Source organism: Aurantimonas sp. Leaf443 (assembly GCF_001425575.1).
GTDB lineage: Bacteria > Pseudomonadota > Alphaproteobacteria > Rhizobiales > Rhizobiaceae > Leaf443.
Genome location: NZ_LMRD01000007.1, coordinates 57,672 through 509,667, shown reverse-complemented (window position 1 = coordinate 509,667; position 451,996 = coordinate 57,672). Strand labels below are relative to the sequence as shown.

At 70.2% G+C, this 451,996-nt stretch carries 404 protein-coding genes, 3 tRNA genes, 1 other RNA gene, 3 pseudogenes and 2 riboswitches (2 of these 413 only partly in view); of the genes and pseudogenes, 239 read left to right on the top strand and 172 right to left on the bottom strand.

The genetic code is table 11. The features are described from left to right. From ASG48_RS10580 to ASG48_RS10570, 3 genes are all read right to left on the bottom strand, one after another. Nucleotides 1–92 carry the beginning of a protein-S-isoprenylcysteine O-methyltransferase gene (locus ASG48_RS10580; RefSeq protein WP_055849165.1) on the bottom strand. Its footprint begins 496 nt before the window's first position, so the window shows 92 of its 588 coding nt (coding positions 1–92); its start codon is at nt 90–92; its stop codon lies beyond the left edge, outside the window. Beyond that, nucleotides 89–1,282, bottom strand: coding sequence for a hypothetical protein (locus ASG48_RS10575; protein WP_055849162.1), 1,194 nt, complete (start codon nt 1,280–1,282; stop codon nt 89–91). The genes ASG48_RS10580 and ASG48_RS10575 overlap by 4 nt, the downstream gene beginning before the upstream one ends. A gap of 135 nt (nt 1,283–1,417) precedes the next feature. Further along, nucleotides 1,418–2,431 (bottom strand): LLM class flavin-dependent oxidoreductase, encoded by a 1,014-nt coding sequence (locus ASG48_RS10570; protein ID WP_055849159.1) that lies wholly within the window; start codon nt 2,429–2,431, stop codon nt 1,418–1,420. Between the two features lie 312 nt (nt 2,432–2,743). Here ASG48_RS10570 and ASG48_RS10565 point away from each other — a divergent pair, with 312 nt between their 5' ends. Then, on the top strand, nt 2,744–4,513 hold the full coding sequence (locus ASG48_RS10565) for an L-lactate permease (protein ID WP_082529399.1): 1,770 nt from the start codon (nt 2,744–2,746) through the stop codon (nt 4,511–4,513). A gap of 216 nt (nt 4,514–4,729) precedes the next feature. Here ASG48_RS10565 and ASG48_RS10560 read toward each other — a convergent pair whose 3' ends face one another. From ASG48_RS10560 to ASG48_RS10550, 3 genes are all read right to left on the bottom strand, one after another. Further along, nucleotides 4,730–6,316: an alkaline phosphatase D family protein gene (locus ASG48_RS10560; RefSeq protein ID WP_055849158.1), complete on the bottom strand. Its 1,587-nt coding sequence runs from the start codon at nt 6,314–6,316 to the stop codon at nt 4,730–4,732. 89 nt (nt 6,317–6,405) lie between these two features. Continuing rightward, nucleotides 6,406–7,599 carry a Fic family protein gene (locus tag ASG48_RS10555; RefSeq protein ID WP_055849155.1) on the bottom strand — a complete coding sequence of 398 codons (1,194 nt, stop codon included), beginning with the start codon at nt 7,597–7,599 and terminating at the stop codon, nt 6,406–6,408. Between the two features lie 94 nt (nt 7,600–7,693). Continuing rightward, nucleotides 7,694–8,914, bottom strand: coding sequence for an argininosuccinate synthase (locus tag ASG48_RS10550; RefSeq protein WP_055849152.1), 1,221 nt, complete (start codon nt 8,912–8,914; stop codon nt 7,694–7,696). Nucleotides 8,915–9,094: 180 nt separating this feature from the next. Between ASG48_RS10550 and ASG48_RS10545 the strand changes: the two genes are divergently transcribed. Together ASG48_RS10545 and ASG48_RS10540 are read left to right on the top strand one after the other, a co-directional pair. Further along, nucleotides 9,095–10,693 (top strand): Fic family protein, encoded by a 1,599-nt coding sequence (locus tag ASG48_RS10545; protein ID WP_244486870.1) that lies wholly within the window; start codon nt 9,095–9,097, stop codon nt 10,691–10,693. A gap of 59 nt (nt 10,694–10,752) precedes the next feature. After that, complete coding sequence (locus ASG48_RS10540) at nt 10,753–11,391, top strand: LysE family translocator (protein WP_055849146.1); 639 nt, start codon at nt 10,753–10,755, stop codon at nt 11,389–11,391. 18 nt (nt 11,392–11,409) lie between these two features. Here the strand turns inward: ASG48_RS10540 and ASG48_RS10535 are convergent, their stop codons facing one another. The 3 genes from ASG48_RS10535 to ASG48_RS10525 all read right to left on the bottom strand — a co-directional run bounded on the left by ASG48_RS10535 (nt 11,410) and on the right by ASG48_RS10525 (nt 12,815). Beyond that, complete coding sequence (locus ASG48_RS10535; protein WP_055849143.1) at nt 11,410–12,069, bottom strand: glutathione S-transferase; 660 nt, start codon at nt 12,067–12,069, stop codon at nt 11,410–11,412. Between the two features lie 73 nt (nt 12,070–12,142). Continuing rightward, nucleotides 12,143–12,361, bottom strand: coding sequence for a BrnA antitoxin family protein (locus ASG48_RS10530; protein WP_055849140.1), 219 nt, complete (start codon nt 12,359–12,361; stop codon nt 12,143–12,145). A gap of 4 nt (nt 12,362–12,365) precedes the next feature. Then, on the bottom strand, nt 12,366–12,815 hold the full coding sequence (locus ASG48_RS10525; RefSeq protein WP_055849137.1) for a hypothetical protein: 450 nt from the start codon (nt 12,813–12,815) through the stop codon (nt 12,366–12,368). A gap of 223 nt (nt 12,816–13,038) precedes the next feature. Here ASG48_RS10525 and sthA point away from each other — a divergent pair, with 223 nt between their 5' ends. Next, nucleotides 13,039–14,451, top strand: coding sequence for a Si-specific NAD(P)(+) transhydrogenase (sthA, locus tag ASG48_RS10520; RefSeq protein WP_055849134.1), 1,413 nt, complete (start codon nt 13,039–13,041; stop codon nt 14,449–14,451). A gap of 16 nt (nt 14,452–14,467) precedes the next feature. On the opposite strand, the gene ASG48_RS10515 is transcribed toward sthA, so the two are convergent. Beyond that, nucleotides 14,468–14,824, bottom strand: a complete 357-nt coding sequence (locus ASG48_RS10515; RefSeq protein ID WP_055849130.1) for a DUF393 domain-containing protein — start codon at nt 14,822–14,824, stop codon at nt 14,468–14,470. 202 nt (nt 14,825–15,026) lie between these two features. Between ASG48_RS10515 and ASG48_RS10510 the strand changes: the two genes are divergently transcribed. The 3 genes from ASG48_RS10510 to ASG48_RS10500 all read left to right on the top strand — a co-directional run bounded on the left by ASG48_RS10510 (nt 15,027) and on the right by ASG48_RS10500 (nt 17,351). Then, complete coding sequence (locus ASG48_RS10510; RefSeq protein ID WP_055849128.1) at nt 15,027–15,995, top strand: DMT family transporter; 969 nt, start codon at nt 15,027–15,029, stop codon at nt 15,993–15,995. Nucleotides 15,996–16,174: 179 nt separating this feature from the next. After that, nucleotides 16,175–16,687, top strand: a complete 513-nt coding sequence (locus ASG48_RS10505; protein WP_055849125.1) for a hypothetical protein — start codon at nt 16,175–16,177, stop codon at nt 16,685–16,687. A gap of 4 nt (nt 16,688–16,691) precedes the next feature. Beyond that, a complete protein-coding gene (locus ASG48_RS10500) occupies nt 16,692–17,351 on the top strand; it encodes a class I SAM-dependent methyltransferase (protein WP_055849122.1) in 660 nt (219 codons plus the stop codon). On the opposite strand, the gene ASG48_RS10495 is transcribed toward ASG48_RS10500, so the two are convergent. The 4 genes from ASG48_RS10495 to ASG48_RS10480 form a co-directional block, all read right to left on the bottom strand. Continuing rightward, the gene (locus ASG48_RS10495) at nt 17,300–20,506 is read right to left on the bottom strand and encodes an adenylate/guanylate cyclase domain-containing protein (protein ID WP_055849120.1); all 3,207 of its coding nucleotides are present in this window, start codon (nt 20,504–20,506) and stop codon (nt 17,300–17,302) included. The two genes, ASG48_RS10500 and ASG48_RS10495, sit on opposite strands and share 52 nt — an antisense overlap. A 126-nt stretch (nt 20,507–20,632) precedes the next feature. Continuing rightward, a complete protein-coding gene (gene gndA / locus ASG48_RS10490) occupies nt 20,633–22,066 on the bottom strand; it encodes an NADP-dependent phosphogluconate dehydrogenase (protein WP_055849117.1) in 1,434 nt (477 codons plus the stop codon). Between the two features lie 146 nt (nt 22,067–22,212). Then, the gene (locus tag ASG48_RS10485; protein WP_055849114.1) at nt 22,213–23,190 is read right to left on the bottom strand and encodes a phosphotransferase; all 978 of its coding nucleotides are present in this window, start codon (nt 23,188–23,190) and stop codon (nt 22,213–22,215) included. An 83-nt stretch (nt 23,191–23,273) separates the two neighbouring features. Then, the gene (locus ASG48_RS10480; protein WP_055849111.1) at nt 23,274–23,768 is read right to left on the bottom strand and encodes a DUF427 domain-containing protein; all 495 of its coding nucleotides are present in this window, start codon (nt 23,766–23,768) and stop codon (nt 23,274–23,276) included. 169 nt (nt 23,769–23,937) lie between these two features. Between ASG48_RS10480 and ASG48_RS10475 the strand changes: the two genes are divergently transcribed. Next, on the top strand, nt 23,938–24,372 hold the full coding sequence (locus tag ASG48_RS10475) for a pyridoxamine 5'-phosphate oxidase family protein (RefSeq protein WP_055849109.1): 435 nt from the start codon (nt 23,938–23,940) through the stop codon (nt 24,370–24,372). Between the two features lie 37 nt (nt 24,373–24,409). On the opposite strand, the gene ASG48_RS10470 is transcribed toward ASG48_RS10475, so the two are convergent. The 3 genes from ASG48_RS10470 to recQ form a co-directional block, all read right to left on the bottom strand. Then, entirely contained in the window at nt 24,410–24,676 is a 267-nt protein-coding gene (locus ASG48_RS10470) for a hypothetical protein (RefSeq protein WP_055849106.1), read from the bottom strand. 130 nt (nt 24,677–24,806) lie between these two features. Then, nucleotides 24,807–25,550 carry an SDR family oxidoreductase gene (locus ASG48_RS10465; protein WP_055849103.1) on the bottom strand — a complete coding sequence of 248 codons (744 nt, stop codon included), beginning with the start codon at nt 25,548–25,550 and terminating at the stop codon, nt 24,807–24,809. A 99-nt stretch (nt 25,551–25,649) separates the two neighbouring features. Next, complete coding sequence (gene recQ / locus ASG48_RS10460; RefSeq protein WP_244486867.1) at nt 25,650–27,452, bottom strand: DNA helicase RecQ; 1,803 nt, start codon at nt 27,450–27,452, stop codon at nt 25,650–25,652. A 239-nt stretch (nt 27,453–27,691) separates the two neighbouring features. Here recQ and ASG48_RS10455 point away from each other — a divergent pair, with 239 nt between their 5' ends. The 9 genes from ASG48_RS10455 to ASG48_RS10415 all read left to right on the top strand — a co-directional run bounded on the left by ASG48_RS10455 (nt 27,692) and on the right by ASG48_RS10415 (nt 36,265). Then, nucleotides 27,692–28,312 (top strand): cupin domain-containing protein, encoded by a 621-nt coding sequence (locus ASG48_RS10455; RefSeq protein WP_055849097.1) that lies wholly within the window; start codon nt 27,692–27,694, stop codon nt 28,310–28,312. Between the two features lie 158 nt (nt 28,313–28,470). After that, nucleotides 28,471–29,415, top strand: coding sequence for a substrate-binding domain-containing protein (locus tag ASG48_RS10450; protein WP_055849090.1), 945 nt, complete (start codon nt 28,471–28,473; stop codon nt 29,413–29,415). A 106-nt stretch (nt 29,416–29,521) separates the two neighbouring features. Further along, nucleotides 29,522–30,325, top strand: coding sequence for an ATP-binding cassette domain-containing protein (locus ASG48_RS10445; RefSeq protein WP_055849088.1), 804 nt, complete (start codon nt 29,522–29,524; stop codon nt 30,323–30,325). Next, complete coding sequence (locus ASG48_RS10440) at nt 30,322–31,350, top strand: ABC transporter permease (protein WP_082529397.1); 1,029 nt, start codon at nt 30,322–30,324, stop codon at nt 31,348–31,350. The genes ASG48_RS10445 and ASG48_RS10440 overlap by 4 nt, the downstream gene beginning before the upstream one ends. A gap of 3 nt (nt 31,351–31,353) precedes the next feature. Further along, nucleotides 31,354–32,442 (top strand): phosphotriesterase, encoded by a 1,089-nt coding sequence (locus ASG48_RS10435; RefSeq protein WP_055849085.1) that lies wholly within the window; start codon nt 31,354–31,356, stop codon nt 32,440–32,442. Nucleotides 32,443–32,487: 45 nt separating this feature from the next. Further along, nucleotides 32,488–33,258 (top strand): glutamine amidotransferase, encoded by a 771-nt coding sequence (locus ASG48_RS10430; protein WP_055849083.1) that lies wholly within the window; start codon nt 32,488–32,490, stop codon nt 33,256–33,258. Nucleotides 33,259–33,261: 3 nt separating this feature from the next. Beyond that, nucleotides 33,262–34,176, top strand: coding sequence for a PfkB family carbohydrate kinase (locus tag ASG48_RS10425; RefSeq protein WP_055849081.1), 915 nt, complete (start codon nt 33,262–33,264; stop codon nt 34,174–34,176). Further along, a complete protein-coding gene (locus tag ASG48_RS10420) occupies nt 34,173–35,009 on the top strand; it encodes a BtpA/SgcQ family protein (RefSeq protein ID WP_055849078.1) in 837 nt (278 codons plus the stop codon). The genes ASG48_RS10425 and ASG48_RS10420 overlap by 4 nt, the downstream gene beginning before the upstream one ends. Further along, nucleotides 35,006–36,265, top strand: a complete 1,260-nt coding sequence (locus tag ASG48_RS10415; RefSeq protein WP_055849075.1) for a hydantoinase/carbamoylase family amidase — start codon at nt 35,006–35,008, stop codon at nt 36,263–36,265. The genes ASG48_RS10420 and ASG48_RS10415 overlap by 4 nt, the downstream gene beginning before the upstream one ends. A gap of 72 nt (nt 36,266–36,337) precedes the next feature. On the opposite strand, the gene ASG48_RS10410 is transcribed toward ASG48_RS10415, so the two are convergent. Next, nucleotides 36,338–38,365, bottom strand: coding sequence for a methyl-accepting chemotaxis protein (locus tag ASG48_RS10410; RefSeq protein ID WP_055849073.1), 2,028 nt, complete (start codon nt 38,363–38,365; stop codon nt 36,338–36,340). A gap of 423 nt (nt 38,366–38,788) precedes the next feature. Here ASG48_RS10410 and ASG48_RS10405 point away from each other — a divergent pair. From ASG48_RS10405 to ASG48_RS17925, 3 genes are all read left to right on the top strand, one after another. Further along, a tRNA-Gly gene (locus tag ASG48_RS10405) sits at nt 38,789–38,863 on the top strand. A gap of 103 nt (nt 38,864–38,966) precedes the next feature. After that, a protein-coding gene (locus tag ASG48_RS10400; RefSeq protein WP_156381551.1) for an IS5 family transposase occupies nt 38,967–39,736 on the top strand; the annotation gives its coding sequence in 2 pieces (ribosomal slippage) (nt 38,967–39,282 and nt 39,282–39,736; 771 coding nt in all). A gap of 406 nt (nt 39,737–40,142) precedes the next feature. Next, on the top strand, nt 40,143–41,258 hold the full coding sequence (locus ASG48_RS17925; protein ID WP_162243923.1) for an aminotransferase class I/II-fold pyridoxal phosphate-dependent enzyme: 1,116 nt from the start codon (nt 40,143–40,145) through the stop codon (nt 41,256–41,258). 4 nt (nt 41,259–41,262) lie between these two features. Here the strand turns inward: ASG48_RS17925 and ASG48_RS10395 are convergent, their stop codons facing one another. From ASG48_RS10395 to ASG48_RS10350, 9 genes are all read right to left on the bottom strand, one after another. Next, nucleotides 41,263–41,568, bottom strand: a complete 306-nt coding sequence (locus tag ASG48_RS10395) for a hypothetical protein (RefSeq protein WP_156381550.1) — start codon at nt 41,566–41,568, stop codon at nt 41,263–41,265. Nucleotides 41,569–41,855: 287 nt separating this feature from the next. Then, nucleotides 41,856–41,945, bottom strand: a tRNA-Ser gene (locus ASG48_RS10385). Between the two features lie 1,133 nt (nt 41,946–43,078). Beyond that, entirely contained in the window at nt 43,079–44,074 is a 996-nt protein-coding gene (locus ASG48_RS10380; protein ID WP_055849061.1) for a Gfo/Idh/MocA family oxidoreductase, read from the bottom strand. Continuing rightward, complete coding sequence (locus ASG48_RS10375) at nt 44,071–44,952, bottom strand: sugar phosphate isomerase/epimerase family protein (RefSeq protein WP_055849058.1); 882 nt, start codon at nt 44,950–44,952, stop codon at nt 44,071–44,073. The genes ASG48_RS10380 and ASG48_RS10375 overlap by 4 nt, the downstream gene beginning before the upstream one ends. Nucleotides 44,953–45,003: 51 nt before the next feature. Next, on the bottom strand, nt 45,004–45,837 hold the full coding sequence (locus ASG48_RS10370) for a carbohydrate ABC transporter permease (RefSeq protein WP_055849053.1): 834 nt from the start codon (nt 45,835–45,837) through the stop codon (nt 45,004–45,006). Next, nucleotides 45,834–46,691, bottom strand: a complete 858-nt coding sequence (locus ASG48_RS10365; RefSeq protein WP_348271130.1) for a sugar ABC transporter permease — start codon at nt 46,689–46,691, stop codon at nt 45,834–45,836. The genes ASG48_RS10370 and ASG48_RS10365 overlap by 4 nt, the downstream gene beginning before the upstream one ends. 145 nt (nt 46,692–46,836) lie before the next feature. Further along, nucleotides 46,837–48,036 carry a sugar ABC transporter substrate-binding protein gene (locus ASG48_RS10360; protein ID WP_055849048.1) on the bottom strand — a complete coding sequence of 400 codons (1,200 nt, stop codon included), beginning with the start codon at nt 48,034–48,036 and terminating at the stop codon, nt 46,837–46,839. A gap of 23 nt (nt 48,037–48,059) precedes the next feature. Further along, a complete protein-coding gene (locus tag ASG48_RS10355; protein WP_055849045.1) occupies nt 48,060–49,025 on the bottom strand; it encodes an alpha/beta hydrolase in 966 nt (321 codons plus the stop codon). Next, on the bottom strand, nt 49,022–49,720 hold the full coding sequence (locus ASG48_RS10350) for a GntR family transcriptional regulator (protein WP_055849042.1): 699 nt from the start codon (nt 49,718–49,720) through the stop codon (nt 49,022–49,024). The genes ASG48_RS10355 and ASG48_RS10350 overlap by 4 nt, the downstream gene beginning before the upstream one ends. A 74-nt stretch (nt 49,721–49,794) precedes the next feature. On the opposite strand from ASG48_RS10350, the gene ugpC (ASG48_RS10345) reads away from it, so the two are divergent. Together ugpC (ASG48_RS10345) and ASG48_RS10340 are read left to right on the top strand one after the other, a co-directional pair. Beyond that, nucleotides 49,795–50,874 carry a sn-glycerol-3-phosphate ABC transporter ATP-binding protein UgpC gene (gene ugpC / locus ASG48_RS10345; RefSeq protein ID WP_055849040.1) on the top strand — a complete coding sequence of 360 codons (1,080 nt, stop codon included), beginning with the start codon at nt 49,795–49,797 and terminating at the stop codon, nt 50,872–50,874. Nucleotides 50,875–51,066: 192 nt separating this feature from the next. Continuing rightward, nucleotides 51,067–51,813: a FadR/GntR family transcriptional regulator gene (locus ASG48_RS10340; RefSeq protein WP_055849037.1), complete on the top strand. Its 747-nt coding sequence runs from the start codon at nt 51,067–51,069 to the stop codon at nt 51,811–51,813. A gap of 11 nt (nt 51,814–51,824) precedes the next feature. Here the strand turns inward: ASG48_RS10340 and ASG48_RS10335 are convergent, their stop codons facing one another. From ASG48_RS10335 to ASG48_RS10305, 7 genes are all read right to left on the bottom strand, one after another. Continuing rightward, nucleotides 51,825–52,571: an amino acid ABC transporter ATP-binding protein gene (locus ASG48_RS10335; RefSeq protein WP_055849034.1), complete on the bottom strand. Its 747-nt coding sequence runs from the start codon at nt 52,569–52,571 to the stop codon at nt 51,825–51,827. A gap of 113 nt (nt 52,572–52,684) precedes the next feature. After that, nucleotides 52,685–53,707: a class II fructose-bisphosphate aldolase gene (fba, locus tag ASG48_RS10330; protein WP_055849031.1), complete on the bottom strand. Its 1,023-nt coding sequence runs from the start codon at nt 53,705–53,707 to the stop codon at nt 52,685–52,687. Between the two features lie 55 nt (nt 53,708–53,762). Further along, a complete protein-coding gene (locus ASG48_RS10325; protein ID WP_055849029.1) occupies nt 53,763–54,554 on the bottom strand; it encodes a transporter substrate-binding domain-containing protein in 792 nt (263 codons plus the stop codon). A 28-nt stretch (nt 54,555–54,582) separates the two neighbouring features. Further along, nucleotides 54,583–55,227 (bottom strand): amino acid ABC transporter permease, encoded by a 645-nt coding sequence (locus ASG48_RS10320; RefSeq protein WP_055849025.1) that lies wholly within the window; start codon nt 55,225–55,227, stop codon nt 54,583–54,585. A 3-nt stretch (nt 55,228–55,230) separates the two neighbouring features. Beyond that, nucleotides 55,231–55,860: an amino acid ABC transporter permease gene (locus tag ASG48_RS10315; RefSeq protein ID WP_244486865.1), complete on the bottom strand. Its 630-nt coding sequence runs from the start codon at nt 55,858–55,860 to the stop codon at nt 55,231–55,233. A 73-nt stretch (nt 55,861–55,933) separates the two neighbouring features. Beyond that, the gene (locus ASG48_RS10310; protein WP_055849020.1) at nt 55,934–56,983 is read right to left on the bottom strand and encodes a tagatose 1,6-diphosphate aldolase; all 1,050 of its coding nucleotides are present in this window, start codon (nt 56,981–56,983) and stop codon (nt 55,934–55,936) included. After that, the gene (locus ASG48_RS10305) at nt 56,980–57,888 is read right to left on the bottom strand and encodes a PfkB family carbohydrate kinase (RefSeq protein ID WP_055849018.1); all 909 of its coding nucleotides are present in this window, start codon (nt 57,886–57,888) and stop codon (nt 56,980–56,982) included. The genes ASG48_RS10310 and ASG48_RS10305 overlap by 4 nt, the downstream gene beginning before the upstream one ends. A 249-nt stretch (nt 57,889–58,137) precedes the next feature. On the opposite strand from ASG48_RS10305, the gene ASG48_RS10300 reads away from it, so the two are divergent. From ASG48_RS10300 to ASG48_RS10290, 3 genes are all read left to right on the top strand, one after another. Further along, complete coding sequence (locus ASG48_RS10300; RefSeq protein ID WP_055849015.1) at nt 58,138–59,244, top strand: aldose epimerase family protein; 1,107 nt, start codon at nt 58,138–58,140, stop codon at nt 59,242–59,244. Nucleotides 59,245–59,772: 528 nt separating this feature from the next. Beyond that, nucleotides 59,773–60,423 carry a pentapeptide repeat-containing protein gene (locus ASG48_RS10295; protein ID WP_055849013.1) on the top strand — a complete coding sequence of 217 codons (651 nt, stop codon included), beginning with the start codon at nt 59,773–59,775 and terminating at the stop codon, nt 60,421–60,423. 183 nt (nt 60,424–60,606) lie between these two features. Next, nucleotides 60,607–60,834 (top strand): hypothetical protein, encoded by a 228-nt coding sequence (locus tag ASG48_RS10290; protein WP_055849010.1) that lies wholly within the window; start codon nt 60,607–60,609, stop codon nt 60,832–60,834. 29 nt (nt 60,835–60,863) lie between these two features. Here ASG48_RS10290 and ASG48_RS10285 read toward each other — a convergent pair whose 3' ends face one another. Both ASG48_RS10285 and ASG48_RS10280 read right to left on the bottom strand, forming a co-directional pair. Continuing rightward, nucleotides 60,864–61,952, bottom strand: a complete 1,089-nt coding sequence (locus ASG48_RS10285; protein ID WP_055849006.1) for a siderophore-interacting protein — start codon at nt 61,950–61,952, stop codon at nt 60,864–60,866. Then, complete coding sequence (locus ASG48_RS10280) at nt 61,952–64,138, bottom strand: TonB-dependent siderophore receptor (protein WP_055849002.1); 2,187 nt, start codon at nt 64,136–64,138, stop codon at nt 61,952–61,954. Before ASG48_RS10280 ends, ASG48_RS10285 begins: the two co-directional genes overlap by 1 nt. Nucleotides 64,139–64,438: 300 nt before the next feature. On the opposite strand from ASG48_RS10280, the gene ASG48_RS10275 reads away from it, so the two are divergent. The 4 genes from ASG48_RS10275 to ASG48_RS10260 all read left to right on the top strand — a co-directional run bounded on the left by ASG48_RS10275 (nt 64,439) and on the right by ASG48_RS10260 (nt 68,344). Then, nucleotides 64,439–65,278: an ABC transporter substrate-binding protein gene (locus ASG48_RS10275; protein ID WP_055849001.1), complete on the top strand. Its 840-nt coding sequence runs from the start codon at nt 64,439–64,441 to the stop codon at nt 65,276–65,278. Next, nucleotides 65,275–67,269 carry a Fe(3+)-hydroxamate ABC transporter permease FhuB gene (fhuB, locus tag ASG48_RS10270; RefSeq protein ID WP_055848998.1) on the top strand — a complete coding sequence of 665 codons (1,995 nt, stop codon included), beginning with the start codon at nt 65,275–65,277 and terminating at the stop codon, nt 67,267–67,269. Before ASG48_RS10275 ends, fhuB begins: the two co-directional genes overlap by 4 nt. Beyond that, the gene (locus ASG48_RS10265; RefSeq protein WP_055848995.1) at nt 67,266–68,057 is read left to right on the top strand and encodes an ATP-binding cassette domain-containing protein; all 792 of its coding nucleotides are present in this window, start codon (nt 67,266–67,268) and stop codon (nt 68,055–68,057) included. The genes fhuB and ASG48_RS10265 overlap by 4 nt, the downstream gene beginning before the upstream one ends. 65 nt (nt 68,058–68,122) lie before the next feature. Further along, on the top strand, nt 68,123–68,344 hold the full coding sequence (locus ASG48_RS10260; RefSeq protein ID WP_055848993.1) for an alkylphosphonate utilization protein: 222 nt from the start codon (nt 68,123–68,125) through the stop codon (nt 68,342–68,344). A gap of 31 nt (nt 68,345–68,375) precedes the next feature. Here the strand turns inward: ASG48_RS10260 and ASG48_RS17920 are convergent, their stop codons facing one another. Genes ASG48_RS17920 through ASG48_RS10250 form a run of 3 tightly spaced genes read right to left on the bottom strand, consistent with a single transcriptional unit; the run spans nt 68,376 to nt 69,581 of the window. Then, the gene (locus ASG48_RS17920) at nt 68,376–68,552 is read right to left on the bottom strand and encodes a DUF2256 domain-containing protein (protein ID WP_082529393.1); all 177 of its coding nucleotides are present in this window, start codon (nt 68,550–68,552) and stop codon (nt 68,376–68,378) included. Between the two features lie 10 nt (nt 68,553–68,562). After that, nucleotides 68,563–69,054 (bottom strand): YetF domain-containing protein, encoded by a 492-nt coding sequence (locus ASG48_RS10255; RefSeq protein ID WP_055848990.1) that lies wholly within the window; start codon nt 69,052–69,054, stop codon nt 68,563–68,565. After that, nucleotides 69,054–69,581 (bottom strand): hypothetical protein, encoded by a 528-nt coding sequence (locus ASG48_RS10250; RefSeq protein ID WP_055848987.1) that lies wholly within the window; start codon nt 69,579–69,581, stop codon nt 69,054–69,056. Before ASG48_RS10250 ends, ASG48_RS10255 begins: the two co-directional genes overlap by 1 nt. A gap of 187 nt (nt 69,582–69,768) precedes the next feature. Here ASG48_RS10250 and ASG48_RS10245 point away from each other — a divergent pair, with 187 nt between their 5' ends. The 6 genes from ASG48_RS10245 to pncB all read left to right on the top strand — a co-directional run bounded on the left by ASG48_RS10245 (nt 69,769) and on the right by pncB (nt 74,667). Then, a complete protein-coding gene (locus ASG48_RS10245; RefSeq protein WP_055848985.1) occupies nt 69,769–70,809 on the top strand; it encodes an aldo/keto reductase in 1,041 nt (346 codons plus the stop codon). A 162-nt stretch (nt 70,810–70,971) separates the two neighbouring features. Further along, nucleotides 70,972–71,718 carry a Crp/Fnr family transcriptional regulator gene (locus tag ASG48_RS10240; RefSeq protein ID WP_055848982.1) on the top strand — a complete coding sequence of 249 codons (747 nt, stop codon included), beginning with the start codon at nt 70,972–70,974 and terminating at the stop codon, nt 71,716–71,718. Beyond that, entirely contained in the window at nt 71,715–71,960 is a 246-nt protein-coding gene (locus ASG48_RS10235) for a hypothetical protein (RefSeq protein ID WP_055848979.1), read from the top strand. Before ASG48_RS10240 ends, ASG48_RS10235 begins: the two co-directional genes overlap by 4 nt. 118 nt (nt 71,961–72,078) lie before the next feature. Further along, nucleotides 72,079–72,960, top strand: coding sequence for an aldose 1-epimerase family protein (locus ASG48_RS10230; protein WP_055848976.1), 882 nt, complete (start codon nt 72,079–72,081; stop codon nt 72,958–72,960). Between the two features lie 68 nt (nt 72,961–73,028). Next, a complete protein-coding gene (locus tag ASG48_RS10225) occupies nt 73,029–73,223 on the top strand; it encodes a hypothetical protein (protein ID WP_055848973.1) in 195 nt (64 codons plus the stop codon). A 139-nt stretch (nt 73,224–73,362) separates the two neighbouring features. After that, the gene (gene pncB, locus ASG48_RS10220; RefSeq protein WP_055848969.1) at nt 73,363–74,667 is read left to right on the top strand and encodes a nicotinate phosphoribosyltransferase; all 1,305 of its coding nucleotides are present in this window, start codon (nt 73,363–73,365) and stop codon (nt 74,665–74,667) included. Between the two features lie 58 nt (nt 74,668–74,725). Here pncB and ASG48_RS10215 read toward each other — a convergent pair whose 3' ends face one another. Both ASG48_RS10215 and ASG48_RS10210 read right to left on the bottom strand, forming a co-directional pair. Continuing rightward, on the bottom strand, nt 74,726–76,402 hold the full coding sequence (locus tag ASG48_RS10215; RefSeq protein ID WP_055848966.1) for a diguanylate cyclase: 1,677 nt from the start codon (nt 76,400–76,402) through the stop codon (nt 74,726–74,728). A 169-nt stretch (nt 76,403–76,571) separates the two neighbouring features. Further along, on the bottom strand, nt 76,572–76,817 hold the full coding sequence (locus tag ASG48_RS10210; protein WP_055848963.1) for an Lrp/AsnC ligand binding domain-containing protein: 246 nt from the start codon (nt 76,815–76,817) through the stop codon (nt 76,572–76,574). Between the two features lie 182 nt (nt 76,818–76,999). Here ASG48_RS10210 and ASG48_RS10205 point away from each other — a divergent pair, with 182 nt between their 5' ends. From ASG48_RS10205 to ASG48_RS10190, 4 genes are all read left to right on the top strand, one after another. After that, complete coding sequence (locus ASG48_RS10205; protein ID WP_055848960.1) at nt 77,000–77,485, top strand: MarR family winged helix-turn-helix transcriptional regulator; 486 nt, start codon at nt 77,000–77,002, stop codon at nt 77,483–77,485. After that, entirely contained in the window at nt 77,482–78,906 is a 1,425-nt protein-coding gene (locus ASG48_RS10200) for an HlyD family secretion protein (RefSeq protein WP_082529392.1), read from the top strand. Before ASG48_RS10205 ends, ASG48_RS10200 begins: the two co-directional genes overlap by 4 nt. After that, a complete protein-coding gene (locus tag ASG48_RS10195) occupies nt 78,903–80,471 on the top strand; it encodes a DHA2 family efflux MFS transporter permease subunit (protein WP_082529391.1) in 1,569 nt (522 codons plus the stop codon). The genes ASG48_RS10200 and ASG48_RS10195 overlap by 4 nt, the downstream gene beginning before the upstream one ends. Before the next feature lie 298 nt (nt 80,472–80,769). Further along, on the top strand, nt 80,770–81,585 hold the full coding sequence (locus ASG48_RS10190) for a hypothetical protein (RefSeq protein WP_055848957.1): 816 nt from the start codon (nt 80,770–80,772) through the stop codon (nt 81,583–81,585). Between the two features lie 78 nt (nt 81,586–81,663). Here the strand turns inward: ASG48_RS10190 and ASG48_RS10185 are convergent, their stop codons facing one another. Next, nucleotides 81,664–81,966, bottom strand: a complete 303-nt coding sequence (locus ASG48_RS10185; RefSeq protein WP_055848954.1) for a hypothetical protein — start codon at nt 81,964–81,966, stop codon at nt 81,664–81,666. A gap of 265 nt (nt 81,967–82,231) precedes the next feature. On the opposite strand from ASG48_RS10185, the gene ASG48_RS10180 reads away from it, so the two are divergent. From ASG48_RS10180 to ASG48_RS10170, 3 genes are all read left to right on the top strand, one after another. Beyond that, complete coding sequence (locus ASG48_RS10180) at nt 82,232–82,768, top strand: SRPBCC family protein (RefSeq protein WP_348271129.1); 537 nt, start codon at nt 82,232–82,234, stop codon at nt 82,766–82,768. 2 nt (nt 82,769–82,770) lie between these two features. Continuing rightward, nucleotides 82,771–83,736 carry a cytochrome D1 domain-containing protein gene (locus ASG48_RS10175; protein ID WP_055848947.1) on the top strand — a complete coding sequence of 322 codons (966 nt, stop codon included), beginning with the start codon at nt 82,771–82,773 and terminating at the stop codon, nt 83,734–83,736. A 116-nt stretch (nt 83,737–83,852) separates the two neighbouring features. Further along, entirely contained in the window at nt 83,853–84,254 is a 402-nt protein-coding gene (locus ASG48_RS10170; protein ID WP_156381548.1) for a hypothetical protein, read from the top strand. A gap of 58 nt (nt 84,255–84,312) precedes the next feature. On the opposite strand, the gene ASG48_RS10165 is transcribed toward ASG48_RS10170, so the two are convergent. Beyond that, the gene (locus tag ASG48_RS10165; protein WP_082529390.1) at nt 84,313–85,158 is read right to left on the bottom strand and encodes a quinoprotein dehydrogenase-associated SoxYZ-like carrier; all 846 of its coding nucleotides are present in this window, start codon (nt 85,156–85,158) and stop codon (nt 84,313–84,315) included. Between the two features lie 843 nt (nt 85,159–86,001). Here ASG48_RS10165 and ASG48_RS10160 point away from each other — a divergent pair. From ASG48_RS10160 to ASG48_RS10145, 4 genes are all read left to right on the top strand, one after another. Beyond that, the gene (locus ASG48_RS10160) at nt 86,002–87,846 is read left to right on the top strand and encodes a methanol/ethanol family PQQ-dependent dehydrogenase (protein WP_055848944.1); all 1,845 of its coding nucleotides are present in this window, start codon (nt 86,002–86,004) and stop codon (nt 87,844–87,846) included. A gap of 199 nt (nt 87,847–88,045) precedes the next feature. After that, nucleotides 88,046–88,819 carry a c-type cytochrome gene (locus ASG48_RS18815; protein ID WP_244486864.1) on the top strand — a complete coding sequence of 258 codons (774 nt, stop codon included), beginning with the start codon at nt 88,046–88,048 and terminating at the stop codon, nt 88,817–88,819. A gap of 2 nt (nt 88,820–88,821) precedes the next feature. Next, the gene (locus ASG48_RS10150; protein WP_055848941.1) at nt 88,822–89,724 is read left to right on the top strand and encodes a substrate-binding domain-containing protein; all 903 of its coding nucleotides are present in this window, start codon (nt 88,822–88,824) and stop codon (nt 89,722–89,724) included. A 57-nt stretch (nt 89,725–89,781) separates the two neighbouring features. Next, complete coding sequence (locus ASG48_RS10145) at nt 89,782–90,342, top strand: PQQ-dependent catabolism-associated CXXCW motif protein (protein WP_055848938.1); 561 nt, start codon at nt 89,782–89,784, stop codon at nt 90,340–90,342. A gap of 19 nt (nt 90,343–90,361) precedes the next feature. Here ASG48_RS10145 and ASG48_RS10140 read toward each other — a convergent pair whose 3' ends face one another. The 12 genes from ASG48_RS10140 to ASG48_RS10085 form a co-directional block, all read right to left on the bottom strand. Then, nucleotides 90,362–92,008, bottom strand: a complete 1,647-nt coding sequence (locus tag ASG48_RS10140; protein ID WP_055848935.1) for an FGGY-family carbohydrate kinase — start codon at nt 92,006–92,008, stop codon at nt 90,362–90,364. 76 nt (nt 92,009–92,084) lie between these two features. Continuing rightward, complete coding sequence (locus tag ASG48_RS10135; RefSeq protein WP_055848933.1) at nt 92,085–93,551, bottom strand: mannitol dehydrogenase family protein; 1,467 nt, start codon at nt 93,549–93,551, stop codon at nt 92,085–92,087. Nucleotides 93,552–93,719: 168 nt separating this feature from the next. Beyond that, nucleotides 93,720–94,490, bottom strand: a complete 771-nt coding sequence (locus ASG48_RS10130; RefSeq protein WP_055848930.1) for an L-iditol 2-dehydrogenase — start codon at nt 94,488–94,490, stop codon at nt 93,720–93,722. After that, nucleotides 94,487–95,488: an ABC transporter ATP-binding protein gene (locus ASG48_RS10125; RefSeq protein WP_055848927.1), complete on the bottom strand. Its 1,002-nt coding sequence runs from the start codon at nt 95,486–95,488 to the stop codon at nt 94,487–94,489. The genes ASG48_RS10130 and ASG48_RS10125 overlap by 4 nt, the downstream gene beginning before the upstream one ends. A 31-nt stretch (nt 95,489–95,519) precedes the next feature. Beyond that, nucleotides 95,520–96,350 carry a carbohydrate ABC transporter permease gene (locus ASG48_RS10120; protein ID WP_055848923.1) on the bottom strand — a complete coding sequence of 277 codons (831 nt, stop codon included), beginning with the start codon at nt 96,348–96,350 and terminating at the stop codon, nt 95,520–95,522. Between the two features lie 3 nt (nt 96,351–96,353). Then, nucleotides 96,354–97,226, bottom strand: a complete 873-nt coding sequence (locus tag ASG48_RS10115; RefSeq protein WP_055848919.1) for a sugar ABC transporter permease — start codon at nt 97,224–97,226, stop codon at nt 96,354–96,356. 148 nt (nt 97,227–97,374) lie between these two features. Then, complete coding sequence (locus tag ASG48_RS10110; protein WP_055848916.1) at nt 97,375–98,688, bottom strand: sugar ABC transporter substrate-binding protein; 1,314 nt, start codon at nt 98,686–98,688, stop codon at nt 97,375–97,377. A gap of 198 nt (nt 98,689–98,886) precedes the next feature. Next, nucleotides 98,887–99,843, bottom strand: coding sequence for a sugar-binding transcriptional regulator (locus tag ASG48_RS10105; protein WP_055848913.1), 957 nt, complete (start codon nt 99,841–99,843; stop codon nt 98,887–98,889). Between the two features lie 70 nt (nt 99,844–99,913). After that, nucleotides 99,914–100,498: a DUF447 domain-containing protein gene (locus tag ASG48_RS10100; protein ID WP_055849726.1), complete on the bottom strand. Its 585-nt coding sequence runs from the start codon at nt 100,496–100,498 to the stop codon at nt 99,914–99,916. 56 nt (nt 100,499–100,554) lie between these two features. Beyond that, nucleotides 100,555–101,955 (bottom strand): DUF6513 domain-containing protein, encoded by a 1,401-nt coding sequence (locus ASG48_RS10095; protein WP_055848910.1) that lies wholly within the window; start codon nt 101,953–101,955, stop codon nt 100,555–100,557. Nucleotides 101,956–102,067: 112 nt separating this feature from the next. Then, complete coding sequence (locus ASG48_RS10090; RefSeq protein ID WP_055848906.1) at nt 102,068–102,706, bottom strand: hypothetical protein; 639 nt, start codon at nt 102,704–102,706, stop codon at nt 102,068–102,070. 136 nt (nt 102,707–102,842) lie between these two features. After that, a complete protein-coding gene (locus tag ASG48_RS10085; protein WP_082529388.1) occupies nt 102,843–103,925 on the bottom strand; it encodes a (5-formylfuran-3-yl)methyl phosphate synthase in 1,083 nt (360 codons plus the stop codon). A 179-nt stretch (nt 103,926–104,104) separates the two neighbouring features. Here ASG48_RS10085 and ASG48_RS10080 point away from each other — a divergent pair, with 179 nt between their 5' ends. The 9 genes from ASG48_RS10080 to ASG48_RS10040 all read left to right on the top strand — a co-directional run bounded on the left by ASG48_RS10080 (nt 104,105) and on the right by ASG48_RS10040 (nt 112,830). Then, a complete protein-coding gene (locus ASG48_RS10080) occupies nt 104,105–105,355 on the top strand; it encodes an ABC transporter substrate-binding protein (RefSeq protein WP_055848900.1) in 1,251 nt (416 codons plus the stop codon). 91 nt (nt 105,356–105,446) lie between these two features. Next, complete coding sequence (locus tag ASG48_RS10075) at nt 105,447–106,862, top strand: sensor histidine kinase (RefSeq protein ID WP_082529387.1); 1,416 nt, start codon at nt 105,447–105,449, stop codon at nt 106,860–106,862. Next, the gene (locus ASG48_RS10070; RefSeq protein WP_055848898.1) at nt 106,859–107,500 is read left to right on the top strand and encodes a response regulator transcription factor; all 642 of its coding nucleotides are present in this window, start codon (nt 106,859–106,861) and stop codon (nt 107,498–107,500) included. The genes ASG48_RS10075 and ASG48_RS10070 overlap by 4 nt, the downstream gene beginning before the upstream one ends. Nucleotides 107,501–107,853: 353 nt before the next feature. Continuing rightward, a complete protein-coding gene (locus ASG48_RS10065) occupies nt 107,854–108,120 on the top strand; it encodes a hypothetical protein (protein WP_055848895.1) in 267 nt (88 codons plus the stop codon). A gap of 103 nt (nt 108,121–108,223) precedes the next feature. After that, on the top strand, nt 108,224–109,207 hold the full coding sequence (locus tag ASG48_RS10060) for a PQQ-dependent catabolism-associated beta-propeller protein (protein WP_156381547.1): 984 nt from the start codon (nt 108,224–108,226) through the stop codon (nt 109,205–109,207). A gap of 132 nt (nt 109,208–109,339) precedes the next feature. Beyond that, nucleotides 109,340–109,933, top strand: coding sequence for a hypothetical protein (locus ASG48_RS10055; protein WP_055848892.1), 594 nt, complete (start codon nt 109,340–109,342; stop codon nt 109,931–109,933). A 185-nt stretch (nt 109,934–110,118) separates the two neighbouring features. Next, nucleotides 110,119–110,922: an ABC transporter ATP-binding protein gene (locus tag ASG48_RS10050; protein WP_244486863.1), complete on the top strand. Its 804-nt coding sequence runs from the start codon at nt 110,119–110,121 to the stop codon at nt 110,920–110,922. A 20-nt stretch (nt 110,923–110,942) separates the two neighbouring features. Next, on the top strand, nt 110,943–111,776 hold the full coding sequence (locus tag ASG48_RS10045; protein ID WP_055848889.1) for an ABC transporter permease: 834 nt from the start codon (nt 110,943–110,945) through the stop codon (nt 111,774–111,776). A gap of 121 nt (nt 111,777–111,897) precedes the next feature. Beyond that, on the top strand, nt 111,898–112,830 hold the full coding sequence (locus ASG48_RS10040) for a hypothetical protein (protein ID WP_082529386.1): 933 nt from the start codon (nt 111,898–111,900) through the stop codon (nt 112,828–112,830). Between the two features lie 102 nt (nt 112,831–112,932). Here ASG48_RS10040 and ASG48_RS17910 read toward each other — a convergent pair whose 3' ends face one another. The 12 genes from ASG48_RS17910 to ASG48_RS09980 all read right to left on the bottom strand — a co-directional run bounded on the left by ASG48_RS17910 (nt 112,933) and on the right by ASG48_RS09980 (nt 127,845). Then, nucleotides 112,933–115,155, bottom strand: coding sequence for a glycosyltransferase (locus tag ASG48_RS17910; protein WP_082529385.1), 2,223 nt, complete (start codon nt 115,153–115,155; stop codon nt 112,933–112,935). A gap of 613 nt (nt 115,156–115,768) precedes the next feature. After that, nucleotides 115,769–116,008, bottom strand: a complete 240-nt coding sequence (locus ASG48_RS10030) for a DUF2188 domain-containing protein (RefSeq protein WP_055848883.1) — start codon at nt 116,006–116,008, stop codon at nt 115,769–115,771. Between the two features lie 151 nt (nt 116,009–116,159). Next, the gene (locus ASG48_RS10025; protein ID WP_055848880.1) at nt 116,160–117,101 is read right to left on the bottom strand and encodes a glyoxylate/hydroxypyruvate reductase A; all 942 of its coding nucleotides are present in this window, start codon (nt 117,099–117,101) and stop codon (nt 116,160–116,162) included. Then, the gene (locus ASG48_RS10020; RefSeq protein ID WP_055848877.1) at nt 117,098–117,754 is read right to left on the bottom strand and encodes an NUDIX hydrolase; all 657 of its coding nucleotides are present in this window, start codon (nt 117,752–117,754) and stop codon (nt 117,098–117,100) included. The genes ASG48_RS10025 and ASG48_RS10020 overlap by 4 nt, the downstream gene beginning before the upstream one ends. Continuing rightward, nucleotides 117,751–119,391, bottom strand: coding sequence for an ABC transporter ATP-binding protein (locus ASG48_RS10015; protein WP_244486862.1), 1,641 nt, complete (start codon nt 119,389–119,391; stop codon nt 117,751–117,753). The genes ASG48_RS10020 and ASG48_RS10015 overlap by 4 nt, the downstream gene beginning before the upstream one ends. 17 nt (nt 119,392–119,408) lie before the next feature. After that, the gene (locus ASG48_RS10010; protein WP_082529384.1) at nt 119,409–119,849 is read right to left on the bottom strand and encodes a type II toxin-antitoxin system VapC family toxin; all 441 of its coding nucleotides are present in this window, start codon (nt 119,847–119,849) and stop codon (nt 119,409–119,411) included. After that, entirely contained in the window at nt 119,840–120,055 is a 216-nt protein-coding gene (locus ASG48_RS10005) for a hypothetical protein (protein ID WP_156381546.1), read from the bottom strand. Before ASG48_RS10005 ends, ASG48_RS10010 begins: the two co-directional genes overlap by 10 nt. A gap of 34 nt (nt 120,056–120,089) precedes the next feature. Then, on the bottom strand, nt 120,090–121,337 hold the full coding sequence (locus ASG48_RS10000; RefSeq protein ID WP_082529383.1) for an ABC transporter permease: 1,248 nt from the start codon (nt 121,335–121,337) through the stop codon (nt 120,090–120,092). Between the two features lie 2 nt (nt 121,338–121,339). Continuing rightward, nucleotides 121,340–122,476: a microcin C ABC transporter permease YejB gene (locus ASG48_RS09995; protein ID WP_055848866.1), complete on the bottom strand. Its 1,137-nt coding sequence runs from the start codon at nt 122,474–122,476 to the stop codon at nt 121,340–121,342. Nucleotides 122,477–122,607: 131 nt separating this feature from the next. After that, a complete protein-coding gene (locus ASG48_RS09990; protein WP_055849714.1) occupies nt 122,608–124,482 on the bottom strand; it encodes an extracellular solute-binding protein in 1,875 nt (624 codons plus the stop codon). Then, a complete protein-coding gene (locus ASG48_RS09985; RefSeq protein ID WP_244486861.1) occupies nt 124,479–126,443 on the bottom strand; it encodes an extracellular solute-binding protein in 1,965 nt (654 codons plus the stop codon). Before ASG48_RS09985 ends, ASG48_RS09990 begins: the two co-directional genes overlap by 4 nt. A gap of 190 nt (nt 126,444–126,633) precedes the next feature. Further along, nucleotides 126,634–127,845 carry a cytochrome c family protein gene (locus tag ASG48_RS09980; RefSeq protein WP_082529382.1) on the bottom strand — a complete coding sequence of 404 codons (1,212 nt, stop codon included), beginning with the start codon at nt 127,843–127,845 and terminating at the stop codon, nt 126,634–126,636. Between the two features lie 254 nt (nt 127,846–128,099). On the opposite strand from ASG48_RS09980, the gene ASG48_RS09975 reads away from it, so the two are divergent. Next, on the top strand, nt 128,100–128,837 hold the full coding sequence (locus ASG48_RS09975; protein WP_055848863.1) for a 3-deoxy-manno-octulosonate cytidylyltransferase: 738 nt from the start codon (nt 128,100–128,102) through the stop codon (nt 128,835–128,837). Further along, the gene (locus ASG48_RS09970) at nt 128,834–129,721 is read left to right on the top strand and encodes a prephenate dehydratase (RefSeq protein ID WP_055848860.1); all 888 of its coding nucleotides are present in this window, start codon (nt 128,834–128,836) and stop codon (nt 129,719–129,721) included. Before ASG48_RS09975 ends, ASG48_RS09970 begins: the two co-directional genes overlap by 4 nt. Before the next feature lie 15 nt (nt 129,722–129,736). On the opposite strand, the gene nudC is transcribed toward ASG48_RS09970, so the two are convergent. Both nudC and ASG48_RS09960 read right to left on the bottom strand, forming a co-directional pair. Then, the gene (nudC, locus tag ASG48_RS09965) at nt 129,737–130,690 is read right to left on the bottom strand and encodes an NAD(+) diphosphatase (RefSeq protein WP_055848858.1); all 954 of its coding nucleotides are present in this window, start codon (nt 130,688–130,690) and stop codon (nt 129,737–129,739) included. 2 nt (nt 130,691–130,692) lie between these two features. Next, nucleotides 130,693–131,106 carry an HIT family protein gene (locus tag ASG48_RS09960; protein WP_055848855.1) on the bottom strand — a complete coding sequence of 138 codons (414 nt, stop codon included), beginning with the start codon at nt 131,104–131,106 and terminating at the stop codon, nt 130,693–130,695. A gap of 146 nt (nt 131,107–131,252) precedes the next feature. On the opposite strand from ASG48_RS09960, the gene ffs reads away from it, so the two are divergent. The 5 genes from ffs to ASG48_RS09940 all read left to right on the top strand — a co-directional run bounded on the left by ffs (nt 131,253) and on the right by ASG48_RS09940 (nt 135,111). Continuing rightward, an RNA gene (gene ffs, locus ASG48_RS17905) (signal recognition particle sRNA small type) lies at nt 131,253–131,350 on the top strand. Between the two features lie 86 nt (nt 131,351–131,436). After that, nucleotides 131,437–133,350: a DNA polymerase III subunit gamma/tau gene (locus ASG48_RS09955; protein WP_082529419.1), complete on the top strand. Its 1,914-nt coding sequence runs from the start codon at nt 131,437–131,439 to the stop codon at nt 133,348–133,350. 22 nt (nt 133,351–133,372) lie between these two features. Next, complete coding sequence (locus ASG48_RS09950; protein WP_055848849.1) at nt 133,373–133,696, top strand: YbaB/EbfC family nucleoid-associated protein; 324 nt, start codon at nt 133,373–133,375, stop codon at nt 133,694–133,696. A gap of 125 nt (nt 133,697–133,821) precedes the next feature. Continuing rightward, a complete protein-coding gene (gene recR, locus ASG48_RS09945; protein ID WP_055848846.1) occupies nt 133,822–134,427 on the top strand; it encodes a recombination mediator RecR in 606 nt (201 codons plus the stop codon). 66 nt (nt 134,428–134,493) lie between these two features. Beyond that, the gene (locus ASG48_RS09940; protein ID WP_055848843.1) at nt 134,494–135,111 is read left to right on the top strand and encodes a LysE family transporter; all 618 of its coding nucleotides are present in this window, start codon (nt 134,494–134,496) and stop codon (nt 135,109–135,111) included. Nucleotides 135,112–135,127: 16 nt separating this feature from the next. On the opposite strand, the gene ASG48_RS09935 is transcribed toward ASG48_RS09940, so the two are convergent. Together ASG48_RS09935 and ASG48_RS09930 are read right to left on the bottom strand one after the other, a co-directional pair. Then, on the bottom strand, nt 135,128–135,850 hold the full coding sequence (locus ASG48_RS09935) for a nucleotidyl transferase AbiEii/AbiGii toxin family protein (RefSeq protein ID WP_055848840.1): 723 nt from the start codon (nt 135,848–135,850) through the stop codon (nt 135,128–135,130). A gap of 17 nt (nt 135,851–135,867) precedes the next feature. After that, nucleotides 135,868–136,092 carry a hypothetical protein gene (locus tag ASG48_RS09930; protein ID WP_055848838.1) on the bottom strand — a complete coding sequence of 75 codons (225 nt, stop codon included), beginning with the start codon at nt 136,090–136,092 and terminating at the stop codon, nt 135,868–135,870. A 210-nt stretch (nt 136,093–136,302) separates the two neighbouring features. Between ASG48_RS09930 and ASG48_RS09925 the strand changes: the two genes are divergently transcribed. The 5 genes from ASG48_RS09925 (at nt 136,303) to ASG48_RS09905 (ending at nt 141,522) form a co-directional block, all read left to right on the top strand. Further along, nucleotides 136,303–137,412 carry an S-(hydroxymethyl)glutathione dehydrogenase/class III alcohol dehydrogenase gene (locus ASG48_RS09925; RefSeq protein ID WP_055848835.1) on the top strand — a complete coding sequence of 370 codons (1,110 nt, stop codon included), beginning with the start codon at nt 136,303–136,305 and terminating at the stop codon, nt 137,410–137,412. Continuing rightward, nucleotides 137,409–137,873 (top strand): GNAT family N-acetyltransferase, encoded by a 465-nt coding sequence (locus tag ASG48_RS09920; RefSeq protein ID WP_244486860.1) that lies wholly within the window; start codon nt 137,409–137,411, stop codon nt 137,871–137,873. The genes ASG48_RS09925 and ASG48_RS09920 overlap by 4 nt, the downstream gene beginning before the upstream one ends. Nucleotides 137,874–137,918: 45 nt before the next feature. Beyond that, nucleotides 137,919–138,761 (top strand): S-formylglutathione hydrolase, encoded by an 843-nt coding sequence (fghA, locus tag ASG48_RS09915; protein ID WP_055848832.1) that lies wholly within the window; start codon nt 137,919–137,921, stop codon nt 138,759–138,761. Nucleotides 138,762–138,841: 80 nt separating this feature from the next. Further along, entirely contained in the window at nt 138,842–140,062 is a 1,221-nt protein-coding gene (locus tag ASG48_RS09910) for a lytic murein transglycosylase (RefSeq protein ID WP_055848829.1), read from the top strand. 122 nt (nt 140,063–140,184) lie between these two features. After that, nucleotides 140,185–141,522 carry a ChaN family lipoprotein gene (locus ASG48_RS09905; RefSeq protein WP_055848827.1) on the top strand — a complete coding sequence of 446 codons (1,338 nt, stop codon included), beginning with the start codon at nt 140,185–140,187 and terminating at the stop codon, nt 141,520–141,522. A gap of 10 nt (nt 141,523–141,532) precedes the next feature. Here ASG48_RS09905 and ASG48_RS09900 read toward each other — a convergent pair whose 3' ends face one another. Continuing rightward, nucleotides 141,533–142,405: an LOG family protein gene (locus ASG48_RS09900; RefSeq protein ID WP_055848824.1), complete on the bottom strand. Its 873-nt coding sequence runs from the start codon at nt 142,403–142,405 to the stop codon at nt 141,533–141,535. Nucleotides 142,406–142,520: 115 nt separating this feature from the next. Here ASG48_RS09900 and dapD point away from each other — a divergent pair, with 115 nt between their 5' ends. Continuing rightward, nucleotides 142,521–143,375, top strand: a complete 855-nt coding sequence (dapD, locus tag ASG48_RS09895) for a 2,3,4,5-tetrahydropyridine-2,6-dicarboxylate N-succinyltransferase (protein ID WP_055848821.1) — start codon at nt 142,521–142,523, stop codon at nt 143,373–143,375. Nucleotides 143,376–143,559: 184 nt separating this feature from the next. Beyond that, nucleotides 143,560–144,336, top strand: a complete 777-nt coding sequence (locus ASG48_RS09890) for a phosphodiester glycosidase family protein (protein WP_156381545.1) — start codon at nt 143,560–143,562, stop codon at nt 144,334–144,336. A 118-nt stretch (nt 144,337–144,454) separates the two neighbouring features. On the opposite strand, the gene ASG48_RS09885 is transcribed toward ASG48_RS09890, so the two are convergent. After that, nucleotides 144,455–145,693 (bottom strand): transglycosylase SLT domain-containing protein, encoded by a 1,239-nt coding sequence (locus ASG48_RS09885; protein ID WP_055848816.1) that lies wholly within the window; start codon nt 145,691–145,693, stop codon nt 144,455–144,457. Between the two features lie 156 nt (nt 145,694–145,849). Between ASG48_RS09885 and dapE the strand changes: the two genes are divergently transcribed. The 4 genes from dapE (at nt 145,850) to exbD (ending at nt 149,206) form a co-directional block, all read left to right on the top strand. After that, nucleotides 145,850–147,046 (top strand): succinyl-diaminopimelate desuccinylase, encoded by a 1,197-nt coding sequence (gene dapE / locus ASG48_RS09880; protein ID WP_055848814.1) that lies wholly within the window; start codon nt 145,850–145,852, stop codon nt 147,044–147,046. Beyond that, nucleotides 147,006–147,644, top strand: a complete 639-nt coding sequence (locus ASG48_RS09875) for a hypothetical protein (RefSeq protein ID WP_055848811.1) — start codon at nt 147,006–147,008, stop codon at nt 147,642–147,644. The genes dapE and ASG48_RS09875 overlap by 41 nt, the downstream gene beginning before the upstream one ends. A gap of 161 nt (nt 147,645–147,805) precedes the next feature. Further along, nucleotides 147,806–148,780: a tonB-system energizer ExbB gene (exbB, locus tag ASG48_RS09870; protein WP_055848808.1), complete on the top strand. Its 975-nt coding sequence runs from the start codon at nt 147,806–147,808 to the stop codon at nt 148,778–148,780. A gap of 3 nt (nt 148,781–148,783) precedes the next feature. After that, nucleotides 148,784–149,206 carry a TonB system transport protein ExbD gene (gene exbD / locus ASG48_RS09865; RefSeq protein ID WP_055848805.1) on the top strand — a complete coding sequence of 141 codons (423 nt, stop codon included), beginning with the start codon at nt 148,784–148,786 and terminating at the stop codon, nt 149,204–149,206. 130 nt (nt 149,207–149,336) lie between these two features. Here the strand turns inward: exbD and ASG48_RS18805 are convergent, their stop codons facing one another. Beyond that, entirely contained in the window at nt 149,337–151,469 is a 2,133-nt protein-coding gene (locus tag ASG48_RS18805; protein ID WP_162243922.1) for a calcium-binding protein, read from the bottom strand. A gap of 307 nt (nt 151,470–151,776) precedes the next feature. Next, nucleotides 151,777–153,003: an NAD-dependent epimerase/dehydratase family protein gene (locus tag ASG48_RS09855; RefSeq protein ID WP_055848800.1), complete on the bottom strand. Its 1,227-nt coding sequence runs from the start codon at nt 153,001–153,003 to the stop codon at nt 151,777–151,779. A 107-nt stretch (nt 153,004–153,110) separates the two neighbouring features. Between ASG48_RS09855 and ASG48_RS09850 the strand changes: the two genes are divergently transcribed. Further along, the gene (locus tag ASG48_RS09850) at nt 153,111–154,127 is read left to right on the top strand and encodes a glycosyltransferase family 1 protein (RefSeq protein WP_055848797.1); all 1,017 of its coding nucleotides are present in this window, start codon (nt 153,111–153,113) and stop codon (nt 154,125–154,127) included. A 15-nt stretch (nt 154,128–154,142) separates the two neighbouring features. On the opposite strand, the gene truA is transcribed toward ASG48_RS09850, so the two are convergent. From truA to def, 3 genes are read right to left on the bottom strand one after another with little or no spacing between them, the layout of a single operon-like run. Beyond that, nucleotides 154,143–154,943 (bottom strand): tRNA pseudouridine(38-40) synthase TruA, encoded by an 801-nt coding sequence (gene truA, locus ASG48_RS09845; RefSeq protein ID WP_055848795.1) that lies wholly within the window; start codon nt 154,941–154,943, stop codon nt 154,143–154,145. 3 nt (nt 154,944–154,946) lie between these two features. Beyond that, a complete protein-coding gene (gene fmt, locus ASG48_RS09840; protein ID WP_055848792.1) occupies nt 154,947–155,897 on the bottom strand; it encodes a methionyl-tRNA formyltransferase in 951 nt (316 codons plus the stop codon). Between the two features lie 4 nt (nt 155,898–155,901). Next, on the bottom strand, nt 155,902–156,417 hold the full coding sequence (gene def / locus ASG48_RS09835) for a peptide deformylase (protein ID WP_055848791.1): 516 nt from the start codon (nt 156,415–156,417) through the stop codon (nt 155,902–155,904). Nucleotides 156,418–156,571: 154 nt separating this feature from the next. On the opposite strand from def, the gene rmuC reads away from it, so the two are divergent. The 3 genes from rmuC to ASG48_RS09820 all read left to right on the top strand — a co-directional run bounded on the left by rmuC (nt 156,572) and on the right by ASG48_RS09820 (nt 159,893). Beyond that, nucleotides 156,572–157,771 (top strand): DNA recombination protein RmuC, encoded by a 1,200-nt coding sequence (gene rmuC / locus ASG48_RS09830; RefSeq protein WP_055848788.1) that lies wholly within the window; start codon nt 156,572–156,574, stop codon nt 157,769–157,771. A 162-nt stretch (nt 157,772–157,933) separates the two neighbouring features. After that, complete coding sequence (locus ASG48_RS09825; protein ID WP_244486859.1) at nt 157,934–159,442, top strand: serine protease; 1,509 nt, start codon at nt 157,934–157,936, stop codon at nt 159,440–159,442. A gap of 163 nt (nt 159,443–159,605) precedes the next feature. Further along, entirely contained in the window at nt 159,606–159,893 is a 288-nt protein-coding gene (locus tag ASG48_RS09820; protein WP_055848783.1) for a hypothetical protein, read from the top strand. A 28-nt stretch (nt 159,894–159,921) separates the two neighbouring features. On the opposite strand, the gene ASG48_RS09815 is transcribed toward ASG48_RS09820, so the two are convergent. After that, nucleotides 159,922–160,644, bottom strand: coding sequence for a pyrimidine 5'-nucleotidase (locus ASG48_RS09815; protein WP_055848780.1), 723 nt, complete (start codon nt 160,642–160,644; stop codon nt 159,922–159,924). A 93-nt stretch (nt 160,645–160,737) separates the two neighbouring features. Here ASG48_RS09815 and ASG48_RS09810 point away from each other — a divergent pair, with 93 nt between their 5' ends. Next, entirely contained in the window at nt 160,738–161,679 is a 942-nt protein-coding gene (locus ASG48_RS09810) for an EamA family transporter (RefSeq protein WP_055848776.1), read from the top strand. Between the two features lie 4 nt (nt 161,680–161,683). On the opposite strand, the gene ASG48_RS09805 is transcribed toward ASG48_RS09810, so the two are convergent. Beyond that, nucleotides 161,684–162,973, bottom strand: coding sequence for an MFS transporter (locus tag ASG48_RS09805; RefSeq protein WP_055849707.1), 1,290 nt, complete (start codon nt 162,971–162,973; stop codon nt 161,684–161,686). A gap of 128 nt (nt 162,974–163,101) precedes the next feature. Then, nucleotides 163,102–163,932, bottom strand: coding sequence for an acetylglutamate kinase (argB, locus tag ASG48_RS09800; protein ID WP_244486881.1), 831 nt, complete (start codon nt 163,930–163,932; stop codon nt 163,102–163,104). Nucleotides 163,933–164,202: 270 nt separating this feature from the next. Here argB and ASG48_RS09795 point away from each other — a divergent pair, with 270 nt between their 5' ends. Then, on the top strand, nt 164,203–164,799 hold the full coding sequence (locus ASG48_RS09795) for a histidine phosphatase family protein (RefSeq protein ID WP_055848774.1): 597 nt from the start codon (nt 164,203–164,205) through the stop codon (nt 164,797–164,799). Nucleotides 164,800–164,823: 24 nt separating this feature from the next. Here the strand turns inward: ASG48_RS09795 and dcd are convergent, their stop codons facing one another. From dcd to ASG48_RS09785, 3 genes are all read right to left on the bottom strand, one after another. Continuing rightward, nucleotides 164,824–165,168: a dCTP deaminase gene (gene dcd, locus ASG48_RS18795; RefSeq protein WP_244486858.1), complete on the bottom strand. Its 345-nt coding sequence runs from the start codon at nt 165,166–165,168 to the stop codon at nt 164,824–164,826. Continuing rightward, nucleotides 165,120–165,389: a hypothetical protein gene (locus ASG48_RS18790; protein ID WP_244486857.1), complete on the bottom strand. Its 270-nt coding sequence runs from the start codon at nt 165,387–165,389 to the stop codon at nt 165,120–165,122. The genes dcd and ASG48_RS18790 overlap by 49 nt, the downstream gene beginning before the upstream one ends. A gap of 362 nt (nt 165,390–165,751) precedes the next feature. Then, on the bottom strand, nt 165,752–167,668 hold the full coding sequence (locus ASG48_RS09785) for a propionyl-CoA synthetase (RefSeq protein ID WP_055848771.1): 1,917 nt from the start codon (nt 167,666–167,668) through the stop codon (nt 165,752–165,754). A 311-nt stretch (nt 167,669–167,979) separates the two neighbouring features. Between ASG48_RS09785 and xylB the strand changes: the two genes are divergently transcribed. From xylB to hrpB, 25 genes are all read left to right on the top strand, one after another. Next, the gene (xylB, locus tag ASG48_RS09780; RefSeq protein WP_055848768.1) at nt 167,980–169,434 is read left to right on the top strand and encodes a xylulokinase; all 1,455 of its coding nucleotides are present in this window, start codon (nt 167,980–167,982) and stop codon (nt 169,432–169,434) included. Nucleotides 169,435–169,495: 61 nt separating this feature from the next. After that, nucleotides 169,496–170,083, top strand: coding sequence for an ANTAR domain-containing protein (locus tag ASG48_RS09775; RefSeq protein ID WP_055848765.1), 588 nt, complete (start codon nt 169,496–169,498; stop codon nt 170,081–170,083). Nucleotides 170,084–170,093: 10 nt separating this feature from the next. Beyond that, complete coding sequence (locus ASG48_RS09770; RefSeq protein WP_055848763.1) at nt 170,094–171,416, top strand: CmpA/NrtA family ABC transporter substrate-binding protein; 1,323 nt, start codon at nt 170,094–170,096, stop codon at nt 171,414–171,416. Between the two features lie 433 nt (nt 171,417–171,849). Further along, entirely contained in the window at nt 171,850–173,154 is a 1,305-nt protein-coding gene (locus ASG48_RS09765) for a CmpA/NrtA family ABC transporter substrate-binding protein (protein WP_055848760.1), read from the top strand. A gap of 35 nt (nt 173,155–173,189) precedes the next feature. After that, complete coding sequence (gene ntrB / locus ASG48_RS09760; protein ID WP_082529380.1) at nt 173,190–174,086, top strand: nitrate ABC transporter permease; 897 nt, start codon at nt 173,190–173,192, stop codon at nt 174,084–174,086. A gap of 26 nt (nt 174,087–174,112) precedes the next feature. Beyond that, complete coding sequence (locus tag ASG48_RS09755; protein ID WP_055848756.1) at nt 174,113–174,913, top strand: ABC transporter ATP-binding protein; 801 nt, start codon at nt 174,113–174,115, stop codon at nt 174,911–174,913. A 148-nt stretch (nt 174,914–175,061) separates the two neighbouring features. Next, entirely contained in the window at nt 175,062–177,515 is a 2,454-nt protein-coding gene (gene nirB / locus ASG48_RS09750; protein ID WP_055848753.1) for a nitrite reductase large subunit NirB, read from the top strand. Beyond that, nucleotides 177,512–177,865, top strand: a complete 354-nt coding sequence (gene nirD, locus ASG48_RS09745) for a nitrite reductase small subunit NirD (protein ID WP_055848750.1) — start codon at nt 177,512–177,514, stop codon at nt 177,863–177,865. The genes nirB and nirD overlap by 4 nt, the downstream gene beginning before the upstream one ends. A 4-nt stretch (nt 177,866–177,869) precedes the next feature. Continuing rightward, nucleotides 177,870–180,557 carry a nitrate reductase gene (locus ASG48_RS09740; RefSeq protein WP_156381544.1) on the top strand — a complete coding sequence of 896 codons (2,688 nt, stop codon included), beginning with the start codon at nt 177,870–177,872 and terminating at the stop codon, nt 180,555–180,557. A gap of 156 nt (nt 180,558–180,713) precedes the next feature. After that, nucleotides 180,714–181,037, top strand: coding sequence for a DUF2934 domain-containing protein (locus ASG48_RS09735; protein ID WP_055848747.1), 324 nt, complete (start codon nt 180,714–180,716; stop codon nt 181,035–181,037). Nucleotides 181,038–181,307: 270 nt separating this feature from the next. Beyond that, nucleotides 181,308–182,267 carry a D-glycerate dehydrogenase gene (locus tag ASG48_RS09730; protein WP_055848742.1) on the top strand — a complete coding sequence of 320 codons (960 nt, stop codon included), beginning with the start codon at nt 181,308–181,310 and terminating at the stop codon, nt 182,265–182,267. A gap of 119 nt (nt 182,268–182,386) precedes the next feature. After that, the gene (locus ASG48_RS09725) at nt 182,387–183,142 is read left to right on the top strand and encodes an SDR family oxidoreductase (RefSeq protein WP_055848739.1); all 756 of its coding nucleotides are present in this window, start codon (nt 182,387–182,389) and stop codon (nt 183,140–183,142) included. Between the two features lie 286 nt (nt 183,143–183,428). Continuing rightward, nucleotides 183,429–185,702: a transglycosylase domain-containing protein gene (locus tag ASG48_RS09720; protein ID WP_055848737.1), complete on the top strand. Its 2,274-nt coding sequence runs from the start codon at nt 183,429–183,431 to the stop codon at nt 185,700–185,702. A 302-nt stretch (nt 185,703–186,004) separates the two neighbouring features. Next, nucleotides 186,005–187,927 carry a molecular chaperone DnaK gene (gene dnaK / locus ASG48_RS09715; protein WP_055848734.1) on the top strand — a complete coding sequence of 641 codons (1,923 nt, stop codon included), beginning with the start codon at nt 186,005–186,007 and terminating at the stop codon, nt 187,925–187,927. A 318-nt stretch (nt 187,928–188,245) separates the two neighbouring features. Continuing rightward, nucleotides 188,246–189,319, top strand: a complete 1,074-nt coding sequence (locus ASG48_RS09710) for an acyltransferase (protein WP_055848731.1) — start codon at nt 188,246–188,248, stop codon at nt 189,317–189,319. Between the two features lie 249 nt (nt 189,320–189,568). After that, the gene (dnaJ, locus tag ASG48_RS09705) at nt 189,569–190,705 is read left to right on the top strand and encodes a molecular chaperone DnaJ (RefSeq protein ID WP_055848728.1); all 1,137 of its coding nucleotides are present in this window, start codon (nt 189,569–189,571) and stop codon (nt 190,703–190,705) included. A 135-nt stretch (nt 190,706–190,840) separates the two neighbouring features. After that, nucleotides 190,841–191,479: an rRNA adenine N-6-methyltransferase family protein gene (locus ASG48_RS09700; RefSeq protein ID WP_156381543.1), complete on the top strand. Its 639-nt coding sequence runs from the start codon at nt 190,841–190,843 to the stop codon at nt 191,477–191,479. A gap of 48 nt (nt 191,480–191,527) precedes the next feature. Then, a complete protein-coding gene (locus tag ASG48_RS09695) occupies nt 191,528–192,124 on the top strand; it encodes a methyltransferase domain-containing protein (RefSeq protein WP_055848725.1) in 597 nt (198 codons plus the stop codon). Further along, a complete protein-coding gene (locus ASG48_RS09690) occupies nt 192,121–192,705 on the top strand; it encodes an NAD(P)H-dependent oxidoreductase (protein WP_055848721.1) in 585 nt (194 codons plus the stop codon). Before ASG48_RS09695 ends, ASG48_RS09690 begins: the two co-directional genes overlap by 4 nt. Before the next feature lie 78 nt (nt 192,706–192,783). After that, the gene (locus ASG48_RS09685; protein ID WP_055848718.1) at nt 192,784–194,955 is read left to right on the top strand and encodes a malate synthase G; all 2,172 of its coding nucleotides are present in this window, start codon (nt 192,784–192,786) and stop codon (nt 194,953–194,955) included. A 155-nt stretch (nt 194,956–195,110) separates the two neighbouring features. Then, the gene (locus tag ASG48_RS09680) at nt 195,111–196,322 is read left to right on the top strand and encodes an ABC transporter substrate-binding protein (RefSeq protein ID WP_055848716.1); all 1,212 of its coding nucleotides are present in this window, start codon (nt 195,111–195,113) and stop codon (nt 196,320–196,322) included. Then, nucleotides 196,298–197,002: a DUF1345 domain-containing protein gene (locus ASG48_RS09675; RefSeq protein ID WP_244486856.1), complete on the top strand. Its 705-nt coding sequence runs from the start codon at nt 196,298–196,300 to the stop codon at nt 197,000–197,002. The genes ASG48_RS09680 and ASG48_RS09675 overlap by 25 nt, the downstream gene beginning before the upstream one ends. Continuing rightward, the gene (locus ASG48_RS09670; RefSeq protein WP_244486855.1) at nt 196,999–198,729 is read left to right on the top strand and encodes an ABC transporter permease subunit; all 1,731 of its coding nucleotides are present in this window, start codon (nt 196,999–197,001) and stop codon (nt 198,727–198,729) included. Before ASG48_RS09675 ends, ASG48_RS09670 begins: the two co-directional genes overlap by 4 nt. Beyond that, nucleotides 198,726–199,367 (top strand): ATP-binding cassette domain-containing protein, encoded by a 642-nt coding sequence (locus tag ASG48_RS09665; protein ID WP_055848713.1) that lies wholly within the window; start codon nt 198,726–198,728, stop codon nt 199,365–199,367. Before ASG48_RS09670 ends, ASG48_RS09665 begins: the two co-directional genes overlap by 4 nt. After that, on the top strand, nt 199,364–201,832 hold the full coding sequence (gene hrpB / locus ASG48_RS09660; RefSeq protein WP_055848710.1) for an ATP-dependent helicase HrpB: 2,469 nt from the start codon (nt 199,364–199,366) through the stop codon (nt 201,830–201,832). The genes ASG48_RS09665 and hrpB overlap by 4 nt, the downstream gene beginning before the upstream one ends. Before the next feature lie 7 nt (nt 201,833–201,839). On the opposite strand, the gene ASG48_RS09655 is transcribed toward hrpB, so the two are convergent. The 3 genes from ASG48_RS09655 to ASG48_RS09645 form a co-directional block, all read right to left on the bottom strand. Further along, entirely contained in the window at nt 201,840–203,402 is a 1,563-nt protein-coding gene (locus ASG48_RS09655) for an aldehyde dehydrogenase family protein (RefSeq protein WP_055848706.1), read from the bottom strand. Between the two features lie 74 nt (nt 203,403–203,476). Continuing rightward, nucleotides 203,477–204,769: an FAD-binding oxidoreductase gene (locus ASG48_RS09650; protein ID WP_055848703.1), complete on the bottom strand. Its 1,293-nt coding sequence runs from the start codon at nt 204,767–204,769 to the stop codon at nt 203,477–203,479. A gap of 37 nt (nt 204,770–204,806) precedes the next feature. Next, entirely contained in the window at nt 204,807–206,180 is a 1,374-nt protein-coding gene (locus ASG48_RS09645) for a VOC family protein (protein WP_055848700.1), read from the bottom strand. Nucleotides 206,181–206,367: 187 nt separating this feature from the next. Here ASG48_RS09645 and ASG48_RS09640 point away from each other — a divergent pair, with 187 nt between their 5' ends. The 5 genes from ASG48_RS09640 (at nt 206,368) to ASG48_RS09620 (ending at nt 210,405) form a co-directional block, all read left to right on the top strand. After that, nucleotides 206,368–207,261, top strand: coding sequence for a LysR family transcriptional regulator (locus ASG48_RS09640; RefSeq protein ID WP_055849683.1), 894 nt, complete (start codon nt 206,368–206,370; stop codon nt 207,259–207,261). Nucleotides 207,262–207,396: 135 nt separating this feature from the next. Then, on the top strand, nt 207,397–208,227 hold the full coding sequence (locus tag ASG48_RS09635) for a transporter substrate-binding domain-containing protein (protein WP_055848698.1): 831 nt from the start codon (nt 207,397–207,399) through the stop codon (nt 208,225–208,227). 189 nt (nt 208,228–208,416) lie between these two features. After that, nucleotides 208,417–208,983, top strand: a complete 567-nt coding sequence (locus tag ASG48_RS09630; protein WP_055848695.1) for a ferritin-like domain-containing protein — start codon at nt 208,417–208,419, stop codon at nt 208,981–208,983. A gap of 207 nt (nt 208,984–209,190) precedes the next feature. Then, nucleotides 209,191–210,048 carry a DUF2793 domain-containing protein gene (locus ASG48_RS09625; RefSeq protein WP_055848692.1) on the top strand — a complete coding sequence of 286 codons (858 nt, stop codon included), beginning with the start codon at nt 209,191–209,193 and terminating at the stop codon, nt 210,046–210,048. Nucleotides 210,049–210,069: 21 nt separating this feature from the next. Next, nucleotides 210,070–210,405 (top strand): hypothetical protein, encoded by a 336-nt coding sequence (locus tag ASG48_RS09620; RefSeq protein ID WP_055848689.1) that lies wholly within the window; start codon nt 210,070–210,072, stop codon nt 210,403–210,405. A 54-nt stretch (nt 210,406–210,459) separates the two neighbouring features. On the opposite strand, the gene ASG48_RS09615 is transcribed toward ASG48_RS09620, so the two are convergent. The 23 genes from ASG48_RS09615 to ASG48_RS09505 form a co-directional block, all read right to left on the bottom strand. Continuing rightward, the gene (locus tag ASG48_RS09615; RefSeq protein WP_055848686.1) at nt 210,460–211,947 is read right to left on the bottom strand and encodes an NAD-dependent succinate-semialdehyde dehydrogenase; all 1,488 of its coding nucleotides are present in this window, start codon (nt 211,945–211,947) and stop codon (nt 210,460–210,462) included. A 147-nt stretch (nt 211,948–212,094) separates the two neighbouring features. Next, complete coding sequence (locus tag ASG48_RS09610; RefSeq protein WP_055848684.1) at nt 212,095–213,039, bottom strand: ABC transporter permease; 945 nt, start codon at nt 213,037–213,039, stop codon at nt 212,095–212,097. Further along, a complete protein-coding gene (locus ASG48_RS09605) occupies nt 213,036–214,085 on the bottom strand; it encodes an ABC transporter permease (RefSeq protein WP_055848681.1) in 1,050 nt (349 codons plus the stop codon). Before ASG48_RS09605 ends, ASG48_RS09610 begins: the two co-directional genes overlap by 4 nt. After that, the gene (locus tag ASG48_RS09600; RefSeq protein WP_055848678.1) at nt 214,075–215,574 is read right to left on the bottom strand and encodes an ABC transporter ATP-binding protein; all 1,500 of its coding nucleotides are present in this window, start codon (nt 215,572–215,574) and stop codon (nt 214,075–214,077) included. The genes ASG48_RS09605 and ASG48_RS09600 overlap by 11 nt, the downstream gene beginning before the upstream one ends. Before the next feature lies 1 nt (nt 215,575). Continuing rightward, the gene (locus ASG48_RS09595) at nt 215,576–217,042 is read right to left on the bottom strand and encodes an amidase (protein ID WP_082529379.1); all 1,467 of its coding nucleotides are present in this window, start codon (nt 217,040–217,042) and stop codon (nt 215,576–215,578) included. 12 nt (nt 217,043–217,054) lie between these two features. Further along, complete coding sequence (locus ASG48_RS09590) at nt 217,055–218,041, bottom strand: BMP family protein (protein ID WP_055848675.1); 987 nt, start codon at nt 218,039–218,041, stop codon at nt 217,055–217,057. Between the two features lie 86 nt (nt 218,042–218,127). Further along, nucleotides 218,128–219,420, bottom strand: a complete 1,293-nt coding sequence (locus tag ASG48_RS09585) for an amidohydrolase family protein (RefSeq protein ID WP_055848673.1) — start codon at nt 219,418–219,420, stop codon at nt 218,128–218,130. Between the two features lie 41 nt (nt 219,421–219,461). Beyond that, nucleotides 219,462–220,235, bottom strand: coding sequence for a histidinol-phosphatase (gene hisN, locus ASG48_RS09580; protein ID WP_055848670.1), 774 nt, complete (start codon nt 220,233–220,235; stop codon nt 219,462–219,464). Nucleotides 220,236–220,329: 94 nt separating this feature from the next. Then, nucleotides 220,330–221,541, bottom strand: a complete 1,212-nt coding sequence (locus ASG48_RS09575; protein WP_055848667.1) for a TIGR03862 family flavoprotein — start codon at nt 221,539–221,541, stop codon at nt 220,330–220,332. A gap of 144 nt (nt 221,542–221,685) precedes the next feature. Further along, nucleotides 221,686–223,125 carry a hypothetical protein gene (locus ASG48_RS18280; RefSeq protein ID WP_156381542.1) on the bottom strand — a complete coding sequence of 480 codons (1,440 nt, stop codon included), beginning with the start codon at nt 223,123–223,125 and terminating at the stop codon, nt 221,686–221,688. Further along, on the bottom strand, nt 223,119–224,753 hold the full coding sequence (locus ASG48_RS18275) for a VPA1262 family N-terminal domain-containing protein (RefSeq protein ID WP_156381541.1): 1,635 nt from the start codon (nt 224,751–224,753) through the stop codon (nt 223,119–223,121). The genes ASG48_RS18280 and ASG48_RS18275 overlap by 7 nt, the downstream gene beginning before the upstream one ends. Before the next feature lie 382 nt (nt 224,754–225,135). Then, complete coding sequence (locus ASG48_RS09560; protein WP_055848657.1) at nt 225,136–225,522, bottom strand: LysR family transcriptional regulator; 387 nt, start codon at nt 225,520–225,522, stop codon at nt 225,136–225,138. Continuing rightward, nucleotides 225,519–226,619, bottom strand: a complete 1,101-nt coding sequence (modC, locus tag ASG48_RS09555) for a molybdenum ABC transporter ATP-binding protein (RefSeq protein ID WP_055848654.1) — start codon at nt 226,617–226,619, stop codon at nt 225,519–225,521. The genes ASG48_RS09560 and modC overlap by 4 nt, the downstream gene beginning before the upstream one ends. Beyond that, nucleotides 226,616–227,320, bottom strand: coding sequence for a molybdate ABC transporter permease subunit (modB, locus tag ASG48_RS09550; RefSeq protein ID WP_055848651.1), 705 nt, complete (start codon nt 227,318–227,320; stop codon nt 226,616–226,618). Before modB ends, modC begins: the two co-directional genes overlap by 4 nt. A gap of 111 nt (nt 227,321–227,431) precedes the next feature. Then, nucleotides 227,432–228,220, bottom strand: a complete 789-nt coding sequence (gene modA / locus ASG48_RS09545; protein ID WP_055848649.1) for a molybdate ABC transporter substrate-binding protein — start codon at nt 228,218–228,220, stop codon at nt 227,432–227,434. 107 nt (nt 228,221–228,327) lie between these two features. Next, nucleotides 228,328–229,395 carry a sn-glycerol-3-phosphate ABC transporter ATP-binding protein UgpC gene (ugpC, locus tag ASG48_RS09540; RefSeq protein ID WP_055848647.1) on the bottom strand — a complete coding sequence of 356 codons (1,068 nt, stop codon included), beginning with the start codon at nt 229,393–229,395 and terminating at the stop codon, nt 228,328–228,330. Between the two features lie 47 nt (nt 229,396–229,442). Continuing rightward, complete coding sequence (locus ASG48_RS09535) at nt 229,443–230,168, bottom strand: SDR family oxidoreductase (protein ID WP_055848643.1); 726 nt, start codon at nt 230,166–230,168, stop codon at nt 229,443–229,445. An 88-nt stretch (nt 230,169–230,256) separates the two neighbouring features. After that, the gene (locus ASG48_RS09530; protein WP_055848640.1) at nt 230,257–231,768 is read right to left on the bottom strand and encodes a sugar ABC transporter substrate-binding protein; all 1,512 of its coding nucleotides are present in this window, start codon (nt 231,766–231,768) and stop codon (nt 230,257–230,259) included. Between the two features lie 183 nt (nt 231,769–231,951). Beyond that, a complete protein-coding gene (locus ASG48_RS09525; RefSeq protein ID WP_055848638.1) occupies nt 231,952–232,827 on the bottom strand; it encodes a carbohydrate ABC transporter permease in 876 nt (291 codons plus the stop codon). Continuing rightward, nucleotides 232,824–233,714, bottom strand: coding sequence for a sugar ABC transporter permease (locus ASG48_RS09520; protein WP_244486854.1), 891 nt, complete (start codon nt 233,712–233,714; stop codon nt 232,824–232,826). Before ASG48_RS09520 ends, ASG48_RS09525 begins: the two co-directional genes overlap by 4 nt. 171 nt (nt 233,715–233,885) lie before the next feature. Continuing rightward, nucleotides 233,886–234,554 carry a class II aldolase/adducin family protein gene (locus ASG48_RS09515; protein WP_055848635.1) on the bottom strand — a complete coding sequence of 223 codons (669 nt, stop codon included), beginning with the start codon at nt 234,552–234,554 and terminating at the stop codon, nt 233,886–233,888. Between the two features lie 62 nt (nt 234,555–234,616). After that, complete coding sequence (locus tag ASG48_RS09510; protein ID WP_055848632.1) at nt 234,617–235,426, bottom strand: HAD-IIB family hydrolase; 810 nt, start codon at nt 235,424–235,426, stop codon at nt 234,617–234,619. 2 nt (nt 235,427–235,428) lie between these two features. Then, on the bottom strand, nt 235,429–236,781 hold the full coding sequence (locus tag ASG48_RS09505) for an iron-containing alcohol dehydrogenase (RefSeq protein WP_156381565.1): 1,353 nt from the start codon (nt 236,779–236,781) through the stop codon (nt 235,429–235,431). A gap of 87 nt (nt 236,782–236,868) precedes the next feature. Here ASG48_RS09505 and ASG48_RS09500 point away from each other — a divergent pair, with 87 nt between their 5' ends. Further along, entirely contained in the window at nt 236,869–237,885 is a 1,017-nt protein-coding gene (locus ASG48_RS09500; RefSeq protein ID WP_244486853.1) for a sugar-binding transcriptional regulator, read from the top strand. Between the two features lie 90 nt (nt 237,886–237,975). Next, nucleotides 237,976–239,466, top strand: coding sequence for an FGGY-family carbohydrate kinase (locus ASG48_RS09495; protein ID WP_055848623.1), 1,491 nt, complete (start codon nt 237,976–237,978; stop codon nt 239,464–239,466). A 19-nt stretch (nt 239,467–239,485) separates the two neighbouring features. Here the strand turns inward: ASG48_RS09495 and ASG48_RS09490 are convergent, their stop codons facing one another. Continuing rightward, nucleotides 239,486–240,415, bottom strand: coding sequence for a ring-cleaving dioxygenase (locus ASG48_RS09490; RefSeq protein WP_055848619.1), 930 nt, complete (start codon nt 240,413–240,415; stop codon nt 239,486–239,488). Nucleotides 240,416–240,841: 426 nt separating this feature from the next. Between ASG48_RS09490 and ASG48_RS09485 the strand changes: the two genes are divergently transcribed. From ASG48_RS09485 to yghX, 4 genes are all read left to right on the top strand, one after another. Further along, nucleotides 240,842–242,251, top strand: coding sequence for a DEAD/DEAH box helicase family protein (locus ASG48_RS09485; protein WP_244486849.1), 1,410 nt, complete (start codon nt 240,842–240,844; stop codon nt 242,249–242,251). A 437-nt stretch (nt 242,252–242,688) separates the two neighbouring features. Further along, a complete protein-coding gene (locus ASG48_RS09480) occupies nt 242,689–243,417 on the top strand; it encodes a Crp/Fnr family transcriptional regulator (RefSeq protein ID WP_055848613.1) in 729 nt (242 codons plus the stop codon). A 279-nt stretch (nt 243,418–243,696) separates the two neighbouring features. After that, nucleotides 243,697–244,206: a MarR family transcriptional regulator gene (locus ASG48_RS09475; RefSeq protein WP_055848610.1), complete on the top strand. Its 510-nt coding sequence runs from the start codon at nt 243,697–243,699 to the stop codon at nt 244,204–244,206. A 156-nt stretch (nt 244,207–244,362) separates the two neighbouring features. Further along, a complete protein-coding gene (gene yghX / locus ASG48_RS09470; RefSeq protein WP_055848608.1) occupies nt 244,363–245,250 on the top strand; it encodes a YghX family hydrolase in 888 nt (295 codons plus the stop codon). Here the strand turns inward: yghX and ASG48_RS09465 are convergent. From ASG48_RS09465 to ASG48_RS09440, 6 genes are all read right to left on the bottom strand, one after another. After that, nucleotides 245,238–246,362, bottom strand: coding sequence for a phosphatase PAP2 family protein (locus tag ASG48_RS09465; protein ID WP_055848605.1), 1,125 nt, complete (start codon nt 246,360–246,362; stop codon nt 245,238–245,240). The genes yghX and ASG48_RS09465 overlap by 13 nt on opposite strands. Nucleotides 246,363–246,602: 240 nt before the next feature. Beyond that, entirely contained in the window at nt 246,603–247,259 is a 657-nt protein-coding gene (locus ASG48_RS09460) for a flavin reductase family protein (protein ID WP_055848602.1), read from the bottom strand. Nucleotides 247,260–247,317: 58 nt separating this feature from the next. Then, entirely contained in the window at nt 247,318–249,060 is a 1,743-nt protein-coding gene (locus ASG48_RS09455; protein WP_055848599.1) for a biotin carboxylase N-terminal domain-containing protein, read from the bottom strand. Further along, nucleotides 249,057–250,673 (bottom strand): 5-oxoprolinase/urea amidolyase family protein, encoded by a 1,617-nt coding sequence (locus ASG48_RS09450; protein ID WP_055848596.1) that lies wholly within the window; start codon nt 250,671–250,673, stop codon nt 249,057–249,059. The genes ASG48_RS09455 and ASG48_RS09450 overlap by 4 nt, the downstream gene beginning before the upstream one ends. 108 nt (nt 250,674–250,781) lie before the next feature. Beyond that, complete coding sequence (locus ASG48_RS09445) at nt 250,782–251,552, bottom strand: 5-oxoprolinase subunit PxpA (protein WP_055848594.1); 771 nt, start codon at nt 251,550–251,552, stop codon at nt 250,782–250,784. Nucleotides 251,553–251,634: 82 nt separating this feature from the next. After that, nucleotides 251,635–252,948 carry a sodium:proton antiporter gene (locus tag ASG48_RS09440; protein ID WP_055848591.1) on the bottom strand — a complete coding sequence of 438 codons (1,314 nt, stop codon included), beginning with the start codon at nt 252,946–252,948 and terminating at the stop codon, nt 251,635–251,637. A gap of 251 nt (nt 252,949–253,199) precedes the next feature. Here ASG48_RS09440 and ASG48_RS09435 point away from each other — a divergent pair, with 251 nt between their 5' ends. After that, nucleotides 253,200–254,318 carry a helix-turn-helix transcriptional regulator gene (locus tag ASG48_RS09435; RefSeq protein ID WP_055848589.1) on the top strand — a complete coding sequence of 373 codons (1,119 nt, stop codon included), beginning with the start codon at nt 253,200–253,202 and terminating at the stop codon, nt 254,316–254,318. 28 nt (nt 254,319–254,346) lie between these two features. Here the strand turns inward: ASG48_RS09435 and ASG48_RS09430 are convergent, their stop codons facing one another. Together ASG48_RS09430 and ASG48_RS09425 are read right to left on the bottom strand one after the other, a co-directional pair. Continuing rightward, nucleotides 254,347–254,781: a nuclear transport factor 2 family protein gene (locus ASG48_RS09430; RefSeq protein ID WP_082529377.1), complete on the bottom strand. Its 435-nt coding sequence runs from the start codon at nt 254,779–254,781 to the stop codon at nt 254,347–254,349. 362 nt (nt 254,782–255,143) lie between these two features. Beyond that, on the bottom strand, nt 255,144–255,389 hold the full coding sequence (locus ASG48_RS09425) for a hypothetical protein (protein WP_055848586.1): 246 nt from the start codon (nt 255,387–255,389) through the stop codon (nt 255,144–255,146). Nucleotides 255,390–255,655: 266 nt separating this feature from the next. Between ASG48_RS09425 and ASG48_RS09420 the strand changes: the two genes are divergently transcribed. The 14 genes from ASG48_RS09420 (at nt 255,656) to ASG48_RS09355 (ending at nt 271,121) form a co-directional block, all read left to right on the top strand. Next, nucleotides 255,656–256,633: a LysR substrate-binding domain-containing protein gene (locus ASG48_RS09420; RefSeq protein ID WP_055848584.1), complete on the top strand. Its 978-nt coding sequence runs from the start codon at nt 255,656–255,658 to the stop codon at nt 256,631–256,633. Between the two features lie 117 nt (nt 256,634–256,750). Then, nucleotides 256,751–258,046 (top strand): ABC transporter substrate-binding protein, encoded by a 1,296-nt coding sequence (locus tag ASG48_RS09415; RefSeq protein ID WP_055848581.1) that lies wholly within the window; start codon nt 256,751–256,753, stop codon nt 258,044–258,046. 82 nt (nt 258,047–258,128) lie between these two features. Next, on the top strand, nt 258,129–259,034 hold the full coding sequence (locus ASG48_RS09410; RefSeq protein WP_055848578.1) for a branched-chain amino acid ABC transporter permease: 906 nt from the start codon (nt 258,129–258,131) through the stop codon (nt 259,032–259,034). Further along, a complete protein-coding gene (locus ASG48_RS09405; protein ID WP_055848576.1) occupies nt 259,034–260,038 on the top strand; it encodes a branched-chain amino acid ABC transporter permease in 1,005 nt (334 codons plus the stop codon). The genes ASG48_RS09410 and ASG48_RS09405 overlap by 1 nt, the downstream gene beginning before the upstream one ends. Further along, complete coding sequence (locus ASG48_RS09400) at nt 260,035–260,796, top strand: ABC transporter ATP-binding protein (protein WP_055848573.1); 762 nt, start codon at nt 260,035–260,037, stop codon at nt 260,794–260,796. Before ASG48_RS09405 ends, ASG48_RS09400 begins: the two co-directional genes overlap by 4 nt. A 5-nt stretch (nt 260,797–260,801) precedes the next feature. Then, nucleotides 260,802–261,482, top strand: a complete 681-nt coding sequence (locus tag ASG48_RS09395; RefSeq protein WP_055848571.1) for an ATP-binding cassette domain-containing protein — start codon at nt 260,802–260,804, stop codon at nt 261,480–261,482. A gap of 33 nt (nt 261,483–261,515) precedes the next feature. Beyond that, nucleotides 261,516–262,289 (top strand): glucose 1-dehydrogenase, encoded by a 774-nt coding sequence (locus ASG48_RS09390; RefSeq protein WP_055848568.1) that lies wholly within the window; start codon nt 261,516–261,518, stop codon nt 262,287–262,289. A gap of 34 nt (nt 262,290–262,323) precedes the next feature. After that, on the top strand, nt 262,324–263,448 hold the full coding sequence (locus ASG48_RS09385) for a zinc-dependent alcohol dehydrogenase family protein (protein ID WP_055849671.1): 1,125 nt from the start codon (nt 262,324–262,326) through the stop codon (nt 263,446–263,448). 137 nt (nt 263,449–263,585) lie between these two features. Beyond that, nucleotides 263,586–264,584, top strand: a complete 999-nt coding sequence (locus tag ASG48_RS09380; protein WP_055848565.1) for an MBL fold metallo-hydrolase — start codon at nt 263,586–263,588, stop codon at nt 264,582–264,584. Nucleotides 264,585–264,684: 100 nt separating this feature from the next. Next, nucleotides 264,685–266,259, top strand: a complete 1,575-nt coding sequence (locus ASG48_RS09375; protein WP_244486846.1) for a fumarate hydratase — start codon at nt 264,685–264,687, stop codon at nt 266,257–266,259. Between the two features lie 14 nt (nt 266,260–266,273). Beyond that, on the top strand, nt 266,274–267,713 hold the full coding sequence (locus tag ASG48_RS09370) for an aldehyde dehydrogenase family protein (RefSeq protein ID WP_055848562.1): 1,440 nt from the start codon (nt 266,274–266,276) through the stop codon (nt 267,711–267,713). A 31-nt stretch (nt 267,714–267,744) separates the two neighbouring features. After that, nucleotides 267,745–268,917 (top strand): CaiB/BaiF CoA-transferase family protein, encoded by a 1,173-nt coding sequence (locus ASG48_RS09365; protein ID WP_055848558.1) that lies wholly within the window; start codon nt 267,745–267,747, stop codon nt 268,915–268,917. Then, on the top strand, nt 268,907–269,725 hold the full coding sequence (locus tag ASG48_RS09360; protein ID WP_055848555.1) for a CoA ester lyase: 819 nt from the start codon (nt 268,907–268,909) through the stop codon (nt 269,723–269,725). The genes ASG48_RS09365 and ASG48_RS09360 overlap by 11 nt, the downstream gene beginning before the upstream one ends. 28 nt (nt 269,726–269,753) lie before the next feature. After that, complete coding sequence (locus tag ASG48_RS09355) at nt 269,754–271,121, top strand: MmgE/PrpD family protein (protein WP_055848552.1); 1,368 nt, start codon at nt 269,754–269,756, stop codon at nt 271,119–271,121. Nucleotides 271,122–271,182: 61 nt separating this feature from the next. Here ASG48_RS09355 and ASG48_RS09350 read toward each other — a convergent pair whose 3' ends face one another. Then, a complete protein-coding gene (locus ASG48_RS09350) occupies nt 271,183–272,154 on the bottom strand; it encodes a tripartite tricarboxylate transporter substrate-binding protein (protein WP_055848548.1) in 972 nt (323 codons plus the stop codon). A 234-nt stretch (nt 272,155–272,388) separates the two neighbouring features. On the opposite strand from ASG48_RS09350, the gene ASG48_RS09345 reads away from it, so the two are divergent. Together ASG48_RS09345 and ASG48_RS09340 are read left to right on the top strand one after the other, a co-directional pair. Next, the gene (locus ASG48_RS09345; protein ID WP_055849664.1) at nt 272,389–273,555 is read left to right on the top strand and encodes an acyl-CoA dehydrogenase family protein; all 1,167 of its coding nucleotides are present in this window, start codon (nt 272,389–272,391) and stop codon (nt 273,553–273,555) included. Between the two features lies 1 nt (nt 273,556). Then, nucleotides 273,557–274,432, top strand: a complete 876-nt coding sequence (locus tag ASG48_RS09340; protein WP_055848544.1) for a MaoC family dehydratase N-terminal domain-containing protein — start codon at nt 273,557–273,559, stop codon at nt 274,430–274,432. 19 nt (nt 274,433–274,451) lie between these two features. On the opposite strand, the gene ASG48_RS09335 is transcribed toward ASG48_RS09340, so the two are convergent. Genes ASG48_RS09335 through ASG48_RS09325 form a run of 3 tightly spaced genes read right to left on the bottom strand, consistent with a single transcriptional unit; the run spans nt 274,452 to nt 277,389 of the window. After that, the gene (locus tag ASG48_RS09335) at nt 274,452–276,275 is read right to left on the bottom strand and encodes a pilus assembly protein TadG-related protein (RefSeq protein WP_055848542.1); all 1,824 of its coding nucleotides are present in this window, start codon (nt 276,273–276,275) and stop codon (nt 274,452–274,454) included. Then, a complete protein-coding gene (locus ASG48_RS18270) occupies nt 276,272–276,844 on the bottom strand; it encodes a TadE/TadG family type IV pilus assembly protein (protein WP_055848539.1) in 573 nt (190 codons plus the stop codon). Before ASG48_RS18270 ends, ASG48_RS09335 begins: the two co-directional genes overlap by 4 nt. Nucleotides 276,845–276,849: 5 nt before the next feature. Then, nucleotides 276,850–277,389, bottom strand: coding sequence for a TadE/TadG family type IV pilus assembly protein (locus ASG48_RS09325; RefSeq protein WP_055848536.1), 540 nt, complete (start codon nt 277,387–277,389; stop codon nt 276,850–276,852). Between the two features lie 391 nt (nt 277,390–277,780). On the opposite strand from ASG48_RS09325, the pseudogene ASG48_RS18785 reads away from it, so the two are divergent. Further along, nucleotides 277,781–277,933: pseudogene (locus tag ASG48_RS18785) on the top strand (aldehyde dehydrogenase iron-sulfur subunit); the annotation flags it as partial. A gap of 232 nt (nt 277,934–278,165) precedes the next feature. Here ASG48_RS18785 and ASG48_RS09320 read toward each other — a convergent pair. Continuing rightward, nucleotides 278,166–278,930 carry a hypothetical protein gene (locus ASG48_RS09320; protein WP_156381538.1) on the bottom strand — a complete coding sequence of 255 codons (765 nt, stop codon included), beginning with the start codon at nt 278,928–278,930 and terminating at the stop codon, nt 278,166–278,168. Nucleotides 278,931–279,326: 396 nt separating this feature from the next. On the opposite strand from ASG48_RS09320, the gene ASG48_RS09315 reads away from it, so the two are divergent. From ASG48_RS09315 to ASG48_RS09305, 3 genes are read left to right on the top strand one after another with little or no spacing between them, the layout of a single operon-like run. Then, nucleotides 279,327–279,839 (top strand): 2Fe-2S iron-sulfur cluster-binding protein, encoded by a 513-nt coding sequence (locus tag ASG48_RS09315; protein WP_348271128.1) that lies wholly within the window; start codon nt 279,327–279,329, stop codon nt 279,837–279,839. Beyond that, entirely contained in the window at nt 279,836–280,819 is a 984-nt protein-coding gene (locus ASG48_RS09310) for a xanthine dehydrogenase family protein subunit M (RefSeq protein WP_055848528.1), read from the top strand. Before ASG48_RS09315 ends, ASG48_RS09310 begins: the two co-directional genes overlap by 4 nt. Next, the gene (locus ASG48_RS09305) at nt 280,816–283,047 is read left to right on the top strand and encodes a xanthine dehydrogenase family protein molybdopterin-binding subunit (protein WP_055848526.1); all 2,232 of its coding nucleotides are present in this window, start codon (nt 280,816–280,818) and stop codon (nt 283,045–283,047) included. The genes ASG48_RS09310 and ASG48_RS09305 overlap by 4 nt, the downstream gene beginning before the upstream one ends. A gap of 69 nt (nt 283,048–283,116) precedes the next feature. On the opposite strand, the gene ASG48_RS09300 is transcribed toward ASG48_RS09305, so the two are convergent. Further along, a complete protein-coding gene (locus tag ASG48_RS09300; RefSeq protein WP_055848523.1) occupies nt 283,117–284,127 on the bottom strand; it encodes a hydantoinase/oxoprolinase family protein in 1,011 nt (336 codons plus the stop codon). A 75-nt stretch (nt 284,128–284,202) separates the two neighbouring features. On the opposite strand from ASG48_RS09300, the gene ASG48_RS09295 reads away from it, so the two are divergent. Next, the gene (locus ASG48_RS09295) at nt 284,203–284,892 is read left to right on the top strand and encodes a HisA/HisF-related TIM barrel protein (protein WP_055848520.1); all 690 of its coding nucleotides are present in this window, start codon (nt 284,203–284,205) and stop codon (nt 284,890–284,892) included. A gap of 198 nt (nt 284,893–285,090) precedes the next feature. Here ASG48_RS09295 and fae read toward each other — a convergent pair whose 3' ends face one another. The 7 genes from fae to ASG48_RS09260 all read right to left on the bottom strand — a co-directional run bounded on the left by fae (nt 285,091) and on the right by ASG48_RS09260 (nt 291,742). Beyond that, nucleotides 285,091–285,600 carry a formaldehyde-activating enzyme gene (gene fae / locus ASG48_RS09290; protein ID WP_055848517.1) on the bottom strand — a complete coding sequence of 170 codons (510 nt, stop codon included), beginning with the start codon at nt 285,598–285,600 and terminating at the stop codon, nt 285,091–285,093. Nucleotides 285,601–285,834: 234 nt separating this feature from the next. After that, nucleotides 285,835–286,704, bottom strand: coding sequence for a triphosphoribosyl-dephospho-CoA synthase (locus ASG48_RS09285; RefSeq protein WP_055848514.1), 870 nt, complete (start codon nt 286,702–286,704; stop codon nt 285,835–285,837). Nucleotides 286,705–286,726: 22 nt separating this feature from the next. Then, entirely contained in the window at nt 286,727–287,674 is a 948-nt protein-coding gene (locus ASG48_RS09280; RefSeq protein WP_082529374.1) for a RimK family alpha-L-glutamate ligase, read from the bottom strand. After that, nucleotides 287,667–288,638 carry a methenyltetrahydromethanopterin cyclohydrolase gene (gene mch, locus ASG48_RS09275; RefSeq protein WP_055848511.1) on the bottom strand — a complete coding sequence of 324 codons (972 nt, stop codon included), beginning with the start codon at nt 288,636–288,638 and terminating at the stop codon, nt 287,667–287,669. Before mch ends, ASG48_RS09280 begins: the two co-directional genes overlap by 8 nt. Beyond that, complete coding sequence (locus tag ASG48_RS09270) at nt 288,635–289,756, bottom strand: ATP-grasp domain-containing protein (protein WP_055848508.1); 1,122 nt, start codon at nt 289,754–289,756, stop codon at nt 288,635–288,637. Before ASG48_RS09270 ends, mch begins: the two co-directional genes overlap by 4 nt. Continuing rightward, entirely contained in the window at nt 289,753–290,652 is a 900-nt protein-coding gene (locus tag ASG48_RS09265; RefSeq protein WP_055848504.1) for an NAD(P)-dependent methylenetetrahydromethanopterin dehydrogenase, read from the bottom strand. Before ASG48_RS09265 ends, ASG48_RS09270 begins: the two co-directional genes overlap by 4 nt. Before the next feature lie 115 nt (nt 290,653–290,767). After that, entirely contained in the window at nt 290,768–291,742 is a 975-nt protein-coding gene (locus ASG48_RS09260) for a beta-ribofuranosylaminobenzene 5'-phosphate synthase family protein (RefSeq protein ID WP_055848501.1), read from the bottom strand. 70 nt (nt 291,743–291,812) lie between these two features. Between ASG48_RS09260 and ASG48_RS09255 the strand changes: the two genes are divergently transcribed. The 6 genes from ASG48_RS09255 to ASG48_RS09230 all read left to right on the top strand — a co-directional run bounded on the left by ASG48_RS09255 (nt 291,813) and on the right by ASG48_RS09230 (nt 297,090). Further along, entirely contained in the window at nt 291,813–292,181 is a 369-nt protein-coding gene (locus ASG48_RS09255; RefSeq protein ID WP_055848498.1) for a 4a-hydroxytetrahydrobiopterin dehydratase, read from the top strand. 79 nt (nt 292,182–292,260) lie between these two features. Continuing rightward, nucleotides 292,261–293,361 (top strand): hypothetical protein, encoded by a 1,101-nt coding sequence (locus tag ASG48_RS09250; protein WP_055848495.1) that lies wholly within the window; start codon nt 292,261–292,263, stop codon nt 293,359–293,361. Between the two features lie 25 nt (nt 293,362–293,386). Further along, a complete protein-coding gene (locus tag ASG48_RS09245; RefSeq protein ID WP_055848492.1) occupies nt 293,387–295,027 on the top strand; it encodes a formylmethanofuran dehydrogenase subunit A in 1,641 nt (546 codons plus the stop codon). Further along, nucleotides 295,015–295,935 carry a formylmethanofuran--tetrahydromethanopterin N-formyltransferase gene (gene fhcD / locus ASG48_RS09240; RefSeq protein WP_156381537.1) on the top strand — a complete coding sequence of 307 codons (921 nt, stop codon included), beginning with the start codon at nt 295,015–295,017 and terminating at the stop codon, nt 295,933–295,935. Before ASG48_RS09245 ends, fhcD begins: the two co-directional genes overlap by 13 nt. Then, the gene (locus ASG48_RS09235) at nt 295,932–296,744 is read left to right on the top strand and encodes a formylmethanofuran dehydrogenase subunit C (protein ID WP_055848489.1); all 813 of its coding nucleotides are present in this window, start codon (nt 295,932–295,934) and stop codon (nt 296,742–296,744) included. Before fhcD ends, ASG48_RS09235 begins: the two co-directional genes overlap by 4 nt. 136 nt (nt 296,745–296,880) lie before the next feature. Then, nucleotides 296,881–297,090, top strand: a complete 210-nt coding sequence (locus ASG48_RS09230; RefSeq protein WP_055848483.1) for a hypothetical protein — start codon at nt 296,881–296,883, stop codon at nt 297,088–297,090. Between the two features lie 71 nt (nt 297,091–297,161). Here ASG48_RS09230 and ASG48_RS09225 read toward each other — a convergent pair whose 3' ends face one another. Both ASG48_RS09225 and ASG48_RS09220 read right to left on the bottom strand, forming a co-directional pair. Continuing rightward, on the bottom strand, nt 297,162–298,088 hold the full coding sequence (locus ASG48_RS09225) for a response regulator transcription factor (protein ID WP_055848482.1): 927 nt from the start codon (nt 298,086–298,088) through the stop codon (nt 297,162–297,164). Then, nucleotides 298,081–301,461 carry an ATP-binding protein gene (locus ASG48_RS09220; RefSeq protein ID WP_055848481.1) on the bottom strand — a complete coding sequence of 1,127 codons (3,381 nt, stop codon included), beginning with the start codon at nt 301,459–301,461 and terminating at the stop codon, nt 298,081–298,083. The genes ASG48_RS09225 and ASG48_RS09220 overlap by 8 nt, the downstream gene beginning before the upstream one ends. 199 nt (nt 301,462–301,660) lie before the next feature. On the opposite strand from ASG48_RS09220, the gene urtA reads away from it, so the two are divergent. The 7 genes from urtA (at nt 301,661) to ASG48_RS09185 (ending at nt 308,945) form a co-directional block, all read left to right on the top strand. Continuing rightward, on the top strand, nt 301,661–302,971 hold the full coding sequence (urtA, locus tag ASG48_RS09215) for an urea ABC transporter substrate-binding protein (RefSeq protein ID WP_055848480.1): 1,311 nt from the start codon (nt 301,661–301,663) through the stop codon (nt 302,969–302,971). Nucleotides 302,972–303,139: 168 nt separating this feature from the next. Beyond that, nucleotides 303,140–304,780 (top strand): urea ABC transporter permease subunit UrtB, encoded by a 1,641-nt coding sequence (urtB, locus tag ASG48_RS09210; RefSeq protein ID WP_055848477.1) that lies wholly within the window; start codon nt 303,140–303,142, stop codon nt 304,778–304,780. After that, on the top strand, nt 304,777–305,934 hold the full coding sequence (gene urtC / locus ASG48_RS09205; RefSeq protein WP_055848476.1) for an urea ABC transporter permease subunit UrtC: 1,158 nt from the start codon (nt 304,777–304,779) through the stop codon (nt 305,932–305,934). The genes urtB and urtC overlap by 4 nt, the downstream gene beginning before the upstream one ends. Nucleotides 305,935–305,963: 29 nt before the next feature. Further along, on the top strand, nt 305,964–306,863 hold the full coding sequence (gene urtD / locus ASG48_RS09200; RefSeq protein WP_082529373.1) for an urea ABC transporter ATP-binding protein UrtD: 900 nt from the start codon (nt 305,964–305,966) through the stop codon (nt 306,861–306,863). A 139-nt stretch (nt 306,864–307,002) separates the two neighbouring features. Continuing rightward, nucleotides 307,003–307,698, top strand: coding sequence for an urea ABC transporter ATP-binding subunit UrtE (gene urtE / locus ASG48_RS09195; protein WP_055848473.1), 696 nt, complete (start codon nt 307,003–307,005; stop codon nt 307,696–307,698). A gap of 70 nt (nt 307,699–307,768) precedes the next feature. After that, the gene (locus ASG48_RS09190; RefSeq protein ID WP_055848470.1) at nt 307,769–308,584 is read left to right on the top strand and encodes an urease accessory protein UreD; all 816 of its coding nucleotides are present in this window, start codon (nt 307,769–307,771) and stop codon (nt 308,582–308,584) included. A 58-nt stretch (nt 308,585–308,642) separates the two neighbouring features. Beyond that, a complete protein-coding gene (locus ASG48_RS09185; RefSeq protein ID WP_055848467.1) occupies nt 308,643–308,945 on the top strand; it encodes an urease subunit gamma in 303 nt (100 codons plus the stop codon). Between the two features lie 31 nt (nt 308,946–308,976). Here ASG48_RS09185 and ASG48_RS09180 read toward each other — a convergent pair whose 3' ends face one another. Continuing rightward, a complete protein-coding gene (locus tag ASG48_RS09180) occupies nt 308,977–309,183 on the bottom strand; it encodes a hypothetical protein (protein ID WP_055848465.1) in 207 nt (68 codons plus the stop codon). 289 nt (nt 309,184–309,472) lie between these two features. Between ASG48_RS09180 and ASG48_RS09175 the strand changes: the two genes are divergently transcribed. Continuing rightward, nucleotides 309,473–309,784 (top strand): urease subunit beta, encoded by a 312-nt coding sequence (locus ASG48_RS09175; protein ID WP_055848464.1) that lies wholly within the window; start codon nt 309,473–309,475, stop codon nt 309,782–309,784. A 192-nt stretch (nt 309,785–309,976) separates the two neighbouring features. Then, the gene (locus ASG48_RS09170; RefSeq protein ID WP_055848461.1) at nt 309,977–310,954 is read left to right on the top strand and encodes a YbhN family protein; all 978 of its coding nucleotides are present in this window, start codon (nt 309,977–309,979) and stop codon (nt 310,952–310,954) included. A 97-nt stretch (nt 310,955–311,051) separates the two neighbouring features. On the opposite strand, the gene ASG48_RS09165 is transcribed toward ASG48_RS09170, so the two are convergent. Beyond that, nucleotides 311,052–311,624, bottom strand: coding sequence for a hypothetical protein (locus tag ASG48_RS09165; protein ID WP_055848458.1), 573 nt, complete (start codon nt 311,622–311,624; stop codon nt 311,052–311,054). A gap of 182 nt (nt 311,625–311,806) precedes the next feature. Next, complete coding sequence (locus tag ASG48_RS09160; protein ID WP_055848456.1) at nt 311,807–312,301, bottom strand: hypothetical protein; 495 nt, start codon at nt 312,299–312,301, stop codon at nt 311,807–311,809. Nucleotides 312,302–312,457: 156 nt separating this feature from the next. Here ASG48_RS09160 and ureC point away from each other — a divergent pair, with 156 nt between their 5' ends. The 4 genes and pseudogenes from ureC (at nt 312,458) to ASG48_RS09140 (ending at nt 315,500) form a co-directional block, all read left to right on the top strand. Further along, a complete protein-coding gene (gene ureC, locus ASG48_RS09155; protein ID WP_055848453.1) occupies nt 312,458–314,170 on the top strand; it encodes an urease subunit alpha in 1,713 nt (570 codons plus the stop codon). A gap of 14 nt (nt 314,171–314,184) precedes the next feature. Continuing rightward, entirely contained in the window at nt 314,185–314,634 is a 450-nt protein-coding gene (locus ASG48_RS09150) for a DUF29 domain-containing protein (protein ID WP_082529372.1), read from the top strand. Nucleotides 314,635–314,715: 81 nt separating this feature from the next. Next, nucleotides 314,716–315,144, top strand: a pseudogene (locus ASG48_RS09145) (DUF29 domain-containing protein); the annotation flags it as partial. Continuing rightward, nucleotides 315,141–315,500 carry an MliC family protein gene (locus ASG48_RS09140; protein WP_055848451.1) on the top strand — a complete coding sequence of 120 codons (360 nt, stop codon included), beginning with the start codon at nt 315,141–315,143 and terminating at the stop codon, nt 315,498–315,500. The pseudogene ASG48_RS09145 and the gene ASG48_RS09140, both read left to right, overlap by 4 nt. Here the strand turns inward: ASG48_RS09140 and ASG48_RS09135 are convergent. Next, nucleotides 315,490–316,119, bottom strand: a complete 630-nt coding sequence (locus ASG48_RS09135) for a hypothetical protein (protein ID WP_055848449.1) — start codon at nt 316,117–316,119, stop codon at nt 315,490–315,492. The two genes, ASG48_RS09140 and ASG48_RS09135, sit on opposite strands and share 11 nt — an antisense overlap. Nucleotides 316,120–316,214: 95 nt before the next feature. Here ASG48_RS09135 and ASG48_RS09130 point away from each other — a divergent pair, with 95 nt between their 5' ends. Genes ASG48_RS09130 through ASG48_RS09115 form a run of 4 tightly spaced genes read left to right on the top strand, consistent with a single transcriptional unit; the run spans nt 316,215 to nt 319,330 of the window. Beyond that, the gene (locus ASG48_RS09130) at nt 316,215–316,676 is read left to right on the top strand and encodes an urease accessory protein UreE (RefSeq protein ID WP_055848447.1); all 462 of its coding nucleotides are present in this window, start codon (nt 316,215–316,217) and stop codon (nt 316,674–316,676) included. Nucleotides 316,677–316,704: 28 nt separating this feature from the next. Continuing rightward, the gene (locus ASG48_RS09125; protein ID WP_244486844.1) at nt 316,705–317,367 is read left to right on the top strand and encodes an urease accessory UreF family protein; all 663 of its coding nucleotides are present in this window, start codon (nt 316,705–316,707) and stop codon (nt 317,365–317,367) included. Further along, nucleotides 317,364–317,996 (top strand): urease accessory protein UreG, encoded by a 633-nt coding sequence (ureG, locus tag ASG48_RS09120; protein WP_055848440.1) that lies wholly within the window; start codon nt 317,364–317,366, stop codon nt 317,994–317,996. The genes ASG48_RS09125 and ureG overlap by 4 nt, the downstream gene beginning before the upstream one ends. Continuing rightward, nucleotides 317,993–319,330 carry an 8-oxoguanine deaminase gene (locus ASG48_RS09115; RefSeq protein WP_055848437.1) on the top strand — a complete coding sequence of 446 codons (1,338 nt, stop codon included), beginning with the start codon at nt 317,993–317,995 and terminating at the stop codon, nt 319,328–319,330. Before ureG ends, ASG48_RS09115 begins: the two co-directional genes overlap by 4 nt. A gap of 237 nt (nt 319,331–319,567) precedes the next feature. Here the strand turns inward: ASG48_RS09115 and ASG48_RS09110 are convergent, their stop codons facing one another. The 5 genes from ASG48_RS09110 to ASG48_RS09090 form a co-directional block, all read right to left on the bottom strand. After that, nucleotides 319,568–322,099 carry a membrane-bound PQQ-dependent dehydrogenase, glucose/quinate/shikimate family gene (locus ASG48_RS09110; RefSeq protein WP_055848435.1) on the bottom strand — a complete coding sequence of 844 codons (2,532 nt, stop codon included), beginning with the start codon at nt 322,097–322,099 and terminating at the stop codon, nt 319,568–319,570. A gap of 156 nt (nt 322,100–322,255) precedes the next feature. Continuing rightward, nucleotides 322,256–322,753: an ureidoglycolate lyase gene (locus ASG48_RS09105; RefSeq protein ID WP_055848432.1), complete on the bottom strand. Its 498-nt coding sequence runs from the start codon at nt 322,751–322,753 to the stop codon at nt 322,256–322,258. Continuing rightward, entirely contained in the window at nt 322,750–323,769 is a 1,020-nt protein-coding gene (alc, locus tag ASG48_RS09100) for an allantoicase (RefSeq protein ID WP_055848429.1), read from the bottom strand. Before alc ends, ASG48_RS09105 begins: the two co-directional genes overlap by 4 nt. Further along, the gene (puuE, locus tag ASG48_RS09095) at nt 323,766–325,205 is read right to left on the bottom strand and encodes an allantoinase PuuE (RefSeq protein WP_055848426.1); all 1,440 of its coding nucleotides are present in this window, start codon (nt 325,203–325,205) and stop codon (nt 323,766–323,768) included. The genes alc and puuE overlap by 4 nt, the downstream gene beginning before the upstream one ends. A gap of 90 nt (nt 325,206–325,295) precedes the next feature. Continuing rightward, nucleotides 325,296–325,970, bottom strand: coding sequence for an HAD family hydrolase (locus tag ASG48_RS09090; protein WP_055848424.1), 675 nt, complete (start codon nt 325,968–325,970; stop codon nt 325,296–325,298). Between the two features lie 164 nt (nt 325,971–326,134). On the opposite strand from ASG48_RS09090, the gene uraH reads away from it, so the two are divergent. The 14 genes from uraH to thiD all read left to right on the top strand — a co-directional run bounded on the left by uraH (nt 326,135) and on the right by thiD (nt 348,138). Then, the gene (gene uraH / locus ASG48_RS09085; RefSeq protein WP_055848420.1) at nt 326,135–326,497 is read left to right on the top strand and encodes a hydroxyisourate hydrolase; all 363 of its coding nucleotides are present in this window, start codon (nt 326,135–326,137) and stop codon (nt 326,495–326,497) included. 2 nt (nt 326,498–326,499) lie between these two features. Further along, nucleotides 326,500–327,963, top strand: coding sequence for a xanthine dehydrogenase small subunit (gene xdhA, locus ASG48_RS09080; RefSeq protein ID WP_055848417.1), 1,464 nt, complete (start codon nt 326,500–326,502; stop codon nt 327,961–327,963). Beyond that, nucleotides 327,963–330,353, top strand: coding sequence for a xanthine dehydrogenase molybdopterin binding subunit (gene xdhB / locus ASG48_RS09075; protein ID WP_082529370.1), 2,391 nt, complete (start codon nt 327,963–327,965; stop codon nt 330,351–330,353). The genes xdhA and xdhB overlap by 1 nt, the downstream gene beginning before the upstream one ends. Nucleotides 330,354–330,405: 52 nt before the next feature. After that, nucleotides 330,406–331,284: a xanthine dehydrogenase accessory protein XdhC gene (xdhC, locus tag ASG48_RS09070; protein WP_055848413.1), complete on the top strand. Its 879-nt coding sequence runs from the start codon at nt 330,406–330,408 to the stop codon at nt 331,282–331,284. A 10-nt stretch (nt 331,285–331,294) separates the two neighbouring features. Further along, a complete protein-coding gene (locus ASG48_RS09065) occupies nt 331,295–332,827 on the top strand; it encodes an ABC transporter ATP-binding protein (RefSeq protein WP_055848410.1) in 1,533 nt (510 codons plus the stop codon). Next, on the top strand, nt 332,827–333,960 hold the full coding sequence (locus ASG48_RS09060) for an ABC transporter permease (protein ID WP_055848409.1): 1,134 nt from the start codon (nt 332,827–332,829) through the stop codon (nt 333,958–333,960). The genes ASG48_RS09065 and ASG48_RS09060 overlap by 1 nt, the downstream gene beginning before the upstream one ends. Continuing rightward, nucleotides 333,957–334,883, top strand: coding sequence for an ABC transporter permease (locus ASG48_RS09055; RefSeq protein ID WP_055848407.1), 927 nt, complete (start codon nt 333,957–333,959; stop codon nt 334,881–334,883). The genes ASG48_RS09060 and ASG48_RS09055 overlap by 4 nt, the downstream gene beginning before the upstream one ends. Before the next feature lie 62 nt (nt 334,884–334,945). Then, on the top strand, nt 334,946–336,001 hold the full coding sequence (locus ASG48_RS09050) for a BMP family ABC transporter substrate-binding protein (RefSeq protein ID WP_055849643.1): 1,056 nt from the start codon (nt 334,946–334,948) through the stop codon (nt 335,999–336,001). Nucleotides 336,002–336,491: 490 nt separating this feature from the next. After that, nucleotides 336,492–337,757, top strand: a complete 1,266-nt coding sequence (locus ASG48_RS09045) for a urate hydroxylase PuuD (RefSeq protein ID WP_055848404.1) — start codon at nt 336,492–336,494, stop codon at nt 337,755–337,757. Then, nucleotides 337,754–339,157, top strand: a complete 1,404-nt coding sequence (gene guaD / locus ASG48_RS09040; RefSeq protein ID WP_082529418.1) for a guanine deaminase — start codon at nt 337,754–337,756, stop codon at nt 339,155–339,157. The genes ASG48_RS09045 and guaD overlap by 4 nt, the downstream gene beginning before the upstream one ends. A 250-nt stretch (nt 339,158–339,407) precedes the next feature. Beyond that, nucleotides 339,408–341,447 (top strand): alpha-1,4-glucan--maltose-1-phosphate maltosyltransferase, encoded by a 2,040-nt coding sequence (locus ASG48_RS09035; protein WP_200939587.1) that lies wholly within the window; start codon nt 339,408–339,410, stop codon nt 341,445–341,447. A 55-nt stretch (nt 341,448–341,502) separates the two neighbouring features. Next, nucleotides 341,503–344,826, top strand: a complete 3,324-nt coding sequence (gene treS / locus ASG48_RS09030) for a maltose alpha-D-glucosyltransferase (protein WP_055848402.1) — start codon at nt 341,503–341,505, stop codon at nt 344,824–344,826. After that, the gene (glgB, locus tag ASG48_RS09025; protein WP_082529369.1) at nt 344,823–347,042 is read left to right on the top strand and encodes a 1,4-alpha-glucan branching protein GlgB; all 2,220 of its coding nucleotides are present in this window, start codon (nt 344,823–344,825) and stop codon (nt 347,040–347,042) included. The genes treS and glgB overlap by 4 nt, the downstream gene beginning before the upstream one ends. A gap of 112 nt (nt 347,043–347,154) precedes the next feature. After that, nucleotides 347,155–347,247: riboswitch (TPP riboswitch) on the top strand. Nucleotides 347,248–347,298: 51 nt separating this feature from the next. After that, nucleotides 347,299–348,138: a bifunctional hydroxymethylpyrimidine kinase/phosphomethylpyrimidine kinase gene (gene thiD / locus ASG48_RS09020; RefSeq protein WP_055848399.1), complete on the top strand. Its 840-nt coding sequence runs from the start codon at nt 347,299–347,301 to the stop codon at nt 348,136–348,138. A gap of 52 nt (nt 348,139–348,190) precedes the next feature. Here the strand turns inward: thiD and ASG48_RS09015 are convergent, their stop codons facing one another. From ASG48_RS09015 to ASG48_RS09005, 3 genes are read right to left on the bottom strand one after another with little or no spacing between them, the layout of a single operon-like run. Beyond that, nucleotides 348,191–349,138: a transglutaminase family protein gene (locus tag ASG48_RS09015; RefSeq protein WP_055848397.1), complete on the bottom strand. Its 948-nt coding sequence runs from the start codon at nt 349,136–349,138 to the stop codon at nt 348,191–348,193. Continuing rightward, entirely contained in the window at nt 349,135–351,594 is a 2,460-nt protein-coding gene (locus tag ASG48_RS09010) for a circularly permuted type 2 ATP-grasp protein (protein ID WP_082529368.1), read from the bottom strand. The genes ASG48_RS09015 and ASG48_RS09010 overlap by 4 nt, the downstream gene beginning before the upstream one ends. A 34-nt stretch (nt 351,595–351,628) precedes the next feature. Next, nucleotides 351,629–355,054, bottom strand: a complete 3,426-nt coding sequence (locus ASG48_RS09005; protein ID WP_055848394.1) for a transglutaminase family protein — start codon at nt 355,052–355,054, stop codon at nt 351,629–351,631. A 203-nt stretch (nt 355,055–355,257) separates the two neighbouring features. On the opposite strand from ASG48_RS09005, the gene ASG48_RS09000 reads away from it, so the two are divergent. From ASG48_RS09000 to treY, 4 genes are all read left to right on the top strand, one after another. Next, nucleotides 355,258–356,373, top strand: a complete 1,116-nt coding sequence (locus tag ASG48_RS09000; protein WP_055848392.1) for a putative zinc-binding peptidase — start codon at nt 355,258–355,260, stop codon at nt 356,371–356,373. A 310-nt stretch (nt 356,374–356,683) separates the two neighbouring features. Next, the gene (gene treZ / locus ASG48_RS08995) at nt 356,684–358,576 is read left to right on the top strand and encodes a malto-oligosyltrehalose trehalohydrolase (protein WP_244486843.1); all 1,893 of its coding nucleotides are present in this window, start codon (nt 356,684–356,686) and stop codon (nt 358,574–358,576) included. After that, the gene (gene malQ / locus ASG48_RS08990; RefSeq protein ID WP_055848390.1) at nt 358,569–360,431 is read left to right on the top strand and encodes a 4-alpha-glucanotransferase; all 1,863 of its coding nucleotides are present in this window, start codon (nt 358,569–358,571) and stop codon (nt 360,429–360,431) included. The genes treZ and malQ overlap by 8 nt, the downstream gene beginning before the upstream one ends. After that, a complete protein-coding gene (gene treY / locus ASG48_RS08985) occupies nt 360,428–363,142 on the top strand; it encodes a malto-oligosyltrehalose synthase (RefSeq protein WP_055848386.1) in 2,715 nt (904 codons plus the stop codon). Before malQ ends, treY begins: the two co-directional genes overlap by 4 nt. Before the next feature lie 28 nt (nt 363,143–363,170). Here the strand turns inward: treY and ASG48_RS08980 are convergent, their stop codons facing one another. Further along, nucleotides 363,171–363,773 (bottom strand): phosphatase, encoded by a 603-nt coding sequence (locus ASG48_RS08980; protein ID WP_156381535.1) that lies wholly within the window; start codon nt 363,771–363,773, stop codon nt 363,171–363,173. Between the two features lie 440 nt (nt 363,774–364,213). On the opposite strand from ASG48_RS08980, the gene pyc reads away from it, so the two are divergent. From pyc to ASG48_RS08960, 4 genes are all read left to right on the top strand, one after another. Continuing rightward, nucleotides 364,214–367,672: a pyruvate carboxylase gene (gene pyc / locus ASG48_RS08975; protein WP_055848379.1), complete on the top strand. Its 3,459-nt coding sequence runs from the start codon at nt 364,214–364,216 to the stop codon at nt 367,670–367,672. A gap of 144 nt (nt 367,673–367,816) precedes the next feature. After that, complete coding sequence (locus ASG48_RS08970; RefSeq protein WP_055848376.1) at nt 367,817–368,680, top strand: formate/nitrite transporter family protein; 864 nt, start codon at nt 367,817–367,819, stop codon at nt 368,678–368,680. Nucleotides 368,681–368,751: 71 nt separating this feature from the next. Next, a complete protein-coding gene (locus tag ASG48_RS08965; protein WP_055849628.1) occupies nt 368,752–369,579 on the top strand; it encodes a DeoR/GlpR family DNA-binding transcription regulator in 828 nt (275 codons plus the stop codon). 97 nt (nt 369,580–369,676) lie between these two features. Then, nucleotides 369,677–370,885 (top strand): MFS transporter, encoded by a 1,209-nt coding sequence (locus ASG48_RS08960; RefSeq protein ID WP_055848373.1) that lies wholly within the window; start codon nt 369,677–369,679, stop codon nt 370,883–370,885. Nucleotides 370,886–370,916: 31 nt separating this feature from the next. Here ASG48_RS08960 and ASG48_RS17885 read toward each other — a convergent pair whose 3' ends face one another. After that, nucleotides 370,917–371,090: a DUF3309 family protein gene (locus ASG48_RS17885; RefSeq protein ID WP_082529367.1), complete on the bottom strand. Its 174-nt coding sequence runs from the start codon at nt 371,088–371,090 to the stop codon at nt 370,917–370,919. Nucleotides 371,091–371,237: 147 nt separating this feature from the next. Between ASG48_RS17885 and ispG the strand changes: the two genes are divergently transcribed. Then, the gene (gene ispG / locus ASG48_RS08955) at nt 371,238–372,503 is read left to right on the top strand and encodes a flavodoxin-dependent (E)-4-hydroxy-3-methylbut-2-enyl-diphosphate synthase (protein ID WP_055848371.1); all 1,266 of its coding nucleotides are present in this window, start codon (nt 371,238–371,240) and stop codon (nt 372,501–372,503) included. A 6-nt stretch (nt 372,504–372,509) separates the two neighbouring features. Next, entirely contained in the window at nt 372,510–373,385 is an 876-nt protein-coding gene (locus tag ASG48_RS08950; protein ID WP_055848368.1) for a lytic transglycosylase domain-containing protein, read from the top strand. Between the two features lie 8 nt (nt 373,386–373,393). Here the strand turns inward: ASG48_RS08950 and ASG48_RS08945 are convergent, their stop codons facing one another. After that, on the bottom strand, nt 373,394–374,296 hold the full coding sequence (locus ASG48_RS08945; protein ID WP_055848366.1) for a polyprenyl synthetase family protein: 903 nt from the start codon (nt 374,294–374,296) through the stop codon (nt 373,394–373,396). A 201-nt stretch (nt 374,297–374,497) separates the two neighbouring features. Between ASG48_RS08945 and mtgA the strand changes: the two genes are divergently transcribed. Together mtgA and rpmF are read left to right on the top strand one after the other, a co-directional pair. Beyond that, nucleotides 374,498–375,235 (top strand): monofunctional biosynthetic peptidoglycan transglycosylase, encoded by a 738-nt coding sequence (gene mtgA / locus ASG48_RS08940; RefSeq protein WP_082529366.1) that lies wholly within the window; start codon nt 374,498–374,500, stop codon nt 375,233–375,235. 181 nt (nt 375,236–375,416) lie between these two features. Continuing rightward, a complete protein-coding gene (gene rpmF / locus ASG48_RS08935; protein WP_055848363.1) occupies nt 375,417–375,602 on the top strand; it encodes a 50S ribosomal protein L32 in 186 nt (61 codons plus the stop codon). 194 nt (nt 375,603–375,796) lie between these two features. Here the strand turns inward: rpmF and ASG48_RS08930 are convergent, their stop codons facing one another. Together ASG48_RS08930 and phaR are read right to left on the bottom strand one after the other, a co-directional pair. Further along, the gene (locus ASG48_RS08930; protein WP_156381534.1) at nt 375,797–376,324 is read right to left on the bottom strand and encodes a protein-tyrosine phosphatase family protein; all 528 of its coding nucleotides are present in this window, start codon (nt 376,322–376,324) and stop codon (nt 375,797–375,799) included. A gap of 196 nt (nt 376,325–376,520) precedes the next feature. Further along, nucleotides 376,521–377,126: a polyhydroxyalkanoate synthesis repressor PhaR gene (gene phaR, locus ASG48_RS08925; RefSeq protein ID WP_055848357.1), complete on the bottom strand. Its 606-nt coding sequence runs from the start codon at nt 377,124–377,126 to the stop codon at nt 376,521–376,523. 264 nt (nt 377,127–377,390) lie between these two features. Between phaR and ASG48_RS08920 the strand changes: the two genes are divergently transcribed. The 8 genes from ASG48_RS08920 to ASG48_RS08885 all read left to right on the top strand — a co-directional run bounded on the left by ASG48_RS08920 (nt 377,391) and on the right by ASG48_RS08885 (nt 387,326). Next, nucleotides 377,391–378,575, top strand: coding sequence for an acetyl-CoA C-acetyltransferase (locus tag ASG48_RS08920; protein ID WP_055848355.1), 1,185 nt, complete (start codon nt 377,391–377,393; stop codon nt 378,573–378,575). A gap of 158 nt (nt 378,576–378,733) precedes the next feature. Next, a complete protein-coding gene (locus ASG48_RS08915; protein WP_055848352.1) occupies nt 378,734–379,459 on the top strand; it encodes a beta-ketoacyl-ACP reductase in 726 nt (241 codons plus the stop codon). A gap of 226 nt (nt 379,460–379,685) precedes the next feature. Continuing rightward, a complete protein-coding gene (locus tag ASG48_RS08910) occupies nt 379,686–380,027 on the top strand; it encodes a hypothetical protein (RefSeq protein WP_055848348.1) in 342 nt (113 codons plus the stop codon). A 180-nt stretch (nt 380,028–380,207) separates the two neighbouring features. Further along, nucleotides 380,208–383,618, top strand: coding sequence for a helicase-related protein (locus tag ASG48_RS08905; protein WP_055848345.1), 3,411 nt, complete (start codon nt 380,208–380,210; stop codon nt 383,616–383,618). 16 nt (nt 383,619–383,634) lie between these two features. Beyond that, on the top strand, nt 383,635–384,126 hold the full coding sequence (locus tag ASG48_RS08900) for an RNA-binding S4 domain-containing protein (protein ID WP_082529364.1): 492 nt from the start codon (nt 383,635–383,637) through the stop codon (nt 384,124–384,126). Nucleotides 384,127–384,356: 230 nt separating this feature from the next. Then, nucleotides 384,357–384,695 (top strand): ferredoxin FdxA, encoded by a 339-nt coding sequence (gene fdxA, locus ASG48_RS08895; RefSeq protein ID WP_055848343.1) that lies wholly within the window; start codon nt 384,357–384,359, stop codon nt 384,693–384,695. Nucleotides 384,696–385,330: 635 nt separating this feature from the next. Beyond that, the gene (locus ASG48_RS08890) at nt 385,331–385,942 is read left to right on the top strand and encodes a CarD family transcriptional regulator (protein WP_055848340.1); all 612 of its coding nucleotides are present in this window, start codon (nt 385,331–385,333) and stop codon (nt 385,940–385,942) included. 517 nt (nt 385,943–386,459) lie between these two features. Then, nucleotides 386,460–387,326, top strand: a complete 867-nt coding sequence (locus ASG48_RS08885; RefSeq protein ID WP_055848337.1) for an RNA polymerase factor sigma-32 — start codon at nt 386,460–386,462, stop codon at nt 387,324–387,326. Nucleotides 387,327–387,564: 238 nt separating this feature from the next. Here ASG48_RS08885 and ASG48_RS08880 read toward each other — a convergent pair whose 3' ends face one another. From ASG48_RS08880 to thiB, 4 genes are all read right to left on the bottom strand, one after another. Continuing rightward, entirely contained in the window at nt 387,565–389,070 is a 1,506-nt protein-coding gene (locus ASG48_RS08880; RefSeq protein WP_055848334.1) for a M48 family metalloprotease, read from the bottom strand. Nucleotides 389,071–389,330: 260 nt separating this feature from the next. Continuing rightward, nucleotides 389,331–390,056 (bottom strand): ATP-binding cassette domain-containing protein, encoded by a 726-nt coding sequence (locus ASG48_RS08875; protein WP_055848331.1) that lies wholly within the window; start codon nt 390,054–390,056, stop codon nt 389,331–389,333. Further along, complete coding sequence (locus ASG48_RS08870; protein WP_055848328.1) at nt 390,053–391,663, bottom strand: ABC transporter permease subunit; 1,611 nt, start codon at nt 391,661–391,663, stop codon at nt 390,053–390,055. Before ASG48_RS08870 ends, ASG48_RS08875 begins: the two co-directional genes overlap by 4 nt. A gap of 37 nt (nt 391,664–391,700) precedes the next feature. Further along, entirely contained in the window at nt 391,701–392,717 is a 1,017-nt protein-coding gene (thiB, locus tag ASG48_RS08865) for a thiamine ABC transporter substrate binding subunit (protein ID WP_055848324.1), read from the bottom strand. A gap of 55 nt (nt 392,718–392,772) precedes the next feature. Continuing rightward, nucleotides 392,773–392,889: riboswitch (TPP riboswitch) on the bottom strand. Nucleotides 392,890–392,989: 100 nt separating this feature from the next. Here thiB and ASG48_RS08860 point away from each other — a divergent pair. From ASG48_RS08860 to ASG48_RS08835, 6 genes are all read left to right on the top strand, one after another. Continuing rightward, nucleotides 392,990–393,628: a thiamine diphosphokinase gene (locus ASG48_RS08860; RefSeq protein ID WP_055848321.1), complete on the top strand. Its 639-nt coding sequence runs from the start codon at nt 392,990–392,992 to the stop codon at nt 393,626–393,628. A 109-nt stretch (nt 393,629–393,737) separates the two neighbouring features. Continuing rightward, nucleotides 393,738–394,514, top strand: a complete 777-nt coding sequence (gene hutC / locus ASG48_RS08855) for a histidine utilization repressor (protein ID WP_055848318.1) — start codon at nt 393,738–393,740, stop codon at nt 394,512–394,514. Between the two features lie 132 nt (nt 394,515–394,646). Continuing rightward, a complete protein-coding gene (locus ASG48_RS08850; protein WP_055848316.1) occupies nt 394,647–395,462 on the top strand; it encodes a transporter substrate-binding domain-containing protein in 816 nt (271 codons plus the stop codon). Between the two features lie 115 nt (nt 395,463–395,577). Beyond that, the gene (locus ASG48_RS08845) at nt 395,578–396,219 is read left to right on the top strand and encodes an amino acid ABC transporter permease (RefSeq protein WP_055848314.1); all 642 of its coding nucleotides are present in this window, start codon (nt 395,578–395,580) and stop codon (nt 396,217–396,219) included. A 31-nt stretch (nt 396,220–396,250) separates the two neighbouring features. Next, a complete protein-coding gene (locus tag ASG48_RS08840) occupies nt 396,251–396,919 on the top strand; it encodes an amino acid ABC transporter permease (RefSeq protein ID WP_055848311.1) in 669 nt (222 codons plus the stop codon). Then, nucleotides 396,916–397,704, top strand: coding sequence for an amino acid ABC transporter ATP-binding protein (locus ASG48_RS08835; protein WP_055848309.1), 789 nt, complete (start codon nt 396,916–396,918; stop codon nt 397,702–397,704). Before ASG48_RS08840 ends, ASG48_RS08835 begins: the two co-directional genes overlap by 4 nt. Nucleotides 397,705–397,838: 134 nt before the next feature. On the opposite strand, the gene ASG48_RS08830 is transcribed toward ASG48_RS08835, so the two are convergent. Next, nucleotides 397,839–398,438 carry a transglutaminase-like cysteine peptidase gene (locus tag ASG48_RS08830; protein WP_082529363.1) on the bottom strand — a complete coding sequence of 200 codons (600 nt, stop codon included), beginning with the start codon at nt 398,436–398,438 and terminating at the stop codon, nt 397,839–397,841. A gap of 398 nt (nt 398,439–398,836) precedes the next feature. On the opposite strand from ASG48_RS08830, the gene hutH reads away from it, so the two are divergent. Then, on the top strand, nt 398,837–400,366 hold the full coding sequence (hutH, locus tag ASG48_RS08825; protein ID WP_055849620.1) for a histidine ammonia-lyase: 1,530 nt from the start codon (nt 398,837–398,839) through the stop codon (nt 400,364–400,366). A 156-nt stretch (nt 400,367–400,522) separates the two neighbouring features. Further along, nucleotides 400,523–401,581, top strand: coding sequence for a DUF6030 family protein (locus ASG48_RS08820; RefSeq protein WP_156381533.1), 1,059 nt, complete (start codon nt 400,523–400,525; stop codon nt 401,579–401,581). Nucleotides 401,582–401,587: 6 nt separating this feature from the next. On the opposite strand, the gene ASG48_RS08815 is transcribed toward ASG48_RS08820, so the two are convergent. Beyond that, complete coding sequence (locus ASG48_RS08815; protein ID WP_055848304.1) at nt 401,588–403,165, bottom strand: sulfatase-like hydrolase/transferase; 1,578 nt, start codon at nt 403,163–403,165, stop codon at nt 401,588–401,590. Next, nucleotides 403,162–403,962 carry a CDP-alcohol phosphatidyltransferase family protein gene (locus tag ASG48_RS08810; RefSeq protein ID WP_055848301.1) on the bottom strand — a complete coding sequence of 267 codons (801 nt, stop codon included), beginning with the start codon at nt 403,960–403,962 and terminating at the stop codon, nt 403,162–403,164. The genes ASG48_RS08815 and ASG48_RS08810 overlap by 4 nt, the downstream gene beginning before the upstream one ends. A gap of 178 nt (nt 403,963–404,140) precedes the next feature. On the opposite strand from ASG48_RS08810, the gene ASG48_RS08805 reads away from it, so the two are divergent. From ASG48_RS08805 to ASG48_RS08790, 4 genes are read left to right on the top strand one after another with little or no spacing between them, the layout of a single operon-like run. Further along, complete coding sequence (locus ASG48_RS08805) at nt 404,141–405,154, top strand: zinc-binding alcohol dehydrogenase (protein ID WP_055848298.1); 1,014 nt, start codon at nt 404,141–404,143, stop codon at nt 405,152–405,154. A 47-nt stretch (nt 405,155–405,201) separates the two neighbouring features. Continuing rightward, nucleotides 405,202–405,600, top strand: coding sequence for a 6-carboxytetrahydropterin synthase (locus ASG48_RS18780; protein ID WP_055848295.1), 399 nt, complete (start codon nt 405,202–405,204; stop codon nt 405,598–405,600). Further along, a complete protein-coding gene (locus tag ASG48_RS08795; protein ID WP_055848292.1) occupies nt 405,597–406,643 on the top strand; it encodes a glycosyltransferase family 4 protein in 1,047 nt (348 codons plus the stop codon). The genes ASG48_RS18780 and ASG48_RS08795 overlap by 4 nt, the downstream gene beginning before the upstream one ends. Further along, the gene (locus ASG48_RS08790; protein ID WP_055848290.1) at nt 406,640–407,416 is read left to right on the top strand and encodes a class I SAM-dependent methyltransferase; all 777 of its coding nucleotides are present in this window, start codon (nt 406,640–406,642) and stop codon (nt 407,414–407,416) included. The genes ASG48_RS08795 and ASG48_RS08790 overlap by 4 nt, the downstream gene beginning before the upstream one ends. A 13-nt stretch (nt 407,417–407,429) precedes the next feature. Here the strand turns inward: ASG48_RS08790 and ASG48_RS08785 are convergent, their stop codons facing one another. Then, the gene (locus ASG48_RS08785; RefSeq protein WP_055848287.1) at nt 407,430–407,984 is read right to left on the bottom strand and encodes a cytochrome b/b6 domain-containing protein; all 555 of its coding nucleotides are present in this window, start codon (nt 407,982–407,984) and stop codon (nt 407,430–407,432) included. 76 nt (nt 407,985–408,060) lie between these two features. Continuing rightward, entirely contained in the window at nt 408,061–409,041 is a 981-nt protein-coding gene (locus ASG48_RS08780) for a zinc ABC transporter substrate-binding protein (RefSeq protein ID WP_055848285.1), read from the bottom strand. Nucleotides 409,042–409,146: 105 nt separating this feature from the next. Here ASG48_RS08780 and ASG48_RS08775 point away from each other — a divergent pair, with 105 nt between their 5' ends. The 6 genes from ASG48_RS08775 (at nt 409,147) to ASG48_RS08750 (ending at nt 413,681) form a co-directional block, all read left to right on the top strand. After that, nucleotides 409,147–410,088: a metal ABC transporter ATP-binding protein gene (locus ASG48_RS08775; protein ID WP_055848282.1), complete on the top strand. Its 942-nt coding sequence runs from the start codon at nt 409,147–409,149 to the stop codon at nt 410,086–410,088. Further along, nucleotides 410,081–410,908, top strand: a complete 828-nt coding sequence (locus tag ASG48_RS08770; RefSeq protein WP_244486840.1) for an iron chelate uptake ABC transporter family permease subunit — start codon at nt 410,081–410,083, stop codon at nt 410,906–410,908. Before ASG48_RS08775 ends, ASG48_RS08770 begins: the two co-directional genes overlap by 8 nt. After that, entirely contained in the window at nt 410,905–411,327 is a 423-nt protein-coding gene (locus tag ASG48_RS08765; protein ID WP_055848279.1) for a Fur family transcriptional regulator, read from the top strand. The genes ASG48_RS08770 and ASG48_RS08765 overlap by 4 nt, the downstream gene beginning before the upstream one ends. A 53-nt stretch (nt 411,328–411,380) precedes the next feature. Then, a tRNA-Pro gene (locus ASG48_RS08760) sits at nt 411,381–411,457 on the top strand. A 393-nt stretch (nt 411,458–411,850) separates the two neighbouring features. Beyond that, complete coding sequence (locus ASG48_RS08755; RefSeq protein ID WP_055848276.1) at nt 411,851–412,588, top strand: class I SAM-dependent methyltransferase; 738 nt, start codon at nt 411,851–411,853, stop codon at nt 412,586–412,588. Nucleotides 412,589–412,805: 217 nt separating this feature from the next. Further along, on the top strand, nt 412,806–413,681 hold the full coding sequence (locus ASG48_RS08750; RefSeq protein ID WP_055848273.1) for a hypothetical protein: 876 nt from the start codon (nt 412,806–412,808) through the stop codon (nt 413,679–413,681). On the opposite strand, the gene ASG48_RS08745 is transcribed toward ASG48_RS08750, so the two are convergent. Together ASG48_RS08745 and ASG48_RS08740 are read right to left on the bottom strand one after the other, a co-directional pair. Beyond that, complete coding sequence (locus tag ASG48_RS08745) at nt 413,666–414,313, bottom strand: histidine phosphatase family protein (protein WP_055848270.1); 648 nt, start codon at nt 414,311–414,313, stop codon at nt 413,666–413,668. The genes ASG48_RS08750 and ASG48_RS08745 overlap by 16 nt on opposite strands. Beyond that, nucleotides 414,310–415,350 (bottom strand): hypothetical protein, encoded by a 1,041-nt coding sequence (locus ASG48_RS08740; RefSeq protein ID WP_055848269.1) that lies wholly within the window; start codon nt 415,348–415,350, stop codon nt 414,310–414,312. The genes ASG48_RS08745 and ASG48_RS08740 overlap by 4 nt, the downstream gene beginning before the upstream one ends. A gap of 209 nt (nt 415,351–415,559) precedes the next feature. Between ASG48_RS08740 and rfbA the strand changes: the two genes are divergently transcribed. The 16 genes from rfbA (at nt 415,560) to ASG48_RS08660 (ending at nt 433,600) form a co-directional block, all read left to right on the top strand. Continuing rightward, nucleotides 415,560–416,444 (top strand): glucose-1-phosphate thymidylyltransferase RfbA, encoded by an 885-nt coding sequence (gene rfbA / locus ASG48_RS08735; RefSeq protein ID WP_055848268.1) that lies wholly within the window; start codon nt 415,560–415,562, stop codon nt 416,442–416,444. A gap of 194 nt (nt 416,445–416,638) precedes the next feature. Then, on the top strand, nt 416,639–417,409 hold the full coding sequence (locus ASG48_RS08730; RefSeq protein WP_082529361.1) for an ABC transporter permease: 771 nt from the start codon (nt 416,639–416,641) through the stop codon (nt 417,407–417,409). A 3-nt stretch (nt 417,410–417,412) separates the two neighbouring features. Beyond that, nucleotides 417,413–418,150 (top strand): ATP-binding cassette domain-containing protein, encoded by a 738-nt coding sequence (locus tag ASG48_RS08725; RefSeq protein WP_055848267.1) that lies wholly within the window; start codon nt 417,413–417,415, stop codon nt 418,148–418,150. Continuing rightward, nucleotides 418,147–419,226: a glycosyltransferase gene (locus tag ASG48_RS08720; protein ID WP_055848264.1), complete on the top strand. Its 1,080-nt coding sequence runs from the start codon at nt 418,147–418,149 to the stop codon at nt 419,224–419,226. The genes ASG48_RS08725 and ASG48_RS08720 overlap by 4 nt, the downstream gene beginning before the upstream one ends. Then, nucleotides 419,223–420,236, top strand: coding sequence for a glycosyltransferase (locus ASG48_RS08715; protein WP_244486839.1), 1,014 nt, complete (start codon nt 419,223–419,225; stop codon nt 420,234–420,236). Before ASG48_RS08720 ends, ASG48_RS08715 begins: the two co-directional genes overlap by 4 nt. A 129-nt stretch (nt 420,237–420,365) precedes the next feature. After that, on the top strand, nt 420,366–421,715 hold the full coding sequence (locus ASG48_RS08710) for a phenylacetate--CoA ligase family protein (protein WP_244486837.1): 1,350 nt from the start codon (nt 420,366–420,368) through the stop codon (nt 421,713–421,715). Then, the gene (locus ASG48_RS08705) at nt 421,712–423,271 is read left to right on the top strand and encodes a hypothetical protein (RefSeq protein WP_055848257.1); all 1,560 of its coding nucleotides are present in this window, start codon (nt 421,712–421,714) and stop codon (nt 423,269–423,271) included. The genes ASG48_RS08710 and ASG48_RS08705 overlap by 4 nt, the downstream gene beginning before the upstream one ends. A 4-nt stretch (nt 423,272–423,275) precedes the next feature. Further along, nucleotides 423,276–424,397 (top strand): UDP-N-acetylglucosamine 2-epimerase (non-hydrolyzing), encoded by a 1,122-nt coding sequence (gene wecB / locus ASG48_RS08700; protein WP_055848254.1) that lies wholly within the window; start codon nt 423,276–423,278, stop codon nt 424,395–424,397. After that, on the top strand, nt 424,394–425,605 hold the full coding sequence (locus ASG48_RS08695; protein WP_055848250.1) for a glycosyltransferase: 1,212 nt from the start codon (nt 424,394–424,396) through the stop codon (nt 425,603–425,605). The genes wecB and ASG48_RS08695 overlap by 4 nt, the downstream gene beginning before the upstream one ends. 37 nt (nt 425,606–425,642) lie before the next feature. Then, nucleotides 425,643–426,599 (top strand): glycosyltransferase, encoded by a 957-nt coding sequence (locus tag ASG48_RS08690; protein ID WP_244486836.1) that lies wholly within the window; start codon nt 425,643–425,645, stop codon nt 426,597–426,599. Nucleotides 426,600–426,691: 92 nt separating this feature from the next. Continuing rightward, the gene (gene rfbC, locus ASG48_RS08685; RefSeq protein WP_055848244.1) at nt 426,692–427,261 is read left to right on the top strand and encodes a dTDP-4-dehydrorhamnose 3,5-epimerase; all 570 of its coding nucleotides are present in this window, start codon (nt 426,692–426,694) and stop codon (nt 427,259–427,261) included. Beyond that, a complete protein-coding gene (gene rfbB / locus ASG48_RS08680) occupies nt 427,258–428,322 on the top strand; it encodes a dTDP-glucose 4,6-dehydratase (protein WP_055848241.1) in 1,065 nt (354 codons plus the stop codon). Before rfbC ends, rfbB begins: the two co-directional genes overlap by 4 nt. A 5-nt stretch (nt 428,323–428,327) precedes the next feature. Further along, nucleotides 428,328–429,218, top strand: coding sequence for a dTDP-4-dehydrorhamnose reductase (rfbD, locus tag ASG48_RS08675; RefSeq protein ID WP_055849614.1), 891 nt, complete (start codon nt 428,328–428,330; stop codon nt 429,216–429,218). 171 nt (nt 429,219–429,389) lie between these two features. Then, nucleotides 429,390–430,514: a glycosyltransferase gene (locus tag ASG48_RS08670; RefSeq protein WP_055848238.1), complete on the top strand. Its 1,125-nt coding sequence runs from the start codon at nt 429,390–429,392 to the stop codon at nt 430,512–430,514. Between the two features lie 453 nt (nt 430,515–430,967). Next, nucleotides 430,968–432,812, top strand: coding sequence for a rhamnan synthesis F family protein (locus tag ASG48_RS08665; protein WP_162243921.1), 1,845 nt, complete (start codon nt 430,968–430,970; stop codon nt 432,810–432,812). A 2-nt stretch (nt 432,813–432,814) separates the two neighbouring features. Then, the gene (locus tag ASG48_RS08660; RefSeq protein ID WP_055848233.1) at nt 432,815–433,600 is read left to right on the top strand and encodes a glycosyltransferase family 2 protein; all 786 of its coding nucleotides are present in this window, start codon (nt 432,815–432,817) and stop codon (nt 433,598–433,600) included. Nucleotides 433,601–433,674: 74 nt separating this feature from the next. On the opposite strand, the gene ASG48_RS08655 is transcribed toward ASG48_RS08660, so the two are convergent. The 4 genes from ASG48_RS08655 to ASG48_RS08640 all read right to left on the bottom strand — a co-directional run bounded on the left by ASG48_RS08655 (nt 433,675) and on the right by ASG48_RS08640 (nt 437,614). Next, on the bottom strand, nt 433,675–434,535 hold the full coding sequence (locus ASG48_RS08655; protein WP_055848230.1) for a shikimate dehydrogenase: 861 nt from the start codon (nt 434,533–434,535) through the stop codon (nt 433,675–433,677). Between the two features lie 83 nt (nt 434,536–434,618). After that, a complete protein-coding gene (locus ASG48_RS08650) occupies nt 434,619–435,635 on the bottom strand; it encodes a TRAP transporter substrate-binding protein (RefSeq protein ID WP_055848227.1) in 1,017 nt (338 codons plus the stop codon). A gap of 113 nt (nt 435,636–435,748) precedes the next feature. Next, complete coding sequence (locus tag ASG48_RS08645; protein WP_055848223.1) at nt 435,749–437,032, bottom strand: TRAP transporter large permease subunit; 1,284 nt, start codon at nt 437,030–437,032, stop codon at nt 435,749–435,751. 15 nt (nt 437,033–437,047) lie between these two features. Further along, nucleotides 437,048–437,614 carry a TRAP transporter small permease gene (locus tag ASG48_RS08640; protein WP_055848220.1) on the bottom strand — a complete coding sequence of 189 codons (567 nt, stop codon included), beginning with the start codon at nt 437,612–437,614 and terminating at the stop codon, nt 437,048–437,050. A gap of 307 nt (nt 437,615–437,921) precedes the next feature. Here ASG48_RS08640 and ASG48_RS08635 point away from each other — a divergent pair, with 307 nt between their 5' ends. Then, on the top strand, nt 437,922–438,626 hold the full coding sequence (locus ASG48_RS08635) for a TetR/AcrR family transcriptional regulator (RefSeq protein ID WP_082529358.1): 705 nt from the start codon (nt 437,922–437,924) through the stop codon (nt 438,624–438,626). 114 nt (nt 438,627–438,740) lie between these two features. Here ASG48_RS08635 and ASG48_RS19020 read toward each other — a convergent pair whose 3' ends face one another. Beyond that, nucleotides 438,741–438,914 (bottom strand): hypothetical protein, encoded by a 174-nt coding sequence (locus ASG48_RS19020; RefSeq protein ID WP_348271126.1) that lies wholly within the window; start codon nt 438,912–438,914, stop codon nt 438,741–438,743. On the opposite strand from ASG48_RS19020, the pseudogene ASG48_RS19015 reads away from it, so the two are divergent. Together ASG48_RS19015 and ASG48_RS18770 are read left to right on the top strand one after the other, a co-directional pair. After that, a pseudogene (locus ASG48_RS19015) lies at nt 438,894–438,977 on the top strand (type II toxin-antitoxin system RelE/ParE family toxin); the annotation flags it as partial. The gene ASG48_RS19020 and the pseudogene ASG48_RS19015 overlap by 21 nt on opposite strands. Before the next feature lie 73 nt (nt 438,978–439,050). After that, the gene (locus ASG48_RS18770; protein WP_055848217.1) at nt 439,051–439,350 is read left to right on the top strand and encodes an addiction module antidote protein; all 300 of its coding nucleotides are present in this window, start codon (nt 439,051–439,053) and stop codon (nt 439,348–439,350) included. A gap of 43 nt (nt 439,351–439,393) precedes the next feature. Here ASG48_RS18770 and ASG48_RS08625 read toward each other — a convergent pair whose 3' ends face one another. The 3 genes from ASG48_RS08625 to pcaQ all read right to left on the bottom strand — a co-directional run bounded on the left by ASG48_RS08625 (nt 439,394) and on the right by pcaQ (nt 443,218). Then, on the bottom strand, nt 439,394–441,286 hold the full coding sequence (locus ASG48_RS08625; protein WP_055848215.1) for a sugar phosphate isomerase/epimerase and 4-hydroxyphenylpyruvate domain-containing protein: 1,893 nt from the start codon (nt 441,284–441,286) through the stop codon (nt 439,394–439,396). Nucleotides 441,287–441,362: 76 nt separating this feature from the next. Next, on the bottom strand, nt 441,363–442,202 hold the full coding sequence (locus ASG48_RS08620) for a cyclase family protein (protein ID WP_055848212.1): 840 nt from the start codon (nt 442,200–442,202) through the stop codon (nt 441,363–441,365). 95 nt (nt 442,203–442,297) lie between these two features. After that, nucleotides 442,298–443,218: a pca operon transcription factor PcaQ gene (gene pcaQ, locus ASG48_RS08615; RefSeq protein WP_055849602.1), complete on the bottom strand. Its 921-nt coding sequence runs from the start codon at nt 443,216–443,218 to the stop codon at nt 442,298–442,300. A 104-nt stretch (nt 443,219–443,322) separates the two neighbouring features. On the opposite strand from pcaQ, the gene pcaD reads away from it, so the two are divergent. From pcaD to ASG48_RS08580, 7 genes are read left to right on the top strand one after another with little or no spacing between them, the layout of a single operon-like run. Further along, nucleotides 443,323–444,522 carry a 3-oxoadipate enol-lactonase gene (gene pcaD / locus ASG48_RS08610; RefSeq protein ID WP_055848209.1) on the top strand — a complete coding sequence of 400 codons (1,200 nt, stop codon included), beginning with the start codon at nt 443,323–443,325 and terminating at the stop codon, nt 444,520–444,522. After that, a complete protein-coding gene (gene pcaH, locus ASG48_RS08605) occupies nt 444,519–445,238 on the top strand; it encodes a protocatechuate 3,4-dioxygenase subunit beta (RefSeq protein ID WP_055848206.1) in 720 nt (239 codons plus the stop codon). Before pcaD ends, pcaH begins: the two co-directional genes overlap by 4 nt. Beyond that, nucleotides 445,238–445,864, top strand: coding sequence for a protocatechuate 3,4-dioxygenase subunit alpha (gene pcaG, locus ASG48_RS08600; RefSeq protein WP_055848203.1), 627 nt, complete (start codon nt 445,238–445,240; stop codon nt 445,862–445,864). Before pcaH ends, pcaG begins: the two co-directional genes overlap by 1 nt. A gap of 55 nt (nt 445,865–445,919) precedes the next feature. Next, nucleotides 445,920–446,654 (top strand): 3-oxoacid CoA-transferase subunit A, encoded by a 735-nt coding sequence (locus tag ASG48_RS08595; protein ID WP_055848201.1) that lies wholly within the window; start codon nt 445,920–445,922, stop codon nt 446,652–446,654. Continuing rightward, the gene (locus ASG48_RS08590) at nt 446,651–447,322 is read left to right on the top strand and encodes a 3-oxoacid CoA-transferase subunit B (RefSeq protein WP_055848199.1); all 672 of its coding nucleotides are present in this window, start codon (nt 446,651–446,653) and stop codon (nt 447,320–447,322) included. Before ASG48_RS08595 ends, ASG48_RS08590 begins: the two co-directional genes overlap by 4 nt. A gap of 1 nt (nt 447,323) precedes the next feature. Beyond that, a complete protein-coding gene (gene pcaF / locus ASG48_RS08585; RefSeq protein WP_055848196.1) occupies nt 447,324–448,526 on the top strand; it encodes a 3-oxoadipyl-CoA thiolase in 1,203 nt (400 codons plus the stop codon). Further along, the gene (locus tag ASG48_RS08580) at nt 448,523–449,590 is read left to right on the top strand and encodes a 3-carboxy-cis,cis-muconate cycloisomerase (protein WP_055848194.1); all 1,068 of its coding nucleotides are present in this window, start codon (nt 448,523–448,525) and stop codon (nt 449,588–449,590) included. Before pcaF ends, ASG48_RS08580 begins: the two co-directional genes overlap by 4 nt. A gap of 49 nt (nt 449,591–449,639) precedes the next feature. Here the strand turns inward: ASG48_RS08580 and ASG48_RS08575 are convergent, their stop codons facing one another. Together ASG48_RS08575 and ASG48_RS08570 are read right to left on the bottom strand one after the other, a co-directional pair. Continuing rightward, entirely contained in the window at nt 449,640–450,419 is a 780-nt protein-coding gene (locus ASG48_RS08575; RefSeq protein WP_055848191.1) for an SDR family oxidoreductase, read from the bottom strand. Nucleotides 450,420–450,534: 115 nt separating this feature from the next. Continuing rightward, nucleotides 450,535–451,485: a sugar-binding transcriptional regulator gene (locus ASG48_RS08570; protein ID WP_055848188.1), complete on the bottom strand. Its 951-nt coding sequence runs from the start codon at nt 451,483–451,485 to the stop codon at nt 450,535–450,537. Nucleotides 451,486–451,770: 285 nt separating this feature from the next. Between ASG48_RS08570 and ASG48_RS08565 the strand changes: the two genes are divergently transcribed. Then, a protein-coding gene (locus ASG48_RS08565; RefSeq protein ID WP_082529357.1) for a transketolase crosses the window boundary here: on the top strand, nt 451,771–451,996 show its start. The gene runs 635 nt beyond the window's last position; only the first 226 of its 861 coding nucleotides appear in the window; the start codon lies at nt 451,771–451,773; its stop codon lies off the right edge, out of view.

The following is a 451,996-nucleotide window of genomic DNA, read 5'->3' as shown; positions in this document are numbered from 1 at the left end:
TTCCGGGCGCGGCGCTCGAACGGATAGCGGATGACGTACCAGCCGACGACGAGGAGGACCCAGAGACCCTGGCCGGCGAGCGCGGCGCTCATCGCGGCGCCCCGGAGGGCGAGGCGGCGGGCGCGCCGGGAAGCGGGGCGAGGTCCACCGTGCCGGTGCGCGAAAAGAGCGGGATGGGGTTCGGTCCGAGAAGCAGCATGTGGAAGGAATAGGGATTGCGGCGTTCCACGCCCAGCACGAACTGCCGGTGCAGGCGAAAGAAATCGCGCTTGATGCGGGTATAGGTCTGCGCCGAGACGAGGCGCTTGAAATGCACGCGGCGCACGATGGGCCTTGCCCCGCCGGCAATGCCGAGCGAGGTCGCCGGGTTGGACTTGTAGAAGTTGATCGGGTCCGACAGGGCCTGGCAGTCCGTCCAGGGCAGCGCGACCTCCTCCACGAGATGGCGCACGCAGTCGCGCTCGGGCGCCGCGGCGGGATGGAGCGCGGTCTTCATCAGGCTCGAGCCGACGGTCAGCATCTGCAGGTCCGCCCCCGGGCGCACCGCCTTCAGCGCCCGCGAGAGGGCGCGCACGGCAAGGCTGGCGCCGAGACTATGGGCGGCGACCACGATCTCGTCCGCGCCCTCTCCGCAAAGCCGCAGGGCGAGCGCGTCGCAATGCTCGCCGATGCGCCGCTCCAGCGCGGCGTTGCGCCCGCGGCAGAGGTCGCGCGCCAGCGCCCAGTCGTCGAGCGCGGTGAGGAGATGCAGCCGCGTCAGCGCGAGCCGCCACAGGAGGGCCGCCAGCGCCGCCCCGAGGCCGAGGCCCAGAAGAAGGCCGACGCCTCCCGGCAGGAGCGCGTGCCCGAGGATCGCGAGAAGCACCGCCAGGAGCGCCGGTCCGAAGAGCGCGAGCAGCGGGAAGGCGAAGAACAGGGCGTAGCGCCAGCTCGTGCGCATGTAGCGGAAGAGCGTGCCGGTGACGACGAAGTCGAGCATGGCGCCGACGCCGTCGAGAAGGCGCGTTGCGACCGGGCGGGCCGCGTAGTCCAGGATGACGTCGCCCCAGTCGCAGAAGACGACCGTCGTCCGCGTGTCGAACGATCCCGGCGCATGGGCCCGCATGTCGAGGCTCGGGCGCATCTCCTCGCCGGCCGGGGGCGCCGTCTCGGGCGCGACCTCGATCGCCACCTCGTAGGCCTGCGCCGTGCGGGCCGCCGCCCGGCGGAACCGCTCCATGTGCCCCGTGGCCCGGAAGGGCTCGAATCCGGGAAAGAAGAAGACGAGCCTCTTCGAGACCATCCACGCCGCCTCGCCTCTGCGGGCCGGTGCCCGGCCGGCCGCCCGCCGCTCCGCGCCTCTCTCGAAAGGGCGCGGGGCGGGCGAAGAGGCCCTACAGGAGGAGGCCGGCCTTGAGAAGAGGCGCGGACCGACGCGCTATTCGGCGGCGATCGGCCGGGCGGCGCCGATCGCCTCGAGAGCCTGCGCGGCGATGGTGAAGGAGGAGAGCCGCGCGGCGTGGTCGTGGATCTGCCCGGTGAGCACGATCTCGTCCGGGCGATGGCGGGCGATCAGCGCCTCGAGCTCGGCGCGCACGGTCTGCGGGCTGCCGGTCGCCGAGACGGCGAGCGCGCCGTCGACCATCGCCTTCAGGCCGGGATCGAGCACCGCGTCGATATTGTCGACGGGGCGCGGCAGGGGGCCGGGCCGGCCGGTGCGCAGGTTGGCGAAGGCCTGCTCCATCGAGGAGCGCAGGCGCCGTCCCTCGGCGTCGGTCTCGGCCGCGAAGACGTTGGCGGCGAGGATGAAGTAGGGGCGCTTCAGGCCGGCGGAGGGGCGGAAGGTCTCGCGATAGATCGCCGCCGCATCCTCGAGGGCCGCCGGGGCGAAATGCGAGGCGAAGGCGTAGGGCAGGCCGAGATGGGCGGCGAGCTGCGCGCCGTAGAGGCTGGAGCCGAGGATGAAGACGGGAACCCGCGTGCCCGCGCCCGGCACGGCGCGGATGCGCTGGTCGGGTGCGGCGGGCTCGAAATAGGCCATCAGCTCGACCACGTCCTGCGGGAAGTTGTCGGAATTGTCGAGGCTGCGCCGCAGGGCGCGGGCCGTGGCCATGTCGGTGCCGGGCGCGCGGCCGAGGCCGAGATCGACACGGCCGGGATGCAGCTCGGCCAGCGTGCCGAACTGCTCGGCGATGACGAGCGGAGCGTGGTTGGGCAGCATGATGCCGCCGGCGCCGATCCGGATCGTGGAGGTGACGCTGCCGACATGGGCGAGCGCCACCGCCGTCGCCGCGCTCGCGATGCCCGTCATGTTGTGGTGCTCGGCCATCCAGAAGCGATGGTAGCCGAGCGCCTCGGCATGGGCGGCGAGCTGGCCCGAGCGAACGAGCGCGTCGCGCACGGTGGAGCCTTCGGGCACGGGCGAGAGGTCGAGGACGGAATAGGGGATCATCGGACGGGGATCCTTCGGCAGGTGAGCACCGGACCGGCTCCAAGCGGCCGCCCGTCCGGCGAAGGGGGCAGGCGAAGCCGCGCCGCCCGGCGTTCCCCCGCGCCTTCGGCCGGGGGGCTTGCACCCCAGATGGGGACGACCGGCCGGCTTGTCCACGGCGCGGGCGGCGGAGCTCTGCGGGAGGCCCTCTGCAACTATGGTCGCAATGGGGCCTCGCTCCATGGTTTTCCCGTGGCTTGGGGGATAGTTTCCCGCAAACGACGCCGCCGCGGGAGGATGCCGGCGGCGTCGACAGCCTCGGGAGGACAGCCCATGCCAGACATCTGGAACCAGACCTACGACCCGTTCGGCAGCCTGGCGCTGTCCTTCCTGTTCGCCGCGGTTCCGGTCGCGGTGCTGCTGGTCGGGCTCGGCGTCCTGCACATGCGCGCCCACACGGCCGCGCTCGCCGGCCTCATCGCCGCGCTCGCCATCTCCATCCTCGTCTTCGGCATGCCGACCGAGAAGGCGTTCCTGGCCGCCGGGTTCGGCGCCGCCTACGGCCTGATGCCGATCGGCTGGATCGTCCTCAACATCATCTTCCTGCACCGGCTGACGGTGGAGAACGGCTCCTCCGACATCCTGCAGAACTCGATCGCCAGCGTCACCGACGACCGGCGGCTGCAGCTCCTCCTGATCGCCTTCTCCTTCGGCGCCTTCTTCGAGGGCGCGGCGGGCTTCGGCACGCCGGTCGCCGTCACCGCGGCGCTCCTCATCGGCCTCGGCTTCTCGCCGCTCGCCGCCTCGGGCCTGTCGCTCATCGCCAACACGGCGCCCGTCGCCTTCGGCGCGCTCGGCACGCCCGTCATCGCGCTTTCGGCGGTCACCGGCCTCGACCTCCTGGAACTCTCGGCCATGATCGGCCGGCAGCTGCCCTTCTTCTCGCTGATCGTGCCCTTCTGGCTCATCTGGGCCTTCGCCGGGCGGCGCGGCATGATGGAGATCTGGCCGGCGATCCTCGTCTGCGGCGTGTCCTTCGCCATCCCGCAGTTCCTCGTCTCGAACTTCCACGGCCCCTGGCTCGTCGACATCGTCGCCGCGCTCTGCTCGATGGGCGCGCTCGTCGCCTTCCTACGGGTCTGGAAGCCCAAGACCGTCTGGCGCTCCACGGCGCTGATCGGCCACGAGGCGGCCGAGGAGGAGGCGCGCCGCGCCGCGGGCCTTCCCGCCGGCGGTCCCGTCGGGGTCGACGGCACGGGCGGCACGAGCCGAGGTGGATCGGGCGGCGGCATCGCGGTCGCCGGCGGCGGCGCGCTCGCCATGACGCAGGACCGCTCGGCGATCCTGCGGGCCTGGATGCCCTGGATGATCCTCACGGTCTTCGTCTTCCTGTGGGGCATCCCGCAGATGAAGGCGCTGCTCGACGGCATCTCCATCGTGAAGATCCCTTTCGAGGGCCTGCACCAGCAGATCCAGAAGATGCCGCCGGTCGTGCCCGCGCCCAAGATCGAGGACGCGGTCTTCAACCTCAACTGGCTGTCGATGACGGGCTCGGGCATCCTCGTCTCGGCGCTGGTGGCCGGTCTCGCCATGGGCTTCGGCCCGCTGCAGCTCGTCCGGATCTACGTGTCGACCATCTGGCGCGTGCGCTACTCGCTCCTGACGATCGCCATCATGCTCGCGCTCGGCTACCTCACCCGCTATTCGGGCCTCGACGCCACGATGGGCCTCGCCTTCGCCAACACGGGCGTCTTCTACCCGCTCTTCGGCACGCTGCTCGGCTGGCTGGGCGTGGCGCTGACGGGCTCGGACACGGCCTCCAACGTCCTCTTCGGCGGCCTGCAGAAGACCACCGCCGAACAGCTCGGCCTCAACCCCGTGCTGATGGCCTCGGCCAACTCCTCGGGCGGCGTGATGGGCAAGATGATCGACGCGCAGTCGATCGTCGTCGCCTCCACGGCGACGGGCTGGCAGAACGGCGAGGGTCCGATCCTGCGCTACGTCTTCCTGCACTCCATCGTGCTGGCCGTCCTCGTCGGCCTGCTCGTCACGCTCCAGGCCTATGTCTGGCCCTTCACGAGCCTCGTCGTCGGCGCCTCCTGAGGCACCGCGCGGCACGGAACGGACGAAGGCCCGGCGGTGCGAACCGCCGGGCCTTTTCGTACCGCCGCGCGTTCGAGACGATTCGTCTCGGCCGTTTTCGCGCGGCGCCAGCCCGCGCGGCGATCGGGCGTCGTCCGGCGCGGCATGACGTGACCCGCAGGGTCCGTTCAGTGGCGGGCCGGTCTCATGGATGGGGCCTGCGCAGAACCGCGGTCTTCAGGCGGTCTTCGGCGTCAGGTCCGTCGACCAGAGAGCGGCGTCGGCCGCGTCCCGCAGGGTCACCGTCATGACCTGCGTGTCGGCGGCGATGCGCACATGGCCGAAGAACTGCAGGCCGGCGGCCGGCGAGAGGTTCTGCCCCTGTTCCTTGGTCGGCGCCTTGGCGTAGCGCAGCTGCGGCCCGAAGGTGGCGTCGAGATCGCCGGGGCCGAACGTGCCCGAATGCAGCGGCCCGGAGACGAACTCCCAGAACGGCTCGAAATCCTGGAACACGGCCTGGTCCGGGTCGTAGTAATGGGCCGCCGTATAATGGACGTCCGCCGTCAGCCAGACGGTGTTCAGGATCTTGCGGTCCTTGATGAATTTCAGGAGATCGGCGAATTCCAGCTCGCGCCCGAGCGGGCGGCCCGGCTCGGCATTGGCGACGGCCTCGAAACCCTTCTTGTCCTTGGCATTGTCCCAGACGACGAGGCCGAGCGGCATGTCGGCGGCGATGACCTTCCAGGTCGCCCTGGAGGCGGCGAGCTCGCGCTTCAGCCAGTCGAGCTGGGCGGCGCCCAGGAACACGCTCTGCGGGCCTTCCTCGGTCTCCAGATTGGCGCCGTTCGGGCCGCGATAGGTGCGCATGTCCAGGAAGAACACGTCGAGCAGGGGTCCGTAGGCGACCTTGCGATAGACGCGCTGGGGCTCGGCGAGCGTCGTGGCCAGCGGCATCATCTCGTGGAAGGCGCGCAGGGCCCGCGCCGAGAGCGCGTGGATCGAGCGCTCCTTGTAGGCCTCGGGCAGGACCTTGGAGGAGGACCAGTTGTTGGTCACCTCGTGGTCGTCCCACTGTGCCAGCATCGGCACCTCGGCATTGAAGGCGCGCAGATTCGCGTCCATGAGATTGTAGAGATACTGGCCGCGGAACTCTTCCAGCGTCTCTGCGACCTTGGCCTTCTCGGGCGTGACGAGGTTCTTCCAGACCGTGCCGTCCGGCAGGTCGACGCTCTCCTTGATCGGGCCGTCGGCATAGACCGTGTCGCCCGAGTGGAGGAAGAAGTCGGGCCGGTGCTTGAGCATGGTCGCGTAGATCGTCATGCCGCCGCGCGCCTCGTCGATGCCCCAGCCCTGGCCGGCCGTGTCGCCGCTCCAAGTGAAGGAGACGTCGCGCGCCTCGCTCGGTGCCGTGCGGAAATGGCCGACCATCGGCTCGGAGACGGCGTTGACGTCGTTGAGGTCGGTCATCGTGGCGCGCCAGAAGATGTCCTGGCCGCTCGGCAGGCCCTCGGCGAGGAGCTTCACGGCATGGCCGGTCTCGGGCAGCGCGTCGAGCGCCGGCAGGCGGGTCGCGTCCTTGAAGCTTTCGGTGGTCGACCATTCGAAGACGGCGCGCGAGGGCCGGTCGGCCCGCGCCCAGAGCACCGCCCGGTCGGCGCCGATATCGCCCGACTGCAGCCCGCTCGGCAGCGTCGGCCGGCTCTGCGCCCGCGACAGGCCGGGCAGGGCGAGCCCGCCCGAAAGGGCCAGCGCCCCCGTCGCCGCGCCGCGCAGGAGCGAGCGGCGGGAGAAGGTGGTCGATTGGTCGAAGATGCGGATCGCCATGGGGTTCGCCTCGTCTGGATCGGACGAGGCGTCGTTTAGAACCTTTCCATGACGGGGATGCGAAACGACCTCTCGGGCCGAGCCGGACGTCAGCGGCCGTGAGGACTCTTCAGGCTATCGTCGTGTCCGATCGCTGCCGTCAGGTTGTCGGAGGTCTCGTGCAGCAGGTCGAGATAGGGCCTGAACGCGTAGATCCGCGTTCGCTTTGCCTTCGAGGCTTCCTGCAGGATGCCGATCTCGACAAGCGTGGCCACGACATTCGCGCCGCCTTGCGCGGTCGTGTTCAGAATGGCGGCGGCCTGCGCGACGGTGATGTAGGGGTGTTTGAACAAGGCATCCGTCAGCCGGGCGGGGTTGCTCGACCGGCTTGCCGCCTGGGCGCGGGCCAGCAGGGACTCGCGCAGCGCAGTTATTCGGCGAGCCGTGATGAGGGCGGCCCGGCAGGTCAGCCGGACGCCTTCGAGGAAGAACTTGATCCAGCCTTCCCAATCGCCCTCGTCGCGGACGCGTTGCAGCGCGGTGTAATAGTCCTGCCGATACTGCTTGAAATACAGGCTGAGATAGAGGAGCGGCCGCTCCAATATCTCCTCCTCGCAGAGCTTGAGCGTGATGAGCATTCGTCCGACGCGGCCATTGCCGTCCCAGAAGGGATGGATGGTCTCGAACTGAGCATGAAGGATAGCGCAGCGGACAAGAACCGGAAGTTCTCGGTCGTGAAGGTATGTCTCCCAGTCGTCCAAGGCCTGTTCCATCAAGGGAACCGCGGGAGGAACGAATGTCGCATCCTCGATCGAACAGCCCGGAGGGCCGATATGGTTCTGGCCCTGCCGGAACTGCCCGGGGGCCCGCGTCGATCCGCGTCCCGAATCCAGAAGGGGCTCATGGAGGCCGCGCACGAGTCGCTTGGACAGGGGCAGAGCCGGAATTTCGGCGAGGCCCCATCTCATGGCGGCGATGTAGTTGATGATCTCCGTCACATCGCTCTGCGGATGGGCGGCCTCCGGTACCGCCTCGTATTCGAAGAGGTCTTCGAGGCTCGCCTGCGTGCCCTCGATCTGGGACGAGAGGGCCGCTTCCTGCCGCATGAAGGCATAGACGAAGAGATCGGGGTTCGGCAGGGTCAGTGCGGCCCCGTCGAGCCTGGCCAGGGCACGATCGGCTCCGGACAAAGCGAGAATCAGATCGCGGTCGAAGACGAGAGGAGGGCAGGGCGGCAAGGGCGCAGGAGCGAAACAGCGGTACGAACCGAAGGTTACGTATCGTCCGCTGCGTTCGCTCGGCATCGCTCCCCGCCCTTCCACCCTTCCAGAAGGGCATCATACCCAACGACCGTTGGGTATGAAAGGCGATAACCAAATCTCGGCGTCGAGATTTTCGTCAGGCGCGGTCGCGCTTGGCCAAGGTCCGCAGGCGCAACGCGTTGAGCTTGATGAAGCCGGCCGCGTCCTTCTGGTCGTAGGCGCCCTGGTCGTCCTCGAAGGTCACGAGCTTGTCGGAATAGAGCGACTTGGCGCTCTCGCGCCCGGTGACGATGACATTGCCCTTGTAGAGGGTCAGCGTGACGGAGCCCTCGACATGCTCCTGGCTCCTGTCGATGAGGGCCTGCAGCATGAGGCGCTCGGGGCTGAACCAGAAGCCGTTGTAGACGAGCTCGGCATAGCGCGGCATCAGCTCGTCCTTGAGATGCGCGGCACCCCGGTCGAGCGTGATGGACTCGATGGCGCGGTGGGCGGCCAGAAGGATCGTGCCGCCCGGCGTCTCGTAGATGCCGCGGCTCTTCATGCCGACGAAGCGGTTCTCGACGAGGTCGAGCCGGCCGATGCCGTTGTCGCGGCCGAGATCGTTCAAGGCGGCCAGAAGCTCGTGGCCCTTCATCGTCTGGCCGTTCAGCGAGACCGGATCGCCCTTGGCAAAGCCGATGGTGATTTGCGTTTCGGCGTCGGGCGCCTCCATCGGGCTCACCGAGCGCTGGAAGACGTAAGGCGGCGGGGCGACGGCCGGATCCTCCAGCACCTTTCCTTCCGAGGAGGAGTGCAGGAGGTTGGCGTCGACCGAGAAGGGCGCCTCACCGCGCTTGTCCTTGGCGACGGGAATCTGGTTCTTCTCGGCGAAGTCCAGGAGGTCGGTGCGGGACTTGAAGTCCCATTCGCGCCAGGGCGCGATCACCTTGATGTCGGGATTCAGCGCGTAGGCCGAAAGCTCGAAGCGCACCTGGTCGTTGCCCTTGCCGGTCGCGCCATGCGCGATGGCGTCGGCGCCCGTCTCGGCGGCGATCTCCACGAGGCGCTTGGAGATGAGCGGACGCGCGATGGAGGTGCCGAGGAGATAGGTGCCCTCGTAGACGGCATTGGCCCGGAACATCGGGAAGACGAAGTCGCGGCAGAACTCCTCGCGCACGTCCTCGATATAGATCTGCTTGATGCCCAGCATCTCCGCCTTGCGGCGCGCCGGCTCCAGCTCCTCGCCCTGGCCGAGATCGGCCGTGAAGGTCACCACCTCGGCGCCGAGCTCGGTCTGCAGCCATTTCAGGATGATCGAGGTGTCGAGCCCGCCCGAATAGGCGAGGACGACCTTCTTGACGTCGCGCGGAAGAGCCATGCTGCTTGATCCTCGAATGGTGTTTGGGCGGTTTTGCCGAAAGCTGTGCGGGATGCAAGGGCGCGCGAGGTTTCGGCGGCGACCAATCGACAGTCCGGCGGCGTCATCCTTTTTCACGCCGAGGTGTGAAAAATTAGAAAAATCGAGATCGGGTCAACATTTTTCATGTCAGATGAGAGGATGGAAAAAAATCCGACATCCTCCGTGGACATGAATCCGAGCCCGCTTCTCGAGAGTTTCCGCGGACGTCGGCTGCCCATGGAGGCTCGACCCGTCGGCTATTGCGAACTCATTCGTCGCTTCGATCTCCGCGTTCCGCTGCATCACGAGATGGCGGCGACTTCGCCGAAGCATAGCCGACGTCGCGAGAATGGCTGGTCGATCCATCCGGTCTCGGCCCGTCCGAAGGAGGATACCGTTGCCCATCTCGTCTTTGCGTTGAAGCACGAGGGGCTGGTTCTCCTGACGCTGAAGGAAGTGTTCCATGCGATGGACCGGCGCGACCTCGAACAGGCGTTGATCGCCAAGCCGACGAGCGCCTATCTGCGCCGACTGTGCTTTCTCTACGAATGGCTGCTCGACGAGGAACTGGCGGTGCCGGACACGAAACGGGGCAGCTACGCGCTTCTGCTCGATCCAGAAAAGCAACATGCCACACGCGACACCTCTTACGAGCGCCGGTTTCGAATCCTCTTCAATCTTCCGGGCACGCCGCAGTTCTGCCCGTTGGTGCGACGAACGCAGGCGATCGACGATTTCATCGCCAAGGATTTTCGTGGCCGGGCACGCGACATCGTCGATTCGGCCCCGCCCGACGTCATCGCGCGGGCCGCGGCCTTTCTTCTTCTCAGCGACTCCAAGGCTTCCTTCGCGATCGAAGGAGAGACGCCGTCGGGTGATCGGATCGAGCGCTGGGCCAGAGTGATCGCCAAGGCCGGCACGCTGGATCTCTCGATAAAGGAGTTCGAGCGGCTGCAACGCGAACTCATCGGTGACGAGCGTTTCGTCCGGGTCGGCCTGCGGGACGAGGGTGGTTTCGTTGGCCGCCACGATCCTCTCCAGCAGCCACGGCCGGAACATGTCAGCGCCAATCCGGAGGATCTCGTCTCGCTGCTCAACGGGCTCGTCGCCTTCAACGCGCTTTCGCGGATGCTCGGCTTTCATCCGGTGATGACGGCCGCCTGTATCGCCTTCGGCTTCGTCTACATCCACCCGTTCGAGGATGGGAACGGGCGACTGCACCGCTTTCTTCTCCACCATGTCATGGCGGAACGCGACTACACGCCGGAGGGCATCGTCTTTCCGGTCTCGAGCGCGATCTATCACGACATCGCCCGATACAAGGCCACGCTGGAGACGGTATCCAAGCCGCTGCTGGAATGGATCGAATGGTCCGCCACGCCGCGGGGCAACGTGCAGGTCCAGAACGACACCGCCGACTACTACCGCTACTTCGACGCGACGGCCCACGTGGAATACCTGTTCCGCTGCATCGAGACGGTCGTCTCCCGCGACCTCCCCGACGAACTGTTATTTCTGCAGCATCGCGACACTTTTCATGCAGAGGCGACGCGTGTCGTCGACATGCCGGAGCGTATGTTCGACATGCTGCTGACGTTTCTGCACCAGAATCAGGGCCGGCTCAGCAAGCGGGCGCGCGAGACGGAATTCGTGGCGTTGACCGCAGATGAGGTCACTCGGATGGAGGCGATCTATCGCGATCTGTTCCAGCGTCCGACGGACGACCAGAGCGATCTTTTCCGTCCACTCCGGGTCTAGCCGCCCGGTCCGGCGATGCCGTAAGGGATGTTATCCGATCCGTCTTCGAGCCCGCCGCCATGAGCTTCCTTCCCGATGCCGCGACGCTTCTCGCCTTCACCGTCGCCGCGCTGGTCCTGACGATCACGCCGGGGCCGGACATGACGCTCTTTCTCGGGCGCACGCTGGCGCAGGGACGGGCGGCGGGGCTGGCGGCCTATCTGGGCGCCTGCACGGGCTCGCTCATCCACACGAGTCTTGCCGCCCTCGGCCTGTCGGCGCTGCTCGCCGCCTCGCCGCAGGCCTTCCTGGCGCTGAAGATCGCGGGCGCGGCCTATCTCGTCTATCTCGCGGTCCAGGCGATCCGCCACGGCTCGTCCTTCTCGGTCGACCGGAGGGCGGCGCCGCGCGCGCCGCTTCTGGCGAACTGGGCGACGGGGGTCGGCATCAACCTCCTCAACCCCAAGATCATCCTGTTCTTCGTGACCTTCCTGCCGCAATTCGTGGCGGCGAGCGATCCGCATGCGGGGGCGAAATTCTTCTTCCTCGGTGTCTACTTCATCCTCGTGGCGACCCCGATCACGCTCGTCCTCATCGTGACGGCGGACAGGATCGCCTCCGTCCTGAAGGCCCGGCCCTCGGTGATGCGCGCCATCGACTGGCTCTTCGCCGGCGTCTTCTCCGCCTTCGCGATGCGCATCCTCCTCGCGCGCAACTGACGCAACGAGCCCGCGCCGTCAGGCATAGGCGTAGGGGCCGCCGCGTTTCAGCGCCTGGCGGTAGGCGGGGCGGGCGTGGATGCGCTGCAGGAAGTCGCGCAGGGCCGGATGGCCGTCGTAGCCGACGCGGCTCGTGGCGGCCTCGACGGGGAAGCTCATCATGATGTCGGCGACGCTCATCTGCGGTCCCGCGAACCAGCCGGTCGCGCCGAGCGAGTCCTCCCAGTGCTTCAGATGCGTCGCGATCTCCGGGCGCACCAGGATCGCGTCGGCCTTGGCGAGCGCGGCCGAGAGCACGGGGCGCAGGTAGAAGGGCGCGCGCCCGGGGATCATCGAGAGGACGAGCTTGAGGAAGAGCGGCGGCATGGCCGAGCCTTCCGCGTAATGCAGGAAATGGCGCGCCTGCCAGTAGTCGTCGCTGCCCTCCGGCGGCATCAGCCGGCCCTCGCCGTGCCGGGAGAGGATGTATTCCACGATCGCGCCGGTCTCGGCGATCGTATGCCCGTCCTGCGTGACCACCGGCGACTTGCCGAGCGGGTGCACGGCCTTCAGCTCGGGCGGCGCCTGCATCGATCGGGTGCGCTCGTAGCGCTTGACCTCGTAGGGCACGCCGAGCTCCTCCAGGAGCCAGAGCACGCGCTGCGAGCGGGAATTGTTGAGGTGATGGACGGTCAGCATGGGGGCCAAGCTGCGGCGCGATCGCGGTTCGGCAAGGGGCGAGCGCCGCGCCGCGCCGCGCCGGAGAAGCCGGTCAGAGGCCCGCGGCGGCGCGCAGGGCGGCGTTCATGCGCTCCTGCCAGCCCGGCCCGTCCTCCTGGAACCGCTCCAGCACGTCGCGGTCGATGCGCAGGGAGACCATCTCCTTGGCCTGCGGGATGGCGGATTTCGCCTCCTCCATGCGCTTCGGCGTCGTGGCGCTCTTGAAGGCGGCCTCGGCGGCGGCGCGGGGGTCGGTCGGGCGGCGGGCCATCGGTCTATCCTTCGTCGGTCCGTGGAGCCGGCGTCGGCGCCCTGAAGCGCGCCCGCCAGCGGCCGGCGCTGTTGCCGGCGACGATCCAGTATACCAGCGCGAAGGACAGCGCCGCCACCATGGCGGCGACCTGGATGCTGGCATGGGGCAGCGCCCGCCCGTAGGCGAGGACCAGAAGCGTGCCGCCGCCGAGCACCCCCGCCAAAAGATGAAGGAGGATCGAGGAGAGGCCGAGGACCTCGCTCGCGAGCACGAAGAGCGCGAAGGGCAGGATGATCGCCGCGCCGATCTGCGCGGCCTGGGCGATCACCGCGAAGACGATCTCGGCGATCAGGAACGGGTCGGGCGAGGGCGGCAGGTCCACGAAGGGCCAGACGAGCGCGAAGGCGGCCGCCAGCGTGGCGGCGACGAAGCCCGCGGGCACGAGGAACAGGAAGCGCAGGACCGTCAGCATCGCCCTCGTCTCTTCGCCGCCCCGGTGCGACCGACCGGGGCGTGGTCCCTCACTTAGGCGAGGCGCCGCCCCTGCGACAGGGCCTGCGACACAATCGGACCCGGCGCCTGCGGCGGCGGGCCGCGCCGGTTCCGGCGCCCTCATGCTGCACCGCGTCGGTTTCGCGCAATGGAACGGCTCTAGAGGAAGGCGCGGCGTTTCCTTCGGCTCGGCGGACCCTGGCATGGCAGACTACGACCTCATCGTCATCGGCAGCGGTCCCTCCGGGCGCCGCGCCGCCGTGCAGGCGGCCAAGCTCGGCAAGTCGGTTCTCGTCGTGGAGAAGGGGCGCCGCGTCGGCGGGGTCTCCGTGCACACCGGCACGATCCCCTCCAAGACCATGCGCGAGACGGTGCTGAACCTCACCGGCTGGCGCGAGCGCGGCTTCTACGGGCGCGCCTATCGCGTCAAGCAGGACATCTCGGCCGCCGACATCCAGGCGCGCGTCCTCAAGACGCTCGACCACGAGGTGGACGTGCTGGAGCACCAGTTCGTGCGCAACGGCGTGCGCACCGCGACGGGCGAGGCGAGCTTCGTCTCGCCGCACGAGATCCGCATCACCGGCCCCGGCGGCGAGACGCGCCAGGAGCGGGCGGCCTTCTTCGTCGTCGCCTGCGGCACGGTTCCCTTCCGGCCGGACTACGTGCCCTTCAACGGCACCAGCGTCTTCGACAGCGACGAGATCATCGAACTGCCCAAGCTGCCGCGCTCGATGGTGGTGATCGGGGCCGGCGTCATCGGGGTGGAATACGCCACGATCTTCTCCGCGCTCGAAGTGGCGGTGACGCTGATCGAGCCGCGCGCGAGCTTCCTCGACTTCGTCGACAAGGAGCTGATCGACGAGTTCGTGCACGAGCTGCGCGACCGCAACGTCTCGATCCGGCTCGGCTCGGAGGTCACGAAGATCGATCTCGACCGGGCGGGCCGCCCCGTCTGCCGCCTCGCCAACGGCCGCGACGTGGCGAGCGACGTGCTCCTCTTCGCCGCCGGGCGCATGGGCCAGACGACGGGGCTGAACCTTGCCGCCGCCGGCCTCGAGAGCGACCATCGCGGCCGGCTCGCCGTCGATCCGAAGACGCTGCAGACGAAGGTCCCGCATATCTATGCGGCCGGCGACGTCATCGGCTTCCCGAGCCTCGCCTCGACCTCGCTGGAGCAGGGACGGCTCGCCGCCTGCCACGCCTTCGGTCTCGCGCCGCCGCCGCCGCCGGAATTCTTTCCCTACGGCATCTATTCCGTGCCCGAGATCTCGACCGTCGGCATGAGCGAGGAAGAGGTACGCCGGCGTAACATTCCCTACGAATGCGGCATCGCCCGCCTGCGCGAGACCTCGCGCGGCCATATCATGGGCGTGCAGAACGGCATGATGAAGCTGATCTTCTCCAAGAAGACGCGCCGCCTGCTCGGCGCCCATATCGTGGGCGAGGGGGCCACGGAGCTCATCCATATCGGCCAGGCGGTGCTCAACCTGAAGGGCACGATCGACTATTTCATGGAGAACACGTTCAACTATCCGACGCTCGCCGAGGCCTACAAGGTGGCGAGCCTCGACGCCTGGAACCGCGCCTTCGGGCCGGCCATGGCGCTCGACGCCTGACCCTGAAGCCGCGGTCTCAGCCGAGGCGCCGCACCAGCGTCTGCAGGCGCGGCCGCACCGTCAGGAAGCCGAGATAGGCCCGTTCCAGGCCCGCCAGCACAAGGGGGTTGCGGGCGAGAAGGCCGAGCGGGCGCAGGAGCGGGATCGCCCGCCACAGGGCGGCGAAGGCGGCGGCGCCCGACAGGAGGCGCCCGTCCTCGCGGGCGTGGAGGCGCGCCAGAAGCTCGGCCCGGTCGATCGGGCAGTCGGCGGGAGCATCGCCCGCCACGTCCACGAAGCGGATCGCGCCGCGCCGGTCGAGCCGGCGCATCAGCGCGATCTCGCGGCGGCAGAGCGGGCAGGCGCCATCGTGCCAGACGGTGAGATCGGTCATGGGCGTTCAGATGGGGCGCCAGGGCGCCGAGAGAAGCGCCCGGCGACGATCCGTCCGGACAGCCGCGCACGAGCCGTTTCCAATGCCGTCGAGCAGGAGAGGTCGGCTGTGCGCATCCAAAGCCCTCTCGGGGATCGAACTCTCCCGACGACGCCCGGCGAAAACGATTCCGATCGTCGGGGCGATATTGTAGCGCAAGTGCATGGACCATCCTTCGAGCGAATCAGCCGCGCGCGCGGCACAGGACGACCGGACGCTTCTGGGCATCGGTCTGATGGTGGTCTTCTGCGTCGTCGCGCCGCTGATCGACGTCTCCTCCAAGATCGCGGTGCAGAGCGTGTCCACGGGCACCGTCACGCTCTTCCGCTTCGTCGTGCAGGCGGCGCTGATGGCGCCCGTCGTCCTTCTCCTGCGCCTGCCCGTGCGCCGCTCGCGCACCGTCCTGGCGCTGACGCTCGCCCGCGCGCTCGTCAACATCGCCTCCACCTTCACCTTCGTGGCGGCCGTGCGCGTGATGCCGATCGCCGACGCGCTCGCGGTCGCCTTCGTCTCGCCCTTCATCCTCCTCGTGATGGGGCGCTTCATCCTCGGCGAGACGATCGGGGCGCGCCGGCTCGGGGCGGCGGTGGTGGGCTTCTCCGGCACGCTCCTCATCATCCAGCCCTCCTTCGCCGCCTTCGGCTGGGTGGCGCTCCTGCCGGTCGGCTGCGCCTTCTTCTTCGCCGTCTACATGCTCATCACGCGGCGCCTGGCGCGCGACCTGCATCCCGTGGCGATGCAGTTCGACACGGCGGTCGCCGCCTCTCTCCTCTGCCTGCCGCTCCTCGGCCTCGGCACGGCGGCCGGCTGGCCCTCGGCCGGCTTCTCCATGCCCGAGGGCGCGATCTGGTTCTGGTGCGTCGGCGTCGGCCTGATGGCGACGATCAGCCATATGGCGATGACCTACGCGCTCTCCTTCGCGCCCTCCTCGACGCTCGCGCCGCTGAACTACCTGGAGATCGTCACCGCCACGCTCTTCGGCTTCCTGTTCTTCGGCGACTTTCCCGGCGGCATGACCTGGGCGGGCATCGGCATCGTCATCCTGTCGGGCCTCTACGTCATCCACCGCGAGCGGATCGCCGCGCGCGACCGGCGCATGGCGCTGCCGCTGGCAGGGCTCGACCCCGTCTAGGAGCCCGTTCGTCCGCGCCCGGATCGGTCCCGCAGGCCCGGCGCCGTCCCGTGCTGCCCGGAAGAGGATATCCCCTTGCGCCCGTTCGGCGCCCGCCGTCGCGCGCCTAGACTCCGGCCCGCAGGCACGGCTCCCCCGGGGCCGCCGGCGCGGCGAAGCATCGCCTGGAGGGGACGGCAATGGGCAAGTTCATGGGCGACGACGACATCCTCATCGGCTCGCTGTTCGAATTCCTGAACCTGCGCTTCGCGCCGCGGCTGCCGCCGGCGCCGAATGCGGAGCTCTTGATCGACGAGAATTTCGGCGGCGTCGAGGAGATGGTGGCGCTGCAGCGCGAGTTCGCGATCTTCCAGAAGGGCCGCAGCTTCCGGGAGAGCGCGGCGATCATGAATCTCGGCGGGTTCTGGAGTCCGCGGGCGCGCAACCGGTGGTACAGGCTGCTCGAGGACCTGACATCCTATCCGTCCAACCGGGGCGGGCTCGACGGCGACGCGGCCATCGTCGAGGCGATCGTCGACAATCTCGAAAACGGTCGCGCGCTTCCGATCCTGTTCGGCGCCCACGATTCGTCCGACGCGACGCAGCGCCTCGTCCTCATCGGCCAGGAGCGGCGCGCGGTCGTCTTCATCGACGAGGACTATCTCACCGTCTCCCTGCCGATGCGGCCGCGCGAGAAGAGGTCGGGCGGCTAGGCCCGTGCCGGTTCCGTCCGGGGGCGCCGAGGTCGGGGCGATCCTCTCGCCCGTCGCGGCCTATTACGGCCGGCGCCTGAAGCGCCACGGCGCGACGCCGCTCGGGGTGGACTGGACCTGCGTGCCCTCGCAGGAACTGCGCTTCGTGCAGCTCCTGAACGTGTGCGACGGGCAGACGGGCTTCAGCCTCAACGACCTGGGCTGCGGCTACGGCGCGCTCGCGAGCTTTCTCGACGGGCGCCATCCCGGGCGCTGCATCGACTATCTCGGCATCGACGCCGCGCCCGCCATGGTGGCGCGGGGGCGGCGGGCCTTTCGTGGGCGGGCGGACATCGCCTTCGCCTGCGGCGAGGACAGCCCGCGCCAAGCCGACTTCGGGGTGGCGAGCGGCATCTTCAACGTCTGCCTCGACTGTCCGGAGCCGGTCTGGGAAGGCCATGTCGGGCGCATGCTGGTGCGGCTTTCGGCGACGAGCCGGCGCGGCTTCTCCGTGAACTTCCTCGCCGCCCACCCCGCCATCGCGCCTCGTCCCGGCCTCTACCGCACCCGGCCCGAGCGCTGGCTCGCCTTCTGCCGCGACGGGCTCGGGGGCGCGGTGGAGGTCGTCACGGGCTACGGGCTGCGCGAGTTCACGCTCCTCGTGCGGCGCATCGGCGGGCGCTGAGGCGCAAGGCCGTCCGCCTCCCGCCGCGCGGCCGCGAGGATCGGCCGGAAGGCGAGAGCGCCCGTGCGTTCCAGAAGCGCGGCGGCGCGGCGCAGGGCGCGGGCCCCCGTCTCGCCGTCCCCTTGCGCCCGCGCGGCGCGCGCCGCCACGATGCGGGCGCGAAGCTCGGGGATGCGCGCGTCGAGCCGCAGGGCGGTGCGGGCGGCCTCCTCGGCGAAGGCGGCAGCCTGCGTCGCATCGCCGGCGGCGAGGTGGCATTCGGCCAGCCCGGCCAGCATGTCCGCCTCGTGGTCGAGCGCGGCCTTCGCCGAGCGCGAGAAGGCGAGGGCGGCCTCGAAGTCGCGCGCGCCGGCCTCGAAGTTCCCGCTTATCGTGTGGGCCGTGCCCGAGCAGGCGAGGCGGAAGACCTGCAGATAGGGGCTGCCGTGGCGGGCGGCGAGCTCGCCGATGCGCCGCGCATGGCGCCGCGCGAGGTCGCCGTCGCCCCGGCACCAGGCGATGTCGAGCGTGCCGAGATGGGAGATGAAGCGCACGGTCGGGTCGACGAGGCTCGGCTCCAGCGCCAGCATCTCGTCGAAACTGGCCTGCGCCTCCTCGAATCGGGCGAGATGGACGAGGATGCGCCCGCGCAGGCTCACCACCCAGTGCTCGACGCTGTAGCCGAGGAAGTCGCGGTCGAAGCGGTCGAGGAAGGGGCGCTCGGCGAGCGCCGCGTCCGCGGCCGCCAGCGCCTCGCGCAGGAGCCCGCCCCAGCCATAGGCCTGGCACAGGCCGGCGCTCAGCGTCGCGCGCCGCTCGCCGTGGCCGCCGGGCGGCACCAGATCGAGCGCGTGGCGGATGCGGGCGGCGTAGTCGTCGGCCGCCCCGCCGCCGGCGCCGATCAGCCGGGCCTGCGCGAAGAGGAGGAGCGGCACCATGGCGCCGTCGCCCTGACGCGCCAGCACGAGCGCCTCCTCCAGATAGGGCCGCGCCTCCTGCGCCGTCAGGCCCTCGCGCCAGCCGAGCCAAGCGATTTGGGCGCTCGCCAGGATGCGCAGGTCGTCGGCCTCGGGCGAGGGCGGGGCGCGCGCCAGGAGATCGCGCACGCGCCGCCAGTGGGCGATGGCCGCGCCCGCGCTCGTCGTGCCGACCCAGCGCGCCGCGCGGGCCTCGAATCCGGCCGCGCGCAGCGGCTGGCCCGCCGCCTCGCGGTGGTAGGCGAGAAGGGCGGCGGCCTCGTCGAGGCGCTCGGCGTCGAGCCGCTCGATCGCCTCCGCGCTCGCCTCGTGCAGGGCCGCCCGGCGCGCCTTGAGGAGCGTGCGGTAGGCGACGTCCCGGATGAGCGGATGACCGAAGGCGTAGCAGGCCCCGCGCGTGTTCTCGATCCGCCGCAGGAGACCCGCCTCGCAGAGCCGCCCGAGACCCGGTTCGAGGGGGGCGGCGCCCGCGCCGCCGATCTCGCGCAGGAGGGGCAGCGACACGTCGCTGCCCGCGACGGACAGGAGCTGCAGCAAGTGGCGATCGTCCTGCGGCAGCTGGTCGATGCGCGAGGCGATCACGTCCTGCACCGGCATGGGCAGGATGCGCTCGAGCGGCGCCGCGCCCCGCCGATAGGCTCCCAGCGCGCCGACGAGGACGCCGTTCGCCACCATCGAGCGCACCAGTTCCTCGACGAAGAACGGGTTGCCGCCGCTGCGCCCGGCGACGAGGCGGCGCACGTCCTCGAGATCGGGAGCGGGGCCGACGAGATCGCGCGCCATCGCCTCCGTCGCGTCCGGCGCCATGTCCGCAAGAGGCATGGCGGTGAAGTGCTCCAGCCGCATGACGTCCTCGGCATGGCCGTCGCGATAGGCGAGGACGAGGAGGCAGCGGGTGTGGCGCACGGCCTGTGCCGCGGCGGCCACGAAGTCGCGGCTGGCCGCATCCGCCCAGTGCAGATCCTCCAGGACGAGGAGGGCCGGCGAGCGTCCGGTCTCGGCGACGAGGTGCCGGGTGATCTCGAGGAGGCGCTGGTGGCGGGCGGCCGCGTTCAGCCATTGCCAGCTTTCGGCGGCGGGATAGCCCAGGAACTCCCCAAGCAGCGAGCAGTCGGCCTCGAAGGTCGGTCCGATCCGCCCGAGGCGCTCGGCGATCCGGCGCCGCGCCAAGGCCTCTTCGTCGCCGCGCGAAAGGCCGAGGAGCCGGCGCAGGAGATCGAGCGCCAGCTGAAAGGGCGTGGCGTGGCCAAAGGCCTGCGAGCGCGCCTCAAAGACGGAAACGCCGCGCTCGGCGCACCAGCGCGAGACCTCCGCGCACAGGCGGCTCTTGCCGGTGCCGGCCGGTCCGGCGATGCCGACGACGCGGGCCTTGCCGCCCTCCGCGCCGATCAGCATCGCCTGAAGGCGGGCGAGCTCCTCGTGCCGCCCGCGCAGGGGCGTGGCGGCGCGGGCCTGCGCGGGCCGGTCCGCCTCGGCGCCGCGCAGCCCGTCGAGCCGGAAGATCTCGACCGGCTCCGCGATGCCCTTGAGGCGGCGGGCGCCGAGCGGCACGCTCTCGACATGGCGCCGCGCGAGCGCCTCGCAGGCGGCCGAGAGCACCGTCATCCCCGGTTCGGCCAGCCTCTGGAGCCGGCTCGCCAGATGGATCGCGATCCCGTGCGCGTCCGGCGGGGCGTCGGCGTTCAGGGGGCGACGGCCGAACACGACCTCGCCGGTATGCAGGCCGATGCGCAGCCTGAGGCCGCCGGGCGTCGGGGGAAAGGCCGCCTGCAGGGCGAGAGCCGCCCGGCAGGCGAGGATGGCGTGGCCCTCCTGCGCGAAGGGCGCGCCGAAGAGGGCGAAGAGCCCGTCGCCCATCGTGCGCACGATCGTGCCGTCGAAGCGCTCCACCGCCCGGGCCATCGCCGAGAGCGCCGGCTGCAGCCGCTCCATCGCCTCCTCCGGATCGAGCGCGGAGATTTCGGCGGTGGAGGAGACGATGTCGCAGAAGAGGATCGTCGTCTGCTTGAGTTCGCCGGCGCGAGGCGACGCGGCGCGCGGCGCAGGCTCGCGCAGGCGGGCGCCGCAGGCGCTGCAGAAGGCGGCGGTGGCGGGCGAGACGCCCGCGCAGTCCGGGCAGGCGAGAAGGAGGGCCGCGCCGCAGCCGGGGCAGGCCGCGAGGCCGTCCGCGCTTTCCGTGTGGCAGCTGGCGCATCGCATGCGGGATCGCCTCGCGGACGAGGATGCCGGGGGGCCGGACCCTGCGCGCGGACCGGCCCCCTGTCAATCAACCGCGGCGACCCGCCAGGGCTCGCCTGCGCCGTCGGTCTTGCGCGGCGGCCGTCCTCAGCCGCCCGCCCAGGCGTGGTGGTGGCGGCCCGGCCGGTCGAAGCGCTGGAACGTGTGGGCGCCGAAGAAGTCGCGCTGGCCCTGGACGAGATTGGCCGTGCCGCGCACGCGGCGGTAGTCGTCGAAATAGGACAGGGCGGCGGCGAGGGCCGGCACGGGAAGACCGGCCAGGGCGGCCTTCGAGACGATGCGGCGCAGCGCCCCCTCGCCCTCGGCCACGCGCGCCGCCAGGCTCGGCGCCTGCAGCAGGTTGACGACGCCGTCCCCCGCCTCGAAGGCGCGGGCGATGTCGTCGAGGAAGACCGAGCGGATGATGCAGCCGGCGCGCCAGATGCGGGCGATGTCGCGCAGCGGCAGGGCCCAGCCGAACTCTTCCGAGGCCGCCGCCATCACGGCGTAACCCTGCGCATAGGCGATGATCTTGGCGGTCTGGAGCGCCGATTCCAGTTCGCGCAGCCCGGCCGGCGTCACCGGGAAGGCGCCGTCGGGATCCTTGGCGCCGATGCCGGCATAGACGCGGCTGGCCGCCTCGCGCTCGGCGCGGCGCGAGGAGAGGCCGCGCGCCGAGACGGCCGCCTCCAGCGTGGTGGCCCCGATGCCGAGCTTCTGCGCCTCGATCACCGACCAGCGCCCCGTGCCCTTCTGACCGGCCTCGTCGACGATGAGGTCGACGAGCGGGCGCCCCGTGTCGGGATCGCGTTCGGCGAGCACGGCGGCGGTGATCTCGACGAGATAGGAGGAGAGGCCGCGCGTGTTCCAGTCGGCGAAGACGGCGGCCATCTCGCCCGGCTCCAGCTGCGCCCCGTCGCGCAGGATGCCGTAGATCTCGGCGATCATCTGCATGTCGGCATATTCGATGCCGTTGTGGATCGTCTTGACGAAGTGCCCGGCGCCGTCGGGCCCGAGCCGGGCGACGCAGGGCTCGCCCTCGTAGCGCGCGGCGATCGCCTCCAGGACCGGCTGCAGGCGCCGCCAGACGTCGTCCTCGCCGCCGACCATGATCGAGGGGCCGTGCCGCGCCCCGGAGGCGCCGCCGGAAACGCCCATTCCCACGAAGCGCAGCCCCGTTCCCTCGATCGCGCGGGACCTGCGGACCGTGTCGTTGAAATCGGCGTTGCCGGCGTCGATCAGGATGTCGCCCTGCGAGAGGAGCGGCATCAGCGCGGCGATCTGCTCGTCGACGGGCGGCCCGGCCTCGACCATCAGGAGGACGAGGCGCGGCGCCTTCAGGCGCGCCACGAAATCGTGCAGCGAGGTCGAGGGGTGGAGCCGGGCGGCGAGGGCCGGATTGTCGGCGACGAGGCGCCGGGCCTTTTCGGCCGTGCGGTTGTGAAGGGCCGTCGCGAACCCTTTCTCGGCCAGATTGAGGGCGAGCATGCCGCCCATCGTGCCAAGCCCCAGCACGCCGATATCGGCTACCGCTTCGCTCATCCGGTCCGTCTCCCCGTTTGTCCGTTCGGTCGGCAACATTCTTCAACTGTTCGTATTTATTTCATACTGCTTTCACCGAGATGGCAGCACTTCGCAAGTGCGTAGTGTCACGCAAGCATCGTTCGGGCCGGGTGCGGTCGGTCGGGTTATGCCAGATAGGCCGTCGCGAGGGCCACCGTGCCCTGCGCGAAGGCCGGTCCGAGGGCCTGCGCGGTCGGCGTCTCGGCATGCGAGGCGATCCAGGCGGTCAGCTGCAGGCGGCGCAGCATCACCAGCATCGGCAGGGCGGCCTCCTGCTCGGGCGGGAAGGGCGCGAGGCTGCGATAGCCGTCCAGCCAGGCGGCCCTGAGGTCCGGCACGAGCGGATCGTCCTCGATGAAGGAGACGGAGCCGGCGAAGTCGTAGCCGAACCACGAGAAGCCGCAATCGTCGAAGTCGATGACGCCGAGTCGCGGGCCGTCGAGGAGAAGGTTGGCGGCGCGCATGTCGCAGTGGACGAGGCCGAACCGGTCCGGCGCCGTTCCGAACGCGGCGCATTCGGCCTCGAGCCGGAGATGCAGCGCCTCCAGGAGCGCTCGGCCGGCGGGGTCGAGCCCGGGCGCCTCGCGCCAGTCGCCCCAGAGGGCCCCGCCGCCCGCGATCGTCTCGAAGGTCCAGCGCTTGCGCGCGAAGCCCGGCGGGCGGCGCCAGGCCTTGGCATGGGCATGGAGGCGCGCGGCGATCGTGCCGAGTTGCCGGTGCCAGGCGAGGCGATCGACGCCGGCATCCGGCTCGCGCCCGCTCATGTGCTCGAAGGCGACCGCGTGGCGCGGCATCCCGCCGGCCGTGAAGGAGACGATCGGCGCGCCGGACGGCGTTCGCAGCGGCCGCGGCGTCTCGACGGCGCCCGCCGCGCGCAGCGCCTCGATCCAGGCGAGCTCCGACAGGATCTCGGCCTCGTCGTGATAGCCCGGCCTGTGGACGCGAAGGACGAGGGGCGGCCCGCCCGCGGGCCGGGCGAGGAAGGTGGCGTTTTCCGAGACGACGAGGCGCTGCAGCGCCGTGTCCGGGGCAAGGCCCCAGGCCGGCAGGACGCCCTGCAGCCCCGCCTGCAGCTGGCCGATGAGGCCGTCCTCGTAGAGCATGGGCGTCCTCCCCGCGTGTCAGGCCGGGCTTGCAGCACAAATCCCGGACGATCCGCAAGGCGCCCTGATGGAAGGAGCCGGTCCTACCAGCCCATCGTGCCGGGACCGCCCTTGAAGGGGCCGGCGAGATCGCGCGTGATCCAGCCGCCGTAGAACCCGCCCGCCTGCGGCTCGGCGCGCTCGCCATCCACGAAACAGCCGTCGAAGAGCCGGGGATAGAAGGCGACGAAATCCGTCAGCGCGGCGAAGCCGGGCGTCGGATCCGGATAGCTCCAGGCGGCGTCGCGGAACGTCTCGCCGGCGACATGGACGTCGAAATAGCGGGCCGCGCCCTTCCACTCGCAGATCGAGCGTCGCGCGTTGGGCGTGAGGGCCCCCGGCGCAACGTCGCACGGCGGGAAATAGTAAGTCGGCGGATGGCTCGTCTCGAGCGTGCGCATGCCCCGGTTCGTCGCGGCGAGCGTGACGCCGCGATGGACGATCTCGAGGCGCCGGGACGTCGGCATCGCGACGGCCGGTCGCGGATAGTCCCAGACGCTTTCCTGTCCGGGGGCGACGGGGTCCGGTTTCACCTGCATGCGCCTGGCTCCCTGCCACGCCCCGGTCGGGGCCGTGCCGAAGGATGGTGCCTGCGGCCCGCCGCGGCAACGGGCGGCGCGGGCGCTGCGACGAGATGGCGGGGCCTGACGGGACCGCAAGGGTCCGCTCGCGCGTTAGCCGAGACGACCCACCACACGGAGACGCCCCATGACGCAGCTCACCCTTTCCGACATCTCCAAGGCGATGGCCGACATCGACTTCGCCATGCTCAGCACCCGCACCGAGGGCGGCGCCATCGCGGCCCGCCCGATGAGCAACAATGGCGACGTGGCGTATGACGGCGACAGCTTCTTCTTCACCTACGAGGCGGCGCGCACCGTCGCCGATATCGAGCGCGATCCGAAGGTGGGCCTGTCCTTCCAGGGCAAGGCGGGGCTTCTCGGCAAGCCGCCGATGTTCATCGCCGTGGAGGGGACGGCCGAGCTGATCCGCGACAAGGCCGCCTTCGAGGCGCACTGGACGAAGGATCTCGACTACTGGTTCGACAAGGGCATCGACACGCCCGGAATCGTGCTCGTGAAGGTGCATGCCGGCCGCATCCACTACTGGAACGGCCGCGACGAGGGCGAGATCGCCCTCTGAGCCTTTCGGCGATCGCTGCGGCGGTCCTGGCGGGGACTCAGCCCGGCAGGGCCGTCGTCGGCGAGGCCGAGTAGCGGCGGCGGCGGCCGACCAGCATCATCGGCACGCTGGCGAAGGAGAGGACGAGGGCGAGCGCCATGAACCAGCCGATCATCGGGTTCTCCTCGACGGCCGTCGTGTAGAACATCAGATAGGCTTCGTAGAGGAAGGCCGGCGGGGCGAGCGTGAAGAGGCCCGCGCCGGCATAGCCGACGGTGCGGAACCGCGTGGTGACGAAGAAGTCTGACGAGGCGTTGAGGGCCATGGGACGCTCCTGAATTGAACGCGTCTCCATGCCAGAGCGACCTTGCGCCGGGCGGGATGGCGAACGATCGGGGAAGGGGAACCGCCGCGCCGTGCGGCGGCGGCCCATTTCCTCTTCCCGCCCCAGCCGGTCAGGTGTTCGACCAGCCGCCGTCCACGCCCACCGCCTGGCCCGTCATCAGGCTGGATTCGTCGCTGGCCAGGAACACGGCGAGGTTGGCCACCTCCTCCGCGGTGCCGAGGCGGCCCATCGGCTGGCGGGCGATGAAGGAGGCGCGCGCCGCGTCGTAGTCGCCGAGCGCGCGCATGCGGCCCTGCAGCGAGGGGCTCTCGATCGTGCCGGGGCAGATGGCGTTGGCGCGGATGCCCTTGGTGATGAAGTCGGCCGCGATCGCCTTGGTGAGGCCGATCACGCCCGCCTTGGTCGCGCCGTAGACGAAGCGGTTGGGCGCGGCGATGGTGGAGGAGACGACCGAGGCCATGTTGACGATCGAGCCGCCGCCGGTCTCGATCATGGCGGGCAGGAAGGCGCGGCTCATGCGGTACATGGAGCGCATGTTGAGGGTGACGGAGAACTCGAAATCCTCCTCGGTGCAGTCGAGGATCGTGCCGTGATGCACGAAGCCGGCGCAGTTGAAGAGGATGGAAGGGGCCTCCTGCGCGGCCGCGAAGGCGAGGATCGCCTCGGGATCGCAGACGTCGAGGCGCGCGGTGACGATGCCGGGCGTGCCCGCGAGGCTTTCCAGCGCCGTCTCGTTGATGTCGGTCGCCACGACCTGCGCGCCCTCGCGGGCGAAGGCCAGCGCCGCCGCCGCCCCGATGCCCTGGCCCGCCGCCGTCACGATCGCGCGCTTGCCCTTCAGCCGATCCGCCATGGTTCTCGTATCCTCCCGGTTCCGGTCGATGATCCCGCGCCGAGGTAGAGCAGGCCGGGGGCCTTCGCGAAAGCCCTTTTGCGACCCTTCGGCGCCGCGTCAGCCCTCGGCCTGCCGCAGCACCGAGAGGAAGGCCGCGCCGTAGCGCTCGAGCTTGGCCTCGCCGATGCCGGGCAGGGCGGCCATCTCCTTCAAGGTCGAGGGCTGCTCCAGCGCCATGGCCTTCAGGGTCGCGTCGCCGAAGACGATGTAGGGCGGCACCCCTTGCGCCTTGGCGAGGCGCATCCGCTCGGCGCGAAGGGCCTGGAAGGTGACGAAGGCGTCCTCGGGCAGGTCCGCCGCCACGGGCGCGCGCTGCCCGCGGGCCTCGGTCGCCCGGCGCGGGCGGTCGCGGCGCAGCATCACCGTGCGCTCCTTGCGGAACACGGCGCGCGCGCCCTCGCCGAGCGCCAGCGCCCCGTGCGCGTCGTGGTTGACGACGACGAGGCCGGAGGCGAGGAGCTGGCGGAACACCGACTGCCAGACGCGCGCGTCGAGATCCTTGCCCTGTCCGAAGACCGGCTGGCCCTCGTGGCCGAAGCGCTTCACCTTCTCGGTCTCCTTGCCGAGAAGCACGTCGATGAGATGGCCGGTGCCGAAGCGCTCGCCGGTGCGGTAGACGGCGGCCATGGCCTTGATGGCGGCCTCCGTTCCGTCCCAGCTGTCGACGGGCGAGCGGCAGGTGTCGCAGTTGCCGCAAGGGGCGGGCAGCGTCTCGCCGAAATAGGAGAGGATCGCGCGGCGCCGGCAGTCCGTCGTCTCGCAGAGGCCGAGCAGCGCCGTCAGCTTGGCGCGCTCCACGCGCTTGACTTCCTCGGGCGCGTTGCCCTCGTCGATCATGCGCCGGCGCTGCACGACGTCGGCGACGCCGTAGCTCATCCAGGCGTCGGAAGGCTGGCCGTCGCGCCCGGCGCGGCCGGTCTCCTGGTAGTAGGCCTCGATCGAGGAGGGCAGGTCGAGATGGGCGACGTAGCGCACGTCGGGCTTGTCGATGCCCATGCCGAAGGCGGTGGTGGCGACGAGGCAGCACTGCTCGTCCTTCAGGAAGGCGTCCTGGTGGGCGTGGCGCAGCGCCGCGTCCATGCCGGCATGGTAGGGCAGGGCCGGCAGGCCTTCGCCGGCGAGCCAGCGCGCGGTCTCCTCCACTTTGGCGCGCGACAGGCAGTAGACGATGCCGCTCTCGCCCTCGTGCGTCTTCAGGAAGCGCAGGAGCTGCTGGCGGGCATTGTCGCGCTCGACGATCGCGTAGGCGATGTTGGGCCGGTCGAAGCTCGTGGAGAAGAGCCGCGCCTCCTGCAGCTCCAGGCGCTCGATGATGTCGGCCTTGGTCACCGCGTCGGCGGTCGCCGTCAGCGCGATGCGCGGCACGCCGGGAAAGCGGGCGCCGAGCTCGGCGAGCTCGCGGTAGTCGGGCCGGAAGTCGTGGCCCCACTGGCTGACGCAATGGGCCTCGTCGATGGCGATGAGCGCCACGCGCGCGCCTTCCAGGAGCCGGCGGAAGGAGGGCGTGGAGACGCGCTCGGGCGCGACATAGAGGAGATCGAGCGTGCCGGCCGAGATCTGGCGGCGGATGTCGCCCGCCTCCTCGGCCGAGACGGTGGAGTTCAGCGCGGCCGCCGAGACGCCGGCCTGGCGCAGCGCCTCCACCTGGTCGCGCATCAGCGCGATCAGCGGCGAGACGACGATGGCCACGCCCTCGCGGCACAGCGCCGGCACCTGGTAGCAGACCGACTTGCCCGCGCCCGTCGGGAAGAGCACGACCGCGTCGCCCCCTTGCGTGACGTGGCGCACCACCTCCTCCTGCAGCCCGCGGAAGGCCGAATGGCCGAACACCGCGTGGAGGACGTCGCGTGGATCCTTCAAGCCTCGGCCTCGCTCGCAGGTCCCGCAGCGGGACCGGAAGGGCGGGAAGTAGGGGAGGGCGGGGCCGCCCGTCAACGCCCGTCTCGCGCGGCGGCGCCTTGCCGCACGCGCTCGCGGCCCCGTCTCCTGCACGCGGGAGTGGCAAAAGGCGTGGGGAAAGACGCAGGATTCAGCCGCGGCGCTGGACATCGGCCGGCCGACACGGTCTTGAATAGCGTTCAAGAACGTGGACGACGCGCATGAACAGCCTGCCCTCCCGCGACGACCCCTCGGCCCTCGACGGCGAGCGTCTCAATTCGGCGCCCCTGCGTCTCGGCGTGCGGCTGAAGCTCGCGCGCCAGACGCGGGGCATGACGCTGAAGGCCGTGGCGGTCGCGGCCAACTGCTCCGAGAGCCTCCTGTCCAAGATCGAGAACGGCAAGGCCTCGCCCTCGCTGCCCATGCTGCACCGGCTGGTGGAGGTGCTCGGCACCAATATCGGCTGGATGTTCGAGGAGGTGGACGGGGAGGAGGGCATCGTCTTCCGGGCCGGCGCGCGCCCGCTCATCGCGCTCGACCCGCTGCGCCAGGGCGAGGGGATCGCGCTGGAGCGCGTCATTCCCTATTCGGCCGGCCATCTTCTCCAGTGCAACATCCATCATATCGGACCGGGCGGCACGAGCGCGGGGCCGATCCAGCATTCGGGCGAGGAGGTCGGCTACGTCATCGCGGGCGAGGTGGAGCTTTCGGTCGACGAGCGCGCCTTCCGGCTCGGCCCCGGCGACAGCTTCGCCTTCCGCTCCGAACTGCCCCATCACTACCGCAATGTCGGCACGGTTCCGGCGAGCATCTTCTGGGTGAACACCCCGCCCACCTTCTAGGCATCGAGGCCGGGAAACTGCCGCCGGAAGAGGCAGGTTCGCGATGTGGCGCCGCGGCATGCAAATGGCTTGACAGGAATTCAAGTTTCTTGAATTCTCCCCTCGCGCCGTAACGCGGCTCGGTCCATGACGGGCCGTTCGATCAAGGGGAACCGGACATGCGCCTGACCAAGCTTCTCGCCGGCGGTATCGCCACCGCCGCCCTTTCCCTCGCCCTCGGCGCCGCGGCGCCGGCCAGCGCCGACACCTACGCGCTCGTCACGATCAACAGCCAGGCCCTCTTCTTCAACCAGATCAACGACGGCGCGAAGGCGGCGGCCAAGGCCGCCGGCGCCGATCTCGTGATCTTCGACGCCAACAACGTGCCCTCCGCCCAGAACTCGGCGATCGAGACCTACGTCACCCAGAAGGTCGACGGCATCATTCTCGTGGCGATCGACGTCAACGGCGTGAAGCCGGCGATCACCGAGGCCAAGGCCGCCGGCATCCCGGTCGTGGCGATCGACGCGCAGATCCCGGACGGCGACAACGTCTCCTTCATCGGCGTCGACAACGCGGCGGCCGGCGCCGAGATCGGCAAGTTCTACGCCGACTACGTCAAGGCGCAGATGGGCGGCGAGGCGACCGTCGGGGTCGTGGGCGCGCTCAATTCCTTCATCCAGAACCAGCGTCTCGACGGCTTCAAGAAGGCGGTGACCGAGAGCGGCGTGAAGGTCGAGTTCCTCGACACGGTGGACGGGCAGAACGTGCAGGACGTGGCGCTCGGCGCCGCCGAGAACCTGATGACCGCCAATCCCGCGATGAAAACGCTCTACGCCACCGGCGAGCCGGCGCTCATCGGCGCGGTCTCGGCCGTCGAGAGCCAGGGCCGCCAGGGCGACGTGAAGGTCTTCGGCTGGGACCTGACGGCGCAGGCCGTCAAGGGCATCGACGAGGGCTGGGTGGCCGCCGTCGTGCAGCAGGATCCGGCCGGCGAGGGCAAGGCCGCCGTGGAGGCGCTCGTCAAGCTGAAGAAGGGCGAGAGCGTCGAGCCGATCATCAACGTGCCCGTGACGATCGTCACCAAGGAGAATGTCGACCAGTTCCGGCCGATGTTCAAATAGGTCGCTTCGCGCCCGGGTCGCCCACCGGGTCGCGGCGGTCCGTGCAGCCCGGTCCCCGGAAGCGGGGCCGGGCTGCACGGGTCCTTTCCAGACGGAGTTCTCCCCGATGACCGAAGCCGTGCCGGACCGCGTCCGGATGACCGGAATCTGCAAGCGCTACGGCCCGATCCAGACGCTCGACGACGTGACGCTGCATCTGGCGCCGGGCGAGGTGCTCGGCCTCGTCGGCGACAACGGCGCAGGCAAGTCGACGCTCTCGAAGGTCCTGTCCGGGGCCGTCGTGCCCGATTCCGGCACGATCGAGATCGACGGGCGCGCCGTCTCCTTCGCCTCGCCCGCCGATGCGCGCGCCGAGAGGGTCGAGATGGTCTACCAGGACCTGTCGCTCTGCGACACGGTGGACGTCGCCGGCAACATCTTCCTCGGCCGCGAACCGCGCCGGCGCCTCGCCGGCCTCTCCTTCCTCGACAAGCGCCGCATGCACGAGGAGGCGCGGGCCATGCTGGAGGCGCTCGGCATCGTCATCGCCGACACGCGCCTGAAGGTCGAGAACCTCTCGGGCGGCCAGCGCCAGTCCATCGCCATCGGCCGCGCGGCCTCCTTCGCGCCCAAGGTGCTCATCATGGACGAGCCGACGGCGGCGCTCGCCGTCGCCGAGGTGGAGGCGGTGCTGGAGCTCATCCGCACCGTCTCGGCGCGCGGCGTCAGCGTCATCCTCATCACCCACCGCCTGCAGGACCTCTTCCTCGTCTGCGACCGCATCCAGGTCATGTACGAGGGCCGCAACGTCGCCGAGCGGCGCATCGAGGACACCTCGATCGAGGACGTCGTCAACCTCATCGTCGGGCGCAAGTTCCAGGCCCGCTCGGCCGGCCATCGCGGCCCATCCACGGGAGCCCCCCTGTCATGATCCAGGCCACAGGCTCCGCGCAGGCCTCGCTCCACGCCCCCGCCGCCAGCGCCCGCGTGCGCCAGGCGACGCTGCGCGACCGCTTCGTCGCCAATGGCAGCGTCGCCTCCATCGCGATCTTCTTCGCGCTGGTCTGCGTCTTCTTCACGCTCTCGACCGACGCCTTCCTCTCCTCGCCGAACCTCCTCAACATCGTGCGCCAGTCCGCGCCGCTCCTCATCGTGGCGGCGGCCATGACTTTCGTCATCACCACCGGCGGCATCGATCTGTCGGTCGGCTCCGTCCTGGCGCTGGTCTGCGCGCTCTCGGCGGCCCTCCTGCAGGCGGGCATTCCCTGGCCGCTCGTCATCCTCGCCATGCTGGCTCTCGGCGGCCTCGTCGGCGCCGTCCAGGGCTTCTTCATTGCCTACGAGGGCATTCCCGCCTTCATCGTCACGCTTGCCGGCCTCTCCGTGATCCGCGGCCTCGCGCTTCTCATCACCGGCGGCTACTCGATCCCGATCGCGCCCGACAGCCCCTTCGTCGTCATGGGCCGGGGCTGGTTCCTTGGCGTGCCGATCCCCGCCTGGATCGCGCTCGCCGCCCTCGTCCTCGCCTGGACGGTGTTCAACCAGACGCGCTTCGGGCGCTACGTGACGGGCATCGGCGCCAATGCCGAAGCGGTGCGGCGCGCCGGCGTCGACACGCGCCGCACGGTGCTGATGGTCTATGTCATCTCCTCGCTCGCGGCCGCCCTCGCCGGCATCATCCTCGCCGGGCGCCTCGGCTCGGGCTCCTCGAACTCGGGCCAGGGCTTCGAACTGGAGGTGATCGCGGCGGTCGTCCTCGGCGGCACCTCGCTCTTCGGCGGGCGCGGCACGCTCGTCGGCACCGTCCTCGGCGCGCTCACCGTCGCCGTCATCGCCAACGGCCTCATCCTCTCGCATATGTCGCCCTTCCTCACGCCGATCATCACCGGCTGCATCATCCTCGTCGCGATCTGGCTGAACTTCCGCCTGTTCCGCGGCGCCGTGCGCAGGCGCTGACCCATGGCCCTCGACTTCCAGCCCCGCAGGAGCGCGCCCGACGGCATCGGCGTCGCGACCGGCCACGCCATGACCGTGCTCGGCCCCGTGCCGGTCGCCGAGATGGGCGTCACGCTCATGCACGAGCACATCTTCCTCGACGGGGAGAAATCCTGGTCCTGCCCGTGCCACCCGGCCGAGCGCGCCATCGCCGAGGCGCCCGTGCACATGGGCATCATCGGCGAATTGCGGATGAACCCCTATCTCAACCGCGACAACGTCTCGCTGACCGACGGGGACCTCGCGCTCTCCGAGTTGAAGATCTTCCAGGCGCTCGGCGGCCACACGGTGGTCGACCCCACCAATATCGGCATCGGACGCGACCCGGAGAAGCTGGCGCGCATCGCGCGCATGAGCGGGCTGAAGATCGTGATGGGCTCGGGCTTCTATCTCGAGCACACCCATCCCGACTGGCTGAAGGCCATGGATGTCGACGCGGTGACCGAATTCCTCGTCCACGACGTCGGCGGCCTCGCGCAGAAGCCGGAAATCCTGCCCGGCATCATCGGCGAGGTCGGCGTCTCGAAGGACTTCACGCAGGAGGAGCGCAAGTCGCTGCGCGCCTCGGCGCGGGCGAGCGCACTCACCGGCGTGCCGCTCTCGATCCACCTGCCCGGCTGGGAGCGCCTCGCCCACGACGTGCTCGACATCGTGGAAGGGGAGGGCGCCGCGCTCGCCCACACGGTCCTGTGCCACATGAACCCGAGCCACGACGACCTGCCCTACCAGGAAAGCCTCGCGCGCCGCGGCGTCTTCCTGGAATACGACATGATCGGCATGGACTACTACTATGCCGACGCCGACTCGCAGTCGCCGAGCGACGAGGAGAACGCGCGCGCCATCCGGGCCCTCGTCGACCGGGGCTTCGCCGGCCAGCTCCTCCTGTCGCAGGACGTGTTCCTGAAGATGATGCTCACCCGCTACGGGGGCTTCGGCTACGGCTACATCCTCCGGCATTTCGTGCCGCGGCTCCTGCGCCACGGCGTCGAGCGCGCCGTCATCGACCGGATGATGGTCGACAATCCCCGCGCCGTCTTCTCCGCCGCGGCCTGATCCGGGCGATCCCCGTCACCCCCGCCTCTTCCAAGGAACCATCCCATGTCCCGATCCAAGGTGCTCCTCGCGGGCGAATCCTGGGTTTCCACCGCGACCCATATCAAGGGCTTCGACCAGTTCCCGACCGTGACCTACCACCAGGGCGCCGACGAACTCCTGGCGGCCCTGAAGGACAGCCCCTTCGACATCACCTTCATGCCCGCCCACCAGGCCCAGCGCGACTTCCCGCAGACCATCGAGAGCCTGCGCGAATACGAGGCGGTGATCCTCTCCGACATCGGCGCCAACACGCTGCTCCTGCATCCCGACACCTGGATCCACTCGAAGACGACGCCGAACCGGCTGAAGCTCCTGCGCCAATATGTCGAGGAGGGCGGCGCGCTCCTGATGTTCGGCGGCTATTACTCGTTCCAGGGGATCAACGGCGGCGCGCGCTACGCCCGCACGCCCGTCGAGGATGTCCTGCCCGTCACCTGCCTGCGCTTCGACGACCGCGTCGAGGTGCCCGAGGGGTTCCGCCCGCATGTCACGGGCGCGCCGAGCCATCCGATCCTCGAAGGGCTGGGCCGGGAATGGCCGGTCCTCCTCGGCTACAACGAGGTCGAGCTGAAGCCGGGCGCCGAGGTCCTCGCCACCGTGTCCGGCGACTACGGCGACCAGCCGCTCCTCGTCACCGGCACCTACGGCAAGGGCCGTTCCGTCGTCTGGACCTCCGACGTCGGACCGCACTGGCTGCCGCAGGCCTTCATCGCCTGGGAGGGCTATGCCAGGCTCTTCTCCGCCATGCTCGCCTGGGCGATCGCCAGGGATTGAGCCATGGTCGTCCATGTCGTCGGCAATGTCGGCCTCGACCTGACATTCGCCCTCGCGCGCCTTCCGCGCGCCGGCGAGACGCTGAACGCGGCCTCGGGCGCGCGGGGGCTCGGCGGCAAGGGCGCCAACCAGGCCGTCGCCGCGTCCCGCACCGGCGCGCCGACGGCGTTCCACGCCGCCATCGGCTCCGATCCGGAGGGCGCGCTCATCCGCGCGCGCCTCGCCGATGAGGGGCTGGACCTTGTCGGGCTCGTCGCGATGGAGGGGCCGAGCGACGTCTCGGCCATCCTCGTGGACGCGGCCGGCGAGAACGCCATCGCCAGCCTCGTGGCGCGCGCCCGGGGCTTCGATCCTTTGGCCGCCGGCATCCTGCCGGCCCGTCTTGCCGCGGGCGACGTCCTCCTCATGCAGGGCAACCTGCCGCTGGAGACGACGCTGCGCTGCCTCGCCCATGCACGGGGCGCGGGCGCGACGACGGTCCTCAACGCGAGCCCGCTCGAGGACCGCGACGCCTGGCGCTTCGACGCCGTCGACTGGCTCGTCGTCAACGCGATCGAGGCCAGCGCCCTGTCGGGCGCCGAGGACCGCGAGGAGAGCGTGCGCCGCCTTCTGCGGCGCGGTGCCCGCGCCGTCCTCCTCAGCCTCGGCGCCGGCGGCGCGCTCCTCGCCACGGGCGGGGGCGAGACCCTTCGCGTGCCCGCCAGCGCGGTCGCGGCACGCGACACGAGCGGGGCGGGCGACGTCCTGTGCGGCCTCTTCACCGGCCTTCTCGCGCTCGGCCGCTCGCCGCAGGCGGCGCTTCGCATCGCGGTCGCGGGCGCGGGCATCGCCGTGACGCGCGTCGGCACGCTCGCCTCCTGTCCCTCGGCGACCGAGATCGCCACCCTCCTCTCCTCGACGACGGAACCCCATCCATGAGCGCCCAACCCATCGGCCCGTCCGCCGGCGACGCCATCACCTCGATCTTCGGCCGCGCCAAGGCGGTGATCGGCGTCGTCCATCTCCTGCCGCTGCCCGGCGCCCCGCGCTTCGACGGCGAGGCGGTGGAGGCGATCTACCAGCGCGGCCTCGACGACGCGCGCGCCTATCTCGAGAACGGCTGCGACGGCGTGATCGTCGAGAATCACGGCGACGTGCCCTTTTCCAAGCCCGATGCGATCGGCCCCGAGACGGCCGCGCATATGAGCGTCGTCTCCGACCGCATCCGCCGCGAACTCGGCCGGCCGATCGGCATCAACGTCCTCGCCAATGCCGCCGTCCCCGCGCTCGCCATCGCCAGCGCCTCGGGCGCGGCCTTCGTGCGCGTCAACCAGTGGGCCAACGCCTATGTCGCCAACGAAGGCTTCGTGGAAGGGGAGGCGGCGCGCGCCATGCGCTACCGCGCCCAGCTGCGCGCCAAGGGCGTGCGCATCTTCGCCGACGCCCACGTGAAACACGGGGCCCACGCCATCGTCGCCGACCGGCCGGTGGAGGAGCAGGTGAAGGACCTCGTCTTCTTCGACGCCGACGCGGTGATCGCCACCGGCCAGCGCACCGGCCACGCCGCCGATCTGAGCTATATCCGCATGATCAAGGAGGCCGCCGGCCTGCCCACGCTGGTCGGTAGCGGCGTGACGGCGGAGAATGTCGGCGACATCCTCGACATCGTCGACGGCGTGATCGTGGCGAGCTCGCTCAAGCATGGCGGCGTCTGGTGGAACGCGGTCGATCCGGCGCGCGTGAAGCGGTTCTGCGCCGGGCTGAAGCGGTGAGCGGCACGCCGGGGATCGACGCGGCCCGGCTTGGCCGGCGTCTCGAGACCTTCGCGCGGATCGGCGCGACGGCGCGCGGCGGGGTGGACCGGCAGGCACTGACGGACGGGGACGCGGAGGCGCGCGCGCTCCTGGCGCAGCTCGGGGCCGCGCGGGGCTTTCGCGTCGAGCAGGACGGCGCCGCCAACCTCTTCCTGCGCCGGCGCGGCCGCGACGACGCCCTGCCGCCGCTCCTCCTCGGCAGCCATCTCGACACGCAGCCGACGGGCGGCCGGTTCGACGGGGCGCTCGGCGTCCTCGGCGCGCTGGAGGTCCTGGAGAGCCTGGAGGACGCGGGTCTCCCGACGCCGCGCGCCGTCGAACTCGTGGCCTGGACCAACGAGGAGGGCAGCCGCTTCCTGCCCGGCGCCATGGGCTCGCAGGCCTTTGCGGCGGGCGCCCTCGACCCGGCCTGGCTCGCGGCCCGCGACGGGGCAGGGACGAGCCTTGCGGACGCGCTGGCCCGGACCCTTCAGGCCCTGCCGCACGTGCCCCGGCGCCCGCTCGGCACGCCCATCGCCGCCTATCTCGAACTCCACATCGAACAGGGCCCTGTGCTGGAGCGCGAGGACGTGCCCGTGGGCGTCGTCACCGGCATCCAGGGCACGCGCTGGCTCGACGTGACGCTGACGGGCGCGGCCGCCCATGCCGGCACGACGCCGCTCGCCTATCGCCGCGATCCGATGGCGGCGGCCGCCGCCGCGCTTTCGAGCCTTCTCGGCACCGTGATGGCGCGGGACGAGGCGGCGCGCCTCACCGTCGGCCGCATCCGCGCCGAACCGGGCTCGGTCAACGCCATCCCCGAGCGCGTCGCCTTCACGCTCGACCTGCGCCACCCCGTGCTCGCCGAGCTCGACGCCATCGAGCGCGCCGCCCGCACCGCCATCGAGGCGGCCGCGAGAGACGCGCGCTGTCAGGCCGAGATGCGCACCGTCTTCGACATGGCGCCCGTCGCCTTTCCCCCCGCCATGGCCGATCTCGTGGAGGCGGCGGCGGGCGAGGCGGGTCTTGCCGCCCGGCGGATGATCTCGGGCGCCTTCCACGACGCCCTGTTCCTGGCCCGCCGCGCCCCGGCGGCGATGATCTTCGTGCCCTGCCGCGAGGGCATCAGCCACAACGAGGCCGAGTTCGTCGAGCCGCGTTTCGTGGAGGCGGGCGCCCGGGCGCTGATGGCCGCCACCCTGCGCTGGCTGGCCGCCCCGATCGAGCGGCTCTGACCTTCGGTCGACGCAAGACGACGAGGCCCGGCCGCGCGAACGGCCGGGCCTCGTCGTCTCATGCCGCAGGGTTCAGGCGCTGAGGCGCTCGAAGCCGCCATCCTCAAGGTCGAGATCCATGCCGGGACGCGGCAACGCCTTGGCGGGACCGCGCGCCGGCGCGACGCCTCCTTGCGCTGCATCGGCGCGCGGCCGGGCGAGGGCGGGCGCCAGGCCGACCGCCTGCTCGACCTTGAAGAAGGCGGTGCGCTCGTCGAGGCGCCTCGCCTGGGCCGACAGTTCCTCGGAGGTCGCGGCCATCTCGTTGGCCGCCCCGGCATTGGCCTGGGTGACCTGGTCGAGCTGGTTGATCGCCTGGTTGATCTGCTCGATGCCGACCGACTGCTCGCGGCAGGCCGCCGAGATCTCGGAGACGAGCTCGGCCGTGCGGCGAATGTCCGGCACGAGCTCGCGCAGCCGCTCGCCCGCCTCCTCGGCGACCGCGAGCGTCTGGCCGGACAGGGTGCCGATCTCGGAAGCGGCGAGGGCGGAGCGTTCGGCGAGCTTGCGCACTTCCGATGCCACCACCGCGAAGCCCTTGCCGTGCGTGCCCGCGCGCGCCGCCTCGATGGCCGCGTTCAGCGCCAGAAGGTCGGTCTGGCGCGCGATCTCCTGCACGACGCGCGTCTTGTCGGAAATGGCGCGCATCGCCTCCACCGCCTTGGAGACGGCCGCGCCGCTCTTCTCGGCGCTGACGCTCGCCTGGCGGGCGATCGTCTCGGTCTGCGTGGCGTTGTCGGCGTTCTGGCGCACATTCGCCGTCATCTCCTCGATCGCGGCGGACGCTTCTTCGGAGGCCGCGGCCTGCTCGGTCGAGCCCGAGGAGAGCTGCTCGGCGGTCGCCGAGGACTGCGCGGACCCGGCGGCGACCTGCGCGGCCGAGCGCGTCACGTCCTGCACGATGCCCGAGAGATTGGCGCTCATGGCGTTCATCGACGTCAGGAGAACGGCGATCTCGTCGCCGCCCCGCACCTCGACCCGCCGCGACACGTCGCCCGAGCCGATCTCGTTCGACAGGGTCACGGCCCGGCGAAGGCCGGCGACGATGGAGCGCGAGAGGAGGAGCGCGGCCAGGGCGCCCAGCGCCACGGCCGCGACCACGAGAACGAGAAGCGTCGTGCGGGTGGAGACGAAGGCGGCCTGCGCGTCTTCGACATAGCCGGCCGCAAGCGTCGCGTTGCGCGCGTTCAGCGCGTCGACGCGGTCCACCAGGGCCAATGCGTTGGGCACGAAGCGCTCCGCGTTCAGAGCCATGGCGCGGCCGAAATAGTTGTTCAGCCCATAGGCGAGAAGCGTGCGCTCGGCGCCCTGAAGCCCGGTCCAGGCGGTCTTGGTGGCCTCCACGAGAGCCGGGCTGCGCGTGCCGGCGGAGGTCGCGGCAAGGCGCGCGAACATCGTGTCGACCTTGGCATAGAGGGCCGTCAGGTCGCCCTCGATCCGCTTCAGCTGGGCCGGATCGGTCCGCACCACGGAGGCGATGGCGGAGGTGCGGCTGCGCAGCACCTCGACCTGGAGATCGGCGAGGAGGGAGAGGGCGGCGAGCGTGTCGGGGCCGGGCGAGGCGAGGATGTCGGCCTTCAAGGCCGCCGCCGCGGCGATGAAGGCGTCCGAGCCGGGCTTGGTCTCGTCCATGCCCCGATTGCCGGCCAGCGGATCGGCGAACTCGGCGACCGCCACGGTCTCGTCCGTCGCCGCGCGCAGTCCGGCGACCGCCGCCTTCAGCTCCGCCAGCCCCTCGTCCTCGGCCGCGGCCGTCTCCAGCGACAGTTTCGCGATATTGTCGTCGATGGTGCTCCAGCTTTCCGCGATGTCCTGTTTCGCGAGCGCGGCGTCCTGCGTGTCGCTCGCGAGGATGACGCGCAGCATCGCCCTTCGGATATCCATGACGCGATCGTGGATGGAACTGCCGATCACGGAGAGCGCATAGGGGCCCTCGGCGAAACCCGTCATCATGGCGTTCGTCCGCGACAGGCTGGTGATGCCGAGAAGGCCCGAGCCGCCCAGCATGAGAAGAACCGCCGCGAAGGAGGCGACAAGCTTGGTCTTGATCGTCAGTTGCATGAGAGTGCCCGGATGATGGAGGGATGACCCATCAGGCAGGCGAACGTTTAACATAAGTCTTACGTAAGATAAGTTTCAGGGACGAGTGAAGGGCGACCCCTTCTCGGCGGCTTCGAGACCGGACGGCGGGGCGAACGTCCCGACCGGGGCCGGTCAAGAAACGCGCTGTCCGGCGCCGGCCGGGCGATGGGCCGTCGCGCGACGGCGAACCGGTGGCGTGGACCCGCTCCCCGTCGCGCCGCCCGCCCGACGCCGCCGATTCGCCCCTGCCTTCCCGCCCCGGATCGCGGGATCGGCGGGAAACAGCGGTTTTCCTGGCCTTTCGCGCATCTGCGACGGGGTCGCAATTTCCCTGTTGCAAAGCCTCCGGCCTTGGTCCATATAGCCGCCAACCGCAGCGCCACGGCGCACCGCGGGGAGCGGGCGGGTGTAGCTCAGGGGTAGAGCACAACCTTGCCAAGGTTGGGGTCGAGGGTTCGAATCCCTTCGCCCGCTCCAATTCTTATCACCAGAACTAATATTTTTTCTGGCCTAATGGGGCCTGTTAGCGCTTGCAGCCGACTCTATGTCGCTGGCTTTTCCGATGAGGAGAAGCGCGCAGATGTTGAGCGACGAGCAATGGTCTGATCTGGAGCCACTGATCGAAGCGTGCCGCCCGCATGCGAAGGTTCCGAGCCCGCACCTTCGGCGAACCGTCGAGGCGATCCTCTGGAGTCACCAGAATGAGGCGAAGTGGCGATCGCTACCGGCTGAGTTTGGCCCTTGGTGGATGGCAGCGCAAACCTTCATCCGATGGGCGCGGCTCGGCGTCTGGGAGAGGCCGCTGTCATTGGTTCAGGAGCGCGGCGTGCGACTTGGCATTGTGTTCCTGGACGGGACCAACATCCGCGCCCATCGGAAGGCAGCAGGTGCCAGCCGAAAGGGGGATCTGCGAAAGAGCGAGACTGTTGTGAAGCGCTTGGCCGATCTCGTGGCGGCTACGGCACCAAGGCCTGTGTGATGGCCGACGGCGCCGGGCGCGCCATCGCCTTTCGCCTCGCACCCGGACAAGCCCACGAACTGCCGCACGCCATTCCGTTGCTGGACCGCATGCCTGGCGTGCCCAAATGGGTGGTGGCAGATCGTGGCTACACCGGTAATGCCTTCCGTCAGCACATCTGGGACATGGGCGCCCGGCCCGCCATTCCGCCGTTGCGCCACGAGGCCCCCGTCGCCTGCCCGGACTGGATCTACAACAACCGCAATCGGGTCGAACGCCTGTGGGCCCAGTTGAAGGAATGGCGCGCCGTCGCCACCCAATACGAGAAGACCGCCGCCAGCTTCCTCGGAGTCCTCCGTCTCGCCGCAACCCTCGATTGGCTCAGGCGCTAACAGGCCCTAACAGGCCCTAGCCATCGGTGGCTGCAATTCAGGGAGTGACGTCACACGCATACGGAAATCGAGTTCGTCTTCGCACGTTTGGAACCGCAGCAAGGAAACTTCCGCAACTCACCCAAACGGGTGAGGCGCGGAAATTCTGCCTCTGCAATCCTGGATGGACGGATTCTCAGGAGGCGGCAACATGACTGCGATGACAAAGAAGGCTAGTTTCGACGGCTCGCCGAAAAGTCTTGCAGGAAGCGGCCGCGACTTCAGGTCACCCCCCGGTTCCGATTTTCACAGCAGAACGACCCCCTTGTCGGATTGGATCGAGGCAAGGAAGCGCGACGGTGTGTGGTCGTACGGTCGATCACTGGCCTCGCGACCCGGCGCAAAAGCATCTATCAAAGATGCGAATATGAAGGAATTCTCTGGATTAAACTTCGGATCGCAGGACTATTTAAATCTGAGCACCCATCCTGAAGTCGTCGATGCTGCGATCAAGGCCATCCAGGACTACGGTGTCCACAGTTCGGGTTCGGGTATCCTGATGGGAAATACCGACATCTCGATCAAGCTGGAAAACGCCATCTCAGACCATCTGCAGGCAACCGACACCCAACTGTTCCCGACGGGATGGGGGGCCGGCTTCGGCGTTGTCAGCGGTCTGGTTCGTCCCGACGACCACGTCGTTCTGGATGTTTTCGCTCATTCCTGCCTGCAGGAGGGCGCGATGGCGTCCACGAAGAATGTCCACCGCTTTCGACATCTCGACAATGACGACCTGCGACGGGTCCTGTCCACGATACGCGCGTCGGATACGGCCAACGCCGTGATGGTGATCACGGAGGGCTTGTTCTCAATGCATGCGGATGCGCCCGATCTTCGGACGGTGCAGGATCTCTGTCATGAATTCGACGCGACACTCGTCGTGGACGTTGCCCACGATCTGGGTTCGACCGGTCCGGGCGGAACCGGTCAGATCGGCATCCAGGGAATGGTCGGAAAAATTGATATCGTGATGGGAAGTTTCTCCAAGACTTTCGCAAGCAACGGCGGTTTCGTTGCGACCAAATCTCGGAGCCTTCGAAATTTCATCCAAGTCTTCGCGTCGACCACTCTCTTCACGAATGCGCTCTCGCCATCTCAGGCGGCCGCGATATGCGCCTCCCTTTCCATCGTTCGTTCGCCCGAAGGAGAGCGGCTTCGCCAATCGCTCGCCTCTGTCAGCAACCATATTCACGAACATCTGAAACGCCATGGCCTTACCGTGCATGGAATTGGAGGGCCGATAGCTCCGGTGTCAGTTGGAAACGAGGCGGCCGGTCGATTGGTTTGCAGTCTTCTGCCTTCGAACGGCATCCTGGCCAACTTGGCCGAATATCCAGTCGTGCCGAAAAACGACTCGAGGATCCGATTGCAGATGATGGCGTCGCATACTGAAGACGACGTATCACGACTTGCGACCACTCTTCGTAGTGCCGTTGACGAAGCGAACGAGGTTCTGCAGTTCCGTCCCGGCACGGTTGTTTGAGACGTCACGAGAACGCCCTGCATTTGAATGAAGGCGTCGATCCGCCACGATCGTGAAACCGCCGGAAGCCGGCGTTTTCCGGCTTCGTCACGACGGCGGGCCGGTCTTTACCGTGGTGCTGGCGGTGCGCTTCGATCTCCGCCTCCACGATGGAGGCGCGAACGCGCTCGACATGCACGCGCCATTCTTCTTCCAACTGTTCCGCGATCTTCGGCACGTCCTCGCCAGGCGGCCGGTTCCTCATCGGATCGCGGCAGAGCGCTCCATCGTCTCCTTGCTCGTTGCCGTCTGTCGCGTGCGGGTAAACCACCGTTGGAGAAGCTCGTCCACGGTGAAGCGCCGACTGAGGATCACCCGTTCGATGATATCGACGGTCTTTATCCTGGGTCCCCGCCGCTTTCGGTTCAGTGTCTCGGGCGGGAAGTCCTTTGCGCGGCCCATCGACGGCGGTGCCGGCTTTCGTCTCCGCTTTCCCAATGAGGGGCGACGCTGTCGCAAGGGACTTGCCTTCCAGACGAGGCGATAGGGTAATTGTTAGGGTTACACTAAACCCCAAGGCTGTCTCTTTAGTGGAAACAATGCCTTAGGGATTTGATATGGCGGAGAGGGGGGGATTCGAACCCCCGATACGCTTGCACGTATGCCGCATTTCGAGTGCGGTGCATTCAACCACTCTGCCACCTCTCCGGCCGGATATCCGGCGAGAAGCCGGGTCTTCGGGGCAGGGGATGCAGGGCCTTGCAGGGCTCCACAGGTCTCTCCGCCCAAGGCGTGGTCGGCGCCGTTTCAGGCGCGTTGGTTCCCTATCAAAAAGTGGGGGCGGCGGACAAGCGAAATCGGCGTCGTCGTGGTTTGGATTTGCTCCGCTTTGGTGGGGAGCGCTCAAGTCACGCGGCGGCCGGTCGTTCGAACTGAACCGGGCTGATGAAGTCGAACGAGCGATGGTGCCTGACCGGGTTGTAGAAGCTGCTGATGGAGCGATCCGGTCAGGCGTCTTCGCCTGCGTCCGAATTCAGGGGCAGGTCGTCTTCCGGGGAGGGAAACCGTCTCTTTTGTCGGGCTGTCGCGTTCCTCGCGACGGATCTTGTTCTCCCGAGGCGGGCGTTTTCACGCCGCCGCCACGTCTTTCCCGGGGCCGGAAGGCCGACCGTCCATCACAGTGTGCCTCGCTTGTCGATCCGACGCCCCTGCGTCGGTGCCGACGCCAAGGTCTTTCGCGATAAGGCGCGGTGTCCGGCCACTCGTCTCGACCAGACGGGTGGCCTCCTTGTCGGAACCCTTCGCGACACCTCTCAGGGGCATCGCCGCAGCGCTCGCGATGCGCCAGCGAGAACTTTCCACGTCTGCGGGGTAAGTCCAGGAATGGGCGAAGGAGAAGTGGAGCCCGGCCCGGTGTACGGTCGCCCGGAGCATTCGGGCTCGGCGACGGCTCGGACCGGGTCGGTCGGCTCCGACACGATCCATGCGCCCGGCGTGTTGTCGAAGGGGACCTCCGGTCATGCCAGCGCGGGACACCGAGGTCGGCGCCGGCCTCCTCACCGAGGTCGAGGACGATCCGCCAGGGACTATCGCCGTTGCGGCTCACGAACTCGCCGGGCAGCATCGCCCAGCGGCTCGCTCGCGTCCTGCCCGCTCGACCGATCCGAAGGTCTGGACGCGCGCGATGGGGCCGTTCAGCCGGGCCCGCTTCGCGCAGGAAGAGGTCCGCGTGCGCTTGCAGGCACCGAATGGGTCCGAACCGGATGATGCGCGGGTCGCGGATCCCACGTCCCGACGGGACGGGATGGCGGGCGCCCGGTCTTGGCAGGCAGGCGGCTCGCTCAGATGGCGAGCTGGCGGCGCATGTCCTCCAGGCGCTCCATGGCGGTGACGCCGTCGTGGATCGTCGGGGCCGGGGAGGCCTCGCCCATCAAGGCCGGCACGACGTCGGCCAGAAGCGCGTGGTAGCCCTTGTAATCCTCGTTGGCGGCCGCCGTGAAGTTGGGCTTCCAGGTGAGCGAGTCCTCCGCGTCGAGCAGCGTGGCGGCGGGGTCGGCGACCTTGAAGGGCGGGTTGCGGTGCCAGCGCACCTCGACCACGTCCTCCACTTCCAGACGCTGGTGGTCGCCCATGATCTCGATACGCTCGACGGGCGTGCCGCGCGACTGGACCGTGCCCATGACGATCGTTCCGATCGCCCCGCATTCGAAGTCGAAGCCGACATGGAAGAGGATGCGGCCGGGTGTCTTCTCGACCTTCCGGGCCGAAATCTTCGTCACCGGCGAGACGAGATGGGAAACGAGGTCCATGTAGTGGACGCAGTGGTGCAGGAGAAAGCCGGTATAGTCGACATTGCCGGTAAAATAGCCCGGCGCCGTCATGTAGTAGCCGGTGAGGCCGAGGACATCGCCGAAGCGGCCGGACTTCAGGACGTTGTGGGCGATCTTGTTGCCGACCGAATAGCGCTTCATGAATCCGACGAGGAGCGGCTTGCCCGAACGGCGCGAGGCCTCGGCGAGCTGGCGCGCGCCCGCCGCCGAGCCGGAGGGCGGCTTCTCCATGAAGACGGGCAGGCCCTTCTCCAGCGCCGCCACGCCGAAGGCGAGATGCTGGTCGGGGCCGACGGCCATGCCGATCGCGTCGAGGCCGGGGGTGGCGATCATCTCGTGCGCGTCCGAGGTCAGACGCTGGACGCCGAACTGGCGGCCCGCCTGGGCGAGGCGCACGGGATCGATGTCGCAGAGGGCGACGATCTCGACGTCGTGGCGCAGCAATTGCGGCAGCAGCATCTGCGTGGCGTGGATGCCGCAGCCGATCCAGCCGATCCGAAGGGTCATCGTCTGAACTCCGTCAATGCGATGTGGGACCTGATGAACTGGGCACTGGCGGCGAGCCGCTGGCTTTCGTCCTCGTGCGGCGGGCGCCACTGCGCGAAGGGCACGCCGAAGCGGTCGTCGTTGCGGCGGAAGGGTTCCAGCGAGATGGGCCCGCGATAGCCGACCGTGTGAAGCGCGCGGAAGACCGACACCCAGTCGACCGAGCCCGTGCCGGGAAAGCCGCGATGGTTCTCGTTGGCCTGGAAATGGGCGATGCGCGCGCCGCCGAGGAGGATGGCTTCCGCGATCGAGGCCTCCTCCATCGCCATGTGGAACGTGTCGAGCATGAGCTTGACGCTGGCGTGGTCCACCGCGTCCAGAAGCTCGATCGCCTGGGCAGTGGTGCACAGGACGTCGCTCTCGAAGCGGTTCAGCGGCTCGACGGCGAGCGTCACGCCCGTGGTCTGCGCATGGACGCCGGCCGCCTGGAGGCCGCGCACGCAGCGGTCCTTGCGGGCGAGCCGTTCCTCCTCCGATACGGGCGCCGGCGGGCGGCCGGCGAAGACGAGCGGATTGCCGGTCAGAGGCCCGCCGACGAGCGAGGCGCCCATTTCGGCGGCGCAGTCGGCGGCATAGCGGAGATAATCGACGCCGCCCTGCCAAGCGGCGGGTTCGGCCGCCGAGAGGTTTCGGCTGAGGTTGACGCGCGCGGCGAGCACGACGTCGAGGCCGGCGTCGCGCAGCGCCTTGCCCGTCTCGCGCGGGTCGAGCTCGCCGGGCTCGGGAACGAGAAGCTCGACGAAGTCGTAGCCGAGCGACTTCATGGTGGCGAAGAGCGGGAAATGCTCGGCCGTGAAGGGCCTCGCATATTGCATCGAGATCAACCCGACGGGGTTCATGGGACGAATGTTCCTTGGGCTGTGATGGGAAACGGGCGGCACAGGCTGAGATCAGCCCTTCACCGCCCCTTGCGTGAGGCCGCCGACGAGCCGGCGCTGGACGAGGAGGAAGAGGATCGTGACGGGCAGGGCGCCGACGACGCCGCCGGCCGCCAGCAGCCCCCATTCGATCTGGTACTCGCCGATGAGGGTCTGGATGGCGACGGTGACGGTGCGCACGTTCCGCCCGCCCAGCGTCAGGGCGTAGAGATACTCGTTCCAGGCGGTGATGAAGATGTAGATGCCGGTCGAGATGATGCCCGGCAGCGCCAGCGGCAGGACGACCCGGCGCATCGCCGTCAGCCGCGAGCAGCCGTCGATCATCGCCGCCTCGTCGAGGCTCTTCGGGATCGCCCCGACATAGCTCGTCAGCATCCAGACCGCGAAGGGGATGGCGGTCGTGGCGTTGGCGACGATGAGGCCGATATGGGTGTCGAGGATGCCGAGCCGGCGCATCATGACGAAGAGCGGAAGGATCAGGAGCACGATCGGGAACATGTTCACGAGCAGGAACTGCAGCATGAACGCGCGCCGTCCGGGGAAGCGGAACCGCGAGAAGGCGTAGGCGGCCGTCACCGAGACGAGGAGGCCGAGGACGACGGTGCCGACCGCCACAATGAGGCTGTGGCCCATATTGTCGAGGAACGAGGTCTGACGCAGGAGCCGCGAGTAGTTGTCCGTGCTCCAGCCCGACGGCCCGAGCGAGACGCCTTGGGCGATGATCTCGGCCGAGGGCGTCAGCGAGGTCAGGATCATCCAGGCGAAGGGGCCGATCGCCAGGAGCACGATCAGCGCCGCCGGGAGATGCGTCGCCAGGAGGCGCTTGAGGACGCTGTCCTTCTTCATCGTTCGACCTCCCGCATGGTGCGCGCGATGTAGATCGCGACGAAGCTGCCCAGGATGAGGGTGAAGGTGACGGCGATGGCCGAGCCGTAGCCGAAGTCGAGATTCTGGCGCGCCTTGACGAAGGCGTAGAGCGGCAGGGTCGTGGTGGCGTAGCCGGGGCCTCCGCCGGTCATGACGAAGATCACGTCCATCGAATTGGCGACCCAGATGACGCGGAGCAGCCCGGCGGTGGCCAGAACCGGCGCGATGCCGGGCAGGGTGATGTGGCGGAACTGGCGCCAGGCGCTCGCCCCGTCGATCGAGGCCGCCTCGTACTGGCTCCTGGGAATGCCCTGAAGGGCCGCCAGGATCATCACGGCGAAGAAGGGAAAGCCCTGCCAGGTGAGGGTGGCGATGATCGCGTAGATCGCGACGGAGGGATCTGCGAGCCAGGGCACGGCCGTGGTGATGACGGAAAGATAGAGGAGCAGGTCGTTGAGGACGCCGATATTGGGATCGTAGATCCAGCGCCACATCAGCGCGATCACGACGCTCGGCAGCGCCCAGGGAATGATGACGAGCGCACGGGCCAGACCCCGCCAGGCGAACTCGCGGTTGAGGAGGATCGCGGCGAGGAGCCCGAGGCCCATCTGGAGGGGGACGGTCAGACCGATCCAGAGCGCCGTGTGGCCGAGCGCCTCCCAGAAGACGGGATCGGCGTAGAGCTTGACGTAGTTGGCGAGCCCGACGAAACGGCTGGCATTCGGGCGGAAGAGGATCAGCTCGTAGAAGCTCGTGACCACCGCCTCCACCATCGGCAGGAAGACGACGATCGCGACCACGACGACGGCCGGGGCGAGGAGCGCGTAGGGCATGAGGCGGGCGCGCGAGAGGCGCCGCCGAGGCGCGCCTTCCAGCGCTGCGAGGTCTTCGACGGTGGACATGGGGAGCCGAGCCTTCGGATTCGCCGAGGGGAAGGGGCGCCGGACGAGTTCCGGCGCCCGTCGAACGGACGCAGGATTACTGCGCGAAGAGCGCCTGCAGCGTCTTCATCATGTCGGCCGGCGTGATCTGGCCCGTCATCGCCTGCTGCATGGTGGCCTGCCACTCCGTGTTGACGAAGTCGGCGGTGGCCGAGGACTGCGGCAGGACGGCCGCGAAAGGCAGGGACTGCAGCGTCGCGTCCACGAAGCGCTTCTCGTGGCCGGTCCAGCCCGCCGAGCCGGTCCTCGTCACCGGCAGCTGGTTGGTGGCCTTCACGAACTCGACGTTGTTCTCGGGCTCGGCGAGAAAGGAGATCCATTTCCAGGCCGCGTCCTTGGCCTCGGACGCCGAGAAGATCGCCAGGGACTCGTCGCCGTAGGAGGTCCAGGCCTTGCCGTCGCATTGGGGCACCGGCACGGCCGAGACCTTGTCGCCGAGCGCGGCCACGAGGTCCTTGGACGAGCCGATATGGTGGATCGTCATGGCCGTCTTGCCGGACTTGAAGGCGCCGATGATCTCCTGGAACCCGTCATTGGGCGAGGAGGGCGGGATCGACTTGTCCTTGGTGAACATGTCGACGAGCCATTCATTGGCCGCGATCGCCTGGGGGTTGTCGAGGCCGCCCGGCTTCAGCGCGGCACCGCGCGAGAAGACGAACGTGCCCCACTGGTCCCAGCCGCCCTTGCCGCCGCGGAAGCCGAAGCCGTAGGTGTCCGGCGCCTTGGTCAGCGTCTTGGCGGCGGTGCGGAACTCCTCGCAGGTCCTGGGCGGCTGGAGGCCGGCCGCCTCGAACAGATCGGTGCGGTAGTAGAGGTAGAGCACGACATACTGGATCGGCAGGTAGTAGTTGCCGCCATCCGGGCCGGCATTCAGGGTCAGGAGGTTGTCGAGAAGTTCGGCCTTGCCGGGCCAGGCGTCGATGCGCTCCTTCAGGGGCTCCAGCGCGCCCATCTCGAGGAGGCGCGGCTGGGCGAAGAGCTTTACCATCGCCGCGTCCGGCGCGTTGCCGCCGACGAGCGCTGTGTAGAGATTGTCGTAGTAGCTGTTCCAGGGGATGTTCTCGGCCTCGATCTCGATGCCCGGATTGGCCGCCTCGAACTTCTGGACCAGCGCCGACATCGGATTTTCCGGATTGTCGAAATGGTACCAGAAGCGGACCGTCTCGGCTTGGCTCGCCGAGGCGCCGAGCGCGGTGAAAAGGGCGAGCGAGGCGGCGATCGTCTGCAGGCGTTTCATGGTTTTCCTCCCGGTCTTGTTGGCTAGAAGCGGCTTCTGACGAAGTCTGCGGCCTGCCCCAGCGCCTCCCGCGCCTGGGGCAGGTCCTTCGTCATCTGCAGGAATCCGTGGACGACGCCGGGCACGACGCTCGTGCGCTCCGGCCGGCCGAGGGCGGCGAGCCGCGCCTCGAGATTGAGCGTGTCGCTGAGAAGCGGATCGATGCCGGCCGCCATGAGATGGAGCGGGGGCAGGGCCGCGAGCGCGGCATCGTCGGCGAGGATCGGGGCGACGAGCGGCTCTGCCCGCGCCGCCGGGTCCGCGACGTAGAAGTCCCAGTAGCGCCGCATCCTGGCCCGGGTCAGGCCGGGTCCGTCCGCGAAGATGCGATAGGACGGGGTGTCGAAATCGGCGTCAAAGACCCCGTAGAAGAGAAGCGCGGCATCGACCGGGGTCCGGCCCCCCTCGTGAAGCATGGCGGAGACGCAGAGCCCCGCGCCCGCGCTGTCGCCGGCAAGGATCAGCGGCCCCCGGCGCACGCCGAGATGAGCCGTCGCGTCGAAGGCCGCGCGCCAGGATGCAACCACGTCGAGAAGGCCGTCGGGGAAGGGGTGTTCGGGCGCCAGGCGATAGTCCGGCAGGATCACCGGCAGGCCCGTCTCGGTGGCGAGCACGCGCGCGCAGCGCTCGTGCGTCTCCGGGCTGCAGAAGGCGAAGCCTCCGCCATGGACGAAGAGGATCGCGCCTTCACGCGCCTCCGGCGGCACCAGCACGAGGAGCCGCACATCGGCCGAGCCGAGGGCGGGGTCGGCCGGGACATGCGCGTTCCCGACGCGCGCCATCGGCGGCAGGGCGACGTTCCAGCGGCGGTTGCCGATCTCGGCGGCGCGGCGCCCTTCGGCGGGCGGCAGCAGCGTCGGGTCTGGCAGCGCGCCGTCCTCGGCGAGGACGCGGGCGGCGAGCGCTGCCATCTCGGGCGCGAGCCCGGTGGGGATGTCGGCAGCGCTCATTGGACCTGGTCCGGGAAGACGTTGGGGCCGAAGTCGACGATCGTCGCGATGTGGTGGAAGAGCGCGGCGGACGCCGCTTTGAGATCGCGCGCCTCGATGGCCGCGATGATCGGCTCGTGGCGCTGCGCCGTCTGGAGGAGGTCGCGCGTTCCCATGGAGCGCGAGATCTTGAAGCGGTGGTTGTGGATGAGGCAGCGGCGCAGGATCGGGTCGAGGGCGGGCAGCCCGGCGTCGGCGAAGATGCGCCCGTGGAACTCGCGGTCGATGGAGGCGAGCTCCAGCTCGTCTCCCTTGCGGGCGGCGGCGGACATGTCGGCGAGGAACGCCTTGAGGTCCGCCACGAGCGTGCGACTCGGATGCTGGAGGACGTGGACTATGCCGCGGCATTCGATCGACTGGCGGATGCGGAAGAGCTCCACGGCCTCCTCGACCGTGCAGTCCGAGACCTGCGTTCCGCGGTAGCCGTTGCGAAGCACGAGGCCTTCGTCCTGCAGCTGGAGAAGCGCCTCGCGGACCGTCCCCTGGCTGCAGCCGAAACGGGTGGCGAGTTCGAGTTCCACCAGCAGCTGGCGGGGCGCGAGCTCGCCCAGCATGATCTCGCGCTTCAGCGACACGAAGGCGGCGGCGGACTTGCCCGCCGGCATCCGTCGGCCCGAAACGCGCCGGCGCTCGTCTCCCGCCTGAGGCTCGTTCATGACGCACTCCCAACTTGCCATTATCGATATCATTATTGATAATGAAGCGAAGATCAAGCGGTCTGGGAGGACCCATGTCAGCCATCTCGTTGAAGGCCATCCGCAAGGACTACGGCGCCGTGACCGTCATCCAGCGTATCGATCTCGAGATCGAGAGCGGGGAGTTCGTCGTCCTGGTCGGCCCGTCCGGTTGCGGGAAGTCGACGCTCTTGCGCATGATCGCCGGGCTGGAGGAGATTTCGGACGGCGATCTCGTCATGGGCGGGCGCAGCGTCGGGCATCTGCCCCCGGCCGAGCGCAACATCGCGATGGTGTTCCAGGACTACGCGCTCTATCCGCACATGAGCGTCGAGGACAACATGTCCTTCGGTCTCAAGATGCGCGACGCGGAGCCCGCCGAAATCGCGCGGAAGGTCAAGGACGCGTCGGGTGTCCTGAAGCTCGACCCGTTCCTCTCCCGCCTGCCGGCCCAGCTTTCCGGCGGCCAGCGCCAGCGCGTGGCCATGGGCCGGGCGATCGTGCGCGATCCGCAGGCGTTCCTCTTCGACGAGCCGCTCTCCAACCTCGACGCGGCGCTGCGTGTCGAGATGCGCCTGGAAATCGCCAGGCTCCACCGCCGGATCAGGGCGACGACCGTCTACGTCACGCACGACCAGGTCGAGGCGATGACGCTGGCCGACCGCATCGTCGTCATGAACGGCGGGACGATGGAACAGGTCGGGCCGCCGCTCGAACTCTACCGGCGGCCGAAGACGCTCTTCGTCGCGACGTTCATCGGCAGCCCGACGATGAACACGCTCGAATGCGAGGTCGCGGGCCGAGCACAGGGCCGCGCGCGCCTGCGGCTTCCCGCCGGCGAGGTGGATCTTCCGTTTGACGGTCCGTCGCCGGATATTGAGCGGATCACGCTCGGTATCCGGCCGGAGGATCTGCGTATCTGCGCGCCCGGAGACGCCTGGTTCGCGGGCGAACTCTCCGTCGTCGAGCGCCTCGGAAGCCAGACCTTCGGCTATCTCGACATCGGACGCGACCGCATGGTGACGGTCGAATTCCCGCGCTCGAGCGAGGTCGCCGTCGGTGAGCGCGTCTGCGTGGCCGGCCAGCCGGAGCATGTCCACCTCTTCGACCCGACGAACGGCCTGCGTTTGAACTGATCGTCGCGATCCGCTCCACGAGGCGGCGGATGCCCCGCGCATCGACGGGCGGTCCGAGCCGTCGGACCGCGCCCGATTGCTTGGAAAGGCGAGGGTTTGCCGTTATCTCTATCTCAGGGTGAAGCGACCTCGGGCCGGTTCCGCGTGGGCGCTCTGCTTCCATAGCTGCAAGAGCCACGACACCGGAGGGGCATGTCCCGTTTCGTTCCCACGCCCGCCAGGAAGGAGCGACTGGCCGACGTCGTCTACGGGCAGATTCTGACCGAGATCACCTCGGGCCATCTCAAGGCTGGCGACAAGCTGCCATCCGAGGCCGAACTCTGGATGCGCTTCGGGGTCTCGCGGCCTGTCGTGCGGGAGGCGCTGCTGCGGCTCCAGAGCGACGGCCTGGTCCTGTCGCGGCGCGGCGTCGGGACCTTCGTCTCCAAGCAACCGTCGACGCGGCTGACGGAACTTGCCGACTCCTCCGAACTGTCACGGTTCCTGCGCGCCTTCGAGCCGCGGATCGTGCTCGAGACGGAAGTCGCGCGCCTTGCCGCGGAACGCCGCACGCGTTCGGACATCGACCGCGCCCGCGAGGCCATCGAGGCGCTGCGCCGTGCCATCGCGGCCGGCGACCTCGGCCAGGAGCAGGACATCGCCTTTCACGACGCGGTCGCGCAGGCCGCGGGGAACGACTTCTTCGGCGACCTCCTCAACGGCCTGCGGACGCCCGTCACGCAGACCATGAACATCGGTCTGGAACTGGCGCGCGGGCGATCGGCCGGCCGGCGACTGCGGATCATCGAGGAGCACACGCGCATCCTCGACGCCATCGCGGCGGGCGACGGAGACGCTGCGGCGAGCTACATGAAGTATCACCTCATGCAGGCCCGCGCGGCGGTCCTCGACGCGCAGCATCTCGAAGCCAGTCAGGCCCTCGGGATCGATCCGAGCTGATGCTCCGGCGCTCAGTGCAGGATCTGCGCGAGGAACTCCCGGGCGCGATCGGTCTTCGGCGCCGAGAAGAACGCCTCCGGCGCGCCCGCCTCGACGATCGAGCCGCGGTCCATGAAGACGACGCGGTCGGCCACCTGCCGCGCGAAGTTCATCTCGTGGGTGACGCAGATCATGGTCGCACCGCCCTTGGCGAGCTCGACCATCGTGTCCAGCACCTCGCGCACCATCTCGGGGTCCAGCGCCGAGGTCGGCTCGTCGAAGAGCAGGATATCCGGGCTCATGGCCAAGGCGCGGGCGATCGCCACGCGCTGCTGCTGGCCGCCCGAGAGCTGGATGGGATACTTGTCCGCCTGTTCGGGAATATGCACGCGCCGCAGGAACCGCTCGGCGATCTCGCGAGCCTCGTCGCGGGGCAGGCCCTTCACCTTCATCGGCGCGATCATGCAGTTCTCGATCACCGTCATATGCGGGAAGAGGTTGAAGTTCTGGAACACCATGCCGGTCCGCCGCCGCACCGCATCGATCGACTGGCGCGAGGACGTCAGCGCGATCCCGCAGACGGTCAGATCGCCGGACTGGTGCAGCTCCAGGGCGTTGAGGCAGCGGATGAAGGTCGACTTTCCCGAGCCCGACGGGCCGCAGATCACGACCGTCTCGCCCTTGGCCACAGTGAGGTCGATCTCGCGAAGCGCCTGGAAGCCGCCGAAGAACTTGGAGACCTTTCTGGCCTCGACCATGACGTCGGCATTCCCTGCCATGACTGTCTCCCTGCTTGCGGGCTGTGCGGCGTCGCGGGCGCGACGGATGATCCGGCGATGCCGGAGGGTGTCCGACGGACCGAGGCCCGCCGGACGCAGGACGGCGCGTCGCGTCAGCGGATCTTCGGATCGAGTTCGCCGGACCGATAGCGCTTGGCCATGTCGGCCATCGCAATCACCTTGATCCGGCGGGCATGGCCGGCGGTGCCGAACTCCTCCAGCCGCTGGCGGCAGAGCTTGGTGATGGCCTCCATGCCCGGCTTCATCATGGTGCGGATGTCGAACTCCTTGGGATCCTCGTGCATCACGCGCCGGATCTGGCCGATAAGGGCCATGCGGTTGTCGGTGTCGATGTTCACCTTGCGCACGCCGTGCTTGATGCCGCGCTGGATCTCCTCGATCGGCACGCCCCATGTCTGCTTGATGTCGGCGCCGTAGCGGTTCATCACATCCTGCAGCTCCTGCGGCACGGAGGAGGAGCCGTGCATGACGAGATGGGTCTCGGGCAGGCGGCGGTGGATCTCTTCCAGCCGGTCCATGGCGAGGACGTCGCCGTCCGGCTTGCGCGAGAACTTGTAGGCCCCGTGCGAGGTCCCCATGGCGATGGCGAGCGCATCCACCTTGGTCGCCTTGACGAATTCGACGGCCTGGTCGGGGTCGGTCAGCATCCGCTCGTCGCCGCGGCTCTCGAGCTTGCCGAGCACGCCGATCTCGCCCTCCACGGACGCGCCCATCCAATGGGCCATGCGCGACACCGACGCCGTCACGCCGACATTGTAGTCGTAGTCGGACGCGGTCCTGGCGTCCGCGAGCAGGGAGCCGTCCATCATCACGGAGGTGAAGCCGAGCTGGAGCGCGGTGGCGCAGGTCGCTTCATCGTTGCCGTGGTCCTGGTGAACCACCATCGGAATGTGAGGAAACTGTTTCTCCAGCGCGGCGAAGAGATGCTCGATCATGATGTCGCCGGCATAGGACCGGGCCTTCGTGCCGACCTGCAGGATGACCGGCGCGTCGACGGCGTCGGCGGCGGCCATGACCGCCAGCATCTGCTCCATGCAGGTGACGCTGAAGGCCGGGACGCCGTACTGGTGCTCGGCGGCGTGGTCGAGAAGCTGACGAAGGGTGATGCGGGACATGGCGGAGCCTTTTCGAAGAGAGAAGCCCCGCGCGAGGCGGGGCCGTCGTGATGCGTCAGAAGCGGGGCAGGTCGGGATTGACGACGCCGAGCCACTGCTTCTGCGCCGCCTGAAGCTCGCCGGAGTTCCAGAGCAGCATGATCTCGGTGTTCAGCCACTGGTGCAGGTCGAAGTCGCCGTGCCGCAGGCCGATGCCCATGGGCGACTGGCGCACCGCGAACTTGCGCTGGAACTGGTCGGTCTGCGCGTTGATGGCGTTGGCGGCCGCCACGCCCGAGACGATCGCGTCGACCTGGCCGGTGAAGAGGGCCTGGTTGGTCGCCGCGTCGTCTTCGAACCGCTGGATGTTGGTGCCGTCCACCGCCTTGGCGGTGATGATCGTGTCGTTGGTCGTCGCGCGGGTCACGCCGACGCGCTTGCCCACCAGATCCTCCAGCTTGGCGATCTCGGCGGCGGTCGGGGCGATCACCATCTGCTCGTCGACGTAGATGGCGTTGGAATACAGGATCGTCTTGGCGCGTTCGGCGGTGATGCCGAGCGAGGAGACGACGATGTCGACCTTGCCGCTGGTCAGGTTCGGGATGCGCGCCTGCGAGACCTGATCGACGATTTCCAGCTGCACGCCGAGGTCGCGGGCGATGAGGTTGGCGACTGCGACGTCGAAGCCCGAGGGGGCCATGGTCGCGTCCGTCATGCCATAGGGCGGCGTCGACAGCGAGATGCCGACCACGACCTTGCCGCGCTGGACGATGGTGTCGAGCGTGTTGGTCGTCTGGGCGACGCTGGCCGAGGTCAGCGCGACCGTGGCGGCGGCGGCCAGCACAAGGCCCCTGATGAAATGTTTCATGATGGTTCTCCTCCGGTTGTCGTGATGGTCAGACGCCGAGCCGCTTCTCGAGATGTCGGCTATACAGCGTGATGGGAAAGCAGAAGACGAAGTAGAAAGCGGCCGCCGTCAGGTAGACGTCGAGGGGCTTGAAGGTGGCGTTGCTGACGATCTGCGCCGTGCGCGTGAGTTCGACGAAGCCGACGACGGACGCCAGCGACGTGTTCTTGATGAGTTGCACGAAGAAGCCAACCGTCGGCGGGGTGGCGATGCGGATCGCCTGGGGGATGATGATGGAGATCAACGCGTCGGCGCGGCTGAGGCCGAGCGCGTGCGCTCCCTCGCTCTGCCCTGCCGGCACCGACTGGATGGCGCCGCGCCAGATGTCGGCGAGGAAGGCTGCGGCATAGAGCGAGAAGGCGACGGCGATGGCCACGAGCGGCGAGACCGTGAAGCCGAGATAGGTCGCGCCGAAATAGGCGATGAAGAGCGTGACCAGGAGCGGCGTGCCCTGCACGACGAAAATGTAGGCCTGGGCGAGTCGGCTGAGGAAGCGGTTGGACGAGACTCGCATCAGGGTCAGCCCCGAGCCGGCGATCGAGCCACCGACCAGCGCGATCGCCGCCAGGCCGATCGTCCAGCCGAAGCCCGTCAGCATGAACAGGACATGGGTGAGGCTGAAGGGCTGGAACATCGCTCAGCGCCTCATGAACTTGAAGGGAAAGAGCACCCGCTCCAGAGCCGTCATGGCGCCCCGCAGCGCCGCCACCATCGCGACGTAGAACACCGCGATGACGAGGTAGACCTCCATGTTGCGCAGCGTCATGCCCTGGATGTCGTTGCCGATGCCCGTGAGTTCGGGCACCGAGATCGCCGAGACGACGCTGGAGGAGAGGAGCAGCAGGATGAACTGCGCGGCCAGCGACGGGAACACCGCCGACAAGGCAGGTTTCAGGACGACGTAACGGAAGATCACGAGCGGCGACATGCCGAGCGTCTTGCCCGCCTCGATCTGTCCTCGACCGATCGCCTGAATGCCGGCGCGGATGATCTCGCTCGTATAGGCGCCACCGTAGATCGACATGGCGACGACGGCGGCCGGGATCGGCGCGAGATGCATGCCGAGGGCCGGCAGTCCGAAATAGATCAGGAAGACCTGCACGATGAAGGGCGTGTTGCGGATGGCCTCGACATAGGCGAGCACCGGCAGCCGGAGGACCGCCTTGCCGCTCAGCGAGAGGCAGGCGGCCGCCACGCCGATGACCAGCGAGAAGGCCATCGCCGCGAGCGAGATCTGAACCGTCAGCAAGGCACCTTGAAGGAGCATGTCGCTCCGTGACAGCACGCCGGAAAAGTCGAGCGACTTCATAATTGCCACCCCTGGCGCATGGACGGCCCGATCATGACGCGAGCGCGCCCGTCGCGGCGAAGCGACCATAGGCCGGCGCGAAACCTTCGCCCGCCGGGGTCATCGTCACGCCGTCCACCCATGCCGCGTGGCCGGTCCAGGGCGTGGCCTGCGCCTCGGTCAAGGCGTTCAGCCTGTCCATGAAGACCGGGGCCTGCGCCGCCAGGGCCGCTTCCATGGCGGCAAGGTCGGGGAACCGCGCGAAGGCCTCGGCCCAGATCGCGCGGCCGGCAAGATATCCGCTCGCGCCCGCGCGGTAGGCGTAGGTCAGAAGTCTCAGGAAGTCGGCCGGAGTGGAACCCGCGCTCAAAAGCACCCAGGGGCGCCGGATGCCTCCGGCCATGCGGTCGAAGCGCGCCTGGACCGCCGCGGCTTCCGGCCCGTGCGGATCGGGAACGCCGACGACCTCGGTCGGCGGTTCCAGCTTGTAGACGTCCACCCCCTCGGCATCCATCACGTCCGGGTCAGCCAGGGCGTCCAGCACGAGATCGACACGCCGCGCGGCGAAGGCTTCCGCGCTTTCCCCGGGGAACGGGTAGACCAGGAATTCCAGCACGAAAGGGATGTCGTGGCGCCGGCAGGCGTCCTTGACGGTCTGGAGATAGGCGAGCTGATGCTCTCTCACGTCCTGGCCGACATCGCGGCGATACCAGAGATTGACCTTCACGCCATCGCCGCCGATCCGGCGGATGACCGAAGGGTCCCAGCCCGGAATGTCGGACGACTTTCGGCCGGTCTCGGTGACCTCCCAGGTCGCCCATTCGGTCGCCACGAGAAGCCCACGGCGGGGCGACAGGCCGTCGATGGCCGCGGCATAGCCGAGTGGCGGGTCGATCAGCACGGCCGAAGCGCGGGGCGCGAGATGCGTTCCCAGCATCCGCTTGACCGCCGCCACGTCCTCGTAGGGAGCGTGATCGAGGCCGCGTGCGGCCTTGATCGGATGGACGATCGGCCCCGTCTGGTCCATCGCCAGCATCTTGAAGCGGCCGTCGTCGTCGGCGAGGCGCCGCAGGCCCCAGAGCTTGCCTGGCGTGATCCTCACCGCCGTCCCTCCAGCAGAAGCGCATCCACGGCGGCCCGGTCGGGAATGCTTTCCCAGCCGCTGCCGCGCGCGCATTTGAGCGCGGCGGTCGCGCTGGCGAGGCGCGCGGCGCCCTCGACATCCATCCCTTCGGCCAGGCCCAGCGCATAGGCGCCGTGGAAGATGTCGCCCGCCCCGTTGGTGTCGATCGCCTTCACGGGAAAGGCCGGGACGTTGCGCACCCGGTCGCCGTCGAGCCAGAAGAAGCCGTGTTCGCCGTCGGTGACGCCCACCGTGCCCCGGCAGAGGCCGCGAGCCACCGTCAGGCCCTGTCCGATCTCCGCGGTGCCGGTGAGGCGGGCGAGGCAGGCCGCCGAGAAGACCACGTGGTCGGGCAGGGCGAGAAGGCTGCGCACGGCGTCCATGTCGCCGACATCGGCGTCGAGAACCGAAACGATGCCGCGCTCGCGCGCCGCGCGGAAGACGGCGGCAGCCCCTTCGGCCCAGCTGTAATCGGCCATCACGGCGTCGATGCCGTCGAGATCGGAGAGCGGCAGCCAGTCGGCTTCGTCTCCGAGATCGCGCCCGATGAAGCCGAAGGCCATGCGGTCGCCGTCGGGCGAGACGAGGACGGTGCCGATCGGGCTGACGCCGCCGGGCACGCGGCGCACGTCGCAGGTCTTCACGCCGGCGACGCGCAGGCGCGACAGGATCTGGTCGCCCGTGTCGTCTAGGCCGAGCCGTCCCCAGAAGACCGTATCGGCTCCAAGCTTGGCCGTGGCGTAAGCGGCGGTGGCCGCGATACCGCCTCCGGTCCTGCGGACATCGAGCGCACGCTGCTTCACGGGAACCGAGGGGAGCGCGGGGAGGTAGACGATCGTGTCGAGAAAGGCGTTGCCGAGCGTCAGGATGCGCCTGCGGGCCATGAACCGTCTTCTCCCCGTCGACGCGGCCGCCTCGCCCTCTGTGGGGCGGTGGACCGGTCCGGTCGCTGTCCGATGCAGGCCGGCATGGAGGAGGGCACCTGCCCAAGCCGTCCGGCTTGACCAGAGCAGTAGACACAGCCAAACATGTCGTCAACATTTTTTACATGTTGGCGGTAGCATCCTCGCGGGGGATGCGAGGGGCGGACCCGGCCAGAATGCCGACGCCTGCCCGCAGCGAAGGGAAGTGCCATGTCGCCCCGGACACCGGACCGCCGCATCGTCGGCACCATCGAGGGGCAGCCGGTCGAAGCGTTCCGCCTGAGCGGCGGCGAGACGGAACTGGAGGTGATCGGCTTCGGCGCCATCCTCACGCGGCTGACGCGGCCCGACCGTCACGGCGTGGTCGAGGATATCGTGCTCGGATACGACGATCCCGCGGACTACGTGGCCATGCCCGGCAACGCGGGCGCCATCTGCGGGCGCCATGCCAATCGGCTCGCGGAAGGCCGGTTCGAACTCGACGGACGGGTGATCCAACTGGCCTGCAACAGCGGCGCGCATCATCTGCACGGCGGGGCGCGGGGTTTCGGAAAACGGTTCTGGAGCGGGCATCCCGATCCGTCGGCGAACGCGGTGGAGTTCCGGCTGGAAAGTCCCGACGGAGACGAGGGCTATCCCGGCGCCCTCGCGGCGTCCGTGACCTATTCCGTCTTGCCGGGCGGGGCCGTCTCCATCGTGATGCGGGCCGAGGCCGACCGTCGCACGATCGTCAACCTCGTCCATCACGGCTACTGGAACCTCGCCGGTCATGCGAGCGGCAATGTCCTGGAGCAGCGTCTCCAGATCGAGGCGGACCGCTACACGCCGGTCACGCCGGACAAGATCCCGACCGGCGAGATCGTGCCGGTTGATGGCGGTCCGTTCGATTTCCGCCGTGCCAAGGCGATAGGCGCCGACATCGCGAAGGCTTGGATCGACGGCGGCTACGATCACAACTGGTGCCTGAACGAGCCGGCGACCGGGCTGCGACGGTGCGCGTCGGCCTTGGACGCCCGCAGTGGTCGCCGACTCGAACTCCATTCGAACCAGCCGGGGCTTCAGTTCTATACCGCCAACCACTACGGGCTGGCTTCCGCGAGGGGCAAGGACGGCGCGATCTACGAGAAGTTCGCCGGCTTCGCGCTCGAAACCCAGGCCTATCCGAACGCTCCCAACTGCCCGGGCTTCCCTTCGGTCGTCCTGGCGGCTGGGGAGCCGTACCACCACGAGATGTTGATCGTGTTTCCGGATGCTGGGGCCCGAGAGTCCGTTCGAGAAGCGGTTGCGCCGGGGGCTGCTTCAGGGTCTATCCCCTGAATGTGGACACGACGAAACGAGCGCGAATGGCGATCGATCGATCAAGCGTAAGACCAGGCGCTATCGGGCCGATCTGACGCGGCCCACCTTTCGAGGGGCGATTGCCCAGCATCGCAACCGCATCGAGCGGTGCTTCTCGACGGTTTCGCCGTTCCGACGCTTCTCTACACGCCACGATCGCGCCACCCTTCATTTCGACGGTGTCGCTGACTTGCCCGGCGCCATGCTCCGGATGATCCGAATGGCGATCCGGCCTCCGGCTTTTCCCCGACCGCGGTGCGTAGCGCGCCGGCGGTTTCGAGCGCGCCATCTTCCTTCGGGCGGACGAGCCCCCATCTTTCGGTGACAGTGGCAAGCTTCGGCCGGCGCGTCGGCGTCCGGGGCGGGCGGGCGACAGGGTGGCGGGAGGATGCGATGGCGGACGGGGTAGTGATGTCCAGGCGGGTCGGCGGGGCCCGGGCTGGTCGGCGCGGCGTTGGCGTTCCGGCCTCGCGGCGTGGGCTCCGGGGGCCTCTGGCGGCGCTGGCCATGGTCCTGGTGCCCGCGGTCGCGCAGGCGGCGGACTGTTCGGCCTCGCCGGAGGCGGCAGTGGACTGGAGCGGGTGCAACCGGCGCAATCTGATGATCTCGAGGGCCGATCTCAGCGGGGCCGATCTCGGCGATGCCGATCTCAGCCTCAGCGACCTGCGCGAGGTGACGCTCGCCAAGGCCAAGCTGGCGGGCGCCGAGCTCGTGCGCACCTCGCTGGCCGGCGCCTCGGCCGACGAGGCGGACTTCACCAAGATCGAGGGCTACCGCACCGACTTCTCGGCCGTCACAGCGAAGGCGGCGAAATTCTACGGCGCCGAGCTGCAGCGCGCGAACTTCTCGCGCGCCGACCTCACCGGCAGCACGTTCGAGAAGGCCGAGCTCGGCCGGGCGAATTTCGAGGGCGCCCGTCTCGGCGACAACCGCTTCGCCTTCGCCAATCTCGCGCGCTCCAATTTCCAGGGTGCGAAGATCGCCGGCCCGCTCGACTTCACCGGCGCCTATATGTTTCTCACGAGGCTCGAGGGCGCCGATCTCTCGGCCGCCACGGGTCTGCAGCAGGCGCAGATCGACCTGGCCTGCGGCGACGCCGCGACGAAGCTGCCGGCCGGCCTGACCCCCGTCGCGACCTGGCCCTGCGGCTCGGACTGACGACCCGTCCGCAGGCTCCCGCCCGCTGCCGCATACCAGAGGGCGGCGCCGAGGCTCGCGCCGCCCCGACGCGCGCGCTGCGACATCGCGGCGACGGGCGGCGGGGAACGGAACGGGCGAGCTTCGACTTCGCCTTCCAGACGCCCGATCGAACCCGAGGGCCCATCAGAAGGTGACGATGTCATGACGCAGTCCGACGAACGCGCTCTGTCCCGCCATTCGGCGAACGAGAAGGAGCGCACGCCGCAGAACGGCGTCCTGCCGCGCGTGTCCGACACTCTGGTCGGCACGGCCGACGCGCCCGATCCCGATCTCCACCGCCACGCGGCGGCCGATGCCGATGCCGACACCGAGGCCGGGGCGCAGCCGGACGAGGGCGGCGGCATCACGCCGCTGAAGCGCCGGGACTGACCGCGCCGCCGGTCCGGCTTCCGCGGGGCTCAGTCCTCGTGGCGCGCGTCGTCGCCGGCATGGTGGCGGCGCCAGTAGGCGACGGCGAGATGGTCCTTCTTGGCGATCCGCCGGTCCTTGCGAAGGTGCCGGCGCAGGGCGACGAAGTCGGAGAACTCGCAGCCGACCCAGACGAAAAGCGAGGGGCCGAGCGCGGCGAAGTCCAGCGCCTCCACCGCGCGCGGCAGGAGCCCGGCGGTGCCGGCGGGCAGACCGTTGCGCGGCAGGAGCGTGACGGACATCTCGCCCGCGCAGGCGAAGCGCGGCGCGTCGTCGGGCCCGTCGAACTCGGCGACGACATGGGCCCTCGCGGTCGCCGGAAGGGCCTCCAGGATGCGGGCGATGGCGGGATGGGCGGTCTCGTCGCCGACGAGAAGTAGCGTCTGGGCCTCCGGCACGTCGCCGCCGCCGGGCCCGGTCATGCCGACGACGTCGCCGGGCGCGGCCTGCAGGGCGAAGCGCGAGCCGGGCGTCGCCTCGCCCTCGTGCAGGACGATGTCGATATCGACATGGCCGGCCTGCGGATCGATATGGCGCAGCGTATAGACGCGGTTGTCGAGCGCGTCCGGCCCCTGCGGCCAGAGGATGCGCCCGTCTTCGGCGAGCGTCGGCCAGACCGGCGCGCGCCCCTGCGGCGGGAAGAGAAGCCGCACGTGCAGGCCGCCGACCGCGAAGCGCTGGAGATCCGCCCCCGACAAGCGCACACGCTGCATGTGCGGCGACAGGCGGTGCGAGGAGACGACGCGCATCTCCCGGAAGAAGGGCGGCACGACGAGCCCGTCGCCGTCGCCCTGCCAGCGGATCACGGGCGCGGGGCCGCGCGCCATCTCCAGGACGTGCTCGGCGACGCCCATCTTCACATAGGCGAGATAGGTCGGATCCCGAGCCTCGACTTCCGCCTCGAGGCCGGCGGGCAGGGCGCTCAGCCGCGCCTGCCCGTAGCCGAAGTCGATGCGGCCGCACGCGCCGTCGCGCTCGACCGCGCCATGCTCGGCGAAGTGGTCGCAGAGCCGGTCGAGGAGCTCGGCCGCTCCCTCGACCTCGATCGTGGAGCGGGCGAGAAGCATCGCCGCGCCCATCAGAAGCGGAACCGCAGCGTGCCGATCACCTGGCGCTCGGGCTCCTTGTAGCAGAAGCCCGAGGAGCAGACCTGCGCGTCCTCGTCGAAGATGTTCTTGGCGTTGACCTGCAGGCGCAGGCCCTCGACCTGCGGGAAATCGTAGTGCACGGCCGCATCGACGAAGGTGCGCGCGTCGTTCTCGAACGTGTTCTCCTCGTCGCCGTAGCTCTTGGAGAGGTAGCGCAGGCCGGCGCCGGCGCCGAGCCCGGCCAGCATCCCGTCCTGGATCGTGTAGTCGCCCCAGATCGAGGCCGAGTGGTGGGGCGTCGAGGAGAGCTGCTTGCCGACCGTGCCGGGCGCGCCCTCGATCGTCTCCACGTCGATATAGGCGTAGGAGGCGACGACGTCGAAGCCGCTCCAGAGCGTGGCCGTGCCTTCCAGCTCGACGCCGCGCGAGCGGATCTCGCCGGCCTGGACGGTGACGTTCGTCGAGAAATCCTCGCTCGGGCGCAGGAAGACGCCGTTCTGCTGCGTCAGCTCGAAGACGGAGGCGGTGAGGAAGGCGTTCAGGCCGGGCACGCGGTACTTCACGCCCGCCTCGTACTGCTCGGCCTCCGTCGGCTTGAAGGCGGTGCCGTCCGCCGCCGTGCCGATGACGGGCGCGAAGGACGTGGCGTAGCTGACATAAGGGGCGATGCCGCTGTCGAAGAGGTAGGAGAGGCCGACGCGGCCCGAGAACGCGTCGTCGCGCTGCCGGTCCTCGTCGCCGAGATCGTCGGGCGTGCCCGCGCGCGTCTTGGTCTCCAGCCAGTCCTGGCGCCCGCCGAGCGTCAGGGTGAAGCGGTCGTAGGTGATCTCGTCCTGCAGGTAGAGGCCGATCTGCCCCTGGCTCTGCTTCTGCGCCACCGAATAGTCCGGCGTGTCGAAGGACTGGCTGTAGTCGAGCGTGGCAAGGTTCAGCGAAGGCGCGGCGCCGAAGCCCTCGCGATTCTCGAAATCGGCATAGGAGCCGTCGAGGCCGCCGATCACCGTGTGGCCGAGCGGGCCGGTGGCGAACTTCGCCTCGAGCTGCGTGTCGGAGACGACGCCCTTCAGCGACTGGTCGAGATTGCCGGCGCCGCGGGCCTGGATGCCGCCGACCGGCGCCCCGATCGGGTAGGCGTATTCGGCATAGACGTCGAGCGCCTGGTAGCGCGCCTTCTGGCGGAAGACGAAGGTCTCGTTCAGCCGCTGCTCGAATTCGAAGCCGATGCGGCCCTGTTCCTGGTCGAGTTCGTTGAAGTTCGGATCGCCGTAGGGAAGGTCCGTCGCGCGCCGGTTCTCGTTGATATAGGCCGCCGAGCCGCCGGACCTCGAGCGCTGCAGTTCGGAGAGGATCGTCAGGCGCGTGTCGGCGTCGGGCGACCAGGTCAGCGCGGGCGCGACGTCGAGCCGGTCGTCGGCGACGAACGGATTGTCGGTGCCCGCGTCCCGCGCGACGCCCGTGAGGCGATAGGAGACGGCGCCGCCGGAGCCGAGCGGGCCGGTGGCGTCGAACCCGCCCTGATAGCGCTCGTTCGTGCCGAGCTGCGCCTCGACCTCGCGCATGGCCTCCTGTTCCGGGCGCTTGGAGCGCAGGTCGACGATGCCGCCGGGATTGGACGAGCCGTAGAGGCCGGCCGAGGGACCCTTCAGGATGGCGATGCCGCCGAGCGTGTAGGGCTCGATGTCGAAGGTGGAGAAGCCCGTGTTGAACTCGCGCAGGCCGTCGCGGAAGATGCCGGTATAGGTGGCGGGAAAGCCGCGGATGGAGAAGGCGTCGAAGCGCGGGTCGAAGCCGAAGGCGCCGGTGCGGACGCCCGGCGTGTAGTTCAGCGCCTCCAGAAGCGTCTGGACATTGCGGTCCTCCAGCTGCTCGCGCGTCACCACCGAGACGGACTGCGGCACGCGCTCCAGCGGCGTGTCGGTCTTGGTCGCGCTGACGGCGGCGGCGGGCACGTAGCCTTCTGCCGCAAGGCCGGTGTCGCCGGCCTGCGCCGTGCTCGCCTCGCCTTCGATCGTCACGGTCTCGAGCTGGACGGCGGCGGTCTGCGCGCCGGCCTGCGAGACGGCGACAGCGACGAGCGCGCTGGACAGGCTGAGACCCGCGACGAGCCGCGGCAGGCCCCTGGCGGCGGCGGACGGGAAGCGGGGACGGCCGGACGGGGTGATGAGGCAGGAGGACATGGAACACCTTGGATCGTAACCGGGCCCTTGCCCGACGCTCGACGTCAGGGCTAAATAAACTTGACTGACTGAGTCAATATAAGCCGGGATACGATGTCGCCGTCCGTTTCGAAGATCGCCGCAGAAAAGCCTTGGTTTCCCGGGGCCCGACGCGATTCCGCCCTTGAAGCGGGGACGCGGAGCCTCGTCGAGGACGGGGCCGCTGTTTCTTCCGCGCCACAGTTTCTGGAGCGATTCCAAGGACTCCGCGCCTCCGGGACGCCCGGGTCGACGCTCGGCCGGCGCGCCTTTCTCGGCGCCATGCTCGCGCTTCCCGCGCTCGGCGCGCCGGTGCGGGCGGCCGCCGTCCCGCGGGTCGCGAGTCTCGATTACGGGCTCGGCGAGACGCTGATCGCCATCGGCCGTCCGCCCGTCGCGCTTCCCGATCTCGAAGGCTGGCGCAAGTGGGTGGTCGCCCCGCCGCTGCCGCCCGGCGTCGTCGATCTCGGCCTCGATCTCGCGCCGAACATGGAAGTGCTCTCCGCGCTCTCCCCGGACCTGATCCTCAGCACCGACTATGTCGCGGGCGCCGAGCCGGCCCTGCGGCGCATCGCGCCCGTGGAGCGCCTGACGCTCTACGGGCCGGGGCTCGATCCGCTGGAAGCGGCGCGCACCGCCTTGAGCCGGCTCGGCGACCGGCTGGGCGCGCGGGCGGCCGCCGCGCGCTACCTCGAGGACACGGAGGCCTTCTTCGAGGCCGGCCGGGCGCGCGCCGCGCGGCTTTCGCCGGGCCCCATCCTCCTCGCCTCGCTCCTCGATGCGCGGCACGCGCGCGTCTACGGGGCCTCCGGCCTCTACGGCAAGGTCCTCGCGCGGCTCGGCATCGCCAATGCCTGGGCGGCGCCGGACAATTACTGGGGCTTTGCCACCGTCGGCATCGAGGCCTTCTGGCAGACCGAGGCCACGCGCCTCGTCACCTTCGATCCGCTGCCGCCGGACGCGATGGGCGCGCTCGCGCGCAGCCCGATCTGGACGGCGCTGCCCTTCGCCAGGCAAGGTGCCGTCTCGGTTCTGGAGCCGTCGCTGATGTTCGGCGGCCTGCCCTCCGCGCGGCGCTTCGCGGCGCTGCTTCTGGGCGAGCTGGAAAGGCGCAGCGCATGAGCGCGGCCGCGCAGCGGGCGCCCCATCCGGCGCGGCTTCTGGCCGCGCTCGCCCTTCTTTGCGCCGCCGCGCTCGCCGTGCTTCTCGCCGGACCCGCCGGGCAGATGCTCGCGGGCGCCGGCGCGCTGCCCGAGCCCGAGCGGCTCGTCCTCGTGAACGCCACGCTGCCGCGCCTTGCCATGGCGCTTCTGTGCGGCGCCGCGCTCGGGCTGTCGGGCGCGCTCCTGCAGCAGGTGCTGCGCAATCCGCTGGCCTCGCCAACGACGCTCGGCATCGATGCCGGGGCGCGCCTCGCGCTCACGCTCGCCACCCTCTACGCCCCGGCGATGATCGGCTGGGGCCGCGATCTCTCCGCGCTCGCCGGCAGCGCCGCCACGACCGCGCTCGTCTTCGCGCTGACGCGCCGGCAGGGCTTCGCCCCCGTGCCGCTCGTCCTTTCGGGTCTCGTCGTCACGCTCTATTGCGGCGCGCTCTCGGCGATGCTCACGCTTCTCGAAAGCCGCTATCTCGTCAGCCTCTTCATCTGGGGCGGGGGATCGCTGGCGCAGCAGAGCTGGGATCCGGCGCTCGCCCTCTCCTGGCGCCTCGCCGTCCTCCTGCCCTTCGTCGTCCTGCTTCTCCGCCCGCTGCGCCTCCTGGATCTGGGGGAGGACGGCGCCCGCGCGCTCGGCCTTCCCGTCGGCGCGCTGCGGCTCGGCGCGGTGGCGCTGGCGCTCCTCCTGTCGGCCTTCGTCACGGCCTCGGTCGGGGTCATCGGCTTCGTCGGCCTCGTGGCGCCGCTGGTGGCGCGTCTCGCCGGGGCGAGGGGGCTCGGCACGCGGCTCCTCGCCTCGGCGGCGGTCGGGGGGCTCCTCCTGCTCCTCACCGATCTCGGCGTCCAGCTCGCCGCGGGAGCCGCGTCCGATTTCCTGCCGACCGGCGCGGTGACGGCGATCCTCGGATCGCCCATCCTGCTCTGGCTCCTGCCGCGCCTGTCGCTCGCGGCCCGCCCGCCCGAGGCGGGGCGGGCACCGGACGGGCGGCCGGCCCGGTCTGCGCAGCGGCTCCTGGCGGCGCTCGGCCTCGGTTTCGGTCTGCTTCTCCTCGTCGCCCTCCTTCTCGGCCGCGACCCCGGCGGCGCCTGGACGTGGCTGCGCCCGGAACAGTTCGGCGCGATCCTGCCCTGGCGGATGCCGCGCGTCTTCGCCTGCGCCGCCGCCGGCGCGATGCTCGGCACCGCCGGGCTGGTGCTGCAGCGCCTCACGGGCAACGGCATGGCGAGCCCGGAGGTCTTCGGCGTCAGCGCCGGCGCCGCCTTCGGGGCGGCCGTCGCGCTGCTGGCGGCCGATACGCTCCTTCCCGGCGCCGGACATCTCGGCGCGCCGCTCGGCGCGGCCGTGGTCCTCGCGCTCGTCCTCGCCTTCGCGCAGCGCTCGGGCTTCGCGCCGGAGCGCGTGCTTCTGGCGGGGGTCGCGATCAACGCGCTTCTCGACGCCCTGGTCGGCATGCTCTCGGCGACCGGCGACCCGCGGGCGGTGCAGCTTCTCAGTCTCCTCAGCGGGGCGACCGGGGGGCTGGAGGCGGGCGACGCCGGGCGCGCGGCCTTCCTTGCCGCGGCCTTTCTCGCCGCCGCGCTCCTCGCCCGCCGCTGGCTGCTCGTCCTGCCGCTCGGGGGCCCCGCCGCGCAGGCGCTCGGCTTGCCTCTGGCGCGCGCCCGGCTGGCGCTCCTGTTCATCGTCGCCGGCACCTCGGCGGGGGCGACGGTGATCGTCGGGCCGCTCTCCTTCGTCGGCCTCATGGCGCCCCATATCGCCACGCGCCTCGGCGCGCGGCGGCCCGGTCCCGCGCTCGCCGCCGCCGCCCTCGTCGGCGCCGCCCTGATCGTGACCGCCGATTTCGTCGGCCGCACCGCCGCCTTCCCGTTCCAGCTGCCGGCCGGCCTCCTGGCCGCGCTCGTCGGCGCTCCCTTCCTCCTCGTCCTCCTGCAGGGCGCAAAGGCCCGTTCCCGATGACCGATCCCTCGCGCGGCGCGACCTTCGTCCTCTCCGGCGTCCACAAGGCGATCGGCGGCCGGACGCTCCTGCATCCGCTGACGCTTGCGCTGGCGCCCGGCCGGGTCACCGGCCTTCTCGGCCGCAACGGCTCGGGCAAGTCGACGCTCCTGAAGATGCTGGCGCGCCAGGATGCGCCGAGCGGTGGCGCCATCCGCCTCGGCGACCGGCCGCTCGCCGCCTACGGGGATCGCGACTTCGCCAGGCGCGTCGCCTACCTGCCGCAGCATCCGCCCGCGACGGAGGGACTGCGGGTGCGAGAGCTCGTGGCGCTCGGCCGCTATCCCTGGCATGGCGCGCTCGGCCGCTTCTCCGCCGAGGACGGGCGCAAGGTGGAGGAGGCGCTAGCGCTGACGGATCTGTCCGCCCTCGCCGAGCGCGCGGTGGACACGCTGTCGGGCGGCGAGCGCCAGCGCGCCTGGATCGCCATGCTGGTCGCGCAGGACGCGCGCTGCCTCCTCCTCGACGAACCGATCTCGGCCCTCGACGTCGCCCATCAGGTGGAGGTGCTCGACCTCGTCGCCCGGCTGTCGCGCGAGCGGGCCCTTAGCGTCGTCGTCGTGCTGCACGACGTCAACATGGCCGCCCGCTTCTGCGACGAGCTCCTGGCGCTTCGCGACGGCCGGCTCGTGGCGCGCGGCGATCCCGAGAGCGTCATGACGGGGGAGGGGCTGGAGCGCATCTACGGCATTCCCATGACGATCGTGCGCCATCCCGGCCGCGCCCTGCCGATGGCGCTCGCCGGCTGACGGAGGCGCCGCCGGTCGTGATAGGAAGCCCCGCGGCCGCTCCCGGCGCGCTGGAGACCTCTTCGATGACCGACCCCGTGGTGAAGGATGCGAACGGAACGCCGCTCTGCGACGGGGACGGCGTGACGCTCGTCAAGGATCTGAAGGTGAAGGGCACGTCCGTGACGCTGAAGCGCGGCACGCTGGTGCGCAACATCCGCCTGACGGACGATCCCGCGCTCGTGGAATGCAACGTGGAGAAGGTGAAGGGCCTCGTGCTGCGCACCGAGTTCCTCAAGAAGGCCTGACGCCGGGGCCGCACGCCCCGGCCGTGCCGGCTCACGGCTGCGCGCCGTCCGCCCCGCCGGGCGTCGCCTTGGCCTGCGAGCGGCAGCGCTCGGAGCAATATTTCACCGCGTCCCACGTCTTGGCCCAGGCCTTGCGCCACACCATCGGGCGGCCGCACTGCGCGCAGGTCTTGGCGGGGAGGTCGGCCTTGCGGCGCATCTTCGGCATCGGGCTGGCGTCAGGTCGCGGCGCTGCCGTCGGCGGCGGTCTGGCGGCTCGGCTCGCCGCCTGGATCGGCCTTGATGAAGGAGATGCGCCCCTGCGGCTCCAGGATCGCCCAGGCGACGTCGCGCATGGAGGCGATGCCGGCCAGGCGCATCTCCGATTCCACCTCGCGGCGGGTGATGCGGTCGCGGCGCAGGTTCTCCTCGCGCAGGATCCCGTCCTTGATGATGACCCGCGGTTCGCTCTCCAGCCAGCGCTCGGCGCGCGGCGAGAGATAGGTCGCCCAGGACAGGACCACGCCCCAGAAGGCGAAGGTGACGATGGCGAGCAGCGCGCCCGTCACCGAGAAGTCGTTGTGGGTGACGCCCTGCTGCACGAGATCGCCCATCACGACGAGCACGATGAGCTCGAACGGCGTCATCTGGCTGAGCTCGCGCTTGCCCAGAAGCCGAAGCAGGAGGAAGAGGACGGCGAACATGGCCGTCGCGCGCAGAACGATGTCCATCAGGGGCGCACCGCGATGGCGACCGGCAGGCGCAAAAGCTCGCGCTCGCCGTCGAGGAGCACGACGTCGCCCCGCGTGCCGCCGAGAAGGTCGGGATTGATCTGCAGGTCCATCTTCACCTCCACGGCCGATCCGGCCTCGACCGGGCCATAGGCGAAGCGGAACAGCCCGTCCGCGTAGCTTTCCTCGCCGGCCGCCGGGATCATCGTGTTCTGCGTCATGTCGGCCCAGAGCGACGGCTCGACGCCGAGCGTCAGGTCGCCGACCGGAGAGCGGGCCTCGAGGCGCACCACCATCTCGAAGAACTCGCCGTTGCGCAGGATGTCGGGCACGCTCACGGCCAGCAGCGCCTCCGGCCGCTCCGCCACATGGCGGGCCGGCGCGCCGCCGCCGAGAAAGCCGGAGAGGGCGACGAGGAGGATGGCGCCGAGGACGACCAGCGAGAGGGGGCTCGCATGACGCTGGATCTTCGTCATGCCTTCGAGATGGCCACGCCCCACGCCTTCGGGCAGATCGATATCAGACACGCACGCCACCGGTTCCTTCCTGCCTGCAGCGCGGCTGCCATCGGGAGATATCCTTGCCCTTCTCTCCTTCAAGCCCGCGACGCGCGGCGCGCTGCGACGCGACGCGGTGGCGATTGCCGGCGCAATGTCCTAGAGCCTGTCCTTTCCCTTTCCCCGATCCCTTTCCTCTCCCATCCAGGATTGTCCCATGAAGAAGCGCCCGCTCGGCCGCACCGGCCTGATGGTCAGCGAGATCTGCCTCGGTTCGATGACCTGGGGCAGCCAGAACGACCAGGCCGAGGCCGACCGCCAGCTCGACGCCGCGCTCGATGCCGGCGTCAACTTCATCGACACGGCCGAGATGTATCCGACGACGCCGATGAAGGCCGAGACGGTCGGGCGGACCGAGGAGATCATCGGCGACTGGCTGTCGCGCTCGGGCAAGCGGGACGGGCTCGTCCTCGCCACCAAGATCACCGGCAAGGGCGGCATGGCCCGCGACGGGGCGGCCATCGACGCCGACAATCTCGAGCGCGCGGTCGAGGCCAGCCTGAAGCGCCTTCGCGTCGAGACGATCGACCTCTACCAGCTGCACTGGCCCAATCGCGGCTCCTACCATTTCCGCCAGGCCTTCGACTACGACCCGAGCGGGCGCGACAACGCGGCCGTGCTCGACGACATGGAGGCGACGCTGGAGGCGCTCGGCCGGCTCGTCGAGGCCGGCAAGATCGCCCATGTCGGCCTCTCCAACGACACGGCCTGGGGCACGGCGAAGTTCCTGGAACTGGCCGAGCGCCGCGGCCTGCCGCGGGTGGCGAGCCTGCAGAACGAGTACAGTCTCCTGTGCCGGACCTTCGACCTCGACCTCGCCGAACTCAGCGTCCACGAGGATGTCGGCCTTCTCGCCTGGTCGCCGCTCGCCGCGGGTCTTCTCACCGGCAAGTATGCCGGCGGCATCGTGCCGCCCGGCTCGCGCGCCTCGATCCGCAGCGATCTCGGCGGCCGCTTCACGCCCCACGTCCTCGCCGTGACGGACGGCTACGTGGCGCTCGCCCGCGAGCACGGGCTCGATCCGGCGCAGATGGCCATCGCCTTCTGCCTGACGCGGCCCTTCGTGACCGCCGCCATCATCGGCGCGACGTCGATGGAGCAGCTGACGGTGGATCTGGGGGCCTGCGACCTCGTGCTCCCGCCCGAGGTCATGGCCGGGATCGCCGACCTGCACCGCCGCGCGCCGATGCCGATGTGAGGCCGGAGCCGGGCGGGCCCGAGGCCGCCCGGCGCCCCGTCCGAGGCTGCCCTGGCGCCGGTCCGACCGACCGGGTGCCGGCAAAGCGTCGTTCTCTCGCCAGCGCTTTCGTGCTCTGCTAGCCCTTCACGTCCGCAGGATCACGACAGGATCGAACATACGATGGCCAAGGCGCTGATCGCCAAACTGACGGCTCTTCATCCGCTTCCCGAAGAGGACCGGCGCTTCGTGGAGCGCATCGTCGGGCACGGCGAGGACGTGGCGCCCGGCACCGACATCAGCAGCGAGGGCGCGCGCTCGGAGAAGGTCCACGTCATCCTGTCCGGCCAGGCCTATCGCTACAAGGTGCTGCCGGACGGCAAGCGCCAGATCATCGGCTATCTCGTGCCGGGCGACTTCTGCGATCTGTTCGGCTTCCTGCTCGACAAGATGGACCACTCGATCGCCGCCCGCACGCGCTGCCGGGTCGTGCATCTGAGCGAGGCCGACATCCTGAAGCTCACGGCGCGGCCGATGCTGGCGCGCGCGCTCTGGTGGTCGGAACTCGTCGAAGGCGCGATCTGCCGCGAATGGCTCGTCAATATCGGCCGCCGCCCGGCCGACAGGCGCGTCGCCCATATCCTGGCCGAACTCCACCTGCGGCTCCTCGTCGTGGGCGAGGCGACGGAGAGCTCGTTCCGCCTCTCGCTCTCGCAGACCGAGCTGGCCGACACGGTCGGGCTGACCACCGTGTCGGTGAACCGCGCCCTGCAGCATCTGCGCCGCAGCGGCCTCATCTCGCAGACGAGCCGCGAGATCACCATTCCCGACGTCGAGGCGCTGCGCGAGTTCGCCGAGTTCGACCCCAGCTACCTGCATTTCAGACCCTTGCGCGAGGGGCGGCTGATGGAGACTGCGGACGTGACGTGATCGAGTTCCAGGTCATCGGGATCGCGACAGGGTCGGACGACCGGGAGGGCCGGCTGGTCCTCGCCGACGGCCTTCTCGTGGCGGTCCTCGTGCTCCTGGAGGACGAGAGCCACGGCTGCAACCGCGGCCTTTGGGCGGTGGAGGCCTCCTTCGCCGGCATCGCGGATGTCGAGCCGCCGCTCTTCGCCGATCTCGGCGCGGCCGAGGACTGGGTGCGGACGCGCGTCCACCCGACGAGCTGAGCCCCGGGGCGCGGCCCAAGGGCCCGCCTCTTGCCCCGCCGCCCGGGCGCGGCTTATCTCGCGGCCGCCGCGCGGGTCCTCGCCGCGCCAGAATCAACGGATCGGGAGACGGGCGCCAATGGACGGGTCCTATCGCATCGCCTCGCAGGGCATCGGCGCGCAGGTGGCGAGCCGCGGCGCGGAGCTGACGAGCCTCACCGACGCGTCGGGCGCCGAACTCCTCTGGCAGGCCGGGCCGCAATGGCCGCGCCACGCGCCGGTGCTCTTCCCGACCGTCGGCGCGCTCGCGGGCGACCGCCTGCGCCATGCCGGCGCCGTCCACACGCTGCCCAAGCACGGCTTCGCGCGCGACGCCGCCTTCTCGCTGGTCGAAGCCGACGAGACGAGCGTGACGCTGCGCCTCGTGGACGACGAGGCCACGCGCGCCCAGTACCCGTTCGCCTTCGTGCTCGACCTCGTCTACGCCGTGCGCGAAGGCACGCTGTCCTGCACGACGCGCGTGACCAATCCGGGCGAGGGGCCGCTGCCCTGCGGCGTCGGCGCCCATCCCGCCTTCGCCTGGCCGCTCGTCTCCGGCGTCGCGCGCACCGACCATCGCATCACCTTCGAAAAGCCCGAGACGGGCCAGGTGCTCGCCGTCGTCGAGGGCGGGCTTCTGGGCGAGGGCAAGGCGCCGCCCTTCGAGGAACGGGAACTGCCGCTCGACCCGGCGCTCTTCGCCCGCGACGCGATCGTCATGCCGGACGTGGCGAGCCGCAGCGTGCGCTACGCCGCGCTCTCGCCGGAGGGCGCGGTGATCCGCGAGATCGAGGTCTCCTGGGAGGGGTTCAAGGATCTCGGCATCTGGTCGAAGCCGGGCGAGGCGCCTTTCGTGTGCATCGAGCCCTGGTACGGGATGGCGAGCCCGCAGGGCTGGGACGGCGACTTCATGGACAAGCCCGGCATTCTCGTGCTCGCCCCCGGCGAGACGCGCGCCTTCGTCTGGCGCGTGCGCCTCTGAGGACAGGTTCGACGCAACGTCCCGGCGCGGGCGCCGTTTCCTCGGAGAAGAACGCCGAGGAGATCGCCATGGACCCGTCGAGAACGCCGGACGAATTGAAGGACACGCCATCCAAGGCGCCAGGGCGCGCGGAGCCGCAGCAGACCGGCGGGCCCGCCGCCGGACCCCATGCCAGGCCCGACCTCACCAACGAGGAGGCGACGCCGGGTGCCGGCTCGCTGCCGCAGAAGGGCGGGGGCGATGCCGACGGCGGCGCCGGCTGAGCGACCGGTCCTGCCGATAATCTTTCCTTAGGGGCCGAAAGGCTCTACCAGAGGGCCGCGCCGGGACTCGCCCGGCGTGGGACGGCGCCCGGCCGGAAACGTCCGGCGGCTCGAAGCAGGCACGGGCGCGGAGACGGTCATGGTCGCCACGGACATCTCGACGCGGGTCTGGAACCACACGTTCAAGCTCGATCCGATCGTGCGCTCGCTGCTCGACACGGATTTCTACAAGCTCCTGATGCTGCAGATGATCCGCGGACTGCATCCGCAGGTCGACGTCACCTTCTCGCTCATCAACCGAACGCGCCGCGTGCGCCTCGCCGAGCTGATCGACGAGCGGGAACTTCGGGCCCAGCTCGACCACGCGCGCTCGCTGCGCTTCACCAAGCGCGAGATGATCTGGCTGGCCGGCAACACGTTCTACGGGACGCGGCAGATCTTCCGTCCCGACTTCCTGGAATGGCTCGCCGACTTCCGGCTGCCGCCCTACGAGCTTCGCGTCGTCGACGGACAGTTCGAACTCGACTTCCACGGGTCGTGGACCGACACGATGATGTGGGAGATCCCCGCGCTCGCCATCGTCAACGAGCTGCGCTCGCGCGCGGCGATGAAGGACCTGAAGCGCTTCGAGCTCGACGTGCTCTACGCACGGGCCAAGGCCAAGATGTGGGAGAAGGTGGAGCGCCTGCAGGCGCTGCCGGGACTGCGCATCTCCGATTTCGGCACGCGGCGTCGCCATTCCTTCCTGTGGCAGCGCTGGTGCGTGGAGGCCCTCAAGGAAGGGCTCGGCGATCGCTTCCTCGGCTCCTCCAACGTGCTCCTCGCCATGGAGACCGATCTCGAGGCCATCGGCACCAACGCGCACGAACTGCCCATGGTGCTGGCCGCGCTCGCCGAGAGCGAGACGGCCCTTCGCCAGGCGCCCTACGAGGTGCTGCGCGAATGGCAGAGCTATTACGACGGCAACCTGCTCATCGTCCTGCCCGACACGTTCGGCACGGCCTCCTTCCTGAAAAGCGCACCGCCCTGGCTGGCGCGCTGGACGGGCTTCCGTCCCGACAGCGCCCCGCCGATCGAGGGCGGCGAGGAGATCATCCGCTGGTGGCGCTCGATGGGGGAGGACCCGCGCGAGAAGCTTCTCGTCTTCTCCGACGGGCTCGACATCGACACGATCGAGAAGGTCTTCCGCCATTTCTCCGGCCGCGTGCGGATGAGCTTCGGCTGGGGCACCAACCTCACCAACGACTTCCGCGGCGTCTCGCCGATGCCGACCGCCGGGCTCGATCCGATCTCGCTCGTCTGCAAGGTGGCGGAGGTGAACGGGCGCCCGGCGGTGAAGCTCTCGGACAATCCCGCCAAGGCCAGCGGCGATCCCGCCGAGATCGAGCGCTATCGCCGCGTCTTCGGCGAGGCGGCCTATGCGGAGCGTGAACTGGCGGTCTGATATCGCCCGCGCGTCCGGAACGTCCCGTCCCGCTGCGCCCTGACGGCGCCGAGGCCTGTCAGCTGGCCATCGGCAGGCACTCGTCGAGAAGCGAGCCGGTCTGCGTGCAGTTCCGGCCGGAGCGCTTGGCGCGGTAGAGCGCGCGGTCGGCCGCGCGGTAGAGATCGGCCGGAACGGAGCGATGGCCGGGCTCGAGCGTCGCCATCCCGATGCTGATCGTGATCGAGCCCGGCACGATCGGCGTGGCGGGCACGCTGACCGTGGCCGCCGCCGCGTGAAGGCGGGCGCAGACGGCGAGCGCCGCGGCCTGCGAGGTTCCCGGCAGGAGGACGGCGAACTCCTCGCCGCCGATGCGGAAGATCCGGTCGTTCGACAGGCGCAGATCCGCCGCGAGCCGTTCGGCCAGGGCCTGCAGGACCGCGTCGCCGACATCGTGGCCGTGCTCGTCGTTGACGCGCTTGAAATGGTCGGCGTCGAGCACGAGGAGGGAGAGCGCGGCCCGCTCGCCTTCGGCGCAAGCGAAATGGCCGGCGATGGTCTCGTCGAAGGAGCGCCGGTTGGCGAGCGTTGTCAGCGCGTCGGTCGTGGCGAGGCGCGCCAGTTCGTTGCCGGCGCGCACGGCCATGGCTTCCGCGGCCTCGGCCTTGCGCAGCGCCTCGTTGAGGGCGCGCGTGCGCTCCTCCACCCGCGCCTCCAGCGTCTCGTTCGCCCGGCGCAGCGCGCAGTCCTGCTCGTCGAGGGCGAGCGAGGCGGCCGAAAGCGCCCTCAGGATCTCGTTGCCCTCGCGCAGCGGCAATTCTCGGGCATCGACGGGCAAGCGCCGGCCGAGGGCCTGCGCGGCCGCGATGAGGCCGCGCGTCGTGCGCGTGAGGCGCGAGGTGATGGCGTAGCCGAAGACGGCGCTGAGAACGAGGAGGGCGAGGACGAGCGAGCCGATCAGCCAGAGCGAGCGGTGCAGGGGCGCCACGAGCGCGTCGACCGCGACGCTGGAGGAGACGATCCAGCCCGTGAAGGGCGAGCGCTTGTAGAAGCTCAGCGCCTCGATGCCCTGCGGATTGAGGCCCGAGCGCATGCCGCTGTCGCGCGGACGCTGGCCGGCCAGCGGGTGGAGCTGGCCGGTCCTCTGTTCGACCGGATTGGTGCGGGCGATGATGCGGCCCTGCCGGTCGACGAGCGAGGCGGAGAAGGGCGGCAGAACATGCGCCTCGCCCATGATCTGGCCGAGCCTTGCGGCCGGCAGGAGGGCGAGAAGCGAGTATCGCGCCTCGCCGGCGCGATGGACCGGCGCGACGAGCGGCACCACGAAGCGGCCGGGCAGCGGCTCCATCAGGTCGAGCGCCGGCGTCCAGCGCGCCGTGATGCCGGGGGCGACGAGCGCGGCGCGGCGTTCGGCCGGCAGGGCCTGCGCGAGACTGTCGTCGAGCGCGGCCACCAGCCGGCCGGTCGCCGTCTCGACGAGAGAGATGTCCAAGCCGTAGTCGAGCGTGCCGAGCTTCTCGCGAAAGCGCGAGACGTCCCCGCTCCCGTCGAGGAGCGGCGACAGGGAGAGCCAGCGCAGGCGCGCGAACTGCTGGCGCACGGCGTCCTCGATCCGCGCGGTGAGCTGCGCGTTGGCCAGCACCCCCTCGCGCTCGAGGCCCGCCCGCTCGCTCTGCGCGTAGGAGAGGAGGGCGAAGGCGACGGCGAGAAGGAAGGGCAGGGCGACGGCGATCGACAGACAGGTGAGCAGACGCACCAGCGACCTCGGTCGCGCTCTCGATCGTGCCATCGCCATCGGTCTCATCCTCGGGCCGAAGTCCTCGGGCCCGGGCGCAACGGTAGCGCCCGGCCATTGAAGAAATCCTCAACTCGGGAAAAGTCCTTCGAAGGTTCCGTGTGCGCCGGACTGTCCGGGCGCTCGCGGTTCAGCTTGCGAAGGCCTTGAAGGCGACGAGCGTGAACGTATCGGCGACGCCGTCGAGGGTCTGAAGGCGCTCGGTGACGAAGTGACCGATGTCGCGGTCGTCGCCGAGATAGAATTTCGCGATGAGATCGTAGTGGCCGGAGGTCGAATAGACTTCCGAAAGCTCCTCGATGCTCTGGGCGAGATCGTCGGCGACGCCGTAGGCCCGGCCCGGACGGCACTTGAATTGAACGAAGATCGTCTTCATCGGCCCTCCCGGAGAATCGTCCAGTCTGGGCGCGAGGTTTCCCGGAGCCCGGGCCCGGCGTCAAGGCTCGCGCCCCTGCGACCCCCTGCCGGCACGATGGCGCGGCCCTGCCGGGAACGAAGACCGGGCCTCGACGTTGTCGGACACTTGCTTATCATAAGCCTGTTTATTAAATACTGGCGATGACCGCGAACCCGCACCAGAGCCTCGGCACTCTCGTCATCGATTCGGCCCGGCTCCTGCGCCGCCGCCTCGAGCAGGAGAGCCGCGACATCGCCATGACCTCCGCGCAGCTCCAGATCGTGGCGCGCCTGTCGAAGAACGAGGGCATGAGCCAGGCGGCGCTGGCCACGCTTCTCGACATCGAGCCGATGACGCTGTGCCGCCATGTCGACCGCATGGTCCTCGCCGATCTCGTCGAGCGCCGGCAGGATCCGAACGACCGCCGCGCCCGCCAGCTCTTCACCACGGCCAAGAGCCGCGAACTCCTGGAGCCGATGCGCGGGCGCGCCCAGCGCGTCTTCGAGGAGGCGATGGACGGTCTGTCGGAGCCCGAGTGCGAGGCCCTGTTCCACGGCCTCAGGACGCTTCTCGCCAATCTCTCGGACGACGGCCGCGCCGCCGCCCGTCCCCCCGTTTCAGTCCCTTCGCTGGGAGAGGTCGAATGAACGCCAGCCCCGAGAAGACGCAGATCGAGACGGCCGAGGCCCTGGCGAAGACCCCGCCGGCCGGCACGCGGGTTGAGGAAGACGCCACGGCCGCGCCCGAGGCGGCGGCGCGCCGTCGCCGCCCCCTGCGCATGCTCCTGATGGTCGGCCTGCCGCTCGCGCTCGTCGTCGGCGGGGCCTATTTCTGGGTGACGGGCGGTCGCTACGTGAACACCGAGGACGCCTATGTGCAGCAGGACCGCGTCACGGTCATGCCGCAGGTGAGCGGCCAGATCGCGAGCGTCGCCGTCGCCGAGAACCAGGCCGTGCGCGCCGGCCAGCCGCTCTTTGCCGTCGACGACGCGACCTATCGCAACGCCGTCGAGCAGGCCGAGGCCGAACTCCAGTCCGCACGGCTCGAGGTGGAGAAGATGAAGGCCGCCTACCGGCAGGCGGTGACGGGGGCGCAGACCGCCCGCGAGGCGCTGGACACGGCGCAGACGAGCGACGACCGCCAGCGCGCGCTGATCAAGAGCGGCGTCGTCAGCCAGGCCTCGGCCGACCAGACGGCGCTGACGCTGCAGCAGGCCCGCGGCAGCTTCGCGCAGGCCGAGCAGGCCGTGCTCTCGGCCAAGGCCGCTCTGGCCGGCGATCCCGAGATCCCCATCGACCGCCACCCCGACGTGCTGCAGGCGCTCGCGACGCTGCACGGGGCCGAGCTCGATCTCGCGCGCGCGCAGGTCGTGGCGCCCGAGGACGGGCTGGTGAGCCAGACCGACCGGCTGCAGGTCGGCCAGTACGTGACGCCGGCGACCGCGGTCATGAGCCTCGTGGAGACGGGCGGCTCCTATGTGGAGGCGAACTACAAGGAGACCGAGATCACCGAGATGCGCGTCGGCCAGCCGGTGGAGGTCGAGCTCGACACCTATCCCGGGCGCCCGATCCCGGCCGTGATCGGCTCGATCGGTGCCGGCACGGGCTCCGAATTCGCCATCCTGCCGGCGCAGAACGCCACGGGCAACTGGGTCAAGGTCGTCCAGCGCATCCCCGTGCGCATCGACCTGCGGCCGGGGCCGGACGCCCCGCCGCTGCGCGCGGGCATGAGCGCCAGCGTGACGGTGGATATCGGCCACGCGCGCGGCGCGCCGAAGATCCTGAAGCGTCCGCTGGAGATGGTCGGGCTCGGCGGCCTCGTGCGCGAGGACGCGGGCATCCGCGCCTCGCAGGCGGCGACCGATCTCAACGCCGCGCCGCAGGCCGCGGCCGACGCGCTGCCGGCGACCGTCGCCAGCCGCGAGCGCGCGGCGCTGGATGCCGCCCCGGCTCTGCCGGGCGCCCTCGTCGAGACCGAGAAGGACGGCGCTGCCGCCCCGGCTCTGCCGGGCGCCCTCGTCGAGACCGAGAAGGACGGCGCTGCCGGCGCAGCGCCCGCGGCCCGATGAGCGCGACGACGGCCCGCGGCGCGCCGGAACGGGCGCCGGCGCCGGCCTCGGGGGTCGATGTCCCGAACAAGGGCATCATCACCGCCTCGATCATGCTCGCCACGATCATGCAGGTGCTCGACACCACGATCGCGAACGTGGCCCTGCCGAACATGCAGGGCTCGCTCGGCGCCGCGCAGGACCAGATCACCTGGGTCCTCACCTCCTATATCGTCGCCGCCGCCATCATGACGCCCGTCACCGGCTGGCTGTCGGACCGGTTCGGCCTGTCGAGGCTCTTCATCGTCTCCGTCGCCGGCTTCGTCGTCGCCTCCATGGCCTGCGGCCTCTCCACGAGCCTCGAGGAGATGATCGCCTTCCGCCTCCTGCAGGGTCTCTTCGGCGCCGCCCTCGTGCCGCTGTCGCAGACCGTCCTCCTCAACATCAACCCGAAGGAGAAGCACGGGCAGGCCATGGCGATCTGGGGCGCGGGCATCATGGTCGGCCCGATCGTCGGCCCGACGCTCGGCGGCTGGCTGACGGAGACGTTCAACTGGCGCTACGTGTTCTTCGTGAACCTGCCGATCGGCCTCCTGGCGCTCGCCGGCATGATCGCCTTCCTGCCCCGGACCATGCCCCGTCCGCGCGGCTTCGACTTCTTCGGCTTCGCCATGCTCTCGCTCGCCATCGGCGCCTTCCAGCTGATGCTGGATCGCGGCGAGCAGGTGGACTGGTTCGCCTCGCCTGAGATCTGGATCGAGCTCGGCCTCGCCATCACCGGGGCCTGGCTCTTCGTCCTGCACATCACCGGCACGAAGGCGCCGTTCATCGATCCCCAGATCTTCCGCGACCGCAATTTCGTCACCGCCCTCGTCCTCATCTTCATGGTCGGCGCGCTGCTCCTGTCGGGCCTCGCGCTGCTGCCGCCCATGCTGCAGAACATCCTCGGCTATCCCGTGGTGACGAGCGGCCTCGTCCTCGCGCCGCGCGGCGTCGGCACGATGATCTCGATGATCCTCGTCGGCCGATTGGTCGGCAAGGTCGACGCGCGCCTCCTCATCCTCGCCGGCCTTTCGCTGACGGCGCTCTCGCTCTGGCAGATGAGCGGCTTCTCCATCCTGATGGACCGCACGCCGATCGTCGTCTCGGGCGTCGTGCAGGGGCTCGGGCTCGGGCTCGTCTTCGTGCCGCTCTCCACCATCGCCTTCGCCACGCTGCCGCAGAGGTTCCGCACGGACGCGACGTCGCTGTTCAGCCTCCTGCGCAATATCGGCTCGTCCGTCGGCATCTCGATCGTCTCGACGGAGCTGGCGCACAACATCATCGTCAACCGCGCGGAGCTCACCTCCAGGCTGACGCCGTTCAACCCCAATCTCGACGCGATGGGCGCGGGCACGGGCCTCGGCCCCGAGGCGACGCTCGCGATGATGAACCAGTCCGTGCAGGCGCAGGCGGCGATGATCGCCTATGTCGACGACTTCAAGCTGATGATGATCGTCACGCTCGCCGTGATGCCGCTCGTCCTCCTCATGCGCGGTCCGAAGGCCGGGGCGGGCGGGGGCGCGCCGCACGCCGCCTTGGATTGAGCGGCACGGCCCGCGCCCGGTCCCGCCGGCGGTGCGCTCGGCCGGGCCGAGGCGACGGGTTCGAAGACTTCGTCAGGGAACCAATCGAATCGGCCGGCGGTTGATCGGGATGGTCGCGGCACCGGCGCACGGTCCGGCCCTCGTCACCCTTCGCCCGCGCGGCGACCGGGCTGGCGCGGGCCCGGAGCGGACGAGGGCTCCGCGTGCCGCCCCTGAAACAGAGGTCGCGCCCCGCGCCTGGACCGGACCCCTCCGTCCAGGCCGCGCCAAAGGGCCGGTCCGCCGAGGAAACGATCCCATGAGCCGCACCATCACCGCCTATTTCGATTCCCGCTCCGATGCCCAGAACGCCGTCGACCGCCTCGTGGCGGCGGGCGTCACCCAGTCCGACGTCGAGATCCACGGCGCTCACGCCGCCGCCGGCACGAGTTCCCAGACCCATGACGATCGCAGCTTCTTCGAGAAGCTCGGCGACTTCTTCATGCCCGACGACGACCGCGACAGCTATGCCGAGGGCGTGAGGCGCGGCGGCTCGGTCGTGACCGTCCGCTCGCAATCCGTGCCCTTCGACCGCATCGGCGACATTCTCGAGGAGGCCGGCGCGGTCGATCTGGAAGGGCGCGAGACGCAGTGGCGCGCGGAAGGCTGGACGAGCCGCCGCGAGACGACGATCTCCGGCTACGAGACCGGCGGGCGCGTCGAGACCGGGCGCGTCAGCGATGCCGCCTACGGACGTTCGAGCGATGCGGGCGTCGCGGGCATCGGCACGGGCTCCGCGGACCAGCGCATGGCCGCCAGCACGCCCTATCCCGGCACCGGCTCGGCCGCGACGACCGGCACCGGCATGCAGGGCCATGCCGGCTCCGCCGCCGACACCGCCCTCGGCGGCGCGCAGCGTGTGGCCGACCGGCTCGGGCTCGGGCGCCGCGAGACCGATCACGGCCGCTCGCGCATCCGCTCCTACGTTCCGCTGGAATCGTCCGAGGATCCCTCGATGCTGCGCGGTGCCGACCGGGCGTCGGGCCTCGGCGAGCGCCGCACCGACGTCGAGGTCGAGGACGGTCGCGACAAGGCGGTTCTGACCCCCGAGGAGCGCGTGCGCCGCGGCTACTGAGGCGACAGCCCTCTCGAAGACGATCCGGGTCGGCGCCTCGCGCCGGCCCGGTTCCGTTTCGGGCGGCCGTTCCGCGTCTCAGACCTGTGCGGCCATCGGCTCGGCGAGGCGAACGATGGACAGGCGGGGACGCGCCCGGCCCTTGCGCAGGGTGATGTAGGTGAGGGCGCCGTCGCGGCGCTCGTCGGCCACGTGATAGCCGAGCTTTCCGGCGAGGATCGCCGCCTGCTCGGCGGCCGCCGGCGAGACGCCCCGCTCCACCACGGGGCCGCCCAGCGCCATCAGCGCGGCCAGCATCCCCACCTCGATCCCGTCGTCGAAGTCCGGCCCGCGCGCGGGAAACCGGATCCTGAGGCCTTCTGCGATTTCGATGTGACGCATGGCGTGCGCTCCGCTCTCTCATCGCATCGTGCGAAGGATTGGTTAACGCAATCCTAACCGCCGCCCGCGCTCCGCTTCCGTTCGGGAACCTGTGGCCTGCGGGACACGCGGGCCGGCGGGGGAGCCGGTCACGAAGGCGGGATCGGTCCAAAGCACGAGGCGCCCCGGCTTCCCTCGCGCGGCGCCAGCCCCTAGGCTGTGCGCGCGCGGAACGGCGGGGCGCGCCCCGTCCCCCGTGCTCGGGAGACAGATTGGGAGACCCTTCGTGGCAGCACGAATCATCAGCATCATCATGGCCTTGATCCTCATGCCGAGCCTTGCGTCGGCGCACGGGCCGAGCCGGCAGAAGGCGAGCGAGACCGTCGAGATCAACGCGACCCCCGACAAGGTCTGGGCGGTTCTCGGCAATTACGCCGACATGAGCTGGCACCCGCGCATCGCCATGACCGACGCCACAAAGGGCAGCGAAGTGGGCTCGGTGCGCACGCTCGGCTTCAAGGCCGGCGGCATGATGGAGGAGGAACTCTCCAAGATCGATCCGGCCAAGATGAGCCTGGCGACCTTCATCGGCCATACCGACGTGAACGTCCTGCCGGCGACGAACTATTCGTCCAACGTCACGGTGAAGCCCTCGGCGGACGGCACGAAGACGGAAGTGACCTGGCGCGCGGCCTTCTATCGCGGCTATCCCAACAACGACCCGCCGGCCGAGCTCAACGACGAGGCCGCCATCAAGGGGGTCTCGGCCTATCTGCGCGAGGGGCTGGACGGGTTGAAGGCCAAGGTGGAAGCGGGCGTTTGACGATGCGGCCCGCCCGGGCCGCGGCCGTCGCGGCGGCGCTCCTCGCGCTTGCCGCGCCGGCGGCGGCCGGAGAGATGGCCTTCGTCACGAGCCAGGAGGCCGAGAGCGTCTCCATCGTCGATCTCGACGCCATGATCGTGCGCAAGACCATTCCCGTCGGCGGCAAGCCGGCGGGCATCGCCGTCTCCGCCGACGGGCGCCGCGCCTATGTCAGCCGGCCGGAGGCCAAGGCGATCAGCGTGATCGACACCGAGGCCGGCACGGTGCTGCGCGAGATCGAGGTCGGCGGCGGGCCGCTCGGCATCGCCGTTCATCCGTCCGGCGCGCCCGTCTACGTGGCGGACTGGTATTCCCATTCGCTGCTCGTGGTGGACCCCGAGACGGGCGCCGTCGCCGCGCGCTTCGAGACGGGGCAGTCGCCCTCCGGCGTCGCCGTCTCGGCGGACGGCCGCGTGATCGTGACGGCCGACCGCGACAGCGACCAGGTGTCCTTCATCGACGCGGCGAGCGGCTCTGCGATCGCCCGCATTCGCGTCGGCGCCCGCCCGTTCGGCGTCTCCTTCTCGCCGGATGGAACGCGCGTCTACGCCGCCGATGTCGGCAGCGACGACGTCACCGTGATCGACGCCGCGCGCCACACCGTCCTCGGGCGCGTGCCGGTCGGCTCGCATCCCTATGCCGCCGCCGAGACGCGCGGGCGCGTCTTCGTCACGGACCAGTATGGCGGAACCGTCACCGTGTTCGACGCCGCGACGCGCGAGCGCGTCGGGCAGATCGAGACGGGCGAGTATCCCGAGGGCATCGACGTCTCCGCCGACGGGCGCTACCTCTATGTCGCCAACTGGTTCGACAACACGCTGGTGAAGATCGACGCCGAGACCCTGGCGCTCGTCGGCAGCGTCGAAGTGCCGGACGGGCCGCGGGCCTTCGGCGAGTTCATCGCCGCGTCGTCGGACCCCGGGAAGTAGCGCCGGCGCGCGGTCCCCGCCGGCTGCGGCCTGCGCGCGAGACAGGCGGGACAGACCCTGCAGGAGGCCCGCCGCCGGGCGGGAGCGAGGGTCCAACGGACAAAGGGAGAGACGTCATGACCGCTATAGGGAAGTCCTGCTCCAGCGCCCTCGGCGCCGCGCTCGCGGCCGTGCTCCTCGCCGCGCTGCCGGCGCCGGCGCTCGCGCAGCTCGCCACGCCCCTGCCGCTCGCCGACACGCGCGCCGACTACCCGACGGAGGCGACGGCGGACTACGTGTTCGGCTGCATGGCCACCAACGGCAACACGCGCAGCGCGCTCGAGCGCTGCGCCTGCTCCTTCGACGTGGTCGCCTCGCTCGTCTCCTATCCCCGCTATCTCGAGGCTTCCACCTTCCTGTCGATGGGACAGGTGACGGGCGAGAAGGGCGTGATCTTCCGCACCAGCGAGGAATCGAAGGCCGCCGTCGGCGACCTGCGCCGCGCCCAGGCCGAGGCCGAGGTGCGCTGCTTCGAATAGGCGCGCGGTTCCCGCCACGCTTCGGGGCCCGGTCGCGGCCGGCGCCCCGATGGCGCGATCAGCTCTCGGACTGCTGGAAGGTCTTCTCGAAGACCTTGCCTTCCGTATCGACGCCCCTGGCGTGGAACGGGCCGCTGGACGGGCCGGCATAGGTGAAGCGGAAGCTCGGGTCCTCCGAGATCGAGATGCCGCCGCTCATCGAGAAGATCGGCGTGCCGTCGCGCTCGACGCTGAGGTCGGTGATGAAATGGGCGGGGATATAGAGAAGCGTGACCTGATCCTTCTGGAGCCCCGAATTGTTGGGATGGCGGATCATCAGCTGCGCCTCGGCGAGCCCGTCCTTGGCCGCGAACTCGCGCAGCTTCATCTGTCCCATCTCGCGCGCCGCCTGCTCGGGATCCTTGGCCGCCGGCGCCGCGCAGCCGCCCGCGGCCTTCACGAAGCGCTTCGTCATGTAGAGCGTGCCGTCCTCGGCCTCCGCGACGGCGTGGATATCCGTGTAGGCGTTGACGCGCACGCGGGTCGACAGCCGCGTGAGCCCGGCGCTCTCGCCGATGGTGAAGGTGGCGGCGACGGGGGAGGGGTTCTCGTCGATGACGAGCGTGACCTTGCGGATCTTCGCGGCCGGATCGAGGACGAGATCGATCGGAACGAGCGCGGGATCGGCCGCGCGGGCCGGCGCCTCGAGGGTCACGACAGAGGTGCCCTCCACGAGCGGCGTCTCGCCGAAGAGATCGGCGCGAAGCCCCGGCCAGGACGACTGGGCAGCGGCCGCGGCCGCCTCCGGCGAGGTGGCGGTCTGCGCGGCGGCGCCCTGGAGCCCCGCAGCGCCGAGAAGAAGGGCGGCGAACAGCGTCGGCAGAGCCGTTGGGACCGGCGTCCGGAGCTTCGAGACGATTGGCATCTTCGATTCCTCTTGAGAACGCGCGTGCCCGACCGCGTGCCTCTAAACTGGGCGCTCCCTGCGCGAATCGCAAGCGGCGGGAAACGAGCCCGCCGGCGGCGCCGGGCGTGCGGCCGGGTGACGCATCGCCCGCGGCCTGTGCTGCGATGCGGTGAAACGGGCGGGCGCTCGTGGCCCGATTCAAGGCCCCGGCCGGTTTTCCGCGATCCGAAGCTCGATTCGTCCGAGCTCCCGTCTCCCTCACGCCATCGTCATGCGCCGAGCGCATAGCCAAAAGGTCGAAGACGACCGGCTCCTCCCCTGCAATCGTGACGATATGGAAAGAGAGGACGCACTGGCGGCCATGCAGAGGCCCGTGCCGAATCGAATTCCGGCGCGCGTTCTCAATCGAGGCCAAGTCGTCCGCCGCATCCGCCGTAGTTCTTTCTTCATCACGACTGTCGAGAAGAACTTGTCGCTCGATGGACGATGCGACATTCTGGCGCCAGGCCGACGCCGGATGGCGATCGGGTTGCTGTCGCATGCGATATATCGACGAAAGTTACAATGAATTCATCGATGTCTTTGCTGCAGTGCAAACAGAAAAAGGCCGCCTTGTCGCTTGCGCAGGAAAAATTCCCGGCCTACCATTCCTGCATGGTTTCCGGCTTCAAGGTCGCAGCGTTGGGAGCGCTGCGAATCTCGAAGGCCACGGTAGGGCGTCGATCAACGGTGCCCACCAAGACCCCTATTGGCGGTCGTGACACGCTGCCGGAAACCTTCCCCCTGACAATCATGGCGACCCGCCGGCGTGTCATGCGTCGGGGCAGAGGCTGCGGGCGATTTCTTTTGGGAGGACTACACATGCTGAAATCTCTGACGAAGGCGGCCCTTGCGACGAGCCTTCTCGTATCGCTCGGAAGCCTCGCCTCGGCGAGCGAAAACCTGCAGCAGATGTCGCAGGACGCCAAGCAGTGGGTCATGCCCACCGGCGACTACGGCAACCAGCGCTATTCGACGCTCGACAAGATCAACAAGGACAACGTCAAGAGCATGGTCCCGGCGTGGACCTTCTCGACGGGCGTCCTGCGCGGCCACGAGGGCTCGCCGCTCGTCATCGGCGACACGATGTACGTGCACACGCCCTTCCCCAACATCGTCTACGCGCTCGACCTGAAGGACCAGGGCTCGATCAAGTGGAAGTACGAGCCCAAGCAGGACCCGAACGTCATTCCGGTCATGTGCTGCGACACGGTCAACCGCGGCGTCGCCTATGCGCCCGGCGCCGACGGCAAGCCCGGCATGATCATCCTGCACCAGGCCGACACCTCGGTCGTGGCGCTGAACGCCGACACCGGCGAGCAGATGTGGTCGGTGCAGAACGGCGATCCCTCGAAGGGCGAGACCGGCACGGCGGCCCCGATGGTCGTCAAGGACAAGGTGATGATCGGCATCTCCGGCGGCGAGTTCGGCGTGCGCGGTTCGCTCACCGCCTACAATCTCGCGGACGGCAAGATGGCCTGGCGCGCCTATTCGACGGGCCCGGACGCGGAGATGCTGTTCGACCCCGAGAAGACCATGTCGCTCGGCAAGCCGGTCGGCGCGGACTCCTCGATCAAGACCTGGGAAGGCGACCAGTGGCAGATCGGCGGCGGCACCACCTGGGGCTGGTATAGCTACGATCCGGCGCTGAACCTCGTCTATTACGGCACCGGCAATCCCTCGACCTGGAACCCCTCCCAGCGTCCGGGCGACAACAAGTGGTCGATGACCATCATGGCCCGCGATGCCGACACCGGCATGGCCAAGTGGGTCTACCAGATGACCCCGCACGACGAGTGGGACTTCGACGGCGTCAACGAGATGATCCTCGCGGACATCCCGGTGAACGGCCAGGACCGCAAGGCCCTCGTGCATTTCGACCGCAACGGCTTCGCCTACACGCTCGACCGTGAGACCGGCGAGCTCCTGGTGGCAAAGAAGTACGATCCGGCCGTGAACTGGGCGACGGAAGTCGTCATGGACAAGAATTCGGACCAGTACGGCCGGCCGCAGGTCGTCGCCCAGTACTCGACCGAGCAGAACGGCGAAGACGTGAACTCGACGGGCATCTGCCCGGCGGCTCTCGGCACCAAGGACCAGCAGCCGGCCTCCTACTCGCCGGACACCAAGCTCTTCTACGTGCCGACCAACCACGTCTGCATGGATTACGAGCCGTTCCGCGTCGCCTACACGGCCGGCCAGCCCTATGTGGGCGCCACGCTGTCCATGTACCCGGCGCCCAACAGCCATGGCGGCATGGGCAACTTCATCGCCTGGGACGCGGGCAAGGGTGAGATCGTCTGGTCGCTGCCCGAGCAGTTCTCGGTCTGGTCGGGTGCCCTCGCCACCAAGGGCGGCGTCGTCTTCTACGGCACGCTCGAAGGCTACCTGAAGGCGGTCGACGCCAAGACGGGCGACGAGCTCTACTCGTTCAAGACCCCGTCCGGCATCATCGGCAACGTGATGACCTACGAGCAGGACAACAAGCAGTATGTCGGCATCCTGTCCGGCATCGGCGGCTGGGCCGGCATCGGCCTCGCGGCGGGCCTCACCGATCCGAACGCCGGTCTCGGCGCGGTCGGCGGCTATGCGGCCCTGTCCAAGTACACCGCGCTCGGCGGCCAGCTGACGGTCTTCACCGTGCCGGACCAGACGGCGGCCAAGTAAGCCGGACGTCATCGATGCTCCCGGGGTCCGGCCCCGGGAGCATCCGCTCGCAGCGACAATGGCCCGGCACCGGCCCGTCAAGGCCCGGTGCCGGTCTCCGCTTGGGAGGGGAGGTGCCGGACCGGGCCGAGGCCTGGCCGGCGCATTGTCGAAGCTTCGGGATGCCGATGGCACCCGCGCGTTGTTTCAAGAGGTTCTGATGACGATGAAGTTCACGGCGGTAATCGGGGCCGTCCTCCTCGGCACGACATCACTCGCCCTGGCGCAGGCTGCCGGCACCACGGTGGTCCCCGCCGGCCAGAGCGCGCCCGCGGCGGCGGCGCCGGCCGCGAGCCAGACGGCCCAGGCGGCGCCCGCAGCGCCCGCCGCCCCGGCGGCGCCCGCGCCTGCTCCCGCCGCATCCTCGGCCGCTCCGGCCGACGCCCAGGCCGCCGCGCCCGCCGCCGCCCCTGCACCGGCCGCCGGCGGCGCGCAGATGGCGAGCGACGCCAAGATGAAGGTCGACGCCCATCCCTCGAAGGACACCGCCACGTCCGGCAACGCGCCGACGCCCGGCGAGCAGGGCAAGTTCGTCGATTCGGCCGGCAACCCGACCTACAGCGTCTCGGCCGACGGCCAGTTCGACTGGTATTCCTGGCGCGGCTACAAGAAATACATGGCCAACTGCATGCAGTGCCACGGACCGGACGGCATGGGCTCGTCCTTCGCGCCGAACCTCACCGAGTCGCTGCAGAATCTCAGCTATTTCGACTTCGCCGGCATCATCGTCTCCGGCCAGCAGAACAAGTGGAACTCCTCCGGCAACTCGATCATGCCGGCCTGGGGCGAGGATCCGAACGTGATGTGCTCGCTCGACGCGATCTACATCTATCTCAAGGGCCGCACGGACGGCGTCGTCCAGCGCGGCGAGCCCAAGCCCCACGCCAAGGACGAGGCCGCCCAGAAGGCCGAGTACGACTGCCTGGGCTTCTAGGGATGCGCGCCCTCACGGCACTGGCCTTCGGCATCGCGAGCCTCTCGGCGCTCGCGGTGTCGCCCGCCTTCGCCCAGGACCGCGAGTTCGGCGGCGAGATCGAGCTCGTCGATCCCGACACGCTGCGCGTCTGCGCCGACCCCAACAACATGCCCTTCTCCAACGAGAAGGAGGAGGGGTTCGAGCAGGCCGTCGCGCGCTTCCTCGCCGGCAAGCTCGGCCGCACCGCCGTCTCCTACTCCTATTTTCCGCAGGTCACCGGCTTCGTGCGCATGACGCTCGGCGCCAATGTCTGCGACGTCATCATCAGCTATCCGCAGGGCGACGAACTCGTCCAGAACACCAACGCCTACTACCGCACGGCCTATGCGCTGGTCGTGCCGAAGGGCGGCGATCTCGACGGAATCGACACGATCGCCGACCCGCGCCTCAAGGGCAAGCGCGTCGGCGTGGTGGCGGGCACGCCGCCGGCGACCTTCCTCGCCAAGGCCGGTCTGATGAGCAAGGCCAAGGCCTACCAGCTGATGGTCGACACGCGCTACGAGAACTCCGCCAAGGCGATGATCGACGATCTCGGCAAGGGCGAGATCGACGCGGCGCTGCTCTGGGGGCCGCTCGCGGGCTATTACGCCAAGGTCTCCGGCAAGGACTACACGGTCGTGCCGCTGACGCATGAAGGCCGCGGGCCGGCTACGACCTACCGCATCACCATGGGCGTGCGGGTCGCCGACCAGGAATGGAAGCGCACGCTCAACCGCGTGATCCAGGAGAACCAGGGCGCGATCGACGAGATCCTCCTCTCCTACGGCGTGCCGCTGCTCGACGAGCAGAACCGCCCGATCGTCTCCAAGGCCGGCGCCGCGACGCCCGATGCCGGCGCGGGCGCCCCGACGCCGAAGGGCTGACGCGTCGGGCCCGGCGCGTGGCGCATCGGGCCCCTCGCCACGAAGGGAAGGCCTCTCATGCTGCACCGTCTCGCGCTCGTGCTTCTCGTCCTTGCGGCGGCGATGCCGGCGGCGTTCGCGCAAGTCGCGGCGACGGTTCCGGAACCTGCCGACTACCGCATGGACGACTACCGCGCGCCGACGCCGGCGACGCTGAAGGGCGCGACCGTGGTCGACACGGCGGCGGCGAAGGCGCTGCACGAGAAGGGCGTCGCCTTCGTCGACGTCATGCCGCGCGCGCCCAAGCCGAAGGGCCTTCCCGCCGGCACGCTCTGGCATCCGAAGGAGCGGCGCGACATTCCAGGCTCGATATGGCTCGTCGACACCGGCTACGGCGCGCTGGCGCCGGTGATGCGCGACTATCTGATGAAGGGGCTGGAAGCCGCGACCCGCGGCGACAAGGCCGCTCCGCTCGTCCTCTACTGCCAGCGCGACTGCTGGATGAGCTGGAACGCCGCCCGGCGGGCGGTGGAGGCGGGCTACGGCGCCGTCCACTGGTATCCGGACGGCACCGACGGCTGGGCGGAGGCCGGCCTGCCGCTCGTCGTCGCCGAACCCGTCGCCCGGCCCGACGAGTAGCGCCGGCCGGCGCCGGGCCTCAGCGGCCGGCGCCCGTCTCGCGCATCATCGCCCGCACCCGCCGCTCGCTCGCCTGGAGATCCAGGAAGACCGCGTATTTGCGCGCGTGGAAGGCGCGGATCGCCTCGTCGCCGGGCTCCAGCTCGCTTTCGATGCGCGCCATGGACGCGGCCGCCGCCGAGAGGTCCGAGCGGTCGCCGCAGGCGACGGCGCCGAGCATGGCGCTGCCAAGGAGCACGGGCTCCGCGGTGCGCGGCAGCGCGACCGTCAGGCCTGTCGCATCGCTGAGGATGCGCCGCAGGAGGCGCGAGCGGGACGCGCCGCCGGAGACGACGATCGTGCCGGGATCGATGCCCTTCTCGCGGAAGGTCTCGACGATCTGGCGCGTGCCGTAGCTCAGCGCGCACAGGCTCGCCACGAAGAGCCGCGTCAGGCTCTCGGGCGTCGTCTCGAGGGACAGGCCGCAGAGGATCGCCGTCGCGTGCGGATCGGCGTCTGGCGACCGGTTGCCGAGGAACTCGGGCACGATATGGATCGAGGATGCGAGCCGGGCTGCGGCCTCCGGCGATCCGGCGAGCGCCAGCGCGCGCTGCTCCAGGAGATCGAGGACCGAAAGCCCGGCGCCGGCCGCCGCCTCGCGTGCGGCCGGGAAGGCGGGATGCATCGCCACGAGATGGTCCAGCGCGGCGCCATAGGCGGACTGGCCGCCTTCCAGGAGCCAGCAGCCCGGCAGGAGCGCGCGGTCGTAGGGGCCCCAGACCCCCGGCACGAAGACGGGCTCGCGGGTGACGGCCATGACGCAGGACGAGGTGCCCATGATGAGGGCGAGCTCGCTCTTCGGATCGGCGGTCGTGCCCTCCGCCCGGCGCCCGCCGAGCGTCCCGGCGGCACCCGCATGGGCGTCGATCAGCGAGGCGCCGACCGGCGTGCCAGGCGAGAGGCCGAAGGCGTCGGCGGCCTCCCGCGTCAGCCCGTTTGCGAGCGGCGCGCCGATCTCGGCGACCGTCGTGCCCATGCGCGCGAAGCCCTCGTCCGCCAGCGTTTCGAGGCCGATCCTGCGGAAGAAGTCCTCGTCCCAGCGGGACTGGTGGGCGAGATAGGTCCATTTGCAGGTGAGTGTGCAGACAGAACGGGCCTCGCTCCCCGTGGCGCGCCAGGTGAGATAGTCGGAGAGATCGAAGAAATGCCCGGCCGCGGCGAAGGTCTCGGGCCGGTTCTCCTTCAGCCAGAGAAGCTTCGGCGTCTGCATTTCCGGCGAGATGACGCCGCCGACATAGCGCAGCACCGGATGGCCCGTCGCGGTGATCCGGTCGGCCTGGGGAATGGCGCGGTGGTCCATCCACATCACGATGTCGCGGGCGGGATCGTCGGAGGGGCCGACGGGAAGGGGGCGACCGTGCCCGTCGAGGACGACGAGCGAGCAGGTCGCGTCGAAGCCGATGCCCCGCACGTCCTGCGGCCGGGCGCCGGCGAAGCGAAGCGCCTCGCGCACGCAGGCCACCACCGCCTGCCAGATGTCGGCGGAGGACTGTTCGGCGAAGAACCCGTCCTCCTGCCAGATGCGGATCGGGCGGCGGGCCGAGCCGCGCAAGTCCCCGGTGCCGTCGAAGACGCCCGCGCGCGCGCTGGCGGTCCCGACATCGACGCCGACATACAGGGCTGCCATGCTCCCTCCCGGTTCTCCCGGGCCAAGGCACTAGAGCATCGCGCCGCGCAGCGGAAGCGCGTTCAGGCCGCTCCCCTCACGCCAGATAGTCGCGCAGCGTCGCCTCCACGCCCTTCTCCCAGAGCGAGCGGAGCTGGGTGGCGAAGGCCGTCGCGAAGGTCTCGTCCGCGGCCAGATCCCCGTAGACGTCCTTCAGCGCGAGGAAGGCGGACGGGTCGGTCCGCGCGGCCTCGGCCGCCGTCCGGATGCGGTCGAGATTGGGGTCGACCAGCGGCATCTCGCGCCCGCTTTCGGAGGGGCCGCCGAGCGCCCGGCACCAGAGGGCGGAGACGAGGGCGAGCCCGTCGATCCCCTTTCCCGCCGCCAGCCGGTCGCGGATCGTCGGCACGATGAATTTGGGCTGGCGGTTCGAGCCGTCGAGCGCGAGGCGCGCGGCCGTGTCGCCGATCTTGGGGTTGGAGAAGCGGTGCTCGATGAGCCGGGCATAGTCTTCGAGCGAGGTGTCGGGCACAGGCGGCACGACGGGGATGATCTCCTCGCGCGTCAGCTTGGCGAGGAAGGCGCGGATGAGCGGATGTTCCATCACCTCGTGCACGAAGCGGATGTCGAGGAGGACGCCGGGATAGGCGATCGCCGCATGGCCGCCGTTGAGGATGCGGATCTTCATCAGCTCGTAGGGCGCCACGTCCTCGACGAAGGTGACGCCGACCTCCTCCAGCGCCGGGCGCCCGGTCGGGAAGCGGTCCTCCATCACCCATTGCTTGAACTCCTCGCAATAGACCGGCCACTGGTCGGCGATGCCGAACGTCGCCTCCAGATGCTCGATCTCGCGCGCGCTGGTGGCCGGCGTGATGCGGTCCACCATCGAGTTCGGGAAGGCGACCTGTCCGCGGATGAAGGCGGCGAGCTCGGGATCGGAGAGTTCGGCCGTGCCGGCGACGGCGTCGAGCGTCACGGCGCCGTTGTGGGGGATGTTGTCGCAGGACATGACGGTGAAGGGCGCGACGCCCCGGGCGCGGCGCGCCTTGAGGCCGGCGACGATCAGGCCGAAGACGGTCTTGGGCGCCTCGGGATGGGCGCCGTCGGCGGCGATGGCGGGGTGGGCCGGGTCGAAATGGCCGGTCGAATCGACGAAATAGCCGCCCTCGGTGATCGTCAGCGAGACGATGCGGATGGCGGGATCGGCAAGCCGCGCGACGATGGCGGCGGCGTCGCCGATCGGCAGGAACTCGATCATTGGTCCGGTGACGCGCGCCGCGCTGCGGTCGCTGTCCTGTTCGACGACGGTGGTGAGGAAATCCTGCGCGGCGAGCTTGTCGCGCATCGCCGTCTCCAAGGGCAGGACGCCCGCCCCGACGATCGCGAAATCGTGGCCCTTGCCGGTCTCGAACAGCGCGTCGAGATAGACGCCCTGATGCGCGCGGTGGAAGTTGCCGACGCCGAAATGCAGGATGCCGGCGGTCAGGGCGGCGCGGTCGTAGCTCGGCACGGCGACGGTTCGCGCCACCGCCGGCAGGGTCGCGGAGGAAAGGGTGACGCTCATGGTCGGAATTCCCGTCTCTGGGTCTGGTCGGGGGGCGGTCGGCGCTCGGAGCAAGCGCCGGCCTTCGGGGGTCTCAAGGCGCGCCCGGCCATGCGGCGGGCGGTGCCTCTCGTCGGCGGCGATGACGCCCGGGGCTATGGCGGCAAAGCGCCGGGCTCCGGTTCGCCGTCAGCTCATCCAGTTGCCGCCGTCGACATTGTAGGTCTGGGCGACGATGTAGTCGGCCTCCTTCGAGGCGAGGAAGATCGCCATGCCGGCCAGATCCTCGGCCGTGCCCATGCGCCCGAAGGGCACCTCGGCGGCGACGAGGCGCTTCTTCTCGCCGAGCGGCCGGTTCTCGTACCGGGCGAAGAGCGCGTCGACGCCGTCCCAGTGCTCGCCGTCGACGACGCCGGGCGCGATGGCGTTGACGTTGATGCCGTGCTTGATGAGGGCCAGGCCCGCCGACTGGGTGAGCGAGATCATCGCCGCCTTGGTGGCGCAGTAGACGGTGACGAGCGCCTCGCCGCGCCGGCCGGCCTGGCTCGCCATGTTGACGATCTTGCCGCCCTGGCCGCGCTCGATCATGTGGCGCGAGACCGCGCGCATCATGAAGAGGGGCCCCTTCACGTTGACCGCGAAGAGCCTCTCGTAGGACGCTTCCTCCACCTCGTTCACCGGCGCCATGTCGAAGAGGGCGGCGTTGTTGACGAGGATGTCGATCGGGCCTTCGGCGGCGATCTCGGCGACGACGCGGTCGATCTCGGCGACCTTCGTCACGTCGAGCTGCCGGGCGCTCGCCTCCGGCCCGATGGACGCGGCGGCCGCCTCGGCGGCCTTGCCGTCGATGTCGAGGAGGACGACGCGCGCGCCTTCCGCGACATAGGCCTTGGCGAAGGCGAGGCCGATGCCGCGCGCCGAGCCGGTGATGACGGCGCGTTTTCCTTCGAGGCGTCTCATCGGATCGCAAGTCCCTTCTCGTCGAAGCGGTGGATCTGGCCGGGCTCGGGGGTGAGCGCGACGCGGTCGCCATGGGCGACGCGGAACTCGCCGGGCGCGCGGGCCGTCACGCCCTGGCCGTCGTCGAGCTTGACGTGCACGAACGTGTCGGAGCCCAGATGCTCCGAGACGCCGGCGGTGCCCGTGAGCGGCCCCGTGCCGGTGCCGATGGTCAGATGCTCGGGCCGCACGCCGACGCTCGTCGCGCCGTGGCTCGCGGCGAAGGGCCCGGTGAGGATGTTCATCTTGGGCGAGCCGATGAAGCCGGCGACGAAGAGGTTGGCCGGGCTGCGATAGAGGTCGAGCGGCGACCCGACCTGCGCGATCGAGCCCTTGTTGAGGACGACGATCTTGTCGGCCATCGTCATCGCCTCGACCTGGTCGTGGGTGACGTAGATCATCGTGGTCTTCAGCTGCTGGTGCAGCTCGGAGAGCTCGAGCCGCATGTTGACGCGCAGCGCCGCGTCCAGATTCGACAACGGCTCGTCGAAGAGGAAGCCCTTGGGCTCGCGCACGATGGCGCGGCCGATGGCCACGCGCTGGCGCTGGCCGCCGGAGAGTTCGCGCGGGCGCCGGGCGAGATAGTCGGTGAGGTTCAGCGTGGCGGCGGCGGCGCGGATCTTCTTCTCGCGCGCGGCCTTGTCCAGGCCGGCCATCTTCAGGGGAAAGCCGATATTGTCGGCGACGCTCATATGCGGATAGAGCGCGTAGGACTGGAAGACCATCGCCAGCTCGCGCTTGGCCGGCGAGACGTCGGTGACGTCGCGCCCGTCGATCTCGATCCGGCCGGCGCTCGCGTCCTCCAGCCCCGCGATGATGCGCAGGAGCGTCGACTTCCCGCAGCCCGAGGGGCCGACGAAGACGACGAACTCGCCGTCCTCGATCTGAAGGTCGATGCCCGGGATGACGTCGATGTCGCCGAAGCTCTTCTTGACGGATTTCAGCGTGATCGCGCTCATGCCGGCACTCCGGACTTGACGGGGGAAAGGCTCACTTGACGGCTCCGAAGGTGAGACCGCGCACGAGCTGCTTCTGGGAGAACCAGCCGATGATGAGGATCGGGGCGATCGCGAGCGTCGAGGCGGCGGAGAGCTTGGCGTAGAAATTGCCCTGGGGGCTGGAGAAGGAGGCGATGAAGGCCGTCAGCGGCGCGGCGTTCGTCGTCGTCAGGTTCAGCGTCCAGAAGGCCTCGTTCCAGGCCAGTATGACGTTGAGGAGGACGGTGGAGGCGATGCCGGGGATCGCCATCGGCGCCAGGACCTGCGTGATCTCCTTGGCGAGCGAGGCCCCGTCCATGCGGGCCGCCTCCAGGATGTCGACGGGGATCTCCTTGAAGTAGGTATAGAGCATCCACACCACGATCGGCAGGTTGATGAGGAAGAGGATGACGATCATGCCGATGCGCGAGTCGAGAAGGCCGAAGCGCACGAAGAGGAGATAGACCGGGATCAGCGCGCCGACGGCGGGCATCATCTTGGTCGAGAGCATCCACAGGAGCACGTCCTTGGTGCGCCTGGTCGGCGAGAAGGCCATGGCCCAGGCGGCGGGGATGGCGAAGATCAGGCCGAGCAGGGTGGAGCCGAGCGACAGGATCACCGAATTCCACAGGAACGAGAAGTAGTTCCGCTGCTCCTGGATCGCCGTGTAGTTCTCGGTCGTCCAGTCGAAGAAGACGAATTTCGGCGGGATGGAGATCGCGTCGAGCTCGGACTTGAACGAGGTGACGATGGTCCACAGGATCGGGAAGAAGATCAGGAGGCCGACCGCCCAGGCGAGGACGGTCATGCCGATCTTGCGGCCGTTGGAGACGCGACGGGCCATGGGTCAGGCCTCCAGGTTCTTGCCGATGAGGCGCACGAGGAAGAAGGCGACGATGTTGGCGATGATCACGGCGACGATGCCGCCGGCGGAGGCCGCGCCGATGTCGGAGTTCAGGATCGCGAGGCGATAGACGAGATAGGTGATGTTGGTCGTCGCCGAGCCCGGTCCGCCGTTCGTCGTCACCAGGATCTCGGCGAAGACGGAGAGGAGGAAGATCGTCTGGATGAGGATCACGACGGTGATCGCGCGGCTCATGTGCGGCAGCGTGATGTACCAGAAGATCGAGAGCGGTCCCGCCCCGTCCATGCCGGCCGCCTCCTTCTGGTCCTCTGACAGGGACTGGAGCGCGGTGAGGAGGATGAGGGCGGAGAAGGGCAGCCACTGCCAGGCGACGATGACGATGACCGAGAAGAGCGGATATTCGGAGAGCCAGTCGATCGAGCCGATGCCGACGGCGTTGAGGAACTGGCCGATGACGCCGTAGACCGGGTTCATCATCATGTTCTTCCACACGAGCGCGGCGACCGTGGGCATGACGAAGAAGGGCGAGATGACCAGAAGCCGGACGATGCCGACTCCGTAGAAGACCTGGTCGAGGAGAAGCGCCACGAGGACGCCGCCGACGATGGTGATGGCGAGCACGCCGAGGACGAGCACGAGCGTGTTGCGCAGGGCCGTCAGGAACTCGGGATCGGCGAGAAAGTAGGTGTAGTTCTCGAGGCCGACGAAGGGCGTCGCCGTCGGGTCGAACAGGCTGTAGGCGAGCGTCGAGAAGTAGAGCGTCATGACCAGCGGCACGATCATCCACGCAAAGAGCGCGATGACCGTGGGGGCGATCATGAAGCGGGCCGCCGATTTGGTTTGAAGCGTCGCCATGGGACCGATCCGTCGGGATGAGCGTGAGGAACGCCGCGCCGGCAGCGCGCGCGTGGAGCGCGGCGAAGGGCGGAACGTCGTTCGCGTCGGGAGGCCGTCGGGTCCCGCGCGAGGCCTCGCAGAGGCGCCGCGCGGGAGGAGGGTGCCGTTACTTGATGTAGCCGGCGCGGGTCATCTCGCGCGTGGCGGCCGACTGGGCGGCGGCGAGCGCGGCGTCGACGGTCGAGGCGCCCGAGAGCGCGGCCGACATCTGCTGGCCGACCGCCGTGCCCAGGCCCTGGAACTGCGGGATCGCGGCGAATTGCAGGCCGACATAGGGCTTGTCGGGACCGGCCGAGGGATCGGCCTTGTTGATCGCGGCGAGCGTCTGCGCGGCGAAGGGCGCGGCCTTGGTATAGTCCGGGTTCTCGTAGAGCGAGGTGCGCGTGCCCGGGGGCACGTTCGCCCAGCCCTCCTTGGAGGCGACGAGCTCGGCATAGGCCTTGGAGGTCGCCCAGGCGATGAAGGTCTCGGCGGCCTCCTTCTTCTGCGACGAGCTCGGGATGGCGAGCGACCAGGCCCAGAGCCAGTTCGCGCCCTCGTTGGGGCAGTTCTGCGTGCCGCAGGGCGCCGGGGCGAAGCCGACCTTGTCGGCGACCTGGCTCTGCTTGGGGTCGGTCACGAAGGAGGCGGCGACGGTGGCGTCCATCCACATGCCGCACTTGCCCTGGCCGAAGAGCGAGAGCGTCTCGTTGAAGCCGTTGGAGGCCACGCCCGGAGGCCCGTATTTGGTCAGGAGATCGACATAGAGGGTGACGGCCTTCTTCCAGCCCTCGCTCTCGAACTGCGGCTGCCACGAGGCGTCGAAATAGTTCGCGCCGAACCCGCGGGCCATGTTGCCGAGGAAGGCCATGTTCTCGCCCCAGCCGGCCTTGCCGCGCAGGCAGATGCCGTAGACGCCCGCCGACTTGTCGGTCATCTTCTCGGCCGCCTCGGCGATGAAGTCCCAGGTGGGCTTCTCGGGCATGGTCAGCCCGGCCTTCTCCATCAGATCCGTGCGGTAGAGCGTCATGACGCTCTCGGCATAGAAGGGCGCGGCGTAGAGCTTGCCGTCCGTCGACAGGGCGGCGCGGATCGGCGGCAGCAGGTCGTCGGCGTCGTAGTCGGCGCCCAGATTGTCGAGCGGGGCGAGCCACTGCTGCTTGGACCAGATCGGCACCTCGTAGGTCCCGATCGTCATGATGTCGAACTGGCCGCCCTTGGTGGCGATGTCCGTCGTCACGCGCTGGCGCAGGATGTTCTCCTCCAGCGTCACCCAGTTCACCTGGATGTCCGGATGGGCCTTGGTGAATTCCGACGTCAGACCCTGCATGCGGATCATGTCGTTGTTGTTGACCGTGCCGATGGTCAGCGTCTCGGCGCGGGCCACGCCGCAAAGGGCGAGAAGCGACACCGCCCCCGCCAGGACCTTCAACGAATGCATGGAACCTCCCAATCCCGTTGCGAGCAATTGATCGCTCTTCGGGCAAATGTTCGTATGAAGGCCTGACAGTGTCAATGGACCGGTTGTGCTGCACCGCACAAAATCGACGCTGCGCGTGCGCCGTCGGGCCGCGCGGACCTTGGGTGGGATGAATCGGGATGGGAGGGTCCGCGGTCGCCGGGGCGGGCGGCGCCGGCGTCAGTCTTCGAGAAGGCTTCTGGCCGTCGTCTCGTCGGTGATGACGCCGTTCAGCAGCGCGCCGAGCGCGGCGCGAAGGGCCGGCCGCTTGGCCGCGCCCATGGCCACGCCGATCACCGTGCCCCGCGCGGTCGAGGGGAGGGGGGCGCTCGCCACGCGTTCGTTGAAGGCGCAGTCGATGATCCGGCCGTCCGCGCCGAAGATCCAGCCGCAGATCTCGCCGACGGCGCCGGCGCGTGCGATCTCCTCCTCCTCCTCGCGGCCGATGAACCGGTCGAGAAGGAGCGGCGTCTGCGGGCCGATCTCGCCGACGCCCACGAAGCTCGTATCGGCTTGCGCGGCAAGGGCGAGGGTCGAGCGGATGACCTTCTGCTCGTGCAGGAGGGCGCGCTCCTGCGCGGAGGAGACGACGACGGGCAGCGGCATCGGGTAATGCGGCGCCTCGACGCGGTCGGCCATTGAGAAGATGACGTTGTAGAGCGCGGCCGAGCCGTCCGGCGCCACATTGCCGGTGAGCGAGACGATGCGGTGCTGCGGGCAGCGGATCGTCGCCGGCAGGTGCTCGACGGCGGCCTTCAGCGTGCGCCCCGTGCCGATGGCGAGGATGATCGGAACGGGCGAAAGGAGGCGGCGCTCCAGCTCGTCGGCGCAGGCCTGCGCGATGCCGAGCGTGGTGGAGCCGGAGGCGGGATCGCTCGGCACGACCTCGGCATAGGCGAGGCCGAAACGCGCCTTCAGCCGGGCGCCGAGATCGAGGCAGGCGGCGATCGGATGGTCGATGCGCACGCGCACGAGGCCGGCGCTCATCGACAGCGAGACGAGGCGCTGCACGCTCTGGCGCGACAGGCCGAGCTTGCCGGCGATCTCCTCCTGCGTGTTGCCGGCGACGTAGTAGAGCCAGCCGGCCCGGGCCGCCTCGTCGAGGCGAGAGACCTCTTCCTCCCGCGGCTTGCTCATCTCATGCTCCCCGATATCGCCGGAACCAGTAGAGGGCCGGGCGGGCGAAGGGCAAGCCTTCGCGTGCGGCTCAGGGCGCGGCGCGCTGGTCCTCCACGCTCGCCAGATGCGCGATGACCTTTTCCAGGAGCCAGTACCAGGCCTGTTCCTCCTCGGGCCCGGCCGTCTTGTCGATGGCGATCTTGAGATAGGCGATCTCGTCCTCGATCTTCTCCGGCGCCAGCATGGAGAGGCGCGAGACGAGGATCGCGGCCTCCAGCACCGCCGCCTTGGCGCGGTTCATGCCGGTGAAGGGGCGATGCTGGCCGGAGGCGGCGACGCGGCAGCGAAAGCGCGGGCGCACCGGATCGTCCTTCACGTCGACGACCTCGAGGACGTCATGGGCGAGGGCGGCTTCGAGGCGCGGCACCGGGCAGTTCTCCAGCGCCGTCAGCGGCCAGTCGCGCCGGCCGGTAAGGCAGCCGGCGAAGATCTTCGCCTCGTCCGTGTAGTTGGCGACGACGGTGCCGGTGGCGCGGATATTGGCCAGCGTGCGCGAGGGGTGGAACGGCGCCACGATCCAGTGCTCGCCCTCGGCGATGATGCCGAGCGGGGCGATGTGGACCGCGCCGTCCGGCGACGCGCTGGTCAGGATGGTCTCGCTTATATAGGGCATCGGCATCTCCTCGCCCGTCTTCTGCCACGGCGCGGGCCGGCAGGCGAGCGGTGCGCTCAGCCCTTGCGGCCGGCCTTCAGCGTGTGGCCGGCCTCTTCCAGCCGCGTGCGGTCGATCTCGGCATCGGGCGGGGTGGCGACGCCGAAGTCGAGCCGGTTGTCCTGCGCGTAGCGCTTGCCGAGCCGCCAGGCGATCTCGGCCTTCTGCAGTTCGGCGCCGAGATAGAAGGCGTGGGCGGGGTCGTTCTCCACCTCGATCTTCGGATAGAAGTCGAAGGCGTCCTGCGCCACCTCATGCATCCCGCGCGTGTAGAGATGGATGCCGTCCTCGGCCGTCTCGATGCGGTAGTTGCGGTCCTTCACGGACTCGGCCTGCACCGCGATCTCGCCGGGCGTCGCGCCGTGGGGCTTGACGTCGTGCACCTGCAGGAGGCCCGCGCCGTAGCCGCGCGGCAGCGCGCCGTCGGCGCGCGCGGCGAACATCATGCGGCGCGCGGCGTCGTGTTCCTCGATCGTGCGGCGCGTGTGGGGGCTGACATGGACGACGAGGAGGTTGCGGATGGCAAGCTCCGAACAGATGCCGAGGAGCAGGGCCGTGATGCCCGACGTGTCGGCGTCGGTGAGTTCGGTCAGATTGCCCGTCCCCATCAGCATCTCGATGTCGGGATGGGCCGCTCGCAGCGCATGGTAGCGCGACAGCGAGGCGGAGAAGCCGAAATGGATCGGATCGAGGATCGGGTCCGCCAGGAAGGCGATGCCCATGGCGCGGGCCTTCGCGATGGCGCGGTCGAGCGACTCCATGTCGTGCGGGCGCGCGGGCACGAGCACCGGCACCGCCGGCCCTTCCGCCGCGATCGCGAGCGTCTCCTCGTTGAGGGAGAGGAGGAAGTCGGCGCCGGCGCGCGTGGCGCGGGACAGTTCCTGCGGGCTGGCGCTGTCGACGCTGACCTTCAGCCCCGCGCCCTTCAGCGCCGCGATCGCCTCTTCGAGATGGGGGAAGGGCGTGTCGGGCAGGCAGCCGAGGTCGATGACGTCGGCGCCGGCCGCGCGCATCGGCAGGGCGCGGGCGAGGAGGTCGGCCGTCGAGAGGGCGGTGGCGTCGACGATCTCGGCGAAGATCGCCGTGTCGTGGCGCGACAGGTCCGGCGGCGCGCCCTTGCGCCCGAGAAAGGCGGGAAGGTCGGCGAGTTCCTCCGGGCCCCGCGTGAAGGGCACGCCGAAGCTTGCGGCCAGACGATCGAGATCGGCGCGGCAGCGGCCGGGCAGGATCACGCGGTCGGCCTCGACCGGCCGCTCCAGCCGCCGCTCGATGATCTCTCCGGTGGCGAGGGCGGCGACCTTCACGCCGATATCGGCGATGCGCCAGTCGAAGGCGGTCTCGCCGAGCCCCTCCAGCACGCGCTGCAGGCGGGGCCGGGCGAGATGGCCGGTAAGGAAGAGCAGTCGTTCGCGTGTCATGCCCGGCGCCGGCCGTCGCTTCTCTCGTTGGAAGGATCGAGGTCGCGTGCCCGGCGGCCCTTGCCGTCTCTATGCCGGGCGCCGCCGCCAAATGCAAAGCGGCGGCGGGACGCTACTGCGCCGCGACGAGCGCCTGCCCGTGGCAGGCGACGCGCACGCCCGGCGCCTCGCCGCGCGCCAGAAGCGCGCCGGCGCGCGGCAGTTCGGACGGGCCGCACAGATGCAGCGCCGTGCCGGGGTCCAGATGGTCGGGAAAGGCGGGGTCGACGATCTGCGCCCGCACCAGCGCGTCGAGCACCGTGCCCGCCGGCACGTCGATCTGCTTCATCACGACGAGGCGCGATGCCTGCAGCCGGCCGGCGAGCCAGGCGGCGAGGCTGTCGGAGGTCACGCTCCAGTCGCGCGCGATGTCGGGATCGGACAGGGCCATGGTGGAGGGCATCCAGACGGCGATCGCGCCGCGCCCGGTGGCGGCCTCCATCTCCTGCGCGTCGCGCGTCTCCACGAGGCGCGTGCCGAGCGCCACGATGGCGCGGCCGTACTGTTCCATCGCGTGGATCGCCATGACATGGGCGGTGTCGTCGTCGAAGCCCATGCGGGCCTGCGCGCGGCGCACCGCGTCGGCGAAGGGGCCGCCGCCCGGCACCACGACGAGCGGGGCGGCGGAGAGTTCGATGGCCGCGATCCAGCGCGGCAGTTCGGGCGAGACGGCGAAACTGCCGCCGAGCTTCAAGACCGTGAGGTTCTGCATGGGTGCCGGCCTCCCTGGCCCGGCGGACGGTCGCCGGCGCCTCTGCGGGCGCTCGGCAACGAAAGGTGGTGCAGCTTAACGTCGCACAAGCCGCTCCGATCCATGGGGAATCCGGCGCGGCCCGGCGATTTCGCGCTCAGGACGCCGCGCGCCGCCGCTCGATCTCGATGCCGACCGCGCCGGGCCCCAGCGCCAGCTTCTCCACCCGCACCGTCACCGCGCGCACGCGCCCGTCGCAGAGGAGGCGCTCGGCGAGATCCACGGCGAGCGTCTCCACGAGCTCCACATGCCCGCGCGCCGTCACGAGGCGCACGGCGTCCATGATGATGTCGTAGGAGTAGATGTCGGCCATGCCGCGCGGGTCGGCGCCCAGCGGCTCGATGCGGGCCTCGACGCCGAAGCGCACGTCCTGGCGCCGGCCGCGCTCGTGACCGTAGGCGCCGATCTCCATCGGCACGACCATGTCGCGCACGAAGACGAGGTCGCCGTCCTGCGAGGCGATGCTCGCCGCCGCCGGGCGGGCGGCGTCCTGCGCCTGATCGAGGATGCGGCGCAGCCCGCGCACGGCCGCAAGCGAGACCGGATCGGCGCGCCCGCCCGCCGTCAGCGCGCCGCGAAAGCCGAGATAGTCGGGCGCAGCCGCCGACAGGCGCGAAACGTCGGGCGCCTCGAGCGAGCCGGCAAGGCCCGTCATCAGGCCGAGCGCGCGGGCCTCCTCGACGAAGGCGGCCAGTTCCGGCAGGGCGAGATGGGCGAGGAGGCCGCGCGGGCGCCCGTCGTCCCCGCGCCCCTTGCCGATCGTGTCGATCATCGCCCCGGCGAAGCCCGCCTTCGCCAGATCCGGCAGGAGCGTCGGGTCGAACGCGCCGTCGGCGAACAACACGGCGACGAGCCGGGTCTGCCGCGCGGCCGGCGCCAGCGCCTCGACGACGGCGAGGCGGGCCGCTCGGGTGGCGGGAAACAGCCCCACCTTGACGAAATGGGCCGCCTTCAGCCCGTCCACGGCCGAGAGAACCGCCTCGCTCTCCATCGGCAGGTCGCCGGCCACCGCCGAGACGGGCCGCTCGCCCCCCACCGCCGCGATCACCTCGGCCAGCACCTGCGGGGAGACGGCGCCGAGCGCGCCCTTGTCGGGATCCTTCAGGTCGACGATGTCGGCGCCGCCCTCCACGACGATCCGCGCCTCGGCCGCATCGCGCACGCTGGCGAGAAGCTTCATCGGGCCGCTCCCGGGGCGGACTCGCATGCGGGCACAACGGGAAAAACTGCCCGTTGCCTTGCATCGGGGCGTCGTACAGTCATGTCTCTCAAGCCTTGTCCTCGTGCCCCGCGCGGGGACACAAAACCAATTCCGCCGGCGCCACAAGGGCGAACCGGCGGACCGGGAGGACCTGCCCCATGATTTCGCCGCGCCTTCTCAGCGCCGCCCTCTGCGGCACGCTCGTCGTCTCGTCCCCGAACGCGCGCGCGCAGGACGGTGCCGCCGCCCCCGCGCCCGCAAGGCCTGCCGCGGCGGCCCCCGCGGCCAAGGCGGTGGAGACGGTGAAGGTCGGCTTCCTGCGCACCTACGAGCGGACGCTCGCGCTCTCGGCGCTCGACATTCCGCCGGAGGACATCGGCCTTGCGGGCGCGAGCGTCGGCATCGCCGACAACAACACGACCGGCGCCTTTCTCGGCCAGCGCTTCGACCTTGAGACCGTGACGCTCAAGCCCGGCGAGGACGTGACGGCGCCCGCCCGCAAGATGCTGGAGGAGGGAACGCACTATATCGTGACCGACCTCTCGGCCGCCGACACGCTGGCCGTCGCCGATCTGGCGAAGGATTCGAACGGCCTCGTCCTCAATGCCGGCGCGCTCGACGACGGGCTGCGCGAGGAGAACTGCCGCGCCAACCTCCTGCACACGGCGCCGACCTATTCGATGCTGACCGACGGGCTGGCGCAGTATCTGATGTGGAAACAGTGGCGGAACTGGGCGCTGGTCGAGGGCGAGCACCCGGCCGACCAGGCCTTCGCGACGGCGCTGAAGAACTCGGCCGCCAAGTTCGGCGGCACGATCGTCGGCGAGAAAGTGTTCAAGGACGAGGGCGGGGCGCGCGCCACCGACAGCGGTCAGGCGCTGGTGCAGCGCCAGATCCCGGTCTTCCTGCAGGAGCTGCCGGACCACGACGTGCTGCTCGTCGCCGACGAGAGCGAGGTCTTCGGCTCCTACGTGCCCTGGCGCAACTGGGTGCCGCGGCCCGTCGCCGGCACGGCGGGGCTGACGCCCGGTTCCTGGCATCCGGCCAGCGAGCAATGGGGCGGGGCGCAGATCCAGAACCGCTTCGAGAAGGCGGTCGGCCGGCGCATGGAGGCGAAGGACATGCAGGTCTGGACGGCGGTGCGCGTGCTCGGCGAAGCCGCCTCGCGCACGCAGAGCGTCGATCCCGCCAAGCTCGACGCCTTCATCAAGGGGCCGGACTTCACCGTCGCCGCCTTCAAGGGCCAGCGCCTCACCTTCCGCGACTGGAACTGGCAGCTGCGCCAGCCCGTGCTACTGGGCACCGAGGATTCGGTCGTCTCGGCCTCGCCGCAGGAGGGCTTCCTGCATCAGGTGTCGGAGCTCGACACGCTGGGCACGGACCGGCCAGAGACCAAATGCGCGCTCTGAGCCGCATCGCCGCCGGAACGCCGGGCTCCGGCGCTTGACGGCGAGGGGAAACCGGCGCGCATAAGGGGCCGGAGCCAACCGGAACCTGCCCTTGTCCCTGAAGCTGCGCCTTGCCACGACGCTCGCCGTCACCTTCTGCCTGCTCCTGGCCGCCGGCGCCTTCCTCGCGCTCGGACAGGCGCAGCGGCGCGTCTCGGCCGAGCTGGAGGCGGCGCGCAGCGTGGCGTCCAACCGCGTGGCGCAGGCGCTGGCCGAACTGCCGGCCTCGCGCCAGCCGGTCGTCGATCTCGAAGCCTTCGCCCGCAGCTTCAACGGCGACCGCCACGTGCAGATGATGCTGATCGATTCCAAGGGCATCGTGCGCGCCGCCTCGCAGCTCGCCGGCGATTCCGGCCCCATTCCCGACTGGTTCCTGACGCTCGTCGCGCCCAGATCGCGCACCGTCGTCATGCCGCTGACCGGGCGCGCCTCGCCCTTCGTCGCCGCCGCCGTGTCGATCGATCCGCGCAACGAGGTGTCGGAGGTCTGGACGGATCTCGCGCTTGCGCTCCTCACCGTCGTCGCCTCGGTGCTGGCGGGGTTCGTCGCGGTCTATCTCGTCGCCGGCCGCGCCTTGCGCCCCTTGCGCGATCTGGAGGCGGCCTTCTCCCGGATCGGGGCCGCCGGGCCGGCGCTGCGGCTGCGCGAGGCCGGTCCCCCGGAGGTCCGGGCGCTGGCACGCGGCTTCAACGCCATGGCCGCCCGGCTCGACGACATCTCCGTCAGCAACCGCCGCCTGTCGGAACATCTCCTGCACCTGCAGGACGAGGAACGGGCGGAACTGGCGCGCGACCTCCACGACGATGTCGGCCCGCTGCTCTTCGCCGTGGACGTCGACGCCTCCACCATCAAGCGCGCGGCCCTGAAGGCGGGCGAGGGCGAGACGGCGACGCGCGCCGGCGCCATCCAGGCGAACGCCCATCGGGCCCGCCAGGAGCTGCGCCGCATCCTCGGCAACCTGCGGCCCGGCCTCCTGCCGGGCCTCGGCCTGAAGGCGATGGTCGAGGACATGGCCGGGACGCTCGCCCAGCGCCATCCCGAGACGCAGTTCGTCCTCGATCTGGCCGACGGCGATTTCGGCGGGCCGCTGGAGACCATGGTCTTCCGCGCCATCCGCGAGGCGGTGTCGAACGCGCTGCGCCATGGCGAGCCGCGCCGCGTCACGATCCGGGTGGGTCCGCGGGGCGACGTCCTGCGCTTCGCGGTCACCGACGACGGCGGCGGCCTGCCGGAGAGCGGCACAAAGGGCGGCTTCGGCCTCGTGGGCATGGCCGAGCGCCTGCAGGCGGCCGGCGGCCGGCTGACGGTGGAACACGTGCCGCTGCCGCCGGGCGTGCGCGTCACGGGCGAGGCGCCCCTGCCGGGCACGGCGCGAAAGGGCGCGGGCGAAGAGCCGGCGCCGGAGAAGAACGGGCAGGGGCCGGACGGGTTCGCTGCCGAAGGGACGGGTCGGGAGGCCGCGCAATGAAGATCCTGATCGTGGACGATCACACCGTGGTGCGCGACGGCGTGCGACGCCTCGTGGAGGGACTGCCCGTCACGCAGATCGGCGAGGCGGAATCGCCCTCCGAGGCGCTCGCCGCCTTCCGCAAGCTGCGTCCGGACGTGACCATCCTCGACATCAACCTGAAGAACGGCTCGGGCCTCGACGTGCTGCGGCGCCTCGTCGCCGACGATCCGGGCGCGCGCATCGTCGTCTTCTCCATGTATTCGGACGTCGTCTACGCGGCCTCCGCACGGCGCGAGGGCGCGCTCGGCTACGTCTCCAAGAGCGCGCCCTCGGACGAGCTCCTCGTCGCCATCGAGAAGGCGATGGAGGGCAAGCCGCATGTCGACGCCGAGACGGCCGCGCTGATGGAGGCGCAGGAGAACACCGCGAGCGGCGCCAAGGACCTCTCGCGCCGCGAATTGCAGATCCTCCACATGCTGGGCGAGGGCCGCAGCCTCAACGACATCGCGCTGGGGCTGGGCGTCGCCTACAAGACCATCGCCAACACCTCGACGCGCATGAAGGAGAAGCTCGGCATGGAGCGCACCGCCGATCTCGTGCGCTTCGCCATCGAGACCAAGGGCGGGCGGATGCTGGGGCGCGAGGGCGAGTCGTGAATGGTTGCGGATTGCGACGGCTCCTCCCTCCTCGCTGTGTGCCGGATGGAGAAGGAGCGATGCGAAGGCGCGCCGAGAGGGGCGACGTGGATGCGGCCCTGGCTCTTCTGGACGCGGCGCCCGACGTTCCGCCGGACGAGGGCGACAAACCGCTCGGCAATCGGGGTCCATAGCCGGCCCGCGGGATCGGAGCTGCGATCCCGGTCGAATGCGAAACCGGGAACTAATCCTGTTGTCCCCACCTCGCTCTCCCGCCTAGCCTTTGTCCTGCCGGTGGTTTCCGGCTGTCTGCCCCTCCCAAAAGGCAGATGGGCGGGAACCGCCGGTTCCGCGACGACGATGGAGACAGCCCGATGATCAGGAGTACGACGCTTGCCCTTTTCCTCGCCACGGCCGCGCTGACGGCACCCGCCCTCGCGCAAGGGGCGGACGAGATGGCCTCGGCCGAGGAGAAGGCCAAGGTCGACGAGGCGTTGGCCAAGGTCGGCTGCAAGGCCGAGGAGGTCGAGAAGGAGAGCGCCACGCTCTTCGAGGTGGACGATGCCGCCTGCGACATCGGCCAGTATGACATCAAGCTGAACGGCGGGTACAAGATCACCGTCATGACGCTCGACGAGTAGCGTTGATCGCGCGGGTGGGAGTTCGCGCGGAAGACGGCCGGGATCGGCCCGGGGCAGGGCGGCTTCGACGCCCTGAAAGTTCGAACACCGCATGGGAGGACTGATGAGGACCCTGACGATCGCCACGCTTGCGGCGACGCTGGCGCTTTCCGCGAGCCCCGCCTTCGCCTACCGCGTCTTCGTGACGAACGAGAAGGGCAACGACGTCACCGTGCTCGACAGCGAGCAGGATTTCGCGGTGGTCAAGACCTTCAAGACCGGCCAGCGCCCGCGCGGCGTACAGGTCAGCCCCGACGGCACGCAGCTCTATGTCTGCGCCTCCGACGACGACACGATCGAGATCTACGACACGCGCAGCTTCGAGCGCGTCGGCTCGCTGCCCTCCGGCCCCGATCCGGAACTCATGATCATCTCGCCCGACGGCAAGACGATGTATGTGGCCAACGAGGACGACAATCTCGTCACCGTGATCGATCTCGCCACGAAGACGCGCGTGGTGGAGATCCCGGTGGGCGTCGAGCCCGAGGGCATGGGCATCTCGCCGGACGGGGCGACGATCGTCAACACGTCCGAGACGACGAACATGGCCCATTTCATCGACCGCGACAGCCAGCAGATCGTCGCCAACGTGCTCGTGGATTCGCGCCCGCGCTTCGCCCAGTACAAGGCGGACGGGTCGGAGGTCTGGGTCTCCTCGGAGATCGGTGGCACGGTCTCGGTGATCGACGCCGCCTCCAAGGAGATCAAGCACAAGATCACCTTCGAGATTCCCGGCATCCGCTCCGAGGCGATCCAGCCGGTGGGCGTGCGCATCACCGACGACGGGACCAAGGCCTTCGTGGCGCTCGGCCCCGCCAACCGCGTCGCCATGATCGACGCCAAGACCTACGCGGTGGACGAGTATCTCCTCGTCGGCCAGCGCACCTGGCAGCTCGCCTTCTCGCCCGACCAGAAGACGATCTTCTCCACCAACGGCATCTCCAACGACGTCTCCATCATCGACGTGGAGAGCGGCGAGGTGCAGCGCTCGGTGCAGGTGGGGCAGCAGCCCTGGGGCGTCGCGGTCTCGGCCGCGCCGACGAGCTGAAGCCCGGCCCGATCGCCGCAGCCGCACGCCCGTCCGGGCCGGCCGGTGCCCTCGCGAGAGGCATCCGGCCCTCCCGCGGCCGTGCCGGGCGCCGCATGGCCCACAAGACGACACTCTGGAGGACGACCCGACATGAAACCGCTCTGGCTGACCCTGATGGCCGCCACTCTCGCCTTCTCTCCGGCGAGCCTCGCCTTCGCGCAAGGGACCGCCGCCCCCGCGGCGACGGAGGCCGACGACGATGACGACGACGCGGCGGCCGTCGAGATCGAGAGCGAGGCCTCGCCCATGGCGCCGGCCGAGATGCCGGGCGCCGGCATGCCGGCCAGCGCCTTGAACGGCGACCAGCTCGGCCTGCCCAAGCTCTCGCGCTCCAGCCAGGACATTCCGCCGCTGGTGCTCGGCACCGACGAGAACGACTTCGCGGTGAACCGGCGCCACTTCGTGCTGCGCGCCGGCCAGGCCTATCGCTGGCGCATCTCCTCGCAGGGCGGCGTGGAATACAAGCTCCACGCCCCGCAATTCTATCGCGACGTCTGGTTCAACCAGCTCGTCATCTCCGATCTCGAAGTGCACATGGCCGGCCCGCCGGCCTGGCTGGAATACGATGCCAAGGGCACGATCCAGGTGCAGTTCAACACGATCCGGCCCGGAAACTACAAGTGGTACGTGGAAGGGCTGGAAGGCGGTCAGGCGATGGAGGGGACGATCACGGTCGTTCCCTGACCGGCCTGCCGCATCGTCGAAGGGACGAGCCCGTCCCCGCCTCCGGGCGGGGCGGGTTCGGCGCGTTCGGGCATCGGCCGGCGCGCTGGGACCCTCGACGGCCCCCGCGCTTTGACGCCCGGGGAGAATCTGCGACAGTCGGAGCGTCAAGGCCCCGGCAGAGGGCCGAGAGGAAGCGGATCGCGATGGTGATGGGCAGGGCCGGGCAGCGGCAGGAGACGCGGGAGGGCGAGGCGCCGGCGCTCGCCGTCTCGGCCGTGAGCCACAGCTACGGCGCGCGCAAGGCGCTCGTCGACGTCTCCTTCCAGGTGCCGCAAGGCTGTTTCACCGCGCTGCTCGGGCCGAACGGGGCCGGCAAGTCCACCCTGTTCTCGCTGGTCACGCGCCTCTTCAACACGCGCTCGGGCGAGATCTCGATCCTCGGACATTCGCTCGCCCGCACGCCCGGCGAGGCGCTGCGCCGGCTCGGCGTCGTGTTCCAGGCCCGCACGCTCGATCTCGACCTGTCGATCGAGCAGAATCTTCTCTACCACGCCGCCCTTCACGGCATCCCGGCCCGTGCCGCGCGCCGGCGCATCGCCGAGATCCTCAAGGGCTCGGACCTTGCCGAGCGCCTGGGCGAGAAGGCCCGCAACCTTTCGGGCGGGCAGCTCCGGCGCATCGAGATCGTGCGCGCCTTCATGCACCGGCCGCGCCTCATCCTTCTCGACGAGCCGACCGTCGGCCTCGACATCCGCTCGCGCGGCGAGATCGTCGCCGAGGTGCGCCGTCTTGTGGCCGAGGAGGGCGCGAGCGTGTTGTGGGCGACCCATCTCATCGACGAGATCGACGAGAGCGACCGCGTCGTCGTCCTCCATCACGGCAAGGTGCTCGCCGAGGGCCGCGTGCCCGACATCGTCGCCGCCGAGAGCGCCGGTTCGATCCGCGACGCCTTCTCGCGCCTCACCGGCCTCTCGGCCCGGCGCGCCGATCTGGAGATCGCCTCGTGAGCGCGGTGGATCTCGACCGGATGGCGACTGCCGCCGAGCGCCGCGGCTTCGCGCTCTCGGCCTATCTCGTCTGCCTCAAGGGCATCGTCTGGCGCGAGGCGCTGCGCTTCCTGCACCAGCGCGAGCGCTTCGTCTCGGCGCTGGTGCGTCCGCTTCTCTGGCTCTTCATCTTCGCCGCCGGCTTCCGTCAGGTGCTCGGCGTCTCCATCGTCGCCCCGTACAAGACCTACATCCTCTACGAGGTCTATATCACGCCGGGCCTCATCGGCATGATTCTCCTGTTCAACGGCATGCAGTCCTCGCTCTCGATGGTCTACGACCGCGAGACGGGCTCGATGAAGACGTTGCTCGTCTCGCCGCTGCCGCGCTGGTTCCTGCTCTCCTCCAAGCTCGCGGCGGGCGTCGCCGTCGGGCTCCTGCAGGTCTACGTCTTCTTCGCCATCGCCTGGTTCTGGGACGTGCGCCCGCCGCTGTCGGGTTATCTCACGGTGCTGCCGGCCATCGTCCTCTCCGGCCTGATGCTCGGCTCGCTTGGCATGCTCCTGTCGAGCCTCGTGCAGCAGCTCGAGAATTTCGCGGGCGTCATGAACTTCGTGATCTTCCCGATGTATTTCGCCTCCTCGGCGCTCTACCCGCTCTGGCGCATCCTGGAATCGAGTCCGCTCCTCTACTGGATCTGCCTCTACAACCCCTTCACCCATGCCGTCGAACTGATGCGTTTCGCGCTTTACGGACAGTTGAACGTCGTGGCGCTCGCCGTCGTGGCGGGCTGCACCATCCTGTTCCTGGGCGGAGCGATCCTCGCCTACGATCCGGCCAAGGGCGTGATCTCGCGCAAGCGGGCCGCCGGCTGACGCGCCGGTCGCACGTTCGGCGCGCAGGACCCGCCGTGCCGCCCGCGCCGGGCGCCCGGCCAAAACCTTACAGACGTCCGAGCTGCCGGGAGGGGCGCGGACGCCGAACGGGAGGACTGCCATGACGGCCCCATCGACCGCACGCCTTCGCGCCGCCGCGCTCGCCCTTGCCGGAGCGCTCGCTCTGCCGGGCGCGGCGCTCGCGCAGGACGGCGCGGCGCCCCGTCCGATCCCGGACGGTTTCGTCGTCCCCGGGCCCGCGCCCACCAACGCGCCGCCCGCCGGAACGATGCCCGGCATGGCGCCCGGCGTCGTGCCCGGCGCCCGCCCGGCCGATCCGCGGACCGGCGCGCCGATGCCCTCTCCCGCAGCCCCGGCCGCGCCATCCGCCACCCCCGCAGCGCAGGCCGGCGTCACCTCGCAGGGCGGGCGCATGGCGCCCAGCCAGTCCACCGTCGTCGGCCCCGCCGGCGCCTCGGCGGCCAATCCGATGGCCTTCGCGCGGCCGGGCGCCAAGGGCACGACGAACTGGCCCTGCGTGCAGCGCAAGGTGGAGGACATCTCGATCGGCCAGGTCTGGAACGGGCCGGACCCGGCCTCGGCTTCGAGCGTCGAGCGCACGGCGCCGATGCGCGCGCTGGTGGGCGAACTCGCCGCCCGTCGCCTGCCTCTGCCGGAGGCGCAGGCGCGCGCCGAGGCGTTCCTGAAGACCTTGCCCGAGGCCGAGCGGGCGAAGACCGCCACCGCCGTCTTCGCCGACCTCTTCGCCATCCTCAACACCGAGCGCACGGAGATCATGCAGGGGATCGAGCGCTACGGCGCCAAGCAGAAGGCGATGGCCGAGACGATCCGGGCCGAGAACGCGAAGCTCTCCAAGCTGCGCGCCGCGGCCGACGCCGCGCCCGCCGATATCGATCAGGCGATGCAGACGGTGACCTGGGACACGCGCATCTTCAACGAACGGCGCCAGTCGCTCACCTTCGTCTGCGAGGTGCCGACGATCATCGAGCAGCGCCTCTTCGGCCTTGGCCGCACGCTTTCGGCCGGTCTGTAGAGAGATCGCAAGGCAAACCGCGACACGGTGCCGTGTCGCGGTGGTGTCGTGGCGGGGACGTCCGGCAGGTCCCGGGTCGCGTATCGGACCGTGGAACGACCGTCAGGCCGTCGCGGAGGGCCCTTCGTCCAGAAGCTGACGGTAGCGCCGGCCGCAGGCTTCCGGACTATAGGCCTCGATCGTTCTGCGGGCCGCCTCGATCTTCGTCGCACGCAGCCCCGGGTTCGTGGCGCATTCGAGGAGCGCCGCGGCCGCAAGATCGGTGTCGGGTTGCATCCAGACCTGATCTTGGTGGAATGCGTAGTCGCCGGCCAGGACGGTGACCAGCGAGCCGCCGACCGGCCAGCTGTTCCCCTCGTTCATGAAATCCATGTTGCCCGAATAGCCCGTGGCGATGACGGGGATGCCGAGCGCCATGCCCTCTGCCATCAGCCGTCCGAACCCTTCCGAACGGTGCAGCGACAGGATCGCGTCGCAGGAGGTGAGCAGCGCGTAGTAGTCGTCCTTGTCGAGGACGCCCTCGCGGATCAGGATACGGTCGTCGAGTTCGGCCCTTCGCAGGCATTCGCGCCAAAGCGAATCGTAGGCCGTGTTCATCGCCTTGACGACAAGACGCTTGTCGGGATGTTCCGCGGCGGGGAACGCCTTGCCGAAGGCCTCGATGGCGCCCAGCGGGTTCTTGCGCGCGATGGCCGAGGCGCCGTCGAACGACGTGAAGATGATGAAGCAATCGTCGGGCAGGCCGAACTCTGACCGGCTCGCCTGCCGTACCGTCGGAACGATGACCGGGAGCGGCACCTTGATGACGGGCTTGTCGGTGGCCGAGCGAAATGCCTTGGCGGAATGTTCCGAATGGCACCAGATCTCGTCGACGAGATCCATCGCGATCTTCGCCGGCTCAGGAAACTTCTCGAGCTCCCACTGCCAGAAGCCGATGCGGCGCTTGGCGCCGAAGGCCTTCGGCCCGGACTTGGCCAGCATCAGCGTCGTGTCGAAGGCCGGCATGACGAAGAAGGTCACGTCGTTGTCGAACGTGGCGTCCTCGGCCTCGATGGAGGCCTCGTTCTGCTGCTCGCGCGCCGTGATCTTCCATGGCACCCGAACGATCTCGGGTTCGATGCCGACGCTGCGCAGGGACACGCGCATCAGGCGGATATCCTCGCCAAGACCGAATTCACCGCGGGGGTGCCCGATCAGCGAAATCCGGTGTGCGGCCTCGCCGTCCGCATCAGGTCCTCGTGCGATCGCACCAGAAGAGGCAGGGATGCTCGCTTCATGTCCGGCTGGCCCGGCAGGATCGCGAGGGAACAGATCCGGATAGGAGGCCCGTCCATTCTTCTGCCACCAGTCAACGAGCCCGGCACGCCCGACGTCGCTCGTCAGATCGAAGGCGGCCTGCAGATCCGGGCGCCCTTTCCAGACAAGTTCCATTGTCGGCATAACGCCGTCCGCCGCCGACTCGCCCATGCCACCGCGGCTCAGGCTGTCGCGCAAGGATGCGCCGACTTTCTCGGCAACGGCCGGATATTCCCGATGGCCATTGGCAAACCACCAGGCGAGGAACGCGTATCGACCGGCGACGGTCGAACGATCGAAGGACGCGAGCAGATCGGTCCGCTGTTTCCAGACGATGTCGAGAACGGGAGGGACAAGTCGTTCGCCAACGAATCCCGAGAAAGACGCTGCTGTCAAACCGACATGGGAACCGCAATACTGACGGTATTGATCGGCACCGTCGACGACCCACCAGTAGAGGAGTGCATCGCGACCCTCTTGTGTCGCGACATCGAACCTGTCGGACAGATCCGGGCGGTTTGCCCAGATGTAGAGGAGATGGCTGGGAAGGTCTGACTTCAGCGATCCGTCGAGACAGAATGCCGGAATGATCGCGGACCTGCGGCTGCCGAGATACTCCGCTTCGCCTGCCGTCAGCCACCATCCCCAGAAGGCTCGAATGGCGTCCAGCGTATCGACAGAAAATTTCGACCGAAGATCGACCCTGTGACGAAGCACGATCTGCATCAGCGGCGTCAGGAACGGTTCCTCCTGAGCCACCCGGTCTTCCAACGGCCGGGAATGGAGCATCGAGACCAGAGAGTCGTCGACGAAGTCGGCGATCCCGGGAAAGTCGTGCCGTGCTCCGCGCAGCCACCAGTGAACGAGCGCATCGACCTTATCGTCGTCGTCGAGATCGAAGTCGAGTTGGAAAATCCAGCCGCAGGACACCCATACCGCGATCAGCGCGGTCGGAATGGTGTAGTCGTAAGTGGCATTGTGCAGGTACGGTTTTCTCAGCTGCTCTGCGATATCGTTGGGTCTGGACATTCACTCACTTTCAATGATCTGCGAAGCGAACATGTTCAACGGAAGACGTTCTTCCGATCGCGACTGATGGGGGCTGTCACAGATCCGTGCCACCCGTCGGGGGTAACGCCCTTGAATGCTTGACCAAGCCGCACGTCGGCTTTCTAGCGTAAGGTTCCAAGCGCATGCAATGCGCGGGCGCCAGCATCCGTCGGGGCATGGAGGTCGAATTTCGTTCCGGGCGAGACGGAAGGAGGCGCTGTTGGAAGGCGGTCGTGCCGATTGCTCCATGCCCAGCCAGGCTGCTCTACACCCTGCCAAGCAAAGTCGAAGTCAGGCTTTTGCCGCCCCGAACCGGCCATCGGATGAGCGCGACGATCGGTCCGAGCAAAGAAGGTCTCCCGTATCCGGCGGGAGGCAGGATCCCGCGCGCTCCCTGCGCCCTTCTCGCCAAAGCGTCTGCCATCGGTTCCGGTGAGGTACCCGTGCGCAGTGGCGTCGTTCGGACGCGCGCATCGCTCGAGCGTTTGCCACAGTCATCTCGGACCCCGTCAGATCATCGACGTCCAGCCGCAATCGCGTTCAGCCGCGGACGGCGACCGGATCGCGCCGTCCGGTGAGTGAACACGGCGGCCTACTGCACGACGCTCGTCTGCGGGCGGTCGTCGCCGGACGCGACTTCCTCGTGCCAATGGCTGTCGGCGTCCTCGTAGACGATGCCTTCCGATTCGCCGGCGAGCTGCTGGCGCGCGGCGGCGTCGCGGGCGGCGCGCAGGGCGGCTTCGCGGGTCGGGAAGGTCTCGGAGAACACGTCGGCCACCTTGTAGGCCCAGCCGCCGTCGTGCTGCACGATATTGTAGGTCACGTTCACCATCGGTCCGGCTCCCTTCGCCTTGGCGTCATTTTCCACGAACGTGGCGACCCCGGCAGCGTTCCGTCGCCGGCGTAGCAATTGCGGGACGGCGCGCGTTCGGATGGCGCGATCTCGCGCTGCCTCGGGCGGGCGAAGGTGTCTGGACCGGGGGTCAGTAGCCGGCGGCGCGGTCCACGCGGTTCGACGGCATCTCGCCGCGCTCGATGGCCGCGATCTGGGCCATGACGGTGGGCGCGAGCGCGTCGGGATCGGAGAGGGCGGCGGCGTGCGGCGTGACGAAGACGGCCGGGTGGCGCCAGAGCGGGCTGTCGTCCGGCAGCGGCTCGCGCTGGAAGACGTCGAGCGAGGCTTCCATCAGCGTGCCGGCCTCCAGCGCGCCGAGGATCGCCGCCTCGTCCTGCAATCCGCCGCGGCCGGCATTGATGAGCACCGGCCCGCCGAGGGGCGTGCGGCGCTTCAGGCCGGACAGGAGGGTCTCGTCGATGAGGCCGGCCGTCTCCGGCGTCAGCGGCAGGAGGACGACGAGGATGTCGGTTTCGGCGAGGAAGCGTTTCAGGCCCGCCTCTCCGCCGTGAACGGTCAGGCCCTCGACCGGCCGGCCGCTGCGGCTCCAGCCGGTGACGGCGAAGCCGAGCGCGGCGAGCTTGCGGGCGGCGTCGCGCCCGAGCTCCCCGAGCCCCATCACGCCGACGGTCACGTCGCGGGCGGCGGGCTGGGGCCAGTCCACCCATTCGCGGCGGGCCTGCGCCTGGCGATAGGCGGCGCCTTTGCGGAAATGGTCGAGAACGCGCCAGACGACATATTCGCTCATGCGGTTCGTCAGATCGTCCGCCACGATGCGCAGGATCGGGACGTCCGGCAGCGTGCCGTCCTTCAGGATGTGGTCGACGCCGGCGCCGAGCGAGAAGATGGCGCGAAGGTTCGGCAGCGTGGAGAGGAGACCCGGCGGCTGCTTCCAGACGACGGCGTAGCGGATCGACTCGTCCGCCGCATGGGCGGGCGCCAGCACGATGGACGCCGCGGGGTCGGCGGCCTGCAGCGCGCCGCGCCAGCGGTCAGGGTCGAAGCCGGTGACGCTGAGGAGAATGGTCATGGCCTGTTCCTTCCGTTCTGCCCGGCCAGCGCGGCGGCGCGCTCGCGCCCGCGTCGCGCGAACCAGAAGAGGCCGGCGACGAGGAAGCCGTTGACCGCGCGGCCCGCGTCGATCGCGTCGAGCGCCTCGTCGACGGGCACCGGGAGCGGGCGGATGTCTTCGTGCTCGTCGGCAAGGCCGGCGGCAGCCGCGAGGCGCGAGGCGTCGACCAGCGCGATGACGATATGGGCGTATTCGTCGCAAAGGCCCGGAGAGGGCATCATGTCGAAGGCTGGCGCCAGGGCCTCGGCCTCGAGCCCCGTCTCCTCCCGGAGTTCGCGCCGGGCGCCGTCGAGCACGGACTCGCCCGGGTCGATCAGCCCGGCCGGCAGTTCCAGGGCGCCGGCATGGGGCGTGCGCAGCGCGTTGCCGATGCGGAACTGGCGGATGAGGACGAGGCGGTCGCTCCGCGGATCGTAGGGGATGATCACGGCGACGGTGCCGCAGCGCAGGACCTCGCGCGTCATCGGGCCGAGCGTGCCGGCCCCGTCGAGCCTATCGTGGGTGACGCGCGCCACCTCCAGCGGGCGGAAGCCTTCGGCGAGGCGCGTCACCTCGATCGTGCAGCCGAGCGGCGCGTCGCCGAGCGGCCCGCCTTCGGTGACGCCCTTCACGAGGCGACGATCCCGGTGGGGGCGGCCTCGATGTCGAAGGCGGCCGCCATCAGCGCCTTGGTATAGTCCGTCTTCGGCCGCTCGAAGATCTCGCTGGCGGCCCCGCGCTCGACGACGGAGCCGGCGCGCATCACGATCACCTCGTTGGCGAGGGCCCGCACCACCTTGAGGTCGTGGCTGATGAAGAGATAGGCGAGCGCGTGTTTCGTCTGCAGGGCGCGCAGGAGATCGACGACCTGCGCCTGCACGCTCATGTCGAGCGCGGAGGTCGGCTCGTCCAGCATCAGGAATTTCGGCTCCAGCACCATGGCGCGCGCGATGGCGATGCGCTGGCGCTGGCCGCCGGAGAATTCGTGCGGGTAGCGGAAGCGCGTCTGCGGATCGAGCCCGACCTCGGTCAGCGCCTCGACGACGCGGGCATCGCGCGCGTCCGCGTCGAGGTCGCGGCGGTGGATGGCGAGCCCTTCCGAGATGATGTCGCCGACGGGCATGCGCGGGCTGAGTGAGCCGAACGGATCCTGGAAGACGATCTGCAGGCGGTTGCGCAAGGGGCGCATGGCCGAGACGGAGCGCGTATCGATGCGCTCGCCCTCGAAGGAGATCTCGCCCCTGGAGGAGATCATGCGCGAGAGGGCGAGGCCGAGCGTCGTCTTGCCCGAGCCCGATTCGCCGACGACGCCGACCGTCTGGCCGGCCTTCAGCGCGATGTCGACGCCGTCGACCGCCTTCACGTGGCCGACGATCTTGCGGAAGAAGCCGCGGCGCACCGGGAACCAGACCTTCACGCCCTTCGCCTCCATCACGGTCGGCGCGGCCGGGTCGCTCGCGGGCGGGCGGCCCTTGGGCTCGGCGGCGAGGAGATGGCGCGTGTAGTCGTGGCGCGGTTCGGCGAAGATCGCGGCGGTCGGACCTTCCTCGACGATGCGCCCCTTCAGCATCACGCAGACCCGGTCGGCGATGCGGCGCACGATGCCGAGATCGTGGGTGATGAAGAGCATGGCCATGCCGCGCTCGGCCTGGAGCGTCTTCAGGATGGCCAGGATCTGCGCCTGCACGGTCACGTCCAGCGCGGTCGTCGGCTCGTCGGCGATGAGGAGGTCCGGCTCGTTGGCGAGCGCCATGGCGATCATCACGCGCTGGCGCTGGCCGCCGGAGAGCTGGTGCGGATAGGCCCCGAGCCGGCTCTCGGGATCGCGGATGCCGACTTCGGTGAGAAGCTCGATCGTACGCTCCCGCGCCTTGGCCTGCGAGAAGCCGCGATGCAGCCGCAACACCTCGCCGACCTGCCGCTCGATCGTGTGGAGCGGGTTCAGCGAGGACATCGGCTCCTGGAAGATCATCGAGATGCGATTGCCGCGCACGCGGCGCAGATCGCTCTCGTCCTCGTCGAGGAGATTCTCGCCGTTGTAGCGGATGGCGCCGCTCGGGTGGCTGGCGGACGGATAGGGCAGGAGCTTCAGGATCGAGAGCGCCGAGACCGACTTGCCCGAACCCGACTCGCCGACCAGCGCCAGCGTCTCGCCCTTGCCGATCGTGAAGGAGACCCCGTCGACGGCCACGCTCGTGCGCCCGCCCTGGTGGAAGGCGACCGAGAGGTTCTCGACGGAGAGGAGGGGGGCGGATGGCGTGGGCGCCAAGGCGATATCCATTCTTGTCAGCTCGAGGCGTTCGCGAGGATGCCGATCGCCGCGGTTTCGATCCGCCGCAGCCCGTCCGGCAGACGCAGCCGCTTGTCGGATGATACGATGACCGTGCAGCCGGCGCGAAGGGCCGTGGCCACATGGATGCTGTCCGGCAGCTTCCCACCGTCGCGAGCACGGGTCTGCGCACAAAGACGCAGGATGTCGCGATCGACGGGGCAGGGCGTGACGAGGCCGCTCTCCACGATCAGCCGCTCGTAGAGGCGGCACAGGCCGTCGTTCGCCTCCTGGATCGGCTTGACCAGCACCTCGGCGAGACTGAGTTCGCTCGTGACGATTTCGCGGCCCGCCTTCCTCAAGGCGCCGATCGTCATCATGAGCGCGGCGTCCGCGCCTTCGACGGCTTCGATGAGGGCGTTGGCGTCGAGATAGACCGGCGCGTCCGTCACTTCCATTCGTCCCGCAGGATGCGGATGCGGGCGACGGCTTCCGCGGCGTCCACGGGGTGAGGATTGGCCTTCCGGAAGGCTCCGATCTCCGCGATCAGTGCGTCCCAGTCCTCCGCCTGATCGTTCTCGATCGTCACGCGGACGCGCTCGTCGCGCGCGAACTCGCCTCGCATCCGGTCCGGCAGGTCGCCGGCGGGCATCGCGAGTACCACTCGTTTCCTTGCATCGCTCATCCACCGTACTCCCTCACGCGAAGCTCTTTCGCGGGTCGAAGGCGTCGCGCACCGCCTCGCCCACGAAGACGAGGAGCGACAGCATCAGGGATATCACGAAGAAGCCGGAGAAGCCGAGCCAGGGGGCCTGAAGGTTGTTCTTGCCCTGCGCCAGCAGTTCGCCGAGCGAGGGCGAGCCGGGGGGCAGGCCGAAGCCGAGGAAATCGAGCGAGGTCAGCGTCGTGATCGAGCCGTTCAGGATGAAGGGCAGGAAGGTGAGCGTCGCCACCATCGCGTTGGGCAGGAGGTGGCGCCACATGATGGTCAGGTCGCGCACGCCGAGCGCGCGGGCCGCGTTCACGTATTCGAAGTTGCGCGCGCGCAGGAACTCGGCGCGCACCACGCCCACGAAGGAGACCCAGGAGAAGAGCAGCATGATGCCGAGCAGAACGAAGAAGCCCGGCGGCAGGATCGCGGCGATGATGAGAAGGAGGTAGAGGACGGGGATCGAGGACCAGATCTCGATGAAGCGCTGGAAGAGTAGGTCCGTCCAGCCGCCGAAATAGCCCTGCACGGCGCCTGCCGCCACGCCGAGCACGGCGGAGCCCGCGGTGAGCAGGAGGCCGAAGAGGACCGAGATGCGGAAGCCGTAGATGAGGCGGGCGAGCACGTCGCGCGCCTGATCGTCGGTGCCGAGCCAGTTCCAGTTGCCGATTGAGCAGTTGGGATCCTCGACGCCCATCGCATAGCGCTGGCAGCGCTCCTCCTTGGTGAAGGTCCAGGAGGGAGGCGCGGGGGCGGGCGTCGGAATCTCGTTGTTGACGCTCTGGTAGGAATAGCGGATCGGCGGCCAGATCGCCCAGCCGTTCGCCGCGATCTCGTCCTGCACGAAGGGGTCGCGATAGTTCGTCACCGGCAGGAAGCCGCCGAAGACCTCTTCCGGGTAGTCCACGAGGACCGGCGCGTAATAGTCGCCCTTGTAGGAGACGAGGATCGGCTTGTCGTTCGCCACGAACTCGGCGAGTCCGGTGACGACGAAGAGGGCGAGGAAGATCCACAGCGACCAGAAGCCCCGCCCGTTCGCCTTGAAGCTTTCCCAGCGCCGGCGGTTGAGCGGCGACAGGAACGGGCGGCGCGTGCGCACGAGGCTCGCGGCCGGCGTCTCCTGCGCGATTCCGGCGGCCTGCAGGCGCGAGAGGTCGGCCTGCGCCTGCGCCGGCGTGCCGTCTCGCGCGTCGGCGCGCGCCGTCCCGTCCAGCCTGTCCTTGCGGGCCTCGTCCATGGTCAGACCTCCCGGCTCTCGAAATCGATGCGCGGATCGATCCAGGTATAGGTGAGGTCGGAGACGAGCGTCGCCACGAGGCCGATCAGCGAGAAGATGTAGAGCGTGCCGAAGACCACCGGATAGTCGCGCTGGTAGATGCTCTCGAAGCCGAGAAGCCCCAGCCCGTCGAGCGAGAAGATCGTCTCGATGAGGAGCGAGCCGGAGAAGAAGGCCGAGACGAAGGCGGCGGGAAAGCCGGCGATGACGATGAGCATGGCGTTGCGGAAGACATGGCCGTAGAGCACGCGCCGCTCCGACAGGCCCTTGGCCCGCGCGGTGGTCACGTATTGCTTGCGGATCTCGTCGAGGAAGGAATTCTTGGTGAGGAGCGTCGTCGTGGCGAAGGCCGAGAGCGACAGGGCGATCAGCGGCAGGGCGAGGTGCCAGAAATAGTCGGGAATCGTGCGCGTCACGCAGGCGCCCGCGTCGAACGCCTCCGACCAGGGCGCGCACCAGGCGCCGCTCACGCCGTCCGACAGGAGGCCGCGCAGCGGGAACCAGTCGTAGAAGGAGCCGCCGGCAAACAGCACGATGAGGAGGACGGCGAAGAGGAATCCGGGGATCGCATAGGCCACGATCACGATGCCCGAGGTCCAGATGTCGAAGGCCGAGCCGTCCTTCAGCGCCTTGCGGATGCCGAGCGGCACGGAGATGAGATAGGAGAGGAGCGTGATCCAGAGGCCGAGCGAGATCGAGACCGGCAGTTTCTCGGCGATGAGCTCCATCACCGAGACGGAGCGGAAGTAGCTCTCGCCGAAATCGAAGCGCAGGTAGTTCCACAGCATCGTGGCGAAGCGTTCCAGCGGCGGCTTGTCGAAGCCGAACTGCTGCTCGAGCTTGGCGATGAAGGCGGGGTCGAGCCCCTGCGCGCCGCGATAGCCCGAGCTCTCGCCGCCGCCGCCGCCGCCGCCCGTGCCGAAGTCGCCGCCGCCGCCGGAAATGCGGTCGGTCGCCCCGCCGGCATCCCCTTGCAGGCTCGCGATCACCTGCTCCACCGGCCCGCCGGGCGCGAACTGGATGACGGCGAAGGAGATCGCCATGATGCCGACGAGGGTCGGGATCATCAGCAGAAGGCGGCGGAGGATATAGGCGCCCATGGCGGGGGTGTGGTCTCCGAAAGCTGCTCGGCGCCGGAGCGCCGCGTGATTCGCCCGTCGGGCCGCCGCCTAGTTAGCTCGCATGCCGGCCTGTCGCAAAGCTCGCGGGAGGCCGCGCCCCTCCGCCCGGGTCAGCCGGCGGTCTGCGCCTTGGCCGGATCGAACCACCACAGGCTCTCCACCGGCCAGCCGAAGTCGGGCTTGGGCTCCTTGAAGCCGAAGCGGTCCCAGTAGGCGGCGCGGTGGACGCCCGAATGGATGTTGGGGATCCAGTCGAGCCGCGCCCTGAGCACGCGGTCGAGCGCCTTCATGGCAATGGTCAGCCCGGCGCGGTCGGGCGCGCGGTTCACCGTCTCGATCAGGCGGTCGACGGCCGGGTCTGCCATGCCGACGAGATTGTTGGAGCCCTGGCGGTCGCGCGTGGAACTGCCGAAGAGGCCGACGAGACTGTCCTGCGAGGGCGTCGCGCCGAGGCCGATCGCCTGTCCGATGAGGTCGAAGTCGAAGCGGTCCTGCCGGTCCTGGTACTGCGCGGCGTCCACGAGGCGGAAGCGCGCGTCGACGCCCAGAAGCCGCAGCGTCTGCACAAAGCTGCCGTAGACGCGCTCGAAGCCGGGATCGTCGATCAGATATTCGAGCGTGAAGACCTCGCCCGCCTGGTTGACGAGCTGGTTGCCGCGCCGCTCCCAGCCGGCGGCGGCCAGAAGCTTCGAGGCCTCCTGCAGGCGCCTGCGGTCGCGGCCCGAGCCGTCGCTGACCCCTTGCGTCCAGGCCGGCCCGAAGGCGGCGTCCGGGATCTGGCCGCGCAGGGGTTCCAGGATCGCGAGCTCGGCCGGCGAGGGCGCCCCTTCCGCCTTGAACTCGGAGGTTTCGAAGGGCGAATCGGAATGCTTGTAGAGGCCGAAGAACAGGTTGGCGTTCGTCCACTGGAAGTCGAAGCACAGATTCACCGCCTGACGCACGCGGATGTCGGCAAAGCGCGGCCGGCGCTGGTTGAGCGCCCAGCACTGGAAGGTGGGGCGCAGGTCGCCGGCGAATTCGCGCTTGACGACCTTGCCGGCCGCGACCGCCGGAAAACCGTATTCGGTCGCCCAGGTCTTGGCGGTGAATTCCTGGCGGAAGAGCGTGTCGCCCTTCTTGAAGGCCTCGAAGCCGGCCTGCCGGTCGCGGTAGAAGTCGATGCGCAGCGTCTTGAAATGGTCGAGGCCGCGGGCAAAGCCCAGGTCCCGCGCCCAGTAGTCGTCGCGCTTCTCGTATTCGATGAAGCGGCCGGGGGCCTGGCGGCCGATGCGGTAGGGACCGCTGCCGGGGATCTCCGTCATCCCCGTGTCCTCGAAGGCCCGGCCCTCGAAGAAGGCCTTCGGCAGGATGGGCATCCCCATGGCGCCCAGCGCGTCCTGGTGCGTCTGGCGGCCGGAAAAGACGAGGCGCACGCGCCCGTCCGGCTCGGCCGTCGCCCGCGTCAGCTCCTGCAGCGCGATCTGGAGGACCGGGTGCCCCTTCTCCTTGAAGGTCGCGTAGGTGAAGGCGACGTCCTCGGCCGTCACCGGCGCCCCGGTCGAGAAGCGGGCCTGCGGCCGCAGGGCGAAGAGGTAGCTGTTGCGGTCGGCGGCGATGGAGACGCTCTGCGCGAGCGCGCAATAGACCGCGTCCGGCTCGTCGAGGGCCGAGACGACGAGGCTGTCGTAGAGCATTTCGAGGCGCGGGGGCGCGTTGCCCTTGAGAACGAACGTGTTCAGCGTGTCGAAGGTCAGCGGCGACTGGTTGAACGCCCAGTTCGGCACCGAGAAGGCGAAGCGCCCGCCGGCGGGGGCGTCGGGGCTCGCATAGTCGAAGGCGGGAAAGTCCGGCCCGTATTTCAGCTCGCCATAGACCGAGAGCCCGTGCAGGGGCGTGTCGGCGGGCATGGTCGCGAAGGCCGCGCGGGGCAGGGCGGCCGCCCCCAGGGCGCCGAGGGCGGCCTTGCCGAAGCCTCGGCGCGTGAGCGAGAAGAAGGGCCGGTTCATCGCGCGGCCTCGGGCGCGGCCGTACCGGCCTGCGCGGGCGCCGAGCCGGGGCCGGCGACCCACCAGGCGAAGGGATCGAGCGGGCCGTTCTTCTCCTCCCGAAGAGGAATGGCGAGCTTGTCCCACACCGCCAGCCAGTATTGCGTGCGCGTCCATTGCGGGACGACATAGGCGTTCCACAGCATCACCCGGTCCAGCGCCCGCGTGGCGGCCACGAGGCCGTCGCGATCCTTGGCGTAGACGATCGCCTCGATCAGCCTGTCCACCGCCTCGTCCTTGATGCCCGCATAGTTGTGGCTGCCGGGCGTGTCGGCGGCGGCCGAACTCCAGAAGTCGCGCTGCTCGTTTCCGGGCGAATGCGACAGGGAATCGTATCTCTTGCCGACGACCTCGAAATCGAAATTGCGCATGCGTTCGGTGAACTGGTTCGTGTCGACGAGCCGCACCGAGGCGCGGATGCCGAGGCGCTGGAGCTGGCGGGCATAGGGCTCGAGCACGCGGTTGTCGGACGGGTCGCTCCCGAGCATCTCGATGGTGAAGGGCTCCCCGGTCCGCGCGTCGACGAGCGCCGTGCCGCGCAGCTCGAAACCCGCTTCGTTGAGGAGGGCGAGCGCGGCGCGCAGGTTGTCGCGCGTCGCCCCGGCATCGGCATAGGTCGGCAGCTTGAAGGCGGTGGTGAACACCGCGTCCGGGATCTTGCCGCGCAGGGGTTCGAGGAGGGCGAGCTCGGCGGGCGAGGGCAGGCCGGTGGCGGCCAGCTCGCTATTGTACCAGTGGCTGGAGATGCGCTCGTTCAGCCCGAAGAACAGCGTGCGGTTCATCTCCTCGAAATTGAAGGCGAGCGTCAGGGCCTCGCGCACGCGCCGGTCGGCGAATTTCGGCAGGCGGTTGTTGAGGACATAGGCCTGCATGGGCTGCACGTTCGTGTTCGGCAGCGTCAGCCGCCGCACCGCGCCGTCGCGCGCGGCGGGAAAGTCGTAGCCCTGCGACCAGCGCTGGGAATTGTTCTCGAGGCGGAAGTCGTCGAGACCGCCTTTCTTGAAGGCCTCCCAGGTGGCGTTCTGGTCGCGCAGATAGGTGTAGTGCAGCTGGTCGTAATTGTAGCGCCCGACGCGGGTCGGCTTGCCGGCGGCCCAGGCGTTCGCGACGCGCTCCCAGGTGATGGACTGGCCGGTGCGCCACTCCTTGATGCGATAGGGGCCGGAGCCGAGCGGCGGCTCGAGCAGCGGCTGGGTGATGTCGCGCTGGCGCCCCTGCGCGTCCTGGCCGGTCCACCAGTGCCGGGGCAGGACGACGAGATCGCCGACGATGTTGGGAAGCTCGCGGTTGCCGGCCTGGTCGAAGCGGAACGTCACCTCGCCGGGCGCGCTCGTCGTCGCGGACACGATGTTCTTGTAGTAGTCCGCCCATCGCGGATGCAGGCCCTTCAGCGTCTCGAAGCTCCAAACCACGTCCCCGGCGGTGATCGGCGTGCCGTCGTGCCAGCGGGCGGCGGGATCGAGGCGCACGGTCGCGGAGGAATAGTCGGCGGGGTGGGCGAGCGCGGAGGCGATCATCGCGTGGCTCGTGCCCGGCTCGTCCACCGACTGCTCCATCAGCGTGTCGTAGAGGACGCCGCCGCCGAAGCCGCCGGTGCCCGAACTCGTGCCGGCCGCCGGAAGGCCGCGCAGGATGAAAGGGTTGAAGCTGTCGAAACTGCCGAGCGCCACGCGGTTCAGGGTGCCGCCCTTGGGCGCCTGCGGGTTCACGTGATCGTAATGGCGGAAGTCGGCGCCGTATTTCGACGGCGCGATGAGCGAGGTGGAGGTCTGGAACGGGCCGTTCGCGGGCCTGGTCTCGGCCGGCGACGGGGCGCTCGCCTGCGCCGCCGCCGCCGGGGACCCGCTCTCCTGCGCGCGTCCCGGCGGCGGGGCGGCCGCGACCAGAAGGGCGAGAAGGGCGGCGCGGCGGCGAAGGGTCAAGCGGAACGTCTCCGGTTCGGGCAGGGCGCGATCGTCAGCGACGGTTATGGCGCCCTTGCGGCGGCCCGTCACCTGACGAAAGCGTAATGGCGCGGCGAAGCCTCGCTCGAGCGGGCCGCGCCAACGAGAAAAGGGGCCCCGGCGATGCCGGAGCCCCTTTGATCCGATCCTTCGGAGCCTCTGCGCGGCGTCAGTTGCCGGCGGAGGCGCCCGCCTCGTCGAAGCTCTTGAGATAGGCGATCACATCGGCGATCTCCTTGGGCGACTTCAGGCCGGGGAAGGCCATCTTGGTGCCGGGCACGGTCGCCTTCGGATTGGTGAGCCAGGCGGTCATCGAGGCGTCGTCCCACTGCGGCTGCTTGGCGGCGTATTCCTTCAGACCGGCCGAGAACGTGTAGCCCTCCACGGCGGCCGGAGCCTCGCCGAAGACGCCGTTCAGCTCGGGGCCGATCTTGTTGGCCGCGTTCGGGCCGATGGCGTGGCAGGCCTGGCACTTGCGGAACACGGCCTTGCCGGCCGTGGCATCGCCGGCCGAGGCCGTCTGGACGGCGGCGGGCGCCGCGGGCGCCGCGGGCGCCGCCGCGCCCTGCTGGCCGGCGGGCGCCGGAGCGGCAGGGGCTGCAGGCGCGGCCGGGGCGGGCGCCGCGGGTGCGGGTGCGGCCGGGGCGGGAGCGGTCGGCGTCGGCGCCGCGTTGCTCGTCGTCGTGCCCTGGTTGGCCGCGCCGACGCTGTCGCCGGTCGCGGGCGCCTGGGCCTGGCTCGCCTCGCCGCCCGTCGCGGGCTGGGTCGTCGTGCCCGGATTGGTCGCCGCCGCGTCGGCTGCGGCAGCCTCGGGCGCCGCGCCCTCGGCCGGGGCGGCCGGCAGGGGCTTCGGGCTGTCGGCGAGCGAGCGCAGATAGGCGATGAGATCGGCGCGGCCCTGCGGGTCCTTGATGCCGGCAAAGCCCATGGCCGTGCCCGCGACATAGCCCTTGGGCGCCTTCAGGAAGTGGTAGAGATGGTCGTAGTCCCAGAGGACGGAGCCCCCTTGCGAGAACTCCTTCATGCCGGCCGAATAGTTGAAGTCGCCGACCGAGGCGATCGGACGGTCGACGACGTCCCACAGATGCGGGCCCGTCTTGTTGGCGCCGCCCTTCTCGCCGGAATGGCAGGCGCCGCACTTCTTGAACTCGGCCGCGCCCTTGTCGACGCTGGCGTTCTGCAGGAGCGAGGCCACCGGCGGATCCTCGGCCGCGGCCGCGCCGCCGCCGCCCGCCTCGGGCTCGGCCGCCACGATCTCGTAGCCCGGCTTTTCCGGGGTCTCGGAATGGAAGATGCCCTCCGCAAGGAGGCTGCCGCCGAACACGACGAACACCGTCCCGAGGACGGCGCCGAAGACCTTGTTGGCTTCTAGTGAACTCATCGAAGCGGCTGCCCCCTCTGCCCGCCGGCCATGTTTCGCCGACGGTCGCATCCCTCAAAAACGCGCGGACCCTAGGTCTTTTGCGCTGGCAAGGCAACCTCTGTAAGAAGCGTTCCAAACAGACCTTTCGTCGCTCGCGAAGCCTTGTCGAGGAGCGCCGCGAAGGCCCGTCCAGCGCCCAGTCCAGTCCCGAAGTCCAGTCCCGAAGTCCAGTCCCGAAGTCCAGCCCGAAAGCCCGGCCGCCAGGTCCCGCCATGTCCCAGCTCGTCCTCATCCCCGCCCGCCTCGCCGCCACGCGCCTGCCGCGCAAGCCGCTCGCCGACATCGCCGGACGGCCGATGATCGTGCATGTCGCCGAGCGCGCGAGCGCCGCGCGGATCGGTCGCGTCGTGGTGGCGACCGACGACGCGGCGATCCTCGACGTGGTGACCGCGGCCGGCTTCGAGGCCGTCATGACCGGCGCCGGCCATCCCTCGGGCTCGGACCGCATCCACGAGGCGCTGCGAAAGCTCGATCCCGACGGGGCGGTGGAGACGGTCGTCAACGTGCAGGGCGACCTGCCGACGATCGAGCCCGAGACGATCCGTGCCGTGCTCGCGCCCTTCGAGGCGCCGGCCTGCGACATCGCGACCCTGTGCGTGGAGATCGTCCACGAGGCCGAGAAGACCAATCCGAACGTCGTCAAGGTCGTCGGCTCGCCGCTTGGCGAGAGGCGCCTGCGCGCGCTCTACTTCACGCGCGCCACCGCCCCGCACGGGGAGGGGCCGCTCTACCACCATGTCGGGCTCTACGCCTATCGCCGCGCCGCGCTCGAGCGCTTCGTGGCCCTCGGCCCCTCGGTGCTGGAGCGGCGCGAGAAGCTGGAACAGCTGCGCGCGCTGGAGGCCGGCATGCGCATCGACGCCGAGATCGTGAACGCCGTGCCGCTCGGCGTCGACGGACCGGACGACCTGGAAGCGGCGCGCCGTGCGCTCGCGGGAGCCACAGCATGACCACGACCGACGCCCGCCCGCTCATCGCCTATCAGGGCGAGGAGGGGGCCAATTCCGACATGGCCTGCCGCGACGCCTATCCGCACATGCGGCCGCTGCCCTGCCCGAGCTTCGACGAGGCCTTCGAGGCGGTGAAGTCGGGCGCGGCCGATCTCGCCATGATCCCGATCGAGAACACGCTCGCCGGGCGCGTCGCCGACGTGCACCATCTCCTGCCGGGCTCGGGGCTGCGCATCGTCGGCGAGTATTTCATGCCGATCCACTTCCAGCTGATGGCGCTGCCGGGCGTCTCGCCCGCCGAGATCCGCGCCGTGCACAGCCATGTCCACGCGCTCGGCCAGTGCCGGGCCTATCTGAAGGCGCGCGGCTGGAAGCCGGTGATCGCCGGCGACACGGCGGGCGCGGCCCGCATCGTCTCGGAGGCCGGCGACCGCTCCATCGCGGCGCTCGCGCCCGAGCTCGCCGCCTCGCGCTACGGGCTCGACATCCTGGAGCGCGACGTGGAGGACGCCACCCACAACGCCACGCGCTTCGTGGTTCTGTCGCGGCCGGGCGAGGGCGCCGAAGCGCTCTGGGCGCCCACCGGCAGCCGCGTGATGACGACCTTCGTCTTCGAGGTGCGCAACCTGCCGGCCGCGCTCTACAAGGCGCTCGGGGGCTTTGCTACCAACGGCGTCAACATGACCAAGCTCGAGAGCTACCAGCTCGGCGGCCAGTTCACCGCCACGCAGTTCTATGCCGACGTGGAAGGCCATCCGCAGGACGATTCGCTGCGCCTCGCGCTGGAGGAGCTCGACTTCTTCACCCGGCGCCTGACCATCCTCGGCGTCTACGAGGCCTCGCCCGACCGGGTCTACGAGACCGGCTTCGCGCCGGGCGAGTAGCGGCCGGTTCCCGCGTCAGTCCGTCTCGCCCGCCACGAAGGCGCGCACGAGGTGATGGGCGATGGCGAAGGGCTTGGGCGCCTCGAGCCCGTCGGGATGGGTGCCCTCGAGCATGGCGCGCACCTCGTCGCGCCCGAACCAGCGGCAGGCTTCGAGTTCCGCCGTGTCGAACGCGATCTCGCGGTTCGAGGCGAGCGCGATGCAGCCGATCATCAGGCTGCCGGGAAAGGGCCAGGGCTGCGAGGCGTGGTAGCGCACCGGCCCGACGACAAGGCCCGCCTCCTCCAGCGTCTCGCGGCGCACGGCGTCCTCGATGGTCTCGCCCGCTTCCACGAAGCCGGCGAGGCACGACCACATCCGCTCGGGAAAGCGCGGCTGGCGGCCGAGCACGCAGGAGCCCGCCCCGTCATGCACGAGCATGATGGTCACGGGATCGGTGCGCGGAAAGCGCAGGTCTCCGCAGGCCGGGCACTTGCGCCGTCCGCCGGCGGCCTCGGACAGCGAGGGCGTGCCGCATTTGCCGCAGAAGCGGTTGCGCCGGTGCCAGGTCAGGAGATGGGCGGCCTGGGCGAGCTGGCCTTCCACGTCCGGGTCGAGCATGTCGGCGAGGCCGAGCGCGCGAAGCTCGAAGGCGGGGATCGCGGCGACCGCGGCATCCGCCGTGTCGGACGGCGCCACCTCGCCGGCCAGGACGGGCGCGCCGTCGCGGTCGTGGCCGAGAAGGATGCAGGACGCCTCGTCGAGCCCGAGCCTTGCCGCCCCGCGCCGGTCGAAGGCGGGGTCCGGCGCCGCGGGCGTGCCGCCCGGGCACAGCCACAGCCCGCCCGACTGGAGATAGAGGCGCGCGCCGGGATGGGCGAGCGAGAGCGCCAGCGTCTCGGCGGTGCGGTGCTCGCCGTCGCGGGTGAGGCGGTTGCCGGCAAAGCCCATGCGCGGCGCCGGGCGGCCGAGATGCGTCGCGTCGTCCATCGTCAGGCGTCCATCACGGCATGGGCGAGGCGCTGCGCCATCGCTTCGGCCCTGCCTTCCTCGTAGGGCAGGGCGGTGCCGAAGCCCCAGACGGGGCCCGGCCAGTTCGGGTCGCCCTCGTCGCGCGCCACCACGTGCAGGTGGAACATCGGCACGGCGTTGCCGAGCGTGGCGATGTTGATCTTGTGCGCCCCGGTCTCGCGCTTCAGCGCGGCCGCCACGAGCCCCATCTCGAAGGTCAGCATCGTCTGATCGAGCGGCGTCATCTCGTGGAACTCCACGAGATCGTTGCGCTGGGGCACGAGGATGGTCCAGGGCCATCGGCTGTCGTTCATCAGGCGCAGGTCGCACAGGCCGAGCCGCGCGATTCTGACCGTGTCGCGCTTCAGGCGGGGATCGAGTTCGAAACGGCGCATGGGCGTCCCATCACGAAGGCGGCTTTGCCGGGGCAACGGCGCAAGGTTTGAGCGATTCGGCGCGATCCTAGCCTAAAAAGCAGGCTTTGGAGGAAGGCCCCGCGCCCATCTTGCATTTGCCCGGCCGATCGCCGATATCAGCGCCGGGAGGTTGGTGGTGGACGAGCCACTCGCCAACCGGGTCAGGTCCGGAAGGAAGCAGCCCCAACGAGCCACGGCACGGGTCATCGTGCCAGCCTCCCACCCTCATTCCCGCCCGTCCGGCGCCCGGCCCCGGAAGGGGCAGCGCCAGACCGAGGTCCCGATGCGGCAACCCGTCGAAGAGCCGGCCTGCGCCGCGACCGGGCGGCCCGCGTGAGCGAGGCGCAAGCCCCGGCGCCCTACCGCGTCCTCGCCCGCAAGTACCGCCCCGCCTCCTTCGAGGACCTGATCGGCCAGGAGCCGATGGTGCGCACCCTCACCAACGCCTTCGAGACCGGCCGCATCGCGCAGGCCTGGATGCTGACGGGCGTGCGCGGCGTCGGCAAGACGACGACCGCCCGCATCCTCGCCCGCGCGCTCAATTACGCCACGGACGAGATCGACCAGCCGACGATCCACATGCGCGAGCCGGGCGTCCACGATCAGGCGATCATGGAAGGGCGCCATGTCGACGTCGTGGAGATGGACGCCGCCTCGCATACCGGCATCGACGACATCCGCGAGATCATCGCGCAGGTGCGCTACCGCCCGGTCTCGGCGCGCTACAAGGTCTATATCATCGACGAGGTCCACATGCTCTCCAACCAGGCCTTCAACGGCCTGTTGAAGACGCTGGAGGAGCCGCCGGAACACGTGAAGTTCGTCTTCGCGACGACCGAGATCCGCAAGGTGCCGATCACCGTCCTGTCGCGCTGCCAGCGTTTCGACCTGCGGCGCATCGAGGCGACCACCTTGATGCAGCACCTTTCGCGCGTCGCCCGCGCCGAGGGCGTGGAGGCGGAGGAGGACGCGCTGCGCCTCATCGCGCGGGCGGCCGAGGGCTCCGTGCGCGATTCCCTCTCCCTGATGGATCAGGCGATCGCCCATGGGGCGGGCAGCATCCAGGCCGCGACCGTGCGCGACATGCTGGGGCTCGCCGACCGCGTGCGCGTGATCGATCTCTTCGAGACGCTGATGGCCGGCGACGGGCGCGCCGCGCTCGCCGAGATCCGCTCGCAATACGAGGCGGGCGCCGATCCGCTCGTGGTGCTGACGGATCTGGCCGACTTCACCCATCTCGTCACGACGCTGCGCTACGTGCCGGAGGCGGCGGGCGAGGCGACCCTCTCGCCGATGGAGGCCGAGCGCGGCCTCGCCCTTTCCAAGAGCCTCTCGGTGCGCACGCTCGGCCAGGTCTGGCAGCTGCTCCTGAAGGCGATCGAGGAGACGCGCGCCTCCAGCGTGCCGCGCCAGGCGGCGGAGATGGCGCTGATCCGCATCTCGCACGCCGCCGACCTGCCTTCGCCCGACGAGCTCCTGGCGCTCCTGCGGAACGGGGGAGGGGACGGACTGCCGGCGCCGCGCGGCGCCGGGCCCGCATCGCCGGGCGCGCCGGCCGGCAACGGGCAGGCGCCGTCCGCGCCGGCCATGGCCGCAGCCATGCCGGCGGGCGCCCCGCCGGCGGGTCCCCAGACGGCGGGCGGCGAGACGCTGCGCGGCACGGCCGCGCTTCGCGCCATGGCGGGCCCGCGCCTGTCGCTGGCCTCGAGCGCGCCGGCCGCCCAGCCCGGCGAGGCGCGCCCGCTGCAGGCGCCCGAGCCCGCCGAGATCCGCATCGCGAGCCTCGAGGATTTCGTGGCCCTCGCCGAGCAGAAGCGCGATTCGCGCATCCGCATGTTCGTGCGCCGCTACGTCGTGCCGGTCTCCGTCGAGCCCGGCCGCCTGGAGATCGCGCTGACGCCCGAGGCCCCCGCCACGCTGCCCGGCGACATCGCCAAGCGGCTCCTCGACTGGACCGGCCGGCGCTGGGTCGTGACGGTCGCGGGGACGGGCGCCGGCGAGACGATCGAGGCGCGCGAGACGCAGACGCGCCAGACCATGCTCTCCGACGCCGCGCTCGACCCCGAGGTCGCCGCCGTCCTCGCCGCCTTTCCCGGCGCCAAGGTCACCGACGTGCGCCTGAAGGGCGTCGCGGAGGAGGCGGAACCTTTGCCGGTGCCGGACGTCGAGGAGGACAGGTTCGACGACCCGGCCGAATATGCCGATGACGACGACGATTTCTGAGGACGAGGCGAGAGGAGCGGTCATGAAGGACCTCATGGGCATGATGAAGCAGGCCAAGGCCATGCAGGAGAAGATGGCGGCCCTGCAGGAGGAGATCGCCCAGCTCTCGGCCACCGGCCGCTCGGGCGGCGGCCTCGTCAGCGTCACCCTCAACGGGCGCGGCGAGATGGCGGCCCTCTCCATCGACCCCTCGCTCGCCAAGCCCGACGAGAAGGACATTCTGGAAGACCTCGTCGTGGCCGCCCACAACGACGCCAAGGTGAAGCTCGACCAGGCCATGCAGGAGAAGACGCAGGCCATGACCGACGGCCTGCAGCTGCCGGCCGGCCTCAAGCTGCCCTTCTGAACCGCCGTTCCGACGAAGGCGCCGCCCCCGATCCCGATGCGGCGACGAGCGCGGGCGCGCGCCCTCGGCGCGCGCCTGCCGTCCGCCCCGTTCCCGTTCCGCCGTAGAAAGCCCGTCGCGTTCCCATGGCGAAATCCATTGCCGGCCCCGAGATCGAGCGGCTGATCCAGCTCCTCGCCAAGCTTCCGGGCCTCGGGCCGCGCTCGGCCCGGCGCGCGACGCTGCATCTCGTCAAGAAGCGCGAGCAGCTCCTCGGGCCGCTCGCGCGCGCCATGGCGGAGGCGGAGGCGAGCGTGCGGGTCTGCTCGACCTGCGGCAATGTCGACACGCGCGACCCCTGCACGATCTGCTCCGATCCCGCGCGCGACCATTCGACGGTCGTCGTGGTCGAGGACGTTTCCGATCTCTGGGCGCTGGAGCGGGCGAAGGCGCTGAACGCGGCCTATCACGTCCTCGGCGGCGTCCTCTCGCCGCTCGACGGCGTGGGGCCGGAGGACCTGACGATCGCCCAGCTCGTCACCCGCGTCGAGGCAGGCGGCGTGACGGAGCTCATCATCGCCGTCAACGCCACGGTCGAGGGCCAGACGACGGCGCATTACCTCATGGACCAGCTCGCCGGCTTCGACCTGAAGGTGACGCGCCTCGCCCATGGCGTGCCCGTCGGCGGCGAGCTCGACTATCTCGACGAGGGCACGCTCTCGGCCGCGATGCGCGCGCGGACCGCCTTCTGAGGGCTTGCGGCGGCCCTTCTGCGGGCGTTTAGTCGCACGCTCCTCAAACGTCGCCCGAGCCGTGCCATGACCCTTGCCAGCCTTCTCGCCTACAGTCTGGCGCTCGCCATCGCCGCCGCCATTCCCGGCCCCGGCGTCATCGCGCTCGTGGCGCGCGCGCTCGGCTCCGGGCTCGGCCACGGCCTCGCCTTCCTGGCCGGCCTCGTCCTCGGCGACCTCACCTATCTGGCGGCCGCCTGCTTCGGCCTCGCCATCGTCGCGGAGGCCTTCGGCGAGATCTTCGTCGTCGTGCGCTACGGGGCGGCGGCCTATCTGGCCTATCTCGCCTACCGGCTCTGGCGCTCGGCGGGGCAGGGGATCGGCGTCGAGGCGCTTGTCGCCGGTCGCCCGTCGGCGAGCTTCACGGCCGGCGTCATGGTGACGCTGGCCAACCCGAAGACGATCTTCTTCTACCTCGCGCTGCTGCCGACCCTTCTCGACCTGTCGGCGATCGGCCTCGGCGACTTCGCGCTGCTCGTGGTCGCCACCAGCCTCGTCCTCTTCGCCGTCCTCACGCCCTATGCCGCGCTCGCCGCCCGCGCCCGCGGCCTCCTGAAACACCCCGCGCTCCTCGCCCGCCTCAACCGGGGCGCGGCCGCCATCCTCGCCGGCGCCGCGGTCTGGACGGTGCTGCGCCGGGTCTGACCGGGCGGCCGGCGGTTCAGTCTGCGCGGGGGGCGATCTCCAGGGCCGGCCAGGCCAGGAGGGCGGCCGCCTTCAGCCGACCGGCAGCGCGGGCGACGTCCGTCTGCGCCATCGCGAGCGCTTCGGCGACCCGTCGCACCTGCGCGGCGGAAGACAGGAGGCTCAGAACGCCCGCGAGCGCCCGCGGAATGTCCGTGCCGTAAGCCGTCGTGGCCTTTTCGATCGCCGCGCGCGGGATCGTCCCGCTTTGAAGGAGAAGGTACCCGAGATCGACGGCATCCCTGCAGGCGACGGCCTTGTCCACGTAGCGGTCTGCATTGGCGAGAAGCTTTTCAGCGAATTGGTCTTCCAGGCATAGGACCGGGACGCCGAACCTTTCGTCGAGCGATCCTTCAAGAGAGATGCGGGCTTCCCGCACGATCTCGAAGCGAACGGGCTCGCCCGCGAACGCGAGGATCGAACGGATGCCGTACTGATCGATCCTGAAATCGCGCAGAGCCTCCACGCGAGGCCCGAAGAGGGCGGCGGCGCCTGATTGCCGGACGGCGTCACGCAGGTTTCGATAGCCGTCGGTCTCGGCGCACAGGAAATCGAGGTCGCGCGACAGCCGATACTCCCCGTTGGCCAGAACGATCGCGGTACCGTCCGCGAAATAGCATCGACATTCGATCAGAAACGAGGCGTCCATAACGCCGAGCATACCAGCGATCGTTCGGTGCTCGAGACGCTCGAAACTCATGCCGGATCCCCGCACCGTCAGCGCGTGGCCAGAAAATGCCCGCCGCCGAAGGCGCGGGTCAGCGCGGCGATCAGATCGCGCTCAGCCGGCGTCAGGGTGTCGATATCAACGTGGCGCCAGTTGCGCTCGTAAAGATTGAATGCGTCTTCGGCCGAGAGCGCCCGGGTGGGATCGCGGTTCCAGGCCAGCAGCGCAAGAGCCGGGAAGTCAGCCGGAACGATCGGGAGCAGAATGGCGTCCATGGACGGAACTATACGCTCGAGCGCGCGGATCGCAACGCGGACGCGCCTGCGCCGAGCCGGGCGTTCGATAGGCTCCGTCGATCGCTCGATCGGATCCATCCCGGCGTTCTTACCCATATGCGGTCCGATCGGCGATTCTCGCGCGCCGGGGATTTGCAATCCCGATCGGAGCGGCTAGCAAACGGCGACCGAAGTGGGGAGACATGCCGCATGAAGACCAGAGCCGCCGTCGCGTTCGAGGCCAAGAAGCCGCTCGAGATCGTGGAACTCGACCTCGAAGGGCCGAAGGCCGGCGAGGTCCTCGTCGAGATCATGGCGACGGGCATCTGCCACACCGACGCCTACACGCTGGACGGGCTCGATTCGGAAGGGCTCTTCCCCTCCGTGCTCGGCCACGAGGGCGCGGGCATCGTGCGCGAAGTGGGTCCGGGCGTGACCTATGTGGCGCCCGGCGACCACGTCATCCCGCTCTACACGCCCGAATGCCGCCAGTGTAAGTCCTGCCTCTCGGGCAAGACGAACCTCTGCACGGCGATCCGCGCGACGCAGGGCAAGGGCCTGATGCCGGACGGCACCACGCGCTTCTCCTACAAGGGCCAGCCGATCCACCACTATATGGGCTGCTCCACCTTCTCGAACTTCACCGTCCTGCCCGAGATCGCCGTCGCCAAGATCCGTCGCGACGCGCCCTTCCGCACCACCTGCTACTGCGGCTGCGGCGTGACCACCGGCGTCGGCGCCGTGGTCAAGACGGCCAAGGTCGAGCCCGGCTCCAACGTCGTCGTCTTCGGCCTCGGCGGCATCGGCCTCAACGTCGTGCAGGGCGCCCGGCTGGTGGGCGCCGACAAGATCGTCGGCGTCGACATCAACAACGACAAGAAGGAGTGGGGCGAGCGCTTCGGCATGACGCATTTCGTCAATCCGAAGGAGATCGAGGGCGACATCGTCTCCCATCTCGTCGCCCTCACCGACGGCGGCGCCGACTATACGTTCGACTGCACCGGCAACACGACCGTCATGCGCCAGGCGCTGGAAGCCTGCCATCGCGGCTGGGGCGTCTCGGTCGTCATCGGCGTGGCGGAATCGGGCAAGGAGATCTCCACCCGCCCGTTCCAGCTCGTCACCGGCCGCGTCTGGAAGGGCTCGGCCTTCGGCGGCGCCAAGGGCCGTACGGACGTGCCGAAGATCGTCGACTGGTACATGGACGGCAAGATCCAGATCGATCCGATGATCACCCACACGCTGACGCTGGAAGAGATCAACAAGGGCTTCGACCTCATGCACGAGGGCAAGTCGATCCGCTCGGTCGTGGTGTTTTGATCGACGGCGGGTCCGGCGCCCTCTGGCGCTGGGCCGCCTTCGACGAACTGACGGGGCGGGAGGTCCACGACCTCCTGCGCCTGCGCGCCGCCGTGTTCGTGGTGGAGCAGGCCTGCGCCTTCGCCGAGATCGACGGGCGCGACCCGCACGCCTTCCACCTGCGCTGGATCGTCGGCCGCGACCTCGCCGCCTGCCTGCGCGTCCTGCCGCCGGAGGGCTCCGGCGGCCGCCCCTGCATCGGGCGCGTGGCGAGCGCGAAGGGCTCTCGCGGGGCCGGTCTCGGCCATCGCATGATGGAGGAGGCGCTCGCCTTCTGCGCGCGGCGCTTTCCCGGGCTCGAGATCGACCTCTCGGCGCAGGCCCATCTCCAGCCCTTCTACGCCCGGCACGGCTTTGCCGCCGTCTCGGACCCCTATCTCGAAGACGACATCCCCCATGTCGACATGCGCCGTCCGGCCTGAGGCCGGAGCGCGCCGCCGTCGACCCTTCTGACGAGGACGAAGATCATGGCGCTCGAAACCGTTTCCACCACCAAGGCCCATGGCGGCGTGCAGGGCGTCTATCGCCATGCCTCGCGGGAGACCGGCACCGACATGGTGTTCTCGGTCTTCGTGCCGCCGCACGCGCCGGGCGCCAGGCTCCCGGTCGTCTGGTACCTGTCGGGCCTCACCTGCACCCATGCGAACGTGACGGAGAAGGGCGAGTATCGCCGCCTCTGCGCCGAGCTCGGCCTGATCTTCGTGGCGCCCGACACGAGCCCGCGCGGCGAGGGCGTGCCGGACGATGCGGCCGGCGCCTACGATTTCGGCCTCGGCGCCGGCTTCTACGTGGATGCGACCGAGGAGCCCTTCGCCCGGCACTACCGCATGTGGTCCTACGTCACGAAGGAACTGCCCGCGCTTCTCGAAGCCGAGTTCCCCGCCGACGCGGCGCGCCAGTCGATCATGGGCCATTCGATGGGCGGCCACGGCGCGCTGACGATCGGCCTGACCTTCCCCGAGCGCTTCAAGGCCGTCTCGGCCTTCGCGCCGATCGTGGCGCCCGGCGAGGTTCCCTGGGGGCACAAGGCGCTGGGCGGCTATCTCGGCGAGGACCGCGCGGCCTGGCGCCGCCACGATGCGGTGGCGCTGATCGAGGACGGCGCGCGCCTTCCCGAACTCCTCGTCGACCAGGGCGGGGCGGACACTTTCCTCGAGGACCAGTTGCAGCCGCAGCGCCTGAAGGCCGCCTGCGAGGCGGCGGGAATCGCCCTCACGCTGCGGCTCCAGGAGGGCTACGACCACAGCTACTACTTCATCTCCACCTTCATGGAGGATCACCTGCGCTGGCACGCCGCGCGCCTTCGCTGAGACGGCGGGCGGACGGGCGGCGGGCGAGGGCGGGCGACACGGCCCTGTCGCTCGGCCGCGCCGCCCGCTATCATCGCCCCATGTTTCGCACCGTCCTGATCGCCGGCTTCCTCGCGCTTGCCGCCCTTCCCGCCCGCGCCGACGCGCTGACCGACGACTTCCGCCGCTTCCTGGAGGCCGATGTCTGGCCGCAGGCCAAGGCCGAGCGCGTGCCGCGCGCCGTGTTCGAGGAGGCGTTCTCCGGCGTGACGCCGCGGCTCGACCTGCCCGACCTCAACCTTCCCGGCCGCCCGGCGAAGGTCGAGGAGATCAACCGGCAGGCCGAGTTCAGGAGCGGGGCGGACTATCTCTCCGAGAAGGCGCTCGCCGGCACGGTCAACACCGGGCGCGCCATGCTGAAGCGCCACGGCGCGCTCCTGAAGCGCATCGAGGCGCGCTACGGCGTGCCGGCCCCGGTGATCGTGGCGATCTGGGGCCGCGAATCGGCCTTCGGCGCGGCCAAGATTCCGGAAAACGCCTTCGCGGTGCTCGGCACCAAGGCCTGGGCCTCGCGGCGCAAGGAGATGTTCCGCGCCGAGCTCGTCGCGGCGCTGAAGATCGTCTCCGACGGACACCTGCGCGTCTCGCAGATGCGCTCCTCCTGGGCGGGCGCGCTCGGCCAGCCGCAGTTCATGCCGACGAAGTTCCTGGCCGTGGCGGTCGATTTCGACGGCGACGGCCGGCGCGACATCTGGAATTCCGTGCCCGACACGCTCGCCTCGATCGCGAACTACCTGGCGCGCGCGGGCTGGCGCAAGGGCGTCGCCTGGGGCGGCGAGGCCCGCGTGCCGGCGGCCGTCTCCTGCAGCCTGGAAGGGCCGGATCGCGGCCGCCCGCTCGCCGAGTTCGCCGGCGCCGGCGTCACCCGCGTCTCCGGCGAGGCCTTTTCGGCGCGCGCGCTGGGCGCCTCCGCGCATCTGATGATGCCGGCCGGGCGCGCCGGGCCGGCCTTCCTCGTCTCGCCGAACTTCTACGTCGTCAAGGACTACAACAATTCCGACCTCTACGCGCTCTACGTCCTGCATGCGGCCGACCGCATGAGCGGCGGCGCGCCGCTCGTCACGCGGTTCGCCGCGACCGAGCGCCTCACCCGCGGCGACGTGGCGCGGCTGCAGGAGGCGATGCAGGCGCGCGGGATGGATGTCGGCGGCGCCGACGGGCTCGCCGGCTTCAAGACCCGGCGCTCCATCGGGCTCGTGGAGGAGACGGCGGGGCGCCCGGCCACCTGCTGGCCCTCGAAAGGCGTGGCGGCCCTTCTCTAGGCGCCCGGCCACTCCATCTTGTCCCGCAATATTCTGGCCACATCCGGAGCGGAAAGCTCGTGGCCCGGCAGGCCGATTCGGCGCCGGGGCCGCGTCGTCCCGACCGCCCGAGGGAGCATCCTTTGAGATCCACCGCCCGCATCACCTCCGCCTGCGCCCTCTTCCTCGGGCTGGGCGCCGCGATCGCGGGCGCGGGCGCGTGGACGGCGCAGGCCGAGGGGCCGGCGGAGGAGACGGCCGTCCCCGCGTCGACGCCGATGCCGGATGCGGTGTCGATGCCGGTGCCGGATGCGCCGCGCGAGGCCTCCTTTCCGCGCCTGGCTCCCGACACGCGCATCGCGCGCGAGGGCCGGCGCCTGGAGCCGGTGCCTGTCGCGACCGCCGCGCCCTTCGAGGCGGGCGAGGGGGCGGACGTCATTCCCGATCTCGACCCGCTCCTCGTCGCCTCCGTCGCCCGCATGCGCGCGCCCGAGCTCTCGACCTACGCCACCGCGCTCGCCGCCCCCGACGAGCGCGCGCCCGATCCGCTGACCTGGCTGGAGCCGACCGCCATGGTCGAGGCGCCGGGCGAGGCGACGATCTGGCCGCCCTTCGTCTCGACGCATTTTTCGGACGATCCGCGCGTCGGCACGCTGGCCGACGGGACGGGCGCGTCCCTGACGGAGGCGGAGTTTCTTCGGCGCGCGGGTGACGCCGACTATCTCCTCCTCGGCGAGGCGCACGACAATCCCGACCATCACGCGCTGCAGGCCGCGATCCTCGCCGCGGTGGCCGCGCGCCGGGACGGCGGCGCCGTCGTCTTCGAAATGGTGCCGGCCGACCTGCAGCCGGTTCTCGACCGGCTCGCCCGCGACGGCGCTCTTGCGGAGACCTATGGCGAGCGGCTCGACTGGGAGAAGCGCGGCTGGCCCGATTTCGCCCTCTACGCGCCGATCGTCCGCGCCGCGCTCGACGCGGGCCTCTCCTTGCGCGCCGGCGATCTGTCCGCCGCCACCTTGAAGACGCTGCGCAAGGGCGGTGCGGCGGCGCTGGAGCCGGAGGAGCGCGCCCGCCTCCTTCTCGACCGCGCCCTTTCGCCCGAGGACGAGCAGGGTCTCGGCGCGGAGATCGCCGCCGGCCATTGCGGCCTCATGCCCGATTCCGCCCTGCCGCGCATGGCCGAGATCCAGCGCGCCCGCGACGGCGCGCTCGCCCGGGCGATGATGGAGGCCCGCGGCACCGGCCCCGTCGTGCTCATCGCCGGCGCCGGGCACGTGCGCGCCGACCGCGCCGTTCCCGCCCTTCTCGAGGCGGCCGAGCCGGGCGCTGCGGTCTATGCCGTCGGTCTTGCCGAGGCGGACGGGACGGGGCGTGCCGAAACGGGCTCCACCGGCCGGTTCGACGCGGTGCTGACGACGCCGCGCTTCGACGTCTCGGACCCGTGCGAGCCCCTGCGCGCCCGTTCGACGACGGCCGGGTGAGGCCCGCCTGTCAGGCGGGGTCCTCGAAGGCGTAGAAGCGCGCGATCGCCTGCCAGCCTTCTTCCGCCGTGTCGACGAAGGTGATGAGGTCCATGTCCTCGGGCGCGATCGTGCCGGCCTCGGCCAGCGCCTGGAAGTCGACGACCTTGCGCCAGAAGGGCTCGCCGAAGAGCAGGATCGGAATGCGCGCCATGCGCCCGGTCTGCACGAGGGTCAGCGCCTCGAACATCTCGTCCATCGTGCCGAAGCCGCCGGGAAAGATCGCCATGGCCTTGGCGCGCAGGAGGAAGTGCATCTTCCGGATCGCGAAATAGTGGAAGTTGAAGCACAGTTCGGGCGTGGCGTAGAGGTTCGGCGCCTGCTCGTGCGGCAGGATGATGTTGAGCGCGATCGACTTGGCGCCGACATCGGCCGCGCCCCGGTTGCCCGCCTCCATGATGCCCGGCCCTCCGCCGGTGACGATGACGAATTCGCGGCCCTCGTAGAGATCCTGCGAATGGCGCGAGGCGGCCTGCGCGAAGCGGCGCGCCTCCTCGTAGTAGCGCGAGGCGGCGGCGAGATTCCGCGCCTGCACCGCGTTGCGGGCGGAAAGGGCCGGCTTGCCGGGTTCGGGAATGCGCGCCCCGCCGAAGAGGACGACGGTGGACAGGATGCCCGCCTCGTCGAGGCCGATCTCGGGCTTTGCGAGTTCCAGCTGCAGGCGCACGCCGCGCATCTCCTCGCGCGTCAGGAAGTCGGCGTCGGCGAAGGCGAGGCGGTAGGTCGGCGAGCGCGTCTGGGGCGTGTCGGGCACCCGCTTCTGGCGCTGGCGGTCCTCTCCCGAGGAGGGAAACGGATCGAAGACCTCGGCCTCGCCGGCCTCGTGCGACGGTTCTTCTGCCATGCTTTCCCGGCCTTTCCGGCTCGATTGACCCATCTGGACCCTTCCACTAGGGTCCGCGCCGACCGCGAGGGCCGCGCCGGCCATCCCCTTATGCCATAGGACAGGAGTCCCCGACATGACCGCGCCCGACCGCGCCACGCTCGAACGCACGATCGAGGACGCCTTCGAGGCCCGCGACACGATCTCGCTCTCCACCGGCGGCGCGGTGCGCGAGGCGGTGGAGGCCGCGCTCGAGCTGCTCGATTCGGGCGAGGCGCGCGTCGCCACGCGGGGGGCGGACGGCGCCTGGACCGTGCACCAGTGGCTGAAGAAGGCCGTGCTCCTCTCGTTCCGCCTGAACGACATGGGGATCATCGAGGGCGGGCCCGGCGGAGCGACCTGGTGGGACAAGGTGCCCTCCAAGTTCGCCGGCTGGGACGAGGCGCGCTTCCGCGCCGCCGGCCTTCGCGCCGTGCCCGGCTCGGTCGTGCGCCGCTCGGCCTTCATCGGCAAGGGCGTGGTGCTCATGCCCTCCTTCGTCAATCTCGGCGCCTATGTCGGCGAGAATTCCATGGTGGACGGCTGGGCCACCGTCGGCTCCTGCGCGCAGATCGGACGCAACGTGCATCTCTCGGGCGGCGTCGGCATCGGCGGCGTCCTGGAGCCCATGCAGGCCGGCCCCACCATCATCGAGGACGACTGCTTCATCGGCGCGCGCTCCGAGGTCGTGGAAGGCTGCATCGTGCGCCAGGGCTCGGTGCTCGGCATGGGCGTCTATATCGGCCAGTCCACCAAGATCGTGGACCGCGAGACCGGGTCGGTGACCTATGGCGAGGTGCCGCCCTATTCGGTGGTCGTGGCCGGCGCCATGCCGGGCAAGCCGATGGGCAACGGCGAGCCGGGGCCGAGCCTCTATTGCGCCGTCATCGTCAAGCGCGTCGACGAGCGCACCCGCTCCAAGACCTCGATCAACGAGCTGCTGCGCTCCTAGCGTCTCGCGCGCGGGGGCGGACGGGCGGCCCTTGCCGGCGCGCCCGTCCGCCCCCCGGCCCGGGCGGCACCCGCCTTGTCGGCACAGGCCCGGAACCGCGCGCCCTCGTTGCGCCTTTGCCTCTCGGCCCGGCGCTCGGCGGGCCATGCCCTTGCCAGAAGCGGCCAGACGACGTGAGGTGCCCATGCCCAGGATCTGGCCGTTTCCGCTCGCGGCGCTCGCCGGCATCCTCGGCTGGCTGCAGCCCATGCCCACGATCCCGGACGGGCATGACGGGCTCTGCGCGCAGCGCAGGGTGGGCGGCATCGACTATATCGTCTGCTCCATCGATCTCGAGCGTCACGATCTGGCGCTGATGGCCGAGGACGCGTCCGGCACGCCCTACCGCACCTTCGGCGGCGCGCGGCGCGCGCTGGAGGCCGAGGGACGCGAGATGCTTCTCGCCATGAATGCCGGCATGTATCACGAGGACCGCCGCGCCGTCGGGCTCGCCGTGCAGGCGGGGCGCGAACTGCACCCGGCGGCGACGGGCGAGGGGCCGGGCAATTTCTCGATGAAGCCGAACGGGGTCTTCTTCGTGGAGGACGGCCGCGCCGCCGTGATGGAGACCGGCCGCTATCTCTCCCGGCCGCGCCGCCCGGATCTCGCCACCCAGTCCGGCCCGATGCTCCTGATCGACGGGGCGCTGCATCCCCGCTTCATCGAAGGGTCCGACAGTCTCTATGTGCGCAACGGGGCCTGCGCTCTGGAGGACGGGCGCGCCGTGCGTCTCGTGATGACGCGCCAGCCGGTCAATTTCTGGGATTTCGCCAAATTCTTCCGCGACGAACTGGGCTGCCGGGACGCGCTCTTCTTCGACGGACAGGTGTCGAGCCTCTACTATCCCGCAGCCGGCATCGACCAGGCGCGGGACGCGCTCGGCCCGATGCTCGCGGTGACGACGCGACGCGTAGCGCCCTGAGGCACGCATCGGTTCGGCAGGGGACCTTCGCTGACCCGGTCGCTTCGACCGGCTCGCCACGTCGCCCTATTCCGCCGGAGCCGACGCTTCTCAGGAAATCCTCAGGCGCTAAGTCGGCTCAGTTCGCCGCGAAGGACGGGGCCGATTCGCCGGACAGGTCAGCGTCGCCGAAGCCGCCGAGGCGCTCGGCGAGGACGTCCTCGCCGGCCGGAGCGGTGGCAGCGGCCGGGATGCCGGCGCCGGCCTGAACGCTCGGGCGCGGGGCGGGAACGGCGGCCGCCGCGAGCGTGCGCGCGGTTTCCGGCGTCAGCGCGGCAGGCCTGGCCTTTTCCGGCGCGAAGGCCGCGACGGCGGCGGGCGCCGCCTCCGGCGTCTCGCGGGGCGCCGCGCTCGGCACGATGGCCCCGCGTGCGGGCGTCAGGAGGCCGCGGACCTTGGCGGCCTTGGGCGTCGCCGGTGCCGGGGCGGGCGTGACGGCGGCGACCACGGTCTCGATGAGGCCCTTCTTCTCGGGCGCCGGCGTCTCGATCTCGGACGGCATGCGGCGCCGCTCGGCGACTTCGGCCATATGCGCCTTGACGGCCGAGCAGTAGCGCGCGGCCGAGGCCGACATGCGCGTGGTGCGGTGGCCGCCCTTGTACTTCATCGCCGCGCGGCACACGTCGTGGCCGCCCTTCTCCCAGGCGCCCTTGAGGTAGCGCATGCCGTAGGTGAGGTTCGTGTCGGCGTCGTAGAGGGCGGCCGTCGGGCCGGAGAAGCCGAGGCTGCGCGCCGTGGACGGCATGATCTGCGACAGGCCGTAGACGCCCGCGCCCCGGGCCTTGGGATCGTAGCGGCTCTCGACGCGAACGACCGCGTAGGCGAGCGCGGCGGGAATGCCGTTGGCGGCGGCGTGCTTCTCGATCAGCTGGTCGATGGCGCTGGAGCCGGAGATGGAAGCGCCGCCGAGGCTGGCCTGGCGGATCTCGGGAACGCCCGTCTCGCGCCGGGCCGGGGCGCTGGCGGGAACGGCGACGGCCGCGACGGCCTCCGCATTGCGCGCCGCGGCCTTGGCCACGGCGGCCCGTTCGCCGCCCTCTTCCTCGTTGCGGGCAAGGCGCGCGCTCTTGGCGGCGGCCGCTCCCGCGACGCGGGTGGACTTGGCGGGCGAGACGCGGCCGGAGGAGGCGTCGTCGGGATCGGCGGCGGCCAGCTTGGCGCCGTCCTCGCTCGAGGGCGCCACCGACATGGCCATCGGCGCGAAGACGGGGCCGTCCGCCACGCAGCCCGAGAGAAGAACCAGTCCGATCGCCGTGGCGAGCGCTGCGGGAACACGAATTTCCCTGCGCGATGCATCGGCGCGGTCGGACGGTACCATGCTGTTCCCCTCGGTCGTTTCCCCATCCGCGCTTTCGGGCCGGAAAGGGGCCGAAACGTGGCGAGGCCACCATAAAGGCAGGAATCGCGAAACGTAAAGATTCTATTGCGGCCTCGACTGTGGCGCGAGAGCATCAGATCGTCTATCCCGCCGCCCATGACGACAGCCCTCACAGACCCGCTCGCGATCCTCGTCGATCTCCTCCGCTGCCCCTCGGTGACGCCCGCCGAGGGCGGCGCGCTCGCCGTTCTGGAGGCGCATCTGTCGCGCCTCGGCTTTGCCGTCTCGCGGCCCGTCTTCCGCGAGGAGGGCACGCCGGACGTGGAGAATCTCTTCGCCGTCGTCGGTACGGAAGGTGCCCATCTCGCCTTCGCGGGCCATACCGACGTCGTGCCGCCCGGCGATCTCGGCGACTGGCGCCACGATCCCTTCGCCGGCACGGTCGAGGGCGGCGAGGTGTTCGGGCGCGGGGCGGCCGACATGAAGGGCGGCATCGCCTGCTTCCTCGCCGCCTTCGCCCGGCATGTCGAGCGCTGCGGGGCGCCCAGGGGCCGCGTCTCCTTCCTCATCGCCGGCGACGAGGAGGGGCCGGCCATCAACGGCACGGTGAAGCTTCTCGACTGGGTGGCCGCGCGGGGCACGCGCTTCGACGCCTGCCTCGTCGGCGAGCCGACCAACCCGGAGGCGATCGGCGACATGATCAAGATCGGCCGGCGCGGCTCGCTCTCGGGCGAGGTCGTGGTGGAAGGCGTGCAGGGCCACGTCGCCTATCCCCATCTCGCCGACAATCCGCTGCGCGCGCTGACGGCCATCGCCATGGCGCTGATGGAGGTGCCGCTCGACGCGGGCTCGGAGCGGTTTCCCCCGTCCAATCTCGAGATCACCTCGATCGACACGGGCAACACCTCGGTCAATGTCGTCCCGGCGCGGGCGCGGCTCTTCTTCAACGTGCGTTTCAGCGACGCATGGACGCCGCGAACGCTGATGGACGAACTTCAGCGCCGCATTGCGCAAGGGGCGGGCGACCCGCGGCTGCGGCCGGGCCGCGCGCCCGCCAGCGTGCGCGTGACATGGCGCGAGCGCCCGGCCGACGCCTTCCTGACGCGCGACGAGGCGCTGACGCGCTCGCTCGCCGGCGCCGTGGAGGCGGTGACCGGGCGGCGGCCCGAACTCTCCACCTCCGGCGGCACCTCGGATGCGCGATTCATCAAGGATCATTGCCCGGTCGTCGAATTCGGGCTTGTCGGCAAGACGATGCATATGGCCAATGAGCGGGTCGCCGTCGCCGATCTCGAGCTCCTGACGAAGATCTATGAAGCCTTCATCGCCCGCTGGTTCGCCGCCCACGCCTGATCTCGTCCCCAATGTCGGCGAGATCCTGCGCTATTTCAGCGGCGTCGCGATGCTGATGGGCGGAAAGGCGGAGGGGCTGAAGCGCCTGGATCTCTCGGCCGACGGCTTCTGGCAGTCCTTCTCGGCGATCCTCGTGGCGGCGCCCGCCGTCGCGCTCTCCTGGCTGGAGTTCGAACTGGTGGAGCGGCCGGGGCCGGCCATCGAGGCGAGCGCCTTCTCGATCTACGCCACGCACGCGATGGCCGACCTTCTCGGCTGGCTGCTGCCGATCCTGGTGCTGATGACCTTCGCCCGCCGACTCGGGATCGGGCGCAAGATCGTGCCGCTCGTCGTCGTCTCCAATTGGGGCGGGGCGTTCCTGGCCTGGGCCTTCTCGCCCTACTGGCTCCTGCTCTTCGCCTTCGGGCCGGGGCCGGAAACGGGTGCGCTCGGCGTCCTCGTCACCATCGCCTCGCTCGTCCTCACCGTGCGCCTCGTGCATCTGGCGACCGGCAGGGACATGACGCTCGCCATCGGCACCTGCATCCTCATGGTCCTGTCTTCGCTGGTCGCCTACGGCGCGGTCATGGACCTGACGGGAATCGCGCTCCTGCGCTGACGATCCGTGGGGCACGCGTCCCGCAGTTTGGAATCGTTATTTGTGGACTAAAGGAGACAAGTTTTAGTAAGCCTGCCGCCGGAAAAGGCCGGCGCGCTCGCGGCGGCCCCGACAAGCGCCGCGCCGAACGGCGCCGCGACGAGCAGGAAAGGGTCCGGGCCATGGCCGCGCTACTCTCGAACGGACCGCGCCGCGCCTTTCGCGCGACGCGGCCTCTCTGCGTTCTGGCGCTTCTGGCGGGACTGGGCACGGCGAGCGCCGGCGCGCAGGAGAGTGCCCCCGGCGCCGCGGCGCCCTCCGGCGGGACCGCGCAGCCGGCCCCGCCGGCGGATGGAAGCCTTCCCGCCCCGCTGCGCGTCGAGGACGGCGCGGCGAGCATGGCGGATGGGGAACCGCTCTTCCCCGCGGCGCCCGGCGTCGTTCCGCCTGCGCTGCCGCACGATCTGTCGCCCGTCGGCATGTTCCGCCAGGCCGATATCGTGGTGAAGTCAGTGCTGGTCGGTCTCGGCCTCGCCTCGATCCTCAACCTCGCGATCCTCTTCGCCAAGTCGCTGGAGATCGCCGTCGCGCGGCGCCGGGCGCGGCGTGCCATCGCCGCCATCGCGGCGGCGGACGGGCTGCCGGAGCTTCTCTTCGTCCTCGGCCGGGCCAAGGGGCCGGGCGCCGAAATGGCACGGGCGGCGGCGGACGAGGCGGCGCGCACGACGCCCATCCCCGGCGCCTCGGCGGGCGGGCTGAAGGAGCGCGTCGCCTCGCGCCTCTCGCGCATCGAGGCGGGCGGGGGACGGGCGCTGCAGACGGGCACGGGACTTCTGGCCACAATCGGCTCCACGGCGCCCTTCGTCGGCCTGTTCGGCACCGTCTGGGGCATCATGAACGCCTTCATCGGCATCAGCCAGGCGCAGACGACGAATCTCGCCATCGTCGCCCCCGGCATCGCGGAGGCGCTGTTCGCGACCGCCATCGGCCTCGTCGCGGCCATTCCGGCGGTCGTCATCTACAACGCCTTCGCCCGCCAGATCGCCGGCGTGCGCCACCTCCTCGCGGACGCCGCCGCCGGGGTCGAGCGGCTGGTCAGCCGCGAGGTGGAGCGCGCCGGCGCCTCCTCGCTGCGCATCGTCGACGGGAGCGCCTGAGCCATGGCCGGATCGATCCGCGAGGGCGAGGGCGACCTTGCCGAGACCCACGAGATCAACGTCACGCCCTTCATCGACGTGATGCTGGTGCTTCTGATCGTCTTCATGGTGGCCGCCCCGCTCGCCACCGTCGATGTCGGCGTCGACCTGCCGGCGGCGGCCGCCGCGCCCAAGCCGCGCCAGGAGGAGCCGGTCTTCCTGACGGTGAAGAAGGACCTGAGCCTTGCCGTCGGCACCGATCCGGTGGCGCGCGAGAGGCTTGCCGCCGCGCTCGACGCGGTGACGCAGGGCGATCGCAACCGGCGCATCCTGCTGCGGGCCGACAAGGCCATCGCCTATGGCGAGATGATGGATGTCATGAACCGCCTCGGTGCCGCCGGCTACACGCGCATCGCGCTGGTCGGGCTCGAGGCCCGCGGCGGCTGATCGGCCGGCCGCGCAGAGGGCAGGCAACGAAAGGCGCCGGCCCCGGGGATCCGACGCCTTGGCCGTGAACACGCGATGGAAGGATGGCAGGCGAGCAGGGCGCGGGGCCCCGCCCGCCTTGCGACGTCTTTCAGACGAGAAGGCCGTCCCCGCCGCCGTTCTGGATCACCACGTCGCCGGGCGTGAGGCTTTCGGCATCGATGCCCTGCAGCGTCGTGGTGGCGCCGTTCGAATAGGTGATCCGCGCGCCGGCATCGGAGTCCGCGATGCTCGCCACGCTCAGCCCGCGCAGGACGAGGTGGTCCACGCCGAGTTCGAAGTCGCGCACGATGTCGTCCGACGTCGCGCCGTCCGCCGCGGTGAAGACGAAGAGATCCGCCCCCGCGCCGCCCGTCAGGTCGTCGTCGCCGAGCCCGCCGGCGAGCCGGTCGTTGCCGAGGCCGCCGAGAAGGACGTCGTCGCCGAGGGCGCCGAGGAGATTGTCGTTGCCGTCCTCGCCGGCCAGCCTGTCGTTGCCGGCATTGCCCGAGAGAAGATCGTCGCCGAGCCCGCCGGCGAGATCGTCATTGCCCTGGTCGCCGCCGATGCGGTCGTTGCCGCCGCCGCCGATGAAGCTGTCGTTCCCGAACCCGCCGTTCAGCGTGTCGTCGCCGGCGCCGCCGACGAGGAAGTCGGCGGCCGCGCCGCCCGTCACCGTGTCGTTGCCGGCACCGGCATTGACGTAGGTCGCCCTGGCCGGGTCGAGGGCGGTCAGCGTGTCGTTCCCGCTCGTGCCGAGCGTGACCACCTCGAACGCGTCGCCGCGCGCCGCGCCCGAGACGAGGTCGCGCACGTCGAAGGTGAGGCCGGGCGTCGCGGCCACGAAGGTCACGCCCTCGTCGTCGAAGCGGCTGACCGGGCCGGCGAGGCCGTCGCCGCCGTCCTCGGCGGAGAGGCGAACCGCAAGGCCGCCGTCCTGGTTCGCCATCGTGTTGCCGTCGGCGGCAAGGCCGTTGCCGACCTCGGCGCTGGTGAAGGTGAGCCGCACCTGACCGCCGGCGGCGGACGACACGTTGACCCGGTCGGAATCGGCGCCGAGATCGACACTGTCCAGGCCGTCGGTGGAGACGTCGAAATCGGCGACGTCATTGCCGGCCCCGCCGAGCAGGCTGTCATTGCCGCCATTGCCCGTCAGCGTATCGTTGCCCGCGCCCCCGACGAGGAAGTCGTTGCCGCTGCCGGCGACCACCGTGTCGTCGCCCATGCCGGCATTGTAGTAGAAGGGCTGCGCCTCGCGGAAGGGCGGGAAGAAGGACAGCGTGTCGTTGCCGCCCGTGCCGAGCACGACGCCCGCGAACTGGTCGCCGCGCTGGGTGCCGGAGACGAGATCGCGCACGTCGAACGTGTAGCCCTGCGTGCCCTCCACGAAGGTGATGCCCTCGTCGTCGAAGCGGCTGACGTCGCCGATCAGGTTGCCGTCGGCATCCTCGCGCTGGATGCGCACGGCGAGGCCGCCGTCCTCGTTGGCGGCATTGGCGCCGTCGAGCGCTGAACCGTTGCCGACATCGGCGCTGGTGAAGGTGACGCGGATCTGGCCGGTGTCGAAGCCCTGGAAGCTGACCGTATCGGACCCTTCGCCGAGATCGACGGCGTCGGCGCCCTCGTTGGCGGGGTCGAAGCTCAGGCTGTCGTCGCCCGCCCCGCCGCGGATCGTGTCGTTGCCCGATCCGCCGGAGATGACGTCGTTCCCCGCGCCCGTCGAGATCGTGTCGTTGCCGCCGCCGCCGAACACCACGTCGTCGCCGTCGCCCGTCGTCAGCACGTCGTCGCCGTTCATGCCGTGGAGGCTGGCCCGCACATTGCCGGTCGAGACCGCGTCGTCGCCGTTCGTCAGCGTCAGGTTGACCGATTCGAAGCCGCGGATCACCGTGCCGTCATCGGCGCGCCCGACGCCGTTGGCGTTTATGGCGAGCGTGACGGGCGCGGGGTTCAGGTTCGGCCCGTCGAAATTGAAGTTCAGCGAGAGGACGTCGTTGCCGTCCTGCCCGTCGAGATAGTCGAGCCGTCCGCCGGTGACGCGGTCGTCGCCGGCTCCGGCGAAGACGAAATCGCTCTGCGGCATGACGACGCCCGCGAAGATGTTGTCGGGCCGGTCGACGGAATCGATCTCGTCGTCGCCCGCCAGACCGAGGATGCGGTCCTCGCCCGCGCCTCCCGAAATGAAGTCCGCGCCTTGCGTGCCGCGCAGCCGCTCGTCCGCGCTGGTGCCGATGATGGTGGCCATGTCCGTCTCCCGCAGGTGTTTCGTCCCCATGACCGCGCCGCCGGCCTCGGCTTGTTCCGCAGAGGCCTTTCGGCGATCCGGCGCGTGTCTCGGCGCATTAACTGTCGGTTAAGCGTCCGCGGAGAAGGGAAAACGGCGGCCGAGACGTTGAACTTAACGTGCGCGGGGATTTGACGCGGCAACCTGAAGCCGAAGCCACTCGCGCCCCGTATCTCCGCGCCCGTCTCTCCGGGACGACGCGGATCTTCGGCAGGGAGAACCGCCGGGTCGGCATCCTCGATGCCGCCGGCTCATGGTCTGTCGTCGCCTATTTGGCCGGCACCGCCAGCGCCGCCGGCAGCGCGGCCTGCGGGGCAGGCGCGGCGGGGTCCTCGCGCACCCAGCGGCTGACGGAGGGGATCTTGGCGCGGTCGCAGCGCCCGGCATAGCGGCGGGCGACGTCCACCACCTCCTTGAGGAGGCCGTCGGAGAGCTTGGTGGGCGCGACGCCGAGGCCGATCAGCGTGTCGTTGACGACGGCGAGATCGTTCTCGGCCATCTCCTTGCGCGGGTTGGGCAGCGTCTCGATGGGCGCGCCGGTCATCTTGGAGACGAGTTCGGCGAGATCGCGCACCCGGTGGGTCTCGGTCATCTGGTTGATGATGCGCACGCGCTCGCCGCGCGACGGCGGCGTGGCGGCGGCCTTCTCGATGCAGCGCACCGTGTCGCGGATATGGATGAAGGCGCGCGTCTGCCCGCCCGTGCCGTGCACGGTCAGCGGGTGGCCTATCGCCGCCTGCATCAGGAAGCGGTTGAGGACCGTGCCGTAGTCGCCGTCATAGTCGAAGCGGTTGATCAGCCGTTCGTCGCGGTCGGTCTGATCCGTCGTCGTGCCCCAGACGATGCCCTGGTGGAGGTCGGTGATGCGCAGCCGGTCGTTCTTGGCGTAGAAGTAAAAGAGCAGCTGATCGAGCGTCTTCGTCATGTGGTAGATGGAGCCGGGATCGGCCGGGTAGAGGATGTCGAGGTCGCTCGAGCGCCCGCCCGAATGCAGCGTCGCCTCGATATAGCCCTCCGGAACCGTCAGCCCCTTGGTCTTGCCGTAGCCGTAGACGCCCATCGTGCCCAGATGCACGAGATGGGCCTCGGGGCACGCCTCGACCATGGCGCAGAGGACGGCATGGGTGGCGTTGATGTTGTTGTCGACCGTGTAGCGCTTGTGGCCGGGCGACTTCATGGAATAGGGCGCGGCGCGCTGCTCGGCGAAATGCACGATGACGTCCGGCCCGATCTCGCGCAGGCACGCCTCCAGCGTCTCGTAGTCGTGGGCGACGTCGAACTGGCGGAAGCCGATCGTCGCGCCCTCCACCTCCCGCCAGGCGGCGAGGCGTTCCTCCATCGAGCGGATGGGCGTGAGGCTGCCGGCGCCGAGCTCCTCGTCGATCCTGCGGCGCACGAGGCTGTCGACGATGGTCACGTCGTGGCCCTTGGCCGAGAAGTTCAGGGCCGTCGGCCATCCGCAGAAGCCGTCCCCTCCCAGAATCACGATCTTCATGAAACGGTCGTCCTCCCGCGGATCGGCCAGAGGCCATCCCATCCGCATATCGCCATGCCCCGGCGGCCGGCAACGCCGCCGCGCCCTTCGTCACAGCGGAACTAGACATGCGTGTTCTCCTTGCAACGGATGCCTGGCACCCGCAGATCAACGGCGTGGTGCGGGTCTTCCAGACGACGGTGGACGGGCTGACGGCGCTGGGGCACGAGGTGAAGGTGCTCGGGCCCGCGGATTTCGCCGGCCTGCCGGCGCCGGGCTATGGCGAGGTGCGGCTGGGTCTGGGCGCCTTCGCCGCGATCGGGCGCGCGATCGAGGCCTTCGCGCCGGAGGCCATCCACATTCCCGTCGAGGGGCCGGTCGGTCTCGCCGCGCGGCGCCATTGCCTGAAGCACGGGCTCGCCTTCACCAGCTCCTTCCACACGCGCTTTGCCGACTATTTCGCCAAGCGCCTGCATCTGCCGCCGGCGCCCGCCTATGCCTATCAGCGCTGGTTCCACCGCCCGGCGGCCCGCTTCATGGTGCAGACGCGGACGCTGGAGACCGAGCTCGCGGAGCGCGGCTTCACCAATATCGTGCCCTGGGGGCGGGCGGTGGACACGGCGCTCTTCCGCCCCTGGCGCGAGGAGCCGGGCTTCGACGCCGACTTCCTGAACCTGCCGCGCCCGATCTTCCTCTATGTCGGGCGCGTCTCGCCCGAGAAGAGCCTGCCGGACTTCCTGTCGCTCGACCTGCCGGGCTCGAAGGTCGTGGTCGGCGACGGGCCGGCGCTGGCCGCCCTCAGGGCGCGCTTTCCCGCCGCGCACTTCCTCGGCGCGCGCCACGGCGAGGATCTCGCGCGGCATTTCTCGGCCGCCGACGCCTTCGTCTTCCCCTCGCGCTTCGAGACCTTCGGCCTCGTCGTCCTGGAGGCGCTCGCCTGCGGCACGCCGGTCGCGGCCCTCCCCGTGCCGGGGCCGATCGACATCGTGGGCGGGCGGCCCGAGGCGGTGCTGTCCGAGAACCTGCGCGAGGCGGCGCTTGCGGCGCTGACCATCGACCGGCGCGCGGCGCGAGCCTTTGCGCGGACGTTTTCCTGGGAAGGCTGCACGCGCCAGTTCGCGGGCAATCTCGTCCCGGTTCGGTGAGGCCGAAAGTCGGCGCTAGACCGAGTCCGCCCGGTCGCGTCCGGCATAGGGCGGCAGCGTGCGCTTGGGCGCGGTGCCGTAGTCGACGCCGGTGAGATACAGTCCGTCCGGCGGGGCGACGGGGCCGCAGCGCGTGCGGTCGCGCGCGTCCAGCGCCGCCGCGACGTCCTCGGCGTTCCAACGGTTCTCGCCGACGAGTTTCAGCGTGCCGGCGAAGGAGCGGATCTGGTTGTGCAGGAAGGACTGGGCGGAGGCATGGATATGCACCTCGTCGCCGGGGCCTTTCGTCACGTCCAGCCGCTCCAGCGTGCGCACCGGGTTCTTGGCCTGGCACTTGGTGGAGCGGAACGTGTCGAAGTCGTGCGTGCCGACGAGACGCTGCGCGGCCTCGTGCATGGCGGCGACGTCGAGCGGCTTCCAGACCCACCAGACCTGACCGGCGAGGATCGCGGGCGGCGGGCGGCGATTGAGGATGCGGTAGAGATAGTGGCGCTTGCGGGCCGAGAAGCGGGCGTCGAAACCGTCTTCGGCGAGCGCGGCGTCCAGCACCGCGATGCCCGTCTCGCGCAGATGCGCGTTCAGGGCGTCGCGCACCGTGTCGGTCGGCCAGTCGCGGGCGAGATCGGCATGGGCGACCTGGCCCGTGGCGTGGACGCCGGCATCCGTGCGCCCGGCGCCGAAGATCGTGACGGCCTCGCCGGTGAAGGCCTCGATCGCCCGCTCGATCTCGCCCTGCACCGAGGCGCCGTTCTCCTGGCGCTGCCAGCCGACATAGGGAGCGCCGTCATATTCGACGGTGAGCTTGTAGCGCGGCACCCGTCAGCCCGGCCCGAGGCGGGCGCCGGCGGGAAGCGGCGTGCCGCGCAGGAAGTCGCGCGCTTCCATCGCCTTGCCGCCGGCCTTCTGCAGCGCGAGAAGGCGCACCGCGCCCGTGCCGCAGGCGATCGTCAGCGCGTCGTCGAGGGCGGTGCCGGGCGCGCCCGCGCCCTCGCAGGGCTCCGCCCGCAGGAGCTTGACGCGCTCGCCGCCGGGCAGGAGCGTCCAGGCGCCGGGAAAGGGCGAGAAGGCGTTGATGCGCCGCGCGACGCCGGGCGCCGGCGTGTCGAAGGCGATGCGCGCCTCGTCCTTGGCGATCTTGGCGGCGTAGAGCACCTGTCGTCCGGTGCGGGCGGCGATCGAGTCTTGCGTCTCGAAGGCGAGCGTGCCGGCCTCCAGACGTGCCAGCGCCTCGACCATCAGCGTGGCGGAGGTCTGGCTCAGCCGGTCGTGGAGTTCGCCGGCGGTCTCCGTGGCGCCGATGGCAAGATCGGCCGTCAGCCCCACCGGGCCGGTGTCGAGCCCTTCCTCCATGCGCATCACCATCATGCCCGTCGTCGCATCCCCCGCCTCGATGGCGCGCTGGATGGGCGCGGCGCCCCGCCAGCGCGGCAGGAGCGAGCCATGGCCGTTCAGGCAGCCGAGGCGCGGGGCGTCGAGGACGGGTTTGGGCAGGAGGAGGCCGTAGGCGACGACCACCGCGACATCGGCGCCGTGCGCGGCGAACCGCGCCTGCGCGGCCGGCTCGCGCAGCGTCTTCGGGGTCAGCACCGGCAGCCCCAGCCGCTCGGCCTCCACCTGGACGGGCGAGGGCGTCTCGCCGAGGCCCCGGCGCCCGGCGGGCCGGGGCGGCTGGGCGTAGACGGCGGCGATCTCGTGGCCCGCGGCATGGAGCGCGCGCAGCGTCGGCACCGAGAAGGCGGGCGTGCCCATGAAGACGACCCGCAGGGTCACCGGGTCAGACCCCGGCCTTGCGGGCGGCCTTGGTGAACTTCTTCACGACCATGTCGCGCTTCAGCTTGGAGATGTGGTCGATGAAGAGGACGCCGTTGAGGTGGTCGATCTCGTGCTGCAGGCAGGTCGCCAGAAGCCCGTCCACCGTTTCCTCTCGCATCGCGCCGTCGAGGCCGAGATAGCGCACGGTGACGGCGGCGGGCCGCTCGACCTCGGCATAATAGTCCGGGATCGACAGGCAGCCTTCCTCGTAGACATTGGTCTCCTCGCCGGCCGACAGGACCTCCGGATTGAGGAAGACGCGCGGGGCGTTCTCCTCCTCCTCCTTCGACACGTCGATCACCAGCATGCGCACCGGCTCGCCGATCTGCACCGCGGCCAGGCCGATGCCGGGCGCATCGTACATCGTCTCCAGCATGTCGTCGGCGAGACGTTTCACCGCCGCGTCGATGGTCTCGATCGGGCGCGAGGCGACGCGCAGCAGCGGGTCGGGCAGGATGATGAGGGGCTTGATCGTCATGGCCGTTCCCGTAACGGGCGCTGCGGCGAGAATCAATCGCCCGCGCGCAGGACGGGGCGCAGCGCGTCGCAAGCCGCCTTGCCGCGGCGTCCGCTCTCTGCCATGTTCCTGTTTTGATCCGGTCCGCCGCCGCGCACCGGTCCTGGAACCGACCATGCCGAGCGCGCCGACGAACGCCCTTCTCGACTGGCTCGCCGCCCCGGCGACGAGCCTTGCCGGCGTGCCCCTGCAGGGCGCCGCGCTGGTCCTGGGCGCGCTCGCCGCGGCCTTTCTCGTCCTGTGGCGCATGGCGGCGGGCGCGGCGCGCCGCTCCATCGCCGAGGCCGAGCTGCGCGCCGAGATCGCCGCCGACCAGCTCTCCTCCATCACGCGGGCGCAGGCGGAGATGAGCGGGCGGATGCAGACCATGGCCGAGGTGCTCGGCTCGCGCCAGGCGGACCTCACCCGCGCCATCGCCGAGCGCATGGACGGGCTGACGACGCGCGTCGGCCAGTCGATCATGACGAGCGCGGGCGAGACGCGCCATTCGCTGGCCGCGCTCGCCGAGCGGCTGGCCGTCATCGACCGGGCGCAGGGCGAGATCCGGGGGCTGGCCGGCGAGGTCGTGCGCCTGCAGGACATCCTCTCCAACAAGCAGACGCGCGGCGCCTTCGGCGAGGGGCGGATGCAGGCCATCGTCGCCGACGCCCTGCCGCAGGGCGCCTACGCCTTCCAGCACACGCTTTCCAACGGGCGCCGGCCGGACTGTCTCATCCACATGCCGAACGGTTCGCCGCCGCTCGCCATCGACGCCAAGTTCCCGCTGGAGGCCTATACGGCGCTGAAGGCGGCCGAGGACGACGGGGCGCGGGCCTTTGCCGCCCAGCGCCTGCGCCGCGACATGGACGCGCATATCTCGGCCATCGCGCAGCGCTACCTCATCGCCGGCGAGACGCAGGACACCGCTTTCCTGTTCATTCCCGCCGAGTCGATCTTCGCCGAGCTGCACGAGCATTTCGACGACGTGGTGCAGAAGGCGCATCGCCAGCGCGTCGTCATCGTCTCGCCCTCGCTCCTCGTCCTCTCCATCCAGGTCGTGCAGGCGCTCCTGCGCGACCAGCGCATGCGCGCCGAGGCCGGGCGCATCCAGGAGGAGGTGCGCCATCTCGGCAAGGACCTGGAACGGCTCGACGCGCGGGTGAGCGCGCTGCGCAACCATTTCGGCCAGGCGGGGCGCGACATCGACCAGATTCTGGTCTCCACCGCCAAGATCATGCGCCGTGGTGAACGGATCGAGACGATCGACTTGCCGAATGAGGAGATCGCCGCGCAAGAGCCTGAGCCGCAGGGCCGGCCGCGCGTGGCGACCCCCTGAACCGGAATTGACGCTGCGGCAAATTTCCTTCGCCGCAGCGTCCTCGCGCCATTGCGCCGGCAGTCGGCCAGGAGCAGTGTGAAGAAAAAGTAAAGACCCGCGGGGATCGAATTCACAGGTCTCGCGTTGCTTGTCCGTCAATGGTTTGGAGCGGGGGACGACATGTGGCGCGGCGCCAAGGTCGTACTATCGATGGTGATGCTGGCTTCGGCGACTTGCGCGCCGATCGCGCTCGTTTCCATGCCCGCTGCGGCGAGCCAGCTGTCCGACGCCTATAATCGCGAGACCGACCTTCCCTTCCGTCGCGGCCTGCAGATGCGCCTCGCCTGGACCGGCGACTATGCCGGTGCCTTCGACGGCGACATCGATTCGGCCACGCTGCGCGCGGTGCGCGACTTCCAGGCCCGCCACGGGCTCGCCGCGACCGGGGTGATCGACGACGCGATGCTGCGCCTCCTCGTCTCGACCTCCGACGGCATCCGCAATCCGCTCGGCGTCGCCGACGTGGAGGATCCGCGCACGGGCATCACGCTGCCGCTTCCCACGATGAAGGTGTCGGAGCGCGGCGCGAGCGAGGTCGGTTCTCTCTGGGCGTCCGAGGACGGCCGGATCGAGATCGAGACCGTGCGCATCGCCGGCACCGGCCAGACGCTGCCGGGCCTCTACGACGTGCTCTCCCAGCCGACGGAACGCCGCTCGGTCGACGAGAAGCGGTTCGACGGCCTGACCTTCGAGGTCGCCGGCACGGCGGAAGGCCGTCGCTACGTCATGCATTTTTCCGGCCTCGACGACGACCTGCGCGGTTTCTCCGTGACCTTCGACGAGGCCGACGCGCCGTCGATGGAAGCCTATGCCACGGTCGCCGCGGCGAGCTTCGATCCCTTCGCCGGAACGCCGGAAGGGCCGGCCGTCGCCTCGAACGATACGGACGGCGCGCGCGAACTCGCGGTCGCCAGCAACGAGAGCGGCTCGAACCTGTTCTCGCTGCCCTCCCAGTTCATCCGCAACACGGATGCGCGCGCCGACACGCTGGAGCCGCCGGTCGGGCCGCTCGATATGTCCGGCTCGGGCTTCGTCGTTTCCAAGGACGGCTGGGTTCTCACCAACGCCCATGTCGTGAAGGCCTGCAAGTCGGTGCTCGTGGGCGACAAGGGCAGCGTCGTGAAGACGATCGTCGATCCGGCCAACGATCTGGCGCTCGTCAAGCTCGACACGGCGATCGGCACGCCGCTGAAGATCGTCGCCGACAAGCCGCGCCTGGGCGAGGACGTGCTCGCGCTCGGCTTCCCGCTGCGCTCGATTCTCGCCGACAGCCTGAACGTCACGCGCGGCAACGTCTCCTCGTTGCTCGGCCTGCGCAACGACCCGCGCTACCTGCAGATTTCCGCGGCCGTCCAGCCCGGCAATTCGGGCGGTCCGCTCATCGACCTCGCCGGCCGCGTCGTGGGCGTCGTGACCGCCAAGCTGAACGCGGTCGCCGTGGCGGACGCGACGGGCGACATTCCGCAGTCGATCAACTTCGCCATCCGTCCGGACGTGGCGGCTGCCTTCCTGAAGAAGAACGGCGTCGCCTTCGAGGTCGCCGATCCGAAGGCCGAGGCGACCAGCGTGCCGGACGCGACGGCTTCGGTGAAGGACTCGGTGCTGCCGGTCCTGTGCCTCGGCGGCTGAGCCTCGTCACCGTCCTCGATCCGAAAGGCCGGGCCCCGTGCCCGGCCTTTCGCGGTCCGCCATGGCGATGGGCCGGCGGAACGCGCACGGGCCCGATACGTTGGCTTGGCAGGACGATCGAGCCGCCCCTTTCGGGCCCGCTTCACCAGCGACGGAGACCCCCATGCCGGACATGAATCCCGATCCCGAGATGATGCGCGAGCAGCAGGGCAAGGACGTCTCCCAGCGCATCGAGCGCGACGAGACCAAGCCTCGCGCCGAGCGTTCCGACACCGACGCGCGCAGCGAGCACGACCGCGAAGAGACGGCGCAGGGCCGCCATACCAGCGACCAGACGCATATGGACGGCATTCTCGAGGCCAATCACGAGGGTCATCCGCAGAAGACAGGCGGCGGCACGAGCCAAGGCGAGGGCCTCGCCCGCAAGGACCGCTCGCTCCTCGGCCAGTAGTTTCCGAGTCCCGCGGCCTCGTCGGGCTTTACCCGGAGATGCGCTTGAGGAACGCGCCGAGGTCGTCGGTGACGAAGTCGATATGGGCGCCGTCGCGGCCCTCGTGCTCCCAGACGTCGCCGAGCACCGCCTCGAAGTTGCGGGGCACGACGAGCACCGTCACCATGCCGAGGCGCTTGGGGACCTCGAGATTGCGCGCGAGATCCTCGAACATCACGGCGCGGCCCGTCTCGATCTTATGCAGGCCCACGAACTTGTCGTAGGTCTCGGCCGCCGGCTTGGGCACGAGCCCGGCCGCGACGATGTCGAAGATATCCTCGAAATGCTCGGCCATGCCGAGCTGACGCGCGGCGCGTTCGGCGTGCCCGCGATCGCCGTTGGTGAAGATGAACTTGCGCCCCGGCAGGTCGCGGATCGTCTCGCCGAGGGCTGGGTCGGGCGCGAGCCAGGAATAGTCGATGTCGTGGACGTAGTTGAGGAAGGCGTCCGGGTCGATCCGGTGCTCCTGCATCAGCCCGGCCAGCGTCGTGCCGTAGCGCCGGTAGAAATCCTTCTGCTTCGCCCGTGCCGCGTCCGGGTCGAGCGAGAGGAGATTGCCGACGAAGGCCGTCATGCGCGTGTCGATCTGCGAGAAGAGATCGGTGTGGCGGGGGTAGAGGGTGTTGTCGAGATCGAACACCCAGTCGCGCACATGGGCGAAATCGTCGGGCGTGGCATCCGCCGTCTTGAGGATGTCCGTACTGTCGCTCATGGGGATCGTGTCGTCTTTTCTGCTCGGGCCGGCCGATCCGCGCGGGTCGCGGCGGTGGGAGGACGCGACCCGGACGGGTGAGGGAGGGCGCGCATGCCGCTGTGGATTCCGATTACCATCGCGGCGGCCTTCCTGCAAAACCTGCGCTCGGGTCTGCAGCGGCGGCTGAAGGGCGGGATGGGGTCGCTGGGGGCGACCTTCGCGCGCTTCGGCTTCGGCCTGCCCTTCGCCGCGCTCTATCTCGTTATCCTCGTCCAGGGCTTCGGCTATGCGCTGCCCGCGGCGAACGGCCGCTTCCTCGCCGCCGCCGCGATCGGAGGCCTCGCGCAGATCGCGGCGACCTTCCTCCTCCTGCACCTCTTCTCGCTGCGCAACTTCCTTGTCGGCACGGCCTATTCGAAGACCGAGCCCGTGCAGGCCGCGCTCTTCGCCGCCCTCTTCCTCGACGAGACGATCCCCGCCGCCGGCGTCATCGCCATCCTCTGCGGCATCGCGGGCGTCGTCGCCATCACCCTGTCCTCGGCCCCAGCCCGGGCCGAAGCGGTGGGCGAGGGCCGGGCGCGCCGCGTGGCGGCCCGCCTCCTGCGGGGCCTCGCCTCGCGCGAGGCGGCGATCGGCATCCTGTCCGGCGCGCTCTTCGGCGTCTCGGCCGTATGCTTCCGCGGCGCCTCGCTGGCGCTGGACGGGGAGGCCGTTGTGCGCGCCGCCGTCACGCTCCTGGCGGCGACCGGCGTGCAGACGCTGCTGATGCTCGTCTACATGGCCCTCTTCGAGCGTGGCGAGCTGCGGAACCTTCGCCGCGCCGCCGGTCCCGCGCTTCTCGTCGGGCTCGTCGGCGTCGCCGGGTCCGCCGGCTGGTTCACGGCGATGACGCTGCAGAAGGTCGCCTATGTGCGCGCGCTCGGCCAGATCGAGCTGGTCTTCACGCTGGCGACCTCCGTCCTCGTCTTGCGCGAGCGCGTCACGGCCGGCGAAATCGTCGGCTGCGCGCTGATCGTCGGCGCCATCCTGGCGCTTCTGGTCCAGGCGGCCTGAGGCCTTACAAGGCCTCCGCGCCCGTCTCCTTGCGCATGGCGAGAAGCGCCACGAGCGACAGGAAGGCCGCGCCCGACAGGTACCAGCCGACCGCCGCCACGCCGTAGCCGGTCGCCAGCGTCTGCGCGATGTAGGGGGCGAGCGAGGCGCCGACGATGCCGCCGAGATTGAAGGTCATCGAGGCGCCCGTATAGCGCACCGAGGTCGGGAAGAGGCCGGCGAGCGCGGTGCCGAGCGGGCCGTAGGTCATGCCCATCAGCGCGAAGCCGAGCGAAAGGAACAGGCCCGAGGAGACGGCCGTGCCGGCGCCGAAGAGCGGCGCGAAGGTGAAGCCGTAGAGGAGGATCGCGATCGAGGCGCCCGTCAGCACCGCGCGCTGGCCGAACCGGTCGGCCAGAAGCGCGGAGATCGGCACGGTGAGGCCGAAGAACACGACGCCCAGCATCTGCAGCGGCAGGAACTCCGCCCGCGTGAAGCCCAGCGCGCCCGTGCCCCAGGAGAGGGTGAAGACCGTCATTAGGTAGAAGAGGGTGAAGGTCGCCAGCGCGCCGACCGTGCCCACGAAGAGCATGGCGCCATGGGTGGTGAGTACGGTGGCGAGCGGCACCTTCACGCGCTCGTGGCGCTCCAGCGTCTTCCGGAAGGCCGGCGTCTCGTGGATCTTCAGGCGCACGTAGAGGCCGACGAAGACGAGGAGCGCGGAGGCGACGAAGGGAATGCGCCATCCCCAGGCCAGGAACTGCGTCTCGTCGAGCAGCTCTACGAGCAGAAGGAAGCTGCCCGTGGCGCAGATGAAGCCGATGGGGGCGCCGAGTTGCGGGAACATGCCGTACCAGGCCTTCTTGCCCTCCGGCGCGTTCTCGGTGGCGAGCAGAACCGCCCCGCCCCATTCGCCGCCGAGCCCGAAGCCCTGGCCGAGGCGGCAAAGCGCCAGAAGGAGCGGCGCCAGAAGACCGACCGAGGCGTAGGTCGGCAGGAGGCCGATGGCGACGGTCGACAGGCCCATCGTCATCAGCGCCGCCACCAGCGTCGCCTTGCGCCCGATACGGTCGCCGTAATGGCCGAAGACGGCCGCGCCGACGGGCCGGGCGAAGAAGGCGATGGCGAAGGTGGCAAAGGACTGGAGCGTGCCCGTCGCCGGGTCGGCCGAGGGGAAGAACAGCGCCGGGAACACGAGCACGGCGGCGGTCGCGTAGATGTAGAAGTCGAAGAACTCGATCGTCGTGCCGATGAGGCTGGCGAAGAGGACGCGCGAGCGCGAATTGACGGGCGCCGTCGCGGCGCTGGCGGACAGGGTGGACAAAAGAGGGGCTTTCGGCTGCGAAGGGGCGGCGTACTCTGCGTTACGCCTTTCGCCGCGCTTACCATCTGCACCGCCGGGCCGCAACCCGGCGGTGGTGCCGCTGCGCGCCTTGCCCGCCCTCAGCGCACGATGAGCGTGCCGGCGCCGTGCTCGGTCAGGAGTTCCAGAAGCACCGCGTGCGGGGTCTTGCCGGTGAGGATCACGACCCCTTCCACGCCGCGGTCGATCGCCTCGATGCAGGTCTCCACCTTCGGGATCATGCCGCCGGAGATCGTGCCGTCGCGGATCAGCGCCTTGGCCTCGGCGACGGAGAGTTCCTTGATGAGCTGGCCCGACTTGTCGAGGACGCCCGGCACGTCGGTGAGGAAGAGGAGGCGCGAGGCTTCCAGCGCGCCCGCGATGGCGCCGGCGAACGTGTCGGCGTTGATATTGTAGGTGTGGCCGTCGCGGCCGGGAGCGACGGGGGCGATGACGGGGATCATCTCGGAGCGGGCGAGAAGGTCGAGGAGCGTGCGGTCCACCTCCACGGGCTCGCCCACGAAGCCGAGATCGAGCACGCGCTCGATGTGGCTGTCGGGGTCGATCGTCGTCTTGCGGGCCTTCTCGGCGAAGACCATGTTGCCGTCCTTGCCGCACAGGCCGATCGCCCATTCGCCCTCGGCATTGATGAGGGCCACGATCTCCTTGTTGATCGAGCCGGCCAGGACCATCTCGACGATCTTCACCGTCGCCTCGTCGGTGACGCGCAGGCCGCCCTCGAAGCGCGACTCGATGCCCATCTGCGTCAGCATCGCGCCGATCTGCGGGCCGCCGCCATGGACGACGATCGGGTTGATGCCGGACTGCTTGAGAAGCGCGATGTCGCGCGCGAAGGCGCGCCCGAGCGTGGCGTCGCCCATCGCGTGGCCGCCGTATTTCACCACGACCGTCTTGTTCTCGTAGGCCTGCATGAAGGGCAGGGCCTCGGAAAGGAGGCGGGCCTGCGTCAGGCCGTTGTCGTCGGGGATGATCTGGGACACAGGGCGGCTCCTTGCGGGGATAGAGGGCACAGGCGCGGCAACGCCCGGCGCGCTCTATCCCAGTTTCGTGACGATTGGAAACGCCGCCAGCCCCTTCCTTCGCGATCGATCCGGCCCAACTCCCGTTCCAGGCGGGATGCCCGGCGCCGAGGAAGGGGCCGCGGCCGCCTCCAGCTGTGGCGAACGGAAAGCGATCTCCCCATGTCCTACGGTCTGCGTCGGCGCCTGGCGCCCTTCGCGCTCGCTTTGTCCGTCGCTCTCGTCAGCGCCTTCTCGGGTCCCTGCGCCTCGGCGCAGCCCTCCGAGATCGGGGCGGCGGCGAAGGCGCCGGGGCGCCATCTCCTGATGCGCCACGCGCTGGCGCCGGGCACCGGCGATCCCGCCGGCTTCGCGCTCGGCGACTGCGCCACCCAGCGCAATCTCTCGCGGGAAGGGCGCGCCCAGGCGAAAGCCATCGGCCGGGCGCTCGGCGAGGCGGGGCTGGCTCCCGACATCGTCCTCACCAGCCAATGGTGCCGGGCGAGCGAGACGGCGTCGGGCCTCGGCCTTGCCGCGGTGGAGGAGGAACCGGCCCTGAACTCCTTCTTCGCCGGGCGCGGCGAGGCCGAGCGCCAAGGCGCGGCCGTGATCGCGCGGCTGAAGGCGCTGGACGCCGCCGGGCGGAAGGCCGTGCTCGTCACCCATCAGGTGAACATCACCGCGCTGACGGACGTCTTCCCGGCCTCCGGCGAGGTCCTCGTGGTGCGCCTCGACGGCGACCGGCTGTCCGTCGAGGACCGGATCCTGATCGAGCCGTGAGGCCCGCATGACCCATCCCGCCGCTCAGCCTTTTCGCTGCGGTGTTTGTCCACTGAACCGGCCGCGATAACCGCTGACCGGTGTTCCGACCGTCTGTTCGAAAATCAGCTGGCATATCCGCATAGCCGGCTTCAGCTTGACCGGGAGACGGCCATGATTGAGCATCTCGAGTCTGATCTGACCTTCAAATCCGGCGTGGATGGTGGGAGCTGTCACGTGCACACCGATGCCAAGACGCGCCAACGAGCTTTTGCCTTCGACGCGGGCGGCAAGTCGAGAATGCGGTTTCAATTGTACGTATTCTTTGGTCCACGCCAAGATCAATTGGCCGGGTTTGAAGCCGTAACCCTGTTCGGCGTCGATCCGCACCTGGGTGGTAACTTCCGATAGAACGTGATCGTGGTGTACCCTTCTCTGGAGGGATCGATCATCACATTGATGCCGACTTGCGCGTCCCTGAATTCGCTCAGCGTTTCATCCAAGGTGAGATCGACGCTCGTGGAACTGTAGGCCTTTTCCTCGGGCAAAGGATCGATCACGATGGAATCGAATTCCAATGCGATCTGTATCTCTCTGTCCGTCAGGATCATGATGTCCTCAGATCAGGCGCTGACGAGACTGCTTGGAACCCAAACGCGCCAAGCACCGGTTGTCGTCTCTCGGGGAAGCTCAACCAGATATGAGTGGGATTGTTCGCTGATCGGATATCCAATTTCAAGCGAGTTCTCCGAAACGGTTCGCCGATGAACCACCATCTGTTCGGCTTTTCCGTCCGCCGTCTCCACGGAGACGACAATTTCGCTCGGATGAAGGGCATCTCTGACAGGCTTGACGCGCAGTCGCATCGTGTTGCTCCCGTGATCTTAGGTGAACGGATTATGCCATCTGAAGTTTCATACCACATAGAACATAGAGCGAACAAAGACGCCGTCCCCAATCATTTCTTTTTCGCTTACCTATCCCCCACCGCCCGCTCGATCGCCTCGAGGGCGCTCGCGTCCTCGATCGTTGCGGGCATCTCGAAGCGCTCGCCGTCGACGATGCTCTTGAGCGTCCGGCGCAGGATCTTGCCCGAGCGCGTCTTGGGCAGCTTGTCGACCACCATCACCGAGCGGAAGGCCGCGACCGGGCCGATCCGGTCGCGCACGAGGGCGACGAGTTCGGATTCCACGGTCGTCGCCCGCCGGTCCGGCCCCGCCGCGCTCGCGTTCTTCAGGACGACGAAGCCGAAAGGGATCTCGCCCTTCATCGCGTCGCGCATGCCGACCACGGCGCATTCGGCGACGGCCGGGTGGCTCGCCACCGCCTCCTCCATCTCCCCGGTCGAGAGGCGGTGCCCGGCGACGTTGATGACGTCGTCGGTGCGTCCCATCACGAAGAGATAGCCGTCCTCGTCGAGAAGACCGGCGTCGGAGGTGGAGTAATAGCCGGGGAAGTCGGAGAGATAGCCCGTGCGGAACCGCTCCTCGGCGTTCCACAGCGTCGGCAGGGCGCCCGGCGGCAGCGGCAGGCGCAGGGCGATGGAACCCATGGTGCCGGGCGCCACGGGCCGGCCGGACCCGTCGAGAATGTCGATCGCGTAGCCGGGCATGGCGAGGCCGGGGCTGCCGTGCTTCACCGGCAGGAGGCCGAGGCCGAGCGGGTTGGCGGTGATGGGCCAGCCGGTCTCGGTCTGCCACCAGTGGTCGATCACGGGGCGCTGCAGCGCGCGCTCGGCATAGGCGACGGTCTCGGGATCGCCGCGCTCGCCGGCCAGGAACAGGGCGGCGAAGCGCGAGAGGTCATGCGCCCCGGGCAGGGCGCCGTCCGGGTCCTCCTTGCGGATGGCGCGGATGGCGGTCGGGGCGGTGAAGAGCGCCTTGACGCCGTGTTCGGCGATGACGCGCCAATAGGCGCCGGCGTCGGGCGTGCCCACCGGCTTGCCCTCGTAGAGGATCGTCGTGCAGCCGGCGAGAAGCGGGCCGTAGACGATGTAGGAATGGCCGACGACCCAGCCGACGTCCGAGGCCGCCCAGAAGACCTCGCCCGCGCCCGTGTCGAAGATCGCCCGCATCGACCAGGCGAGCGCCACCATGTAGCCGCCGGTGTCGCGCACGACGCCCTTGGGCTTGCCCGTCGTTCCCGACGTGTAGAGGACGTAGAGCGGGTCGCTCGCCGCCATCGGCCGGCAGGGCACGGACCGACCCGCGTCCACCTCGCCGAGCGCGCGCTCGCGCAGCCGCGCCCAGTCGTGGTCGCGGCCCGCGATCATCGTCGCCTCGGCCTGCGGGCGCTGCAGCACGATCGTGGCCTCGGGCTTGTGGCGCGCGATCTCGATCGCCCGGTCGAGAAGCGGCTTGTACTCGACGACGCGCCCGGGCTCGATGCCGCAGGAGGCGGCGAGGATGAGTCTTGGCGTCGCGTCGTCGATGCGCGTGGCGAGCTCGGGCGCGGCGAACCCGCCGAAGACGACCGAATGCACCGCGCCGATCCGCGCGCAGGCGAGCATGGCGACGACCGTCTCGGGCACCATCGGCATGTAGAGGATGACGCGGTCGCCCGCCTCGACGCCGAGATCGGCGAGCGTGGCGGCCAGCGCCTTCGTCTCGCGCAGGAGCTCGGCATAGGTGAGCGAGCGCCTGGTGCCGGTGACGGGGCTGTCGTGGACGAGCGCCGTCCGCCCCCCATGGCCCGCCGCCACGTGCCGGTCGAGCGCGTTGTGGCACATATTGCCGACCGCATCGGGGAACCAGCGGCCGTAGACGCCGGAACCCGCATCGAAGGCGCGCATCGGTGGCCTGTCCCAGTCGATCGCCTCCGCCGCCGCCATCCAGAAGCGTTCCGGGTCCTCGCTCCAAGCGATGTAGGTCTCGTGGTAGCGGCTCGTCATCGCGCAAATCCTCTCCTCCCGTACCGGCCGGCACGGTCCTCTCCACCGCCGCCGACGGGTCGCCCCGCCGTCGATGCCGACCGGCAGCGCGAAGTCTGAAGGGTTCGCGCGGGGAAGAGAAGTCCTGCTTTGGCCGCAGACGCGGCGGGCGCGACGCTCCGGAGCGGAACCCGGGAAGACCGGCGCCCGCCCGCCCGCCCGCCGGCCGCGTCCGCGCCGCTGGCCGGGGGTGGGGATTGCGGCTAAGACGAAAAGGCCCGCCCTGCGCTTGCCGCGCATGGCCCCTGTTCCCGTGCCCCGCGAGACGCGCCATGCCAGTCACCCTCGGCCTCGATCTCGGCACCTCCTCGCTGAAGGCGCTCGTCGTCGGCGAGGACGGCGTGCCGGTCGCCTCCGCCTCCGCCCCCTTGAGCGTCGAACGGCCGCAATTCGGCTGGTCGGAGCAGGCGCCGGACGATTGGATCGCGGCGACGCGGACGGTGATGGCCGAGCTTGCCGCCGCCCATCCCGGGCTCCTCTCCACCGTCTCGGCCATCGGTCTGTCCGGGCAGATGCACGGGGCGACGGTGCTGGGCGCCGACGAGCGACCCTTGCGCCCCTGCATCCTGTGGAACGACACGCGCGCCCATGCGGAGGCCGCCGAGCTCGACGACGCGGCCGCGCGGGCGATCACCGGCAACATCGTCTTTCCCGGCTTCACGGCGCCCAAGCTCCTCTGGCTCGCCCGCCACGAGTCCGCGACATTCGCGCGCGTATGTCGCGTTCTCCTGCCGAAGGACTATCTGCGCCTCTGGCTGACGGGCGAGGCGATCTCCGATCTGTCGGACGCCGCCGGCACGTCCTGGCTCGACACCGGGGCGCGCGACTGGTCGGACGAGATGCTCGCCCGCACCGGGCTCGACCGCACCGCCATGCCCCGTCTCGTCGAGGGCTCGGCGCCCGGCGGGCGGCTGCGCGCCGAGGTCGCGGCCGAACTCGGCCTTGCGCCCGGCATCGTCGTGGCGGGCGGGGCGGGCGACAACGCGGCCTCGGCCTGCGGCGTCGGCATCGTGCGGCCGGGCGCGGGCTTCCTCTCGCTCGGCACGTCCGGCGTCCTCTTCACGGCGACGCGCAGCTACGAGCCGGTGCCGCAGACCGCGCTCCACACGTTCTGCCACGCCGTGCCGGGCCTCTGGCACCATATGGGCGTGACGCTGTCCGCGGCGGGATCGCTCGACTGGCTGTCGAAGCTCCTGCAGGAAGGGCCGGCCGAGCTCGTCGCGCGGCTCGGGGACCGGCCGCGGGCGCCGAGGCGGCTCCTGTTCCTGCCCTATCTGTCCGGCGAGCGCACGCCGCACAACGACGCCGCCGTGCGCGGCACGCTTCTCGGCCTCGAAGCCGACACGGACCGGGCGGACATGGCGCGCGCCGTCCTCGAAGGCGTCGCCTTCTCGCTGCGCGACTGCCTGGAGGCGGGCGGGGCGGGGGAGCGGCCGGACGAGCTCATCGCCGTCGGCGCCGGCTCGCGCTCCGACCACTGGCTGTCGCTGATCGCCACCGTCCTCGGCATCGCCCTCGTGCGCCCGGCCGCCGGCGATTTCGGCGCGGCGCTGGGCGCGGCCCGCCTCGCCCTCTGTGCCGAGACGGGCGCCGACCCCGCGAGCGTCATGACGCGCCCGCCGCTGGCCGCCCGCTTCGAGCCGGACGCGAGTCTTCGAGGCGCGTTCGAGGGGGCCTACGGGCGCTATCGCGCGCTCTATCCCATGGTGCGGCCGAGCTTTCGCTGACGCGGCAGGGCCCCGAGAAGTTTTGCGTTGCACAAGGCCGGCCACCGGGCACAATGGCGCCATGTCAGCGACGCTCTCCATCCTCGTGGTCGACGAGAACCGTGCCCGCGCCGCGATCATCGAGGACGGCCTGCGCGAGGCCGGCCATGTCAGCGTCGAGGTGGTGACGAGCGTCGAGGGCCTCGTGCGGCGCATCGAGGTGCTGAACCCGGACGTCGTCGTCGTCGATCTGGAGAATCCCAACCGCGACCAGCTGGAGCACGTCTTCCAGGCCTCGCGCAGCGTGCAGCGGCCGATCGCCATGTTCGTCGACCGTTCCGACGCGGGCTCGCTGGAGGCCGCCATCGAGGCCGGCGTCTCGGCCTATGTGGTGGACGGGCTGAAGAAGGAGCGCGTCAAGGCGATCCTCGACATGGCGATCCTGCGCTTCAACGCCTTCCGCCGCCTCACTGCGGAGCTGGAGGAGGCGCGCTCCGAACTTGCCGACCGCAAGACGATCGAGCGCGCCAAGGGCATCCTCATGGCGACGCGCCAGATCACCGAGGACGCCGCCTATGCGCTGCTGCGCCAGACCGCGATGAACGAGAAGCGCAAGATCGCCGACATCGCGCGCAGCCTCGTCACCGCCGCGCAGCTCCTGTCGAAATAGGAAGCCGCCGATGTCGACGCCGCCCCCTTCCCAGCCCTTCGCCCGGCCGCTCAGTGCGCCCTCGCTCGGCAGGCCCGCGACGCGCCGCGTGCGCGCGGGCTTCATCCCCCTCATCGACGCCGCCGTCCTGATCGCGGCGGCCGAGATGGGCTTCGCCGAGCGCGAGGGCGTCACGCTCGATCTCGTGCGCGACGTCTCCTGGGCCAATATCCGCGACCGCCTCGCCTTCCGCCAGTTCGACGTGGCGCACATGCTCTCGCCCATGCCCGTCGCCGCCCAGCTCGGCCTCGGCATGAACGCCTTCCCGACGGTCGCGCCCATGGCGCTGGGCCTGGGCGGCAACGCCATCACGCTCTCCACCGCGCTCTTCCGGCAGATCGAGGCGGGGCTCGAGGCGCCGGCGCCCGAAGGCTCTCCCGCCTACGCAGCCGGGCTGCGGCGCGTCGTCGAGGCGCGGCGGCAGGCCGGCGCGCCGCCCCTCGTCTTCGCCGTCGTCTATCCCTTCTCCTCCCACAATTACGAGTTCCGCTTCTGGATGGGCCAGGGCGGCGTCGATCCCGACCGCGACGTGACCATGACCGTCGTGCCGCCGCCCCTGATGGCCGACGCGCTCGCCTCCGGCAGCATCGACGGGTTCTGCGTCAACGCGCCCTGGAACATGCTGGCGGTGGAATCGGGCGTCGGGCGCATCGTGGCGGTGAAGGCCGACATCTGGCCGGCCTCGCCGGAGAAGGTGCTGGGCATGCGGCCGGACTGGATCGAAGCGAACCGCGACACGGCGCTGCGCCTCGTCGTGGCGCTGGAGGCCGCCGCGCGCTGGTGCGACGCGCCGGACAACCGCGCGGATCTTTCCGCCCTCATGGCCGAGCCGCGCCATCTCGGCACCTCGGCCGACGTGGTGCAACGGCTCCTCGCCGGCCGCATCGCCATCGACCCTGCGGGACTCGAGCGGTCGATCCCGGGCTATCTCGCTTTCCATCGCGGGGCGGCGACCTTTCCCTGGATCAGCCAGGGGCTCTGGGTCTATTCGCAGATGCTGCGCTGGGGGCAGGCGGAGCGCCGGGCCGGCGACGAGGCGCGGGTGCGCGCGGCCTTCCGCTGCGACCTCTATCGCGAGGCCTTGGGCTCCGCGGACCTGCCGCTCCACGACGAGCGCGTCGAAGGCGCGCTCGACGCGCCGGCCGACGAGCCCTCCACCGGCGCGCCCATCACCATGCCGCCGGACCGCTTCGCCGACGGCGTGCCCTTCGATCCGGCGGAGATCGACGCCTATGTCGCCCATTTCGACATCCGCCGCCGGGATGGCGCCGAGGGAGCGGGCACGCCGGACTGAGGGTCCTGCACGAGGCGGTCGCCTCGCGAAGGGACAGAGGGAAGGCCGTGCCGGAACTTTCAGCACACGGGCACGGTACTGTTCAAACTTTGAGCGGCAGAAATCCGGTATGATCTGCAAGGGGTTGCGCCCCGTCCGTCGCGGGCGGCGCCATGTTGCACTGCCGCATCTTTGGACTTTCGCGCTCCGCAGTTTCGTGGCTTTCTAAGGAGGCGCCGTCAACGAGGACTGGCGCGCCGGCGGGCCGAGACGGCCTTGCCACCGACATCGAAGTCGCGTTGCCATCCCCAAGCGCCAGGCCTCCACAGGAGGCGCGGCATCGGACGGCCCCGCGGCTTTTTTCGTTTTCCATCCCCGAGCCTGCAACGGCCCGACGCCTTCGCGTCGGCCTACGACGGCTGGCGCCCGCACCCTTTCCATCTGCGAGATCTCGATGCCCTTCGACGACAAGCTCCTCCTCAGCCGCCGCACGTTCCTGCAGTCGAGCGCTGCGAGCCTCGGCACCGCGGCGCTGTTCTCGGCGATCGGGGCGAGCTTTCCGGGCGGCGCCTTCGCGCAAGGGACCGGTCCCGAGACGACGAAGGCCGTCCTCGGCTTCATCGCGCTCACCGATGCCGCGCCCCTGATCGTCGCCAAGGAGAAGGGCTATTTCGAGAAGCACGGGATGCCCGATGTCGAGGTGGTCAAGCAATCCTCCTGGGGGACGACGCGCGACAATCTCGTGCTCGGCTCGGACGGGTCCGGCATCGACGGCGCCCATATCCTGACGCCGATGCCCTACCTGATGACCGCCGGAACGGTGACGCAGAACAACCAGCCGCTGCCCATGGCCATCCTCGCCCGCCTCAATCTGGACGGGCAGGGCATCTCCGTCGGCAAGGCCTATGCGGACCTGAAGGTCGGGCTCGATTCCGGCGCGCTGAAGGAGGCCTTCGCGGCCCGGAAGGCCGCGGGCACGCCGGCCAAGGTCGCCATGACCTTCCCGGGCGGCACGCACGATCTCTGGATCCGCTACTGGCTGGCGGCCGGCGGCATCGACCCGGACAAGGACGTCGAGACGATCGTCGTGCCGCCTCCGCAGATGGTCGCCAACATGAAGGTCGGCACGATGGACGCCTTCTGTGTCGGCGAGCCGTGGAACGCGCAGCTCGTCGAGCAGGGGATCGGCTACACCGCGCTGACGACGGGCGAACTCTGGAACCGGCACCCGGAAAAGAGCTTCGCCATGCGCGCCGACTGGGTGGAGAAGAACCCGAAGGCGACGCTCGCCCTCGTGATGGCCGTGCAGGAGGCCGCGCAATGGGCCGACGACATGGCCAACAAGGACGAGCTCGCCGACATCCTCGGCAAGCGCGCCTGGTTCAACGTCAAGCCCGCCGATATCGGCCCGCGCATGAAGGGCGAGATCGACTACGGCAACGGCAGGACCGTCGCGGACTCGCCGCATTTCATGAAGTTCTGGCGCGACGACGCGTCCTACCCGTTCAAGAGCCACGACGCCTGGTTCCTCACCGAGGACATGCGCTGGGGCAAGATCGAGGCGACGACCGACGTCAAGGCGATGGTCGACAGGGTCAACCGCGAGGACATCTGGCGCGAGGCCGCCAAGGCGCTGGGCGTCTCGGCCATCCCCGCCTCCCCCTCGCGGGGCAAGGAGACCTTCTTCGACGGCAAGGTCTTCGATCCGGAGAACCCGGCCGAATACCTCAAGAGCCTCACCATCAGCCGCATCGCCTGACCCGTCCGGCCACGCCCCCGAACCCGGAGAGATCCATGTCCCAGACCGTGATCAAGACGAGCGCCGGCGGTGCGGTCGCCCTTCCCAAGGGCGCGGCGACGGTCGTGCCGCTGAAGCGGCCCGGGCCGAGCCTTGCCGCGCGCCTGTCGCGCGCCGGACAGGCCCTGGCCGGAACCGTGCTGCCGCCGCTCGCCACGCTCGTGGTCCTGCTCGCGGTCTGGGAGGTCCTGTGCTCGGGCCCGGGCTCGGCCCTGCCGCCCCCGACCCAGGTCGTCTCCGACACGTGGGAGCTCATCGCCAACCCGTTCTACGTCAACGGCGGCAACGATGTCGGCCTCGGCTGGCAGATCTGGGCGAGCCTGCAGCGCGTGGCCATGGGCTATGCCATCGCCGTCGTCGTCGGCATCTCGCTCGGCGTCCTCGTCGGCCAGTCGCAGCTCGCCATGAAGGGGCTCGACCCGATCTTCCAGGTGCTGCGCACCGTGCCGCCGCTCGCCTGGCTGCCGCTCTCGCTCGCCGCCTTCCAGGACGGCCAGCCGAGCGCGATCTTCGTCATCTTCATCACCGCGGTCTGGCCGATCATCATCAACACGGCGGTGGGCGTGCGCAACATCCCGCAGGACTATCGCAACGTCGCCAAGGTTCTTCGCCTCAACGGGCTGGAGTTCTTCGTCAAGGTCATGATCCCGGCGGCCGCGCCCTACATCTTCACCGGTCTTCGCATCGGCGTCGGCCTGTCCTGGCTGGCGATCGTGGCGGCCGAGATGCTGATCGGCGGCGTCGGCATCGGCTTCTTCATCTGGGATGCTTGGAATTCCTCGCTGATCTCGGACATCATCCTGGCCCTCGTCTATGTCGGCATCGTCGGCTTCGTGCTCGACCGTTGCGTCGCCGCCATCGGCAAGGCCGTCACCCGCGGCACGTCCGCCTGACCGAAGCCGCACCGGAGACGCGACCCATGACCCAGAAGCCGTTCCTCTCCATCGAAGGCGTGTCCAAGCGCTACAGCCGCGGCGGCGCGACGACGGAGGTCCTGAAGGACGTCGATCTCGTCGTCGAGATGGGCGAATACATCTCGATCATCGGCCATTCGGGCTGCGGGAAGTCGACCCTCCTCAACATCGTCGCCGGCCTCACCGACGCCACGGTCGGCGTCGTCCTCCTGGAGGACAAGGTCGTCGACGCGCCGGGGCCGGACCGCGGCGTCGTCTTCCAGAACCATTCGCTCCTGCCCTGGCTCACCGTCTACGAGAACGTCGCGCTCGCCGTGGACAAGGTGTTCGGGCGCACCAAGAGCGCGGCCGAGCGGCGCGAATGGGTGATGAGGAATCTCGAGCTCGTCCATATGGGCCATGCCCGCGACAAGCGCCCCTCCGAGATCTCGGGCGGCATGAAGCAGCGCGTCGGCATCGCCCGCGCGCTCGCCATGGAGCCGAAGATCCTCCTCCTCGACGAGCCCTTCGGCGCGCTCGACGCGCTGACGCGCGCCCATCTGCAGGACCAGGTCATGGCCATCCAGGCCAATCTCGGCACGACCGTGATGATGATCACCCATGACGTCGACGAGGCGGTGCTCCTCTCCGACCGCATCGTGATGCTGACCAACGGCCCCTCGGCGCGCATCGGCGAGATCCTCGACGTGCCCCTGCCGCGCCCGCGCGACCGCATCAGGATGGCGGCCGACCCGACCTACCTGCGCTGCCGGCAGGCGGTGCTGAAGTTCCTCTACGAGCGCAACCGCTTCGTGGAAGCGGCCTGACCGCCCGCCCGGCGCGCGCCGCGCCCGAGGTCTCCCGGCGTCGGGCCGGACACGACTTGGATTGCATCCCGGCCCGAAGGGCCGGGACGACGAAGCGCCCGCGCCGCAAGATCCGCCCCGCGGTGCCGGCCAGCAAGGAAGCACGTTCATGCCCCAGAAACTCGTCGTCATCGGCAACGGCATGGCGCCCGGCCGGGCGCTGGAGCATCTCTTCGAGAAGGCGCCCGGCGCCTACGAGGTGACGATCTTCAACGCCGAGCCGCGCGTGAACTACAACCGGCTGATGCTCTCTCCCGTCCTTTCCGGCGAGAAGACCTTTGACGAGATCATCACCCATGACGACGCCTGGTACGCGTCCCACGGCGTGACGCTCCACAAGGGCAAGCGCGTCGAGTCGATCGACCGCGCGGCCAAGACCGTGACGGCGGCGGACGGCACGCTCGCCCCTTACGACAAGCTCATCGTCGCCACCGGCTCCACGCCCTTCATCGTGCCCGTGCCCGGCCACGACCTGCCCGGCGTCCTCGCCTATCGCGATCTCGACGACGTGGAGAAGATGTGGGAGGCGGCCGCCCGGGGCGGGCGCGCGGTCGTCATCGGCGGCGGGCTCCTCGGCCTGGAGGCGGCGGCCGGCCTGAAGGCCAAGGGCATGGACGTCACCGTCCTCCACATCATGCCGACGCTGATGGAGCGCCAGCTCGATCCGGCCGCCGGCTTCCTGCTCGAGCGCTCCATCGCCGCGCGCGGCATCGAGGTGATCTGCAAGGCCGACACGAAGGCGATCCTGGGCGAAGGCAAGGTGGAGGCCGTCGAGCTGAAGGACGGCACGGTCATACCCTGCACGATCGTCGTCATGGCGGTCGGCATCCGGCCCTCGACGGCGCTCGCCAAGGCGGCGGGGCTCGAGGTCAACCGGGGCATCCTCGTCGGCGACGACATCCGCTCCTCCGATCCAGACATCTTCGCGCTCGGCGAATGCGCCGAGCATCGCGGCATGGTCTACGGTCTCGTGGCGCCGCTCTACGAGATGGCCGAGACGGTCGCCTGCCACCTCGCCGAGGACGCCTCGGCCGCCTATAAGGGCTCGGTCACCGCGACCAAGCTCAAGGTCACCGGCATCGACCTCTATTCGGCCGGCGACTTCGCCGAAGGGGAGGGGCGCGAGGAGATCGTCCTGCGCGACGCCTCGAACGGCGTCTACAAGCGTCTCGTCCTGAAGGACAACCGCATCCTCGGCGCCGTGCTCTACGGCGAGACCGCGGACGGGCCCTGGTTCTTCGACCTTCTGAAGAAGCAGGCCGACATCTCGGCCATGCGCGACACGCTGATCTTCGGCCAGTCCTACCAGGGGGGCGCCCCCCTGGACCCTATGGCGGCCGTTGCAGCCTTGCCGGATGATGCGGAAATCTGCGGCTGCAACGGCGTGTGCAAGGGCAAGATCACCGGCGCCATCGCCGCCAAGGGGCTGACGACCCTCGACGACGTGCGCGCCCACACCAAGGCCTCCTCCTCCTGCGGCACCTGCACCGGGCTCGTGGAGCAGCTGATGGCGGTGACGCTCGGCTCGGCCTACAATCCCGCCGCCGTGAAACCGATGTGCGGCTGCACCGATCTCGGCCATGGCGACGTGCGCCGGCTGATCGTCGCCAAGGGGCTGAAGTCGATCCCCGCCGTCATGCAGGAACTGGAGTGGAAGACCTCCTGCGGCTGCGCCAAGTGCCGGCCGGCGCTGAACTACTATCTTCTCGCCGACTGGCCCGGCGACTATGTCGACGACAAGCAGTCGCGCTTCATCAACGAGCGCGTGCATGCCAACATCCAGAAGGACGGCACCTATTCCGTCGTGCCGCGCATGTGGGGCGGCATGACCTCCTCGGCGGAACTGCGCGCCATCGCCGACGTCGTCGACAAGTTCGCGATCCCCGCGGTGAAATGCACCGGCGGCCAGCGCATCGACCTTCTCGGCGTGAAGAAGGAGGACCTGCCCGCCGTCTGGGGAGACCTCAACGCCGCCGGCATGGTCTCGGGAGCGGCCTATGCCAAGGGCCTGCGCACGGTGAAGACCTGCGTCGGCACCGACTGGTGCCGCTTCGGCACGCAGGATTCCACCGGCCTCGGCATCCGCATCGAGAAGTTCATGTGGGGCTCCTGGACGCCCGCCAAGGTGAAGATGGCCGTGTCCGGCTGCCCGCGCAACTGCGCCGAGGCGACCTGCAAGGATGTCGGCGTGATCTGCGTGGACAGTGGTTACGAGATCCATTTCGCGGGCGCCGCCGGCCTCGACATCAAGGGCACCGAGATCCTCTGCCATGCCAGGACGGAGGACGAGGCGCTGGAGATCATCGTGGCGCTGACGCAGCTCTATCGCGAGCAGGGCCACTATCTCGAGCGCATGTACAAGTGGCTGAAGCGCGTCGGCATGGAGTCGATCAAGGCCGCCATCGTCGAGGACACGGCCAAGCGCGCCCATTACTTCGAGCGCTTCGTCCATTCTCAGGCCTTCAGCCAGAAGGACCCGTGGGCCGAGCGGGCCAGCGGCTCGGTCGCCGCCCACGAATTCCGGCCCATGGCCGACCTGACCCTGCGCGAGGCCGCCGAATGACCCCCGAGACCTGGATCGCCATCGGCCGCATCACCGACATCCCGCGCCGCGGCGCGCGCTGCGTCGTCACACCGCTCGGGCGCCTCGCCGTGTTCCGCACGGCGGACGACCAGGTCTTCGCGACCGAGGACCGCTGCCCGCACAAGGGCGGGCCGCTGAGCCAGGGCATCGTCCACGACGGCTCGGTGACCTGCCCGCTGCACAACCAGGTGATCGACCTCTCGTCCGGCCAGGTGCGCGGGCCCGACACGGGCCGCGTCGCCACCTATCCGGTGCGCGTCGACCCCGCGAGCGAGACGATCGAGCTCTGTCTCGACGCGGCGCCCGCCCTCGCGGAAGCGGCGGAGTAGGGGCGTGGACGCCTCCGCGCCCGATCGCACGATCCGCACGACCTGCCCCTATTGCGGCGTCGGCTGCGGCGTTCTCGCCACCCCGCAGGCGGACGGGCGCGTGGCGATCGCCGGCGATCCCGCCCATCCCGCCAATTTCGGCCGCCTCTGCTCCAAGGGCTCGGCGCTCGGCGAGACGCTCGGTCTGGAAGAGCGCCTGCTCCACCCGCGCGTCGGCGGACGGCGCGCCACCTGGGACGAGGCGCTCGGGCGCGTCGCCGGGGCCTTTTCGGCGGCGATCGCCGAACACGGGCCGGAATCGGTCGCCTTCTACGTCTCGGGCCAGCTTCTGACCGAGGACTATTACGTCGCCAACAAGCTGATGAAGGGCTTCATCGGCGCGGCGAACATCGACACCAATTCGCGCCTCTGCATGTCCTCCTCCGTCGCCGGCCATGTGCGCGCCTTCGGCTCGGACACGGTGCCCGGCACCTACGAGGACCTGGAATGCGCCGACCTCGTCGTCCTCGTCGGCTCCAATCTCGCCTGGTGCCATCCCGTCCTCTACCAGCGGCTCGCCGCCGCGAGGGCCGCGCGGCCGCGGATGCGCATCGTCCTGGTCGACCCGCGCCGCACCGCGACGGCCGATCTGGCCGACCTGCATCTTGCGATCGCGCCGGACGGCGACGCCGCGCTCTTCGCCGGCCTCCTGCACCATCTCCACCGCGCCGGGGCGGTGGACGAGGCCTTCGTCGCGCGCCATACGAACGGGTATGCCGAAGCGCTGGCGGCCGCCGGCACGCTCGATCCCGATGCGCTTCAAGCCGCGACGGGTCTTGGGGCGGCCGAGATCGAGGCCTTCTACGCACTCTTCGCGGCCACCGAAACGGTCGTCACCGTCTACAGCCAGGGCGTCAACCAGTCGGTCGGGGGCACTGACAAGGTCAACGCGATCCTCAACTGCCACCTCGCGACGGGCCGGATCGGCCGGCCGGGCATGGGGCCCTTCTCCGTCACCGGCCAGCCGAACGCGATGGGCGGACGCGAGGTCGGGGGCCTCGCCAACATGCTGGCCGCCCATCTCGACATCGCCGATCCCGCCGACCGGTCGCTGGTCCAGACCTTCTGGAACGCGCCGACCATGGCGCGGGCGCCGGGCCTCAAGGCCGTCGATCTCTTCTCAGCCGTCGCGTCCGGCCGCATCAGGGCGCTCTGGATCATGGGCACCAACCCGGTCGTCTCCATGCCCGACGCGGACGCGGTGCGCGCGGCGCTCGCCGCCTGCCCCTTCGTCGCCGTCTCCGACGTCTCGGCGAGCGCGGACACGGTGGCGCTCGCCCATGTCGCGCTGCCGGCCGCCGCCTGGGGCGAGAAGGACGGCACGGTCACCAATTCCGAGCGCCGCATCTCGCGTCAGCGCCCCTTCCTGCCGGCGCCCGGCGAAGCGCGGCCCGACTGGCGCATCGTCTGCGACGTGGCCGCGCGGATGGGGTTCGGGCCCGCCTTCGCCTTCGCGAGCGCGGCGGAGGTCTTCGACGAGCATGCAAGGCTGACGGCGCAGGGAAACGGCGGGTCGCGCGACCTCGACCTCGGCGGTCTCGCCGGGCTGGAGCCGGCCGCCTACGACCGCCTCGACCCGGTGCAATGGCCGGTGCCGCGCGAGGCGGCAGGCGCGCCGCCGGTCGAGCGGCGCTTCTTCGGCCAGGGCGGCTTCTTCCATGCGGACGGCCGCGCGCGCTTCGTGAGCCTCGACGGGCGCGCGGCCGCGAAGGCGGCCGAGCCGGGCGAGGGGCTGTTCACGCTGAACACGGGGCGCGTGCGCGACCATTGGCATACGATGACGCGCACCGGCCTCTCTGCGCGCCTTTCGGCCCATATCGCCGAGCCCTATTGCGAGATCCATCCCGACGACGCGCGCGATCTGGAACTCGAGCCCGCCGGCCTCGTGCGCCTCACCTCGCCGCACGGCACCGCGGTGCTGCGATGCCTCGTCTCGGACCGGCAGCGGCGCGGCAGCGTCTTCGCGCCCATGCACTGGTCCGCCGCCAACAGTTCGCACGGCCGGGTCGACGCGCTCGTCGCCCCGCGCGTCGATCCCGTCTCGGGCCAGCCGGGGCTGAAGGCCTCGCCCGTCCGGCTCGCGCCCTTCGGCGCGCTCTGGCACGGCTTCGCCGTCTGCCGCGAGCGGCCGGGCGTGGAGGGTCTCGACTATTTCGCCCTGGCGCGCGCCGAAGGCGGCTGGCGGCTGGAGGCGGCCGGGCGCGCGGCGCTGGAGGATCCGGACGCTCTGGCCGCGGACATTCTCGGCGTTCGGCGCGTCGCGCTCTCCGCCTATCGCGACGGGGCGACGGGCACCCATCGCTTCGCCGCCCATGACGACGAGGGGCGGCTCGTCGGCGCGCTCTTCCTGTCGCGCGGGCCCGTCGCCGTCTCGCGCCGCTTCGCCGCAGAGGCCCTCCTTCGCGACCGCGCCCCGGATCCGGCGCCCCTGTCGCTTCTGGCCGGCCGCGACGGGGCGCAGCGCCCGGACCCCGGCGCCATCGTCTGCTCGTGCTTCTCGGTCGGCGTCAACGAGATCGCGGCCTGCGCCTCGGCAGGGGCGTCCAGCGTCCAGGCGGTCGGCGCGGCCCTGAAGGCGGGCACCAATTGCGGGTCGTGCCGCTCGGAGATCGCTGCCATCCTGGCGCGTGCCGCCGTGCCGGAACCCGCCTGAAACCGGCCGTGAGAGCCGGGAAACCCGCAGGATGGCGGCTGCGGGAGTCCTTCCGTTAAGCGCTTGGCCGGGAACGGAAAAACACGAGCCTCGGTCTTGCTGTCGCCGTCCGGGCGCCTAACTCGTGTCGAAACCATGTCACCGGGAGGCCATGACATGCCAGCCATCGACAATGCCGAAGCGATCCGCGCGCGCGCCTACGAGATCTGGGAGCGCGAAGGGTGCCCGAGCGGGCGCGAGCACGAGCACTGGGCGGAGGCCAATGCCGAGTTCGAGGCGCTCGCCCGCGCCGAGCTTGCGGGCACGCCCGCCGCGCCGCCGACGGTTGCCCATCGCGACATCGAGACGCTCGAGCGCTGCGAGGCGGAGCGCCTGCGCGAGGCGCTGTGGACGCCCGAGCCTTTCGCGGTCGAACTCTTCGGCCGGGAATCGCCGCTCTTGGCCGGCGCGACGGAACGCGAATACCGCCTGGCGAGCTGAGGCGCGGCGGTCCGGAGCGCTAGGTCTTCCCCACGAGTGTCGCCCTGTCGCCTCGAAGAGCCGGATCGCAGCCGTCGGTCCGGCTCTTTTCGTCCGATCCTGCGGCGGTGTTCCCCATGCCCCGGCCTTCGGCTTGCAGCGGGGCTCCGTCGCGTCGCCGGTAGGCCTGCACCGCCTTGCATGTTACGCAAAGGATGCGAGCGTTCGGCACGGCGTTCGCGCCGCCCGTTCCGCCCTCCGTCCCTTCCCGACGCAACCATCCGAGACGCCATGGCCGACCGACTTCTCGTGACCCGCCGCCTGCCCGAAGCGGTGGAGCGGCGCGCCGCCGCGCAATACGATGCCCTTCTGAACGAGGGCGACGTCAAGCTGACGTCGGCCGAACTCGTCGAGCGTTCGCGCGGGGCCGCCGCGATCCTCTGCGCGCCCGGCGACCGGCTCGACGCGGCGACGGTCGCGGCGCTCGACGCGAGCGTCAAGGTGGTCGGCACGTTCTCCGTCGGCTTCGACCATGTGGACGCCAAGGCGCTGGAGGCGCGGGGCATCGCCCTCGTCAACACGCCCGACGTCCTCTCCGTGGCCACGGCCGAGATCACGATGCTTCTTCTCCTCGCCGCCGCGCGCCGCGCGGGCGAGGGGGAGCGCCTCCTGCGCGCCGGCCTCTGGACGGGCTGGACGCCGACGCAGCTGATCGGGCGCCAGGTCAGCGGTCTTCGCCTCGGCATCTACGGCATGGGCAGCATCGGCCGCGAGGTCGCCGCCATGGCCAGGGGGTTCGGCATGGCGGTGCATTACCGCAACCGCCGGCGCCTTCCCGCGGAGATGGAAGCCGGCGCGATCTATCACGAGAGCGAGGACGAGTTTCTCGGCGTCTGCGACGTTCTCTCGCTGAACGCTCCGGCGACGCCCGAGACGACGAAATGGCTGAACGCGGCCCGCATCGAGATGCTTCCCGAAGGCGCGATCGTCGTCAACGCGGCGCGCGGGGCGCTCGTCGACGACGAGGCGCTGATCGCCGCGCTGCGATCGGGCCGCGTCTCGGCCGCCGGGCTCGACGTCTATGACGGCGAGCCGAAGGTCCATCCCGGCTATCTCGCGCTGGAGAACGCCGTGCTCCTGCCGCATCTGGGCAGCGCCACGCGCACGGCGCGCGACGCGATGGGCCATCTGGCGCTCGACGGCATCGCCGGCGTGCTGGCGGGCGAGCGGCCCGCGAACCGCGTCGTCTAGCGCGCGCCCTTGCGGCATTGCAGCGAGCGCGCATCGTGATAGGAGCTTGACGACAGGCCGCGCCGGAGATCGCCGATCGAGCACCGCAGGCCCGCCCTCGAGACATCGAAGGAGGCCCCATGGCCGATCCCGTGACTGACCCGCGCAAGACCCTCGTCCTCACCGGCGCCTCGCGCGGCATCGGCCACGCGACCGTCAAGCGCTTCTCGCGCGAGGGCTGGCGCGTCATCACCTGCTCGCGGCAGGACTTCTCGGACAATTGCCCCTGGCCGGCCGGGCCGGAGGACCACATCCGCGTCGACCTCTCCGACCAGGAGGATGTCGGCTACGCCGTCTCCGAGATCCGCCGGCGCCTGGAGGCGAACGGCTCGCAGCTGCATGCGCTCGTCAACAATGCCGCCATCTCGCCCAAGGCCGAGGGTGGGGCGCGGCTGGATTCGATCCGCACGCCCATGCATGTCTGGCGCGACGTCTTCCAGGTGAATTTCTTCGCTCCCATCATCCTGGCGCGCGGGCTCTACAAGGAACTCGCCAAGGCGCAAGGGTCGATCGTCAACGTGACCTCCATCGTCGGCAGCCGCGTGCACCCCTTCGCCGGCACCGCCTATGCCACGTCGAAGGCGGCGCTGAACTCGCTGACGCGCGAGATGGCGGCCGATTTCGGCCCCGCCGGCATCCGCGTTAACGCCATCGCGCCCGGCGAGATCGAGACCGCCATCCTTTCGCCGGGCACCGAGAAGATGATCGACGACATCCCGCTGCGACGCCTCGGCCAGACCTCGGAAGTCGCGGACGTCATCTATTTCCTGTGCTCGCCGCAGGCGAGCTACGTGAACGGCGCCGAACTCCACATCAATGGCGGCCAGCACGTCTGACGGAGAGGCATGCGCTCGATGAGCGCGCCTCCTTCCATGCCGGCGGCATGAAGCGGCTGGCGCCCGCGGCGCGGGGGCGCTAGAGGCCTTTCGCACTGCCGCATTCGTGAACGCCCCGTTAATTCGCCGCAATTACGCTCCACCTCCAAGGGGGTGGCCGGCGTGCCGGTCGTCGTTTTCGCAATGCGGCAAATCGCCGAAAGGCGCGGACGGCATCGCGCGAGGGGCCGCCGGACTGCGATCGGCAGGCGGGACGGCGCGGACGAGACGGGGACGGCTGGGCTTCATGGCGGCACGCAGACAGGGCGATCGGATCGAACCGACCTTCGGCGGTCCGGCGGCGGACGACGACGCGGCCTTCCGCATCAGCGCCGACGACCGCGCCGTGCCCACCGCCATGGCGGCCGCGCGGCCGCGCCCGAACCGGCGCGAGGAGCGCCGCTCGCGGGCCGAAGAGGCGCGGGCCGCCAAGGCGCAGCGCCGCTCGGGCGGCGGCAGCGGCGGCTCGGGCAAGCGGCCGCGCCGGCGCCGCGGGCTTCTCGGCTTCTTCCTGAATCTCGCCTTCATGGCCGTGTTCTGGGGCACGATCGCCGCCGCGCTCGGCATCGGCTACGTCGCCATGACGCTGCCGCAGGAGGCCTGGGCGATCCCCGAGCGCCCGCCCAACGTCAAGATCGTCTCGGTCGCGGGCGAGCTCATGGCCAATCGCGGCCTCACCGGCGGCAAGGCCGTCTCGCTCGACGAGATGAGCCCCTACGTTCCCAAGGCCGTCATCGCCATCGAGGACCGGCGCTTCTACGACCATTGGGGCGTCGATCCGATCGGCATCCTACGCGCCTTCTCGGAGAACATGGCGGCGGGCGAGACGGTGCAGGGCGGGTCCACGCTCACCCAGCAGCTCGCCAAGAACATCTTCCTCAGCCCCGAGCAGTCCTTCAAGCGCAAGGCGCAGGAGGCGGTCCTGGCGCTCTGGCTGGAGCAGAAGTTCACCAAGGACCAGATCCTGGAGATGTATCTCAACCGGGTCTATTTCGGATCCGGCGCGACGGGCATCGAGGCGGCGGCGCGGCGCTATTTCGACAAGTCGGCCTCGGACCTGACGCTCGGCGAATCGGCGCTCCTGGCCGGCCTCCTCAAGGCGCCCTCGCGCCTCTCGCCGGCCCGCGACCCCGAGGCCGCGCAGGCGCGCGCCGAGATCGTGCTCGCCTCCATGCGCGACGAGGGCTTCGTCAGCCCCGAGGAATACGCCGCCGCCAAGGACCAGAAGCCGAGCGAGGCGCGCAGCTACTGGACGGGCGCCCAGCACTACGCCGCCGACATCGTGATGCGCGACCTCAAGTCGCTCGTCGGCGACGTGAAGGGCGACGTGATCGTCGAGACGACGATCGATCTCGGGCTGGAGAAGGCCGCCGACACGGCGGTGCGCAGGACGATCAACGGCGCCAAGCAGAATGTCAGCCAGGGCGCGCTCGTGGCCATCGACGGCACGGGCGCCATCCGCGCCCTCGTCGGCGGGCTGGACTACGGGCGCAGCCAGTTCAACCGCGCGGTCGACGCCAAGCGCCAGCCGGGCTCGACCTTCAAGCCCTTCGTCTACGAGACCGCGCTCGAACAGGGCTGGCGGCCCGAGACGGTCGTCAACGACGCGCCGACGCGCATCGGCAACTGGACGCCTCAGAACTACGACAACCGCTTCCGCGGACCCGTCACGCTCGCCGACGCGCTGCGCCAGTCGCTGAACACGGTCGCCGCGCAGCTCGTGGAAGCGGTGGGGCCGGCCTCCGTCATCGAGACGGCCTCGCGCATGGGCATCCAGTCGACGCTCACCGACAACGCCTCCATCGCGCTCGGCACGTCCGAGGTCTCGCTGCTCGAGCTCACCTCCGCCTTCGTGCCCTTCGCCAATGGCGGCTACCAGGCCAAGCCCCATCTGGTGAACCGCGTGACGACCGAGGACGGCAAGGTCCTGTGGGAGCGCGGGGCGGAAGTCCCGCCGGTCATCGTCGCGCCGGAGATCGTCTCCATGATGAACGCCATGCTGGAGCGCGTCGTCTCCTCCGGCACGGGCCGCAAGGCGGCCATCGAGGGCTGGCAGGCGGCCGGCAAGACGGGCACCACGCAGGATTTCAAGGACGCCTGGTTCGTCGGCTACACGGCCAATCTCACCACCGGCGTCTGGCTCGGCAACGACAACGGCGCCAAGATGAAGAAGGTGACCGGTGGCTCGCTGCCCGCCGAGGCCTGGCACGACTTCATGACCGCCGCGCACGAGGGCCTGCCTTCGACGCCGCTGCCCGGCGACTACCGGATCGGCGATCCGTCCGCGCCGCTGACGGCCGACAGTTCGGTCTCCGGCGGCTACGACACCGAACTGCCGCTCGGGGAGGGGCCCGCCGAGAGCTACGATCCGGGCGGCGTCCCGCTGCCGCCCGAAGGCGTGCCCGACCGCGGCGTCGTCATCTCCGACGGCCCGCCGCCGGCCGGCGTGACGCTGGAGGGCCCGGTCTCGGTCGGGCGCGAGAGCGACCGCTCGATCTTCCGCCGCCTGTTCGGCGGCTGAAGGGGGTCCCGCCCGCGCCGAGAGCCGGCGCCGCGCCGACGCGCGTGCCGCGCGCGGAGTTCCTCGCGCCCCGCGCGCGAAGGGCCCCCGCGCCCCGCCGACCCCACGCGCGACGGGAGCACTTCACCAAAGCGCGAGCAACCGCCTTGCAGGGCGAAATCGCCCTTCATATATAGCCGCCAGCCCCGTGGAGCAGAGACGCCGTCGCGCCGCTCCCCACGGTCTTCCAACAGTTTCAGGGGCCGCCCTCCGGAACGCCTCGTCGAGGGTCCCGGGCGGCTCGCTCAAAGAGGAGAATTTTCATGGCGAAGGTGATCGGCATCGATCTCGGCACCACCAATTCCTGCGTCGCGGTCATGGACGGCAAGACGGCGAAGGTCATCGAGAACGCCGAGGGCGCGCGCACGACGCCGTCCATGGTCGCGTTCTCCGACGACGGCGAGCGCCTCGTCGGCCAGCCGGCCAAGCGTCAGGCCGTCACCAATCCCGAGAACACGCTCTTCGCGGTGAAGCGCCTCATCGGCCGCCGCTACGAGGATCCGGCGGTGACGAAGGACAAGAGCCTCGTCCCCTACAAGATCGTCAACGCCTCCAATGGCGACGCCTGGGTCGAGGCGCATGGCGAGAAGTACTCGCCGAGCCAGGTCTCGGCGATGATCCTGCAGAAGATGAAGGAGACGGCGGAAGCCTATCTCGGCGAGAAGGTCGAGAAGGCCGTCATCACCGTGCCCGCCTACTTCAACGACGCCCAGCGTCAGGCCACCAAGGACGCCGGCAAGATCGCCGGCCTCGACGTCCTGCGCATCATCAACGAGCCGACGGCGGCCGCGCTCGCCTACGGCCTCGAGAAGAACGACGGCAAGACCATCGCGGTCTACGATCTGGGCGGCGGCACGTTCGACGTCTCGATCCTGGAGATCGGCGACGGCGTCTTCGAGGTGAAGTCGACCAACGGCGACACGTTCCTCGGCGGCGAGGACTTCGACATGCGCCTCGTCGAGTACCTGGCGGCGGAGTTCAAGAAGGACCAGGGCATCGACCTGAAGAACGACAAGCTCGCTCTCCAGCGCCTGAAGGAAGCGGCCGAGAAGGCCAAGATCGAGCTGTCGGCGGCGTCGCAGACCGAGATCAACCTGCCCTTCATCACCGCCGACGCCACCGGGCCGAAGCACCTGACGATGAAGCTGACGCGCTCCAAGTTCGAGAGCCTCGTCGACGACTTCGTCCAGCGCACCGTCGGCCCCTGCAAGTCGGCGCTGAAGGATGCGGGCCTGACGGCGGCCGATATCGACGAGGTCGTTCTGGTCGGCGGCATGACGCGCATGCCCAAGATCCAGGAAGTCGTGAAGAACTTCTTCGGCAAGGAGCCCCACAAGGGCGTCAACCCCGATGAGGTCGTGGCGATGGGCGCGGCCATCCAGGCCGGCGTCCTCCAGGGCGACGTGAAGGACGTCCTCCTTCTCGACGTGACCCCGCTCTCGCTCGGCATCGAGACGCTGGGCGGCGTGTTCACGCGCCTCATCGACCGCAACACGACGATCCCGACCAAGAAGAGCCAGGTCTTCTCGACGGCCGACGACAACCAGTCCGCGGTGACCATCCAGGTCTACCAGGGCGAGCGCGAGATGGCCGCCGACAACAAGAGCCTCGGCCGCTTCAATCTCGAGGGCATTCCGCCCGCACCGCGCGGCGTGCCGCAGATCGAGGTGACGTTCGACATCGACGCCAACGGCATCGTGAACGTGTCCGCCAAGGACAAGGGCACGAACAAGGAGCAGCGCATCACCATCCAGGCGTCGGGCGGCCTGTCGGACGCCGACATCGAGAAGATGGTGAAGGACGCCGAGGCCAATGCCGACGCCGACAAGCGCCGCCGCTCGGGCGTCGAGGCCAAGAACCAGGCCGAGAGCCTCGTCCACTCGGCCGAGAAGTCGCTGGCCGACTACGGCGACAAGGTCTCCGAGACCGACCGCGGCGCGATCCGCTCGGCGATCGACGACCTGAAGGCCGAGCTCGAGAAGCCCGAGGCCGACGCCGAGGTGATCAAGGCCAAGAGCGACACGCTCGCCCAGGCCTCGATGAAGCTCGGTCAGGCCATGTACGAGGCCGCGCAGGCCAACGAGGACGCGGGCGCTTCGGCCTCCTCCGGCCCGGACAAGGACGACGTGGTCGATGCCGACTTCGAGGAAGTCGACGACAACGAGACGCGCAAGAAGTCGGCCTGACGAGCTTTCGGCCCGACGAGACGATCGGGGCCCCGGCGGAGAGATCCGCCGGGGCCTTTTTCGTCGAGGGCGATGCGGCCGCCTTCCGCGGGCGGGCGTTTGTCGCCGAGGCGCGGCGGACCGTCCGACGGGTAATTTGAACCGTCCGACGGGCAATTTGAATCGAAACTGCCTCGTTAGGCCTATTCTCGACAAGGGGCCGGACAGGCCGCGTTTCGGGCGCCGCGAGACCGTTTGCGAGCCGCTTCTTAACCCATCGGGCCGTCCCGGCTGCTAGGGTGGCGCATCCGTCTCCAGCCTGCGGGGCTCCAGCGCGCCATGCATTTCAGGGTCTTCGACTGTTGGCGCCTGACGGCGGCGATCCTGGTGATGACCTATCACTTCGCCTATGCCGCGCCCTACGGTGCCGTGGCGGTCACCGGCGCCCTGCACCGGCTCCTGCCGCTGCTCGATATGTTCTTCATGATCTCGGGCTTCTTCATCACGGCGCGCTACGCGACGCGCATCCGCACGCTCGGCGACTACGGCGAGTTCATGAAGCGCCGCGTCGCGCGGCTCTATCCGCTGCATCTGGTGACGACGCTGTTCTTCGCCGCCGTGGCGCTCGGCGGGCTCGCCATGGGCGCGAACCACTACCCCTACGCCTCGGAACTCTCGGCGCTGCCCTATCACCTCCTCGCGCTTCACGCGCTCGGCACGGTCGATCATCTCGCGCTGAACTTCGTCTCCTGGTCGGTAAGCGCGGAGATCTTCTCCTATGCGATGTTCCCGGCCATCGTCCTCCTTCTCGCCCGCTTCGGCTTCAAGGGGCTGGCCGCCGGCATCGCGGCGTGGATCGGCGGGCTGGAGATCGCCTCGCGGCTCGGCGCCTTTCCGAGCGGCCACTGGACCGATGCCGACACGCTCGGCGCCTTCCGGGCCTTCGCCGACTTCTCGATCGGCGCGGCGATCGCCTACGGGGTGAAGGTCCGCGTCCTGCCGGTCCGCTCGCACGGGCCGGGCCTCGTCGTGCTCGGCATGGCGCTCGCCGTGATGCTGGGAACCGGACCGCGCATCCTCGCCATCGCGCTTCTCGCCCTGTCGCTCCTCCTGACCGCCCTCGCCGAGACCGCCAACCCGGAGGCGAGCCGGCGTCTGCAGCCGCTGATGGGGCTGACGCGCGTCTCCTTCGGCATCTATCTCTGGCATCCCGTCATGGAGTTCCTCTTCATGACCGTCTTGTGGAGCCGCTGGCTGGAGGCGACGGGCGCGATCGACTTCTACGTCTACTGGCTCCTGCCCATGGTCGCGACCATCGCCGTCGCCCTCGTCTCGGACCGCACGGTGGAGCGCTGGGGCAACGATCTCGTGTGCCGGCGAAAGCCGAGGGAGAAGGCGGCCGCCGCCGCCTGAACCGGCAGGGCCCCGGCAGGGGTCGCCCTGTCGCCCTTCGCCGCCAGCGCGCGCTTCGCGCGGGGTTTCATGCGCGCGAGCGGCGTTCCCTTCGCGCCGGGCCTATGGTATCGCGCCACCATCGTGCCCACATCTGGGCTGGCGGATCGGCCGCCGGCGAACGTCTCGCGCGGCGCCGGTCGCGACGTTGCGTTCCCGGCCTGCCCGCAGCCGGGCCGCCGTCTGGCACGAAGAGCGATGGAAGACTGGATGAAGGCCGACTACTACGAACTCCTCGGCGTCTCGCGCACGGTCGACGACAAGGGCCTGAAGAGCGCCTTTCGCAAGCTCGCGATGCAGTTCCATCCCGACAAGAATCCGGGGGACGCGGCGGCCGAGGGCAAGTTCAAGGAACTCGGCGAGGCCTACGAGGTCCTGAAGGACCCGCAGAAGCGGGCGGCCTACGACCGGTTCGGCCATCAGGCCTTCCAGAACGGCAATGGCGGCGCCGGCTTCAAGGGCGACTTCGCCTCCTCCATGGCCGACATCTTCGACGACATCTTCGGCGAGATGATGGGCGGGCGCCAGCGCGGCCGCACCCCCGGCGGCGGGCGCGAGCGCGGCTCGGACCTGCGCTACAACATGGAGATCAGCCTCGAGGAGGCCTTCGCCGGCAAGGCCGTCGAGATCGGCGTGCCGACGACGATCCAGTGCGACGAATGCTCGGGCTCGGGCGCGCGCGCCGGCACGGCGCCCAAGACCTGCCCGACCTGCGGCGGCGTCGGCCGCGTGCGGGCCGCCCAGGGCTTCTTCTCCATCGAGCGCACCTGCCCGACCTGCCAGGGCCGCGGCGAGACGATCGGCGATCCCTGCCGCAAGTGCCACGGCGAGGGCCGCCTGCCGGAGGAGCGCAAGCTCGCGGTGAACATTCCTGCCGGCATCGAGGACGGCACGCGCATCCGCCTGGCGGGCGAGGGCGAGGCCGGCCTTCGCGGCGGGCCGGCGGGCGACCTCTACATCTTCCTGACCGTCAAGCCGCACGAATTCTTCCAGCGCGACGGCGCCGACCTCTTCTGCAAGGTGCCGATCTCCATGACGAGCGCCGCGCTCGGCGGCGAGTTCGACGTGACGACGCTCGACGGCAAGACGACGCTGGTGAAGGTCCCCGAAGGCACGCAGACCGGCAAGCAGTTCCGCGTGCGCGCCAAGGGTATGCCGGTCCTGCGCCAGCAGCAGGTGGGCGACCTCTTCATCCAGGTCACGATCGAGACGCCGCAGAAGCTCTCCAAGCGCCAGCGCGAGCTGCTCGAGGAGTTCGACCGCATCTCCTCCTCGGAGAACTCGCCCCAGTCCACCGGCTTCTTCGCCCGCATGAAGGAGTTCTTCGAAGGGTTGAGCGAGGCCTGAGCCGCGCCACCTTTCCTTGGCCCGGCTCCTGCGCGATATGGAGCGGAGCGTTACGCGCCCGTCATGCCGACGCGGCATGAAGGGGCCGGCAATGTGGTGGTGCTCCTTCGGGGGCGAACGAGAAGTCGAGGCGTGATGTCGATGAGCCCCCGTCCCAAGCGCGCCGACGACCGGTCCGCACGTTCCGCCGCCAAGCCGCGCGTGAAGGTGAGCGACGAGGCCCGCTTCTTCGCCGGCTGGCTGCAGCGCCCGCTCGTCATGGGCGCGGTCTCGCCCTCGTCCAAGGCGCTCGGCCGGGCCATGGCCGCCTTCGTGCCGGAGGGCGTCGGCGAGGATCGGGCGGTGCTGGAGCTCGGACCGGGCACCGGCGTCGTCACGCAGTGCCTCGTCGATCGTGGCGTGCCCGAGAAGAGCCTCGTCCTCATCGAATATTCGCGCGAGTTCTGCGTTCTCCTGCGGGCCCGCTTTCCCGCCGCGCAGGTCATCGAGGGCGACGCCTACGCGCCGGGGCCGGCGCTCGAGGCGGCCATCGCGGGCCGGCCGCTCGCGGCCACCATCTCCAGCCTGCCGCTCTTCACCAAGCCCGACGCCAAGCGCGAGGCCGTCATCGGCGGCGCGCTGGAGCGCATGGGGCCCGGCGCGCCCTTCATCCAGTTCTCCTACGCGCTGACCCTGCCGGTGAAGCCGGCCCGGCTCGGCGCCACGGTCGAGACGAGCCCCTGGATCAAGCGCAACCTTCCGCCCGCCCGCGTGCTCGTCTACCGTTCGGCCTGAAGGCCGGACCCCCGCCCATCGCCCCTGAACGACCCGGAGACCTGACCGGTGCCATCGACGCACGAGACCGAGGGCGGCGGCGACTTCGCCCGCTTCTTCGCCAACTGGATCCGCCATCCCGTGAAGATGGGCGCCGTCGCGCCCTCCAGCCGCGCCTACTGCGCCATGATGGTGCGCAACGCCACGACCCATCTCGACGGCCCGATCCTGGAACTCGGCCCGGGCCTCGGCGTCGTCACGCGCGCGCTCCTGGAGGCGGGCGTCGATCCCGCCCGCATCACGTCGGTGGAATACGACAAGGACTTCGCCGCCACGCTGCAGAAGCGCTTTCCGGCGGTGAACGTCGTACAGGGCGACGGGTTCGACCTCGACCGCACGCTGCCGCACCATGTCGGCACGCGCTATGCGGCGATCCTCTTCGCCATCCCCATCCTGAACTTCCCGCAGGCCGAGCGGCAGCGCTTCTTCACCGACTATGCCGCGCGGCTCGTGCCCGGCGGCAACATCACCCAGCTCTCCTATCTCTGGTCGGCGCCGGTGAAGCCCGTGCCGGGCGCCTTCGGCGTGCGCGCCTCACCCATCGTCTGGAACAACGTGCCCCCGGCGCGCGTGTGGATCTACGACAAGGCCGGGGCGGGGGCGTGACGACCAACATCCTCGTCATGGCCGGCTCGACGCGCGTCGGCTCGCACAATCGCCGGCTCGCCGCCGAGGGCGCGCGGCTCCTGGCCATGACGGATGCGAGCGTCTCCATGCTCGACCTCAAGGACTATCCGCTGCCCCTCTACGACGGGGACATCGAGGCGGAGACGGGCGTGCCCGAACACGCCCTGCGCCTCGCCCAGCGCCTCGCCGAGCAGGACGGGCTCCTGCTCGTCTGCCCGGAATACAATCATTCGATCGCGCCGGTCCTGAAGAACGCGCTCGACTGGGCGAGCCGCGTGCGGCGCGTGAACAACCGCCCGCTGCAGCCCTTCAAGGGCCTCGTCGTCGGCCTGGCGGCGGCCTCGCCCGGCCGGTTCGGCGGGGCGCGCGGCCTCGTCGCCATGCGGCCCGTCCTCCTGTCGCTCGGCGCCGAGGTCCTGACCGCGCAGGTCACGCTCGCGGACGCGGCGAGCGGCTTCGATGCCGAGGGCCGTCTCCTCGACGACGGAACGCGCATGGCGCTCGACGCGCTCGTCGCCCGCCTCGTCGATGCCGCCCGCAGCCTCGGGCGCCACGGCTGAGCCACCCCATGCCTTCGGCGAATTGACTTCGCGCCCCCCATGGCCGATTTCCACCCCAGCACCGTTGGGAGAAGACACATGTCGCAGAGCGTCGAGATCCATGGCCTGAAGGTCGCGAGCGTCCTCAAGCGTTTCGTGGACGACGAGGCCCTGCCCGGCACGGGGATCGAGCCGGACGCCTTCTGGAAGGGCTTTGCGCAGATCCTCGCCGACCTCGCGCCGAAGAACCGCGCGCTCCTCGCCGAGCGCGAGAGCCTGCAGGCCGCCATCGACGAGTGGCACCGCGAGCGCCGCGCCAAGCCGCTGGACATGGCCGAATACCAGGCCTTCCTGAAGGAGATCGGCTATCTCGTGCCGGCCGGTCCCGACTTCTCCATCGAGACCGCCAATGTCGATCCCGAGATCGCCATGGTGCCGGGGCCGCAGCTCGTCGTGCCCCTGATGAACGCGCGCTACACGCTGAACGCGGCCAACGCGCGCTGGGGCTCGCTCTACGACGCGCTCTACGGCACGGACGCGATGGGCGACGCGCCGGAGGGGACGGGCTACGACCGGGCGCGCGGCGCGCGCGTCGTCACCTTCGCCAAGGGCTTCCTCGACGGTATCGCGCCGCTCGACCGCATCTCGCATATCGACGTGGAGGCCTATGCGGTCGAGGGCGGGCATGTCGTTGCCAAGTTCGCCGGCGGCAAGACGGCGAAGCTGAAGAACCCGCTCGCCTTCGCCGGCTATCGCGGCACGCCCGAGGCGCCGACCGCCATCCTCTTCAAGCACAACGGCCTGCATGCCGAGGTGACGATCGACGCCGCGCACCGGATCGGCGCCAATGACCGCGCCCATGTCGCCGACGTGCTGGTGGAGGCCGCCGTCTCCACCATCTGCGACTGCGAGGATTCGATCGCGGCCGTCGACGCCGAGGACAAGACGGCCGTCTACCGCAACTGGCTCGGCCTGATGAAGGGCGATCTCTCGGAACAGTTCGAGAAGGGCGGGCGCAGCATGACGCGCACGCTGAACCCGGACCGCGACTACACGAGCCCCGAGGGCGTCGCCATCACGGTGCCCGGCCGCTCGCTCCTCCTCATCCGCAATGTCGGCCACCTCATGACCAACCCGGCGATCCACCTCGCCGACGGTTCGGAAGCGCCGGAAGGGCTGATGGACGCCGCGATCACCTCGATGATCGCCATCCACGACCTGCGCAAGACCGGCGGCCTGCGCAACTCGCGCGCCCGCTCGGTCTATATCGTCAAGCCCAAGATGCACGGGCCGAAGGAGGTCGCCTTCTCCGACGAGATCTTCGGCCGCGTCGAGGACCTTCTCGGGCTCGACCGCTACACGCTGAAGATGGGCATCATGGACGAGGAGCGCCGCACGACGGTGAACCTCAAGGAATGTATCCGCGCCGCGAAGCACCGGGTGTTCTTCATCAACACCGGCTTCCTCGACCGCACCGGCGACGAGATCCACACCTCGATGGAATCGGGGGCGATGGTGCGCAAGACGGTCATGAAGGACCGCACCTGGATCAAGGCCTACGAGGACTGGAACGTCGACACGGGCCTCGCCTGCGGCTTCCGCGGCAAGGCGCAGATCGGCAAGGGCATGTGGGCCATGCCCGCCAGGATGCACGACATGCTGGCCGCCAAGATCGCCCATCCGCAGGCCGGCGCCAACTGCGCCTGGGTGCCGAGCCCGACGGCCGCGACGCTCCACGCCATGCACTACCACAAGGTCGACGTGCTCGCCTGGCAGGACGCCATCGCCGCCAAGGGTCGGCGCGCCGTCCTGCCGGACATCCTGACGATCCCGCTCTCGCACCGCACGAACTGGCCCGAGGAGCAGATCCGCGCCGAGGTCGACAACAACGCGCAGGGCATTCTCGGCTATGTCGTGCGCTGGATCGACCAGGGCATCGGCTGCTCCACCGTGCCCGACATCGACGATGTCGGCCTGATGGAGGATCGCGCCACCTGCCGCATCTCCTCCCAGCACATCGCCAACTGGCTCCATCACGGCGTCGTCTCCAAGGACGAGGTGATGGATTCCATGAGGCGCATGGCCGCCAAGGTGGACGCGCAGAACGCCGGCGATCCCGCCTACGAGCCGATGGCGCCGGACTTCACCTCCATCGCCTTCCAGGCAGCCTGCGACCTCGTCTTCGAAGGCCGCGTGCAGCCGTCGGGCTATACCGAGCCCGTGCTGCACCGCCGGCGCCTGGAGAAGAAGGCCTCGCGCGCCGGGGCCTGACGGCTCGCGAAAAGACACGGCGAAGGGACGGGCGCGGCGATTTCACGCCCGTCCTCGCCGTTGCGACGCGGCGCGGGGCGCGCTTCTCTCGCGGGCGCCGGTGCCGGGCGGCGCCGGTCTCTTTCTTTCCGACGCCCATCCCGAAGGACCGCCGCATGACGCGCCTTGCCCTCGCCCTCCTGGCGCTTCTCGCCTCCGGCACCGCGGCGCTCGCGCAAGGGTCGCCGGCCTCGGACTGGCCGAAGGTGCTGGCGGAAGCGCGGGGCCAGAGCGTCTATTTCAACGCCTGGGGCGGCTCGCAGCCGGTCAACGACTACATCGCCTGGGTCGCGGACGAGGTGAAGGCGCGCTTCGGCGTCGACCTCACCCATGTGAAGCTCGACGACACGGCGACCGCCGTCTCGGCCATCGTCGCCGAGAAGTCGGCGGGTCGCGACTCCGGCGGCTCGGTCGATCTCGTCTGGATCAACGGCGAGAACTTCGCAGCGCTCCAGGGGGCAGGGCTCCTGGCGCCGGGCTTTGCCACGCGCCTGCCGAACTGGACCTATGTCGACACCGCCAATCCGAGCGTGACGCGCGACTTCACCCTGCCGACGAACGGGCAGGAATCGCCCTGGGGCGGGGCCAAGCTCGTGTTCTTCGCCGACACCGCGCGCACCGGGCCGGTGGAGGCCATGCCGAAATCGAGCGCGGAACTCGTCGAATGGGCGAAAGCCCATCCCGGCCGCTTCGCCTATCCGGCACCGCCGGACTTTCTGGGATCGAGCTTCCTCAAGCAGATCCTGATCGAGACCGTGGCGGACCGATCCGTCCTCCAGGAGCCCGTCGATCCCCTCCGTTTCGCAGAGGTCACCGCGCCGCTGTTCGCGCGGCTCGACGCGCTGACGCCGAACCTCTGGCGCAAGGGGCGCGACTTTCCCGAGAACTACCCGGAGATGAAGCAGCTTCTGGCGGATGGCGAGCTCGACATCGCCTTCGCCTTCAATCCCGCCGAGGCCTCGGCGGGCATCGAGAGCGGCGAACTGCCGGAGACGGTGCGTTCCTTCGTCTTTCCCGCCGGCACGCTCGGCAACACGCATTTCGTGGCCATCCCCTACAATTCGGACGCCAAGGCCGGCGCCATGGTGGTGGCGGACTTCCTGATCTCGCCCGAAGCGCAGCTGCGCAAGGAGGACCCCAAGATCTGGGGCGACCCGACGGTGCTGGCGATGGACAGGCTGCCGCCCGAGAGCCGCGCGGCCTTCGAGGCGCTGGATCGCGGCGCGGCGACGCTCTCGCCGGCCGAGCTCGGGCCCGTTCTGGCCGAACCCCATCCGTCCTGGATGACGGCGATCGAGACCGAATGGCGCCGGCGCTTCGCCGGATGACGCCGGCGGACGGGCGCGGGCGCAGCCTCGGGGCACGGATGCTGCTGGCCCTCAGCGGCCGCCCGCGCCTGCTCGCCGCCTTCGCCATCGGCCTTGCGGTCGGGGTCCTCCTGCCGGGGAGCCTTGCGCCCTCGACGCGCATTCTTCTGGGATGGGACTGCGGCACGCTTCTCTATCTCGGCGCCTCCGGCCGCATGATGCTGCGGGCCGAGGCGGACGACATCCGCCGCCACGCCGAGGCGCAGGACGAGGGCAGAGCGGCGATCCTCCTCATCACCTGCCTCGCGGTGGGCGCGAGCTTCGCGGCGATCGCGGCCGAGCTGCACGGCGTGGGCGATCCCGGCGCGAAGGGCACGGGCTGGCGCCTCGCGCTGGCGGGCGTCACGATCCTCCTCTCCTGGGTGACGACGCAGGTCGTGATGGCCGTGCACTATGCCGGCGCCTATTACGGCGGTCCGGGGGAGGAGGGCGGGCTCGCCTTTCCCGGCGACGACGCCGAGCCGGACTATCTCGACTTCCTCTATTTCGCCTTCACCATGGGCGCGGCGGCGCAGACCTCCGACGTCGCCGTCACCTCGCGCGCCATGCGGGGGCTGGTGCTGGCCCACACCGGGCTCGCCTTTCTCTTCAACACCATGATCCTCGCGCTCGCGGTCAATGTCGGGGCGAGCCTGATTTGACGGCTGCGCGAGGCGGCTCGCCCGCCGCGCCGGGCCGGCGGCGGGCGAAGGCGCTCTCGGCGCTTCTCGGCGCGCTGCTTCTTGCGCCCATCGCCGCCGGTCTCCTCGGCACGATGGCGCCGGCCTTCGGCTATCTGCCGGCGCTCGGCGGCACCGCGCTTTCGCTCGGCCCGTGGCGCTCGCTTCTCGCCGAGCCGGGCCTTGGCACCTCGCTCGCGCTTTCGGTCTCGGCCGGACTTCTGGCGCCGCTCCTCTCGCTCGCCGTCGTCCTCGCCTATCTCGCCGCCAAGGGCGGGCACGCGCCGCGCGGCCTGTCGCTGGCGCTCGCGATGCCGCATGCGGCGGCCGCCTTCGCGCTCGCCTTCCTCGTCGCGCCCTCCGGCCTCCTCTTCCGGCTCGCGGCCCCGTTCCTCGGCCTGACGCGCCCGCCCGATCTCCTCATCCTCTCCGATCCGCTCGGCCTGTCGCTCCTCGCCGGCCTCGTCGTGAAGGAAGTGCCCTTCCTTCTCTTCATGGCGCTCGCCGCCCTGCCGCAGGCCGATGCCGCGCGGCGGCTGGCGCTCGCGCGCTCGCTCGGATACGGGCGCATGGCGGGGTTCGCGCTCTGCGTCTGGCCGGCGCTCTACCGGCGCATCCGCCTGCCGGTCCTCGCGGTCGCCGCCTTCTCCTCCTCGGTCGTCGACGTCGCGCTGGTTCTCGGGCCCTCGGTTCCCGCCCCGCTCGGGGTGCGCGTCCTGGAGCTGGCCGCCGATCCCGACCTGTCTCGCCGCTTCGTCGCCTCCGCCGGGGCGCTCCTGCAGCTTCTCGCGACGCTCCTCGTCCTCGCCCTCTGGCTCCTGCTGGAGCGCGTCGCGGCGCGCCTGCGCGACGCGCTCGCCGCGCGCGGGCGCCGGGGCGCGCGGGAGGCGCTCGCCCTGCGGTTCGCGCCCCTGCCGCTGCGGCTCTGCCTCCTGGCGCTGGCGCTCGGTCTCGGCACGCTCCTCGTCTGGTCCGTCGCGCGCGCCTGGCCCTTTCCCGCGCTCTGGCCGCCGCGCCTCGACGCCGGCGCCTGGGCGCGCCTTCCGGGCGACCTCGGCGGCGCCGCCGCCACCACGCTGATCGTCGCCTTCGCGAGCGCCGGCGCCGCCCTCGTCCTCGCCGTCGCCCTTCTGGAGGCGGCGCGGCGCGGCGGGCGCGCCGGGCCCGGCGATGGAGCCCCGAGCCTTGCCCCCGCGCTCGGGCTTCTCGTCTATCTGCCGCTTCTCGTGCCGCAGGTCGCCTTCGTCTTCGGGCTGAAGACCCTCGCGATCGTGCTCGGCGCCGAGCCGACGCGCGCGCTGCTCGTGCTCGCCCATCTCCTCTTCGTCCTGCCCTATGCGGTGCTGGTGCTGGAGGGCCCGTGGCGCGGGCTCGATCCGCGCTACGAGCGTCTGGCGGCCGGTCTCGGGCGCTCGCCGCGCGCCGCCTTGTGGCGCCTGCGCCTGCCGATGCTGGCCGTGCCCCTCGTCACCGCCTTCGCCACGGGCTTCGCCGTCTCGGTCGGGCTCTATCTTCCCACGATCCTGATCGGGGCCGGCCGCCTGCCGACGCTCGCCACGCAGGCCGTGGCGCTCGCCTCGGGCGGCGAGCGCCGGCTCGTCGCCGTCACGGCGCTGGCGCTCGCGCTCCCGGCGGGCCTCGCCTTCCTCCTCGCCGCGCTGGCCCCGGCCTTGCTCTGGCGAAGGCGCCGCGGCATGAGGGCGCCATGACGCTGACCTTTCAGGACGTCTCCATCTCACTCGGCGCCCGCCGCCTCCTCGCCGTCGACGCCGCCGTCGCGCCCGGCGAGACGCTGACCGTCATGGGTCCGTCCGGCTCGGGCAAGTCGACCCTTCTCGCCCTCGTCGCCGGCTTCCTCGCGCCGGCCTTCTCGGCGCGCGGGCGCGTCCTCCTCGACGGGGCCGACCTGTCGCGCCTGCCGCCCGAGAAGCGCGGGACGGGGCTTCTCTTCCAGGACGCGCTGCTCTTTCCGCATTGGAGCGTCGGCGGCAATCTCCTCTTCGCTCTGCCGACCCGCCTGAAGGGTGCCGCCGCGCGGCGGGCGGCCTGCGAAACCATGCTGGCGGGCATCGGCCTTGGCGGCCGGTTCGACGAGGATCCGGCCACGCTCTCGGGCGGCGAGGCGGCCCGCGTCGCGCTCGCCCGCGCGCTCCTCGCCGAGCCGCGCGCGCTTCTCCTCGACGAGCCCTTCTCGCGCCTCGACGCGCCCCTGCGCGCGGAGATGCGCCGCCTCGTCGCCGACCGCCTGAAGGAGCGCGCCATCCCCGCCGTCCTCGTCACCCACGACGAAGCGGACGCTACGGCCTTCGGCGGGCGCGTCCTGCGCATCGGGGAGGAGGCGCGATGAGCCGGCCCGCCCTGCCGCGCCTGCCGGTCTCGCACGTGCTGGGCGAGGTCGAGACCGCGCTCGGCACGCATGGCACGGCGGTCCTCGTCGCCCCGCCGGGCGCGGGCAAGACGACGCTCGCCCCCTTGCATCTCCTCGACGCGCCCTGGCGCGGCGACGGGCGCATCCTCCTCGTCGAGCCGCGCCGCATCGCCGCGCGCGCCGCCGCCCGGCGCATGGCGCAGCTTCTGGGCGAGGAGGTCGGTCAGACCGTCGGCTGGCGCATGCGCCTCGACACCAAGGTCGGGCCGGCGACGCGCGTCGAGGTGGTGACGGAGGGCGTCTTCACGCGGCAGATCCTCGCCGAACCCGATCTGCCGGGCGTCTCGCTCGTCCTCTTCGACGAGTTCCACGAACGCTCGCTCGACGCCGATTTTGGCCTGGCGCTGGCGCTCGACGCGCGCTCGGGCCTGCGCGAGGATCTGCGGATCCTCGTCATGTCGGCGACGCTCGACGGGGCGCGCGTCGCCGCGCTCCTGCGCGAGGCGCCGGTCGTGCGCAGCGAGGGGCGGGCCTTTCCCGTGACGCTGCGCCATCGCGAGCGGCAGGCGGGCGACCGGGTGGAGGACGCGACCGCCGCGGCCGTGCGCGAGGCTCTGGCCGGCGAGACCGGCAGCATCCTCGTCTTCCTGCCCGGCCAGCGCGAGATCGCGCGCGTCGCCGAACGCCTCGCCCCGCTTGCCTCCGACAGGCTCGTCATCGCGCCGCTCTTCGGCGCCATGGAGGCGGGCGCGCAGGACAGGGCCGTGCGACCGGCGCCCGAGGGCACGCGCAAGGTGGTGCTGGCGACCTCCATCGCCGAGACCTCGCTGACGATCGACGGGATCACCGTGGTGGTGGACAGCGGGCTTCGGCGCCAGCCGGTCTTCGAGCCCTCGACGGGGCTGACGCGGCTCGAGACCGTACGCGTCTCGCGCGCGGCCGCCGAGCAGCGCGCCGGCCGCGCCGGCCGCACCGCGCCGGGCATCGCCATCCGCCTGTGGCGCGAGGAGCAGACGGCGGCGCTCGAACCCTTCGACCGGCCGGAAATCCTCTCCACCGACCTGTCCGGCCTTCTTCTCGACTGCGCCGCCTGGGGCCTGTCGGACCCGCGCGATCTCGCCTTCCTCGACCCGCCGCCGCTGCCGGCCCTCACCGAGGCGCGCGCCCTTCTGACGGACCTCGGCGCGCTCGACGCGGCCGGGCGCCCGACGCCGGCGGGCGAGGCGATGCGCGCCCTGCCGCTGCCGCCGCGCCTCGCGCGCATGGTCGTGGATGCGCCGGCGGGCGACCGCCGGCTCGCCGCCGAGATCGCCATCCTCCTCACCGAGCGGGGCCTGGGCGGCTCGGAGGCCGATCTCGCCGAGCGCCTGCGCCGCGCCAAGGCCGAGGGCGCCCCGAGGGCGCGCGACGCCTTCGCGCTCGCCCGGCGCATCGCGGGGCTCGCCGCCCGCGCGCCCGCCGGCACCGCCGAGCCGAGCGGCGAGGTGGGGGCGCTTCTGGCTCTCGCCTATCCCGACCGGATCGCCCTGCAGCGCGGGGCGCCCGGCGCCTTCGTCCTGTCGAACGGGCGCGGCGGCGCGCTGGAGCCGTCCTCGCCGCTCGCCCGCGAGCGCGCCCTCGTCGTCGCCGATCTCGTCGGCGAAGCGCGCTCTGGCCGGATCGTGGAGGCGGCCGCGCTTTCGGCCGAGGCGCTCTCGGCCCTCGTCGCCGCGCGCAGCGTCACCGAGGAGGTCGTCGCCTTCGATGCCGGCGCGCGCGAAGTGCGGGCGCGGCGCGTGACGCGGCTCGGGCGGGCGGTGCTCTCCGAGACCCCGTTCGCCGTGCCGGCGGGGGAGGCGGCCACCGCCGCGCTTCTCTCGGGCCTGCGCCGCCTCGGCCTTTCCGCCCTGCCGCTCGGCAAGGAGGGCGAGCGCCTGCTGCGCCGCCTGCGCTTCCTCGCCAAGGCCTATGGCGAGCCCTGGCCGGACCTGTCCGACGAGGCGCTGCTGGCGGGGCTGGAGGACTGGCTGGCGCCCTACCTCCCGGGTGTCACGGCGCTGTCGCGCATCGATCCCGGTCTTCTTTCGGAGGCGCTGCGCGGCCTCGTGCCCGCCGAGGCGCGAGGGCGGCTGGAGGCATTGGCGCCGTCGCATTTCGACGCGCCGTCCGGCTCGCGCGTCGCCATCCGCTACGAGGAGGACCAGCCGGTTCTCTCGGTGCGCGTGCAGGAACTGTTCGGCCTGCGCGAACATCCCGCCATCGCCGACGGGCGGCTGAAGCTGACCGTGGAGCTTCTCTCGCCCGCCCATCGCCCGATCCAGGTCACGCGCGACCTGCCGGGCTTCTGGGCGGGTTCCTGGAAGGACGTGCGCGCCGACCTTCGCGGCCGCTATCCCCGCCATGTCTGGCCGGAGGACCCGGCGAGCGCCCAGGCGACGGCGCGCGCCAAGCCGCGCGGCACGTGACGGCGGATCAGGCCGTCGCCGAGCCGTCGTCCACGTCGAACCGCACGCCCTGCGCCAAGGGCAGCGAGCGGCCGTAATTGATGGCGTTGGTCTGCCGGCGCATATAGGCCTTCCAGGCGTCCGAGCCGCTCTCGCGCCCGCCGCCGGTCTCCTTCTCGCCGCCGAAGGCCCCGCCGATCTCGGCGCCGGACGAGCCCATGTTGACATTGGCGATGCCGCAGTCGGACCCCGCGGCCGAGAGAAAGCGCTCGACCTCGCGCATGTCGGTGGAGAAGATCGAGGAGGAGAGACCCTGCGGCACGCCGTTCTGGAGGGCGATGGCCTCCTCCAGGCTCTCGTATTTCAGGACATAGAGGATCGGCGCGAAGGTCTCCTCCACCACCGGCCCGGTCTGGGCGGGCATCTCCACGAGGGCGGGCCGCGCGTAGAAGGAGGACGCGCCGTTCACGTCCACCCGGCCGCCGCCATGCACGGTGCCGCCGGCCGCGCGCGCCGCCTCGAGCGCCGCCTCCATGGCGGCGAAGGCGGCTTCGTCGACCAGCGGGCCGACCAGCGCCTCGCTGTCGACGGGGCTGCCGACCGAGATGCCGGCATAGACGCGCTTCAGCGTGGCGACGAGCGTGTCGTGGACGCTTGCATGGACGATGAGCCGGCGCAGCGTGGTGCAGCGCTGGCCGGCGGTGCCCATGGCGCCGAAGGCGACGGCGCGTGCTGTCAGCGACAGGTCGGCCGAGGGCGTGACGATGGAGGCGTTGTTGCCGCCGAGCTCCAGGATCGCGCGGCCGAAGCGCTGCGCGACGCGCGCGCCCACCGCGCGGCCCATGCGCGTCGAGCCCGTGGCCGAGACGACGGGCACGCGCGCGTCGTCCACCAGCGCCTCGCCGACGGCGCGCGCGCCGAGAACGACGCTCGACAGGCCGCGCGGCGCCTCCGGCCCGAAGCGGGCCATGGCCCGCTCGGCGATGGCCTGGACGGCGAGCGCGGTCAGCGGCGTCTTCTCGGACGGCTTCCACACGACCGTGTCGCCGCAGACGAAGGCGAGCGCGGCGTTCCAGCTCCAAACGGCGACGGGAAAGTTGAAGGCCGAGATGACGCCGACGACGCCGGCCGGGTGCCACTGCTCCTGCAGCCGGTGGTCGGCGCGCTCGCTCGGCATGGTGAGCCCGTAGAGCTGGCGCGACAGGCCGGTGGCGAAGTCGCAGATGTCGATCATCTCCTGCACCTCGCCGAGGCCTTCCGACACGACCTTGCCGGCCTCGATCGTCACGAGACGGCCGAGCGCTTGCCTGGCGGCGCGCAGCTCCTCGCCCAGAAGCCGCACGAACTCGCCCCGTCGCGGCGCCGGCACGAGGCGCCAGGCGAGGAAGGCCTCTTGCGCGGCGCCGATCGCCGCCGAGACGCTTGCCGCATCGTCCTCGGCCAGATGCGCCAGCGTCTCGCCGGTGACGGGCGAGCGCACGGCGAGGGAGCCGCCGGACAGGCGTGACGCCTCGACGCCGAGGCCGGTCAGGATGGCGTGGGCCTCGGCGGCGAGCGTCGTCCCGGGGATGTTGGCAGCGGTGTCGGGCATGGAACGGGTCCTGTCGGTCGAGGGCGGCGCGGCCCCGAAGGTGGCGGGCGTCGCAGGAAGGGAGAGGCGCGCCGCTAGAGGCGGGCGGCGGTGGCGTGGACGAGCTGCGCGCCGGCCTCGTACCAGGCCTCGCGCGCGGGACGGAAGCGGACGGGTTCGACCGCGCAGACCGGCAGCGGCATCTCGGCCTCGCCGATCTCGCCCGAGAGGAGCCGGGCGATCTCGCGGCCGAACACGGTGCCCGGCGCGATGCCGCGGCCGTTGTAGCCGCTGCAGGAGACGACGTCGCGGGCCAGCCGGTGGAAGCGCGGCACCGCATCGCGCGTCATGCCGATCCAGCCGTACCATTCGTGCTCGAAGGAGACCTCGCCGAGCTGCGGGAACAGTTTCGCGAGCGCCCGCCGCCCCCAGCCGGCATGCACGGAACGGCCCGGCCCTCGCAGGGCGCCGACCGAGCCGAAGACGAGCCGGCCGGCCGCATCGAAGCGCAGCGAGGAGAGGACCTCGCGCGTGTCCCACAGGCCCTCGCGGGCGGGCAGGATGGAGCGGGCGAGATTGGCCGAGAGCGGCCGCGTGGCGAGGTTGAAATAGGGCAGGCGCACCAGTTCCCCGGCGACCTGCGGAAAGGGCGCGTCGGCGCTCGGCGCATAGGCGTTGGTCGCCACGACCACGTGGCGCGCCGTCACCGCGCCGTCCGGCGTCTCGACGCGCCAGCGCTTGCCCTCGTCGACCGCGCGCCGGACCGGGCTTTCCGTGTGGACCGCCGCGCCCGCCGCCATCGCCGCGCGGGCAAGGCCCCTCGCATAGGCGAGCGGCTGGATCGTGCCGGCCCGCCGGTCGAGAAGGGCGCCGGCATAGGCCGCCGTGCCGATGCGCTCGGCGGCGGCGGCGGCGTCCAGAAGTTCGACCGGCGCGCCGAGCGCCTGCCACTGCTCGGCCCGCACCGCGATGTCGGCGAGGCCCTTGCCGCCGAGGGCGGCGTGGAGCGTGCCGGCGCGAACCGGCTCGCAGGCGATGGCATGGCGCTCGACGAGGTCGAACACGTCGGCCGGCCCCTCGCCGAGCAGCTTCAGGAGGCGCGGACCGTAGACGGGGCCGAGCACGCCGGACACGTCGGCCGGCCGCAGCCAGAGCCCGGCATTGACGAGACCGACATTGCGGCCCGAGCCCCCGAAGCCGATCTCCGCCGCCTCCAGCACCACGGCCCGCGCGCCGCGCTCGGCCAGATGCAGCGCCGCCGAGAGGCCGGTATAGCCGGCGCCGACGATGCACACGTCCGCCGAGACCTCGCCCCGAAGGCGGGGCGTCTCGGGCGTGGCCGGCGCGGAGGCCTCCCACAGTCCGTGCGAGCGCGGATCGTTCAGCATGGAATCCTGCGCTCCCCGTCCCGCGTCCCGCGCCGTCTCACGCCGCGGAGGCCGTGCGGAACGAAGCGCCCAGCGCCGCCTCGACGCGCTCGATCGAGGCGCGCTCGGCGGCCGCGTAGAGCGCGAACTCGTCGAGCACGCCGGCGCCCAGATCGGCCTCGAAGGCGTCGCGCGCGGCGTTGGCGGCATAGCTCGCCTGCTCGGCGCCGCCGAGATTGGACTGGAAGATGCCGGCCGCGCTGACGGGCAGGAAATCCTCGTAGACGATCGGATCGGCGCCGACCGCGCCCGCCGCGACGAGATCCTCGAGCGCGGCGCCGGGGCGCGCCTTGCCCGCGTCGAGAAGCGTGTAGCGGAAATAGCCGAGCCCTTGGCGGCGAAGGCTCGCCTCGTCGTCGGGCAGGTCCGCGAAGGCGCGGGCGAGGCGGGTCTCGTAGGGCCCCTCGGTCTCCTCGCCGTCGCGGGCGCGCGCCAGAAGCGCGTCGTAGAGGGCCCGGCCCTTGGGGGTCAGCGCGAGGCCGCGCTGCTCGATCTCGCCGAATCGCGCCGTGTGGGTGCCCGAGACCGCGCCCGTCCCGCCCGGGAAGCGGATCGGCTCCTCCAGGGCCTTGAAGCTCGTCTGGCGAAGGAGGATCGGCACCGCGCGCGGCGGCGGACCCTCGACCACGGCCTTGGCCGCGATGCCCCGGCGCGGCATCTCGCCTTGCGCGGCGTCGATGTCGAGCGTGCGCGGCGTCAGATGGTTGATATGCGGGCCCTTGAAGCAGACGACGTCGGCGACGAGCCGGTGGGCGGCGGACAGCGCCTCGTAGGTCGCCGCGTCCACCGTTGCCTCGCCGTGCCAGCGGAACGTGTGCAGCGCCTCCGCCACGAAGCGGTCGGCCTCGCCGTCCGCCAGCCCGCCCTGCGCCTCGGCCCTGTCGATCAGGGCGAGCGCGTCCGGCGTGTAGATGCGCCGGCGCGCGAGGATAGCGGCGGCCGTCTCGCGCAGCGCGGCGTCGGAAACGAGGTCGAGGCGCAGGAGCGAGGTGAAGACGCGGAACGGGTTCTTCGCCAGCGCCGCGTCGCTCACCGGCCGGAAGGCGGTGGAATGGACGGGCACGCCCGCGACCGACAGGTCGTAATAGCCGACGGGCACCATGCCCATCACGGCGAAGAGCCGGCGCATGGTGGAAAGCTCCCGCGCCGTGCCGAGGCGGATCGCGCCGTGGCGCTCGACGCCGAGGCGCTCGATCTCGCCCGCCCGTTCGAGGCGCGCGGCCAAGGCGGGGTCCTGCTCCAGGGTCTCGGCATTCACGTCGGCGACGAGGGAGAGGAGCGTGCCGTATTGCGGCACCTCGTCCCGGTACATCAGCGACATGGCCTGCGAGAAGCGCGTGCGGATCTCGTCGGGCGAAACGAACGGGCTCATGGGCGTCGCCTTTCCTGTGCGGCCGTGCCGGCCGGCCGGGCCTTCGTCCTGGAGGTCATGCGCGCGGGGTTCCGCAGGCCGGGCGCCGGCGGGCGCCCCGACCCCTTGCATGGCCGACAGTCTTGGCTCTTTCGCGGCGTTGCGGCAAACGATCTTCGGGTCTGAACTCATGCGCGATCGGAATGACATGGCGCTCTCCCGCCGCTTCCTGCCCTCCATGTCGCTGCTCAGCGCCTTCGAGGCCGCCGCCCGGCTCGAGAGCTTCACGGCGGCGGCGGGCGAGCTGAGCCTCACGCAGAGCGCCGTCTCGCGCCAGATCCGGGCGCTGGAGGAGATGCTCGGGGCGGAGCTCTTCGTGCGCGAGCGCCAGACCGTGCGCCTGACGCTGGCCGGGGAGACCTATGCGCAGGAGGTGCGCGAGGCGCTGCGGCGCATCTCCACGGCCACGCTCGGCTTCCGCGCCAACCCGCGCGGCGGCACCTTGAACCTCGCCATCCTGCCGACCTTCGGCACCCGCTGGCTGGCGCCGCGCCTTCCGCAGTTCCTTGCCGCCCATCCCGGCATCACCATCAACCTGACGACGCGGCTCGCCCCGTTCGACTTCGGCCTCGAAACGGTGGATGCGGCGATCCATTTCGGCGGGCCGGACTGGCCGGGAGCCGAGCTGCAGCTCCTGATGAGCGAGACGGTGATGCCGGCCTGCAGTCCGGCATTCCTCGCCGCCCACCGTTTCGAGAGCCCCGCCGATCTCGCCGCCGCCCCGCTCCTGCATCTCGTCTCGCGCCCCGACGCCTGGGAGCGCTGGTTCGCCGCGATGGGCATCGCGGCCGACCCGCTGCAGGGCATGCTCTTCGACCAGTTCGCCACGGCCGCGCAGGCGGCGATGGCGGGACTCGGCATCGCGCTCCTGCCGCGTTTCCTCATCGAGGCCGAGCTCTCGCGCGGCGATCTCGTGGCCGCCATCGACGGGCCGATGGAGAGCGCGGAACGCTACTATCTCGCCTGGCCGCTCGCGCGCGCCTCCCATCCGCCGCTGCGCGCCTTCCGCGCGTGGCTGGCGACGCAGAGGCCCGCGCGCTGATTGCAGTCCCGGCGTTACATCTGGTCAACCAGATCGCCGTATCGTCAGTTTGACTTGCGGTTCGTGCGGCGCGCCGGCGAGGGTCATGGGCAGCCGCGCCGCGAAGAGCGGGCGCGGGGGCGGGGAGGACAGGCGATGACGACCATGCCGACCGGACTGCGCCTTGTCCTGTGCCTCCTCTGGCTGTCGGCCGGACCGGCGGCGGCGCACTGCACGCCCGACCACGTATTCGAGACGGTCCGGCCGGGCGTTCTCAGCGTCGCCGCTCCCCATCTGCAGCCCTATTCCGTGCCGCGGCCGGACGGCACGCTCGGGGGGGTGGACGGGGAGATCGTCAACCGCATCGCGCAATCGAACTGCCTTTCCGTCCGCGTCGTGCCGGTCGACCAGGGCGCGGCGCTGCAATACGTGATCTCGGGCCGTGCCGACCTGACGCTCGGCGACTGGTACCGCACGGCGGCGCGCGCGCGCGTCCTCGGCCTTTCGGCGCCGCTCTATCTCGACGAGATGGGTCTCTTCTCGGCGAAGGGGCTGCGCCGCCTCGCGGACCTTTCGGGCCTGCGCGTCGGCTCAGTGCAGAACTATGCCTGGGTGCGGGATCTGAAGCTCCTCTTCGCGGCCGATCTCACGCTCTTCCCGAATGCCGCGGCGCTGGAGGCCGCGCTCGAAAGCGGCCAGGTGGAGGTCGGCATCGACAGTTACGGCACCGGCCTCGTCGGCCGCGCGAGGGGCGACTATGCGGGCCTGTTTATCGAGCGGGCCGAGCCCGATCCGCGCGTCGAGGCTTCGATCCGGCCGCTCCAGGCGGGCCTGCCCTACGACCGTTCGAACCCGCGGCTCGGCGCCGCGCTCGATGCGGCGATCGCCGAGATGCAGGCCTCGGGCGAGATCGCCCGCATCCTGGAGGCGCACGGGCTCGATCCCGCCGCCGCCCGCACCGGGCCGCCCCGTCTGACCGGCGGCTGAGGGCAGCACGCGGCGCTCCTGCGCGTGGATGGCCGGCCGGTCCCTGCAAGGCGGCGGGCGAGCCGCCATTGCTCATCCAGCCATGGATTCAAACCCGGTCACCATCGGAACGGGCCGTCTTCCCGGCGCTTCTCCTCTCAGGAAACGCCGGCGCATCCGCGCCGCGCAGGACGCGAAGGGACGACGATCATGGCCAAGGTGAAGACGCTCGAAGACGCATTTCACGAGACCCTGAAGGACGTCTACTACGCCGAGAAACAGTCGGTGAAGGCGCTGAAGAAGTCGGCCAAGGCGGCGCAGTCGCCGGAATTGAAAACCGCCTTCCTCGAACATGCCGAGGAGAGCCAGGGCCAGGTCGAGCGCCTCGGCCAGGTGTTCGACCTCATCGGCAAGCCGGCGCGGGCCAAGACCTGCGAGGCGATGCAGGGCATCACCTCGGAGATGGAGGAGGACCTGGAGGATTTCGGCGACACGGACGCGGCCGACCACGTCCTCATCGGCTGCGCGCAGGCCGTCGAGCATTACGAGATCGCCCGCTACGGCCTGCTCGCCTCCTGGGCGCGCAAGCTCGGGCAGGACGAGGCGGCCGAGCTTCTTTCCCAGACGCTCGCGGAGGAGAAGGCGGCCGACCAGCGCCTGACCGAGATCGCCGACGGTCTCGACTACGCCGTCGCCGGGTCTGCCGAGGACGAGGGCGAGAGGGCCGACGAGCGCCCCGCCAAACCCGCCGCCAAGGGGCGCAGCAAGGCCGCCTGACGGATCGTGGATCGCGGCGCCGGCTCCCTTGGCGGAAGCGGCGTCGCGGTCCCGCCAATCCTTTCGCCGCTGCGGATCGCGCCACGGCGAAAGCGCCTGCGGTCCTTCGACACGCGCACGGCTCCCGGACTTTTCCCCCCGCCGCTGGCCGCCCGCAGACTGGCCCTCCGGGGAGGCAGCGTGCCTCCCGATCCACGGAGGCCGCCGATGAACGAGACGACCGGGCGCTACGCCTTTCCCTACATCCTCGCCGCGCAGGCGCAGAAACACGTGACGCATAACGAGGCATTGCGGCTGCTGGACGCCGTCCTGCACCCCTGCGTCGAGGGCGAGGCCTCCGCGCCGCCTGCGACCCCGGTGGCGGGCGAGGGCTATCTCGTCGGTCCCGCGCCGACGGGCGCCTTCGCGGGCATGGCCGGGCGGCTCGCCGTCCATGCCGACGGGGCCTTCACCTTCGTCGAGCCGCGCGAGGGCATGATCGTCTTCGACCGTGCGGGCGGGCAGCTGCGGCTTTATCGCGGCGGCGCCTGGCGCGGTCTCGCGGCCGCCGCCGGGCTTGCCGACGCGGCCGGGCTCGCCGCCGGCACGGCCGCCCCGATGATCGGCGTGGCGACGGCGGCCGATTCCGCCAACCGCCTCGCCGTGAAGACGCCGGGCGTCCTGTTCAGCCACGAGGAACCGGGCGCCAGCCTGCAGGTGAAGCTGAACAAGGCCAATGCCGCGGCGAGCGCCACGCTTCTCTTCCAGAGCGGCTATTCCGGCCGCGCCGAGTTCGGGCTTTCGGGCGACGACGCCTTTCGCGTCAAGGTCTCGGCCGATGGCGCCGCCTGGCGCACGGCGCTGCAGGTCCTGCCGGGCGACGGGTCCACGACCTTCCTCGGCGACGTGGCCATTTCGCAGAAGAACCTGTCGGTCAGCGGCGACGCGGCGGTGTCCGTGACGACGACGGTGGCGGGCGCGGGCGCCTCCACCTTCGGCCAGCACCGTCTGCGCCGCTCGCGCGGCACGCTGGCCGCGCCCCAGGCGGCACAGGGCGGCGACACGATCCTGGCGCTCTCGGGCTAGGCCCATGACGGCAGCGCCTTCGTGACCGCGGGGCAGTTCGCCGTGGTGGCCGAGACGGGGTTTCCGACGCCGAAGAGCGCGGCGCTTCGCTGGTCGGTGCTGAATGCCGGCACGCTGCAGGAGGCGATGCGCCTTCGCGGCAACGGCGATCTGGGCATCGGCACGCCGACGCCGAAAACGCGGCTCGACGTCGACGGTCCCGTGCGCCCGAAGGCCTACACGGTGGCGACGCTGCCGGCGGCCGCCGGCATCGCGGGCGCGATCGTGCATGTGGCCGACGAGAGCGGCGGGCCGGTGCCCGCCTTCAGCGACGGCACGGTCTGGCGCCGCATGACGGACCGGGCCGTGGTGTCGTGACGCCGTGACGGTCGGGCGCGCCGGGACGAGGGCCGGCGCGCCCGACCGCTGCGGTCAGAGACCGGCGAGGGCGACGTATTTCATCTCGAGATAGCCCTCGATGCCGGCATGGCTGCCCTCGCGGCCGAGGCCCGACTGCTTGACGCCGCCGAAGGGCGCCATCTCGTTGGCGAGCGCGCCGGTGTTCACGCCCACCATGCCGCTTTCCAGCGCCTCGGCGACGGTGAAGATGCGCTTCATGTCGCGGGCGTAGAAATAGGCGGCGAGGCCGAACTCGGAGGCGTTGGCCATGGCGATCACGTCCGCCTCGTCCTCGAAGGCGATGATGGGGGCGAGCGGGGCGAAGGTCTCCTCGCGCGTCAGGATCATGTCCTGCGTCACGCCCGAGATGACCGTCGGCTCGTAGAACGTGCCGCCGAGATCGGAGGGCTTGCCGCCGGTCAGAACCCTGGCGCCCTTGGAGACGGCGTCGGAGAGATGGGCCTCCATCTTCTTCACCGCGCGCTGGTCGATGAGCGGGCCCATCGTGACGCCCGCCTCCGAGCCGCGTCCGACCTTCAGCTTGGCGACGCGCTCCAGGAGCTTCTGCGTGAAGGCCTCCACGACGCCCTTCTGCACGTAGATGCGGTTGGCGCAGACGCAGGTCTGGCCGGAATTGCGGAACTTCGACAGGAGCGCGCCGTCGGCCGCCGCGTCGAGATCGGCATCGTCGAAGACGATGAAGGGCGCGTTGCCGCCGAGCTCCAGCGACAGGCGCTTGATCGTGTCGGCGCCCTCGCGCATCAGCCAGCGGCCGACATTGGTGGAGCCGGTGAAGGTGATCTTGGCGATGGTCCGGCTCTTGCACACTTCCATGCCGAAGCCCTGCGCGTCCGTCGTGGTGACGACCGAGAAGGCGCCGGCGGGTACGCCCGCGCGCTCGGCGAGGACGGCGAGAGCGAGCGCGGAGAGCGGCGTCATCTCGGAGGGCTTGAGCACCATCGTGCAGCCGGCGGCGAGCGCCGGGCCGACCTTGCGGGTGATCATCCCGTTCGGGAAGTTCCACGGCGTGATCGCCGCGCAGACGCCGACCGGCTGCTTCAGGACGAGGATGCGCTGGTTCGGGTTGGCGCCCGGGATGATCTCGCCCTCGATGCGCTTGGCCTCCTCGGCGAACCATTCGAGATAGGCCGCGTTGGAGACGATCTCGCCCTTGGCCTCGGCGAGCGGCTTGCCCTGCTCGGCGGTGAGGATGGCGGCGAGGTCGTCGGCGTTGTCGAGGATGAGCTGGTGCCAGCGCTTCAGGACGGCCGCGCGCTCCTTGGCGGTCGTCTTCGCCCAGCTCTTCTGCACCGTGGCGGCCATGTCGATGGCGCGGCGCGTCTCCTCAAGGCCGAGATCGGGCAGCGTCGCCAGAACCGTGCCGTCGGCGGGGTCGGTCACGTCGAAGCTCTTGGCGCCCGCGCCGATCCATTCGCCGGCGACGAGCGTCTTGTCGGTGAAGAGCGTCGGGTCCTTCAGGGAGAGGGCGGGCGCGGGGGCGAGCTTGGTGGCGAGGGACATCGGGCGTCTCCGGTCATGATCGTTCGCCGGTCATCGTCCGGGACGGCCGGCCTTTTCGCGGGGCGCGCGGGGTTTCTCCGCCCGTCCCGTTCGGGGCCGGACCATGCGCCGCGCGGCAGGGCTTCGCAAGGCCGGGCCGGGGCGTTTTCACCGCTCGCCGCGCCGGTAGGGCTGCATCAGCGCCTGCGGCACGCGCGCCCGGCGCGCCATGACGAGGAGGGCGACGATCGACAGGAGATAGGGGATCATCAGGAAGAGCTGGTAGGGCACGGCCTTGCCCACGACATGGGCGAGCCGCAGCTGGTAGGCGTCGAAGAAGGCGAAGAGGAGCGCGCCCAGAAGCGCCCGGCCCGGCCGCCAGGAGGCGAAGACGACGAGCGCGATGCAGACCCAGCCGCGCCCCTGGATCATGGTCGGGAAGAAGGAGTTGAAGGCCGAAAGCGTCAGGAACGCGCCGCCGACGCCCATCAGCGCGCTGCCCGCCACGACCGCGCCGAGGCGCATGGCGATCGGGTCGATCCCTTGCGCCTCGGCCGCGTGCGGGTTCTCGCCCACCATGCGCAGCGCGAGGCCCAGCGGCGTGCGCACGAGGACATAGGCGAGGAGGAGGGCGAGCGCGATGGCCAGATAGGTCGGCGCCGTCTGCCGGAACAGCGCCTCGCCGAGGAAGGGCAGGTCGGACAGGACGGGGATGTCGAGCGGGCGGAAGGGCTCGATCGTCGGCGGGCTGGCGGCCGTCGGCACGGTGAGGCGGAAGACGAAGTAGCTGAGCGAGGAGGCGAAGAGCGTGATGCCGAGCCCCGCGACATGCTGGCTGAGCGCCAGCGGCACGGTGAGGACGCCATGCAGGAGCCCCAGCAGCGCGCCCGTCGCCGCCGCCGCCGCGATGCCGAGCCAGAGGTCGCCGCCCAGATGCACGGTCAGCCAGCCGACCATGGCGCCGGCCGTCATGATGCCCTCGATGCCGAGATTGAGGACGCCCGCCCGCTCGCACAGGAGCGCGCCGAGCGTGCCGAAGATCAGGGGGGTGGCGATGCGCAGCACCGCCGCCCAGAGGCTCGCGCTCGCGAGGATGTCGAGGGACGCGCTCATCGGCGGAACCGGTACTGGGTAACGAGGAGGGCGAGGAGCATCGTCAGGAGGGAGAGCGACACGGTGACGTCGGCAAGGAAGCTCGGCACGCCGAGCGCCCGGCTCATGCCGTCGGTCCCGACGAAGATCGTGGCGACGAAGAGCGCGGCCAGCACCGCGCCGAGCGGGTTGAGCCCTGCCAGCATGGCGACGACGATGCCCGAATAGCCGTAGCCGGGCGACAGATCGGTGGTGACGTAGCCCTTGAGGCCCATCACCTCCAGCGCGCCCGCAAGGCCCGCGAGGCCGCCCGAGAGGCAGGCGACCCTGACGAGGACGCCCGTCAGCCCGACCCCGGCAAAGCGCGCCGCGCCCGGCGAGAGGCCGGCCGCCCGCTGCTCCAGGCCGAAGACCGTGCGCGCCTGGACGAGCGCGACGAGGAGGGCGCAGGCGATGGCGACGAGGAGCCCGACATGAAGGCGCGAGCGCGGCACGAGCTTGGCCAGGAGCGCCTCCGGGTTCACCGGCACCGATTGCGGCCAGCCGAAGGCCAGCGGATCGCGCAACGGGCCCTCGATCATCATGGAGACGAAGAGGAGGACGACGAAGTTGAGGAGGAGCGTCGTCACCACCTCGTCGACGCCGAAGCGCAGCCGCATGCCGAGCGGCACCAGGAGGAGGACGGCGCCCGCCGCCGCGCCCGCGAGCATCAGGACGGGGATGAGGGCGGGCGCCGGCAGGCCGAGGCCGGCCCCCGAGCCGAGCGCGGCCGCCGTCAGCGCGCCGAGATAGAACTGACCCTCGCCGCCGATATTCCACAGCCGCGCGCGGAAGGCGACGGCGGCGGCAAGGCCGGTGAGGATGAGAGGGCTTGCGCGCGTCAGCGTCTCGGTGATCGAGAGGCGCGAGCCGAAGGCGCCGATCGCGATGCGCCGGAAGGCTTCCGGGACGGAGGCGCCGGCGAGCGCGACGAGGAGGCCGGCCAGAAGCAGCGCGACCGCGACCGCGCCAAGAGGCGCTGCCAGACGCAGTGCCAGGGGAACGTGCTCGCGGCGCTCAAGACGCATGGGTCACCCCCGCCATCATCAGGCCGAGCCGGCGCGCGTCGGCCTCCTCCACGGGAATGGCCGGCGACAGGCGGCCCTTGACGATGGCGCGCACCTCGTCGGAGAGGCGCAGCACCTCGTCGAGATCCTCCGAGATCAGGACGACCGCCGCGCCCGCCTGCCGCGCGGCGAGGATCTCGGCATGGACGGCGGCGATGGCGCCCTCGTCGAGGCCGCGCGTCGGCTGCGCGGCGATCAGGAGGCGCGGCGATCCCGCCAGATTGCGGCCGAGGATGAGCTTCTGCATGTTGCCGCCCGACAGGAGTCGCGTGCGCGTGTCCGGCGTGCCGCCGCGCATGTCGAAGCGCTGCATGAGACCCGCGGTGAAGGCCCGGGCCGCCTTGCGCCGCACGAAGCCGAGACGCGAGAAGCGCGGCTCGCGCACGCGCTCCAGGACGGCGTTCTCCCACAGCGCCATCTCGCCGATGGCGCCTTGCGCGTTGCGGTCCTCGGGGATGCGGGCGACGCCGGCCTCCACGAAGGCGCGCGGCCCGGCCGGCACCGGCGCCCCGGCGATGGAAAGGCACCCCGCCGTCGGGCGTTCCAGCCCGCAGAGGAGATCGCAGAGCGCGCCCTGTCCGTTGCCGGAGACGCCGACGATGCCGAGCGTCTCGCCGCCGCGCACCGCGAAGGAAAGGTCGGCGAGGCGGCGCCCCAGCCCGACGCCCTCCAGCTCGAGGACGACGGGGCCGGGAGCCTTGCGCGCCCGCACCGGACGCTCGACGCGCCGGCCGACCATCAGCTCGGCGAGTTCGTCGGCGCTCGTTCCGGCGCTCGCGCGCTCGGCGACGACGCGCCCGCCGCGCAGGACGACGACGCGGTCCGCGGCGGCCATCACCTCGTTCAGCTTGTGCGAGATGAAGATCAGCGACAGGCCCTCGGCCGCCATGAGCTTCAGCGTGGCGAAGAGCCCGTCGGCCTCCTGGCGCGTGAGGACGGCGGTCGGCTCGTCGAGGACGAGGATGCGCGCGTCGCGCGTCAGGCTCTTCAGGATCTCCACGCGCTGCTGCTCGCCGACCGAGAGGTCGCCGACCCGCGCGTCCGGGTCCACCCGAAGGCCGAAGCGCTCGGCCAGGGACAGGAGCTTCTCGCGCGCCGGACGGGTGCGCGAGCGCGGGGCCGACAGGGATTGCGTCCCCACCATCACGTTCTCGAGCACGGTGAGGTTCGGGGCGAGGGCGAAATGCTGGTGCACCATGCCGATGCCGGCGGCGATCGCCGCGCGCGGGCGGCCGGGCGGCAGGAGCTCGCCGAAGGCCGTGACCCGTCCCTCGTCGGCCGTGTAATGGCCGAAGAGGATGTTCATCAGCGTCGTCTTGCCCGCGCCGTTCTCGCCGAGCAGCGCGAGCAGCTCGCCCCGCCGCAGTTCCAGCGTCACGTCCTCGTTGGCGGTCAACGCGCCGAAGCGCTTGGTGACGTGCTCCATCCGGAGCACCGGTTCGGGCCGCATCTCAGAGCCCCGCGACGCTGGAGCGATGGAGGACGGGGCGCGCGCGCTCCAGAAGGCGGGCCGCCCTCATCAGGCGGTCCTCGCGGCCCGTCGGCGCCACGAGCTGCACGGGCAGCGGCAGGCCGTCGCCGTCCGCGCCGTGCGGCAGGCTGAGCGCCGGAGCGCCCGTGGCGTTGGCAAGGCCCGCATAGGGCGCGAAGGCCTCCATGGCCGCGAAATGCGCCTCGACATCGTCCCTGTCGGTGGGAAAGGCGCCGAGCGGGCGCGGCGGGCCGGAGAGCATGGGCGTGAGCAGGAGGTCGACCGTCTCGAACAGGCGCCAGAGGGCATGGGCGGCGCGCGCTCCCTCCTGCTGGGCCTCGTGCAGGGCGGTGGCCGGCAGGGCGCGGCCCCTTGCGGCGGCGGCCCGCGTCATCGTCTCCAGGCGAGCGTCCTCGAAGGCCGCGCCGAGGGCGGCGGCGAGATTGGTGCAGACGGCCACGTCGAAGAGGCGGGCGGCGGCGCGGCGCAGGGGCGTGAGCGTGGCGGCGGAAAGCGGCACGATGCGGCAGCCCGCCCGCTCCAGCGCGCGCGCGGCCGCCTCCACCGCCTGCGCGCGGTCGTCAGCAATCGCGACGCCCTCGGCATCGAGGACGAGGCCGAGGGTGACCTTGGCCGGCTCGCCCTGGAGCGCTGCGGCGAGCGATCCCGGCGCGCGGTCGGCGAAGGGGCCCATCGCCGCGCCGGACACCGCGTCGAAGGCGGCGGCCGCGTCGCGCAGGGAGCGGCAGAGCACGAACTCGGCGGCGAGGCCGGACAGGAGATTGCCGAAGCCGGGCGCCGCCGTCACCGCGCCCCGGCTCGGCTTCAGGCCGACGAGGCCGCAGGCCGCAGCCGGCACGCGGATGGAGCCGCCGGCATCCGTCGCATGGGCGATCGCGACGATGCCGGCCGAAACCGCGGCCGCCGCGCCTCCCGAGGAGCCGCCCGGCGAGAGCGCGGGGTCGAGCGGATGGCGCGCGCAAGGGCCGATCGCCGGCTCGCTCGCCAGCGACAGGCCGAATTCGGGGCTCGTCGTCGTGCCGAACGGGTTGAGGCCGGCGGCGCGGAAGCGTTCGGCGAGGCGGCTGTCGGGCGCCTCGACGGACTTGTCCAGAAGGGCCGAGCCCGCCGCGACCGGCAGGCCGGCGCAGGGCGCGCCGAGATCCTTCATCAGGAAGGGCACGCCGAAGAAGGGCATCGAGGCGCGCTCGCGGCGCGGCACGGCGTCGAGCGCCTCGGCCCGGCGGCGCGCCGGATCGGGGGCGAGGAGGCGCACGGCGCCGAGATCGGTTCGGTGCGCGGCCCGCGCCAGCGCGGCCTCCAGCGCCGCGCCGGGCGAGATCTCTCCCCGCGCGATCGCCTGCGCCAGCGACAGCGCGTCGCCGGCGGGGGCCTGGTTCGTGTCGTCCGCGACGGCCGCCCGGCCGCCGGCCGGGGCCGTGCTCATGCCTTACGCCCTTCAGCTGGGCTCGGTGTTGTCGACCGGCACGGTGAAGGCGCCCGACTTGATGGCCGCGCGCTTCTCCTCCATCGCCGGCACGGCCTCGGCCGGGGTCAGCGAGGCGTCGAAGACGATGTCGTTGCCGCCCATCTTCATGAAGGAGAAGGGGCTGTAGTCCTTGCCGGTCTTGGCGCCGGCCGCGACGTCGGCGAGCGCCCCGTCGAGGATCGGGCGGAAGTACCACATGGCATTGGAGAAGACGGTCTTGGGGTAGCGCGGCGTGTAGTCGATCAGGGAGCCGATCGAGAGGATGCCGCGCTCCTGCGCCGCGTCCGCCGTGCCGATGCGCTCGCCGAAGAGGATGTCGGCGCCCGCGTCGATCTGCGCCATCGCCGCCTCCTTGGCCTTGGGCGGATCGAAGAAGGTGCCGATGAAGCCGACGAGGAACCTGGCGTCCGGGCGGACCTCCCTCACGCCGGAGCGGAAGGCGTTGATGAGGTTGTTCACTTCCGGGATCGGGATGGCGCCGACCGCGCCGAACGTGCCGGTCTTCGACATCTTGCCGGCGAGCATGCCGGCCAGATAGGCGGCCTCGTGGTTCCAGGTGCCGAACGTGCCGAAATTGTCGCCGGCCGGGCCGCCCGAGGAGCCCATGAGGAAGGCGGTGTCGGGATAGTCCGCCGCCACCTGCCGCGCCTCGGCCTCGACGGCGTAGGATTCGCCGACGATGAGCTTGGCGCCGCCATCGGCATATTCGCGCATGGCGCGGGCATAGTCGGTGCCCGCGACGCCTTCGGAGAAGACGTAGTCGATCGCCCCGTCCTTGGCCGCCTGCTGCAGCGCCTCGTGCAGGCGCGAGTTCCAGGCGTTCTCGACCGGCGAGGCGTGGATGCCGGCGACCTTCACCGTCTCGGCGGCGGAGGCGAGGCGGCCGGGAAGCGCGAGCGCCAGCCCCGCGGCGCCGCCGGCGGCCAGGAGCGTGCGGCGCGAGATGGTGTTCGGCATGATGCGCAATCCTTTGGCGTCGGCTCGAGAGGTCGGGCTGAATTCACGGTTTGCGCGTTCTTTTGTCAAGGCGCGAAATTGGGCAGTCACAGCTCTTCGCGCGGCGCGTAGGAAGCCTCGTCGACGAGGCCCGGCCGGCCCGGCAGGTCGAGCCGGCTGACGCGCGGCTCGGCGCGCGCGAGAATCCGCCCGCCCTTGACGACGAGGAGCCGGGCCGCCTTCAGCCGCACCGCCTCGATGGGATCGCGCGCCTGGAGCAGCACGAGATCGGCGCTCGCGCCCTCCGCGATCCCGTAGCCCTCGATCCGCATCGCCCTGGCGCCGTTCGTCGTCACCGCCTCGAAGGCGGTGCGCAGCCCCTCGCGCGAGGTCATCTGCGTGACATGGGCGGCCATGGAGGCGACCTCCAGCATGTCGCCCGAGCCCAGCGCGTACCAGGGATCCATGACGCAGTCGTGCCCGTAGGCGACGTTGACGCCGGCCGCCATCAGCTCGGGCACGCGCGTCATGCCGCGGCGCTTGGGATAGGTGTCGTGGCGCCCCTGCAGGGTGATGTTGATGAGCGGGTTGGCGATGGCGTCGACGCCGCTCTCGGCGATGAGGGCGATCAGCTTGGAAGCGTAGTAGTTGTCCATCGAATGCATCGAGGTCAGGTGCGAGCCGGCGACGCGGCCCTGAAGGCCGAAGCGCACGGTCTCAGCGCACAGGGTCTCGATATGGCGCGAGAGCGGGTCGTCGGTCTCGTCGCAATGGATGTCGACGGGCAGGCCGCGCTCGGCGGCGATGCGGCAGAGCGCCTCGAGGCTCGCCGCGCCGTCGGCCATGGTGCGCTCGAAATGCGGGATGCCGCCGACGAGGTCGAGCCCCATGTCGAGGGCGCGGGCCAGAAGGTCCACCGCGCCGGCCGAGCGGTAGTAGCCGTCCTGCGGGAAGGCGACGAGCTGCAGCTCGATATAGGGCTTCACCGCCTCGCGCACGGCGATCATCGCCTCGGCGGTGCGCAGGGTCGGGTCGGACACGTCGACATGGCTGCGGATGAAGAGGAGCCCGCGCGAGACGGCGAGGTCGCAATAGCGCAGCGCCCGTTCCACCATGGCCTCGACGGTCAGGAGGGGCTTCAGCTCGCCCCAGAGCGCGATGCCCTCCAGCAGCGTTCCCGAGCGGTTCATGCGCGGCAGGCCGAGCGAGAGCGTCGCGTCCATGTGGAAATGCGGATCGACGAAGGGCGGGCAGACGAGGCGGCCGGTGGCGTCCACCTCCTCGCGTCCCCGCGCCTCGATGCCCCGCCCGATGGCCGCGATGCGCCCGTCCGCGACGGCGATGTCGAGGCCGCTGCGCCCGTCGGCGAGATTGGCATTGCGCAGGACGAGGTCGAACATCGGGCGGTCCCTGTCGTTGGAGGAAGGCGGGCGGCGCCGGTTCAGCGCCACAGTTCGGCGAGAGCCGCTTCGTGAAGGGCGGGAGTCGCCGCCGCGATGACGCGCCCGTCGCAGTCGAGCGAGAGCGCGCGCCCCTCCCAGTCGGTCATCACACCGCCCGCGCCCTCGATCACGGGCCCGAGCGCCATGTAGTCGTAGGGCTGGAGGCCGGTCTCGATGACGAGGTCGCAGAAGCCGGAGGCGAGGAGCGCGTATTGATAGCAGTCGGCCCCGTAGCGGCGCATGGCGGCGAGGCGGCTGACGCGGTCGAAGCGCGGCCAGTCCTCGCCGACGAAATAGTCCGGCGAGGTGGTGAAGACGCGGGCGTCGGCAAGCTGCGTGCAGCCGCTGGTCCGGGCCGGCGCGCCGTTCATCGTGGTGCGCCCCTCCACCGCGATCCAGCGCTCGCCGAGCGCCGGCATCTCGATCGCGCCGAGGCGCGTGGCGCCGCCCTCGACGAAGGCGATCAGCGTGCCGAAGAGGGGCATGCCCGTGATGAAGCTCTTGGTGCCGTCGATCGGGTCGAGCACCCAGACGCGGTCCTGGGAGCCCGTGCGCCCGGTCTCCTCGCCGAAGATGCCGTGCTCGGGATAGCGCTCCTCGATGGCGGTGCGCAGCGCGCTCTCGATCGCCTTGTCGGCGGCGGTGACGGGGCTCTCGTCGGCCTTGCGCTCGAAGGCGAAAGTCTTGCGGAAATGCTGGCGGGCGAGCGTGCGGGCCATGTCGGCCAGCGTCTCGGCGAAGGCCGACAGGTCTGCGAGGCGGGTCTCGGTCATGGCCGGCTCCGGTGGCAAGGCGCGGGCGGTGCCGCTCGGCCCCTTCATGGCCGCAGGCGGGGCGCGATGACAAGCCTCGCGCGCCGCGCCGGAGTCAGCGCGGCCGGCTCTCCAGCCATTCGAGAAGGCCGAGCGCGGCCGCGCGGCCCGTCGCGAAACAGGCCGTCAGGAGATAGCCGCCGGTCGGCGCCTCCCAGTCCAGCATCTCGCCGGCGAGGAAGAGACCGGGCCGGGCCCGGGCCATGAAGCGGGCGTCGATGGCGCCGAGCCGCACGCCGCCGGCCGAGGAGATCGCCTCGGCGATCGGCCGGGGCGCGGCGACGGGGAGCGGCAGGGCCTTGATATGGGCGGCGAGCGCCTGCGGATCGCGAAGATCCTGCGAGCCGGGAAACTCGCGCAGGAGCGCGGCCTTCACGCCCGAGAGGCCGGCGCCCTTGCGCAGGCGGTTGGCAAGGCTCGTGCCCGCCTTCTGGCGCGAGAGGGCCTTGGCGAGCGCCTCGCGCGTGCGGCCGGGTGCGAGATCGAGCAGCAGCTCGGCCTTGCCCCGCGCCTCCAGCGCGTCGCGCAGGGCCGCCGCATGGGCATAGACGAGGCTGCCCTCGATGCCGGTGGCGCTGACGACGAACTCGCCCTGCAGCGCCGTTTCGCCGAACCGGGCGACGACCGACTTGACCGGCGCTCCCGCGAAGCGCTCGGCCATCAAAGGCGACCAGGCGACGTCGAAGCCGCAATTGGCCGGCCGCAGGGGCGCGACCTCGATCCCTTCGGCGGGCAGGATGCCGGCGAAGGCCCCGTCCGAGCCGAGCCGCGGCCAGCTCCCGCCGCCGAGCGCGAGCAGCACGGCGTCGGCCTCGACCAGTCGCTCGCCGTCCCTCGTCTCGAAGCGCAGCGCGGCGCCGTCGAAGCCGGTCCAGCGGTGGCGCGGACGGATCGCCACGCCGCCCTCGGTGAGGCGCGCGAGCCAGGCGCGCAGGAGCGGCGAGGCCTTCATCGCCACCGGAAAGACGCGGCCCGACGTGCCGGTGAAGGTCGGGCTTCCGAGCCCCTGCGCCCAATCGCGCACCGCCTGCGGCGGAAAACCCCCGAGCCCCAGCCTCTCGCCCGCCGCGCCGAAGCGCGCGGCAAAGCGCGCCTCGTCCTCCGAATGCGTGAGGTTCAGCCCGGACTTGCCCGCCAGCAGGAACTTGCGCCCGACGCTCGGCATGGAATCGTAGACGGTCACCCCGTGACCGCGCCCCATCAGCGTCTCGGCCGCCATCAACCCTGCCGGCCCGCCGCCGACGATCGCGATCTGTCGTGTTGTCATGGGGGGGTGATAGCGGAGGCGCGAGCGGATTTGAAAGGGATGGGCTGGGTGCGACGAAGAGGTTTGTGACGGCTTTGGGTGGTTTTCAGACCGTCCGCTTTCGGGAATGCGGTGCGAAAAGCGGATCGGCAGTTCAGCAGCTTATCAGGTTGAAATCTGGCGGTCGCTCCAGCGATATTTTTTTTGGAGGAACTCGTCAGTTGCTGCCGCCGGAAGCTCAACAGCAGGACCCGGCAGCCAGTCGGCGTCGCCTGCTGATCGACGTATCGCGTGGGATAGAACCTGATACCGAGAGACCAATCGGACGAAGCCCGAGACGGCCGAACTCAGCGAGGCGTGCCATTGCATGTCCAAAGTACGCAGATCGTCCACGAAGGTCTGTTCAAGATCGGCTAGCGACTTTTGCGGCTGGCTCTCGACGAGCCAGCCGACCACGCCGTAGTCCAATGCGCTCCGAGAAAGAGAGGTGAGGTTCTGCTCCTGGTTCTTCGCGAAATCCCAGGCCTCCCATCTTTCGAAAGCTGCCCGCCAGAGCGCACGTCGCCGGCCGGTACCGGCCCGCGCCCGAAATACAGACAGGCAGTGCGTGACGTTCTCCCGGATATCGGTATCCGACGTGCTCAATGAGATGCTGTCGATATAGGCCTGGAGCGCGGGTTCATCGCTGCGAGCCAGAGCCAGACCGAAAGCGGCCTGCATATGGGGATGGCGTATGGGGTAGCGATTGCACACGGTGAGCCAGCGTGGCCACTCGTTCGCGTCCTTAGCCAGAACGATCAGCAGGTTCCGGAGTGCCACTTCCTCCTGAGGCAGGAGCGGGCGCACCTCCCGGTAGGCGATGCGTTCCAGCGCTGCGAACCGGGCATAGCCATTCCGGCTGGCGGCCGCGAGGCGAAGGGCGTCTGCGAGTGGCAATGGCGCCATGAGAAGATGGCCATGCAACCAGCCCTCGCTTTTGTCGGCCAGGCGAACCAAGCGTGGCCAATCGAGAAACGAGAGCGCCAATGTTGCTTGTCCCGCACCCAGATCAGGAAGGGGAAGCTGTTTGAAGGCTTGGGCACGCTCTCTCAGTTCCGTCCAGTCCTGCGTCCGTTCAGCCTCCTGCATGGCCTGCAGATGTTCGCGCTCCCAGAGCGGCGCGTTTTCAGGAACCTGTGTCTGCGGCGCTCGTCTGCGTAGCACGATCTCAAGCGCCGCGATCGTGAGGCGGCATCCTTGAAGGCGAGGCCGCGCCGCCTCCCAGAAACCCCCATGCCAGTTCCAGGCCGCCGCAGATGCCAACGCCGCCTCAATCCGCAAGCCCGACCGTTCATGATGCGGGTCCCAATCGGCGAGCGTCTTCACGGTCCAGCCGAGACGTCTCGCCAGATGGAGCGTTTCATCAGCCGCGAAGCGTGGCGAGGTGGTAAGTGCGCGCGGAACGTCACCGAGGTCCGCTTGGGCCGCCGCCGCTAGGCGTTCAACCATCAGGTCGGCGTTCTCCGCCTCCAACTCCGAGATCACGCCTTCGATGACGGTTGGAGCGACGACTTCTCCGTCCCACACATCAATGAGACGCCGGATCGTTGACGCGCCTGTCACCAAGACCTCCACACGACGTGTTGCGGCTCGTCCAAGGCCGCCCAAAGGTCCTCGAACGCCCCGGCTACCATGGCGGGGTTCGACACCCGCTGCAGGATGTGATGGGCTTTCCCAAGACTGTTGACCGAGGTTCCGAGCGACCAAGCCCGTGGGCCATCGCGCAGGTTCGGGAAGATCAGGAAGCGATCGTGGAAGTGCCAGCCCTTCGGCCCTCGGCGGGTCCTGTACTCAAGGCGTAGCCCTTCCCGATTTCCGGCATCGCGCTCGAAGACGACTCTCTGCCGATCCGGAAAGGGGGGATTCGGTGCAGCCGGTTCTTCCGGGGTTGAGCATTCTTGCGTGGCATCGCGAGGGGGATCGCGACCGTCCGTCAAAGCACGCAGGGGTGCGTTGCTGTGGCAGCAGAAGAACAGCGTACGGAGGAGGTCTTCGGCAGAAAGGTATGGGTCCCAGAGATCTACCCCGGTGTGGCCGTGCCTGTTGATGAGGAAGCGGAGGTCGGCCAGAGCCCGATCCTGTTCGTCAGTCGAGTTAATCTGGGGGCGGTACTGAACGAAGTCGCGGGTCGCCTCGAGCCGGCGCCTCTCCTCAAGGTCCTGTCGGCGACCGAGCCAGAAATTTGCGTCCTGACCGGCCGACGTGCCAACGAAGCTGGTCGTTGTTTCCGTGAGCTCCACGCGCTCGGCAACGGGCTGACCTCTTACGTTGGGCACATTAAAAATACGCGGTTCGTGCTGACTCACGTGCATCCCAAGCGCGATTTGCTTGAGGGTCGACGTCGAGGCCGTCGCTCCAACCAAAATGCCTCCTTCGTCCCAGATCTCCGTTTCCAGAGGTTGACGGTGATTATCGACGGGCAGTCGGACGCTGTCCGTGAAACGTTCGCTGACCGCCGCCCCAGTTAGAAGCTCGTCCCATCGGGTGCGGGCGGCTGTCGCTAAAGGACGCCGTGCGGCACCGCTGCGCCATGCCACCGCAACGTCGGAATGCACCGCGCCGCGGGGCGCTGTAACGCTTGGCACCAGGATCGTGACGGGAAGCTGAATCAGTACATCGCCTAGAAGATCTGCGAGGCCAGCAAACGTGATTGGCACGCCAACTGAAACGGCATCAGAGAGTCTCTGCAGCCGTCGCCGGTCGGCGAAGAAGGGGGCAAAGGGGGTCTTTTCCTGGTCCGTGAGCCGGAACACATGCGATCCTGCCCAGAAGTTGTTCTTCAGAACGCTATTGAGCGGAACCGGCACCGTTCCGTCTGGCGGTGCGAACATAGCGGGCTCCGGGCGCAAGGTGCCCGTCCCGAGCGTGCGCCCGCTTAGGGTCCACTCTCCCGAGACAGCGAGCGTTGCCAAGGCCTGATCGAGGGCAGCGACCGGCCGGAACGTGCGCATGACGCCAAACGACCAATCCTTGAAGCCGTCAATCCGTCCAATCCGCTCAGTGAGGCGCTCCGCCTCTTCTGCATCTCCGACCGCGGAGCGACCTTCCGACAGCACGGCGACGGACAGGACGTTAATTGTCGCCCCTCCACGTGGCGTTCCGATCACTTCGATCAGCTCGATGTGGTCGAACTCACCTATGCGGCCGGGGGTTAGAAGGCAGCTCAACTCTGCTCGGAGCTTCTCGAAGGTCACGGTCGCTCTAGGCTCCTTTTCCTGATGCGCGCTTACGCTGCGGTCGTAGCCCGACCTACGTGCCCGCCGTTTCAAGCCCGTGCAGAGCCTTACCTTTGGACGCAATCGAAACATTCGCCCGACCGGCTTGCAACTAAAACTAGTGTCTAGATTTGCAACTAGGCTTTGCTTTAACCGATGTCCGGTGCGCAGAAGCTGCCGAAGGATGCCGAAGTATGCCGAAGGATGCCGAAGGGCAGTGATGAAAGTGCGTTACCGTCGCGTCGGAGCCAAGCCTAACGTCTGCTTTGGGGAGCGGCCAATGAACGGATCAAGGGCCAATTTGGGTCGAAACCCGACGCAACCCACCTCGTTTCCTCACGCATCTCCTACTCCTCCCGCTTCAAACTCCATCCTCTCCTTCCCCCACCGGCGCCAGCATCCCCGCGATACGCCCGATCTCCTCGCGCGCGCAGGCCGCCATCCTCGCCTCCGCCGCGCGATAATCCGCGACGAGCGTCTCGCCGAAGGGGGTGAGGCTCGCGCCGCCGCCGTTGCGGCCGCCGCCCTTGGTGGCGACGAGGGGCTCGACGAACATGGCGTTGAGCTCGGCGACCAGAAGCCAGGCGCGGCGGTAGGACATGGAAAACTGCCGGCCCGCGCCCGAGATCGAGCCGGTGCGGGCGATGGCCTCCAGAAGCGCGATCTTGCCGGGGCCGAGCCGGCGGCCGGCGTCGAAGTCGAGGCGGATGGTCAGGCGCGGCGCGGGCGGGGGAGGCGGGCGCGTCACGACGCGATCCCGGCGGGGCGCGGGGCGCGTTCGAAGGAGACGGCCTTGACCACGGCGAAGACGGCCATGCCGGGCGCCAAGCCCTGCAGCGCGACGGAGCGGCGGGTGAGGCGGGCGAGAAGCGTCGCGCCGGCGCAGTCGAGCGTCACTTCGGCCTCCGCTCCCTCCATCTCGCGCAGGGCGGCGATGCGGCCGGGCAGGACGTTCAACGCCGAGAGGCCTTCGGGCGGGCGCGTGGCGATCATCACGTCGCGGGCGCGGATGCGAAGGCGCAGGACGGCGCCGCGCCCGGCCTCGATGCGCGGCACGAGGAAGGGCCCGGCGGGCGAGGCGAGGCGCGTCAGGCCGAAGGCCTCGTCCTGCGCCTCCACCACGGCGTCGAGGCTGCAGCCGGGCTCGAATTCGGCGGAGGCCGGCGTGAGGTCGAGGCGGCGCAGCACGGTCTCCGGCTCGCCCTCGGCGACCACCCGGCCTCCGCCCATCACGACGATGCGCGAGGCGAGGCGCAGCACTTCGGGGATGGAGTGGCTGACATAGAGGATGGGCACCGCCGTCTCGTCGCGCAGGCGCTCCAGATAGGGCATGACCTCCATCTTGCGCGGCTCGTCCAGCGCGGCCAGCGGCTCGTCCATCAGGAGGAGGCGGGGGGTCGCGAGAAGCGCCCGGCCGATCGCCACGCGCTGGCGCTCGCCGCCGGACAGGCCGGCCGGCCGCCGGTCGAGAAGCGCGCCGATGCCGAGAAGCTCGACGATCTCGGCGAATGGCGCGCGGCGCTCGGCGGCCGGGGTGAACCAGCGGCCGTAGAGGAGGTTGGCGCGCACGCTGAGATGAGGAAAGAGCCGGGCGTCCTGGAAGACGTAGCCGATGCGGCGGCGATGCGCGGGCAGGGCGATCCGGGCCGCCGTGTCGACGAGCACCCGCCCGTCGACGGCGATGCGCCCCGCATCGGGCCGCGACAGGCCGGCGACGAGATCGACGAGCGTCGTCTTGCCCGAGCCCGATGCGCCGAAGAGCGCCGTCAGCCGCCCGGCGCTCGAGAAGCGCGCGTCGAGCGCGAAGGTGCCCAGCGTCTTGCGGACGTCCACCTCGATCGTCATGCCGAGAGCCTGCGGCCGACGCGCGCGGCGAGGATCTCGGAGGCGAGGAGGGCCCCCATCGAGAGCGCCACGGAGACGAGCGTCAGGCGCAGCGCGCCGGCATCGCCGCCGGGCACCTGCGTGAACGTGTAGATCGCCGAGGGCAGGGTCTGCGTCTGACCGGGAATGTTGGAGACGAAGGTGATCGTCGCGCCGAACTCGCCCATCGCCTTGGCGAAGGCGAGGATCATGCCGGCGATGAGGCCGGGCAGGATCAGCGGCAGGGTCACGGTGAGGAAGACGAAGGCGGGCGAGGCGCCGAGGGTCGCCGCCGCCTGTTCCAGCCGGCGGTCGAGCGTCTCCAGCGACAGGCGGATGGCGCGCACCATCAGCGGAAAACCCATGACGGCGGCGGCCAGCGCCGCGCCCGTCCAGCGGAAGGAGAAGACGAGGCCGAGATGCTCGGCGAGGAAGGCGCCGAGCGGCGCCCGCCGTCCGAAGGAGAGGAGGAGAAGATAGCCGGTGACGACCGGGGGCAGAACCAGCGGCAGGTGCACGAGGCCGTTGAGGAGGGCATGGCCGGGAAAGCGCCGGCGCGCCAGAAGGTAGGCGACGAGAAGCCCGAGCGGCAGGCTCGCCAGCGTCGCAACGGCGGAGACGCGCAGGGAGAGCCGGACGGCGGTCCATTCCTGCGGGCCGAGCTGGAGCCATTCGGGGATCATCGGGCGAGAGCCATGGCGGGAGCGGGGCGGCGGGGAACGGGCGTTCCCGGCCTTCTAGGGCATGGGCCGCCGCGCGGGACTGAACGGCGCGGCGGGCGGGAGGCGCCGCGCTCAGTCCCGGGCGAGGACCGTGAAGCCTTCGGCCTCGAAGAGCGCCCGGGCCGCATTGCCCTTCAGGAAATCCACGAAGGCGCGCGCGTCCGGCGAGGTCGCCGCGGCCGTCACCGCCACGGGATAGACGACGGGCGCGTGGCTGCTCTCGGGAAAGGTGCCGACGATCCGCACGGCCGGATCGGCGACGGCATCGGTGCGGTAGACGATGCCGAGCGGCGCCTCGCCGCGCGCGACCAGGAGAAGCGCGGCGCGCACGTTCTCGGCCTGCGCGATCCTGTCCTTCACGCCGTCCCAGGCGCCGAGCGTCTCAAGCGCCGCCTTGCCGTATTTCCCGGCCGGGACGCTGTCGACATTGGCCATGGCGAGGCGCCCGTCGCCGAGCGCGGCGGCAAGATCGAAGCCGGGCGCGATGGCAAGCGCGGTCGCCCCGTCCCTGGGCGCCACGAGCACGATCCCGTTTCCGAGGAGTTCGGTGCGCGTGTCGTTGGCGATGAGCTTGGCCTTGGACAGATAGTCCATCCAGGCAAGGTCCGCGGAGGCGAAGACGTCGGCCGGCGCGCCGCCCTCGATCTGCCTGGCAAGCGCCGAACTCGCCGCATAGGAGATCGTCGCCGTCCGGCCGCCCTGCGCGGCCCAGGCCGCGTTCGCCGCGTCGAAGGCGTTCTTCAGGCTCGCCGCGGCGAAGACGACGGGCCCGGCCTCCTGCGCATGGGACGGGACTGCGGCGAAGGACAGGCCGAGAAGGCCGGCGAGGGCCGCGGCGAGGATGGTTCTGCGGCGGGCCACGGGCGCCTCCCTGTCGACGAGCGATATATTCGTGCGAATATAACGAGCCGCCGCGCGAAGGGAAGCGCCCTCTCCGGCCGAACGGAGCGCGATGGCGGGATGGCGCGTCAGCCGATGCGCAGTTCCGTGCCGGCGTCGAAGAGATGGATCGCCTCCGGCGCGACGGTCAGGCTCACCGGCGCGCCCGGCTGCAGGCGTTCGGCCCGCGGCACGACGGCCACCGTGTCGCGGCCGTCGACGTCGACATGGAGATGGACGTCCGAGCCGGTCGTCTCGGCGAGGATCAGCCGGCCGCTGATCGGGCCAGAGCCCGTCACCTTCAGGTCGTTCGGGCGGATGCCGAGGATGGTCTTCTGGCCGGGCCGCGCGGCGGTGCCCGCTGGCACCGGGATCGAGACGCCCGGCGCGCGGAAGATCGCCCCGCCGCCCTCCGCGGCGATCTCGCCGTCGAGGAAGTTCATCGAGGGCGAGCCGATGAAGTCGGCGACATATTTCGAGTTGGGCTTCTCGTAGATCTCGTCGGGGCTGCCCATCTGCACGATGCGCCCGCCCTGCATGAGCACGATCTTGTCGGCCATGGTCATGGCCTCGATCTGGTCGTGGGTGACGTAGACGGTCGTGGCGCCGAGCTTGTTGTGCAGCTGGCGGATCTCGAGGCGCATATGCGCGCGCAGCTTGGCGTCGAGATTGGAGAGCGGCTCGTCGAAGAGGAAGACGCCGGCCTCGCGCACCATGGCGCGGCCCATGGCCACGCGCTGGCGCTGCCCGCCGGAGAGCTCCTTCGGATAGCGCTGGAGATAGGGCGTGAGGTTGAGGATGGCCGCGGCCCACTCGACCTTCTGCTTGATCTCCGCCTTCGAACGCTTGGCGACCTCCAGGCTGAAGCCGATATTGTCGAAGACCTTCATGGTCGGATAGAGCGCGTAGTTCTGGAACACCATGGCGATGTCGCGGTCGCGCGGATGGACGTCGTTGACGCGGCGCCCGGCGATCTCGAGCTCGCCCGAGGAGATGGTCTCCAAGCCCGCCGTCATGCGCAGGAGCGTGGTCTTGCCGCAGCCCGAGGGGCCGAGCAGCACGACGAACTCGCCGTCCTCGATGCGCAGCGAGACGTCCTTCATGATCTCGACCGAGCCGAAGGACTTCCCGATCTTCTTGTACTCGACGCTGGCCATGGAACTTCCTTCGATGAATGCTGCGGGTGCCGGGGATGCGCGGGCGCTCAGTAGCGCTGGCGCGTCGGCGTCAGCACGATTTCCTGCACCAGCGCGTTCTGGGGCATCCGGTAGGTGGCGAGGATGAGGTCGGCCACGTGCTCGGGGCCGATGCCGCCGCCGATGGCGATCTTGTTGGCCTTGTAGGCGGCGAGCGTCTTCTCGTCCTTCACGCCCGAGAGAACCTCGGTCTCGATGACGCCCGGCGAGATCACCTGCACGCGCACGTCGTAGGCCGAGAGGTATTCGCGCAGCGATTCGGAGACGGCGTGGACGAAGAACTTGGTGCCGCAATAGACGGTGTGGTCGGGATAGACCTTGCGGCCGGCGATCGAGCTCATCATCACCAGCGTGCCGCGGCGGCGCTCCATCATGCCGGCCATCACCGCGTGGACCGTGTTCATCACGCCCTTGGTGTTGATGTCGATCATCGCGTCCCATTCCTCCGGCGGCTGGGTGGCGATGTCGGCGAGATGGGCGACGCCGGCATTGGCGAACATGAGATCCACCGGCCCGAACCGGGCTTCGCCCGCCTTCACGGCCTCGGCGATGGCGGCGCGGTCGCGCACGTCGACCCTGGCCAGAACCGTGTCCGGCAGGCCGAGCGCCTCCATGCGCTCCAGGCGGCGGGCCATGAGAAGCAGGGGATGGCCGGCCTTCGAGAAGGCGAGGGCGGTCGCCTCTCCGATTCCGGAGGAGGCGCCGGTGATGGCGATGAGCGGCTTGTGCGCCATGGCAGGTCCTGTGCGGGCGATGGGAAAGGGTGGCCGCGGCGATCCCGTCGCCGCGGCCCGCTGATCCGGTCCGGGAGGAGACCCCGGATCAGCCGGCGAGGATGCCCTCGACCTTCACCGCGATGTCGTCGAGCGCTTCCTTGGGCGTCTTGAACTCGCCCGCGAAGTAGCGCCCGAGCGCCACCGGGATCGTGTCGGAGGAGATCTCCGCCCATTCCGGCAGGTCGGGCTCGGAGCCCATGTGGCCGGCGATCGTCTCGCGCACGATCGGCAGGTGGCGCGTCGTGCCGGCGCCGACGCGGGCATTGGCGAGGACGCGCGGATCGTCGTAGACGCTGGTGCGCGTCGGGCCCGTGCCGCCGCCCAGAACGGTGATGAGCGCCTGCGTGTCGGCCGAGGTCGCCCACTGCATGAACACCCAGGCCGCGTCCGGGTTCTTGGAATATTTCGAGACCGCAAGGCTCGATCCGCCCTGGTGGCCGACGCCGGGAATCTCGCCGAAGCCGGTCTTGTCGGGCGTGATCAGCGAGGTCGCCTTCGGCGGCACGGCCGCCTCCATCAGGCCGGAGATCTTGCCGGACTTCGGATCGTCGAAGAAGGGGAAGAACTCGCCCCAGGAGAGCATCGAGGCGGCGACGCCCTGGCTGACCGACTGGCCCTGGCCGTCCCAGGTCCAGCCCGAGACGCCGGGGGGCATGGTCGCCTTCAGCCGGTCCCAGTATTCCATCGCCGCGATGCCGGCCTCGTTGTTGCCGGCGAATTTCTTGTCGGCGTCGAAGATCTGGCCGCCATGGCCCCAGAGCCAGGCCGTCCAGTCGCATTCGAGGCTGTAATGGCCGGACTTCATCTGGCCGGTCGTGCCGTAGAGGTTCGGTCCCTTGGCGTCGGTGATGGCCTTGGAGTTGGTGTAGAGCTCCTCCATCGTCGTCGGCGCCTTGAGGCCCAGCTCGTCGTAGATGTCCTTGCGGTACTGCATGATGAAGATCGGGATGTCGTAGGGCACGCCCACCATCCGGTCCTCGTATTTGGCGATGCCGTCGACGAGCGCGGGCAGGAAGTCGTCGATATTGTAGTCGGGGTAGTAGAGGTCCTTCTTGGACTCGATCAGCTCGCGCGGGTCGAACACGTCCTGGCTGAAATTCGCCGCCCAGCTCTGGTCGATGTAGTAGAGGTCGTAGGTGCCGAGCGAGGAGGCGACGTCGAGCGTCAGCTTCTGCAGAACCTGCTCCAGCGGCAGGACCTCGATCTCGACCGTGATGCCGGTCGCCTTCTCGAAATAGCCCTTCAGGCTGTTGGCGATGGCGTTGGAGGGCGGGGTGGATTCGGTGGCGAGGCGCAGCGTCGTGCCGGCGAAGGGCTTGCCGACGTCGCCGAGCCACTTGATCATCTCGGGCGAGGGCTCGAGCGTGCCCTGCGCGGCCGCCGAGGGCGCGATGTTGAAGAAGGGCCGGCGGTTGCCCATGCCGAAGCCCAGGCCCATGGCGCCGACCGAGAGGCCGAGCAGGCCGGCCGAGCGAAGGAAGTTGCGCCGGTCCATCCGGCCGCCGACATAGCGGTCCGTCACCTGCGCCAGATAGTGCTTGCGCTGCCAGTCTTTCATGATTGCGGTCTCCTCCGGTGTCGACAGTGAAAGCCCGCCTGTCGTCGCGGGGCCTTGCGGCCCGCCCGGTCTCCTCCTCGAAACCGTCCGGGCCCTCGCGTCCCTGCCGCGCTCGCCCTTGCGGCGCCCGGCGGGACGAATGGTTCTGCCTGGCTGAGGGGCGCGGCCAGCGCCCCAAGCGGGCTACTGCTTCAGCGAGCCCATGGTGAGGCCGCGCACGAGATGCTTCTGGACGGCGAGGACGAAGACGAAGGCCGGCACGATCGCCGCCGCGCCCAGCGCGGCCATGTTGCCCCAGGCCGTGCCGACGGAGGTGACGAAGGTCGTGGAGACCACCGGCACGGTCTTGATCTGCGTCTGCGTCAGGGTCAGCGCGAAGAGGAACTCGGTCCAGGAGAAGATGAAGCACAGGACCGCCGTCGCCGCGATGCCGCCCTTGGCCATGGGCAGCACCACGCGGCGGAAGATCAGCCAGCGGCTCGCCCCGTCCACGATGGCGCTCTCGTCGATCTCGGACGGGATGTCGTCGAAGAAGCTCTTCATCAGGAGCACCGCCAGCGGCAGGTTGGCGAGGGCGTGGATGAGGATCATGCCGACATAGGTGTCGAGAAGGCCGAGCGACTTGTAGATGAAGAACATGGGCACGGCGACGGCGACCGGCGGCATCATGCGCGTCGACAGGACCCAGGAGACGAACTGGTGCCGGCCGCGGAACTGCATGCGCGACAGGGCGTAGGCGGCGAGCGTCGCGATGATGATGGCGAGCGCGGTCGAGCCGCAGGCGATGACGATGGAGTCCCAGAGGCGCGGCCCCATGTAGAAATTGCCCCCGCCCGGCGTCACCGTCACCGCGCCGCCCTCGCCGAAGGTGATGCCGAAGACCTTCTGGAAGTTGGCGAAGGTGGGCGTGAAGTCGGCGATGATCGGCGGGCGGGCGAAGATGTCCCGCCCGTCGCGGAAGGCGACGCTCGTCCAGTAATAGATCGGGAAGAAGAACAGCCCGACGACCACCCAGGCCGTGACGATGCGCAGAATGCGGGAGCCGGTGGACTGCATCACCACTTCACCTTCGCGACCTTGATGAAGACATTGGCCATGACCACGATGATCGCCAGCGTGACGAGGCTCAGCGTCGCGCCATAGCCCCATTTCACGAAGGAGAAGGTCTGCTGCCAGGCGTAGAGGCTGAGCGTGTAGGTCGAGGTGCCGGGGCCCCCGGAGGTCATGACGAAGACGTAGTCGAAGGCCCGGAACAGATCCATGCCGCGGATGAGGATGGCGATGGCAATGACCTTGGACATCATCGGCAGCGTCAGCTTGGTGAAGGTCTGGAAGGCGCTCGCCCCGTCGATCTGCGCCGCCTCGTAGGGCTCGGAGGGCAGGGCCCGCAGGCCGGCGAGGAGGATCAGCACCATGAAGGGCGTCCACTGCCAGATCTCGGCGAAGAGGACGCCGGCCAGCGCCAGCGATGGCGTGGCGAGGATGGGCGTGTCGGGCCCGAGCGCGCCCACCATCTGCAGGAAGTAGGAGAGGACGCCGAATTGCGGGTCCTCCATGAGGAGATACATCATGCCGACGATGGCCGGCGGGATGACGAGGGTGAGGGTCAGGAGGCCGCGCAGGAAGCCGAAGCCGAACTCCTCGGCGTCGAGCAGGAGCGCGATCGCCATGCCGAGCGCCAGCTCGATCGTCAGCGCCACGATGAAGTAGACGAAGGTGACGCCGAGCGCCTGCCAGAAGCGCGTGTCGGAGACGATCTGGCTCCAGTTGGCCATGCCGACATAGTTCAGCGACCGCCGCCGCGGGAAGTATTCGTGGAAGCTCAGCCACAGATTGTAGAAGAGCGGGAAGATGGTGAAGACGAGGAGGATCGCGATCAGCGGCATCAGCCACGGAAGCGGATGGTCGGAGATGACCGAGCGTCTGACGAGGGTCGATGAAGACACGTCGCGAATTCCTCCCCGGCGCGTCGGCGGCCTTCGCCGCCCCGCGCCCCGATATTTCGATGCCGAAGCCCGTTTCCGGCCTTCGCTCCTCCCCATGTCGCTTCGCAGCGTCGTCCCGGCGCGTCGCGGACCCTCCTCGGTTCCGCGACGCTCCGTCAGTGCCTCACGGCCTCATGCCGCCTTGGGCACCTGCAGCCCGTAGCTGGCAAAGCCCTGCACCACGCCGTCGATCTCCTCCTTCGGCAGGATCACCGGACCGCCCTCGATCTGCAGCGCGTAGTGATAGTGCTTGGCGAGCGTCTCCAGCTCGACCGCGCGCCACATCGCCTTGTCGAGGCTGTCGGCGATGGTGATGATGCCGTGATTGGCCAGAAGGCAGCCGGTGCGCCCCTCCAGCGCCTTCAGCGCCTCGGCGGAAAGCTCCGGCGTGCCGTAGCGCGCATAGCCGCCGCAGCGCACGTCGTGGCCGCCGAAGACGGCGACCATGTAGTGGCAGGCCGGAATGTCCTTGCGGGCGATGGCGAAGGCGGTGGCGAAGATCGGATGGGCGTGGACGACGGCATTGGCATCGGGCCGGGCGCGCAGGATGTCACGGTGGAAGCGCCATTCCGTCGAGGGTTTCAGCGGCCCGTCCCAGACCGTGCCGTCGCTGTCGAGCGGCATGGAGACGAGCATGTCCGGCGTCATCGTGTCGTAGGGCGTGCCGCTCGGCGTCAGGATCATGCGGTCGCCGAGCCGCGCCGAGATGTTGCCGGACGTGCCCTGGTTGAGGCCGTTGCGGTTCATCTCGCGGCAGAGCTCGATGATGCGCTCGCGGATCTTGAGTTCCTGGTCGTCCATCCTGTTCTCCGTTCTCCCGGCGTCGGGCTCGCGTCCCGCGATCCTGTCCGTTCGCCCCATGCTCATGCCACGGCGGCCCGCCGCGCGCCGAGCACGCGCTCGGCGATCTCCACGAAGCCCGCGCCGCCGATCTTGGTGGCGACGAAGGCGGGCTCGGCCTCCATCTCGCCCTCGAAGGCGAGGACGTTGGCGACGCCGCAGCTGTTGGGGAAGTAGCCGAACATCGGCGCGTCGTTCGGGCTGTCGCCGGCGAAGACGATCCGGTCCCTCACCGCGTCGAGGTCGAGGCCGAGGATCTCGTCGGCGAAGCGGCGCGACATGGACAGCTTGTCATAGGCGCCGAACCAGCCGTTGACGTGGATCGAGGAGACCTTGGCCACGCCCCCTTCCTCCTCGAAGATCGCCTTGATGCGGTTCACCGCCGCGCGCGGCAAGGCGGGCACGTCCTCGCAGAAGTCGATCGCCAGATCCGCCTCGCGATAGAGCTGGTCGGCCGAGATGGCCGAGCCCGGCACCTCGGCGAGGATGCGCGCGCCGACCCTCTCGAGCCGGGCGCGGTTCTGCGCCCGCTCGGCATCGCTCGCGAAGAAGGCGCGGCGCATCTGGCGGGCGGCGGCGTCATAGGCGAAGTAGAAGGCGCCGTTCTCGCCGACGACGCCCGTCACCGGCCAGAAGCGGGCGACCATGTCGCACCAGCCGGCCGGGCGACCGGTGATGGGCGCGACGAACAGACCCGCCTCGTGGAGCGCCTCGAGCGCGGCGTAGGAGGCGGCGGGCAGGCGCCCCTCGGTGGTCAGCGTGTCGTCGATATCGGCGAAGACGCCGATGATCGAGCCGGCCACCGCGTCGGACATCTGCAAGAGCGGGCGCATCCTCAGCGCTCCTCGGCCGCGAAGTCTTCGAGCCAGCCGGCATCGGCGGCGATGTCGATCATCGAGAAGCGGTTGCGCATCTCGCGGCTGTGGATCACCGCCTCGCGCCAGAAGGCGAGATCGAGGCCGAGCTCCTCGGCCGTCGTCGCGCCGCCGGCCTCCGAGAGCATGCGCCGCATCTCCGGCTCGGGAATGACGAAGGCCCGCAGCTCCTCGCGCAGCTCCGGCCAGAGCCCGGCGATCCTGTCGTTGAAGGCGGACGCGCTCTGGGGCGTGAAGGCCTTGCGGCGCAACTCCTCGAGGCATTGCGCGGCGATCGCCGGTCCCATGCGCCGCACCATGTCGGCCTCGTCGACGATCGTCGCCTTGACGCCCGGCGGTGTCTCGGAGTCCAGAATCCGCTGCTGCAGCCGCGCCATGGTAAGCGAGGCGACGCCGACCTGCTGGCCGTGCAGCGTGCCGGGATGACGCTTTCCGGCGAAGCAGTCGATATAGTGGGAGATCTGGTGCTCGCCCATCGAGCCGTGGTTCGAGAGGCCGGTGAAGGAGACACCGAGGCCGCAGAGCGTCAGCACGCGGTAGAGATAGCCGACGGCCTCCACCTCGCCGCGGCCGATGCCGGCCGCGCGCGCGTTCAGCTCCCGCTCGTCGGCCTCCTCGATGGCGTAGGCGCTCTGCGAGTAGGTCGTGCCGAAGAGGCGGTGCGAGAGCCACCAGTCGACCTGCGCGACGGAGCGGGCGAGGCAGTCGCCGAAGCCGGCGGCGGCAAGGCGCCTGGGCGCCGCAGCCGAGACGCCGAGATCGACGAAGAAGCCGGCGGGGGCCTGCGCCGGCAGCGAGACCTTCAGGCCGCTGTCCAGAGTGATCGAGGCGGTGGTCGAGGTGTAGCCGTTCATCGAGGCGGCGGTGCCGAACACGCAGTAGCGCCGGCCGTCCTCGGCGGTGACGTATTTGACGAGATCGTTGACCGTGCCCGAGCCGACCGCGACCGCGCTGTTGAAGCTGCGCAGCTTCTCGCGCAGCGCGGCGACATTGGCCATGTCGGCATGGGGATGGTCGAGGACGATGACCGTCGGGTCCCGGTCCTTCAGCGCCTCGGCGACGCGGCGCCCCAGCGCCTCGTAGGTCGCGGCGTCGGCGACGACGGCGAGGCGCCCGGGCAGGTCGACGGAGGCGACGAGTTCGGCCTCGCGGCCCGCTAGGCTCTCGGCGATGACGACGGAATCGTAGGGCACGGTCATCGTGCGGCCCGTCGCCGGGTCGCTCCAGCGGCCGTCGACGATCTCGTCGATCAACGCCGTCCAGCCGCCGGCCGGCGCACCCGCTCGGGCCGTTTGCGGCCTGTCCCCGACCATCGACATTCCACCCCTCCCGTCCGTCTTTTTGTCATCTGACGCGACGGCCCAGCATTTGTCAATCCATCTGACAGCGGTCATTGACAAATGTCAGCGGACGCTCACACTGCCGCCATGGTCACCAGCGTCTCGCCCTTTCCCAGCGCCGTTCCGGCCCGCGCCGTGGTGCCGCCGCCCGAATTCGAGGACGTCGTCACCTGGGCGGCCTGGCTCTACTATGTCGACGAACTCACCCAGAGCGACGTCGCCCACAGGCTCGGCGTGTCGCGCGCCAGCGTCGCCAACTATCTTCATGACGCGCGCGAGCGCGGCACGGTGGTGATCCGCATCGCCACGGAAGCCGTGGAGCGCACGGCCCTGTCGCGGCGCCTGGCGGATGTCTTCGGGCTCGCGGCGGCGAGCGTCATCCCGTCCGTGCCCGGCCGCGCGGCGGTGGACCGGCTCGGCGAGGCGGGCGCGCGCATCCTCGCCGACCAGCTGGCGCCGGGCGACACGATCGGCGTCGCCTGGGGCAAGACGGTGCTCGCCGCCGCCCGCGCCATGCCGGCGCTGGAGCGGCGCGACGTCACGGTCGTGCAGGTGGCCGGCAGCGGCATCTCGACGGAGAACTTCTCGCCCGAATTCTGCACCGCGATCCTCGCCAACCAGCTCGGCGCGCGCTGCGTGAACCTCCATGCGCCGGCCATCCTCTCCACGCCGCGCCTGCGCGATCTCCTGATGGAGGAGCCCTCGCTCTCGCGCCAGTTCGAGATGATCCATTCGGCGACGCGCATCATCTTCGGCGTCGGGGATCTCGGCTCCGGCTCGACCTACGTGGAATCGGGGATCGGCGGCGCCGACGCGCTCGACACGATCGCCCGCACGGGGGCCGCGGGCGTCCTTCTCGGCCGGCTGATCGACGCGGCGGGCCGCCCGCTCGAGACCGAGATCGAGCGCCACATGATCGGCCTGTCGCTGCAGGACCTGAAGGGCATCCCGACGCGCCTGTGCATCGCTGGCGGGCTGGAGAAGGTCGGCGCGCTGCGGGCCGCGCTGAGGGGCGGCTACGTCACCCATCTCGTCACCGAGAGCGAGACGGCGGAGGCGCTCCTGACGGGGGCCTGACGGACAGGCCCGCAGACGGGCGAACGAGAAAAGACGGGCGGACGAGGGGAGGAGGAGCCCGTCGCCGCCGGGGCAGGGGAGGAGGACGGCATGAACGAGCGGCCGCACGTGATCGGTCTCGACAGTTCCACGCAGAGCACCAAGGCCGTGGTCTGGGACCGCAGCGGCGCCATCGTCGCGGAGGCGCGGGCGGGCATCGCCATGACCCATCCCAGACCCGGCCATGCCGAGCAGGATCCGCAGGACTGGTGGGCCGCCCTGGTCTCGACGCTGAAGGAGGTGGCGGCCGCCGTCGGGCCGCAGACGATCGCGGGGCTCGCCATCTCGAACCAGCGCGAGACCGTCGCCTTCCTCGATGCGGACGGGCGCTCGATCCGGCCCGCCATTGTCTGGCTCGACGAGCGCGTCATCGCGACGATGGACGACTATGCCGAGCGCATGGGCGCCGGCTTCCTGCACGAGACGACCGGAAAGCCCGTCGACACGGTGCCCGTCGTCTACCGGCTCGACTGGCTGCGCCGCCACGAGCCGCGGAGCCTCGACGCGGCGGCCCGCATCCTCGACGTCCACGCCTATCTCACCGGGCGCCTCACCGGCACGCCGACGGCGAGCTTCTCGAGCGCCGACCCGTTCGGCCTCTTCGACATCGCGGCGATGGACTGGAGCGACCCGATCCTTTCGAGCGTCGGCATCGAGCGACGCCAGCTCGCAAGGCTCGTGCGGCCCGGCGCCCTCGTCGGCCCGGTGAACGGGGAGGGCGTGCTGGCGACGGGGCTCCTGCCCGGCACGCCGGTCTTCGCCGCCGGCGGCGACGGCCAGTGCGCCGGGCTCGGCACGAACGCGATGGAGGAGGGCACCGTCTATCTCAATCTCGGCACCGCCACCGTCTCCGGCGTCTTCTCCGCGACGCCCGCCATCGGCCGGCACTGGCGCACGATGACGAGCCCGACGGGCGACGGCTATTTCCTGGAGTCGATCCAGAAGGCCGGCGCCTTCTTCGTCAACTGGGTGGTGGACACGTTCGGCGGCGGGCGGGACGATCCCGGCGTCTTCGAGCGGCTGGAGGCGGAGGCCGCCGCCCTGCCCATCGGCGCCGAGGGGCTGACGATGACGCCGCACATCATCGGCGTGATGAACCCGCACTGGGACCCGCGGGCGCGCGCGGCCATGGTCGGGCTCTCGGCGAGCCACGGGCGGGCGCATATCTACCGCGCCGCGCTGGAGGCGCTGACGGCCGAGATCGCGCGCGGGCTGAAGGCGATGGCGGGCGAGGGGATCGCGCTGTCGCGCATCCGCGCCATCGGCGGCGGCGCCAAGAGCCCGCTCTGGCTGCAGATGGTGGCCGACGCCACGGGACTGCCCGTCGAACGCAGCCAGACGGTGGAGGCCTCGGCGCTCGGGGCCGGCATCATCGCGGCCACCGGCGCCGGCTGGTACGCGGATGCCCGCGCCGCCGCGCGCGCCATGACGCGCATCGACCGGACCGTGCAGCCGCGCGCCGAGACGGCCGGCGCATGGGCCGCGCTGGTGGCGCGCCAGGAGCGCCTCTATCACGACACGATGGCCTATCGCGCCGCCTGAGGGCGGCGCCCGGCTCTCTTCAGGCCAGGTCGGCGTGGCGCGACTCCAGTTCCGCACGCCGTTCCTCCAGGAAGGGCGGCACCTGCAGCGCCGCGCCGAGCGCGTCGGCGGGCTCGTCCACGGAAAAGCCCGGCGCGTCCGTCGCGATCTCGAAGAGGACGTGGCCCGGCTCCTCGAAATAGACCGAGCGGAAGTAGCGGCGGTCCTTCTGCTCGCTCGTCTCGATGCCGTGCCCCTCCCGCAGCCGCCGCACCAGCGCCGCCTGCTCGGCCTCGTCGCGGGCGCGGAAGGCGAGATGGTGCACCGAGCCGCGTCCCGTCCGGGGCTTGAGGAAGCCGCCGACGGCGCGCAGGTCGACGATGGCGCCGAGGCGCTCGCCGGCGATCGCGTGGCGGATCGTCGTGCCCTCGCGCGCCGTCTCGGCGAAGCCGAAGACGTCGGTCAGGATGGCGGCGGTGGGGCCCGCCTCCTCCAGGAGAAGGCTCACCGAATGCAGGCCGCGAATGGCGTGCCCAGGCTCGACGCCCCCGCCCTCCCAGCCGGGCACGCCTTCGAGGCCGGGCACGCCGGCGAGCGCCAGCGGCGTGCCGTCCGGGTCCTTGAAGGCGAGGATGCTCTCGCCGAAGCGCTTCGTCGGCGTCTCGTGCGCGACGCCCTTCTCGAGAAAGCGGTGCGTCCAGTAGCCGAGCGAGGCGGCCGGCACGCACCAGACCGTCTCCTGCACGGCACCGACGCCGAGGCGGCCGGGCGCGGCATGGGCGATGGGAAAGAAGGTGAGGAGCGAACCCGGCCGTCCGGCGCCGTCGCCATAATAGAGATGGCCGATCGTCGGCTCGTCGAAATCCACCGTGCGCTTGACCAGCCGAAGCCCGAGGACGCGCGTGTAGAAGTCGATATTGCGGGGCCCCGAGCCGGAGATCGCGGTGACGTGGTGGATGGCGTTGGCCATGGCCGCTCCTTTCTCGACGGGCGCCTGCGGCGCGCGGGCGTTCGCGCCGCACGATAGGGGCAAGGGCGCCGCGGGCCAATCGCGGGGGCGACCGGCCCGGTCCGGCCATCGCAGGCCGGTTAGGGGCGGCAGGCCGGCAGACACGAAAAAGCCGCCGAGAGTTTCCTCCGGCGGCTCAGCGTCCCTTTCGGGCAGTGCGGTTCGGCGACCCAACTCGCCAGTACATCCGTGGTCGGACGGGCCTCGAACCTTTTGCGCGACAGTCCGGGTTTCTCCGAACGCGCTGCACTTCACCTAGATGGATACAGGCCTTGCCTTGCGCAAGGCTTAAGCGCGGTGATTTTTTTCAAAGTGGGAAGTCTTTTCTTGTTCGCCCGGACTTCGGGGTTCAGGAAGGCGCCGCCCGCCGTCCTCGAAGGATCCGCCTTGCCCGACGACATCCGTTTCATCCCCCGCGCCCACCAGATCGAGGCGTGCGAGGCGATCCTGAAGGCGCGCGCGGCCGGGCGGCCGGGCTTTCTTCTCGGCGACCTCACCGGGCTCGGCAAGACGCTCTCGGCCTGGAGCGCGGTCGCGGCCATGCCCGAGCGCGAGGTGCTGATCGTCTGTCCCAAGGGCGCCATCCCGCAATGGCGCCGCACCATCGCCGGCTCGCCGCCGAGCGGCAAGGCGGTGACGATCGTCAATTTCGAGCGGACCAAGGCGCTGATGGCCCCGCCCGCCGAGTCCAGGCGGCGCTCGACGCGGGCCAAGAACAACGAACTGGCGCGCGAGGGAACGCTCAAGCGCGCCGTCCCGCTCGTCATCGTCGACGAGAGCCACCGCATCCGCAATCCCGCCTCGCAGCAGGGGCTCGTCTGCCGGCAGATCGCGAAGGCGGCGCGCTTCACGCTCTATCTCAGCGCCACCGCTGGCCAGACGCCGCACGAACTCTCCTATCTCGGGCGTCTCCTCACCGGCGAGCCGCAGAAGGCCGGCGGCGAGATGGACGCCTTCCGGGCGCTGATGAAGAGCCTGAGGATCGGCCGGGCCAAGGGGCGCTGGAAGAACTGGAGCTGGGAGCCCAACGAGGAGGACCGCGCGCTGATGGCCGGCCTTCTCTACCGGGGGCCCGGCGCGATCGGCCTGCGCCGCCGGCCGGAGGAGATCGCGGGCTGGCCGAAGGTGCAGCGCGAGCTCGCCCCGACCGCGCTCGACCCCGCGGGCGCGCGCCTCTACGAGGCGACCTGGCGCGAGTTCCGCCGCGAGTTCGGCCTCGCCGGCGGCTCGACGCGCAAGCCGGCGGGCTGGGCGGCGGACCTGCGCTTTCGCCAGAAGGCGAGCCTCATCCGCATTCCCGGCACGGCGGACTTCGCCGGCGACCTCCTGTCCAACGACCTGAAGGTCGCGATCTCCGTCGCCTTCCTGGAGACGAGCGCGTTCCTGGCCGAGACCCTGCGCGGGCGCGGCTGGCGGGTCGGCGAGATCAACGGCACCGCCTCCGGCGCGGCCAACGAGGACACGCGCCTCGCCTTCCAGACCGGCGCGCTCGACGTCGTGATCTTCACCGTCACCGAATCCATCTCGCTGCATGCCCGCGAGCATCCCGGCGGGGAGGCCGAGCGCGCGCTCCTCGTCCACGACATGCGCCACAGCGCCATCCAGCTGCAGCAGATCGAGGGGCGCTGCCATCGCGACGGCCAGCGCGCGATCATCTACTACGCCTATGGCGAGGGCACGGTGGAGGAGCGCATCGCCGGCCTCGTCACCGCCCGCATGGCGGCGATGGACGGGATGGCCGGCGACGACACGAGCCTTCTCGACGCGATCGCGGCCGAACTGTCGGACGCGGCCTGAACCGCGACCCCGCTCCTGTCGGGCATCCGGGTCCGGGAACTCGCCGGGGCCGGGGCGAATAGGCGTGACCGGATTCGATCGGCAACGGCGTCGCGCTTCGATCGTTGATCTCCTGCCGCGCGGCGGACGTGAAGGCCGCGGCCGAAGCATGGCCCGGCAGGACGTGGGCCGCTCCTTCGGTTTCGACACGGGTCCGCTCAAGGCTTGCACGCGCCTGCCGACCGGCTCCGCGGCCGTCATCCGGTCATCTCGGGCGAGACAGGGGCCCTGCCGGCGCGATCTGGAGTGGTACGCCCATCGCCGCGTATTGCCTCCTGCGAGCAATCCCGGTCTAACCTTGGGCTGTCGCCGGACGGTTCGGGCCGCAAGGATTGCACGGCGCCGATGCACCGCCGGCCGGGTGCCGGCCCGCGAAATCTCTCGAAGGGAGAAATCCCATGCCCGGACCGGTCCCGACCGCCTTCCGCAACCGCCTCCTCAAGGCCCTGCCCGAACGAACGCTCGCCGCGCTCGCGCCGCTCCTCGAGCCCGTGACGCTGCCGCGGCGCGACAATCTCGCCGAACCCGAGGCGGCCACGCCCGCCGTGACCTTCATCGAGATGGGCCTCGCCTCGGTCGTCGCCACGGGCCTTCGGGACGGCGAGACGGTGGAGGTCGCCCATATCGGCCCGGAAGGGGTGGCGGGCTTCCATCTTCTCCTCGGCGTGGACCGGGCGCCCAGCCACACGTTCATGCTGGTGCCGGGCACCGGGCTGAAGGCCAGCATGGCCGACGTCACGCGGATGATGGACGAGGACCGCGAGTTCCGGCGGCTGATGCTGCGCTACGTGCATGTCACCCAGTTGCAGATCTCCTATTCGGTTCTCGCGAACGGGCGCTACACGCTGGCCGAGCGCCTCGCCCGCTGGCTGCTCATGTGCCACGACCGCCTGGAAGAGGACGAGATGGCCCTGACGCACCAGTTCCTGGCGCAGATGCTGGGCGTGCGCCGTTCGGGCGTCACCAACGAGATCCACGTGCTCGAGGGCGGGCAGGTGATCAAGGCGACCCGCGGCTCGATCCGCATCCTCGACCGGCCGCGCCTCGAGGCGCGCGCCGGCGGGTCCTACGGCGTCCCCGAGCGCGAGTATCGCCGCGTCATCGAAGGCGAGCGCCTCGCCCTTTGAGCGCTTGCGGGGCCCGCCTCGCCGTGCCGCGCAAGCGCATCGGCCGGTCGCGCTCGGCTCGGATCAGGTTTTCGAGGCCGGGATGGGCGACATCGAAAGTCGTCCGCGAGTGCAAGGTCTCGATCATGAGACAAAAGTCTAACTACCGTGGCGGAAAATGGCGCTTCTCCGACTGTGACCACCGTACAATAGCGTACCATCGCGCCGCGTATGACATTTTTAAGTGGCCTCCCGTCTATGCTGTTTCCTATGAATTCTAGACGGAAGGAGGCATTCGAAATGGAGATCCATCCCCTCACGCGTTCCGGTCCCCAGGCGCCGCTGCCGGTCGACGCCCCGACCGGCGACGGCGGAACCTGCGATCGCGGCCTTGTCTCCCTCGGCCTGTCCATCGGGAAGTCGATCCGGGTTCTGGTCGGCCTCAAGCTCGCCCCGCTCGGCATCGTGGTCGGCCAGGACCAGCTGCTGACGTCGCTGGACACCAAGGCGATCAGCGTCGGCACGCTTGCCGGGCTCATGAGCGTGCGTCCGTCCACCGCGTCCAAGATGGTCGATCGCCTGGTCGAGAGAGGCCTCGTGGAGCGCACCTCGCATGCGAGCGACCAGCGCCGGACGCTGGTGCGGCTCACCGATCGCGGTCTCTCGCTCCGTGCCGGCATCCTGGAGGTCTGGGATCAGGTGGAGAAGGATCTGGCGGCGAGCCTTGCCGGGACCGGCCGACCGGGCGTCCTCGAAGGCATCGCCTCCTTCGACGATGCCCTGACCCGCCGGCTGAAACGCCTGCGCTGAGAGGCCGGCGGCCGCGCGCCGCCGCCGGATCGAGGGAAAGGATCGTCGCAGACGAGGCCGGCCGCGCCGGGACATGGCGCGATCGTGATGGCGGATCGTCGGCGCGATGCGGCTAAGCTCGCCCCCGCCACTGCGCCAGGGACGGGAGACGCTGCGATGACACGGCCGACGGCGAAGGATTTCCCGCAGGAGCTTCTCGAGCTCTACGACTTCTACGCCCACGGGCGCATCACCAAGCGCGAGTTCCTCGACCGGGCGGCGCGGTTCGCGGTGGGCGGCGTCACCGCCGCGACGCTTCTCTCCACGCTCAGCCCTGACTATGCGCTCGCCCGGCAGGTGGACCCCGCCGACCCCGCCATCGAGGCGCGCTTCGTCACCTACGCCTCGCCGAAGGGCAATGGCGAGGTGCGGGCCTATCTGGTGCGGCCGGCAGATGCGCCGGGGCCCTTGCCCGGCGTCGTCGTCGTCCACGAGAATCGCGGCCTCAATCCCTATATCGAGGATGTCGCGCGGCGCGTGGCCAAGGCCGGATTCGTGGCGCTCGCGCCCGACGGCCTGACCTCGGTCGGCGGCTATCCCGGCAGCGACGAGAAGGGACGCGAGCTGCAGCAAGGCGTCGATCCCGAAAAGCTGATGAACGACTTCTTCGCCGCGGTGGAGCACCTGATGACGCCGGCGCTTACCAACGGCAAGGTCGCCATCACCGGCTTCTGCTACGGCGGGGGCGTCGCCAACGCGGCGGCCGTCGCCTATCCCGAACTGAAGGCCGCCGTTCCCTTCTACGGCCGCCAGCCGCGAGCCGAGGACGTGGCGCGCATCGAGGCGCCCCTTCTCATCCATTATGCCGAGCTCGACACGCGCATCAACGAGGGCTGGCCGGCCTACAAGGCCGCGCTCGACGCTTCGGGCAAGACCTACGAGGCCCATGTCTATCCCGGCGTGAACCACGGGTTCCACAACGACACGACGCCGCGCTACGACGCGGCGGCGGCGACCCTTGCCTGGGACCGCACCCTCGACTGGTTCAGGCGCTATCTCGCCTGAGCCGCCAGCCCTCCGGTCGCGGCCGGATGCAGGTCGGACCGATGCTGCCGGCGGGCGAGCCAGCCGCTCGCGATCCAGATGGCGACCGTGGCGGGCAGGGCGACGAAACCGTCCACCGCATAGTGCCAGCCGAGACTGATCGAGCCGGCGAAGATCCACAGCGCATAGGCCGCGAAGGCAAGGCCGAGGGCGCGCCCGATCCGCCAGGCGCCGAGGACCATCAGCACCGCCACGGCGTTGTGAAGGCTCGGCATGGCGGAGATGCCCATCGGCTCGGACGCGCCGACATGGCCGCTCCAGAGCATGTCCTGCATCGTCAGCGCGAAGATCGGCCATTCCGCGTCCGCCGCGCGCAGGGTCGCCATGAGCGGCTGGTAGGGGTCCGGGGAGAGACCGAGCGGGGCGTAGAAGCAGGGGCCGGCCGACGAGAGCAGCAGAGCGAGGACGTTTCCCTGCAACAGCCAGACGAGGAAGAAGGCGACGATGTAGCGCGTGCGCAGTTCGGAGCCTTGCTTCTGGAAGGCGCAGGCGAGCAGCACGCCCCACATCAGATAGAACCAGCCGACATAGAGGATGTCGGTGACGGAGAGCACCAGGGGATGGCTCATCACCGGCGCCAGCACCTCGTAGGGCAGGTGGCCGAGGAAGAGGGTGCGGTCCCAGAGCGTGAACGTCTCGTCCCAGGCGAAGGGCTGGATGGCCGGAATGTTCGCCTTCAGATGCGCGAACAGCGTCATGAACGGGATGAACAGAACCAGAACCGGAAGCCCGTTGCGAAGGCGGTCCCTGTCGGACAGATAGGTTCCGATCTCGCCGATCAGCGCGACGGTGGCGCTGCCTTCGGGCCTCGCGCGCGCCACGCGGCGAAGGCACAGGGCGACGATGCACAGCGGGAGGACGAGGATCAGGAGGCCGAGCGTCGTGCTGGCGACGTGACGGGGTCCGATCGCGTTCGTGCCCGGGTAGAGGATGGCGAGCGCCAGGGTCATCGCGGCCTGGGCCGCGACGATGCCGACGATGGTGCGATGCGAGGCGAACGCCTGCCGGACCGAAACCGGAAGCTCCTGCGGCGTGGTCCGTTCGGCTTTCAGGGCGAAGCTTTCGGTCGGCATGACCCGGTCGAGTTCGAGGGCGCGTGCTACCAGACCGCGTGTCCGGTTCGTTTTGACTGAAGGCGCGCAGAAAGGCGCGCCGATCTTGCGATCAGCGTTGACCGGACGTTACGGTCGGCAGCGTCTGCGCCTCCCGCGCCCGGCTTGTGATCGCGAAGCTCGGACCCTGATCGTGCCCGGCCGCCCAGGCTCCGCCGGGCCCGTCCGGCGGACGGACACCGGACGGGCCATGCCGACCCGTCAGTCGCGCCGGTTGCGCTGCCGGTGCTCGGCTTCGTCCATCGTCGGCAGGTCGAAACGGTCCCGCGTGGTCGCGTAGCCGTGGCCGCCCATGCGGCCCAGCGCGTCGAGGACCTGCGGGTCGACATGAAGCCGCTCGTCGATCGCGCCGGCGTGGAACTGCGCGCCGACGATCTCGCCGAGCACGATCTGCCGGCTCTCGCCGATCGTCAGGAGGGAGTGCAGGCGGCATTCCAGCGAGGCCGGCGCCTCGGCGATGGAGGGCACGCCGATGCGATGGCCGGGCCGCAGCGTCAGGCCGGCTTCCGCGATCTCGTCGACGCCCGCCGGGAAGGGCACGGCGCAGACATTCATCGGATGGAGGAGCGCGCCCGAGACGATGTTGACCGCGAATTCCCCGCGCGCCTCGATATTGGCGCCCGTATCCTTGCGCGTTCCGTCCGGCCGGTACTCCACGCCGAGGCCGACGATGGCGGGATCGGAGGAGAGGCAGCCGAAGAAGCTGAAGGGCGCCGCGTTGACGCGGCCCGCCTCGTCGAGCGTCGTGACGAGCGCGATCGGGCGCGGCACGACCGTGCCGATCATGATCTTGTAGCGCTCGCGGGCCGAGAGCGCGGCGAAGTCGAAGGCGACGATGCCCTCGGCGGCGATGGTCATGGCAGGGCCTCCGGGCTTGCGGTGCGACGGTCGGCACGTGGGATGGGGCGCGGCGCGTTCACGGCGCGTGCGGTTCGATCGTCGCCAGAACCGTGCCGGCCTCGCGGTAGCCGTCCGGGGCGAGGATGCGCAGGCGCCCGGCCCGCGGCGCGAGGACGGAGGTCTCCATCTTCATCGCCTCCATCGTCACCAGGATGGTCCCGGCCTCGACCGTCTCGCCATCGGCGTGGCGCCAGGCCTGGAGGGTGCCGGCGACGGCGGAGAGGACGGCGTTCGGATCCGAGGAGGCCGGCAAGGCCTCGCCGGTCTCGCCGGGCGCCGCCCCGGCCGGCGTGCCCAGACGGCCGAGGACGGAGGCGGGCAGGCCGAGCCGCACGCGCTTGCCGTCGATCTCCACGAAGAGGCGCAGGAGCGGCTCGTCCGCCACGGGTTCGGGCCGGGCCTGCGCCTCGGTCAGGCCCGCGAACTCGGTCTCGATCCAGCGGGTGTGGACGAGGAACCCATCCGTCGCCGTGAAGGCCGGCGCTTCCAGGACGGCCCTGTGGAAGGGCAGGACGCTCGCCACGCCCTCGATCCGGAACTCGGCCAGCGCCCGGCGGGCCCGCGCGATCGCCTCGGCGCGCGAGGCGCCGGTCACGACGAGCTTGGCCATCAGGCTGTCGAAGGCGGGATGGACGCGCGAGCCGGCGCGAACTCCGCTGTCGAGCCGCACGCCCGGTCCCGACGGCGCCTCGAACAGCGTGATCTCGCCCGGCGTCGGCAGGAAGCCGCGGCCGGGATCCTCGGCATTGATGCGGAACTCGATCGAATGGCCGCGCGGCGCCGGAACCGCGTCGAACGACAGGCCGAGCCCTTGCGCGATGCGCAGCTGCTCGGCGACGATATCGATCCCGAACGTCTCCTCGGTCACGGGATGCTCGACCTGGAGGCGCGTGTTGACCTCCAGGAACGAGATGACGCCGTCGCGCCCGAGCAGGAACTCCACCGTGCCGGCGCCCGTATAGCCGGCCTCGGCGCAGATCGCGCGGGCCGCCTCGTGGATGCGCTCGCGCTGCGCGTCGGTGAGGAACGGCGCCGGCGCCTCCTCCACGAGCTTCTGGTTGCGCCGCTGCAGGCTGCAGTCGCGCGTGCCGAGGACGGCGACGCGCCCATGCGTGTCGGCGAGGATCTGCGCCTCCACGTGGCGCGGCCGGTCGATGAAGCGCTCCACGTAGCATTCGCCCCGGCCGAAGGCCGCCGTCGCCTCGCGCACCGCCGATTCGTAGAGCTCGGCCACCTCGTCCATGCGCCAGGCGACCTTGAGGCCGCGCCCGCCGCCGCCGAAGGCGGCCTTGATGGCGACGGGAAGCCCGTGCGCGCGTGCGAAGGCGAGGACCTCGTCGGCGCCCGAGACGGGTCCGGGACTGCCAGCCACGAGCGGCGCGCCGACGCGCCCGGCGATGCGCCTCGCTTCCACCTTGTCGCCGAGCGCCTCGATGACGGACGGGGCCGGCCCGATCCAGACGAGCCCCGCCTCGATCACGGCCCGCGCGAAGTCGGCGCGCTCGGAAAGGAAGCCGTAGCCGGGATGGACGGCGTCGGCCCCGGCCTTCAGGGCGAGGGCGACGATCCGGGCGCCGTCGAGATAGGTGTCCGCCGGCCGGTCGCCGCCCAGCGCATGGGCCTCGTCGGCGGCCTGCACGTAAAGCGCGTCGGCGTCCGCGTCCGCATAGACGGCGACCGAGCGCAGGCCCGCGTCGCGGCAGGCGCGCACGATGCGCAGGGCGATCTCGCCGCGATTGGCGATGAGGACGGTCTTCATGGCTGGTCCTGTCGGGCAAGGGGCGCGATCTCGGCGAAGGGGCGGATCGGGCGGAAGCGGATGAAGGCGCCCACGGGGATCTGGCCGGCGAGGTCGAGATGGTGCTCGGCGACGCAGGCGATCACCGGATAGCCGCCGGTCAGCGGATGGTCGGCGAGGAACAAGACCGGCTGGCCGCTCGGCGGCACCTGGATGGCGCCCGTCGCCGTGCCCTCGCTCGCAAGCTCGCCCCGCTCGCGCCGTTCCAGCGGCTCGGGGCCCTGAAGCCGCATGCCGACGCGGCTCGATTGCGGCGTGACCTCGAAGGCCTGGCTCTCGAAGAGGGCGAGAGCCGCCGGCGTGAACCAGTCCGTGCGCGGGCCCATGACGACGTCGAGCGTCACGGTCTCGCCGGGCGCGGGGCAGACGAAGGCCGGTTCCATCGAAAGCGCGACGGGACCCGCCGCCACGCCTGCGCCCGCCGCCTGCCGCAGCACGGTGCCGGCCCGCACGGAGGGCGGGCCGACATGGGCGAGCGTGTCGGTGCTGGCGCTGCCGAGGACGGGCGCGACCTCGAAGCCGCCGCGCCAGGCGAGATAGGTGCGCATGCCCCGCCCGGGCGCGCCGAGCGCCAGCCTGTCGCCCGGCTCCAGCGAAAAGGGCCTGCCGATCTCGGCGCCGAGCCTTCGCCCCGCCGCATCGGCGAGCGAGAGCGCGGCGGGGGCGCCGGCAAGGGCCACGACGGCGCCTTGGCGCGCCTCCAGCGCGAAGCCGCCGCCGGTGATTTCCAGAACCGGCGTCTCGGCGGGGTTGCCGACGAGCCGGTTGGCCGCGCGCATGGCGCCGAGGTCGAGCGCGCCCGAACTCGAGACGCCCTGCCGCGTCTCGCCGAAGCGGCCGCGATCCTGGAAGAGCGCCGGCATGGGCGCGGCGAGGACGGCAAGCCCGCCCGGCGCCGCATCCTCGGGCGCGGGCAGCGCCGCGCGATCCGCCTCCCGTGCGCGCAGCCGCTCGGCCTCGGTGGCGTCGATCGAAACGAAACGCACGCGGTCGCCCGGCTGGAAGAAGGCCGGCGGGTCGCGGGAGAGGTCCCACACGGGCACGGGCGTCGTGCCGATCAGCTGCCAGCCGCCGGGGCTCTCCTGCGGGTAGACGCCGGCGAAGGGGCCGGCGAGCGCGACGGAGCCGGCGGGAATGCGAGTGCGCGGGCTGCGCCGGCGCGGCACGTGAAGCGCATTGTCGCCGCCCACGAGGTAGCCGAAGCCGGGCGCGAATCCCGAGAAGGCGACCGTGTACTCGCCGGCGGTGTGGCGCGCGATCACCTCCGCCACCGTCAGGCCGGTGAGGGCGGCGACTTCGGCAAGGTCCTCGCCGTCGTAGAGGGTCGGCACCTCGACCAGGGCGCCGGGCCGCTCGATCCGCGCCGAGAGGTCCCGCCCCCGCAGCGCTTCCGCCAGCTTTTCCGGCGTGACGATCTCCGGGCGGAAGCGGATCATCAGCGTGCGGGCGGCCGGCAGCACCTCGTCGATCCCCGCCACGGGGTCGGCGCTCAGCGAGGCGAAGAGCGCCAGCGTCTCGTCCAGCCCCTCGAGTTCGACGAGGAGGACGCGCAGGCTGACGGGCAGGAAGCGCATGGGCGTCGCGTCAGACATGATAGGCGGCGTCCATCGCAGCCGCGGACGCCTGCGGCCGGCCGTCGTCGCCGGCCCGAAAGGTCGGCCGGACCATTCCGGACTCCGCGCTCATGCCGCCGGCCTTTCGAAGGAATGCACGGCGATGGCGTTCGCCTCGAGGGCCGCGCGGACGGCGCGGGCGATGGCGACGGCGCCCGGGCTGTCGCCATGGACGCAGATCGACTGCGCCGCGAGGCGGATCGTCGATCCGTCGATCGCCTCGAGCGTGCCGTGCCGCGCGAGCTGCACCATGCGCCGCGCCACTTCGTCCGTGTCGTGGATGACGGCGCCGGGCTCGCGGCGCGAGACGAGCCGTCCTTGGGGCGTGTAGGCGCGGTCGGCGAAGGCTTCCGCGACGGTGGCAAGGCCCGCCGCCCGCGCCTGGTCGAGGATCGGGGCGCCGGCAAGACCCATGAGGGCGAGGTCGCCATCGACGAGGCCGAGCGCCTCGATCACCGCCGCGCCCTGGCGCGCGTCGCCGGCGATGCGGTTGTAGAGGGCGCCGTGCGGCTTGACATAGCGGACTTGCGTCCCCGCCGCGCGCGCAAGGCCCTGCAGGGCGCCGATCTGGTAGACGATGTCGGCCACGAGCTCCTCGTGGCCGACATCCATGTCGCGCCGGCCGAAGCCGACGCGGTCCGGATAGGAGACGTGGGCGCCGACAACGGTGCCGCACTCCGCCGCGCGCCGCAGCGTGCGCAGGAGCCCGGCGGGATCGCCGGCGTGGAAGCCGCAGGCGATGTTGGCGCTGGAGACGACTTCCAGCATCGCCGCATCATCGCCCATGGTCCAGGCGCCGTAGCCTTCGCCGAGGTCGCTGTTGAGATCGATGGAGGTCATCGCCGGGGTCCTTCGAAGCCTTGAGAAGGACGAAGATGGAGCCGGCCGCGCGCTCGCCCATGGCGGTCGCGAAACTCGACCCTCACGTCGCGGCCTTGCCCTGGAGGCCGGGAGGCGGGGGCGTCTGGCCGGCGTCGGGGTCGCGGCCGTGGCTGCGGTCGAGAAGGCGCATGACGGGCGTGACGGTGAGGCCGTGCATCAGGATCGAGAGGAGGATGGTGAGGCCGATGATGGCCCAGAGCCGGTCGGCGCCCGTCACGTCCGGCATGTGGTTGAGGCCGTAGGCGAGATAGTAGATCGAGCCGACCCCGCGGATGCCGAAGAAGGCGAGCGTCAGGCGCTCGCTCCAGGCGGCGCGGTGGCCGAGAAGGCCGAGGAGGCCGGTCAGCGGGCGGATGACGAGGAGGATGGCGAGGACGGCGAGGACGTCGCCCGGGCGCAGCGGCGACAGGAGGCCGCTGACGAGCGCGCCACCGAACAGGAGGAGCAGCACCATCATGGCGATGCGCTCGATCTGCTCGGTCAGCGCGTGCATCTCGCGCTGGAAGTCGTGGTCGCGATGGGCGTGGCGGAAGGTGAGGGCGGTGACGAAGACGGCGAGGAAGCCGTAGCAGTGGATGAGTTCGGTCGCGCCGTAGGAGACGAAGGTCGCCGAGAGCGCGATGAGGCCGTCGCCCGTGCGCGCGAGCTTGTTGCGGGCCGGCACGTGGAAGGTCAGCCAGCCGAAGGCCCGGCCGATCGCGTAGCCGGCGGCGATGCCCGCGCCGATCTCCCACAGGACGTTGTAGCTCAGCCATTCGAGAAGCCAGGGCTCGCCCGTCGTCGCCGAGAGCGCCAGCGCGATGGACAGATGCACGAAGGGGAAGGCGAATCCGTCGTTGAGGCCGGCCTCCGAGGTCAGGCCGAATCGCACCTCGTCCTCCTCGCCGGATTTCGGCGGCCCGACCTGCACGTCGGCGGCGAGCACGGGATCGGTGGGGGCGAGGGCGGAGCCGACGAGGAGGGCGAGCGTCCAGGACAGGCCGATCCACCCGCCGGCGATCGCGGTGATCGCCGCGATGCCGAGCGGCATGGTGATGGCGATCAGACGCCAGGTGACGGACCAGCGGCGAAAGCCGAAGACCCGGTCGATCTTCAGCCCCGCTCCCATCAGCGCGATGATGACGACGAACTCGGAAAAGCGCTCGACGATCACCGGATAGTTCTGGGGCAAAGGGTCGAGCGTGACCTGCGGCAGGGAAAAGAGCGCGGCGCCCAGCCCGATGCAGACGATCGGCAGCGAGAGCGGCAGGCGCCGCAGCGCCAGCGGCAGCCAGGCGACGAGGGCGATGAGGAGACCCGCGCCGGTGAGGACGAGGATATAGGGGTCCGGCGACCAGTCGAAGGGAAGGTTCATGCCCTCTCAACGGCCCGTCGGGCCGATCGATCCGGTCATGGCCGCGCCGAGACGGCGGGCGCGACGGCGCTACTCCTTCTGCGTGCCGCCCGCCGGTCGGGCCGCGCGCGGCCGACGCCCCGCTCGCTCCGGTTCTTTCCGGCCGAGATGCATCCTCGGCGTGCAAGCGATGCAGGGGCGCGGCCTTTATCGCCCGCGGCTTTCGTGCCAGAAATTCCCTTAGGGAAGATTGTTTCCTGCGGGAGGAGTGGTTGGACGAAGCCGCGTTTTCCGGACTGATCGAGCGCTGCTACGACACGGCCTTCGACACGCAGGAGGAGTGGTCGAGCCTGCTCGAATCCATCGCGGACGGCTTTGGCGGGTTCGGCGCCAACCTCCTCAGGATGCGCCGCGCCGCGCCGCTCGTTCATTACACACGCAGCCTGAGCGCGTTCGTGCCGGTCTACGAGGCCCATTGGCATGCCCACGATCTCTTCCTGAACTACGCGATGGAGCACCGGCTGGGCGCGGGGCTGCATGTCGACACGGACTATCTCCCGGCCGAGATCCGGGCCCGCGACCCGTTCTATCAGGAGTTCCGCCGGCCGCAGGGCGTGTCCAGCATCCTCTCCTTCGTCGCCACGCCGCCGGAGGGAGGCATGGTCGCCATCAACATCCAGAGGCGGCTCGACGCCGAGCATGTCGCGGCGCGCGAACGCTCGTCCTTCGCGCTTCTCGGGCGCCATCTCGACCGCGCGATCGCGCTCGGCGCGCGCGCCGCGGCCTCGGACGCCCTTGCCCGAACGCTCGGCGACGAACTCGCCGGCTTCGACTGCGCGGTGGCGGTGCTGAGCGAGGGCCAGCGTCTGTTGCGCAGCAATGCCCTCCTGCACGATCTGGGGCCGGACGGTGTCGCGGTGCGTGCCGGGCGTCTCGTCTGCAGCCAGCCCCAGGCGCAGGCGACGCTCGATACGTTCCTGCGCCGTCTCGGGGGATCGGACGTCCTGTCGACCTCCGACGACGTCGTGGCGCTTGCGCGGCCCGGCAGCGCCCTGCCGCTCCTGGTGCGCGGCGTGCGGCTCGAGGCGCGGGTCGCCGACCGGCGCCTCGGCACGCCCGAGCGGGCGCTTCTCCTTCTCTTCCTGCGGCCCGATCTGCCCGGCTATCCCGGCCTCGAACCGATCCTGATGAAGCTCGGCCTCACGCCCGGCCAGGCGCGCTATGCGCTGGCGATCGGCGCGGGGCATTCGGCGCGGGAAGCGGCCGCGCTCTTCGAGGTCACGGAGGAGACGGCGCGCACCATGCTCAAGCAGGTCTATCAGCGTCTCGGCATCCATCGCCAGAGCGAACTGGCGCGGCTGATCGCGGCGGTCGCCCCGTTCCGGCGCTGACGGAGGCGCCGGGGCGTCCCGGCCTGTGTCAGTTGAACGTGTGGAGGCGCAGCTTCAGCGTGCCGTCCGGCTGGCGCTCGAAGATGTGGGTGCCGACGCCGCCGATCGCGGCCGGCGCGCCGTCGGCGCCCTTGGCTCGTGCGCTCCAGCTCGCCGTGGCGTAGACGATCTCGCCCGCCGTCTCCGTTTCGATCAATGTCAGCTTGTGGTCGGTCACGCCATGGTCGAAGAGCCCGCCGAAGAAGCGGCGCACCTCGTCCGGGCCCCGGCGCACGACGTGGTCGGGCGCCAGGAACAGCGCGTTCTCGGTATAGGTGGCCGAAAGGGCGGCCGCGTCGCGCGCGTTGAAGGCCGCGTCCCAGTTCGCATAGGCTTGCGTCACCTCGCCGGAGGCGTCCCTCGCCGTCACCGGCGTGACATAGGCGGCCGCGGCGAGGGCGAGTATCAGGATGCGCTTGATCATGGTGTCCTCCCAGGGATCGACGCCGTCGATCCTCGGGACGGGATGCCCTCAGCGGGCGTGGCCGACGGCGGTCGGGAGAGGCGGCGGCACGGACGTTGGGAGCGGGCGTGCCGCCGCTTCGCCGCCGACTGCATCGTCGGAACGCCTGGACAGAGCCAAGGTCCGTATCGAGAGCGACTGCACCCTCAGGTCACCATGGCCGATCGTGCGGCGCATCCCCAGAACGGGGGACGAGGCGGCGGGCATCGGACCTTCTTCGCGAGGGAGGGCGTGCGTCGCCCGACCTCGAACAGGGAGAAGCGAAAGGCCGGCCGGTCTCGGGCCGGGAAGGGGAGCCGGCCCGGGACCGGCGCCCGTTCCGATCAGGCGAAGCGGCCGAAGGTCGGCGTGCTCTCGGCCAGGAGGCGCCCCTCGGCGGCCTCGGTGCGGCTGCGCTCGCCGGCGGCGCTGAGCGCGGCCATGGCGAGCCAGGCGGCTTCGGCGCGCAGGCAGCGCTCGCGCACATTGTGGAGGCTGGAGCGGGCCGCGTCGGCGCCGCATTGGGCCGCCTGCTCGACGTAGAAATCGTGTTTCAGGGAGGATGACGACTTGTTCGCGATTTGGATCATGCAAGACAGGTAGGGCGGATGGTGAAGACGGCAATCGGCAGAACCATGGAAGAAGACTTTCCGGCGGCAAGTCCTGGCTTCAATCGAAGGGGCGCAGGCCCCCGAGAACATCATCGCGCCGCCGGCACTCGACTGTCTCTCGACATTGGAAGGCCGGATCAGAACTGGCCGCACGGGCGCCGCGCCGCGCCGGATGGACAAGGCGACCCCCATCCCGTCTATGAAGGGATCGGCGCTGCGGGCGCCCTGCGGGAGAGAGCGTCACCTTGGACCTGAGGCAGCTTCGTTACTTCGTCGCCATCGTGGAGGAAGGGTCGTTCTCGAAAGCCGCCGTGGCCCTGCGCGTCGCCCAGCCGGCGCTCAGCCTCCACGTGCGCAACATGGAGGCGAGCCTGGGCACCGACCTCCTCCTGCGCACGCCGCAGGGCATCCGCACCACGCCGGCCGGCCGCATCCTCTTCGACAATGCCCGCGCCATCCTCGCGCAGTTCGAATCCACCAAGCGCGCCATCGTCTCGGAGGCGGGCGACCTGTCCGGCGAAGTGCGCATCGGCCTGCCCGGCACGATCAGCCAGATCCTCTCCGTGCCGCTGATCCTGAGGGCGCGCGAACTCTATCCGCGCGTCAAGCTGCGGGTGATGGAGGCGATGAGCGGCTTCATCCTGGAATGGCTGCGCGACGAGCGCATCGACATCGCGCTCCTCTATCTCGCGGTCGACGAGCGGGGCGTCAAATCCTACAAGGTGCTGGAGGAGGAACTGTGCCTGTTCGGCCCGGCGAGCGGCATCGCGGGCGTCGAGACGCCGCCGGACCGACCGTTCCTGACGACCGAGGATCTCTCCGCCATCCCGCTCATCCTGCCGAGCGTCGGCCACGGCCTGCGCACCCTCGTCGACGAGCGCCTGAACCGGGGCGACATCACGCTGGAGACCGTCATCGACGTCGACAGCTATGCCAGCATCAAGGAATGCGTCGATCACGGGCTGGCCTATTCGATCCTGCCGGTGAACGCGGTCGCCGAGGAGATCGCGGCCGGGCGCTTCGTCTCCTGGAACATCGGCGATCCGCCCTTCTCGCGCACGGTCCACATCGCCCATGCCTACGAGCGGCCGGTGGGCGAGGCGAGCATGGCGATCGAGAGCCTGTGCCGCGAGACGCTGCGCGACCTCGTGCGCTCGGGCCAGTGGCGGGCCCGGCTCGTGGAGGGCGCGGCCCCCCAGGCCGGCGCCGCCGCTTCGTCCTGACCGATCGCTTTCCTGTATGGGGCGAAGCGCAAAATTGTCTTTGTGCGACCAAAACGCAGCGCGCAAACCTTGCCCGAGGACGATCCGCCGGGAGAGCGGAGCTTGGGAGGGTACGACATGCGCCTGGGAACGGGTTTGGGAGCGCTCGCGCTCGCCTTGTGGGCATCGGTGGCACTTGCGGCCGAGAAGCCGGCGGAGCTGAAGATCGGCATCACGACCTATGCGTCGGGCCCCGCCTCGGTCTTCGGCGTGCCCGCGCGCAGCGCCGCCGAGATGCTGGCCGAGCAGATCAACGCCCGCGGCGGCATCCAGGGCGTGCCCGTGTCGCTCAACTTCGTCGACGAGGGCGCCGGCGTCGAGACGCTGACCTCCGAATATCGCCGCCTCGTCGACCAGGTCGGCGTCGACGTCATGTTCGCCTCGATCTCGTCGGGCGTGTGCAACAACGTCGCCCCGCTCGCCGAGGATCTCGAGGTCCTCAACTTCATGTGGGACTGCGGCACCCAGCGCATCTTCGAAGAGGAGGACTACGACTGGGTCTACCGCACCCAGGCCAATGCCACGCCCGAGATCCTCGCCCCGCTCCTCTACCTCCTGGAGACCAGGCCGGACTTCAAGACGGTGGCGGTCGTCAACCAGGACTATGCCTGGGGCCGCGACAGCTGGAACATCTTCTCGACGGCGCTGAAGACGCTGAAGCCCGATGTCGAGATCGTCGCCGAGCTCTTCCCGGCCTTCGGCGCCCCGGACTATTCGGCCGAGGTCTCGCGCCTGCAGGCGCTCGCCCCGGACGTCATCCTCTCCACCTCCTGGGGCGGCGATCTCGACACGTTCGTGCGCCAGGCCAACCAGCGCGGCCTCTTCGCCAACTCGCAGTTCGTGCTTCCGCTCGCCGAATCCTCGCTGGAGCGCCTGGGCGCCGACCTGCCCGAGGGCGTCATCGTCGGCGCGCGCGGCGACCACTATTTCCTCCATCCCGAGCGGCGCGGCGACGAGGACTTCAAGGCCTTCACCGAGGGCTTCCGCAAGCGCACGGGCGCCTGGCCGATCTATTCCGCCTTCCACATGGCCCAGGCCTTCGCCGCTCTCGAGGCGGTCTACGACAAGGCCACCAAGGCGAATGGCGGCGAGTGGCCGGACCACGAGCAGGTGCGCGAGGCCATGGACGGGCTCGAGTTCCGCGGCTTCGGCCGCCCGCTCAAGATCCGCGAGGACAATCAGGGCGTCGAGGCGCAGCTCGTCGGCGTCACGGTGAGCGACCCCGCCTATCCGTTCCGCGTCATCGACAAGATGGAGATCTACCCGGCCGAGCCGATCATGGCGCCGGCCGGCGAGGAATCCATCGAGTGGATCAAGACGCTGAAGCCGGACTTCCTGGCCACGCGCGGCGACCGCTTCGACCACGCGCGCTGAGCCGTCCGGTCCTTCCCGCGGCCCGGCCGCCGGTCTCCCGAACGGGGCCGGCGGCCAGCGCCGCACTAGCCGAGCCCCTTCCATGACCCTCAATCTCGCCTTCATCGCGCTTCTGGACGGGCTGTCCTACGCCTCGCTGATCTTCCTCGTCGCCGTCGGGCTGACGCTGATCTTCGGGGTGCTCGGCGTCCTCAACGTCGCCCATGGCAGTCTCTACGCGCTCGGCGCCTATACGGCGGCGACCTTCGGCGGCCAGCTCGTCGCGGCCGGCTGGAGCCCGTGGCTCACCTATCCCGCGCTCGTGGCGGCCGCGCTCTGCGTCGGGCTCGTCGTCGGCGGCCTCATGGAGCGGCTTCTCCTGCGCCGCATCTACGACAAGGACCCGGTGCTGCAGCTCCTCGTCACCTTCGCCGTCTTCATGATGCTGGAGAACGTGCAGCGCATGATCTGGGGGGTGCAGCCCTACTACATGGCCTCGCCGCTGCAGCTCCTCGGCAATGTCAGCGTCTTCGGCATCAACTACACCGCCTATCAGACGATCGTCCTGCCGGTCCTGGCGCTCGCGGCGCTGCTCGGCCTGCGCTTCTTCCTGCGCCGCACGGATGCGGGCGCGCAGATCATGGCCGTGACCGAGGACCGCGAGGCCGCCACGGCCATCGGCATCGACGCCACGCGCGTCTATTTCGTCACCTTCGTGGTCGGCGCCATCCTGGCGGCGCTCGGCGGCGCGCTCGCCACGCCCACGACCTCCGTCGTGCCCGGCATGGGCGCCAACATGATCGTCCTCTCCTTCGCGGTCGCCGCCAGCGCCGGTCTCGGCCAGATCGAGGGCGCGGCCCTTTCCGCGCTCATCATCGGCATGGCGCGCTCCTTCGCGGTCTATCTCGCGCCCGAGTTCGAGGTGCTGATGCCTTACCTCATCATGGTCGTCATCCTCCTGTTCCGGCCCTACGGCCTGTTCGGCACCGTCCAGGCGAGGAAGATCTGATGCGCCGCGCAGCTCTTCTCGTCGTCGTCGCGCTGCTCCTGGCGCTGCCCTTCCTGGCCGGGCCGATGCTGACGCTCGGCACCATCGTCCTCGCCAAGGCGCTCGCGGTCCTCGGCGTCTTCCTTCTCCTGCAGGCGGGGCAGGTCTCGTTCGGCCACGGCATGTTCTTCGCCGTTGGCGCCTACAGCGCCGCCTATATCGGCGCGGCATGGCGGGGGGCGGACCTCCTCGTCCTGGCGGTGGCCGCCGCCGGCCTCTCGGCGCTCGCAGGGCTCGTCGTCGGGCTCTTCGTGGCGCGCTACCGCTCGATCTTCTTCGGCATGCTGAACCTTGCCTTCTCCATGGTGCTCTTCGCCGTCCTCGAGAAGTTCTTCCATCTCACCGGCGGCACGGACGGGATGCGCATCCGCCGTCCGACGCTTCTGGGCTTCGAGTTCGGGCGCGGCTCCTTCGATCTCGTCCTCTACTATTTCGTGCTCGGCCTCAGCCTCCTGTGCGCCCTTCTCGTCTGGCAATATCTGCGCTCGCCGATCGGCCAGGCGCTGAAGGCGCTGAAGAGCAACGAGACGCGGCTCGAATATATCGGCCTGTCGGCGCGCAACACCGTGCTGGCCGCCTATGTGCTCTCGGCCGTCCTGTGCGGGCTCGGCGGCCTGTCGCTCGGCATCGTCCAGGGGCTGGCGACGCCGGACTACACGTTCTGGACGCGCTCCTCGGAATTCGTCTTCATCGCCGTCCTCGGCGGCACCGGCCATGTCGTCGGCGCCTTCGCCGGCTCGCTCGTCTACGAGGCCGTGCGCTTCTACGCGGCCGCCCTCCTCGACGACAGCTGGCAACTCATCCTCGGCGCGGTCCTGATCGCGATCATCCTCGGCGCGCCCGGCGGCATCATCGACCTGCCGCGCCGCTTCGGGCTCGCGGGCCGCAAGCGCAAGGCCGAAGCGGCACCCACCGACGCCGCGCCCGCCATGCGCGCGCCCTATCGCGAAGGAGCCGCCTCGTGAGAGCCGCATCGCCGTCGGGCTCCCCGCTTCTCAGCGCCCGGGGCCTCGAGATCCGCTTCGGCGGAGTCGTGGCCGCCAACGGCATCGATCTCGACGTCTTCGAGCACGAGAATCTCGCGATCATCGGACCGAACGGGGCGGGCAAGACGACCTTCCTCAACATCTGCACGGGCTATCTCACGCCGCAGGCGGGCTCGGTGCGCTTCGAGGGCGGCGAGCTCATCGGCCAGCCGCCGCGCCGCATCACGCGCCTGGGCATCGCGCGCGCCTTCCAGATCCCGCAGCTCTTCACCGAGCACACGGTCCTGGAGAACATGCTCCTGGCCGCCGCCGTGCGTGAGCGCAGCTGGAACCCGTTCCGCTCGCTCGCCAGCCTTCCCCAGCGCGGCGAGATGCTGGAGCTCCTCGACCTCGTCGGATGCGCCGACCTCCATGACAAGCGCGCCGCCGACCTGCCGGAGGGCCAGCGCAAGCTCGTCGACATCGCCATCGCGCTGGCGCTGAAACCCCGCCTTCTCCTGATGGACGAGCCGACCTCGGGCGTCGCCTCGGCCGACAAGTTCGCCGTCATGGAGATCCTCGTCTCGGCGCTGCGCACCGCGAAGGTCTCCTCGGTCTTCGTCGAGCACGACATGGAGATGGTCACCCGCTACGCCAGCCGCGTCGCCGTCTGGAGCCAGGGCAAGATCCAGATGACGGGCGAGCCGACCCGCGTCCTCTCGGACCCGGACGTGATCCGCACGGTGATCGGAGGATGAGCGCCATGCTGACATTCGAACGCGTCGACGTCTCCATCCAGCGCATCCCGATCCTGCGCGGCATCGACTTCGCGGTGCGCGAGCGCGAGACGGTGGCGCTCGTCGGACGCAACGGCGCGGGCAAGACGACGACGCTGCGCTCGGTCATGGGCTTCACCGACATCGTCGGCGGGCGCATCCTCTTCCAGGGCGAGGACATCGCGCGCGTCGCCCCGCACGACCGGCCGGCGCTCGGCATCGGCTACGCGCCGGAGGACCGGCGCCTGTTCTCGCGTTTCACGGTGGAGGAGAACGTCCTCCTGCCGGCGCGGGTGGCCAAGCTCGACGCCAGCGAGACGCAGCGCCGCCTTGCGCGCATCTACGAGGTGCTGCCTGAACTACGCGACCTCGGGCCTCGGCCCGCCGGCTCGGTCTCGGGCGGGCAGGGCAAGATGGTGGCGCTCGGGCGGGCGCTGATGCTCGCCACGCGCCTCCTCCTTCTCGACGAGCCCTTCCAGGGCCTCGCCCCTGTGCTTGCCAACCGCTACGCCGAGGCGCTCGGGCGGCTGCGGGACCTCGCGCCCGAGATCGCGGTCATCATCACCGAGTCCAACCCCGCGCTCCTGCGCCGCTTCGCCGAGCGCACCGTCACCGTCGAGCGCGGCGCCATCGCCTCCGACGAGACCGCCTCCATCGCGGCCGCCTGACGGCCGCCGAAATCGCACAAGGGAAACAAGACCATGCAGGCAGTGACCGAGACGGGGCGCGGCCGCCTCGAAGGGCGCGTCGCGATCGTGACCGGGGCCGGCGGCGGCTTCGGCGAGGCCATCGCCCATCTTTTCGCCGAGGAGGGCGCCAAGGTCGCCGTGCTCGACATCCGCCGCGAGGCGGCCGAGCGCGTGGCCGGTGCCATCGGCGGCACGGCGCGCGCCTTCGCCGCCGATGTCGGCGTGAAGGCCGAGGTGGATGCGGCCGTCGCCGAGATCGCCAGGACGTTGGGAGCCCCGAGCGTCGTCGTGAACAATGCCGGCTGGACGCACCGCAACCAGCCGCTTCTCGACATCGACGAGGAGACCTTCGACAAGGTGTTCCGCGTCAACGTCAAGTCGATCTACCTGATGACCATGGCGACCGTTCCCCTGATGAAGGAGACTGGCGGCTCGATCGTCAATGTCGGCTCGACCGCCGGCATCCGGCCGCGCCCGGGCCTCACCTGGTACAACGGCTCCAAGGGCGCGGTGAACCTCCTGTCGAAGTCGCTGGCGGTGGAACTCGCCCCGCTCGGCATCCGAGTCAACGGCCTCTGCCCGGTGATGGGCGAGACGGGCCTTCTCGAGAGCTTCATGGGCGTGGAGGACACGCCGGAGAACCGCGCGCGCTTCGTCGCCACCATCCCGCTCGGGCGCCTCGCGCGGCCCGGCGACATCGCCAAGGCGGCGCTCTATCTTGCGAGCGACGACTCGGACTTCGTCACCGGCGTCCTCCTGCCGGTCGACGGCGGCCGCACCGTCTGATCGAAGCCAGAACCGCAAGGAGCCCGCCATGCCGGTGACCACCCGCGCCGCCGTCCTCACGCGGGCGCCCGTCGAGCGGCCCTTCGACGAGACGCGTCCGCTGTCGATCGAGACGGTGGACCTCGCCGAGCCGGGCGTCGGCGAGGTGCGCGTGCGCATCAAGGCCGCCGGCCTCTGCCATTCCGACCTCTCGGTCATCGACGGGGTGCGTCCGCGCCCCGTGCCCATGGTGCTCGGCCACGAGGCGGCGGGGATCGTGGAGGCGCTCGGGCCGGGCGTCGAGGATCTGGCGCCCGGCGACCACGTGGTGATGGTCTTCGTGCCCTCCTGCGGCCATTGCATGCCCTGCGCCGAGGGGCGCCCGGCGCTCTGCGAGCCGGGCAACCGGCGCAACGGCGAGGGCGCCCTCCTGTCGGGCGCGCGCCGTCTCATGTGGCATGGCGAGCCGGTGCATCACCATGTCGGCGTCTCCGCCTTCGCCGAACGCGCCGTCCTCTCGCGCCGCTCGCTGGTGAAGGTGGACGCGGACCTGCCCTTCGAGATCGCGGCCCTCTTCGGCTGCGCCGTCCTCACCGGGGTCGGGGCCGTCGTCAACACGGCGGGCGTGAAGGCGGGCGAGAGCGTCGCCGTGATCGGGCTCGGCGGCGTCGGTCTCGCCGCGCTCATCGGCGCCGTCGCGGCCGGCGCCTCGCGCATCGTCGCCGTCGACCTGACGCCGGCAAAGCTCGAAAAGGCGCGCGAGCTCGGCGCCACCGACGCGTTCGACGCCGCCGACCCGGCCGCGATCGAAGCCATCCGCGCCGCCACGGGCGGCGGCGTCGACCACGCGCTGGAAATGGCCGGCTCCGCCCGCGCGCTGGAAATGGCCTTCGCCATCACCCGGCGCGGCGGCTCGACCGTGACGGCGGGCCTTGCCCCGCCGGCGGCCCGCATGGCGCTCTCGCCGCTCCAGCTCGTCGCCGAGGAGCGCACGCTCAAGGGCTCCTATGTCGGCAGCTGCATCCCGGCGCGCGACATTCCCCGCTTCGTCGCCCTCTACAAGGCCGGCCGCCTGCCGGTGGACAGGCTGATGACGAGCACGGGCACGCTCGACGACATCAACGAGGGCTTCGAGGCGCTGGCCGCCGGGCGCACCGTGCGCCACGTCCTGCGCCTCTAGGTGAGGCGGCCCGCCGCTTAGAACGCCGCAATCTGGCCGCGAGCGTTTTTATGTCTTGGACCTCGCCCGGCCCCTTCGCCACTCTCCCCGGACCGCACGACCGTCGAGAAGAACGGCGGCGGAGGGGAGGAACGCAGATGAACCGCAAGCACCCGTTCACGCTCGGCCGACGGCAGTTCATGATGGGCTCGGCCGCCCTGGCCGCAGGCCTGTCCGGCCTTTCAGGCCTGCCGGGCACGGCCGGCGCCGCCGCGCCCATGCTCGGCACCAAGCAGCCCGGCTGGTACCGTTTCAAGATCGGCGGCTTCGAGGCGACGATCGTCTCCGACGGCCGGCTCAACCTCGGCAGCGCCGAGGCGCAGTTTCCCGGCGCCCAGCCGACGGTCATCAAGGAGATCCTCGACGAGGAGTTCCTGCCCGTCGCCCCGATGATGCTGGAGCAGAACGCGCTGGTCCTCAACACGGGCGACAAGCTCGTCCTGTTCGACACCGGCATGGGCACGGCCAAGACCTTCGGGCCGGAATCGGGCCGCCTCCTCGCGAGCCTCAAGGCCGCCGGCATCGATCCCGCCACGATCGACGCGGTGATCCTGACGCATGCCCATCTCGACCATTGCTGGGGCATCATGGCGGACGACGGCAGCCGCAACTTCCCCAACGCCCAGATCTACATGAGCCAGGCCGATTTCGACTTCTGGACCGACGAGGCCAAGCTCTCGGCCGGCGGCTTCCTGCCGAGCTTCGTGGAAGGGGCGCGGCGCAACCTCCTGCCCAATCGCGACCGCATGATCTTCGTGGCCGACGGCAAGGAGGTCATCAAGGGCGTCAGCGCCATCGCAACGCCCGGCCACACGGTCGGCCACACGTCCTACCTCATCGAGTCCGAGGGCGCGTCCTATCTCAATGTCGGCGACGTCGTGCACCATTACGCGCTGCTCTTCGAGCACCCGGAATGGGAGTTCGCCTTCGACACCGATCCGGCGCTCGCCGCGCGCACGCGCAAGGCGCTCTTCGACCGCGCCTCGGCCGACCGGCTGACGATGATCGGCTATCATTTTCCCTTCCCCGGCATCGGCCATATCCGCCCGAGCGGCACCGCCTTCAGCTACGTGCCGAAGGCGATCGACCTCAGCTGAGGCGCCCGCATCGCCGGGCCGGCCCGGACGGGCCGGGGAAAGGACCGGCGCTTCCGCCCGCGGGCCGGGAGCGCCGAACGCGTGAAGGACAGGGGACGGCATGGCGATGACGCGAGCAGGCGGCGCGCAGACGGGACGGGCGGGCGCAGCGGTGGAGATCGCCGAGGCGGACATCGTGGAAAGCGTGCGCCGCGCGCTGCAATTCGTCTCGAGCTATCACCCGCAGGACTTCGTCCGGCATCTGGCCGCCGCGCACGAGCGCGAGGAGAGCCCGGCGGCCAGGGACGCGATGGCGCAGATCCTCGTCAACTCGCGCATGGCCGCCATCGGCCGGCGCCCGATCTGCCAGGACACCGGTCTCGTCGTCGTCTTCGCCAAGCTCGGGCAGGACGTGCGCATCGCCTCGTCGCGTCCGCTCGCCGCTCTCGTCAACGAGGGCGTGCGCCTCGCCTATCTCGACGACGACAATCCCTTGCGGGCCTCCATGGTCGAGGACCCGCTCTTCAAGCGCCGCAACACCGGCGACAACACGCCCGCCGTCCTCCATGTCGAGATGGTGCCGGGGTCGACGCTCGCCTTCACCGTCGCGGCCAAGGGCGGCGGCTCGGAGAACAAGGCCCGCTTCGCGGTCCTCAATCCCGGCGCCTCCGTCGCCGACTGGGCGGTGGAGACGGTGCGCGGGCTCGGCGCCGGCTGGTGTCCGCCCGGCCTCATCGCGCTGGGCATCGGCGGCAGCGCCGAGAAGGCGATGCTCATCGCCAAGGAGGCGCTGCTCGACCCGCTCGACATGACCGACCTCCTGCGGCGCGGGCCGTCCGACCCTCTGGAGGAACTCAGGATCGAGCTCTACGACCGCATCAACGGGCTCGGCATCGGCGCGCAGGGGCTCGGCGGCCAGACGACCGTCCTCGATGTCAAGATCGCCACCTATCCCACGCACGCCGCCTCCAAGCCCGTCGCCCTCATCCCGCAATGCGCGGCCAACCGGCACGCGACGGTCGTGCTCGACGGCACCGGCCCGGCCGAGCTCGACCCGCCGGACCTTGCCGACTGGCCGCAAGTGGCGCTGTCGCGCGCCGAGGGCAGCGCCCGGCGCGTCGATCTGGGCACGCTGACGCGTGAGGCGATGGCCGATTGGCGGCCGGGCGAGACGCTGCTCCTCTCGGGCCGCTTCCTCACCGGGCGCGACGCCGCCCACCGCCGGATCGCCGAGATGCAGGCGCGCGGCGAGCCGCTGCCGGTCTCCTTCCGCGACCGCGTCATCTACTATGTCGGGCCGGTCGATCCGGTGGGCGCGGAGGTCGTCGGCCCCGCCGGCCCGACGACCGCGACGCGCATGGACGGCTATACCGACATGATGCTCGACCTCGGGCTTCTCGCCATGGTCGGCAAGGCCGAGCGGGGCGAGGCGACGATCGCCTCCATCGCCCGGCACGGGGCGGCCTATCTCGTGGCCGTGGGAGGCGCGGCCTTCCTCGTCTCCAAGGCGATCCGCGCCGCCAAGGTCGTCGCCTTCGCCGATCTCGGCATGGAGGCGATCTACGAGTTCACCGTCGAGGACATGCCGGTGACCGTCGCCGTCGACCCGTCCGGCCGCTCCATCCACCGCCTCGGACCCGAGGCCTGGCGCGGGCGCCACCGTCCCGCCGCCCGTGTGCAAGAACCCCTGTCCTGAGAGACTTCGACGCCATGGCAAGACATTTCATCGACGGCGACTGGGTCGCCGGCTCCGGCGGCGCCACGCTGCCGGTCGTGGAGCCCGCCACGGGCCGCGCCTTCGGCGAGATCGCGGACGGCACGGGCGAGGACGTCGACCGCGCCGTGCGCGCGGCGCGCCACGCCTACGACGAGGGCGCCTGGGGGCGCACCACGGCGACCGAGCGCGGACGCATGCTGACGCGCCTCGCCGATCTCGTCTCCTCCAATGCCGAGGATCTCGCCTCCATCGAGGCGCGCGACACCGGCAAGCCGATGAGCGTCGCCCGGGCCGACGTCACCGCGCTCGCGCGCTACTTCGAGTTCTACGGCGGCGCCGCCGACAAGCTGCACGGCGAGACCATCCCCTATCTCGCCGGCTATCTCGTGCAGGTGCTGCGCGAGCCGCACGGCGTGACCGGGCATATCCTGCCCTGGAACTATCCCGCGCAGATGTTCGGGCGCACGCTCGCGCCCTCGCTGGCGGTGGGCAACGCCACGGTGCTCAAGCCCGCCGAGGACGCCTGCGCCTCCGCGCTGCGCCTTGCCGAACTCGTGATGGAGGCGGGCTTTCCCGCCGGCGCGGTGAATGTCGTCACCGGGCGCGGGGCGAGCGCCGGCTCGGCCCTCGTCTCCCATCCCGGCCTCGACTTCGTGTCCTTCACCGGCTCGCCCGAGGTCGGCCAGACGATCCAGAAGCTCGCCGCCGACAACTATATCGGCTGCACGCTGGAGCTCGGCGGCAAGTCGCCCCATCTCGTCTTCGCCGATGCCGATTTCGACGCCGCCATACCCGTCGTGTGCAAGGCGATCATCCAGAACAGCGGCCAGACCTGCTCGGCCGGCAGCCGCGTCCTCGTCGAGCGCTCGGTCTACGACGCCTTCATGGAACGCCTCGTCGAGGCCTTCTCGCGCACCCGCGTCGGCGCGCCCGACATGGATCTCGACTGCGGCCCCATCATCACCGCCAGGCAGCGCGCGCGCGTGCAGTCCTTCATCGACCGGGCCGGCGCCGACGGCGTGCCGCTTCTGGCCGAGGGCACGATCGATCCGGGCGTCGACGCGGGCGGCTTCTACGTGCGCCCCTCGCTCTTCGGCCCCGCGCCGCGCGCCAACGTGATCGCGCGCGAGGAAGTGTTCGGCCCGGTCCTCGTCGCCATGCCCTTCGAGGACGAGGCGGACGCCATGACGCTCGCCAACGGCACCGACTACGGCCTCGTCGCCGCGATCTGGACGCGCGACGGCGCGCGGCAGATGCGCGTCGGGCGCCGGCTCCGCGCCGGCCAGGTCTTCGTCAACACCTACGGGGCGGGCGCGGGAATCGAACTGCCCTTCGGCGGCAACGGCAAGAGCGGCCACGGGCGCGAGAAGGGCTTCGCCGCCCTCCACGACTTCTCCAGGACCAAGACGATGGTCCTGAACCACGGCGTCTGACACGCGCGCGTCCCGCAGGAAGGAACTCCCCATGCGCCCGTTGGAAGGCATCACCGTCGTCAGCCTGGAGCACGCGATCGCCGCGCCCTTCTGCACGCGCCAGCTCGCCGATCTCGGCGCCCGCGTCATCAAGGTGGAACGGCCGGAGGTCGGCGACTTCGCGCGCGGCTACGACGAGCGCGTGCGGGGCCTGTCCTCGCATTTCGTCTGGGTGAACCGGTCCAAGGAGAGCCTGGCGCTCGACCTCAAGGCGCCGGGCGACCGCGCGGTGCTCTTCGAGCTCCTGCAGACGGCCGACGTGCTTGTGCAGAACCTCGCGCCCGGCGCGGCCGACCGCATGGGCCTCGGCTACGAGGCGCTGCGAGACGCCCATCCCGGCCTCATCGTCTGCGACATCTCCGGCTACGGCGCCGACGGGCCCTATCGCGACAAGAAGGCCTACGACCTCCTCATCCAGAGCGAGGCGGGCTTCCTCTCGGTGACGGGCGGGGTGGGCGAGCCCGCCAAGGCCGGCAATTCCATCGCCGACATCGCGGCGGGCATGTATGCCTATTCCAACATCCTCGCCGCGCTCCTGCGGCGCGGGCGGGACGGCAAGGGCTGCCGCATCGAGATCTCCATGCTGGAATGCATGGTCGAGTGGATGAGCTTTCCCCTCTACTACGCCTTCGACGGGGCGCCCGCGCCGGTGCCGGCCGGGGCCTCGCATGCCAGCATCTACCCCTACGGCCCGTTTCCCGCCGGCGACGGACGCGCGGTGATGCTCGGCATCCAGAACGAGCGCGAATGGGCCGTCTTCTGCGAGAAGGTGCTGCAGGCGCCGGCTCTGGCGACCGATCCGCGCTTCTCCACCAACGCCCGCCGCTCGGCCGAGCGTGCCGCGCTGAAGGCCATCATCGTCGACAGTTTCGCGGCGCTGACCGCCGCCGAGGTCGTCGCCCGGCTGGATGCGGCGGGCATCGCCAATGCCGACGTCAACGACATGGCCGGTGTCTGGGCCCATCCGCAGCTCGCCGCGCGCGGGCGCTGGGTGGAGGTCGACACGCCCGCGGGCCCGGTCCCCGCGCTCCTGCCGCCGGGCGTTCCCGCCGAGTTCGAGCCGCGCATGGACAAGGTGCCGCGCGTCGGCGAGCACAATGCCGCGATCCTCGCGGAACTTGCCGGCCGCCGCGCCGGCGCTGCGGAGGCGGCCAATGACCATTGAGGCGATCTCGGCCGCCCGCTCCTTCCTCTTCGTGCCCGGCGACAGGCCGGAGCGCTTCGGGAAGGCGGCGGCGTCCGGCGCCGACCAGGTGATCCTCGACCTCGAGGACGCCGTCGCGCCGACGGCCAAGGCCGGCGCCCGCGCCGCCATCGCGGCCTATTTCGAGGGCGGCGGCTCGGCGATGATCCGCACCAACGCGCCTTCGAGCGCGGACTTTTCCGCCGATCTCGATCTCTGCCGCGCCGTCGGCGCCCCGGCGCTCGTCCTGCCGAAGGCCGAGACGCCCGAGGATCTCGCCGCCGTCCATGCCGCCCTGCCGCAGGCCGTCCTCTGCCCGCTCGTGGAGAGCGCGCGCGGCATGGCGGGCTGCGAGGCGCTGGCGGCGGGCTCGGGCGTCTCGCGGCTGATGTTCGGCACGATCGACTTCATGCTCGATCTCGCCATTCCCGCCGATGGCGAGGCGCTGAACGCCTTCCGCTCGCGCCTCGTCCTCGCCTCGCGGCTCGCGGGCATCGCCGCGCCCGTCGACGGCGTCACGGTGGAGCTTCGCGACGGCGCCGTTCTGGAGGCCGAGCTTGCGCGCTCGCTCGCCTTCGGCTTCTCGGCCAAGCTGTGCATCCACCCCGCGCAGGTCGAGGCGGTGCACCGGGCCTTCGCGCCGGGCGAGCGCGCGCTCGCCTGGGCGCGGAGCGTGACGGCGGCGGCCGAGGGCGCCGGCGGCCAGGCCTTCTCGCTGGAAGGGCAGATGATCGATGCGCCCGTCGTGGCGCGCGCCCGGCGCATCCTCGGCCTTTCCGCGCGCACCTGACCCCAACTTGAACCCGAGCGAGACATCCATGAGCGACGAGACGATCGAACTGGCCCGGTTCGTCGCCGGGCTGGCGCCCGAGGCGATCCCGCAGGCGGTGCTGGAGCGGGCGCGCCATCTTTCGATGGACCTTGCCGGCAGCATCGTGCGGGCGGGACGCGAGGCGGAATCGACGCCGAGCCTCTTCGCCACGATCGAGGCGCTCGGCCTGTCGGGGCCCGGCGCCTCCAGCATCGTCGGCATGGACAGGACGCTCGCCCCGCCCGTCGCCGCCCTCGTCAACGGCATGCTCGGCCATTCGCTGGATTTCGACGACACCCATGCCGACAGCTCGCTCCACCCGTCCGCGCCCGTCGTGCCGGCGGCGCTCGCCGTCGGCGAGATGGTGGGCGCCTCGGGCGCCGAGATCGTCGCGGCCATCGTCGCGGGTTACGAGGTCTGCTGCCGGCTCGGCAACGCGCTCGATCCGACGAGCCACTACGCGCGCGGCTTCCATCCGACGGCGACGGCCGGCACGTTCGGCGCCGCCGCGGCCGCGGGCAAGCTCCTGCGGCTCGACGCGGCGGGCATCGCCACCGCCTTCGGCGTCTCCGGCAGCCAGGCGGCGGGCTCGCTGCAGTTCCTCGTGAACGGGGCGTGGAACAAGCGCTGGCAGGTGGGCGCGGCGGCGATGAACGGCGTCTTCGCCGCCATGCTCGCGCGCCAGGGCTTCAAGGGCGCGGCGCAGCCGATCGAGGGCCGGCACGGGCTTCTCGCCGGCTACAGCGACGCCGGGGATCCGGCCAAGGCCGTCGCCGGGCTCGGCTCGGTCTGGGAGACGATGCGCATCGGCATGAAGCCCTATCCGTCCTGCCGCTACACCCATGCCGCGCTCGACGGGCTCCTGGCGCTGCGCCGCGAGCGAGGCCTCGAGGCGAGCGACGTGGAGGCGGTGACGGTCGGCCTCCACCGCAACGGCATCACCCTCACGGGCGACCCGCTGGAAGAGAAGCGCCGGGCGCGCACGGTCGTCGACGGCCAGTTCTCCATGCCCTTCGTCGCGAGCGTCGCGCTCGACAGCGGCGCCTTCGGCTGGGACGACTATCGCCGCCTCGGCGAACCGGCGCTGGAGCGCATCTGCGAGCGCATCGACGTGGTGCGCGACGAGCGGCTGGAGGGCCTTGCCCACCCGTTCGGCGCGACCATCCGCGTGACGACGGGCGGGACGGTGCTGGAGCGCCACATCGCCGACCCGTCGGGCGAGCCGGAGACCTTCCCGGATGCGGCGTCGGTGCGGCGCAAGTTCCTCGGCCTCGCCGAACCGGTTCTGGCCGGCGAGGCGGCGCGCCTCGCCGATCTCTTCGAGACGCTGAGCGAGCGTGCCGCCCTCGGCGCGGCGCTGCGAGGCCCGGCCTGACGACACGACGAGGCCCGGGGCCGGATCTCTCCGGCCCCGGGCCTCCACGAAGCCGCGTGCGTCAGTTGGCGTATTCGCCGGCCTTCTCGATGAGCGGGCGCCAGAACTCGATCTCGCTCTTGTACTTGGCCTCCAGCGAGGCCGGCGTCGCGTCCTTCGTCGAGACCGGCTCGGTGCCGAGCTCGGCGAAGCGGCGCACCACCGTCTCGTCCTTCAGCGCCTTCTGCAGCGAAGCCTCGAGCCGCTCCACGATGGGCGCGGGCGTGCCCTTCGGCACGTAGAGCCCGTGCCAGACGCCGATCTCGAACCCGTCGAGACCCTGTTCCTTGGCGGTCGGCACGTCCGGGAGAACCTTGATGCGCTCGGCGGTCGCGGTGGCGAAGGCCTTCACCGCCCCGGTCTGCACCGCGCTCGTCGCCCCGGTCGTCTGGTCGCAGAGGAGATCGACCTGCCCGCCCATCGTGTCCGTCATGGCCGGGCCCGTGCCGGGATAGGGGACGGTCGTCAGCTGCACCCCGACCGCCTGCATGAAGAGCATGCCGCACAGATGCGAGACGGCACCGGGTCCCGCATTGGCGAGGAGAGTCTCCTCGGGCTTGGCGCGGATGGCGGTGAGGAGCTCGGCGAAGGTGTTGGCGGGGTAGTCCGGCCGCGAGACGATCAGCATCGGCACGGTCGTCACCTGCCCGACATAGCCGAAGGCGGTCTGCGGGTCGTAGGGCAGGTTGCGGTAGAGCGAGGCGCTGGTGGCGATGCCCATATGGTGCAGGAGCACCGTGTAGCCGTCGGGCGCGGCCTGCGCGAGGCGGCCGGAGGCGAGCGTGCCGCCGGCGCCCGTCGCGTTCTCCACCAGCACCTGCTGGCCGAGATCGGCGCTCATCACCTGGCCGAGAAGGCGGGCGATGACGTCGGTCGGCCCGCCCGCCGCGAACGGGATCAGCATGGTCACGGGCTTGTTGGGATAGTCCTGCGCGAGGGCGGGGGCGCAGAGGCCAAGGGTCGCGGCGAGAGCGAGCGTGGCGGTGAGCTTCATGTCGGTCGGAATCCTCCCTGAAGGAATGTCGGGCGGGAGCCTTCGCTCTTCTCGCCCATGAGGCACGACTGTCGCCCCTGCCTCCCGTCGCTGGCAAAGACCGTTTCGGCTTGAGGGGCATAACCGCAGCCTATCCCCGTCCGATCGCGTTTCGCTATGCCCGCCAGCAGAAAGGCGTCTTTGCGCGCGGCCGGAACGGCGCCGATGATGGCGGCAAAAGACGAGGACGCCGCCATGAACGCCCATGCCCCCGAGATCGACCATCGCGACATCCGCGAGGAGGTCGCCAAGCTCTGCGCCGCCTTTCCCGGCGAGTACTGGCGCCGGCTCGACCGCGAGGCCGCCTATCCCGCCGCATTCGTCGAGGCGCTGACGCAAGGGGGCTGGCTCGCCGCGCTCATTCCCGAGGAATACGGCGGCTCCGGCCTGCCGCTCTCGGCCGCCGCCGCGATCCTGGAGGAGATCCAGCGCGCCGGCTGCAACGGCGCGGCCTGCCACGCGCAGATGTACATCATGGGCGCGCTCCTGCGGCACGGCAACGCGGCGCAGAAGGAGCGCTACCTGCCCAAGATCGCCAGCGGCGAATTGCGCCTGCAGGCCTTCGGCGTGACCGAGCCCACGAGCGGCACCGACACGACCTCGATCAAGACCTTCGCCGAGCGGCGCGGCGACACCTATGTCGTCAATGGCCAGAAGGTCTGGACCTCGCGCGCCGAGCATTCCGACCTGATGCTGCTCCTGGCGCGCACCACGCCCAAGGACCAGGTCGCCAAGCGCACGGACGGCATCTCCGTCTTCATCCTCGACATGGGCGAGGCGCTGAAGAAGGGCCTGACGATCCGCCCGATCCGCGCCATGATGAACCATTCCACGACCGAGGTCTTCTTCGACAATGTCGAGGTGCCGGCCGAGAACCTCGTCGGCGAGGAGGGCAAGGGCTTCCGCTACGTGCTCTCGGGCATGAATGCCGAGCGCATCCTGATCGCGGCCGAATGTATCGGCGACGCCAAGTGGTTCATCGAGAAGGCCGCCGCCTATTCGAAGGAGCGCGTCGTCTTCGGGCGGCCGATCGGCCAGAACCAGGGCGTGCAGTTCCCGATCGCCAAGGCCTATGCGCAGATGCGCGCGGCCGAGCTGATGGTGCACCATGCCGCCGCCCTCTTCGAGGCCGGCCAGCCCTGCGGGGCGGAGGCCAACATGGCCAAGATGCTGGCCGCCGACGCCTCCTGGGCGGCGGCCGAGGCCTGCCTCCAGACCCATGGCGGCTTCGGCTTCGCGGAGGAATACGACGTGGAGCGCAAGTTCCGCGAGGCGCGCCTCTACCAGGTGGCGCCCATCTCGACCAATCTCATCCTCTCCTACATCGCCGAGCACGTGCTCGGCCTGCCCCGGTCCTACTGAGATGGGGGACGAGGGTTCGGCCATCGACATCGACCGCCTGCGCGGCTGGATCGGGCGGGAGGAGGAGGCGCGCGACGCGATCGACCTGCGGCTCGCGCGCTCGCTCGCCGCGACCCTCGGGGACGATCCGGCCGCCGTCGCCGAGGGGGCTCCCGCGCCGCTCTGCGTGCACTGGTGCCTTGCGCCCGCCATCGTGCCGGAGGCCGAGACGGGGTCGGACGGCCATCCCGCCCGCGGCGGCTTCCTGCCGCCCGTGCCGCTGCCGCGCCGCATGTGGGCGGGCGGCGAGATCCTCTTCGAGGCGCCGCTGCGCGTCGGCGACGCCGTCACGCGCCGCTCGCGCATCGAGGACGTCACGCTGAAGACGGGGCGCAGCGGTCCGCTCTGCTTCGTCGCCGTGCGCCACCGCTACGAGGTGGCGGGCGCGCTCGCGGTGGAGGAGCGCCACGACATCGTCTACCGCGCCGCCGAGCCGGCGGGAACGCGGCCGTCCGCGCCCGTCCCCGCGCCGGCTGTGGAGAGCAGGGCCGCCGCGCACGAACGCCTCGTCCAGCCGACCTCGCTGACGCTGTTCCGCTATTCCGCGCTGACCTTCAACGGCCACCGCATCCACTACGACGAGACCTATGCGAAGGCCGAGGAGGCCTATCCCGGCCTCGTCGTGCACGGGCCCCTGCAGGCGACGCTGCTCGCCAGGCTTGCCGCCGACGCCCTCGGCGCGCCGCCGCGCCGCTTCGCCTATCGGGGCGTGCGCCCCTTCTTCCTCGGCGGCCCGCTTCGCCTGACGGCGGATCCGGCCGGGGAGGGGGTCGGCGGGCTGCGCCTCAGGTCTCTCGGCGCGGACGGACTGACGCGGATGGAGGCCGAGGCCGCCTGACCCCGGCGCGCCGCGATCCTCAGCGGGCGATGCGCAGACTGGAGATCTCCTCGGTGATGGAGGAGAAGGCCGCCGCCAGGTCCGCCGCGTTGCGCGCGTCGTAGTAGAGCTTGGCGCCGTTGCCGCTGACGCCGCTCGAGGCACAGGCCTTCAGACGCTTCTTGACCGGGCTCGTGTCATCCAGGTCGAAGGCGATGGTGAAGACGACGATGCCATCGCTGCCGTCGGCATAGCGACCGTCCGATTTCATGTTCTCGCAGACCGACGTCATGTTCTCGTCCATCGCCTCCGTCACATTGTCGATGTCGGCCTTCTTCACCGTCTTCTTGGTGGAATCGAACATGCGTCCGGTGCGCAGGGCGCCGTCCTCGACGAACTGGGCATAGCCGTAGGTTCCGTATTGCGACCGTCCGCCGCTCGGCATGTCGACCTGGTCGCCATTGGCATGGACCGCGTTGTAGGTGTTCTCGCCGTCGGTCATGAGGATGAGCACCTTCATGTTGTTCTCCGTCCCCGCCGCCCGTCCCTCGGGAAAGGGCTGGCGGTCGGTGAGGGTGCGCCAGCCCCAGGCGAGACCCTCCATGATGTTGGTGCCGCCCAGGGGCTCCATCTGGCTGACCGAGGAGAGGATGGTGGCCTTCGACGTGGTCAGCGGCGTCAGCGGCTTCGTGTTGCAGACGAGGTTCGGACCCGCCGCGCTGGCATTGATGCTCGGATTCGAGCCGTCGGACCCGAAATACTTGTTCATGTCGCGCTGCTTGACGAGATTGGCATAGTCCGTCTGGCCGTTGGTGCTCGGTCCGCCGTCTGGATAGTAGTCGTTCCTCAACTTGGCGAGCTGTCCGGTCCAGTTGTGCTCCGACGGGGCGAAGGTCGGGACGAAGAGCGTGGCGGGGCGCGACTCGCTCGGCGCGTCGTCGGTGACGGCGAGTCCTTCGGGGCGGGACTGGACGCAGCCCTTCCAGGCCACGGGCGAGCGCATCTTCTTGTAGAGGTAGAAGCGCGTGAGATACTCGCCGGTGAGCGAGACCCAGTATTTGTACGAGCCCAGATGGAGCGGCACCGCCTGGGGAATGCCGAGCTTCTTCCAGGTCGACCAGTCGAAGTCGTCGTGATGGGAGGGCGAGAGTCCCTTCGTGTCCATCCAGGCGGCCGTGGCATTGGTGGGCCCGACATTGACGGCGCCCGAAAAGGGCACGACCGACATGGAGACCGGGTACTGAACGTTCGAGTCGCTCGCCACCATCAGCTGGTTGACGAGCATCTTGGTCGCGCTCTTCAGCGTCGTCATCTTCGTCGTGCCGCCGCCTGCGGGCGCGTAGGCCATGGAGCCGGAATTGTCGAGGACGAGCGCCATCTCGATCGAGCGGTTCTGCACCACGATCTCGCTCGACTTGGCGAGATTGAAGGAGCCCTTGTCGGTGCCCCCGAACAGAGCCATCACGGTGCCGCCGAAATAGGTCGGCACGTTGCGCGTGGCCGAGACCTTCAAGACGGCGTTGCCGTTCTTGGTCTCCACGCCGTCGAAGTGGAATCCGGTCGTCTCGCTCGGGTCGCGCCCGGCATTGAGGTAGAAATAGGCCTCGGCGATCGACTGGAGCGTGGCCGGGTCCCGTGTCTTGCCGAATTCCTTGGCGGCGGCGAGGGCGGCGGCATCGAGCGATTTCTGCAGCTTCACGTCCGAGGCGAAGAGGCGCGTCAAGTCGACGGCAAGGCCCGTGCCCGCGACGAGAACCGGCACGCACAGGGCGAAGATCATCGCGACATTGGCGCGCCGGTCGGCGGGGAACGAGACGAGGGCGCCGCTGCGCGCCCGGCCTTTCCGTCTGGCGGGCCATCTCATCGGGGCGTGATCTCCAGGCTCTTGCGTGGCCGGAACGTGTTGGAATGTTCGAGGGCCATCTCGCCGATCGCGCCGGTGTAGCGCAGCGTCGGCCGATAGGCGTAGGTCGCCTTCACCACCACGAAATAGGAATCGGCGAAGGTCTTCAGTTCGGCCGGCACCGCGTAGACCGTGCCGGCCGCGAGCGCCGGGCCGTGACTGGCCTTCGACCAGTGCACCATGCCCTTGCCGGCCGCATCGATGCGCACGGCGGTGACGAGGAGCGTGAGGTCGGAGACGGGGAACGGCGTCATGATCGCCGAGGAGATGGCGAAGATGTTGGCGAGCGCGGTGTCGTCCACGGTCTTCAGGCGCGTGACGAGGTTGCCCACCGTGTCGGCGATGGAGGCGACCTTGGAATTGGCGCGCACGGCCTGCGTCACCTCCACGGTGCCGAGATAGAAGATCAGCATCACCGGCAGGATGACGGCGAACTCCACGGCGGTCGCGGCCCGCCGGTCGCGGCGGAGACGGGCGAGGGCGATGCCGAGCGGAGCGCGCAGGCGCGCGGGGAAGATGCGGATCGCCATCGGCGTCAGCAGGTCGACTGGGAGGAGACGCGGGTGCCGAACGGCTCGTTCATGAAGGCCGCCATCGAGAACAGGACGGCCTGCCCGTTGGTGGCCGAGGCCGCCTGCTGCAGGAAGCCGGTCATCCAGGGCCATTCGTAGAAGGCGCGCACGATGGTGATGTTGTCCTGCGCGCCCGGATCGAAGCAGAAGCCGGTGTCGTCGACATTGCCGAGCTTGATCGGCACGTCGGTCGGAATGGCGTCGAAGGTCGGGAAGGTGCGCATGTCGACCTTGAGGCGGGTGCAGGCCATCATGACCGCGATGTCGTCGCACAGCGCCTTGCGGAAGTTCTCCGCGGTGATGTCGGCCGTCTGCGTCTGGCCGGTCATGACGAGACGGGCCGCGTCGTCGACCGCATTGTCGAGCACCACCCCCGCGCCCGCCACGATCGCCGCTTCGATCGAGGCGAAGAGGACGAAGAAGAAGGGAACGGCGATCAGCGCGAACTCGACCGCCGCCACGCCCGAACGGTTCTTGAAAAACTCGAGCGGGTTGCGCGACATGCAAGGGGGCGCCTTCGATCCACGGTGACGACACGTCCGCCGACACCTGGCACGGGCCCGATTGCTCGAACGCGTCCCGCCCTCAACGGATGGCGCGGCGCGGACTTCGCAAAAATGTCAGCAGTTTCGCTTCTACGGCACCGCGTCTTAATGCCGGTATAAGACGGGAAGGACGGATTTCGCGGGCGCACGACGCCGGGGCCGAATGTCGGAGACGAGGCCTTCGCTTGTCTTTCCTGGCCGGTGAAGTCCGAATCGATGGGAGGGCGCATTGGCCATTCCGGCCACCGACGCCCGTCGCGCACGACGCGGGAAGCGTTCTTCCGGCATCCGGCCGGTCCCCTTCGGTCCCGTCAACGGAACATTCGAACCGTTCCCGACTGCATCTCGGTCTGGCGCGAAGAAGGGCTGCGATCCCGGCGAGTGCGGGGCCTGCACCGTCCTCGTGAACGCGCGCCGCATCAAGTCCTGCCTGACGCTGGCCGTCCTGCATGACGGCGACGAGATCACCCCGATCGAAGGGCTCGGCCAGCCGGGCGACCTGACAACGGCCTGTTCGGGGCGACCCGTATCAACGCGGTCATAATGAATGGGACAAGGTATTCATCGGGGGTCAGACAAGCACGGCGGACGCCCGCATCCTTGCCGGCATCGATTGCGGGCGCCGGGAGAGCGTCCAGCCGGCGGCCGCTCGCGATGGCCGCGCCGGGTGGAAGGAACTCCCGGACGAGCCCGCGGCCGACCGGGAAAAACGGTCGCAGTCGCGGCCGCGTGCCTCAGGTGCGGGATGCCTCGGACAGGGCCAGCCGCGCACGCTCCTGCTTGCGAACCTCTTCGTAGAGCCGGGCGTCCAGAGCGTTGCGTTCCGCGATGAGTTCGAGATCGACGGCCGTCAGCCCAAGGTCGATCGGTTCGGCGGTGTTCTCGCGCGGAACCTGCGTCCGGGGAGCGCCGAGATAGTCGAGGACATCCGTCATCAGCGGTCCGAGCCCCTCGACAGTGCCGTAGAAGCCGCAGGAGGAGACGGCGGCCATCGCCTCCTCGAGAGCCCGGGTCTCGTCGCCGATCGGCTCGGTGATCAAGAGATGATGACGGTCGGACAATCCGTTCGGCTCGGCGACGTCGATATCGCCGCGAACCATGCGGGTCTGTAGATTGTCGAGGTTGGGAACTATGCCGCTGTCCATCGACCGGCGTAGACGATCCTGTCCAAATCCCTGCAATCCGACGAGCACCTTGAGTTCCGAAACGACCCGCGCGACCGGATCGCGGAAGATGACGAGTGATTTGGCGTTCTCTCCCAGAAGTCGGCCGCAGGATAGATGGTAATGTCCTCTGACGAGGCGCGGCTTGGTCGGAAGGGCGACGAAGCCGCCGACGAAATCCCCGAACAAAGGATATCCGCGAGGATGGCGAATGTCGGCGGATAGCGGATAGGTCTGATCCTCTTCGACGACCGACTCCAGCAAATAACGGACGGAGGTTCCGGCCGTCTTTGGAATATGGCAGAAATAAAGACTCTCGCCTTGAGCGGAATTCACTTTTTGGGTCGTCCTATTTTCTTATCATTTCGCTGAGATGATCGCACTTTCGGCGCGGCAATAATCGATTTTATTTCAAGGATTGATTTGACATTCAACCGAATTCGCCGCCTCGGCCGGCGGGTTCGCAGTGAGCGGACTCGGAACGCTCTTCCCTGTGCAGAGCAGAAACGTCATTCGGACATGATAGCCGGCGCACGCCATTTTCTCTACGGCTAGAGAATGCCCTGCCGACAGTCTGGGCGTGCATACCGACTGGAAATGCTCGTCGGCTCCGGAATTCGTCTGCCGCGGCGCCGCGCCGCGGCGAACCTTTCGCCCTCGGTCCCGTTAACGGAACATTCGAACCGTTCCAGACTGCATATCGGTCTGGCGCGAAGACCGAAGGGCCTATCCTTGACGCTTCTCACCATCAACGGGACCGGGCATGAGCTCGACCTCGACCCGCGCACGTCGCTGCTCGATGCGCTGCGCGAACATCTCCACCTCACCGGCACGAAGAAGGGCTGCGACCACGGCCAGTGCGGGGCCTGCACCGTCCTCGTGAACGGGCGCCGCATCAATTCCTGCCTGACGCTGGCCGTTATGCACGACGGCGACGAGATCACCACGATCGAGGGGCTCGGCCAGCCGGGCGACCTGCATCCGATGCAGGAGAGCTTCCTCCACCATGACGGCTATCAGTGCGGCTACTGCACGCCGGGCCAGATCGTATCGGCCGTCGGCATGCTGGGCGAGGCCCGCGACGGCTGGGCGAGCAACGTCTCCGGCGATCTCGAAGGCCGGCCCGAACTCTCCGACGCGGAGATCTCCGAGCGCATGAGCGGCAATATCTGCCGTTGCTCGGCCTATCCCAACATCGTCGACGCCATCCGCACCGTCGCCACCAGCGAGAAGGGCGCGGCATGAAGAGCTTCGACTATTCGCGCGCCTCGAGCGCCGCAGAGGCCTCGGCCGTCGCCGCGCAGGCCGCCACCAAGTTCATCGCCGGCGGCACCAATCTTCTCGACCTGATGAAGCTGCAGATCGAGACGCCCGAGCGCCTCGTCGACATCACGCGCCTGCCGCTGAAGGACATTGAGGTCGATGGCGAGGGTGTGCGCATCGGCGCGCTCGTCACCAATTCCGATCTCGCCGCCGACGCGCGCATCCGCAAGGATTACGCCGTCCTCTCGCGCGCGCTCCTCGCCGGTGCCTCCGGCCAGCTGCGCAACAAGGCGACGACCGGCGGCAATCTCCTGCAGCGCACGCGCTGCGGCTATTTCTACGAGACCAACGCGCGCTGCAACAAGCGCGAGCCGGGCTCGGGCTGCGACGCGATGGAGGGGTTCAACCGCATCCTCGCCATCGTCGGCACGTCCGAGCACTGCATCGCCACGCACCCGTCGGACATGGCGGTGGCCATGCGCGTCCTCGACGCGTCCGTCGAGACGGTGAAGGCGGACGGCTCGAGCCGCAGGATCGCGCTCGGCGACTTCTACCGCCTGCCCGGCGACACGCCGCATCTCGAGACGGTGCTGGAGGCGGGCGAGCTCATCACCGCCATCCGCCTGCCCAAGGCGCCCGGCGGCCGGCATGTCTACCGCAAGGTCCGCGACCGCGCCTCCTACGCCTTCGCCCTCGTCTCCGTCGCCGCCGTGGTGGTGATGGAGGAGGGCCGCATGACGGATGTGCGGCTCGGCTTCGGCGGCATCGGGCCGATGCCCTGGCGCCGCGCGGAGGTCGAGGCGGTGCTGACGGGGCAGGCGCCCACGAAGGCTCTCTTCGACAAGGCCGCCGAGACGCTCCTGGCCGATGCCAGGGGCCATGGCGAGAACGATTTCAAGATCGACCTGATGCGCCGGGTTCTGCCCGCCGTGCTCGGCGAAGCGACGGGAGATGCGGCATGACCGTCCATACGATGCAGTTGAACGAGCCGATCGGCGAGACGCGTCTCGACCGCGACGTGCAGGGGGTGATCGGCCGTCCGATCGACCGGTTCGAGGGTCCGCTGAAGGTCACGGGCACCGCGCCCTACGCCTACGAGAATCTGAAGGGCGAGACGGTGGCCTACGGCTACCTCGTCACGTCCGGCGTCGGCGCGGGCAGGATCCGCTCGGTCGACGCCATGCCCGCGCTCTCCATGGCCGGCGTGCTTCATGTCGTCATGCCCGAGGACGGCGTGCGCGCCGCCGCGGATCCGAGCGACAAGAAGCCGGCCGCGATCAAGGGCGAGATCACCTATTTCGGCCAGCCCGTCTGCATGGTCGTCGCCGAAAGCTTCGAGGTGGCGCGCGACGCGGCCAAGCTCGTCACCGTCGACGTGGAGGAGACGGACGGCAAGTACGACCTCCTCGCCGAACAGCCCAACGCCTACGATCCCGGCGACAACACGATCCCCTCCACCGTGACGAAGGGCGACTTCGACAAGGCGTTCGCCGCGGCCGAAGTGACGTTCGAGGCGACCTACACGACGCCGAGCCAGAGCCATTCGGCGATGGAGCCGCACGCGGCCGTCGCGCGCTGGGACGGCGACGCGCTGACGCTCTACGGCTGCTACCAGCTCGTCTCCACCAATGTGCAGCAGATCGCAGCCGCGCTCGGCATCTCGCCCTCCAAGGTGCACATGGTGAACCCGTTCATCGGCGGCGGCTTCGGCGGCAAGCTCGGCATCGGGCCGGAATCGGTCTTCGCCGCGATCGCCGCCAAGGCGACCGGACGCCCGGTGAAGGTGGCGCTGACGCGCCAGCAGGTCTACCAGACGACCTCGCGCCGCTCCGACACGATCCAGCGCGTGCGCCTCGGCGCCACGAAGGACGGGCGCATCACCGCGATGGCGCACGACACCTGGACGGGCAACACGAAGGGCGACGAGTTCTTCGAGCCGGCCGGCATCTCCTCCATCTTCCTCTATGCCGGCGAGAACCGGCAGATCACGCATCGCAAGGCGAACGTGAACATCCTCCTCTCCTCCTCCATGCGCGCGCCCGGCGAGGCCGTGGGCATGCTGGCGACGGAGAACGCGATGGACGAGATGGCCGAGAAGCTCGGCCTCGACCCGATCGAGTTCCGCAAGCGCAACGAGCCGGAGGTCGACCCGCAGGAAGGCCTGCCCTTCTCGTCGCGCAAGCTGGTGGAGTGCATGGACATCGGCGCCAGGCGCTTCGGCTGGGAGAAGCGCAACACCCGGCCGGGCACGCGCCGCGAGGGTGAATGGCTCGTGGGCATCGGCATGTCCGCCGCCTCGCGCAAGAACCTCCTGCAGGAGGCCAAGGCCGACATCACCCTCTCGCCCGACGGCCGCGCCACGGTCTCGACGGACATGACCGACATCGGTACCGGCACCTATACGATCCTGCAGCAGATCACCGCCGAGATGCTCGGCCTGAAGATCGAGAACGTAAGCGTGCAGCTCGGCGACTCCAAGCTCGCCCAGGGTCCGGGCTCGGGCGGTTCCTGGGGCGCCAATTCGAGCGGCTCGGCGGTCTTCACGGCCTGCGAGGGCATCGTGGAGGCCATCGCCAAGAAGCTCGGCGTCCCGGCCGACGACCTGACCCTGAAGGACGGCGCGGCCATCGCGGGTAACCGGCAGACGCCGCTCTCGCAGGTGCTGGCCGGCGAGGCGATCAGCGTGACCGGCCATTTCAAGCCGGGCAAGGCCTTCGAGGAGACGCATCAGGCGAGCTACGGGGCGCATTTCTGCGAGGCGGCGGTCAATCTCGTCACCGGCGAGACGCGCATCCGCCGTCTCCTGACGGTGGGCGCGGCCGGCCGCATCCTCAACGAGAAGACGGCCACCTCGCAGTGCTACGGCGGCCAGATCTTCGGCATCGGCACGGCGCTGACCGAGGAACTGGTGATCGACACGCGCACCGGCCTCATGGTCAATCACGACCTCGCCGAATACCACGTGCCGGTGAATGCCGACGTGCCGCAGCTCGAGGTCGTCCTTCTCGACGAGCGCGACCCCGCCGCCAGCCCGCTGGCCGGGCGCGGCATCGGCGAACTCGCCATTTCCGGCGTTGGCGCGGCGGTGACGAATGCCATCTACAATGCCTGCGGCGTGCGCGTGCGCGACTATCCGATGACGCTCGACAAGGTGCTGAAGGGCCTGCCCGCCCTCGACGCCGCGGCCTGACGCCGCGCGAGACCCGACGATAGGAGAAGGGGCCGGGAGACCGGCCCCTTTTTCGTGCTGGCTGCCGGCTCAGCGCCCGGCGAGAACCGCGATGGCGGCGGCGGGGGCGGCGCGGCCGATGGCGTCGCGCAAGGCCCCCGGCGCGTCGAAGAGGTCGGCCATGTCGACGACGCCGCGATCGAGGCGGGAGGCGAGGCGGGAGAGGACGGCGCGGCCGGCCCCGGCGGTGACGACGGGGGCGTCCGCCGGGATGGGCTCGCGCGAGAGGACGCGCAGGGCCGCGTCGTGGACGAGGCGCAGCTGCGCTTCCACGAAGGCCTCGGCCAGGCCCTCCCAGGCGGCGTCCGGCGCGTCGCCGGCATCGAGCCCGATCATGCGCGCGAGGCGTGCGCGCGAGGCCGGCACGGACTTCTCGCGCCCGTCCGCCGCCGGAAACAGGTCCTCGGCCTCGTCGAGCCGTCCGATCAGGCGGCGCACGTCCGCCATCGTGGCGAAATATTCGTTCATCACCCCGATCTCCGCTCCCGCGAAGGGCACGGCGCGCGCAACGCCCATGAGGGCCGTGCGCGTATAGCCCTGATAGACGAGTTCGCCCCTGGCGAGGCGTCCGTGGTCGTCGATCGCGGCGGCGCGAACGGTCCCGGCGCGCATCGGCACGATGTCGGTCGTCGTCGAGCCCATGTCGAGGAAGAGGCCGTCTTCCACGGTCTCGGCCGCGAAGGCGGCGCTGGCATGCCAGTTGGCCGAGGCGATCTCGGCGAAGACGACGCCGCTGTCGGACGGGCGCACGAAGCCGCGGGCGCCGGCATAGATCGCGGTCTCGGCGCCGAGACGCTCGGCCATCAGGGCGGCGAGGCGTTCCACGCCCTCGCGGCGCGAGGCGAAGATGTCGGAGAGTTCGCCCGTCATCGTCACGCCGTGGCGTTCCACCTCCGGCGCTTCGGCGAGGATGGCGGCGAGCGCGCCTTCCAGATGCGACAGGCCCTGCCACAGGGGCGTCGCCGCCTGCCACACCCGGATCACGCGCTCGCCCTCGCAGAGCGCGGCCTTCAGATGCGCGCCGCCCACGTCCCAGCCCATGCGTCTCACGATGTCATTCCCGGTCCGATCTGATAGGGCCTCTTCCTACCATCCCCGGCCCACGGTGCGCGACCCATGCAGATCATCCCGGTTCTCGATCTCCTCGGCGGCCTCGTGGTGCGCGGCGTGATGGGGGATCGGGCGAATTACCGGCCGATCGAGACGCCGCTGAGCCCGGACGCCGAACCGCGCAACGTGGCGGCGGGCCTGCAGGGGCTCGGGCCCTTCCCGGCCTTCTACCTCGCCGATCTCGACGCGATCGCCGGGCGCGCGCCGAACGAGGCGGCCGTCTTGGCGGTGGCGGCGCAGTGCCCGCAGGCGGAGATCTGGGTGGATGCCGGCATCCGCACGGCCCGCCAGGCGCTGGCGCTTCTCGCCGAGCCCGGCCGCGTCTGCGTCCTCGGCAGCGAGACGCTGGCCGGGCGCGGCGAGATGGAGGCGCTGGCCGGGCGCGGCGACGTCGTCCTGTCGCTCGACTTTCGCGGCGACGCGTTTCTCGGCGATTCCGCCCTTCTGGAGGATGCCGGCCTCTGGCCGGGGCGCATCGTCGTGATGACGCTCGCGAAAGTCGGCAGCGGGGCGGGACCGGACCTCGACAAGCTGACGGCGGTGAAGGCGCGGGCCGGGGGGCGGGCGGTCTATGCCGCCGGCGGCGTGCGCGGGCCCGGCGATGTCGCGGCGCTCGAGGCGGCGGGGATCGCCGGCGCGCTGGTGGCGAGCGCCCTGCATGACGGGCGCCTCGCGGGGCCTTGCAGGGCATCCTGAAGCGGCGGCCGGACCGTCGAGCGCCGCCGGCCCGCATCGCAGCCGCCAAGGGCCGGCGCCGGACATGGAAAAGGGGCCGAAGCCCCTTTTCGTCGCATCTCGCGCGGGGTCCTACTGGAACCCGAACTTGGCTGCCAATCGCCGGAGAAGGCCTGCGGGCATCGCCGGCTTCTCTTCTTCCCCGGGATGGTTCCTTGTCTAGGCGCCGGCGAAGGGATGGGCGGCGGTGCCCTTCTTCTGGACGACCTCGGCGGCCGTCGGCGTGCCGCGGACGGCGCGCTCGATGGACTCCATCGTCGCCTGATAGTTGTAGTCGCGGATCTTGGCGTCGTCCTCGGCTTCCCAGTGGATGAAGACACCCACGCAGATGAAGAGGTCGTCGGCCTCGGCGGCCGGGATGATGCCCTTCTCGACCGAGTCGGCGACGGCGCGCGCGACGGCCGTCTGGGCCGGGCCGAACATCTGGACGGCCTGCTTGGCGCCCTTGATGGTGACCTTGTTGAACATCACCGTGTTCGGCTTGCAGGGCAGGTTCGGCGCGACGACCGCCAGGAGGGTGGTGAAGCCGTCCTTGTTGTTGGTCAGCGAGTTGCAGAACGCGGCCTCGGCGGCGGAACCGCGGGGTCCGATGATCAGGTCGATATGGGCGACCTCGTTGCCGTCGCCGACCAGCGACTCGCCGACCATTACCTTGTTGATTGTTGCCATCGAGGGCTCCTCCTAATTTCGTTGACGACAGAACCGGCCGGCGGAAACCGCCTTGCCCGTTCAACGATCTCGTTCGGGATCAGTGTCGCGGCCTTCAAGTCTCCCGTCGCCGCGACCCCTCCCAACGTCGAAACTCGACGTGGACGCGGCTATCCTTGTTGCGGCATCCGCTTGCACGGACCGGTTGGCCAGATAGCTACGGGGCCGAAATGGGCCCCGCTGCGCGACAGTCAATCATCGCGGGCCCCCTTCCGCAAGGCTCTTGGCGAAAAGGCTGGCGACCGTCAGATCGGCCGAAGTGCCGGGGTTGAGGCCACGCGCCTTGAGCGAGGCGTCGAGGGCGAGCGCGCGCTCGAAGCGCGTGGCGGCTTCCTTCTCCGATATCAGGTGCTTAGCGAGGTCCGCGAGGTCGCCTCGCACCGTCTCGGCGACGCCCGCCCCGTACTTTCGCAGGATATGGCTGTCGGGGTGGCGCGCGGCGAATGCGAGGTAGGCCGTGCCCGCCGGCCCGAAGGCCGGGTCGGACAGGAGCGGGGAATCAGCGCCGGCGCCGCCGAGCGCCGGCAGGCCGGTTTCGAAGATGTCGGCATAGCCGTCGGCATACTGGCGCGCGACGAGGTCGTGGCCGGCGGCAAGGCGCATGGCCTCGACGAGGGAGATCGTCGGCGGCCGCCGGACATCGGCGCCCTCGTGGCGGCCGAGCCCGCCGGGCGAGGCGCGGGCGATGGCCTGGAAGACATGGCTGGCGTCCGCAGCGTCGAGGCCGGCGAGGACGGCCTGCGTCGCGCGGCGGAGCGCGGCGGCGCCCTGTCCGTAGCCGCCGCGCTCGGCCGCCAGCGCGAGCGGGGCGCTGAGGAGGAGGATGCCGAGATTGGTGTTGACGCCGACCGCCGCAAAGCTTGCCTCGACGCTCTCCAGCACCCGCCGGCCGACCGGGGCGCCGGGGGCGGCCAGAGACGGCGCCGAGGCCAGCGCGCTCGCCTCGAAGGTCGCCGCCTCCATGCCGTGGCCGGGCGCGAACCGATGGACGTTGCCGGGTTTCAGCGCGGCGATCTCGGCGCGGCAGGCGGCGAGGAAGGCGGCCTCGATGGCGGGCGCGGGCAAGGGGGACGCCGGCCTCACCGCGTCAGGCCGCCGCGATGGCGGCGCTGGGCGCGGTCGTTTCGAGCCGGGCCAGGAGATCGCGCACGCGGATGGCGGGAATGTCGAGCCCGGTCGCCTGTTCGAGCCCCGTCCAGGCGGGCATGGAATTCACCTCGATCACCTGCGCGCGCCCGTCCGGGTCGCGCAGGAGATCGACGCCGCAGAAGTCCGCGCCCACCGCGCGCGCCGCCGCCGCCGCCAGCGCGTCGAGCTCGGCGTCCGGCGCGATGGGATGGCCCGTCGCGCCCTGCTTGATGTTGGTGATCCAGCCCGGCGCCTCGCGCCGCATGGCGGCGACGACGCGGCCGGCGGAGACGAGGTGGCGATAGTCGCTGAAGCGCCCGTCGCGCAGCGCTCCGGCGAAGCGCTGGAGATAGTAGACGCCGGCGGCCGCCGCCGGCTCCGGCAGGTCGGCCTCGCGCTCGATCAGCGCCAGGCCCTTGCCCTGCGCGCCGAAGAGGGGCTTGAGCACCAGCGGACCGCCCTCGCGTTTCAGGATCGCGGCGGCCTCCTGCCGCGTCTCCACCACGAAGCTGCGCGGGCTCGGCACGCCGGCGCGGGCCAGGAGAAAGCTCGTCATCGACTTGTCGACGCAGTTCTCGACGGCGCGCGGGCCGTTGGAGACGGGCACGCCGAGCCTTTCCAGCGCGTGCAGGATGCCGAGCCGGCGCGTGACCTGCTCGAAGCTGCCCGCGTCCAGCGTGCGCAGGCAGACCGCATCCGGCAGGTCCTCGCCGAACTGCGGCAGCACGAGCCCGTGCCGGGCCTCGCTGTCGAAGCCGATCTCGGCGAGCTCCACCGCATGCGCTTCGGCACCCTGCGCCGCGAAGGCCTTCAGGAGATCGCGGGCATGGCGGTCGAGCGTCGCCGTGACGAGGGCGATGCGGCGCGCGCGCCGGAGGGGGGGCGCGGGGCGGAAGGCCTCAGTCAAAGGAGGCGTCGATCAGCGCCGGGTCGATCGCCCCGCCGCGGAAGGTCTCGCCCGTCTCCAGCGCCACGACGGCAACTTCTGCGGGCGAGAAGAGCATCGGGTCGATCTTGTAGAAATCGCCCTCGTACTGGCGGAAGATCTCGGCGAAGGGCGTGCCGAAATCCTTCGAGTTGCGGCTCGGCAGCTGGGCGGCCAGCTGGCGCGCCTCGTCGGCCGGGCCGGTGACGTGGAGCACGATGCGCCCGCCGTAGATCACCGCGTCGTTGGTGCGGCCCATGGCGGTGACGAAGTCGGGATGCGGGGGGCTGAGCGGGGCGGTGCCCATGCCTTCCACGATGCGCGTCAGGTCGAAATGCAGCTCGTGCGCCTTGTGGAGGGCCACTTCCACGACGCGGCCGACGATCTGCACCGAGCCGGCAAGGCTCTGCGTCGGCGCGAAGAGGATGGTGAGGTTCTCCGGCGAGACGTTGCAGTCGGCGGCGATGCGGCGCACGAGATCCTCCGGCGGGGGGCTCGCCGTCTCCAGAACGAGAACCGCGTCCTCGCCCGCGTCGCCATAGGCGATGTCGGCGAAGATCGCCTCCTTGCCGGCCAGCGCGCGGGCCGGGCCCGAGCCCATCGAGAAATAGCTCGCCTCGCCTTCGCCCGACACCAGCTGCCAGCCGGCATACTGGCTGCCGAGGCAGGCGGTGACGGGATGGGCGGTGCGCACGGTGAGGGCGAAGGGCCAGCGCGGCAGGAGCGTGGAGGCCTCGATCGTCACCGCGCCGAGCCCGCCGAGGCAGATCTCGGTGAGGAGGCGGCCCGCCTCCAGACTGCCGGGAACGCCGGCGCCGCAATCGATCAGCGTCTCGCCGGCCGCGCCCGTCGAGACGGCGATCTTCAGGAGATCCGCGTCGAACCGCATCTGTTCGACGAGGGGCTGGGCGCCCCGGTTCACCGACAGTCCGTTGCCCTGTGTCATGCCGCTTTCCTCTCCAATCTCAGTCTGATGTCGGCGACCCTCGCTTCGAAGAGGGCCGCCGCGTCCCGTTCCGTGGCGCCGCTCGCAAGGATCGTGCAGAGCGGCTCGCCCGCCTGGAAGAGCGCCGGGCCGCGCGAGCGGTCGCTCGCATGGGGCGGCCAGTCGAAGCCGGCCGGCAGGCTCGCGGGAACGCCCGCCCAGGCGAGCCCCGTCGCGCGTATTTCCGCCGGCCCGGCGAAGCCCTGCGGCAGGCGACCGGCGCAGGCTTCGAGATGCAGGCCGATCAACGGCTCGGCCTCGGTGTCGAAAATGTCGATCGTCGCCCCGGCGCGCGGGTTGATCTCCAGGAGATGCAGCCCCTGCGGCCCGGCGACGAAATCGGCGCTGCAAAGGCCGGTCAGCGGCTGGAGCGCGACGACGCGTTCCAGCGCTCCGGTCATCTGCGCGCCGAGCGTGCCCGGCGGATCGAGCGGCCCGACGGCGCCGGCATAGCGGAAGGGCTCCTCCGGCGTCGGCGCCGTCCATTGCCGGGTGAAGCCGAGGACGAGAAGGCGCGTGCCGGCGGCGACGAAACCCGCCGACCAGCGCTCGCCCTCGACGAAGCGCTGGACGTAGCGCTCCGGCTCGGCCTCGCCGGCAACGGCCCCGCGCACATGGCTGCCGCCGGCCCCGCCGATCCTCTTCGACAGCCAGCCCGCCGCATCGTCCGGCGCCTCTCGGCATATCTCGGGATGGGCGACGCCCGCGCGCTCGCACAGGGCCGCGAACCTTTCCGGGTCCTTCAGCGCGCGGACCGTCGCGCCGTCATTGCCGAGGATGGGCCAGCGCTCGGCGATGCGCTCGAGAAGCGCCGGCCGGTCCTCGAAGCCGGCGCCGTAGACGAAGCCGAGCGGGGCGCGGTCCTTCGCCAGGCGCCCGAGCGCCTCGATGAGCTCTGCGTCCGAGAAGCCGTCGGGATAGTGGCCGGCCAGCGCCTCGCCCCTTGCCGCCACGCCCTCGAGGTCGAGGTCGTGGAAGAAGTCGACGGCCAGTGCGTCGAGGCCCGCCCGCTTCGCGCTCATGGCGATCTGGCGCGCCGAGAAGGCGGCGCACAGGAGGCTCGGGCGCTCCGCGCTCACGGAGCGAGCGTGCGGGCGAGCGCGAAAGCGTCGCGGAAGTCGAGCGCCAGCGGCTCGGGCGCCTCGATCATGCGTTTGAAGAGGCCCGATTCGGTCTGGTACTTCACGTTGCCGATCGCCAGCGCGCCGACGCCGAGCGCCGAGGTGCCGGCGATCTCCTTGCCGTTGTCGAAGACGTCGATGCCCTCGATGCCCGAGGGCGGCACGGCGTTGACGTCGGCGGCGGCCAGAAGCTTGCCCCCGGCCTCCTGCAGGAGCGCGGCGGTGAGGACGCGAACGCCCGCCTTGGCGGCGGCGAGCACGACGTCCGCGCCTTCCAGGACGGCCTTCTTCTCCTCGTCGGTGGCGCCGTTGACCGATGCGACGTCGACGCCGAAGCGCTGCTTCATCTCGTCGGCGCGCGCCTTCACGCGCGCCACGCCGCTATGGCCGACGAGCGTGACCTCCGCCCCTTCGAGCGCGGCGATGACGGCGGCGCAGTAGCCGACGACGCCGGTGGCGCCGAAGATGGCGATGCGCACGTCCTTCAGGGCGCGCGCCTTCTTCTCCTTCAGCACCTTCTCCACGCAGGCCACCATGGCCGCGGCGGTGGTGAAGGAGCCGGCGGGATCGGCGAAGATGTTGGTGCCGAAGGGCGGCACGAGCGCGTTCTTGGCCGCCTCGATCATGTCGAGCGCGAGCACGGCGTCGTCGCCGCCGAAGAACACGCCGGACGAGGCGCCCCAGTGCGGCGGGCGCGAGAAGATCACGTCCTGGACGAGATCGGCGACCTCCTCCAGCGTCACCGCCTCGTAGGGCACGACCGCGTCGTAGCCGGCGTCGAGCGCCATGTTCACGTCGAAGGGGCTCACATGCTTGTGGGGCGTGAGCATGTGCAGGATGTTCTTCTGGGCCATGGATTCGTCTCCTCCGCTGATGACGATTGGGGCGTCGAGCCGTCGGCGGCTCGTTCGGGAAAGGACCGTTGCGGTCCTTCCCGTCTGTCGCGGGCCTCCCGCCCGCGACGGGCGTTCAGGTCTGGCCGGCCGCGAGGCGCGGGCGGTGCGTCTTCACGCCGGCGCCGTGGTTGCGCCCGCGCACGACGCGGATTTCGAGGCCCGGCTCCAGCGGCCCGAGCCGCGCGACCATGGCCCGCGCCTCGGCCTCGCCGGGCGCGAAGGCGAAGCCCGTCGGGCCCCAGGAGCTCTGGCCGATGCCCTCGGCGCCGAAGCCTTCGAGCGCCGCGCAGGCGCTGGCGACGGCGGGGCTGGTGAAGACGCCGCCCTGCGCCGGGGCGAAATGGGCGCCGACCATCGCCTGGACCGTCGCGATGGCCGCGCCGAAGCCGGCGAGGTCGCGCTCGGCGAGGCTGGGCAGGGCCTGCATCAGGACGAGGCGGCAGATCTCGGCGGTCGCGCTCTCGGGAAAGGGCGGCAGGGCGGCGAAGGCTTCGAGCTCGTCGGCGCCGTGAAAGCCTTCGTGGCGCGTGTCGAGGACGAGGAGGACGCGCCAGTCGTCCGGGAAGGGCAGGCGCGCCACGATGGGCGGCGGCGCCTCGCCCGGACCCTTGCCGCCGTCGACGGCGACGCCGCCGAGCGTCAGGAAGCTCGCGCCGAGCCCCGAGCGGGCCCCGCGCCCGAGCAGGGCTGCATCCGCCGCGGTGTCCGGCGAAAGGCCTTCGAGCGTGCGCAGCGCCAGCGCCAGACCCAGCGCCAGCTGCGTGCCCGAACCGAGCCCGCAATGGGCGGGAATCGCCTCGTGGATCTCCACCGCGTGGGCGCCGGACAGTCCGAGCTTCGACTGGATGTCGCGAAGATGGCGGGCGGCGCGCCCGCTCTCGGGCCCCTCGACGGTATTGGCGGCGGCGCGGCGCACCGAGAGCGCCGTCGCCGGCTCGGCCAGGGCGAGCCCGATGCCGCCGAATCGGCGCGCCGAGCGCCCGCCCGGGTCGAGAAAGCCCAGGTGGAGGCGCGCGGGCGCAACGACGCTGACGAGTTCGTCGGTCAAATCGCCCCCTGCTATCCCTGTGCCCGAGCCCTATTATTGCGGCTTGATCGGTTGGCACAAGGAGAATCCGATGGCCGCACGGACCTATTCCGACGCCGAAGTCGAAGAACGGCTGAAGGCGGAGCTCCCCACCTGGCGCCTGGAGGACGGCTGGATCCGCCGCACCTACAAGACGCAAGGGTGGAAGGGGACGCTGATGGTGATCAACACGGTCGGCCATCTGGCCGAGGCCGCCTTCCACCATCCCGACCTCACCGCGTCCTATGCCTGGGTGGAGGTGCGCCTGATGAACCACGCCGCCAAGGGCATCACCGATTCGGACTTCGCGCTCGCCGCCAAGATCGAGGACGTGGTGATGTGGCAGCCCGGCCGGGAGGAGGGGCCGCTCTCGGGAACGCCCGACGACCCGCGCTTCGCCTATATCAAATACGATAAGTGACCGCCGCGCGACGCGGCCTCTTTGCGGCCGCGCGAACAGTCGCTAGGTTCGCGCCGGGCACAGAAAGCGAAGCGTCGACATGACAGCATGGATCGACGGCCGGCCGGCGGATTTCGCCGAGGCGGTCGCGACGGCCGCGAATCTGTTGCGCGAGGGCCGTCTGCCCCTCGTCACCGGGCCTTTCGGCGATGTCGCCACGACGCGGGCGGCGCTCGACGTGTCGATCCTGTGTCGCGGCGTCGCCGACCACGGCGATTCGGCCGCCGCCTACGAGGCGATCTCGGCCTTCCGGGACGCCGGCGCCTTCATGGGCACGCCCGTGGAGGTCCGCCGGCGCGCCGACCTTCTCGTCCTCGTCGGCGCGGACGCCGTCGAGGCCGCGCCCGCCCTTCTCGAATTTCTGGTGTCGCGCGCGCCCGACCTCGGCGCCGCGGCGACGCGCGGGCGGCGGATCCTGTGGATCGGCGCCCCCGAGAGGCTGCCCGACCTGCGGGACACGCCGGTGGAGGCCGTCCCCTGCGACGCCGCGCGGCTCGGCGAGGGGCTCGGCGCGATCCGCGCCGCGCTCGCCGGCCGGCGGTCCGGGGTCGGACCCATGGCCGAAGACGCGCCCGCGCGCCTCGCCGCACAGATGGGGGCAGCGGCCTTCGGCTGCGTGGTCTTCTCCGGCGGCTCGCTCTCCTCGCTCGACATCGAGACGCTGGAGGGCCTCGTCTCAGACCTCAACGCCGCGACCCGCTTCACCAGCCTGCCCGTCCTTTCCGACGGCTGCGCCTGGGGCGCGGCGCTCCTGGCGCTGTCTCGCACCGGCTTCCCGCTGCGCACGAGCTTCGGGCCAGGTCACGGCGACCACGATCCGATCCTCTTCGAGGGCGCGCGCCTCCTCGAGAGCGGCGAGGCCGATGTCGCGCTCTTCGTCTCGGCGCGGCCGCAGGACGAGGAGCCCGCCTGGTCCGGCAGCCTTCCCGTGATCGCGCTGTCGCGCGGCGCGAAGGCCTGGGCGCGCCCGCCGCGGGTGGCGTTCGCGCCGCGGGACGGCGCGGGCGGCGCCGTCTACGATCCGCTCTTCGGGAGCTTCCGCCCGGCGGACGTGCAGGGCAACGCCCCGTCCGGCGGGGTTTCGGCGGCCGCGATCCTCGGCGCCATCGCCGGGCGGCTGCGCGCGGAGGAGGGGGCATGAGGCCGAGCAGCCAGGGAGCGGCGCGATGCTGACGCAACTGAAGGGCGGCCATGTCGTCGACCCCGCGAACGGGCGCGACGGAACCGGAGACGTCTATGTCGAGGACGGCCGCATCGTCGCGGCGCCGGGCGACGGGCGCCGGCCCGACACGGTGATCGACTGCGCCGGCCTCGTCGTGATGGCCGGGGCGATCGACATCCATTCCCACATCGCCGGCGGCCACGTGAACACGGCGCGCCTGCTCCTGCCCGAGTTCGCCCGCGCCTTCCAGGCCCGGCCGGAGAAGACGCCGCTCGCAAAGGTCGGCTGGACGACGGAGGAGACGGGCCGGCGCTACGCGCAGATGGGCTTCACGCTCGTGGTGGAGCCGGCCATGGCGCCCTCCGCCGCGCTCCACACGCATCTGGAACTCGCCGACATCCCGATCATCGACCGGGCGACCCTCGTGGTGCTGGGCAACGACGATCTCCTGATGTCGATGATCCGCGACGGCGAGAGCGCCGAGGCGATCGAGGACTATGTCGCCTGGAGCGTCTCGGCCTCCAAGGCGCTCGGCGTCAAATGCATCAATGCCGGCGGCTCGGCGGCCTTCAAGGAGAATGCGCGCGCCTTCGACTTCGACGACACGGTGCCGGATTACGGCGTCTCCTCGCGCGCGATCGTCAAGACGCTCCAGCATGCGGTGACGGGGCTGAGGATTCCCCACCCCCTGCATGTCCACTGCAACAATCTCGGCGTGCCCGGCCGTTCGGCGGCGTCGGCCGAGGCGACGATCGCGGCGGCGGAAGGCGTGCCGCTGCATCTCGCCCATATCCAGTTCTACGGCTACGGCACCGAGGGCAAGCGCCACTTCTCCTCGCAGGGGGCGCAGCTCGCGGCCCTCGTCAACGCCCGGCCCGAGATCACCGTCGATATCGGCCAGGTGATGTTCGGCCAGACCGTGACGATCTCCTCCGACGAACTCCTGCAGTTCACGGGGTCGCGCGCCGCCAGTCCGCGCAAGTCGGTCATCCAGGACGCGGACGCCAACGGCGGCGGCGTCGTGCCGATCCACTACCGGCAGGCCAATTTCTACAACGCGCTGCAATGGGCGATCGGGCTGGAGATGTTCCTGCTCATCGAGGACCCCTCGCGCTGCTTCTTCACCACCGACCACCCGAACGGGGCGCCCTTCACCGCCTATCCCGACCTCTTCGCCCTCCTGATGGACCGCGAGGTGCGCGCGCGCTGGATCGCCGCCTTGCCGAAGGCGGCGGTGGCGATGACGGGACTGGCGGGGATCGAGCGCGAATACACGCTGGCCCAGATCGCGACCATGACGCGCGCCGCCCCGGCCCGGCTTCTGGGCACGCCCGACCGCGGGCATCTGGCGCCCGGCGCCGTCGCCGACATCGCGGCCTATCGGCCGGGCGGGGACAAGGCGCAGATGTTCGCCAAGGCCGCGCTTCTCCTCAAGGACGGCGAGACCGTGGTGCGCGACGGCGCTGTGGTGAAGCGCACGCGCGGTCGCACGCTGACGCTCGACACGCCGCGCGAGAAGGCGATGACCAAGCGCCTCGACCGCTGGTTCGACGAGAAATACGGCCTTCCCGCCCGCTGGTTCGAGGTCGGCGCGGGCGCGCTGTCGCAGGACGCGCCGTTCCAGGAGGTGGCATGCCGGACATGAAGGAGGCGCTGCGCGTCAACGGCGTCTCGATCGACGACAGTTTCGCCGAAGCCTTTCCGATGAGCGGGACGGCCATCGAGGTGACCGCGATCGACGAGCATTGGGCCATGCAGGCGGCGCTGGCCATGACGGGCTTCGCCACCTCCGTCATCGCCTGCGGCGTGGAGGCGGGCATCGACCGGCTCCTGTCGCCGCAGGAGACGCGCGACGGGCGGCCGGGCGTGCGCATCCTCATGTTCTCGATGGACATGGGCGGGCTGAAGAAGCAGCTCGGCACGCGGCTCGGCCAGTGCATCCTCACCTGCCCGACGACCGCCTGCTATGCCGGGCTCGAGGGCGAGGAGGCGATCGACCTCGGCTCGGCCATCCGCTACTTCGCCGATGGCTGGCAGATCTCCAAGAAGGTCGGCACGCGGCACTACTGGCGCATGCCGGTGATGGAGGGCGAGTTCCTCTGCGAGGCCAGGACCGGCGCCACGACGAAGGCGGTCGGCGGCGGCAACCTCCTGCTGATGGCCGGTTCCGTGCGCCAGGCGCTGAAGGCGAGCGAGGTGGCGGTGGCCGCGATGCGCAAGGTGCCGGGCGCGATCATGCCCTTTCCCGGCGGCATCGTGCGCTCGGGCTCCAAGGTCGGGGGCAAGTACAAGGGCATGATGGCCTCCACCAACGACGCCTACTGCCCGACGCTGAAGGGCGGGACGCAGACGGCGCTCGGCCCCGAGATCGCCTCGGTGCTGGAGATCGTCATCGACGGGCTGACCTACGAGGCGGTGGCGGACGCGATGCGCGTCGGGCTGAAGGCGGTCTGCGATCTCGGGCCGCTCGAAGGAGCGAGCCGCGTCGGCGCCGGCAATTACGGCGGCAATCTCGGCCCCCATCACTACCATCTCAAGGATCTCGCGCCATGAGCGCCCTGACCTTCAAGCTGCGCGAGGCCCCGCCCGAGCGGCTGAACCTTTCCGGGCTGACGCCGCAGGCGCTCGCCGGCCTGTCGCGGCCCGAGATCGAGCGGCTCGGCATCGGCACGACCAAGCGCGGGCTTCTCGTCGGCGACGTCTTCGACCTGTCGGGCGAGGCCGGCGAGACGCTCGCCTTCGCCGGCACGACCGGGCGCTGCGACCGCATCGGCGAGGCGCTGGTGGGCGGCGCCATCCATGTCGAGGGCGATTGCGGCACGCGGCTCGGGCGCGCCATGCGCGGCGGGACGATCGCCGTCTCGGGCTCGGCGGGGAGCCATGCCGGTTCCGGCATGAGCGGCGGTCGGATCGAGATCTCGGGGTCTGCGGGCGACTTCCTCGGCGGGCCCCTCGCCGGTGAGACCGCGGGCATGACCGGCGGCTTCCTCAAGGTCGCGGGCGATTGCGGCGCGCGCGCCGGAGACCGGATGCGGCGCGGCACGATCGTTGTCTCCGGCGCGGCCGGCCCGGATGCCGGCAGCCGGATGATCGCGGGCACCGTGATCGTCGGCCGGCGCGCCGCCGGCACGCCGGGCCGCCTGATGAAACGCGGCACGCTGATCCTGGCCGGCGGCGCGGAGCGGCTTGTCTCCACCTTCCTCGACAACGGCGTCTGCGACCTCCTCATCCTGACGCTGATGGCCCGCGATCTGGAGGCCGCCGGCCTCGGGCCGCTGCCCTTCGACGGCGCCCCGATGCGCCGCTTCGGCGGGGATACGGCGGTGACGGGGCTCGGCGAGATCTTCGTGCCGCAGGCGTGATGTCGCAGGGCCTTCCCGGCGGGCCCGACATCGATAATTCTGGTGGTCCGGGCCGGCCGCGATCCCTTCGCCGACGGCCGGACACGGAGTCGGTGCGGGCACCGTCGACTCTCCCCGATCCAGGAGAAACGGCTGCATGTTGATCGATCTCGTCCTCACCGTCTGCATGGCGGGCAACCCCGCCTCCTGCAAGGAGGAGCGCCTCACCTTCGAGAGCCGCGGCTCGCAGGCCCAGTGCATGATGCTCTCATCGCCCTATGTCGCCGCCTGGTCGGGCGACCATCCGGACTGGAAGGTGAAGAGCTGGCGCTGCGCCTGGCCGGAGGAGCGCAAGCAGGGGATCTGAGCGAGACGGACGCCGAAGCCGCGCCCTTCTCCCCGAGGGGGGAGAAGGAGGAGCGTCGCCGCCGTCGCGCCCTACCGCTCGCCCAGCGCCTTCAGCGCGATGATCGCCGCCGAGGCCCGGTTTTCGACGCCGAGCTTCTCGAAGATCGTCTCGAGATGCTTGTTCACCGTGCGCGGACTGAGCGTCAGGATCTCGGCGATGTCGCGGTTCGCCTTGCCGCGGGTGATCCACAGGAGAACCTCGGCCTCGCGGGGCGTCAGGCCGAACTGGCGGCGCAGGACGGCCTCCTCGCCCCCGTCCTCCTCGGCGGTCAGGCGGAAGAGATGCTCGTCCTCGCCGATCGTGCCGAGGAAGGAGAGCGACAGGCGCGGGCCGGCGGCGGAGGGGAGCGCGGTCGGGCCGGGGGCGGGGCTGTCCGCCGCGCCGCCCGCAAGGAAGGCGGCCAGCGGCCGCGGCAGGACGAAGCGGCCGCCTTCGCTCGGCAGGGCGGCGTTGAGGAGGCGGATCGCCTGCGGCGTCGACCAGAGGACGCGGCCCGTGCGGTCGGCGGCCAGGAGAAAGCGCCCGGCCGTGTCGAGCGCGGCGCGCGCGCTCTGGGCGGCGCGCGCATTGGCCAGATGCACGCGCATGCGCGCGATCAGCTCGTCCGGCACGATGGGCTTCGTCACGTAGTCGACGCCCCCCGATTCCAGGCCGCGCACCACGTGCTCGGTCTCCGACAGGCCGGTCATGAAGATCACCGGCACGTGGCGGAGATTGGCGTCCTCCTTCAGGCGCCGCGTCGTCTCGAACCCGTCCATGCCCGGCATCATCGCGTCCATGAGGACGATGTCGGGCGTCACCTCCGCCGCGATGGACAGGGCGGCCTCGCCTTCGAGCGCGACGAGGACGGTGGCCCCCGCCTGCTCCAGCGCCTCGGTGAGAAGACGCAGCGTGTCCGGCGAATCGTCGACGACGAGGACGATGTCGCGCGCGGGGCCGGCGGAGAGGTCAGCCATGGGTCGCGGGCTCCCGGGTCAGGCCCTCCAGCACCTGCGCGTAGGCCTTCAGGTCGAAGCGCGACAGGGGCTCGCGCAGGGCGGCGAGGAAGGGGGCGAGCGCCGGATCGGCGTCGAGGGCGGCGAGCTTCACGTCCAGGCCGCGCATGTAGCCGATGCGCCCGAGGCGCTTCAGTTCGGCGAGGTCGCCGGGCGCGGGCAGGACGATCGCGGCGGCGGGCGCCGGCGCGGCGGGCCCGGGCGCGGCGCCGCCATGCGTCCATTCGAGCGCGAGGGCGGCGGCGAGCCGGTCGAGAAGCTGGCGCAGGTCGAAGGGCTTGGGCAGCGCCCCTTGCGTGCGCGCCGGATCGTCGCCGGCTTGTCCCGGCGCTTCGCCGAGGGTCGCCGACAGCATCACGATCGCGCCGGGCTGGCCGGCCTCGCGCAAGGTCCGCGCGAGCGTCCAGCCGTCCATGCCGGGCATCTGCACGTCGAGGAGGAAGAGGTCGGGCTGGAGATCGGCGGTGAGGTCGAGCGCCGTCGGTCCGTCCGGAGCGGTCAGGACGATGAAGCCGAGCGGGCGCAGGATCTCCATCATCAGCTCGCGATGGGTCTCGTCGTCGTCGGCGACGAGGATGGTGCGGCGGGGCCCGAGATAGCCCGTCGGCAGCGCCTCGCGCGGGCCGGCCTTGGCGGGCGCGGCCACGCTGGACAGCATGACGCGCACCTCGAAGCGGCTGCCCTCGCCGAGGCGGGAGGCGGCGGTGACCTCGCCGCCCATGAGGTTGGCGAGAAGGCGCGTGATGGTGAGGCCGAGGCCGAGGCCGGGCGTGCCCCCGCGCGCCGCGCTGCCGCGCTCGAACGGATCGAAGACGCGTCCGATCTCGGCCTCGGCGATGCCCCGGCCCGTGTCCGTCACGGTCAGCGTCGCGATCTGGTTGCGATAGGCGACGGCCAGCGCCACCTCGCCCTTCTCGGTGAACTTCACGGCGTTGGACAGGAGGTTCAGGAGGATCTGGCGCAGGCGCTTCTCGTCGGTGCGCACGATCTGCGGCAGGACGGCCGGGCGCTCGAAGCGGAAGGCGAGGCCCTTGGCCTCGGCCTGCGGGCGGACCATGTCGACGAGCTGGTCGAGGAAATCGGGCAGGTTCACCTCGCCGCGCTGCAGCTGCAGGCGCCCGGTCTCGATGCGCGAGATGTCGAGGAGCCCGTCGATGAGGCCCGACAGGTGCTCGGCCGAGCGGCGGATGACGGAGACGCCGCCGCGCTTCCTGGAGGGGATGGCCTCGTCTCGCTCGAGAAGCTGGGCGTAGCCGAGGACGGCGTTGAGGGGCGTGCGCAGCTCGTGGCTCATGCCCACGACGTAGCGGCTCTTGGCAAGGCTCGCGGCCTCGGCCACCTCCTTGGCGCGCTGGAGGGCCGCGTCCGTGCGCCGGTGCGCCTCGATCTCCTTCAGGAGCAGCGTCGTCTGGCGCGCCGATTCCTCCTGCGCCACGCGCCGGCTCTCCTGCGCGAGAACGAAGAACCAGGTGGCGATCCCCGCCACGATGAGGAGCACGAAGAAGGCCGCCCAGAGCGCCTTGGCGATGATGTCGGCATCGGCGGGGCTGGCGACGCTCGCCTGGTAGTAGATGAGGCCGAGGACGATCGAGATGATGCCGGCCAGAAGCGCGAGGCTGGCGAGATAGTGGGCCGCGCGCGTGTCGACCCGGGCGCGCAGGGAGGCGGGCAGCACCGCCTTGGCCGCGCCCGCGGCCTGCGCCGAGAAGCGGGCCTGCGGCTTGCACAGGTCGTGGCAGCGCGCGTCGAGCGAGCAGCAGAGCGAGCAGATCGGCGCGGCATAGGCCGGGCAGTAGGCCATGTCCTCCGGCTCGAAGGCGTGTTCGCAGATCGAGCAGGCGATCTCGGTGCGCTCGCTCCACCGCGCGCGCGGCTTGCGCGCGAGATAGTAGCGCCCGCCCGTGGCCCAGGCGATGGCGGGCGCGGCGATCAGCGCCACGCCGAGGGCGAGGAACGGCGAGAGCGCGGCCGCCGCCTCGCCGAAGGCGCCGGAGAAGGCGAGGAGCGAGACGAGGGCGGCGAGCCCCATCGCGCCGAGGCCGACCGGGTTCACGTCGTGGAGATGGGCGCGCTTGAACTCGATGCCCGGCGGTGAGAGCCCGAGCGGCTTGTTGATGGACAGATCGGCGACGATCGTGCCGAGCCAGGCAACGGCGACATTGGCGAAGAGGCCGAAGGTCACCTCCAGCGCGTGGTAGATGCCGAGCTCCATGAGGAGGAGCGCGATGGCGACGTTGAAGACGAGCCAGACGACGCGGCCGGGATGGCTGTGGGTGAGGCGGGAAAAGAAGTTCGACCAGGCGAGCGAGCCCGCATAGGCGTTCATCACGTTGATCTTGAGCTGGCTCACCACCACGAAGGCGGCCGTCAGCCAGGCCGCGGCGACCGGCGAGGGCAGCACGAAGCCGAAGGCGACGTCGTACATATAGGCCGGCTCGATCGCGTGCTCGGCCAAAAGCCCCGAGCGCAGCGCGAGCACGGCGAGGAAGGAGCCGAAGAAGAGCTTGGGCGCGCCCAGCACGATCCAGCCCGGCCCCGCGGCGAAGAGCGCGAAGCGCCAGGAGGCCTCCGGCTTTCCCTTGCGCGCCGGCAGGAAGCGCAGGATGTCCACCTGCTCGCCGATCTGCGGCATCAGGGCGAGGATCACCGAGGCCGCCGCCCCGAACTTCAGGAGGTCGAACCCGGCGCTGCCCGCCGGCGCGTCGAGCCCGGCAAAGCCGGTCCAGGCCGCGACGGAGGCCGGGTCCTTCCAAAGGATGAAGCCGACGGGCAGGACGTTGAGGACGATCCAGAGCGGCTGGGTGGCGAGCTGGAAGCGCGAGATCCAGGTCACGCCGTGGGTGACGAGCGGGATGACGGCGAGCGCGGAGACGATGTAGCCGAGCCAGAGCGGCACGCCGAAGGCGAGCTCCAGCGCCGCCGTCATGATCGAGGCCTCCACCGCGAAGAGGATGAAGGTGAAGGTGGCGTATATCAGCGAGGTGACGGTGGAGCCGATATAGCCGAAGCCCGCCCCGCGCGTGAGAAGGTCGATGTCGACGCCGTATCTGGCGGCGTATCGGCTGATCGGCAGGCCGGTGAGGAGGAGCACGAGCGAGACGACGACGATGGCCGCCGCCGCGTTGGTGAAGCCGAAGGAGAGGGTGATCGCCCCGCCCACCGCCTCCAGCGCCAGGAAGGAGATCGCACCGATCGCCGTCTGCGAGACGCGGCTCGCCGTCCAGCGCCGGGCGCGCTTGGCGGTGAAGCGCAGCGCGTAGTCCTCCAGCGTCTGGTTCGCCACCCAGCGATTGTAGTCCCGCCGAACGGGAAGGATGCGCTGACGACCTGCCATGGTTCCTCTTTGACGGGCTTTCGAGCGTCCAAGCAAGAACCATTCCGCACTGCGGCGACAGGCCGTTCCATCATGCGCCCGGGGGAAATCGTGAAGGATACGTCAATCGACGTATACCGCCGGCTCCCCGCGCGTCCGACACTTGGCCTTGACGCGGTGCAGCAGGGGCGCCGCACCATTCGCCGAAGGGGGTCGAACCATGGGCATTCTGAAGTCACTTCGCGTGCGCGCCGCGCTCAGCACCAGCCTCGCCGCCGCCGCGCTTCTGGCCGCCGGCCTGTCGGCCGAGGCCGCCGAGGACACGATCAAGGTCGGCATCCTCCACTCGCTGTCGGGCACGATGGCGATCTCGGAGACGACGCTGAAGGACGCCATGCTCATGCTCATCGAGGAGCAGAACAAGAAGGGCGGCCTCCTCGGCAAGCAGCTGGAAGCGGTCGTCGTCGACCCCGCCTCGGACTGGCCGCTCTTCGCCGAGAAGGCGCGCGAGCTGATCAGCCAGAACAAGGTCTCGGCCACTTTCGGCTGCTGGACCTCGGTGTCGCGCAAGTCCGTGCTGCCGGTGTTCAAGGAGCTGAACTCGCTCCTCTTCTACCCCGTGCAGTACGAGGGCGAGGAGTCCGAGCGCAACGTGTTCTACACGGGCGCCGCGCCCAACCAGCAGGCCATTCCCGCCGTCGACTACCTGATGGCGCAGGGCGTCGAGCGCTGGGTGCTCGAAGGCACGGACTACGTCTATCCGCGCACGACCAACAAGATCCTCGAGGCCTATCTGAAATCCAAGGGCGTCGCCGCCGAGGACATCAAGGTCAACTACACGCCCTTCGGCTTCTCCGACTGGCAGACGGAAGTCTCGGCCATCAAGGACTTTGGCTCCTCGGGCAAGAAGACCGCCGTCGTCTCCACCGTCAACGGCGACGCGAACGTGCCCTTCTACAAGGAGCTCGGCAACCAGGGCGTCTCGGCCGAGGACATCCCGGTCATGGCCTTCTCGGTGGGCGAGGAGGAGCTCGCCGGCATCGACACGGCCCCGCTCGTCGGCCATCTGGCCGCCTGGAACTACTTCCAGTCCGTCGACACGCCGGAGAATGCCGACTTCATCGAGAAGTGGCAGGCCTTCACCAAGAACGAGAAGCGCGTCACCAACGACCCGATGGAGGCCCACTATATCGGCTTCAACATGTGGGTGAAGGCCGTCGAGGCCGCCGGGACGACCGATCCCGACAAGGTCATCGACGCGATGGTCGGCGTCTCCGTGCCGAACCTCACGGGCGGCTTCTCCTCGATGGGCGCCAACCACCACATCACCAAGCCGGTGCTGATCGGCGAAATCCAGGACGACGGCCAGTTCGAGGTCGTGGACGAGACGCCGGGCCTGGTGCTGGGCGACGAGTGGTCGGACTTCCTGCCCGAATCCGCGCCGCTGATCGCCGACTGGCGCAAGCCCATGAACTGCGGAAACTTCAACACCGAGACCGGCAAGTGCGGCGGCGCGGCCGCCTCGAACTGAGGCCTTCCGCCTGACGCCGGCCGCGCCGCGACAGCGCGCGGCCGGCACGGACCCCCGATGCCCGCCGGCTCCCACGGCGAGCGTCGCGGCGGGGCGGCCGAAGGGCCGCTCCGCCGTTCTTCCCTTCACCGCCGGCTCCTTGCAGCCGAAAACAGGCGAGCGATCCCCATGCGTTCGGACCGGACCGGCCCTTCGGCCCTCCTGCGTCTCTGCCTCCTGGCGCTCGGCGCGCTGGTCCTGTCGCTGACCTGCGCCGCGGCGGCCGACCTTGCGCCCATCGTCCAGAAATTCGGCGGCAAGCAGGGGTTCGAGACGACCGAGAGCGTCGTCGGCGAATTGACGGCGACCGGCGATCCGGCGGCCGCCACTGCCCTGAACGCCCTTTCGGGCGGCGATCTCTACTGGCGCAAGACCGATCAGGCCGTGTTCATCGGCCGCGAATCCGGTCGCGACCTGCAGCTTCTCGACCCCGTGACGGGCGCTTCCGCCGGCACGGCGCCGAAGGCCGACTTCACCAAGGTGCGCATCAACAACAACCTGCGCCGCGCCATCACCGCCGCGCTCGGCGGGCTGACGCTCGGCTCGCCCGATCCGGCCGTGCGCCTCCGCGCCGCGCAGACGCTCTTCGCCTCCGCCGACCCGCAGGCGCTGCCGAGCCTCGAGGCGGCCATCGCGCGCGAGGCGGACGCCGGCATCCGGACGCGTCTGGAAGAGGCGCGCGCCGCCGCGCTGCTCGCCTCGCCCGCCGCTTCGGCCGACGACAAGGAGGCGGCCGCCCAGACGCTCGGCGCGCGCGGCGACCGCGAGTCCCTCACCATCCTCAACCGCTATGCCGGCACGCTGGAGCCGGGCGAGGTGAAGAGCGCCGTCACGGCCGCCGCCGCGTCCATCGAGGGGCGCATCGCCTTCTGGAACCAGATGCAGACGGTCTGGTTCGGCCTGTCGCTCGGCTCGGTGCTGCTCCTGGCGGCCATCGGCCTCGCCATCACCTTCGGCGTCATGGGCGTCATCAACATGGCGCATGGCGAGATGGTGATGCTCGGCGCCTACACGACCTTCATGGTGCAGGAGGTCATCCGCGCCCATGCGCCCTGGCTCTTCGACTGGTCGCTCGCCATCGCCCTGCCGCTGGCCTTCCTCGTCTCCGGCACGGTCGGGCTCGTCATGGAGCGCGGGCTGATCCGCTTCCTCTACGGGCGCCCGCTGGAGACGCTGCTCGCCACCTACGGCGTGTCCTTGATGCTGCAGCAGGGCGTGCGCACGATCTTCGGGCCGACGAACCGCGAGGTCGGCAACCCCACCTGGATGTCCGGCGCCTTCGACGTCGGGCTGATGTCGGTGAACTGGAACCGGCTGTGGATCATCCTCTTCGCCTTCGCCGTCTTCGCCGGCCTCCTCTACGCCCTGAACCGCACCCCGATGGGCCTGCAGATGCGCGCCGTCACGCAGAACCGGCGCATGGCTTCGGCCATGGGCATCCGCACCCCCTGGGTGGACGCCATGACCTTCGCGCTCGGCTCCGGCATCGCCGGTATCGCGGGCGTCGCGCTTTCCCAGGTCGACAACGTCTCGCCCAATCTCGGCCAGGGCTACATCATCGACAGTTTCATGGTCGTCGTCTTCGGCGGGGTCGGCAATCTCTGGGGCACGTTCGTCGGCGCCATGTCGCTCGGCATCGTCAACAAGCTCCTGGAGCCCTATGCGGGCGCCGTGCTCGGCAAGATCGTCGTGCTCGTCCTCATCATCCTCTTCATCCAGAAGCGCCCGCGCGGTCTCTTCGCCCTCAAGGGAAGGTTCGTCGACGCATGATCCTCGCTCGCTTCCTTGGGCCCCGCGTCTGGTTCGTCGTCGCAGCGCTCCTGGCCGCCGCCGTCCTCGTGCCCGTCGCCACGCTCGTGCTGCCGCCCGACAGCGCCTTCGCCATCCCGCCCTATGTCGTGCCGCTCATCGGCAAATATGTCTGCTACGCGCTCCTGGCGCTGGCGCTCGATCTCGTCTGGGGCCATGTCGGCATTCTCAGCCTCGGCCACGGCGCCTTCTTCGCGCTCGGCGGCTATGCGATGGGCATGCATCTCATGCGCCAGATCGGGCCGCGCGGCGTCTACGGCAACCCGGTCCTGCCGGACTTCATGGTGTTCCTCAACTACCAGGAACTGCCCTGGTTCTGGCTCGGCTTCGACCAGTTCTGGTTCGCCGCGCTCATGGTGGTGCTGGTGCCCGGGCTGCTGGCCTTCGTCTTCGGCTATTTCGCCTTCCGCTCCCGCGTCACGGGCGTCTATCTGTCGATCATCACGCAGGCCATGACCTACGCGCTGCTGCTCGCCTTCTTCCGGAACGACATGGGGCTCGGCGGCAATAACGGCCTGACCGACTTCAAGGAACTGCTCGGCCAGCCGCTCTCGGCGCCGCAGACGCGCGCCGGCCTGTTCTCGGCGAGCTGCGTCGCGCTGGCGCTCGGCGTCCTTCTTGTCGGCTGGATCACTCGGTCGAAGCTCGGCAAGCTGATGGTCGCGGTGCGCGACGCGGAGAGCCGCACGCGCTTCATCGGCTGGCGGCCCGAGCGCGTGAAGCTCTTCGCCTTCACCGTCTCGGCGGTGATGGCGGGCATCGCGGGCGCGCTCTACGTGCCGCAGGTCGGCATCATCAATCCCGGCGAGTTCGCGCCGGTGAACTCCATCGAAGTCGTGGTCTGGGCCGCCGTCGGCGGGCGCGGCACCATTCTCGGGCCGATCCTCGGCGCGCTCCTCGTCAACACCGGCAAGACGATCTTCACCGCCGCCGCGCCCGAATTCTGGCTCTTCGTCCTCGGCGGGCTCTTCGTCTTCGTCACCCTGTTCCTGCCGCGCGGCATCGTCGGAACGATCGACCACGGCTGGAAGGGGCTCGGCGCGCGCCGCGCCTCGCGCCAGGCCGAGAAGGGCATCGCCGCGCCGGCGCCGGCCCTTGCGAACCCGGCGGAGTGACGCCTGTGCCGACACGAAGCGAGGCCGAGATGACCGCCGCCGCCCAGGCCGCCACGCTGAACGCGCCGCAGGGCCTGCCAAACGCGGCCGGCCCTGCGGACGCCGTGCCCGCGCCGCGCGTCTCGCCGCACCCCTACGCCACGCAGCGCGCGGCCGAACGTGCCGCTCTCGCCGCGCAAGGCTCGGCCCGGCGCGAGACGCTCCTCTATCTCGACGGGGTGACCAAGACCTTCGACGGGTTCAAGGCCATCAACGGCCTGTCGCTCGTCATCCAGAAGGGCGAGATGCGCGCCATCATCGGCCCGAACGGCGCGGGCAAGACGACGATGATGGACATCATCACCGGCAAGACGCGACCCGATACGGGCGAGGTCTTCTTCAAGGGCGAGACCGACCTCACGCGCCACGACGAGCCCTCGATCGCCTCGATGGGCATCGGGCGCAAGTTCCAGAAGCCGACCGTCTTCGAGAGCCACACGATCGAGGACAATCTGCGCCTCGCTCTGTCCGGCTCGCGCTCCATCCTCGACGCGCTCGTCCATCGCAGGACCGCCGCCGACGCCGCCAAGATCGACGAGATCCTCGCCGTCGTGCGCCTCTCCGCCAAGCGCTCGACCATGGCCGCCGATCTCAGCCACGGCCAGAAGCAATGGCTGGAGATCGGCATGCTGCTCGCGCAGGACCCCGAACTCCTCCTCGTCGACGAGCCCGTCGCCGGCATGACCGACGCCGAGACCGAGGAGACGGCGCGGCTCCTGCGCGAGATCGCCCAGACGCGCTCGGTCGTCGTCGTGGAGCACGACATGCATTTCGTGCGCGCGCTCGGCGTGAAGGTGACGTGCCTGCACGAGGGCTCCGTTCTCTCCGAAGGCACGCTCGATCACGTCTCGAACGACCCGCGCGTGGTGGAAGTCTATCTCGGGCGTTGAGCCACGACGCCTTGCCCGTCCGAGCGACCCAGACCACGGCGCCGTTCCGCTCCCGGCGGGGAGAGGAAGGCGGCATCGATGCCCCGCCCATCCGCGAACGGAGCGGCGGGCACAGTCCAGCGAGAACCGGAACCCGTCCATGCTGACCGTCTCGAATGTCGATCTTTACTACGGCGCCGCGCAGGCGCTGCGGGGTGTGTCCCTCGAGGCGAAGGAAAGCCAGATCACCTGCGTGCTCGGGCGCAACGGCGTCGGCAAGACGAGCCTGATGCGGGCCGTGGTCGGCCAGCAGCCGATCCGCTCCGGCGACATCTCGCTTGGCGGCGTCTCGCTCGGGCGCGAGGCGCCCTACGGGCGGGCGCGGCGCGGCATCGGCTTCGTGCCGCAGGGGCGCGAGGTCTTCCCGCTCCTCACGGTGAAGGAGAACCTGGAAACGGGCTACGCGCCGCTGAAGTCGAAGGACCGCTCGATCCCGCCGGAGGTCTTCGAGATGTTCCCGGTGCTCAAATCCATGCTCGGCCGGCGCGGCGGCGATCTCTCCGGCGGGCAGCAGCAGCAGCTGGCCATCGGCCGCGCGCTCGTCACGCGTCCGAAGCTCCTCGTGCTCGACGAGCCGACCGAGGGCATCCAGCCCTCGATCATCAAGGATATCGGCCGCGCCATCCGCTACCTGAAGACCGAGGCGGGCCTCGCGATCCTCCTCGTCGAGCAGTATCTCGATTTCTGCCGCGAGCTCGCCGACAAGGTCTACATCATGGATCGCGGCGAGATCGTCTTCGACGGCCCGGCGGAGGGGCTGGACGATCCGGAGGTGCGCCGGCATCTCACGGTCTGAGCCCTTGCCGCCCGGCGGGCGACCTGCCATCAGCCGCGCGGGAACGGGCGAGGCGAACGGACGGCATTCCATGGACGATGCGAAGCCCGCTCCGGCCCTCCAACGCGCGCGCGGCTCGGCGGGCGCCGTGCTGCAGCGGGTGGGCGAGACGACGCGGCTGCGGCGCCTTCGCCAGGAAGGCTGCCTCAAGCTGCGCTTTCCGCGCGTCGCCGCAGGGCCGCTCGAGGCCGTCACCATCAACACGGCGGGCGGGCTGACCGGCGGCGACCGCATCGATCTTTCCCTCGCCCTCGAGGCGGGCACGCAGGCGAGCGTGACGACGCAGGCCGCCGAACGCGTCTACCGCGCCCGCGACGGCGCGGCCGAGGTGACGAACCGCATCGAGATGGCGCCCGGCGCGAGCCTCTCCTGGCTGCCGCAGGAGACGATCCTCTTCGAGGGCGGCCGCCTGCGGCGGCGCCTCGAACTCGACTGCACGGCGGACGGGCGGTTCCTTCTCTGCGAGGCGGTGCTGCTCGGGCGCGCCGCCATGGGCGAGAGCGTGGCGACGGGCCTCTACCGCGACAGCTGGCGCGTGCGCCGCGACGGGCGGCTCGTCTTCGCCGAGGAGATGCGGCTGGAGGGCGATCTCGCCGCCACGATCGCCTCGCCTGCCGGCCTCTACGGGGCGGGCGCCTTCGCCACCGTTCTCTGGCAGAGCGAGGGCGGGGCCGAGCGCGTGGAGAACCTGCGGGCCATGGCCGGACCGCTCGGCGGCGTCAGCGCCTTCGACGGTCTTCTCGTCGCGCGGCTCCTGGCGCCGAGCGGCCTCGACCTTCGCGCGCGGCTCGTGCCGCTCCTGCGCGCTCTTTCAAACACGGGCCTGCCGCGCCTATGGTGGCTCTGACCGCCGCCCCGCGAAGACGCGGGCCGGCGCACCGGGCGATGCGACGAAGGATGACAGGATGCAGCTGACACCGCGGGAAAAGGACAAGCTCCTCGTGTCCATGGCCGCCGAAGTGGCCCGCAAGCGTCTGGCGCGGGGCGTGAAGCTCAACCATCCCGAGGCGATCGCGCTCATCTCGGACTTCGTCGTCGAGGGCGCGCGCGACGGTCGCTCGGTGGCGGATCTCATGGAGGCCGGCGCCCATGTCGTCACCCGCGCGCAGGTGATGGAGGGCATCGCCGAGATGATCCACGACGTTCAGGTGGAGGCGACGTTTCCCGACGGCACCAAGCTCGTGACGGTGCACGAGCCCATTCGCTGACGGCAGGCGATGCGCGCCCGCTCCGGCGGGCTTACCGCATCCCGGCGAGGCGGGCGTTTTCTTCGGCCTTCGGGACCGACACGAAGCGGTAGCCTTCCTCGATGCGCGAATAATAGGCCGGGCCCACCGTGCCGTTCAGCGTGACCTGACGCAGGATGAGGGGCTCGGAGAGCCCGGCGGGGCTCGAGATCGCCTGCGTCGAGAACAGGATGGCCATCATGGCCAGCCACTTCGTCATGTCGAAAGCTCCAGGTCTTCGTCTTGCGGGGAGGGCGCCCGACGGGTCCCGCCTGTCCGTCATCCACTGGTCCTGAAATAGCAGAGGGCGCTTTCCGGTTCCTTGCCCGGTCACACTCGGCCTCACGAGTTCGTGCGGGCAGGCTTAATGGGCTCTTTCGGGCGGGGCGGCGGTCGGCTTTCGGGCTTTGCCCCCGGCATCGGACGCGCTATCGCTGGTAGGAACGGTATGGGCCGGAAACCGTCCCGCCCGTGCCGACCCGCCCGGCGGCCGTCTGAAGGAGATCGCGATGAGACCCGGAGAAATCATGGCCGCCGCGGGCGAGATCGTCCTCAACGACGGTGCGCCGACCGTCACGCTCGAGGTGGCCAATACCGGCGACCGGCCGATCCAGGTCGGCAGCCACTATCATTTCGCCGAGACGAACGCCGCGCTCTCCTTCGACCGCGCCGCCGCGCGGGGCCACAGGCTTGACATCGCGGCCGGCACGGCGGTGCGCTTCGAGCCCGGCCAGAGGCGCGCGGTCACGCTCGTGCCGCTTTCGGGCGCGCGGCAGGTCTTCGGCTTCAACGCCGCCGTCATGGGGCCGCTCGACGCCTGAGGCGCCCGCCGTCGCCCCGGCACAGGGCCGGGCGGCGCCGTCGCCTTCGCCCGGAACGGCCGGGCGCCACTTCCTCGACGGGTCGGGACGCGACAGGGTGCGCCGGCCCGACCCCTATCACCGGAGACGAACGCTGAGACAGTTGGGCACGACGCGAGCACGGATGGCGCCGGCGACGGGAACGGACCGGCCATGAAGCTCAAGGATCTCGCCTGGACCTTCGTGGGGCTCGCCGCGGTCGCCTTCTCGGTCTGGCTGCTCTACCACGAACTGCGCAGCATCTCGGTCGACGACGTCCTGGCGGGTCTTGCCGCGATCACGCCTCATCAATGGCTCCTGGCGGTCCTGTCGACGCTCCTCGCCTATGCCGCCCTCGCGGGCTACGACCGGCTGGCGCTGCATCATCTCGGCCGCAAGCTGCCCTTCGCCTTCATCGCGCTCGCCTCCTTCACGACCTATGCGCTCGCCCACAATATCGGCGCCTCCGTCATGTCGGGGGCGGTGGTGCGCTATCGCGCCTATCGCTCGAAGGGGCTGGACAGGGGGGAGGTCGCCGTCCTCATCGGCTTCTGCTCCTTCACCTTCGCGCTGGGCGTGGTGCTGCTCGGCGGGCTGGTGCTTCTGGCGCGCCCGCATCTGGCGGGCGTCTTCTTCGACTGGATCTCGCCGAACGCCTCGCGGGCCGCCGGCATCCTGATGCTCGGCTTCGTGGCGCTCTACGTGTTCGGCAGCTGGCGCAATCTCGCGCCCCTGCGCCTCGGCAAGTTCCACGTCGCCTATCCGCGCCTGCCGATCGCGCTGCGCCAGCTCGTCATCGGTCCGCTGGAGCTGATCGGGGCGGCCGGCATCATCTATTTCGCGCTGCCGGAGGCGGGCAATCCCGGCTTCGTCGCCGTGCTCGGCATCTTCCTCGCCTCCTTCTCGGTGGCGCTTCTCAGCCACGCGCCGGGCGGCCTCGGCGTTCTGGAGGTCGTGTTCCTCCTCGGCATGCCGCAGGCCAATCCGGCCGACGTGATGGCCGCGCTCCTCGTCTTCCGCCTTCTCTACTTGATCGTGCCCTTCGCTTTGTCGCTGATCGTCGTCGTCGGATTCGAGCGCGCGAAGTTCATCGAGGCGCGCCGACGGCCGCCGGGAATGGCCGCACGCGGCGGTGACGGCGGCGGAGACTAGGCCGTTTCAGGTTCCCTCCATCCCGGCGAGGATGCCGGGGACCCGAACGGCACCGAGGCGCGGGGGCCGCGCGAGGCGGCCCCGCCCGGGCCGGCCGTCAGCTGCCGTCGCCCAGAACGCGGCGCACGCCGCCCAGATCGACGCCGACGCGGGGCTCGGGGATGCGATAGTCCTCCGGCCGTCCGGCGCCCGCCGTGTAGCTCGTCTCCGAGGAGCCGGTCGCCCCGCCGCCGAAGCTCGTCGCCGAGCTGGTGCCGAGATTGGTCGTGCCGGAACGGGCCGCGACGCCGGCATTGACCGAATTGATGGTGCTGGAGCCCTCGGTCGCGAGCGACTGCGTGGCGCTGCCATCGGCCGACCCGCCGCTCGTCGTGCCGCCCGAGCCCGAATCGGAGGCGCCGGCAGAGGACAGCCCGTCGCCCGAGACCGACCCCGAAAGGCCGGAATTGGCGCCGATGGGGCCGGTCACCGTCGAGCTGCCGCCCGCCCCCGACGAGCCGAGACCGGAGGAGCCGCCGCCGATCGAACCGCCGCCCACCGAGGAGCCGCCGACCGAGGAACCGCCCCCGCCGCCGACGCCTCCCGACGAGCCGCCGACACTTTGCGCCGAAGCACCGCCCGCCGCCACGAGCGCCAGGAGGGAGAGGCCTGCAAGCGTTGCCTTGTTCATGGCGCGTGTCCTTCTTCGTGTCCTGGTGCTTCGGTGCGATGCCGGGTGCGGCGTGCCGGAGGCCGAGGGATGGTCGGCGAGACGCCGACCTTCTGCAAGCGGAAGGTGGAGCGGGCCATTCGGTTCCCTTCCGCCGCCGCGAGGGCCTCGTCCGCCGCGGGGATGGCGGCCGACGCCTCCCGTCAGCGGGCGGGCGCGCGCCGGATGATGGCGCGGCTCGGTCCCTGCGAGCGGCCGCGCGTCACCGCGCTGCCGCCGATGGACGCCGCGCCGTCGCGGGCATAGACGCCGGCGGTCGAGGGATCGAGCGCCGAGCGGCCCTCGCGCGCCCGCAACTCGATGGCGCCCTCGTCGGCGAGATCGCGCCCGACATTGGGGATGCGGGGCCTCAGATAGCTGTCGTCGTAGTCGCGGCCGTAGGCACGCTCCTCCACCGTGTCGCCGAAGACGCGCACGTTGGGGATCTGGCGGCCCTTCGGCAGGACCGGCGCCCCGTCGATCCGCATGCCGGAGACCGAACTGCCGGGCACGGTGGCGATCGGCCCGGTGCCGAAGGCCTGCGCCAGCGCGAGCGAGGGAAGGCCGAGGGACAGCGCGAGAGCGAGCGGCAGGCGTATGGCGGCCCGGCGCCCGGCGCCCTGGCATGGCCTGCCGTCGTGTCTGAAGGAGGCTGTCATCGCATCGTCCCCGGCGGCGGCGGGCCGCGTCCCGCTTCTAACATGGGGTGCCGGCCCGTGCCGGGGAAGACAAGGCTTCGCGAGCGTCCTATGGTCTCCGGTATGGTGCGCCGCAGCGTTCGCGGGCCGCACGCGAGAAGGGAGAGCCCACGCCCCATGCCCGCCCGAATGTCCCGTGCCTCCTACGCCGCCATGTTCGGCCCGACCACCGGCGACCGCGTGCGCCTTGCCGATACCGACCTCGTCATCGAGGTGGAGCGCGACTTCACCCTCTACGGCGAGGAGGTGAAGTTCGGCGGCGGCAAGGTGATCCGCGACGGCATGGGCCAGAGCCAGGCGAGCCGGGCGGACGGGGCGGTCGACACGGTCATCACCAACGCGCTGATCGTCGACCACACCGGCATCTACAAGGCCGATGTCGGCCTTCGCGACGGGCGCATCCACGCCATCGGCAAGGCCGGCAATCCCGACACGCAGCCGGGCGTGACGATCGTCGTCGGCCCCGGCACCGAGGCCATCGCGGGCGAGGGCAAGATCCTCACCGCCGGCGGCATCGACTGCCACATCCATTTCATCTGCCCCCAGCAGATCGACGAGGCGCTGTTCTCGGGCGTCACCTGCATGGTCGGCGGCGGCACGGGCCCGGCGCACGGCACGCTCGCCACCACCTGCACGCCCGGCCCCTGGCACATGGCGCGCATGATCCAGTCGCTCGACGCCTTCCCGATGAACGTCGTCCTCTCCGGCAAGGGCAACGCCTCGCGGCCCGCCGCCCTCGTCGAGATGGTGAAGGCGGGCGCCGGCGCCCTCAAGCTGCACGAGGACTGGGGCACGACGCCCGCCGCGATCGACTGCTGCCTGACGGTCGCCGACGAGTTCGACGTGCAGGTGATGATCCACACCGACACGCTGAACGAATCGGGCTTCGTCGAGGACACGGTCGGGGCCTTCAAAGGGCGCACCATCCACGCCTTCCACACGGAAGGGGCGGGCGGCGGCCACGCGCCGGACATCATCAAGGTCTGCGGCCTGCCCAACGTCATCCCCGGATCGACCAACCCGACCCGGCCCTACACGGTGAACACGCTGGAGGAGCATCTCGACATGCTCATGGTGTGCCACCATCTCGACGCCTCGATCCCCGAGGACATCGCCTTCGCCGAGAGCCGCATCCGCAAGGAGACGATCGCCGCCGAGGACATCCTCCACGACATCGGCGCCTTCTCCATCATCTCCTCCGACAGCCAGGCCATGGGCCGCGTCGGCGAGGTCGCCATCCGCACCTGGCAGACGGCCGACAAGATGAAGAAGCAGCGCGGACGCCTGGCGCAGGAGACGGGGGAGAACGACAATTTCCGCGTGCGCCGCTACATCGCCAAATACACGATCAACCCCGCGATCGCTCAAGGGCTGGCGAAGGAGATCGGCTCGGTGGAGGTCGGCAAGCGCGCCGATCTCGTGCTCTGGGACCCGGCCTTCTTCGGCGTGAAGCCGATGATGGTGCTGCTCGGCGGCACGATCGTCGCAGCGCCCATGGGCGACCCCAACGCCTCGATCCCCACGCCCCAGCCCGTGCACTACCGCCCGATGTTCGGCGCCTTCGGCAAGGCGGTGGGCGCGAGCGGCGTCACCTTCGTCTCCAAGGTGGCGCTTCAGGACGGCCTGCGCGACCGGCTCGGCTGCGAGAAGACGTTCCTGCCCGTGGAGAACACCCGTGGCGGCATCTCCAAGGCCTCGATGATCCACAACGACGCCACGCCCCATGTGGAGGTCGATCCCGAGACCTACGAGGTGCGCGCCGACGGCGAACTCCTCACCTGCGAGCCCGCCACCGTCCTGCCGATGGCGCAGCGCTATTTCCTGTTCTGACGCCAGGCTCTACTGTGAACGACCTCTACGAGACCGACTTCTACGCCTGGACGCAGGACCAGGGGGCGCGCCTGCGTGCCCGCGCGGGCTTCGACAATCGCGGCGACATCGACTGGGAGAACGCGGCCGAGGAGATCGAGAGCTTGGGCCGCAGCGAGAAGCGCGAGATCGAGAACCGCCTCGCGATCCTCGTCCTCCATCTCCTGAAATGGCGCTACCAGCCCACGCGACGATCGCGCAGCTGGCAGGCGACGATCATCGAGCAGCGGCGGCGGATCGCCCGCGAGGTTCTGGCAAGTCCAAGCCTTGCCGCCTATCCCGCCGCGGTCCTGGCCGAGGAGTACGACTTCGTCCGCCGCAAGGCCGCGGTGGAAACCCGCCAGCCCGAAACGCTCTTCCCGCCGCGCTGCCCGTTCACGATCGAGGAGATCCTCGATCCCGCCTTCTACCCCGAAGAGTCCTGAGCGAACGGAGGCAAGCGGCGGCGATCTCTCGCCGCTCTCCGGTCTTCAAGCTTCGCCTTTTCCGACGACCTCTACGAGACCGACTTCTACGCCTGGACGCAGGACCAGGGGGCGCGCCTGCGTGCCCGCGCGGGCTTCGACAATCGCGGCGACATCGACTGGATTCACGCGGCCGAGGAGATCGAGGGCGTGGGCGCCAGCGAGAAGCGGGAATTGCGAAGCCGCCTGAAGGTGCTTCTCCTTCATCTGCTGAAATGGCGCCATCAGGTCGAACGCCGCTCGAAGAGCTGGCGGCGCTCGATCGACGACCAGAGGCTGCGCATCGCGATGGTGGTGGAGGACAGTCCGAGCCTCGTGGCCTTTCCCGCAAGCGCTTGCGACGCCGCCTACCGTCTCGCGGTCTCGGCCGCCATCGCTGAAACCGCGCTCGACGAAGCGGTCTTTCCCGAAGCGTGCCCGTTCACGATCGAGGAGATCCTCGATCCCGCCTTCTATCCGGAGCCGCAATGACGCGACGATTTCTTCTGGCGGCGTGGCTTCTGGGCGCTTCTTCGGCCGTCGCGCTGGCGCAAGGCGCGTCCGGCCTGACGCTGGAGCTCGAGGGCCCCGCGCAGCGCACGCGCGTCGCCTATGCCTGCACGAACGGGCCGGACCTCACCGTCGAATATGTCAACCTGCCCGGCAACACGATGGCAATCCTGCCGGTCGAGGGGCGGGCGACCCTCTTCGTCGGCCTCCTCTCCGCCTCCGGCGCCAAATACGCGTCCGGCCCCTATGTCTGGTGGACCAAGGGCAATCGCGGCGATCTCTACGACGAGCGGGTGGGCGACCCGAAGCAGAACGTCGTCTGCCGCGTCAGGCGCTGATGACCGCCTCAACGGCGCTCGGGTGAAGCATCGGCGCGTAGCCCGAGCGGAGCGCGGCGATGCTGAGCGCGGGCGTCAGCACGGCGACGGCGCCGCGGGGAGCGCGTCTCGGTTTCCCGTAGCCGTCGAAGCCGAAGGGCAGGAGACGACCGCCGAGGAGGAGATGGGCGCTTCCCTGCGCGAGCACGAAGGCCCCGTCCGGCAGGTCCGCCACGCGAGCGGACGGACGGCGCTGGCCTCCCGTCGCCGGATCGATGCGGCTGTCGTGCAGATGCGCGTCGAGGCGCGGGGCGGGAAGGTCGTCGCCGAGCGTGCCCGCGAGCGCGGCGCGAAACCGCCGGAAGTCGGCCCGCCGGCATTCGGCGCAGGGGCGGTGGCCGGCGGCGAGCGCCACGGCCTCGTCGAGGAAGAAGAGTTCGGTGTAGCGGCCGGGCGCCATCACCGCGCGGCGGCGCCCCTTGAAGGCGAGCGAGCAGGCGATCCAGGCGCGGTGGCGCCAGCGCGCCGGGCCGAGGCGGCGGTCGGCGCCATGCAGGATGCCGCGATTGCCCATGAGCGTGCCGCGCGCGGGTTCGGCCTCGATCTCGCCCGTCGGCGCGACGCGGTTCTGCAATGCCATCGCCTGCCTCTCCTCTCCGGCTTGCCCGGGCGCGCCGAGGCTTTCCGGGCCGGCGCGATTGCCCTATCACTCAACCGTTCAACGGAGAGCGTGGCATGATCGTGGGAAGTTCCGTCCGGCGGAAGGGCACCTGGGAAACCGCCGCCGACACGATCACGCTCGACGAGACGATGCGCCACCGCCGGCGCATGGCGATGGTGAGCGACGGCGGAATCGCCTTCCTGCTCGATCTGCCCGAGGCCCGGCTGCTGATGGACGGCGACGCGATCCTCCTCGACGACGGGCGGCTGGTGGCGGTCCTGGCCAAGCCCGAGCCCCTCTACGCCGTGACGGCGCACGGGCCCCGCGACCTTCTCGCGCTGGCCTGGCAGATCGGCAACCGGCATCTGCCGACGCAGATCGAGGCCGGGCGGCTGCTGATCCGGCGCGATCCGGTGATCGCGGAGATGCTGCGGGGCCTCGGCGCCCATGTCGACGAGGTGGAGGCCCAGTTCAACCCGGAAGGCGGCGCCTATGGCGGCACGCCCGAGGCGCACGCCCATCCGCACGAACACTGAGCCGCGCGCATCCGACGGGAGCGGGGGCTTGCCGGGGCCGGGGCTGGCGCGTCTTCTCACCCTCTTCTCGCCCGCCTTTCCCATCGGCGCCTTCGCCTGGAGCCACGGGCTGGAGGCGGCGATCGCCGAGGGGCGGCTGGCGGACGGGCCGGGCGTCGAGGCCTGGATCGCCTTCCTTCTCGCGCGCGGCAGCGGGCGCACCGACCTCGTTCTCATGGCCGAGGCCCATCGCGCCGCTCGGACCGGCGACGCGCCGCGGCTCGGCGCGGTGACCGCGCTGGCGACCGCGCTCGCCGGCGGAGCGGAGCGCCGGGCCGAGACGCTGGCGCTGGGCGCGGCCTTCGTCGAGGCCTCGCGGCCCTGGGGGGAGGGCCTGTTCGAGCCCGGCGAGGCGCCGGCCTATCCGGTGGCCGTCGGACGCCTCGGCGCCCATCTCAGCCTTGCCCTTCCCGACACCGCGCTCGGCCTCGCGCACGGCTTTGCCGCCAATCTCGTCTCGGCCGCCCTGCGTCTCGTGCCGCTCGCGCAGAGCCGCTCGGTGGTGGTCCTGCGCAATCTCGAGGGCCCGATCGAGGCCGCGGCCCGTTTCGCCGCGCGCTCGACGCTGGACGATCTGGGCTCGGCGAGCCTAGTCTCCGACATCGCCGCGCTGCGGCACGAAGCGCTGGAAACGAGGCTGTTCCGCTCATGACCTCCAGACACGGACCCCTGCGCGTCGGCATCGGCGGCCCCGTCGGCTCCGGCAAGACGACGCTCGTGGAGAAGCTGTGCAAGGCCGCCTCCGCGCATTGGTCGATCGGCGTCGTGACGAACGACATCTACACGCGCGAGGATGCCGAGGCGCTGGTGCGCCGGCAGGCGCTGTCGGCCGACCGGATCGTGGGCGTGGAGACGGGCGGCTGCCCGCACACGGCGATCCGCGAGGACGCCTCGCTCAATCTCGCCGCCATCCGCGACCTCAACGCCCGCCATCCCGGCCTCGACCTCATCCTCGTGGAATCGGGCGGCGACAATCTGGCGGCGACCTTCTCGCCGGATCTCGTGGATCTCTCGATCTACGTCATCTCCGTCTGCCAGGGCGACGACATCCCGCGCAAGGGCGGGCCGGCCATCACGCGCTCGGACCTTCTCGTCGTCAACAAGACCGATCTCGCCCCCTATGTCGGCGCCGATCTCGACCGCATGGCCGAGGATGCGCGCAAGGGCCGGGGCGAGCGCGTCACGCTCTTCTGCGACCTCTCGCGCGCACGGGGTGTGGAGGAGATCCTCGCCTTCCTCGCCTCGGCGGGCGGCCTCTCGCCGGCGCGCGCCGCGGCATGACGCGCCTCTTCCTGAAGGACCCGCTGGCGATCCTGGGGCAGGGTTGCGAGGGCGGGCTGGTGGTGGAGGACGGGCGCATCGCCGAACTCGTGCCGGCGGGCGCCGGACCCCGCGACCCGGTGGACGAGACCTTCGACGCCTCGCGCCACGTCGTCCTGCCGGGCCTCGTCAACACGCATCACCATTTCTACCAGACGCTGACGCGCGCCCATCCGCAGGCCATCGACCGGCCGCTCTTTCCCTGGCTGAAGGCGCTCTATCCGATCTGGGCCCGGCTCGATCCGGAGAGCTTCCGCCTCTCGGTGCGCCTCGCCCTGACCGAGCTTCTCCTCTCCGGCTGCACCACCGCGGCCGACCACCACTATCTCTTCCCCAGGGGTCTCGAAGACGCGATCGACATCGAGGCGCAGGAGGCGAAGGCGCTCGGCATCCGCGTGACGCTGACGCGCGGCTCGATGAACCTCAGCGAGAAGGACGGCGGCCTGCCGCCCGACACGGTGGTGCAGGACGAGGACGAGATCCTCGCCGACTGCGAGCGCGTCATCGCCCGCCACCATGACCGTTCCGAAGGCGCGATGATCCGCATCGCGCTCGCGCCCTGTTCGCCCTTCTCCGTCACCAAAGGGCTGATGATGAAGAGCGCGGCGCTTGCGGAAGCGCAGGATTGCCGGCTCCACACCCATCTCGGCGAGACGCAGGACGAGAACCGCTTCTGCCAGGCGCTCTTCGGCTGCCGGCCGGTGGATTATCTGGAAGAGGTCGGCTGGCTGCAGGACCGCACCTGGCTCGCCCACGGCATCCATTTCACCGCGGAGGAATGCCGCCGGCTGGGCGCCCACAAGGTCGGCGTGTGCCACTGCCCGGCCTCCAACGCGGTGCTCGCCTCCGGTTTCTGCCCGGTCAACGAACTGCGCGCCGCCGGCGCCCCCGTCGGCCTCGGCGTCGACGGCTCGGCCTCCAACGACGCATCCAACCTCATCGAGGCCGCCCGCCACGCCCTGATGGTCGGCCGCCTCAACTATCGCGCGGCCGACGCGGTGACGGCGCGCGACGTGCTCGCCATGGCCACCGCCGGCTCCGCCGCCTGCCTCGGCCGTGCCGACATCGGCACGATCGCGCCGGGGCTGCAGGCGGACCTCGCCTTCTTCACCCTCGACGAGCTGCGCTTCTCCGGCGCCCACGACCCCATCGCCGCCCTCGTGCTCTGCGGCGCGACCCGGGCCGACCGGGTGATGGTGAAGGGCAGGTGGCGCGTTCTGGACGGCGCACCCGTCGGCATCGACGTGGCGCGACTGCGCGCCGAGCACGGGGCGGCGGCGCGCAGGTTCGCGTGAGGGGGAGGCACTCGAAGGGCGGGGACATGCGTTCCTGCATGGACGGCAAACCCTACCGCCGCGCGTCTGGAACGACCCATCATAGCCTGTTCCGCGCGGCGCCCCAGCGTTTGCCGGCACCGCACGACATGGCCCGACGGGCCGGGTCATAGGCGGGCCTGTACAAGTCGCCTCGAAAGCCGACCAGGCCTCGGTGTCTTCAACCGGCGCCGGATCGTCTCCGGCGCCGCGGGCGCGTCACGGCTTGGGCAGCGCGTAGGCGATGACCGAGTCGCCGCGCTTGGTGCCCAGCGAGCCGTGGCCGCCGGCGATGGCGAGGACGTATTGGCGACCGTCGGCGCCCTCGTAGGTCATCGGGGTGGCCTGGCCGCCGGCGGGCAGGCGCGCTTTCCAGATTTCCTCGCCCGTCGCGGCGTCGTAGCCGCGCAGGTAGTCGTCGATCGTGCCCGACAGGAAGGCGACGCCGCCGGCGGTGAGGAGCGGGCCGCCGAGATTGGGCACGCCCATCTCGAAGGGCGGCATCGGGAAGGGCGCGGCGTCGCGCACCGTGCCGTTCTTGTGCATCCACACGACGCGACCGTCGGTGAGGTCGGCGCCGGCGACATAGCCCCAGGGCGGCGACTGGCAGGGCAGGCCGAGGACGGAGGTGAAGGGCGAGAGCTCGATCGCGTAGGGCGCGCCGAAATTCTCGTTCAGCGCCGGCAGGGCGCCTTCGGGCGGCGTCTTGTTGACGACGAGCGCGGTGTCGTTCGGGCGCGGCACGAGCCGCGAGACGAAGGCGAGATAGGTCGGCGTGGCGAAGACCGTCTGGCGCACCGGATCGACGGCGACCGAGCCCCAGTTGAAGACGCCGAAATTGCCCGGATAGACCAGCGAGCCCTGCAGCGAGGGCGGCGTGAAGCGGCCCTCGTAGTTCAGGCCGTGGAAGGCGATGCGGCAGGCGAGCTGGTCGAACAGCGTCGCCCCCCACATGTCGCTTTCCTTCAGCGGCGGCGGGTCGAAGGAGAGGGCGGAGACGGGCTGCGTCGGCGCGGCCTTGTCGGGCTCCACCGCGCCGCCGGGAGCCGGACGCTCGACGACGGGCAGGACCGGCGTTCCCGTGCGCCGGTCGAGCACGAAGAGTTCGCCCTGCTTGGTGGGCTGGACGAGGGCGGGAACGGTCTCGCCGCGCACCGTCAGGTCGATCAGCGAGGGCTGGGCGGGCACGTCGTAGTCCCAGAGGTCGTGATGGACGGTCTGGAAGACCCAGCGTACCTCGCCGCTGGCCAGATCCAGCGCCACGACGGAGGAGGAGAATCGCTCCACCTCGGCCGAACGGTCCGCGCCCCACTGGTCCGGCGGCTGGTTGCCGAGCGGCACGTAGACGAGGCCGAGGCCGAGATCGGCCGCCGAGATCGACCAGGAATTCGGCGAGTTCGGCGTGTAGCGCTGGCCGGCAGGCAGCGGCGCCGTGTCGTCCGGGTTGCCCGAATCCCAGTTCCAGACGAGGGCGCCCGTGTCGATGTCGAAGGCGCGGATGACGCCGGAGGCTTCCTGCGTGGAGACATTGTCGAGGACGGTGCCGCCGACGATGACGAGGTTGTTCGCCACGATCACCGGCGAGGTCGAGTAGTAGGAGCCCGGATTCACGTTGGGCATGCGGTTCCAGAGGTCGATCTGGCCCGCGCCGCCTGCGAAATTGGCGCAGACCGCGCCGCTCTCGGGATCGAGCGCGATGATGCGCCCGTCGGCCGTCGGCATGAAGAGCTTGGCCGCGCATTGCGTCGTCGGGGCGTCCGCCGTGGCGGACGGCAGGTCGGCGGGCTCGGTCTCGGCGCCCGTCGTGGCGGCTGCGGCGTCCCGAGGCGCGGTCGGGGCGGCCGGCGCCGGCGCCTGGGCCGTCGCGGCCGGCGCGGTCGCACCCGTCGTGCCGCCGGGCGGCTGATAGGAGAGGCCGCGGCAGGTGAGATGCTGCAGCGCCAGCTCGCCGCGGATCTTCGGGTCATGGCGCCAGATTTCGGCGCCCGTCGTGGCGTTCAGGGCGATGACGCTCTGATGCGGCGTGCACAGGAAGAGGCGCTCGCCGATCTTGAGCGGCGTCACCTGGAAGGTTGTCTCCTCCGGATCGCCCGGCTGCGGCTCGTCGCCGGTCTCGAAGCGCCAGGCCTGTTCGAGGGTGGAGACGTTCTGCGGCGTGATGGCGGCGAGCGGCGAATAGCGCTGGCCGGCCTGCGTGCGGCCATAGGCGTGCCATTCCCCGTCGGGAATGCCGGACGGCGCGGGAGCGACCCCGCGCGGGCCGGGCAGGGTGCCGTCGACGCGATGGAGATCGGTGAACCAGGAGGCGCCGGCCACGACGAGCGCGATGACGAGGGCGGCCGAGAGGCCCGCGCCCGTGCCGCGCCGGAAGGAGGGATGAACCTTCACCCCGTCCAGCGCCTCGGCGACGTTGCGCACACCCAGCGAGCGCGTGACGGGCGGGAGAAGGAGAAGGGCGCCGAAGACGAAGATCACCCCGCCGCGCGCGGCGAGCGGCCACCAGTCGAAGCCGACCTCGAACAGGGCCCAGAGAAGCGTCGCCACGATGAGGAAGGCATAGGCCGCGAGCGCCTGTCGGCGGCGCCGGTAGAGGAGATAGGCCGTCAGCAGGAAGAAGGCGCCGGCAAAGAGGTAGTAGAGCGAGCCGCCGAGCGTGGCGAGCCAGAGACCCCCGCCCAGAAGCCCGAGGCCCATCAGGGCCATCAGCGCGGCGAGCACGAGCGCGAGAACGCGCGAGGCGGAAGAGGTCATGGCAGGTCCCCGGCAGGAACGCCGCCGCCCGGTGCCCGGCGGCGCGCGTCTGGCTGCGGCCCTTGCGGGCGCAACGTGCGGGAGAGATGTCGCGGCGCGGCAAGGCTTCAAGGCGCCGTCGCCGCGCGGCCGCGATTCAATGCGGCCGGCGGCGTCTCAGTACGAGAGAATCCGAACCGTCTCGAGGAACGCCTCCTCCAGATTGTCCCCCGGCCCGCCGCGATCGACGACGAGGAAGTCCGAGACCGCCTCCAGCGCCAGAAGCGGGTGGTGCCAGGTGCCGCGATGATAGGAGACGCCGAGGCCGCCCGTGGCGAGGAAGGCCAGCGGAGGGCCGGGTCGGCCGCCCTCGTCGGGGGCGACGACGACGAGATAGGGGCGCTCCGTCAGCGGCACGAAGGCCTGGCTGCCGAGCGGGTGGCGCTCCAGCATGGCGATCTCGATGGGCGCGGCGAAGGGCTTGCCACGGAAGATCGAGATGAGCGCCCGGCCGCCCCCGGCGGAGACGTCCACCGGGGCAATGTCGTGGAAGCGCGTGGTCGTGCCGCCGTTGATGAGGCGGATCTCGGCGGCGTTGTCGGGCTCGATCACCTCGCCGAAGGGGCGGAAGGCCTCGGCCGTCAGCGGCCGCGCCAGAAGGCTCGCGCCGCTCACGCCTTTCGGCCGTAGAGGCGCAGGCGCGAGACGCCGCCGTCGGGGAAGATGTCGAGCCGCACATGCGTCACGGGCCCGAGCGGCTCGACCTTGGCGATGTCGAGCTCGGCATCGGCGGAAAGCTTCGTCTCGGGCACGAGGATCGGCCAGGCCAGACTCTGCGCCTCGATCGCCTCGGGCGCCGGATCGGCGTCGAGCCGTGCGGCGCGCAGGGTGAAACGGTCGGGGAAGTTGCCCTTGAAGTGGCGCGTGTCGATGCGCAGGTGCTCGATCGTGCCGGCCGTGCCGAGACGGATCACCGACCAGTCGTTGCCGGGCCTGCGGCGGCGGGCCGTCTCCCAGCCATCGGCCATGACCGGCGCGCGGCCGGGCGCCAGCATGTTGGCGGGATGGCCGTAATGGGCGTCGTTCCAGGCGAGCGCGGTGCCGCCGTTGACCTGCGCGGCGAGATCGACCTCCTCGTCTGCGCCGACGGTCGACCAGTCCTTGGCGATCGTGCCGTAGACGCGCAGCCGCGCCACGCCGCCATCGGGATGGATGTGGAGGCGCAGCCAGCGGAACGGCCCGCTTTCCGCCGCCTGGAACAGGTTGTGCGAATCGCCCTTCAAGGGGCTGCGCGCCACGATCGTGCGCCAGTCGCCTTCGCCGGGCTCGCCCGCCGTGTCGGCGGCCTCGATCTCGGCCTCGGGCGGGAAGTTGCCGGTGAAGAAGGCTGTGTCCACGTCGATCGTGTCGATCGTGCCGCGCTGGCCGAGGCGGATGACGGCGTGGTCGTGGCCGGGCACGCGCTTGCGACGCGATTCCCAGCCGTCCATCCACTTGCCGTGGTCGTCGAAGCGGTCGGGATAGAAGACGGGCGCCTCGGGCGCGATCATGCGCGCCTTGTCGGCGAAGAAGTCGTCGGTGGCGAAGGTCACCTGCGTGCCGAGGCGGGGATGGGCGAGGTCCACGAAGCGCTTGAGGAGGTCGGCCGCCTCGGGCGCGGGCTTGGAGTCGATGAAGCGCTCGGAACTCATGTCGGGTCCTTGAAGATCTGTTCGATGCGAAGACGGGCGATGCGCTCGACCTGAGCGCAGGCCGTCGCGAATTCGGTGTCCCGGTCGTTGGCGACGCGCGTCTCGAAGGCGGCGAGGATGGCCTGCTTGTCGAGGCCCTTCACGGCGATGATGAAGGGAAAGCCGAAGCGCTCGACATAGGTCCCGTTGAGGGCGGTGAAGCGTTCGAGCTCCTGGGGCGTCAGGCGGTCGAGACCGGCGCCGGCCTGTTCGGCCTTCGACTCCGGCGTCAGGCCGCCGTCGAGCGCGAGGCGTCCGGCAAGGTCGGGATGGGCCTTCAGGACGCCGAGCCTCTCGTCCGGCGAGGAGCGGCGGAAGGCGTGGGTGAGGGCGGCGGCAAGGCCCGCGGCGCTGTCATGCGCGGCATGCAGGCCCGCGGCGGCGGCGCGCTCGGCGACGAAGGGCGAATGCTCGAAGACCGAGCCGAAACGGTGCACGAACTGCGTCTGCGTCATGAGGCTCGGCCGCAGGCCCGGCGCGTGGGGGAAGCGCTCGCGCCAGTGGCGCGCGATGTCCTCGCGCCGCGCCACCCAGACGCCGGGCCTGGACTGCACGTAGTCGAGAAAGCGCGCGAGCGCCGCGGCCCGGCCGGGGCGCCCGACGAGACGGCAGTGCAGGCCGACATTCAGCATCTTGGCCGCGCCCGCCTCGCCCTCGGCATAGAGGACGTCGAAACTGTCCTTCAGATAGGCGAAGAACTGGTCGCCCGAGTTGAAGCCCTGGGGCGTGGCGAAGCGCATGTCGTTCGTGTCGAGCGTGTAGGGCAGGACGAGGAGGGGCCCGTGCGGCGTCTCCTGCCAGTAGGGCAGGTCGTCGGCATAGGCGTCCGAGGCGTAGAGGAAGCCGCCTTCCTCGGCCACGAGGTTCAGCGAGTGCTGCGAGGAGCGGCCGGTATACCAGCCGAGCGGGCGCGAGCCCGTCACCGTCTCGTGGATGGCGATGGCCTCGCGCATATGGGCGCGCTCTTCCTCCAGCGAGTAGTTGCGGTAGTCGATCCATTTGAGGCCGTGCGAGGCGATCTCCCAGTCGGCGGCGAGCATGGCCTCCACCGCCTCGGGGCTGCGCTCCAGCGCGGTCGCCACGCCATAGACCGTCACCGGCAGGCCGCGTTCGGTGAACATGCGGTGGAGGCGCCAGAAGCCGGCGCGGGCGCCGTACTCGTAGATCGATTCCATGTTCATGTGGCGCATGCCGACCCAGGGGGCGGCGCCGACGATCTCGGAGAGGAAGGCCTCGGAGGCCTCGTCGCCGTGGAGGACCGCGTTCTCGCCGCCCTCCTCGTAATTGATCACGAACTGGACGCAGATCCGGGCCGTGCCGCCCTCGGGCGCGGGCCATTGCGGGTCCGGCGGCACGGGCCCGTAGCCGCGCAGGTCTCTGGGATAGCGTTCGGTCATCGACGAGGCTCCTCGGTGATGGTCCGACCGGGGTATCAGAGGAAGCGCCGGGCGATCAATGCGCGCGGCGCCCGCTCGCGGCGCTTCGCGTCAGCGCCGGCCGCCCAGTTCGTCGAGATGGCGCAGCATGTCGGCCGGGTCCTCGTAGACGCGGTAGGCGCCGGCCCGCTCCAGCTCGTTCTCGCCGTAGCCCCCGCACAGGAGGCCGACGCCGAGCGCCCGGCAGCGCTGGGCGGCCAGCATGTCCCAGATCGAATCGCCGACGACGAGACAGGTCGCGGGATCGACCCCGAGCCGCTCGGCGGCCGCCACGAAGAGATCGGGATCGGGCTTGGCGTATTTGACGAGGTCGCGCGTGACGACGGGCACCTTGCCGGGATCGACGCCGAGCTTGTCGAGATTGTACCGGGCCGTCTCCATGCGCCCGCTGGTCGCGATGGCCCATTTCAGGCCGATCGCGTCGAGCGCCGCCAGCAGCGCCACGGCGCCGGGCAGCGGCACGATTTGATGGGCGAGCCGGCCATAGGCCTCGGCATGGCGCGCCCGCAGCCGCTCGCTGCGCTCGGGCGTGATCTCGATATCCGTCTCGCGCAGGAGCTGGTTGGTGAAGAGCCCGCCGCTCATGCCGATCTTGCGGTGGATGCGCCAGACCGAGAGCTCGATGCCCTCCGCGTCCAGCGCCTCCTTCCAGGCCAGGACATGCTGGTAGACGCTGTCGACGAGCGTCCCGTCGAGGTCGAAGAGGAAAGCCGTCTCCTGGCGCATGGCGCATCTCCGAACGAGGCCTGACGGGCGAGGCGATGCCGCCGGGCGACGGCGGGAAACGCTTCGCGCGAAACTGCGCGGCGCGGCACCGTTTCCGCTTGCCGCCGCCGCCGGGCGCGGTGCAGACTGCTTGACCGGACGGTCAAAAAACGAGGCACCCCTGCATGGCCGAAGGCGACGCCCGGTTGACGACACATGTGCTCGACACGAGCACCGGCAAGCCCGCGAAGGGCATTCCCGTCGCGCTGTTCCGCCTGGCCGGCGACGCGCGCGAGCCGGTCGCCGAGGCCGTGACCAACGCGGACGGGCGCTGCGACGCGCCGCTGATGGCGGGCGAGACCTTCCGGATCGGCACCTACGAGCTCGTCTTCTCGGCCGGCGCCTATCTCGATGCCACGGCCGGCGCGCTGCCGGAGCCGAAATTCCTCTCCGACATCGTCATCCGCTTCGGCATGGCCGAGGCGCGCCACTATCACGTGCCGCTGCTTCTCAGCCCCTACGGCTTCTCGACCTACAGGGGCAGCTGAGGATGGAGAGCGCCGCCGCCACCCGCCCGATCCGCTTCGTCCTCAACGGCGAGGAGCGCAGCGTCGAGGGCGTCGCTCCGACCACGACGCTGCTGGAGCATCTGCGCCGCGCCGAGCGGCTGGTCGGCACGAAGGAGGGCTGCGCGGAAGGCGACTGCGGCGCCTGCACCATCCTGATGATGGAGCCGGACGAGACGGGCGGGCTGACGCGCCGGGCGGTGAACGCCTGCATCCAGTTCCTGCCGAGCCTCGACGGGCGCGCCGTGGAGACGGTGGAGCACGTGATGGGGTCGGGCGATCATCCGCTGGCGGCCGAGATGGTGGAGCGCCATGCCAGCCAGTGCGGCTTCTGCACGCCGGGCTTCGCCATGCAGCTCCACGCCGGCTGGATGAACGGCTCGATCGTCGACCGCCAGTCGGTGAAGGACCTCGTCTCCGGCAATCTCTGCCGCTGCACCGGCTACGGGCCGATCGTCGAGGCGGGGCTCGCCCTCAAGGACGCGCCCCGGCCGGACACGCGCGCGGCGGACGAAGCGCTCGCCGCCCGGCTCGGCGAGATGCGCGGCACGGCGCCCTTCCTCTACGCCCACGAAGGCAGGCGCTTCGCCTCGCCGGGCGATGTCGACGCCTTCGCCGATCTCTATGCCGCCGACCCGCAGGCGACCGTCCTCGCCGGTGCGACCGATATCGGCCTCTGGGTGACCAAGCAGCATCGCGACCTGCCCTCGCTTCTCGACATTTCGCGGGTGCGCGACCTCGCCCATGTCGAGGAGGGGGAGGGGCGGCTCTATTTCGGCGCCGCCGTCACCCATCGCATCGTGCACGAGCGGCTGGGGGCGCTTCACCCCGACATTGCCGAGACGATGCGGCGCTTCGCCGGCTATCAGGTGCGCAATGTCGGCACGATCGGCGGCAATATCGCCAATGGCTCGCCCATCGGCGACCTGCCGCCGCTGCTCATCGCGCTCGGCGCGGTCCTCCATCTTCGCCGCGGCGACGACATGCGCGCCCTGCCGATCGAGGCCTTCTTCCTCGACTATGGCCGCCAGGACCGGGCGGCGGGCGAGTTCGTCGTTGCCGTCGAGGTGCCGGTTCTCGACGCGTCGCACCGCTTCTTCGCGCACAAGATCTCCAAGCGGCGGGAGTCCGACATTTCCGCCGTCATGGCCGCCTTCCGCCTGACGGTCTCGAACGGCACCGTCGCCGAGGCGCGGCTGGCCTTCGGCGGCATGGCGGGCACGCCGAAGCGCGCGCCGCAGGCGGAAGCCGCGCTTCTCGGCCGGCCCTTCGACGCGCAAGCGGCCGAGCGCGCGGCGCTGGCGCTGGCGCAGGATTTCACCCCGCTCACCGACATGCGCGCCTCGGCGGCCTATCGCCTGAAGGCGGCGCAGAATCTCCTGCGCCGCTTCCAGATGGAAGAGGCGGGCGAGGCGCCGCGCCTCGACGCGCTGGCGGAGGCGGGCTGATGGACGAGACCCGCATCCAGGACCGGGGCGTCGCCGGCACCGTGCCGGCCGCCGATCTCGGCGAGGCGCCGGCCGCCGTCACGCCGATCCGCGGCGGCGTCGCCGCGCCGCTCGCCCATGACAGCGGCGCCAAGCACGTGTCGGGCGCGGCCCGCTACATCGACGACGATCCCGAACTGCCGGGCACGCTGCAGATCTACATCGCCATGGCGACGCGCGCTCATGCCCGGCTCGTCTCGGTGGACCTCTCGGCCGTGCGCACCGCGCCGGGCGTGCGCGCGGTCCTGACGGCGGACGACATTCCCGGCCGGAACGACTATTCGCCCGTCTTCGGCGACGATCCGATCTTCCCGAACGACAGCGTGCACTATGTCGGCCAGCCGATCTTCGCCGTCGCCGGCGAGACGCTGGCGGCCGCGCGCAGCGCCGCAAGGCTCGCCCGGATCGACTACGAGGACCTGCCGGCGGCGATCTCGATGGACGAGGCGATCGCGGCGGCGGACGCTGCCGGCGAGGACCTCCTCCCGCCGCACGAGATGAGGCGCCGGCACGCCGTGGCCGCGCTCGAGGCCGCCCCGCTGCGGGTGCGCGGCCGGCTGGAGGTCGGCGGGCAGGACCATTTCTATCTCGAGGGCCAGATCGCCGTCGCCGTGCCGATGGAGGACGGCGACGTCCTGGTGAAGTCCTCCACGCAGCACCCGTCGGAAGTCCAGCACAATGTCGCCAAGATGCTGGGCGTGCCCGACCATTGCGTGGTGGTGGAGGTGCGGCGCATGGGCGGGGGCTTCGGCGGCAAGGAGAGCCAGCCGGCGCTCTTCGCCTGCGTCGCCGCGCTCGCGGCGGTGAAGACCGGGCGGCCCGCCAAGTGCCGGCTCGACCGCGACGACGACATGGAGATGACCGGCAAGCGCCACGAGGCGCGCGTCGAATACGATCTCGGCTTTTCCGAGGACGGTCGGCTCGTCGCCGCCGACCAGCGCCACTTCATCCGCTGCGGCTATTCCAAGGACCTTTCGGGCGCCATCGCCGACCGGGCGATGTTCCATGCCGACAATGCCTATCTCATCCCCGCCGCGCGCATCCGCTCGCGCCGCCTCAAGACCAACACCGTCTCCAACACGGCCTTTCGCGGCTTCGGCGGCCCGCAGGGCATGATCGGCATCGAGCGCGCGTTCGACCACGCGGCCTTCGCGCTGAAGATGGACCCGCTCGATCTTCGCAAGGCCAATTTCTACCCCGCCGACGGGTCCGGATCGACGCCCTACCACATGGCGGTGACCGACAGCGTGATCGCGCAGATGGTGGAGGAACTGGAGGTCTCCAGCGACTATCGCGCCCGCCGCGCGGCGGTTTCGGCCTTCAACGCGGGGAACACGGTGCTGAAGAAGGGGCTGGCGCTGACGCCGGTGAAGTTCGGCATCTCCTTCACCACGAGCCATCTCAACCAGGCCGGCGCGCTCGTCCATGTCTACAAGGACGGATCGGTGCAGTTGAATCACGGCGGCACGGAGATGGGGCAGGGGCTCTTCACCAAGGTGGCGCAGGTCGTGGCGCAGGAGTTCCAGATCGACGTCTCGCGCGTGAAGATCACCGGCACGACGACGGCCAAGGTCCCCAACACGTCCGCGACGGCGGCCTCGTCGGGCTCCGACCTCAACGGCATGGCCGCGCAGGCGGCCGCGCGCACGATCAAGACCCGCCTGATCGACTTCGCCGCCGAGACCTACAAGGTCGACAGGGAAACCGTGATCTTCGAGGGCAACAGCGTGCGCGTCGGCAACGCGCTGAAGCGCTTCGAGGATCTCGTGGGCGAGGCCTATCTCGCCCGCGTCTCGCTCTCCTCCACCGGCTTCTACGCCACGCCCGGCATCCATTACGACCGCGAGAGCGCCAGCGGCACGCCCTTCTACTACTTCGCCTACGGCGCGGCCTGTTCGGAAGTCGCGATCGACACGCTCACCGGCGAATACCGGCTCCTGCGCGCCGACATCCTGCACGATGTCGGCCGTTCGCTGAACCCGGCGCTGGATCTCGGCCAGATCGAGGGCGGCTTCATCCAGGGCATGGGCTGGCTGACGAGCGAGGAATTGTGGTGGGACAAGGCGGGGCGCCTTCGCACCCACGCGCCCTCCACCTACAAGATCCCGACCGCCGGCGACCGGCCGGACGACCTGCGCATCGCGCTCTGGGCGAAGGGCGAGAACCGCGCGGCGACGATCTATCGCTCCAAGGCCGTGGGCGAGCCGCCCTTCATGCTGGCGATCTCGGTCTTCTCGGCCCTGACCGACGCCGTCGTCGCCGCCGGAAACGGCCGCGCCTTCCCCAGTCTCGACGCGCCGGCGACGCCCGAACGCGTGCTGGACGCGGTCGAAGCGGTGCGGGGGGCGTGAGAATGGCGCGACGCTCCCGCCTCTCCGCCCGGCCGCAGGGAAGGCCGGCCCCGTGACCCTTCCCGCCGGCCATCTCGCGACCCTTCTGGCCCGCGGCGAGCCCACGATCCTCGTCACCGTGACGCAGGCCTACGGCTCGACGCCGCGCGAGGCGGGGGCGGCGATGGCGGTGACGGCCGGGGGGAGCGCGGGCACGATCGGCGGCGGGCGGCTGGAATACGACGCCATCGCGCGGGCCCGCGCCATGCTGGTGTCCGGCGATGCCCGGGGCGAGATGGCCGTGCCGCTCGGGCCGGAGATCGGGCAATGCTGCGGCGGGCATGTCCGCCTCTCCCTGCGGCGCCTCGACCGCGCGCTTCTCGGCGAGCTGGACGAGGCCGAACGCGCCAATCGCGCGTCGCTGCCGCTGGCGCTGATCCTCGGCGCCGGCCATACCGGCCGCGCGCTGGCGCTGGCGCTCTCGCCGCTGCCGATCCGCACGCGCCTCGTCGACACGCGGCCCGAGACGCTTCGCGACGGCCCGGCCGGCGTCGAGACGGTGGCGGCGGCGCTGCCGGAGGCCGAGATCGAGGCCGCGCCCGCCGGCACCGCCTATCTCGTGATGACGCACGATCACGGGCTCGACTTCCTCCTCGCCGCCGCAGCGCTCGGGCGCGCCGATGCGGCCTATGTCGGCATGATCGGGTCGCGCACGAAGGGCGAGCGCTTCCGGCGCCACCTCGCGGCCGAGGGGCGGGGGGCGGAGTTCACGCGCCTGACGCTGCCGATCGGGGGCAGCGCGCTGCGCGACAAACGGCCGGCCGTCATCGCCGCTTTGACGGCTGCGGAAATCGTCGTCTGCCTGCTTTCCAAGCAGGCCGAATCCTTGCATGATCGCTTCGCAAGTCCGGCGTCCGCTCATCCCGGTGCCATCGTCCGATCAAGGGGATAGCGCGTTTCCCATGGCGCCACGGCTCGAACTTTCCGGCATCACGAAGCGCTTCCCCGGCGTCGTCGCCAACGAGTCCGTGTCCTTTTGCGTGGCCCCCGGCGAGATCCACGCGCTGCTCGGCGAGAACGGCGCGGGCAAGTCGACGCTCGTCAAGATCATCTACGGCGTGCAGCGCGCGGACGAGGGCGAGATGCGCTTCGATGGCGCGCCCGTGCAGGTCTCCTCGCCCGGCGAGGCGCGGCGCCTCGGCATCGGCATGGTGTTCCAGCATTTCTGCCTGTTCGAGGCGATGACCGTGCTCGAGAACATCGCGCTCGGCATGGACGAGCCGCCGCCGCGCCGCGAGCTCGAGGCCCGCGTGCGCGCGGTGATGGAGCAGTACGGGCTGGTGCTCGATCCGCAGCGCGAGGTGCACACGCTCTCCGTCGGCGAGCGCCAGCGCATCGAGATCGTGCGCGCGCTTCTCGGGCGCCCGAAGCTCCTCATCATGGACGAGCCGACCTCGGTGCTGACGCCGCAGGAGGTGGAGCTTCTGTTCCGGACGCTGCGCCAGCTCTCGGCGGAAGGCTGCTCGATCCTCTACATTTCCCACAAGCTCGGCGAGATCAAAGCGCTGTGCTCCACCGCGACGATCCTGCGCGGCGGCAAGGTGGTGGGCAGCTGCGACCCGAAGGTGGAGACGACGCGCTCCATGGCCGAACTGATGATCGGCGGCTCCCTGAAGGCGCTGACGCCGAAATCCGGCGGGGCGGCGGGGGCGGAGCGCCTGACGGTCTCCAATCTGTCCGCGCCCGGCGCCCCGCCCTTCGGCACGAGCCTCAAGGACGTCGCCTTCACCGTGCGGGCGGGCGAGATCTTCGGCATCGCGGGCGTTGCCGGCAATGGGCAGAACGAGCTCCTCGAAGTCCTCTCGGGCGAGCGCGACGCCGGCGTCACCGGCTCCATCGCCATCGACGGGCGCGAGGTGGCCGCGCTCGGCGTCTCGGCCCGGCGCCGGCTCGGCCTTGCCGCCGTGCCCGAGGAGCGCAACGGCCATGCGGCGGTGCCGGGCCTGACGCTCGCCGAGAACGCCATCCTCTCGGCGCGCGGCCGCAAGGGCCTCGCCAGAGGCGGCTTCCTCGATCTTGGCGCGGCCCGCGCCTATGCGGACGGCGTCATCAAGGCCTTCTCGGTGAAGGCGACGGGCGCCAGGGCCCTGGCGGGCAGCCTGTCGGGCGGCAACCTGCAGAAATTCATCATGGGCCGCGAGATCGGGCAGGAGCCCTCCGTCCTCGTCGTCTCGCAGCCGACCTGGGGCGTCGACGCGGGCGCGGCCTCCTTCATCCGCCAAGCGATGATCGATCTCGTGGCGCGCGGCGCCTCGATCGTCGTCGTCAGCCAGGATCTCGACGAACTCCTCGAACTCTGCGACCGGCTCGCCGTCATCAACGAGGGGCGCCTCTCGCCGTCCATGGAGGTGAAGGGCATCTCCATCGAGCGCGTCGGGCTGCTGATGGGCGGCGTCCACGGCGAGGCCCCGTCCGAAACCGCCGAGGCCGCGTGATGGCGCTCGCCTTCGTCCCACGGCGCGAGCCGAGCCGCGCCATGCTGGTCGCCACGCCGGTCCTGGCCGTGGCGCTGACGCTCGTCACGGGCGCCATCGCCTTCACGCTGCTCGGCTATGACGGGTTCGGCGCGGTGCGCGAGATCTTCGTCACGCCACTCTTCAATCCCTATCGCTGGCAGGACCTCCTGGTGAAGGCGGCCCCGCTCGCCATCATCGCCATCGGCCTGTCGGTCGGCTTCCGGGCCAATGTCTGGAACATCGGCGCCGAGGGGCAATACGTCTCGGGCGGTCTCGCCGGCACCGGCGTCGCGCTCCTGACGATGGACATGACGGGGATCTGGATCCTGCCGGCCATGATCCTCGCCGGCCTCCTCGGCGGCATGGCGGCGGCCTCGATCCCCGCCTTCCTGCGCGTGCGGCTCGGCGTCTCCGAGATCCTGTCCAGCCTGATGCTGAACTACGCGATCATCCAGCTCCTCTACTACCTGATGCGCGGGCCCTGGAAGGACCCGATGGGCTTCAACTTCCCGCAGACGGCGATGTTCTCGGCCGATCAGACGCTGCCGATCGCCGTGCCGGGAACGCTGATCCATCTCGGCGTGCCCGCCGCGCTGGCGCTGGCGCTCGCCGCCTTCGTGCTCGTCACGCGCACGGTCGCCGGTTTCCAGGTGCGCGTCGTCGGCCTCAGCGCCCAAGCCGCGCGCTACGGCGGCTTCCGCGAAAGCCGCGTCGTCTGGATGACGCTCCTGATGGGCGGGGGCTGCGCCGGGCTTGCCGGAATCTTCGAGGCGGCCGGCCCCTTCGGGCAGATGGTGCCGCAGTTCCCGACCGGCTACGGCTTCACCGCCATCATCGTCGCCTTTCTCGGGCGCCTGAACCCGATCGGCATCGTCGCCGCCGCCCTCGTCCTGGCGCTGACCTATGTCGGGGGCGAGAGCGCGCAGACGACGATCGGCCTGCCCTCGGCCGCCGTCGGCGTGTTCCAGGCGATGATGCTGTTCTTCCTCCTCGCGGTGGACATCCTGGTGCGCTACCGCCTGTCCTTCGGGACGGGTGCCGCCGCCCCGCCGGCCGCAAGGGCCGTCGCGCGGCCCGGCGAGACGCCCGTCACCGAGGGAGCCCGCGCATGAGCGCCGCCTTCGCCGTCGCCGTCATCGTCGCCATCGTCGCGGCCTCCACGCCCATCCTCCTCGCGGCCCTAGGCGAGCTGGTGGTGGAGAAGGCCGGCGTCCTCAATCTCGGCGTCGAGGGCATGATGCTGATCGGCGCCGTCTTCGCCTTCATCGTCTCGGTGACGACGGGCTCGCCCGCGCTCGGCTGCCTCGCCGCGATGGGCGCGGCGGCCGCCGCCTCGCTGATCTTCGGCTATCTCACGCTGACGCTGACCGCCAATCAGGTGGCGACGGGCCTTGCGCTGACCATCTTCGGCACCGGCGTCTCGGCGCTGGCCGGCGCCTCCTATGTCGGCATCACCACCAGGACGCTCGGGCCGATCTTTCCCGACGCCTTGTCGGCCGATCCGATCCTGCGCGTCCTCTTCGGCTATTCGCCCATCGTCTACCTCTCGCTGCTCCTCACCCTCGGCGTCTGGTGGTTCCTCAAGCACAGCCGCGCCGGCCTCATTCTGCGCGCGGTGGGCGAGTCCGATTCCTCGGCCCATTCGATCGGCTATCCCGTCCTCAAGGTGCGCTATCTCGCCGTGCTCTTCGGCGGGGCGATGGCCGGCCTTGCGGGCGCCTACTATTCGCTGGTGCTCACGCCCATGTGGGCCGAGCGGCTGACGGCCGGGCGCGGCTGGATCGCCATCGCGCTCGTCGTCTTCGCCTCCTGGAAGCCGGGGCGCCTTCTCGTCGGCGCCTATCTCTTCGGCACCGTCATCACGCTGGAACTGCAGGCCAAGGCCGCCGGCTGGTCGCTGCTGGCGCCCGAGTTCCTCACCAGCCTTCCCTATCTCGCGACGATCCTCGTCCTCGCGCTGATCTCCGGCCGGCGCGTCTCGGCGCGCAACGCGGCGCCGGCCTGCCTCGGCAAGCCGTTCCGCGCCACGGCCTGACCTCGACACGAACGCCTTTTGCAACGGAGCCTTCCATGATCATCACCACCCGCCGCCGCCTGATGCAGGGCGCCGCCGCGCTGACGCTCGCCGCCTCCTTCGGCGGTGCCGCCCTCGCGCAGGACGCCAAGCCCGTGAAGGCCGCCTTCGTCTATGTCGGCCCCGTCGGCGACTTCGGCTGGACCTACGCCCACGACCAGGGCCGCAAGTTCCTGGAGAAGGAGATGGCGGGCAAGGTCACGACGAGCTTCGTGGAGAACGTCGCCGAGGGGCCGGACGCCGAGCGCGTCATCCGCCAGCTCGCCCAGGACGGCAACGACATCATCTTCACCACCTCGTTCGGCTTCATGAACCCGACGATCAAGGTGGCCAAGCAGTTCCCGAACGTGAAGTTCGAGCATGCGACGGGCTACCAACAGGCGCCCAACATGGCGCTCTACAATTCGCGCTTCTACCAGGGCCGCGCCGTGCTCGGCACGATCGCGGGCATGATGTCGAAGAGCGGCAAGGCCGGCTACATCGCCTCCTTCCCGATCCCGGAAGTGGTGATGGGCATCAATGCCTTCACGCTCGCCGCCCGCAAGGTGAACCCGAACTTCGAGACGCAGGTCGTCTGGGTGAACTCCTGGTACGATCCGGCCAAGGAGGCGCAGGCCACCGGCGCGCTGCTCGACCAGGGCGCGGACGTCATCACCCAGCACACCGATTCGCCGGCGCCCCTGCAGGAGGCCGAGAAGCGCGGCGCCATCGCCTTCGGCCAGGCCTGGGACATGACGAGCTTCGCGCCGAACGCCCAGATGACGGCGATCGTCGACAATTGGGGCCCCTACTATGTCAGCCGCATCAAGGCGGTGCAGGACGGGAGCTGGACCAACAGCAATGTCTGGCTCGGCATGAAGGAGGGCGAGGTCGCCATGGGCCCGTTCAACGAGAAGATGCCGGCGGACGTGAAGGCCGCCGCGCAGAAGATCGTCGACGAGACCAAGGCCGGCACCTACGAGATCTTCACCGGCCCGATCAAGGACCAGTCGGGCGCGGAGAAGATCGCGGCCGGCACGGTGATCCCGGACGGCGATCTCCTGAAGATGGACTGGTATGTCGAAGGCGTGAAGAACTGACACGACCTGCCACCATCGCGGCAAGGCCTGGCGCCATTCCTCTCCCCTGCGGGGAGAGGGTGGACCGCGCGGCGGGCCGGGTGAGGGGGCGGCGCAGCCGCGGCATCGCTGGAAGGTTGCCCCGCCTTGCCGTCCCTCATCGCCCTGCCGGGCACTTCTCCCTGCAGGGGAAAAGAAAGCAGCTTGGGCGTGGCGCGCTGAAACTGTCTCTGGCATCGGTCGGTGACGGTCCTTTCGTTTCACGCTACAGCATCGGCCCGAGAATCGGACTCGATTTTCGGAAAGCCTGATGCGTAGAATCAAAGAGTTGGTGCGTGTTTTAGACGTCCGAATCGACGCTCGGCGCTCCAGACAAGTCCCGAGGGGCGCCGTGGCGCCCCTTTCCATGCCCGTTTCCGCCACCGTCTCCTGAACGGCCGGAAACAGACGAGGGCACGTCGATCGCAATCGGAGGCCGCGCGACAAGGGGGCGCGCCTCGGGGGCCGACTGATGGCGACTTACTTCTCCGAATGGCTGCAATTCGCGGTGCGCTGGCTGCACGTGGTGACGGCGATCGCCTGGATCGGCTCGTCCTTCTACTTCGTGGCGCTCGATCTCGGCCTGCGCCGGCAGCGCGAGCCCGTGCCGGGCGTCGGCGGCGAGGCCTGGCAGGTGCATGGCGGCGGCTTCTACCACATCCAGAAATACATGGTCGCCCCGGCCCATATGCCCGAGGACCTCACCTGGTTCAAATGGGAGAGCTACGCGACGTGGCTGTCGGGCTTCGCGCTCCTCTTCCTCGTCTACTATGTCGGGGCCGACCTCTTCCTCATCGATCCGCAGAAGGCCGATCTCTCGGTCTGGAGCGCCAGCGCCATCGGCATGGCGGGCCTCGCGCTCGGCTGGGTCGTCTACGACGCGCTCTGCAAGTCTCCGCTGCGCAAGAACGACTCCGCGCTCCTGGCCGCGCTCTTCGTATACGTCGTCCTGGCCTCCTACGTCTTCGCCCAGCTCTTTTCCGGGCGCGGGGCCATGCTGCACACGGGCGCGATGATCGCCACGATCATGACCGCCAACGTCTTCCTCATCATCATCCCCAACCAGAAGATCGTGGTGGCGGACCTCAAGGCCGACCGGACGCCCGAGGCCCGGCTCGGCGCGGAGGCCAAGCAGCGCTCCCTGCACAACAACTACCTGACGCTGCCGGTCATCTTCCTGATGCTCTCCAACCACTACCCGCTGGCCTTCGCCACGGAGTGGAACTGGGTGATCGCGGGTCTCGTCCTGCTGATGGGCGCCGTCATCCGGCACTATTTCAACACCTATCACCGCACCCATCGCAAGCTCTGGTGGTGCTGGGGCGTTGCCGCACTGCTCTTCGCGGCCGTCGTCACCCTGTCGGGGTCGCCCGGCTGGCGCGAGGCGCCGCAGGGCGAGGCCGCCGCCGCGCCGCGCCAATGGGGCGGGGACCCGCAGGTCGCGCTCGCGGCCTCCGTCCACATGGACGCGGTGGAGGGCATTGTCCTGTCGCGCTGTTCCATGTGCCACGCGGCCGCCCCGCTCTGGCCGGGCATCGCGCATGCGCCGAAAGACATCCGCCTGGAGACGCGCGACGAGATCGTCCACCATGCCGGGCTGATCGAGCGGCAGGCCGTGCGCAGCCACGCCATGCCGCCCGGCAACGTCACCGGCCTGGAGCCGGCCGAGCGCGAGACGCTGGCGCAGTGGATCGCCTCGGGCTCCGGACGCTTCGCCGCGACGGCCGACGCGCGATGAGCTCCGCCCCCGACGCGCGCCGCCCGGGCGGTTCGCTGGCCATTCGCGGCCGCCTCCTCTCCTTCGACGTCGATCCCGCGACGGGCGCGGGGCCGACCTATGTCGAGGACGGGCTTCTCGTCGTCGAGAACGGCCTCATCGCGGCCATGGGCGAGGCCTCCGCGCTTCTGGCGGGCCTGCCGGCGGGCATGGAGGTCGTCGACCATCGGCCGCATCTCGTCCTGCCGGGTCTCGTCGACACCCATCTCCATCTGCCGCAGACGCAGGTCATCGCCTCCTACGGCGCGGAGCTGATGGAGTGGCTGCAGAAATACACCTTTCCCGAGGAGAGCCGCTACGGCGATCCGGCCGTCTGCGAAGCCGCCGCGCGCTTCCTGCTGGACGAACTGGCCGCGAACGGCACGACGACGGCCGCCGTCTACTGCACCTCGCATCCCGAAAGCGTCGCCGCCTTCATGGAGGAGGCCGACCGGCGCTCGCAGCGCATGGTCGCCGGCAAGGTGATGATGGACCGCAACGCGCCGCCGGCCCTTCTCGACACGGCGACGCGCGGCTACGACGAGACGCGCGCGCTCGCCCAGCGCTGGCACGGGCGGGGCCGGCTGGAACTTGCCATCACGCCGCGCTTCGCGCCGACCTCGAGCGAGGCGCAGCTGGAGGCGGCAGGCGCGCTGGCCGCCGATTTCCCGGACATGGCGATCCAGACCCATCTGTCGGAGAACCTTTCCGAGATCGCCTTCGTCGCCGAACTCTTCCCCTGGGCCGGCGACTATCTCGCCGTCTACGAGCGCTACGGCCTCGTGCGGCGGCGCGCGCTGTTCGGCCACTGCATCCACCTGACCGAGCGCGAGCGCGCGGCGCTCGGCGAGGCGCGGGCGAGCGCCGTGTTCTGCCCGACATCCAATCTCTTCCTCGGCTCCGGCCTCTTCGACCGGGCGGGCGTCAGCGCGGCCGGCGCCCATGTCGGGATCGCGACCGATATCGGCGGGGGCACCAGCTATTCCATGCTGCGCACCGGGGCCGAGGGCTACAAGGTGCTGGCGCTGCGTGGGCAGAAGCTGCCGGCCTTCGAGGCCTTCCACATGATGACGGCGGGCAACGCCGCCGCCATGGGGCTGGAGAACCGCATCGGGCGTCTGGCGCCCGGCTTCGAGGCCGATATCGCCGTGTTCGACACGGGGGCGACGCCCGCCATGCGCCGGCGCCTGTCGCGCGTCGAGACGCTCGCCGAGGAACTCTTCCTCCTGATGACGCTCGGCGACGAGCGCGCGACGGTCGCCACCTATGCCGACGGCCGCCGCCTCTTCGAGCGCGGCGGCGCCCTGCGCCGGCCGCTGGCGGCCCGCCAGACGGAACCGGCGCGTCTTTCGGCGGGAGAGGGGCGGAGCGCGCAGCAATAGGCGCTTTGCCGGCAAGCGTCCTGCGATGGCGGATGCGGCCGGAACAACCGGTGGGCAGGGCGGTTAATCCCCGCGAGAGGCGGATTATTGCACTGCGTCCGCGCCCGCGGACTGGAAATGGGCCGGCCGGTCCCTATCCCTTACTCCCGAACGACCATCCGCCGTCGCGTTCCGCCGCTGCCCGCCGAGGGCACGGTCGGGAGGCCCGCAACCCATGTCGCCAGTCGCCACAAGCCGAAGAGGGACGCCCATGTCCGATGCCGTCGAAGCCGTCGTCAAGGCGAAGAAGGCTCCGAAGCAGGAGGAGGGCGGCGCGGTCGAGCACCGTCTCATGGCCCTTGCTGAGAACCGCATCGCCATCGAGGGCGTGACGCCCGAGATCGACGGCGGGCGCTTCGCGGTCAAGCGCGTCGAGGGCGAGCCCCTCGTCGTTGAGGCCGACGTCTTCGGCGACGGTCACGACAAGATCGCCGCCGCCCTCGTCTACGGCCCGTCGGACGCGCCCTTCTCGGGCGAGGTGCCGCTGACCTTCGTGGAGAACGACCGCTGGACGGCGAGCGTGACCTTCGACAGGCCGGGGCCCTACCGCTATTCGATCATCGCCTGGCGCGACATCTATGCGACTTGGCGCGACGAGGCGAAGAAGAAGCGCGACGCCGGCAAGCTGACCGATCTGGAACTCACCGAGGCGCGCCATCTCGTGCGCGACGCGCACGGGTCCGGCCGCGGCTCGGTCGAGGACCGCGCGGCGCTGGAGGCGCTGTCGAAGCGCCTCGACGAGTACGCCGCCAAGGGCGACGGCGAGGGCCAGTACGCGCTGATGCAGGAGGAGGCGACGGTCGCGCTCCTCTCCGCGGCGGGGCTGCGCGTCAACCTCTCGCGCTACGATCACGACGTGCCGGTCTGGGTGGACCGCACGGCGGCGGCCTTCTCGGCCTGGTACGAGATCTTCCCGCGCTCGCAGTCGGGCGACGTGAACCGCCACGGCACGTTCGACGATGTGATCGCGCGCCTGCCCGAGATCGAGGAGATGGGCTTCGACGTCCTCTACTTCCCGCCGATCCACCCGATCGGCAAGACGAACCGCAAGGGGAAGAACAACACGCTGACGCCGGGCGAGACCGATCCCGGCAGCCCGTATGCGATCGGCTCGGCCGACGGCGGCCACGACGCGCTGCATCCCGAACTCGGCACGTTCGAGGATTTCGCCCGCCTCGTGAAGGCGGCCAAGGGCCACGGGCTGGAGATCGCGATCGACTTCGCCATCCAGTGCTCGCCCGACCATCCCTGGATCAAGAGCCATCCCGAATGGTTCGACTGGAGGCCGGACGGCACGATCAAGTTCGCCGAGAACCCGCCGAAGAAATACGAGGACATCGTCAACGTCCATTTCTACCGCGGCGCTCTGCCCTCGATCTGGTACGCGCTGCGCGACATCGTGCTGTTCTGGCTGGACAACGGCGTGCGGATCTTCCGCGTCGACAATCCGCACACCAAGCCCTTCCCGTTCTGGGAATGGATGATCGCCGAGGTGCGCAAGGTCGATCCGGGCGCGATCTTCCTCGCCGAGGCCTTCACGCGGCCCAAGGTGATGAAGCGCCTCGCCAAGGTCGGCTATAACCAGTCCTATTCCTACTTCACGTGGCGCAACCTGAAGTGGGAGCTCGAGGCCTATCTGAACGAGCTGACCGGCGAGGAATGCGCCGAGTACATGCGGCCGAACTTCTTCGTCAACACGCCGGACATCAACCCGGTCTATCTCCAGGTCTCCGGGCGTCCGGGCTTTCGCACGCGTCTGGCGCTCGCCGCCACGCTCGGCGGCAATTACGGCGTCTATTCCGGCTTCGAACTGTGCGAGTTCCTGCCGGTGCCCGGCAAGGAGGAGTATCTCAACTCGGAGAAATACGAGATCCGCGCCTTCGACTGGAAGGCGCCGGGCAATATCCGCGACGACATCGCCTTCTTCAACCGCCTGCGCCGCGAGGAGCCCGCGCTGCACGACTTCCGCAGTCTGGCCTTCTTCAACTTCTACAACGACCGCGTCCTCTACTACGCCAAGCGCACGGCCGATCGTTCCTCCTATCTCCTCTTCATCGTCACGCTCGACCCGCACCAGCCGCAGGGCGGCCATTTCGAGGTGCCGCTCTGGGAGTTCGGCCTGTCCGACGACCGCTCGGTGCGCGTTGAGGACATGGTCACCGGTCAGCGCCATGTCTGGCAGGGCAAGATGCAGCATTGGTGGCTGAACCCGGCCGAGCGGCCCTACGCGGTCTTCAAGATCACCGTCTGAGGCGGCTTCCGCCCTTCACCGACGGTCACAGAAACGCCGAACCACGGCAGGTCCCATGAACGAGCATGCCCTCATCGCCGCGTCCGAAGCCCAGGCCGGCCCCGACCCGCAGGCGACAGACTGGTACAAGGACGCGGTCATCTACCAGCTCCACGTCAAGACCTTCGCCGATTCCAACGGCGACGGGATCGGCGACTTCGCCGGGCTCATGCAGAAGCTCGACTACGTGCAGGCGCTCGGCGTCACGGCGCTCTGGCTCCTGCCGTTCTACCCGTCCCCCCTGCGCGACGACGGCTACGACATCGCCGACTATCGCGGCATCAACCCGTCCTACGGGGCGATGGAGGATATCGAGCGGCTGATCGAGGAGGCCCACAAGCGGGGGCTGCGCGTCATCACCGAACTCGTCATCAACCACACGTCGGACCAGCATCCCTGGTTCCAGGCGGCGCGGCGCGCGCCCAAGGGCTCGCCGGAGCGCGACTATTACGTCTGGGCCGACGACGACAAGGGCTACGACCTCACCCGCATCATCTTCACCGACACCGAGACCTCGAACTGGACCTACGACGCGGTCGCCGGGCAGTATTTCTGGCACCGCTTCTTCTCGCATCAGCCGGACCTGAACTTCGACAATCCGGCCGTGATGAAGGAGGTGCTCGACGTGATGCACTTCTGGCTCGACAAGGGCGTCGACGGGCTGCGGCTCGACGCGATCCCCTATCTCGTCGAGCGCGAGGGCACCAACAACGAGAACCTGCCGGAGACGCACGACGTCCTGAAGGCCATCCGCGCCGATCTCGACAAGCATTATCCCGACCGCATGCTGCTCGCCGAGGCGAACCAGTGGCCGGAGGACACGCGCCCCTATTTCGGCGAGGGCGACGAGTGCCACATGGCGTTCCACTTCCCGCTGATGCCGCGCATGTACATGGCGCTGGCCCAGGAAGACCGGCACCCGATCACCGACATCATGCGCCAGACGCCGGAGATCCCGGACGTGTGCCAATGGGCGATCTTCCTGCGCAACCATGACGAGCTGACGCTCGAGATGGTGACGGAGGAGGAGCGCGACTATCTCTGGTCGACCTACGCCGCTGACACGCGCGCGCGCATCAATCTCGGCATCCGCCGGCGCCTCGCGCCGCTGATGGGCAACGACCGGCGCAAGGTCGAGCTGCTCAACGCGCTCCTGATGTCCATGCCCGGCACGCCGACGCTCTATTACGGCGACGAGATCGGCATGGGCGACAACATCTATCTCGGCGACCGCGACGGCGTGCGCACGCCCATGCAATGGTCGGCCGACCGCAATGGCGGCTTTTCCAGAGCCGATCCGCAGCGCCTCTACCTGCCGGTGATCCAGGACGCGATCTACGGCTACCAGGGCGTTAACGTGGAGGCCCAGAGCTCCAACCCCGCCAGCCTCCTCAACTGGATGCGCCGCCTCATCCAGGTGCGCCGCACCAAGGAGGCCTTCGGGCGCGGCACGATCTCCTTCCTCTACCCGACGAACCGCAAGGTGCTGGCCTATACGCGCGAGCATCGGTCCGAGCGCATCCTGTGCGTGGCCAACCTCTCCTCCACGGCGCAGGCCGTGGAGCTCGACCTCTCCGCCTTCGCCGGCGTGCAGCCGGTGGAGATGCTCGGCCTATCGCGCTTCCCGACGATCGGTCAGGGCTCCTACGTCCTGACGCTGCCGGCCTACGGCTTCTACTGGTTCGATCTGGCGGCCGCCGACCCGCAGGGCACGCTGCGCCAGGAGACGGCGACGCTGCCGGACTTCACGACGATCGTCGTGACCGGCGACCTGCGCACGACGCTGACGGAGCGCAACCGCCGCGAGGTGGAGACGATCCTGACCTCCTTCGTCGGCGGCCAGCGCTGGTATGCCGCCAAGACCGAGCGCCCGCTGCGCACCCGCCTCGAGGTCCTGGGCACGCCGCCCGGCGCCTCGCGCGGCTTCGCCTTCAACGAGGTGGCGCTGACGACCTCCGAGGGCGAGCAGCGCTACTTCCTGCCGCTCAGCGCCAAATGGGGCGAGTCCTATCTCCATAGCGACGCGCCGACGCTGCCCTACACGCTCCTGAAGATCCGCCAGGGCCCGAAGATGGGCGTCGTCGTCGACGGGGCGCGCGATCCCGCGCTCGTGAAGATGATCGTCGAGACGATCGCCAGGGGCGGGGACGCCGCCCTCAGCGAGGCGGGCACGCTGCGCATCGAGACCTCCGCGTCCCATGCCGACCTCGTGAAGGCGGCCGCGGAGGTCGGTCCGGACGCGATCTCGCCGCTCTCGGGCGAGCAGTCCAACACGTCGATCGTCATCGGTCCGGTGGCGATCCTCAAGCTCTACCGGCGCCTGCGCGACGGCATCCAGCCGGAGCTGGAGGTGACGCGCTTCCTCACCGAGCATACGGGCTTCACCGGCATGCCGGCGCTGCTCGGCGCCATGTCGCTGAAGCGCGAGGACGGCAGCGAGGCGGCCGTGGCCGCGCTCTTCCAGCGCGTCGAGAACCAGGGCGATGCCTGGGTCGTCGTGACGGAGGCGCTCGCCCGCTACCTGCGCGACACCGCTTACGGCACGCCCGAGGAGGCCGAGGCCATGGGCGAGGCTGCCGCGCTCAGCCAGCTGCCGATGGACGGCGGCGCCGTCGTCGGACGGCGCACCGGCGAGATGCACGCGGCGCTCGCCACCGTCACCGGCGATCCGGCCTTCGACCCGGAGCCGCTGGAGGCTGGGGATCTCGCCGACCTCATCGCCGAGGCCAAGCGCGAGGCGAGCGCCACGATCGCGAGCCTTGCCGGCCTTGCCGATCTCGACGGCGACCTCGGCACGCAGATCTCGCGGCTGAAGGCCGCCGAGCCCGGCATTCTCGGCCTGTTCGACAGTCTCGCTGGCGCCCGCCTCTCCGGCCAGACGCGCACGCGCATCCATGGCGACTATCATCTCGGCCAGCTTCTCGTGGCCAAGAACGACGTCGTCATCCTCGACTTCGAGGGCGAGCCGGGCCGCAGCCTGGAGGAGCGCCGCGCCAAGGCCTCGCCGCTGCGCGACGTGGCGGGCATGCTGCGCTCCTTCGACTACGCGGCCTTCGCCGCGCGCGACAAGGCCGGGCCCGCCGACGAGGTGACGATGGCCCGCCTCAAGGAGCGCGCCGAGGCCTGGCGGGACGCGGTCTCGCGCTCCTTCCTCGAGAATTGGAGCGCGGCATCGGGAATTGCGCTGGAGGACGAGGGAACGCAGGCCCTCCTCGATCTCTTCACCCTGCACAAGGCCTTCTACGAGCTGCGCTACGAAGCGGCCATGCGGCCGTCCTGGCTGTCGATCCCGCTTTCGGGGATCCTCGCCCTCCTGGAAAAACGCAAGGTTGTCCAATGAGCTTCGCCCAGACGAACGCGCCGCACGACGCGTATGACCACCGCCCGGTTCCGGGCGCGGCCGAGGCCCTGGCGGAAGGCTCGCACGGCGATCCCTTCGCCGTGCTCGGTCGGCACGAGGCGCCGGGCGGAGCGGCCGTTCGCGTCTACCGGCCGGGCGCCGAGGCCGCGACGGTGATCTCCGGCGAGGGCGCCGTTCTCGGCGCGCTGGAGCGCCACGGACCGGAGGGCTTCTTCTCCGGCGTCGTGCCCGGCCTGTCCGGCGACGCGCCGTATCGCCTCCGCTACTCGCACGGCTCCGTGACCTGGGAGGAGGACGATCCCTACCGTTTCGGGCCCATCCTCGGCGAACAGGACGTCTATCTCCTCGCCGTCGGGCGCCATTACAAGCTCTACGAGAAGCTCGGCGCCCATCCGCGCGTGATGGACGGCGTCGAGGGCGTGGCCTTCGCCGTCTGGGCGCCCTCGGCGCGGCGCGTCTCGGTGGTCGGCAATTTCAACGCCTGGGACGGCCGGCGCCACGTCATGCGCAAGCGCCACGAGGCGGGCGTCTTCGAGCTCTTCGTCGCGGGCCTGACGCGCGGCGAGGTCTACAAGTACGAGATCGTCGCCGCCGACGGCACGGTGCAGCCGCTGAAGGCCGATCCCGTCAGCTTCTTCCAGGAGCTCGCTCCCTCCACCGCCTCCATCGTCGACGGCATCGTCGAGCACGAGTGGAAGGACGAGGCCTTCCGCTCCCACGCGGCCGACTGGCAGGACGCCTCCAAGCCGATCTCCATCTACGAGGTGCATCTCGGCTCCTGGCGCCGGGGCGACGGCGACGCCTTCCTCGACTATGACCAGATCGCCGGGCAGCTCGTTCCCTACGTGCAGGAGATGGGCTTCAGCCACGTGGAGTTCCTGCCCGTCTCGGAACACCCGTTCTACGGCTCCTGGGGCTATCAGCCGATCGGGCTCTTCGCGCCGACCGCCCGCTACGGCGACCCCGCCGGCTTCGCGCGCCTCGTCGACGCGCTGCACGGTGCTGGCATCGGCGTGCTCCTCGACTGGGTGCCCGGCCACTTCCCGACCGACGTGCACGGGCTCGCCAATTTCGACGGCACGGCGCTCTACGAGCATCCCGACCCGCGGCGCGGCTTCCACAAGGACTGGAATACGCTGATCTACGATTACGGGCGCACCGAGGTGAAGAACTACCTCGTCGCCAACGGCCTCTACTGGCTCGACAAGTTCCACATCGACGGGCTTCGCGTCGATGCGGTCGCCTCGATGCTCTATCTCGACTATTCGCGCAATGCCGGCGAATGGGAGCCGAACATCCATGGCGGGCGCGAGAATCTGGAGGCCATCGCCTTCCTGAAGGAGACGAACGAGAAGGTCGGCGAATACCATCCCAAGGCGACGACCCATGCCGAGGAATCGACCGCCTTCCCCAGCGTGTCGCGCCCGACCTATGCGGGCGGCCTCGGCTTCCACTTCAAGTGGAACATGGGCTGGATGCACGACACGCTGCATTACATGCAGGAAGACCCGATCAACCGACGCTACCATCACCACCACATGACCTTCGGGATGGTCTACGCCTATACCGAGAACTTCATCCTGCCCCTCTCCCACGACGAGGTCGTCTACGGAAAGGGCTCGCTGCTCGGCAAGATGCCCGGCGACTGGTGGCAGAAGTTCGCGAACCTTCGCGCCTATTACGGCTGGATGTGGACCCATCCCGGCAAGAAGCTGATCTTCATGGGCGGCGAGTTCGGCCAAGCGGCCGAATGGAACCACGACCAGTCGCTGGACTGGCACCTGCTCGAATATCCCGAGCACAAGGGGATCCAGCGCCTGGTGAAGGACCTCAACGCGCTCTATCGCGACGTGCCGGCGCTTCACGAGCGCGACTGCGACCCGTCGGGTTTCGAGTGGGTGGACACGCACAACGAATCCGAGAGCGTCATCGCCTTCCTGCGCAAGGACGCCAATGGCGGGCCGGTCCTCGTCGTCTCGAACTTCACGCCCGTGCCGCGCCACGGCTACCGCGTCGGCGTGCCGCGCGGCGGGCACTGGGCCGAGCGCATGAACACCGATGCCGGCATCTATGGCGGCTCCAATGTCGGCAATATGGGCGGGGTCGAGGCCGAGGCGATCGAGGCGAACGGGCGGCCCTTCTCGCTCTCGCTCTCCCTGCCGCCGCTTGCGACGATCGTCCTCGTCGCCTCCTGAGCCTCGCGCCGCCGGCTCCGTGCCGGCGGCGCCCACTTTCCGGCCCGGCACGTCCAGCCCTTGCCGCGCCGGCGGCTTTCGCCCAGCCCCGTCCTTGTCTATGATCGGTCCTGCCGAATGACGGGGGCGCCGGGAGACCGGCTGAGACGCACCCTTGGAACCTGATCCGGATCGTACCGGCGGAGGGAGTCGCGGCGCGGCTCCCTTTGCCTGTCCACGGCCGTCGCGCGCTTCTTCCGCCAGGAGGAGCGCCTGCATGCCGCCCATCGCCAACGTCCTGTCCATCGCCGGCTCGGACCCGTCCGGAGGCGCCGGCATCCAGGCGGATCTCAAGAGCTTCTCGGCGAACGGGGTCTACGGCATGGCCGTCGTCACCGCGCTCACGGCGCAGAACACGCGCGGCGTCGCGGGCGTTGAACGCGTCTCGCCGAGCTTCGTGGCGGCGCAGATCGACGCCGTCTTCGCCGACATCGCCGTGGACGCGGTGAAGATCGGCATGGTCGCGACGGCCGATATCGCCCGGGCGATCGCCCGTTCCCTCCTTCGTCATGGGGCCCGCAATATCGTTCTCGATCCGGTCATGGTCGCCAAGGGCGGGGACCGGCTCCTGGCCGAGGAGGCGGTGGAGGCGCTGCGCGCCGACCTCCTGCCGCTCTGCGATCTCGTCACGCCCAATCTGCCCGAGATCGCCGCGCTGCTCGGCGAGCCCGAGCCGCAGACGCCGGGCGCCATGGGCACGGCCGCGCGCTGCCTCCTGGCCTGCGGCCCGCGCGCCGTCCTTCTCAAGGGCGGACACCTGCCCGGGCCGGAATGTCCGGATGTCCTGGCGCGGACGGGCGAGACGGTCTGGTTCGAAGGACCGCGCCACGAGACGCGCAACACGCATGGCACGGGATGCACGCTCTCGGCGGCGATCGCCGCGCAGCTTGCGATCACCGGCGATCTCGTGGAGGCGGTGCGCCTCGCCAAGGCCTACACGGCGGGCGCCATCGCGGCGGCGGACGCGCTTTCCGTCGGCGGCGGGCATGGGCCGACGCATCATTTCCACGCGGTCTGGGCCCGAAGCGCCGGGGCGCCGCGAGCGGCGGCCCGCTGACGGTTCCGCGCCCGTCGCGCTCGCCTTCGGCCGCCGCTCCGGGATCCGGCCCTCACGCCTTGGCGGCCGTGGCCTCCGGCGTCGTCGGAGCGCCCGCCATGGCCTCGCCCGCGGCGGCCAGCGTCTCCTCCAGCGGCACCACGTCCACCGAATGGGTGGCCGATTGCGGGCCGGCCGTCATCATCACCCCGTCGATGGGCGCGACATCGGCATAGTCGCGGCCGCGCGCCACGACGATGTGGTCGCTGGAGGTCGCCACGCCATTGGTCGGATCGAAGCCCACCCAGCCGATCTCGGGGCCGAGCCACACGTCGACCCAGGCATGCATGGCGTCCGCACCCTCCAGCCGCTTCTGGCCCGGCGGGGGCAGGGTGCGTATGAAGCCTGAGACGTAGGCCGCCGGCACGCCGCAGGCGCGAAGGCCGGCGATCATCACGTGGGAGAAGTCCTGGCAGACGCCGCGCCGGTGCGCGAAGGCCTCCGCGACCGTGGTGCGCACGGTGGTGGTGCCGGGCGCGTAGTCGAACTCGGTCTTGATCCGCGCGGCCAGCGACAGCATCGCCTCGCCGGCGAGCGGGCTCCCGCGCAGGGTGGCGGCGACATAGGCGCCGGCGCCCGGGTCCAGCTGCACCATGCGGCTCGCGCCGAGGAAGTGGATCGGGCTCGTGCCGGAGGGATCGCGCGAATGGGCCGCCGACCGCACGAGGGCGGAGAGGGCGGGCGTGGCGGAGAGGTCGAGCTCCGGCCGCTCGACCGCGACGCGCGAGCGCATCGTGACCTTGAGGGCGCCGTGCCGCGCGTGGAGCGCGATCGGATCGATTCGGTTGCCGAAGAAGTCGGTCTCGCTCGCCGCCTCGTCCGGCTGCGGCTGCATCTCGAGGCCGGCGCTCTCGATGGTCTGGAACCGGTCCGCCAGCGGGCGCACGCGCAGGACATGGCGCGCGTCCCGCACGGGCGAGAGGTAGTGGTACCCGAGCCGCAGCGTGATGTCGTAGATCATTCGAAATGGGCTCCCGCCTGCACGCTCGCGGGGTCGGCGAGGAGATAGCGCTCCGTCAGGAGGGTGGAGAGGAGCCCGAAATCGCCGGCGATGCGGTCGAGGAAGCCGGTCGTCACCTCCTGCGGCTCGGCGGTCGCCACGCGCACCTGCAGGCGTGCGGCCCGGCGCGAGAGCATGTCGAGCTTCTCGCCCTCGCGCACGCCCGGCAGCTTGGCGAGCGTCGAGCAGAGGCTGTTCACCTGGAAGGCGACCGAGCGCGGGTTCATCGGGTCGAGGATGCACAGGTCGATCACCGCCTCGGACGAGAGATCCACGGAAAAGCGGCGGCGATAGGTGACGCGGCTGTCGGTGAATTCGAGCAGCGCCTCGAGCGCGCCTTCCGGCTCGTCCTCCAGGAGGGCGGAGGCGACGATGGCGGACATGCGCCCGCGCTCCATGCGCCGCCCGCATTTCATCAGGCGCCAGCCGGTGAACTGGTACATGTTCTCGCGCACGAGGCCGGTGAAGCCGGAGAGGCGGGTGAGGACGGCGCTCGTCAGGTCCACGAGATCGACCTCGCTGTCCGGCTTCAGGCCGTCCACGAGGAGGTCGACGATCTCCGACAGCGCCCGCCAGCCGTCCGGCGAGAAGCGGTCGCGGATGCGCGAGGCGGTCTCCAGCGCCTGACGGGCGAGCGTCAGCAGGCCGCGCGCGGGGGCGGGACCCGCGGCATCGATGCCGAGATCGAGGAGAAGGCGGCGCACGCGCTCCTCCAGCTCGCCGGCGCGCAGCCCTTGCGTTGTGCGTGCGCCGCAGAGGCGCAGGAGCCGCGTCGCCACTTCGCAGCGCTCGGCATAGCGGCCGAGCCAGAAGAGATTGTCGGCCGCGCGCGCCGGCAGGGCGCCGGGAAGGCGGGCCTGCCCGCCGGCCTTGGCGGGGCGCAGCAGGGTGACGGGCCGCGTCGTCTCCTGCGAGGGCACCCAGACGTCGATCGAGCGCCCGCCGGCATGCATGGAGACGGCCCGCGCCTCGCGCGCGTCGGCCACCCGCGCGAAGCCGCCGGGCATCACCTGCCAGCCGTCCTCGCCGCGCGCCAGGAAGACGCGCAGGGCCACGGGGCGCGGCTCCAGCCGCCCGTCCACGAAGACCGGCACGGTGGAGAGCGAGGCGATCTCCTGGCCGATGAGATGAAGGCCCGCCTCCGGGGCGAGGGCGAGCTTGCCGTTCGCCGGCCTGGGCAGCGGCGCGGGCGTGACGCCGGAGGCCGGCGGAAAGGCCGGCGAGAGCGTCAGCCGCCCGGCATGGGCGCAGACATAGGCGCGTTCCTTCTCCTGCCCGCACCACCAGGTGGCGATGGTCGGCAGTGTCAGGTCCGCGCCGAGAAGCGCCTTGGCGAGCGCGGGCTGGAAGGCGAGGAAGGCCGGCGTCTCCAGGATGCCGGAGCCCAGCGCGTTGACGAGATGGAGATGGCCGGCGCGCACCGCGCGCAGCAGGCCGGGCGTGCCGATGCGCGAGCCGGAGAAGAGTTCGAGCGGATCGACGAAGTCCGCGTCGAGGCGGCGCCACAGGACGCTGATCGGCTGCGTGCCGTCGACGGTGCGCACATGCGCGCGGTCCTCGCGGATGACGAGATCGCCGCCTTCGAGGAGAAGCAGGCCGAGATAGCGGGCGAGGTAGAAATGCTCGTAATAGGTGTCGTTGAGCGGCCCGGGGGTGAGGAGGCCGATGCGCGGGGCGCCGGGTTCGGCGAGCCCGTAGAGCGTCTCGCGAAAGGCCTGGAAGAAGCCGGCGAGCCGGGCGACGTTCATCTCCCGCGACAGGTCCGGAAAGGCCTTCGAGGTCGCCACGCGGTTTTCCAGCGCGAAGCCCGCGCCGGAGGGGGCCTGCGCGCGGTCGCCGAGCACCCACCAGCGCCCGTCGGGCCCGCGCCCGAGATCGAAGGCGACGAAGCGGATCATCGGCGCGCCCGAAAGGCCCTGTTCGCTCAAGGGTCGCAGGAATTCCGGGTTCTGCCCGAGCAGCGCGCTCGGCAGCGCGCCCGACCGCACCACCTCGCGCCGTCCGTAGAGATCGCCGAGAAGCGCCTCGAGAAACTCGGCGCGCTGCACGAGGCCGGCGCCGAGCTCGGCCCATTCGTCCGGGTCGATGACGAGCGGGGGGAGGGCGAGCGGCCAGTCGCGCTCTTCCTCGGGCGCATGACCCTCGCCGTAGACGCGGTGGAAGACGCCGGCCTCGCTGAGATATTGCCGCGCGCTGTGGAAGCGTGCCTCGCGCTCGTGCGTCGTCAGCCCGGCCAGCGCCTCGATCAGCGGCCGGTAATGGGCCCGCACCGTGCCGTCGGGCGCCATCATCTCGTCGCGCCCGCCGGAGAGACGGGCGGCATAGCCGTCGAGCAGGGCCTCGACAGGCCCCGGCGCCGCGCCCGGCGCGCTCGCGGGCGCGTCCGGGGCCTGGGTCTCGGCGGTGGGCAGGGTCATCGGGTCACGCGTTCCGGCGCTCGCGTGTCCCGCCTCACGAGGCGAGGAAGGCGGGGCGCCTGAGGTCGAGGGTCATGGGGAAGGACGGGTCCGGCCGCTCGCCGATCGGCTCGAAGCCGCCGGGCGTGTGGCCGATATCCTTGAAGCGCGCGAGCCGGCGCGCCTCCGCCTCGTAGGCGTTGACGGGGAAGACGTCGTAGGAGCGCCCGCCGGGATGGGCGACATGGTAGACGCAGCCGCCGAGCGAGCGCCCCGACCAGCGGTCGTAGAGGTCGAAGGTCAGCGGCGCGTGGACGGGGATCGTCGGGTGCAGGCCCGAGGCCGGCTGCCAGGCCTTGAAGCGCACGCCGGCCACCGCGTCGTTGCCGGACCCCGTCTTCGTCATCGGCACCTGGCGCCCGTTGCAGGTGACCATGTGGCGGGCGGGATCGAAGTTCGACAACTTCACCTGCAGGCGTTCCACCGAGGAATCGACGAAACGCACCGTGCCGCCGATCGCGCCCGTCTCGCCCATCACGTGCCAGGGCTCCAGCGCCTGGCGCAGCTCCAGCGTCACGCCCTCGCGCTCGATCTTGCCGCAGAAGGGGAAGCGGAACTCGGCCTGCGCCTCGAACCATTCCGGCCGCATCGGATAGCCGGCGCGGTTGAGGTCGCCGAGGACGTCGAGGAAGTCGGCCCAGACGAAGTCGCGCAGCATGAACTTGTCGTGCAGGCTCGTGCCCCAGCGCGCGAACTTGCCGTCCTGCGGGCTCTTCCAGAACATGGCGATGAGCGCGCGCACCAGCAGCTGCTGGGCGAGCGACATGCGCTCGTCCGGCGGCATCTCGAAGCCGCGGAATTCCACGAGGCCGAGGCGTCCGGTGGGGCCGTCCGGCGAATAGAGCTTGTCGATGCAGATCTCGGAGCGGTGCGTGTTGCCGGTCACGTCCACGAGGAGGTTGCGGAACAGGCGGTCGACGAGCCAGGGGGGCGTCGCCCAGCCCTGGCCGTTCGAGACCTGCGCCATGGCGATCTCCAGCTCGTAGAGCTGGTCGTGGCGCGCCTCGTCGATGCGCGGCGCCTGGCTCGTCGGGCCGATGAAGAGGCCGGAGAAGAGATAGGAGAGCGAGGGGTGGCGCTGCCAGTAGAGGACGAGCGACTTCAGGAGGTCCGGCCGGCGCAGGAACGGGCTGTCGAGCGGCGTCGCGCCGCCCACGACCACGTGGTTGCCGCCGCCGGTGCCCGCATGCTTGCCGTCCACCATGAACTTGTCGGTGCCGAGCCTCGAGGCGCGCGCGTCCTCGTAGACGCCGGTGGTGATCGCCACCGCCTCGCGCCAGGACGAGGCGGGGTGGACGTTGACCTCTATGACGCCGGGATCGGGCGCCACGCGGATGACGTTGATGCGCGGGTCGTTCGGCGGCGCGTAGCCTTCGATCTGCACGGGCAGGCCGAGCTCGGACGCCACATCCTCGATCGCGGCGAGGAGGTCGAGATAGGCCTCGGTCGATTCCAGCGGCGGCATGAAGCAGCACAGCTTGCCGTCGCGCGGCTCGACGGCGAGCGCCGTGCGCACATGGCCCTGGATCTCGCTGACGAAGGTGCCGCTCGCCATGCCGAAGGAGGAGGATCCGGATGCGAGGTTGCTCGCGCCTTCCCCCTCGCCCAGCGGCACGAAGGCGGGAAGCGGCGCGTGGCCGCCCGTCGCCACGCCGTCGCGCGCCTGCGTCTGCATGGTCACGCGGCCGTAGGTCTCGCCGCGCTGGCGGGCGGTGCGGCCCTGCAGCGGCAGCGGGGGCAGGCTCTGCGTCGGGTCGTCGGGATGGACGAAGGGGAAGTCGCTCTCGGGCAGGTGGGGAAGCGAGGCCAGCGGCAGGCGGTAGCCGAGGGCGGAATCGCCGGGCACGAGATAGAGCCGCGAGCGGCGCGTCGCCCAGCGCTCGGAGGCCCAGCGCACGGCGCGGGCGCGCCCCTGCCAGGCCTGGATCGGCAGGACGTAGCCCGTCGGCCGGTCGAGCCCGCGGTCGAAGACGCGGGCGAGGCGCGCGCGCTCCTCGCGGTCGTCGAGCTTGGAATTGCCGGGGCTGACATTGATCGGCAGCTGCGTCTCGCGGGCCACCCAGTAGGCGGCGTCCTCGTAGGCGGCCTGCGCGTTGTCGGGATCGACGCCGAGCGCCTCGGCGACGGAGCGCGTCAGACGCTCGGCCTCGGGCGCGCCGAGCGGGGTCTTGGGCACCTCGCGGGCGAAGAGGTCGCCATTCGTCCAGATCGGCACGCCGTCCTTGCGCCAGTAGATGGAGAAGGTCCAGCGCGGCAGGCTCTCGCCCGGATACCACTTGCCCTGGCCGTGATGCAGGAAGCCGCCGGGCGCGAAACGGTCGCGCAGGCGCCGCACCAGGTCGTCGGCAAGGCCCCGCTTCATCGGGCCGGTGGCGTCGGCATTCCACTCGGGCGCCTGGAAGTCGTCGATGGAGACGAAGGTCGGCTCGCCGCCCATGGTCAGGCGCACGTCGTTGCGGCGCAGCTCCTCGTCGAGCGTCTCGCCGAGCGCGTCCAGCGCCTTCCAGCTCTCGTCCGAGAAGGGCATGGAGACGCGCGGCCGCTCCTCGACGCGGTCCACCGTCATCTCGAACTCGAACTCGACCTCGGCATAGTCCACGCCGCCCGAGATCGGGGCGGCCGAGCGGTAGTGCGGGGTCGCGGCGAGCGGGATGTGGCTCTCGCCGGTGAGAAGGCCGGAGGTCGGGTCGAGGCCGATCCAGCCCGCGCCCGGCAGGTAGACCTCGGCCCAGGCGTGGAGATCGGTGAAGTCGTAGGTCGTGCCGGCCGGACCGTCGAGCGAGACGCGGTCGGGCTTGAGCTGGATGAGGTAGCCGGAGACGAAGCGGGCGGCAAAGCCCAGATGGCGCATCACCTGCACCAGGAGCCAGGACGTGTCGCGGCACGAGCCCGAGCGCTTGGTCAGCGTCTCCTCCGGCTCCTGCACGCCCGGCTCCAGCCGCACGAGATAGTCGATATGCTGCTGCAGGGTCTGGTTGAGGCCGACGAGGAAATTGACCGTGTGCGTCTCGCTGCGGTCGAGCTCGGCGAGGAAGCGCGTCAGAAGCGGGCCGGCGGGCTCGGCGCCGAGATAGGCCGAGAGGTCGGTGCGCAGCGGCTCCTCGTAGTCGAAGGGCCAGGTCTCGGCCGCCTCTTCCACGAAGAAGTCGAACGGATTGTAGACCGTCATGTCCGCGAGGAGATCGACCTCCACCTTGAACTCGGTCGTCGGCTCGGGAAAGACGAAGCGGGCGAGGTAGTTGCCGAACGGGTCCTGCTGCCAGTTGATGAAGTGTTCCTGCGGGGTCACCTTCAGCGAGTAGGACGGCACGCGCGTGCGCGAATGGGGCGCGGGTCGCAGCCGGATGAGCTGGGGCCCGAGCCGCACGGGCCGGTCGTACTTGTAGTGCGTCACATGGTGCAGGGCGGCAAGGATCGACATCGGTTCTTTCGTCCGCGCGAAGATGCGTCTCCGCGACCATAGAGGCTTGGCGCCCACCCGCAAGCGGGGCCGCGGCCGCAACGCGGCAGGTCGATCCGTTTATTTTGCGCTGCGGCATTCCCGCGGGGGGAACCGGGGAAGCGCTGCCGCATTAGGGCCGCAACCGACGGGCGCGCCGCCCAGCGCGACAAGGACCTGAAACCATGAAGCTCTTCTCCTGCCCGGCCTGCACGCAGATCGTGCATTTCACCAATGTCGTCTGCGAAAGATGCAACCACGCGCTCGGATACGAGCCCGAGTCGAACAAGATGCTGGCGCTGGAGCAGGCCGACGGCATCTGGAAGTCGGCCGGCGCGCATGCCGACGGGGCGATGTGGAAATATTGCGCCAACTACGAGCACGGCGTCTGCAACTGGCTCGTGCCCGGCGACAGCGCCGATGTCGCCTGCCTCGCCTGCCGCCATAACGTGACGGTGCCGAACTACGGCGACAGCGAGGCCATGGCGCGCTGGCAGTCGATGGAGATCGCCAAGCGGCGGCTCTTCTACACGCTCCTGCGCCTGCGCCTGCCGCTGGTGACGCGCGGCGAGAATCCCGAAGGTCTCGGCTTCGCCTTCCTGTCCGACGCCGAGGGCGAGCAGAACGTGATGACCGGCCACGATCTCGGCCTCATCACCATCGCGCTGGCGGAGGCGGACGATGCCGAGCGCGAGAAGCGCCGCACCTCGATGGGCGAGCCCTACCGCACGCTGCTCGGCCATTTCCGCCACGAGGTCGGCCATTGGTACTGGGACCGGCTGGTGCGCGACGGCGGGGCGCTCGACGCCTGCCGCGCGGTGTTCGGCGACGACAGCCAGGACTACAACGCCGCGCTCCAGGCCCATTACGCCAACGGCCCCAAACCCATGTGGCAGAACGAGTACGTCTCCTCCTATGCCGGGGCGCACCCGTGGGAGGACTTCGCGGAAACCTGGGCGCACTATCTCCACATCGTCGACACGCTGGAGGTCGGCGGCTCCTACGGCCTCGCCATCCAGCCGCGCATCGACCGCACCGGCATCATCACCACCGACATGGACTTCCGCGTCTACAGCGACGCCACGACGATCGAGCAGATCGTGGAGGCCTGGGTCGCGCTGTCGCAGGCGCTGAACTCGTTCAACCGCGCCATGGGTCATCAGGACCTCTATCCGTTCGTCCTGTCACCCGCGGTCGTCACCAAGCTCGGCTTCATCCACGACCTCGTGCACGGCCGCGTCGGCACCGCGACGAAGGGCTGCGAAGGCGAGGCGCCCGCCCATCGCGAGGCCGCCGAATAGGCGGGCCTCGCGCATCCCCCGCGGCAGGCGTCCTTTCGGCCCGTCGCGGTTGCGGCAATGCAAAAACCCTGGGCGGCGAGGCTGGAGGGGCGGCGCGAGCGCTCCACTTATCCCCTGGAAGGGAAGGGACGCCTTTCGCGGAAGGATGATGCGGAGCGCGGCGTTTCAGGCCGCAACGCGATCTCTCGCCCGTGCGTCTCTCCATCCCCTGGCACGATCGCGACAACGCTTCCCACGGGGCGGGGCGATCGGGAAGGGCGGTTGTACAGGCCGGTCCTTCGGGGCGGCTTCGGAAGGATAGGGCACGGGCATGGATATGATGACGGAGCGCGGATTTTCCTTCGACACGTCCTGGGGCGCCCGGCTTTCGGAGGCCGGGGCGACGTTCCGGCTCTGGGCGCCGAGCGCAAAGGCCGTCGAACTCGCTGTCGGCGGCCAGGACGGCGCGGTCTCGGCCTTCGAGGCGATGGAGAAGGGCGAGGGCGGCTGGTGGTCGATCGAGACCGGAGCGGTCGCGGTCGGGTCGGGCTATGGCTTCCGCGTCGACGGCGGCATGGTCGTGCCCGATCCGGCGGCGCGGGCCACCTTCGGCGACCTGCACGGCCTGTCGCGGCTCGTCGATCCGCGCGCCCACGACTGGCGCACCGCCGACTGGAAGGGGCGCCCCTGGGTCGAATGCGTCTTCTACGAGATGCATGTCGGCACGTTCACGCCCGAGGGCACGTTCGATTCGGCGATCGGAAAGCTCGACTATCTCCGCGACATCGGCGTGACCGCGATCGAACTCCTGCCCGTGGCCGAGTTCGGCGGCAGCCGCGGCTGGGGCTACGACGGCGTTCTCCTCTACTGCCCGCATGCCGTCTATGGCGGGGCGGAAGGGCTGAAGCGCTTCGTGGACGCGGCCCACGAACGCGGGCTGATGGTCTTCCTCGACGTCGTCTACAACCACTTCGGACCCGACGGGAACTATATCGGCTCCTACGCCCTGGAATTCTTCCACCCCGAGATCCACACGCCCTGGGGCGCGGCCATCGCCTATGACGAGGCGCCGGTGCGCGACTTCATGATCGAGAACGCGCTCTACTGGATGGAGGAATACCGGATCGACGGGCTGCGCCTCGACGCAATCGATTCCATCAAGGACACGATCGAGCCGCCGCTGGTGAAGGAACTTGCCCAGCGCGTGCGCGCCGCCTTTCCGGACCGGCACGTCCACCTGACGACCGAGGACGACCGCAACATCACCTGGCACATCGAGCGCGAGGCCTCCGGCGAGCCGGTTCTCGTTTCCGGCGAGTGGAACGACGACTTCCACCATTGCGCCCATGTCCTCGCCACGCACGAGGAGGAGGGCTATTACGGCGACTATATCCGCCGCAGCGTCGAGCAGATGGCGCGCTGCCTGGCGACTGGCTTCGTCTTCCAGGGCCAGTTCTCGAACCACCGCGACCGCGATGTCGGCCATCCGTCCGGCCATCTGCCGCCGACCGCCTTCGTCAACTTCCTGCAGAACCACGACCAGATCGGCAACCGCGCCTTCGGCGAGCGCCTCACCGACCTCGCCTCGCGCCGCGCCGTGGAATGCCTGCAGGCGATCCTCCTCCTTTCCCCGCAGATCCCGCTGATGTTCCAGGGCGAGGAGTTCGGCGACACGCGGCCCTTCTGCTTCTTCACCGACTTCGAGGGCGAACTCGCCGACGCGGTGCGCAACGGCCGGCGCGACGAGTTCAAGAAATTCTCCGCCTTCCACGACAAGGAGGCGCGCGAACTCATTCCCGACCCGAACGCCGAATCGACCTTCCGCGACTCCAAGATCGACTGGAAGCGCACCGAGACGCCGGTGGCGCGACGCCGCCTGATGGCGACGCGCAAGCTCCTGCGCAAGCGCTTCGAGACGATCGTGCCGCTCCTCGCCGACATTCCCGCCCATTGCGGCAGCTACCACGTGTCCGACAACTCGCGCGCCTTCGCCGTCGAATGGGTGCTCAAGGACGGGCATGTCCTCAACCTCTTCGCCAATCTCGACGACGAGCCCTGGGCCCTGCCGACCAGCCTGATGGCGGCGGACCTCTCGGCCGGCATCCTCGTCCATGCCATTCCCTCGGGCGTGGAGGACATCATGACGTCGGGCTCGCTGCCCGGGCCCGCGGTGGTCTTCCGTCTCGAACAACGCAAAGCCCTCGGAGTGATGGCCGGTGAGTGACGACGCCCTCGACGCGCTGGCGGAAAGCCACGGTATCCAGATCGCCTTCATCTCCGAGATGGGAGAGCGGCAGGTCATCGACGACGCGGCCAAGCGCGCGCTGCTCACGGTCCTCGGCGTCGATCCCGACGGCGGGGAGCGCGGCGGCTTCGACGAGAGCGAAGGGGCGGGGTCACAGGCCTGCGCGCTTCCGCCCAGTCTGGAGGGCCGGCGCTTCTGGGGCGTCTCGTGCCAGCTCTACGCGCTGCGCTCCGAGCGCAATCTCGGCCTCGGCGACTTCCGGGACCTCGCCGATCTCGCCGCCGTCGCCGCCCGGGAAGGCGCGTCCTTCGTCGGCGTGAATCCCCTGCACGCCCTGTTCTTCGCCGATCCCGGCCGCTACAGCCCCTATTCGCCCTCCAGCCGGCGCTTCCTGAATCCGCTCTATCTCGCCATCGACGCTCTGGACGGCGGCGAGGCGGCCATTGCGGCGCTGCGCCGGGAGAAGCCCGAGCTCTTCGCGGCGCTTTCGGGCGATCTCGTCGACTACCGCGCCGTCGGCGCGGTGAAGCGGGCGCTTCTGGACAGGCTCTTCGAGGCCCGGCGCGCGTCCCTTGGCGGCGAGGAGGCCTTCGCCGCCTTCCGCAAGGACGGCGGCGAGGCGCTGGCCGATTTCGCGCTCTTCGAGGCGATCTCGGAGGCCGAGGTCGGCGAGGGGCGCCATGCCGGCTGGCATTCCTGGCCCGAAGGGCTGCAGGACCGGCAGGGGGACGAGGTCTCCGCCTTCGCCCGCGAGAACGAGGAGCGCATCCTCTTCCATCTCTGGCTGCAGTTCGAGGCCGACCGGCAGCTCGCCGCCGCGCAGACGCGGGCCCGCGAGGCGGGCATGGCGATCGGCCTCTATCTCGATCTCGCCGTCGGCGTCTCGCCGGACGGGTCGGAGACCTGGGCCGATCCGTCGCTGACCGTGCGTACGGCCCGCGTCGGCTCGCCGCCGGACATGTTCAACTCCTCCGGCCAGGACTGGGGCCTGGCCCCGCTCTCGCCCAAGGTTCTGGCCGAGCGCGACTACAAGCCGCTGCGCGACGCGTTCGACGCGCTGACGCGCCATGCGGGCGCGGCCCGGATCGACCATGCGATGGGGCTCGCCCGCCTCTGGTGGATCCCGGAGACGGCGAAATCCTCCGGCGGCGGCTATGTCCGGTATTCGCTCGCCGGCATGGTCGGCGCGGTGGCGGACGCCTCGCGGCGCAACAGCTGCCTCGTCATCGGCGAGGATCTCGGCACCGTGCCGCCGGGCTTCCGCCACGCGATGGAGACGGCCAACATCCTCTCCTACCGCGTCGTCTATTTCGAGCGGCACAACGGTCCGGCCTTCCTGCCGCCCGAGGCCTATCCGCCGCTCTCGCTCGCCTGCGTCTCCACCCACGACCTCGCCACGCTCGCGGGCTGGTGGAAGGGGCTCGACGTCAAGCTGCGCGCCGAGACGGGGACGCAGGACGAGACCGCCACCCGGCGCGATCTCGCCGAGCGCGCGCGCGACCGCACGGCGCTCATCATCGCGCTGAAGGAGGCGAGCGTCCTGCCCGAGCACTACGATCGGCTCGCCTCCGGCGAGGACGAACTGCCGGGCGAGATGCCGCAGGACATCGCCGAGGCCGTGCACCGCTTCGTCGCCCGCACGCCCTCCATGCTCGTCTCCGTGCAGCTCGAGGACATGGTGGGCGCCGAGGCGCAGCCGAACCTGCCGGGCACCACGGACCAGTATCCGAACTGGCGCGTGCGCTCCGCCGTGACGCTGGACGACCTGCCGACCGACCCCCGCTTTGCCGCCATCGCGGCCGCCCTGCGCCACGAAAGGCCGAACCCCGCATGAGCCGACCCCTCGTCGCGACCTACCGCCTGCAGTTCCGCGAAGGCACGACCTTCGCTACCGCCGAGGGCCTCGCCCCCTATCTCGCCGACCTCGGCGTCAGCCATCTCTACGCCTCGCCCATCTTCTCCGCCTCGCCGGGCTCCACCCACGGCTACGACGTGACCGACTACAACGCCTTCGAGGCCGATCTCGGCGGCGCGGACGGGTTCACGGCGATGAGCGACGCGCTGTCGAGCCGCGATCTCGGGCTGATCCTCGACTTCGTGCCCAACCACATGGGCGTCTCGCCGAAGAACGACTGGTGGGAGGACGTGCTGCGCTGGGGCGCCGACAGCCGGCACGCGCAGATCTTCGACATCTCCTGGGAGGCCGGCAAGATCCTCGTGCCGGTGCTCGGACGGCCCTATGGCGAGGCTCTGGAGGCGGGCGACCTGTCGGTGATCTTCGACGAGGAGAACCGGCAGCTGCGCTTCGACGCGGCCGGCTACGGCCTGCCCATCGATCCGCGCACCTACGGCCATGTGTTCAGCCTCATCGATCATCCCGAACGCGACCGTCTGGTGCGCCGCTTCGCCGTCGCCTCGCCCTCCGAGACGGAGGAACTGTGGGCCGGCTTCGACGAGCACCTGGCCGACGAGAGCTTCACCGCGCCGTTCCGCGCGGCCGTGACGACGATCAACGCCGACAGGCAGCTCCTGCACGATCTGCACGAGGCGCAGGCCTGGCGCCTCGCCTGGTGGCGCACGGCGCGCGAGCGGCTGACCTATCGCCGCTTCTTCGAGATCGCCGACCTCATCGGGGTTCGCCAGGAGCTGCGCCGGGTCTTCGCCCGCTCGCACGAGACGATCCTGCGCCTGGCCCGCGAACGGCGCCTCGACGGCATCCGCATCGACCATGTCGACGGGCTCGCCGACCCGAAGGGCTATCTCGACCAGCTGAAGGCCGCCTTCCTCTCCGTGCGCCGCTCGCCGAGCGTCCATGTGGAGAAGATCCTCACCGGCGACGAGCGGCTGCGCCAGTCCTGGGAGATCGAGGGCACGACGGGCTACGAGTTCATCACCGCCCTGTCGGGCCTCTATGTCGACGCTTCCAGGGAGGAGGCGATGACGCAGGCCTATCGCGACTTCCTCGGCGAGGACGAGGACCTGCGCGCGATGATCCGCGTCCAGAAGCGCACGATCTTCCAGCATAATCTGGCCGGCGAACTCGCCTATCTCACCAACGAGGCCATGGCTGTGGCCGAGAAGGGTCTGTCCACCCGCGACCTCGGCCGCGACACGATCCGCCGCTCCATCGTGGAAGTGGCCGCCGCGCTGCCGGTCTACCGCACCTATGTCTCGGTCGAGGGCGTGCCGCGCCGGGACGTGGCGATCATCGACGACGCGGTGGATCTCGCCTGCACGAGCCGCGAGGTGGAGGCCGACGAGCCGATCCGCTTCATCGGCCGCCTGGTGAAGCTCGACTTCGAAAGCGGGCCGGAGATCGCGGGCGCCCTGAACTTCACGCGCCGCCTGCAGCAGACGACGGGCGCGGTGATGGCGAAGGCCGTGGAGGACACGGTCTTCTACCGCTACAACCGCCTGATCGCCCTCAACGAAGTCGGCGGCGAGCCCGACCATTACGGCGCCGATACCGAGGCCTTCCACGAGGCGATGCGCATCCGCTGCGAGGACCAGCCCGAAGGGCTTCTCGCCTCCACCACGCACGACACCAAGCGCTCGGAGGACGCCCGCGCGCGTCTCTACACGATCTCCGAGGCGCCGGAGCGCTGGAGCGCGCTCGTCGAGGACTTCGCGGCGCGGCTCGCCCCGTTCCGCAAGGAGATCGAGCCCGGCCTCTCCTCGCCGGACCCGGCGATCGAATGGGGCTTCTACCAGTCGCTCCTCGGCGTCCTGCCGGCCGATTTCGATCCGCGCGACGGGGCGGCCGCCAAGGCGATCGGCGAGCGCCTGCAGACCTTCATGGAAAAGGCCGTGCGCGAGGCCAAGCGCTGGACGAGCTGGACCTCGCCCTCCGAGCCCTACGAGACGGCGCTGCGCGACTTCGTCGCGGCCGCGCTCGACGCGGAGGCCTCGGGCGATTTCCTGCAGACCTTCTGGACGACGGCCCAGCCCTTCGTGGCCGCCGGGGCGCTGAACTCCCTGTCGCAGACCGCGATCAAGCTCGCCGCGCCCGGCGTGCCGGACATCTACCAGGGCACCGAATTCTACGATTTCAGCCTCGTCGATCCCGACAACCGCCGGACCGTGGACTTCGCGGCCCTCGCAGATATCGCGGCCGGCAAGGCGGACTGGCCGAAGCTTCTGTCCGACTGGCGCTCGGGGCGCATCAAGGCCCGGCTCACGGTTGCGGGCCTCGCCCTGCGCGGCCGGGCGCCGGCGCTCTTCACGCACGGCGCCTATCTGCCGCTCGCCTGCGAGGGTCCGCTCGCCGAGCATGTCGTCGCCTTCGCGCGCACCGACGAGGACGGCCGGGCGGCGATCGTGGTGGCGCCGCGCCTGTCTCTCGCCCTTCTCGACGGCGCCGAGGACATCGCCATCGCGCCCGAGCGCTGGGCGGGCACGGCGCTGATCCTTCCCGAGGAACTCGCCGGTCTGGACTTCGTCGACGCGCTCACCGGCGCCGCGCTCAAGGGGGCGGCGGGCCGCCTGGATCTGTCCGAGGTCCTCGCGACGCTTCCCGTCGCCATGATGGCGAGCGGGCTGCGCTGAGGACGCGAGGCCTGCCGGGCGCCGCCGTCTATTCGGCGGCGAGCGCCCGCTCGTCCTCGCCGGAGCCGAGATCGAAGACGCCGCCGAAGCGCTCCTCCTCCTGGGCGCCGCGGCGACGCAGCGTCTTCAGCCCGCCGCCGAAACGCTTGGCGCAGGCCTCCGTCAGCGCGCCGCCCTGGCCGAGCACCGTGTCGAACAGTTCGACCACGCGGGGCGAGGGATTGCAGCCCTGGGTGCAGGCGGGCGTCAAGGCCGCGGCCGCCGCGACGGGGCCGATCTGCGCGGCGAGAAGGCCGAGCGCGACGGCCGGACCGCGATTGACGCCCTGCAGCGAGTGGACGAGGAGGGCGGCCTCGGCGGGAAGCCCAGCCGCCAAGCGCAGCGCCGCCTCCACGTCGTCGAGCCGCACGCCGCCCGGCTCCAGCGGCCCCTTGTCGTCCTCGAAGGTGAGGATCAGATGGCGGTCCGCCTCCAGGCCCGAAGGGCCCCGATACGGCATGCCGGGCGAGACGATGGAGATCACATGGGTCGGCGCCCAGTCCTTCTGGAACCTGCGCGCCTCCGACTGCCCGGCCACCTTGATGCGGCACGGCCAGCCCCGAGCCTGCGTCTCGCCGCTTCCGAACGTCATGAAGGCCTTGTCCATCGCCATTCTCCGCGTGTCGCCGCCGCTCTCAGGCCGGCCGCCGTGGATCCGAAGCCGAACGCTAACCCGAAAGGGGCCTCGCTTGCGAGGGCGGGGCGAGCGGTTCTTGGCCACGGCCTTTTCGAATGATTGGAGGAAACGGGACTTTTTCGTCCCCTTGCGGAACTTCTCCTTCGCACCTCCATTATTCGGGCACCCCAAGCGATCTCCCCCTCGATCGCGCGCAGACGGAAAAGGGCAGCTCCCCCTCGCTGCCCTTTTTCGCGTCCGGCGCTTGCCGCGCAACGGCGCGCGGGATCGGGGCGAGCCCTTACGATCCCCTTCGCTGCCTTCGCACTTGCGAAGCGTCCAGTCCTGCCGCAATCATGCCGCAGGTCCGCGGGTCGCCTTCAGCGCGTGCGGGAGGGTGAGGGGAGTTTAAGAGTTTGGCTATCCGCAAGATCCTTGTTGCGAACCGGTCGGAGATCGCGATCCGCGTCTTCCGCGCCGCGAACGAGCTCGGCCTGAAGACGGTCGCGATCTGGGCGGAGGAGGACAAGCTCGCGCTGCACCGCTTCAAGGCGGACGAGAGCTATCAGGTCGGCCGCGGTCCGCATCTGTCGCGCGATCTCGGGCCGATCGAGAGCTATCTGTCGATCGAGGAGGTGATCCGCGTCGCCAAGCTCTCGGGGGCGGACTCGATCCATCCCGGCTACGGCCTCCTGTCGGAAAGTCCCGAATTCGTGGATGCCTGCGACGCGGCCGGCATCACCTTCATCGGCCCGCGCGCCGACACGATGCGCCGCCTCGGCAACAAGGTGGCCGCGCGCAACCTCGCCGTCGAGATGGGCGTGCCCGTGGTGCCCGCCACCGAGCCGCTGCCGGACGACATGGAGGCGGTGAAGCGCCTCGCGCTCGAGGTCGGCTATCCCGTGATGCTCAAGGCCTCCTGGGGCGGGGGCGGGCGCGGCATGCGCGCGATCTTCGAGGAGAAGGACCTCGAACGCGAGGTGACCGAGGGCAAGCGCGAGGCCAAGGCCGCCTTCGGCAAGGACGAGGTCTATCTGGAGAAGCTCGTCCAGCGCGCCCGCCATGTCGAGGTGCAGATCCTGGGCGACACGCAGGGCAACGTCGTCGATCTCTTCGAGCGCGACTGCTCGATCCAGCGCCGCAACCAGAAGGTCGTGGAGCGCGCGCCCGCGCCCTATCTCGACGACGCCAAGCGGCGCGAACTGGCGGCCTATGCCCGCACGATCTGCGACGCGACGAACTATGTCGGCGCCGGCACGGTCGAGTTCCTGATGGATGCCGACACGGGCCAGTTCTACTTCATCGAGGTGAATCCGCGCATCCAGGTGGAGCACACGGTGACCGAGGTCGTCACCGGCATCGACATCGTCAAGGCGCAGATCCACATCCTCGACGGCCACGCGATCGGCACGCCCGCATCAGGCGTCCCGCCGCAGAGCGAGATCCGGCTGAACGGCCACGCCCTCCAGTGCCGCATCACCACCGAGGATCCCGAGCACAACTTCATCCCAGACTATGGCCGCATCACCGCCTATCGTGGCGCCACCGGCTTCGGCATCCGCCTCGACGGGGGCACGGCCTATTCGGGCGCCGTCATCACGCGCTTCTACGATCCGCTCCTGGAGAAGGTCACGGCCTGGGCGCCATCGCCCGAAGAGGCCATCGCGCGCATGGACCGCGCGCTGCGCGAGTTCCGCATCCGCGGCGTGGCGACGAACCTCACCTTCCTCGAGGCGATCATCGGCCACGAGAAGTTCCGCGACAATTCCTACACGACGAAGTTCATCGACACGACGCCGGAACTCTTCCAGCAGGTGAAGCGCCGCGACCGCGCGACGAAGATCCTGACCTATCTCGCCGACGTCACCGTGAACGGCCATCCCGAGACGAAGAACCGGCCCAAGCCCTCGCGCGACCATGCCGCTCCCGTCGCCCCGCTCTTCGAGGCGCCGATCCAGGACGGCTCGCGCCAGCGCCTCGACGCGCTGGGGCCGAAGGGCTTCGCGGACTGGATGCTCGCCCAGCGCGGCGTGCTGATGACCGACACGACCATGCGCGACGGGCACCAGTCCCTCCTGGCGACGCGCATGCGCACGCACGACATTGCGGCCGCCGCCGACGCCTATGCGCGCGCGCTGCCGCAGCTCCTCAGCCTGGAATGCTGGGGCGGGGCGACCTTCGACGTCTCCATGCGCTTCCTCACCGAGGACCCGTGGGAGCGCCTCGCGCTGGTGCGCGAGCGCGCGCCCAACATCCTCCTGCAGATGCTGCTGCGCGGCTCCAACGGCGTCGGCTACACGAACTATCCCGACAATGTCGTGACGTATTTCGTGGCCGAGGCCGCCAAGGGCGGCGTCGACCTCTTCCGCGTCTTCGACTGCCTGAACTGGGTGGAGAACATGCGCGTCTCGATGGACGCGGTGCTGGAGGCGGGCAAGCTGTGCGAGGGAGCGATCTGCTACACCGGCGATCTCTTCGACTCCGCGCGCCCGAAATACGACCTCAAATACTATGTCGCTCTCGCCAAGGAGATGGAGGCCGCCGGCGCCCATATCCTCGGCCTGAAGGACATGGCGGGCCTCCTGAAGCCGGCGGCCGCGCGCGTCCTCGTGCGCGCGCTCAAGGACGAGATCGGCATTCCCATCCACTTCCACACGCATGACACGTCGGGCATCTCCGCCGCCACGGTCCTGGCGGCCGTCGATTCGGGCGTCGATGCCGTGGACGCGGCGATGGACGCCTTCTCCGGCAACACCTCGCAGCCCTGCATGGGCTCGATCGTGGAGGCGCTGCGCGGCACCGAGCGCGACACCGGCCTCTCGGCCGAGGCGATCCGGCGCCTGTCCTTCTACTGGGAGGCGGTGCGCAACCAGTATGCCGCCTTCGAGAGCGACCTGAAGGGGCCGGCCTCGGAAGTCTATCTCCACGAGATGCCGGGCGGCCAGTTCACCAATCTCAAGGAACAGGCCCGCTCCCTCGGCCTCGACGCGCGCTGGCACCAGGTGGCGCAGACCTATGCCGACGTGAACGATATGTTCGGCGATATCGTGAAGGTGACGCCGTCCTCCAAGGTCGTCGGCGACATGGCGCTGATGATGGTGAGCCAGGATCTCACCGTCGCCGATGTCGAGAACCCGGCCAAGGATCTCGCCTTCCCCGATTCCGTCGTCTCGATGATGCGCGGCGATCTCGGGCAGCCCAAGGGCGGCTGGCCGAAGGACCTGCAGGCCAAGGTGCTGAAGGGCGAGGCGCCGATCGAGGTGCGCCCCGGCTCGCTCATCCCGCCCGCCGATCTTTCCGCCGAGCGCGCGAAGCTGGAGGCCAAGCTGGAGCGCAAGGCGAGCGACCAGGAATTCGCCTCCTTCCTCATGTATCCGAAGGTCTTCCTCGACTTCGTGGCGGCGCAGGATCTCTACGGTCCCGTCTCCACCCTGCCGACGCCGAACTATTTCTACGGCATCGCGCAGGAGGAGGAGGTGCTGGTCGATCTGGAGCGCGGCAAGACGCTCGTCGTGCGCAATCTCGGCTTCGGCGAGACCGACGACAACGGCATGCGCACGGTGTTCTTCGAGCTGAACGGCCAGCCCCGGCGCATCAAGGTGCCGGACCGGGGCAAGGGCGCGGGCTCCGCGGCGCGGCCGAAGGCCGAGCCCGGCAATCCCGCCCATGTCGGCGCGCCGATGCCGGGCGTCGTCTCCACGCTCGGCGTGGCGGCCGGCCAGAGCGTGAAGGCCGGCGACATCCTCCTCTCCATCGAGGCGATGAAGATGGAGACCGCGCTCCATGCCGAGCGGGACGGCACGATCGAGGCCGTCCATGTCGCGGCCGGCGCGCAGATCGACGCCAAGGACCTCCTCGTCGTCTACGCCGCCTGAAGCCCGGGCGGGGCCGCTCGAACCGTTGCCGACCGGACCCCGCCCCGCTCTTCCCGCGCTTCGTCCCGGCGCCATCTAGCCGCATGGCGCGGCCCCTGTCGCGCCGCCTGGCCGCGTTCTGCCGGCCGAAGGAGACCGCGGCGCATGAGCGAGGACAAGGCGAAGGAGGCGACGGTCGCCGTACAGGATGCGAGCCCGCCGGAGGCCGCGAAGATCGCGCTCGACTATCTCACCGCCAAGGTGAAGAAGCCGACCGAGGACGTCTTCCTGCTGGCGCTTCTGGCCGGTGCCTATATCGCCTTCGGGTCGATCCTCTATGCGGTCGTCAGCGCCGGAGAGACGGGCTTCTCCGGCCCCCAGCATCTCGCCGCGGGTCTCGGCTTCTCGGTCGGCCTCGTCCTCGTCATCGTGGCGGGCGCCGAACTCTTCACCGGCGACACGATGCTCGTCATCAACCGCATCCGCGAGACGCTGGACTCGGCGACGATGTGGCGCTTCTGGGGCGTCGTCTATGCCGGCAACCTCCTCGGCGCGCTCTTCGTCGCGATTCTCTTCATCCTGGCCGGCGGCCATCTGCCGGGCGAGGGCGCCGTCGGCCTGTCGCTCCTCAAGGCGGCCGAGGGCAAGGTGGAGAAGGGCGTCGTCGCGCTGATCTCGGCCGGCATCCTCGCCAACATGCTCGTCTGCCTCGCCGTCTGGGTCACGCAGGCCGCGCGCTCGGTGCCCGGCAAGATCCTGGCGCTGGCCGGCCCCATCGCCGCTTTCGTCGCCGCCGGGCTCGAACATTCCGTCGCCAACATGTCGCTCGTCCCGATGGCGCTGATGGTGAAATGGTTCGCGGCCCCCGAATTCTGGGCCGGCATCCAGACCAATGCCGACGCCTTCCCGGCGCTGACCTTCTTCGGCTTCCTGAAGAACCTCCTCTTCGTGACGATCGGCAACACGATCGGCGGCGCGCTGATCGGCTTCGCCTACTGGTTCGCCTATCTCAAGAAGCGCCCCGCCTGAGGGTTGACGGGGGGCGTCGCCGTCTGTCAGAAAGCTTGCACGATCTTGCACGTTTGGCGGCGATCTTCCGCATGAGCCTTCTCCTGACCCGCGAGCGCCAGTCCCGCATCGCCGAGCGCCTCGGCGCCGAGGGTCAGGTGCGCGCCGGTGCACTCGCCGCCGAATTCGGCGTCTCCGAAGACACGATCCGCCGCGATCTCAGGGAGATGGCGGCCGAAGGCCTGTGCCGGCGGGTCTATGGCGGCGCCGTTCCGGCCGCGCCCGTCGGCGGCACGCTGCAAGAGCGGCGGCGCGAGGAAGCGCCGCGCAAGGCGCGTCTCGGCGAAAGGCTTGCCTGCACGATTCTGCCGGGTTCGAGCCTCTTCGTCGATGCCGGCTCCACCAATCTGTGCCTCGCCGCCGCCCTGCCGGCCGATGCCGGCCTCACCGTCGTCACCAATGCGCCGGACATCGCCGCCCTTCTCCTGTCGCGCGGCGGGTTCGAGATCGTCCTCGTCGGCGGGCGGGTCGATCCGCGCTGCGGCGCCTGCCTCGGCGCCACGGCGCTGCGCGATCTCGAACGCTTCCGTTTCGACGATGCCGTGCTCGGCGCCTGCGGGCTGGATGCGGGCGCGGGCCTCACCGCCCATCTCCTGGAGGAGGCCGAGTTCAAGGCCGCCGTGGCGACCCGCGCCCGCCGCATCCTCGCCGCCGCCACCAACGACAAGATCGGCACCGCGGCCGCCTATTGCGTGCTGCCGGCATCGCGCCTGTCGCGCGTCGCGCTCGAGGCCGATTGCCCGGCCGCGCTCGTCGACGCGTTGAAGGCCGCCGGCATCGACGTCCTCCGCGCCGATCCGTGCGATCCCGCGCCCATCCCCGTCTCGCTCCGCCGCGCCCGCGCCCCGACGCCCGCCTGACGCGGCCGCCCGGACCCCGACCCGCCATTCCAACCGCCCGCCATTCCAGCCGCCCGCCATTCCAGCCGGCCGCCATTCCAGCCGAAAGACGCGTCCCGTGACCCTTGCCGCCCCCTCATCGGCCTCTTCCGCCCGCGCGGCCGCCTGGCCGCGGGAACGCCTCGCCGTGTCGCTGGCCTTCCTCGCCAACGGTTTCGTCATCGGCGGCTGGGCCCCGCAGATCCCGCTCTTCGCCGCGCGGCTCGATCTCTCGAAGGCGCAGCTCGGCCTGATGATCCTCGCCTTCGGCCTCGGCGCCATCCTCGCCATGCCGCTCGTCGGCCGCGTCATCTCGCGCATCGGCTCGAAGCGGCCGACGATCTGGCTGCACGCGGCGATGGTGCCGGCCCTGCCGCTCCTGGCGCTCGCGCCGAACGTCCCGCTCGCCATCCTCGCCGTCCTCTTCGCGGGCATCACGACGGGCGGCCTCGACGTTGCCATGAACGCCAACGCCGTGTCGGTGGAGCGGCGGCTGCAGCGGGCCATCATGTCCTCCTGCCACGGCTTCTGGAGCGTCGGCGGTCTCCTCGGCGCCGGGCTCGGCGGTCCGATCATCGCCTTTCTCGGGGGCGGCGCGCACGGCCTCCTCACCGGCCTCGTCGTGGCGGCGACGCTCCTCTTCGTGGCGCGCCATCTCCTGTCGGACGAGCCTGAGCCGGCGCCCGTCGCCGCGCAGTCCGGGACCGATGGGGCTCGGGTCGGCGGTTTTGCCTCCGTCGGCAAGGCGCTCGCCATCGGGGTCGTGGCGCTCTTCGCGATGATCCCGGAAGGGGCGGCGATCGACTGGAGCGCGGTCTATCTGCGCCAGGAGCTCGGCGTCGGCACCGCCGCATCGGGCCTCGCCTTCGCGGCCTTCTCGGCGGCCATGGCCATCCTGCGCTTTGCCGGGGACGGCATCCGCGACCGGTTCGGCGCCGTCGCCACGGCGCGCGGCTGCGCTTCCATCGCCATCGTCGGGCTACTCGTCATCGGTTTCGCGCCGGGGCTCGCGGCCGCGCTCGTCGGTTTCGCGCTCCTGGGCATCGGCCTCTCCAACATCGTGCCCATCGCCTTCTCGGCGGCCGGCAACGTGGAAGGCCTGAAGGCCGGGACCGGCCTCTCCATGGCGACCTCGATCGGCTATAGCGGCATCCTCATCGCGCCGTCCTTCATCGGCTTCATCGCCGAGCATACGGGCTTCGCCATCGTCTATGCCGGGCTCGCCGCGCTTCTCGTCCTGGTGCTGGCCGCTTCCGGCATCGTCTCGGGCGCCGACCGGCGCGCCTGACGGCCCGCGCGGCGGCGCGCCGGACGGGGCGTCAGATCGCGCCGAAGCCGCCGATCACGGCGAAGACGGCGATCATCATGAAGATCAGCGCCAGCGCGAGCACCGGCCGCGAGCCCCAGCCGCGCGACCAGGGCCAGACCGGCATGACCGCCACGACGAGCAGGAAGACGATCACGACGATGATGGGGGCGTATCCGACGTCCATGGCTGCTGCGATCTCCCGGGGTCACGTTCGAGCAAGGCAGGCGCGAGCCCGCCGTCATAGGCTGGACATGATGGCGCGTTCGATTGACAAGGCGAGAGCGAGGCGCCACCTCGCGTGACGATCGAAGAGCCCGAAGAGTTGAGCCCTATGCAGATCGAACCCCCGTCGGAACCCGTCCTGGTCGATCCCGCCGAGCGTCGCCCGACCGTCGGCGTGCGCGTGGCGGGCGTGGTCGTGGGCGGCGGCGCGCCGGTCGTCGTCCAGTCGATGACCAACACCGACACCGCCGATGTCGACGCCACGGTGAAGCAGGTGGCCGAACTCGCCAAGGCGGGGTCGGAGATCGTGCGCATCACGGTGGACCGCGACGAATCGGCCGCCGCCGTGCCGCGCGTGCGCGAGCGGCTGGAGCGGCTCGGCCTCTTCGTGCCGCTCGTCGGCGACTTCCACTATATCGGCCACAAGCTCCTCGCCGACCATCCGGCCTGCGCCGAGGCGCTCGCCAAGTACCGGATTAATCCCGGCAATGTCGGCTTCAAGGACAAGAAGGACCGCCAGTTCGTCCAGATCGTCGAGACGGCGATCCGCTGGGGCAAGCCGGTGCGCATCGGCGTCAACTGGGGCTCGCTCGACCAGGACCTTCTCACCCGGCTGATGGACAAGAACAGCGCGCTGGCCGCCCCGCTCTCGGCCCGCGCGGTGATGCGCGAGGCGATCGTGCGCTCCGCGCTCCTCTCGGCGCAGCTCGCCGAGGAGACGGGCCTTGCGCGCGAGAAGATCATCCTCTCGGCCAAGGTCTCCAACGTCCAGGACCTCATCGCCGTCTATCGCGACCTCTCGCGCCGCTCGCCCCACGCGCTCCATCTCGGCCTCACGGAAGCGGGCATGGGCAGCAAGGGCATCGTCGCCTCCGCGGCGGCCATGGGCATCCTCCTGCAGGAGGGCATCGGCGACACGATCCGCGTCTCGCTGACGCCCGAGCCCGGCGGCGACCGCACGCGCGAGGTGCAGGTGGCGCAGGAGCTCCTGCAGACGATGGGCTTCCGCCAGTTCCTGCCGGTCGTGGCGGCCTGCCCCGGCTGCGGGCGCACGACCTCGACCGTCTTCCAGGAACTCGCCGAGACGATCCAGAACGACATCCGCGTCAACATGCCGGTCTGGCGCGAGAAATATCCGGGCGTCGAGGGCATGACGGTCGCGGTCATGGGCTGCATCGTCAACGGGCCGGGCGAATCCAAGCACGCCAATATCGGCATCTCGCTGCCGGGCACGGGCGAGACGCCCTCCGCCCCCGTCTTCATCGACGGCGCCAAGGCCGCCACGCTGCGCGGGCCCAATATCGCGGCCGACTTCCAGGTGATGGTGGCCGACTATATCGAGCGGCGCTACGGCAGCCGCGCGGCGGCCGAATAGGGCGCGATGGGAGACAGGCTCGTCCAGCGTTTCGCGGCGCTCGCGCTCGGCTTCGTCCTCGCCGCGCCCGTCTCGGCCGCCCGCGCCGCGCCCGCCACGGCCGACGCGCGCGTCGGAGCGATCTGCGACCTCATCGAGGCGCGGGCGGGCGAGACGGGCATGTCGCCGGACTTCTTCGCGCGGCTGATCTGGAAGGAAAGCCGCTTCGACGAAGGGGCGCTCTCGCCGGTCGGCGCGCAGGGCATCGCGCAGTTCATGCCCTACACCGCCCGCGAGCGCGGCCTCGCCGACCCGTTCGACAAGGAACAGGCGATCCGCCATTCCGCGCTCTACCTGCGCGACCTCAAGGCCGAACTCGGCAATTGGGGTCTGGCGGCCGCCGCCTACAATGGCGGCATCAACCGCGTGAAGCGCTGGAAGGCGAGCGGCGGAAGCCTTCCCTACGAGACGCAGAACTACGTGCTCTCGATCACCGCGCGCGAGGCGGACTGGTTCCGCGAGAGCGGCCGCGAGGTGGAGACGCGTCCGCTCGACGCCAAGCTCGATTTCGACGCCGCCTGCCGCAAGCTGCCGGTGATGGCGACGCGCGCCGTCTTCGCGATCCCCGAAAGCGCGCCCATGCGGCCCTGGGGCGTGCAGGTGGCGGGCCATCCGAACGAGGCGATCGCGCTGAAGATGTACCGGCGCCTGCAGGACCAGTATCCGGGCGTCCTCGCCGGCACAGATCCGATCGTCATGCGCGTGCGCCCCATCTCCGGCCCGCGCCGCATCGTCGCCGTGCGGGTGGGGGCGGACAGCCGGGCGCAGGCCGACGGCGTCTGCTCCAGGCTGCGCGCCGCCGGCGGCGCCTGCGTGGTGATGAAGAACGCCAAGGGCCGCTGAGCCCGGCCTCAGCGGCTGCGGATCGCCACGAAGCGCGCGAGCTCGACGAGCGTGCGCGCCCGGTCGCCGAAGGGCGCCAGCAGCGCCTCCGCCTCGGCGACGAGCGCGTCCAGCCGCCTGCGGGTCCAGTCCTGGCCGTGGAGAGAGGGCAGCGTCTTCTTGCCGCGCGCCGCATCCTTGCCGGCCGCCTTGCCGAGCGTGGCGGCATCCGAGGTCTCGTCGAGGAGGTCGTCGGCGAGCTGGAAGGCAAGGCCCACGATCTCGCCGTAGCGCACGAGCCGGTCCCGCGTCTCGGCATCCGCCCCCGCGACGATGGCGCCGGCCTCGCAGGCCTGGGCGATGAGCGCGCCGGTCTTCATCGCCTGCATCGTGGCGATCTCCGATTCGCTCAAGGTCAGCGTCTCGGCGCCCAGATCCAGCGCCTGGCCGCCGACCATGCCGGCCGCGCCCGCCGCCCGCGCGAGCGCGGCGACGAGGGCCACCCGCGCCTGCGCCGCGAGCGTCGCCTCGGCCGCGACGAGCCCGAAGGCGAGCGTCAGGAGCGCGTCGCCGGCCAGGATCGCCGTCGCCTCGTCGAAGGCGCGGTGCACGGTCGGGCGGCCCCGGCGCAGGTCGTCGTCGTCCATGGCCGGCAGGTCGTCATGGACGAGCGAGTAGCAGTGGATGCATTCGAGCGCGAGGGCAGGGCCGAGCGCGGCCTGCCGCGGGGCGCCCAGAAGCGCGGCGACCTCGGCAAGCAGAACCGGGCGAAGGCGCTTGCCGCCGCCGAGCGCCGCATAACGCATCGCCGCAAGCAGCCGCTCGGGCGTGCCCGAAAGGAGCGGCGAGGCGGGATCGAGCGCGGCCCCGAGCGCCGTCTCGATCTCGTCCGCCCGCGCTTCCAGGAACGCCTCGAAACCGCCGCTCGCCATGCCCTGCCTCCGTCTGCCGGGCGCCGTGCCCGCCGAAGCCCCGGCAGTGGCCGATGGCGGCACGGGGGTCAAGGCGGCGCGCGTCCGCTCTGGGCGCCGGAGGCCGGAAAGGCCGATGTCACGCGCCGGACTTGACCGCCCCGCGAAAGTCGGGACTTTCGCGATGGGCATGCGGGACGCCGGAACGGTCGGGGCGAGGGGATGGACGGGTTGCGATTCTTCGAGACGGGCGGGCGCTCGCGCGCGCACCTGCCGCGCACGCGAAGCGGGCGGATCGCGGCGGGCGTGGCGCTGGTGATCGTGCTCCTCGCGGCCCTGCCGCTCGTCCTGACGCCGCTCTACGCCCTGCGCTTCGTGCATCCGGTCTCGACGCTGATGCTCGCCGACCACGTGGCGCTGCGGCCGGTCATCCGCGACTGGGTGCCGATCGAGAATGTCGCGCCCGTGCTCCTGCATTCCATCATCATGTCGGAGGACGGGCAGTTCTGCCGTCACGGCGGCATTGACTGGGGCGAGATGCGCGCGGTGATGGAGGAGGCAATGGCCGGCGAGGAGACGCGCGGGGCCTCGACCATCCCCATGCAGGCGGTGAAGAACCTCTTCCTGTGGGGCGGCCGTTCCTGGCTGCGCAAAGGCCTGGAGGCGCCGCTGGCGCTCTATTTCGACGTCGTCCTCTCCAAGCGGCGGATCATGGAGATCTACGTCAACATCGTGGAATGGGACACGGGGGTCTACGGCGTGGAAGCGGCAAGCCAGCACTATTTCGGCGTCTCCGCGGCGAAGCTCTCGGCCCGGCAGGCGGCGCTTCTCGCCGTCACCCTGCCGGCGCCGGGCGTGCGCACCCCGGCCAAGCCGTCGCGCAGCCTCGGGCGGCTGGCCGCGCGCGTCGAGCGCCTCGCCCGCGCGTCCGGCGACTACGTGTCCTGCGTGAAGGCCTGAACGTGGCGGCCGGCAGGTCTTCACAAACCGTGCCGGCTTTGCTATGGGCACGCACCAATTCCCGTCTCGCCGTGACCTCTCGGCGGCTCGCTCCAAGGAGCGGGCTCGAAGGTCCGATGATGAACCGGGCAGACTAAATCGCCGCCGGTTTGCCGGAAGGGCAAGCGAACGGAGAGTTACCATGGCAGTTCCCAAGCGAAAGACCAGCCCGTCCAAGCGCGGCATGCGCCGTTCGGCCGACGCCCTGAGCGCCCCGACCTATATCGAGGACAAGAACTCGGGCGAACTGCGCCGTCCCCACCATGTGGACCTCAAGACCGGCATGTATCGCGGCAAGCAGATCCTGACCGTCAAGGAAAAGGCCTGAGGCCTCTCCGGCCCGCGCGACGCCGCGGGCCACGTGAAGTGCGTCGAAGGGTCGGTCCGTCAGGGACCGGCCCTTTCGCGTTTCAGGCAGCCGGACGTGGCCTGTCCGCCGTCCCGAGAGGCGCGATCTCGGAAAGGGGGCGGAATCGCCCGGCCGGGATATCGGCCCGATACCGGCCCGCCCGACGCCCGACCTCAGGCTCGGCGCGCCGCCTCCGCCACGAAGGCCTCCTGCGCGGCGGTCTCGATGGCGCCCGCCCGCGCCGCCCGGACCGCGGAGATGGCGGCGGCCGGCTCCAGCTCGCGCTCCGCGAGGAGCCGAGCGGCGATCGTGCCGGAGCGCCCCTTTCCCGCAAGGCAATGAATTAGAAGCGCCCGGCCCGCGTCGAGCGCCGCATGGAGCTGCGGCGCCACCGCCGCCCAGCGCGCCTCGCTGACGGTGCCGAAATCCTTGATCGGCAGGCGAAGCGTCGCGATCCCGCGCCCGTGCAGCGCCGCCTCGAAAGCCGCCTGATCCGGGAACTCCGCCGGCCCGACGAGCCCGAGCACCAGATCGAACCCGTCCGCGACGATCGCCGCGACGGCCTCGCGCAGCGGCTGGTCGCGGCCCGGGCAGGGCGCGAAGGCGAGTCGTCCGGGAGGCGCGAGCGGCAGGGGCGCGATGACATGGACGCGCGCCGAGGCAACGGGACGAGCGACGGACATGGAGACGGATTCGCTCAAGGGCAGTTCCGCGGTGACGGACGCAGGCACGTATCCGCCGGGACATTCGACAGGGGCAACGCGCCCCGACGAATCGACCCTTGCGGCACGGTCGCAGGGGCGGATCGTCGCCTCGAAGCGGGGGCCGCACCGCAAGGCTCGGGCGGAGACCGCCGGCCGCGCCTCGCGGGCCGCTGCCGGCCGGGCGGACCGTTCGTCAGTCCGCCTTCTTCGTGTCGATCTCTTCCAGGCGCCTCTGCATGCGGGCGAGTTCCTCGCGCATCGCCTTCAGGTCCTTGTCGAGTTCGGCGGGGCTCGGCGAAGGCGCGCCGGCCTTGGCGCCGTCGGCGGCCGCCTCGGGCAGCGTGCCGGCGAGGAAAGGGTTGAACATGCCCATCGCCTGCCGGAACATCTCGGTGTTGCGGCGCACCTGCGCCTCGATCATCTTGATCGGCGTCTGCGCCACCGCACTGCCCATCTTCTCGCGGTAACTCTCCTGCTCCGTCGTCAGGGCCGACATGGAATGCTCGAGATAGCTCGGGATCACCATCTGCATCTGGTCGCCGTAGAAGCGGATCAGCTGGCGCAGGAACGTGATGGGCATGAGGTTCTGCCCGCCCTTGTTCTCCTGCTCGAAAATGATCTGCGTGAGGACGGAATGGGTGATGTCCTCCCCGGTCTTGGCGTCCTGGACGACGAATTCCTCGTTGCTCTTCACCATGTTGGCGAGGTTGTCGAGCGTGACGTAGGTGCTGGTTCCCGTGTTGTAGAGACGCCGGTTGGCGTATTTCTTGATGACCGTGACGTCCGTCGACTTCGCCATTGCCCGTCCCCCGAGAGATCGCCTGATGCGCCGGGCCCCGATTCTTGCGGTTGCTTCTCTGCGCTGCACCCATCTTAGACATAAAAGCGGCGCTGCTCCAAATTCTCCGGCGTATGTCCGTTCGCGCCGCCATCGGCCGCAACCTGGCCGCGCAGCGCGGGAGCGGACGGGTTTGACAGGGGCGAAGCGCCTCTGCGACAAGGGACGCAAGGCAGGAGGCACCCCGACGCGAGGGTGCACGGCACCAGGGAGGTGGAAAGTCCAATGCAGAACGGTCAGTCCGTCGTGATCGTGGGCGCCGCGCGCACCCCCGTCGGGTCCTTCAACGGCGCCTTCGCCAACATTCCCGCGCACGAGCTCGGCGCCACCGCCATCCGCGAGGCGCTGGCCCGCGCCAGGGTGGAGGCGGGCGAGGTGGACGAGGTCATCCTCGGCCAGGTCCTCACCGCCGGCGAGGGACAGAACCCGGCCCGCCAGGCCTCCATGGCGGCGGGCTGCCCCAAGGAGACCACGGCCTGGGTGCTGAACCAGCTCTGCGGTTCGGGGCTTCGCGCCGTCGCGCTCGGCATGCAGCAGATCGCCAATGGCGACGCCAAGGTGATCGTGGCCGGCGGCCAGGAATCCATGTCCATGGCCCCGCACGCGGCGCATCTGCGCTCGGGCACCAAGATGGGCGACATGAAGATGGTCGACACGATGCTGAAGGACGGTCTCCTCGACGCGTTCAACGGCTATCACATGGGCACGACCGCCGAGAATGTCTCGCGCCAGTGGCAGATCACCCGCGAGATGCAGGACGAGTTCGCGGTGAAGTCCCAGAACAAGGCCGAGGCCGCGCAGAAGGCGGGCCGCTTCAAGGACGAGATCGCGCCCTTCACCGTGAAGGGCCGCAAGGGCGACACGGTCGTCGACCAGGACGAGTACATCAAGCACGGCGTGACGCTGGAGCAGGTGCAGAAGCTGCGCCCGGCCTTCGACAAGGAAGGCTCGGTGACCGCCGCCAACGCCTCGGGCATCAACGACGGCGCGGCCGTGACCGTTCTCATGAGCGAGGCGGAAGCCTCGCGCCGCGGCCTCGCGCCGCTCGTGCGCATCGCCTCCTGGGCGACCGCCGGCGTCGATCCCTCGATCATGGGCACCGGCCCGATCCCGGCCTCGCGCCGCGCGCTGGAGAAGGCGGGCTGGAGCATCGACGATCTCGACCTCGTGGAGGCCAACGAGGCCTTCGCGGCGCAGGCCTGCGCCGTGAACAAGGATCTCGGCTGGAACCCCGACATCGTCAATGTCAACGGCGGCGCCATCGCCATCGGCCATCCGATCGGCGCGAGCGGCAACCGCGTCCTCAACACGCTGATCTTCGAGATGATCCGGCGCGACGCCAAGAAGGGTCTGGCGACCCTTTGCATCGGCGGCGGCATGGGCGTCGCCCTCTGCGTCGAGCGCGCCTGAACCAAGGCCCGACGGCGGCCCCGGGCCGCATCGCGGACCGCCGCCCGGCGGTCCGGCGCCATCATCCGATCCCGCACAACGACGCCGCCGCCCGCTGGGAGCGCCGGGCCGGCGGTGTTTGACCCGAAGGACGCTTCCGACATCATGGGAGGGCACACATGGCCAGAGTGGCGATCGTCACGGGCGGCACGCGCGGCATCGGCGCGGCGATCTCGAAGGCGCTGAAGGCGGCGGGCTACACCGTCGCGGCGAACTACGCGGGCAATGACGAGGCCGCCAAGGCCTTCGCCGAGGAGACGGGAATCGCCGTCTTCAAGTGGGACGTGTCGAGCTACGAGTCCTGCAAGGAGGGCATCGCCAGGGTCGAGTCGGATCTCGGCCCGGTGGACGTCCTCGTCAACAATGCCGGCATCACGCGCGACGCCATGTTCCACAAGATGACGCCGGACCAGTGGAAGGCCGTGATCGACACGAACCTGTCCGGCCTCTTCAACATGACGCATCCGGTCTGGACGGGCATGCGCGACCGCAAGTTCGGCCGCGTCATCAACATCTCCTCGATCAACGGCCAGAAGGGTCAGGCGGGGCAGGCGAACTATTCGGCCGCCAAGGCCGGCGACCTCGGCTTCACCAAGGCGCTCGCCCAGGAAGGCGCGCGCGCCGGCATCACCGTCAACGCCATCTGCCCTGGCTATATCGGGACCGAGATGGTGCGCGCCATCGACGAGAAGGTGCTGAACGAGCGCATCATCCCGCAGATCCCGGTCGGACGCCTCGGCGAGCCCGAGGAGATCGCGCGCTGCGTCCTGTTCCTGGCGGGCGAGGAGGCCGGTTTCATCACCGGCGCCACGATCACGGCGAACGGCGGCCAGTACTTCGCCTGACGAGGAGGCGGGCGGGCTGCCCGGAACGCGCGCCGCGCGAACCGCTCCAGTCCGCCCACGCGCCATCATCAAAGACGCGCGCATTCTCGGCCACCGGGGAACCGGTGCGAATCACCGCGACGTTCGCTTGACGGCGCCGCGGAACCTTGGGGCAGGCTGCACAGTTCTTCCGCCAATCAAGGATGTTCTCGGACCATGCTCCGGGCCTATTTTCGGGAGAAGCGCAATGTTCAGGAAGACTTCGATCGCCGCTCTGGTCGCCGTGTCGGCGCTCTCGTTCGCCGCGCCCGTCATGGCGCAGGGCATCGAGATCGGCCGCGACGGCATCCGCGTCGTGCCGCAGGGCCAGCCGCAGCGCATCGAGCGCGTCGAGCGCCGGGAAAGCGTCTCCTCGCGCCAGATCAGCGAGCGGCAGGCCGTGCGCATCGCGCGCAGCGAGGGCGTCGAGGACGTCGATTCGATCACCAAGACGCGCAGCGCCTACCGCATCGCCGGGGCCGACCGTCGCGGCGACGACATCCGGGTCGATATCGACATTTCGAGCGGCGAGGTCCTGTCGGTCCGCTGAGCGAACCGAAGACGGTGATTCGCAGGAAACGGGGCCTTCGGGCTCCGTTTTCGTTTGCGGTCCCGGAAGGCGGGCAGGACCTCGCACCGCTCGCAGCCGGCCTGTGAGGCGCGCCTCGCGCGCCGTCGCCAGTCCGCGTTTGCGTTTTGGTCGCCTCTCCTTACCTATGGTGGCGACATGATGGATGCGCGCACGATCAAGGCTCCGGCCTCCGCCGCCCCCCAGTTCGACGGGACGCGGGTCACCGCCGTCCTCGGACCCACGAACACGGGCAAGACCTTCTACGCCATCGAGCGGATGATCGCCCATTCCTCGGGCACGATCGGCCTGCCGCTGCGGCTCCTGGCGCGCGAGGTCTATCAGAAGGTCTGCGACCGCGTCGGGGCCGCCTCGGTCTCGCTCATCACGGGCGAGGAGAAGATCAAGCCGCCGAACGCGCGCTATGTCGTGTGCACCGTGGAGGCCATGCCGCGCGATCCCGGCACCGCCTTCGTCGCCATCGACGAGGTGCAGCTCGCCGCCGATCTCGAACGCGGCCATGTCTTCACCGACCGCATCCTGCATGCGCGCGGGCGCGAGGAGACGCTGCTGCTCGGCTCCGGCACGATGCAGGGCGTGTTGCAGCGGCTTCTGAAGGGCGTCCAGGTCGTCACGCGCCCGCGCCTGTCGCAGCTTCTCTATGCCGGGCAGAAGAAGATCACCCGCCTGCCGCGCCGCAGCGCCATCGTCGCCTTCTCGGCCGAGGAGGTCTACGCCATCGCCGAACTGATCCGGCGCCAGCGCGGCGGGGCCGCGGTCGTGCTCGGCGCCCTGTCGCCCCGCACGCGCAACGCCCAGGTCGCGCTCTATCAGGCGGGGGAGGTGGACTTCCTCGTCGCCACCGACGCCATCGGCATGGGGCTCAATCTCGACGTCGACCATGTCGCCTTCGCGCAGGACTGGAAGTTCGACGGGTTCCAGTACCGCCAGCTGACGCCCGCCGAATACGGCCAGATCGCGGGCCGTGCCGGGCGCCACCTGAAGGACGGCACGTTCGGCGTGACGGGACAGGTCGACCCGATCGACCCCGAGCTCGTCGAACAGCTGGAGGCGCACGCCTTCCCGCCGGTGCGCGTTCTGCAATGGCGCAACCGCGATCTCGACTTCTCCTCGCTCGAGGCCCTGCACAAGAGTCTGGAGAAGCTCGCGCCGAACGAGGCGCTGTCGCGCGCGCTGCCCTCGGTGGACCAGCGGGCCTTCGAGTTCCTCTCGCGCGACGGCGACGTGCGGCGACGCGCCACGAGCGCGCGGCGGGTGGAAATGCTGTGGGAGGCCTGCAAGCTGCCGGACTACCGGCGCATCGCCCCCGCCCAGCATGCCGAGATCATCGCCGCCATCTATGCCGACCTTGCCGATCGCGGCGCGGTGGCGGAGGACTACATGGCGAGCCAGGTGGAGCGGGCCGACCGGATGGAGGGCGACATCGACACGCTCTCCCAGCGCGTCGCCGAAATCCGCACCTGGACCTATATATCGCACCGGCCCGGCTGGCTGGCCGATCCGACACACTGGCAGGAAAAGACACGAGCCATCGAAGACCGACTGTCCGACGCCCTTCACGAACGGTTGACGAAACGGTTCGTAGATCGCAGGACAAGCGTCTTGATGAAGCGGCTGAGAGAGAACGCGTTCATGGAAGCCGAAATCGGCGCGGACGGCACGGTGCTCGTCGAAGGGCATCACGTGGGCGAACTGCAGGGTTTCCGGTTCACGCCGGATACCAAGGCCGAAGGTCCGGATGGGCGCGCGGTCCGCATGGCGGCGCAGAAGGCGCTGGCCGGCGAGTTCGAGAAGCGCGCCGAGCGTTTCGCGAACGCGCCGAACGGCGATCTGGCGCTCGGGCAGGACGGTCTCCTGCGCTGGCTGGGCTCGCCCATCGCCATGATGACGGCGGGCGAGGACGCGCTGAAGCCGCGCGCCGTGCTTCTGGCCGACGAGCAGCTGACGGGGCCGGCGCGCGACAAGGTCGCCGCGCGCGCCGACCGTTTCGTGTCCTATCAGGTCTCCACCGTCCTGAAGCCGCTGGCGGACCTGAAGGCCGCCGAAGGGCTGGAAGCCGGCGCCCGGGGCATCGCCTATCGTCTCGTGGAGAATTTCGGCCTTCTGGAGCGGCGCGAGATCGCCGAGGAGGTGCGCGGGCTCGATCAGGAGGCGCGCGCCGCCCTGCGTCGTCTCGGCGTGCGCTTCGGCGCCTACCACATCTTCGTGCCGACGCTGGTGAAGCCGGCGCCCGCCGCGCTCCTCACGCTCCTGTGGGGCGTCGCCAAGGACGGGAGCGAGAAGCCGGGCTTCGGCGAGGTGCCGCAGCTTCTCTCGACTGGCCGCACCTCTGCCGTCGCCGATCCGAGCTTCGATCCGGTCTTCTATCGTCTGGCCGGCTATCGCCTGCTCGGGCGTCGCGCGGTGCGCGTCGACATTCTGGAACGTCTCGCCGACCTCATCCGCCCGGCGCTGGCCTGGAAGCCGGGCACGCCCGCCAAGCGTCCGGAAGGGGCCTATAACGGCTCGCAATTCGTCGTCACGCCGGCGATGATGTCGATCCTCGGGGCGACGGCGGACGACATGGACGAGATCCTCAAGGGTCTCGACTACCGCCCGCAAAGCGTCGAGGCGGGCACGGTCGAGGCCGAGATCGAGCGCCAGAACGCCAGCGCGCGTGCCGCCGCCGCCGCAAAGGCCGCCGAGGCGAGTGCCGCCGCGAGCGCCGGGGAGACGGCGACCGAAAGCCGCGAGATCGCGGCCGCCGATCCGATCCCGAGCGAGGCGTCGTCGGAGGAGATCGTTCCGGAAGACGTAATGGCGTCCGACGAAGCGGCGGGCGAGGACGCGACCGACGCCGCTGTGGAGCCGGTCGAGGCGGCGGACGAGACCTCCGAGACGCCTGACGAGGCCCCGCTGCCGGCGAGCGCGACCGAAGGCGTCGAGGCCGTGGTCTCGACCTATGGCGCGTCGGCGACCGTCGCGCCTGTCGTGGAGGCGTCCGAGACGGCGGACGCCCCTGTCGAGACTCCTGAATCCGACCAGGCCGAACCCGCGGCGATGGGCGAGGCCGCTTCGACGGATGGCGCGGCCGAGGCCAAGCCCGCGGTCGAGCAGCCGGTGAAGATGGTGCAGCTCTGGCGGCCGGGCCGTTCGGGCGAGCGCGGCGGACGCCGCGAGCGCGGCGGGCGTCCGGGGCAGGGCGGTCGCGGACGGCAGGGCGGCGAGCCCGCCGGCGGCGGCGAGGCGACCGGCCGCCAGGGCGGCGAGCGCCGCGACGGCGACCGGCAGAAGCGCTTCGGGGCCGACAAGGCGCCGCGCGGCGAGCGGCCGGCCGGCGGCAATCCGCGCCCGGCGCGCGAGGGCGATCGCGCCCCCGGCGGCGCCAAGCCCGGCCAGAAGTTCGGCAACCGCCCGGAACGCGGCGAGCGCGGCGAGAGGCCCGAGCGCGAGCGCAACGGCGGCAATCGCAGCTTCGAGAAGCCGCGCGATGCCGCGCCCCGTCCGCAGCGGATCGATCCCGATTCGCCCTTCGCCAAGCTCGCGGCCCTGAAAGACAAGCTTGGAAAATAAGGTCTAGTCCCGCGCGATGTCCGAGAGCGGTCAGCGCATCGACAAGTGGCTGTTCTTCGCGCGGGTCGTGAAGTCGCGCAGTCTCGCGCAGAAGCTCGTCACGGCGGGGGCGGCGCGGATCAATCGCGACAAGACCGACAATCCCGCCCGTGCCGTGCGGCCGGGCGACGTCCTGACCATCACGCTGCGCGGCGGCGTGCGCATCCTCAAGGTTCTGGCCCCCGGCGAGCGCCGCGGCCCCGCGCCGGAGGCGGCCCTTCTCTACGAGGATCTTCGCCCGCCTCTCGTTCCCTCCGAGGGCGAGGAGGACGGCGAGGGCGAGGGGAGTGCCGGCGAGAGCGAGGCCGGCTCGCCTGCCCGTACCGAGAGCGGCGCGAAGGCGCCGAAGGACGGGCGGCCCGACCTGCGCGGCTCCGGCCGGCGCGCCGCGCCGGGCGTCTCGCCGGGGCGCGCCCCGAACAAGCGCGAGCGGCGCGACATCTCCCGCAGCAAGCGCGGCGAGGACTGAGCGCACCGTTCCGAAGCCCTTGTCCGTCCGCGCATCGAAGCCGCGCCTGCCGGCTTGGAAGGATGTTCTTCGGACCGCCGAAGAGACGCACCGGTTTGCTCTTGCCAGGATTTGTCCGAGTGGATACCTCCTCACGCGACATCTCTGCGGGGCCGAGCCACCCCGCGCGGTCGTCGTGACCGGACGATGCGTCCGGTGCGAGGCGGCCCGCTTCTCTCGAAGGATCCCCCATGACCTATGTGGTGACCGACAACTGCATCCGCTGCAAGTACACGGACTGCGTCGAAGTCTGCCCGGTCGACTGCTTCTACGAAGGCGAGAACATGCTCGTCATCAATCCCGACGAGTGCATCGATTGCGGCGTCTGCGAGCCCGAATGCCCGGCCGAGGCGATCAAGCCGGACACCGAGCCCAATCTCGACGTCTGGTTGAAGCTCAATGCCGAATATTCCGAAGCCTGGCCGAACATCACCCTGAAGAAGGAAGCGCCGGCCGACGCGAAGGATTTCGACGGGCAGGAAGGCAAGCTCGAGAAGTTCTTCTCCAAGGAGCCCGGCACGGGCGACTGAGTCGACGCCGCAGCCCGTCTCCTCGGCAATGACGCGTCTCGCGCCTGCGATGCGACGTGCCCGCCGATGGAACCTGCCTGATGCCTTCGCACGGGCGCTCCGGCCCGACCTGACACGCGCCCTCGCCGGCGCTCGAACCCGCCCGACTTAGACGTTCGGTCCAACCCCCTGCGGACGCAGCGGCAGTTCGACACGGTCTGTTCGTAGAAGCGGCGTCTGTGGACCCGCCGGCAGCGCGCCGCGAGCGCTGTGTCCGCGGCCGGGCAGACGCGGTGAACGGCGAGCCTCGTCCCGCGCGGCCGGCAAAGCCGGCGGCGCATGGCGCCATGCGTATGAAAACTTGAAAATTTCCAGAGTTCAGTGTAGGATAGTCACACAGTCGGGCGTTTCTGCATTGCCGATGGGCTCGCAGCGCGTCTCGCGGTCACTCCGGAAGGTCGTCTCCTCCAGTGTCGTACGCAACCGGCCTCGTTTGTCGAGGCTGTTTCGGCGTGCGGGCGGAAACGTCGTTTCGGGCGAGCCCGACTGCGATCCGGTGTGTGCCGCCGGACCGTTCCAGATCTGCGACTTCGCACGTCGCGACCCGTGTCTAGCGGCTGTCATGGCCGGACACAACAGGGAGTTAGGCTAAGCGTATGAGCAGTCAGAAGAAGGCTCCGCAGCGTTCCATGTTCAACACCGGCGAGAGCATCGTCTATCCCGCCCATGGCGTGGGTCGCATCACCGCGGTCGAGGTGCAGGAAGTGGCGGGCATGTCGCTCGAGCTTTACGTGATCGATTTCGAGAAGGACAAGATGCGCCTCAAGGTGCCCGTGGCCAAGGCCGAGGCGGTGGGCATGCGCAAGCTGGCCGAGACCGATTTCGTCGAACGCGCCCTCAAGGTCGTGCAGGGCCGCGCCCGCGTCAAGAAGACGATGTGGAGCCGCCGCGCGCAGGAATATGACGCCAAGATCAATTCCGGCGACCTGATCCAAATCGCCGAGGTCGTGCGCGATCTCTACCGCGCCGAAAGCCAGCCCGAGCAGTCCTATTCCGAGCGCCAGCTCTACGAGGCGGCCCTCGGCCGCATGGCCCGCGAACTGGCGGCCGTGAACGAGGTCTCCGAGACCGAAGCCGTGCGCCTCATCGAGGTCAACCTCAACAAGGGCCCGCGCCGCGCCGCCAAGGCCGACGAGGCCGAAGGCGAGGGCGATGCGGACGGCGAGGTCGAGGCCGAGGACGTCTCCACGCAGGACGAGGCGGCCTGAGGCCTTCCGCCCAGGTCCCCATCCACCGGATATCGAAACGGCGCCCGCAGACCCTGCGGGCGCCGTTTCGCGTTTCCGGCCCCGTGCGGCGGTTTTCGACGCGACGCGCGGGCCCAAGGTTCGGGGAATTGCAGAACCGGCGAGCCGGAACCACGCCGTTCGGCATGGTCTTGGATGCGGCGCGCCCGGCTGCTGCAGGACATGCCCCGCGGGCGCGAACGGACCTGGCGCGGGTCCGCGCGGTCCGGGTTTGCGAGCGCCGCGACAGGGTGATCCGCCCCTGCCGCGCCCGGCGCCTTCTCAAACCGGCAAGGGAGTGGTAAGGTCTTGCCACTGGACAAGATTTCGCGGCGCGCGCCTTGTTCGGTCTCCCCTCCGGACTATATCGCACCAAAAAGTCGACCCCCGCCGGAACCATATCGGCCGGTCGCGCATTTCCTCCTCACTTGGACAGGCCTGCCGAGCGTTTCGGCATGGCGGACTTCGGTATCGTTCGTCCATCACCGGAGGGCTGGAAATGACATCCCAATCTGCACGCAGAACCATGATCCGCGCCGCCATGGCGGCGCCCTATCTGCAGCGGGAGGAGGAATACGAACTGGCGGTGCGCTGGCGCGAGAACAAGGACCAGGCGGCGCTCCACAAGATCACCTCGGCGCATATGCGCCTCGTCATTTCCATGGCATCGAAGTTCCGGCATTTCGGCCTCGCGATGAACGACCTGATCCAGGAAGGTCATGTCGGTCTTCTGGAGGCCGCGGCCCGTTTCGAGCCGGAGCGCGAAGTGCGCTTTTCCACCTACGCCACATGGTGGATCCGCGCCTCCATCCAGGACTATATCCTGCGCAACTGGTCCATCGTGCGCGGCGGCACCTCGTCGGCGCAGAAGGCCCTCTTCTTCAATCTGCGCCGCCTGCGGGCCCGGCTCAGCCAAGGGGCCGACAGCCTGTCCGGCCAGGAGATGTATCGCGAGATCGCGACCGCGCTGAAGGTCTCGGAGGGCGACGTGGCCCTCATGGACTCGCGCCTGTCCGGTCCCGACTCTTCGCTCAACGCCCCGCTGATGGAAGACGAGGCCGGCAGTGCCGACCGTCAGGACTTCCTCGTCTGCGATGGCCCGCTGCCCGACGAGATGGTCTCCATGTCCATCGACGACGAGCGCCGCGTCACCTGGCTGCAGAGCGCCCTCGACGTCCTCTCCGAGCGCGAGCTGAAGATCATCCGCGAGCGCCGCCTGCAGGACGAAGGCGCGACGCTGGAGGCTCTCGGCACCAAGCTCGGCATTTCCAAGGAGCGCGTGCGCCAGATCGAGACCCGCGCGCTGGAGAAGCTGCGCATCGCGCTTCTGGAAACCAACAGCGACCGCGCCGCCTATGTCAGCTGATCGTCGGGACGGGACGCCCGGCGCCTCCGGTCGGAGGCGTCTCGTCTCGTCTCTGCGGAGTTGGAGAGCGCCGCTCGGGGTGTTCAATCCAGCGGCTTCTTGGAGGTGGCAAGGTAGCCGGTCCCATCGGGCCGCAAGGAGCGAACCTCCGCTTTGCGTCTTGCGACAACGGAAAAGGCCGGTCCCTCGCGGGGCCGGCCTTCTTCGTTTCGCGGCGATGCCGGCGACGCTGCGCCGCCTATTCGCCGACGATCTTGTAGAGTTCGCCCGCCTGCACCGTCTCGCCGTCGGCGAAGCCGTTGAGAAGGCGGAACATGTCCGGCTTGCGGTCGACGCCCACCATGCGCGCGGCAAGGCTCGCCTCGCTGTCGCCGCCCGTCGCCTTCACGATGCGGATGCGCAGCGGCTTCAGCTCGGCCTTCTCGGTGGGGCTGAGGAGATGGAACGAGGAGGAGACGCTGTCGGCGATCGTCGGCACGGCCGCCTGGTTGGAGACGGGCACGGCGGTGAGGAAGCGGTAGACCTGCCCGCCGATGCGCACCACGGTCACGTCGAAGGCGTATTCGCCGCCGCGCGCCCGGGCCGAGACCGCCTCCAGGTCGCCGATGCGCCGCGCGCGCACGCTGGACGCGTCGAGCCCGCCGATCCAGCCGCTGCGCACGTAGTCGGTGAGCGGGGTCGTGGGCGAGAGCGCCACGCCGTCGAAGCGGATCGCCACGTCCCCCGGGCCCGTGGCCAGCACCGCCTCGGCCGTGTTGTCGAGGACGAAGCCTGCCGGCACCGAGAAGGAGATGCCGAGGCCCGGATGCACGAACTGGCGCTCGCGCACATAGCCCTCGGCCGCCGAATCGCCGAACAGCATGCCGTCGATCCCCGCGAGATAGCGGTCGCGGTCGCGCCGCGCCGTCTGCGAGACGTTCTGGTCGCGGGCGAGCTTCTCGGCCAGCTGCACGCGCTGCGGGGCCGCCGGGTGCGAGGCCAGGAAGTCGAGATTGGGATTGTCGGCCTGGAAAGCGTTGCGGAAGCGCGAATAGGTGTCCATCGCCTTCAGGAAGCGGGCGGCGGCGAAGGGGTCGTAGCCCGCGCGGGCGATGTGTCGGATGCCGATCGCGTCGGCCTGGAGCTCCTGGTTGCGCGAGAAGCTGGCAAGGCTCAGCTTGCCGCGCGCCAATGCCACCTGGCCGGCCGGATTGTCGTTGGCCAGCACTTCCTTCACCACGCGGCCGGCGATCTCGGCCGCCTGCTCGCGCTGCTGGCGCTCGATGCCGTGATTGGCCGCGACATGGCCCATCTCGTGGCCGATCACGGCCGCGACCTCGGAGGAATCGGTGGCGAGCGCGAGAAGGCCGCGCGTGATGTAGACGTAGCCGCCCGGCAGCGCGAAGGCGTTGACGTTCGGCGAGTTGAGCACGGTGATGCGATAGGCCCGGTTCGGGTCCTCCGTCACCGCCTGGAGCCGGCCGACGATGGCCGCGATCGTCTGCTCGAGCTTGGGGTCGGAATAGGCGCCGCCATAGGCCGCGAGGATCTTGGGATGCTGGCTGCGTCCGATCGAGGATTGCGGATCGGCGGCCTGCACGTTCTCGAAGGTGATGGGCTGGCGGGAGGGCGTCGGCAGGTAGCCGGTCTGCAGCTCGGCGCCGCCGCCCGTCGGCACGATGCCGCTCAGGCCGTCCTCGACCGTCCGGCAGCCGGATGCCACCAGCAGCGCGGCGATGACGCTGCCACGGGCCAGGCGTTGCATGGTGCTGCGGATCCGCGCGCCGGATTCCGTCGCCGTTCTCGTTCGCTGCGCGCCTCTCATGCGGTGATTCACGTCCCCGTCGCGGATCGATGCGAGGAAAGGTCTAGCGTATCGCGCGCGGCGAGCGGAAGGATCGATCCGCCACAGCCGGCCCGCAAACGACGTCGCTCTCTTCGGCCCCCCGTCGGCGATACTGGCAGATTCGGTCCGAAATGCGGTTCCGCCGGGGCAGGAGCGGGGCGGCCCGAATGCCCCGGCGGTCAGGCGCCGGCGGTGCCGAGATAGGCGGAAAGCCGCGGGTCGCCGCGCCCTCCGAGCAGCGCGCGCGTCTCGCCGATCGCCGCGATGCGCCCGTCGTCGAGAAAGGCGAGGCGGCCGGCGCGGCCGAGCGCGTCCTCGGGATGGTGCGTCACCATCAGGATCGTGAGCGGCGCGCCGCTTCTGTCGCGCAGGCCCTGCAGGAGGTCGAGCATCTCGCGGCGCAGCGCCGGCCCGAGCGCGGCGAAGGGCTCGTCCAGCAGCATCAGCGGGCGGCGGCGCAGGAAGGCGCGGGCAAGCGCCACGCGCTGGCGCTCGCCGCCCGACATCTGCGCCGGGCGCCGCTCCGCCAGCCCCTCCAGCCCGACGGCGCGCAGCGCCTCCATCGTCGCCGCGCGCTCATCGGGCCGCGGGCGGCGCCGCGTCGTGAGGCCGAGCGCGACGTTCCCGAAAGCCGTGAGATGGGGGAAGAGGTTGTTCTCCTGGAAGACGAGGTTGACGGGCCGCTCGCCCGGGGCCCTTCCCGCCATGTCCTCGCCGCCGATCAGGATGCGCCCGGCCGAGGGCGTCAGGAAGCCGGCGACGAGATCGAGCAGCGTCGACTTGCCGGCGCCGCTCGGGCCGACGACAGCCAGCCATTCGCCGGTCTCGACCGCCAGATCGAAGACCATCTCGCGCCCTTCATAGGCGTGGCGCACGCCTTCGAGCACCAGTGCCGGACCCGTCATCGCGGTGCCTTTCCCGAGAGGCCGCGTTCGGCCAGCGCCACGAGGGCAAGGCACAGGAGGCCGAGAAGGAGCGCGAGCCCCTGTGCGTCGTCGGTGCGATAGCTGCCCATGCGCTGGAAAAGAAGCGTCGGCAGGGTGACGAAATCCTGGTTGCCGAAGAGGGCGACGGCGCCCAGATCCCCCAGCGAGACGGCGAGGGCGAAGGCGAAGGCGAGCGCCAGCGGCCGGCGCAGGGCCGGCCAGTCGACGAGGCGCAGGCGCGCGAGGCCGGCAAGCCCGAGTCCGTCGGCGAGCCGGCGATGGCGCTCGTTGCCCTCGGCGAGCGCGGGGCCGGCGATGCGCACCACGAAGGGCACCGCCATCGCCGCGTTCACCGCCATCACGAGGAAGGGCGCGGCCCGCGCGACGTCCGTCACCTGCCGCAGCGCGAGGAACCAGCCGGCGCCGACGACGATGGGCGGCACGACGAGGACGAGGCCGGTCGCCAGCTCCGGCAAGCTGGCGCCCGGCCGGGCGCGCGTGCCGGGCCTGCGCCGCGCCTCGACGCCGAGGAGGATCGCGAGCGACAGGGCGAGCGAGAGGCTCGCGGCACCGAGCGCCAGAAGAAGGCTCGTGGCGGCGGCGCGGTGGAAGAGCGGGTCCGACAGGAGGCGGGCGAGATCGGAGGAGAGGCCGAGCGCTACGACGGCGACGAAGGGGGAGGCGACGAAGGCAAGGCCGAGCGTCAGGACGATCCCGTCGCCGATCCGGAGGGCGAGGGAGCGCCGCTCGAAGCGCCCGGCGCGCGCGCCGAGGCTGAAACCGCCGGCGACCTCGCCGCCGAGCCGCGCGGTCAGCGCCAGGACGAGCGCGGTGGCCGCGATCTGCAGGAGGGAGAGGGCGATGGCGCGGTTCGGGTCGAAGTCGTAGCGCAGCGCCTGGTAGATCGCGACCTGCAGCGTGGTGGCGCCCGGCCCCCCGCCGAGGACGAGGACGAGGGTGAAACTCGTCACGCACAGGAGGAAGGCGAGGCTCGCCGCGCCCGGCAGCGCGCGGCGGATCGCGGGCCATTCCAGCGTGCGCAGCACCGCGCCGGGGCCGAGGCCGAGCTGGGCGGCCAGTTTCCAGCTCTCGGCGGGCACCGCGTCGAGCGCCGAGACCATCAGGCGCGTGGCGAGCGGCATGTTGAAGAAGACATGGGCGAGGAGAATGCCGGGCAGGCCGTAGAGATCGAGCCGGGGCAGGCCGAGCGCGGCCAGCGCGTCCGAGACGAGTCCGCCGCGCCCCCAGATCGAGACGAGTGCCAGGGCGCCGACGAGAACGGGCAGCGCCTGCGGCATCAGGAAGAGGCGCAGCATGAAGCCGCGCCCCGCCAGTTTCGTGCGGTGAAGCGCCAGCGCCAGCGGCACGGCGCCCGCGACCGACAGAAGCGCGGAGAGCCCCGCCTGTTCGAGCGTGAACAGGGCGACGGCGCGCAGATAGGGGTCGGCGGCGAGCGCCGACAGGCCCTCGGACGAAGGCTGCGCCAGGAGAAGGACGACGAAGGGACCCGCCAGGAGGAGGCCAAGGAGGGCCGCCGCGCAAAGGCCGAGGGCGCGCCGCAGGGCGAGGTCGCCGGCGCGCGTCATCGCCGCGCCCGTCCCCGGGCGGTCCGCGCTCTCGCGCTCAGCGGCCGAGCGCCTCGAGATATTCCTGCGTCCAGGCGCGCCGGTTGGCGGCGACCGTCTCGGGGTCGATCGACAGCGGCTTCTCCACCTTCACGAGGCGGTCGAACTCGGGCGGCAGGCTGGCGGCGATGTCGGTGGCCGGCAGCGACCAGTTGGCGGTCGGGATGATCTCCTGGAAGGCGGGCGTCAGCAGGAAGGCGAGGAAGCGCCGGGCGAGGTCCGGGTTCTTCGCGCTCTTCAGCCGACCGGCCACCTCCACCTGCAGATACTGGCCCTCGGCGAAGGCCGCCGCCTGGTAGCGCTCGGTCTTCTCCTCGATCATGTGGTAGGCCGGCGAGGTCGTGTAGGAGAGGACGATCGGCACCTCGCCATTGGTGAAGAGCCCGTAGGCCTCGCTCCAGCCGGGGGTGACGGTGAGGATGCGTGGCTTCAGCGCGGCCCATTTCGCCGCCGCTCCGTCGCCGTAGACCGCCTTCATCCACAGGAGGAAGCCGAGGCCGGGCGTGGAGGTGCGCGGGTCCTCGATGACGATCTTCTGGTCGGGATCGCCGGAGACGAGGTCCTCCAGGCTCTTCGGCGGATCCTTCACGACCTGCGTGTCGTAGACGAAGGCGAGATAGGAATAGTCGAAGGGCACGAAGACGGGATCGGCATAGCCGCCGGGAATGGCGAGCGGCGAGAGGTCGACGCCGCTCTCGGCGAAGAGGCCGGTCGCCTTCATTTCCGGCAGGAGGTCGCTCGTCATGCCGAGCGCGATGTCGGCCTTGGTGGAGGCCCCTTCGAGCTTCAGCCGGTTGAGGATGGCGACGCCGTCCTCCAGCCCGACGAACTGCAGATCGCAGCCGCAGTCCTTCTCGAACGCCGCCTCCACCTTGGGGCCGGGCCCGTAGTCCGGCGTGAAGCTCTCGTAGGTGTAGACGGTGAGGACGGGCCTTTCCGCCTCCTGCGCGACCGCGGGGGCCGAAAGGGTCGCGGCGAGCGCCAGGGCGGCGGGGATCGAACGGCGGACGGGCATCGGGGCCTCCCAGGACAATCGGGGGACGCCGGGCCGCAGGAGGGAGCGGCGCCCGCAATCCCTCCGCCGGTACGATCCGGATCAGGTTCGACGGGTTGGCGCTGGCCTCTCAGCCCGGCGGCGCGTCCGAAGCGGGAGACCCCGCGTGCGGCTGCGCCACGGGCACCCCGTGTGAGCCGCCAAGGCTTAGCGGAAGAGGGCGGTGAACCGCAACCGCGATCGCGACGGGGCCGGGAGGTGACGCGGCGCTGCGGGCTCGTCTATCAGGGGGCATGGACCGTTTCGCCATCCTCCTCGCCGGCCGCTGCGCGCCGACCCCGGCCCTTCGCGCCGCGCTCGCGCCCTGCCGCGTCATCGCCGCCGATGCCGGCATCCACCATGCCGCGGCGCTCGGCCTCGTGCCGGAGCTCTGGGTCGGCGACTTCGATTCGGCGCCGCTGCCGCCGCCCGATCTGGCCCAGACGCCGCGCGAGACCTTTCCGCGCGACAAGGACCGCACCGACGGCGAACTGGCGATGGACTTCGCGCTGGCGCGCGGCGCGCGCCATCTCCTCCTCGTCGGCGCGCTCGGCGGGCCGCGCAGCGACCACGCCTTCTCCAACATGATCGTGGCGCTGCGCCATGCCGCGAACGGCATCGCGGTGGAGCTGTTCGACGGGCTGGAGCGCGCCCGTCCGCTCGGGCCGCAGGCCGTGGCGATGGACCTGTCCGCGGGCACGCAATTCTCGATCCTCAAGTTCTCCGACCTTCGCGGCCTGACCATCGAAGGCGCCAAATGGCCGCTCGAGGCTGTCGACGTGCCCTTCCACTCGATCCTCACCCAGTCGAACGAGGCGCTGGGGCCGATCCGCGTCGGCCTTCGCGAGGGCGTCGCGCTCATCGTCGCGCAGGCCGACCCGGCGGTGCGCTGACGCAAGGGCCGCCGCCGGCGTGCCCGGCTTGACCGCCCGGCGGGCTTGGCGGAGTTTATGGCTATACAAATCGATCCGCCGGGCCGGCGAGAAGGGCAGACCTCAGACGATGCGGGCCGATCGCACGCCGCCAGCCGCAGGGCCGGGCGCCTCGCTCCACGTCACCATCCGCGAGGCGCTCGAATCGCGCATCCTCGGCGGAGACTGGCCGCCCGGCCACCGCATCCCGGCCGAGCACGAGCTGATGGGCCTCTTCGGCTGCTCGCGCATGACGGTGAACAAGGTGCTGACGGAACTGGCCGCCAACGGCCTGGTGGAGCGCCGGCGCCGCGCCGGCACCTTCGTCTCCAAGCCGCGGCCGGCCTCCGCGCTCCTGCAGATCCCGGACGTGAAGGCCGAGATCCTGGCGCTGGGCGCCCGCTACACGTTCCGCCTCGTCGAGCGCGCCGTGCGGGCCGCCCTCCCGTCGGACCGCGCGCGGCTGGCGCCCGGCGGCACGGGCGAGGTCCTCGGCGTGACGACGCTGCATGTGGGCGACGAGCGCCCCTTCGCGCTGGAGGACCGGGTCATCGACCTCGTCACCGTGCCGGACGCGCGGGACGAGCCGTTCCGGCTCGATCCGCCGGGCACCTGGCTCCTGGCGCATATTCCCTGGACCGAGGCCGAGCACCGCATCGGCGCGGCGGCGGCGGACGGCGCGACGGCCGCGCTCCTCGATCTCGCGCCGCAGGCGCCCTGCCTCGTCCTGGAGCGGCGGACCTGGGCGGGCGGGGCCGCCGTCACCGCCGCGCGCACGCTCTTCGCCGATCCCGCCTACCGGCTGGTGGCGCGTTTCCAGCCGGGCAGCGCGCGCCCCGAGGGCGCATCGCACAAAAACGGTGCTTGATTCATTTCTGCGCATCGGCAGATTGACAAGCGGCCGGCGCGGCGGCCAATTTGTCTAGGCAATTCATTCCAACCCGCTCGAAAGGCCGCAGGCCGACAGGCCCGGCGCCGGTTCGATGAGAGGACAGAGACGATGATCGCGAAGACGCTGCTCGCCGCCACGATGGCGCTCGCCATGACGCTGAGCGCCCATGCCGAGGACGTCCTGGCCAAGGTGAAGTCGGCGGGCGTCCTGAAGGTCGGCACCGAGACGGCCTTCGCGCCCTTCGACTTCATCGACGCCGGCGAGCATGCCGGCCTTAACGTCGACCTCTTCGCCGAGATCGGCAAGGAGCTCGGCGTCAAGATCGAGTGGATCACGCTGCCCTGGGACGGCGTCCTGCCGGGGCTGGAAAGCGGCAAGTTCGACGTCGTCGCCGGCCCCGCCACGATCACCAAGGCGCGCATGGAGCGCTACCGCTTCTCCGCCCCGGTCGCGGAGGCGACCGTCGCGCTCCTGAAGCCGGCCGCCGACACGAGCCTGACGAAGCCCGAGGACATCGCCGGCAAGGCCGTGGGGTCGGGCAAGGCGACCGCCCAGCTCGCCCAGCTGCAGGCGTTCGGCAAGTCGCTGCCGAGCGCCCCGGAGGTGAAGGAATATGTGAGCTTCAACGAGGCCTATGCGGATCTGGCGGCCGGGCGCATCGTGGCGGTGGCCAACTCCTTCCCCAACATCGCCTATGTCGCCAAGCAGCGCCCGGAGACCTTCGCCCTCGTCGAGCCGCCCTTCGGCGCCAAGACCTATTTCGGCTTTCCCGGCCGCAAGGACCCCGAATACGCCTCGCTGATGGACGCGATCGACGCCGCCATCATCAAGATGAAGGGCGACGGTCGCATGGCCGAGATGCAGAAGAAGTGGTTCGGCGTCGCCTTCGACACGCCCGAGAAGGTCACCGAGCCCGCCATCTGAGGCCGGTCCCGCCCGCCGCGCCCGGGTCTTCCGGGGCGCGGCCTCGTCCAGACGGCGGCGGGGCGGCCTGCAAGGGCCGCCGCTGCCGTCAGCCCAACCTGCGCCCGGAGTGTCCATGTCGTGGAAGCTGTTCTGGCTGCTCGTCGAAGCGGCCCGGCTGACGCTGCTCCTCAGCGCGATCTCGATCGTCCTCGGCTTCGTCCTCTCCTCGGCGATCTGCGCGGCGCAGCTCTCGGCCCATCGCGGGCTGGCCCTGGCGGGGCGACTCTATGTCAGCTTCTTCCGCGGCACGCCGCTGCTCGTGCAGCTTCTCCTCATCTACTATCTCCTGCCGCGGCTCGGGCTCGACGTGCCGAGCTGGGTGGCCGCGATCGTCGGCATGACGCTGTGCACCTCGGCCTACCAGGCGGAGATCCTGCGCGGCGGCTTTTCCGGCGTGCCGCGCGGGCTGACGGAGGCCGCCGACATGTGCGGCCTGTCGCGCGCGCAGGTGTTCCGCCGCATCCGGCTGCCCGTCGCGGTGAAGCTGACGCTGCCGGCACTGGTCTCGGAGGGGATCATGATGCTGAAATCCTCCTCGCTCGTCTCCGTCGTCGGCGTGGTCGAACTCACGCGCATGGCGCAGGATCTGGCGGCCAGCACCTACCGGCCGCTGGAGATCTACGCCTCGGCCGGCTTCGTCTATCTCGTCATCAACGTCGTCCTCGCCGCGCTCGGCCTTCTCCTGGAAAAGCGCCTGTCCTGGGGGCGGCTGTGAGGGCGGCGGCGACACCGGCGGGAGGGCGCGCGTGAGCTTCGATCTCGACCTCGTCCTCTCCTACGCGCCGGCCATCGCCAGGGCCTTCGGCGTCACCATCCTCCTGTGGATCGCGGGATCGGCGCTCGGCGCCGCGCTCGGCTTCCTCGTCGCGCTCGCGCGCCGCTACGGGCCGCGCTGGCTGAACCTCGCGCTGATGCTGCCGGTGGAGCTCATCCGCGGCACGCCCTTCCTCATCCAGGTCTTCCTCCTCTACTATGGCGGGCCCTTCATCGGCCTGTCGCTCGGCAACGTGCCGGCCGGCATCCTGGCGCTGACGATCTACGGCGCGGCCTATTATTCCGAGCTCTGGCGCGCCGGCTTCGAGGCGATCCCGAAGGGCCACGTGGAAGCGGCCGAATGCGTCGGGCTGAACCGCACGCAGACCGTGCGCCGCATCATCCTGCCGGAGATGACGCTGATCGTCCTGCCCTCGATGGTGAACATGACCATCCTCCTCCTCAAGGAGACGGCGGTGCTCTCGATCATCTCGGTGCCGGAGCTGACCATGACCGTCTCGGGCCTCGGCACGCAGTATTACGCCTTCGTCGAAAGCTTCACGATCCTGGCGCTTCTCTACTGGGCGCTGGTGGAAGCCTGCGGCGCCGCCGGCCGCATGGCCGAAGCCCGTCTCTCAAAATGGCAGCTCGCGATCCGATGACCCCGGCAATCTCCGTCTCCGGCCTCGTCAAGCGTTTCGGCGAGACGTCGGTGCTCAACGGCATCGATCTCGACGTGCCGCGCGGCGCCGTCACCTGCCTGCTCGGGCCCTCCGGCTCGGGCAAGTCGACGCTCCTGCGCTGCATCGCCTTCCTGGAGGAGGCGAACGAGGGGCTGATCTCCATCGACGGCGAGCCACTCGGCTTCGCTCTCGGGCCCTCCGGCCAGCGCATGCGCCTGCCGTCGAGCGCCATCCGCCCGGTGCGCGGGCGCATCGGCATGGTGTTCCAGCAGTTCAATCTCTGGCCGCATATGTCGGCGCTGGGAAACGTCGCCGAGGCCCTCGTCACCGTGCGCGGCCTGAAGCGGCGCGAGGCCGAGGAGCGGGCGATGCGGGAGCTCGAGTCCGTCGGCCTCTCCCAGCGCGCCAGGCACTATCCGAGCGAACTCTCCGGCGGGCAGCAGCAGCGCGTGGCCATCGCCCGCGCGCTCGCCCTCGACCCGAAGATCATGCTCTTCGACGAGCCGACCTCCTCGCTCGATCCCGAACTCACCGGCGAGGTGCTGAACGTCATGCGAAGGCTCGCCGAGAGCGGCATGACCATGCTCGTGGTCACCCACGAGATCGGCTTCGCGGCCTCGGTCGGCTCGAAGATCGTCTTTCTCGACCACGGCCGGATTCTCGTGGAGGGCGCGGCCGCGCAGGTCTTCGGCAAGCCGCGCCATCCGCGCATCGAGCAGTTCCTCGACACCTATCTCGATCGCGGGGCGGCGAGCTTCCTCTGATCTCCCGAGCGTGCCGACGACGGCGCCTCGGGCGATTCAGCCGCCCAGGGCCTCGACGCGTTCGCGCCGCAGGTCTGGACGAACCCGCGGCGCTCGATCTCGGATTGCGGTGCAGGGCGGAGGCGGCGCCCGTCTTATCGGACGCTGCCGACCAACACGTCGCGCGAGTCCTCGATCGTCACCCAGCGGCCGGCATCGGCCTGCGACTGGCGCTTGAGATAGGTGTATTCGGTGGCTTCCCAGGGCAGGATACGGTCGTCGAGATTGTCGAGGACGTAGTCGCCCTGCGTCGTGCGCACCGTCAGCACCGCGTGGCCCGAACCGTCCTTCTGGCGCACGACCGTGATGAGGAGGGCGGAGGCCGGCAGGCCGGCCTTTTCCAGCGAGCGCTGCTTGGAGAGGACGTAGTCCTCGCAGTCGCCCTTGGCGCCCGGATAGGTCCACAGTTCGGTGACGCCGTAGATCTCCTCGTCGGTCTGCGGCTCGATCATCGTGTTGGCGGTCACGTTCACCGCGTTCAGCACTTCCCAGGTCGCCTGCGTCAGGCCCACGATGGCGCGTGTGGCGTTCGGGGCGCATTTGGCGGGGTTGCGGCGGCAGAACTGGTAGTGGCCGACCGGCTGGCTCGCGGTCCCGATGACGGGCATGCCGGAGCCGGCGGACGCGTTCGAGGCGGAGACGAGCGCCGTGGCGGCGAGGATCAGCATCCCGAAGAAGACGGCGGCTCGACGCATCGGATAATCTTTCACGCCTGCCTCGCCGGACGGCGAGACGAAATCGAACTCATGCGAACGAGAGTGATCGACCCGAGGATGCTTGCGTTCGACCGGGTCCGGCATGAGAACCGGACTTGAGACCCTGGCCTCGCATCCCGTCCCGTCTGCCGAAGACCTGCCGGACCGCCCGGACCGTCTCGCCCCTTCCATTCGTTAAATTTCTATCATTCCGCCCGGCCGGCCGCGAGCGGATCCTTAAGAAAGGGTTAACGTCCCTGCGGCGCCGGGCCGGAGCCTTCAGGAACGCTCCTCGAGCCAAGCGCTCCCTTGCGTCGGAGCGATATGTCTATACAATAATGCCCATCCTCGGCGCACGGCTCGAGCCCGTCCGCCGCCCCCGCCGTTCGGAGCGCGCCATGGCTTCCCTCGTCCTCGTTCCCGGGCAGGTCCCGCTCGCCGACTGGCGCGCCGTCTATCGGGGCGCCACGCCCCGCCTCGACGCGGCGAGCGCCGGCGTGGTGGAGGAGAGCGCCCGGGCGGTCGAGCGGATCCTGAAGCGGGGCGAGCCGGTCTACGGGATCAACACCGGCTTCGGGAAGCTGGCCAGCGTGCGCATCGGCGACGGCGATCTCGCCACGCTCCAGCGCAACATCGTCCTCTCCCATGCCGCCGGGATCGGCGAGCCGATGCCGGCGGAGGTGACGCGCCTGATGATGGCGCTGAAGCTGGCGAGCCTCGGGCAGGGGGCCTCGGGCGTCTCGCTCGCCACCCTGCGGCTTCTGGAATCGCTCCTGGAGACGGGTCTGACGCCCGTCGTGCCCGCGCAGGGCTCGGTCGGGGCCTCCGGCGATCTCGCGCCGCTCGCCCATATGACCGCGGCGATGATCGGCACCGGCGCCTTCTTCGTCGATGGCGCGCGGGTGGAGGCCCGCGCCGCGCTCGAGGCCGCCGGGCTCGAGCCGCTCGTCCTCGGCGCCAAGGAGGGGCTGGCGCTCCTCAACGGCACGCAGTTCTCCACCGCCTACGCGCTGGCCGGGCTCTTCGAGGCCGAGGCCGCCTTCCAGGCCGCGCTCGTCACCGGCGCGCTCTCGACGGATGCCGCGCGCGGCTCCGACACGCCCTTCGACCCGCGCATCCACGCGCTGCGCCGCCATCCCGGCCAGATCGAGACGGCGGCGGCCCTGCGCGCGCTGATGGCCGGCTCTGCCATACGCGCCTCGCATCTGATCGACGATCCGCGCGTGCAGGACCCCTATTGCCTGCGCTGCCAGCCGCAGGTGATGGGCGCCTGCCTCGATCTCCTGCGCCAGGCGGCCACGACCCTTCACGCCGAGGCGAACGGCGTCTCCGACAATCCGCTGATCTTCGCCGACACCGACGAGGCGCTGTCGGGCGGCAACTTCCATGCCGAGCCCGTCGCCTTCGCGGCCGACATGATCGCCATGGCGCTCTGCGAGATCGGCTCCATCGCCGAGCGGCGCATCGCCATGCTGGTCGATCCGGCGCTCTCGGGCCTGCCGGCCTTCCTCACGCCCCGGCCCGGGCTGAACTCGGGCTTCATGATCCCGCAGGTGACCGCCGCCGCGCTCGTCTCGGAGAACAAGCAGCGCGCCATGCCGGCCAGCGTCGATTCCATTCCGACCTCCGCCAACCAGGAGGACCATGTCTCCATGGCCGCCCACGGGGCGCGGCGCCTGACGGCCATGGCGGCCAACACGTGCGGCATTCTCGCCATCGAACTGCTCGCGGCCGCGCAGGGGCTCGATCTCCTGGAGGGCGGCCTCGCCTCCAGCCCGCGGCTGGAAGCGGCGCGGGCGGCGCTGCGGGCGCGCGTTCCCCCGCTCGGCGAGGACCGGCACATGCATCCCGACATCGAGGCGGCGCTCGATCTCGTGCGATCGGGCGCGCTGGCGCGGGCCGCCGGGCCCCTGCCGGCCTTGTCGTGAGGCCGGCGCCGGCCGGGGCCTGCCGCGTCCGACTCGCGCCGCCGGCGCAAATCCTTTACGGTTGGTCAGGATCGACACGGCATGATGGCGCGCGACGGGGACATCGGCCGCGCGGCCAGCCGGCCGGGATCCGTTCGGACGGCATCGGGGGACGGCGTGGAAGACAGGTGGGCTGAACGCAGCGAAAGCGCGGACGCACCGGGCGAGGGAAGGCCGGGCTGGCCGGGGCAGCGCATGGGCGCGGCCGAGCCGCACGAGGCGGACGCGCCGGGCGAAGGCGGCATGGCGCCGCTCGCCTTGCGTCTCGTTCTGGCCGCGTGCATCCCCGTCGGCGCGCTGGCGCTGATCTTCTCGCAGTCCGATTTCGCCACCGGGGCGCTCGATCCCGCCGCCACGTCGTCGCTGGCCATCGTGCCCGATTTCACGCCCGTCGGCTCGATCGGGCCGCAGGCCTTCGAAACCGCCGCCATCGAGGCGCCGAAGACGATCTCGTTGCCCTCCGGGCGCCTCGTGGCGCCGGCCGGCGCCGACCCGACGCGCTTCGTGCGCGTGCCCTTCACCGAGCCGTCCAGCCTCTGCGCCGCGATCCGTCTCGGCGAGGCGCCCGTCGCCTGGGACAAGAGCCCCGCGGCCGCGGGCCTCTACGAGTGCCTGTCGAGCGAGATCGTGGCGCCCGATGAGCCCTTCGTCGCCGTGGCCCCCGATCCGTCGGCCTTCGGCGACGCGCAGGGCGCCGAAGGCGAGGCGGAGGCCGCAGCTTACGATCTCGCCCCCGAGGACCTGATGGTGGAGGCGCCGCCCAAGCGCAGCCTCTTCGTCATCGCGCGCGGCGCCGGCAAGGAGACGATCGGCTCCGTGCGGCTGAAGATCACCGGCGACACGCGGGCCGAGGCGAAGATCGCCGCGCAGGGCGCCAGCGCCATGCTCAGCCGCATCTACGAGGCGCTCGGCTGGGCGCTGCCGGCGGAAGCCACCCGCGCGCTCGCCGCGCTCGATCCGTTCGAGATGCAGGATTCGGGCACGCGGATCACGCTGACGCGCGAGTTCGGCGAGCGCTACCGCTACAATCTCGTCCTGCATTTCCCCGACAGCCGGCTGGCCGCCAGGCCCGGCGAGGCCGAGCCGTCGCGCTTCGTGAAGGGCCCGGACGACCCGGCCCTGCCCACGCGGCCGGGCCAGGAGGCGGCCCCCGCCGTCGAGGCGTCGCGCACCTGACGCGGCTCAGCGCGCCGAAAAGAGGCGCGCGAAGGTCTGCCGGAAATCGGCCATGGCGAGCGCCGGGCGCGATGCGTCCGGCAGCGGTCCCTCCACCCAGCCGAGCGCGGCGAAGCGGTCCACGAGACCGGCGTCGCGCGCGATCACGTGCACGGGCACGTCGCGGAAGAGCCCGGGGCCGGTGACGACCGGCGCGGGCGGATGGTCGCCGAGGATGACGAACAGCGTGTCGTCGCCATGCCGCAGGACGAAGTCGCCGATGGCCGAGAGCGTGTAGTCGAGGCTGCGCGCATAGTGGTCGCGGACCCTCTCCGTGTCGCGCCAGAGCTCGGCCGGCGCAGGCCCTTCCCGTGCCATCGCGTCGAAGACCGATCCGTCGCCGAGCGCCTCCTCCGGCACGAGCCGGGCGAGGGGCGTGAAGGGCGCGTGGCTGGAGATCAGCGCGATCTCGGCCATCACCGGCCGGCGGTCTCCCGGCGGCTGCATCCGCACGAGGCGCTGGAAGGCGGCGAGCGTGAACTGGTCGGGCATGGTCACCCAGTCGAAGGGCCGGCCGCGATAGCCGAGTTCGCCGGCCGCGAGAATGCGGTCGTAGCCGGACCAGGCCGCCTCCGGCCAGTCGCGCGTGATCGCCGGCATGACCGCGACGCTCTCCCAGCCGGCCTCGGCCATCAGGCGGTTGAGGCTCGGGCGCCCGGAGGCGATCAGCGTCTCGTAGCGGCTCTGGCGGTCGATCGTGAGCCCGGAAAAGACGCTGGCGCGCGCCAGCCAGCTCTGGCCGCCGGCGACGGGCGCCGTCATCGCGCCGCTGCGCAGGACGTAGCCGGCATGGCCGAGCCTGCGGGCAAGCGCCGCCAGCCGGTCGCGCACGATCGCGCCGTGCCCGGCATCGCGCAGGATCGCGGTGCCGTAGGATTCGACGAACAGGACCACGACGTCGTGGCCGGCCAGCGCCTCGAAGCGCGGAGCGGCCTCGCGCGTAGGGTCGTCCTCGAGGGCGCGGGCGAAGACGCGCCGGTCCTCGGCGGCGGCGCGGACGAGCGCGACGCGCGCGGCGACCAGCTCGGCATTGGATGCCCGTCCGGCATCGCCCGGCAGCGCGAAGGCGAGCGCCATGGCGAGGAGCGCCGCCGTGGCCGTTCCGGCGCGCAGGCGCCCGCCGATGCGGGAGAAGCCGCCGAGACAACGGTGGAGGAGGACGGGCAGCGCGAGGAGCGCGGCGAAGACGACCAGGATCGCGAGCCCCGCCCCGACGGGCCCGAGCGTGCCCGCCAGGAGATGGGCGGCCTTCGGCAGGAGCGACCAATCGTCCAGCGGATCGAAGGGCCGGCCGAAGGCGGCGGACGTGCCGCGATCGAGAAGTTTCAGCGCGAGGAGAAGCGTCGCGAGCGCGGCGATGGCCAGTCGCGCGGCGCGGTGGCCGGCGCCTCCGAGAAGGCAGAGGGCGAGGACGGCGGCGCCGAGCTCGAAGGCGGGCAGCGAGCCGGAGGCCTGTCCCGCCGCCGCATCGGGCAGGGCGAGGATGGCGGCAAGGCCCGCAATGCCGGCGAGCGCGGCGAGAGAGGCGCGACGGGGCGGCGTCACGGCCGAAGGGGCGCCGCCAGGAGGGTGTGGATGTCCCGGGCGAAGGAGGCGGCGAGGACGAGGCTCGCCAGGAGCGCGAGGAGACCCGACAGCGGCGGCGCGATCAGCGGCGAGACGAGGAGGCAGAGGATCGCGACCTCCATCGCGCAGATCGCCTTGCGCCGCAGCGAGGGCGCGAGCTCGCCCTTGAGCTTCGGGACGAGAGCCTGCGCGGCGAGATAGGCGTAGCGCATGCCCCCGATCGCGAGGACGGCAAGACCCGCCTGGCCGGACGCGTAGGCGAAGAGCGCCAGCGCCAGCATCAGCGCGGCGTCGATCTCCATGTCGAAGCGCGCGCCGAAGGGGGAGGCGAGGCTCTGCCGGCGGGCGAGCCAGCCGTCGATCCCGTCGAGCAGGAGGGCGAGGAGGGCCGCCAGCGAAAGCCCGGCCGAGACGAGGTCGCGCGGCAGGGCCGGCACCTCGTCGAGACCCGGCAGGAGCGAGAAGCACAGGGCGGTCAGCACGGCGCGCAGCGTGGTCACGCCGTTGGCCGCGCCGAAGCGCGCATGCGCATGATACGGCAGGCCCGCGAGCGCGACGGCGGCGACGGCGGCGAAGACGGCGAGCGCGACGAGGACCCCGGCGAGGCCGACGATCCCGACCCCGTGGAAGACGAGCGAGACGGTAAGCGTCGCCGCAAGGCCGAGCGCCATTCCCGCGGCGGCGCCGCGCAGGAGGCGCGGGGGCGGCCCGGCGACCGCCACGCGCCGGCGATCGCCCGCTGCCGGATGCGCCGCGCCGATATCGGTGATCGCCATGCCCGTCGTCTTTCCCGCGCTCCCGCGCCGCCCGTCGCCGGCCCGCCGAAGGCCGGGGCACGCGGCCGCCCGTTTCATAGATCGCGCGCCGGAGGGCCTTCGGCAATGGCACGGAGGGCGTTGACGCGATGGCCGTCCTCGGTTCGATTGGCGGCCCGGCCAGCGCGAGGAGAGACGGGTGGACGACAGCCAAGACGCGGCCCCTTCCGCCTTCTGGATCGAGGCGCCGGGCCGGGGCGCCCTGCGCGCCGCCCCGCTCGGGCCTCTGGAGGCGGGGCAAGTGCGCGTGCGCGCGCTCTTCGGCGCGATCTCGCGCGGCACCGAGGCCACCGTCTTCGCCGGCGCGGTGCCGGCATCCGAGCACGAGCGCATGCGCGCGCCGTTCCAGGAAGGGGCGTTCCCGGCGCCGGTCAAATACGGCTATGCCACGGTCGGGCGCGTCGTCGCGTCGCAGGCGGACCTCGCGCCCGAGGCGCAGGCCGGCGCGGCAGAGGGCGATCTCGTCCTCGTCCTCCACCCGCATCAGACGCGGTTCGACGTGCCGCAAGGCGCGGCGATGGTCCTGCCGCAGGGCGTGCCGCCCGAACGCGCCGTGCTCGGCCCCAATATGGAGACGGCGCTGAACCTCGTCTGGGATGCCGGCCTGCAGCCGGGCGACCGGGTCGTGGTCGTCGGCGGCGGGCTGATCGGGCTTCTCGTCGCCTTCCTCGCCGCCGCCATTCCCGGCACCGAGGTGACGGTGATCGACCGCGAGGCGGCGCGGGAAGCGGTCGCGATCGGCCTCGGCGCGCGCTTCGCGGCGCCGGGGCAGGCGCCGAGCGGCTGCGACGTGGCGATCCACGCATCCGGCACGGACGAAGGGCTGGGGCTCGCGATCGAGGCCTGCGGCTTCGAGGGGCGGATCGTGGAGGCGAGCTGGTTCGGCACGCGCCCGGCGACGCTTCTCCTCGGCGGCGCCTTCCACTCGCAGCGCCTGTCGATCATCGCCTCGCAGGTCGGCACCGTGCCGGCGGCCCGCCGCGCGCGGTGGAGCCGCGAGCGCCGCCTGCATCTGGCCCTCTCGCTCCTGAAGGACGCGCGCCTCGACGCGCTGATCTCGGGCGAGACGCCGTTCGAGGCGCTCCCGGAGGTCTATGGCGCGGTGCTGGCCGCCCCTGATACGCTCTGCCACCGAATCCGCTATCGCGCGTGAACCCGCGCGAAGCCGACCGAACGAGCGCGCCGCGCCACGGGAGTTCCATGTACTGCGTCGAAGTCCGCGATCACGTGATGATCGCCCATTCCCTTCCCCGGCCGGTCTTCGGGCCGGCGCAAGGTCTCCACGGGGCGACCTATGTGGTCGATGCCGGTTTCTTCTCCCGTGATCTCGACGCGGACGGCCTATGCGTCGACATCGGGCTGGCGACGAGCGTCCTCAAGGACGTGCTGGCGCCGCTGAACTACGCCAATCTCGACGATCTCGCCGTCTTCGAGGGCCGCGTCACGACGACCGAGGTCGTCGCGCGCCACGTGTTCGACGAGATCGCCGCGGCCATCGCTTCCGGGCGCCTCGGCGAGGGGGGCGGGCGCATCCGCCGGCTGCGCGTCACCCTGCACGAGTCGCATGTCGCGCGGGCCTTCTACGAGGCCGACCTGTGACGCGCGTCCACTTCCTGGTGCCGGACGGGCTCGACCTGCCGACCGGCGGCTACGGCTACGACCGGCGCATCATCGCGGAACTGCGCGAGGCGGGCTTTTTGGTGGAGATCGTCGCGGTCTCGCGGGCCTTTCCCTGTCCCGGCGGCGCCGATCTCGCCGACGCGGCGCGGCGCCTCGCCGCCCTGCCGGACGGCGCCCTCGTCCTCGCCGACGGTCTCGCCTTCGGGGCGATGCCCGAGATCGCCGAACGCGAGGGTGCGCGGCTGAACATCGTCGCGCTCTGCCATCACCCCCTGTGCCTGGAAACCGGGCTTTCGCCCGAGGAGAGCGCGCGGCTGGAGGACAGCGAGCGGCGCGCGCTCGCCATGGCGCGCAGCGTCGTCGTCACCGCGCCGGCCACGGGCCGCGAGGTCGCCACGCGCTTCGGCGTGGCGCCGGAGAAGCTCTCGGTCGCCCTGCCGGGCACCGATCCCGCCCCGCTCTCGCCGGGCGGCGGGCGGCCGCCGCTGATCCTCAGCATCGGCACGCTCATTCCGCGCAAGGGCCACGACATCCTCATCGCGGCGCTGGCGCGGCTGCGCGCGCTCGACTGGACCTGCCGCATCATCGGCAGCGGCGAGGCCGACCCCGCGACCGCCGCGGACCTCCGGCAGCGCATCGCCGAAGCCGGGCTCGGCGAGCGCGTGACCATGACCGGCCGCTCGGAGGACACGCGCGCGGCGCTCGCGAAAGCCGACATCTTCGCGCTCGCCAGCCGCTACGAAGGCTATGGCATGGTCTTCGCCGAGGCCATGTCGCAGGGCGTGCCGATCGTGGCCTGCGCGGCCGGGCCGATTCCCGACGTGGTGCCGGCCTCGGCCGGCCTCCTCGTGCCGGCGGACGACCCGCAGGCCTTCGCCGACGCGCTCGAACGGCTCATCACCGACGAGGCCTTGCGCGCGCGCCTTGCGGCGGGTGCCGCCGAGGCCGGCCGGGCCCTGCCGTCCTGGCGCGACGCGGCGGCGGTCTTCGTCGCCCGGCTCGACGAGGCGGCGCGGCCTTGAGCGGCTTCTCGCCCGGCTGGCTGGCCCTGCGCGAGCCGGCCGACCATGCCGCGCGCGACGCGGGCCTTCTGGCGCGCGCTGCCGGGCATCTGGCGCAGGTGCCGGACCCCGTCACCGTCGATCTGGGCGCGGGCACGGGATCCACGCTGCGCGCCTTCGCGGATATCGTGCCGGCGCGCTGGCGCCTCGTCGACGCCGATCCGGTCCTCCTGGAAGAGGCGCGCCGTCGCCATCCGGGCGCCGAGACCGTCCTCGCCGACCTTGCGGCCGTGGACGGGCTGCCGCTCGATGGCGCCCGGCTCGTCACGGCCTCCGCGCTCTTCGATCTCGTCTCGAACGCCTTCGCGCAGGCTCTCGCGCGCCGCCTCGCGGCCGAGCGCCTGCCCCTCTATGCGGCGCTCACGATCGACGACGCGATCGCCTTCGCGTGGCCGCACCCGCTCGACGCGGCGCTTCTCGCCTGCGTGGCCGCGCATCGCCATCGCGACAAGGGGCTCGGGCCGGCGCTCGGGGGTGGGGCGACGGCGGCGCTTTCGGCGGCGCTGGCAGGGCACGGCTATGCCGTCGAGACCGCCGCGAGCCCCTGGCGCCTCGGCCCCGGCAGCGAGGCCCTGCAGGTCGCCTATGTCGAGGGCCTGGCGGAGGCCGCGCGGGAGACGGGCGCGATCGCGGCCGATGCGATCGCGTCCTGGCTCGCCTACCGAAGGGCGCAAGCCGAGGCCGGCGCGTCCTGCACCGTCGGGCATCTCGACCTCCTCGCCCATCCCCTCTGAGGACCGGGAGGGGCTACAGCATGCGCTGCAGCGTGGCGTCGCGCTTCAGGACATGATGGCGGAAGACGCCGGCCAGATGCAGCGCCAGGAGGACGAGGATCGCATAGGCCAGCGCCGTGTGGGCCGCCGACAGATAGGGCGCGATCTCCGGCGCCTTGCCGAGCGGCGAGGGGATCGGCACGAGCCCGAACAGGCGCAAGGGAAAGCCATGGGCGTTGGTGGCGAGAAAGCCGATCGCCGGCATCGCGAGGAGCGCGGCGTAGAGGAGGGCATGCACGCCTTTCGCCAGCGCGCGCTCCCCCGGCGAGACGGCGATCATCTCCGGCGGGCGCGTGCGGGCCCGCACCAGAACGCGCGCCAGCATCGCCCAGAGAACGAGGAATCCGAAGCTCTCGTGCAGCAGATAGAAGCCGAGCTTGGCATCCTCGCGGATGAAGGAGATGACGAAGCCGAGCGGCCAGACGGCGAAGACGAGAAGCGCCACGACCCAGTGCAGCACCCGCGCGGCCCGGCTGTAGCGGGGCGGCGCGGGCAGGGCGGTTCCATCCTGGCCGGCGCGAAGGCTCATTTGCGCAGGATAGCGCCGCCGCGCGCCGGACGGCAAGCCGCCGGCCTGTCGCGGCGGCCCGGCCGTGGTTCCGCCGTCAGGCTTTCGACAGGCAGTCGACGAGCGAGTCGGCGATGGAATTGAGCAGCGTGTCGTAGAGGCCGGGGCCCGCCGTCATCGTGGCGCCCTCCGGGTCGAGCGTGCCCGAACGGGCCTTGCTGCCCTCGAGGACGAGCGAGACGAATTTCGATTCGAACTGCGGCTCGGAGAAGACGCAGGCCGCGCCCGTCTCGGCGATCTTGGCGCGGATCTCGGCGAGCCGGCGCGCGCCCGGCGCCGTTTCCGGGCTCACCGTGACGGAGCCCGCCGTCCTTAGCCCGAAGCGCCGGTCGAAATACTGGTAGGCGTCGTGAAAGACGACGAAGGGCCGGTCCTTCACCGGCGCGATCTTCGCGGCGATGGAGGCCTGCAGCGCGTCGAGCCTCTCGCTCGCGGCCTTGGCGTTCGCCGCGTAGCGCGCGGCATGGTCGGGATCGGCCTTGCCGAGCTCGTCGGCGATGGTGGCCACGAAGGCCTTCGCGTTCTGGGGGTCGAGCCACATATGCATGTCCACCGTGCCTTCCTCGTGGCCGTGCTCGTGCCCGGCTTCGCCCTCGCCATGGGCGTCGTGACCGCCATGGGCCTCGGCGGCGCCATGGGCATCCTCGTCCTCGTCCATCTCGAAGGCGCCGCCGGTGCGGAAGGGCAGGGGCTGGACGCCCGGCGCCCCGGAAAGCGCGACAATGCGCGCCTTGGTGCCGAGCGTCTCGATCGGCCCCTCCAGGAAGGCCTCCAGCGTGGGGCCCATCCAGAACACGAGGCTCGCCTTGTCGAGCGCGGCGGCATCCGAAGGCTTCATCGCGTAGGTGTGCGGCGAGCCCGCGCCCGCCACGATGACATGCGGCTCGCCGACGCCCTCCATCACCTGCGAGACGAGCGAGCCGATCGGCTTGATCGAGACCACGACGCCCGGCACCTCGGCGAGCGCCGGCGTGGCGAGGGCGAGCGCGCAGGTGGCGGCCAGGAGGACAGAACGCATCGGGAACCTTTCGGCGGGAGAGGGGCGTAACGATATACCGTTTCGTTGTGTAACCCTATAACGTCTGCCATAAGAGGCCGCAAGCCGCACAGCCGGGACGACGCCATGATCGCAGTGCCAGGACCTTCCGGGGCAAGCCCCCTCGTCGCCATGCGCGAGGCCGGCCTCGCGCGCGGCGGACGCTGGCTGGTGCGCGGGGTGAACCTCAGCCTGCGCCGCGGCGAGATCGTCACGCTGATCGGCCCGAACGGCTCGGGCAAGTCGACGACGGCCAAGCTCGTGCTCGGCGTGCACCGGCCGAGCGAGGGCGAGGTGACGCGCGATGCGGCCTTGCGCGTCGGCTACGTGCCGCAGAAATTCGCCATCGACTGGACCCTGCCGCTCACCGTCGCGCGCCTCATGACGCTGACGGCGCCGGCAAGCCCGGCAATGGTGCAGGCCGCGCTCGAACGCGTCGGCATCGCCCATCTGTCGAAGGCGCGCGCGGCCGATCTTTCGGGCGGCGAGTTCCAGCGCGCGCTTCTCGCCCGCGCCATCCTGCGCCGGCCCGACCTCCTCGTCCTCGACGAGCCCGTGCAGGGCGTCGACTTTTCCGGCCAGATCGCGCTCTACGATCTCATCGCCGACATCCGCGACCGCGAGGGCTGCGCCATCCTCCTGATCTCGCACGATCTGCATGTCGTCATGGCCAAGACCGACACGGTCCTGTGCCTCAACGGCCATGTCTGCTGCGCGGGCACGCCCCAGAGCGTGGCGGCCTCGCCCGCCTACCGCACCCTCTTCGGCCCGCGCGCGGCCGAGACGCTGGCCATCTACGCCCACGACCACGATCACACGCATCTGCCGGACGGGCGGGTGCGCCTTGCCGACGGCACGCTGGCCGATCGCTGCACGCCCGCCGCCGCGCCGGACGGCCAGGGTCACGGGTGGCACGGCGCGTCCCATCACCATCACGACCGTCATGAGCACCATGCCGGCCACGCCCATCCGGCCGATGCCGCCGGCGCGCCGTCGCGGCCGGCCGAGAAGGAGACGCTGGGTGCTTGACGACTTCTTCTGGCGCGCGATCCTCGCCGGGCTCGGCATCGCCGCCGTCGCCGGGCCGCTCGGCTGTTTCGTGGTCTGGCGCCGCATGGCCTATTTCGGCGACACGATGGCCCATTCCGCGCTCCTGGGCGTCGCCCTCTCCACCGCCTTCTCGGTGGAGCCGATGATCGGCGTCTTCGCCATCGCCGTCGCGGTCTCGGCCGCGCTCCTCCTCCTGCAGCGCCAGCGCTCGCTCTCGACCGACGCTCTGCTCGGGCTTCTCTCCCATTCGACGCTCGCGGTCGGCCTCGTCATCGTCGCCTTCATGACGAGCGTGCGCATCGATCTGATGGGCCTCCTCTTCGGCGACATCCTCTCGGTCTCGCGGCTCGACCTCGCCTTCCTCTATGGCGGCGGCGCCCTCGTTCTGGCGGTGCTCGCCTTTGTCTGGCGCCCGCTGCTGGCGGCCACGGTCAACGAGGAACTGGCCGAGGCCGAGGGACAGAGGCCGGAGCGCACGCGCATCGTCTTCATGCTGCTGATGGCGCTCGTCATCGCCATCGCCATGAAGATCGTCGGCATCCTCCTCATCACCGCGCTCCTGATCGTGCCGGCCGCGACCGCCCGGCGCTTCGCCGCCACGCCCGAGACGATGGCGCTCGTCGCCGCGCTCCTCGGTATGGTCGCGGCGGGCGGCGGTCTCGCCGGCTCGCTGGCCTTCGACACGCCGTCCGGCCCGTCCATCGTGGTCGTCGCGCTCATCCTCTTCCTGGCGAGCTTCCTGCCGGCCGCCTTCGGCCGCGACCGCGACCGCAGGTTCGCCCGGGAGGTCCCCCGATGAGCGCGCCGCCGCGCCTGACGCGCAACCAGTCTCTCGTCCTGGAGGCGCTGACGCGCTCGCCCGAGCCGCTCAGCGCCTACGCCATCCTCGACCGGCTGCGCGCGGAGGGCATGCGCGCGCCTTTGCAGGTCTATCGCGCGCTCGACCGTCTCCTCGAGCGCGGCCTCGTGCACCGGCTGGACACGCTGAAGGCCTTCGTCGCCTGCCGCCACCAGCACGGACCCGGCGAGAACCACGACCACGGCTCGGCGGTTCTGGCCTTCGGCATCTGCACGCGCTGCGCCCGGGTCTCCGAGTTCCACGATTCGTCGCTGCAGGCCGTCCTCGACGGCTGGGCCCGCCGCGAGGGCTTCCGCGCCGAGCGCAGTTCCATCGAGATCACAGGCCTCTGCGCCACTTGCGCCGCCGCCGAGGCCTGACCCCAACTTTTCGCTTGCGATGAAAACGCCCATCCTCTAGGGGTTCGCGCCATCGGAGTGTAGCGCAGCCTGGTAGCGCACCTCGTTCGGGACGAGGGGGTCGCAGGTTCAAATCCTGCCACTCCGACCAAGCGCCTCTTTCGAAGCCCCTTGAGCTTCCAAAAGCCATCCCGATGGCTCGGCGTGTTTTACCGTCTTCATGAGATGACAGCGCGACGCGTGGCAGGCGAGCGGAGTCTGTTGAGACCGCTTTCGCTTGAAATGAGCGGTGAAACGTTCGTCGGGCGGCCGCGGTCGCGCGATTTCGAGCTGTTGCCCTCGATGAAACCTCGAACCGTCCTGCAGTGTGCCGGATCGGTCTGGCGGAAGGTTTGCGGGCGGTGGACCGCGGTTCAGCTGCGATGGCCTATCCTCGCACGGAGGGGTGGGACATCGAGGCGGGGATCGTTCATAAGGGCCCCGCGCAGAGACGGCGAGATGCGGTGGCTCGGGGCCGCGCGTCCACAATGGAAGGGCATCAGGGATGTCGGCACGCATTCATCCGGACGACGACATGTTTCAGGGATCGCGCGACCACTACGAATCGTGCGGACGACAGTTCGCCGACTTGATCGTGGCCGCCGCCGAGAAACACGGCGCCGCGAGCCCAGCAATCCTCGAGCTTCCCTGTGGCTACGGCCGCGTCACGCGTCACCTCGTCGAGCGCTTCGCGCCGGCCTCCATCACGGCGGCCGACGCGATGGAGCCGGCGGTCGATTTCTGCGTGGAGGAGTTCGGCGTGACCGGGGTCGTCGTGAGGCCGCCGCTGAACGGTTTCAACGAGGTAGAGGACGATCGCTACGACGTGGCCGCGATGGGGTCGCTCGTCACCCATCTTGGCGAGGCGGACGCCATCGAGGTGCTTGCCAACTTCGGTCGCAAGGTCGCGCCGTCCGGCATCGCCATCGTGACCACGCATGGCGTCAGGGCCTATGATCTCCTCTGCAAGGGCACGTGGCACGCCGATCAGATCGACAAGACCGGCCTCGACAGCCTGAAGGCGGCCTACGAGGGTGACGGGTTCGGCTTCGTCCGGTATCGCGGCGATCACGTCTTCGAACGCAAGACCGCCGACAGCGTCGGGGAGACCTATTACGGCGTGTCCCTCATCCGCAGGGAATGGTTGGTGAACCGCATGACCGAGAACGGCTTCGCACTGGACACGATGATGGAAGGCGGATGGGACAACCATCAGGACGTCTTCGTGTTCAGAAAGGCCTGAGCGCCGTATGGACCGCAGGCGGATCGCATCTTCGTCGATCCGCCCGGCACGAGTCCCTCCGGAAGGCGCATCACCCAGACCTTGCCCGGTCTAAGCGTAGCACGGACGCGGGCGGCGGATTGACCGCCGCCGGCGTGATGCCGCAAGAGGGCCCGCGGGGGTCCCGTGCCGTTCGTGATCCACTCTGCAGGCGGCGGCGCCCAACGCGGCAGGACCCATGGATATCGCGCTCTACGAACCCCTCTACAGGCAAGGCCAGATCCTGTCGGATCCCGACCTCCTGCCCTTCGTCCTGCCGGACAACGACCGCGCCGCCTGGCGCGAATTGCGCATCCTGGTCGACATCCATGCGGAAGGCCTGCATCGCGGGGCACGCAAAACCGGCCTCCTGTCGCCGAAATTCGCGCTGAAATCGGGTCTGCCGATCGCTGCCTTCGCCGCCTTCGCCCGGCAGCATCCCGAAACGGACATCTGCATCCTCAATCCGTTTCCGCAGCTGGCCTATTTTTCCTACAATGTCTGGATGCAGGGCGAGATCGCCCATCCCGGTCTCGTGTCCCGCACGCGCGCTCTTCTGGCGGCGGCCGGCGTCGGACTGCCGGTCGATCTCGAAAGGCGGCACCCTGCCGACCGTCTCTGCTACTCGAACTTCTGGGTCGGTACCCCAGACTTCTGGGACGATTATGTCGGGGGCGTCCTGCGCCCGATCGCCCGTCTTCTCCTCTCGGAGCCCGGGCATCCGGCGGTGAGGGACGTGCTGGAGGACACGGTCCATACGGACCCGAGCCCGTTCCTGCCATTCGTCGTGGAGCGTCTGCTGACGACGTTTCTGATCGAGCGGCCGGACCTTTCGGTCGCGAGCGTGCCGATGGATCCCTCGAGCGCCTGTATCAATCCGTTCGAGGAGGAAGGCTTACGTTTCCTTCGCCCGCGCGTCGATGCGGCGCCGGCGCAAGGGCCGTTTTCGGCCGATCTCGTCGAGACGATGGAACACCTGTGCCGGCTTCGGCAGCTGTATTTCTTCGCCTATTACGCCGATAGGCCCCATCCCCACAGCGGCGGCCCGATCCGGCCCGATCAGAACGGCGTGTGATTGAGGGCCTTCAGCTTCGCGGCGCGATGGAGGCCGAACCGGTGGAGTTCGACCACGCTGATCGAACCGTTGTCGATTTCGGCGAAGGGGAAGACACGGCCAGGAATCTCCAGGAGGGAGAGGATCATCAGAACGATGATCCCGCCATGGGCGACCACCACGAGATCGCCCTCGCACTCCTCGATCCGTCGCTCCAGCGCGGCGGCGGCGCGTCGCTGGGCCGTTTCGTAGGATTCGCCGCCGGAAAACGGCGTCGTGAAGCCGTGGTCGGCGGCGACGATGCCTCGCGCCGTCGCTTCGGTCCAGCCGATGCCCTGCAGGGCTCCGACGTCGACTTCCGCGAAATCGGGTTCGATAAGGGCGACGGCCGAGGGAAAGGCAAGGGCCGCCGTCTCCCGCGCCCGTTGCAGCGGGCTGGAGATCAATCGCCACGAGGTCTGTCCGACGAGGCGTCTTGCCATTATCTCGGCGCCGGCAGCCTCGGCCTGCCGGCGTCCGAGCGCGTTCAGCGGATTTTGCGACCGTCCGTCGACCATGGCGCCGTGGTTGAAGGCCGTCTGGCCATGGCGCAGAAAGACGATGCGCCGCGAGACGGGGGACCCGGCGAGCCGGCTCGGAAGCGCGACGCTCACGGCAGAAGGGTGTCCAGCGTCCGGCGCAGCGCCTCGACCGAGACGTCGAGCGAGAAGTGCTCGCGCGCCACGTCATGGCTGACGGTGCTCAGCTCGCGCCGCAGGCTCGCATTCTGCGCGAGTTCGCCCATGGCCGCGAACCAGCCGTCATAAGTGTTGTCGACCAGGAGCCCCGAGCGGCGATCCTCGATCACCGTCTCGTAGACGGGACTGCGCGAGTAGATCCCGCCGATGGCGTTGGCGCTGTAGTCGACGAACTTGAGAGGCGACTTGCAGGCATTGAAGAGAAGATCGGCCTCCTCCTCGTAGCCTGCCAGGGGCACGAGGCAGAAGGCGTAGCGCCGTTGCGACAGGACGCGCAGGTAGTCGTCGTAGGAGACGGGCGAGAGGCGGGCGATCCGGGGATGCTCGAACAGGTCGGTCGCGTAGTTCTCGCAGTAGAAATCGACGCTCCAGTCTTCGAAGCGATCGAGGAAGTCGCGTAATGCAGCGGCGAAAGCTTCGGTCCGCCGGCCGAGCTTCAGCGTGAACATGGAGGAGAGGATGATGCGGCGCGTGTCGGCCTCCGCGACGCTGGTCGAGGCCGCGCCGTCGAACTCGAAGCCGTAGGGCAGGACCGAGCGCTGGCCGGCGAAGACAGGAGCCATGACCTGCGCGAAGAAGGAGGTCGGAAGCGTCATCGCCTGCGCGAGGTCGTAGAGTTCGCGGGCCGGATCGGCACGCTCACGCAGGAGGTCCTTGCCGTAGCTTGGCAGCGTGTACATCCAGTCGTCGATATCGACGACGACCGGCACGCCGGCATCGCGCGCGCGACGGATCAGCGTCAGGTTCTCGGACTGCGTCGGCCGATTGACGAAGAGGACGTCGTAGGGAAAGCCGCCATGATCGAGGAGCGCCGCGGTCGATGCGGCGCAGACCTCGACGCCGCCCCGTTGCGACAGTTTTCTCAACGGCCGAACGAGACGCAGGAAGACGGACAGCGAGTGGTCATGCCCAACGACAGTCGAGGCCCGCTTCTCCACCGCGATTTTCAGCATGAACGAACCCTAGCAAGATGCGCATCGGGGGTGTGCGCATGATGCGATCCGACCCTCCTGGACAGTGCTGAACCCTTGTCAGGCGCCGAAAAAGGCGCCTCGGTGTTGCACCAATGCCTGGCACGGACTAATCAGTCGCGCCGGGTGGGTCAAGGTCCGGCTTGCCGATCTGCCTGCGTCCACAGGCCTTTGCACGAGAGTCGAAAGCCATGCTTCATCCAAAGCACAAGGGTATTATCCTGGCCGGTGGACGCGGTACCAGGCTATTCCCGGCAACGCTTTCGATCAGCAAACAACTCCTGCCGGTTTACGACAAGCCGATGGTCTATTACCCGCTGAGCACCTTGATGCTGGCGGGCATCTCCGAGGTCCTGATCATCTCCACGCCGAGCGCGCTGCCGCTCTATCAGGAGCTCCTGGGCGATGGCGAGAGGCTCGGCATGCGCTTCCAGTACGCCATCCAGGCGGAGGCGCGGGGCCTCGCGGAGGCTTTCGTCATCGGCGAGCGCTTCATCGGATCCTCCTGCGCGGCCCTCGCTCTCGGCGACAACATCTTCTACGGCACCGGTGTCGGCAACAGCGTCCGCCGTGCCGGCGAACGCGAGGACGGTGCGACCGTCTTCGCCTATTCGGTCAGCGACCCGGAGCGCTACGGGATCGTGGAATTTGCCGCCGATGACGTCACGCCCATTTCGATCGTCGAGAAGCCGAAGCAGCCCAAGAGCAACTATGCCGTCACCGGCCTCTATTTCTACGACAACAGCGTCGTCGATATCGCCAAGTCCATCAAGCCTTCGGCGCGCGGCGAACTCGAGATCACGACGGTCAACGAAGTCTATCTCCAGAGCGGGCGGCTTCACGTGGAACGGCTCGGGCGCGGCAACGCCTGGTTCGACACCGGCACGCATGACAGCCTTCTGGAATCCAGCCAGTTCGTGCAGACGATCGAGAAGCGGCAAGGGCAGAAGATCGCCTGCATCGAGGAGATCGCCTGGCGCATGGGTTTCGTGGACGACGAGCAACTGGAGCAGCTGGCGCACCCGCTTGTCGCCAGCGGCTACGGCCTGTACCTTCTCAGCCTTCTGCGTCGCTGAAGCAGGCCGCGCGGAGCCGTTCTACGCGATCGCTCGATTGCGGCCATCGTGAATTCGCCGTAATGCGGGCCGCCATAGCGAACGGCCTTAGAACGCCGTCTTGTCGCAAACAGCCACCGCAGGACAGACCATTGTCAAACAGCACCCTGTCAGCCTTCGATGGGGCGTCCTCGCATCTCCGCCCGGACGTCACGATGATCCATCGCATCGCCGGCGGCGTCGGCAACGAACTCAGCCTGGCCTTCTTCCTGGCCTGGTACGACGTGCGCCATCGCTACGCGCGCTCGGTCATCGGGCCATTCTGGATCACGCTCCAGACCGCCATCTTCGTCGCCTGCATCGGCTTCGTGTTCAGCGCGATCTCCAACGTCTCGACGCAAGACTTTCTTCCCTACTTCTCCGTCAGCTTCGTCCTGTGGACCTTTCTTTCGGGCTGCGTGAACAATTCCACGACGGCACTCCTGAGCGCGGGCGGTTTCATCAAGGACCGGGGCCTGCCGGCCTACGTCTTCTTCGTGCAATGCTTCTTCCGCCATCTCCTGTTCCTGGCCCACAATATCGTGGTCCCGGCGGTCCTGTTCATCGTCTTCGGCGGGACGACGCTCGGCAATATCCTGCTCGCGGTGCCCGGACTCATTCTCTTCGCGGCGGTGACCTTCTGTCTTTCCATCTGCACGGGCGCTCTCTCCACGCGCTACCGTGACACGCAGCCTCTCGTCGAATCGGTGGTGAACCTCGCCTTCCTCGCCTCGCCGATCATGTGGAAACCGCATCTCGTGGCGGGCCGCGAGTATCTCCTCGACTACAATCCGATCGTCCATCTCCTGAACGTGTGGCGCATGCCGATGCTCGACGGGGTGATGCCTTGGGCCAGTTTCGGCGTTTCGTTCGGCATCCTCGCCATTCTGTCGGCGCTGACCGTCTTTGCGCTCTCGCGCCTTCGCGCCGCCGCGTTCTGGATCTGACCGATGGCCAGCATCACGCTCGACAAAGTCGATCTCGACTATCCGATCTACGATCTGAACGACAAGTCGCTGAAGCGCCTCCTCTTGGCCTCGGCCGGCGGCCGCCGCATCCGGCATCCTGTGATCCGGGCCCTGAACGGCATCGATCTCAGCGTGCGCTCCGGTGAGCGCGTCGGTCTCTACGGGCCGAACGGCTCGGGCAAGACGACGCTCCTGCGCACGATCGCCGGCATCTTCCCGATCTCTGGCGGAACGCGATCCGTCGTCGGCGAGATCACGCCGCTGCTCGGCCTGTCCATCGGCGCCAACATGGAGATTTCGGCGGAGGACAACATCAAGCTCCTCCTGCGGATTGCCGGCATCCGGCCGACGGCCGAACTGATCGAGAGTATCTGGCAGTTCACGGAACTGTCGGAAACCATGCGGCTGATGCCGCTGCGCACGTTCTCCTCCGGCATGATCATGCGCGTCCTGTTTTCGGTTTCGACGGCCTACTCGCCGAACATCCTGCTCCTCGACGAGTGGCTGAGCGTCGTCGACGAGACCTTCGCGCACAAGGCCGAGGAGCGGATGCAGGACCTCGTATCCCGCACGGAGATCCTCGTCATCGCATCCCACAATATCGGCATGCTGGAGCGCATCTGTACCCGGATCGTCCGGCTGGAGGGCGGGGTGATCGTCTCCGACAGTCCCGTCGGCGCATCGGCCGTGCGCGGCGGCACGGATCGCATGGCGTCGTGAGGACCGTTCACATCCACGCGCGCGACATCGTCCGTCACGATGCGGTGGGCAACTTCTGCCGCCAGCTCTTCGACCTGACGGCGGCCGGAGGCTGGCGACCGGCCCTGTGGGCCGAGCATGGCGACAGTGTCGAAGGTTACCCGGTCGGCAGTCGCGAGGAATTCTTCGACACGGTCCGGCCCGGCGAGGCGATCTTCTTCAATCATTCGATCTTCGATCCGATCCTGTCCGATGTCGCGGCTCTGCCCAATCCCAAGCTCTACTATTTCCACAACGTCACCCCGCCCGAACTGATCGATCCGGAGGACGAGGCGACCGTCGTCAATTGCCGGGAAGGTCTGGCGCAGCGCGGTCTGGCTGCGCGCTTCGGCGTGCTGATGGCCAATTCCACGGAAAGTGCCGAGGTGCTTCTCGCAGGGATGGCGGCGCCGGATCGGGCGCGATGGCAAGGGCGCATCGCGGCGATCCCGCCCATCGTCGGCCTCGATCGCTGGCCGCCGTCCGCCGGCGGGACGACGGCGCAATCCGATAGCGCCCGGCATCTCCTGTTCGTCGGACGTCTGGTGCCGCACAAGGGATTGCACACGCTCATGGACGTCTTCGAGCGGCTCACGTTTCGTGTGCCGCATCTGACGCTCGACATTGTCGGCGGGCCGCAGGAGGGGGGCTTCGTCGCGGACGTGAAGCGTCTGGCCGATGCGGTGAACGCCAGAGGCCGCGGTCGCGTCCTATTCCACCATGGCGTCTCGGACGAGTCCCTGCGCGAGTTGTACGAGCGCGCCGCCGCCCTGCTCACCTTCAGCCGCCACGAGGGGTTCTGCGTGCCGATCGTGGACGCGCTCGTCTTCGACAAGCCGGGCCTGACGAGCGCCTTGCCGACATTGATGGAAACGGCGGGTGGCGCGGCGCTGCCCGTGTCCGATCTGCCGGAGGACGCGGCCGGTCAGATCGCGGCGTTCCTCGAGGATCCGTCCGCGCAGGCCGTCAACGCGGCAGCGCGGCGCGTGCGCCTGGAGCAGTTGCGGGATCTATGCGACGGCCGCGCGATCCTGGCCACGCTGGAGAGCCTTTCGTGACCGAGCCGCGCGTCCTGTTCGCGACCTATCCCTGGGCGTTCGAGACGCCGGGCGGCGGCGAGATCCAGCTGCTGGAATACGAGCGCAACCTCGCGGCCGCCGGCCATCCGGTTCGCCGGCACGATCCCTGGTCGAACGACCTTTCGAACGCCGATCTCGTGCATTTCTTCTCCTGCATGGGCGGCTCGATCCATTTCTGCAACTACGTCAAGAGCCGCGGGCTGAAGCTCGTCGTCTCGTCCAGCCTCTGGATCACGGAGGAGACCCGTTCTCTGTACCCTATCGGCGAGATCACCGCGCAGCTCGGCCTTGCCGATGCGATCGTGACCAACGGCGACGTGGAAAGCGACAGGCTGGCCGAGGTGCTCGAGCTCGACCGGTCGCGGTTCCATACGATCCGCAACGCCTGCGACCCGATATTCGCCGCACCGGTCGATGCCGCGCTCTTCCGCGATGCGTACGGAATCGAGGGGCCGTTCATCCTGAACGTCGCCAATGTGGAGCCGCGCAAGAACCAGCGCGGCCTCGTGGCCGCGGCGAAGGCGCTCGGCATGCCTCTGGTCGTCATGGGCCATGCGCGTTCGCCGGACTATGCCGCCGCGTGCTGGGCCGACGGGGGCGATCTCGTGCGTTATCTCGGTCCGATCGACCACCGGTCCCCGCTGCTGCGTTCGGCCTATGCGGCCTGTTCGGTCTTCTGCCTGCCATCGACCCTCGAGACGCCGGGTCTCGCCGCGCTCGAAGCGGCGGCAGCGGGGGCCCGGCTCGTGGTGACGGCGGAGGGCTCGACGCGCGAATATTTCGGCGAGAGCGCCCACTACGTGCGCAGCGACGACGCGGACGACATCGCGCGCGGTATCGCCGCCAGCCTCGCGGCCCCCGCCGATCCATCGTTGCGCGATCGCGTCGCCGGGCGCTACACGTGGAACCGGGTCGTCGAACCTCTGGCCGCGCTCTATGCCGAGCTCTGCGGCCCCGCGCCGTCGACGCGAGGCGCGGCCACACGATAGGCGGGCAGCGCCATCCTCGTGCCACGGAGGGTCGCCAGGACACCATCGGCACCGGACGGCCTTTTTCCAAGAGTTCGCAGCTAGGAACGTAACATGGTGGCAAGGGCCGCACTCAACGGTGTCCGGGGCGTGATCGCCGCCACGATCGCTTACCGCGTGGCCGAGCGGATGGAAAAGCGCGACGTGCGCAGCAAGATCCGTACGGCTCGCACCGAGATCGACCGGCCCGCGCCCGAGCGCCGGGCGAGAGCCGGCGCGGCACTGGCGGAGACCGTGGCGATGGCGGGGGCACGCGTGCCCTACTATCGCGACCTCTTCGCTTCGATCGGCTTCGATCCGGCCAAGATCGCCCGCGACCCGGCCTATCTCGGCGATCTTCCCTACCTCACCAAGGACATCATCCGCGAACAGGGCGACCGCTTGCTGCGCGAGGACCGCGAGGGTCTGCGCATCCATGTCGCCAAGACCGGCGGTTCCACAGGTCCCTCCGCTCACATCCACTACGACCAGGAAGCGGCCGACTGGTCCTCCGCCATCACGCAGGAATGCCGCCGGCGGGTCGGCAACACGCATTGGCGCAGCGAGCTGCATTTCGCCTCGAAATTCCCCGAAGTGTTCCCCTTCAGGGACCGGCTGCGCGAAGCGATGAAATGCTTCGCCATGAACCGCGACAACATCTTCTTCGCGACTTTCAGCGCCGAGGAACTCGAGAGCATCTGGCGCCAGATCCGCAGGCTGCATCCCCATCTCGTGCATTCCCATCCCTCGACCATGGACCAGTTGGCCGCCCATGTGGAACGCACGCGCGGCTCGCAGAAGGCCTTCGCGATCTTCGAGTCGTCCGGCGAGCTTCTGGAGGACCGCCAGCGCGAGCGGATCGCGCGTGCGCTTCGATGCGTCGTGGTCGATCGCTACGGGCTCGCCGAGGCCGGCGTCGTCGCCTACCAGCTCGATCCCGCGCGTGCCGAGAAGCGCTTTCTCGAATTTTTCGCCTGGCCCGAGATCATGCCCGGCGCGGCGGACGGCCTCGGCGATGCCGGAGCGGACGAACAGGCCGGAGAGCTGGTCATCACGCCGCTGAAGAACAGCCTTATGCCGCTCCTGCGATACCGCACCGGCGACAACGCCGTTCTGGCGCGGCGCGCCGACGGTCTGTTCATCTCCAGGATGGTCGGGCGCATCCACGACGTCATCACGCTCAACGGCACGCCGATGCCGACCCATTACATCCAGGACGTGCTCGATCGTGTCGGCGGGGTCCGGGAGTTCCAGATCGAGATGCGCGCAGGGCGGCCGGTCTTCCGCATCGTTCCCGAAGAGGGGGCCGATCCCGCCTCCGTCGCGACGCGGATCGCGTCCTGGTGGGGCGATGCCGTCGCCGTGGAGTTCATCGCGCTTTCGGACCTGAAGCTCGTCGGCGCGCGGCAGAAATTCAGGCATCTCGTCGAAACAGAGCAGAGCGGAGCGGAGCCGGCGTGATCGACTTCCATATCAGAACCGGCCATCCGGCCGGCCCCATCGTGGAAGCCGCGCTGGAGCGTTCCGTGACGGCCGGGCAGATGCGGCCGGCGCCGTCCGGGCCGGGCGATGCCGCGATCGCGGTCTTCGTCGAGCCCGCCTCGGGCGATGCCGAAACCATCGGACGGATCGCGGCCGGCGGCGGCAAGGTCCTCGTCCTGGGCCGTCCAGAGGGCGAGGTCGCCGCCCGATGCGGGCTGCGCGACGTGAAGGCTCTGCCCGCAGACTGGGCCGATGCGGCACGCTGCGCGCCGGCGCCGCTGCGGGGCACGTCGCGCTCGGCCGCTTCGGTGCGCTGGCTGGCCCATCCCCTGGCGGCGCATTCGCCGTTCGAGACGCGTCCCTTCCTGCGTTTCGACTATGCCGACGAATGGAACAATCTGGGCTACGGGCGCATCACCGCGGACGGCGGACAGTGGTCGATCGCCTGCGGCGCGACGGCGGACGGCGCCACGGTGCTGGCGATGGCCGAGGCGAGCGGTTGCGAGCCCGTCCCGATGGTGACGCTCTTCGAACCCGGCGCCGGATCGGTGCTCTGGTGGAACCGTGCCGTCGGCCCGGTCGACAGCGCGGAATGGGCGGTCGTCGAGGCCTTCCTCGCCGACTGGCGGCACGAGGACCGGCCCTGCGTGCCGGTGGTCCGCGAGGTCCCCTTCGGCCACGACTGCGCGATCACGATGCGGCTCGACTGCGACGAGGACATCGCCTCCGCGCGCCCGCTCTTCGAACTCTACCGCGAGCGCGGTCTTCCGTTCTCGGTCGCCATCAAGACCGAACAGGAGGACAGGCCCGATCATATCGAACTCCTGCATGAGATCCTCGCCGAGGATGGTGCCGTCCTGTCCCATTCGGTGACCCATGCACCGCGCTGGGGCGGGTCTGCAGAGGCGTGCCTGCGCGAGGCGAGGGGCTCGGTCGAATGGCTCGAGCAGCGCGTCGAGGGGCTGAAAGTGCGTCATGCCGTCTCGCCCTTCCACCAGAACCCGCCCTACGTGCCGGCCGCGCTCGCCGAGGCCGGGCTCGAAGGCTTTGTCGGGGGCATCGTCGCCAACGATCCCGAAGCGCTGCTCGCCCGCGGCGGCCGGCTTCCGGGCGATGCGTCGGGCGTCGTCTCGCACAGCCAGCAATGCATGCTGCATGGCGACTGCGTGCTGGAGGAAGGGGATCGCCTCGCCGTCACCAAGGCCGCTTTCCGGGCCGCCACGGCCTCCGGCGCCCTGTTCGGCTTTCTCGACCATCCCTTCTCGCCGCGCTACGACTACGGCTGGGGCAGCGAGGCCCATCGCCTCGACGTCCATGCCGAGTTCCTGGACTTCATCGCGCAGGAGACGGAGGGCGGAGCGGTGCTCTGGCTGAACGAGGATCAGGTGCTGGACTGGATCGGGGCGAAGGCCCGCCTGCGCGTGACACTGCAGGACGGACGCATCGTGGCCGAGGGTGCCGACCGCGCCGCCTGGCCCTTCGCGATCCGCTGGCGCGGGCGGACCGAGGCCCTTCCCGCGCGAGGCGAAGGCTGACGCGATGGCCCGCCATGCGATGGTCGTCCTTGGAACGCGCCCCGAAGCGCTGAAGCTCGCGCCTGTCATCATGGCGCTGCGCGAGCGCCCGTCCGACTGGCGCGTCAGCGTCGTCGCCACGGGCCAGCATCGCGAGATGCTGGCGCAGGCGCTGGGCAGCTTCGCCCTCGTGCCCGACAGCGATCTCGACGTGATGGTCGCCAACCAGACGCTCGCCGGCCTGACCTCGCGGCTGCTGACACGCTGCGACGCGCTGTTCGGAACGGAACGGCCGGACGTCGTCCTGGTGCAGGGTGACACGGCCACCGTCCTGTCGGCCTCGCTCGCGGCCTACTACAACAGGATCCCCGTCGCGCATGTCGAGGCGGGTCTTCGCACCAACGATCCCTACAATCCCTTTCCCGAAGAGATGAACCGGCGTCTCGTGGGCGCGCTGGCGCATCTGCATTTCAGTCCGACGGCCTGGGCCGCCCGGCAACTGATGCGCGAGGGCATCGATGCCTCGCGCATCGAGGTGACCGGCAACACGATCGTCGACGCCCTCCAGCACATGGAGCGATCCGGCCCGGCGGAGATCTCGCCGTCGATCCGCACCCTCGTCTCGGAGCATGCCGGCCGCCTCGTCCTCGTCACATGCCACCGCCGCGAGAGCTTCGGCCCCGATCTGGGGGCCGTCATCGAGGCGATCGCGCGGCTGGCCGAGCGGTTTTCCAGGCACTGCTTCTTCTTTCCCGTCCATCTCAATCCGAACGTGCGGGAGCAGGTCATGCCGGCGCTGGCCGGTATTCGCAACGTCGTCCTCAGCGAACCCGTCGACTACGCGACGCTTCTGCACGTCTTGAAGGCTGCCGAACTCGTCATCACCGATTCCGGCGGCATCCAGGAGGAGGCGCCGTCCTACGGCGTCCCGTTCATCGTCGCCCGCCGCACCACCGAGCGGCCCGAGGGCATCAAGGCCGGGTTCGGCCGTCTCGTTCCGCCGGACGCGGACGCCATCCTCGCCCTCGCCACGCGCTGGCTGACGCAAGGGCGCAAGGCGAAGCTGGCAGGACGTCCGTCCCCATATGGCGACGGGCGGGCCGCCGAGCGGATCGTGGCGCGGCTGACGGCGAGCTTCGCGCCGTGACGGCCTCGCCCCCTCGCACGGTCGTGCTCTTCTCCACCGCCGACTGGAACGCGCCCTACTGGACCAACAAGCAGCACATCGCGCGACGGCTGGCGCGGCGCGGCGCGCGGGTGCTCTACGTCGAGTCCGTCGGCTTTCGCCGGCCGCGCGTCTCGGGCCGCGACCTGTCGCGCATCGCCGATCGCCTGGTGGGCGCGAGCCGGCCCCCCCGCGAGGTGGAGGAGAACCTCTGGGTGTTCTCGCCGCTCACGATCCCCTTCGCGCACGGGAACCGGGCCGTGCGCGCCGTCAATGCCGGGCTTCTCCTCCACCGCATCCGGCGATGGCTGAAGCGGCATGGACGGGGCGCGCCGACGATCTGGACCTACCATCCCTATCTCGAGGACGTCTTGCCGAAGCTCGGCTTCGACCGGCTCGTCTACCACTGCGTCGACGATATCGCGGCCGTGCCGGGGGTCGACGCCACGCTGTACCGGACAGCGGAGGACCGGCTCCTGAGGCGGGCGGACCTCGTCTTCACGACCAGCCTGCCGCTGCAGGACCGTTGCGCGGCGATGGCCGGCGCGCGCTCCGTTTACGAGCGCAACGTCGCCGATATCGAGCATTTCGCCGCCGCGCGGCGTCCCGGCTCGCAGCCGGAGACCCTGGCCGCGATCCCGCATCCGCGGATCGGCTATGTCGGCGTCCTCTCCGACTACAAGCTGGATCTCGGTCTCCTCGAGACCTGCATCGCGGCGCGTCCCGACTGGCACTGGGTGTTCATCGGCGACGAGCCGGAAGGCTATGCCAGCCCCGCCATCGCGCGCATGAAGCGCTTACCGAACGCCCATTTCCTCGGCTATCGTCCCTACGACGCGCTTCCCGACCATCTGCGGGCGATGGATGTGGGAATGCTGCCGAACCTCCTCACGGGCTATGCCGCCAGCGTCTTTCCGATGAAGCTCTACGAGTATCTGGCGGCCGGGCTCCCGGTTCTGGCGACGCCCATGCCGGCGCTTCGCGAGATGGACGGCACGATCCTCGTCGGTCGCACGCCCGAGGATTGGATCGCGGCCGTGGAGACCATCATCTCCCATCCGGTGCCGCCGCTCGACCTCGACGACGAGCGCCTTGCCGCCTTCAGCTGGGACGCACGCCTCGACAGGATGCTGGACCGTTTGGCATCGCTGGACAATCCTGTACAACCGCCGCCGACGATCGTGAACTGAATCTTGCCATAAGAAGGGTGCGCCGGTGCGAGTTCTTTTGACGACATACCACCAGGCGTTCCTGAGCCACGGCGGCGGCGAGACGGAGCTGCGCCAGCTCGCCGACTTCATCAACGATCTGGGCGTGCGCGCCGATCTCTACGGGCCGGGATCGCGCAAGCTTTCCTTCTATGATGGTGTGATCCACTTCTCGGCTCACGGCGGGGGCGAGGCGCTGCTGCGCGACGTGAAGGCGCACGGCACGCCCATCGTCCTCATCCCGAACTTCAACTTCTTCGAGCCCAACCACAGCGCCCGCGACGTGGTGCAGACCCATCTCGACCTCGCGGACCTCGTGATCCTGCGCACGCAGATCGAGCGCACCCTGTGCCTGGAGCATTTCCGGCTCGCGCCCGAGCGTGCGGTCGTCGTTTCCGCCAGCATCTCGGACGCCTTCGCCAAGCCCGTCGAGGACGATCTCTTCAAGTCGGCCTATGCGCTGGACCGCTTCGTCCTTTCGGTCGGGCAGATCGAGGAAGGCAAGGAGCAGCTGCGTGTGATCGAGGCGCTGCGCGGATACGAGCTGCCGCTCGTCTTCATCGGCGGCCACCGCGACAAGGCCTATTACGACCGCTGCCGGGCCGCCGCGGACGCGAGCGTGCGCTTCGTGCCCTATGTCCAGCCGAGTTCGCCGATCCTGCGTTCGGCCTTCCAGAGCTGCAGCGCCTATATCGAGCTGGGTATCGACTATCCCGGATTCTCGGCCCTGGAAGCCGGGCTTTCAGGGCGGCCGCTCGTCCTTCGGGACCACCCCTGGTCTCGCGAACTCCTGGGCGATGCGCCGAACTACGTCGATCGGCCCGATCCCGCGGCGATCGTGGAGGCGGTCGATGCCGCCGTGGCCGGAAGAGGCGAGGGCGCCCTCGTGGACGCGATCCGCGCTCGTCATGTCCAGCCTGGCCCGACCGAGCAGCTGCTCACCATGATGATGGACTTGACGCAGAAACCTCGTTGATGCGACGGGAGCGGCGTCCCCGCCGAACTTCTACAGCCTCCATCGGAAACGAGGCGAAAAGGCTTCGCGGTCGACAGATCGGAGACGACAGCATGCTCTCAATCCGCCCCCTGGACATCCCGGATGTACTGGAGATCACCCCGCGCAAGTTCGGTGACGACCGGGGATTCTTCTCCGAGACGTTCAATCGCGAGCGGATGAGGCAGGCCGGCATCGACCTCGACTGGATGCAGGACAACCAGTCGCTGTCGGCCGAGCCGTTCACCCTGCGTGGCCTGCATTTCCAGACGCCGCCGGTGGCGCAGGACAAGCTCGTGCGAGTCCTGAAGGGGCGCATCCTGGACGTCGCCGTCGACATCCGCCGCGGATCCCCGACCTTCGCGAAATGGGTGGCGCTTGAACTCTCGGCTGCCGCCTTCAACCAGATCCTCGTTCCCAAAGGATTCGCCCACGGGTTTCTGACGCTCGAGCCCGACACGGAAGTCCTCTACAAGGTCTCGGCGCCGTATAGCGCCGAGCACGACAGGTCCATCCGCTTCGACGACGCGACCTTCGGCGTGGACTGGCCGCTCGGCGGGCGCATGCCCGTCCTGTCGCAGAAGGATGCCGACGCGCCGACCTTCGTCGAGACGCCGTTCGAATACGAAGGACCCTCGCGTTGAAGATTCTCGTCACCGGCGGCGCCGGCTTCATCGGCTCGGCCGTCTGCCGTCACCTCATCGCCGAGACCGACCACGAGGTCGTCAATCTCGACAAGCTGACCTATGCCGCGACGCTGACCTCGCTCGCCTCGATCGAGGCCGATCCGCGCTATCGCTTCGTGCAGGGCGACATTCTCGACCGGGCCTTCGTGTTTTCCCTCTTGGAGGAGACCCGGCCGGACGCCGTGATGCATCTGGCGGCCGAGAGCCATGTCGACCGTTCCATCGACGGTCCGGGCGACTTCATCCAGACCAATGTCGTTGGCACATTCCAGCTGCTCGAAGCCGTCCGCGCCTATTGGAACGGTTTGCCGGCCGTGCGTCGCGACGCCTTCCGCTTCCATCATGTCTCGACCGACGAGGTTTTCGGCGATCTGCCGCTCGACGACAGCCTGTTCACCGAGGACACGCCCTATGCGCCGTCCTCGCCCTACTCGGCCTCGAAGGCGTCCTCCGACCATCTGGCGATGGCCTGGCACCACACCTACCATCTGCCGGTCGTCCTCTCGAACTGCTCGAACAACTACGGCCCCTATCATTTCCCCGAGAAGCTGATCCCGCTGATGATCCTCAACGGACTGGAGGGGCGCCGGCTGCCCGTCTACGGCCGCGGCGAGAACGTCCGGGACTGGCTCTATGTCGAGGATCACGCCCGCGCCCTCGTGATGGTGGCGACGAGAGGCGCCGCCGGGCGCTCCTACAATATCGGCGGACGCAACGAGCGATCGAACCTGACGGTCGTCGAGACGATCTGCGATACGTTGGACAGGGCGGCCCCGCTCGGCGACGGCCGCACCCGGCGCGAACTGATCGACTTCGTCGCCGACAGGCCGGGCCACGACCTGCGTTACGCGATCGACGCCACCCGCATCGAGAGCGAACTCGGCTGGCATGCGCGGGAAACGTTCGAGACGGGCCTTGAGAAGACCGTGGCCTGGTATCTCCAGAACGAAGACTGGTGGCGGCCGATCCGCGAGAAGCGCTATTCCGGCGAGCGCCTCGGCGCCGCCGCGAAGGGCTGATGGGCATGCGTCTCCTCGTCACCGGTCGTGAAGGACAGGTCGCGCAGGCTATTCTCGGCCTTGCCGACGAAAGCGTCGAGATCGTCGCCCTCGGCCGGCCGGCGCTCGATCTTCTCGACCGGGCGTCCATCGACCGGGCCATCGCCGTTCACCGGCCGGACATCGTGGTCAATGCGGCGGCCTACACGGCCGTCGACAAGGCCGAGACGGAGTCCGAAAGGGCCTTCGCGGTGAACGCGCAAGGGGCCGGTCATGTCGCGGCGGCAGCGGCAGACCGGGGTCTTCCCGTCATTCATGTCTCGACCGACTACGTCTTCTCCGGCGACAAGCCCGCCCCTTACGTCGAGGGGGACGCGACCGGCCCGCAGGGCGTCTACGGGCAGTCCAAGCTGGCGGGCGAGACGGCCGTGCAGGCCGCCAATCCGGCGCATGTCATTCTGCGCACGGCCTGGGTCTACGGACCGTTCGGCGCGAACTTCCTGAAGACGATGCTGCGCCTTGCCGCCGATCGGGACAGGCTGACGATCGTCGCCGACCAGCAGGGCACTCCGACCTACGCGCCCGATATCGCGCACGCCGTCCTCGCCGTCGCGCGCCGTATCGAAGCCCAGCCGGAGGCGGACGACTGGCGCGGCGTCTTCCACATGGTCGCCGGCGGCGAGACCACCTGGGCGGGCTTTGCCGAAGAGATCTTCCGGCAGTCGGCCGCGCTCGGCGGTCCCGTCGCCGACGTGGCGCCGATCCCGACCAGCGCCTATCCGACGCCGGCGAGACGCCCAGCCAATTCCCGCCTCGACACGGCAAGGTTCCGGCAGACCTTCTCCCACGCGCTGCCCGACTGGCAGGACGGGGTCCGCCGCTGCCTGGGCGCCCTCGAGGTCGGCGGACGATCGTGAGCAAGGCTTGATCGAGATGAGAATCCAAGGCGGATCGCGGTTGCGCCGGTCGACGGCGCCCCTCGCGGTTCAAGCCCGGCGTGGCCGCTGCGCATTGGCCGGTTCGCCGGGGACGCGCCGCCGCCTTCCTCCCGGCCGTTTCGATCGCGGTGCCTTCGACAAGTCTGCCGCATGAAGGTCCTGCATTTCTTCAAGACCTACTGGCCGGACACGTTTGGCGGGATCGAGCGCACGATCGAGGCGATCGCCCGATCGACGGCGGAGCTCGGCGTCGAGACGACCGTTCTCTCGCTGAGCGATACGCCGGAGAAGGGGCGGGGGTCCTTCAACGGCCATCGGATCCTCAAGGCCCGGCGCGATTTCGACCTGGCGTCGACGGGGTTCTCGCGCGAGGTGTTCGGGGCCTTCCGGGCCGCCGCCGCCGAGGCGGACCTGGTGCACTACCACTTCCCCTGGCCGCTGATGGACGTCGTCCATTTCGCCGTGCCGCACGGCAAGCCCGCGATCGTCACCTACCATTCCGACATCGTGAGGCAGAAGCTGCTGAAGCGGGTCTACCGCCCGGTGATGACGCGGTTTCTCGGCCGAATGGATCGGATCGTCGCGACCTCTCCGGACTATCTCGCGTCGAGCGAGGTGCTCTCGCGGTTCGCCTCCAAATGCGCCGTCATCCCGATCGGTCTCGCCGACCGCGAAGGCCATGTGGACGAGGCGCTCGCCGCGCGGTGGCGGGTGCGGTTCCCACGACCGTTCTTTCTGTTCACGGGCGTTCTTCGCTACTACAAGGGGCTGGAGTTCCTCATAGACGCGGCCTCGTCCGTCGATTGCGATATCGTCATCATCGGGCGGGGACCGATGGAAGGCCAGCTCGTGCAACGCGCGGCAAGCGCTGGCGCATCCAACGTCCATTTCATGGGCGAACTGGACGATGCCGACAAGGAGGCCCTGCTGCGCCTGTGCACCGGTTTCGTCTTCCCCTCTCACGAGCGATCGGAGGCGTTCGGCCTCGCCCTCCTGGAGGCTGCCATGTTCGGCCGGCCGATGATCTCGACGGCGATCGGGACGGGAACGAGCTATATCAATCGTCATGACATGACGGGTCTCGTGGTGGCACCGGCCGATCCCGAGGCCCTGGCTGCGGCAATGGCGCAGATGGTCGCGGATCCGGGAAAGGCGAAGCGCTGGGGCCATGCCGCCCGCGAGCGCTACCTCGCGCTCTTCACCGACGAGGCGATGGGGAAGGCCTATGGCGCTCTCTATCGCGAACTGGCGGAACAGGCGGCCTCTCGGTCCTGAAGCGCATAGCCTGTCATCATCGTTCGGTCTCTCGGGACCCGTTCTCCACCGAACTCCATCTCGACGATAGCTTCGTTCCGGCTTGGACGCGGTACCGGCGGGAGCTGATGCCAGCGGTTGCCTCTCCAGGCACCTGGAGGATCGCGTCGAGAGTCATCGCCTTGACAAGGACTGGTGCGTCCCCCAAACACTCCGCCCGATAAGGAAAGACCCTACAAATGCACAGGCTTTTGGGACTCTGTACGCGTGATACATGCACAGCCAAGCCTGCTATGGCGGTTGCCTTGCTTTGCGCAAACAGCAACTCATAAGCGCGGGAAGCCCGTCACTTTCGGCATATGCGGCCATCCGACCAAGACAATGACCAGCGACGATGCGTCGAAAGGGTCTTGTCTGCTTTAGGCGGCGCGCTCGGAAAGCTTGCATGCGGCGTTCGGATCGAAGAGGAATGAATTGAGCAACGTCGATACAGATACGAGCGCCGCTCAGATCGTTGAAGAACCCGTCGAGATCGCGCGTCCCATCGAGGAAGACTTCTGTTTAGCAGTTCCTTTCGGCTTCTCGTCAGAGCGCTCATCGCGACAGCCTAGAATTGCCGTGATCTGTCACGCATTCTATCCGGATGTCATTCCATCGATCCAAGGCTATCTCGAAAATATAGACCGGCCATTCGATTTTTTTCTTTCGACGGACGCTGATTGGAAAAAATCGATTATCGAGTCATACTTCGATAACTGGAAGTTTGGAACATTCGATGTCCGGGTTTTTCCAAATATAGGTCGAGACGTTGCTCCAAAGATCGTCGGGTTTGCTGACGTATACGACGATTACGACCTCGTCCTTTTCCTGCATTCGAAGCGGTCGAAACATGCAGACGTTCTGGAGCATTGGCGAGCATTCTTCTGTGAGCAGTTCATTGGAAGCAGGGATATCGTAGAGTCCATCCTGGATCTGTTTGAAATCGAGCCTTCCGTGGGCGTGGTCGCGTCCCAGCATTTCGAGCCCGTTCGGCACTGGATCAACTGGGGCGGCAATTTCGAGATCGCGAATGCCTTGTCTGAGAGGATGGGCCGCCCGTTGAGCATGGAGCGGGCGCTCGATTTCCCTTCGGGCTCGATGTTCTGGGCTCGAACGGCTGCTTTGCGACCGCTGCTCGATTTGGGATTGGCATTTTCGGATTTTCCAGACGAGCAAGGTCAGAAAGACGGTACTCCAGCGCATGCAATCGAGCGGTTGATCTTTTACGCCGCCGAAATTGCGGGTTTTCGCTGGCTCAAGATCGCGCATGAGCCACTGTTCGAACACACGCCCGGCATCATCCGTGCCGAGACGCCCGACGACATTCACGCCTTCGTGGCGCAGTATTGCGTCACGCTGTTCGGCGCGTCGGCGCCCGAACCGCGCAGACAGCGCGTGCCGCCCATTCCAGCGGCCGGTCGCCGGCTGGTCTCGAAGATCCAGGCTGTAAACCTTGGGGTCGACGAGGTGCCACGACTTCGTGTCGCCGTGGGTGTCGTCACGTATAACAACGAAGATGCTGACTTCCGGCGCTTTATCCTGAGCCTGGACGAGTCCTTGCGCGTGCTGGGGAGTGCGGATGCACGGGTCTACATTCAAGACAACGGGGCCGATACCCGGCGTTCGGTTTGCGGCAGGACGCTGATTGATTATCTCCAGCCAGTCGGAAATGTCGGATTTGGAGCCGGGCACAACCGTCTCATGGAGCGTGCGTTCGAGGAAGGCGCCGAACTCTATATCGCTGCGAACGCCGATGGCGCCTTTCATCCTCAGACGATCAAAGCCCTGGTGCAAATGGTTCAGGCGAACCGCTCTTCCGCCTTGGTGGAGGCGTTGCAATTTCCTGTCGAGCATCCAAAAGTATACAATCAGGATTACTTCGATACGCCGTGGGTTTCCGGTGCCTGTCTGGCTGTTCCCAAGCGTGTCTACGACCGCGTCGGCGGCTTCGACGAGCGGTTTTTCCTCTATTGCGAAGACGTCGATCTATCGTGGCGGGCGGCTGCTTCGGGTTTCAGGTTGCTGACTTGCCCGCGAGCGCTCTTCCTCCACGCGGTGACGAACCGTGCGCGGAATGTCGGTATCCTGCGCGAGATCTTCGCCTCGGGGGTCCTCCTCGCCCGGAAGTGGGGCAGTCCAGCTTTCGAGAATTATTGCGTCGACACCCTCGCGGAGCTTGGCTTTGGTCCGCCTCTGCCGCCGTCGGATACGGTGCCGCCGGAATGGATGGCCTATGCCGACTTCGAGCATGATACCCGCTTCTCGCCGACAAGATGGTAAGTATGGACAAAATCGAGACCATTGTTCGATTTCACGATGTCACCAAGTTGGATGAATTGGATCGGTGCATCTTTTCATTGTTTGGGCAGCAGTATAGGCCGCTCGACGTCATCATCGTGACGCAAAGATTCAGCGATGCGGATTTGGACGTCGTCCGGCTCAGGTTGGAATTTTACGCCAACGTTGGCGATGGATTCGGTATCCGGTTCTACAATTTCGACCAGCCTACCCCGGCGGATGCGCGTTCGTCGCTGATCAACCTCGGGATGCGCAGTTGTAACGGCCGTTACATGGCATTCCTGGATTACGATGACACTCTCTATCCAGAGGCCTACCTGACTTGGATCAACAAGTTGAAGGAAACGCAGTCGGCAATCGCCTTTGCAAGCGTTCGGTCGGTACAAAGCAATATTCTGAAATATTACCAGTATGTCGAGTCAGTATTACCGCAATTTCCTGGCGATAAAAAAGAAGACCTCCTCAAGGGGAACTTCTGTCCGATCCACAGTTTCGTGATCGACAGAACGCTGGTCCCGCAGGATCTTATGTATTTTGATTACTTTCTCACGCAAGAGGAAGACTATGAATTTCTGCTTCGAATTACCGCAGTTTGCCCCTCCGACTTCTCTCTGATTGGAACGTTATTGGGGGATTATTACATCAAAACGGATGGGAGCAATTCGCATGGCTCCGAAGCCGTGCGCGACGAAAACTGGCGGCAACGCTATGCGCTCGTCTCGCAATTCATAGCGGGTCGTCGTGCGCTGTTGCGCAACCGATTTGTTTGACAGGGGATCAACCTGCTTTCGATCCGATGCACGACGCGCCACCCTGGGCGAGGGGCGCTCTGATTTGATGCCCGTCAGCCGACCATCGCGGCGAAATGGGCGAGCATGCGTTCGGCGTCGGGTTCTATGCCGGTGAAGTGGCGGAAGGCGCCGGCGGCCTGGAAGACGGCCATGCCGCCGCCGTCGACCGTGCGGCAGCCCTTGGCGCGGGCGACGCGCAGGAGTTCGGTCTCGAGGGGGAAATAGACGATCTCGGCCACGAAATGGCGGGGCTCGATCAGGCGTTCGTCGAGCGGCAGGCCGGGATGGGCGGCCATGCCGGTGGGCGTGGCGTGGACGAGGCCGGTGGCCTGCGCCATCGCGGCGTCGAGGTCGCCGCCGGGCTCGACCGCGGCATCGGGGAACTGGCGTTCCAGCGTCCCCGCGAGCGCCTGCGCGCGCGCGCCGTCGCTGTCGAAGATCGTCAGGCGCCTCGTGCCGAGCTGCAGCATGGCCCGCGCGACCGCCGCGCCCGCGCCGCCGGCGCCCAGCTGCACGGCATGGGAGAGATCGGCCCCGGGCAGGCTGCGGCGGAAGCCCTCGGCAAAGCCCGGGCAGTCCGTGTTGTGGCCGATGCGCCGCCCGCCGGCGAGGACGACCGTGTTCACGGCGCCGAGCGCCCGCGCTTCCGGCGAGAGTTCGTCCAGCGCGGGGATGACGGCCTGCTTGGCGGGATGGGTGATGTTGACGCCGGCAAAGCCGCGCGCCTCCACCTCGCGCAGGAGATCGGGAAGGGCGGACAGGCCGACGCCCCGCTCGTCGAGATCGATCAGCTCGTAGGTGAGGGACAGGCCGTTCGCGCGGCCCTCCGCCTCGTGGAGGGCGGGCGAGCGCGAGAGCCCGATGCCGCTGCCGATGAGGCCGACCTTGATCGTGGTGGTGGGGGTGTCGAGCATGGCGCACGCCTCGAAGGAAGGGGGCGGGGAAGAGCGGGAGAGAGCACGGCGGCCGGTCTGGCCGGCCGCCGCGCCGGAGCGCGTTACTTCGCGCCGCGGAGCGTCTTCAGCTGGGCGAAGAGGGCGTCCACGGTCTCCACGCCGATCGTCTCGCGGAACTCGGCGACGACCGGCTCCACGGCCTTGCGGAAGGCGTCGAGCTTCTCGGGCGAGAGTTCGACGACCTCCATGCCGCTCTTGCGGATCTCGTCGAGGAAGCCGGCATTGGCGTCGCGCGAGACCTTGCGCTGGTAGTCCCGCGCCTCCGTCGCGGCGGCCTGCAGGAGCGTCTGCTCCTCCGGGTCGAGCTTGTCCCAGAAGGCCTTCGAGATCAGAACGATCTGCGGATTGTACTGGTGGCCGGTCAGCGTCAGGTACTTCTGCACCTCGGTGAACTTGGCGTTGACGATGTTGGAGAGCGGGTTCTCCTGGCCGTCGACCGTGCCGGTCTCGAGCGCGCTGTAGAGTTCGGGATAGGGCAGCGGCACGGCGTTGGCGCCGAGCGCGTTGAAGGTGGCGATGGGCACCGCGGCCTGCACGGTGCGGATCTTCAGGCCCTTCACGTCCTCGACGCCGTTCACGGCGCGGCGGTCGTTGGTGAGATGGCGGAAGCCGAGCTCCCAGAAGCCGAGGCCGACGAGGCGCTGGTCGGGCAGTCGGTTCATGAGGTCGGTGCCGATCGGCCCGTCCATCACCGCGTCCGCCTCCTCGGGCGTCCCGAACAGGAAGGGCAGGTCGACGACGCCGAATTCCTTGATGGTGCCCGAGAGGATGCCGGCGTTCATCACGCTCATCTCCACCGTGCCGCCCTGGATGGAGGCCAGCGTCTGCACGTCGCCGCCGAGCGTCCCGCCGGGAAAGAGCTTGACCTCGATCTTGCCGCCGCTCTTCTCCTTCACGAGTTCGGCGAAGCGCTCCATGCCCGTCACCTGCGGGTGGCCCTTGGAGTTCTGCGCGGCGAACTTGATGGTGCGCTCGCTGATCTCGGCCTGGGCGAGGCCCGCCGAGGCGAGGAGGGTGGCAAGGCCGAGGGCGGCGGCGAAGCGTCTGGTGATGCGCATCTGTGTAGTCCTCCCGAGATGGACGCTTTCCGGCGTCGCGAGGTTGTGCCCGAAGGCGCTGGATGTCGGCCGCGCCCTCCCGAGCGCGATCGATGGAGACGGATCGGCCGCGTTCAGCGGCCGGCGAAGAAGGCGGCCGGCACGGTGACGAGGGCCGGGAAGAGCACGAGCAGCATCAGGACGACGAGCTGGGCCAGCATGAAGGGCCAGACGCCGCGGATGAGCTTTTCCATCGAGATCCGGCCGACGCCGCACACGACGTTCAGCACCGTGCCGACCGGCGGCGTGATGAGGCCGATCGAGTTGTTGATGATGAAGAGCACGCCGAAATAGACGGGATCGATGCCGGCCTGCTTGATGACGGGCATGAGCACCGGCGTCAGGATGAGGATGGTCGGCGTCATGTCCATGGCGGTGCCGACGGCGACGATCAGGACCATGATGGCCACGAGCAGCAGCGTCTGGTTGTCCATCAGCGGCTCGAGCAGCGCCACCATAGCGCCCGGCAGATCGGCGATGGTGATGAGCCAGGCCGAGACGGAGGCGGCGGCCACGAGGAACATGACGACGGCGGTCGTCTTGGCCGCGGCGGCGAAGACGCCGAAGAGCATCGAGGGCGTCAGCTCGCGATAGATCACCATCGCCACGAAGAGCGAGTAGACGGCGGCCACGACGCCGGCCTCCGTCGGCGTGAAGACGCCGAACTTCAGCCCGAAGATGATGATGACGGGCAGCATCAGCGCCCAGAGGCTCGAGGCGAGCGCCTGCCGGCGCTCGGCGCCGCTCGCCCGCACGGGCAGGGCGAACTTCTCCTTGCGGATGACGAAGAGCCAGGCGACGCAGAGCGCGGCGCCGATCATCAGGCCGGGCGCGATGCCGGCGAGGAAGAGCTTGGTGATCGAGACGCCGCCGACGACGCCGTAGAGGATGAAGCCGATCGAGGGCGGGATGATCGGGCCGATGATCGCCGAGGAGGCGATGAGGCCGCCGGACAGGGCGGGATCGTGGCCGGACCGGACCATCATGGGCATCAGGAGGGCGGCCAGCGCCGCCGCGTCGGCCACCGCCGAGCCCGAGAGGCTCGACAGGACGCAGGCCGCCAGGATGCAGACGAAGCCGAGCCCGCCGCGGCGATGGCCGACGAGCGACACCGCGAGATCGACGATGCGCTTGGACAGACCGCCCTGGTTCATGATCTCGCCGGCGAGCATGAAGAAGGGCACGGCGATCAGCGTGAAGCTGTCGGCCCCCTGCAGGATGGTCTGCGCGACGATCTGGCCGTCGAAGAGATCCATGTGGATCATCAGCGCGACGCCGGAGAGGACGAGGGCGAAGGCGATCGGCATGCCGAGCGCCATCGTGCCGAGGAGGGAACCGAGAAAGACGGCGACGACCATGATCCCTGTCTCCCGTCAGCGGCCGAGGCCGGCGGCGACCGGCGGCTCGGCCGGTCGCGCCGCGTCGGGCGGAAGCAGATCTTCGGAGTCCTGCACGAGCACGGCGCTCGAGAGGTCGATGCGGCCCGTGAGGATCGCGAGCGCCTCGGCGCCGAGGAGGAGAATCGCGGTGACCGAGAAGATCACCACGGGGATCATGAACCAGCTCATCGAGATGCCAGCGGCCGGCGTCACGGCGTTCCAGGTGAGCGTCGACTGCTCGAAGCCGCCCTGCAGCAGGAGCGCGCAGGCCAGAAGCATGAGGAGGTAGCCGGCGAGGACGCAGGCCTTGGCGGCCTTGCGCGGCAGGGCGCGGATGAGCGTGTCGATGCCGATATGGGCATGGTCGCGCAGCGCGAGCGCCGCGCCGAGGAAGATCAGCCACACGAAGGCGAGGCGCGACATCTCCTCCGAGACGGTGATGCCGCTGTTCAGGGCATAGCGCATCACGACATTGCCGAAGACGAGGATCACCATGACGGCCAGAAGCAGCGCGATGGCCGCCTTGAGCGTCTGGAAATAGAGATCGACCAGTTTCTGCATGACGGACATCCTCCCGATGTCGATCGGCGCGCGGGCGCATCAAGTTCGGTGCCGGTCCGGGCGCAGACCGCCACGCGGCCGCCTTCGCGCGAGAAGGCGGGACGGGACGGATGGCGGTGGAACGGCGTCTCCCCGGTGCGGCGACGTTCTCCCGGCCGCCGGACCTTGTCAAAAGATGTACGAACTGGTTCGTTCAGTCAACAGCCGAATCCGGCAGGCGGCGCGCTTTCGATAATGGCGCCGGACGGCACTCTCGGCGATACTGACCCGGGGCGACCGCGCGGGGAGACGTCAGGACGAGATGAGCATGAGCCGATCGCAGGACATCCTCGCGCCCGAGGCGGACGAGGCCGCGGCGCCCGCCGAGCGCTCGGCCCGCGCGCGCCGCGTGGCGCAACGCGACCGCACCGAGAAGACGCGCCACGACATCCTCCTCGTCGCCCGCGAGGAATTCGCCGCCAACGGTCTGTCGGGCGCGCGGGTCGATGCGATCGCGGAGCGCACGCGCACGTCCAAGCGGATGATCTACTACCATTTCGGATCGAAGGAGGGGCTCTATCTCGCCGTCCTCGAACACGCCTATGCCGGGATCCGGCAGGTGGAGGACCAGCTCAAGCTCGGCGAGCTCGATCCCGTCGAGGCGATGCGACGCCTCATCGACTTCACCTTCGACTACGACGAGGCCAATCCCGAATTCATCCGCCTCGTCACGATCGAGAACATCCACCGGGCCGAGCACATGCGCCAGTCGACGACGCTCAGCCAGCTGAACGTCTCGGTCATCGCCACGATCGAGGCGATCCTGCGCCGCGGCCAGACGAGCGGCGCCTTCAAGCGGGAGGTGGACCCGATCGACCTGCACATGCTGATCTCCTCCTTCTGCTTCTTCCGCGTCTCCAACCGGCACACGTTCGGCACGATCTTCGGGCGCGACCTCGCCGACCCCAGAACGCGCCAGCGCCACAAGGCGCTGCTGCAGGAATCCGTCCTGGCGCTCCTGCGCACGGCCTGACCGCAAGGGGAAGAGGTCGCGTGCCGGCCTTTCTGCCTCACGAAGCCGGCGCCGGCCGAGCGGCGGGCCCAACGATTTCCGCGCCCGACGCCTTGTCCGGCTGTCGTCTATAAACTACAGTTCGCCATGCTCGAACTGCGACAGACCGAAACCTTCAGGCAATGGTGGAAGGCTCTGCGCGACGAGCGCGCTCGCGGTCTCATCGTCTCGCGTCTCGACCGTCTTGCCTAAGGCCATGCCGGCGATGTCGAGCCGGTCGGCGACGGGATCAGCGAACTGCGCATCCACTACGGTCCGGGATACCGGATCTATTTCCAGAAGCGGGGAGAGACGATCATCGTCTTGTACTGCGCCGGCAGCAAACGCATGCAGGCCCGCGACATCCGAACCGCCAAGCGTCTGGCCGAAGAAGGGAATTTCCGAGATGGCCGAACCGTTGACGACCTTCGACCCGGCGGAGGGGCTGACATCGAACGAAGCGATCGCGGCTTATATGGCCGAAGCCTTCGCCTCGCAGGACGCGGGTTACATCGCCCATGCGCTCGGGACCGTGGCACGCGCCAAGGGCATGGCGCAGTTGGCAAGCGAAACCGGCCTGTCGCGCGAACAGCTCTATCGATCCTTCAGCCGGTCCGGCAATCCGACGCTGAAGACCACGATCGCGGTGATGACGGCGCTCGGCATCGACCTGACCGCCAAGGCGCACGGGGGTGGCGCGGCCTGATCGAGCGGTGTCAGGCAGGGGCGTGGCGCGAAGCCGCCCCGCCTCAGCGCGTCGGCAATCCCTCCGGGGTCTGGCGGGCCTGGCCGGCGAGGCGGATGGCGGCGTTGGGGGCGCCGAGGCCGGCATAGCCGCGCCGGTCGACGATCTCGACGAAGAAGCCCCCTTCCAGCGCCTTCAGGTAGATCTGGAAATACTCGCCCGCCTCGTCTCGGTCGTAGAGGATCGAGTGGTGCCGCAGCGCGTCCAGCGTCGCCGGGTCGAGGTCGAACTTGGCCTCCAGGTCGTCGTAGTAGTTCTGCGGAATCGGCAGGACGGCGACGCCGTTCCCGGCCAGTGTCTTCGCCGTCTCGAAGATGTCGCGCGTGCGCAGCGCCACGTGCTGCACGCCCGGTCCGACGAACTGCGAGACGAAGCGCGCCGAGAGCGTGCGGGCCGACTGCGAGCCGTTGAGGACGACGCGCAGCGTTCCGTCGGCGTTCTCCAGCACCTGGCTGCGCACCAGCCCGCCGGGATCGGGCACCTCCACCGGCGGCAGGACCTTCAGGTCGAAGATCGAGCGGTAGAAGAGCGTCCAGGACAGGATGTCCTCGTAGCGCACCGTCTGGGCGACGTGGTCGATCGCGACGAGGCCGGCGCCGGCATGTGCGTCCCAGCCCGGCTCCAGCGCGAAGTCGGCTTCCCACTGGCGGGCGAGCGCGTCGCCGTCCGGCACGAGATAGAGGAGGCTGCCGCCGACGCCCCGGAGCGCGGCGAGTTCCTGCTCGCCCGGCGCCACGGGCTCGCGGAAGGGGGCGGCGAGCAGCCCCTCGGCGCGCCTGAGCGCCGCCGGCGCGTCCGCCATGCGAAGGCCGAGCGCGCAGACATTGGTGCCGTGCACGACATAGGAGGAATGGGCGAGCCCCTCCGTCTCCGTGTTGACGACGACGCGCAGGTCGCCTTGCGCGAAGAGCTCGACGTCCTTGGAGCGGTGGCGCCCGGCGCGGCGGAAGCCGATGGAGACGAGCATGGCGGACAGTGCGCGCGCCGAGGCGCCGTCGGTGGCGAACTCGACGAAGGAGACCCCGCGCGTGCGTGCCGGGGCGGGGAGGGGCTCGGGCTCGGAGAAGCCGTTGACGGCGCGTCCCTCGGCCTTCAGCCGGTCCATCAGGAAGAACAGGGACCGCCGCCCGTCGACGGCGGTCTGGCGGGCCGAGCCCGCGCGGAACTGGTCGTTGAAGATCTCCAGCGAGTAGTAGCCGGCATAGCCGGTCGCCTCGACGGCGGCCATGAACTCGGCCACGGGCAGGTCGCCCTGGCCGGGCATGTTGCGATAGTGCCGGCTCCAGGAGAGGAGATCGAGGTCGAGCCTCGGGGCGTCCGCCATCTGGACGATGAAGATCTTGTCCTTGGGGATGGCGCGGATCGAGGCGGGATCGAGGCCGCGGGCGAGCGTGTGGAAGCTGTCGAGGATGATCCCGACATGGGCGTGGTCGGCCCGGCGCACGATCTCCCAGGCGTCGCGGTGGTCGCTGACGAAGCGGCCCCAGGCGAGCGCCTCGTAGCCGACGCGCACGCCCGCGGCGCGGGCGATCTCGCCGAGGGCCGCCAGGTCGTCGGCGGCGCGGTCGATGCCGCCGAGGGCCAGCGGCGAGACGGAGGAGCAGACGAGGATGAGATCGGTGCCGAGCTCGTTCATCGTCTCGAACTTGCGGCGCGCGCGCTCGAAGGCGCGGGCGCGCTGGGGCTCGGGCAGGCCCTCGAAGTCGCGGAAGGGCTGGAAGAGCGAGATCTCGAGCCCTGCGTCGCGCACCATGCGCCCGACCTCGCGGGCGCTGCGGTCGAAGGCGAGGAAATCGTTCTCGAAGATCTCCACCGCGTCGAAGCCGGCCGCCGCCGTCGCGCTCAGCTTGTCGGCCAGATCCCCCGACAGGGATACGGTCGCGATCGAGGTCTTCATGAGAGGGCTCCGCGTTCTTGACGACTGCGGTCCGGCCACCTCCGGGGCGCCGGACCGTTCTGTTCGGGCTGCGCGATCAGACGAGCGCGAGGATGCGGCTCGGGCCGCCGGTGGCGCCCCTCACCTTGGGCCCGGCGACGACCAGCATGGCGCCCTTCGCGGGCAGGTCGTCGAGCCCGGCAATCGCCTCGACGCCCCAGCGGCCGCTGCCGAGCCAGGCATAGTGGACGGGAAACGCGCCCGAGGCGATGCCGCGATCGAGCGACAGCGTATCGACCGCGATGCCCTTCACGTTGCGCTCCTCGATCAGGAACTCGGCCGCCTCGGCATGGAAGCCCGGCGTGTGGTTGCGCCCTTCCGCGTCGCGTCCGGTGAATTTCGGCTGGTCGAGAAGCTTGTGCCAGCCCGAATTCATCGCCACGCAGCAGCCTTCCGGCAGCGGGCCGTTCTTCGCCTCCCAGGCCTTGATGTCGTCGGGCGTAACGCCCGCGTCGGCGTCGCCCGCCGCCCGCTCGCGGATGTCGATCACCGCGAGGGGAACGACGAGATCGGCGATGTCGATCATGTCGACGCTCTTGCCGTCCTGCGAGAAATGCAGCGGCGCGTCCATGTGGGTGCCGGTGTGCTCCATCAGCGTCCAGCGATGGAGATTGACCTTGTCCTTCTCCCAGGTGACCGGCTTCTCGACGGTGAACCACTTCTCGCCGCTGAAGGTCGGGAAACCCTCGAAGAGCGTATGGGTGAGGTCATGGACCTTGGAGAAGCGCAGTTCGGGCGCCGGACTGGCGGCGGCGGCGGGCTGCGCCAGTCCGAGGCCGCCGGCGGCGGCGGCAAGGCCGAAGCCGAAGCCGGCCTTCAGAAGGCCACGGCGCGTGGCCTGTTCGCAGATCGTATGGAGACACCCGACTGGGCACATGGTTCATCCTCCCTTTGCTGTGAGCTCCCGCTTCCTCCAGCGGGAGCTCAAAAGTGTACGAACCGGTTCGTGAACGCAAGATGGTCGCGTCGTGCTTATTCCGAACGGATGCCGGCCGCCACGGCGCGCAGTTCGCCGAGCAGGATCTGCGCCGACAGCGACGGCGAGAGGCCCGCGCGCATCGAGATGCCGACGGGCCCCAGCGTGTCGCGCGTCTCCACCGCGAGGCGGGTGAGCTGGCCGGCGCGCAGATCCTCCAGGACGACGCCCTCCGAGATGATCCAGACCGCGTCGGTGGCGCGCACATAGGCGCGCCCGAAGGCGAGCGAGACGGTCTCGACGGTGGCGGCGGGGCGGGGCAGGTTGGCGGCCATGAACAGGCGGTCGACCGTCGGGCGGATCACCGAGCCCGGGGGCGGCATCAGGCACTCGAAGCGGCCGAGTTCGCGCTCGGGCGCGGACAGGCCGGCGAGCGGATGGCCGGCGCGCACGGCGAAGACGATCGGCTCGGAATAGAGATGCTCGAAGAGGAGGCCTGTCATCTCCTCCGGTTCGCCCATGCGGCCGATGACGATGTCGAGGTCCCCCTGGCGCAGCTGCGCCATGAGATAGCCGGTCGGGCCGGTGACGATGCGTGGCGTGGCGTCCGGCACATGGGTGCGGTAGCGCCGGATGGCGAGCGGCAGGAGACGCGCGGAGACCGTCGGCAGGGCCCCGACGCGAACGGGCTGCGCGTCGGCCGCCGCCGCCCCTTCCACCTCCTCCACGCCGCGGCGCAGCGCCGCCAGGCTCGCCTCGGCATGGCGCAGGAACATCTCGCCCGCCGCCGTCAGGAAGCCGCCGCGGCGGGAGCGGTCGAGGAGGTCGAGGCCGAGGATCAGCTCCAGTTCCCGGATCGACTTCGACACCGCCGGCTGCGTCACCGAGAGAGCGTCCGCGGCGCGCACCACGCTGCCCTCCCGCGCCACGGCGACGAAGGTGCGCAGATGGCGGAGGCGGATGGCAGCGAGCGACATGGCCATAACTTAGCGGTTATGCATCGGGCAGCAATCCTCATTTTACATCACCATCGCCGCGTCCTAGTGACAGTCCGGACCACGGAAATTACCGGGAGGACGCCATGGCCTTCGTCACCGTCAACGGCATCGGCCTTCATCACCGGCGCGCCGGCACGCGCGGCGGCCGCCGCGTCCTGTTCCTGAACTCGCTGGGCTCGGACCTGCGGATCTGGGACGAGGTCGCCGAGCGACTGGCGCCCGGCTGCGAGACCCTCGTCTACGACATGCGCGGCCACGGGCTGAGCGAGGCGACGCCGGCGCCCTACGGGCTCGATCTCCTCGTCGCGGACGCGCTCGGGCTCATGGACGCGCTCGGCTGGTCGAGCGCCAGCCTCGTCGGCCTGTCCGTCGGCGGATTGGTGGCGCAGGCGATCGCCGCCCGCCATGGCGAACGCGTGGACGCGCTGGTGCTGATGGACACGGCCGCGCGCATCGGAACGGTCGAAAGCTGGAACGAGCGCATCGCCGCCGTCGAGGCGGGCGGCGTCGCCGCCATCGCGCAGGCCGTCGCCGCGCGCTGGTTCACGCCCGATTTCGCCGCCCGCGAGCCCGCCGCCTTCGCCGGCTGGCGCACCATGCTCGCGCAGACGGGAACGGCCGGCTATGCCGGCACCTGCGCGGCGCTGCGCGACGCCGACCTCACCGGCGAGGTCGCGGGCATCGCGGCCCCGACCCTCGTCCTTGCCGGTGACGCCGATCTCTCGACGCCCCCCGACCTCGTGGCGGCGACGGCGCGGCTCGTGCCGGGCGCGCGCTTCGAGACGGTGGCCGGCGCCGGCCATCTGCCATGTCTGGAACGCCCCGCCGAGGTCGCCCGCGCCATCGCGAACCATTTCGAGGCCTGCGCGCCGACGAAGCCCGCCGCTTCGTCCGCCGCCTTCGAGGCCGGCATGGCGGTGCGCCGGGCGGTCCTGGGCGATGCTCATGTCGACCGCGCCACGGCCGCGATCACGCCCTTCGACGCCGCCTTCCAGCGCTTCATCACCGAAGGGGCCTGGGGCAGCGTCTGGTCGCGCCCGCATTTCACCCGGCGCGAGCGTTCGGTCGTGACCATCGCGCTGCTCGCCGCGCTCGGGCACGACGAGGAGGTCGCCATGCATGTGCGCGCCACGCGCAACACGGGCGCGACGCCCGAGGACATCGCGGAGGCGCTGATGCATGTCGCGGTCTATGCCGGGGTGCCCGCGGCGAACCATGCGATCAGGATCGCCAAGGCGACGCTTCACGAGATGGAGCCCGGGACGGGGGAGGTGGTGCGATGAGCGGATCCTATTTCCAGCGCGACCGGGACTGGCACCCGCCGGCCCTGACGCCGACCTACAAGACCTCCGTGCTGCGCTCGCCGCGCCATGCGCTCCTCTCCATGCCGACGACGCCGTCGGAGGAGACGGGGCCGGTCTTCGGCCACGACATTCTCGGCCCCCTCGACAACGACCTCATCCGCAATTTCGGCGGGGACGGCGAGGCGATCGGCCAGCGCATCGTGGTCTATGGCCGCGTGCTCGACGAGACGGGCCGCCCGGTGCCGGGCGCGCTGCTGGAATTCTGGCAGGCCAATGCCGGCGGGCGCTACCGCCATAAGAAGGAAGGCTACCGCGCCGCGCTCGACCCCAATTTCGGCGGCTGCGGTCGCGCCATCACCGATGCCGAGGGCGCCTACGCGTTCCGCACCGTCAAGCCCGGCGCCTATCCTTGGCCGAACGGCGTCAACGACTGGCGCCCGGCCCATATCCATTTCTCGGTCTTCGGCCACGCCTTCGCCCAGCGCCTCGTCACCCAGATGTATTTCGAGGGCGACCCGATGATCTGGCAGTGCCCGATCGTGAAGACGATCCCCGACCGGGCCGCCATCGAGCGCCTCGTCGCCGCGCTCGACCGCAACGCCACGATCCCGATGGACAGCCTCGCCTACAAGTTCGACATCGTGCTGCGCGGGCGCCGCTCGACGCCGTTCGAGAACCGGATGGAGGGCAACTGATGGTCCAGCCGCTGCACTATCTGAAGGAGTCGCCCTCGCAGACGGCGGGTCCCTACGTCCATATCGGCACCAATCCGAACTGGGTGGAGATCACCGGCGTCTGGACCGCCGATCTCGGCCTCGTCCTCGTCGGGCCGGACACGAAGGGCGAGCGCATCGTGATCGAGGGCCGGGTGACGGACGGGGCGGGCGCCCCGGTGCGCGACGCGCTGATCGAGATCTGGCAGGCCGATGCCGCGGGGCTCCACCCCTCGCCCGAAGAGACGCGCGGCGCGGCCGACCCCGCCTTCGCCGGCTGGGGCCGCCAGCCGGTGTCGGACACCGACGGCACCTACCGCTTCGAGACGATCCGCCCCGGCGCCGTGCCGATGCGCGACGGGCGCCTGCAGGCGCCGCATATCACGGTGTGGATCGTGGCGCGCGGGATCAATCTCGGCCTGCACACGCGCCTCTACTTCGCCGACGAGGCCGCGGCCAACGCGCGCGACCCGCTGCTCCTGCGCATTCCCGAGCCGGAGCGGCGCGAGACGCTGATCGCGCCGCGCCACGAGCGCGAGGGGCGGGCCGTCTTCACCTTCGACATCCGCCTTCAGGGCGAGCGCGAGACCGTTTTCCTCGACATCTGACTTCCCCCCGCAACCATCCCGCCCGGCCGGCGAAGCCGCCCCGCGAAGGAGAGACATGGACAAGACGCTCCCCAGCCTCGTCGACGCCGTTTCCGGCATCGCGGACGGCATGACGGTGATGATCGGCGGCTTCGGCGGCTCGGGCGCGCCGATCGAACTGATCCACGCCCTGATCGACCGGTTTCTGGCCACCGGCTCGCCGAAGAACCTGACGGTCGTCAACAACAATGCCGGCAACGGCCATGTCGGCCTCGCCGCCCTCATCGAGCAGGGCATGGTGCGCAAGCTCATCTGCTCCTTTCCGCGCTCGGCCGACCCGCGCGTCTTCACCGAGCGCTACCTGAAGGGCGAGATCGAGCTGGAACTGGTGCCGCAGGGCACGCTCGCCGAGCGCATCCGGGCCGGCGGTGCGGGCATTCCCGCCTTCTACACGCCGACGAGCTACGGCACGGACCTCGCCAAGGGCAAGCCCGTCGAGGAGTTCGACGGACGGCCCTACGTGCGCGAACTCTGGCTGAAGGCCGATGTCGCGCTCATCAAGGCCCATCTCGGCGACAGGCTCGGCAACCTCACCTTCAACAAGGCCGCCCGCAACTTCAACCCGCTGATGGCCACCGCCGCCGCCACGACCATCGCGCAGGTGACGCGCATCGTGGCCCCCGGCGAGCTCGATCCCGAGCACGTGGTGACGCCCGGCCTCTTCGTGCAGGGGCTGGTCGAGGTGAGCGCGCCCGCGCAGGAGGAAGAGCTGAACCGCGCCAACGCCGTCTATCCGGAGCCCGCCGCATGAGCGCGAAGCTTTCCTCCACCCAGATCGCCTGGCGCGCCGCGCAGGACATCGCCGACGGCGCCTATGTCAATCTCGGCATCGGCTTTCCCGAGATGGTGGCGAAGTTCCAGCCGCCCGGCCGCGAGGCGATCTTCCACACCGAGAACGGCATTCTCGGCTTCGGCGAGGCGCCGGCGGCCGGGAGCGAGGACTGGGACCTCATCAATGCCGGCAAGAAGGCCGTGACCTTGAAGCCGGGCACGGCCTTCTTCCACCATGCCGACAGTTTCGCCATGGTGCGCGGCGGGCATCTGGACGTGGCGATCCTGGGCGCCTACGAGGTCGCCGAGACCGGCGATCTCGCCAACTGGTCGACGGGCCCGAAGGGCGTGCCGGCGGTCGGCGGGGCGATGGACCTGGTGCACGGCGCCAAGCGCGTCGCCGTCATCACCGAGCACGTGACGAAGGACGGGCGGCCGAAGCTCGTGAAGCGCTGCTCGCTGCCGCTGACGGGCGTCGCCTGCGTCACGCGCATCTATACGAGCCTGGCCGTCATCGACATCGAGGGCGGGCGCTTCGTCCTGCGCGAGAAGCTGCCGGCGCTCTCGCTTCCAGAGCTGCAGGCCGTGACGGGCGCCGAACTCGTCGTGCCCGGCCCCGTCGCCGACCTCCTCGTTCCGGAGCTTTGAGATGAGCGAAGCCTTTCTCTGCGCCTATCTGCGCACGCCCATCGGCCGGTTCGGCGGCGCGCTTTCCTCGGTGCGGGCCGACGATCTCGGCGCGATCCCGCTCAAGGCGCTGATGGAGCGCCATCCCTCCGTCGACTTCGCGGCGGTGGACGAGGTCATCTTCGGCTGCGCCAATCAGGCGGGCGAGGACAACCGCAACGTCGCGCGCATGTCGCTCCTGCTCGCCGGCCTGCCCGAGAGCGTGCCGGGCACGACGATGAACCGCCTCTGCGGTTCCGGCATGGACGCGGTGATCACGGCGGCGCGGGCGATCAAGGCGGGCGAGGCGGAGCTGGTGATCGCGGGCGGCGTCGAATCCATGAGCCGCGCGCCCTTCGTCATGCCGAAGGCGGACACCGCGTTCTCCCGCCATGCCGAGATCCACGACACGACGATCGGCTGGCGCTTCGTGAACCCGCTCATGAAGGCGCAGTACGGCGTCGATTCCATGCCGGAGACCGGCGAGAACGTCGCCGAGGACTTCCATGTGGGCCGGGCGGACCAGGACGCCTTCGCCCTGCGCTCGCAGACCAAGGCGGCCGCCGCGCAGGCCAACGGGCGGCTGGCGCGCGAGATCGTGCCGGTGACGATCCCCCAGCGCAAGGGCGATCCCGTCGTGGTGGCCCGCGACGAGCATCCGCGCGCGACGACGATGGAGGCGCTCGCCAAGCTCGGCACGCCATTCCGCAAGGGCGGATCGGTGACGGCCGGCAACGCGTCGGGCGTCAACGACGGCGCGGCGGCGCTGATCCTGGCGAGCGAGGCGGCGGCCCGGCGCCACGGGCTGACGCCCATCGCGCGGGTGCTGGGCGGCGCGTCGGCGGGCGTGCCCCCCCGCGTCATGGGCATCGGACCGGCGCCGGCCTCGAAGAAGCTCATGGCGCGGCTGGGGCTGACGCCGGCCGATTTCGACGTGATCGAACTGAACGAGGCCTTCGCGAGCCAGGGCCTCGCCACCCTGCGCGAGCTCGGCATCGCCGACGACGACGCGCGCGTGAACCCCAACGGCGGCGCCATCGCCCTCGGCCACCCGCTCGGCATGTCGGGCGCGCGCATCGCGGGCACGGCGGCGCTGGAGCTTCAGCTTGGCGGCGGCCGCCGGGCGCTGGCCACCATGTGCGTCGGCGTCGGCCAGGGCATCGCCGTCGCGCTGGAACGGGTGTGAGCGTGGCGGGGCAGGAGAGACCGCTCGTCGAGGCGCTGACGGGAGACGCCGAGATCGCCCGGCATTTCTCCGCCGAGGCCGAGATCGCCGCGATGCAGGCCTTCGAGGTCGCGCTCGCCCATTCGCAGGCGGCGCTCGGCCTCCTGTCGCCGCAGGCGGCGGAGGCGATCGAGGCGCAAGCGGGCCCGGCGGTCCGACCGTCGGTCGCCGCCCTTCGCGAGGGCATCGCCCGCGACGGCGTCGCCGTGCCGGCGCTCGTGCGCGCCATGCGCGGCGCGGTCGGCGAGGCGCATGGCGCGAGCGTCCATCTCGGCGCGACCAGCCAGGACGCGATCGACACCGGCCTCATGCTGCGCCTGCGGGACGTGCTGGCCCTCCTTCAGCGCCGCGTCGAGGGCCTGATCGCAAGGCTCGGCGCCCTGGCCGAGGCCGAGGGCGACCGCCCGCTGATGGCGCAGACGCGCATGCAGGCGGCGCTTCCCTTCACCGTCTCGGCCAAGCTCTCGACCTGGCGCCGCCCGCTCGAGAACCATCGCGAGAGGCTCGCCGCCCTGCGGACGCGCCTGCCGCTGCAGCTCGGCGGCCCCGTCGGCGACGGCGCGAGCTTCGGCCCGGCCTACGAGGCGCTTCGCGCCGACCTGGCCGCCCGCCTCCGCCTTCGCGACGCCGCGCCCTGGCACAGCGACCGGACCCAGATCCTCGACGTCGCGCAAGGTCTGGCGCTTCTGGCCGGCACGCTCGGCAAGATCGGGCAGGACGTGGCGCTGATGGCCCAGACCGGCACGGCATCGATCCGCCTTTCGGGCGGCGGCGGCTCCTCGGCCATGGCGCACAAGCAGAACCCGGTCGGCGCGGAGGTCCTCGTCGCGCTCGGGCGGCTCTCGGCCGGTCTTCTGGGCACGCTCGCCCAGTCCATGATCCACGAGAACGAGCGCTCCGGCGCGGCCTGGACGCTCGAATGGCTCGTCCTGCCGCCGATGGCCGAGGCCGCCGGCGCCGCCCTCCTCACCTGCGACCGCCTGCTGGCCGGCGCGCAATTCGTCGCGAAGGACGGCAAGGCCTGAGTTCGGCGCTCCTGCCGCGACGTCCACGGTCGCGGCAGGGGCGCTCGGCTCACGACATGAACAGGCCGCCGTCGACATTGACCGTCTGGCCGGTGATGTAGGCGGCATCCTCGGAGGCGAGGAAGGCCACGAGGCCGGCGACGTCCTCGCCTCTGCCCGCGCGCCCGGCCGGGATGCCGGCGACCCATTCGGCCATCAGTTCGCCCGGCTTGTAGTCGCCCATCAGCTTGCCCCAGGCCGCGTCGTTATAGGCCCACATATCGGTCTCGATGATGCCCGGGCAGAAGGCATTGACGGTGATGCCCTCCTTGGCGACTTCCTTGGCCAGACTCTGCGTGATGCCGACAACGCCGAACTTCGAGGCGGCATAGTGGGGCGTGTAGATGAAGCCCTGGCGCGCCTGGCCGGAGGCGGTGTTGATGAGGCGCCCGCCGCGGCCATGCTTGCGCAGGCGCGCGATGGCTTCCTGACAGCACAGGAAGACGCCGGTCGTGTTGACGTCCAGCACCTTGCGCCATTCCTCGATCGTCAGGTCCTCGACCTTGGCGATGGTGATGACGCCGGCGTTCTGGACGGAGATGTCGACGGAGCCGAAGGCCGCCTCGGCCGCGTCGTAGAGCGCCACGACGTCGCCCTTGTCGGTCACGTCGGCGACGAACCCTTCCGCCCGCCCGCCGGCGGCGCGGATCGCCTCGACGGCGGCGGTGGGGTCCTCGTTGGCGCTGACCATGACATTCGCACCCTCGCGGGCGAAGCGCAGGGCGATGGCGGCGCCGATGCCGCGGCTGCCGCCGGTGATGACGACGGTTCTGTTCGAGAAGCGGTTCATTCATGTCCTCCGGGTTGGGTCTTGGAAGCGGGCAAGACGCGGCATCGCGCCGCGCGGGGCGGCCGCGAAAGCGCTGTCGGCGATGGGGCAAGGGGCGGAGAGGCCAGCCGCCGGGTCAGTCCGCGACGAGGGCGGCCGCCGTGTGGTTGTCCGTGACGAGGATCGAGACGAAGCCGCCGAGCATGGCCGCGCGGATGGCGTCCACCTTGCGCGCTCCGCCGGCCACGCCGACGACCCGCGGCACGGCCGCCATCTCCGGCAGGTCGATGCCGATGATGCGCTCGTCGCAGGAGGAACGCACCTGCCGCCCCTCGCGGTCGAAGAAGCGCAGTCCCATGTCGCCGACCGCCCCCGCGTCGCCGAGTTCGCGCAGTTCGGAGGCCAGAAGACGGTTGCCGCTGTCGGCCAGCATCTGCGAGGGCTCGAGCGCGCCGATGCCGACGAGGGCGAGCGTCACGTCCTTGAATTGCGAGAGCGTCTCGCGCACGAACGGGTCCTGGACGAGGATGGCGCGGGCCTCGGCCGACTGGGTGAGGCCGGGTGCGGCGAGGAGCTGAGGCTTGGCCCCGGTGATCTGCGCCATGCGCAGCGTCAGGTGCGTGGCGTGCTTCTCCGCGCCGGGATTGCCCGTGCCGCCGAGAAGCTGGATCACGCGCGACGCCGAGACGCGCGTCGGATGCAGGCTTTCCACCGTGCGCAGCAGCGAGGCGCTCCAGGAGGAGAGGCCGATCACCTCGCCCTCGCGCAGCGAGGTCTCCAGGAAATGGGCGGTGGCCGCGCCGATGGCGCTGAGGATCGCCTCTTCGGTGTTCTGCGCAGCTTCCACCACGAAGGCTTCCGAGAGGCCGTAGCGCTCGCGAAGGCTCGCTTCCAGGTCGAAGAACGTGCCGCGCGGGGCGTGGATGGTGATCTGGACGAGGTTCTCGTCCTGCGCCCGCTTCAGGAGGCGGGAGATCGAGGCCTGGCTGATGTTCAGGCGCTTCGAGATCTCGGCCTGGGTCGCCTTCTCCAGATAGTAGAGCTGCGCGACGCGCCCCATCAGCCTGAGATCGTGGATGCGGGCCAAGAACCGTTTCCCTTCGCGCCAGCGACGCGGCTGCCACACGAGCCGTGCGCACGCCCGTGCGCCGCTCCCCGATTACCAGCCTCGGGCGCCCCGCGTAAGGCGCCGAAGCGCGTGCCGGACGGGGGACGGAAGGGTCGCGAGGACCGACGCGCGTCGATGGGGGCTTCGGCATTGCCGCAGGATTGGGGTGCACTGCACAAACTTTCCGCGCTTGACATCCCATAGAGCACTGCCTAGCCTGAATATCAATACAGCAATGAATATTTATTCAAAGGAGCCGAGCCGATGGCCCTTGCCCCCGCTCTCGCCGCCGAGCGACGATCCGACCGCGAGCCCCTTCTGGGCGCGGCCGGTCTCGCCCGCGAGGCCACCGAAACGCGCAAGCGCATAATCCAGACGATCGGCACCGCCGGTCTCGGCCATGTCGGCGGGGATCTGTCCGTCACCGACATCCTCGTCACGCTCTTCTTCAACGTGCTGGCCATCGATCCGGCCGAGCCGATGGCCGAAG

What these genes read in the sequence shown, in the direction of transcription:
- ASG48_RS10575 (WP_055849162.1), bottom strand. Translation starts at nt 1,282, where the DNA reads ATGGTCTCGAAGAGGCTCGTCTTCTTCTTTCCCGGATTCGAGCCCTTC.
- ASG48_RS10570 (WP_055849159.1), bottom strand. Translation starts at nt 2,431, where the DNA reads ATGATCCCCTATTCCGTCCTCGACCTCTCGCCCGTGCCCGAAGGCTCC.
- ASG48_RS10565 (WP_082529399.1), top strand. Translation starts at nt 2,744, where the DNA reads ATGCCAGACATCTGGAACCAGACCTACGACCCGTTCGGCAGCCTGGCG.
- ASG48_RS10560 (WP_055849158.1), bottom strand. Translation starts at nt 6,316, where the DNA reads ATGGCGATCCGCATCTTCGACCAATCGACCACCTTCTCCCGCCGCTCG.
- ASG48_RS10555 (WP_055849155.1), bottom strand. Translation starts at nt 7,599, where the DNA reads ATGCCGAGCGAACGCAGCGGACGATACGTAACCTTCGGTTCGTACCGC.
- ASG48_RS10550 (WP_055849152.1), bottom strand. Translation starts at nt 8,914, where the DNA reads ATGGCTCTTCCGCGCGACGTCAAGAAGGTCGTCCTCGCCTATTCGGGC.
- ASG48_RS10545 (WP_244486870.1), top strand. Translation starts at nt 9,095, where the DNA reads ATGGAAAAAAATCCGACATCCTCCGTGGACATGAATCCGAGCCCGCTT.
- ASG48_RS10540 (WP_055849146.1), top strand. Translation starts at nt 10,753, where the DNA reads ATGAGCTTCCTTCCCGATGCCGCGACGCTTCTCGCCTTCACCGTCGCC.
- ASG48_RS10535 (WP_055849143.1), bottom strand. Translation starts at nt 12,069, where the DNA reads ATGCTGACCGTCCATCACCTCAACAATTCCCGCTCGCAGCGCGTGCTC.
- ASG48_RS10530 (WP_055849140.1), bottom strand. Translation starts at nt 12,361, where the DNA reads ATGGCCCGCCGCCCGACCGACCCCCGCGCCGCCGCCGAGGCCGCCTTC.
- ASG48_RS10525 (WP_055849137.1), bottom strand. Translation starts at nt 12,815, where the DNA reads ATGCTGACGGTCCTGCGCTTCCTGTTCCTCGTGCCCGCGGGCTTCGTC.
- sthA (WP_055849134.1), top strand. Translation starts at nt 13,039, where the DNA reads ATGGCAGACTACGACCTCATCGTCATCGGCAGCGGTCCCTCCGGGCGC.
- ASG48_RS10515 (WP_055849130.1), bottom strand. Translation starts at nt 14,824, where the DNA reads ATGACCGATCTCACCGTCTGGCACGATGGCGCCTGCCCGCTCTGCCGC.
- ASG48_RS10510 (WP_055849128.1), top strand. Translation starts at nt 15,027, where the DNA reads ATGGACCATCCTTCGAGCGAATCAGCCGCGCGCGCGGCACAGGACGAC.
- ASG48_RS10505 (WP_055849125.1), top strand. Translation starts at nt 16,175, where the DNA reads ATGGGCAAGTTCATGGGCGACGACGACATCCTCATCGGCTCGCTGTTC.
- ASG48_RS10495 (WP_055849120.1), bottom strand. Translation starts at nt 20,506, where the DNA reads ATGCGATGCGCCAGCTGCCACACGGAAAGCGCGGACGGCCTCGCGGCC.
- gndA (WP_055849117.1), bottom strand. Translation starts at nt 22,066, where the DNA reads ATGAGCGAAGCGGTAGCCGATATCGGCGTGCTGGGGCTTGGCACGATG.
- ASG48_RS10485 (WP_055849114.1), bottom strand. Translation starts at nt 23,190, where the DNA reads ATGCTCTACGAGGACGGCCTCATCGGCCAGCTGCAGGCGGGGCTGCAG.
- ASG48_RS10480 (WP_055849111.1), bottom strand. Translation starts at nt 23,768, where the DNA reads ATGCAGGTGAAACCGGACCCCGTCGCCCCCGGACAGGAAAGCGTCTGG.
- ASG48_RS10475 (WP_055849109.1), top strand. Translation starts at nt 23,938, where the DNA reads ATGACGCAGCTCACCCTTTCCGACATCTCCAAGGCGATGGCCGACATC.
- ASG48_RS10470 (WP_055849106.1), bottom strand. Translation starts at nt 24,676, where the DNA reads ATGGCCCTCAACGCCTCGTCAGACTTCTTCGTCACCACGCGGTTCCGC.
- ASG48_RS10465 (WP_055849103.1), bottom strand. Translation starts at nt 25,550, where the DNA reads ATGGCGGATCGGCTGAAGGGCAAGCGCGCGATCGTGACGGCGGCGGGC.
- ASG48_RS10455 (WP_055849097.1), top strand. Translation starts at nt 27,692, where the DNA reads ATGAACAGCCTGCCCTCCCGCGACGACCCCTCGGCCCTCGACGGCGAG.
- ASG48_RS10450 (WP_055849090.1), top strand. Translation starts at nt 28,471, where the DNA reads ATGCGCCTGACCAAGCTTCTCGCCGGCGGTATCGCCACCGCCGCCCTT.
- ASG48_RS10445 (WP_055849088.1), top strand. Translation starts at nt 29,522, where the DNA reads ATGACCGAAGCCGTGCCGGACCGCGTCCGGATGACCGGAATCTGCAAG.
- ASG48_RS10440 (WP_082529397.1), top strand. Translation starts at nt 30,322, where the DNA reads ATGATCCAGGCCACAGGCTCCGCGCAGGCCTCGCTCCACGCCCCCGCC.
- ASG48_RS10435 (WP_055849085.1), top strand. Translation starts at nt 31,354, where the DNA reads ATGGCCCTCGACTTCCAGCCCCGCAGGAGCGCGCCCGACGGCATCGGC.
- ASG48_RS10430 (WP_055849083.1), top strand. Translation starts at nt 32,488, where the DNA reads ATGTCCCGATCCAAGGTGCTCCTCGCGGGCGAATCCTGGGTTTCCACC.
- ASG48_RS10425 (WP_055849081.1), top strand. Translation starts at nt 33,262, where the DNA reads ATGGTCGTCCATGTCGTCGGCAATGTCGGCCTCGACCTGACATTCGCC.
- ASG48_RS10420 (WP_055849078.1), top strand. Translation starts at nt 34,173, where the DNA reads ATGAGCGCCCAACCCATCGGCCCGTCCGCCGGCGACGCCATCACCTCG.
- ASG48_RS10410 (WP_055849073.1), bottom strand. Translation starts at nt 38,365, where the DNA reads ATGCAACTGACGATCAAGACCAAGCTTGTCGCCTCCTTCGCGGCGGTT.
- ASG48_RS17925 (WP_162243923.1), top strand. Translation starts at nt 40,143, where the DNA reads ATGAAGGAATTCTCTGGATTAAACTTCGGATCGCAGGACTATTTAAAT.
- ASG48_RS10380 (WP_055849061.1), bottom strand. Translation starts at nt 44,074, where the DNA reads ATGACCCTTCGGATCGGCTGGATCGGCTGCGGCATCCACGCCACGCAG.
- ASG48_RS10375 (WP_055849058.1), bottom strand. Translation starts at nt 44,952, where the DNA reads ATGAACCCCGTCGGGTTGATCTCGATGCAATATGCGAGGCCCTTCACG.
- ASG48_RS10370 (WP_055849053.1), bottom strand. Translation starts at nt 45,837, where the DNA reads ATGAAGAAGGACAGCGTCCTCAAGCGCCTCCTGGCGACGCATCTCCCG.
- ASG48_RS10365 (WP_348271130.1), bottom strand. Translation starts at nt 46,691, where the DNA reads ATGCCCTACGCGCTCCTCGCCCCGGCCGTCGTCGTGGTCGCGATCGTC.
- ASG48_RS10360 (WP_055849048.1), bottom strand. Translation starts at nt 48,036, where the DNA reads ATGAAACGCCTGCAGACGATCGCCGCCTCGCTCGCCCTTTTCACCGCG.
- ASG48_RS10355 (WP_055849045.1), bottom strand. Translation starts at nt 49,025, where the DNA reads ATGAGCGCTGCCGACATCCCCACCGGGCTCGCGCCCGAGATGGCAGCG.
- ASG48_RS10350 (WP_055849042.1), bottom strand. Translation starts at nt 49,720, where the DNA reads ATGAACGAGCCTCAGGCGGGAGACGAGCGCCGGCGCGTTTCGGGCCGA.
- ugpC (WP_055849040.1), top strand. Translation starts at nt 49,795, where the DNA reads ATGTCAGCCATCTCGTTGAAGGCCATCCGCAAGGACTACGGCGCCGTG.
- ASG48_RS10340 (WP_055849037.1), top strand. Translation starts at nt 51,067, where the DNA reads ATGTCCCGTTTCGTTCCCACGCCCGCCAGGAAGGAGCGACTGGCCGAC.
- ASG48_RS10335 (WP_055849034.1), bottom strand. Translation starts at nt 52,571, where the DNA reads ATGGCAGGGAATGCCGACGTCATGGTCGAGGCCAGAAAGGTCTCCAAG.
- fba (WP_055849031.1), bottom strand. Translation starts at nt 53,707, where the DNA reads ATGTCCCGCATCACCCTTCGTCAGCTTCTCGACCACGCCGCCGAGCAC.
- ASG48_RS10325 (WP_055849029.1), bottom strand. Translation starts at nt 54,554, where the DNA reads ATGAAACATTTCATCAGGGGCCTTGTGCTGGCCGCCGCCGCCACGGTC.
- ASG48_RS10320 (WP_055849025.1), bottom strand. Translation starts at nt 55,227, where the DNA reads ATGTTCCAGCCCTTCAGCCTCACCCATGTCCTGTTCATGCTGACGGGC.
- ASG48_RS10315 (WP_244486865.1), bottom strand. Translation starts at nt 55,860, where the DNA reads ATGCTCCTTCAAGGTGCCTTGCTGACGGTTCAGATCTCGCTCGCGGCG.
- ASG48_RS10305 (WP_055849018.1), bottom strand. Translation starts at nt 57,888, where the DNA reads ATGGCCCGCAGGCGCATCCTGACGCTCGGCAACGCCTTTCTCGACACG.
- ASG48_RS10300 (WP_055849015.1), top strand. Translation starts at nt 58,138, where the DNA reads ATGTCGCCCCGGACACCGGACCGCCGCATCGTCGGCACCATCGAGGGG.
- ASG48_RS10295 (WP_055849013.1), top strand. Translation starts at nt 59,773, where the DNA reads ATGGTCCTGGTGCCCGCGGTCGCGCAGGCGGCGGACTGTTCGGCCTCG.
- ASG48_RS10290 (WP_055849010.1), top strand. Translation starts at nt 60,607, where the DNA reads ATGACGCAGTCCGACGAACGCGCTCTGTCCCGCCATTCGGCGAACGAG.
- ASG48_RS10285 (WP_055849006.1), bottom strand. Translation starts at nt 61,952, where the DNA reads ATGGGCGCGGCGATGCTTCTCGCCCGCTCCACGATCGAGGTCGAGGGA.
- ASG48_RS10280 (WP_055849002.1), bottom strand. Translation starts at nt 64,138, where the DNA reads ATGTCCTCCTGCCTCATCACCCCGTCCGGCCGTCCCCGCTTCCCGTCC.
- ASG48_RS10275 (WP_055849001.1), top strand. Translation starts at nt 64,439, where the DNA reads ATGCTCGCGCTTCCCGCGCTCGGCGCGCCGGTGCGGGCGGCCGCCGTC.
- fhuB (WP_055848998.1), top strand. Translation starts at nt 65,275, where the DNA reads ATGAGCGCGGCCGCGCAGCGGGCGCCCCATCCGGCGCGGCTTCTGGCC.
- ASG48_RS10265 (WP_055848995.1), top strand. Translation starts at nt 67,266, where the DNA reads ATGACCGATCCCTCGCGCGGCGCGACCTTCGTCCTCTCCGGCGTCCAC.
- ASG48_RS10260 (WP_055848993.1), top strand. Translation starts at nt 68,123, where the DNA reads ATGACCGACCCCGTGGTGAAGGATGCGAACGGAACGCCGCTCTGCGAC.
- ASG48_RS17920 (WP_082529393.1), bottom strand. Translation starts at nt 68,552, where the DNA reads ATGCCGAAGATGCGCCGCAAGGCCGACCTCCCCGCCAAGACCTGCGCG.
- ASG48_RS10255 (WP_055848990.1), bottom strand. Translation starts at nt 69,054, where the DNA reads ATGGACATCGTTCTGCGCGCGACGGCCATGTTCGCCGTCCTCTTCCTC.
- ASG48_RS10245 (WP_055848985.1), top strand. Translation starts at nt 69,769, where the DNA reads ATGAAGAAGCGCCCGCTCGGCCGCACCGGCCTGATGGTCAGCGAGATC.
- ASG48_RS10240 (WP_055848982.1), top strand. Translation starts at nt 70,972, where the DNA reads ATGGCCAAGGCGCTGATCGCCAAACTGACGGCTCTTCATCCGCTTCCC.
- ASG48_RS10230 (WP_055848976.1), top strand. Translation starts at nt 72,079, where the DNA reads ATGGACGGGTCCTATCGCATCGCCTCGCAGGGCATCGGCGCGCAGGTG.
- ASG48_RS10225 (WP_055848973.1), top strand. Translation starts at nt 73,029, where the DNA reads ATGGACCCGTCGAGAACGCCGGACGAATTGAAGGACACGCCATCCAAG.
- pncB (WP_055848969.1), top strand. Translation starts at nt 73,363, where the DNA reads ATGGTCGCCACGGACATCTCGACGCGGGTCTGGAACCACACGTTCAAG.
- ASG48_RS10210 (WP_055848963.1), bottom strand. Translation starts at nt 76,817, where the DNA reads ATGAAGACGATCTTCGTTCAATTCAAGTGCCGTCCGGGCCGGGCCTAC.
- ASG48_RS10205 (WP_055848960.1), top strand. Translation starts at nt 77,000, where the DNA reads ATGACCGCGAACCCGCACCAGAGCCTCGGCACTCTCGTCATCGATTCG.
- ASG48_RS10200 (WP_082529392.1), top strand. Translation starts at nt 77,482, where the DNA reads ATGAACGCCAGCCCCGAGAAGACGCAGATCGAGACGGCCGAGGCCCTG.
- ASG48_RS10195 (WP_082529391.1), top strand. Translation starts at nt 78,903, where the DNA reads ATGAGCGCGACGACGGCCCGCGGCGCGCCGGAACGGGCGCCGGCGCCG.
- ASG48_RS10190 (WP_055848957.1), top strand. Translation starts at nt 80,770, where the DNA reads ATGAGCCGCACCATCACCGCCTATTTCGATTCCCGCTCCGATGCCCAG.
- ASG48_RS10185 (WP_055848954.1), bottom strand. Translation starts at nt 81,966, where the DNA reads ATGCGTCACATCGAAATCGCAGAAGGCCTCAGGATCCGGTTTCCCGCG.
- ASG48_RS10175 (WP_055848947.1), top strand. Translation starts at nt 82,771, where the DNA reads ATGCGGCCCGCCCGGGCCGCGGCCGTCGCGGCGGCGCTCCTCGCGCTT.
- ASG48_RS10170 (WP_156381548.1), top strand. Translation starts at nt 83,853, where the DNA reads ATGACCGCTATAGGGAAGTCCTGCTCCAGCGCCCTCGGCGCCGCGCTC.
- ASG48_RS10165 (WP_082529390.1), bottom strand. Translation starts at nt 85,158, where the DNA reads ATGCCAATCGTCTCGAAGCTCCGGACGCCGGTCCCAACGGCTCTGCCG.
- ASG48_RS10160 (WP_055848944.1), top strand. Translation starts at nt 86,002, where the DNA reads ATGCTGAAATCTCTGACGAAGGCGGCCCTTGCGACGAGCCTTCTCGTA.
- ASG48_RS18815 (WP_244486864.1), top strand. Translation starts at nt 88,046, where the DNA reads ATGACGATGAAGTTCACGGCGGTAATCGGGGCCGTCCTCCTCGGCACG.
- ASG48_RS10150 (WP_055848941.1), top strand. Translation starts at nt 88,822, where the DNA reads ATGCGCGCCCTCACGGCACTGGCCTTCGGCATCGCGAGCCTCTCGGCG.
- ASG48_RS10145 (WP_055848938.1), top strand. Translation starts at nt 89,782, where the DNA reads ATGCTGCACCGTCTCGCGCTCGTGCTTCTCGTCCTTGCGGCGGCGATG.
- ASG48_RS10140 (WP_055848935.1), bottom strand. Translation starts at nt 92,008, where the DNA reads ATGGCAGCCCTGTATGTCGGCGTCGATGTCGGGACCGCCAGCGCGCGC.
- ASG48_RS10135 (WP_055848933.1), bottom strand. Translation starts at nt 93,551, where the DNA reads ATGAGCGTCACCCTTTCCTCCGCGACCCTGCCGGCGGTGGCGCGAACC.
- ASG48_RS10130 (WP_055848930.1), bottom strand. Translation starts at nt 94,490, where the DNA reads ATGAGACGCCTCGAAGGAAAACGCGCCGTCATCACCGGCTCGGCGCGC.
- ASG48_RS10125 (WP_055848927.1), bottom strand. Translation starts at nt 95,488, where the DNA reads ATGAGCGCGATCACGCTGAAATCCGTCAAGAAGAGCTTCGGCGACATC.
- ASG48_RS10120 (WP_055848923.1), bottom strand. Translation starts at nt 96,350, where the DNA reads ATGGCCCGTCGCGTCTCCAACGGCCGCAAGATCGGCATGACCGTCCTC.
- ASG48_RS10115 (WP_055848919.1), bottom strand. Translation starts at nt 97,226, where the DNA reads ATGGCGACGCTTCAAACCAAATCGGCGGCCCGCTTCATGATCGCCCCC.
- ASG48_RS10110 (WP_055848916.1), bottom strand. Translation starts at nt 98,688, where the DNA reads ATGCATTCGTTGAAGGTCCTGGCGGGGGCGGTGTCGCTTCTCGCCCTT.
- ASG48_RS10105 (WP_055848913.1), bottom strand. Translation starts at nt 99,843, where the DNA reads ATGAGCAAGCCGCGGGAGGAAGAGGTCTCTCGCCTCGACGAGGCGGCC.
- ASG48_RS10100 (WP_055849726.1), bottom strand. Translation starts at nt 100,498, where the DNA reads ATGCCCTATATAAGCGAGACCATCCTGACCAGCGCGTCGCCGGACGGC.
- ASG48_RS10095 (WP_055848910.1), bottom strand. Translation starts at nt 101,955, where the DNA reads ATGACACGCGAACGACTGCTCTTCCTTACCGGCCATCTCGCCCGGCCC.
- ASG48_RS10090 (WP_055848906.1), bottom strand. Translation starts at nt 102,706, where the DNA reads ATGCAGAACCTCACGGTCTTGAAGCTCGGCGGCAGTTTCGCCGTCTCG.
- ASG48_RS10085 (WP_082529388.1), bottom strand. Translation starts at nt 103,925, where the DNA reads ATGAAGCTTCTCGCCAGCGTGCGCGATGCGGCCGAGGCGCGGATCGTC.
- ASG48_RS10080 (WP_055848900.1), top strand. Translation starts at nt 104,105, where the DNA reads ATGATTTCGCCGCGCCTTCTCAGCGCCGCCCTCTGCGGCACGCTCGTC.
- ASG48_RS10070 (WP_055848898.1), top strand. Translation starts at nt 106,859, where the DNA reads ATGAAGATCCTGATCGTGGACGATCACACCGTGGTGCGCGACGGCGTG.
- ASG48_RS10065 (WP_055848895.1), top strand. Translation starts at nt 107,854, where the DNA reads ATGATCAGGAGTACGACGCTTGCCCTTTTCCTCGCCACGGCCGCGCTG.
- ASG48_RS10060 (WP_156381547.1), top strand. Translation starts at nt 108,224, where the DNA reads ATGAGGACCCTGACGATCGCCACGCTTGCGGCGACGCTGGCGCTTTCC.
- ASG48_RS10055 (WP_055848892.1), top strand. Translation starts at nt 109,340, where the DNA reads ATGAAACCGCTCTGGCTGACCCTGATGGCCGCCACTCTCGCCTTCTCT.
- ASG48_RS10050 (WP_244486863.1), top strand. Translation starts at nt 110,119, where the DNA reads ATGGTGATGGGCAGGGCCGGGCAGCGGCAGGAGACGCGGGAGGGCGAG.
- ASG48_RS10045 (WP_055848889.1), top strand. Translation starts at nt 110,943, where the DNA reads ATGGCGACTGCCGCCGAGCGCCGCGGCTTCGCGCTCTCGGCCTATCTC.
- ASG48_RS10040 (WP_082529386.1), top strand. Translation starts at nt 111,898, where the DNA reads ATGACGGCCCCATCGACCGCACGCCTTCGCGCCGCCGCGCTCGCCCTT.
- ASG48_RS17910 (WP_082529385.1), bottom strand. Translation starts at nt 115,155, where the DNA reads ATGTCCAGACCCAACGATATCGCAGAGCAGCTGAGAAAACCGTACCTG.
- ASG48_RS10030 (WP_055848883.1), bottom strand. Translation starts at nt 116,008, where the DNA reads ATGGTGAACGTGACCTACAATATCGTGCAGCACGACGGCGGCTGGGCC.
- ASG48_RS10025 (WP_055848880.1), bottom strand. Translation starts at nt 117,101, where the DNA reads ATGACCATTCTCCTCAGCGTCACCGGCTTCGACCCTGACCGCTGGCGC.
- ASG48_RS10010 (WP_082529384.1), bottom strand. Translation starts at nt 119,849, where the DNA reads ATGGAAGTGACGGACGCGCCGGTCTATCTCGACGCCAACGCCCTCATC.
- ASG48_RS10000 (WP_082529383.1), bottom strand. Translation starts at nt 121,337, where the DNA reads ATGGACGAGGCCCGCAAGGACAGGCTGGACGGGACGGCGCGCGCCGAC.
- ASG48_RS09995 (WP_055848866.1), bottom strand. Translation starts at nt 122,476, where the DNA reads ATGGGCGCCTATATCCTCCGCCGCCTTCTGCTGATGATCCCGACCCTC.
- ASG48_RS09990 (WP_055849714.1), bottom strand. Translation starts at nt 124,482, where the DNA reads ATGAACCGGCCCTTCTTCTCGCTCACGCGCCGAGGCTTCGGCAAGGCC.
- ASG48_RS09980 (WP_082529382.1), bottom strand. Translation starts at nt 127,845, where the DNA reads ATGAGTTCACTAGAAGCCAACAAGGTCTTCGGCGCCGTCCTCGGGACG.
- ASG48_RS09975 (WP_055848863.1), top strand. Translation starts at nt 128,100, where the DNA reads ATGTCCCAGCTCGTCCTCATCCCCGCCCGCCTCGCCGCCACGCGCCTG.
- ASG48_RS09970 (WP_055848860.1), top strand. Translation starts at nt 128,834, where the DNA reads ATGACCACGACCGACGCCCGCCCGCTCATCGCCTATCAGGGCGAGGAG.
- nudC (WP_055848858.1), bottom strand. Translation starts at nt 130,690, where the DNA reads ATGGACGACGCGACGCATCTCGGCCGCCCGGCGCCGCGCATGGGCTTT.
- ASG48_RS09960 (WP_055848855.1), bottom strand. Translation starts at nt 131,106, where the DNA reads ATGCGCCGTTTCGAACTCGATCCCCGCCTGAAGCGCGACACGGTCAGA.
- ASG48_RS09950 (WP_055848849.1), top strand. Translation starts at nt 133,373, where the DNA reads ATGAAGGACCTCATGGGCATGATGAAGCAGGCCAAGGCCATGCAGGAG.
- recR (WP_055848846.1), top strand. Translation starts at nt 133,822, where the DNA reads ATGGCGAAATCCATTGCCGGCCCCGAGATCGAGCGGCTGATCCAGCTC.
- ASG48_RS09940 (WP_055848843.1), top strand. Translation starts at nt 134,494, where the DNA reads ATGACCCTTGCCAGCCTTCTCGCCTACAGTCTGGCGCTCGCCATCGCC.
- ASG48_RS09935 (WP_055848840.1), bottom strand. Translation starts at nt 135,850, where the DNA reads ATGAGTTTCGAGCGTCTCGAGCACCGAACGATCGCTGGTATGCTCGGC.
- ASG48_RS09930 (WP_055848838.1), bottom strand. Translation starts at nt 136,092, where the DNA reads ATGGACGCCATTCTGCTCCCGATCGTTCCGGCTGACTTCCCGGCTCTT.
- ASG48_RS09925 (WP_055848835.1), top strand. Translation starts at nt 136,303, where the DNA reads ATGAAGACCAGAGCCGCCGTCGCGTTCGAGGCCAAGAAGCCGCTCGAG.
- fghA (WP_055848832.1), top strand. Translation starts at nt 137,919, where the DNA reads ATGGCGCTCGAAACCGTTTCCACCACCAAGGCCCATGGCGGCGTGCAG.
- ASG48_RS09910 (WP_055848829.1), top strand. Translation starts at nt 138,842, where the DNA reads ATGTTTCGCACCGTCCTGATCGCCGGCTTCCTCGCGCTTGCCGCCCTT.
- ASG48_RS09900 (WP_055848824.1), bottom strand. Translation starts at nt 142,405, where the DNA reads ATGGCAGAAGAACCGTCGCACGAGGCCGGCGAGGCCGAGGTCTTCGAT.
- dapD (WP_055848821.1), top strand. Translation starts at nt 142,521, where the DNA reads ATGACCGCGCCCGACCGCGCCACGCTCGAACGCACGATCGAGGACGCC.
- ASG48_RS09890 (WP_156381545.1), top strand. Translation starts at nt 143,560, where the DNA reads ATGCCCAGGATCTGGCCGTTTCCGCTCGCGGCGCTCGCCGGCATCCTC.
- ASG48_RS09885 (WP_055848816.1), bottom strand. Translation starts at nt 145,693, where the DNA reads ATGGTACCGTCCGACCGCGCCGATGCATCGCGCAGGGAAATTCGTGTT.
- dapE (WP_055848814.1), top strand. Translation starts at nt 145,850, where the DNA reads ATGACGACAGCCCTCACAGACCCGCTCGCGATCCTCGTCGATCTCCTC.
- ASG48_RS09875 (WP_055848811.1), top strand. Translation starts at nt 147,006, where the DNA reads ATGAAGCCTTCATCGCCCGCTGGTTCGCCGCCCACGCCTGATCTCGTC.
- exbB (WP_055848808.1), top strand. Translation starts at nt 147,806, where the DNA reads ATGGCCGCGCTACTCTCGAACGGACCGCGCCGCGCCTTTCGCGCGACG.
- exbD (WP_055848805.1), top strand. Translation starts at nt 148,784, where the DNA reads ATGGCCGGATCGATCCGCGAGGGCGAGGGCGACCTTGCCGAGACCCAC.
- ASG48_RS18805 (WP_162243922.1), bottom strand. Translation starts at nt 151,469, where the DNA reads ATGGCCACCATCATCGGCACCAGCGCGGACGAGCGGCTGCGCGGCACG.
- ASG48_RS09855 (WP_055848800.1), bottom strand. Translation starts at nt 153,003, where the DNA reads ATGAAGATCGTGATTCTGGGAGGGGACGGCTTCTGCGGATGGCCGACG.
- ASG48_RS09850 (WP_055848797.1), top strand. Translation starts at nt 153,111, where the DNA reads ATGCGTGTTCTCCTTGCAACGGATGCCTGGCACCCGCAGATCAACGGC.
- def (WP_055848791.1), bottom strand. Translation starts at nt 156,417, where the DNA reads ATGACGATCAAGCCCCTCATCATCCTGCCCGACCCGCTGCTGCGCGTC.
- rmuC (WP_055848788.1), top strand. Translation starts at nt 156,572, where the DNA reads ATGCCGAGCGCGCCGACGAACGCCCTTCTCGACTGGCTCGCCGCCCCG.
- ASG48_RS09825 (WP_244486859.1), top strand. Translation starts at nt 157,934, where the DNA reads ATGTGGCGCGGCGCCAAGGTCGTACTATCGATGGTGATGCTGGCTTCG.
- ASG48_RS09820 (WP_055848783.1), top strand. Translation starts at nt 159,606, where the DNA reads ATGCCGGACATGAATCCCGATCCCGAGATGATGCGCGAGCAGCAGGGC.
- ASG48_RS09815 (WP_055848780.1), bottom strand. Translation starts at nt 160,644, where the DNA reads ATGAGCGACAGTACGGACATCCTCAAGACGGCGGATGCCACGCCCGAC.
- ASG48_RS09810 (WP_055848776.1), top strand. Translation starts at nt 160,738, where the DNA reads ATGCCGCTGTGGATTCCGATTACCATCGCGGCGGCCTTCCTGCAAAAC.
- argB (WP_244486881.1), bottom strand. Translation starts at nt 163,932, where the DNA reads ATGCAGGCCTACGAGAACAAGACGGTCGTGGTGAAATACGGCGGCCAC.
- ASG48_RS09795 (WP_055848774.1), top strand. Translation starts at nt 164,203, where the DNA reads ATGTCCTACGGTCTGCGTCGGCGCCTGGCGCCCTTCGCGCTCGCTTTG.
- ASG48_RS18790 (WP_244486857.1), bottom strand. Translation starts at nt 165,389, where the DNA reads ATGATCCTGACGGACAGAGAGATACAGATCGCATTGGAATTCGATTCC.
- ASG48_RS09785 (WP_055848771.1), bottom strand. Translation starts at nt 167,668, where the DNA reads ATGACGAGCCGCTACCACGAGACCTACATCGCTTGGAGCGAGGACCCG.
- xylB (WP_055848768.1), top strand. Translation starts at nt 167,980, where the DNA reads ATGCCAGTCACCCTCGGCCTCGATCTCGGCACCTCCTCGCTGAAGGCG.
- ASG48_RS09775 (WP_055848765.1), top strand. Translation starts at nt 169,496, where the DNA reads ATGTCAGCGACGCTCTCCATCCTCGTGGTCGACGAGAACCGTGCCCGC.
- ASG48_RS09770 (WP_055848763.1), top strand. Translation starts at nt 170,094, where the DNA reads ATGTCGACGCCGCCCCCTTCCCAGCCCTTCGCCCGGCCGCTCAGTGCG.
- ASG48_RS09765 (WP_055848760.1), top strand. Translation starts at nt 171,850, where the DNA reads ATGCCCTTCGACGACAAGCTCCTCCTCAGCCGCCGCACGTTCCTGCAG.
- ntrB (WP_082529380.1), top strand. Translation starts at nt 173,190, where the DNA reads ATGTCCCAGACCGTGATCAAGACGAGCGCCGGCGGTGCGGTCGCCCTT.
- ASG48_RS09755 (WP_055848756.1), top strand. Translation starts at nt 174,113, where the DNA reads ATGACCCAGAAGCCGTTCCTCTCCATCGAAGGCGTGTCCAAGCGCTAC.
- nirB (WP_055848753.1), top strand. Translation starts at nt 175,062, where the DNA reads ATGCCCCAGAAACTCGTCGTCATCGGCAACGGCATGGCGCCCGGCCGG.
- nirD (WP_055848750.1), top strand. Translation starts at nt 177,512, where the DNA reads ATGACCCCCGAGACCTGGATCGCCATCGGCCGCATCACCGACATCCCG.
- ASG48_RS09735 (WP_055848747.1), top strand. Translation starts at nt 180,714, where the DNA reads ATGCCAGCCATCGACAATGCCGAAGCGATCCGCGCGCGCGCCTACGAG.
- ASG48_RS09730 (WP_055848742.1), top strand. Translation starts at nt 181,308, where the DNA reads ATGGCCGACCGACTTCTCGTGACCCGCCGCCTGCCCGAAGCGGTGGAG.
- ASG48_RS09725 (WP_055848739.1), top strand. Translation starts at nt 182,387, where the DNA reads ATGGCCGATCCCGTGACTGACCCGCGCAAGACCCTCGTCCTCACCGGC.
- ASG48_RS09720 (WP_055848737.1), top strand. Translation starts at nt 183,429, where the DNA reads ATGGCGGCACGCAGACAGGGCGATCGGATCGAACCGACCTTCGGCGGT.
- dnaK (WP_055848734.1), top strand. Translation starts at nt 186,005, where the DNA reads ATGGCGAAGGTGATCGGCATCGATCTCGGCACCACCAATTCCTGCGTC.
- ASG48_RS09710 (WP_055848731.1), top strand. Translation starts at nt 188,246, where the DNA reads ATGCATTTCAGGGTCTTCGACTGTTGGCGCCTGACGGCGGCGATCCTG.
- dnaJ (WP_055848728.1), top strand. Translation starts at nt 189,569, where the DNA reads ATGAAGGCCGACTACTACGAACTCCTCGGCGTCTCGCGCACGGTCGAC.
- ASG48_RS09700 (WP_156381543.1), top strand. Translation starts at nt 190,841, where the DNA reads ATGTCGATGAGCCCCCGTCCCAAGCGCGCCGACGACCGGTCCGCACGT.
- ASG48_RS09685 (WP_055848718.1), top strand. Translation starts at nt 192,784, where the DNA reads ATGTCGCAGAGCGTCGAGATCCATGGCCTGAAGGTCGCGAGCGTCCTC.
- ASG48_RS09680 (WP_055848716.1), top strand. Translation starts at nt 195,111, where the DNA reads ATGACGCGCCTTGCCCTCGCCCTCCTGGCGCTTCTCGCCTCCGGCACC.
- ASG48_RS09675 (WP_244486856.1), top strand. Translation starts at nt 196,298, where the DNA reads ATGGCGCCGGCGCTTCGCCGGATGACGCCGGCGGACGGGCGCGGGCGC.
- ASG48_RS09665 (WP_055848713.1), top strand. Translation starts at nt 198,726, where the DNA reads ATGACGCTGACCTTTCAGGACGTCTCCATCTCACTCGGCGCCCGCCGC.
- hrpB (WP_055848710.1), top strand. Translation starts at nt 199,364, where the DNA reads ATGAGCCGGCCCGCCCTGCCGCGCCTGCCGGTCTCGCACGTGCTGGGC.
- ASG48_RS09655 (WP_055848706.1), bottom strand. Translation starts at nt 203,402, where the DNA reads ATGCCCGACACCGCTGCCAACATCCCCGGGACGACGCTCGCCGCCGAG.
- ASG48_RS09650 (WP_055848703.1), bottom strand. Translation starts at nt 204,769, where the DNA reads ATGCTGAACGATCCGCGCTCGCACGGACTGTGGGAGGCCTCCGCGCCG.
- ASG48_RS09645 (WP_055848700.1), bottom strand. Translation starts at nt 206,180, where the DNA reads ATGAGCCCGTTCGTTTCGCCCGACGAGATCCGCACGCGCTTCTCGCAG.
- ASG48_RS09640 (WP_055849683.1), top strand. Translation starts at nt 206,368, where the DNA reads ATGGCGCTCTCCCGCCGCTTCCTGCCCTCCATGTCGCTGCTCAGCGCC.
- ASG48_RS09635 (WP_055848698.1), top strand. Translation starts at nt 207,397, where the DNA reads ATGACGACCATGCCGACCGGACTGCGCCTTGTCCTGTGCCTCCTCTGG.
- ASG48_RS09630 (WP_055848695.1), top strand. Translation starts at nt 208,417, where the DNA reads ATGGCCAAGGTGAAGACGCTCGAAGACGCATTTCACGAGACCCTGAAG.
- ASG48_RS09625 (WP_055848692.1), top strand. Translation starts at nt 209,191, where the DNA reads ATGAACGAGACGACCGGGCGCTACGCCTTTCCCTACATCCTCGCCGCG.
- ASG48_RS09615 (WP_055848686.1), bottom strand. Translation starts at nt 211,947, where the DNA reads ATGTCCCTCGCCACCAAGCTCGCCCCCGCGCCCGCCCTCTCCCTGAAG.
- ASG48_RS09610 (WP_055848684.1), bottom strand. Translation starts at nt 213,039, where the DNA reads ATGAGCGCGTCCCTCGACATCCTCGCGAGCGCGAGCCTCTGGGCGGCG.
- ASG48_RS09605 (WP_055848681.1), bottom strand. Translation starts at nt 214,085, where the DNA reads ATGCGTCTTGAGCGCCGCGAGCACGTTCCCCTGGCACTGCGTCTGGCA.
- ASG48_RS09600 (WP_055848678.1), bottom strand. Translation starts at nt 215,574, where the DNA reads ATGCGGCCCGAACCGGTGCTCCGGATGGAGCACGTCACCAAGCGCTTC.
- ASG48_RS09595 (WP_082529379.1), bottom strand. Translation starts at nt 217,042, where the DNA reads ATGAGCACGGCCCCGGCCGGCGGCCGGGCGGCCGTCGCGGACGACACG.
- ASG48_RS09590 (WP_055848675.1), bottom strand. Translation starts at nt 218,041, where the DNA reads ATGCCGAACACCATCTCGCGCCGCACGCTCCTGGCCGCCGGCGGCGCC.
- ASG48_RS09585 (WP_055848673.1), bottom strand. Translation starts at nt 219,420, where the DNA reads ATGTTCGACCTCGTCCTGCGCAATGCCAATCTCGCCGACGGGCGCAGC.
- hisN (WP_055848670.1), bottom strand. Translation starts at nt 220,235, where the DNA reads ATGACCGAGACCCGCCTCGCAGACCTGTCGGCCTTCGCCGAGACGCTG.
- ASG48_RS09575 (WP_055848667.1), bottom strand. Translation starts at nt 221,541, where the DNA reads ATGACAACACGACAGATCGCGATCGTCGGCGGCGGGCCGGCAGGGTTG.
- modC (WP_055848654.1), bottom strand. Translation starts at nt 226,619, where the DNA reads ATGACGATCGAGGTGGACGTCCGCAAGACGCTGGGCACCTTCGCGCTC.
- modB (WP_055848651.1), bottom strand. Translation starts at nt 227,320, where the DNA reads ATGATCCCCGAATGGCTCCAGCTCGGCCCGCAGGAATGGACCGCCGTC.
- ugpC (WP_055848647.1), bottom strand. Translation starts at nt 229,395, where the DNA reads ATGGCCAGCGTCGAGTACAAGAAGATCGGGAAGTCCTTCGGCTCGGTC.
- ASG48_RS09535 (WP_055848643.1), bottom strand. Translation starts at nt 230,168, where the DNA reads ATGGCGCACAAGCCGCTCATCGCCATCACCGGCGCCTCCTCCGGAATC.
- ASG48_RS09530 (WP_055848640.1), bottom strand. Translation starts at nt 231,768, where the DNA reads ATGAAAGACTGGCAGCGCAAGCACTATCTGGCGCAGGTGACGGACCGC.
- ASG48_RS09515 (WP_055848635.1), bottom strand. Translation starts at nt 234,554, where the DNA reads ATGGACGACCAGGAACTCAAGATCCGCGAGCGCATCATCGAGCTCTGC.
- ASG48_RS09510 (WP_055848632.1), bottom strand. Translation starts at nt 235,426, where the DNA reads ATGCGCCCGCTCTTGCAGATGTCCGACGCGGTGGCCGGCTCGATCATC.
- ASG48_RS09505 (WP_156381565.1), bottom strand. Translation starts at nt 236,781, where the DNA reads ATGGTCGGGGACAGGCCGCAAACGGCCCGAGCGGGTGCGCCGGCCGGC.
- ASG48_RS09500 (WP_244486853.1), top strand. Translation starts at nt 236,869, where the DNA reads ATGTCAGCGGACGCTCACACTGCCGCCATGGTCACCAGCGTCTCGCCC.
- ASG48_RS09495 (WP_055848623.1), top strand. Translation starts at nt 237,976, where the DNA reads ATGAACGAGCGGCCGCACGTGATCGGTCTCGACAGTTCCACGCAGAGC.
- ASG48_RS09490 (WP_055848619.1), bottom strand. Translation starts at nt 240,415, where the DNA reads ATGGCCAACGCCATCCACCACGTCACCGCGATCTCCGGCTCGGGGCCC.
- ASG48_RS09480 (WP_055848613.1), top strand. Translation starts at nt 242,689, where the DNA reads ATGCCCGGACCGGTCCCGACCGCCTTCCGCAACCGCCTCCTCAAGGCC.
- ASG48_RS09475 (WP_055848610.1), top strand. Translation starts at nt 243,697, where the DNA reads ATGGAGATCCATCCCCTCACGCGTTCCGGTCCCCAGGCGCCGCTGCCG.
- yghX (WP_055848608.1), top strand. Translation starts at nt 244,363, where the DNA reads ATGACACGGCCGACGGCGAAGGATTTCCCGCAGGAGCTTCTCGAGCTC.
- ASG48_RS09465 (WP_055848605.1), bottom strand. Translation starts at nt 246,362, where the DNA reads ATGCCGACCGAAAGCTTCGCCCTGAAAGCCGAACGGACCACGCCGCAG.
- ASG48_RS09460 (WP_055848602.1), bottom strand. Translation starts at nt 247,259, where the DNA reads ATGACCATCGCCGCCGAGGGCATCGTCGCCTTCGACTTCGCCGCGCTC.
- ASG48_RS09455 (WP_055848599.1), bottom strand. Translation starts at nt 249,060, where the DNA reads ATGAAGACCGTCCTCATCGCCAATCGCGGCGAGATCGCCCTGCGCATC.
- ASG48_RS09450 (WP_055848596.1), bottom strand. Translation starts at nt 250,673, where the DNA reads ATGCGCTTCCTGCCCGTCAGCCTGCGCGTCCTCCTCGTCGAACTCGAG.
- ASG48_RS09445 (WP_055848594.1), bottom strand. Translation starts at nt 251,552, where the DNA reads ATGACCTCCATCGATCTCAACAGCGACCTCGGCGAAGGCTACGGCGCC.
- ASG48_RS09440 (WP_055848591.1), bottom strand. Translation starts at nt 252,948, where the DNA reads ATGAACCTTCCCTTCGACTGGTCGCCGGACCCCTATATCCTCGTCCTC.
- ASG48_RS09430 (WP_082529377.1), bottom strand. Translation starts at nt 254,781, where the DNA reads ATGATCAAGCGCATCCTGATACTCGCCCTCGCCGCGGCCGCCTATGTC.
- ASG48_RS09425 (WP_055848586.1), bottom strand. Translation starts at nt 255,389, where the DNA reads ATGATCCAAATCGCGAACAAGTCGTCATCCTCCCTGAAACACGATTTC.
- ASG48_RS09415 (WP_055848581.1), top strand. Translation starts at nt 256,751, where the DNA reads ATGCGCCTGGGAACGGGTTTGGGAGCGCTCGCGCTCGCCTTGTGGGCA.
- ASG48_RS09410 (WP_055848578.1), top strand. Translation starts at nt 258,129, where the DNA reads ATGACCCTCAATCTCGCCTTCATCGCGCTTCTGGACGGGCTGTCCTAC.
- ASG48_RS09405 (WP_055848576.1), top strand. Translation starts at nt 259,034, where the DNA reads ATGCGCCGCGCAGCTCTTCTCGTCGTCGTCGCGCTGCTCCTGGCGCTG.
- ASG48_RS09395 (WP_055848571.1), top strand. Translation starts at nt 260,802, where the DNA reads ATGCTGACATTCGAACGCGTCGACGTCTCCATCCAGCGCATCCCGATC.
- ASG48_RS09390 (WP_055848568.1), top strand. Translation starts at nt 261,516, where the DNA reads ATGCAGGCAGTGACCGAGACGGGGCGCGGCCGCCTCGAAGGGCGCGTC.
- ASG48_RS09380 (WP_055848565.1), top strand. Translation starts at nt 263,586, where the DNA reads ATGAACCGCAAGCACCCGTTCACGCTCGGCCGACGGCAGTTCATGATG.
- ASG48_RS09375 (WP_244486846.1), top strand. Translation starts at nt 264,685, where the DNA reads ATGGCGATGACGCGAGCAGGCGGCGCGCAGACGGGACGGGCGGGCGCA.
- ASG48_RS09370 (WP_055848562.1), top strand. Translation starts at nt 266,274, where the DNA reads ATGGCAAGACATTTCATCGACGGCGACTGGGTCGCCGGCTCCGGCGGC.
- ASG48_RS09365 (WP_055848558.1), top strand. Translation starts at nt 267,745, where the DNA reads ATGCGCCCGTTGGAAGGCATCACCGTCGTCAGCCTGGAGCACGCGATC.
- ASG48_RS09360 (WP_055848555.1), top strand. Translation starts at nt 268,907, where the DNA reads ATGACCATTGAGGCGATCTCGGCCGCCCGCTCCTTCCTCTTCGTGCCC.
- ASG48_RS09355 (WP_055848552.1), top strand. Translation starts at nt 269,754, where the DNA reads ATGAGCGACGAGACGATCGAACTGGCCCGGTTCGTCGCCGGGCTGGCG.
- ASG48_RS09350 (WP_055848548.1), bottom strand. Translation starts at nt 272,154, where the DNA reads ATGAAGCTCACCGCCACGCTCGCTCTCGCCGCGACCCTTGGCCTCTGC.
- ASG48_RS09345 (WP_055849664.1), top strand. Translation starts at nt 272,389, where the DNA reads ATGAACGCCCATGCCCCCGAGATCGACCATCGCGACATCCGCGAGGAG.
- ASG48_RS09340 (WP_055848544.1), top strand. Translation starts at nt 273,557, where the DNA reads ATGGGGGACGAGGGTTCGGCCATCGACATCGACCGCCTGCGCGGCTGG.
- ASG48_RS09335 (WP_055848542.1), bottom strand. Translation starts at nt 276,275, where the DNA reads ATGAGATGGCCCGCCAGACGGAAAGGCCGGGCGCGCAGCGGCGCCCTC.
- ASG48_RS18270 (WP_055848539.1), bottom strand. Translation starts at nt 276,844, where the DNA reads ATGGCGATCCGCATCTTCCCCGCGCGCCTGCGCGCTCCGCTCGGCATC.
- ASG48_RS09325 (WP_055848536.1), bottom strand. Translation starts at nt 277,389, where the DNA reads ATGTCGCGCAACCCGCTCGAGTTTTTCAAGAACCGTTCGGGCGTGGCG.
- ASG48_RS09310 (WP_055848528.1), top strand. Translation starts at nt 279,836, where the DNA reads ATGAAGAGCTTCGACTATTCGCGCGCCTCGAGCGCCGCAGAGGCCTCG.
- ASG48_RS09305 (WP_055848526.1), top strand. Translation starts at nt 280,816, where the DNA reads ATGACCGTCCATACGATGCAGTTGAACGAGCCGATCGGCGAGACGCGT.
- ASG48_RS09300 (WP_055848523.1), bottom strand. Translation starts at nt 284,127, where the DNA reads ATGGGCTGGGACGTGGGCGGCGCGCATCTGAAGGCCGCGCTCTGCGAG.
- ASG48_RS09295 (WP_055848520.1), top strand. Translation starts at nt 284,203, where the DNA reads ATGCAGATCATCCCGGTTCTCGATCTCCTCGGCGGCCTCGTGGTGCGC.
- fae (WP_055848517.1), bottom strand. Translation starts at nt 285,600, where the DNA reads ATGGCAACAATCAACAAGGTAATGGTCGGCGAGTCGCTGGTCGGCGAC.
- mch (WP_055848511.1), bottom strand. Translation starts at nt 288,638, where the DNA reads ATGACACAGGGCAACGGACTGTCGGTGAACCGGGGCGCCCAGCCCCTC.
- ASG48_RS09265 (WP_055848504.1), bottom strand. Translation starts at nt 290,652, where the DNA reads ATGGCCCAGAAGAACATCCTGCACATGCTCACGCCCCACAAGCATGTG.
- ASG48_RS09255 (WP_055848498.1), top strand. Translation starts at nt 291,813, where the DNA reads ATGGCCGCACGGACCTATTCCGACGCCGAAGTCGAAGAACGGCTGAAG.
- ASG48_RS09250 (WP_055848495.1), top strand. Translation starts at nt 292,261, where the DNA reads ATGACAGCATGGATCGACGGCCGGCCGGCGGATTTCGCCGAGGCGGTC.
- ASG48_RS09245 (WP_055848492.1), top strand. Translation starts at nt 293,387, where the DNA reads ATGCTGACGCAACTGAAGGGCGGCCATGTCGTCGACCCCGCGAACGGG.
- fhcD (WP_156381537.1), top strand. Translation starts at nt 295,015, where the DNA reads ATGCCGGACATGAAGGAGGCGCTGCGCGTCAACGGCGTCTCGATCGAC.
- ASG48_RS09235 (WP_055848489.1), top strand. Translation starts at nt 295,932, where the DNA reads ATGAGCGCCCTGACCTTCAAGCTGCGCGAGGCCCCGCCCGAGCGGCTG.
- ASG48_RS09230 (WP_055848483.1), top strand. Translation starts at nt 296,881, where the DNA reads ATGTTGATCGATCTCGTCCTCACCGTCTGCATGGCGGGCAACCCCGCC.
- ASG48_RS09225 (WP_055848482.1), bottom strand. Translation starts at nt 298,088, where the DNA reads ATGGCTGACCTCTCCGCCGGCCCCGCGCGCGACATCGTCCTCGTCGTC.
- ASG48_RS09220 (WP_055848481.1), bottom strand. Translation starts at nt 301,461, where the DNA reads ATGGCAGGTCGTCAGCGCATCCTTCCCGTTCGGCGGGACTACAATCGC.
- urtA (WP_055848480.1), top strand. Translation starts at nt 301,661, where the DNA reads ATGGGCATTCTGAAGTCACTTCGCGTGCGCGCCGCGCTCAGCACCAGC.
- urtB (WP_055848477.1), top strand. Translation starts at nt 303,140, where the DNA reads ATGCGTTCGGACCGGACCGGCCCTTCGGCCCTCCTGCGTCTCTGCCTC.
- urtC (WP_055848476.1), top strand. Translation starts at nt 304,777, where the DNA reads ATGATCCTCGCTCGCTTCCTTGGGCCCCGCGTCTGGTTCGTCGTCGCA.
- urtD (WP_082529373.1), top strand. Translation starts at nt 305,964, where the DNA reads ATGACCGCCGCCGCCCAGGCCGCCACGCTGAACGCGCCGCAGGGCCTG.
- urtE (WP_055848473.1), top strand. Translation starts at nt 307,003, where the DNA reads ATGCTGACCGTCTCGAATGTCGATCTTTACTACGGCGCCGCGCAGGCG.
- ASG48_RS09190 (WP_055848470.1), top strand. Translation starts at nt 307,769, where the DNA reads ATGGACGATGCGAAGCCCGCTCCGGCCCTCCAACGCGCGCGCGGCTCG.
- ASG48_RS09185 (WP_055848467.1), top strand. Translation starts at nt 308,643, where the DNA reads ATGCAGCTGACACCGCGGGAAAAGGACAAGCTCCTCGTGTCCATGGCC.
- ASG48_RS09180 (WP_055848465.1), bottom strand. Translation starts at nt 309,183, where the DNA reads ATGACGAAGTGGCTGGCCATGATGGCCATCCTGTTCTCGACGCAGGCG.
- ASG48_RS09175 (WP_055848464.1), top strand. Translation starts at nt 309,473, where the DNA reads ATGAGACCCGGAGAAATCATGGCCGCCGCGGGCGAGATCGTCCTCAAC.
- ASG48_RS09170 (WP_055848461.1), top strand. Translation starts at nt 309,977, where the DNA reads ATGAAGCTCAAGGATCTCGCCTGGACCTTCGTGGGGCTCGCCGCGGTC.
- ASG48_RS09165 (WP_055848458.1), bottom strand. Translation starts at nt 311,624, where the DNA reads ATGAACAAGGCAACGCTTGCAGGCCTCTCCCTCCTGGCGCTCGTGGCG.
- ASG48_RS09160 (WP_055848456.1), bottom strand. Translation starts at nt 312,301, where the DNA reads ATGACAGCCTCCTTCAGACACGACGGCAGGCCATGCCAGGGCGCCGGG.
- ureC (WP_055848453.1), top strand. Translation starts at nt 312,458, where the DNA reads ATGCCCGCCCGAATGTCCCGTGCCTCCTACGCCGCCATGTTCGGCCCG.
- ASG48_RS09140 (WP_055848451.1), top strand. Translation starts at nt 315,141, where the DNA reads ATGACGCGACGATTTCTTCTGGCGGCGTGGCTTCTGGGCGCTTCTTCG.
- ASG48_RS09135 (WP_055848449.1), bottom strand. Translation starts at nt 316,119, where the DNA reads ATGGCATTGCAGAACCGCGTCGCGCCGACGGGCGAGATCGAGGCCGAA.
- ASG48_RS09130 (WP_055848447.1), top strand. Translation starts at nt 316,215, where the DNA reads ATGATCGTGGGAAGTTCCGTCCGGCGGAAGGGCACCTGGGAAACCGCC.
- ureG (WP_055848440.1), top strand. Translation starts at nt 317,364, where the DNA reads ATGACCTCCAGACACGGACCCCTGCGCGTCGGCATCGGCGGCCCCGTC.
- ASG48_RS09115 (WP_055848437.1), top strand. Translation starts at nt 317,993, where the DNA reads ATGACGCGCCTCTTCCTGAAGGACCCGCTGGCGATCCTGGGGCAGGGT.
- ASG48_RS09110 (WP_055848435.1), bottom strand. Translation starts at nt 322,099, where the DNA reads ATGACCTCTTCCGCCTCGCGCGTTCTCGCGCTCGTGCTCGCCGCGCTG.
- alc (WP_055848429.1), bottom strand. Translation starts at nt 323,769, where the DNA reads ATGAGTTCCGAGCGCTTCATCGACTCCAAGCCCGCGCCCGAGGCGGCC.
- puuE (WP_055848426.1), bottom strand. Translation starts at nt 325,205, where the DNA reads ATGACCGAACGCTATCCCAGAGACCTGCGCGGCTACGGGCCCGTGCCG.
- ASG48_RS09090 (WP_055848424.1), bottom strand. Translation starts at nt 325,970, where the DNA reads ATGCGCCAGGAGACGGCTTTCCTCTTCGACCTCGACGGGACGCTCGTC.
- uraH (WP_055848420.1), top strand. Translation starts at nt 326,135, where the DNA reads ATGGCCGAAGGCGACGCCCGGTTGACGACACATGTGCTCGACACGAGC.
- xdhA (WP_055848417.1), top strand. Translation starts at nt 326,500, where the DNA reads ATGGAGAGCGCCGCCGCCACCCGCCCGATCCGCTTCGTCCTCAACGGC.
- xdhB (WP_082529370.1), top strand. Translation starts at nt 327,963, where the DNA reads ATGGACGAGACCCGCATCCAGGACCGGGGCGTCGCCGGCACCGTGCCG.
- ASG48_RS09065 (WP_055848410.1), top strand. Translation starts at nt 331,295, where the DNA reads ATGGCGCCACGGCTCGAACTTTCCGGCATCACGAAGCGCTTCCCCGGC.
- ASG48_RS09060 (WP_055848409.1), top strand. Translation starts at nt 332,827, where the DNA reads ATGGCGCTCGCCTTCGTCCCACGGCGCGAGCCGAGCCGCGCCATGCTG.
- ASG48_RS09055 (WP_055848407.1), top strand. Translation starts at nt 333,957, where the DNA reads ATGAGCGCCGCCTTCGCCGTCGCCGTCATCGTCGCCATCGTCGCGGCC.
- ASG48_RS09050 (WP_055849643.1), top strand. Translation starts at nt 334,946, where the DNA reads ATGCAGGGCGCCGCCGCGCTGACGCTCGCCGCCTCCTTCGGCGGTGCC.
- ASG48_RS09045 (WP_055848404.1), top strand. Translation starts at nt 336,492, where the DNA reads ATGGCGACTTACTTCTCCGAATGGCTGCAATTCGCGGTGCGCTGGCTG.
- guaD (WP_082529418.1), top strand. Translation starts at nt 337,754, where the DNA reads ATGAGCTCCGCCCCCGACGCGCGCCGCCCGGGCGGTTCGCTGGCCATT.
- ASG48_RS09035 (WP_200939587.1), top strand. Translation starts at nt 339,408, where the DNA reads ATGTCCGATGCCGTCGAAGCCGTCGTCAAGGCGAAGAAGGCTCCGAAG.
- treS (WP_055848402.1), top strand. Translation starts at nt 341,503, where the DNA reads ATGAACGAGCATGCCCTCATCGCCGCGTCCGAAGCCCAGGCCGGCCCC.
- glgB (WP_082529369.1), top strand. Translation starts at nt 344,823, where the DNA reads ATGAGCTTCGCCCAGACGAACGCGCCGCACGACGCGTATGACCACCGC.
- thiD (WP_055848399.1), top strand. Translation starts at nt 347,299, where the DNA reads ATGCCGCCCATCGCCAACGTCCTGTCCATCGCCGGCTCGGACCCGTCC.
- ASG48_RS09015 (WP_055848397.1), bottom strand. Translation starts at nt 349,138, where the DNA reads ATGATCTACGACATCACGCTGCGGCTCGGGTACCACTACCTCTCGCCC.
- ASG48_RS09010 (WP_082529368.1), bottom strand. Translation starts at nt 351,594, where the DNA reads ATGACCCTGCCCACCGCCGAGACCCAGGCCCCGGACGCGCCCGCGAGC.
- ASG48_RS09005 (WP_055848394.1), bottom strand. Translation starts at nt 355,054, where the DNA reads ATGTCGATCCTTGCCGCCCTGCACCATGTGACGCACTACAAGTACGAC.
- ASG48_RS09000 (WP_055848392.1), top strand. Translation starts at nt 355,258, where the DNA reads ATGAAGCTCTTCTCCTGCCCGGCCTGCACGCAGATCGTGCATTTCACC.
- treZ (WP_244486843.1), top strand. Translation starts at nt 356,684, where the DNA reads ATGGATATGATGACGGAGCGCGGATTTTCCTTCGACACGTCCTGGGGC.
- treY (WP_055848386.1), top strand. Translation starts at nt 360,428, where the DNA reads ATGAGCCGACCCCTCGTCGCGACCTACCGCCTGCAGTTCCGCGAAGGC.
- ASG48_RS08980 (WP_156381535.1), bottom strand. Translation starts at nt 363,773, where the DNA reads ATGACGTTCGGAAGCGGCGAGACGCAGGCTCGGGGCTGGCCGTGCCGC.
- ASG48_RS08970 (WP_055848376.1), top strand. Translation starts at nt 367,817, where the DNA reads ATGAGCGAGGACAAGGCGAAGGAGGCGACGGTCGCCGTACAGGATGCG.
- ASG48_RS08965 (WP_055849628.1), top strand. Translation starts at nt 368,752, where the DNA reads ATGAGCCTTCTCCTGACCCGCGAGCGCCAGTCCCGCATCGCCGAGCGC.
- ASG48_RS17885 (WP_082529367.1), bottom strand. Translation starts at nt 371,090, where the DNA reads ATGGACGTCGGATACGCCCCCATCATCGTCGTGATCGTCTTCCTGCTC.
- ispG (WP_055848371.1), top strand. Translation starts at nt 371,238, where the DNA reads ATGCAGATCGAACCCCCGTCGGAACCCGTCCTGGTCGATCCCGCCGAG.
- ASG48_RS08950 (WP_055848368.1), top strand. Translation starts at nt 372,510, where the DNA reads ATGGGAGACAGGCTCGTCCAGCGTTTCGCGGCGCTCGCGCTCGGCTTC.
- ASG48_RS08945 (WP_055848366.1), bottom strand. Translation starts at nt 374,296, where the DNA reads ATGGCGAGCGGCGGTTTCGAGGCGTTCCTGGAAGCGCGGGCGGACGAG.
- mtgA (WP_082529366.1), top strand. Translation starts at nt 374,498, where the DNA reads ATGGACGGGTTGCGATTCTTCGAGACGGGCGGGCGCTCGCGCGCGCAC.
- rpmF (WP_055848363.1), top strand. Translation starts at nt 375,417, where the DNA reads ATGGCAGTTCCCAAGCGAAAGACCAGCCCGTCCAAGCGCGGCATGCGC.
- phaR (WP_055848357.1), bottom strand. Translation starts at nt 377,126, where the DNA reads ATGGCGAAGTCGACGGACGTCACGGTCATCAAGAAATACGCCAACCGG.
- ASG48_RS08920 (WP_055848355.1), top strand. Translation starts at nt 377,391, where the DNA reads ATGCAGAACGGTCAGTCCGTCGTGATCGTGGGCGCCGCGCGCACCCCC.
- ASG48_RS08915 (WP_055848352.1), top strand. Translation starts at nt 378,734, where the DNA reads ATGGCCAGAGTGGCGATCGTCACGGGCGGCACGCGCGGCATCGGCGCG.
- ASG48_RS08910 (WP_055848348.1), top strand. Translation starts at nt 379,686, where the DNA reads ATGTTCAGGAAGACTTCGATCGCCGCTCTGGTCGCCGTGTCGGCGCTC.
- ASG48_RS08905 (WP_055848345.1), top strand. Translation starts at nt 380,208, where the DNA reads ATGGATGCGCGCACGATCAAGGCTCCGGCCTCCGCCGCCCCCCAGTTC.
- ASG48_RS08900 (WP_082529364.1), top strand. Translation starts at nt 383,635, where the DNA reads ATGTCCGAGAGCGGTCAGCGCATCGACAAGTGGCTGTTCTTCGCGCGG.
- fdxA (WP_055848343.1), top strand. Translation starts at nt 384,357, where the DNA reads ATGACCTATGTGGTGACCGACAACTGCATCCGCTGCAAGTACACGGAC.
- ASG48_RS08890 (WP_055848340.1), top strand. Translation starts at nt 385,331, where the DNA reads ATGAGCAGTCAGAAGAAGGCTCCGCAGCGTTCCATGTTCAACACCGGC.
- ASG48_RS08885 (WP_055848337.1), top strand. Translation starts at nt 386,460, where the DNA reads ATGACATCCCAATCTGCACGCAGAACCATGATCCGCGCCGCCATGGCG.
- ASG48_RS08880 (WP_055848334.1), bottom strand. Translation starts at nt 389,070, where the DNA reads ATGCAACGCCTGGCCCGTGGCAGCGTCATCGCCGCGCTGCTGGTGGCA.
- ASG48_RS08875 (WP_055848331.1), bottom strand. Translation starts at nt 390,056, where the DNA reads ATGACGGGTCCGGCACTGGTGCTCGAAGGCGTGCGCCACGCCTATGAA.
- ASG48_RS08870 (WP_055848328.1), bottom strand. Translation starts at nt 391,663, where the DNA reads ATGACGCGCGCCGGCGACCTCGCCCTGCGGCGCGCCCTCGGCCTTTGC.
- thiB (WP_055848324.1), bottom strand. Translation starts at nt 392,717, where the DNA reads ATGCCCGTCCGCCGTTCGATCCCCGCCGCCCTGGCGCTCGCCGCGACC.
- ASG48_RS08860 (WP_055848321.1), top strand. Translation starts at nt 392,990, where the DNA reads ATGGACCGTTTCGCCATCCTCCTCGCCGGCCGCTGCGCGCCGACCCCG.
- hutC (WP_055848318.1), top strand. Translation starts at nt 393,738, where the DNA reads ATGCGGGCCGATCGCACGCCGCCAGCCGCAGGGCCGGGCGCCTCGCTC.
- ASG48_RS08850 (WP_055848316.1), top strand. Translation starts at nt 394,647, where the DNA reads ATGATCGCGAAGACGCTGCTCGCCGCCACGATGGCGCTCGCCATGACG.
- ASG48_RS08845 (WP_055848314.1), top strand. Translation starts at nt 395,578, where the DNA reads ATGTCGTGGAAGCTGTTCTGGCTGCTCGTCGAAGCGGCCCGGCTGACG.
- ASG48_RS08835 (WP_055848309.1), top strand. Translation starts at nt 396,916, where the DNA reads ATGACCCCGGCAATCTCCGTCTCCGGCCTCGTCAAGCGTTTCGGCGAG.
- ASG48_RS08830 (WP_082529363.1), bottom strand. Translation starts at nt 398,438, where the DNA reads ATGCGTCGAGCCGCCGTCTTCTTCGGGATGCTGATCCTCGCCGCCACG.
- hutH (WP_055849620.1), top strand. Translation starts at nt 398,837, where the DNA reads ATGGCTTCCCTCGTCCTCGTTCCCGGGCAGGTCCCGCTCGCCGACTGG.
- ASG48_RS08810 (WP_055848301.1), bottom strand. Translation starts at nt 403,962, where the DNA reads ATGGCGATCACCGATATCGGCGCGGCGCATCCGGCAGCGGGCGATCGC.
- ASG48_RS18780 (WP_055848295.1), top strand. Translation starts at nt 405,202, where the DNA reads ATGTACTGCGTCGAAGTCCGCGATCACGTGATGATCGCCCATTCCCTT.
- ASG48_RS08785 (WP_055848287.1), bottom strand. Translation starts at nt 407,984, where the DNA reads ATGAGCCTTCGCGCCGGCCAGGATGGAACCGCCCTGCCCGCGCCGCCC.
- ASG48_RS08780 (WP_055848285.1), bottom strand. Translation starts at nt 409,041, where the DNA reads ATGCGTTCTGTCCTCCTGGCCGCCACCTGCGCGCTCGCCCTCGCCACG.
- ASG48_RS08775 (WP_055848282.1), top strand. Translation starts at nt 409,147, where the DNA reads ATGATCGCAGTGCCAGGACCTTCCGGGGCAAGCCCCCTCGTCGCCATG.
- ASG48_RS08765 (WP_055848279.1), top strand. Translation starts at nt 410,905, where the DNA reads ATGAGCGCGCCGCCGCGCCTGACGCGCAACCAGTCTCTCGTCCTGGAG.
- ASG48_RS08755 (WP_055848276.1), top strand. Translation starts at nt 411,851, where the DNA reads ATGTCGGCACGCATTCATCCGGACGACGACATGTTTCAGGGATCGCGC.
- ASG48_RS08750 (WP_055848273.1), top strand. Translation starts at nt 412,806, where the DNA reads ATGGATATCGCGCTCTACGAACCCCTCTACAGGCAAGGCCAGATCCTG.
- ASG48_RS08740 (WP_055848269.1), bottom strand. Translation starts at nt 415,350, where the DNA reads ATGCTGAAAATCGCGGTGGAGAAGCGGGCCTCGACTGTCGTTGGGCAT.
- rfbA (WP_055848268.1), top strand. Translation starts at nt 415,560, where the DNA reads ATGCTTCATCCAAAGCACAAGGGTATTATCCTGGCCGGTGGACGCGGT.
- ASG48_RS08730 (WP_082529361.1), top strand. Translation starts at nt 416,639, where the DNA reads ATGATCCATCGCATCGCCGGCGGCGTCGGCAACGAACTCAGCCTGGCC.
- ASG48_RS08725 (WP_055848267.1), top strand. Translation starts at nt 417,413, where the DNA reads ATGGCCAGCATCACGCTCGACAAAGTCGATCTCGACTATCCGATCTAC.
- wecB (WP_055848254.1), top strand. Translation starts at nt 423,276, where the DNA reads ATGGCCCGCCATGCGATGGTCGTCCTTGGAACGCGCCCCGAAGCGCTG.
- rfbC (WP_055848244.1), top strand. Translation starts at nt 426,692, where the DNA reads ATGCTCTCAATCCGCCCCCTGGACATCCCGGATGTACTGGAGATCACC.
- rfbD (WP_055849614.1), top strand. Translation starts at nt 428,328, where the DNA reads ATGCGTCTCCTCGTCACCGGTCGTGAAGGACAGGTCGCGCAGGCTATT.
- ASG48_RS08670 (WP_055848238.1), top strand. Translation starts at nt 429,390, where the DNA reads ATGAAGGTCCTGCATTTCTTCAAGACCTACTGGCCGGACACGTTTGGC.
- ASG48_RS08660 (WP_055848233.1), top strand. Translation starts at nt 432,815, where the DNA reads ATGGACAAAATCGAGACCATTGTTCGATTTCACGATGTCACCAAGTTG.
- ASG48_RS08655 (WP_055848230.1), bottom strand. Translation starts at nt 434,535, where the DNA reads ATGCTCGACACCCCCACCACCACGATCAAGGTCGGCCTCATCGGCAGC.
- ASG48_RS08650 (WP_055848227.1), bottom strand. Translation starts at nt 435,635, where the DNA reads ATGCGCATCACCAGACGCTTCGCCGCCGCCCTCGGCCTTGCCACCCTC.
- ASG48_RS08645 (WP_055848223.1), bottom strand. Translation starts at nt 437,032, where the DNA reads ATGGTCGTCGCCGTCTTTCTCGGTTCCCTCCTCGGCACGATGGCGCTC.
- ASG48_RS08640 (WP_055848220.1), bottom strand. Translation starts at nt 437,614, where the DNA reads ATGCAGAAACTGGTCGATCTCTATTTCCAGACGCTCAAGGCGGCCATC.
- ASG48_RS08635 (WP_082529358.1), top strand. Translation starts at nt 437,922, where the DNA reads ATGAGCCGATCGCAGGACATCCTCGCGCCCGAGGCGGACGAGGCCGCG.
- ASG48_RS18770 (WP_055848217.1), top strand. Translation starts at nt 439,051, where the DNA reads ATGGCCGAACCGTTGACGACCTTCGACCCGGCGGAGGGGCTGACATCG.
- ASG48_RS08625 (WP_055848215.1), bottom strand. Translation starts at nt 441,286, where the DNA reads ATGAAGACCTCGATCGCGACCGTATCCCTGTCGGGGGATCTGGCCGAC.
- ASG48_RS08620 (WP_055848212.1), bottom strand. Translation starts at nt 442,202, where the DNA reads ATGTGCCCAGTCGGGTGTCTCCATACGATCTGCGAACAGGCCACGCGC.
- pcaQ (WP_055849602.1), bottom strand. Translation starts at nt 443,218, where the DNA reads ATGTCGCTCGCTGCCATCCGCCTCCGCCATCTGCGCACCTTCGTCGCC.
- pcaD (WP_055848209.1), top strand. Translation starts at nt 443,323, where the DNA reads ATGGCCTTCGTCACCGTCAACGGCATCGGCCTTCATCACCGGCGCGCC.
- pcaH (WP_055848206.1), top strand. Translation starts at nt 444,519, where the DNA reads ATGAGCGGATCCTATTTCCAGCGCGACCGGGACTGGCACCCGCCGGCC.
- pcaG (WP_055848203.1), top strand. Translation starts at nt 445,238, where the DNA reads ATGGTCCAGCCGCTGCACTATCTGAAGGAGTCGCCCTCGCAGACGGCG.
- ASG48_RS08595 (WP_055848201.1), top strand. Translation starts at nt 445,920, where the DNA reads ATGGACAAGACGCTCCCCAGCCTCGTCGACGCCGTTTCCGGCATCGCG.
- ASG48_RS08590 (WP_055848199.1), top strand. Translation starts at nt 446,651, where the DNA reads ATGAGCGCGAAGCTTTCCTCCACCCAGATCGCCTGGCGCGCCGCGCAG.
- pcaF (WP_055848196.1), top strand. Translation starts at nt 447,324, where the DNA reads ATGAGCGAAGCCTTTCTCTGCGCCTATCTGCGCACGCCCATCGGCCGG.
- ASG48_RS08575 (WP_055848191.1), bottom strand. Translation starts at nt 450,419, where the DNA reads ATGAACCGCTTCTCGAACAGAACCGTCGTCATCACCGGCGGCAGCCGC.